This is a genomic window from Halorussus rarus (assembly GCF_003369835.1).
In the GTDB taxonomy this organism is placed as follows: Archaea; Halobacteriota; Halobacteria; order Halobacteriales; family Haladaptataceae; genus Halorussus; species Halorussus rarus.
Window position 1 is genome coordinate 1,043,481 of record NZ_QPMJ01000002.1, and the last position, 438,084, is coordinate 1,481,564.

The 438,084-nt window shown below is 67.8% G+C and carries 461 protein-coding genes, 3 tRNA genes and 5 pseudogenes (2 of these 469 running past the window's edge); 243 read left to right on the forward strand and 226 right to left on the reverse strand.

All coding sequences use genetic code 11. The features are described 5' to 3' along the window. Window positions 1-684, reverse strand: the 5' portion of a protein-coding gene (locus DVR07_RS13490; RefSeq protein WP_115797797.1) for a CPBP family intramembrane glutamic endopeptidase. It extends 423 nt beyond the left edge of the window; 684 of the gene's 1,107 nt are visible here — the first part of the coding sequence; the start codon lies at window positions 682-684; its stop codon lies beyond the left edge, outside the window. Between the two features lie 60 nt (window positions 685-744). Next, window positions 745-2,037, reverse strand: a complete 1,293-nt coding sequence (locus DVR07_RS13495) for a glucose-6-phosphate isomerase (RefSeq protein WP_115797798.1) — start codon at window positions 2,035-2,037, stop codon at window positions 745-747. 179 nt (window positions 2,038-2,216) lie between these two features. Here DVR07_RS13495 and DVR07_RS13500 point away from each other — a divergent pair, with 179 nt between their 5' ends. From DVR07_RS13500 to DVR07_RS13510, 3 genes are all read left to right on the forward strand, one after another. Next, entirely contained in the window at window positions 2,217-2,765 is a 549-nt protein-coding gene (locus DVR07_RS13500; protein WP_115797799.1) for a hypothetical protein, read from the forward strand. Window positions 2,766-2,852: 87 nt separating this feature from the next. Further along, window positions 2,853-3,338, forward strand: a complete 486-nt coding sequence (locus DVR07_RS13505; protein ID WP_115797800.1) for a DUF5812 family protein — start codon at window positions 2,853-2,855, stop codon at window positions 3,336-3,338. Between the two features lie 113 nt (window positions 3,339-3,451). After that, the gene (locus DVR07_RS13510; protein WP_115797801.1) at window positions 3,452-3,928 is read left to right on the forward strand and encodes an SPW repeat domain-containing protein; all 477 of its coding nucleotides are present in this window, start codon (window positions 3,452-3,454) and stop codon (window positions 3,926-3,928) included. Window positions 3,929-4,094: 166 nt separating this feature from the next. Here the strand turns inward: DVR07_RS13510 and DVR07_RS13515 are convergent, their stop codons facing one another. Beyond that, window positions 4,095-4,454: a hypothetical protein gene (locus tag DVR07_RS13515; protein ID WP_115797802.1), complete on the reverse strand. Its 360-nt coding sequence runs from the start codon at window positions 4,452-4,454 to the stop codon at window positions 4,095-4,097. A 203-nt stretch (window positions 4,455-4,657) separates the two neighbouring features. Here DVR07_RS13515 and secF point away from each other — a divergent pair, with 203 nt between their 5' ends. Further along, the gene (secF, locus tag DVR07_RS13520) at window positions 4,658-5,539 is read left to right on the forward strand and encodes a protein translocase subunit SecF (protein WP_115797803.1); all 882 of its coding nucleotides are present in this window, start codon (window positions 4,658-4,660) and stop codon (window positions 5,537-5,539) included. After that, complete coding sequence (locus DVR07_RS13525) at window positions 5,540-7,123, forward strand: preprotein translocase subunit SecD (RefSeq protein ID WP_115797804.1); 1,584 nt, start codon at window positions 5,540-5,542, stop codon at window positions 7,121-7,123. A gap of 9 nt (window positions 7,124-7,132) precedes the next feature. Here DVR07_RS13525 and DVR07_RS13530 read toward each other — a convergent pair whose 3' ends face one another. The 5 genes from DVR07_RS13530 to DVR07_RS13550 all read right to left on the reverse strand — a co-directional run bounded on the left by DVR07_RS13530 (window position 7,133) and on the right by DVR07_RS13550 (window position 16,601). Then, window positions 7,133-7,312, reverse strand: a complete 180-nt coding sequence (locus DVR07_RS13530; protein WP_115797805.1) for a hypothetical protein — start codon at window positions 7,310-7,312, stop codon at window positions 7,133-7,135. A 93-nt stretch (window positions 7,313-7,405) separates the two neighbouring features. Further along, window positions 7,406-8,074, reverse strand: coding sequence for a ribonuclease HII (gene rnhB, locus DVR07_RS13535; protein ID WP_115797806.1), 669 nt, complete (start codon window positions 8,072-8,074; stop codon window positions 7,406-7,408). Window positions 8,075-8,167: 93 nt separating this feature from the next. Continuing rightward, window positions 8,168-9,031: a hypothetical protein gene (locus DVR07_RS13540; protein WP_115797807.1), complete on the reverse strand. Its 864-nt coding sequence runs from the start codon at window positions 9,029-9,031 to the stop codon at window positions 8,168-8,170. 22 nt (window positions 9,032-9,053) lie between these two features. Next, complete coding sequence (locus DVR07_RS13545; RefSeq protein ID WP_115797808.1) at window positions 9,054-11,195, reverse strand: PKD domain-containing protein; 2,142 nt, start codon at window positions 11,193-11,195, stop codon at window positions 9,054-9,056. A 141-nt stretch (window positions 11,196-11,336) separates the two neighbouring features. Beyond that, window positions 11,337-16,601 (reverse strand): malectin domain-containing carbohydrate-binding protein, encoded by a 5,265-nt coding sequence (locus DVR07_RS13550; protein ID WP_115797809.1) that lies wholly within the window; start codon window positions 16,599-16,601, stop codon window positions 11,337-11,339. Between the two features lie 381 nt (window positions 16,602-16,982). On the opposite strand from DVR07_RS13550, the gene DVR07_RS13555 reads away from it, so the two are divergent. Beyond that, complete coding sequence (locus DVR07_RS13555) at window positions 16,983-17,723, forward strand: ERCC4 domain-containing protein (protein ID WP_115797810.1); 741 nt, start codon at window positions 16,983-16,985, stop codon at window positions 17,721-17,723. Between the two features lie 38 nt (window positions 17,724-17,761). On the opposite strand, the gene DVR07_RS13560 is transcribed toward DVR07_RS13555, so the two are convergent. Then, a complete protein-coding gene (locus DVR07_RS13560; RefSeq protein WP_115797811.1) occupies window positions 17,762-18,151 on the reverse strand; it encodes a DUF7383 domain-containing protein in 390 nt (129 codons plus the stop codon). A gap of 121 nt (window positions 18,152-18,272) precedes the next feature. Here DVR07_RS13560 and DVR07_RS13565 point away from each other — a divergent pair, with 121 nt between their 5' ends. Genes DVR07_RS13565 through DVR07_RS13580 form a run of 4 tightly spaced genes read left to right on the forward strand, consistent with a single transcriptional unit; the run spans window position 18,273 to window position 21,279 of the window. Beyond that, window positions 18,273-18,563: a hypothetical protein gene (locus DVR07_RS13565; RefSeq protein ID WP_115797812.1), complete on the forward strand. Its 291-nt coding sequence runs from the start codon at window positions 18,273-18,275 to the stop codon at window positions 18,561-18,563. Further along, on the forward strand, window positions 18,560-19,078 hold the full coding sequence (locus DVR07_RS13570) for a DUF3368 domain-containing protein (protein ID WP_115797813.1): 519 nt from the start codon (window positions 18,560-18,562) through the stop codon (window positions 19,076-19,078). The genes DVR07_RS13565 and DVR07_RS13570 overlap by 4 nt, the downstream gene beginning before the upstream one ends. 36 nt (window positions 19,079-19,114) lie before the next feature. Next, the gene (locus tag DVR07_RS13575) at window positions 19,115-20,455 is read left to right on the forward strand and encodes a tRNA pseudouridine(54/55) synthase Pus10 (protein WP_115797814.1); all 1,341 of its coding nucleotides are present in this window, start codon (window positions 19,115-19,117) and stop codon (window positions 20,453-20,455) included. A gap of 56 nt (window positions 20,456-20,511) precedes the next feature. Continuing rightward, window positions 20,512-21,279 (forward strand): DUF2270 domain-containing protein, encoded by a 768-nt coding sequence (locus DVR07_RS13580; RefSeq protein WP_115797815.1) that lies wholly within the window; start codon window positions 20,512-20,514, stop codon window positions 21,277-21,279. A gap of 54 nt (window positions 21,280-21,333) precedes the next feature. On the opposite strand, the gene DVR07_RS13585 is transcribed toward DVR07_RS13580, so the two are convergent. The 4 genes from DVR07_RS13585 to pepF all read right to left on the reverse strand — a co-directional run bounded on the left by DVR07_RS13585 (window position 21,334) and on the right by pepF (window position 27,867). Beyond that, a complete protein-coding gene (locus DVR07_RS13585; protein WP_115797816.1) occupies window positions 21,334-22,776 on the reverse strand; it encodes an MATE family efflux transporter in 1,443 nt (480 codons plus the stop codon). Between the two features lie 152 nt (window positions 22,777-22,928). Next, window positions 22,929-24,167, reverse strand: a complete 1,239-nt coding sequence (gene pan2 / locus DVR07_RS13590) for a proteasome-activating nucleotidase Pan2 (RefSeq protein WP_115797817.1) — start codon at window positions 24,165-24,167, stop codon at window positions 22,929-22,931. 119 nt (window positions 24,168-24,286) lie between these two features. Continuing rightward, the gene (locus DVR07_RS13595) at window positions 24,287-25,975 is read right to left on the reverse strand and encodes a methyl-accepting chemotaxis protein (protein WP_115797818.1); all 1,689 of its coding nucleotides are present in this window, start codon (window positions 25,973-25,975) and stop codon (window positions 24,287-24,289) included. Window positions 25,976-26,073: 98 nt separating this feature from the next. Continuing rightward, entirely contained in the window at window positions 26,074-27,867 is a 1,794-nt protein-coding gene (pepF, locus tag DVR07_RS13600) for an oligoendopeptidase F (RefSeq protein ID WP_115797819.1), read from the reverse strand. A 159-nt stretch (window positions 27,868-28,026) separates the two neighbouring features. Between pepF and DVR07_RS13605 the strand changes: the two genes are divergently transcribed. Both DVR07_RS13605 and DVR07_RS13610 read left to right on the forward strand, forming a co-directional pair. Next, entirely contained in the window at window positions 28,027-29,343 is a 1,317-nt protein-coding gene (locus tag DVR07_RS13605; RefSeq protein WP_115797820.1) for a M28 family metallopeptidase, read from the forward strand. Between the two features lie 227 nt (window positions 29,344-29,570). Beyond that, window positions 29,571-31,202 carry an ABC transporter permease gene (locus DVR07_RS13610; RefSeq protein ID WP_115797821.1) on the forward strand — a complete coding sequence of 544 codons (1,632 nt, stop codon included), beginning with the start codon at window positions 29,571-29,573 and terminating at the stop codon, window positions 31,200-31,202. A gap of 51 nt (window positions 31,203-31,253) precedes the next feature. Here DVR07_RS13610 and truA read toward each other — a convergent pair whose 3' ends face one another. The 7 genes from truA to DVR07_RS13645 form a co-directional block, all read right to left on the reverse strand. Beyond that, the gene (gene truA / locus DVR07_RS13615; protein ID WP_115797822.1) at window positions 31,254-32,054 is read right to left on the reverse strand and encodes a tRNA pseudouridine(38-40) synthase TruA; all 801 of its coding nucleotides are present in this window, start codon (window positions 32,052-32,054) and stop codon (window positions 31,254-31,256) included. Window positions 32,055-32,310: 256 nt separating this feature from the next. Then, a complete protein-coding gene (locus DVR07_RS13620) occupies window positions 32,311-32,694 on the reverse strand; it encodes an SHOCT domain-containing protein (protein WP_115797823.1) in 384 nt (127 codons plus the stop codon). A gap of 41 nt (window positions 32,695-32,735) precedes the next feature. Then, complete coding sequence (gene hisS / locus DVR07_RS13625; protein ID WP_115797824.1) at window positions 32,736-34,043, reverse strand: histidine--tRNA ligase; 1,308 nt, start codon at window positions 34,041-34,043, stop codon at window positions 32,736-32,738. A gap of 163 nt (window positions 34,044-34,206) precedes the next feature. Continuing rightward, a complete protein-coding gene (locus tag DVR07_RS13630; protein ID WP_115797825.1) occupies window positions 34,207-34,797 on the reverse strand; it encodes a DUF7411 family protein in 591 nt (196 codons plus the stop codon). Between the two features lie 2 nt (window positions 34,798-34,799). After that, window positions 34,800-35,141 (reverse strand): DNA-binding protein, encoded by a 342-nt coding sequence (locus tag DVR07_RS13635; RefSeq protein WP_115797826.1) that lies wholly within the window; start codon window positions 35,139-35,141, stop codon window positions 34,800-34,802. 100 nt (window positions 35,142-35,241) lie between these two features. After that, window positions 35,242-35,697 carry a 30S ribosomal protein S19e gene (locus tag DVR07_RS13640; RefSeq protein WP_115797827.1) on the reverse strand — a complete coding sequence of 152 codons (456 nt, stop codon included), beginning with the start codon at window positions 35,695-35,697 and terminating at the stop codon, window positions 35,242-35,244. Window positions 35,698-35,847: 150 nt separating this feature from the next. After that, on the reverse strand, window positions 35,848-36,891 hold the full coding sequence (locus DVR07_RS13645; RefSeq protein ID WP_115797828.1) for a lysylphosphatidylglycerol synthase transmembrane domain-containing protein: 1,044 nt from the start codon (window positions 36,889-36,891) through the stop codon (window positions 35,848-35,850). 222 nt (window positions 36,892-37,113) lie between these two features. Between DVR07_RS13645 and DVR07_RS13650 the strand changes: the two genes are divergently transcribed. The 3 genes from DVR07_RS13650 to thiL all read left to right on the forward strand — a co-directional run bounded on the left by DVR07_RS13650 (window position 37,114) and on the right by thiL (window position 39,253). Then, window positions 37,114-37,596, forward strand: coding sequence for an Lrp/AsnC family transcriptional regulator (locus tag DVR07_RS13650; protein ID WP_115797829.1), 483 nt, complete (start codon window positions 37,114-37,116; stop codon window positions 37,594-37,596). A gap of 131 nt (window positions 37,597-37,727) precedes the next feature. Continuing rightward, window positions 37,728-38,249, forward strand: a complete 522-nt coding sequence (locus DVR07_RS21685; RefSeq protein WP_162829567.1) for a HalOD1 output domain-containing protein — start codon at window positions 37,728-37,730, stop codon at window positions 38,247-38,249. A 74-nt stretch (window positions 38,250-38,323) separates the two neighbouring features. After that, the gene (thiL, locus tag DVR07_RS13660; RefSeq protein ID WP_115797830.1) at window positions 38,324-39,253 is read left to right on the forward strand and encodes a thiamine-phosphate kinase; all 930 of its coding nucleotides are present in this window, start codon (window positions 38,324-38,326) and stop codon (window positions 39,251-39,253) included. Between the two features lie 27 nt (window positions 39,254-39,280). Here the strand turns inward: thiL and DVR07_RS13665 are convergent, their stop codons facing one another. Beyond that, a complete protein-coding gene (locus DVR07_RS13665; protein ID WP_115797831.1) occupies window positions 39,281-40,396 on the reverse strand; it encodes a site-2 protease family protein in 1,116 nt (371 codons plus the stop codon). A 149-nt stretch (window positions 40,397-40,545) separates the two neighbouring features. Between DVR07_RS13665 and DVR07_RS13670 the strand changes: the two genes are divergently transcribed. After that, on the forward strand, window positions 40,546-41,151 hold the full coding sequence (locus tag DVR07_RS13670) for a hypothetical protein (RefSeq protein WP_115797832.1): 606 nt from the start codon (window positions 40,546-40,548) through the stop codon (window positions 41,149-41,151). Between the two features lie 54 nt (window positions 41,152-41,205). Here DVR07_RS13670 and DVR07_RS13675 read toward each other — a convergent pair whose 3' ends face one another. Continuing rightward, a complete protein-coding gene (locus DVR07_RS13675; protein ID WP_115797833.1) occupies window positions 41,206-42,000 on the reverse strand; it encodes an NAD+ synthase in 795 nt (264 codons plus the stop codon). A 202-nt stretch (window positions 42,001-42,202) separates the two neighbouring features. Between DVR07_RS13675 and DVR07_RS13680 the strand changes: the two genes are divergently transcribed. From DVR07_RS13680 to DVR07_RS13690, 4 genes and pseudogenes are all read left to right on the forward strand, one after another. Further along, window positions 42,203-42,273, forward strand: a tRNA-Gly gene (locus tag DVR07_RS13680). 276 nt (window positions 42,274-42,549) lie between these two features. After that, complete coding sequence (locus DVR07_RS22375) at window positions 42,550-42,930, forward strand: hypothetical protein (protein ID WP_240147540.1); 381 nt, start codon at window positions 42,550-42,552, stop codon at window positions 42,928-42,930. A gap of 108 nt (window positions 42,931-43,038) precedes the next feature. Further along, window positions 43,039-43,560, forward strand: a complete 522-nt coding sequence (locus DVR07_RS22380) for a tyrosine-type recombinase/integrase (RefSeq protein WP_240318885.1) — start codon at window positions 43,039-43,041, stop codon at window positions 43,558-43,560. A 336-nt stretch (window positions 43,561-43,896) separates the two neighbouring features. After that, window positions 43,897-44,085: pseudogene (locus DVR07_RS13690) on the forward strand (AAA family ATPase); the annotation flags it as partial. Between the two features lie 142 nt (window positions 44,086-44,227). Here DVR07_RS13690 and DVR07_RS13695 read toward each other — a convergent pair. Together DVR07_RS13695 and DVR07_RS13700 are read right to left on the reverse strand one after the other, a co-directional pair. Then, window positions 44,228-45,175, reverse strand: coding sequence for a homoserine dehydrogenase (locus tag DVR07_RS13695; protein WP_115797835.1), 948 nt, complete (start codon window positions 45,173-45,175; stop codon window positions 44,228-44,230). Next, window positions 45,175-45,708, reverse strand: a complete 534-nt coding sequence (locus DVR07_RS13700; protein ID WP_115797836.1) for an amino acid-binding protein — start codon at window positions 45,706-45,708, stop codon at window positions 45,175-45,177. Before DVR07_RS13700 ends, DVR07_RS13695 begins: the two co-directional genes overlap by 1 nt. Before the next feature lie 616 nt (window positions 45,709-46,324). On the opposite strand from DVR07_RS13700, the gene DVR07_RS13705 reads away from it, so the two are divergent. Next, entirely contained in the window at window positions 46,325-47,221 is an 897-nt protein-coding gene (locus DVR07_RS13705; RefSeq protein WP_115797837.1) for an NAD-dependent epimerase/dehydratase family protein, read from the forward strand. An 85-nt stretch (window positions 47,222-47,306) separates the two neighbouring features. Here the strand turns inward: DVR07_RS13705 and DVR07_RS13710 are convergent, their stop codons facing one another. Next, complete coding sequence (locus DVR07_RS13710) at window positions 47,307-48,083, reverse strand: IclR family transcriptional regulator (RefSeq protein WP_115797838.1); 777 nt, start codon at window positions 48,081-48,083, stop codon at window positions 47,307-47,309. 163 nt (window positions 48,084-48,246) lie between these two features. After that, window positions 48,247-48,936 carry a 4-carboxy-4-hydroxy-2-oxoadipate aldolase/oxaloacetate decarboxylase gene (locus DVR07_RS13715; protein WP_115797839.1) on the reverse strand — a complete coding sequence of 230 codons (690 nt, stop codon included), beginning with the start codon at window positions 48,934-48,936 and terminating at the stop codon, window positions 48,247-48,249. Window positions 48,937-49,782: 846 nt separating this feature from the next. Between DVR07_RS13715 and DVR07_RS13720 the strand changes: the two genes are divergently transcribed. After that, the gene (locus DVR07_RS13720) at window positions 49,783-50,916 is read left to right on the forward strand and encodes a TRAP transporter substrate-binding protein (protein WP_115797840.1); all 1,134 of its coding nucleotides are present in this window, start codon (window positions 49,783-49,785) and stop codon (window positions 50,914-50,916) included. Window positions 50,917-50,956: 40 nt separating this feature from the next. Here the strand turns inward: DVR07_RS13720 and DVR07_RS13725 are convergent, their stop codons facing one another. Further along, a complete protein-coding gene (locus tag DVR07_RS13725; protein WP_115797841.1) occupies window positions 50,957-51,394 on the reverse strand; it encodes a universal stress protein in 438 nt (145 codons plus the stop codon). Window positions 51,395-51,576: 182 nt separating this feature from the next. Between DVR07_RS13725 and DVR07_RS13730 the strand changes: the two genes are divergently transcribed. Continuing rightward, window positions 51,577-52,539: an AEC family transporter gene (locus DVR07_RS13730; protein WP_115797842.1), complete on the forward strand. Its 963-nt coding sequence runs from the start codon at window positions 51,577-51,579 to the stop codon at window positions 52,537-52,539. 107 nt (window positions 52,540-52,646) lie between these two features. Here DVR07_RS13730 and DVR07_RS13735 read toward each other — a convergent pair whose 3' ends face one another. Together DVR07_RS13735 and DVR07_RS13740 are read right to left on the reverse strand one after the other, a co-directional pair. After that, the gene (locus DVR07_RS13735) at window positions 52,647-53,945 is read right to left on the reverse strand and encodes a TRAP transporter large permease (RefSeq protein WP_115797843.1); all 1,299 of its coding nucleotides are present in this window, start codon (window positions 53,943-53,945) and stop codon (window positions 52,647-52,649) included. Continuing rightward, on the reverse strand, window positions 53,945-54,418 hold the full coding sequence (locus DVR07_RS13740; RefSeq protein ID WP_115797844.1) for a TRAP transporter small permease: 474 nt from the start codon (window positions 54,416-54,418) through the stop codon (window positions 53,945-53,947). The genes DVR07_RS13735 and DVR07_RS13740 overlap by 1 nt, the downstream gene beginning before the upstream one ends. A gap of 151 nt (window positions 54,419-54,569) precedes the next feature. Between DVR07_RS13740 and DVR07_RS22620 the strand changes: the two genes are divergently transcribed. Both DVR07_RS22620 and DVR07_RS13750 read left to right on the forward strand, forming a co-directional pair. Beyond that, on the forward strand, window positions 54,570-54,815 hold the full coding sequence (locus tag DVR07_RS22620; RefSeq protein WP_205254532.1) for a VOC family protein: 246 nt from the start codon (window positions 54,570-54,572) through the stop codon (window positions 54,813-54,815). A 118-nt stretch (window positions 54,816-54,933) separates the two neighbouring features. Continuing rightward, window positions 54,934-55,974 (forward strand): zinc-dependent alcohol dehydrogenase, encoded by a 1,041-nt coding sequence (locus DVR07_RS13750; protein WP_115797845.1) that lies wholly within the window; start codon window positions 54,934-54,936, stop codon window positions 55,972-55,974. 182 nt (window positions 55,975-56,156) lie between these two features. On the opposite strand, the gene DVR07_RS13755 is transcribed toward DVR07_RS13750, so the two are convergent. Further along, window positions 56,157-56,831: an MBL fold metallo-hydrolase gene (locus DVR07_RS13755; RefSeq protein WP_115797846.1), complete on the reverse strand. Its 675-nt coding sequence runs from the start codon at window positions 56,829-56,831 to the stop codon at window positions 56,157-56,159. A 919-nt stretch (window positions 56,832-57,750) separates the two neighbouring features. Then, window positions 57,751-58,398, reverse strand: a complete 648-nt coding sequence (locus DVR07_RS13760; protein ID WP_394338819.1) for a type I 3-dehydroquinate dehydratase — start codon at window positions 58,396-58,398, stop codon at window positions 57,751-57,753. 332 nt (window positions 58,399-58,730) lie between these two features. Between DVR07_RS13760 and DVR07_RS21690 the strand changes: the two genes are divergently transcribed. After that, complete coding sequence (locus tag DVR07_RS21690; protein ID WP_162829568.1) at window positions 58,731-58,928, forward strand: hypothetical protein; 198 nt, start codon at window positions 58,731-58,733, stop codon at window positions 58,926-58,928. Between the two features lie 735 nt (window positions 58,929-59,663). Here the strand turns inward: DVR07_RS21690 and DVR07_RS13770 are convergent. Genes DVR07_RS13770 through DVR07_RS21695 form a run of 3 tightly spaced genes read right to left on the reverse strand, consistent with a single transcriptional unit; the run spans window position 59,664 to window position 60,947 of the window. Beyond that, window positions 59,664-60,161 carry a hypothetical protein gene (locus DVR07_RS13770; RefSeq protein ID WP_115797849.1) on the reverse strand — a complete coding sequence of 166 codons (498 nt, stop codon included), beginning with the start codon at window positions 60,159-60,161 and terminating at the stop codon, window positions 59,664-59,666. 12 nt (window positions 60,162-60,173) lie between these two features. Next, the gene (locus DVR07_RS13775; protein WP_115797850.1) at window positions 60,174-60,476 is read right to left on the reverse strand and encodes a CopG family ribbon-helix-helix protein; all 303 of its coding nucleotides are present in this window, start codon (window positions 60,474-60,476) and stop codon (window positions 60,174-60,176) included. 48 nt (window positions 60,477-60,524) lie between these two features. Next, window positions 60,525-60,947: a DUF6166 domain-containing protein gene (locus DVR07_RS21695; protein ID WP_162829569.1), complete on the reverse strand. Its 423-nt coding sequence runs from the start codon at window positions 60,945-60,947 to the stop codon at window positions 60,525-60,527. Window positions 60,948-61,286: 339 nt separating this feature from the next. Here DVR07_RS21695 and DVR07_RS13780 point away from each other — a divergent pair, with 339 nt between their 5' ends. The 4 genes from DVR07_RS13780 (at window position 61,287) to DVR07_RS13795 (ending at window position 64,984) form a co-directional block, all read left to right on the forward strand. Continuing rightward, the gene (locus DVR07_RS13780; RefSeq protein ID WP_115797851.1) at window positions 61,287-61,688 is read left to right on the forward strand and encodes a CBS domain-containing protein; all 402 of its coding nucleotides are present in this window, start codon (window positions 61,287-61,289) and stop codon (window positions 61,686-61,688) included. A 211-nt stretch (window positions 61,689-61,899) separates the two neighbouring features. Further along, complete coding sequence (locus DVR07_RS13785) at window positions 61,900-63,708, forward strand: SLC13 family permease (protein ID WP_240147542.1); 1,809 nt, start codon at window positions 61,900-61,902, stop codon at window positions 63,706-63,708. A 99-nt stretch (window positions 63,709-63,807) separates the two neighbouring features. Further along, window positions 63,808-64,236: a DUF7539 family protein gene (locus DVR07_RS13790; RefSeq protein WP_115797853.1), complete on the forward strand. Its 429-nt coding sequence runs from the start codon at window positions 63,808-63,810 to the stop codon at window positions 64,234-64,236. Window positions 64,237-64,384: 148 nt separating this feature from the next. Beyond that, a complete protein-coding gene (locus DVR07_RS13795) occupies window positions 64,385-64,984 on the forward strand; it encodes a DUF5789 family protein (protein WP_115797854.1) in 600 nt (199 codons plus the stop codon). A 286-nt stretch (window positions 64,985-65,270) separates the two neighbouring features. On the opposite strand, the gene DVR07_RS13800 is transcribed toward DVR07_RS13795, so the two are convergent. Then, window positions 65,271-65,474 carry a hypothetical protein gene (locus DVR07_RS13800; protein ID WP_115797855.1) on the reverse strand — a complete coding sequence of 68 codons (204 nt, stop codon included), beginning with the start codon at window positions 65,472-65,474 and terminating at the stop codon, window positions 65,271-65,273. 213 nt (window positions 65,475-65,687) lie between these two features. Then, window positions 65,688-66,890 (reverse strand): CBS domain-containing protein, encoded by a 1,203-nt coding sequence (locus DVR07_RS13805; protein WP_115797856.1) that lies wholly within the window; start codon window positions 66,888-66,890, stop codon window positions 65,688-65,690. 108 nt (window positions 66,891-66,998) lie between these two features. Between DVR07_RS13805 and DVR07_RS21700 the strand changes: the two genes are divergently transcribed. Further along, the gene (locus DVR07_RS21700) at window positions 66,999-67,259 is read left to right on the forward strand and encodes a DUF2270 domain-containing protein (RefSeq protein WP_162829570.1); all 261 of its coding nucleotides are present in this window, start codon (window positions 66,999-67,001) and stop codon (window positions 67,257-67,259) included. 74 nt (window positions 67,260-67,333) lie between these two features. On the opposite strand, the gene DVR07_RS13810 is transcribed toward DVR07_RS21700, so the two are convergent. The 3 genes from DVR07_RS13810 to DVR07_RS13820 form a co-directional block, all read right to left on the reverse strand. Continuing rightward, entirely contained in the window at window positions 67,334-67,519 is a 186-nt protein-coding gene (locus DVR07_RS13810; protein ID WP_115797857.1) for a hypothetical protein, read from the reverse strand. Then, window positions 67,516-67,767 carry a HalOD1 output domain-containing protein gene (locus DVR07_RS13815; RefSeq protein WP_205410990.1) on the reverse strand — a complete coding sequence of 84 codons (252 nt, stop codon included), beginning with the start codon at window positions 67,765-67,767 and terminating at the stop codon, window positions 67,516-67,518. Before DVR07_RS13815 ends, DVR07_RS13810 begins: the two co-directional genes overlap by 4 nt. 187 nt (window positions 67,768-67,954) lie before the next feature. Further along, a complete protein-coding gene (locus DVR07_RS13820; RefSeq protein ID WP_115797859.1) occupies window positions 67,955-68,596 on the reverse strand; it encodes a helix-turn-helix domain-containing protein in 642 nt (213 codons plus the stop codon). A 196-nt stretch (window positions 68,597-68,792) separates the two neighbouring features. On the opposite strand from DVR07_RS13820, the gene DVR07_RS13825 reads away from it, so the two are divergent. Further along, window positions 68,793-69,449, forward strand: coding sequence for a helix-turn-helix domain-containing protein (locus tag DVR07_RS13825; RefSeq protein WP_115797860.1), 657 nt, complete (start codon window positions 68,793-68,795; stop codon window positions 69,447-69,449). A gap of 110 nt (window positions 69,450-69,559) precedes the next feature. After that, the gene (locus tag DVR07_RS13830) at window positions 69,560-69,913 is read left to right on the forward strand and encodes a DUF7344 domain-containing protein (RefSeq protein ID WP_205254533.1); all 354 of its coding nucleotides are present in this window, start codon (window positions 69,560-69,562) and stop codon (window positions 69,911-69,913) included. A 232-nt stretch (window positions 69,914-70,145) separates the two neighbouring features. Here DVR07_RS13830 and DVR07_RS13835 read toward each other — a convergent pair whose 3' ends face one another. Genes DVR07_RS13835 through DVR07_RS13845 form a run of 3 tightly spaced genes read right to left on the reverse strand, consistent with a single transcriptional unit; the run spans window position 70,146 to window position 71,931 of the window. Then, window positions 70,146-70,847 carry a hypothetical protein gene (locus tag DVR07_RS13835; protein ID WP_162829571.1) on the reverse strand — a complete coding sequence of 234 codons (702 nt, stop codon included), beginning with the start codon at window positions 70,845-70,847 and terminating at the stop codon, window positions 70,146-70,148. A gap of 51 nt (window positions 70,848-70,898) precedes the next feature. Further along, window positions 70,899-71,606 (reverse strand): Nmad3 family putative nucleotide modification protein, encoded by a 708-nt coding sequence (locus tag DVR07_RS13840; RefSeq protein ID WP_115797862.1) that lies wholly within the window; start codon window positions 71,604-71,606, stop codon window positions 70,899-70,901. A gap of 52 nt (window positions 71,607-71,658) precedes the next feature. Beyond that, window positions 71,659-71,931 (reverse strand): DUF7577 domain-containing protein, encoded by a 273-nt coding sequence (locus DVR07_RS13845; protein ID WP_115797863.1) that lies wholly within the window; start codon window positions 71,929-71,931, stop codon window positions 71,659-71,661. Between the two features lie 136 nt (window positions 71,932-72,067). Between DVR07_RS13845 and DVR07_RS13850 the strand changes: the two genes are divergently transcribed. Continuing rightward, window positions 72,068-73,333 carry an aryl-sulfate sulfotransferase gene (locus tag DVR07_RS13850; RefSeq protein ID WP_115797864.1) on the forward strand — a complete coding sequence of 422 codons (1,266 nt, stop codon included), beginning with the start codon at window positions 72,068-72,070 and terminating at the stop codon, window positions 73,331-73,333. A 31-nt stretch (window positions 73,334-73,364) separates the two neighbouring features. Here the strand turns inward: DVR07_RS13850 and DVR07_RS13855 are convergent, their stop codons facing one another. The 3 genes from DVR07_RS13855 to DVR07_RS13865 all read right to left on the reverse strand — a co-directional run bounded on the left by DVR07_RS13855 (window position 73,365) and on the right by DVR07_RS13865 (window position 76,181). Next, window positions 73,365-74,477 carry a PQQ-dependent sugar dehydrogenase gene (locus DVR07_RS13855; RefSeq protein ID WP_115797865.1) on the reverse strand — a complete coding sequence of 371 codons (1,113 nt, stop codon included), beginning with the start codon at window positions 74,475-74,477 and terminating at the stop codon, window positions 73,365-73,367. A 190-nt stretch (window positions 74,478-74,667) separates the two neighbouring features. Next, window positions 74,668-74,919, reverse strand: coding sequence for a DUF7123 family protein (locus tag DVR07_RS13860; RefSeq protein WP_115797866.1), 252 nt, complete (start codon window positions 74,917-74,919; stop codon window positions 74,668-74,670). 410 nt (window positions 74,920-75,329) lie between these two features. Then, window positions 75,330-76,181, reverse strand: coding sequence for a molybdopterin synthase (locus tag DVR07_RS13865; protein WP_115797867.1), 852 nt, complete (start codon window positions 76,179-76,181; stop codon window positions 75,330-75,332). A gap of 173 nt (window positions 76,182-76,354) precedes the next feature. Between DVR07_RS13865 and pyrH the strand changes: the two genes are divergently transcribed. From pyrH to DVR07_RS13885, 4 genes are all read left to right on the forward strand, one after another. Further along, window positions 76,355-77,080, forward strand: a complete 726-nt coding sequence (gene pyrH / locus DVR07_RS13870; RefSeq protein ID WP_115797868.1) for a UMP kinase — start codon at window positions 76,355-76,357, stop codon at window positions 77,078-77,080. Further along, window positions 77,077-78,939, forward strand: coding sequence for a lysine--tRNA ligase (gene lysS, locus DVR07_RS13875; RefSeq protein ID WP_115797869.1), 1,863 nt, complete (start codon window positions 77,077-77,079; stop codon window positions 78,937-78,939). Before pyrH ends, lysS begins: the two co-directional genes overlap by 4 nt. A 163-nt stretch (window positions 78,940-79,102) precedes the next feature. Further along, complete coding sequence (locus tag DVR07_RS13880; RefSeq protein WP_115797870.1) at window positions 79,103-79,423, forward strand: hypothetical protein; 321 nt, start codon at window positions 79,103-79,105, stop codon at window positions 79,421-79,423. Between the two features lie 189 nt (window positions 79,424-79,612). After that, window positions 79,613-81,421, forward strand: a complete 1,809-nt coding sequence (locus tag DVR07_RS13885; RefSeq protein WP_115797871.1) for a site-2 protease family protein — start codon at window positions 79,613-79,615, stop codon at window positions 81,419-81,421. A 131-nt stretch (window positions 81,422-81,552) separates the two neighbouring features. Here the strand turns inward: DVR07_RS13885 and DVR07_RS13890 are convergent, their stop codons facing one another. From DVR07_RS13890 to DVR07_RS13895, 3 genes are all read right to left on the reverse strand, one after another. Continuing rightward, a complete protein-coding gene (locus tag DVR07_RS13890; RefSeq protein ID WP_162829572.1) occupies window positions 81,553-81,945 on the reverse strand; it encodes a hypothetical protein in 393 nt (130 codons plus the stop codon). A gap of 223 nt (window positions 81,946-82,168) precedes the next feature. Next, complete coding sequence (locus tag DVR07_RS21705; RefSeq protein WP_162829488.1) at window positions 82,169-82,327, reverse strand: hypothetical protein; 159 nt, start codon at window positions 82,325-82,327, stop codon at window positions 82,169-82,171. A 135-nt stretch (window positions 82,328-82,462) separates the two neighbouring features. Beyond that, on the reverse strand, window positions 82,463-82,990 hold the full coding sequence (locus tag DVR07_RS13895) for a PadR family transcriptional regulator (protein WP_115797873.1): 528 nt from the start codon (window positions 82,988-82,990) through the stop codon (window positions 82,463-82,465). A 158-nt stretch (window positions 82,991-83,148) separates the two neighbouring features. On the opposite strand from DVR07_RS13895, the gene DVR07_RS13900 reads away from it, so the two are divergent. The 3 genes from DVR07_RS13900 to DVR07_RS13910 all read left to right on the forward strand — a co-directional run bounded on the left by DVR07_RS13900 (window position 83,149) and on the right by DVR07_RS13910 (window position 86,834). Then, window positions 83,149-84,681 carry a heme-binding protein gene (locus DVR07_RS13900; RefSeq protein ID WP_115797874.1) on the forward strand — a complete coding sequence of 511 codons (1,533 nt, stop codon included), beginning with the start codon at window positions 83,149-83,151 and terminating at the stop codon, window positions 84,679-84,681. Window positions 84,682-84,799: 118 nt separating this feature from the next. Continuing rightward, complete coding sequence (locus tag DVR07_RS13905) at window positions 84,800-85,720, forward strand: acyltransferase (protein ID WP_115797875.1); 921 nt, start codon at window positions 84,800-84,802, stop codon at window positions 85,718-85,720. 154 nt (window positions 85,721-85,874) lie between these two features. Beyond that, window positions 85,875-86,834 carry an AEC family transporter gene (locus DVR07_RS13910; protein ID WP_115797876.1) on the forward strand — a complete coding sequence of 320 codons (960 nt, stop codon included), beginning with the start codon at window positions 85,875-85,877 and terminating at the stop codon, window positions 86,832-86,834. 19 nt (window positions 86,835-86,853) lie between these two features. On the opposite strand, the gene DVR07_RS13915 is transcribed toward DVR07_RS13910, so the two are convergent. Further along, a complete protein-coding gene (locus tag DVR07_RS13915; protein ID WP_115797877.1) occupies window positions 86,854-87,555 on the reverse strand; it encodes an enoyl-CoA hydratase/isomerase family protein in 702 nt (233 codons plus the stop codon). 71 nt (window positions 87,556-87,626) lie between these two features. Between DVR07_RS13915 and DVR07_RS13920 the strand changes: the two genes are divergently transcribed. The 3 genes from DVR07_RS13920 to DVR07_RS13930 all read left to right on the forward strand — a co-directional run bounded on the left by DVR07_RS13920 (window position 87,627) and on the right by DVR07_RS13930 (window position 89,572). Next, the gene (locus DVR07_RS13920; protein ID WP_193570145.1) at window positions 87,627-88,361 is read left to right on the forward strand and encodes a DUF7114 family protein; all 735 of its coding nucleotides are present in this window, start codon (window positions 87,627-87,629) and stop codon (window positions 88,359-88,361) included. A gap of 114 nt (window positions 88,362-88,475) precedes the next feature. After that, window positions 88,476-88,547 (forward strand) — tRNA-Thr (locus DVR07_RS13925). A gap of 164 nt (window positions 88,548-88,711) precedes the next feature. After that, on the forward strand, window positions 88,712-89,572 hold the full coding sequence (locus DVR07_RS13930; RefSeq protein WP_115797878.1) for a universal stress protein: 861 nt from the start codon (window positions 88,712-88,714) through the stop codon (window positions 89,570-89,572). Between the two features lie 46 nt (window positions 89,573-89,618). Here DVR07_RS13930 and DVR07_RS13935 read toward each other — a convergent pair whose 3' ends face one another. The 8 genes from DVR07_RS13935 to DVR07_RS13970 all read right to left on the reverse strand — a co-directional run bounded on the left by DVR07_RS13935 (window position 89,619) and on the right by DVR07_RS13970 (window position 96,852). Then, window positions 89,619-90,251 (reverse strand): TetR/AcrR family transcriptional regulator, encoded by a 633-nt coding sequence (locus DVR07_RS13935; RefSeq protein WP_115797879.1) that lies wholly within the window; start codon window positions 90,249-90,251, stop codon window positions 89,619-89,621. 196 nt (window positions 90,252-90,447) lie between these two features. After that, window positions 90,448-91,518, reverse strand: a complete 1,071-nt coding sequence (gene nirK, locus DVR07_RS13940) for a copper-containing nitrite reductase (protein WP_115797880.1) — start codon at window positions 91,516-91,518, stop codon at window positions 90,448-90,450. Window positions 91,519-91,937: 419 nt separating this feature from the next. After that, complete coding sequence (locus tag DVR07_RS13945; protein WP_115797881.1) at window positions 91,938-92,396, reverse strand: RDD family protein; 459 nt, start codon at window positions 92,394-92,396, stop codon at window positions 91,938-91,940. A gap of 226 nt (window positions 92,397-92,622) precedes the next feature. Next, complete coding sequence (locus DVR07_RS13950; protein ID WP_193570146.1) at window positions 92,623-93,030, reverse strand: hypothetical protein; 408 nt, start codon at window positions 93,028-93,030, stop codon at window positions 92,623-92,625. Between the two features lie 208 nt (window positions 93,031-93,238). Next, on the reverse strand, window positions 93,239-95,539 hold the full coding sequence (locus tag DVR07_RS13955; RefSeq protein ID WP_115797882.1) for a nitric-oxide reductase large subunit: 2,301 nt from the start codon (window positions 95,537-95,539) through the stop codon (window positions 93,239-93,241). Between the two features lie 310 nt (window positions 95,540-95,849). Next, entirely contained in the window at window positions 95,850-96,158 is a 309-nt protein-coding gene (locus DVR07_RS13960) for a cupin domain-containing protein (RefSeq protein ID WP_115797883.1), read from the reverse strand. Between the two features lie 21 nt (window positions 96,159-96,179). Beyond that, a complete protein-coding gene (locus DVR07_RS13965) occupies window positions 96,180-96,407 on the reverse strand; it encodes a DUF2249 domain-containing protein (RefSeq protein WP_115797884.1) in 228 nt (75 codons plus the stop codon). 64 nt (window positions 96,408-96,471) lie between these two features. Next, entirely contained in the window at window positions 96,472-96,852 is a 381-nt protein-coding gene (locus tag DVR07_RS13970; RefSeq protein WP_115798344.1) for a cupin domain-containing protein, read from the reverse strand. 148 nt (window positions 96,853-97,000) lie between these two features. On the opposite strand from DVR07_RS13970, the gene DVR07_RS13975 reads away from it, so the two are divergent. Both DVR07_RS13975 and DVR07_RS13980 read left to right on the forward strand, forming a co-directional pair. After that, complete coding sequence (locus tag DVR07_RS13975) at window positions 97,001-97,222, forward strand: DUF4177 domain-containing protein (RefSeq protein WP_115797885.1); 222 nt, start codon at window positions 97,001-97,003, stop codon at window positions 97,220-97,222. A gap of 41 nt (window positions 97,223-97,263) precedes the next feature. Beyond that, window positions 97,264-98,244, forward strand: coding sequence for a hypothetical protein (locus DVR07_RS13980; protein WP_115798345.1), 981 nt, complete (start codon window positions 97,264-97,266; stop codon window positions 98,242-98,244). 45 nt (window positions 98,245-98,289) lie between these two features. Here the strand turns inward: DVR07_RS13980 and DVR07_RS13985 are convergent, their stop codons facing one another. After that, on the reverse strand, window positions 98,290-99,693 hold the full coding sequence (locus DVR07_RS13985) for a hypothetical protein (protein ID WP_115797886.1): 1,404 nt from the start codon (window positions 99,691-99,693) through the stop codon (window positions 98,290-98,292). Further along, window positions 99,690-100,010, reverse strand: coding sequence for a DUF2249 domain-containing protein (locus tag DVR07_RS22705; RefSeq protein WP_115797887.1), 321 nt, complete (start codon window positions 100,008-100,010; stop codon window positions 99,690-99,692). The genes DVR07_RS13985 and DVR07_RS22705 overlap by 4 nt, the downstream gene beginning before the upstream one ends. Window positions 100,011-100,282: 272 nt before the next feature. Here DVR07_RS22705 and DVR07_RS13995 point away from each other — a divergent pair, with 272 nt between their 5' ends. Then, window positions 100,283-100,915, forward strand: a complete 633-nt coding sequence (locus DVR07_RS13995) for a hypothetical protein (protein WP_115797888.1) — start codon at window positions 100,283-100,285, stop codon at window positions 100,913-100,915. A 34-nt stretch (window positions 100,916-100,949) separates the two neighbouring features. Here DVR07_RS13995 and DVR07_RS14000 read toward each other — a convergent pair whose 3' ends face one another. After that, entirely contained in the window at window positions 100,950-101,516 is a 567-nt protein-coding gene (locus DVR07_RS14000; RefSeq protein ID WP_240147543.1) for a hypothetical protein, read from the reverse strand. A 118-nt stretch (window positions 101,517-101,634) separates the two neighbouring features. On the opposite strand from DVR07_RS14000, the gene DVR07_RS14005 reads away from it, so the two are divergent. From DVR07_RS14005 to hemG, 4 genes are all read left to right on the forward strand, one after another. Further along, the gene (locus tag DVR07_RS14005) at window positions 101,635-102,147 is read left to right on the forward strand and encodes a halocyanin domain-containing protein (protein ID WP_115797889.1); all 513 of its coding nucleotides are present in this window, start codon (window positions 101,635-101,637) and stop codon (window positions 102,145-102,147) included. A gap of 4 nt (window positions 102,148-102,151) precedes the next feature. Further along, window positions 102,152-103,297, forward strand: coding sequence for a radical SAM protein (locus DVR07_RS14010; protein ID WP_115797890.1), 1,146 nt, complete (start codon window positions 102,152-102,154; stop codon window positions 103,295-103,297). Between the two features lie 16 nt (window positions 103,298-103,313). Then, the gene (locus DVR07_RS14015; RefSeq protein WP_115797891.1) at window positions 103,314-103,655 is read left to right on the forward strand and encodes a hypothetical protein; all 342 of its coding nucleotides are present in this window, start codon (window positions 103,314-103,316) and stop codon (window positions 103,653-103,655) included. 75 nt (window positions 103,656-103,730) lie between these two features. After that, window positions 103,731-105,056, forward strand: coding sequence for a protoporphyrinogen oxidase (gene hemG, locus DVR07_RS14020; RefSeq protein WP_115797892.1), 1,326 nt, complete (start codon window positions 103,731-103,733; stop codon window positions 105,054-105,056). A 35-nt stretch (window positions 105,057-105,091) separates the two neighbouring features. Here hemG and DVR07_RS21710 read toward each other — a convergent pair whose 3' ends face one another. Both DVR07_RS21710 and DVR07_RS14030 read right to left on the reverse strand, forming a co-directional pair. Further along, a complete protein-coding gene (locus DVR07_RS21710) occupies window positions 105,092-105,640 on the reverse strand; it encodes a hypothetical protein (RefSeq protein ID WP_162829573.1) in 549 nt (182 codons plus the stop codon). Between the two features lie 64 nt (window positions 105,641-105,704). Further along, window positions 105,705-106,328 (reverse strand): helix-turn-helix domain-containing protein, encoded by a 624-nt coding sequence (locus DVR07_RS14030; RefSeq protein WP_115797893.1) that lies wholly within the window; start codon window positions 106,326-106,328, stop codon window positions 105,705-105,707. Window positions 106,329-106,463: 135 nt separating this feature from the next. On the opposite strand from DVR07_RS14030, the gene DVR07_RS14035 reads away from it, so the two are divergent. Further along, the gene (locus DVR07_RS14035) at window positions 106,464-106,736 is read left to right on the forward strand and encodes a DUF2249 domain-containing protein (RefSeq protein ID WP_115797894.1); all 273 of its coding nucleotides are present in this window, start codon (window positions 106,464-106,466) and stop codon (window positions 106,734-106,736) included. A 69-nt stretch (window positions 106,737-106,805) separates the two neighbouring features. Here the strand turns inward: DVR07_RS14035 and DVR07_RS14040 are convergent, their stop codons facing one another. Together DVR07_RS14040 and DVR07_RS14045 are read right to left on the reverse strand one after the other, a co-directional pair. Further along, window positions 106,806-107,024, reverse strand: coding sequence for a DUF7511 domain-containing protein (locus DVR07_RS14040; protein WP_115797895.1), 219 nt, complete (start codon window positions 107,022-107,024; stop codon window positions 106,806-106,808). Between the two features lie 137 nt (window positions 107,025-107,161). Continuing rightward, window positions 107,162-107,596 carry a universal stress protein gene (locus tag DVR07_RS14045; RefSeq protein WP_115797896.1) on the reverse strand — a complete coding sequence of 145 codons (435 nt, stop codon included), beginning with the start codon at window positions 107,594-107,596 and terminating at the stop codon, window positions 107,162-107,164. Between the two features lie 218 nt (window positions 107,597-107,814). Between DVR07_RS14045 and DVR07_RS14050 the strand changes: the two genes are divergently transcribed. The 3 genes from DVR07_RS14050 (at window position 107,815) to DVR07_RS14060 (ending at window position 109,850) form a co-directional block, all read left to right on the forward strand. Beyond that, window positions 107,815-108,288 carry a universal stress protein gene (locus DVR07_RS14050; protein ID WP_115797897.1) on the forward strand — a complete coding sequence of 158 codons (474 nt, stop codon included), beginning with the start codon at window positions 107,815-107,817 and terminating at the stop codon, window positions 108,286-108,288. A 90-nt stretch (window positions 108,289-108,378) separates the two neighbouring features. Beyond that, a complete protein-coding gene (locus tag DVR07_RS14055) occupies window positions 108,379-108,951 on the forward strand; it encodes a DoxX family protein (RefSeq protein ID WP_115797898.1) in 573 nt (190 codons plus the stop codon). A 125-nt stretch (window positions 108,952-109,076) separates the two neighbouring features. Further along, the gene (locus tag DVR07_RS14060) at window positions 109,077-109,850 is read left to right on the forward strand and encodes a creatininase family protein (protein WP_115797899.1); all 774 of its coding nucleotides are present in this window, start codon (window positions 109,077-109,079) and stop codon (window positions 109,848-109,850) included. A gap of 26 nt (window positions 109,851-109,876) precedes the next feature. Here the strand turns inward: DVR07_RS14060 and DVR07_RS14065 are convergent, their stop codons facing one another. Then, on the reverse strand, window positions 109,877-110,152 hold the full coding sequence (locus tag DVR07_RS14065) for a DUF7521 family protein (RefSeq protein ID WP_115797900.1): 276 nt from the start codon (window positions 110,150-110,152) through the stop codon (window positions 109,877-109,879). 3 nt (window positions 110,153-110,155) lie between these two features. Continuing rightward, the gene (locus DVR07_RS14070) at window positions 110,156-110,533 is read right to left on the reverse strand and encodes a winged helix-turn-helix domain-containing protein (RefSeq protein WP_115797901.1); all 378 of its coding nucleotides are present in this window, start codon (window positions 110,531-110,533) and stop codon (window positions 110,156-110,158) included. A 146-nt stretch (window positions 110,534-110,679) separates the two neighbouring features. Here DVR07_RS14070 and DVR07_RS14075 point away from each other — a divergent pair, with 146 nt between their 5' ends. From DVR07_RS14075 to DVR07_RS14085, 3 genes are all read left to right on the forward strand, one after another. Continuing rightward, window positions 110,680-111,057 (forward strand): response regulator, encoded by a 378-nt coding sequence (locus DVR07_RS14075; protein WP_162829574.1) that lies wholly within the window; start codon window positions 110,680-110,682, stop codon window positions 111,055-111,057. Window positions 111,058-111,224: 167 nt separating this feature from the next. Further along, a complete protein-coding gene (locus DVR07_RS14080) occupies window positions 111,225-111,899 on the forward strand; it encodes a potassium channel family protein (protein ID WP_115797903.1) in 675 nt (224 codons plus the stop codon). Between the two features lie 723 nt (window positions 111,900-112,622). Beyond that, window positions 112,623-113,489: a dihydrodipicolinate synthase family protein gene (locus DVR07_RS14085; protein WP_115797904.1), complete on the forward strand. Its 867-nt coding sequence runs from the start codon at window positions 112,623-112,625 to the stop codon at window positions 113,487-113,489. A gap of 400 nt (window positions 113,490-113,889) precedes the next feature. On the opposite strand, the gene DVR07_RS14090 is transcribed toward DVR07_RS14085, so the two are convergent. Beyond that, window positions 113,890-115,089 (reverse strand): carboxylate--amine ligase, encoded by a 1,200-nt coding sequence (locus DVR07_RS14090; RefSeq protein ID WP_115797905.1) that lies wholly within the window; start codon window positions 115,087-115,089, stop codon window positions 113,890-113,892. Between the two features lie 177 nt (window positions 115,090-115,266). On the opposite strand from DVR07_RS14090, the gene DVR07_RS14095 reads away from it, so the two are divergent. The 6 genes from DVR07_RS14095 to gfo6 all read left to right on the forward strand — a co-directional run bounded on the left by DVR07_RS14095 (window position 115,267) and on the right by gfo6 (window position 122,499). After that, window positions 115,267-116,355, forward strand: a complete 1,089-nt coding sequence (locus tag DVR07_RS14095) for an extracellular solute-binding protein (protein WP_115797906.1) — start codon at window positions 115,267-115,269, stop codon at window positions 116,353-116,355. 4 nt (window positions 116,356-116,359) lie between these two features. Further along, window positions 116,360-117,466: an ABC transporter permease gene (locus DVR07_RS14100; protein ID WP_115797907.1), complete on the forward strand. Its 1,107-nt coding sequence runs from the start codon at window positions 116,360-116,362 to the stop codon at window positions 117,464-117,466. Then, complete coding sequence (locus DVR07_RS14105; protein WP_115797908.1) at window positions 117,463-118,569, forward strand: ABC transporter ATP-binding protein; 1,107 nt, start codon at window positions 117,463-117,465, stop codon at window positions 118,567-118,569. The genes DVR07_RS14100 and DVR07_RS14105 overlap by 4 nt, the downstream gene beginning before the upstream one ends. A 155-nt stretch (window positions 118,570-118,724) precedes the next feature. Continuing rightward, window positions 118,725-120,536, forward strand: coding sequence for an LEA type 2 family protein (locus DVR07_RS14110; protein ID WP_115797909.1), 1,812 nt, complete (start codon window positions 118,725-118,727; stop codon window positions 120,534-120,536). Window positions 120,537-120,744: 208 nt separating this feature from the next. Beyond that, window positions 120,745-121,365, forward strand: coding sequence for a rod-determining factor RdfA (gene rdfA / locus DVR07_RS14115; protein WP_115797910.1), 621 nt, complete (start codon window positions 120,745-120,747; stop codon window positions 121,363-121,365). Window positions 121,366-121,428: 63 nt separating this feature from the next. After that, window positions 121,429-122,499 (forward strand): D-xylose 1-dehydrogenase Gfo6, encoded by a 1,071-nt coding sequence (gene gfo6 / locus DVR07_RS14120; RefSeq protein ID WP_115797911.1) that lies wholly within the window; start codon window positions 121,429-121,431, stop codon window positions 122,497-122,499. A gap of 121 nt (window positions 122,500-122,620) precedes the next feature. Here the strand turns inward: gfo6 and DVR07_RS14125 are convergent, their stop codons facing one another. Beyond that, window positions 122,621-123,298 carry a class I SAM-dependent methyltransferase gene (locus DVR07_RS14125; protein ID WP_205410992.1) on the reverse strand — a complete coding sequence of 226 codons (678 nt, stop codon included), beginning with the start codon at window positions 123,296-123,298 and terminating at the stop codon, window positions 122,621-122,623. 153 nt (window positions 123,299-123,451) lie between these two features. On the opposite strand from DVR07_RS14125, the gene DVR07_RS22530 reads away from it, so the two are divergent. After that, window positions 123,452-123,583, forward strand: a complete 132-nt coding sequence (locus tag DVR07_RS22530) for a hypothetical protein (protein WP_255457548.1) — start codon at window positions 123,452-123,454, stop codon at window positions 123,581-123,583. Next, window positions 123,576-124,070 carry a DUF7384 family protein gene (locus tag DVR07_RS14130; RefSeq protein WP_115797913.1) on the forward strand — a complete coding sequence of 165 codons (495 nt, stop codon included), beginning with the start codon at window positions 123,576-123,578 and terminating at the stop codon, window positions 124,068-124,070. Before DVR07_RS22530 ends, DVR07_RS14130 begins: the two co-directional genes overlap by 8 nt. Here DVR07_RS14130 and DVR07_RS22535 read toward each other — a convergent pair. Next, window positions 124,067-124,192 (reverse strand): hypothetical protein, encoded by a 126-nt coding sequence (locus tag DVR07_RS22535; protein WP_255457550.1) that lies wholly within the window; start codon window positions 124,190-124,192, stop codon window positions 124,067-124,069. The two genes, DVR07_RS14130 and DVR07_RS22535, sit on opposite strands and share 4 nt — an antisense overlap. 317 nt (window positions 124,193-124,509) lie before the next feature. Between DVR07_RS22535 and DVR07_RS14135 the strand changes: the two genes are divergently transcribed. The 3 genes from DVR07_RS14135 (at window position 124,510) to DVR07_RS14145 (ending at window position 126,548) form a co-directional block, all read left to right on the forward strand. Beyond that, window positions 124,510-124,791 (forward strand): hypothetical protein, encoded by a 282-nt coding sequence (locus DVR07_RS14135; protein WP_115797914.1) that lies wholly within the window; start codon window positions 124,510-124,512, stop codon window positions 124,789-124,791. An 87-nt stretch (window positions 124,792-124,878) separates the two neighbouring features. Further along, window positions 124,879-125,175 (forward strand): hypothetical protein, encoded by a 297-nt coding sequence (locus tag DVR07_RS21715; RefSeq protein WP_162829575.1) that lies wholly within the window; start codon window positions 124,879-124,881, stop codon window positions 125,173-125,175. Between the two features lie 410 nt (window positions 125,176-125,585). Then, on the forward strand, window positions 125,586-126,548 hold the full coding sequence (locus DVR07_RS14145; RefSeq protein WP_115797916.1) for a DUF5787 family protein: 963 nt from the start codon (window positions 125,586-125,588) through the stop codon (window positions 126,546-126,548). A gap of 31 nt (window positions 126,549-126,579) precedes the next feature. Here the strand turns inward: DVR07_RS14145 and DVR07_RS14150 are convergent, their stop codons facing one another. Beyond that, on the reverse strand, window positions 126,580-128,412 hold the full coding sequence (locus tag DVR07_RS14150) for an aldehyde ferredoxin oxidoreductase family protein (protein ID WP_115797917.1): 1,833 nt from the start codon (window positions 128,410-128,412) through the stop codon (window positions 126,580-126,582). A 121-nt stretch (window positions 128,413-128,533) separates the two neighbouring features. On the opposite strand from DVR07_RS14150, the gene DVR07_RS14155 reads away from it, so the two are divergent. Both DVR07_RS14155 and DVR07_RS14160 read left to right on the forward strand, forming a co-directional pair. Then, window positions 128,534-129,178: a universal stress protein gene (locus DVR07_RS14155; RefSeq protein ID WP_115797918.1), complete on the forward strand. Its 645-nt coding sequence runs from the start codon at window positions 128,534-128,536 to the stop codon at window positions 129,176-129,178. 89 nt (window positions 129,179-129,267) lie between these two features. Next, entirely contained in the window at window positions 129,268-129,927 is a 660-nt protein-coding gene (locus tag DVR07_RS14160; protein WP_115797919.1) for a molybdenum cofactor guanylyltransferase, read from the forward strand. 38 nt (window positions 129,928-129,965) lie between these two features. Here DVR07_RS14160 and yqeC read toward each other — a convergent pair whose 3' ends face one another. Continuing rightward, the gene (yqeC, locus tag DVR07_RS14165; protein WP_115797920.1) at window positions 129,966-130,703 is read right to left on the reverse strand and encodes a selenium cofactor biosynthesis protein YqeC; all 738 of its coding nucleotides are present in this window, start codon (window positions 130,701-130,703) and stop codon (window positions 129,966-129,968) included. After that, window positions 130,700-131,158: a DUF6653 family protein gene (locus DVR07_RS14170; RefSeq protein ID WP_115797921.1), complete on the reverse strand. Its 459-nt coding sequence runs from the start codon at window positions 131,156-131,158 to the stop codon at window positions 130,700-130,702. The genes yqeC and DVR07_RS14170 overlap by 4 nt, the downstream gene beginning before the upstream one ends. Window positions 131,159-131,277: 119 nt before the next feature. Here DVR07_RS14170 and DVR07_RS14175 point away from each other — a divergent pair, with 119 nt between their 5' ends. Further along, on the forward strand, window positions 131,278-132,768 hold the full coding sequence (locus DVR07_RS14175) for an arylsulfotransferase family protein (RefSeq protein ID WP_240147544.1): 1,491 nt from the start codon (window positions 131,278-131,280) through the stop codon (window positions 132,766-132,768). A 21-nt stretch (window positions 132,769-132,789) separates the two neighbouring features. Here DVR07_RS14175 and DVR07_RS14180 read toward each other — a convergent pair whose 3' ends face one another. Beyond that, on the reverse strand, window positions 132,790-133,614 hold the full coding sequence (locus DVR07_RS14180) for an MBL fold metallo-hydrolase (RefSeq protein WP_115797922.1): 825 nt from the start codon (window positions 133,612-133,614) through the stop codon (window positions 132,790-132,792). A gap of 144 nt (window positions 133,615-133,758) precedes the next feature. Here DVR07_RS14180 and DVR07_RS14185 point away from each other — a divergent pair, with 144 nt between their 5' ends. After that, window positions 133,759-134,058, forward strand: coding sequence for a hypothetical protein (locus DVR07_RS14185; protein ID WP_115797923.1), 300 nt, complete (start codon window positions 133,759-133,761; stop codon window positions 134,056-134,058). Window positions 134,059-134,100: 42 nt separating this feature from the next. On the opposite strand, the gene DVR07_RS14190 is transcribed toward DVR07_RS14185, so the two are convergent. Both DVR07_RS14190 and DVR07_RS14195 read right to left on the reverse strand, forming a co-directional pair. Next, the gene (locus tag DVR07_RS14190) at window positions 134,101-135,495 is read right to left on the reverse strand and encodes an ATP-binding protein (protein WP_115797924.1); all 1,395 of its coding nucleotides are present in this window, start codon (window positions 135,493-135,495) and stop codon (window positions 134,101-134,103) included. Window positions 135,496-135,567: 72 nt separating this feature from the next. After that, on the reverse strand, window positions 135,568-137,361 hold the full coding sequence (locus DVR07_RS14195; protein ID WP_115797925.1) for a flippase activity-associated protein Agl23: 1,794 nt from the start codon (window positions 137,359-137,361) through the stop codon (window positions 135,568-135,570). A gap of 617 nt (window positions 137,362-137,978) precedes the next feature. On the opposite strand from DVR07_RS14195, the gene DVR07_RS14200 reads away from it, so the two are divergent. Beyond that, window positions 137,979-139,121, forward strand: coding sequence for a thiolase family protein (locus DVR07_RS14200; RefSeq protein WP_115797926.1), 1,143 nt, complete (start codon window positions 137,979-137,981; stop codon window positions 139,119-139,121). A gap of 71 nt (window positions 139,122-139,192) precedes the next feature. Here DVR07_RS14200 and DVR07_RS14205 read toward each other — a convergent pair whose 3' ends face one another. The 10 genes from DVR07_RS14205 to DVR07_RS14250 form a co-directional block, all read right to left on the reverse strand. Beyond that, complete coding sequence (locus DVR07_RS14205) at window positions 139,193-139,381, reverse strand: hypothetical protein (protein ID WP_115797927.1); 189 nt, start codon at window positions 139,379-139,381, stop codon at window positions 139,193-139,195. A 106-nt stretch (window positions 139,382-139,487) separates the two neighbouring features. After that, the gene (locus DVR07_RS14210) at window positions 139,488-141,176 is read right to left on the reverse strand and encodes an aldehyde ferredoxin oxidoreductase family protein (protein ID WP_115797928.1); all 1,689 of its coding nucleotides are present in this window, start codon (window positions 141,174-141,176) and stop codon (window positions 139,488-139,490) included. Between the two features lie 74 nt (window positions 141,177-141,250). Further along, a complete protein-coding gene (locus DVR07_RS14215; protein ID WP_115797929.1) occupies window positions 141,251-142,744 on the reverse strand; it encodes a CoA-acylating methylmalonate-semialdehyde dehydrogenase in 1,494 nt (497 codons plus the stop codon). A 1-nt stretch (window position 142,745) separates the two neighbouring features. Further along, on the reverse strand, window positions 142,746-143,879 hold the full coding sequence (locus DVR07_RS14220; protein ID WP_115797930.1) for a saccharopine dehydrogenase family protein: 1,134 nt from the start codon (window positions 143,877-143,879) through the stop codon (window positions 142,746-142,748). Further along, window positions 143,879-145,303 carry an aldehyde dehydrogenase family protein gene (locus DVR07_RS14225; RefSeq protein ID WP_115797931.1) on the reverse strand — a complete coding sequence of 475 codons (1,425 nt, stop codon included), beginning with the start codon at window positions 145,301-145,303 and terminating at the stop codon, window positions 143,879-143,881. The genes DVR07_RS14220 and DVR07_RS14225 overlap by 1 nt, the downstream gene beginning before the upstream one ends. A gap of 248 nt (window positions 145,304-145,551) precedes the next feature. Continuing rightward, window positions 145,552-147,063 (reverse strand): aldehyde dehydrogenase family protein, encoded by a 1,512-nt coding sequence (locus DVR07_RS14230; RefSeq protein WP_115797932.1) that lies wholly within the window; start codon window positions 147,061-147,063, stop codon window positions 145,552-145,554. Between the two features lie 118 nt (window positions 147,064-147,181). Further along, window positions 147,182-148,384, reverse strand: coding sequence for an ABC transporter ATP-binding protein (locus DVR07_RS14235; RefSeq protein ID WP_115797933.1), 1,203 nt, complete (start codon window positions 148,382-148,384; stop codon window positions 147,182-147,184). 3 nt (window positions 148,385-148,387) lie between these two features. Beyond that, window positions 148,388-149,608, reverse strand: a complete 1,221-nt coding sequence (locus tag DVR07_RS14240; RefSeq protein WP_115797934.1) for a polyamine ABC transporter substrate-binding protein — start codon at window positions 149,606-149,608, stop codon at window positions 148,388-148,390. 82 nt (window positions 149,609-149,690) lie between these two features. Beyond that, window positions 149,691-150,539: an ABC transporter permease gene (locus DVR07_RS14245; protein WP_115797935.1), complete on the reverse strand. Its 849-nt coding sequence runs from the start codon at window positions 150,537-150,539 to the stop codon at window positions 149,691-149,693. Then, window positions 150,536-151,555 (reverse strand): ABC transporter permease, encoded by a 1,020-nt coding sequence (locus DVR07_RS14250; RefSeq protein ID WP_115797936.1) that lies wholly within the window; start codon window positions 151,553-151,555, stop codon window positions 150,536-150,538. Before DVR07_RS14250 ends, DVR07_RS14245 begins: the two co-directional genes overlap by 4 nt. Before the next feature lie 132 nt (window positions 151,556-151,687). On the opposite strand from DVR07_RS14250, the gene DVR07_RS14255 reads away from it, so the two are divergent. The 6 genes from DVR07_RS14255 to DVR07_RS14280 all read left to right on the forward strand — a co-directional run bounded on the left by DVR07_RS14255 (window position 151,688) and on the right by DVR07_RS14280 (window position 156,974). Continuing rightward, window positions 151,688-152,518, forward strand: a complete 831-nt coding sequence (locus DVR07_RS14255; RefSeq protein WP_115797937.1) for a nitrilase-related carbon-nitrogen hydrolase — start codon at window positions 151,688-151,690, stop codon at window positions 152,516-152,518. Window positions 152,519-152,569: 51 nt separating this feature from the next. Further along, window positions 152,570-153,022 carry an Lrp/AsnC family transcriptional regulator gene (locus DVR07_RS14260; protein ID WP_115797938.1) on the forward strand — a complete coding sequence of 151 codons (453 nt, stop codon included), beginning with the start codon at window positions 152,570-152,572 and terminating at the stop codon, window positions 153,020-153,022. Then, complete coding sequence (locus DVR07_RS14265) at window positions 153,022-153,897, forward strand: dimethylarginine dimethylaminohydrolase family protein (RefSeq protein WP_115797939.1); 876 nt, start codon at window positions 153,022-153,024, stop codon at window positions 153,895-153,897. The genes DVR07_RS14260 and DVR07_RS14265 overlap by 1 nt, the downstream gene beginning before the upstream one ends. A gap of 100 nt (window positions 153,898-153,997) precedes the next feature. Further along, the gene (locus tag DVR07_RS14270; RefSeq protein ID WP_115797940.1) at window positions 153,998-155,389 is read left to right on the forward strand and encodes an aspartate aminotransferase family protein; all 1,392 of its coding nucleotides are present in this window, start codon (window positions 153,998-154,000) and stop codon (window positions 155,387-155,389) included. A 16-nt stretch (window positions 155,390-155,405) separates the two neighbouring features. Continuing rightward, window positions 155,406-156,623: an FAD-dependent oxidoreductase gene (locus DVR07_RS14275; protein WP_115798347.1), complete on the forward strand. Its 1,218-nt coding sequence runs from the start codon at window positions 155,406-155,408 to the stop codon at window positions 156,621-156,623. A 33-nt stretch (window positions 156,624-156,656) separates the two neighbouring features. Beyond that, on the forward strand, window positions 156,657-156,974 hold the full coding sequence (locus DVR07_RS14280; RefSeq protein WP_162829576.1) for a HalOD1 output domain-containing protein: 318 nt from the start codon (window positions 156,657-156,659) through the stop codon (window positions 156,972-156,974). Between the two features lie 12 nt (window positions 156,975-156,986). On the opposite strand, the gene DVR07_RS14285 is transcribed toward DVR07_RS14280, so the two are convergent. Then, window positions 156,987-158,855, reverse strand: a complete 1,869-nt coding sequence (locus DVR07_RS14285; protein ID WP_115797941.1) for a cation:proton antiporter domain-containing protein — start codon at window positions 158,853-158,855, stop codon at window positions 156,987-156,989. Between the two features lie 258 nt (window positions 158,856-159,113). Here DVR07_RS14285 and DVR07_RS14290 point away from each other — a divergent pair, with 258 nt between their 5' ends. Further along, the gene (locus DVR07_RS14290) at window positions 159,114-161,327 is read left to right on the forward strand and encodes an N-6 DNA methylase (protein WP_115797942.1); all 2,214 of its coding nucleotides are present in this window, start codon (window positions 159,114-159,116) and stop codon (window positions 161,325-161,327) included. Window positions 161,328-161,342: 15 nt separating this feature from the next. Here DVR07_RS14290 and DVR07_RS14295 read toward each other — a convergent pair whose 3' ends face one another. Together DVR07_RS14295 and DVR07_RS14300 are read right to left on the reverse strand one after the other, a co-directional pair. Beyond that, window positions 161,343-163,313 carry an AMP-dependent synthetase/ligase gene (locus tag DVR07_RS14295; RefSeq protein WP_115797943.1) on the reverse strand — a complete coding sequence of 657 codons (1,971 nt, stop codon included), beginning with the start codon at window positions 163,311-163,313 and terminating at the stop codon, window positions 161,343-161,345. 118 nt (window positions 163,314-163,431) lie between these two features. Beyond that, window positions 163,432-164,628, reverse strand: coding sequence for a Gfo/Idh/MocA family protein (locus tag DVR07_RS14300; protein ID WP_115797944.1), 1,197 nt, complete (start codon window positions 164,626-164,628; stop codon window positions 163,432-163,434). Window positions 164,629-164,759: 131 nt separating this feature from the next. Here DVR07_RS14300 and DVR07_RS14305 point away from each other — a divergent pair, with 131 nt between their 5' ends. Beyond that, on the forward strand, window positions 164,760-165,014 hold the full coding sequence (locus DVR07_RS14305; protein ID WP_115797945.1) for a hypothetical protein: 255 nt from the start codon (window positions 164,760-164,762) through the stop codon (window positions 165,012-165,014). Window positions 165,015-165,096: 82 nt separating this feature from the next. On the opposite strand, the gene DVR07_RS14310 is transcribed toward DVR07_RS14305, so the two are convergent. Beyond that, window positions 165,097-166,011 (reverse strand): MBL fold metallo-hydrolase, encoded by a 915-nt coding sequence (locus DVR07_RS14310; protein ID WP_115797946.1) that lies wholly within the window; start codon window positions 166,009-166,011, stop codon window positions 165,097-165,099. A 194-nt stretch (window positions 166,012-166,205) separates the two neighbouring features. Here DVR07_RS14310 and serS point away from each other — a divergent pair, with 194 nt between their 5' ends. Beyond that, window positions 166,206-167,564, forward strand: a complete 1,359-nt coding sequence (gene serS, locus DVR07_RS14315; protein WP_115797947.1) for a serine--tRNA ligase — start codon at window positions 166,206-166,208, stop codon at window positions 167,562-167,564. Window positions 167,565-167,604: 40 nt separating this feature from the next. Here serS and DVR07_RS14320 read toward each other — a convergent pair whose 3' ends face one another. The 4 genes from DVR07_RS14320 to DVR07_RS22395 form a co-directional block, all read right to left on the reverse strand. Beyond that, entirely contained in the window at window positions 167,605-168,018 is a 414-nt protein-coding gene (locus DVR07_RS14320) for an EamA family transporter (RefSeq protein ID WP_115797948.1), read from the reverse strand. A gap of 163 nt (window positions 168,019-168,181) precedes the next feature. Continuing rightward, on the reverse strand, window positions 168,182-168,355 hold the full coding sequence (locus DVR07_RS22155) for a hypothetical protein (protein ID WP_165881762.1): 174 nt from the start codon (window positions 168,353-168,355) through the stop codon (window positions 168,182-168,184). Between the two features lie 91 nt (window positions 168,356-168,446). Then, complete coding sequence (locus DVR07_RS14325; protein WP_115798349.1) at window positions 168,447-168,890, reverse strand: nuclear transport factor 2 family protein; 444 nt, start codon at window positions 168,888-168,890, stop codon at window positions 168,447-168,449. 169 nt (window positions 168,891-169,059) lie between these two features. Then, window positions 169,060-169,368: a hypothetical protein gene (locus DVR07_RS22395; RefSeq protein ID WP_240147546.1), complete on the reverse strand. Its 309-nt coding sequence runs from the start codon at window positions 169,366-169,368 to the stop codon at window positions 169,060-169,062. Window positions 169,369-169,422: 54 nt separating this feature from the next. Between DVR07_RS22395 and DVR07_RS22400 the strand changes: the two genes are divergently transcribed. Further along, window positions 169,423-170,055 carry a hypothetical protein gene (locus DVR07_RS22400; protein WP_275895649.1) on the forward strand — a complete coding sequence of 211 codons (633 nt, stop codon included), beginning with the start codon at window positions 169,423-169,425 and terminating at the stop codon, window positions 170,053-170,055. 138 nt (window positions 170,056-170,193) lie between these two features. Here DVR07_RS22400 and DVR07_RS14335 read toward each other — a convergent pair whose 3' ends face one another. After that, window positions 170,194-170,397: a DUF7472 family protein gene (locus tag DVR07_RS14335; RefSeq protein ID WP_115797950.1), complete on the reverse strand. Its 204-nt coding sequence runs from the start codon at window positions 170,395-170,397 to the stop codon at window positions 170,194-170,196. A 450-nt stretch (window positions 170,398-170,847) separates the two neighbouring features. Between DVR07_RS14335 and DVR07_RS14340 the strand changes: the two genes are divergently transcribed. Beyond that, window positions 170,848-171,471, forward strand: a complete 624-nt coding sequence (locus DVR07_RS14340; protein ID WP_240318886.1) for an SWIM zinc finger family protein — start codon at window positions 170,848-170,850, stop codon at window positions 171,469-171,471. A 402-nt stretch (window positions 171,472-171,873) separates the two neighbouring features. Here the strand turns inward: DVR07_RS14340 and hjc are convergent, their stop codons facing one another. Continuing rightward, window positions 171,874-172,371, reverse strand: a complete 498-nt coding sequence (gene hjc, locus DVR07_RS14345) for a Holliday junction resolvase Hjc (RefSeq protein WP_115797952.1) — start codon at window positions 172,369-172,371, stop codon at window positions 171,874-171,876. A 135-nt stretch (window positions 172,372-172,506) separates the two neighbouring features. Here hjc and DVR07_RS14350 point away from each other — a divergent pair, with 135 nt between their 5' ends. Next, the gene (locus tag DVR07_RS14350; protein ID WP_240318887.1) at window positions 172,507-173,349 is read left to right on the forward strand and encodes a formate/nitrite transporter family protein; all 843 of its coding nucleotides are present in this window, start codon (window positions 172,507-172,509) and stop codon (window positions 173,347-173,349) included. 13 nt (window positions 173,350-173,362) lie between these two features. Here the strand turns inward: DVR07_RS14350 and DVR07_RS14355 are convergent, their stop codons facing one another. The 7 genes from DVR07_RS14355 to DVR07_RS14385 form a co-directional block, all read right to left on the reverse strand. Next, a complete protein-coding gene (locus DVR07_RS14355; protein ID WP_115797954.1) occupies window positions 173,363-173,758 on the reverse strand; it encodes a RidA family protein in 396 nt (131 codons plus the stop codon). A 25-nt stretch (window positions 173,759-173,783) separates the two neighbouring features. Next, window positions 173,784-174,746, reverse strand: a complete 963-nt coding sequence (locus tag DVR07_RS14360; RefSeq protein ID WP_115797955.1) for an alpha/beta fold hydrolase — start codon at window positions 174,744-174,746, stop codon at window positions 173,784-173,786. A gap of 42 nt (window positions 174,747-174,788) precedes the next feature. Continuing rightward, on the reverse strand, window positions 174,789-176,072 hold the full coding sequence (locus DVR07_RS14365) for an adenosylhomocysteinase (protein ID WP_115797956.1): 1,284 nt from the start codon (window positions 176,070-176,072) through the stop codon (window positions 174,789-174,791). Window positions 176,073-176,197: 125 nt separating this feature from the next. Beyond that, a complete protein-coding gene (locus DVR07_RS14370; protein WP_115797957.1) occupies window positions 176,198-177,304 on the reverse strand; it encodes a hypothetical protein in 1,107 nt (368 codons plus the stop codon). 193 nt (window positions 177,305-177,497) lie between these two features. Then, a complete protein-coding gene (locus DVR07_RS14375) occupies window positions 177,498-178,796 on the reverse strand; it encodes an amidohydrolase (RefSeq protein WP_115797958.1) in 1,299 nt (432 codons plus the stop codon). 97 nt (window positions 178,797-178,893) lie between these two features. Then, window positions 178,894-180,036 carry a hypothetical protein gene (locus tag DVR07_RS14380; RefSeq protein ID WP_115797959.1) on the reverse strand — a complete coding sequence of 381 codons (1,143 nt, stop codon included), beginning with the start codon at window positions 180,034-180,036 and terminating at the stop codon, window positions 178,894-178,896. A gap of 58 nt (window positions 180,037-180,094) precedes the next feature. After that, window positions 180,095-181,372, reverse strand: a complete 1,278-nt coding sequence (locus DVR07_RS14385; protein ID WP_115797960.1) for a threonine synthase — start codon at window positions 181,370-181,372, stop codon at window positions 180,095-180,097. Between the two features lie 296 nt (window positions 181,373-181,668). Between DVR07_RS14385 and hisG the strand changes: the two genes are divergently transcribed. Next, entirely contained in the window at window positions 181,669-182,535 is an 867-nt protein-coding gene (gene hisG / locus DVR07_RS14390) for an ATP phosphoribosyltransferase (RefSeq protein WP_115797961.1), read from the forward strand. On the opposite strand, the gene DVR07_RS14395 is transcribed toward hisG, so the two are convergent. Further along, window positions 182,536-182,880, reverse strand: a complete 345-nt coding sequence (locus DVR07_RS14395; protein ID WP_115797962.1) for a DUF7473 family protein — start codon at window positions 182,878-182,880, stop codon at window positions 182,536-182,538. 124 nt (window positions 182,881-183,004) lie between these two features. Then, window positions 183,005-183,565: a TATA-box-binding protein gene (locus DVR07_RS14400; protein ID WP_115797963.1), complete on the reverse strand. Its 561-nt coding sequence runs from the start codon at window positions 183,563-183,565 to the stop codon at window positions 183,005-183,007. 175 nt (window positions 183,566-183,740) lie between these two features. On the opposite strand from DVR07_RS14400, the gene DVR07_RS14405 reads away from it, so the two are divergent. Continuing rightward, complete coding sequence (locus DVR07_RS14405) at window positions 183,741-184,841, forward strand: methyltransferase domain-containing protein (RefSeq protein ID WP_115797964.1); 1,101 nt, start codon at window positions 183,741-183,743, stop codon at window positions 184,839-184,841. On the opposite strand, the gene DVR07_RS14410 is transcribed toward DVR07_RS14405, so the two are convergent. The 5 genes from DVR07_RS14410 to DVR07_RS21720 form a co-directional block, all read right to left on the reverse strand. After that, complete coding sequence (locus tag DVR07_RS14410) at window positions 184,838-185,275, reverse strand: acyl-CoA thioesterase (protein WP_115797965.1); 438 nt, start codon at window positions 185,273-185,275, stop codon at window positions 184,838-184,840. The two genes, DVR07_RS14405 and DVR07_RS14410, sit on opposite strands and share 4 nt — an antisense overlap. A gap of 41 nt (window positions 185,276-185,316) precedes the next feature. Continuing rightward, window positions 185,317-185,688, reverse strand: a complete 372-nt coding sequence (locus tag DVR07_RS14415; RefSeq protein ID WP_115797966.1) for a hypothetical protein — start codon at window positions 185,686-185,688, stop codon at window positions 185,317-185,319. Window positions 185,689-185,776: 88 nt separating this feature from the next. Beyond that, window positions 185,777-186,850 carry an AAA family ATPase gene (locus DVR07_RS14420; RefSeq protein WP_115797967.1) on the reverse strand — a complete coding sequence of 358 codons (1,074 nt, stop codon included), beginning with the start codon at window positions 186,848-186,850 and terminating at the stop codon, window positions 185,777-185,779. A 145-nt stretch (window positions 186,851-186,995) separates the two neighbouring features. After that, a complete protein-coding gene (locus tag DVR07_RS14425; RefSeq protein ID WP_115797968.1) occupies window positions 186,996-188,057 on the reverse strand; it encodes a DUF4382 domain-containing protein in 1,062 nt (353 codons plus the stop codon). 146 nt (window positions 188,058-188,203) lie between these two features. Then, window positions 188,204-190,171: a DUF7282 domain-containing protein gene (locus DVR07_RS21720; protein ID WP_162829577.1), complete on the reverse strand. Its 1,968-nt coding sequence runs from the start codon at window positions 190,169-190,171 to the stop codon at window positions 188,204-188,206. A gap of 246 nt (window positions 190,172-190,417) precedes the next feature. Between DVR07_RS21720 and rnz the strand changes: the two genes are divergently transcribed. The 5 genes from rnz (at window position 190,418) to DVR07_RS14455 (ending at window position 197,795) form a co-directional block, all read left to right on the forward strand. Next, on the forward strand, window positions 190,418-191,344 hold the full coding sequence (gene rnz, locus DVR07_RS14435; protein WP_115797969.1) for a ribonuclease Z: 927 nt from the start codon (window positions 190,418-190,420) through the stop codon (window positions 191,342-191,344). 182 nt (window positions 191,345-191,526) lie between these two features. Further along, the gene (locus DVR07_RS14440) at window positions 191,527-193,632 is read left to right on the forward strand and encodes a bifunctional metallophosphatase/5'-nucleotidase (protein ID WP_115797970.1); all 2,106 of its coding nucleotides are present in this window, start codon (window positions 191,527-191,529) and stop codon (window positions 193,630-193,632) included. A 128-nt stretch (window positions 193,633-193,760) separates the two neighbouring features. Beyond that, window positions 193,761-195,767, forward strand: coding sequence for a DUF460 domain-containing protein (locus DVR07_RS14445; RefSeq protein WP_115797971.1), 2,007 nt, complete (start codon window positions 193,761-193,763; stop codon window positions 195,765-195,767). 130 nt (window positions 195,768-195,897) lie between these two features. Then, on the forward strand, window positions 195,898-196,878 hold the full coding sequence (locus DVR07_RS14450; RefSeq protein WP_115797972.1) for a tyrosine--tRNA ligase: 981 nt from the start codon (window positions 195,898-195,900) through the stop codon (window positions 196,876-196,878). 161 nt (window positions 196,879-197,039) lie between these two features. Then, window positions 197,040-197,795, forward strand: coding sequence for a type II CAAX endopeptidase family protein (locus tag DVR07_RS14455; RefSeq protein ID WP_115797973.1), 756 nt, complete (start codon window positions 197,040-197,042; stop codon window positions 197,793-197,795). A gap of 30 nt (window positions 197,796-197,825) precedes the next feature. Here DVR07_RS14455 and DVR07_RS14460 read toward each other — a convergent pair whose 3' ends face one another. Together DVR07_RS14460 and DVR07_RS14465 are read right to left on the reverse strand one after the other, a co-directional pair. Next, complete coding sequence (locus tag DVR07_RS14460; RefSeq protein ID WP_115797974.1) at window positions 197,826-198,578, reverse strand: hypothetical protein; 753 nt, start codon at window positions 198,576-198,578, stop codon at window positions 197,826-197,828. 131 nt (window positions 198,579-198,709) lie between these two features. Beyond that, window positions 198,710-198,916 carry a DUF7470 family protein gene (locus DVR07_RS14465; protein WP_115797975.1) on the reverse strand — a complete coding sequence of 69 codons (207 nt, stop codon included), beginning with the start codon at window positions 198,914-198,916 and terminating at the stop codon, window positions 198,710-198,712. A gap of 100 nt (window positions 198,917-199,016) precedes the next feature. Here DVR07_RS14465 and eif1A point away from each other — a divergent pair, with 100 nt between their 5' ends. From eif1A to thsA, 6 genes are all read left to right on the forward strand, one after another. Then, complete coding sequence (gene eif1A, locus DVR07_RS14470; protein ID WP_115797976.1) at window positions 199,017-199,307, forward strand: translation initiation factor eIF-1A; 291 nt, start codon at window positions 199,017-199,019, stop codon at window positions 199,305-199,307. 454 nt (window positions 199,308-199,761) lie between these two features. Then, entirely contained in the window at window positions 199,762-200,430 is a 669-nt protein-coding gene (locus tag DVR07_RS14475; RefSeq protein WP_115798350.1) for a nitroreductase family protein, read from the forward strand. A gap of 122 nt (window positions 200,431-200,552) precedes the next feature. Then, entirely contained in the window at window positions 200,553-201,416 is an 864-nt protein-coding gene (rio1, locus tag DVR07_RS14480) for a serine/threonine-protein kinase Rio1 (protein WP_115797977.1), read from the forward strand. 240 nt (window positions 201,417-201,656) lie between these two features. Then, window positions 201,657-202,838, forward strand: coding sequence for a tryptophan--tRNA ligase (locus DVR07_RS14485; RefSeq protein ID WP_115797978.1), 1,182 nt, complete (start codon window positions 201,657-201,659; stop codon window positions 202,836-202,838). Window positions 202,839-203,086: 248 nt separating this feature from the next. After that, window positions 203,087-203,635, forward strand: coding sequence for a KH domain-containing protein (locus DVR07_RS14490; protein ID WP_115797979.1), 549 nt, complete (start codon window positions 203,087-203,089; stop codon window positions 203,633-203,635). 555 nt (window positions 203,636-204,190) lie between these two features. Continuing rightward, the gene (gene thsA, locus DVR07_RS14495; protein ID WP_115798351.1) at window positions 204,191-205,876 is read left to right on the forward strand and encodes a thermosome subunit alpha; all 1,686 of its coding nucleotides are present in this window, start codon (window positions 204,191-204,193) and stop codon (window positions 205,874-205,876) included. A 246-nt stretch (window positions 205,877-206,122) separates the two neighbouring features. On the opposite strand, the gene DVR07_RS14500 is transcribed toward thsA, so the two are convergent. From DVR07_RS14500 to lrp, 3 genes are all read right to left on the reverse strand, one after another. Then, entirely contained in the window at window positions 206,123-207,682 is a 1,560-nt protein-coding gene (locus tag DVR07_RS14500) for a TrkH family potassium uptake protein (protein WP_115797980.1), read from the reverse strand. A gap of 51 nt (window positions 207,683-207,733) precedes the next feature. Beyond that, complete coding sequence (locus tag DVR07_RS14505) at window positions 207,734-208,387, reverse strand: helix-turn-helix domain-containing protein (RefSeq protein WP_115797981.1); 654 nt, start codon at window positions 208,385-208,387, stop codon at window positions 207,734-207,736. 78 nt (window positions 208,388-208,465) lie between these two features. Then, complete coding sequence (gene lrp, locus DVR07_RS14510) at window positions 208,466-208,921, reverse strand: HTH-type transcriptional regulator Lrp (protein WP_115797982.1); 456 nt, start codon at window positions 208,919-208,921, stop codon at window positions 208,466-208,468. Window positions 208,922-209,047: 126 nt separating this feature from the next. Between lrp and glnA the strand changes: the two genes are divergently transcribed. Next, window positions 209,048-210,418: a type I glutamate--ammonia ligase gene (gene glnA / locus DVR07_RS14515; protein WP_115797983.1), complete on the forward strand. Its 1,371-nt coding sequence runs from the start codon at window positions 209,048-209,050 to the stop codon at window positions 210,416-210,418. Between the two features lie 25 nt (window positions 210,419-210,443). Here the strand turns inward: glnA and DVR07_RS14520 are convergent, their stop codons facing one another. The 3 genes from DVR07_RS14520 to DVR07_RS14530 all read right to left on the reverse strand — a co-directional run bounded on the left by DVR07_RS14520 (window position 210,444) and on the right by DVR07_RS14530 (window position 213,801). Further along, on the reverse strand, window positions 210,444-211,271 hold the full coding sequence (locus DVR07_RS14520; protein ID WP_240147548.1) for a phosphatase PAP2 family protein: 828 nt from the start codon (window positions 211,269-211,271) through the stop codon (window positions 210,444-210,446). A gap of 109 nt (window positions 211,272-211,380) precedes the next feature. Further along, window positions 211,381-212,619 (reverse strand): YhjD/YihY/BrkB family envelope integrity protein, encoded by a 1,239-nt coding sequence (locus DVR07_RS14525; protein ID WP_115797984.1) that lies wholly within the window; start codon window positions 212,617-212,619, stop codon window positions 211,381-211,383. Window positions 212,620-212,691: 72 nt separating this feature from the next. After that, window positions 212,692-213,801, reverse strand: a complete 1,110-nt coding sequence (locus DVR07_RS14530) for a tRNA (guanine(26)-N(2))-dimethyltransferase (protein ID WP_115797985.1) — start codon at window positions 213,799-213,801, stop codon at window positions 212,692-212,694. A 451-nt stretch (window positions 213,802-214,252) separates the two neighbouring features. Here DVR07_RS14530 and DVR07_RS14535 point away from each other — a divergent pair, with 451 nt between their 5' ends. After that, entirely contained in the window at window positions 214,253-214,609 is a 357-nt protein-coding gene (locus DVR07_RS14535) for a hypothetical protein (protein WP_115797986.1), read from the forward strand. A 28-nt stretch (window positions 214,610-214,637) separates the two neighbouring features. Here DVR07_RS14535 and hisH read toward each other — a convergent pair whose 3' ends face one another. Next, complete coding sequence (gene hisH / locus DVR07_RS14540; protein WP_115797987.1) at window positions 214,638-215,303, reverse strand: imidazole glycerol phosphate synthase subunit HisH; 666 nt, start codon at window positions 215,301-215,303, stop codon at window positions 214,638-214,640. A gap of 289 nt (window positions 215,304-215,592) precedes the next feature. On the opposite strand from hisH, the gene DVR07_RS14545 reads away from it, so the two are divergent. From DVR07_RS14545 to DVR07_RS14560, 4 genes are all read left to right on the forward strand, one after another. Further along, the gene (locus DVR07_RS14545) at window positions 215,593-216,567 is read left to right on the forward strand and encodes a PhnD/SsuA/transferrin family substrate-binding protein (protein ID WP_115797988.1); all 975 of its coding nucleotides are present in this window, start codon (window positions 215,593-215,595) and stop codon (window positions 216,565-216,567) included. A gap of 93 nt (window positions 216,568-216,660) precedes the next feature. Continuing rightward, entirely contained in the window at window positions 216,661-217,416 is a 756-nt protein-coding gene (gene phnC, locus DVR07_RS14550) for a phosphonate ABC transporter ATP-binding protein (protein WP_115797989.1), read from the forward strand. Then, a complete protein-coding gene (gene phnE, locus DVR07_RS14555) occupies window positions 217,413-218,363 on the forward strand; it encodes a phosphonate ABC transporter, permease protein PhnE (RefSeq protein WP_115797990.1) in 951 nt (316 codons plus the stop codon). The genes phnC and phnE overlap by 4 nt, the downstream gene beginning before the upstream one ends. A gap of 180 nt (window positions 218,364-218,543) precedes the next feature. Then, entirely contained in the window at window positions 218,544-220,790 is a 2,247-nt protein-coding gene (locus DVR07_RS14560) for an outer membrane protein assembly factor BamB family protein (RefSeq protein ID WP_115797991.1), read from the forward strand. Here DVR07_RS14560 and DVR07_RS14565 read toward each other — a convergent pair. From DVR07_RS14565 to DVR07_RS14580, 4 genes are all read right to left on the reverse strand, one after another. Further along, the gene (locus DVR07_RS14565; RefSeq protein ID WP_115797992.1) at window positions 220,787-221,023 is read right to left on the reverse strand and encodes a hypothetical protein; all 237 of its coding nucleotides are present in this window, start codon (window positions 221,021-221,023) and stop codon (window positions 220,787-220,789) included. The genes DVR07_RS14560 and DVR07_RS14565 overlap by 4 nt on opposite strands. 96 nt (window positions 221,024-221,119) lie before the next feature. Further along, entirely contained in the window at window positions 221,120-221,710 is a 591-nt protein-coding gene (locus DVR07_RS14570; RefSeq protein WP_115797993.1) for a uracil-DNA glycosylase, read from the reverse strand. A 253-nt stretch (window positions 221,711-221,963) separates the two neighbouring features. After that, a complete protein-coding gene (locus DVR07_RS14575; protein WP_115797994.1) occupies window positions 221,964-222,542 on the reverse strand; it encodes an endonuclease dU in 579 nt (192 codons plus the stop codon). A gap of 3 nt (window positions 222,543-222,545) precedes the next feature. After that, on the reverse strand, window positions 222,546-222,737 hold the full coding sequence (locus tag DVR07_RS14580) for a DUF5786 family protein (RefSeq protein ID WP_115797995.1): 192 nt from the start codon (window positions 222,735-222,737) through the stop codon (window positions 222,546-222,548). 83 nt (window positions 222,738-222,820) lie between these two features. Here DVR07_RS14580 and DVR07_RS14585 point away from each other — a divergent pair, with 83 nt between their 5' ends. Together DVR07_RS14585 and DVR07_RS14590 are read left to right on the forward strand one after the other, a co-directional pair. Next, on the forward strand, window positions 222,821-223,432 hold the full coding sequence (locus DVR07_RS14585) for an MBL fold metallo-hydrolase (protein WP_115797996.1): 612 nt from the start codon (window positions 222,821-222,823) through the stop codon (window positions 223,430-223,432). A 96-nt stretch (window positions 223,433-223,528) separates the two neighbouring features. Then, on the forward strand, window positions 223,529-223,834 hold the full coding sequence (locus DVR07_RS14590) for a MazG-like family protein (RefSeq protein WP_115797997.1): 306 nt from the start codon (window positions 223,529-223,531) through the stop codon (window positions 223,832-223,834). A gap of 27 nt (window positions 223,835-223,861) precedes the next feature. Here DVR07_RS14590 and DVR07_RS14595 read toward each other — a convergent pair whose 3' ends face one another. From DVR07_RS14595 to DVR07_RS14605, 3 genes are all read right to left on the reverse strand, one after another. Continuing rightward, complete coding sequence (locus tag DVR07_RS14595; protein WP_115797998.1) at window positions 223,862-224,044, reverse strand: hypothetical protein; 183 nt, start codon at window positions 224,042-224,044, stop codon at window positions 223,862-223,864. A 276-nt stretch (window positions 224,045-224,320) separates the two neighbouring features. Beyond that, complete coding sequence (locus DVR07_RS14600) at window positions 224,321-224,881, reverse strand: cupin domain-containing protein (RefSeq protein WP_115797999.1); 561 nt, start codon at window positions 224,879-224,881, stop codon at window positions 224,321-224,323. An 81-nt stretch (window positions 224,882-224,962) separates the two neighbouring features. Beyond that, on the reverse strand, window positions 224,963-225,112 hold the full coding sequence (locus DVR07_RS14605; protein WP_115798000.1) for a 50S ribosomal protein L40e: 150 nt from the start codon (window positions 225,110-225,112) through the stop codon (window positions 224,963-224,965). A 92-nt stretch (window positions 225,113-225,204) separates the two neighbouring features. On the opposite strand from DVR07_RS14605, the gene DVR07_RS14610 reads away from it, so the two are divergent. Further along, complete coding sequence (locus DVR07_RS14610; protein WP_115798001.1) at window positions 225,205-226,590, forward strand: right-handed parallel beta-helix repeat-containing protein; 1,386 nt, start codon at window positions 225,205-225,207, stop codon at window positions 226,588-226,590. Here DVR07_RS14610 and DVR07_RS14615 read toward each other — a convergent pair. After that, complete coding sequence (locus tag DVR07_RS14615; protein WP_115798002.1) at window positions 226,587-227,111, reverse strand: DUF367 family protein; 525 nt, start codon at window positions 227,109-227,111, stop codon at window positions 226,587-226,589. The two genes, DVR07_RS14610 and DVR07_RS14615, sit on opposite strands and share 4 nt — an antisense overlap. Window positions 227,112-227,279: 168 nt before the next feature. After that, complete coding sequence (locus DVR07_RS14620; RefSeq protein WP_115798003.1) at window positions 227,280-227,696, reverse strand: DUF7344 domain-containing protein; 417 nt, start codon at window positions 227,694-227,696, stop codon at window positions 227,280-227,282. A 176-nt stretch (window positions 227,697-227,872) separates the two neighbouring features. Here DVR07_RS14620 and DVR07_RS14625 point away from each other — a divergent pair, with 176 nt between their 5' ends. After that, on the forward strand, window positions 227,873-228,382 hold the full coding sequence (locus DVR07_RS14625; RefSeq protein WP_115798004.1) for an HPP family protein: 510 nt from the start codon (window positions 227,873-227,875) through the stop codon (window positions 228,380-228,382). A gap of 452 nt (window positions 228,383-228,834) precedes the next feature. Here DVR07_RS14625 and DVR07_RS14630 read toward each other — a convergent pair whose 3' ends face one another. Beyond that, a complete protein-coding gene (locus DVR07_RS14630) occupies window positions 228,835-229,551 on the reverse strand; it encodes a type 1 glutamine amidotransferase (RefSeq protein WP_115798005.1) in 717 nt (238 codons plus the stop codon). Between the two features lie 113 nt (window positions 229,552-229,664). After that, window positions 229,665-230,642: an SMP-30/gluconolactonase/LRE family protein gene (locus tag DVR07_RS14635; protein ID WP_115798006.1), complete on the reverse strand. Its 978-nt coding sequence runs from the start codon at window positions 230,640-230,642 to the stop codon at window positions 229,665-229,667. Between the two features lie 259 nt (window positions 230,643-230,901). On the opposite strand from DVR07_RS14635, the gene DVR07_RS14640 reads away from it, so the two are divergent. Continuing rightward, window positions 230,902-231,951 (forward strand): DHH family phosphoesterase, encoded by a 1,050-nt coding sequence (locus DVR07_RS14640; protein ID WP_115798007.1) that lies wholly within the window; start codon window positions 230,902-230,904, stop codon window positions 231,949-231,951. A 51-nt stretch (window positions 231,952-232,002) separates the two neighbouring features. On the opposite strand, the gene DVR07_RS14645 is transcribed toward DVR07_RS14640, so the two are convergent. Continuing rightward, complete coding sequence (locus DVR07_RS14645) at window positions 232,003-233,571, reverse strand: class I adenylate-forming enzyme family protein (RefSeq protein ID WP_115798008.1); 1,569 nt, start codon at window positions 233,569-233,571, stop codon at window positions 232,003-232,005. A 199-nt stretch (window positions 233,572-233,770) separates the two neighbouring features. Between DVR07_RS14645 and DVR07_RS14650 the strand changes: the two genes are divergently transcribed. Further along, the gene (locus DVR07_RS14650) at window positions 233,771-234,103 is read left to right on the forward strand and encodes a hypothetical protein (RefSeq protein ID WP_115798009.1); all 333 of its coding nucleotides are present in this window, start codon (window positions 233,771-233,773) and stop codon (window positions 234,101-234,103) included. Window positions 234,104-234,344: 241 nt separating this feature from the next. Here DVR07_RS14650 and DVR07_RS14655 read toward each other — a convergent pair whose 3' ends face one another. Next, complete coding sequence (locus tag DVR07_RS14655; protein ID WP_115798010.1) at window positions 234,345-235,148, reverse strand: alpha/beta fold hydrolase; 804 nt, start codon at window positions 235,146-235,148, stop codon at window positions 234,345-234,347. Window positions 235,149-235,233: 85 nt separating this feature from the next. Further along, window positions 235,234-236,151: a winged helix-turn-helix domain-containing protein gene (locus DVR07_RS14660; protein ID WP_115798011.1), complete on the reverse strand. Its 918-nt coding sequence runs from the start codon at window positions 236,149-236,151 to the stop codon at window positions 235,234-235,236. A gap of 143 nt (window positions 236,152-236,294) precedes the next feature. Here DVR07_RS14660 and DVR07_RS14665 point away from each other — a divergent pair, with 143 nt between their 5' ends. Continuing rightward, on the forward strand, window positions 236,295-237,458 hold the full coding sequence (locus tag DVR07_RS14665) for an HD domain-containing protein (RefSeq protein WP_115798012.1): 1,164 nt from the start codon (window positions 236,295-236,297) through the stop codon (window positions 237,456-237,458). 2 nt (window positions 237,459-237,460) lie between these two features. Here DVR07_RS14665 and dps read toward each other — a convergent pair whose 3' ends face one another. Continuing rightward, window positions 237,461-238,315 (reverse strand): DNA starvation/stationary phase protection protein Dps, encoded by an 855-nt coding sequence (gene dps, locus DVR07_RS14670; protein ID WP_115798013.1) that lies wholly within the window; start codon window positions 238,313-238,315, stop codon window positions 237,461-237,463. Between the two features lie 146 nt (window positions 238,316-238,461). Here dps and DVR07_RS14675 point away from each other — a divergent pair, with 146 nt between their 5' ends. Then, window positions 238,462-239,691 (forward strand): YhjD/YihY/BrkB family envelope integrity protein, encoded by a 1,230-nt coding sequence (locus DVR07_RS14675; protein WP_205254535.1) that lies wholly within the window; start codon window positions 238,462-238,464, stop codon window positions 239,689-239,691. Window positions 239,692-239,798: 107 nt separating this feature from the next. Here the strand turns inward: DVR07_RS14675 and DVR07_RS14680 are convergent, their stop codons facing one another. The 3 genes from DVR07_RS14680 to alaS all read right to left on the reverse strand — a co-directional run bounded on the left by DVR07_RS14680 (window position 239,799) and on the right by alaS (window position 244,216). Next, window positions 239,799-240,797 carry a methyl-accepting chemotaxis protein gene (locus DVR07_RS14680; RefSeq protein ID WP_115798014.1) on the reverse strand — a complete coding sequence of 333 codons (999 nt, stop codon included), beginning with the start codon at window positions 240,795-240,797 and terminating at the stop codon, window positions 239,799-239,801. A 74-nt stretch (window positions 240,798-240,871) separates the two neighbouring features. After that, complete coding sequence (locus DVR07_RS21725; RefSeq protein WP_162829578.1) at window positions 240,872-241,234, reverse strand: hypothetical protein; 363 nt, start codon at window positions 241,232-241,234, stop codon at window positions 240,872-240,874. A gap of 189 nt (window positions 241,235-241,423) precedes the next feature. Continuing rightward, window positions 241,424-244,216, reverse strand: a complete 2,793-nt coding sequence (gene alaS / locus DVR07_RS14690; RefSeq protein WP_115798016.1) for an alanine--tRNA ligase — start codon at window positions 244,214-244,216, stop codon at window positions 241,424-241,426. A 154-nt stretch (window positions 244,217-244,370) separates the two neighbouring features. Here alaS and DVR07_RS14695 point away from each other — a divergent pair, with 154 nt between their 5' ends. After that, on the forward strand, window positions 244,371-244,700 hold the full coding sequence (locus tag DVR07_RS14695) for a YbjQ family protein (protein WP_115798017.1): 330 nt from the start codon (window positions 244,371-244,373) through the stop codon (window positions 244,698-244,700). 122 nt (window positions 244,701-244,822) lie between these two features. Here DVR07_RS14695 and DVR07_RS21730 read toward each other — a convergent pair whose 3' ends face one another. From DVR07_RS21730 to DVR07_RS14715, 5 genes are all read right to left on the reverse strand, one after another. After that, entirely contained in the window at window positions 244,823-245,209 is a 387-nt protein-coding gene (locus DVR07_RS21730) for a hypothetical protein (protein WP_162829579.1), read from the reverse strand. 189 nt (window positions 245,210-245,398) lie between these two features. Next, window positions 245,399-247,099, reverse strand: a complete 1,701-nt coding sequence (locus DVR07_RS14700) for a hypothetical protein (RefSeq protein ID WP_115798018.1) — start codon at window positions 247,097-247,099, stop codon at window positions 245,399-245,401. Continuing rightward, window positions 247,096-247,884, reverse strand: a complete 789-nt coding sequence (locus DVR07_RS14705; RefSeq protein ID WP_115798019.1) for an ABC transporter ATP-binding protein — start codon at window positions 247,882-247,884, stop codon at window positions 247,096-247,098. The genes DVR07_RS14700 and DVR07_RS14705 overlap by 4 nt, the downstream gene beginning before the upstream one ends. Window positions 247,885-248,048: 164 nt before the next feature. Next, window positions 248,049-248,231, reverse strand: a complete 183-nt coding sequence (locus DVR07_RS14710; RefSeq protein ID WP_115798020.1) for a hypothetical protein — start codon at window positions 248,229-248,231, stop codon at window positions 248,049-248,051. Window positions 248,232-248,381: 150 nt separating this feature from the next. Next, on the reverse strand, window positions 248,382-249,395 hold the full coding sequence (locus DVR07_RS14715; RefSeq protein ID WP_115798021.1) for a replication factor C small subunit: 1,014 nt from the start codon (window positions 249,393-249,395) through the stop codon (window positions 248,382-248,384). A gap of 177 nt (window positions 249,396-249,572) precedes the next feature. Between DVR07_RS14715 and DVR07_RS14720 the strand changes: the two genes are divergently transcribed. From DVR07_RS14720 to DVR07_RS14735, 5 genes and pseudogenes are all read left to right on the forward strand, one after another. After that, window positions 249,573-250,628, forward strand: coding sequence for a bactofilin family protein (locus DVR07_RS14720; RefSeq protein WP_115798022.1), 1,056 nt, complete (start codon window positions 249,573-249,575; stop codon window positions 250,626-250,628). A gap of 640 nt (window positions 250,629-251,268) precedes the next feature. Next, a pseudogene (gene samp2 / locus DVR07_RS22160) lies at window positions 251,269-251,463 on the forward strand (ubiquitin-like small modifier protein SAMP2); the annotation flags it as partial. A 78-nt stretch (window positions 251,464-251,541) separates the two neighbouring features. After that, window positions 251,542-252,141 (forward strand): peroxiredoxin family protein, encoded by a 600-nt coding sequence (locus DVR07_RS14725; RefSeq protein ID WP_205410998.1) that lies wholly within the window; start codon window positions 251,542-251,544, stop codon window positions 252,139-252,141. Window positions 252,142-252,153: 12 nt separating this feature from the next. Further along, complete coding sequence (locus DVR07_RS14730; RefSeq protein WP_115798023.1) at window positions 252,154-252,627, forward strand: GNAT family N-acetyltransferase; 474 nt, start codon at window positions 252,154-252,156, stop codon at window positions 252,625-252,627. Between the two features lie 45 nt (window positions 252,628-252,672). Continuing rightward, window positions 252,673-252,876: a hypothetical protein gene (locus DVR07_RS14735; protein ID WP_115798024.1), complete on the forward strand. Its 204-nt coding sequence runs from the start codon at window positions 252,673-252,675 to the stop codon at window positions 252,874-252,876. A gap of 23 nt (window positions 252,877-252,899) precedes the next feature. On the opposite strand, the gene DVR07_RS14740 is transcribed toward DVR07_RS14735, so the two are convergent. Continuing rightward, window positions 252,900-254,309, reverse strand: coding sequence for a phosphoglucomutase/phosphomannomutase family protein (locus tag DVR07_RS14740; RefSeq protein WP_115798025.1), 1,410 nt, complete (start codon window positions 254,307-254,309; stop codon window positions 252,900-252,902). Between the two features lie 170 nt (window positions 254,310-254,479). Between DVR07_RS14740 and DVR07_RS14745 the strand changes: the two genes are divergently transcribed. The 3 genes from DVR07_RS14745 (at window position 254,480) to DVR07_RS14755 (ending at window position 257,388) form a co-directional block, all read left to right on the forward strand. Continuing rightward, on the forward strand, window positions 254,480-255,796 hold the full coding sequence (locus DVR07_RS14745) for a cytochrome P450 (RefSeq protein ID WP_115798026.1): 1,317 nt from the start codon (window positions 254,480-254,482) through the stop codon (window positions 255,794-255,796). An 80-nt stretch (window positions 255,797-255,876) separates the two neighbouring features. Then, a complete protein-coding gene (locus DVR07_RS14750) occupies window positions 255,877-256,482 on the forward strand; it encodes an NADPH-dependent FMN reductase (protein WP_115798027.1) in 606 nt (201 codons plus the stop codon). Window positions 256,483-256,485: 3 nt separating this feature from the next. Continuing rightward, complete coding sequence (locus tag DVR07_RS14755; protein ID WP_115798028.1) at window positions 256,486-257,388, forward strand: SDR family oxidoreductase; 903 nt, start codon at window positions 256,486-256,488, stop codon at window positions 257,386-257,388. Between the two features lie 9 nt (window positions 257,389-257,397). On the opposite strand, the gene DVR07_RS14760 is transcribed toward DVR07_RS14755, so the two are convergent. The 3 genes from DVR07_RS14760 to larB form a co-directional block, all read right to left on the reverse strand. Then, complete coding sequence (locus tag DVR07_RS14760) at window positions 257,398-257,670, reverse strand: GIY-YIG nuclease family protein (RefSeq protein WP_115798029.1); 273 nt, start codon at window positions 257,668-257,670, stop codon at window positions 257,398-257,400. A gap of 57 nt (window positions 257,671-257,727) precedes the next feature. Continuing rightward, window positions 257,728-257,883 carry a DUF7563 family protein gene (locus DVR07_RS22750; protein ID WP_449272230.1) on the reverse strand — a complete coding sequence of 52 codons (156 nt, stop codon included), beginning with the start codon at window positions 257,881-257,883 and terminating at the stop codon, window positions 257,728-257,730. 224 nt (window positions 257,884-258,107) lie between these two features. After that, window positions 258,108-258,890: a nickel pincer cofactor biosynthesis protein LarB gene (gene larB, locus DVR07_RS14765; RefSeq protein ID WP_115798030.1), complete on the reverse strand. Its 783-nt coding sequence runs from the start codon at window positions 258,888-258,890 to the stop codon at window positions 258,108-258,110. 181 nt (window positions 258,891-259,071) lie between these two features. Between larB and DVR07_RS14770 the strand changes: the two genes are divergently transcribed. After that, a complete protein-coding gene (locus DVR07_RS14770; protein WP_115798031.1) occupies window positions 259,072-259,239 on the forward strand; it encodes a DUF1931 family protein in 168 nt (55 codons plus the stop codon). A gap of 111 nt (window positions 259,240-259,350) precedes the next feature. Here the strand turns inward: DVR07_RS14770 and rpiA are convergent, their stop codons facing one another. Beyond that, window positions 259,351-260,037, reverse strand: a complete 687-nt coding sequence (rpiA, locus tag DVR07_RS14775; protein ID WP_115798032.1) for a ribose-5-phosphate isomerase RpiA — start codon at window positions 260,035-260,037, stop codon at window positions 259,351-259,353. A gap of 157 nt (window positions 260,038-260,194) precedes the next feature. Between rpiA and DVR07_RS14780 the strand changes: the two genes are divergently transcribed. Then, window positions 260,195-261,040 (forward strand): ABC transporter ATP-binding protein, encoded by an 846-nt coding sequence (locus tag DVR07_RS14780; protein WP_115798033.1) that lies wholly within the window; start codon window positions 260,195-260,197, stop codon window positions 261,038-261,040. Between the two features lie 37 nt (window positions 261,041-261,077). Here the strand turns inward: DVR07_RS14780 and DVR07_RS14785 are convergent, their stop codons facing one another. Further along, window positions 261,078-262,265 (reverse strand): sodium:calcium antiporter, encoded by a 1,188-nt coding sequence (locus tag DVR07_RS14785; protein ID WP_162829580.1) that lies wholly within the window; start codon window positions 262,263-262,265, stop codon window positions 261,078-261,080. A gap of 321 nt (window positions 262,266-262,586) precedes the next feature. Here DVR07_RS14785 and DVR07_RS14790 point away from each other — a divergent pair, with 321 nt between their 5' ends. Next, complete coding sequence (locus tag DVR07_RS14790) at window positions 262,587-263,831, forward strand: ABC transporter permease (protein WP_115798035.1); 1,245 nt, start codon at window positions 262,587-262,589, stop codon at window positions 263,829-263,831. A gap of 20 nt (window positions 263,832-263,851) precedes the next feature. Here the strand turns inward: DVR07_RS14790 and DVR07_RS14795 are convergent, their stop codons facing one another. Further along, window positions 263,852-264,124: a hypothetical protein gene (locus DVR07_RS14795; RefSeq protein WP_115798036.1), complete on the reverse strand. Its 273-nt coding sequence runs from the start codon at window positions 264,122-264,124 to the stop codon at window positions 263,852-263,854. Window positions 264,125-264,162: 38 nt separating this feature from the next. Then, window positions 264,163-264,465: an amphi-Trp domain-containing protein gene (locus DVR07_RS14800; RefSeq protein ID WP_115798037.1), complete on the reverse strand. Its 303-nt coding sequence runs from the start codon at window positions 264,463-264,465 to the stop codon at window positions 264,163-264,165. A 97-nt stretch (window positions 264,466-264,562) separates the two neighbouring features. Between DVR07_RS14800 and DVR07_RS14805 the strand changes: the two genes are divergently transcribed. The 3 genes and pseudogenes from DVR07_RS14805 (at window position 264,563) to DVR07_RS14815 (ending at window position 266,825) form a co-directional block, all read left to right on the forward strand. Beyond that, window positions 264,563-264,871 (forward strand): ArsR/SmtB family transcription factor, encoded by a 309-nt coding sequence (locus tag DVR07_RS14805; protein ID WP_115798038.1) that lies wholly within the window; start codon window positions 264,563-264,565, stop codon window positions 264,869-264,871. 346 nt (window positions 264,872-265,217) lie between these two features. Then, window positions 265,218-266,165: a hypothetical protein gene (locus DVR07_RS14810; protein WP_162829581.1), complete on the forward strand. Its 948-nt coding sequence runs from the start codon at window positions 265,218-265,220 to the stop codon at window positions 266,163-266,165. Window positions 266,166-266,251: 86 nt separating this feature from the next. Continuing rightward, window positions 266,252-266,825 (forward strand): annotated as a pseudogene (locus DVR07_RS14815) (SDR family NAD(P)-dependent oxidoreductase). Between the two features lie 154 nt (window positions 266,826-266,979). Here the strand turns inward: DVR07_RS14815 and DVR07_RS14820 are convergent. Both DVR07_RS14820 and DVR07_RS14825 read right to left on the reverse strand, forming a co-directional pair. Further along, window positions 266,980-268,113 carry an ORC1-type DNA replication protein gene (locus tag DVR07_RS14820; RefSeq protein WP_115798040.1) on the reverse strand — a complete coding sequence of 378 codons (1,134 nt, stop codon included), beginning with the start codon at window positions 268,111-268,113 and terminating at the stop codon, window positions 266,980-266,982. A 413-nt stretch (window positions 268,114-268,526) separates the two neighbouring features. Next, window positions 268,527-270,554 carry an endonuclease MutS2 gene (locus DVR07_RS14825; RefSeq protein WP_115798041.1) on the reverse strand — a complete coding sequence of 676 codons (2,028 nt, stop codon included), beginning with the start codon at window positions 270,552-270,554 and terminating at the stop codon, window positions 268,527-268,529. Window positions 270,555-270,743: 189 nt separating this feature from the next. On the opposite strand from DVR07_RS14825, the gene larE reads away from it, so the two are divergent. Continuing rightward, window positions 270,744-271,667, forward strand: a complete 924-nt coding sequence (larE, locus tag DVR07_RS14830; RefSeq protein WP_115798042.1) for an ATP-dependent sacrificial sulfur transferase LarE — start codon at window positions 270,744-270,746, stop codon at window positions 271,665-271,667. 265 nt (window positions 271,668-271,932) lie between these two features. Here the strand turns inward: larE and tatC are convergent. Then, a pseudogene (gene tatC, locus DVR07_RS14835) lies at window positions 271,933-272,664 on the reverse strand (twin-arginine translocase subunit TatC); the annotation flags it as partial. Between the two features lie 192 nt (window positions 272,665-272,856). On the opposite strand from tatC, the gene DVR07_RS14840 reads away from it, so the two are divergent. The 6 genes from DVR07_RS14840 to DVR07_RS14865 all read left to right on the forward strand — a co-directional run bounded on the left by DVR07_RS14840 (window position 272,857) and on the right by DVR07_RS14865 (window position 277,824). Further along, window positions 272,857-275,121, forward strand: coding sequence for a twin-arginine translocase subunit TatC (locus tag DVR07_RS14840; protein WP_115798044.1), 2,265 nt, complete (start codon window positions 272,857-272,859; stop codon window positions 275,119-275,121). A gap of 313 nt (window positions 275,122-275,434) precedes the next feature. After that, the gene (locus tag DVR07_RS14845) at window positions 275,435-275,608 is read left to right on the forward strand and encodes a ribbon-helix-helix domain-containing protein (protein ID WP_115798045.1); all 174 of its coding nucleotides are present in this window, start codon (window positions 275,435-275,437) and stop codon (window positions 275,606-275,608) included. Next, complete coding sequence (locus DVR07_RS14850) at window positions 275,601-276,344, forward strand: queuosine precursor transporter (RefSeq protein WP_115798046.1); 744 nt, start codon at window positions 275,601-275,603, stop codon at window positions 276,342-276,344. Before DVR07_RS14845 ends, DVR07_RS14850 begins: the two co-directional genes overlap by 8 nt. A 160-nt stretch (window positions 276,345-276,504) precedes the next feature. Further along, window positions 276,505-277,272, forward strand: coding sequence for a DUF7537 family lipoprotein (locus DVR07_RS14855; protein ID WP_115798047.1), 768 nt, complete (start codon window positions 276,505-276,507; stop codon window positions 277,270-277,272). Window positions 277,273-277,329: 57 nt separating this feature from the next. Then, window positions 277,330-277,536, forward strand: coding sequence for a hypothetical protein (locus DVR07_RS14860; protein ID WP_162829582.1), 207 nt, complete (start codon window positions 277,330-277,332; stop codon window positions 277,534-277,536). 78 nt (window positions 277,537-277,614) lie between these two features. Further along, complete coding sequence (locus DVR07_RS14865; protein ID WP_115798049.1) at window positions 277,615-277,824, forward strand: hypothetical protein; 210 nt, start codon at window positions 277,615-277,617, stop codon at window positions 277,822-277,824. A gap of 39 nt (window positions 277,825-277,863) precedes the next feature. On the opposite strand, the gene DVR07_RS14870 is transcribed toward DVR07_RS14865, so the two are convergent. Further along, the gene (locus tag DVR07_RS14870) at window positions 277,864-278,622 is read right to left on the reverse strand and encodes an RlmE family RNA methyltransferase (RefSeq protein WP_115798354.1); all 759 of its coding nucleotides are present in this window, start codon (window positions 278,620-278,622) and stop codon (window positions 277,864-277,866) included. A 236-nt stretch (window positions 278,623-278,858) separates the two neighbouring features. On the opposite strand from DVR07_RS14870, the gene DVR07_RS14875 reads away from it, so the two are divergent. From DVR07_RS14875 to DVR07_RS14885, 3 genes are all read left to right on the forward strand, one after another. Then, window positions 278,859-280,394, forward strand: coding sequence for a site-specific integrase (locus tag DVR07_RS14875; RefSeq protein ID WP_162829583.1), 1,536 nt, complete (start codon window positions 278,859-278,861; stop codon window positions 280,392-280,394). Between the two features lie 73 nt (window positions 280,395-280,467). Then, a complete protein-coding gene (locus DVR07_RS14880) occupies window positions 280,468-280,815 on the forward strand; it encodes a hypothetical protein (protein ID WP_115798051.1) in 348 nt (115 codons plus the stop codon). 2 nt (window positions 280,816-280,817) lie between these two features. Then, on the forward strand, window positions 280,818-281,063 hold the full coding sequence (locus DVR07_RS14885; protein WP_162829584.1) for a hypothetical protein: 246 nt from the start codon (window positions 280,818-280,820) through the stop codon (window positions 281,061-281,063). A 184-nt stretch (window positions 281,064-281,247) separates the two neighbouring features. Here DVR07_RS14885 and DVR07_RS14890 read toward each other — a convergent pair whose 3' ends face one another. The 3 genes from DVR07_RS14890 to DVR07_RS14900 form a co-directional block, all read right to left on the reverse strand. Continuing rightward, window positions 281,248-281,886: a hypothetical protein gene (locus tag DVR07_RS14890; protein WP_162829585.1), complete on the reverse strand. Its 639-nt coding sequence runs from the start codon at window positions 281,884-281,886 to the stop codon at window positions 281,248-281,250. 272 nt (window positions 281,887-282,158) lie between these two features. Next, on the reverse strand, window positions 282,159-282,482 hold the full coding sequence (locus DVR07_RS14895) for a hypothetical protein (RefSeq protein ID WP_240318888.1): 324 nt from the start codon (window positions 282,480-282,482) through the stop codon (window positions 282,159-282,161). Between the two features lie 57 nt (window positions 282,483-282,539). Further along, a complete protein-coding gene (locus tag DVR07_RS14900) occupies window positions 282,540-282,860 on the reverse strand; it encodes a DUF7342 family protein (RefSeq protein ID WP_115798055.1) in 321 nt (106 codons plus the stop codon). A gap of 318 nt (window positions 282,861-283,178) precedes the next feature. Between DVR07_RS14900 and DVR07_RS21735 the strand changes: the two genes are divergently transcribed. Continuing rightward, on the forward strand, window positions 283,179-283,352 hold the full coding sequence (locus DVR07_RS21735; RefSeq protein WP_162829586.1) for a hypothetical protein: 174 nt from the start codon (window positions 283,179-283,181) through the stop codon (window positions 283,350-283,352). A 9-nt stretch (window positions 283,353-283,361) separates the two neighbouring features. Here DVR07_RS21735 and DVR07_RS14905 read toward each other — a convergent pair whose 3' ends face one another. From DVR07_RS14905 to DVR07_RS14920, 5 genes are all read right to left on the reverse strand, one after another. Beyond that, entirely contained in the window at window positions 283,362-284,105 is a 744-nt protein-coding gene (locus tag DVR07_RS14905) for a recombinase family protein (protein ID WP_115798056.1), read from the reverse strand. Then, a complete protein-coding gene (locus tag DVR07_RS14910; RefSeq protein ID WP_115798057.1) occupies window positions 284,102-284,482 on the reverse strand; it encodes a hypothetical protein in 381 nt (126 codons plus the stop codon). The genes DVR07_RS14905 and DVR07_RS14910 overlap by 4 nt, the downstream gene beginning before the upstream one ends. Window positions 284,483-284,635: 153 nt before the next feature. Continuing rightward, window positions 284,636-284,854: a hypothetical protein gene (locus tag DVR07_RS21740; protein WP_162829587.1), complete on the reverse strand. Its 219-nt coding sequence runs from the start codon at window positions 284,852-284,854 to the stop codon at window positions 284,636-284,638. 272 nt (window positions 284,855-285,126) lie between these two features. Further along, on the reverse strand, window positions 285,127-285,531 hold the full coding sequence (locus DVR07_RS14915) for a hypothetical protein (protein WP_115798058.1): 405 nt from the start codon (window positions 285,529-285,531) through the stop codon (window positions 285,127-285,129). 135 nt (window positions 285,532-285,666) lie between these two features. Beyond that, complete coding sequence (locus tag DVR07_RS14920) at window positions 285,667-286,029, reverse strand: hypothetical protein (protein WP_115798059.1); 363 nt, start codon at window positions 286,027-286,029, stop codon at window positions 285,667-285,669. 80 nt (window positions 286,030-286,109) lie between these two features. Here DVR07_RS14920 and DVR07_RS14925 point away from each other — a divergent pair, with 80 nt between their 5' ends. Both DVR07_RS14925 and DVR07_RS14930 read left to right on the forward strand, forming a co-directional pair. Then, entirely contained in the window at window positions 286,110-286,307 is a 198-nt protein-coding gene (locus tag DVR07_RS14925) for a MarR family transcriptional regulator (protein ID WP_115798060.1), read from the forward strand. 61 nt (window positions 286,308-286,368) lie between these two features. Then, window positions 286,369-287,124: a hypothetical protein gene (locus tag DVR07_RS14930; protein ID WP_115798061.1), complete on the forward strand. Its 756-nt coding sequence runs from the start codon at window positions 286,369-286,371 to the stop codon at window positions 287,122-287,124. A 194-nt stretch (window positions 287,125-287,318) separates the two neighbouring features. Here DVR07_RS14930 and DVR07_RS21745 read toward each other — a convergent pair whose 3' ends face one another. Further along, window positions 287,319-288,197: a hypothetical protein gene (locus DVR07_RS21745; RefSeq protein ID WP_162829588.1), complete on the reverse strand. Its 879-nt coding sequence runs from the start codon at window positions 288,195-288,197 to the stop codon at window positions 287,319-287,321. Window positions 288,198-288,299: 102 nt separating this feature from the next. Between DVR07_RS21745 and DVR07_RS21750 the strand changes: the two genes are divergently transcribed. The 4 genes from DVR07_RS21750 (at window position 288,300) to DVR07_RS14955 (ending at window position 296,856) form a co-directional block, all read left to right on the forward strand. After that, window positions 288,300-291,821, forward strand: coding sequence for a hypothetical protein (locus DVR07_RS21750; protein WP_162829589.1), 3,522 nt, complete (start codon window positions 288,300-288,302; stop codon window positions 291,819-291,821). Beyond that, window positions 291,821-295,696: a UvrD-helicase domain-containing protein gene (locus DVR07_RS14945; protein ID WP_115798064.1), complete on the forward strand. Its 3,876-nt coding sequence runs from the start codon at window positions 291,821-291,823 to the stop codon at window positions 295,694-295,696. The genes DVR07_RS21750 and DVR07_RS14945 overlap by 1 nt, the downstream gene beginning before the upstream one ends. A 180-nt stretch (window positions 295,697-295,876) precedes the next feature. After that, entirely contained in the window at window positions 295,877-296,314 is a 438-nt protein-coding gene (locus DVR07_RS14950) for a hypothetical protein (RefSeq protein ID WP_115798065.1), read from the forward strand. Next, window positions 296,314-296,856: a TATA-box-binding protein gene (locus tag DVR07_RS14955; protein WP_115798066.1), complete on the forward strand. Its 543-nt coding sequence runs from the start codon at window positions 296,314-296,316 to the stop codon at window positions 296,854-296,856. The genes DVR07_RS14950 and DVR07_RS14955 overlap by 1 nt, the downstream gene beginning before the upstream one ends. Here the strand turns inward: DVR07_RS14955 and DVR07_RS14960 are convergent. Continuing rightward, window positions 296,836-297,267, reverse strand: a complete 432-nt coding sequence (locus tag DVR07_RS14960; RefSeq protein ID WP_115798067.1) for a hypothetical protein — start codon at window positions 297,265-297,267, stop codon at window positions 296,836-296,838. The genes DVR07_RS14955 and DVR07_RS14960 overlap by 21 nt on opposite strands. Before the next feature lie 107 nt (window positions 297,268-297,374). On the opposite strand from DVR07_RS14960, the gene DVR07_RS14965 reads away from it, so the two are divergent. Then, on the forward strand, window positions 297,375-298,277 hold the full coding sequence (locus DVR07_RS14965; protein ID WP_115798068.1) for a XamI family restriction endonuclease: 903 nt from the start codon (window positions 297,375-297,377) through the stop codon (window positions 298,275-298,277). A gap of 1 nt (window position 298,278) precedes the next feature. Here DVR07_RS14965 and DVR07_RS14970 read toward each other — a convergent pair whose 3' ends face one another. Continuing rightward, window positions 298,279-300,426: an HsdM family class I SAM-dependent methyltransferase gene (locus DVR07_RS14970; protein ID WP_115798069.1), complete on the reverse strand. Its 2,148-nt coding sequence runs from the start codon at window positions 300,424-300,426 to the stop codon at window positions 298,279-298,281. 155 nt (window positions 300,427-300,581) lie between these two features. Here DVR07_RS14970 and DVR07_RS14975 point away from each other — a divergent pair, with 155 nt between their 5' ends. From DVR07_RS14975 to DVR07_RS15000, 5 genes are all read left to right on the forward strand, one after another. Beyond that, the gene (locus DVR07_RS14975; protein WP_115798070.1) at window positions 300,582-301,484 is read left to right on the forward strand and encodes a XamI family restriction endonuclease; all 903 of its coding nucleotides are present in this window, start codon (window positions 300,582-300,584) and stop codon (window positions 301,482-301,484) included. A gap of 45 nt (window positions 301,485-301,529) precedes the next feature. Then, complete coding sequence (locus DVR07_RS22405; protein WP_240147549.1) at window positions 301,530-302,360, forward strand: hypothetical protein; 831 nt, start codon at window positions 301,530-301,532, stop codon at window positions 302,358-302,360. Next, the gene (locus DVR07_RS14990) at window positions 302,357-302,611 is read left to right on the forward strand and encodes a hypothetical protein (protein ID WP_115798073.1); all 255 of its coding nucleotides are present in this window, start codon (window positions 302,357-302,359) and stop codon (window positions 302,609-302,611) included. The genes DVR07_RS22405 and DVR07_RS14990 overlap by 4 nt, the downstream gene beginning before the upstream one ends. A gap of 163 nt (window positions 302,612-302,774) precedes the next feature. Then, window positions 302,775-302,999, forward strand: a complete 225-nt coding sequence (locus tag DVR07_RS14995; RefSeq protein WP_115798074.1) for a hypothetical protein — start codon at window positions 302,775-302,777, stop codon at window positions 302,997-302,999. Between the two features lie 72 nt (window positions 303,000-303,071). Continuing rightward, the gene (locus DVR07_RS15000; RefSeq protein WP_115798075.1) at window positions 303,072-304,028 is read left to right on the forward strand and encodes a hypothetical protein; all 957 of its coding nucleotides are present in this window, start codon (window positions 303,072-303,074) and stop codon (window positions 304,026-304,028) included. A gap of 61 nt (window positions 304,029-304,089) precedes the next feature. Here the strand turns inward: DVR07_RS15000 and DVR07_RS15005 are convergent, their stop codons facing one another. Next, the gene (locus DVR07_RS15005) at window positions 304,090-304,923 is read right to left on the reverse strand and encodes a hypothetical protein (protein ID WP_115798076.1); all 834 of its coding nucleotides are present in this window, start codon (window positions 304,921-304,923) and stop codon (window positions 304,090-304,092) included. 562 nt (window positions 304,924-305,485) lie between these two features. Here DVR07_RS15005 and DVR07_RS21760 point away from each other — a divergent pair. The 7 genes from DVR07_RS21760 to DVR07_RS15035 all read left to right on the forward strand — a co-directional run bounded on the left by DVR07_RS21760 (window position 305,486) and on the right by DVR07_RS15035 (window position 309,333). Then, the gene (locus DVR07_RS21760) at window positions 305,486-305,623 is read left to right on the forward strand and encodes a hypothetical protein (protein WP_162829591.1); all 138 of its coding nucleotides are present in this window, start codon (window positions 305,486-305,488) and stop codon (window positions 305,621-305,623) included. Window positions 305,624-306,226: 603 nt separating this feature from the next. Then, window positions 306,227-306,982, forward strand: coding sequence for a hypothetical protein (locus DVR07_RS15010; RefSeq protein ID WP_115798077.1), 756 nt, complete (start codon window positions 306,227-306,229; stop codon window positions 306,980-306,982). A gap of 63 nt (window positions 306,983-307,045) precedes the next feature. After that, window positions 307,046-307,858, forward strand: coding sequence for a hypothetical protein (locus DVR07_RS15015; RefSeq protein ID WP_115798078.1), 813 nt, complete (start codon window positions 307,046-307,048; stop codon window positions 307,856-307,858). A gap of 215 nt (window positions 307,859-308,073) precedes the next feature. Continuing rightward, window positions 308,074-308,418 (forward strand): hypothetical protein, encoded by a 345-nt coding sequence (locus DVR07_RS15020; RefSeq protein ID WP_115798079.1) that lies wholly within the window; start codon window positions 308,074-308,076, stop codon window positions 308,416-308,418. Next, a complete protein-coding gene (locus DVR07_RS15025) occupies window positions 308,411-308,782 on the forward strand; it encodes a hypothetical protein (RefSeq protein WP_115798080.1) in 372 nt (123 codons plus the stop codon). The genes DVR07_RS15020 and DVR07_RS15025 overlap by 8 nt, the downstream gene beginning before the upstream one ends. Window positions 308,783-308,940: 158 nt before the next feature. Beyond that, on the forward strand, window positions 308,941-309,129 hold the full coding sequence (locus DVR07_RS15030) for a hypothetical protein (RefSeq protein WP_115798081.1): 189 nt from the start codon (window positions 308,941-308,943) through the stop codon (window positions 309,127-309,129). Between the two features lie 24 nt (window positions 309,130-309,153). Continuing rightward, window positions 309,154-309,333: a hypothetical protein gene (locus DVR07_RS15035; protein WP_115798082.1), complete on the forward strand. Its 180-nt coding sequence runs from the start codon at window positions 309,154-309,156 to the stop codon at window positions 309,331-309,333. A 34-nt stretch (window positions 309,334-309,367) separates the two neighbouring features. On the opposite strand, the gene DVR07_RS15040 is transcribed toward DVR07_RS15035, so the two are convergent. Continuing rightward, a complete protein-coding gene (locus DVR07_RS15040; protein WP_115798083.1) occupies window positions 309,368-310,354 on the reverse strand; it encodes a hypothetical protein in 987 nt (328 codons plus the stop codon). Between the two features lie 228 nt (window positions 310,355-310,582). Here DVR07_RS15040 and DVR07_RS15045 point away from each other — a divergent pair, with 228 nt between their 5' ends. Together DVR07_RS15045 and DVR07_RS15050 are read left to right on the forward strand one after the other, a co-directional pair. After that, window positions 310,583-311,671, forward strand: a complete 1,089-nt coding sequence (locus DVR07_RS15045) for a DUF4268 domain-containing protein (protein ID WP_115798084.1) — start codon at window positions 310,583-310,585, stop codon at window positions 311,669-311,671. A 124-nt stretch (window positions 311,672-311,795) separates the two neighbouring features. Then, entirely contained in the window at window positions 311,796-312,308 is a 513-nt protein-coding gene (locus DVR07_RS15050; protein ID WP_115798085.1) for a hypothetical protein, read from the forward strand. 22 nt (window positions 312,309-312,330) lie between these two features. Here the strand turns inward: DVR07_RS15050 and DVR07_RS15055 are convergent, their stop codons facing one another. From DVR07_RS15055 to DVR07_RS15060, 3 genes are all read right to left on the reverse strand, one after another. Continuing rightward, window positions 312,331-313,035, reverse strand: coding sequence for an Nmad3 family putative nucleotide modification protein (locus DVR07_RS15055; RefSeq protein ID WP_115798086.1), 705 nt, complete (start codon window positions 313,033-313,035; stop codon window positions 312,331-312,333). After that, window positions 313,035-313,928 carry a hypothetical protein gene (locus DVR07_RS21765; protein ID WP_162829592.1) on the reverse strand — a complete coding sequence of 298 codons (894 nt, stop codon included), beginning with the start codon at window positions 313,926-313,928 and terminating at the stop codon, window positions 313,035-313,037. The genes DVR07_RS15055 and DVR07_RS21765 overlap by 1 nt, the downstream gene beginning before the upstream one ends. Window positions 313,929-314,030: 102 nt before the next feature. After that, complete coding sequence (locus DVR07_RS15060; RefSeq protein ID WP_115798087.1) at window positions 314,031-315,206, reverse strand: tyrosine-type recombinase/integrase; 1,176 nt, start codon at window positions 315,204-315,206, stop codon at window positions 314,031-314,033. A 373-nt stretch (window positions 315,207-315,579) separates the two neighbouring features. Between DVR07_RS15060 and DVR07_RS21770 the strand changes: the two genes are divergently transcribed. The 3 genes from DVR07_RS21770 (at window position 315,580) to DVR07_RS15070 (ending at window position 317,474) form a co-directional block, all read left to right on the forward strand. Beyond that, complete coding sequence (locus tag DVR07_RS21770; RefSeq protein WP_162829593.1) at window positions 315,580-315,789, forward strand: hypothetical protein; 210 nt, start codon at window positions 315,580-315,582, stop codon at window positions 315,787-315,789. 248 nt (window positions 315,790-316,037) lie between these two features. Beyond that, complete coding sequence (locus tag DVR07_RS15065) at window positions 316,038-316,490, forward strand: hypothetical protein (RefSeq protein ID WP_115798088.1); 453 nt, start codon at window positions 316,038-316,040, stop codon at window positions 316,488-316,490. Window positions 316,491-316,661: 171 nt separating this feature from the next. Further along, on the forward strand, window positions 316,662-317,474 hold the full coding sequence (locus DVR07_RS15070) for a hypothetical protein (RefSeq protein ID WP_162829594.1): 813 nt from the start codon (window positions 316,662-316,664) through the stop codon (window positions 317,472-317,474). Window positions 317,475-317,477: 3 nt separating this feature from the next. Here the strand turns inward: DVR07_RS15070 and DVR07_RS15075 are convergent, their stop codons facing one another. The 6 genes from DVR07_RS15075 to DVR07_RS15095 all read right to left on the reverse strand — a co-directional run bounded on the left by DVR07_RS15075 (window position 317,478) and on the right by DVR07_RS15095 (window position 321,475). After that, window positions 317,478-317,741, reverse strand: coding sequence for a hypothetical protein (locus tag DVR07_RS15075; RefSeq protein ID WP_115798090.1), 264 nt, complete (start codon window positions 317,739-317,741; stop codon window positions 317,478-317,480). Window positions 317,742-318,429: 688 nt separating this feature from the next. Then, window positions 318,430-318,576: a hypothetical protein gene (locus DVR07_RS21775; protein ID WP_162829595.1), complete on the reverse strand. Its 147-nt coding sequence runs from the start codon at window positions 318,574-318,576 to the stop codon at window positions 318,430-318,432. Window positions 318,577-318,584: 8 nt separating this feature from the next. After that, window positions 318,585-318,740 (reverse strand): hypothetical protein, encoded by a 156-nt coding sequence (locus DVR07_RS22165; RefSeq protein WP_165881763.1) that lies wholly within the window; start codon window positions 318,738-318,740, stop codon window positions 318,585-318,587. A 34-nt stretch (window positions 318,741-318,774) separates the two neighbouring features. Then, window positions 318,775-318,984, reverse strand: a complete 210-nt coding sequence (locus tag DVR07_RS15085; protein ID WP_115798092.1) for a DUF7576 family protein — start codon at window positions 318,982-318,984, stop codon at window positions 318,775-318,777. A gap of 5 nt (window positions 318,985-318,989) precedes the next feature. Continuing rightward, window positions 318,990-319,271 carry a HalOD1 output domain-containing protein gene (locus DVR07_RS15090; protein ID WP_115798093.1) on the reverse strand — a complete coding sequence of 94 codons (282 nt, stop codon included), beginning with the start codon at window positions 319,269-319,271 and terminating at the stop codon, window positions 318,990-318,992. Window positions 319,272-319,354: 83 nt separating this feature from the next. Next, on the reverse strand, window positions 319,355-321,475 hold the full coding sequence (locus tag DVR07_RS15095) for a bacterio-opsin activator domain-containing protein (RefSeq protein ID WP_115798094.1): 2,121 nt from the start codon (window positions 321,473-321,475) through the stop codon (window positions 319,355-319,357). Between the two features lie 266 nt (window positions 321,476-321,741). Here DVR07_RS15095 and DVR07_RS15100 point away from each other — a divergent pair, with 266 nt between their 5' ends. Then, a complete protein-coding gene (locus DVR07_RS15100; protein WP_115798095.1) occupies window positions 321,742-322,485 on the forward strand; it encodes a DNA polymerase sliding clamp in 744 nt (247 codons plus the stop codon). A gap of 100 nt (window positions 322,486-322,585) precedes the next feature. Further along, window positions 322,586-322,819 carry a DUF7385 family protein gene (locus DVR07_RS15105; RefSeq protein WP_115798096.1) on the forward strand — a complete coding sequence of 78 codons (234 nt, stop codon included), beginning with the start codon at window positions 322,586-322,588 and terminating at the stop codon, window positions 322,817-322,819. A gap of 47 nt (window positions 322,820-322,866) precedes the next feature. On the opposite strand, the gene DVR07_RS15110 is transcribed toward DVR07_RS15105, so the two are convergent. Beyond that, window positions 322,867-323,457, reverse strand: a complete 591-nt coding sequence (locus DVR07_RS15110) for a DUF7474 family protein (RefSeq protein ID WP_115798097.1) — start codon at window positions 323,455-323,457, stop codon at window positions 322,867-322,869. A 93-nt stretch (window positions 323,458-323,550) separates the two neighbouring features. Then, window positions 323,551-324,183 (reverse strand): organomercurial lyase, encoded by a 633-nt coding sequence (gene merB / locus DVR07_RS15115; RefSeq protein ID WP_115798098.1) that lies wholly within the window; start codon window positions 324,181-324,183, stop codon window positions 323,551-323,553. 75 nt (window positions 324,184-324,258) lie between these two features. Here merB and DVR07_RS15120 point away from each other — a divergent pair, with 75 nt between their 5' ends. Further along, window positions 324,259-324,618 (forward strand): winged helix-turn-helix transcriptional regulator, encoded by a 360-nt coding sequence (locus DVR07_RS15120; protein ID WP_205254536.1) that lies wholly within the window; start codon window positions 324,259-324,261, stop codon window positions 324,616-324,618. 24 nt (window positions 324,619-324,642) lie between these two features. Beyond that, window positions 324,643-325,083 (forward strand): MOSC domain-containing protein, encoded by a 441-nt coding sequence (locus DVR07_RS15125; RefSeq protein WP_115798099.1) that lies wholly within the window; start codon window positions 324,643-324,645, stop codon window positions 325,081-325,083. 29 nt (window positions 325,084-325,112) lie between these two features. Here DVR07_RS15125 and DVR07_RS15130 read toward each other — a convergent pair whose 3' ends face one another. Further along, window positions 325,113-326,162: an FAD-binding oxidoreductase gene (locus DVR07_RS15130; protein WP_240318889.1), complete on the reverse strand. Its 1,050-nt coding sequence runs from the start codon at window positions 326,160-326,162 to the stop codon at window positions 325,113-325,115. Window positions 326,163-326,246: 84 nt separating this feature from the next. After that, complete coding sequence (locus DVR07_RS15135) at window positions 326,247-327,047, reverse strand: aldo/keto reductase (protein WP_115798100.1); 801 nt, start codon at window positions 327,045-327,047, stop codon at window positions 326,247-326,249. A 98-nt stretch (window positions 327,048-327,145) separates the two neighbouring features. Here DVR07_RS15135 and DVR07_RS21780 point away from each other — a divergent pair, with 98 nt between their 5' ends. Then, window positions 327,146-327,295, forward strand: coding sequence for a hypothetical protein (locus DVR07_RS21780; protein ID WP_162829596.1), 150 nt, complete (start codon window positions 327,146-327,148; stop codon window positions 327,293-327,295). A gap of 66 nt (window positions 327,296-327,361) precedes the next feature. Here DVR07_RS21780 and DVR07_RS15140 read toward each other — a convergent pair whose 3' ends face one another. After that, on the reverse strand, window positions 327,362-327,655 hold the full coding sequence (locus DVR07_RS15140; RefSeq protein ID WP_115798101.1) for a helix-turn-helix transcriptional regulator: 294 nt from the start codon (window positions 327,653-327,655) through the stop codon (window positions 327,362-327,364). Window positions 327,656-328,005: 350 nt separating this feature from the next. Then, on the reverse strand, window positions 328,006-329,349 hold the full coding sequence (locus tag DVR07_RS15145) for an MFS transporter (protein WP_162829597.1): 1,344 nt from the start codon (window positions 329,347-329,349) through the stop codon (window positions 328,006-328,008). Between the two features lie 106 nt (window positions 329,350-329,455). Between DVR07_RS15145 and DVR07_RS15150 the strand changes: the two genes are divergently transcribed. Beyond that, entirely contained in the window at window positions 329,456-329,680 is a 225-nt protein-coding gene (locus DVR07_RS15150) for a hypothetical protein (protein WP_115798103.1), read from the forward strand. 230 nt (window positions 329,681-329,910) lie between these two features. Beyond that, window positions 329,911-330,231 carry a 4Fe-4S dicluster domain-containing protein gene (locus DVR07_RS15155; protein WP_115798104.1) on the forward strand — a complete coding sequence of 107 codons (321 nt, stop codon included), beginning with the start codon at window positions 329,911-329,913 and terminating at the stop codon, window positions 330,229-330,231. Between the two features lie 209 nt (window positions 330,232-330,440). On the opposite strand, the gene DVR07_RS22170 is transcribed toward DVR07_RS15155, so the two are convergent. Further along, window positions 330,441-330,605: a DUF6757 family protein gene (locus tag DVR07_RS22170; protein WP_165881764.1), complete on the reverse strand. Its 165-nt coding sequence runs from the start codon at window positions 330,603-330,605 to the stop codon at window positions 330,441-330,443. Between the two features lie 73 nt (window positions 330,606-330,678). Beyond that, a complete protein-coding gene (locus tag DVR07_RS15160; protein WP_115798105.1) occupies window positions 330,679-331,470 on the reverse strand; it encodes a PHP domain-containing protein in 792 nt (263 codons plus the stop codon). 143 nt (window positions 331,471-331,613) lie between these two features. Between DVR07_RS15160 and DVR07_RS15165 the strand changes: the two genes are divergently transcribed. Continuing rightward, on the forward strand, window positions 331,614-331,898 hold the full coding sequence (locus tag DVR07_RS15165; protein WP_115798106.1) for a DUF5789 family protein: 285 nt from the start codon (window positions 331,614-331,616) through the stop codon (window positions 331,896-331,898). Between the two features lie 487 nt (window positions 331,899-332,385). Here the strand turns inward: DVR07_RS15165 and DVR07_RS15170 are convergent, their stop codons facing one another. Continuing rightward, on the reverse strand, window positions 332,386-333,399 hold the full coding sequence (locus DVR07_RS15170) for a DUF5784 family protein (protein WP_115798107.1): 1,014 nt from the start codon (window positions 333,397-333,399) through the stop codon (window positions 332,386-332,388). 339 nt (window positions 333,400-333,738) lie between these two features. Between DVR07_RS15170 and DVR07_RS22175 the strand changes: the two genes are divergently transcribed. Beyond that, window positions 333,739-333,915: a DUF5786 family protein gene (locus DVR07_RS22175; protein ID WP_165881765.1), complete on the forward strand. Its 177-nt coding sequence runs from the start codon at window positions 333,739-333,741 to the stop codon at window positions 333,913-333,915. Between the two features lie 120 nt (window positions 333,916-334,035). On the opposite strand, the gene DVR07_RS15180 is transcribed toward DVR07_RS22175, so the two are convergent. Further along, window positions 334,036-334,953: a YkgJ family cysteine cluster protein gene (locus tag DVR07_RS15180; protein WP_115798109.1), complete on the reverse strand. Its 918-nt coding sequence runs from the start codon at window positions 334,951-334,953 to the stop codon at window positions 334,036-334,038. 108 nt (window positions 334,954-335,061) lie between these two features. Next, window positions 335,062-335,382 carry a HalOD1 output domain-containing protein gene (locus DVR07_RS15185; RefSeq protein ID WP_115798110.1) on the reverse strand — a complete coding sequence of 107 codons (321 nt, stop codon included), beginning with the start codon at window positions 335,380-335,382 and terminating at the stop codon, window positions 335,062-335,064. Between the two features lie 145 nt (window positions 335,383-335,527). Between DVR07_RS15185 and DVR07_RS15190 the strand changes: the two genes are divergently transcribed. The 3 genes from DVR07_RS15190 (at window position 335,528) to DVR07_RS15200 (ending at window position 338,802) form a co-directional block, all read left to right on the forward strand. After that, entirely contained in the window at window positions 335,528-335,737 is a 210-nt protein-coding gene (locus DVR07_RS15190; protein ID WP_115798111.1) for a DUF7561 family protein, read from the forward strand. A gap of 123 nt (window positions 335,738-335,860) precedes the next feature. Then, window positions 335,861-337,714 carry a helicase C-terminal domain-containing protein gene (locus DVR07_RS15195; RefSeq protein ID WP_115798112.1) on the forward strand — a complete coding sequence of 618 codons (1,854 nt, stop codon included), beginning with the start codon at window positions 335,861-335,863 and terminating at the stop codon, window positions 337,712-337,714. Between the two features lie 155 nt (window positions 337,715-337,869). Beyond that, window positions 337,870-338,802: a cupredoxin domain-containing protein gene (locus tag DVR07_RS15200; protein WP_162829598.1), complete on the forward strand. Its 933-nt coding sequence runs from the start codon at window positions 337,870-337,872 to the stop codon at window positions 338,800-338,802. A 303-nt stretch (window positions 338,803-339,105) separates the two neighbouring features. Here DVR07_RS15200 and DVR07_RS21785 read toward each other — a convergent pair whose 3' ends face one another. From DVR07_RS21785 to DVR07_RS15225, 6 genes are all read right to left on the reverse strand, one after another. Further along, window positions 339,106-339,282: a hypothetical protein gene (locus DVR07_RS21785; protein WP_162829599.1), complete on the reverse strand. Its 177-nt coding sequence runs from the start codon at window positions 339,280-339,282 to the stop codon at window positions 339,106-339,108. Window positions 339,283-339,312: 30 nt separating this feature from the next. Next, window positions 339,313-340,398 carry a class I SAM-dependent methyltransferase gene (locus DVR07_RS15205; protein ID WP_115798114.1) on the reverse strand — a complete coding sequence of 362 codons (1,086 nt, stop codon included), beginning with the start codon at window positions 340,396-340,398 and terminating at the stop codon, window positions 339,313-339,315. Beyond that, window positions 340,395-341,537 (reverse strand): 60S ribosomal export protein NMD3, encoded by a 1,143-nt coding sequence (locus tag DVR07_RS15210; protein ID WP_115798115.1) that lies wholly within the window; start codon window positions 341,535-341,537, stop codon window positions 340,395-340,397. Before DVR07_RS15210 ends, DVR07_RS15205 begins: the two co-directional genes overlap by 4 nt. A gap of 72 nt (window positions 341,538-341,609) precedes the next feature. Next, window positions 341,610-342,062, reverse strand: a complete 453-nt coding sequence (locus DVR07_RS15215) for a DUF2243 domain-containing protein (RefSeq protein ID WP_115798116.1) — start codon at window positions 342,060-342,062, stop codon at window positions 341,610-341,612. An 81-nt stretch (window positions 342,063-342,143) separates the two neighbouring features. Then, the gene (locus DVR07_RS15220; protein WP_115798117.1) at window positions 342,144-343,469 is read right to left on the reverse strand and encodes an aminotransferase family protein; all 1,326 of its coding nucleotides are present in this window, start codon (window positions 343,467-343,469) and stop codon (window positions 342,144-342,146) included. A 68-nt stretch (window positions 343,470-343,537) separates the two neighbouring features. Further along, complete coding sequence (locus DVR07_RS15225; RefSeq protein ID WP_115798118.1) at window positions 343,538-344,287, reverse strand: CPBP family intramembrane glutamic endopeptidase; 750 nt, start codon at window positions 344,285-344,287, stop codon at window positions 343,538-343,540. A 143-nt stretch (window positions 344,288-344,430) separates the two neighbouring features. Between DVR07_RS15225 and htpX the strand changes: the two genes are divergently transcribed. Further along, window positions 344,431-345,288 (forward strand): zinc metalloprotease HtpX, encoded by an 858-nt coding sequence (gene htpX / locus DVR07_RS15230; protein WP_115798119.1) that lies wholly within the window; start codon window positions 344,431-344,433, stop codon window positions 345,286-345,288. Window positions 345,289-345,392: 104 nt separating this feature from the next. Beyond that, a complete protein-coding gene (pspAB, locus tag DVR07_RS15235) occupies window positions 345,393-345,998 on the forward strand; it encodes a PspA-associated protein PspAB (RefSeq protein ID WP_115798120.1) in 606 nt (201 codons plus the stop codon). A gap of 42 nt (window positions 345,999-346,040) precedes the next feature. Here the strand turns inward: pspAB and DVR07_RS15240 are convergent, their stop codons facing one another. Next, window positions 346,041-346,673, reverse strand: a complete 633-nt coding sequence (locus DVR07_RS15240) for a helix-turn-helix domain-containing protein (RefSeq protein ID WP_115798121.1) — start codon at window positions 346,671-346,673, stop codon at window positions 346,041-346,043. Window positions 346,674-346,824: 151 nt separating this feature from the next. On the opposite strand from DVR07_RS15240, the gene DVR07_RS15245 reads away from it, so the two are divergent. The 4 genes from DVR07_RS15245 to DVR07_RS15260 all read left to right on the forward strand — a co-directional run bounded on the left by DVR07_RS15245 (window position 346,825) and on the right by DVR07_RS15260 (window position 351,192). Continuing rightward, the gene (locus DVR07_RS15245; protein ID WP_115798122.1) at window positions 346,825-347,781 is read left to right on the forward strand and encodes an ABC transporter ATP-binding protein; all 957 of its coding nucleotides are present in this window, start codon (window positions 346,825-346,827) and stop codon (window positions 347,779-347,781) included. Continuing rightward, complete coding sequence (locus tag DVR07_RS15250) at window positions 347,778-348,680, forward strand: ABC transporter permease subunit (protein WP_115798123.1); 903 nt, start codon at window positions 347,778-347,780, stop codon at window positions 348,678-348,680. The genes DVR07_RS15245 and DVR07_RS15250 overlap by 4 nt, the downstream gene beginning before the upstream one ends. Window positions 348,681-348,872: 192 nt before the next feature. Continuing rightward, entirely contained in the window at window positions 348,873-349,907 is a 1,035-nt protein-coding gene (gene radA / locus DVR07_RS15255; protein WP_115798124.1) for a DNA repair and recombination protein RadA, read from the forward strand. Between the two features lie 295 nt (window positions 349,908-350,202). Then, complete coding sequence (locus DVR07_RS15260; protein WP_115798125.1) at window positions 350,203-351,192, forward strand: AI-2E family transporter; 990 nt, start codon at window positions 350,203-350,205, stop codon at window positions 351,190-351,192. A gap of 29 nt (window positions 351,193-351,221) precedes the next feature. Here the strand turns inward: DVR07_RS15260 and sufU are convergent, their stop codons facing one another. Both sufU and DVR07_RS15270 read right to left on the reverse strand, forming a co-directional pair. Beyond that, window positions 351,222-351,650 carry a Fe-S cluster assembly sulfur transfer protein SufU gene (gene sufU / locus DVR07_RS15265; protein ID WP_115798126.1) on the reverse strand — a complete coding sequence of 143 codons (429 nt, stop codon included), beginning with the start codon at window positions 351,648-351,650 and terminating at the stop codon, window positions 351,222-351,224. 59 nt (window positions 351,651-351,709) lie between these two features. Beyond that, window positions 351,710-352,156 carry a hypothetical protein gene (locus DVR07_RS15270; RefSeq protein ID WP_115798127.1) on the reverse strand — a complete coding sequence of 149 codons (447 nt, stop codon included), beginning with the start codon at window positions 352,154-352,156 and terminating at the stop codon, window positions 351,710-351,712. Window positions 352,157-352,391: 235 nt separating this feature from the next. Between DVR07_RS15270 and DVR07_RS15275 the strand changes: the two genes are divergently transcribed. Beyond that, on the forward strand, window positions 352,392-353,909 hold the full coding sequence (locus DVR07_RS15275; RefSeq protein ID WP_115798128.1) for an LVIVD repeat-containing protein: 1,518 nt from the start codon (window positions 352,392-352,394) through the stop codon (window positions 353,907-353,909). 37 nt (window positions 353,910-353,946) lie between these two features. Here the strand turns inward: DVR07_RS15275 and DVR07_RS15280 are convergent, their stop codons facing one another. Further along, complete coding sequence (locus DVR07_RS15280; RefSeq protein ID WP_115798129.1) at window positions 353,947-354,624, reverse strand: HD domain-containing protein; 678 nt, start codon at window positions 354,622-354,624, stop codon at window positions 353,947-353,949. Window positions 354,625-354,669: 45 nt separating this feature from the next. Further along, window positions 354,670-355,914, reverse strand: a complete 1,245-nt coding sequence (locus DVR07_RS15285) for an aminotransferase class V-fold PLP-dependent enzyme (RefSeq protein WP_115798130.1) — start codon at window positions 355,912-355,914, stop codon at window positions 354,670-354,672. Between the two features lie 142 nt (window positions 355,915-356,056). On the opposite strand from DVR07_RS15285, the gene DVR07_RS15290 reads away from it, so the two are divergent. After that, on the forward strand, window positions 356,057-356,266 hold the full coding sequence (locus tag DVR07_RS15290) for a hypothetical protein (protein WP_115798131.1): 210 nt from the start codon (window positions 356,057-356,059) through the stop codon (window positions 356,264-356,266). Window positions 356,267-356,312: 46 nt separating this feature from the next. Here DVR07_RS15290 and DVR07_RS15295 read toward each other — a convergent pair whose 3' ends face one another. Together DVR07_RS15295 and DVR07_RS15300 are read right to left on the reverse strand one after the other, a co-directional pair. Beyond that, a complete protein-coding gene (locus DVR07_RS15295; RefSeq protein ID WP_115798132.1) occupies window positions 356,313-356,603 on the reverse strand; it encodes a DUF424 domain-containing protein in 291 nt (96 codons plus the stop codon). Beyond that, entirely contained in the window at window positions 356,600-357,355 is a 756-nt protein-coding gene (locus DVR07_RS15300; RefSeq protein ID WP_115798133.1) for a tetratricopeptide repeat protein, read from the reverse strand. Before DVR07_RS15300 ends, DVR07_RS15295 begins: the two co-directional genes overlap by 4 nt. Window positions 357,356-357,488: 133 nt before the next feature. Between DVR07_RS15300 and DVR07_RS22180 the strand changes: the two genes are divergently transcribed. From DVR07_RS22180 to DVR07_RS15330, 7 genes are all read left to right on the forward strand, one after another. After that, on the forward strand, window positions 357,489-357,629 hold the full coding sequence (locus DVR07_RS22180; RefSeq protein ID WP_165881766.1) for a DUF7563 family protein: 141 nt from the start codon (window positions 357,489-357,491) through the stop codon (window positions 357,627-357,629). A gap of 96 nt (window positions 357,630-357,725) precedes the next feature. Further along, window positions 357,726-357,998, forward strand: coding sequence for a hypothetical protein (locus tag DVR07_RS15305; protein ID WP_115798134.1), 273 nt, complete (start codon window positions 357,726-357,728; stop codon window positions 357,996-357,998). A 124-nt stretch (window positions 357,999-358,122) separates the two neighbouring features. After that, complete coding sequence (gene thpR / locus DVR07_RS15310; protein WP_115798135.1) at window positions 358,123-358,680, forward strand: RNA 2',3'-cyclic phosphodiesterase; 558 nt, start codon at window positions 358,123-358,125, stop codon at window positions 358,678-358,680. Between the two features lie 15 nt (window positions 358,681-358,695). Next, the gene (locus tag DVR07_RS15315; protein ID WP_115798136.1) at window positions 358,696-359,355 is read left to right on the forward strand and encodes an arsinothricin resistance N-acetyltransferase ArsN1 family B; all 660 of its coding nucleotides are present in this window, start codon (window positions 358,696-358,698) and stop codon (window positions 359,353-359,355) included. 60 nt (window positions 359,356-359,415) lie between these two features. Then, complete coding sequence (locus tag DVR07_RS15320; protein ID WP_115798137.1) at window positions 359,416-359,568, forward strand: 50S ribosomal protein L39e; 153 nt, start codon at window positions 359,416-359,418, stop codon at window positions 359,566-359,568. Beyond that, window positions 359,568-359,846 (forward strand): 50S ribosomal protein L31e, encoded by a 279-nt coding sequence (locus DVR07_RS15325; RefSeq protein WP_115798138.1) that lies wholly within the window; start codon window positions 359,568-359,570, stop codon window positions 359,844-359,846. Before DVR07_RS15320 ends, DVR07_RS15325 begins: the two co-directional genes overlap by 1 nt. Window positions 359,847-359,850: 4 nt before the next feature. Then, a complete protein-coding gene (locus DVR07_RS15330) occupies window positions 359,851-360,516 on the forward strand; it encodes a translation initiation factor IF-6 (RefSeq protein WP_115798139.1) in 666 nt (221 codons plus the stop codon). Between the two features lie 118 nt (window positions 360,517-360,634). On the opposite strand, the gene DVR07_RS22185 is transcribed toward DVR07_RS15330, so the two are convergent. Next, window positions 360,635-360,799, reverse strand: coding sequence for a hypothetical protein (locus tag DVR07_RS22185; protein WP_165881767.1), 165 nt, complete (start codon window positions 360,797-360,799; stop codon window positions 360,635-360,637). A gap of 247 nt (window positions 360,800-361,046) precedes the next feature. On the opposite strand from DVR07_RS22185, the gene DVR07_RS15335 reads away from it, so the two are divergent. From DVR07_RS15335 to ftsY, 9 genes and pseudogenes are all read left to right on the forward strand, one after another. After that, window positions 361,047-361,382 carry a hypothetical protein gene (locus tag DVR07_RS15335; RefSeq protein ID WP_115798140.1) on the forward strand — a complete coding sequence of 112 codons (336 nt, stop codon included), beginning with the start codon at window positions 361,047-361,049 and terminating at the stop codon, window positions 361,380-361,382. 142 nt (window positions 361,383-361,524) lie between these two features. After that, window positions 361,525-363,300, forward strand: a complete 1,776-nt coding sequence (locus DVR07_RS15340; RefSeq protein WP_115798141.1) for a nitrite/sulfite reductase — start codon at window positions 361,525-361,527, stop codon at window positions 363,298-363,300. A gap of 2 nt (window positions 363,301-363,302) precedes the next feature. After that, window positions 363,303-363,584, forward strand: a pseudogene (locus DVR07_RS15345) (DUF6360 family protein); the annotation flags it as partial. 106 nt (window positions 363,585-363,690) lie between these two features. Continuing rightward, the gene (locus DVR07_RS22710; protein WP_115798142.1) at window positions 363,691-365,313 is read left to right on the forward strand and encodes a CbiX/SirB N-terminal domain-containing protein; all 1,623 of its coding nucleotides are present in this window, start codon (window positions 363,691-363,693) and stop codon (window positions 365,311-365,313) included. Next, entirely contained in the window at window positions 365,310-366,161 is an 852-nt protein-coding gene (gene cobA / locus DVR07_RS15355; RefSeq protein WP_115798143.1) for a uroporphyrinogen-III C-methyltransferase, read from the forward strand. The genes DVR07_RS22710 and cobA overlap by 4 nt, the downstream gene beginning before the upstream one ends. Beyond that, window positions 366,158-367,276 (forward strand): anthranilate phosphoribosyltransferase, encoded by a 1,119-nt coding sequence (locus DVR07_RS15360; protein WP_240318890.1) that lies wholly within the window; start codon window positions 366,158-366,160, stop codon window positions 367,274-367,276. Before cobA ends, DVR07_RS15360 begins: the two co-directional genes overlap by 4 nt. Window positions 367,277-367,481: 205 nt before the next feature. Next, window positions 367,482-367,658, forward strand: coding sequence for a 50S ribosomal protein L18Ae (rpl18a, locus tag DVR07_RS15365; protein ID WP_115798144.1), 177 nt, complete (start codon window positions 367,482-367,484; stop codon window positions 367,656-367,658). Continuing rightward, window positions 367,658-368,119, forward strand: a complete 462-nt coding sequence (pfdA, locus tag DVR07_RS15370) for a prefoldin subunit alpha (protein WP_115798145.1) — start codon at window positions 367,658-367,660, stop codon at window positions 368,117-368,119. Before rpl18a ends, pfdA begins: the two co-directional genes overlap by 1 nt. 6 nt (window positions 368,120-368,125) lie before the next feature. Next, window positions 368,126-369,307, forward strand: coding sequence for a signal recognition particle-docking protein FtsY (ftsY, locus tag DVR07_RS15375; protein ID WP_115798146.1), 1,182 nt, complete (start codon window positions 368,126-368,128; stop codon window positions 369,305-369,307). A gap of 128 nt (window positions 369,308-369,435) precedes the next feature. Here ftsY and DVR07_RS15380 read toward each other — a convergent pair whose 3' ends face one another. After that, window positions 369,436-369,645: a hypothetical protein gene (locus tag DVR07_RS15380; RefSeq protein ID WP_115798147.1), complete on the reverse strand. Its 210-nt coding sequence runs from the start codon at window positions 369,643-369,645 to the stop codon at window positions 369,436-369,438. Between the two features lie 337 nt (window positions 369,646-369,982). Here DVR07_RS15380 and DVR07_RS15385 point away from each other — a divergent pair, with 337 nt between their 5' ends. The 3 genes from DVR07_RS15385 to DVR07_RS15395 all read left to right on the forward strand — a co-directional run bounded on the left by DVR07_RS15385 (window position 369,983) and on the right by DVR07_RS15395 (window position 372,862). After that, on the forward strand, window positions 369,983-371,371 hold the full coding sequence (locus DVR07_RS15385; protein WP_115798148.1) for a signal recognition particle protein Srp54: 1,389 nt from the start codon (window positions 369,983-369,985) through the stop codon (window positions 371,369-371,371). 354 nt (window positions 371,372-371,725) lie between these two features. Further along, on the forward strand, window positions 371,726-372,301 hold the full coding sequence (locus DVR07_RS15390; protein ID WP_115798149.1) for a magnesium transporter: 576 nt from the start codon (window positions 371,726-371,728) through the stop codon (window positions 372,299-372,301). Continuing rightward, window positions 372,302-372,862 carry a magnesium transporter gene (locus DVR07_RS15395; protein WP_115798150.1) on the forward strand — a complete coding sequence of 187 codons (561 nt, stop codon included), beginning with the start codon at window positions 372,302-372,304 and terminating at the stop codon, window positions 372,860-372,862. A gap of 31 nt (window positions 372,863-372,893) precedes the next feature. Here the strand turns inward: DVR07_RS15395 and kynU are convergent, their stop codons facing one another. Continuing rightward, the gene (gene kynU, locus DVR07_RS15400) at window positions 372,894-374,189 is read right to left on the reverse strand and encodes a kynureninase (RefSeq protein ID WP_115798151.1); all 1,296 of its coding nucleotides are present in this window, start codon (window positions 374,187-374,189) and stop codon (window positions 372,894-372,896) included. A 114-nt stretch (window positions 374,190-374,303) separates the two neighbouring features. On the opposite strand from kynU, the gene DVR07_RS15405 reads away from it, so the two are divergent. Further along, on the forward strand, window positions 374,304-375,278 hold the full coding sequence (locus tag DVR07_RS15405) for an alpha/beta hydrolase (RefSeq protein ID WP_115798152.1): 975 nt from the start codon (window positions 374,304-374,306) through the stop codon (window positions 375,276-375,278). A 56-nt stretch (window positions 375,279-375,334) separates the two neighbouring features. Here the strand turns inward: DVR07_RS15405 and DVR07_RS15410 are convergent, their stop codons facing one another. Beyond that, window positions 375,335-375,754 carry an RNA-binding domain-containing protein gene (locus tag DVR07_RS15410; protein ID WP_115798153.1) on the reverse strand — a complete coding sequence of 140 codons (420 nt, stop codon included), beginning with the start codon at window positions 375,752-375,754 and terminating at the stop codon, window positions 375,335-375,337. A 54-nt stretch (window positions 375,755-375,808) separates the two neighbouring features. After that, the gene (locus DVR07_RS15415; protein WP_115798154.1) at window positions 375,809-376,387 is read right to left on the reverse strand and encodes an AAA family ATPase; all 579 of its coding nucleotides are present in this window, start codon (window positions 376,385-376,387) and stop codon (window positions 375,809-375,811) included. Window positions 376,388-376,519: 132 nt separating this feature from the next. Here DVR07_RS15415 and DVR07_RS15420 point away from each other — a divergent pair. Further along, window positions 376,520-376,674, forward strand: a tRNA-Arg gene (locus DVR07_RS15420). A gap of 339 nt (window positions 376,675-377,013) precedes the next feature. Here the strand turns inward: DVR07_RS15420 and DVR07_RS21790 are convergent. Both DVR07_RS21790 and DVR07_RS15425 read right to left on the reverse strand, forming a co-directional pair. After that, window positions 377,014-377,196 (reverse strand): hypothetical protein, encoded by a 183-nt coding sequence (locus tag DVR07_RS21790; RefSeq protein ID WP_162829600.1) that lies wholly within the window; start codon window positions 377,194-377,196, stop codon window positions 377,014-377,016. 52 nt (window positions 377,197-377,248) lie between these two features. Next, entirely contained in the window at window positions 377,249-378,778 is a 1,530-nt protein-coding gene (locus DVR07_RS15425) for a flippase (protein WP_115798155.1), read from the reverse strand. A 266-nt stretch (window positions 378,779-379,044) separates the two neighbouring features. On the opposite strand from DVR07_RS15425, the gene DVR07_RS15430 reads away from it, so the two are divergent. Both DVR07_RS15430 and DVR07_RS15435 read left to right on the forward strand, forming a co-directional pair. Further along, window positions 379,045-380,568, forward strand: a complete 1,524-nt coding sequence (locus tag DVR07_RS15430) for a hypothetical protein (protein WP_115798156.1) — start codon at window positions 379,045-379,047, stop codon at window positions 380,566-380,568. Window positions 380,569-381,026: 458 nt separating this feature from the next. Beyond that, window positions 381,027-382,295: a glycosyltransferase family 4 protein gene (locus DVR07_RS15435; protein ID WP_115798157.1), complete on the forward strand. Its 1,269-nt coding sequence runs from the start codon at window positions 381,027-381,029 to the stop codon at window positions 382,293-382,295. A gap of 637 nt (window positions 382,296-382,932) precedes the next feature. Here DVR07_RS15435 and DVR07_RS15440 read toward each other — a convergent pair. Further along, window positions 382,933-384,027: an aminopeptidase gene (locus DVR07_RS15440; RefSeq protein ID WP_115798158.1), complete on the reverse strand. Its 1,095-nt coding sequence runs from the start codon at window positions 384,025-384,027 to the stop codon at window positions 382,933-382,935. A gap of 155 nt (window positions 384,028-384,182) precedes the next feature. Between DVR07_RS15440 and DVR07_RS15445 the strand changes: the two genes are divergently transcribed. Next, window positions 384,183-385,205, forward strand: coding sequence for a threonine aldolase family protein (locus DVR07_RS15445; protein ID WP_115798159.1), 1,023 nt, complete (start codon window positions 384,183-384,185; stop codon window positions 385,203-385,205). Between the two features lie 35 nt (window positions 385,206-385,240). Here DVR07_RS15445 and DVR07_RS22540 read toward each other — a convergent pair whose 3' ends face one another. Continuing rightward, window positions 385,241-385,375 (reverse strand): DUF7859 family protein, encoded by a 135-nt coding sequence (locus DVR07_RS22540; RefSeq protein ID WP_255457560.1) that lies wholly within the window; start codon window positions 385,373-385,375, stop codon window positions 385,241-385,243. A 95-nt stretch (window positions 385,376-385,470) separates the two neighbouring features. Between DVR07_RS22540 and DVR07_RS15450 the strand changes: the two genes are divergently transcribed. Continuing rightward, a complete protein-coding gene (locus DVR07_RS15450; RefSeq protein WP_115798160.1) occupies window positions 385,471-386,121 on the forward strand; it encodes an ArsR/SmtB family transcription factor in 651 nt (216 codons plus the stop codon). A 321-nt stretch (window positions 386,122-386,442) separates the two neighbouring features. Here the strand turns inward: DVR07_RS15450 and DVR07_RS15455 are convergent, their stop codons facing one another. Next, window positions 386,443-386,988: a metallophosphoesterase gene (locus tag DVR07_RS15455; protein WP_115798161.1), complete on the reverse strand. Its 546-nt coding sequence runs from the start codon at window positions 386,986-386,988 to the stop codon at window positions 386,443-386,445. A 115-nt stretch (window positions 386,989-387,103) separates the two neighbouring features. Here DVR07_RS15455 and DVR07_RS15460 point away from each other — a divergent pair, with 115 nt between their 5' ends. Together DVR07_RS15460 and DVR07_RS15465 are read left to right on the forward strand one after the other, a co-directional pair. Beyond that, a complete protein-coding gene (locus DVR07_RS15460; RefSeq protein WP_115798162.1) occupies window positions 387,104-388,075 on the forward strand; it encodes a cation diffusion facilitator family transporter in 972 nt (323 codons plus the stop codon). Between the two features lie 87 nt (window positions 388,076-388,162). After that, a complete protein-coding gene (locus DVR07_RS15465) occupies window positions 388,163-390,358 on the forward strand; it encodes an ATP-dependent DNA helicase (protein WP_205410994.1) in 2,196 nt (731 codons plus the stop codon). A 41-nt stretch (window positions 390,359-390,399) separates the two neighbouring features. Here the strand turns inward: DVR07_RS15465 and DVR07_RS15470 are convergent, their stop codons facing one another. Continuing rightward, the gene (locus DVR07_RS15470; protein ID WP_115798163.1) at window positions 390,400-390,906 is read right to left on the reverse strand and encodes a 2'-5' RNA ligase family protein; all 507 of its coding nucleotides are present in this window, start codon (window positions 390,904-390,906) and stop codon (window positions 390,400-390,402) included. A gap of 167 nt (window positions 390,907-391,073) precedes the next feature. Here DVR07_RS15470 and DVR07_RS15475 point away from each other — a divergent pair, with 167 nt between their 5' ends. The 11 genes from DVR07_RS15475 (at window position 391,074) to DVR07_RS15525 (ending at window position 403,346) form a co-directional block, all read left to right on the forward strand. Continuing rightward, complete coding sequence (locus DVR07_RS15475) at window positions 391,074-392,627, forward strand: GAF domain-containing sensor histidine kinase (protein ID WP_115798164.1); 1,554 nt, start codon at window positions 391,074-391,076, stop codon at window positions 392,625-392,627. Window positions 392,628-392,971: 344 nt separating this feature from the next. After that, window positions 392,972-394,231 (forward strand): argininosuccinate synthase, encoded by a 1,260-nt coding sequence (locus tag DVR07_RS15480; RefSeq protein WP_115798165.1) that lies wholly within the window; start codon window positions 392,972-392,974, stop codon window positions 394,229-394,231. Between the two features lie 3 nt (window positions 394,232-394,234). Then, window positions 394,235-395,695, forward strand: a complete 1,461-nt coding sequence (gene argH, locus DVR07_RS15485) for an argininosuccinate lyase (RefSeq protein ID WP_115798166.1) — start codon at window positions 394,235-394,237, stop codon at window positions 395,693-395,695. Between the two features lie 172 nt (window positions 395,696-395,867). Continuing rightward, on the forward strand, window positions 395,868-396,032 hold the full coding sequence (gene lysW, locus DVR07_RS15490; protein ID WP_115798167.1) for a lysine biosynthesis protein LysW: 165 nt from the start codon (window positions 395,868-395,870) through the stop codon (window positions 396,030-396,032). 57 nt (window positions 396,033-396,089) lie between these two features. Continuing rightward, complete coding sequence (gene lysX / locus DVR07_RS15495; protein WP_115798168.1) at window positions 396,090-396,971, forward strand: lysine biosynthesis protein LysX; 882 nt, start codon at window positions 396,090-396,092, stop codon at window positions 396,969-396,971. After that, window positions 396,971-398,053, forward strand: a complete 1,083-nt coding sequence (gene argC, locus DVR07_RS15500) for an N-acetyl-gamma-glutamyl-phosphate reductase (protein WP_115798169.1) — start codon at window positions 396,971-396,973, stop codon at window positions 398,051-398,053. Before lysX ends, argC begins: the two co-directional genes overlap by 1 nt. Further along, on the forward strand, window positions 398,050-399,063 hold the full coding sequence (locus tag DVR07_RS15505) for an acetylglutamate/acetylaminoadipate kinase (protein ID WP_115798170.1): 1,014 nt from the start codon (window positions 398,050-398,052) through the stop codon (window positions 399,061-399,063). The genes argC and DVR07_RS15505 overlap by 4 nt, the downstream gene beginning before the upstream one ends. Further along, window positions 399,063-400,199 (forward strand): aspartate aminotransferase family protein, encoded by a 1,137-nt coding sequence (locus tag DVR07_RS15510; protein ID WP_115798171.1) that lies wholly within the window; start codon window positions 399,063-399,065, stop codon window positions 400,197-400,199. Before DVR07_RS15505 ends, DVR07_RS15510 begins: the two co-directional genes overlap by 1 nt. Further along, entirely contained in the window at window positions 400,196-401,272 is a 1,077-nt protein-coding gene (locus tag DVR07_RS15515) for a [LysW]-lysine hydrolase (protein WP_115798172.1), read from the forward strand. Before DVR07_RS15510 ends, DVR07_RS15515 begins: the two co-directional genes overlap by 4 nt. Continuing rightward, window positions 401,269-402,237 (forward strand): ornithine carbamoyltransferase, encoded by a 969-nt coding sequence (argF, locus tag DVR07_RS15520; RefSeq protein ID WP_115798173.1) that lies wholly within the window; start codon window positions 401,269-401,271, stop codon window positions 402,235-402,237. The genes DVR07_RS15515 and argF overlap by 4 nt, the downstream gene beginning before the upstream one ends. A gap of 260 nt (window positions 402,238-402,497) precedes the next feature. Next, window positions 402,498-403,346, forward strand: coding sequence for a manganese catalase family protein (locus DVR07_RS15525; RefSeq protein WP_115798174.1), 849 nt, complete (start codon window positions 402,498-402,500; stop codon window positions 403,344-403,346). Between the two features lie 78 nt (window positions 403,347-403,424). Here the strand turns inward: DVR07_RS15525 and DVR07_RS15530 are convergent, their stop codons facing one another. Together DVR07_RS15530 and DVR07_RS15535 are read right to left on the reverse strand one after the other, a co-directional pair. Further along, a complete protein-coding gene (locus tag DVR07_RS15530; RefSeq protein WP_115798175.1) occupies window positions 403,425-403,889 on the reverse strand; it encodes a hypothetical protein in 465 nt (154 codons plus the stop codon). A gap of 210 nt (window positions 403,890-404,099) precedes the next feature. Beyond that, window positions 404,100-404,579: a hypothetical protein gene (locus tag DVR07_RS15535; RefSeq protein WP_115798176.1), complete on the reverse strand. Its 480-nt coding sequence runs from the start codon at window positions 404,577-404,579 to the stop codon at window positions 404,100-404,102. 236 nt (window positions 404,580-404,815) lie between these two features. On the opposite strand from DVR07_RS15535, the gene DVR07_RS15540 reads away from it, so the two are divergent. Then, on the forward strand, window positions 404,816-405,844 hold the full coding sequence (locus DVR07_RS15540; RefSeq protein WP_240318891.1) for a CapA family protein: 1,029 nt from the start codon (window positions 404,816-404,818) through the stop codon (window positions 405,842-405,844). Between the two features lies 1 nt (window position 405,845). Here the strand turns inward: DVR07_RS15540 and DVR07_RS15545 are convergent, their stop codons facing one another. Next, window positions 405,846-405,980: a hypothetical protein gene (locus DVR07_RS15545; protein ID WP_394338818.1), complete on the reverse strand. Its 135-nt coding sequence runs from the start codon at window positions 405,978-405,980 to the stop codon at window positions 405,846-405,848. 172 nt (window positions 405,981-406,152) lie between these two features. Here DVR07_RS15545 and DVR07_RS15550 point away from each other — a divergent pair, with 172 nt between their 5' ends. From DVR07_RS15550 to DVR07_RS15565, 4 genes are all read left to right on the forward strand, one after another. Further along, window positions 406,153-406,527 carry a helix-turn-helix domain-containing protein gene (locus DVR07_RS15550; RefSeq protein WP_115798178.1) on the forward strand — a complete coding sequence of 125 codons (375 nt, stop codon included), beginning with the start codon at window positions 406,153-406,155 and terminating at the stop codon, window positions 406,525-406,527. A 149-nt stretch (window positions 406,528-406,676) separates the two neighbouring features. Beyond that, window positions 406,677-407,951 (forward strand): threonine synthase, encoded by a 1,275-nt coding sequence (gene thrC, locus DVR07_RS15555; RefSeq protein WP_115798179.1) that lies wholly within the window; start codon window positions 406,677-406,679, stop codon window positions 407,949-407,951. A gap of 128 nt (window positions 407,952-408,079) precedes the next feature. Beyond that, on the forward strand, window positions 408,080-408,556 hold the full coding sequence (locus DVR07_RS15560) for a hypothetical protein (RefSeq protein WP_115798180.1): 477 nt from the start codon (window positions 408,080-408,082) through the stop codon (window positions 408,554-408,556). 184 nt (window positions 408,557-408,740) lie between these two features. Then, on the forward strand, window positions 408,741-410,468 hold the full coding sequence (locus tag DVR07_RS15565) for a histidine kinase N-terminal 7TM domain-containing protein (protein WP_115798181.1): 1,728 nt from the start codon (window positions 408,741-408,743) through the stop codon (window positions 410,466-410,468). 61 nt (window positions 410,469-410,529) lie between these two features. Here DVR07_RS15565 and DVR07_RS15570 read toward each other — a convergent pair whose 3' ends face one another. Genes DVR07_RS15570 through DVR07_RS15585 form a run of 4 tightly spaced genes read right to left on the reverse strand, consistent with a single transcriptional unit; the run spans window position 410,530 to window position 413,814 of the window. Next, on the reverse strand, window positions 410,530-411,759 hold the full coding sequence (locus DVR07_RS15570; RefSeq protein ID WP_115798182.1) for an MFS transporter: 1,230 nt from the start codon (window positions 411,757-411,759) through the stop codon (window positions 410,530-410,532). 60 nt (window positions 411,760-411,819) lie between these two features. After that, entirely contained in the window at window positions 411,820-412,050 is a 231-nt protein-coding gene (locus DVR07_RS15575; RefSeq protein ID WP_115798183.1) for a hypothetical protein, read from the reverse strand. A 16-nt stretch (window positions 412,051-412,066) separates the two neighbouring features. Further along, window positions 412,067-412,891: a M48 family metallopeptidase gene (locus DVR07_RS15580; RefSeq protein WP_115798184.1), complete on the reverse strand. Its 825-nt coding sequence runs from the start codon at window positions 412,889-412,891 to the stop codon at window positions 412,067-412,069. 59 nt (window positions 412,892-412,950) lie between these two features. After that, complete coding sequence (locus tag DVR07_RS15585) at window positions 412,951-413,814, reverse strand: succinylglutamate desuccinylase/aspartoacylase domain-containing protein (protein ID WP_115798185.1); 864 nt, start codon at window positions 413,812-413,814, stop codon at window positions 412,951-412,953. Window positions 413,815-413,969: 155 nt separating this feature from the next. Here DVR07_RS15585 and DVR07_RS15590 point away from each other — a divergent pair, with 155 nt between their 5' ends. The 3 genes from DVR07_RS15590 to glnA2 all read left to right on the forward strand — a co-directional run bounded on the left by DVR07_RS15590 (window position 413,970) and on the right by glnA2 (window position 417,495). Next, window positions 413,970-414,722, forward strand: coding sequence for an N-acyl homoserine lactonase family protein (locus DVR07_RS15590; RefSeq protein WP_115798186.1), 753 nt, complete (start codon window positions 413,970-413,972; stop codon window positions 414,720-414,722). Window positions 414,723-414,801: 79 nt separating this feature from the next. Then, window positions 414,802-416,019 (forward strand): MFS transporter, encoded by a 1,218-nt coding sequence (locus DVR07_RS15595; RefSeq protein ID WP_115798187.1) that lies wholly within the window; start codon window positions 414,802-414,804, stop codon window positions 416,017-416,019. A gap of 120 nt (window positions 416,020-416,139) precedes the next feature. Then, complete coding sequence (gene glnA2, locus DVR07_RS15600; protein ID WP_115798188.1) at window positions 416,140-417,495, forward strand: gamma-glutamylputrescine synthetase; 1,356 nt, start codon at window positions 416,140-416,142, stop codon at window positions 417,493-417,495. Between the two features lie 48 nt (window positions 417,496-417,543). Here glnA2 and serA read toward each other — a convergent pair whose 3' ends face one another. Next, window positions 417,544-419,130, reverse strand: a complete 1,587-nt coding sequence (gene serA, locus DVR07_RS15605; RefSeq protein WP_115798189.1) for a phosphoglycerate dehydrogenase — start codon at window positions 419,128-419,130, stop codon at window positions 417,544-417,546. Between the two features lie 280 nt (window positions 419,131-419,410). Between serA and DVR07_RS15610 the strand changes: the two genes are divergently transcribed. From DVR07_RS15610 to fer, 5 genes are all read left to right on the forward strand, one after another. Then, on the forward strand, window positions 419,411-420,106 hold the full coding sequence (locus DVR07_RS15610) for a hypothetical protein (protein ID WP_115798190.1): 696 nt from the start codon (window positions 419,411-419,413) through the stop codon (window positions 420,104-420,106). After that, window positions 420,106-421,284 carry an inorganic phosphate transporter gene (locus tag DVR07_RS15615; RefSeq protein ID WP_115798191.1) on the forward strand — a complete coding sequence of 393 codons (1,179 nt, stop codon included), beginning with the start codon at window positions 420,106-420,108 and terminating at the stop codon, window positions 421,282-421,284. Before DVR07_RS15610 ends, DVR07_RS15615 begins: the two co-directional genes overlap by 1 nt. A gap of 100 nt (window positions 421,285-421,384) precedes the next feature. Further along, window positions 421,385-422,524: an inorganic phosphate transporter gene (locus tag DVR07_RS15620; RefSeq protein ID WP_115798192.1), complete on the forward strand. Its 1,140-nt coding sequence runs from the start codon at window positions 421,385-421,387 to the stop codon at window positions 422,522-422,524. A 137-nt stretch (window positions 422,525-422,661) separates the two neighbouring features. Continuing rightward, the gene (locus DVR07_RS15625; protein ID WP_115798193.1) at window positions 422,662-423,867 is read left to right on the forward strand and encodes an inorganic phosphate transporter; all 1,206 of its coding nucleotides are present in this window, start codon (window positions 422,662-422,664) and stop codon (window positions 423,865-423,867) included. Window positions 423,868-423,963: 96 nt separating this feature from the next. After that, window positions 423,964-424,353: a ferredoxin Fer gene (fer, locus tag DVR07_RS15630; protein ID WP_115798194.1), complete on the forward strand. Its 390-nt coding sequence runs from the start codon at window positions 423,964-423,966 to the stop codon at window positions 424,351-424,353. 137 nt (window positions 424,354-424,490) lie between these two features. Here fer and DVR07_RS15635 read toward each other — a convergent pair whose 3' ends face one another. Continuing rightward, entirely contained in the window at window positions 424,491-425,195 is a 705-nt protein-coding gene (locus DVR07_RS15635) for a universal stress protein (protein WP_115798195.1), read from the reverse strand. A 203-nt stretch (window positions 425,196-425,398) separates the two neighbouring features. Here DVR07_RS15635 and DVR07_RS15640 point away from each other — a divergent pair, with 203 nt between their 5' ends. The 3 genes from DVR07_RS15640 to DVR07_RS15650 all read left to right on the forward strand — a co-directional run bounded on the left by DVR07_RS15640 (window position 425,399) and on the right by DVR07_RS15650 (window position 427,500). Further along, window positions 425,399-426,037: a class I SAM-dependent methyltransferase gene (locus DVR07_RS15640; RefSeq protein WP_115798196.1), complete on the forward strand. Its 639-nt coding sequence runs from the start codon at window positions 425,399-425,401 to the stop codon at window positions 426,035-426,037. Between the two features lie 7 nt (window positions 426,038-426,044). Further along, window positions 426,045-426,272, forward strand: coding sequence for a hypothetical protein (locus tag DVR07_RS15645; RefSeq protein WP_162829601.1), 228 nt, complete (start codon window positions 426,045-426,047; stop codon window positions 426,270-426,272). Between the two features lie 202 nt (window positions 426,273-426,474). Then, window positions 426,475-427,500, forward strand: a complete 1,026-nt coding sequence (locus DVR07_RS15650; RefSeq protein WP_115798198.1) for an A24 family peptidase — start codon at window positions 426,475-426,477, stop codon at window positions 427,498-427,500. A 29-nt stretch (window positions 427,501-427,529) separates the two neighbouring features. On the opposite strand, the gene DVR07_RS15655 is transcribed toward DVR07_RS15650, so the two are convergent. The 3 genes from DVR07_RS15655 to DVR07_RS15665 are packed head-to-tail and all read right to left on the reverse strand — an operon-like array spanning window position 427,530 to window position 430,537. After that, window positions 427,530-428,444, reverse strand: coding sequence for an ABC transporter permease (locus DVR07_RS15655; protein ID WP_115798199.1), 915 nt, complete (start codon window positions 428,442-428,444; stop codon window positions 427,530-427,532). 1 nt (window position 428,445) lies between these two features. Further along, the gene (locus DVR07_RS15660; RefSeq protein WP_115798200.1) at window positions 428,446-429,381 is read right to left on the reverse strand and encodes an ABC transporter permease; all 936 of its coding nucleotides are present in this window, start codon (window positions 429,379-429,381) and stop codon (window positions 428,446-428,448) included. Window position 429,382: 1 nt separating this feature from the next. Beyond that, window positions 429,383-430,537, reverse strand: coding sequence for an ABC transporter substrate-binding protein (locus DVR07_RS15665; RefSeq protein ID WP_115798201.1), 1,155 nt, complete (start codon window positions 430,535-430,537; stop codon window positions 429,383-429,385). Between the two features lie 217 nt (window positions 430,538-430,754). Between DVR07_RS15665 and DVR07_RS15670 the strand changes: the two genes are divergently transcribed. Both DVR07_RS15670 and DVR07_RS15675 read left to right on the forward strand, forming a co-directional pair. Next, window positions 430,755-431,897 carry an ABC transporter ATP-binding protein gene (locus tag DVR07_RS15670; RefSeq protein WP_115798202.1) on the forward strand — a complete coding sequence of 381 codons (1,143 nt, stop codon included), beginning with the start codon at window positions 430,755-430,757 and terminating at the stop codon, window positions 431,895-431,897. A gap of 128 nt (window positions 431,898-432,025) precedes the next feature. Then, window positions 432,026-434,131 (forward strand): S9 family peptidase, encoded by a 2,106-nt coding sequence (locus DVR07_RS15675; protein ID WP_115798203.1) that lies wholly within the window; start codon window positions 432,026-432,028, stop codon window positions 434,129-434,131. Between the two features lie 315 nt (window positions 434,132-434,446). Here DVR07_RS15675 and DVR07_RS15680 read toward each other — a convergent pair whose 3' ends face one another. Further along, the gene (locus tag DVR07_RS15680; protein WP_115798204.1) at window positions 434,447-434,662 is read right to left on the reverse strand and encodes a DUF7569 family protein; all 216 of its coding nucleotides are present in this window, start codon (window positions 434,660-434,662) and stop codon (window positions 434,447-434,449) included. Between the two features lie 188 nt (window positions 434,663-434,850). On the opposite strand from DVR07_RS15680, the gene DVR07_RS15685 reads away from it, so the two are divergent. Together DVR07_RS15685 and DVR07_RS21795 are read left to right on the forward strand one after the other, a co-directional pair. Further along, a complete protein-coding gene (locus DVR07_RS15685; protein WP_115798205.1) occupies window positions 434,851-435,711 on the forward strand; it encodes a universal stress protein in 861 nt (286 codons plus the stop codon). Window positions 435,712-435,733: 22 nt separating this feature from the next. Beyond that, a complete protein-coding gene (locus tag DVR07_RS21795; protein ID WP_162829602.1) occupies window positions 435,734-435,904 on the forward strand; it encodes a hypothetical protein in 171 nt (56 codons plus the stop codon). On the opposite strand, the gene upp is transcribed toward DVR07_RS21795, so the two are convergent. From upp to DVR07_RS15700, 3 genes are all read right to left on the reverse strand, one after another. Continuing rightward, a complete protein-coding gene (upp, locus tag DVR07_RS15690) occupies window positions 435,905-436,582 on the reverse strand; it encodes a uracil phosphoribosyltransferase (RefSeq protein ID WP_115798206.1) in 678 nt (225 codons plus the stop codon). Between the two features lie 25 nt (window positions 436,583-436,607). Beyond that, window positions 436,608-437,156, reverse strand: a complete 549-nt coding sequence (locus DVR07_RS15695) for a hypothetical protein (RefSeq protein ID WP_115798207.1) — start codon at window positions 437,154-437,156, stop codon at window positions 436,608-436,610. Window positions 437,157-437,217: 61 nt separating this feature from the next. Then, entirely contained in the window at window positions 437,218-437,397 is a 180-nt protein-coding gene (locus tag DVR07_RS15700) for a hypothetical protein (protein WP_115798208.1), read from the reverse strand. 100 nt (window positions 437,398-437,497) lie between these two features. On the opposite strand from DVR07_RS15700, the gene DVR07_RS15705 reads away from it, so the two are divergent. Continuing rightward, window positions 437,498-437,830 (forward strand): hypothetical protein, encoded by a 333-nt coding sequence (locus DVR07_RS15705; RefSeq protein ID WP_115798209.1) that lies wholly within the window; start codon window positions 437,498-437,500, stop codon window positions 437,828-437,830. A gap of 31 nt (window positions 437,831-437,861) precedes the next feature. Next, a protein-coding gene (locus DVR07_RS15710) for an SRPBCC family protein (protein ID WP_115798210.1) crosses the window boundary here: on the forward strand, window positions 437,862-438,084 show its 5' portion. The gene runs 185 nt beyond the window's last position; the window shows 223 of its 408 coding nt (coding positions 1-223); the start codon lies at window positions 437,862-437,864; its stop codon lies off the right edge, out of view.

The following is a 438,084-nucleotide window of genomic DNA, read 5'->3' on the forward strand; positions in this document are numbered from 1 at the left end:
GACCAGCTGAAGGCCGAACAGCGCGACCACGCCGGCGGCGGTGTAACCGAGGTCCCGCAGGCTCGGCAGCCGGAAGTCGAGGTACCCGAGCGTCTTGTCGGTCCACCGGAAGTAGATCAGCGCGACGGTGCCGGTGCCCAGCCCGAGCGCGACCGCGCTGATGGCGAGCTGGACGGTCGTGCCGGGATCGCCGGGGACCAGCTCCGCGAGCACGCTCACCAGGACGCTGGCCCACGCCGCGATGGCGAACAGGCCGGCGAAGCCGACGCCGAGACTCCAGGCGGTGGCCTTGACCGCAGCGCCGAGCGACTCGGGGAGCCCCCTGCCGTCGCCGTAGGCCGCGATGATCCCGCCGACGCCGCCGACCAGCGCGAGCGCGACGCCCCACGGCGAGACGACCGGCGCCTCGGCCGCGAGCGTTCCGCCGCGAAGCGTGCCTGCGGACGCGACGCCCGCACACCCGACGACGCCGAGGCTGGCCGCGCCCGCCGCGAGCGACCCCGACCGGCGCGCGATCAGGTCGCGGCGCCGGAGCGCGAACGCGCCGAACGCGGCGGCGCCCAGCGCCGCGAGGACGACGTTCTCGACCGGACCGATTCCGGGAGTTCCCCACGGCAGCGCGGCCGCCGCGACGGCCACCGCGGCCAGCACGACCCCCGCGTTCGCTGCAGAGCGGTCTTCCATGGCTCGAAAATAGGTCGGGCGGGCTATAGTCCCTGTGCTTGGACGCAGAGCGAGTCGGCGTTACTCCACCGTCAACGTCGTCTTCTCGGCGACGGCGTCGGCCTCCTCGAAATCACCCCCTCCCAGCAGCCCCCGGGCGGCCCGCTTGCCCCACTCGACCGCGGGCTGGGTGAACGTCTCCACGTCGGCGAGCTCGCCGTAGAGCACGCAGGCGGCCTCCATCCCGTAGAGGAGTCCGCCGAGGCTCCGCTCGTCGACGCGGTCGATCTCGACCCGGACGTTGGGCTGCCCCGCGGCCGCGAGGCTGGCTTCGGTGGCCTCGAACTCGGCGTCGAGCAGTTCGCCCAGCGAGGCGCCGCCGAGGTACGACAGCCCCTCCAGGTCGGTCTCGGGGATCGCGCGGTCGGCGCGCGACTCCGGGCGGACCAGCGTGACCAGCTTGTCGCGCGGGCCGGCCCGGTAGAGCTGGAGCTGGGAGTGCTGGTCGGTCGCGCCCAGCGCCCTGGCGGGGGTCTGGCCCCGGCCGTCCTTGCCGAGGCTCTCGGCCCAGAGCTGGGCGAACCACTCGGCGAACGTCTCCAGCGACTCGGCGTAGGGCATCATCGCGTTGACGGCCGCGCCGCGCTCTTCGAGGGCGTAGGCCGCCGCGCCGTAGGCGTAGGCCGGCGAGTCGTACAGCGACCCCGCGAGCCGGTCTGCCTCTTCGCTCGCGCCCGCCAGAATCGCGTCGAGGTCGTGGCCCTGGATGGCTGCGCAGGCCAGCCCCACCGTCGAGAGCACCGAGAACCGGCCCGGCACGCCCTCGGGCACGTCGAGCGCGGGCAGGTCCTCCTTCTCGGCGAGTCGCCGGAGGTTGCCCTCCTCGCCGGTGGTGACGAAGGTCCGCTCGGTCCAGTCGACGCCCGCGTCGGCCATCGCCTCGCGCACGACGAGGAAGTTCGCGAGCGTCTCGGCGGTCGTCCCGGAGCGCGAGACGACGTTGACCGCGGTCGAATCGAGCGGGAGGGCGTCGAGCAGCCGGGAGACGTGCTCGGGGTCGACGTTGTCGAGGAAGTAGGCATCTGTCTCGGAGGGCAGCGCGTCGGCGAGAGTGGCCGCGCCCAGCGCCGACCCGCCGATGCCGACGGTCAGCACCGCCTCGGCGTCGGCGAAGGGCTCGACCGCGGCTCGAATCTCGTCGGGGTCGGCGGTTTCGGGCAGGTTCAGCGCGGCGTAGCCGTGTTCCGCGTCCCTGCGGCCGCGCTCGATGCGCTCGTGGGCGTCGGCGACTCGCTCGTCCAGTTCGTCGAGGGCGTCGCGGGAGAGGCCGGGGTCGGCGACCTCCGAGAGTGCGTTGCCGAGGTCTACGCGCATGTTGGTCGTACCACCGGCGGCGCGGGACAAAAAGTGGGGTGTTCCGGCGAACGGGAGGGTCGAGGGACCGGACGCCACCGCCGGAGGACCCGAGGACCGGAAGACAGGTCCATTGCCCGCACGGGGGCATCGCGCGGACCGCACGCCTTTTCACCCCGCTCTCCCAACCTCGGACCGAGATGGTCGACGCCCCGACCGGCGAGTCGGAGGACGCACGGACCGAGACCGGCGGGTCCCGGAGCGTCGTCGCCGACGCCTTCCGGCGGTCGTTCGCCGAGACCGACTCCCGACTGCTCAAGTCCTACGTCGTCGTGAGCGCGGTCCTCGGGGCGCTGTTCGCGATCCTGCTGCTGCTGGCGATCCCGGTCTGGGTGCTCAACACCGCGGGCGGGTCGGAGCTCGCCACCTTCTCGCGGGCGTTCCTGCTGGTCGGCGGGGTCCTGCTGGTGGTCGCGCTCGTCATGCCCGTCTACTCGGCGGGCCGGCGCCACGCCCGGGGGACCGCCACCGCGCGGGCCGACGCGCTGCTCGCGCTGGCGGGCTACCTGTTCGTGCTGTCGCTGTACGCCTCGCTGCTTATCTCGGCACCGCCGGCCCAGCGCGAGGCCCCGCCCGCCGTCCTCGCGCCGGTCGTGGAGTTGCTCTACTCGCTGCCGCCGACCTACGCGGTCGCGCCCCCGCTGCTCGCGGTGGCGCTCGTCCTGCTCGTCCACCGGTTCGCGCGGTAACCCCACTGTGGCTCCGGCGAACGGAATCCGGGAATCGCACCACCGGCAAACGCAACCCGGAAAAGCCGCGACCGCCTACGGTCGCCCATGAGCGACTCAGACTCCGCCGGCGAGGAGAAGACGAGCACGTTCCTCGTCACGCACGCCGAGGACGACTCGGCGGTGCTGAAGGACGTCCGCGACGGGCAGGTCCACACCCTCTCGTCGAACCCCGGCGTCGAGGAGACCGACGCCGTGGAGGCGACCGTCGCCTCGGACCCGCCGATGAACCTCACGTGGTCGGTCGTGGAGGTCGAGGAGCGCCGGTCCCTCTCGACCGAGCGCAGCGACGAGCCCCCGACCGCCCAGGAGCGGGAGGTCGCCGCCGACCAGGACGTCGGCGAGGTCGCCCGCCGGGAGCGGGCCGGCGAGGGCGAGATCCACGTCCTCACCGTCCCTCCGGAGGACACCGAGGACGCGGTCGCCGACGTGCTCGACGACGAGGCCACCCTCTCGCGAGCGGCCAGGCTCGGCGTCGCCCGGGTCGAGGTCCGGGCCGAGTCGGGCGTGGTCAGCGTTCGGTACATGCCGTAGCCGAGCCTCGATTTCGAGACCAACTCCGCCGTATCCGCCGGCCTCAGGCTTTCTGCTGGCCACAGGGTTGTTACGTGTCCAGCCTCTTATATGAGGGCCGGAGGGACGAACAAATGAGCACTGACGACGATTCAGCGTACGACGACGAGGCGTACGACACCGACGACGAGACTTACGAACAAGAGGCGTACGACGACGAGGCGTACAACGATGACAACAGCAGCGCGAAGTGGTCGTCGGCAGCAGTCGCGCTGCTCGGACTGTGGCTGGTCGTCGTGCCGACGTTCTTCTGGGAGGCGGTCGGCGCGGACTTCTGGAACGACCTCATCGTCGGCGCGGCCATCGTCGCGCTAGCGGCGTACAGCTACTACGAGTCGTCCGACGAGGACCTCGGCGGCGGCACGTGGGCGAGTGCGCTGAACGCGCTGCTGGGCCTCTGGATGGTCGTCGCGCCGTTCGTCTGGGGCGTCGACGAGCTGCTGTTCTGGAACGACGTCGCGGTCGGCGCGCTCGTCGCCGTCGTCGCGGGCTACGCCGCGTTCGCCAGCGGCGAGGCGACCGCGGGCCTCGGAACGGAACAGCGAACGTAATCAGTCGACGCGCGGCCGAACGTCGTCGACGTTCCTCCCGCACGCTTTTTCGGACGGCGCACCCGTCGATAGACGCGCGAGCGGCGCAGAAAACGTTCGCCGGTAACCGCATCCACTCGCCAGCAACCCCATCGACTCGCGGCGATCCGTGCGACGACGCCGCGGTCTATACCTCGTTGGGGCCGCCCTCGCTCTGGACGTGCCAGCCGCCCTGGATGCCGCAGGCCTCCCGGACCTCGTAGGTCACTTCCGTGTCGGGACCGAGGGTCTGGCCGCCCTCGATGCGCTCGACCCGGAGGGGCACGTCGAGAGTGCTGCCGCAGCAGCCGACGCCGACGAACTCGTCCCAGACGTCGCCCTGCCGGACCCGGTCGGTCTTGGTCTTCCGGAGGTACGCGACGAACGAGTCCTTCTCGACCTGGAACCGCCCCCAGTCGCTCAGGTCCGCGGGGTAGGAGACGACGACCCGGTCGGCGGGCGCGAGGTCGCGGTGTCGGTCCTGGAAGTTCTCGTCGGTTTCGCTCATGGTGCCGGGTAAGCGCGCGAGGAGCATGAGCCTTCTTCCCGCGGCGGCGCCGCCTTCGCACTTCCCGCCCGTCGACTGCTGTCTTGAAGCTTCTCGCCGTGCGTACCGTTCGCGCGGTACCGGCCCGCTCGCGTCGCTCCGGCCGGGCGGAAATGAGGTTGGATAAGAACACTTATTCACGGTCGTACCTCAAGCCACCCCATATGGTAGCGTTCGAAGTGCCGGAGGTGGACTACACCCAGTACTCCAACCGGCAGTTGGCGGCGATTCCGCTCGCGGTCCTCGCCGTCGCACTGCTGGTCATCGTCGGGTGGTACGTCTTCACCGGTGCGCCGGTACGGCTCGGCATGGAGTTCACCGGCGGCACGGAACTCCGCGTCCAGACCGCCACGCCCGCGTCCCAGATCCCCGCACAGTTCGACTCCGAGGTGTCGGTCACGCCGGTTCGGACCGCCGACGACACGTACATCGTGACGTTCCCGCCCACGGCGGAGAACATCGCCCAACAGGCGCGAAACAACTTGCAGCCGGTCGGGGGCCAGTCCGCGGCCGACATGGTGAAGTCGGTCCAGGGGACCTCCGCCAGCTTCGGCCGGCAGACCCAGGACCTCGCGCTGATGGGTATCGGCCTGGCGTTCGTCGGCATGAGCGTCCTCGTGTTCCTGATGTTCCGGTCGTTCGTCCCCTCCATCGCGGTGGTAATCTCGGCGTTCAGCGACATCGCGATCCCGGTCGCGGTGATGAACATCGTCGGCATCCCCCTCTCGCTGGGGACGGTCGCGGCCCTCCTGATGCTTATCGGATACTCGGTCGACTCCGACATCCTGCTGAACAACCACATCCTGCGCCGGTCGGGCGACTTCTACGAGTCGACCCGCCGAGCGATGCGGACCGGCGTGACGATGACCGTCACCTCGCTGTCTGCGATGGCCGTGATGTCCGTCGTCGCGTGGATATTCGGTATCGACCTGCTGGCCTCCATCGGCATCGTGCTGGTGCTCGGGCTGGCGACCGACCTGATGAACACCTACATGCTCAACCTGAGCCTGCTCCGCTGGTACAAGTACGAGGGGGTATCTCGATAGATGGACCTCCGCGACAACTGGCGGGTCATCCTGCTCGCGGTCTTCCTCGTGGTCAGTTCGGTCGCGCTGTTCGCCCCCGGCATCGGCGGTAGCGGTGGCGGCGGCGACGGCGCCGTCGTCGAGGAGGCCAGCGACGGCCCGACGAACCTCAAGTTCGGCCTCGAACTCTCCGGCGGGACCCGCATCCGGGCGCCGGTCAACGGCCTGACCGCCGACAGCGTCGACGTGCCGCAGGGCACGACCCCGGCGACCGCCGAGCGACAGGTCGCCGGCAACCTCTCGGGAGTCACCGCCGCCGACGTGTCGGTGCGGCTGGCTGCCGCCCGGAACCAGACCACCACCGTCGAGGTGTTCAGCGAGAACCTCACCGAAGACGAGTTCGGCTCGGCGCTCGGGCAGGCCGGCTACGACTACGAGACCATCCGGCAGGGCGTCACCGACGAGACCCGGAACACCATCGTTCGCATCCTCCGGGACAAGATCTCGCAGGCCGGCCTCTCGGGCGGTCGCGTCCAGCAGGTGACGACCGCCAACGGCGAGAACTTCGTCGTCATCGAGATGCCCAACACCAACCAGACCGAGGTCGAGGACCTGGTGACCCAGCGCGGGCAGGTCCAGATCGTCGCCACGTTCCCCGCGCAGAACCAGAGCGGCAACGGCACCCAGTACCGGGAGGTCCCGCTGCTCTCGCAGGGCGACTTCACCAACATCGGGACCGCACAGGAGTCCCGGGGCATCGGGCCGAACGTCCCGGTGGTGCTCAACCAGGAGGCCGCCCGGAACTACTCGGACGCGATGCAGCAGTGGGGCTTCACCACCGAGGGCGTCAGCGCGTGTAACTACCGGACGAACCCCGAGGACCCCGGCTACTGCCTCTACACCGTCGTGGACGGCGAGGTCGTCTACGCCGCCAGCATGGGGACCGACCTCGCGAGGACCTTCCGGCAGGGACAGTTCGTCCAGGACCCCGGGTTCGTCATGAGCACGACGAACATGTCCGAGGCCAGCGAGCTCCAGATCCACCTCAACGCCGGGTCGCTGCCCGCCTCGCTCAACATGGAGCAAGGGACCTCGTACTTCCTCGCGCCCAGCCTGGCCGAGGAGTTCAAGCTCTACTCGCTCATCACCGGCCTGGTCGCGGTGCTGGCGGTCAGCGCCGTGGTCTTCCTCCGGTACGGTGACCCGAAGGTCGCCGCCCCGATGCTGGTGACGGCGCTGTCGGAGGTCGTCATCCTGCTCGGGTTCGCCGCGGCCGTCAGTCTCCCGCTCGACCTGAGCCACATCGCCGGGTTCATCGCGGTCATCGGGACCGGGGTCGACGACCTCATCATCATCGCCGACGAGGTGATGTCCGAGGGCGAGGTCAACTCCTCGCGGGTGTTCCAGAACCGGTTCCGCAAGGCGTTCTGGGTCATCGGCGCGGCCGCCGCGACCACCATCATCGCGATGAGCCCGCTGGCGGTGCTGAGCCTCGGCGACCTCCAGGGCTTCGCCATCGTCACCATCCTCGGCGTGCTCATCGGGGTGCTCGTCACCCGCCCCGCCTACGGCGACATCCTGCGGAGCCTGCTGACCGACCGGTAGGCGAGCCGGTCACTCGCCCTTTTCTTCGACCGTCCGCTTCCCGTCGCGATACGCGCCCCGGAGCGCGCTCGGCGAGAGCTCTCCGGAGAGCGACAGCCACCGGAGGAGCGCCAGCACCCCGACGAGGACCGCCGCCCCGACGGCCGCGAAACTCGGGACGGCGACCGCGAGCGGCACTGCGTCGACCATACTGTGGGAAAGCTGTAAACTGACAAAAGTGTTCGGTCGAAACCGGTCCCCGTCCGCTTCTGCCGGAGTCGCAAGCCCGAGCTCCCACCCGGCCTAGAAGTCGCCGAGCCCCGACTGGGCCGCCTCGGCCAGCACGTCCTCGCAGGTCGACCAGCTCCGCCGGGCGCAGTCCGGAAGCCGGCCGTGCTCGGCCACGAACGACTCGAGGAACTCCCGCGTCGTCGGGTCGCTCGGATACCCCGACCCGAGGTCGCCGAGCGCGGCGCCGTACTCGGCGGCGTACCGGTCGGCCACCGCGGCGACGTGGGCGTCGCGCTCGACCTTGGCGACGACGCTGGCCGCGCCGACCACGGCGTGCTCGTCGTCGGCGCCGTGCTCGGCGGTCAGGTCGAGGTCGGCGGACACCCGGTCGGCGACCCGGCGGGCGAACCGCGCCTCGCTGGTGTCGCCCGCGTCGGCGATGCCCGCCAGCGGCTCGGCGCTCTCGTCAACAACTTCGGCGATGGCCTCGGCGTGGGCCGCCACGGTCAGGGTGTTCATGTCGTCGTCGCCGTCGATGCGCGCGACCGGGATCTCGGCCACGCCGACCGCGACCCGGTCGTCCGCCCGGATCTCGGCCGCCAGTTCCTCGCGGCGCTCGGGCGAGAGCCGCTTCGAGTCGGCGATGCCCTCGGGGAGCGCGTCGGGATTCGGCACCCGGACCGCCGCCGCGAACATCGACCCCAGCACCGGACCCTTCCCCGCCTCGTCTACTCCGAACACGGTCCGGCAAACGCAGTCCCCGTAGTTGTAGGTTGCTACCTCGAGCGCCGCCGACCGGCGAGAACCCAACCGCGAAAAGAGACGGGAGTCGGACTACTGCAGCCGCCGGAGCGCGACCAGCGCGGCCGCCAGCGCGGCGACCGCGGTGGCGGCGCCGAAACCGGGGGTGGCACCGCTCGCGCCGCCCGTCGTCCGGTCGACCGCGTCGGCGGTCGTCGCCCGGCCGTCGGCGGCGGTAGTTTCGGCGGTCGAGTCGAGCGACCCGGCAGAGCCGCCGGTCGAGCCGCCGCCCGGCGTCGACCCGTCGGTCGTCTCCGCCGACGCAATTTCGCCGTCCTCGGTCGACGCGGCCGGAGCGTCGTCGACCGCCGACTCGTCCGCGGTCGACTGGTCCCGGTCGGTCGACCCGTCGTCGGCGCCGGCGTCCGAGCTCCAGCCGTCGTTCCAGCCCGAGCTATCGTCCCGCTCGGCCTGGACCGTGACGTTCGCGCCGGTCGCCGTCGCCACGTCGTACGCCGCTCCGTCGGCGTCGCCGAGCGCGTCGACGGTGAGGTCGAGCGCGCTGGTGCCGACGGTGCCGGCGCTGACGGTCACCGACGCGATGACGGCCCCGTCGTCGGGCTCGACGGTCGCACCGACGGCCGCGACCGTCGCCTCCGTGCCGCTCGCCACGATGCTGACGTCGCTCATCCGGGGCTCGCCGCCCGCCCGGACGTCCACGATGGTGCCGACGTCCGAATCGGCGAGCGCGAGCGTCAGCTGGTAGGCGCCCACCGTGCCGTCGACGCCCTCGACCACCACGTCGTAGGTGGCCGCGTCGCCGGGATCGATGCTGTCGTCGGCCGCGACGAGCCGCACCGTCGCGCCGTCGTCCTGACCGGCCGCGGCGGTGAAACCGGTCGAGGCCGCCGCGAGCGCGACCAGGCAGACCGCCAGCGTCGCGTAGTGCGATTTCATGTTTTTGTTCCTCGCTTGAGATTCACTCGATCTGGGCGAACAGCGCCTGGATGTCCAGGATGTCGAACGCCCCGTCGCCGTTGAAGTCGAACAGTTCGGGGTTGTCCGTCATCGCCTGGCTGTTCCGGTAGGTCCAGGCGGCCTGGACGTCGTTGATGTCGACCTCGCCGTCGCCGTTGACGTCCTCGTAGACGCCGTCGCCGTCGGGGTCGGTGACGGGGTCGAAGCTGCCGACCGAGACCTGGGTGACGGTCACCGACGCGCCGTTCGTCGCGGTCACGTCGTACGGCGAGCCCTCGCCGTCGCCCAGCGCGTCGACCGAGAGCGTCGCGTCGGTCTCGCCGGGGTCGACCCCGTCGAGTTCGACGGTCGCGACGGTCACGGCGCCGGTCGCGCTCGCGTCTGCGCCGACCACCGTGACCTCGGCCGAGGAGCCGTCGGCCGCGACTGTCGTCTCCTGGAACATCGGATCGTTCAGGGGCTGGACGCCCGCGATGGACGCCGTCTCGGGGTCGTCCACCGAGACGGTGATCGAGTACGCGCCGACGCCGGCGTCGGCGTTCTCGACGACCACGTCGAACGTGGCGCTCTCGCCGACCATGACGTCGGCGTCCGCCGGCGAGATGCCGACCGCCGTCGCCCCCGCGGGCGCGGTCTGGTCGGGCTGGACCGTCACCGAGACGGCGTCGGTGGCCGTCGCGCCGGTCGCGTCGGTCACCGTCACCTCGAACGTCAGGTCGGTCGCGGCGTCGACGTCGGGCGCGGTGAACCCGGGCGACGCCGAGTCGGCGCCGGTCAGCGCCGCGTCGGGACCGGCGGTCTGGGTCCACTCGTACGTCAGGTCGTCGCCGTCGGGGTCGCTCGACCCGCTCGCGTCGAGGGAGACCGAGTCGCCCGCTTCGACGGTCTGGTCGGCGCCGGCGTCGGCGGTCGGCGCCTGGTTCACGGGCTGCTGGGCGACCGTGACCGTCGTCTGGGTCGAGTCGGTCACCTCCTGGTCGGCCTCGTCGATGCCGGACGCCGACGCGGTGACGGTGTACTCGCCCTCCGCGGCGTCGGCGGGGACCGACACCGCGTACTCGACGGTGTACGTCTGGTCGACGTCGTCGGCGAACCAGATCCACTCGGTGGAGTTGTCGGCGAAGCTGGCGTTGCCCTCGGCCGTTTGGCCCTGGACCGTCCAGCCGTCGGGCAGGTCGACGTCGAGCACGGGCGCGCTCACGCCGGTCGCGTTGACCTCGACGGTCATCGAGACCGTGCCGCCCGGCGCGACCGGACCGTCGGCCGACTGGGTCACGTCGAGTTCGCCAGTCGGAGCGGGCTGGTCGTCCGACGCCTCGACGGTCAGCGACCCGCTCGCGGTGTCGTTCTCGGTCGAGAGCTCGACGGCGTGCTGGCCGACCGAGAGGTCGCTCGTCTCCACGGCGAAGCCGACCTGCTGGCTCGCGCCGCCGGCCAGCGTCACGTCCTGGCTGTCGACTTGCGTCCCGTCGACCGAGAGCGAGACCGTCTGGGTCCCTCCGGCGTCGCCGGCGTTGTCGACCGTCGCGGTGACGTCGACCGAGTCGCCCTGGGTCGCCGGCGAGGCGACGGCCAGATTCGAGAGCTGGAAGTCGGCCGGCGCCTCGGCCGCCTGGACGGTCACCGTTGCGGTGCCGAGCTCGCCGAGTTCGTAGGTGCCGCCCTGCTCGTCGGCGAAGTCCAGGATCTGGTCGACCCCGCCTGCCTCGGCCGGCGAGACGATCGAGAGGTCGGTCGACCCGGCCGACTGGCCCTGGAGGGTGACGGTCAGCACGGTGACCGCGCCGGTGTCGGCGGTGTCGTCGAACGCGTAGAGCGCGCTCGCCGCCGAGCCGTCGTCGGCTATCGACGGACTCGCGCTGCCGGGGTCGTTCCCGGCGCTGACGTCGACGACGGTCGCGACGCTCGAGTCGCCGACCTCGACGCCGATCTGTCCGGCGCCGACGCCGCCGTCGGCGTCGTCGAGGACGACCTCGACCGTGGTCGTCTCTCCGGGCGCGATCTGTGATTCGGCGGGCGATACGCTGAGGCTCGTGGCGCCGGCCGCGCTGGCGACGCCGCCGACCGTCGAGAGGACGGTCAGCGCCGCGAGCACGACCGCGAGGGTCCTGGTGGACCGCTGGGGTGTGGTGTCTGAGTTCATCTGTCGGTTCCGTGGTCGGTTTCGTGCGGTTCGTCTCGCGAGGTGCGTGCGGTCGCGGCGCCCGAGCGGGGGAGGCTAACCTCTGGAGTGGCCCCGGGACGTCGCCGCGCGGTCCGCGCTGGAGTCCGTGACACGGAGTGATCAGCTCCCGGCCACGAGGTCGGCGAACAGCGCCTGGGCGTCGCCCGCCGTGACCGCGCCGTCGCCGTTGACGTCGAAGGCGTCGACGTCGCCCTGGACGACGGGGTCGTTCAGGTTCGCGAACAGCGCCTGGGCGTCGGAGACGGTGACCGTCCCGTCGCCGTTGACGTCCTCGTAGACGCCGTCGCCGTCGGGGTCGGTCGGCGCGTTCTCGAAGTCGCCGACCGGTCCGGGTCCGGCGTCGGCGCTCTGATCGTACTTCAGTATCGCGACGTTCGACGTCAGGCCGGTCTCGCCCTCGCCGTCGTCGGCGGTCGCGACGAAGTAGTTCAGCCCGCCCGCGGCCGAGCTGTTCGTCAGCGCGACGGGGATCTCGGCGGTCCCGTCGGCGCCGACGGTCGCGGCGTACTCCTCGACCTGGATGACCGTGTTCGCCTCGTAGGCTTCGACGTCGTAGCCCGGCGTACCGTCGTACGTCGGCACGCCGTCGAGGTTCAGTTCGCCCTCGACGCGGAGCAGCGTGACCGTCGACCCGGGTTCGGCCTCGACCGTGATCGTCTGGTTCGCGGACGCCACGGTGGCGGCCGAGTGGGCGGGCGACAGCGTGGTCTCGCCGAGCGAGACGTTCGCCACGTCCACGGTCGGGGCGGCCGCGACGTCGGCGTCGGCGGTCGCCTGCGAGCCGCCGGCGCTGCCGTCGCTGAAGAGGCTGGTCACGGCCGTCGCGCCGTCGGCGAACTCGACCGTCATCTCCGACCCGGACAGCTCCAGTCCGGAGATGGGACCGGCCTCGCCGCTCTGGACGCTCGACCCGCCCTTGATGCTGGTCGGGTCGTTGTCCATCTCGAAGGTGATCGACTCGCCCGGCTCGAACGCGCCGAACTCGATCTGGAGCGCGTCGTAGCCGTCGGAGCCGTCGACGCCGTTGTGCGGGTCCAGCACGGTCGCGTCGACCGTGCCGCTCGTCCCGTTGTCGTCGAGGATGAAGCCTTTCGCGCCCTGGTCGCCGGCGGTGCCGTCGGGGTCGAACACCGCGTCGGGCAGCACCGCCGAGCTCAGGTTCAGCGTGACCGTCTCGATGGGCTCGTCGCCGGTGTTCTCGATCTCGAACGACTCGGCGTCCCACGTCGTGGCGTCGATGCCCTCGCCGTCGTCGATCTCGATGGTCGCCTCGCCGTCGGTCGGACCGTCCGCCGACCCGTCGACCTCGGCGACCTCGATGGCCGAGACCTTCGGGTTCTCGACCGAGGACGTGAAGTTGACGTCGAGGTCGCCGTCGGTCACCTCGACGGTGTACGTCTTCGTCGTCGCGTTGAGCGCGCCGACGTCGGCGTGGATGTCGTAGTCGTCGAGTTCGGGTTCGCCGCCCTCGACGTTCGCGCTCATGACGCGCGAGCCGTCGCCGCCGGCGTCGCCGTGGTCGGTGCCGAACCAGATCTCGGCGAGGTGGACGGTCACCTCGTAGGTGCCGTCCTCGACCGGGAACGAGTAGTTCACCGGCGCGCCGCTCTGGCCGTACCGCTCGGTCAGGTACAGCGCGTCGTCGTCGGTACCGCCGATGTCGGTGACGCCGTAGTTCGCCGAGACGTTCGTCGTCTCGCCGCCGGCGAAGTAGTCGTCGGCCTGGTACGTCGTCCCGTCGGCCGCGGTGTACGTCGAGCCGCCGGCGTTGACCGCGAAGACGACCTCGCCGGCCTGCTGGTCGTCGTCGATCACGGTGACGTTCACCGCGTCGGTGTCGGTCGCGCCCTCGGCGTCGCTCACCGCGACCTCGAAGGTCAGCGTCGTGTTACCGTCGACGTCCGGCGCGGTGAACGACGGGACCGCGTCGTCCTGGGCGCTGAGCTGGACGTCCGGTCCGGCGGTCTGGGTCCACGAGTAGCCGAGTTCGTCGCCGTCGGCGTCGGTCGACCCAGAGGCGTCGAGGCTGACCGATTCGTTCTCGTCGACCGTCTGGTCGGCGCCGGCGTCCGCGGTCGGCGCGGCGTTCGCGCCGATCTCCGTCACGGTCAGCCGGTCCCAGGAGGCCGAGAACGTCGAGCTGGCGCCGTTGGCCGTGCTGATGAGGCCCACCGCGAGCCCCCGGGTGTCGTCGGCGTACCAGCTCTCGGGCATCGCGAACGTCTGGTCGAAGAACGTCCGGTTCCCGTCGTCGATGGCGTAGCTCGCCACGACGGTGTCGTTCGACGGGTAGACGTCGAGGTAGAGATCGATGGTCTGGCCGCTGCCGAACACGTCGGGTTCGGAGACCACGACCGAGTCGGCGTTACCGACCTGTCCGTCGACCTCCTTCAGGAACTGGACGCCGCCGTTCGGGTCGCCGTCGGCGTCCTGCGCTCCGGCGACCAGCTTGACGTAGTTGTCCTGGTCGCCGAGGCCGAACTGCACGCCGGCGGCCTGCCAGTTCTCGGGCGTCATGTCGTCCGAGAACGGGGATTCGACCGTCGTGTGGACGGTGAACGGCGCGTCGCCCGTCGCGTTCACGCCGTACTGGAACCCGTACGTCTGGGAGTTCTTGCCCTCGTAGGCGTCGCCGAACGGCACCTCGTCGACCGAGAGCCGCTCGGTCGCGCCGCCCGCCCGCACCTGCGAGGCGTTGTAGAGGTCGGCGTAGTCGGTGCCGTTGGTCATCAGGCCGGTGAACCCGAGGCCGAACAGCGACCGGGGGTGCTGGCCGGCCTCGAACTGCCGGTCGACCGGCAGGTCGTTGTCGAGCCCGTTCTGGGGGTCGAGCGCGAACGGGTCCTGGCCGTCGGTCAGCCCGTCGTCGTCGTCGTCGTCGTCGACAGAGTCCGGGACGCCGTCCTGGTCCCAGTCCTCGGGCTGGGAGGCCTGCGAACAGGGGTCGGTGCCCGCCGCGTTCTCGTCGGCGTTGGTGTAGCCGTCGCCGTCGGCGTCACCGTCCGGGTCGTACTCCGGGGAGTCCGGGTCGGCCCCGACGCACTGGCCGCCCGTCGAGTCGCCGTAGTCGTTGGGCTCGAAGACGGTGATCTTGTTGCTGCCGTACGTGGCCGCCCACACGGTGCCCGGGAACGCGTCGTCGTCGCCCTGCGCGTGGACGTCGAGCGGGTTGCTCCCGATGTTCTGGAAGAGGGGTTCGGAGGCCGTCGCCTCGGTGCCCTGGGCGTTCAGTTCGACGCGCTGGACGTCGCCGGAGTTCCACATCGCCAGCAGCAGGTCGCCCTGCAGCGCGCCGCCGAAGTTCGACGCCGGGTAGACGTCCATCCCCTGGGGCGTCGCGCCGAAGGTCTCGAGCGCCTCGCTCGGCGTCGAGGAGTTCGTGGGCGAGATGTAGTCGCAGTTCACCGGGTCGTGGAGGCCGTCGTCGACCGCGGCGGCGAACTCGCTGGTGTCGTTGCCGCGGGTCGGGTTCGGGTGGCCCCCGTAGTAGTCCTCGCCCTCGACGTGGTAGACGCCCGTCGCCGAGTACTCGTCCTGCTCGTTCTGGGCGTTGGTGCACTGGCCCTGGGGCCCCTCGTCGACGACGATGCCGCCCCAGCCGGGGTTGGCGCTGTTGTCGGTCGCGTACAGCTCGCCGTCCTCGCTGAGCGCGATGTCGTAGGGGTTCCGGAAGCCCGGCGAGTAGACGTCGACCGGACTGTCGGCGGTCCAGTTGGCCATGTTCGCGCCGTCCTGTCCGCCGAAGGGCGTCTCGGTGCCCTGGAGCGTCGGCAGGTCGTACAGGTACGTCGAGTCGGTGTGGGCGGCGTCCTTCTCGGCCATCGCGTCGACCTGCGACAAGTCGACCGAGAGGATGGCCGCCGAGAGCGCGTACTCGGGCGTCAGCGCGAAGTTGTCCGAGGGGGCGCCCTTGTTGGTGTGGCCGCCCTGCGCGACATAGAGGACGTCCTCGGCCTCGTCGTACTGGATGCCGTTCGTGGCGTGGTTCTCCTCGGAGCGGGGCAGCCCGCGCACGAGCATGTCGTGGTCCCACCCGGAGTCGGTCTGGGTGAGCCGCGAGACGACGCCGGAGTTGGTGTCGAGCCCGCTGTCGGTGTGGCCGCCGCCCGCGCCGATCCGCGGGTCGCTCGACGTGACGTACAGCACCGGCGTCTCGGCGGTACCCTCGACCGTGAGCCCTGTCACCTGGCGATTGCCGACGCTCGGGTTGTACGCGCCGTCGTCGTCGTGGTTCGGGATGTCCTGGACCGCCGTGATGACCTCGGTGCCGACGACCTCGTAGTCGTTCTCGCCGTTGCGGGCGATCTCGAACGCCTTGATCTCGCCGCTCTGCTGGGCGACGTAGAGCCGGCCGTCCGGACCGAAGTCGAGCGACGTCGGATTGCCGAGGTCGGCGCCGAGCCCGCTGACGCCGAAGCCGACGGGCACGTCGCTCGCGCCCTCGCCCGAGAGGTCGACCGTCACCGGCGAGTTGCTCCCGCTGTGACTGACCTCGAGGGACGCCGACTTGGGCTGGGCGTCAGACGGCGCGAACGTCACCGGGACCGACGCCGTCTCGCCGGGCGCGAGCGTCGTCGCGCTCGCCGCGCCGGTCGAGAACTCGTCGGCGTCCGCGCCCGCGACCGACACGTCCGTGATGGAGATGTCGGCGTCGCCGGCTCCGCCGAGATTGGTGAGCGTGATCTGCTCGGTCGCGCTACTGCCCGCGACGACCGTGCCGATATCGAGCGTCGAGGGGGCGCCGAGCGTGTTCGGCTGTGGCTCGGCGCTCACGATTTCGATGGCGTTGAGCTGGGGGTTCTCCGTCACGTGGGCGAAGTCGACGTCGATCGTCCCGTCGCTGACGACGGTGAACGACTCCATACCCCCAATCTGGTCGCCGTACTCGGCGATGGGGTCGAAGTTCTCGACGGTCTGGTCCTCGACGCTCACGTCGAAGACGCGGTCGCCGGGCTCGCTGGTCCCGGAGTAGCCGTCGTAGAAGTAGAGCCGGACCTCGACCTGCCGGCCCGACTGGACGTCGAACTCGTACCCCATCTCCCCGTCGCTGGGCGGGTCGTACCGTTCGTTCGTCCAGATTCCCGCGGGCGCGCCGTCCGGCACCGACGCGTCGAGCGAGTCCGGCGCCGGACTACTCGACGTGTCGGAGTCTCCCGAGACGAGGTATCCGGAGTCATCTTCCCAGTCCGGCCCGTCGGCGGCGGCGACGCCTCCGCCCGCGTTGACTCGATACAACACGTCGCTCGCTTGTTGGGCGTGCGCTACCCCGACACTCGACAGCGCGCCGGCTCCCGCCGCCGACGCTACCAACAGTACCGAAAAGACGACCGCCAGTACTCGCGTCGTTCGATGCGTCCCGTTCATCCTGTCCCTTCCTGCCGCATCCTCTGTCTGATCATGTGCTGTGCTGGCGTCGGTGTCTGGCGGAGCCGCCGTCCAGGAACAACGTAACCCTCGGTTCGGGGAGCGTAACGCGTTCAAGCGCCGATTTCGGCGCGTTTCGCGGTGCGTACCGTCCAGCGCGACGCCATCAGCCACCCAGAGGATAGATAACGATATTGTTATGAATTACATGTGATACGTAAACGAGTCCGAGACGTCGGCTCAGGGCGGGCCTACGGAACCGCAGGCGTGTCATACGGGAGCGACGAACTCCGGATTCGGCGGCAGTACGCGACGCCCGCGAGGGTACTCGTCCGGGAGAGGCCGAGGCGTTGATACGGACCGAACCCATATCCACCGGCGATGACGCTCTCGGTCGCGGTCGACGACAGGGAACCCGCGGCGGTCCGCCGGGCAGTCGAGGCCCACGGCGACGTGGTCGCGGTCGACGTGCGGCGGCTCCCGGCGGCCGACTTCGCGGTTCTGGACGGGTCCGGAGCGGGTAGTGAGTCTTCGACGAGCGACGCTGTAGGCGTGGACGACGCCGCGGAGGGTCGGGTGGTCGGCTCGGTCGGCATCGAGCGCAAGACCGTCGACGACTACGTGAACTCCGCGCTCGGGACGACCGGGACAGACCTCCGCGAGCAGGTCGAGAAGATGGCCCGGGCGTACGACCGCGCCTACGTCCTGCTGGAGGGCGACCTCGCGGAGGTGGGCGCCGACCGGCCCGGTCTGGACAGCGCCGCGGTCCACGGCACGATGGCGTCGTTCGCGGCCCGCCACGACACGCCGGTCGTCCCCTGCTCGGACCGCGAGCGACTGGTCGACGTGGCCACCCGCCTGCTCCGCAAACACGGCGAAGCGCCTTCGGCCCGGCCGGTGCCCGGCGGCACCGTGACGGGGTACTCCATCCCCGTAACCAAACGGCTGTTCGGCTGCATCGAGGGGGTCGGCCCCGCGACCGCCGACGCGCTCTACGAGGCGTTCCCCTCGGTCGAGGCGCTGCTGGCGGCGACGCCCGCCGAGCTGCGGGAGGTGGAGGGCGTCGGCGAGAAGCGCGCCGCGGCCATCGTCGAGACGCTCCGGGGCGAGCGCGACGGCTGACGCCGCTCGCTTTCCGGGGTATCCGGGACGCGGCCGACCTACTCCACGGGCTCGCGCCAGTGGACGGTGACGTTGTTCACCGCGAAGCTGTCGTCGCCCGACTCGTCGCGGTGGACGCGGAGCGTGTTCGTGCCCTCGTCGAGTTCGGCGGCGGTGATGGCGTCCTCCCAGTACTGCCAGCCGTCGGCCGGCGGGACGTCGAACCCGCCGAGCGACTCGCCGTTGAGCCGGAGCTCGTGACCGTACTCGTCGACCCTGAACGCCTGGAGGCCGACGTACGGGTCGCTGGCCCGGTCGGTCGGGACCGAGAACTCGAACCCGGGGGTGGCGTCGCCGACGTACTCCGCCCACGGGACGTCCAGCGCGTCCTTTGAAGGTCCGAGGTGGGCGCTCACGTTCACCAGCGCGTAGTTGGCGCGGTAGGCCATACGCGGGTCCACGCGCGGCGGCCCCAAATTCGTGGGGGTCGCGGCGATTCCGGAGTAGTCAGCGCACCATTCCGTCTAGGCCGTCGCAACATTTGTATGCATTGCATGCATTGCATACGTCATGGGCACCCTCTCGGCTCGAATCCCCGACGACCTCGAGGCGGAACTGGAGTCATACATCGAAGAGGAGAATCTCGACAGGAGTACCGCGGTACGAAAGCTCCTTACTGAGGGGCTCGGCGACTGGCGGAAGGAAAGAGCGCTGGAGAAACTCGAAGGGGGTGAAACTACGCTCTCGGGCGCCGCGTCGATGGCCGAGATGAACGTCTGGGAGTTCGCGGCGCTGGCGAAGGACCGGAACGTGACGTGGGTTTCCGACGAGCACCTCGAATCTGACCTCGACGACCTATGACGTTCGTCTTCGACGCGACTCCACTCATCTACCTCGCGAAGACCGACAGTCTCGGCATATTGACCAAGATCGAACGGGAGTTCGTTGTGCCGGAGCGAGTTTACGACGAGGTCGTCACCGATGGGATGAAACAAGGGTACACTGACGCGAAGCGAATCGACAATTGCGTTCAAGAAGGGCCGTTCCAGAAGCGGACTTTAGAGGAAGACGAACGGTTCGAGCGCCTCGTTGGGGAAACCGCACTCAGTCAAGCGGACGCGGCAGTACTGTTACTCGCTGACGAGGTCGATGGAACCGCCGTCGTGGACGAGAAGCACGGCCGTGACATTGCAGACGTGGAGAATATCGAGACCCGCGGAACGGCCTATCTCCTCCTGTCGTTGGTCAGACGAGGCGACCTCTCGGCCGAGGAAGCCCGCGATACCATCGACGCGATGCTTGACGCCGGGTGGCACTGCTCGCCGAACCTCTACGCGAAGCTACTCCGGAAACTCAACGAACTCGCGACCGAATGAGAAACCCGTAAACCGCCCGGACGCCACGGTCCGAACATGACCATCCTCGACGACGCCCGCCGAGTGGCCGAGAACGGCCCCGTCTGCGATTCCTGCCTGGGCCGGTGCTTCGCCGACCGGAGCTTCGGGCTGACGAACGACGAGCGCGGCCGGTCGCTCCGCGTCGCGGCCGCCATCGAGGACGACGAGCCCTACGAGCCCGAAGACGAGGAGTGCTGGGTCTGCGAGGGCGAGAGCCGGCGGTTCGACGAGTGGGCCGAGACGGTCGCCGAGGCCCTGGAGGGCTGGGAGTTCGACACCTATCAGGTCGGGACCCGGACCCCGCCGCTGATCGAGGAGAACGAGGCGCTGCTCCGGGAGTCGGCGGGGCTGGCCGAGGACGCGGGCGAGTCGTTCAAGTCCGAGCTCAACCGCGAGGTCGGCAAACGAGTCGGACAGTTGACGGGCGCGGAGGTCGACTTCGACCGCCCCGACGTGCTGGCGCTGCTCAACGTCGAGGCCGCGCCCCGCGTCGGCGAGGGCGCCATCTCCGACCACGCGGTCGAAGTCCAGATCAACTCGGCGTTCGTCTACGGCCGGTACCGCAAGCTCGAACGGGACATCCCCCAGACCGAGTGGCCCTGCCGGGAGTGCGGCGGCTCGGGCAAGCAGCTCGCGGAGGGCGGCGGCGAGGAGCCCTGCGACCACTGCGGCGGGTCGGGCTACCTCTACGAGGAGAGCGTCGAGGAGCTGACGACCCCGCCGGTGCTGACGGCGTTGGACGGCGACGAGGCGCTGTTCCACGGCGCGGGCCGCGAGGACGTCGACGCCCTGATGCTGGGTACCGGCCGCCCCTTCGTCATCGAAATCAAGCGGCCCCGCGAGCGGCACGTCGACGCCGACGCGCTCGAAGCCGAGATCAACGAGTTCGCCGGCGGGAAGGTCGAGGTCACCGACCTCGCGCCGGCGACCCACGCGATGGTCGAGCGCGTGAAGGAGCTCGACGCCAGCAAGACCTACCGGATGGACGTCAAGTTCGACGCCGACGTGACCGAGGACGCCCTGGAGGAGGCCGTCGAGGAGCTCCGGGGCACGACCGTCGAGCAGGACACGCCCCAGCGCGTCGACCACCGCCGGGCCAGCATGACCCGGACCCGGACCGTCTACGACGCCGAGGGGAACCTCGACGACTCGCGTCACGCCGAACTCGAGGTCCACGGCGAGGGCGGGCTCTACGTCAAGGAACTGGTCTCGAGCGACGAGGGGCGGACCACGCCGAGCCTCGCGGGCCTGCTCGGCGTCGGCGCGACGGTCACCGCGCTCGACGTGGTCGCCGTGGAGGGCGAGGACGAGCCGTTCGCCGACCCCGAGTTCCTGAAAACTGAGACGGAGACGTGAGGCCGCCTCGGCCCCCGCGCCACAAACCGTAGATAGAGCCGCGTCGTACCGGCTCTATGACGGATTCGAGCGACCGGTCGACCGGCGACGACGAGACCGACCGCACCGACCGCGACCGCGACGACGTCCCGGACGAGGACCCGGGCGAGGAGTTCGGCCAGGACGTCGGCGAGGTGCTCGCCAGCGACCCGTCGTCGATGACCGGGATGCTCGGTCACTTCTATCGGGGACAGCTCCACCGCACGACGACCTGGCGGGGCCGGCTCGACCAGACCTCCTACTGGGCGGTCACCATCATGGCCGCGCTGCTGACCTGGGTGTTCTCGAGTCCGGGCAATCCCCACTACCTGCTGCTCATCGGGATGGGCGCGATGATAGTGTTTCTCGTGGTCGAGACCCGGCGGTACCGTGCCTACGACGTGTGGCGCGAACGGGTCCGGCTGCTCGAACAGGACCTGTTCGCGGGGATGTTCGACCCCGACTCCGAACCCACTCACCCCGACTGGCGCCGGCGTCTCGCAGCCGACCTCCGAGACCCCGCGGTCAAGACCCCGCTCTCGGTCGCGCTGGCCCGGCGCCTCCGGCGGATCTACTTCCCGCTGCTGCTCGTGCTGCTCGCGTCGTGGCTGGTCCGCATCACCGTGTTCCAGCCGAAGGAGACGTGGCGACAGACCGCGACTATCTTCGGGGTCCCGGGCGCGGTCGTGGTCGCCGGCGTCGGCCTGTTCTACCTGGTGGTGACCGCCGTGGTGGTGTACGGACTCGTGAGCCAGGGCCAGCGGGAGTTCCACGAGCGCGCGAGCACCGACCCGTGGCGGGAGTGAGGCGGCGCCGCGGCGCGTCAAGTCCGGGGCGCGCCCGGGGACAGCGGTCCCGAATCAGTCGTCGGCGGGCGCGCCCGGCCGGAACTCCCGACTGATGGCCTTCCACTTGCCGGTCGAGAACCGGTAGTAGTTGATGGCCGCGGGCACGGTCGTCTCGGCGACGAACGAGAGGTACAGCCCCATCATTCCCAGCGACGTCGTCGCGCCGAGGTACGCCACTGGGATGGCGACCCCGAACATGCCGACCAGCTGGCTGTAGAACGGCCACCGGGTGTCGCCGCTGGCGTCGAGCGGGCCGGCGGTCGCGGCCTTGACGCCGCCGGCGACCACCGCCACGCAGGCCGCGTACACCAGCGCCACCGCGACCGGCACCGTGGCCTCGCCCGACTCGCCGACGAACAGGCCGACGATGGGCTCGGCGAACGCCGCGACCAGCACCGCCGCGACCACGTAGGTCGCGACCGAGAAGACGACGATGTCGCGGGCGTACGCCTCGGCGACGAGTTCGTCACCGGCGCCGAGCTCCTGGCCGACCAGGCTGCTGGAGGCGAGGCCGAAGCCCCAGCCGGGCGTGTTCATCAGCCCCCAGATGCGCCGGGCGATGACGTAGGCCGCCACGACGCTCGGCCCGAACAGCCCCACGATGGCCAGCATCGGGAACTTCGCGACCGTCCAGACGCCGTTGCGTCCGACCACCGGCAGGCCGATTCGGACGAGGTCGACGACGGTCTCGCGGTGGACGTAGGTTCCGACCGGGTTCACCCGGACCGGGAGCGTGCCGACGCCGGGGAGCCGGCCGGCGACCAGGCCGACCGCGAAGGCGCCGGTCGCCAGGACGTTGGACAGCACGGTCCCGACCGCCGCCCCGGTGACGCCCATGCCGAGGCCGAAGATGAGGACGCCGCTGAGCGCGATGTTGGCGAGCGCGCCGCCGCCCCGAACCACCATCGGGGTCCACGAGTCGTCGGCGCCGATGTAGATGCGACTCCCCACGAGGTTGAGGCCGGCGAACGGGACGCCGAGCGCGAGTATCCGGAGGTACGCCGCGCCGAGTTCGACCGCGCGGGCGTCGTCGGTCATCAGCGAGATGAGGTCGGCGGGGAACAGCCAGAACGCCGCCGTGACGGGCAGCGAGACCGCGACGACCAGCGCCGCGCTGGCCCGGACCGCCGTGCCGAGTTCGTCGCGGGCGTCGGCGCCGAACCGCTGGGAGACCAGCGCGATGGTCCCGCCGGCGATGCCCCCGCCGAGCGAGAACGCCACGCCCCAGTAGGGGCTGGCGAAGCCGATGCCGGCGATGGCGACCGGGCCGACCGCCAGGCCGACCATCGCCACGTCGACGGCGTTCTTCGACATGCGCGCGAGCCCCGTCACGATGCGGGGCCACGCGAGGTCCGCGGTCCGGCGCGCCCGGTCGGGCGAGATCAGGCCGGCGCGCGCCAGGGCCCACCCGACGCCGAGGATGAGCAGCCGGACCGGATTCGGGAAGCGTACCACGTTGACTAGCCTATTTCGAATCGAAACTAAATCGTTTTCTATACGTCTCGACAGGAGGAGCGTGGAACGACCCTCCAGCACCGGGACTCTCGGTCGACTCCGGTACGGGCGGAATCCGCAAACGAAGAGGGACGAGGATGTCGCGCGGCAGGTCAGTAGGCGTAGCTCGGGAGGCCGCCCTCGGTCACGATGGCGGTGTCGTCGTCCTCGGCGTCCATCTTGTCGAGCGCCTCGGTGAAGTCCGACTGGCGGACCTCGGTCCGACCGTCGCGGATGGCGAACATCCCCGCCTCGGTGGTGAGGCTCTCGATGTCCGCGCCGCTCTTGCCCTCCGTCTTCTTGGCGAGCGTCTCGAAGTCGACGTCGTCGGCGACGCTCATGTCGCGGGTGTGGATGTCGAGGATCTTCCGGCGTGCCTCCTCGTCGGGGTGGGGCACCTCGATGAGTCGGTCGAACCGGCCGGGCCGGAGGATGGCGCGGTCGAGCATGTCGAACCGGTTGGTGGCGGCCATGATGCGGATCTCGCCGCGGTCCTCGAAGCCGTCCATCTCCGAGAGCAACTGCATCATCGTGCGCTGGACCTCGGCGTCGCCCGAGGTCTTCGAGTCGGTCCGCTTGGAGGCCACCGCGTCGATCTCGTCGATGAAGACGATGGCGGGCTCGCGCTGGCTCGCCAGCTCGAAGAGGTCCCGGACGAGCTTGGCGCCCTCGCCGATGAACTTCTGGACGAGCTCGGAGCCGGCCATCTTGATGAAGGTGGCGTCGGTCTCGTTGGCGACCGCCTTCGCCAGCATCGTCTTGCCGGTGCCCGGCGGGCCGTGGAGGAGGACGCCGCTCGGGGGCTCGATGCCGACCGTCTCGAACTGCTCGGGGTTCTCGAGGGGCTGCTCGACCGCCTCGCGGACCTCGCGGGTCTGCTCCTCGAGGCCGCCGATCTGGTCGTAGGTCACCTCGGGCGACTCGTCGACCTCCATCGCCTGGGCCCGGGCGTCCTTCTCGGCCTCGAGGACGGTCTGGACCGTAAAGGAGTCGTTGACCGCCACGCGGTCGCCCGACTCGATCTCGTCGCGGAGCTTCGGCGAGACCTCGGTCAGCACCTCCTGGTTGTTGCCGTGCTGCTTGATGATGATGCCGTCGTCGGTCAGCTCCTCGGCGGTGGCGACGTACAGCGACGTGGTCTTGAGCGTCTCGTTCTCGCGTTCGAGCTGGTCGACCTCCTCGCGCAGGTCCGACCGCCGGTCGCGCGCGTCGTCGAGGCGCTCCTCGAGCGTGTCGTTGACGTCGACGATCTCGGCGAAGTGCTCGCGGAGCGCCGCGAGCCGCTCCCGGTCTGTCATTTCGGGGTCGAGTTCGAGCGTCGGTTGGTCGGGGAGAGATGGGCTACGCGACATCGGTGTTACCTGCACTAAGGCTACCAGCTTAAAAGTGCCTTTGGGTCTCGGTGGTTTCTCGGCAAAAAAGCCTTCCGCCGCGAGCGGGTCTCGTCGCGACCGGTCGGGACCGGGGTCGGTCAGTCGGCGCTGGCCGGCCGGTCGCCCGGCCCGGCGGCCGCCGACGCGTCGGGGAGCCGGAACTCCCCGAGCAGCGCGTCGAGCTCGTCGGCCTTCGACGACAGCGACGCCAGCTGCTCGCTGACCCCCGACAGCGACGTCGCCTGCTGGTCGGTCGCCGCGGCCGCGGTCTGCGATTCGGCGGCGGTCTCCTCGCCGATGGCGGCCACCTCCTCGACCATCGCCACCACGTCCTCGGCCGACTCGGCCTGCTGGTCGGTCGCGTCGCTGATCTCCCGGACGCTGGCGTCGACCTCGCCCACCACGTCGGCGATGTCCTCGAAGTCGCCCAGCGCGTCCTCGACGGTCTCGACGCTCCGGGAGACCTGCTCGCGGGTCTCGCGCACGTCGGCCAGCGTCCGCTCGGAGTCGGCCTGGATGGCCTCGATTCGCTCGGTGATCTCGTCGGCGGCCTCGCCGGTCTCCTCGGCGAGCGACTTGACCTCGTCGGCGACCACCGCGAACCCCTCGCCGGCCTCGTCCGCGCGGGCGGCCTCGATGGAGGCGTTCAGCGCGAGCAGGTTGGTCTCGGAGGCCACCTCGTCGATGAACGAGACCACCTCGTCGATCTCGGCGATGTCCTCGACCAGCTCCGCGACCGCGTCGGCGGTCCGGTCGATGCCGTCCTCGACCCGGTCGAGTTCGGCCGCGGCCTCGCGGGCGGCGTCCCGGCCCGACCGGGCGCGCTCGGTCGCGGTCCCGGCGGTGGCGGCCACCTCGTCGGCCGACGCCGCGATCTCCTCGACGGTCGCCGACAGGGTGTTCATCTCGGCGGCCGCCTCGTTGAGCTGCTCGGTCTGGCGGGCCGCGCCCTCGGATATCTCGCCGACTGCGCCGGCCACCTCGTCGCTGGCCTGGCTGACCTCCCGGAGGTCGGCGTCGGCTCGCCGGCTCGACGTCGCCACCTCGTCGGCGAAGGCGGCGAGCTCGCCCAGCGCGTCCGCGAGGGTCGACAGCAGGCCGTTGTAGTTGCGGACGACCCGCTCGTGGAGCTCCTCGTCGGCCACGTCGGGGTCGATGGTCGCGGTCAGGTCCCCGGCTTGGGCGCGCTCGGCCGCCTCCCCGAACGCCTCGACCAGTCGGCGCAGGTCGGCCGACCGGCGCTCGAGCTCGTCGGTCGTCGCCTCGAGGTCGGCGGTGTACGTCTCGAGGCTCTCGGCCATCCGGTCGAGCGACGCGCCGAACTCGCCGGGCACGTCCTCGTCGAGCGCCGGGTCGTCGAACTCCTGGCGCGAGAGCGCGGCGGCCTGGTCGGCCACGGTGTCGAGGTACGCCCGCATGTCGGCGAACGAGCCCACCAGGCGGCCGACCTCGTCGTCGCGCTCGGCCTCGGGCACCGAGTCGTCGAGGTCCCCGCCGGCGATGGCGTCGGCCGCGTCCTCGAGCTCCCCGATTGGCTCGGTGATGTCCCGGCGGACCACCAGCACGGTGTTGGCGAACGCGACCGCCGCCGCGGCCAGCAGGCCGACCGTCAGCGCGGTCCGGGCCGTCCCCGAGACCAGGAACGGCAGGACCGCCTGGGCGGCGGAGATGGTGAACTGGATGCCGACCGCGGCGAGCACCTTGCGTTCGACCGACTCGCTCACGCCCAGGCGGTCCATCGACCACCACAGCGCGTCCTCGTACCGGGCGAGCGGACGTCCTTGCATGGGTCGGCGTACACGTTCGGGTTATTTAAACCAGCGCACGCGTTCCCACCGATTGAAAACAGGTAACCTGACCGGGGACGGAGATGAGGGAGCGGCGCTCAGATGAGCGCGTCCATCTCGTCGAGGTGGTCGTCGTACACGTCGAGCGCGCGCTGGATGGGTTCGGGCGAGGACATGTCCACCCCGGCGGTCCGGAGGAGTTCGAGCGGGTACTCGGTCGACCCGCTCCGGAGGAACTCGAGGTAGTCCTCGGCGACGTCGCCGTCCGACGTCAGGATCTCGTCGGCCAGCGCGACCGCCGCGCTGATGCCGGTGCTGTACTGGTAGACGTAGTAGGTGTAGTTGAAGAAGTGGGGGATGCGCGACCATTCGCGGGCGATGCGGTCGTCGAGGACCGCCGGCTCGTAGAACTCGGCCTTCAGGTCGCCGTAGATCTCGTCGGCCGCCTCGGGGGTCAGCGCCTCGCCGTCCTCGACGAGCTCGTGCGTCCGGTGCTCGAAGTCGGCGAACAGCGTCTGGCGGTAGAGCGTCGAGCGGAACCGCTCGAGGTACTCGTTGAGGACGTGGCGGCGGAACTCGGGGTCGTCGACGGCGTCGAGCAGGTGGCGGGTCAACAGCGCCTCGTTGACGGTGCTGGCGACCTCGGCCACGAAGATCTCGTAGTCGCTGTAGACGTACGGCTGGCTCTCGCTGGAGAGCTGGGAGTGGAGCGAGTGGCCCAGCTCGTGGGCCAGCGTGAACATCGAGGAGATGTCGTCCTGGTAGTTCATCAGGATGAACGGCTGGGTGTCGTAGGTGCCGCTGCTGTACGCGCCCGAGCGCTTGTTCTCGGTCTCGTACACGTCGACCCACCGGGAGTCGAGCCCCTCCCGCACCCGGTCCTGGTAGTCGTCGCCGAGCGCGCCCAGCGCCTCGACGACGTACTCGCGGGCCCGCTCGTACTCGACGTCGGGCGTCTCGCTGTCGGTCATCGGCATGTAGAGGTCCCACATCCGGAGCTCGTCGACGTCCAGGCTCTCGCGCTTGAGCTCGGCGTGGCGGTGGAGCTTGTCGAGGTTGTCCCGGACCGTGTCGACCAGGTTGTCGTACACCTCGACCGGGACGTTGGGCCCGTCTAGCGCGGCCTCGCGGGCGGTGTCGTAGTCGTGAATCTGCGCGAGGCGGACGTCCTTCTTGACGGTCTGCTGGTAGGCGGTGCCGATGGTGTTGTGGAACTCGCCGAGTTCGTCGAAGAAGCTCTCGTAGACCTCCTGACGGAACTCCCGGTCGGGGTTCTTCAGCAGGTTCGTGAGGTTGCTCTGGGTGATCTCGACCGCGTCGCCGTCGGGCTTCTCGACGGTCGGGAACTCCATGTCGGAGTTCATCAGCATGTTGTAGATGTCGCCCGACGCGGAGGTGACCTCGCCGAGCTCGGCGAGCACGTTCTCGACCTCGGCCGACCGGGTGTGGTCGGCCAGCCGGAGGACGTCGTGGAGGTAGTGGTCGTAGGTCTCGAGCCCGTCGGTCTCCTCGATCATCCGGTCGAGCTCGTCGCGGTCGAGGTCCTGGATCTCGGGCTCGACGAAGCTGCTCGCGCTGTCGGCCTGCGACGCCAGCGCCATCCCGCGGGACGAGAGCGCCTGGTACTGCTGGTCGGCGGTGTTCTCGTCCCGGCGCATCCGGGCGTAGACGACGACCTGCTGGACCTGGCGGAGGATCTCGTCGCGGAGCTCGAGGACGTCGCGCAGGGTCTCGCCGTCCTCGGTGGCCCGGCCCTCGTAGGCCTCGAGGTCGTCGAGGCGACCCTCGACCTCCTCGTAGGCCGCCTCCCACTCGTCGTCGGTGGCGTAGATGCTCTCGAGGTCCCACTTGTACTCGGTGTCGATCTCGGACCGTTCGGGAACCGAACTCATACCACCCCGTAAGGAAAGCCCGACCGTAAGCTTTTGTCATTCGGAAATCGGGTTCCGGAACCCGGATTCGGGACGGTTCCGACCGCGCGGCGGGGATCTCCGTCGCCCCGCGACCCGCCGGCCGCGTACCTTTTTGGCGCGCTCGCCACATCGGGACGTATGAGCCGACTCGACCGCGTCCTGGGCGCGGCGTGGACCGACGACTACCCCTGGGAGTTCATCACCGAACTGACCGAGATCGACAACCGGATGGGCGGGTCGCCCGGCGAGCGCCGGGCCGCCGAACTGGTCGCCGAGGGGTTCGAGCGCGCGGGCGCACGCGAGGTGGAAATCGACGAGTTCGAGATGAACAGGTGGTCGCGGGGCGACGCCGACCTCGCGGTCACCGAGCCGGCCGAGCGGTCGTTCGAGACCATCGCGCTCCCGTACTCGCCGGCCGGCGAGGTCCGGGGCGAACTCGTCGACGCGGGCCACGCCACCCCCGACGAACTCGACGCGGTGGACGTCGAGGGGAAGATAGTGGTCGCCTCCACTACCACGCCGCCGGGGTCGCGGTTCGTCCACCGGATGGAGAAGTTCGGCCACGCCGCGGCCGCGGGGGCGGCGGGGTTCGTCTTCCGGAACCACAAGGCCGGACAACTGCCGCCGACTGGCTCGCTCCGGTTCGACAGCGAGGCCGCGATTCCCGGCGTCGGCGTGAGCAAGGAGACCGGCGACTGGCTGACCGACTACGCCGACCGGGGCGCGACCGCCGCGCTCCGGGTCGACGCCGGCACCGAACCCGGCACGAGCCACAACGCCCACGCGCAGTTAGGACCGGATACGGAGGAGGAGATACTGGTCGTCGGCCACCACGACGCCCACGACATCGCCGAGGGGGCCCTCGACAACGGCTGCGGCATCACCGTGGTCGTGGCGGCGGCCCACCTGCTCGCCGAGCTGGACCTCGACGCGCGGGTCCGGGTCGCCGGCGTCGGCTGCGAGGAGGTCGGCCTGCTCGGCGCCGACGCGCTGGCCGACCGGCTCGACCTCGACTCGGTCCGGGCGGTCGTGAACGTCGACGGCGCGGGCCGGTTCCGCGACCTGCGGGCCCACACCCACGGCTCGGAGACGATGGAGGGGCTGGTGGAGTCGGTCGCCGACGAGGCCAACCAGCCGGTCGCGGTCCGCGAGCAGGTCCACCCGTTCAGCGACCACTGGCCGTTCCTCAAGCGCGGCGTCCCGGCGCTCCAGCTCCACAGCGAGAGCGGCGAGCGCGGCCGGGGGTGGGGCCACACCCACGCCGACACCCGAGACAAGGTCGACGACCGCAACCTCCGGGAGCACGCCATGCTGACCGCGCTGCTGGTCCGGGAGCTGACCCGGACCGAAGACGTTCCCCGGCAGAGCGCGGCGTCGGTCGCCGGGGGTCTGCGGGCCGGCGACTACGAGGAGGGGATGAAGGCGGCGGGCATCTGGCCCGAGGGCTGGGAGTAGCGCGGAACCCGGCGTCGTCCGGGCGTCCGAACTCGGCGGGCGGGGTGTCTTGGAGTAGCACACCGACATTTATCATCTGGTGGAAACGACTCTCCACTCGAAACCTCGGAGGGTCCTCCAATGCGCCACCACACCGCTTCCGTCCGAATCGCATCGCCCGCGCGCCACCGACCGGCTTCCGCCGGGCTCCGCGGCCCGTCCGACCGCGCCGCGGGGAGGCGGGCGCGATGACCTCTCGGCGCGGGGCGGCGCTCGCGCTCGCCGTGCTCGCGGCGATGTTCGTCGTCGCGTGGCTGGTCCGGCCGTGGCTCCACGGCCCGCTCGCGGCCGCCTACACCTACCCCGCGATAATCGAAGCGCTGGCGATACTCGCCGTCGGGGGCTACCTGTCGCTGCGGCTGCTCGCACCCGACCGGAGCGCGCTGGAGGCGTTCGTCGCCGCGATGAGCGAGTCGGGGCAGGCCGAACTCACCTTCTCTGGCGTGCCGGCGCGGCGCCAGCTGCTCGGCGTGGCGGTCGGGGTGCTGACCGTCCTGCTCGCGGTCGGCGTCGGCGTGCTCGGCGGCGCGTACGCCCAGGAGCACGTCTCCCAGACGCTCTCGGTCGAGGAAACCCAGGGGCTGCCGGGCGTCGACGCGACCCGACCGCGGGTCCTGCCGCGGAGCGTGGCCCGCCAGTACGCCGAGAACTCGCTGCAGTACCCCAGGTACCGGCTCGCCGAGGGCGACATCGCCATCCGGAACGGGACGCCGGTCTGGTCGTTCGGGCTCGCGCCCGACGGCGGCGTCAACTCGCTGCTGTTGACCGGTCAGGGCGCCTCGTTCGTCGACATGACCACCCAGCGCAAGCGGGTCGACGTCGTCGAGGAGACGCCCACCGTCGGCTTCGGCTACGGGCTGGGTCGGGGCGGCGGCGTGGTCTCGCAGTACCGGTGGAAGCTGCTCAAGGGACAGTTCTGGGTGCAGTACGGCGACCCCATGATGGTCGAGCACGACGGCGACGTCTACATCGCGGTCCCGTACAAGGAGTACGACCACCACGTCCGGCTGACGCCGCTGCCGGTCGTCTACGCCACGCCCGAGTGGGGAGGCGTCGCGCTGGTCGCGCCCGACGGCGAGATCTCGCACCTCTCGCCCGACGAGGCCCGGAACGACCCGGTGCTGGCCGACCAGCGGCTCTACCCCTTCGACCTCGCCAGGTACTACGTCGAGTCGATGCGGTACCGGAACGGCATCGTCAACAAGTGGTTCGTCCACGAGGACGAGCTCGAAGTGGCGCCGGTCCCCGGCGAGGGCAACGACCAGCCGTTCCTCGTGCTCACCGAGGACCGGGGCATCCAGTACTTCGTCGCGGCAGAGCCGTACGGCGACGCCCAGGGCATCTTCCAGCTCTGGACGTTCGACGGCCGGACCGGCGAGGCCGGCCGCTACCGGCTCCCGTCGGACTCGTCGCTGATGGGGCCGCGCAAGGCGGCCAACTACGTCCGGAAGGCCAACGACCGCACCGACTGGGACCGGTTCACCCCCTCCGAGCCCGTGCCGGCGGTCATCGACGAGACGCTGTACTGGCAGGTGCGGGTCGTCCCCTCGGACTCGAGCGGCATCGCCTACACCGCGTTCGTCGACGCCGACTCCGGCGACGTCTACACGTTCGACACCGACGAGGACGTCCGGGCGTTCCTCGGCGGCGATCTCGCGTCCGACCGCCAGGACCGCGAGCCGACCGACGACGGCAGCGTCGTCGTCATCACAATCAGGGACGCGAACGGCGACGTGGTCAACACGGTCGAGGTGACCGAGGGCCAGAGCATCGAGATCGCGTACGGGAACGAGACGGCCGCGAACGACTCCGGCGGGTGAGCGCCGCCCGCTGCCCGTCGGCCGCCCCGTGACGGCGTCCCCGGACGCAGTTCACCGCGGCTCCATCCGGGTCGCGACTTCGCCAGCCACCCGCGCGCCGGTCGCCCGCTCCGCGCGGAGGGCCTCGAAGGTCGCCCGGGCGCTCGCCGCGGCGTCGGCGTCCGGCGCGAACTCGAGGTCCGGATACCCCACGTCGGCCAGCACGAGCGGGTACGCCGGCGCGGGCGCGACGCCCGCCGGCCCCTCGACCGGCTCGGGGCCCAGCACGCGCTCGACCTTCGCCGGCGCCGCGTCACCGGTCGCGACCGCCCGGACCAGCGAGACGACGCGCCGGACCATCTCGCGGACGAATCCGCCCGCTCGCAGGGTGAACACCAGGTACTCCGCCTCCCGGCGGACCTCGCCGCGAAGGTTCCGCACCGTGTTCTCGTCGTCGGGGGTGAGGTTGTGGAAGTCGTTCTCGCCGCAGAGCTCGACGAGCGCCGCCTCGGCCCGCGCGAGGTCGGCCCCGGGCGCGTAGCAGTGGTAGACGTACTCCCGGTACGCGGCGTCGTGGGTCGCGTGGAAGTCGGCGGGCGCGTCGGCGCTCGCCCACGCCCGGACGCTCGCGGGGAGTTCGCTGTTCAGCGCCGCGGGACTCAGCCAGTCGGGACACTCGAAGGCGACGGTCTGGGCCGCCGCCGAGACCCCGGCGTCGGTCCGGCCCGCCGCGGCGTAGCCCGCCGGCTTGCCCTCGGCGACGCCGAGGTCGGCCAGCGCGTCGAAGATCGCCCCCTCGACGGTCGGCACGTCGGGTTGGCGCTGGAAGCCGTGGAACGGTCGGCCGTCGTACGCGACTCGGAAGGCCCGCATCACCTCCTCGTCGGCGGCGCGGGAAGTTAAATCGGCGGCACCGAGGTCGCGAACTGGGGAGCGTCCTCGGACGAAGGTTTACGTGCGAAGCCGCGGCCAACCCCGGCCGTGACCTGAGCGTCGCCGCGGGGAGGGCGGCGGGAGCGCGGCACGTCTCCTCGCGCGCAGCGGTGCCGGTGCCGCCTGTTCGCCAACTCCGCGCCGATAGTCGCTACTGTCGTCCGTTCGTCGGCCGGACACCGCCTCGGCTACCGACTCACTCGCGGTCGAACGCGACCTCGCGCGACCGGGTCCCGGCCACCTCGGCGTCCTCGGTCTCCAGCAGTCGTTCGAGCCGGCGCTCGAACTCCTCGTCGGTGAGTTCGCCCCTGGCGTAGCGCGCCCGGAGTTCGTCGATCGGGCCGTCGCCGGCGTCGACCGACCGTTCGACTTCCACGCCGTCGACCTCGCTCTCGACCCAGGGCAGCGAGTCGCCGAGTATCGCGACCAGCGGGACGAGGATGAAGAACCCGAGGACGAATATCGTCGGGACCAGAAACTCCAGGCCGACCACCGCGAAGAACGCTGTCAGCCCGAAGGTCAGCACCGACAGCGTCGCGATGAGCCTCTTCTTCTCGAACTGGACGGAACGCTCGCGCATGTCCGGGGATAGGAGCGAGGGTACCAAAAAGGTTGAACGACCTACTCGAAGTCCTCGTAGGTCGGGCGCGCCACGTCGCTCGGCGGGAAGTCGTCGACGGGCACCTGGGTCTGGTCGCCCGACGCCATGTCCTTGACCGTCACGTTCCCGTCGGCCAGGTCCTGTTCACCGACGATGACGACCGTCTCGGCGCCGATGGAGTCGGCGTAGTCGAGCTGGGCGCCGAAGCTCCGGCCCGAGACGTCGGTCTCGACGACGTGACCCTCGGCCCGGAGGTCGCTGGTGACCTCGGCCGCCACGTCGCGGGTGTCCCCGACCTGCAGGACGTAGTAGTCGGTCGAGAGCTCCTCGTCGGGCCAGACGCCGGCGCGCTGGAGCAGCAGCGTCAGGGTCGCGTCGCCGACCGCGAACCCGACCGCGGGCGTGGGCTGGCCGCCGAACCCCTCGATGAGGTCGTCGTAGCGCCCGCCGCCGAAGATCGAGCGGTTCACGTCGCCGGTCGAGTCGAAGCACTCGAAGACGACGCCGGTGTAGTAGTCGAGCCCCCGGGCCGTGTCGAGCGAGAGCGCGCAGTACTCGCGGGCGCCGAAGTCCGCGGCGGCGTCGAGCACGTCGGTCAGGTTGTCGACCGCCGCCTCGACGCGGTCGGTGCCGGCGAACGCCACGAGGTCGTCGAGGTCGTCCTCGGGCGTGTCGAGCAGGTCGCCGAACTCCCGGGCCTGGTCGTACGAGAGGCCGGCGTCGTTGAGCAGGCCGTAGAACTCGTCGTCGCCGACCTTCTCGCTCTTGTCCACCGCGCGAATCGCGGCCTCGGCGTCGACGTCGGCGTCGAACGCTTCGAGCAGGCCGCCGAGGATGTCGCGGTGGCTGACCCGGAACTCGAAGTCATCGGCGGTGAGCCCGAGGCCGGTGAGCGCGTCTGCCGCGCACGCGAGGAGTTCGGCGTCCGACTCGGGGGCCGACGAGCCGAAGATGTCGACGTTGGTCTGGTAGAACTCCCGGCGGCGCCCGCTCTGGGGCTCCTCGTACCGCCAGAACGGCCGGGTCGAGAACCACTTGATGGGCTTGGAAAGCTCCTGCTGCTTGGCCACGACCATCCGGGCGACGGTCGGGGTGAGCTCCGGCGCGAGGGCGACGTCGCGGCCGCCCTGGTCCTCGAAGCTGTAGAGCTCGTCGACGATCTCCTCGCCGCTCTTGTCGACGTACATCTGGGTGCGCTCGAGGGCGGGCGTGCCGATCTCCCGGAAGCCGTACCGGCGCGCGGTCGATTCGACGACGTCGAACGTCTCCCGGCGCGCGCCCATCTCGCCGGGGTAGAAGTCCCGAAAGCCCTTGATTCGGTCGTACATGACCAGGGGTTGGGCGAGCGCGCGCTTGAAACTTTTACTTCGCGTCCGTCTTGCCGGTCGGTGGCCGGGTCGGGCGACTCCGGGACCGGGGTCGCTCTGAAATCGGCCGACTAGCGACCCCACACGCAGTAGTTCGACCGGAAGCGGAGAGAAGTAGCCGGACTCAGCTCAGTCCGTTCACGTAGGTCTGGGTGTGGTCCGGGAACACCTCGACGACGGCGTCGTCGCCGTGTTCCCGGGCCAGCACCGCCCGGAGTTCGGCCTCGTAGTCGGCCTTCGCAATCTCCTCGCTCGGGCCGACCGTCACGTCGAGGGTCTCGTCGACCAGCGAGTCGACCGCGCCGCGCCCGAACCCGGACAGCGGGACGATGTAGTCGATGCCGTGGCGGTCCTCGAGGCTCTGGGCCTGGGCCCGCGACACCGAGGGGACGCGGTCGTCGCGCCGGCTGCCGTCGGCGACCGCGTCGAACTCCATCGACGCGACGACCTCGAGCGCGTGGAGGTGGACCTGCTGGATGCCGTTCCGGGGGTAGCCGTCCTCGACCATCTGCCCGACCGCCTGGACGGCCACGTCGGGGTCGAGGTCGACCGTCTCGAACGCGAATCCCAGCCGGTCGGCGGTCCTGCGCGCGTGCTCCCAGGCGTCGTCGACGCCGAACGTGGCGGTGACGAGCGTCACGTCGTAGAAGTCCTCGAGCAAGAGCGCGGCCAGCGTCGAGTCCTTCCCGCCGCTGTAGAGGAGTCCGAGCTCCATCCTCACCGGCGGCGGATGTTGAAGCTCTTGGAGTCGGGCTTGAGTTCGCGGAGGAGCTCTTTCATCTTGTCCTCGTCTATCTTGCCGCTCACGCGGCCGCTCTGGGCCAGCGCGAGGATCTGGCGCTCGACCTTGTCGGCGAAGTCGGGCTTGCTCATCCGGACGGAGTTGAGCCGCTTGCGCGCCCCGTCGGTGAGGTGCTTGCGGAGCATGGCCTGCTTCTGGGCGTCGGCCTGCTGCTGGGCCTGCTCCTGGGCCTCGCCCTGGTCGGCCTGCTCCTGCATCTCTTCCATCTTCTGCTTGCGGAGTTCCTCGAGTCGCTCGTCGTCGGGCTGGTCGCTCATGCGTTATCACGTAGTTGCAGCCCGCGGCCAAAAATGATTACGGAGCGGCGGTGCTACTCGACGAGTTCGAGACGGACGCGGAGAAGTGCCGGCGGCGTCGTTACGCGTAGCGTTCGAGCTCCGGCCGGTCGAGGTCCTCCATGACCTCGCCCGCGGTGTCGTCGAGCAGGCTGCGACCGTCGCCGGTCACGATGCGGCCCGCGCTGCCCTCGGTGTCCACGAGGTCCTCGTCCTCGAGCTGCTGGAGCATGGTCCGGATGAGCTTCCGGCTGCCGTCCGAGCGGTGCTCGGGGGCGACCTGGTAGCGGTTCGAGCCGTCCTTCTTGTCGCCGTACTGGGTCGAGAGCCGCTCGACGCCGATGGGACCGTCGGTGGCGACCTTCCGGAGCACGCTGGCGGCCCGGCGGTGCCAGAAGTCCTCCTGCTCTGGCGGGAGCTCGCGGCCCTCGCCGGTCTTGACGTACGTCGCCCAGTCGGGTTCGTCGAATCGGTCCTCCAGTTTTGCGGCGACCGCGTCGATGAGGTCGTCCGCGGGAACGTCGTAGAGCGTCGTCATACCCACGAATTCCGTTCCGCGGCGTTTAAAGGCATCGTTACGGAGCGTGGGCGGGCCGGGGTTACGGGGAGTTAGGGGCTACCAGGGAGCAAGTGGAAGTAGCGAGAGCACGGAGTCGGTCACTGCCGGCGTCTGTCGTCGACGGGCGTCTCAATCGCTCGCGGAGCCGTGGACGTTGTCGGCCTCGAGCATCGCGGTGGCGCTCCCGCCGAGCAGGACCGGGAGGAGGTAGGTCGCCCCGCGGTGGAGGACCGCCGCGGCCGCCGCGGTCCCGGCGTCGACGCCCGTGATGGGGACGATGAGCAGGATGAGCGCGGCCTCGACCCCGCCGAGCCCGCCCGGCAGCGGCGTGACGCTCGCGACGCTGCCGAGCGGGACGATGAACAGCGCGGCGGCGAACGGGACGGCGTGGCCGAGCGCGAGCAGCGAGAGCCACAGCGACACCGACAGCAGGAGCCACCCGACCGCCGAGAACGACAGCGCGAGCGCGAGCTGGTGGTGGTCGCCCGCGACCCGCTCCAGCGCCTCGAAGAACCCGCCGATGCGGTGGCGGACCCCCGCCTCGTCCGGCGCGTCGACGCCCGGGACGGCTCGGCCGACGACCCGGCCGACCGGCACGGCGACCCCGACGACGGCGTCCGAGACGCGGTGGCGGTTCCGCCAGACGAGATACGCGACCAGCGGGACCGCGAGCGCCAGCGCGACCAGCGCGAGCGCCGCCAGCTCCACCCGGTCGCCGACGGTGAACCGGGTCGCGTAGTAGCCCACGCCGAGCAGTGCGAACGAGATGGAGGGGATGAAGTTGAGCGTGTCGACGCTGGCGACCGCCGCCAGCCCGTTCTCGTACTCGGTGCCGGTCGTGCGCGAGACCAGCAGCGCACTGAACGGCTCGCCGCCGGCCTGGCCGAACGGGGTGATGTTGTTGGCGAAGGTGGCGCCCGCGAACAGCAGGAACGCCCGCGGGACCGACACTTCGACGGCGATGACCGCGAGGACGGTGCGGAGCGCCATGCTCCACATGAACAGCCAGCAGACCGCCACGACGCCCACCGCCGCGACCAGCCACGGGTCGGCCCGCGAGAGCGCGGACGCGACGTCCTCCAGCCCGACGACCGAGTACAGCGCCAGCAGGACGACGGCGCCGGCCCCGAACCCGACGAGTATCGAGCGCGCGTCCCCGAAGTCTACGTCCATTGCGTTCCACAGATGGCGGGTCGGGGCTTCAAGGCACCGAAGCCGGGTCACGTCAGCGGCCGGACCGGTTCCGGCGGTTCGTGAGCGGACCACGTACCGGCCCGCCGTCGACCCCACGGTATCGGCGGGCCGTGGGCGGTTCGATCCCGACGGCCGCGTGGGGACAGACCCGGCACCGACCGACAGAAACCGATTTCAATCAGAGAGAATAGAGCCCCCAACATGGACGCCTACGAACTGGACGACGTCGACAAGAGTATCCTCTACTATCTCCAGCAGGACGCCCGCAACAGCACCAGCACGGACATGGCCGAGGAGCTGGACATCGCGGCCAGCACCGTGCGAAACCGGCTCGCCCGAATGGAGGACGAGGGCGTCATCGAGCAGTACGTCCCGCAGCTCGACTACGAGAAGGCGGGGTTCCAGCTCCGGGTGCTGTTCACCTGCACCGCGCCCGACGAGCCCGAGAACTTCGGTCGCGACGTGCTCGAACAGGAGGGCGTCGTCGCGGTCCGCGAGCTGCTGGCCGGCACCGAGAACCTCCACGTCGAGGCGGTCGGCACCGACACGGACCACCTGACCGACATCGCCGACTCGCTCCGGGAGCTGGGGCTCGACATCGTCCGGTCGGACGTGCTGAAGGCCCAGCTCCACCAGCCGTTCGCCCACTTCGGGACGGCCGTCGACGCCGAGGAGGGCAACTGACCGCTTCCCGTCGGCCCCGCCGCTGGAACCGCTTCTAGTTGTCAATTTGCCAATCTCGAACCGGTTTCGGAGACGAGTCGTTTCGTATCCCCCAATTTTATGCGGCTCTGTCCGAATCCTCCGAACGATTGATGGTCGGGAACGAGACATGCCCGGTCAGCGAACGACTCGTCTCGAAGCTGGCTGACCGGAAGAACACGACCCCCGTGGACCTCCGCCCGCCGCTCTACGACGCCATCGACCTCGAGGCGCTCGACGCGCTGTTCGCCGCCCGGAGCGACGGCGTCGACCGCGTCGAGTTCGACTACGACGGCTACCGGGTGCGAGTCGCGGGCGACGGGGGCGTCACCGTCTCCCGACCCGGCGAGACGGCGTTCGAGTTCGACTGCGCGTTCTGCGACGCGGTGATCGAGGCGGCCGCCGTCGAGACCATAAAGGACAGCGCGCGGAGCCACCTCGAGGACAACCACGGCGACGCGCTGACCGACGTGTTCGCGGTCGCGTTCAGCGGACGGCAGTGCCGGAACGACTGCGGCTACACGTTCCCCGACCGCCTCGACGAGGTGACCGACTTCGACTGCCCGGCCTGCGGCCACGACAACTTCCCGGCGTTCGTCCGGCAGTACGTCTACTGGCGGATCGAGAAGGCGTAACGCTCCCGCTCGAAGGGACTGTCGCTCCGAACCGATACCGCAGTTCTTTCACCCCGGCCCCGCAACCACCGGGCATGGACGAGCGGGCCGCACTGACGCTTCTCGCCGACAGCCTCCCCCACGCGGGCGACGACGCGGCGGTCGTGGACGGGCAGGTCCTGACGACCGACATGCTCCACGAGACGACCGACTTCCCCGCGGGGACCACCAGGTACACCGCCGGCTGGCGGTCGGTCGGCGCGTCGCTGTCGGACGTGGCCGCGATGGGCGCCGCGGCCACCGCCGCTGTCGCGGTCTACGCCGCGCCGGCGTTCGACGAGGCGGACCTCGGAGCGTTCGTCGCGGGCGCCGGCGACGTCTGCGAGGCGGTCGGCGCGGAGTACGTCGGCGGCGACCTCGACGAGAGCCGGGAGTTCACCGCGGCGACCACCGCGCTCGGCCGGACCGACGACCCCGTGCGCCGGTCGGGCGCGAGCCCGGGCGAGCGGGTCTGCGTGACCGGAACGCTCGGGCGGACCGCCGCGGCGCTCGCGCTGTTCGAGCGCGGCGGGAGGGAGTCGGGGAGCGGCGACGCAGAACGAGACGACGCCGGACGCGACGACGTCGAGCGCGCCAACGACCTGTTCCGGTTCGAGCCCAGGGTCGCGGCGGGCCGGGCGATAGCGCCCAGCGCCACCGCGATGATGGACTCCAGCGACGGGCTCGCGCGGTCGCTCCACCAGCTCGCCGAGGCCGGCGACTGCGGGTTCTCGGTGGCGTGGGACGCGCTCCCCGTCGACGACGCGGTCCGCGAGCTGGCAGCGGACGAGTCGGAGCTACGGGAGTACGCGCTGTTCTTCGGCGAGGACTTCGAGCTCGTGTTCACGGTTCCGGAGAGCGAGTTGACCGCGGTCCGGGAGGCGTCGCCGACGCCCATCTCCGAAATCGGCGAGGTCACCGAGTCCGGCGTCGAGATGGACGGCGAGCCGCTGCCCGACCAGGGGTACACGCACGGCGGGGCGTAGCGCAGAGAGCCCCGAGAGAAAGAGCGATCACGCGATTATCTCGATGGGGACCGGCGTGAAGCAGAGCACGCCCAGCACGAAGGTCAGGATGCCGACCGCCTTCCGGGCCGGGTCGAGCCCCTCGTCGTCGATGGGGTTGGCCGGGCCGACGTAGGCGACGTACGTCGCCAGCAGGCCCCAGAACACCCACAGCACCGAGGCGTTGCTCACGTTCTCGACGTAGAAGACGTAGGCCGCCAGGCCGAACAGCGCGACCGGGACCAGCGCGGCGACCCGCTCCTGCTGCTCGCCCAGGATGGCCCGGACGATGTGGCCGCCGTCGAGTTGGCCGACCGGGATGAGGTTGAGGAACGTGATGAACATCCCGACCCAGCCGCCGATGACGACCGGGTTGATTGCCTTCCCCGGGCCGTAGCTGGTCGGCTCGCCGACGGCCCACGCGATGAGCTGCAGCAGGGGCGGGTAGCCGAACTCGACCTGTATCGTGTTCGGGCTGTTCATCATCCGCATCGGGACCTGTTCGGGCTGGAGCGACAGGCCGATGGCGGTGACGACGATCGTCGCCACAAGCCCCGCCAGCGGGCCCGCGACGCCGATGTCGAACAGCGCCTCCCGGTCGGGCATCTGGCCCTTCATCCGGATGACCGCACCCATGGTCCCGATGAGCGACGGCATCGGGATGAAGTACGGCAGCGTGGCGTCGACGCCGTGGTACCGGGTCATCACGTAGTGGCCGAGCTCGTGGGTGAGCAGCACGCCCAGGACCGCCGCGGTGAACGGCCACGCCTGGAGGACCGCCAGCGGGTCGGCCATGGCGTCGATGTGGTACCACGCGGCGCCGGCGTACAGCGTCGAGATCACCGTCAGGACGAAGAGGACGACGTTGGTCCACGGGATGCCGTCGAGGCTGTTGTCGGCGGGTTCGGCCACGAGGACGTACTCGCCGGTTTCGGTCGTCAGCTGCACCTCGTAGCCGTGCTCGCGGAACAGCGGCCACGCGGCCTCGAGCAGTCGTTCGCGGGGCACCCGGGGTTCGCCGTAGTAGACGAGCCGGTCGCCGTCGCGGCGGGCCTCGTACACCCGGAAGACGCCGTTTAAGCGTTCGAGCGATGGACCGTCGGCGGGCGGGTCGGTCGAACCCATTCACGTCGCGATACGGTGCGGGTGCTGATAAACCCCCGGACGGAGCGGTGGCGGCGACCCCGGTTCGGCGCGCCGAACGGTCGGTTCAGCGCAAAGACTGAAAGGTTCGGGCGCGTAGCCGTCTGGTATGAGTACGGGTGAGCGCGCGCATGGCGGAGTGTGACTACTGCGGCGCCTCGTTCGACGACGAGGACGCGTACGTGAGACACCTCGGCGACGAGCACGCCGACGACCTCGGCCCGATAGAGAGCCGCCGGGTCGCCGAGCTGGAGTCCGACGGCGGCGGCCGCGACGCCGTGGTGTACGGCGTCGGCCTGGGCGCGCTCGCGCTCGGCGGACTGCTGGCGTACCTGCTGTTCTTCTCGGGCGGCGCCGGCACCACCGGCTCGAACGGAGGCGGCGGCCCCACCGACGTGGGGTCGGTCCACTACCACGGGACCATCGACGCGACCGTCGGCGGCCAGCGGCTCGACTTCAGCCAGCAGCGGTTCCAGCTCCAGGACCGGGCCTTCCACTTCGAGAACGGGAACGGCGAGCGGTGGCACGTCCACGCCAAGGGGGTGACGCTGGCCTACGCGATGCAGACGCTCGGCGTCGACGTGACGAACGACACCGTCGCCTACGACGGAACGACCTACGGCGACGACCCCGGCGAGTCGGTGACGGTGACGGTGAACGGCGAATCTGTGACGCCCGCGGAGTACGTCCTCCAGCAGGGCGACAGCGTCCGCATCGCGGCGAACGCCTCGGGCTGACCGGAACGGCGAAGCGAGTCTGACCGCGGTGCAGTCGTGCGGTGGGCGGCGGCGCTACTCTACCGGGGCGGGCGACGGGGGCACCCGGCGCTTGTGCCGGCTGCGCTCGTACATCTCCCGGACGCGCCGGACCTCCTCCTCGGACGCCTCGACCTCGCGAGCGGTCGCCGCGACCGAGAGCGGGCCGTCGACGTGGAGCGCGAGGACCGAATCCAGGGTGTCGTAGCCGATGCCCAGCTCCTCCTCGTCGGTCTGGCCCGCCCAGAGGCCCGCTGTCGGGGTCTTCTCGACCAGTTCGTCGGGCACGCCGACGCGGGCGGCCAGCTGGCGGACCTGCTGCTTGTAGAGGTTGCCGATGGGGTGGCAGTCGACCGCGCCGTCGCCGTACTTGGTGAAGTAGCCGACCTGCGCCTCGGTCCGGTTGCCGGTGCCCAGCACCACCGCACCCTCGTGGTTGGCCACGAGGTAGTTCAGGACGGCCCGTGTCCTGGCTCGAGCGTTGCCGACCGCGACCTGCGTGTCCTCGGCCTCGGGGAAGGCGTCGAGGAAGGTGTCGACGATGGGGTTGATCTCGATGACGTCGTAGGGGATGCCGAGCTCCTGGGCGACCCACTCGGCGTCGCTCATGTTCTCCTCGTCGCTGACCTCGCCGGGCATGACCAGCCCGCGGAGGTTCTCCTCGCCGATCGCCTCGACCGCGAGGTAGGCGGTGAGCGTGCTGTCGATGCCGCCGGAGAGCCCCAGCACCGCCCGATCCGCGCCTGCGGCGTCGACCGTGTCGCGGATGAACTCGACGATGTGTTCCCGGCGCGCTTCGAGCTCCGACTCGGAGAATCGCAGGTCTGGCATGGGCGACGATAGACCCGGCGTCGACTAAAAGACGCTGGTGAGCCGGAATTTCTGGACGATTGGCCAGGTTTCCGCGGGGAGACCGGCGGGCGGAAGCGCTACGTTCAAGTGGCGGGCGGGCGAACGGTTCGGACGTAGCGCGCCGGTGGTGAGCAAATCCGCAGGATTTGCGAGCCTCGGCACGAACGAGCGAAGTGAGTGAGCGCCGGTGGTCTAGTGGTAGGACATGAGCTTCCCAAGCTCATAGCCCGGGTTCAATTCCCGGCCGGCGCACTCCACACGGCTTCTCCCGCTGGTTTTCCGGGTTCTCAGGAAATCGTCCATGATCCGAATCGAAGCTTACAATCCGGGTGGCCAAATCGGACCCCGACGCCGTCCCCGAGATTTAAAACGTTTCAGGCTTACTAGCACTAGAGACAGCCCGACCACGTTTTTCGTGACCCGGGAGGTGAAAGCTCATGGTGCATAGTCGTGACCAAATCGAAGATATCGTCGTCATCCCTGAATCTACGGAACACTACTTAAACCAGAGACAGTTGGAGGACTACCGTGATCATCGTGTCCAGCTCATCAAGTGGCTGTGCCATCTGGGAAAAGACCCGGAGAAAGCCGAGGGGTATGCCTATGATACGGCCCGGCAACGCGCATACAAGATCGACCGGTTCCTTCGCTGGCTCTGGGACCACGTACACATTACACGCGACCATCGACCACGCAGACACCTACACCAAAGAGCTGGTCTACGAGGATCACTCGGAGACCTACAAAGCAGGCATCCAGAAGGCCATCAAAACCCTGTTCAAGTATTTGAACCACGAAAAGGGTCGAAAGATCGACTGGGAACCCGAGATTAAGTTCACCAACGGCGGTTCACAGACACACCAAGTCAGAGACTTCCTTACCGAAGATGAACGCCGGCAAATCAAATAGGCCGTCCTCGAACACGGCTCGATACCTCACTATAACAGCGTCGAACCCCGTGAACGCGACCAGTGGAAGGCCTACCTCGCACAACGCTTCGAGAAACCCAAGGACAAGGTGACCAAGGATGATTGGAAGAAGGCGAACGGCTGGAAGTACACCTCGATTGTCTACGCCTCGATGGATGCTGGATTCCGACCGAAGGAAGTAGGACGCGCGAAGGTGAGCTGGCTTGACCTCGAAAACAATCTCTTCCGCATCCCGAAGGAGGAGTCCACCAAGAACCATGAGAACTGGCACGTCGCGATGAGCGAACGAACCGCCAATATACTACGGAAATGGCTGTCCGAACGCGAAAACCACCAGAAATACCGAGATACGGACGCTCTCTGGCTCACACGGTATAGTAATCCCTACGGCTCCGAAGCACTCAACCGCCTACTCCAGAAGCTCTGCGAAAAAGCCGGTATCCCAACCAAAAACGGGGATATCTCGTGGTACAGTATTCGGCACAGCGTCGGGACACAAATGAGCCGGGACCAAGGACCCGCCGCAGTCCAACAACAACTACGCCAACGCTCGAAAGAGATGGCGGTCAGATATGACCAGGCACCGATCGAAGACCGGCAAGAAACGTAAACAAGTGGGATTAAAACTCTTCTCTGCGTCAATGTCTAGTTTTCCTTCTCGGCTGGTGCGTCCATCGAGCACCTAATGCGTTTGTTGGAAATATAATAATGGAAGAATAACGCAAGACACTGGCAGACGCTGTGTCACCTACCCATCCTGTAACGAACGAGATTATATCCGGATTTCAAGTGTAGATGGCTTTTTGCTGTAGTTTTAGGATGAAAATTGGAACTATACCCCCATTCTATAAATCAACCTGCCCATGCAGTAGTGCTTTAGCTAAGCAATATAATATTCGATTTTATTTAAGGTAACCCTTATACTATCGCTACCTCACTATCCTCTATGGACGTAGAGAGTCAGGGGGTCTCTCTCCACGCCGAGAACGTGGGCGGCATCGACGAGACCGACGTGGAGCTGTCACCAGGGGTCACCGTCCTCGCGGGGCGGAACGCAACGAACCGGACCTCGTTCCTGCAGGCGGTCATGACCGCGATGGGTAGCGACGAGACGACCCTGAAGGGCGACGCCGAGGCGCTCGACGACGAGTACGACCGCGTCACCGAGATCTGACGTCGGGCTCGCGGAATCCTACCGTCACGGCTCGCAACCGAAGCCGCCGGACACCCTCATATAGGTGATAGTAAATCAGAGATAAAATCCCTACTGTTCCTAATCAATCTAGTCGATTAATGTCGGTAAAGATGGCCGTGGCAGTTTCTGAACCTCCGGTACCACGCCCAGAAATGTTCAGGCTACCCGCATGTTCGGTTTCTAGTTGAACAATATTGCGTGTTCCTGGGACTGCAAGTGCCGAACTCTCTGGCACAAGTCGTGGCCCGATACGAATACTGTCACCAGTGAACTCTCCTATGAGTCGGACGGTGTTACCATCCTCACGGGCGAGTCCAAGTACACTGCTCGGTATATCTTCAATACCCTCAACCTCTACATCATTACGTGAAAACTGGCGTTCTCCTTGTGCGAGAACATTGGCGATAATGACGAGTTTTAGTGCAGTATCATTCCCGCTTACCTCAAAAGTTGGATCGGCCTTTGCAACACCGAGGTCCTGTGCTTCTGCCAGAACGTGTTCGTATCCTAACCCCTCTGCAGCCATCCGTGAGAGGATGAAATTAGTCGTACCATTGAGGACTCCTTGAACGGCATTGATGTTTTCTGGACCAAGGTTGTTAATGGTCGAAAGAACGGGTATCGCACCGCCGACGGTCGCCTCAAATAGCACGTTTCCTGTGCTTTCGCGTTCTAGAGCCCGAAGGTCTCCATATCGTTCAGCAACAGGACCCTTGTTTGCCAACACGACGTGTCGCCCGCGCTCAAGCGCTGTTCGAGTATGCGTAAATCCAGGTTCAGCGTCACCAAGTGTGGTCGGAGTTGCCTCAATGAGGACATCGTATGATGCTGTCAAGGCATCATCCGGATTAGCAGTACCAACACTCCCCTCACTCTCTTTTTTGTCAAGAACCGCTTTAGTATCAATTCCGTCAGGGTCAATAGCCGCACTGGTGGAGTCAGCTACAGCTGTAATAGTATGCCCACGTTCGCCAGCAAGCTCAACGACAGAGCGTCCTACCGCTCCCATACCAAAGACTGCTAAACGCATTATGGCTCTCCCTCCATTGTTAGTGGTTCGAAAATGCGGAGATCCTTATCGGATGCAATGCTTCGGATGGATTCCATGGCAGCGTCCTTCTGACCGGCCGCAATCGCCAATTGCAGACGTGCACTTGATATGTCACCTGTTCCCTCCGGTGCCGATAATGTGAGATCGGTCACTGTTGCGTTGGTTTCAGTTTGGATACGATTGATGGTATCAGATAGATTGGTGTCAATCAAGTGGCCGGAAAGGATGACAGTCAGATTCTTACTGTAACGCTCTGCGCCTGCTTGGACGATATTGATATCCGCATCATGTAACGAATCAATAATAGCTTCAAAACGCTCGGGTGTTGCCTCTATGTCTACCTCAATGGGGATATAGCCACGGGGAGTAACATTACCACGCTCATGAAAGACAGAGAGTAGATTCCCACCGTTGTCGGCGATCGGTTTAAGCGCTCTCAAGAGCTCTCCTGGTTCATCAACGAGTTCGAGTCGAACAGTATGTGTCTGCACGCCTTCTTTTGAGTCCTTCATTCCTTACTTGCCTCCTTCAGAATGGATACGATCCTTGATCGAGTTACGAACTACGGTCTATAAGAAACTGTCCTTCGCACAGTTCTTACGATCCAGCAAAGGTCTTGACAATGAACTACGAAAAGATGTGGCGGAAATATTAACTGACTTGGCTAATAAATAACTATATAAATAATATAATAAAAATGGTCTGACGATGGATAGATAATATATGGGTTGAGTGTACAGATGAATCTCTTCAGGACGATTATAGGGAGAGGGATATAAATCCCCAGTATTGCTTCCGACAAAGGTGAGTACCGCATACCGAATCCCTATGGTAAAATAGTTGTCGCAAAATTAATAAGTTAGCGATTGGTAGTGAAAGGATCACTCGCCAGCCTGGAATTTCGGGTTGTCTTTTAGCTTATCATGGAGTTCAATTTCGGTATCTTCGTAGCGAGCCTTCTCAATTAGCAGGTTTAGTTCTTCTAAAGGAAATTCACCTGTGGAAGAGTCATCACTATCCGTCTCATTGGCAGAGAATTAATATTTAATACAGTGGAATCTAGAATTTGGTATTCTAATAAGCTCGGGGGAACAATTATATACCAGAACCATCAATTCTGCTCCAACGATGGCAGCCCAAAATGTCCTAGTGACGGGTCCGTTCGGCGAGGCTGGAGAATCAATTTTCAACTATTTAGCTGATGAGGTAGCGTACAACTTCACCTACCTCGACCGGAACGACCACCCGGAATACGAAACGCACGTCGCAGACATTACAGACTATGAAGCAATCCGGCCTGCCTTCGACGGCCAAGATGCTGTAATCCACCTAGCTGCGCAATCAGATGCCGGCGCGGACTTTGAGGACGTCATCGATCCCAATATCTTCGGGACGTATAATGTTCTCAAGGCGATGAAGGACGCCAACGTCCCGAAGCTAATATTCGCGTCATCCCAGCGCGTGATGGGGATGTACGAGGACGACCATGCGCCTGAACTATACGAGGAGGACTATCCGAGCGAGTATGACCACTTCCGGCTAACCCACGAGTCGCTGCCGAAGCCCGATGGCTACTACGGTGCCACGAAGATGTTTGGTGAGCATATCTGCCGAATTCATGCGCGCCGTGACGCAGACCCACAACAAGTCTACGCCCTCCGTATTTCGAGTGTCCGGACTGCTGAGTACGATCACCCATACGGCGATGCGGAACGTGGCGTCAACCGTGGCGAAGAATTTCGCGTTGACGACGACGAGGTCTGGGATCAATCGCAGAAGGGTTCTTGGGAGCGCGGCAGCGAGGAGTACGAGGGGATGGTGAAGCGACTCAAAGCGACGTGGACCTCCCAGCGCGACTTCGCGCATCTGTTAGAATGTTGCTTGGAGGACGAGGACGTTACCTATGACACCTTCTACGCCGTCAGCGACAACGACGCACGTTGGTTCGACACCGAGCACGCGAAGGCTGTCCTCGGATACGACCCACAAGACAATGGCGCAGACTGGGACAGTCCGCCCGAGTAAACGCGAGAGATGTGAAAGTGGAGTCGGCGACAAACGGACGACTGCAAATCCGAATTGGTAACGTTCGAGACCGAGCGAAATGGTCCTATTTGTACTTTTGTACCTTCAGCTCTATGATATTTTGTTTATTTAGCAGCGCTGGAGCAAGTTCTTCCTCGATATGGTTGTCCGTAAATCGGCTTTGGGGGCCGCTGATGCTGATTGCGCCGAGCATTCCGTCTGGCTCAGAGGTTATGGCCGTCCCGATGGCACAGACACCGGGGAAATGTTCGCCACGGTTAATGGAATAGCCGCGCTCGCGAATCGTCTCTAACTCCTCATAGAGAACATCTTCGTCAGTAATCGTATCATCGGTTAGCGCCGGCATCCCCTGCTTGTCGAGTAACTCTGCAACGCGTTCATTCGACAGCGTCGCAAGCATCGCCTTCCCGGTCGCTGTGAGGTGGAGATAAAAATGGTCCCCGAGAGACGCGTCATCGTCGATAGACCCGGGACTTTCAGACTTGTACAGTTGCACCGCATACCCACGCTCCATCACTGTGACGTTGGTGTGCTCGCCTGTGTCTTCCTGTAGTTCGTCAAGCTCAGGTTTCGCAGCCCGGTACAACGCCATCGAGTCACGGCGTTGCCCACCCGTTCGCAGGAACTCGAAGCTGCAACGGTACTCACCCTCTTCTTTGACCACGTACCCTGATTCGACAAGCGTCTTGAGGTGGATGTGGGTCGTACTCACTGCTAGCCCGAGGTCCTCAGCCGTCTCTGAGAGCGTCACGCCGTTCTTCCCTTCCAGATATTCAACGATATCGAACGATCTCTCGACGCTCTTTAGCCCGCGTGCGCCCGATTCGTCCGAATTCTCCATACGAACTCCTCCTTCTACATCCTCTTAAGCCCTCCGAGGTGTTTCAATAGTATTGAATTAGACTAACCGGTGAATCTCTCCGTACTATCTCGCTACGTCCAACTCGAATTCCCCGCCGAGTTCGAGAGTGTTTGATACCTACCCTACTAGACCGACGTCCCTCCTATTGGATTGAATCCTCAGGTCCAACGACCTCCAGATTTTCGTACAGTTGGTCGTAGCCATTAATCTCGAAGAGGTACGCGCCCTCCTCCACTTCCTTGCGGGTAGTACTCTCGGCATCCAGTTTTTCGCGGGCAAGTTCCAGCACCTTCTCAGCACCGTCACCGGGGATGACCGCCAGGCCGTCGTCGTCGCCAACAACAATGTCGCCAGGGTCGACGCTTACACCGCCACATGAGATTGTGACGTTGATCGATCCCGGATCCTGCTTAAGCGGTCCTTGAGGGTTCACACCACGGCCGTAAACGGGGAATCCCATTTCTGTAATTTCTCGGCTATCGCGGTAAGCCCCGTCAATCACAAGCCCCGCGAGTCCGTTCGCGGCGCAAGAACGGCACATTAGTTCCCCAATATGTCCGGTGTCGGTGTAGCCGTCGCAGTCGATGACCAGGACGTCACCTGGCTCGGCCATCATGATAGCCTTGTGGATAATCAGGTTATCGCCGGGCGCAGCCTTGACTGTGATCGCCGTACCTGCCATCTCGATCTCGTCATAAGCGGGCCTGATTCCAGCGTCCATCGTCAGGCCGACGTTGCCGGTAACGTCCGAGACGATTGTGCTCGGAATCTCTTCGAATGCCTCAACGATCTCCGGATCCGGTCGCTGCACATCGTTCTTGACAGTGTGCATACTCCCGGCGACGGTGACCGCATTCTTCAACCTGTCGGTGACGGATGATATGGCGCTGGCGCTCGCCCTCGACCGAGACGGAGAACCGGCTCTAAAAGCGTTGTTCGACACCGCGCACACAAGGTGACGACCACCTAGTCCGGCCTATTGCCAAGGGATGTATTTGCTCGTAGCGAATGACCTGCCTCTACAACCTGCGTCCGAGTAGCTCACCGTGACACCGCACACCGGCACCACGGGAGAACCGAAGTCTGAGGGAAGTTCGCTTGGAAGTAGAGAACGATGTCAGGCGAATCATTGGCATCCCAGTACTTCACTCGGTACTGAGCGACGCGGTTCTCTAGTCAGAAGCGAGCAGGCTACGGAGCCAGTGATCACCGCCTGTTCGTGGCCACTCACAGGATGAGTGGGTAGAGGCCGTTGACGGTCCGTCTGTTCAGTTAACAAGACTTTCGTCGCAACTTTGGAGTGCCGTAAATATGTACGACGCCAGAGGCGCTTTTCGGACATCGTCAGTGGCCGGATATTATTCTGAGAAACTGCTCACTATACTTTAGTTACATGTTTTACTATGGATGATACGAGTCCCTTCTTCACTGTCTTCGTTAAGATCTCCGACCACGGTCGCCGCACAGCGCGAACAGTTAGTTCGTTGTAGTCACCTCGCCGGTTCCGGACGAATTCTAATGCCAAATTGTCTCCGACCTCTAAACAGGATACATGAATACAGAAAATATATTGTATCGACTATTTAACTGCCGTTCGAGAGACGTAGAGTAGCTAAGATGTAGTTACTCATGAAATATTGCACAATCCTTATTAGCCATTAGGTAATTTCGTTTGGGTATGGCTCGCAAGCCAAAGCCAACGTCACGGCGGAGTGTGTTAAAAAGCGGCGGGGTTGCCCTTGTCGGTACGATGGGACTCGCCGGGTGTGCCGGTAGCAACAACCAAGACAACGATAGTACCACGACACAGAACACCACGACCCAGACCACTACGTCTGGAGGAGGCGGTGGCGGCGGTGGCGAAGAAATGGAGATCACGTTCGCGTTTACCCAACCACCCGAGAACATCTCGGTCCAAGCGGCCCAGGAGCACTTCACAAGTGTAATCGAAGAACAGACCAATGGCCGCATCTCCTTCAACATAGAGGCCGCCACCCTAGGTGGTACTGAAGACAACCTTTCCGCCCTTGAAGCGGGGACGGTTGATATTCTTCATGAGAGTCCGACGGCGCTCTCACAGCGGTTCGCCTCCGAATACTCATTCGCAGGCGACCCGTTCGTCATCGAGGATATGGAACACTATCGGGCGGTCACCGAGGAGTTCCTGAAGCCCGAGGACGGACTAAACGGAGTCCTCCTCGAGAACGGAATCAGACTCGGTGACGCCTTCTACGTCGGCAACCGATGCTTTACGAGCAACTCCGCTGTCACGAGTCCCGAGGACGTGCAGGGCCTCAAGCTGCGTCTTCCGCAGTACGAGACGTGGACGACGGTCTGGGATGAAATCGGTGCCAACGTCACCCCAGTCGCTTACGACGAGCTGTACTCGGCACTACAGACGGGCGTTGTCGATGCCTCCGAGGGTCCGATTTCGCAGTTCCTGGCTGTCAGTCTCTACGAGGTCCAGTCGCACTTCAGCGTCACGAACCACCTGTTGGACACGAAGCACTTCCTCTACAATGAGGAGTTCTTCCAGGGCCTGAGCGACGCGGACCGGGAGCTCATCACGTCGACCGCTGCCGACGCGGTTGATAAGATGACGAACGACATCAAATCGCGAGAGGAAGAACTGTACAACCAAGCAGAGGAGCAGGGAACCACGGTTGTTCCGGCGGAAGAGGTCAACCGCGACGCATTCGTTGAGGCCGCAATGCCTGCGCTGGAGCAGTTGTCTCAGAACACGTGGGCGGTCAACATCAGCGAGATACAGGATCTCGCCAGTTCCACGACCCAGAGTACCACGACGACGTAGTTGGTCGACCCGCTCAACCGAACAATTTTAATCGTCCCACTCAGTCGAACAATTCTGCCCGTAGCGAGACGACCGGACAACTTGCATTCAGAAGTACCGACTGTGCGACGCTCCCGAAGAGGAGCTTTCCAGTCTGACTCCGCCGCTGTGGACTGACAACGATGTATCGCGCGTCCTGCTCGTCCGCATACGCGACGATTTCTGCTGCCGGATCGCCGATGCGGCCAACCGCTTCTGCCTTGGCGGTTGTCGAGTGCGACTCCAGTAATTCGGAGGCTATTTTCGCCGCCTGGCCCCGAAGTTCGTCAACGGAGACAGCATCGTCTCCGCCGCTGTCGTCCTCAGCCTGAATGGCCTCCGACCGCTTCATCACGTGGAGGACATGGACAGTATCGTCGAACTTCTTGGCAAGGGTGTCCGCCTCGCTGATGACGCCTCGCGCTTGATCCGAACGGTCGACCGCTGCAACGATAACCATACTTCAATATATTTCCTCGTCTGTATTATAACTTAGCCGGGTTCGTCCACGGCATTAGCCAGTTCCGTTTCTATTGCGCCTTCCAATCTGAAGGCAGGTTATACGTATTCCGTCAAAAACGATTGAGTCGGCCGGACTAACCCCAAAGAAAATTTTTTCTGCACCCTGGTCGATTTCTCAACATGGTACAATCTGCACTGGAGGTTATCGTATCCTCCATCCTTCCAATACTCCTGATTTTGGGGGCAGGATTCCTATTGAACAAGTTCCAAGACATCGACCCCGGTCCCCTTAACACGCTATCGCTCTACGTATTGACACCAGCCCTAGCTGTTCATAGTATCGCACTCACAGAACTCAGTGCGGACGCTCTCCTCAAGGTATCCGTTGGTGTGTGTGTATTTTTAGCTGCTCTCGTCGCGGTGAGTTGGATGTATGCGAAACTCACCGCCAAGGATGGGCCGGTGTTGAGTACATTCCTCTTGGTCACCGTCTTCGGCAACACGGGCGCACTCGGCATTCCACTTGCTGACTTCGCCTACGGTGACATCGGACGCCAGACGGCGGTCCTGTTCGCGGCCGTCCACGGTACAATTGTGTTCACATTAGGATTATTCATCGCCCTCTCGTCAGGAGATCAGTCCGAATACGCTAATCTCAAGCGAGTTTTCCGATACCCGCTCGTCTATGCTGTTGCGCTCGCCGTGCTCATCCGTGCTGTTGGTATCGTCCCCGACCCCGAGTCGGCAGTAATGGAGACGCTGGGACTCGTCGGCGAAGCGTCGATTCCAGTGATGCTCATAATCCTCGGGATTCAGCTCTCAGAGACGCAATACGGCGGCGCGCTGTCCATGACAGTCACGCCAACGGCGTTCCGGTTCCTCGTTTCGCCACTCGTTGGGTTTGTTGTCACGATGGCACTGGGGTTCCAGAATAACGCGGTTGCGCAGGTATTCGTACTCCTCACTTGGATGCCGGTCGCGGTAGCTCCGGTAATCTTTGTCGTTGAGTTCGCAAGTGACCGGACTGTCGGAGGAGTGACTCTCCCGGAGTTCATCTCCGCAAATGTGTTTGTTACGACGCTGGCGTCGGTTCCGGTCCTTACGGTGGTAGTTACACTGCTGAAGTCGGGGGTTCTCATTTGAATTGAAAATACTCATTGAAAGATGGAAACGGAGTTTATCGAAAGAAAACCCAATCGAAATAAATCAATTCTATCCAAGAAAGAAGATAGCCGGAAAAAGAGCGGTTTCTAGATCAAGCCAAATGCCCTGGGGAGTGCCAGCGCCAACTCTGGCATCGTAATAATCGCAAGCAGCACTAGCGCGAGCGGGAGATAATACGGTATCATTGACCGCATGACCTGATCAAGCGATTCGTTAGTCACTCGCTCAAGCACGAACAGAATCAGCCCGAACGGCGGCGTGATCAGACCGTACATTAGCGTCACGACCATCACAATCCCGAAGTGGATCGGATCAATACCTAATTCAGGATACAGCGGAACCAGCATTGGGACCATAATCAGAAGCACCGCCATCCCCTCCATAAACGTCCCAAGCATCAGTAGCACGGCAGCCAGCGCTAGCATCGTGATTACGGGTCCTGCGCCGAGACCAGTAATGATATCGCCGATGAAATCGGGAATCCCAGCGAGTGTTAGCCAGTAAGCGTACAGGTTCGCAAAGCCGAAGATGACCACGATGCTGGCGGTATCTTCGAACGTCTTCTTGCTCACCTCATAGAGATCGTTCAGAGTAATGGACCGGTAGTAGACGAATCCGACGAAGATCGAATACAGTACTGCCACGAGCGCCGCTTCCGTGGCGGTGAACACACCGGCGAGAATCCCGCCAATGATGATTACCGGAGCGATTAGACCTGGGATGGCCTTTACAAACGATTCCAGCAGCTGCCGGAGGTCGTACGATCCCTCGTTCGGCCAGTCTTCCTTTCGTGCCAAGTAGTAGGCCGTGACCGCCATTGCGAGGGCCATGAGCAGCCCTGGGACGACGCCAGCAATGAACAACGTCCCGATGGATTCCTCGGCTAACACGGCATACACGACGATTGGAATGCTTGGCGGGATAATCGGGCCGATAATCGCAGAGGCACCAGTGATTCCAACAGCCGATTCTCCGTCGTATCCATTCGACGTCATTGCCTCGTATTCAACGCTACCGATACCTGCAGCGTCGGCGACGGCAGAACCGCTCATTCCGGAGAATATCAGGCTTACGACGACATTCACGAGGGCGAGTCCCCCTCGAATCGGGCCGACCAGTTCGGTAGCGAAATTGAACATATCGTCGGTGATCCCGGTGATATTCATGATTCGCCCCGCCATGAGGAAAAACGGCACTGCTAGCAGCACCCAGGAGGTCATCCCCGCCCAGAAGCGCTGGGTGATTACGATGAAGTTTAATTCTGGTCCAATAGGAAGCACCATAATGGTCAGAACAGTCAGTGCAAGCGAGTAGGCAGCCGGTACGCCGATCGCGTACAGGAGTATCAGCAATCCAATGAACGCGGCAAGGAGTATCTCAGACATCAAGCCCCTCCAAACATCTCACTAATCCGCCGCTTCGTATCGCTGAGGACCATCACAAAGAGCAGACCGGAGGCTACACCGAAGAGAAGATACCCCCAACCGACCTTGAACCAGTCAATCATCGCCAGACTAGTGTCCCCTGCGGTCCCGTATGCGACGTACGCCGACCAAACCAGTACAACTGCCAGGATGCCCATTAGCGCATTTCTAACGAGTAGCAGCTGATCGGTGCGCGAGGTCACTCTCTCGAGAACGGGCAGGAAGGAGATGTCTGCGTTGTTCTTAAACAGGTACGGAATCGCGATAATTGACATCATCGCAAGAATGGTTCTAGCTACTTCATAGGTCCAATAGAGCGCGATTGGGAATTCTACGTACCGACTCATCACCTGGACGGTACCTACAACCAACATAATGTTCAACATAATCACACCGATTGCCACGGTGATTCTGTCGAACCAATCCGATTCCATACTGGTGCATTTCCAGCAAGAATCATAAAAGCTTTGCATAGTATAATGGCCTTGTTGCTCGGTATACGCCCTAAAATGCTGTAATCCCGGAAACTGACTGATTCTCCATGTTCGGGTCACCCTTTTTACCAAGTATGTAGAATAGAGCGTCATGGATTCTAACCAGTATCCGCGAAGTCTCGCTCATGTCGGCCTAACAGTTCCTGACATTGAGGATGCAATACGATGGTACACTGAGGTCCTCGGTTGGAGGCGACTCAAAGGCCCCTGGACGTCGAAGCACTTGCCGACAGAATCGCTCAGTCTGGAGGTGATCACTATGCAGTGGTGTGGCGACTCTACGGGGACTCCGAAAAATACCTGCTCACTTATTGTAAGGACCCATTCGGTAACATGATCGAAATATACTCCCACAGCCACCAACAGATGCACGCTTCGGGGTGTGGGTTAGAGGACGACGACTAATCCGCTCTGCGCCTCGAAAGATAAAAATACGAGAACCCCTACCTTTTCGTATGCGCGGGCTAGCTAAGACTCGTTCCGAGTCCGGAAGTATGGAAATTATCGACATAGAGCGACCAAAACCAGCGGCAGACGAGGTACTGATCGAGGTAGATTACGCCGGACTCTGCGGAAGCGACGCCGGAATCTACGAATTCAAATCGGCATTCGAGCGGATGAATCCGCCTACAATCATCGGACACGAATATACCGGGCGAGTCGTTAAAATCGGCACCGACGTTGCTCGCTTTACTCCGGGTGACCGCGTTGTCGAGCGGCCAATCCGGGGCTGCGGGGAGTGCTATCAGTGTCAGATCGGAATGGAGAACATCTGCGATAACATCGAGCTCACCGGCATCGATCGTGACGGCGCCTACGCAGGCTACATCGTCGCACCCGAGGCGTCCCTCCAGTCGGTTCCCGACGGTCTCGACTCGCGGCACGCCGCGCTGGCGGAACCGACCGCGGTCTGTACCCGTGCAGTCATCGAGAACTCCCGCGTCGGCGCAGGCGATCACGTCCTCGTTGCTGGTCCTGGTCCAATCGGCCTTCTTACCGCGCAGGTCGCACGTGCCCAGGGCGCAGAAGTCACTGTCGCCGGCGTCGGTCCAGATACGAGCTATCGGCTGCCCCTTGCAGAGAAGTTGGGTTTTCGGACGATCAATATCGAAAAGACCGACCTCGAGGTGTACCGCGAGGAGTTTACCAACGGCGTCGGCTACGACGTCGTCTTCGATACGACTGGGCACCCCTCGGGGCTCCCGATGGCAGTTGAAGAGGTCCGGAAAGGCGGACAGATCGTCCTAATTGGACAAGCAGGAGACACGACGCTCCCTTCGACGCCATTTGTCCGCGCAGAGATCGACCTCCAATGCTCCTACAGTGCCCTGTTCCAGGATTTCGACCGCGCATTTAGGCTGATGGCCTCTGGCGACATCGACCACGAAACGTTCCTTGACGATCGATTCAGTCTCCTTGACGCCGAGGAAGCATTCGAGGCGTTTCTTTCCGGCGAAACCTGCAAGCCCGTTTTCGACGTGTCCGTCCTTCGATAGCCTCCGATTCGCTAATCGATTGAACTCGCAGCGTAACGCAACCCTAGCCTTCGTCCGCCCAGCAACTGGTAGCGGGAAATATAAGTTGAGGGGGACAAATGCAGTAACAAGTGTTTCTTCCCTCAATTTGCCGCACTATTCGGCAAGTCTTGGCTCGTCAGCAGAGATTACAGAGAACTTGATCAATTATTCCGCGGATCCCAATCGTTCCACTCACGCTCGACGAGGAAGTCGTCAAGTTTCGCCTTTGGGTCCTCGAATACGTGTGACCCGTGGAAGACAAGTAGGGTATCGAAGTCATACTCCAGCAGGTTGTAGAGGTTGAGTTCAGCGTCTTCATGACTCTGGTTGAACAGTGCCGGGGGCGGAAGTAGATAACCTGGTGGCAGACCGGCACGGTCAGAACCATCTAGTACGTCACCGGAGATAAGGATTCCCCGGTTCTCAAGAAGAAGAGCTGACGTTGCCTCCGTGTGTCCTGGGACCTGAATTACCCTGATGTTCCCGTCGAGCAGGTCGCCATCCTCGTAAGCGACGTCGGGTTCGATGTCAATCCCTTCTTCTTCGAGGTGAGTATAAAGCTTCGTTTCGTCTGCTGGCATCACAAGCTCGGGGGAGAATGCCTCCACTACGTGGGATAGCCCTCCGTGGTGTCCATGATCACCGTGGGTGAGGATTACGCGATCTACGTTTCCGTACTCCGATCGAAGAGTCTCAACCAACTCTGGACCGTTCTCGTCGAACGCAGTGTCGATGAGGGTAATTTGCCCGCTCTCGGGCATGTCCTCCAGTACGAACACACGCACATGCTCAAATTGAATCTGGTCGATTCCTTCGACCACATTTTCGGCGCCCATACACACCTTTTGGAGATTATCCTAATTAAGACTAGCGATGAGGTGAGCAGGCAGATAGGTAACTCGAGTAATACAGGATATTTCACCGGGTTATCAATACTGCAAAGTACCAAGATTGGGCCTCCATTGGGGGAATTCTAATTCTGAGTTATAGGTGAATAAATGGAAGGCGGTTCACTCGCACCGGCCACGGCACTCTTTCAATAATATTGCAATCCAAGGTGTGCGGTTTTCTTCGTCTTGATTCCTTTATAAACTGACTCTTTCTATTAAGAGATTCGCGCCACTCACAGCATGAATTTCTCACTTGATGCCATACGTCATTCTCAATCATTATCAACCAAGCTCGTCAGTCACTATTTCCTCCCCTCCGAGGTAAGAGAGATCACCAAATCTCTTCCAATATAATTGAATCCACTATGCTTCCCCACCACCGACCAAAATCTGAATAACAAGACTAATGTTGTTATTCAGGGCCCCGAATCCCAATTGGATTTCAAAATTATCGAAACTATACCTTGCACATGATGAGCGTCGTTGTTTCCGCAATTAGTGCAGGGAACTGTAGAGCAAATTAACGAGCGCTGGTAATAATCTGTTAAGGTATCGTCCCAGCAATTGGTCAGATTCACCTACTCAGGGTCTTCAAGCAGTTGTAGATCAGCGACGACGTTCAGGAACCAGTTCATGCTGTCTTTTTCCTTTAGACGATTCGAGAAGTCGGAAGTACGAGGTTCTCTGCGCACTCTACAGGGATTTCCGATGTAAATCGTGAACTTTATACCCATCGTTCCCGTTGTGAGCATACAGATTCATCTTTGCGCTCTATTTTCAAAGAAAAACACTACTTGATTTTAATATAATCAAGTTAAAATATTTAGGCCCCATCCAGATATAGAACTCGTTTACGCAGGATTTCTTAGTCAGTCTGACTAAACTGTGGAATAGCAGAATTCCCTTCTAATTCAGTTATTGCATTAACATCTTTTCCACCTTCTTCTACCTTTTCGATTAGAGATTTGAGCTCATGGAGAGATATCTGGCCCGGTGCGTACTCACTTGTGTCTGATTTCAATGGCGCGTATCCAAGTTTGGAGCCGTAAAGTGGACCGATCACTCGAGTGTGACTTCCGATTTCTCCCATTGAAATACCTGCGACGTTGATTCCTTTTCTTGTCGCTTGGTTAATTGCTCCTAACATTTGAAGAGTATCAGTCTGATTCTCAGCAAATGCGGCAACTTTAGCTATATCACCGTATTTCGCGCAATCCTCAATAATAGCATTAAGAACCGTTTGTTTAGGAGTCTCTTCAAATTCGTGAAACGATATTATCAATTCCACATTATTTTCTCGAAATTCATTGATGATCCACTTTTTTCCTCGCGCTGTTTCTAGCTCGATATCCACCATCTCAACTGCCTCAAACCGTGTTGCATCGAATAAGTGATCAAGTCGCCCAGAATCGTCTGCTTTACCACCGAACCACTTACCTCGGTTAGTAGCAATAATCGGAAGCTCACCATCGTATGCAGAAAGTTGCGATAGCGGATTTTCTGCGCAATCCATCCGGAATTCAAGAATGTCCGCTACCCCCCGTGCTTTTGGCTCTCGTGTAAGATCGTTCGTTGTTGCTGCAAGGGAGAACTCGTTAACATCCATGTGAAGCCTTAACAACCCGCTGCATAAAAAAGTTCCAGTTCGAATCTTTAATCGCCCCAGCAAGATATAATCACCTTATATCTTTTACCCTAGTTGTTGACGGGCGTGCCGGTCAGAGATTCACTGACACATGCAAAAACACGCGGCAAGAGAGCTGAATACGCCAACCAAATCCCCATTTAGAGGGTGACACCACCAAAATAAACGAATACGTCAAGGTACTTACCTCTGTGTTGGACGTGAAGATGGCGCAGAACGCCTTAGCTGGGGTCTCACAAGGACAGGGAGACGTTGAGAATCTAATAGTCCTCAATTTGCTTTTTAAGCTCGGGGACCCGGAGCTCGGCAAAGCGGTGCACCGGATGGACAGCAATCTTTCGACAGTTCCGGCTAGCCTGACAGACGTAGAAAGGCCTTGGAGGAGACATCACGAGTGAAACCCCAGCTCATGGCATCGACCACCAGAATGTAGGCGACTTCGTGCTGGTCGCTAAACGGCACTTTGAGTCTAGTACTGATAGTGGATACCGACTAAGCGGCCCTTTCGGACGGCACTGATATGGACAGCTACGGCAAGCCTAGTTTCGACCTATCTGATCTCTTCGTCAGTGATACCTAATTGACATCGCTCGACCTGACCCAGATCGGGGCCTTCCACGGGCGGGTGGACGAGGAGAACGCTGGGTGTCTATGAGATCCTCGGACCCATCACTCCGAACCGGCTGGCACTTAACAGGCCGGTTGACGCGAGGGCTGTAGAGTTGACGATAGTCGAGTTCACCGGAGAGAGGAGCGACTCGATATGGATCTCGAGGTGGCCTTGCTCCTGTCGGGGTCGCAGCCGGCTTTCGACTGACGATTGCCCATCCCCCAACGGCCGGTCAGAGAAACCGCTCGGGGGCCCGGCCGAACTCTTCCTTGTGCTCGTCAGAACAGAAGCGGTACGTATTGTTGTGGTGGACAGTCCGTATTTCCTCGTACTCGTGAACCCGTCCCCCGCAGACCGGACACTTAGTTGTTCGAGAGCTCATGTGTTTTAAGCAGTGCTGTGAGAAGGATAAGATTTATGCTAGCGAACAGAACGCTGGGAAGGCCCCGTACCCGTCCCTGAGCTACGCCGTCGTGGGCCGCTTCAAGTTCGCGGATGATGTATACGGGGCTACAGCCCTGGATTACTTATCGCCGTCGAAGAGGTTCTTTGCCCGTCGATAGATTGGTGCTCCAAGCCAGTCCCGCGTTTCAGCTATCGAATCCAGTCGGGTTTCTGCTTCACGATGGGTGAGGACGTCGCGTTTCACGAGCGCCTTCGAGACAATCGGTGATATCGCTACGCGGGCATCGGTCAAGGCCTGAATTTCGGGAAGTGCACGGAGGTCATCCGTAATGAGGAACTCAGCCTCCAACTCCTGCACTAAAACGGTACAGGTGGCTTCGCCATCGTCGATCCGTGACGATTCGATTTCGGGATCTTCGGTCGAGTGAACAGTCAGCTGTTCTCGTTGGTCGAGCACATTCTCTGCCGCGTTTCCATGGCTATCGTCGTACTCTGCGGTGTTCTCCAGCTCTTCAAGAACGGTTTCAGTAGTGTGGACGTCGAACTCTTCGAGAACGAGTTGAAGTGTGTCGGCTGTAGCAAGCGAGATGAGCGCGCTGGTATCGGCGACAATCATTCAAATAGGGGCCTATAGTTCGGCGAGTTCGTCGGCAAGTTCGTCACCTTGATCGAGCAGGGTTTTAGATGCCCGGACGGACTCGGCATCTTGCCGTCCGATGAACTCTTTTAGTACGTCGAAGCCGATCTGGTCGTCAAGATAGAGCTCTATAACCGCTTCTTTGAATTTCTCGTCGTCTTCGACCTCTTCCAGGTAGTCTTGGAGCGCCTCGACGATGATGTCGGTCCGGTTTTTGTGCGTGACTTCTGCGGCGACGTCTGCTTTCTCCACGAGTTCGTCGGGCAGTCGGAAGTTGACTCTGGTTGTTCCCATATACAAAACCCTCTTTGTACACACATTGTACTTACAGAGTTATAAGCGTTAGCCCGAGCCGTCAACTCTAGATCCTCTGATGAAGTCATCGAGTTCCTTCGCAAGTAGTTCCCAGTCGTCATGCTCGTCAAGCCCGTCAATTAACTCCTCAGCTTGAGTCTGGTACGTAAGAGCATGTTCACCATCACCGTAGGCATCCGCAACAAGCGAAACCGCCAACAAGTACGGACCGTGATCCGAGTAACCCCATTCAAAGCTTGCCTGCGGAGCCGAATTACTTAGCTCCCTCCGCGGAAGCAACGGAAACTCCAAGTGAGTACCCGGCTCAGAAACATACACATCCGGAACATACCTTCTACCGATATCTCTCCCGGAATCGTAGCACCCTACAAGCCGTCCCTCCCGTCCACCACGATACGGGGTTTCAGACGGACGTTCCAACTCCGGCAACTCAACATCATTTCCCCACATAATATCACACATATTATCACTGAGTATTCAAATACCAAACTGGGGAAAAGAAGCCATCACTCTACCCCTCTTACATGGCGATTATCGACTCCTGCGAAGATTGCCCCGTGTTCACTCCCGAGGATGACAATTCCGGAGGCGTCCGAAAGCGAGAAAACCCGAGAACAAACGAGTCCGGAAAGACGAGGAGAGAGCACGCCCTTCGATGCGGAGAGGCGTCGACGAGCGATGTCGAGTGGTGCTGTCCGTGAATCGACCACTCGCGAGACGACGGGCTTCTCCTCCCACGCTCGTGCTTCCGTAACAACCCTTTTTGGCGTGCACGCACTCCACTCGCGAATGGACGATGTTTTCGTCGGAAGCCTCATGTCGTCGCCTGTCCACACCGTGGGTACCGACACGTCACTCCAGAACGCCGGGCAGACGATGCTCGACAACGGTATCGGCTCGGTCGTCGTCGTCGACGACACCGAACGGCTCGAAGGAATACTCACTGCGACTGACTTCATCCGACGGGTCGCAGAAGGGAACCCCGACCCGAACGCGACCGTCGACACGTCCATGAGTACGGAGGTCACCACGACCACTGCGGACGAACCTATTCAGCGCGTCGCGGATCTAATGATCGAACACGGCTTCCAACACGTCCCGGTCGTCGACGAGGGAGAGGTCATCGGTGTCGTCACGACGACGGACCTGGCGGCGTATCTCTCGAGCCGGGGGGAGCCGAGTCCGTCGTAGTCGGCCGCGGCCACCGGCAGTCACCAGGGGTGTACTGCCGTCTCTCGGCCGGTTCGAACACGCCGTCACGTTCCTGCTGGGAGACGCGCCCGGTTGAGCGGGCGGTGTAGATACCAGTCCTTTTCCCTCGGTAGCGTCTCGTTTCGATATGTCTTCCTCCGTAGCGTCGCCGGCTTTCCAAGGCCCAGCCTCGGCCTCGGTGACGGGCGATATGCTCGTCGTTTTCGCCCTCATTCTCCTCGCGCTCGTGCTCTTCGCGACCGAGCGGTTCCCGATCGACGTCACCGCCATCCTGATAATGGTGCTGTTGATGGTGCTCGAGCCGTGGACGCAGATCTCCCCCCGAGAGGGCATCTCGGGCTTCGCTAACCCCGCGACCATCACCGTACTGGCCATGCTCATTCTGAGTACCGGAATCAATCGAACCGGCATCGTCCAGTTTCTCGGCCGGAAGATGGCCACGTTCGCCGGGACCGACCGGCGCAAGCAACTCGCCGCGACCATCGGCGTCACCGGCCCGGTCTCGGGGGTCATCAACAACACGCCGGTCGTCGCCATTCTGGTTCCGGTCATCGCCGATCTCGCACACGAGGGCAAGACCTCACCGTCGAAGTTGCTCATGCCGTTATCGTTCGCCTCGATGCTCGGGGGGACGCTGACGCTCATCGGCACCTCGACGAACATCCTCGCGAGCGACATCGCGGCCCAGCTCGGGGCAGAGTCACCCGCCCTCGACTTATCCGCGTTCGGGATGTTCGAGTTCACCAAACTCGGCGTCGTCGTCTTCGCAGTCGGCGCCCTCTATCTCATGACGGTCGGCGTCTGGTTGCTCCCCGAACGCATCCCGGCCGACGAGGACCTCGTCGAAGAGTACGCCCTCCAGGAGTACCTCGCAGACGTCGTCGTTCCTCCGAACTCGTCGTTGATCGGGCAGACTATCGACGAGGCGTTGGGAGACGACGACCTCGACATCGACGTGTTACAACTGCTTCGGGACGGGGACCGCTTCGGCGACCCGCTGGCGCGCAAGGAGGTTCGGGCGAACGACACGCTCCGACTCAGGACGAACCGAGAGACGCTCGAACGCATCATCGACGCGGAAGGACTCGCCCTCTCGGGCGGTCCCCAGACCGAAGACGACCTCCACCCCGACGAGGAGGAGCCCGTCCTCGTCGAGGTCGTCATTCCGTCCGGTTCGTTCCTCGTCGGCGAAACCCTGGCGAGTTCGACCTTCCGACAGCGCTACGACGCGAACGTCCTCGCGTTCCGGACCCGTGGTGACGTCGTCCGCGACCGATTCGAGGACATCCACATCCGCGTCGGCGACACCCTCTTGGTGCAGGCCCCGCCAGATAGTCTCACGCGACTCGTTCAGAACGAGGACTTCATCGTCGCCCACGAGTTCGACGAGGCGACCTATCGGAGCGAGAAGATCCCGTTCGCGGTCGCCATCATCGCCGGCGTCGTCGCGCTGCCGGCGCTGAACATCCTCCCGATCGTCGTCTCGGCGTTGGCAGGCGTGGTGGCGATGATCTTTACCGGCGTCCTCGAGCCGACCGAACTCTACTCCTCCGTCGAGTGGAACGTGATCTTCCTGCTCGCCGGTGTGATTCCGCTCGGCATCGCCCTGCAGCAGACGGGGGCAGCCGCACTTCTCGGGGACGCCGTCGCCTCGACGGCGACGTTCCTGCCGGCTATCGGCGTCCTCTGGGTGTTCTATCTGGCGACCGGCCTGTTGACGAGCGTCATCAGCAACAACGCGAGCGTCGTGTTGATGATCCCGGTGGCTGCCAACGCTGCGCAGGCAATCGGGGCGAACCCGTTTGCGTTCGTGTTGGCCGTGACGTTCGCGGCGTCGACGGCGTTCATGACGCCCGTGGGCTACCAGACGAATCTCTTCGTCTACGGGCCCGGTGGCTACACGTTCTCGGACTTCCTCCGCGTCGGTGCACCGTTGCAGTTCATGCTCTCGATCGTCACCGTCCTCGGAATCGCGTTCTTCTGGGGCGTCCAGGCGTGATTCGCACGGTCTGGCTCGCTATCCCGTGCCGCGGTCACACGTCCACCGTTCGTCGGAGGTGTCCGAACGTTGATTGACCTGGCAGTCGTCCCTCGGAGCATGGTCGAGTTTCCAGACGAACGCCAACTCGTCGTGCGGGCCCGTTCCCAGTTGGACGAGTGGACGAAGAGCGCCCGGAGAGAAGCGTACACCGAACTGTTCGAAGGTGACGATCCGATCCTCTCGCCCGAGGAGGTGCGACTTCTCGATGCACTCGACTCCGAACTGGAGCGACAGGGTGGCGATGGTGTCTGGGGGACGGACCAGTACGGCATCCACACCGCCGGGACCACAGGTGCAGACACGTCACTCGGAGTCGTCTGCGTGTATCACCCACAGATTACCAAGGATTCCGTACTTCGAGGGGTCGACGATCTCGATGACGAGACCGAGGAGCGACTCAATGCGGCACTCTGGCAGTACAGCGAGCGCGTCGCGACACTCGTCGAGGCGAAACTCGACGAGTTCGCCCGCCGGACGCAGGGGTAGCCGCGCAGTCTCGTGGTTCGTCGACCGCGGACTGGACCGGGTAATCGGCGGCGAAGTCGCCGAACCCCGGTCTCGATGTCCGCCCGTCGCATTCGGAACACCTGTCCTCGACCACAGAACTATCCGAATAGAGCACCAATGTTACGAGATGGCAGACAACAAATCGGGGCGAGACGAGCAAGCGGACGACGCCGACAGACGCCAGCGAGAGCGTAGCATCGCCGAGGAACTGGAGCGAGGGGACGAAGCGGAGCCACCGGTCGACGCGGGAGCGCTCGCCGACCTGGGGTCGGACCTCGAATCGCTAGAGTTCCCGGTGACGGGAACCGAGGTCGTCGATGCGGTCGGCGACCGCGAGGTCGAATCGGTCGACGGGACCTACGCCATCGAGGAACTGATTCCGGACACGGACGCAGAGACGTTCGATTCTCCTGCTGCCGTCCGAATGCGGGTCCAGCGGCCGACAGTCGCCGCCGCCATGAAACGGGTCGTGGAAGCCAGTCGGACGCTTCCGAACACCGATTTCCGGGGGTCACAGCGCGAGGCCTACGAGAAGACGTTCCAGGAACTCAAAACGATCGACGCCGATGACGACGACGAAGGGGTGCGGGCTATCAGCGACTGGATCGTCGAGCAGGTCCGTGCCAAAGAGAAGCTTCCGGGGTCCCGGGCGGTCCGCCGGCAAGCAGCGAAGTTCTGCCGGTCGAACGGGTACCAGGTCCGGAACGACGAGTGGCTCGGCATATAGACGAATTATCACCAGCAGGCCGTGAGCGCCGATAGTCAACCGTGCGCAATACGCGCGTTATACCATAGCCCAAGAGGAGTCCAGGAAGACAACCGGTAGGGCACCGACGAAGAGGAGACGAAGACGTCCGAAGCGGATGAGATAGTCCCCGAAGACAGGGACTCCCGCTGCTGCTGTCGAGGTGTTTAACCCACTCTCTGTCCGCAGTACGGCCAGAAGTGGTGGGCAGAGTAGCGATACGCGAAATCCGGCGCGAAAGTCATAGAGGATAGCGTCAGCCGACAGTTCAGTCGGTCGAGACGGTTCGTTCGGCAATCACCAGCGCCTGTAACGCCGACCGGATGTGATAATCTTTCTCCGAGCGTACATCCGCGTCCAGCGCTCCTTCGAGATGACCGCTTGCCAGCTCCCGAACTCGACTGTCGGTCGGTAGTGTGTGGTCCTCCTCGTCGGCCCGCGGTGTGATCTCCACGGATGCCTGCTGTTGCATGCGGTAACATAACGCACGCGAACCCCATTTTTCTATGGCCTGGTGGACGAGGGTATATTTGTGTCCACCGGTCACCGAGCAGCGAGGATGGAACGACCGATTGACACCGATACTCGACTCGCAGATCACATTCGGACAGAAACTACTGATCCTTGGACGATGCCATGAATTGTCCTGCGAAACCAGATTCGCAATCGAGGGACGCCGTCCGTCTTATCCGCCGAGCCACCAGCCGTAGAGTTGTTCCTGCTCGCGAGTGTCCGGCCGTTTCTTCGATTGGCCGTAGGTCTTCCCTTTGAGCAGTTGGCGCTCGACCGTGTTCGCGGCGAGACGGAGCGCGTGGGTGGCGCCGTAGCCCTCACCGTCGGCGGTGAAGTAGCCGCGGTCGGTGACCAGTCGAATTCGCGCCAGTACCAGCGGCACGCCCCGAGATCGCTCCTTGTGTTCTTTCAGTTCGATACTGGCCTTGATGACGTTCATGTCCCCGTACTTCGAGGTCACGCTCTCGATGAGCGCCGAAACGTCGTCGTAGTCCATCTCATCGAGTAGGTCGAGTCCGAACACCTGCACCGCGCGCTGGTCGTCCTGCTCCCAGGTGAGCGCCTCGATGACGTCCGTCTTCGTGATGATGCCGACCGGTTCGTCGCTCCCGTCGGCCGTGACGACGAGCGAGGAGATCTCCCGCTCGAACATCGTTGCGACCACCTCGTCGAGTGGTGCGTTTAGCCGGACCGTCGCGACCGCATCGGACATCAGGTTCCGCACCGGCAGGTCGAGCATCCGGTCGGAGTCGCCCTCGCGCGCGCCGGCGCCGCCGTGGCTCCGACCGCCGCGGCCGCCGGAACTCCCCGACGATCCACCCTGACTCTTCGTCCCGCCCCGCGTCGTGAACTCGACGACGTCGTACAGGCTCAACATCCCCACGAGGTCGCCCTCGTCGACGACCGGCAGGTGTGCGATGTGGGCCTCGCGTAGCGTGTTGAGGGCTTTTCCGATCGTCGTTTCCGGGGTCGCGCTGATCAACTCCTCCGTGTACGCGTCCTCGACGGTCGCGGCATCGAGAAACTCACGGACGGCTTCGAGGACGGCGTCGGCCGTGACGACACCGGCGACCTCGCCGTCGTCGAGCACGGGGAGCGTTTTGGCGTCGCTGCCGATCATGAGGCGCGCGACCTCGCGAACGTCCTCGGTGCGGTCGACGGTCGGAACGTGTTGTACCTGTGAACCGACCTTCGCCGAGGGTTGGTTGGACGAGGAGGCCAGCTGTCGGCGGCTGACGACGCCGCGGTACTCGTCACCGTCCGTCACGACGACCGCATCGAGTTCCTGGTTCTCGAACGCGCCGGCGACCTTCGAGAGCGGTGTCCCGACGTCGAACTCGGTGAACTTCGGCGAAAGGATCTCTGAGATGTTCATGGTCACTCTCTAGTGAGTGGGCTGCTGGACGGTTATGCCTGTCTCCCTTCGGTGAGATGCGAGACGGGGAGTCGAGCATCCCAACTGGCGAGCCGAGCTCAGCGAGGATTGCCGGACGCCGACGCTGAAGTCACGTGCGGCGAGGCACTCGCAAACCGATTTCGACGCATCTACCCCGCCTCGCTCGGGGTGCTCCTCGTCGCGTGGGCCTTCCGATCACCGCATTTACGCCTCGACGGGATTGGCTCGAGGCTGCCGGAATCGCTGCCGTTCCCGGTCTCGTCGTCGGGGACCGTCGCGACGTTCGCCGCGGCGGCGCTCGCAGTCGCGTTCTGGCCCGGGAGCGGCACGCGAAGGAGAGTTTCGTGAAGGTGGACCCAGAAGTGTGGAGGGACTTCGACGGCGAGTAGACCCGTCCAATCGGGGGACGGGGACGAGTACGTTTACTCTGGTTCCTCGTTCTTCTCCACTTCGGTGACGATTACGTCCCAGTCCGGATGTTCGGTACCGTTCCGGCACTCCCAGCCCCCTTCGACGTCGATACCGTTGGCGTACGCCTGCCGGAGAAGTGCTCTCAGTTCCGCGTTCAGCGCGTCAGCAGACGTGAGCGGGGTCTCTTCGGTAGTCATTGGCGAGCTCCATCCTCGTTCGAGGTGTCGGATCGGTCGTGTCGTAGTGGAGCGATCGAGACGGTACCGTAGCTGTGGACGGTGATCGCGTACTCCTCTCTGGCTACCGTGACCGAGATATCTCCGTCCGTCGTGGCCCGAACGCGGACGAGTTCGTCGAGCGCGTCAGCATCGAGGTAATCGTGGAGCGGTTCCAGTTCCATCGGGTCTCGGTCTACCACCTCCGATAGCGCCGCCACGACGGCCATGCTGGGGAGAATCGTCTCCTGGTCGTACTCGAATCGATGCGTCTCCGACGCCTGATCATACGTTTCCGAGTCCAACTCGACACCGATCGGCGTAGCAATCATTACGCGTATCCTAGCGGCCTCGGTCGGGTTATCTTGGCCACTGATTATACAGAGAGTATATAAGTGCGCTACGCTGCGGTCGGACCTACTGCCTGATAAGCGTCGCGGCGATGAGCCGTCGATGTCCGCGTCGCAGTCGGGAGGAAAGCGACTGCTGGGTGATGCCGAGTTCCTCGGCGACGTCTTCGAGCGACGCCTCGCGCGGTGAATCGAAGTACCCGCGTTCGTAGGCCAGCACCAGCGCTTCTCGCTGGGTGTCCGTCAACTCGTATCCCTCGCCCTGTATCGGGAGCAGCGCGTGTACGGCGGTGATGTCGATCGGAATGTCGTTCTCTTGGCAGTAGGATCGAAATTCACTGATATCCTCCTGACTCTCGCCGCGCACCTCGAACTTCCACCCATCGCTCGTCCCGACTCCCGAGAGCGTGACCAGATGCGTTTCGGCAAGGGCGCTCAGGACGCCGACGTACTCCTGGTCCCACTCGGCGCGCATGAGATACTCGTTGTCGACGCTATCGATGAGGTTGATGTTGGTCACGCCAGCGTGGGCTTCGAACGCGGCTTCGATGTCCTCGGCATCCGCGCCGCGAACCCAGAAGTACGGGATGATCAGAGTCTCGTGCGGGATGAGTCGCTCCAGTTCGACTGTCACCGACGGCAGATTCTCGAAGATCGTCCCCAGTGGAAACTCGTCTGCCGGACTCGTGAATTCCATCACGGTCGCCATACCGAACGGTACGACACGAAGGCAGATAACCCGCGCGGGTAATGTTCAAGCCGGATTGCGCTGGCCGCACACGCGACGGGGGACGACGTGGTGAGCGAGACTGGGGGATGGTTCACTACTGGTTTCGAGAGGACTTGGTGTACCATGCCGCCCCGTTTTGTACGGGCATGACCAACCAAGGTACCAAGAGCGAGTAATGAGTGTCATTGTCGAATTTCGGATTCCATCTGCTGATTTCGAACTCGGACGGATTCTCCGCGTCGAAGGCGTCACGTCGATCGAACTCGAAACCCTCGTCCCGATCGGGGAGGCCACCGTTCCACTGTTCTGGATCCACAACTCGACGCGGCAGTCGTTTCTCGAAACCGTCCAACGCCATCCGGCAGTCAACAACGCGACGGAGGTGGACGTGTTCGAGGACCGGACGCTCTTCACGCTCGATTGGGATGCCAACCACGACCACGTCTTCCGAGGAATCAACGAGAGCGACGGACAGCTCTTGAGCGCCATCGGAACTCCCGAAGCGTGGGACTTCGAGCTCCGGTTTCCCGACCACGACGCCCTCAGCGAGTTCACGGCACACTGTGAGGACGCGCAGGTCTCCGTAGAGGCGACTCGGGTGTACAACCCGACGAAACCCGACGCGGGCCCGTGGTACGGCTTGACCGAGCCCCAGCGCGAAGCGATCACGCTCGCCGTGGAGATGGGATACTACGACATCCCGAGGGGGTGTACCACGAAGGAGCTCGCGGACGAACTCGGAATCTCCGATCAGGCCGTGACGGAACGACTCCGTCGCGCTATCGTAGCGCTGGTCACGTACACGCTCGCTCCATCCGAACCGGCGGAGTGAAACGCCGATCTCCCTTGTGCACCATGGCGAAGACCCACGGAGCTTGCAGGTCATTTAATGCGTATGCACCGCCCGCTGAACACAGCGCGCTCCCCGTTCGGAGTAACTAAATGACGAACAGTTCCGCGGAGACGAGAAACACCATCTCCCCCGATGCGGTTCTCTCGGCCGTCGCCAACGACCACCGACGGGCCGTCCTTCAGGCCCTGAACCGCACTGACGGGGACGTAATGGAGGTGAGTACGGTCACAGATCATGTTGCCGAACGCGTGCGAGATGGAGAACCATCGGACGGCGACCAGCGACAACGCGTCCGCGCTGCACTCCATCATACCCACCTCCCAAAACTGGAAGCGTGCGGGATGATCGCCTACGATGCCGAAACCGAGCAGGTCCGAAACGTCGCTGACGAACTGGGCCAGGAACTGCTGGCGCTGATTGCCCCGTACGAAACTCGCCGGTGACTCCGCCCGTCACGTCGACGACCAAGCAGGAACGGTCCGGATTATCGTGAGCGGTTCAGGGCCGACCCGTTCGAGTCCGGGGCGGTTCGCGAGCGGAGCTGGCGACCAATCCGTGATGCAGCACACCGCTTCGGTCGGCGTTTGAGTTGGTCGAAGTCCGCCGTTCAATTCCCGGCCGACGCACTCCAAGCACTTCTATCCTCGACCCCAGACACGTGGAGGGCCAACTCCATCAAATAGCCACGAATCCCAGATACACCTCGCCCGACTCCGAGACGTGGACCGACAGCGCCTCGTCGGGGTTCCGTTCGGCTACCTCCCACCGCCGGGTCTCGGTCTCGCCACCGACCGACACCTCCGTCTCGAATGCGCCCGGATAGGGGAAGACCACGTCGAACGTCACCGACTCGTTCGGTCCGAGCGGAATCGACTCGGCGAACGCCACGGCGGAGTCGTTCGCGGCGACGATGCGGACCGTGACGTTCCGCGGGGTCGAGCCGGCGTTCGACACCCGGACCTCGTAGCCGACGTCCCTGTCGAACGTCGCCCGAGTCGCGGTCTCGGTCCCGTTCGTCCGCCCGGTGGTCGTCAGTTCGGCCGGTTCGGCGGTCGTGGGGCCGGACAGCGCGGCACCAGTGGTACTTCCGGCCGTGTTGCTCGTCGCGCTTCCGGTCGACCCACTCGTCGCGGTTGCCGTCGACCCCGCCGTCGACGTCCCGCCGCCTTCCGTCCCTCCGGTCCCCGTCTCGGCTCCGTCGCTCGCGTTGTCGGCGGAGTCGGGCGGCGCGGCCAGCACGCGCTCGCCGTTCGCGGTCGCGTCGCGGGTCGTCCCGTCGGTCGGTTCCTCGGTTCGCTCCCCGTCGGCGAACAGTCCGCCGCATCCCGCGACGAGCACGCAGACCGCCAGTGCCGCGACCGCCATCCCCCTTGACATCGACGGTCCGTACGGGCAATCCCGGCAAGTGCCTTGTGGAGCGCGACCGGATTATGTCCGGATGTCGCCGACCAGCTCGAGCAGTTCGGCGGTCGCGGACTCGTCGAACCGCATCGGACGGCGCCACCACGGGCCCTTCCCCGAATCGCTGGAGAGGTCGGTCACGACGCGGTTCGCCTCGGACCCCCGCTCGGGCGAACTCAGCGGGACCGCGGTGTCGTAGAGACCCGACTCGGCCGGGTCGCCCGCGAGCAGGACCGCGGCGTCGAACTCCTCGCGCTTGACGTGGGCGTTGTTCCGGAAGCGCTCGCGCTCGTCGGCGGGGAGGTCGGGGTACTCGTCGCCGGCCACGGGGTCGCGCGCGAGCCGGAACTGGCCGACGAGGTAGGCGCCCCACTCGGGCGGAATCCACTCTCGCTCCGGCGTCCCGCGGGTCGTCAGGGTGGCGTAGAACAGGGCGTAGTCGCCCTCCTGCAGGTCGAGCAGCGGTCGGGCCTTCACGCCGTGGGGGTCGCCGTAGGTGTAGCGCTCGCACTCGGGGTACTCGGCGAACTCCGGGTCGAGGTGGACCGGCGCGTCGGCGCGCCCGGCGGGCAGGTCGGTGTCGAGCGGGAGGTCGGCATAGGTCGGCACAGGGTCGCCGGTCGGCGCCTCCTCGGGAATCGGGACGAACTCGAAGCTCCCGTCGGGGAAGACGGGACCGCGAACGCCGGGCGCGTTGGTGTTGGCTCCGACGTTGATGGCGACGGCGCGGGGCATACGCACGACTCGGCGTCCCGGCGGGAAAAGCCCGTCTCTCGGCCGCGGCCGCTCACCGGGCCGACATCGGATTCACGCAGTTTCGGCAGTAGGTGTACCCGGTGTCGTTCTCCGCCCCGCACCGCGGACACACCACCACGGCGGGGTCGTCGCTCCGCGTGCGGTCGTCGAGCTCTCGGATCTCCTCGACGGGCGCCCGCTCCCGGTTCGGCGGCGTCGAGCGGAACAGCGGCGCGTCCTCGTCGCTCCTGAGGTACCGATATATCAGCAACTGGAGCAGGGAGAACAGGAGCACGTAGAGGACGATCCAGCCCCAGACGCCCATATCGTGGTATACGGTGTCATGGTACTTTGCTCTTCTGTCGTCCGGAGGGTACGCGGAAGGGAATCGCGTGCCCGGGACGGTCGACCCGTCAAGTCGGACCGCCAAGGCTTAGCCGACGGAGGCGACAGCGGTACCCATGGAGCGACGACGGCGGATGCGGTACCTCGCGTGGGTCGTGCTGCTGCTGGGTGCGGTCCTGGGCGCGCAGTGGGCGGTCGCGAGCCAGGGCGTCTCGGCCGCGTCGTCCGACGGCGCGTACGAGGGCCACACCCTCATCAGCGCCCAGAGCTACGGGCTCGACGGGAAGCTGCTCGAGGTCGACGGGGACGGCGAGGTCGTCTGGGAGTTCGACCCGCCGAACTCCCGGGTGTTCGACGCCGAGCAGCTGGCGAACGGCAACGTCCTCGTGGCGGTCACGACCAAGCACTCGCCCGCCGAGTGTCCGGCCGACCAGCTGCGGGTCGACCCCGACCAGTGCATCGAGTCGCGGGTCCTCGAGCTCGACGCCGAGACCAGGGAGGTCGTCTGGAAGTACACGTGGTACGACGAGTACATCACCCACCACGAGGTCCACGACGTCGACCGGCTCGAGAACGGGAACACCGCCATCGTCGACATGGGCAACGACCGGGCGTTCGTCGTCAACGAGTCCGGAGAGATCACGTGGGAGTGGCAGGCCGAGAACCACCTCGGCCGGGGGACCGAGTTCCGCGAGACGTACGGCGGACCGCCGGACCCCGGCGGCGAGGCCGACTGGACCCACATGAACGACATCGACAAACTGGACAACGGCAACTTCCAGCTCTCGGTCCGGAATTTCGACGTCGTCGTGGAGGTCGACCCCGAGACCAAGGACATCGTGAACGTCGTGGGCGAGCCGGGCAACACCTCGGTCCTCAACCACCAGCACAACCCCTACGAGCTGCGGAACGGGACGGTGTTGGTCGCCGACAGCGAGAACGACCGGGTGGTCGAGCTCAACGCCTCGACCGACGAGGTCGTCTGGCAGTACGGCGGCCGGGGGCTGCTCCACTGGCCGCGGGACGCCGACCGGCTGCCCAACGGCAACACCCTCATCGTGGACACGTTCAACAACCGGGTCGTCGAGGTCAACGAGCGGGGCGAGGTGGTCTGGCGCTACTCGGGCGTCCGGATGCCCTACACCACCGACCGGCTCTCGGTGCCCGAGGAGGACCACGAGACGGTGCCCGGCACCGAGCTTCGGAGCCGGTACGTCGGCACCGGCACCCTCCGGAGCGCGCTCAAGCAGGCCGAGGCGTACGCCGCGTTCGTGTTCCCGGCGTGGGTGAAGCTGCCGGAGCTCCTGACGCTGGCCGGGATGGCGCTCGGCGCGCTGTGGCTGCTGGCGGAGGGCGGAGTCGCGGTCCTGTTCGGCGAGTAGGGCCAGACCAGTCGACTCGCGAGAAATCAGTTCAGACGGGCTGGATCCGGAGCACGCGGTCGTCCTGGGGCGCGGGCGTCCCCCTGCCGTCCCGGTTGCTGGTCGTGACGTAGAGGTGGTCGTCGGGGCCGGTGAAGACGGTCCGGAGCCGGCCGTACTTCCCGTCGAGCAGTCGCTGCTGCTCGACCACCTCGTTGTCGTCGTCGATCCGGACCCGGTGGAGGTGCGTGCCGGCGAGCGTCCCGAAGAAGAAGTCCCCCTGCCAGGCCCGGATGGGGCCGTGGTAGAACGCCGCGCTCCCGGGCGCGATGGTGGGCGTGTACGCCGCGACGGGGTCGGTGAACCGGTCCCCGTCGGACGGGCCGGTCACCGCCGGCCAGCCGTAGTTGTTCCCGGCCCGGAGGACGTTGATCTCGTCGCCGGTGTCGGGGCCGTGCTCGGTGCTGAACAGCGTCCCGTCGCGCCACGCGAGCCCCTGCGGGTTCCGGTGGCCGTAGGTGAACACGGCGTCGCCGAAGGGATTGTCCGGGTGGGGCTCACCCTCGGGGGTCAGCCGGAGGACCTTCCCGGCCGGCGACGAGCGGTCCTGGGCCAGCGACCCCTGGCTCGCGTCGCCGGTCGTCACGTAGAGCGCCCGGTCGGACGCCGAGGAGCCGGCCGGCCCGAAGGCGATGCGGCCGCCGTCGTGGATGGGTGAGGCGGGAATCCCGTCGACGAGGACCGACTCCCGGGCGAAGTCCTCGGAGACGCGGTGGCGCACCACGCGGTTGGCGAGCCCGTCCTCGCCCTCGTAGGTCTGGTAGGTGTACGCGAGGTCGGGGTCCGCGGGGTGGAGGGCCAGCCCGAGCAGGCCGCCCTCGCCGCGGGCCGCCACGACGTCGGTGAGGTCGGCCACCTCCTCCTTGCGGCCGTTCTTCGCGGCGACCCGCTGGACCCGGCCCGGCCGCTCGGTGAGGTAGAGGTCCCCGTCGGGCGCGAACGCCGCACCCCACGGCACCTCCAGCTCCATCGTCACCGTCTCGGTGCGGAACCGGGTCCGGTCGGTGGTCGTGGTCGGCAGGTCGCCGGCGGTCCGCAGGCAGCCGGCCGCGCCGACCGCGCCGACAGCCGCCGTCACCGACCGGAGGTACGCGCGCCGCTCCATGAGTCGAGCAACGGGACCGCGGGAGAAAAGTAGCGTGGTTCCGCGGTGCGGTCGCTGTGGGGGGAAGCCGAAATCGCGCCGTGCGGACGGGGACCGCACGGCGAGAAAGGACGACACGGGGAGGCGAGCCGTCCGAAAGGGGACCAGACGGACGGCGCACGCAACGATTATTCTGGAGTGGAACGGGCGACTACGCGGGGCTGACGCGCCAGGTCGTCGCGGACGTGTACGACCACTTCTCGATCTCGAGGTCGGCGGCCGAGTCCTTGAGCTTCACCATCAGCGCGCCGATCTCCTTGGCCGAGAGGTCGACCTCGTCCGCGATGAACTTGCTCTTGAAGTACATCTCGCCGTCGTCGGCTTTGCTCCGCAGGAACTGCTTGAGCCGCTGTTCCTTGGACTGCGGTTCGGGAGCGTCGGAGGGCTGCGTTGTTGCGCTCATCGTCGTTTCCCCGTAGACCTCGGGGGATGATATAAAGGGGAGACGGTTAGGGTCGTTTTCCGCGGATTTGAGTAACGGAGGCGACACGAGCCGCGAAAATCGGCTAAAATAGACTTTTTACGACGTTTTCTGAGACCTTTTTATCGTTCAAAGCCACTTCTAAGGCTTTGTTTCCGGTTCCGCAAATCGGTCCTGAAACGTCGTGCGAACGACTGACATTCGGGCGCGTCTGGGCCGAAAGCTAGCCCGTCGCCGGGGCGGTCGGCGGCGGAACCGGATCAGTTTCGCGGCTCGACCGGTGGGTCGCGGCGACCCACCGGTCGATGCGCGTGGCATGGCCTATGGCCAAAGGGAGGGTAGTAGAGAGCGCTCACAGACGCCCGAATCCGATCATCTCGCAGGGCTACGCCTCACTGGCGCTCGTGGACCCAGAACTGCTCGCCGGTGGTGACCTCCTTCTTGAAGATGGGGACCTCGTCCTTGAGGCGGTTGATGCCGTCCTCGACGGTCCGGAAGGCCTCCTCGCGGTGGCCCGCGAGCACCACGACGAACACGATGTCCTCGCCGTACTCGATGACGCCGGTCCGGTGGTGCATCGCCACCTCGTGGACGCCGTCTCGCTCCTCGAGTTCGGACTCGATGGCGGACAGTCGGTCCTCGGCGACGCCCTCGTACTTCTCGAACTCGAGAAACTCGGTCGGGTCGTCCTCGGGGTCCTCCTTCGCGCGCACCCGGCCGGTGAAGGTGGCGATGGCCCCGGCGTAGGGCGCGTCGTCGGACCGCTTGACCCGAGCGACCAGCGATTCGAGCGTCTCGTAGGGCTCGGTGTCGTCGAGCAGGCGACGGATCTCGGCCGGGTCGGCATCGGCGGGCGACTCGACGGCGACCAGCGTTTCACCGGAACTGTCCCCCTCGGCGTCCGCGTCGTCAGAACCGGCCACCGCCTCGTCGTCGGCGTCGACGGCATCGTCGCCGACGACGACCCGCGGGACGTCGGCCTCGGGGAAGCCCACGAGGAGGGCGTAGTCGTGGTCGGGCGCGAGGTCGTCGAGCAGGTCCGACAGCGACCGGTTGCGCCCGGTCGCCGACCAGCCTTCCTGCGTGAATTCGAACTGCGCGGCCGCGGGGCCGCCGTGCTGTTCGAAGTCGGCGTCGGTCCGGTGAACCTCGGCGACCCGGCCGTCCTCGCCGAAGCGCTTCGCCAGCCGGTCGGCGACCGCCCGCGCCGCCGCGTCGGGGCCGACGACGCTCAGTACGTGCATGGTGGAACGATGGACCGGAGCGCGTTTGTAGGCTTCGGTGGGGCCGGGAGCGGGGCCGTCCGGGGAGCCGAGCGACCGACGCGTTTCCCCCGGGACGCCGGGTCGCTGCGGCCGGGACCCGCTCCCGACGGTTGGCAATCCTTAAGGCCGCGTCGGGGCTACTCGGCGACAGAATGAAAGTAGTCGTCTCCATCGGCGGGAGCGTCCTCGCGCCGGACCTCGGTTCCGAGCGCGTCCGCGACCACGCCGACGTGATCGAGGACCTCGCCGCGGAAGGCTGCACCATCGGCACCGTCGTCGGGGGCGGCGGCGTCGCCCGCGAGTACATCGGCGCGGCCCGGGAGCTCGGCGCCAACGAGATCGAACTCGACGACATCGGCATCGACGTGACCCGGCTCAACGCCCGGCTGCTCATCGCGGCGCTGTCCGAGCAGGCCGCCCCGAGCCCGCCGAAAGACTACGAGTCGGCCGGCGCCGCGATGCACCGCGGCGACATCGCGGTCATGGGCGGGGTGACGCCCGGCCAGACCACCGACGCCGTGAGCGCCGCGCTCGCGGAGTACGTCAACGCCGACCTGCTGGTGTACGCCACCAGCGTCCCCGGCGTGTTCAGCGACGACCCCAACGAGACCGACGACGCTCGGAAGTACGACGAGCTCACCGCCGGCGAGCTTGTCGACGTCATCGCGGGGCTGGAGATGAACGCCGGGAGTTCGGCGCCGGTGGACCTGCTGGCGGCGAAGCTCATCCAGCGGTCGGGCGTGCGCACCATCGTCCTCGACGGCACCGAGCCCGAGCGCATCGCCGACGCGGTCCGGTACGGCGACCACGACGGCACCGACATCGTCCCCGAGGGCGCGGACGAGCAGATGACCTACTGGGTCGGCGACGAGCGATGAGCGACGACCCCGAAACCGACGATTCGGACGCGGAGGCGACCGACGCCGACCGCGAGATGCACCCCGACGACGACCCGTACGTCCTCCAGGGGCCACAGCCCCGCGCGTTCTGGGCCGAGTCGGTCGCCGAGAAGATCCTGGCCCGCGACCCCGACGACCCCATCGTCATCAAGGGCGGTATCTCGCCGTCGGGCGTCCCGCACCTCGGCAACATGAACGAGATCGTCCGGGGCTACTTCGTCGCGGAGGCGCTTCGCGACCGCGGCCGGGAGGTCCGGCAGGTGTTCACCGCCGACGACCGCGACCCCCTGCGGAAGCTCCCCCGGAAGCTCGCGGACCTCGACGGGAACATCGTCGAGTTGGGCGACGTGAACGCCGGCGCGCTCGGGCGCAACCTCGGCAAGCCCTACACCGCGATTCCGGACCCGTTCGGCTGCTGCGACTCGTACGGCGAGCACTTCTCGAACCTCATCGAGCGCAGCGCCGAACTGCTGGGTATCCCGGTCGAGATGGTCTCGAACACCGAGCTCTACGAGTCCGGCGAGTTCGAGGACGCGACCCGGTACGTGCTCGAACACCGCGAGAAGGCCCGCGAGGTGCTCGGCCACTACCAGGACAAGGTCGACGAGGAGTACGTCCCCTTCAACCCCGTCTGCGAGGAGTGCGGTAAGCTGACCGAGACCGTGACGGCGATTCACCTCGGCGACGAGCCCGCGGACGCCACGGTCGAGTACGTCTGCACCGACATGGAGGCCGGCGACCGGACCATCGAGGGCTGCGGCCACGAGGGCACCGCCACCCTCCGGGAGGGCAAGCTCCCGTGGCGCTTCGAGTGGCCCGCCCAGTGGCGGGTGCTCGGCGTCGACCACGAGCCCTTCGGCAAGGACCACGCCGAGGGCTCGTGGCCCAGCGGGAGCGACGTCGCCCGGAACGTGTTCGAGATCGAGCCGCCGGTGCCGATGGCCTACGAGTGGTTCACCCTCGACGGCGAGGCGTTCTCGTCGTCGTCGGGCCACGTCATCATGGTCCAGGACGTCCTGGAGATGATCGAGCCCGAGGTCCTCCGGTACTTCTTCACCAAGGACCCGAGCAAGGCCCGGGACTTCAGCGTCGAGCACCTCGACCACCTCGTCGACGAGTTCGACGCCTTCGAGCGCGACTATTACGGGGAGCGCGAGACCGACGGCGAGAGCGACGCCGACCGGTCCGACGCCGACGAGAAGGCCGAGGCGGTCGCGGCGGCGGCGTACCCGCCGACCATCCGGCCGACGGTGGCCGCCCGGTTCGACGAGGACGGCGACCCCGTCCCGGCCCCCGACCGCGCGAGCGTCCCGATAACCGGCGACGTCCGGCGCGCGCAGGCCGACGACCTCGTCGACGGGCCGTTCCACGAGCGCGTCCGCCTCCCGTACACCTTCGCGGCCGTCCTCGGGATGACCGACGACCCCGACCTCCGCGAGGAGATCGCCCGCCGCGAGGGTCACGTTCCCGACGGCGCCCCCGACTGGGTCACGGCGTTCGCGCTCTCGCGCGTTTCGCGCGCCCGCGAGTGGGCCCGCCGGACCGAGAACGAGTTCGACTACGAGCTCAAGCGGGCCGAGATGCCCGACGTGGACCTCGACCCCGGGACCGAGGCGGCGCTCGACGAGCTCGCCGACTTCGTGGCCGAGCACGACGACCCCGAGGTCGTCCAGGGCGAAATCTACGAGACGGCCAAGCGCCACGACATCGACATCGGGGAGTTCTTCGCGGTCGGCTACCGGCTGTTCTTCGACGACGACGAGGGGCCGAAGCTCGGCCCGTTCCTCGCGAAGCTCGACCGGGAGTTCGTGCTGGCGCGGCTCCGGCGCGAGGGATGAGCTGTCGCCCTCCGTCGGACGGTCGACGCCAGCCGGCCGCCCTCCCCGGCGTAGGCCCTCGATATCTCGAATCAGGCCCAGCATAACAAAGTGGGCGGCCGTGCTTACTCCGAACGGAGAGTCGGGCGACAACGTTACGTCCGCTCCGACCCAAGAGATTACTATGGCGATAATCGAACTCAACCTCGAGAAACCCGCGCTGAAGCGAGTCGAATCGGTCGAGGAGAAGCAGGTCGAAGACGAGCAGATCGAGACCGACGTCGAGGCCGAGGAGGCGGCCGAGTTGGTCGAGTCGACCACCGAGACAGAGGACACCGCCGAGTCGTCCGGCAAGGGCAAGAGCCGCATCCGCAAGTACGGCCGCCGGCTGGCCGTCGTCGGCGGGACCGCGGCCGGCGCGGCCGCCGTCCGGAAGCTCCGCCAGCGCCGCAAGTCGAAGGGCCAGCAGCAGGAGCTCGAAGAGGACTGGCAGACCGCCGAGTGACGGCGGACTGTCGGCCTCCGGCAGACCACCGGCGGACTGCAGCGTAACGACAAACTGGCGAGCGACGGACCGTCGCCCGAGCGCCCGCGGCTCGCCGACCGGAACCCCGACGGGGGCAGGTCCCGCGAGTCGCCGCACGTTCGGGCGGTTCCCAAACGCCTTTGACCGGCGCGTCCCTTCTTTCGCCCAATGAACACGCTCGTGTGGGTCCTCCTCGGCATCGCGATCTACTGGCTGGGGGTGCTCGTCCTCGACTCCCAGGGGCTCCTGCCGTCGTACGTCGGCACCCAGGGCCCGATCCTGACGGTTCACACACAGCGCGGCAAGCAGTTCCTGAACTGGCTCTCCGGCCCCAAGCGGTTCTGGCGGGCGTGGGGCAACTTCGGCCTCGGGGTCGCCCTCGTCGTGATGGCCGGCTCGTTCCTCCTCCTGCTGGTGCAGGCGGTCGCGGTCGTCCAGAATCCGCCCGAGGCCACCGCGGCGACCCAGCCCCGGAACGTGCTGGTCATCCCGGGCGTCAACCAGTTCCTCCCGCTGTCGGTCGCGCCCGAGATCCTGCTGGGCCTGCTCGTCGGCCTGGTCGTCCACGAGGGCGGCCACGGCCTGATGTGCCGGGTCGAGGACATCGAGATCCAGTCGATGGGCATCGCGGCCCTCGCCGTCCTCCCCATCGGCGCGTTCGTCGAACCCGACGAGGAGAGCCGGGCGAAGGCCGACCGCGGCAGCCAGAGCCGGATGTTCGCCGCGGGGGTCACCAACAACTTCGCCGTGACGCTCGTCACCTTCCTGCTGCTGTTCGGACCGGTCGTCGGCTCCATCGCGGTCGCGCCCGGCGCGGCGGTCGGCGGCGTCCTGCCGGGGTCGGCGGCCGGCGACGCCGGACTGTCGGCCGGCGACCGCATCGTCGCCGTCGACGGTAACGCGGTCGAGAGCAACGAGGACCTCGACGCGACGCTGTCGACCATCGAGGACCGGTCGGTCGAGGTCACGCTGGCCGGCGGCGACACCCTCACCATCGACCGGTCGCTGCTGGTCACGGCCATCTACCCCGACTCGCCGTTCGCCGCGGGCGACGGCGGGGACCGCGCCTCGCTCGGGAAGGGCGAGACCATCACCGCGGTCAACGGGACGCCGGTCGGCACCGAGGCGGAGTTCCACCGCGCGGTCGGCGACCGCGTCCTGGTGACCGTCGAGACCGAGAGCGGCGAGACGGTCACCGGCCCGATCGGCGCGCTGGCCACGGTCCGGCCCGACAGGCCGGCGGCCGCGGCCGGCATGCCGACAGAGGGGACCGTGGTCGTCACGTCGGTCGGCGACGAGCGCGTCCGCAACGCCTCGGAGTTCAGCGCGGCGCTCGACGGGTACGCGCCCGGCGACACCGTCACCATCGAGGCATGGGTCAACGGCAGCGTCGAGCCCTACGACGTGACCCTCGGCGGCGAGGACGGCGACGCCATGCTGGGCGTCTACGTCATGCAGGGGACCACCGGCATCTCGGTCAACGGCTTCGGGGTCCAGCTCTACCCCGCCGGCCAGTTCCTCGACCTGCTCGGCGGCGAGTTCGGCCGGTTCGTCGGCGGCGTGGGCGGCCCGATCGTCTCGTTCCTCTCGGGGGCGCTCGGCGTCCTGATGCTGCCGTTCGCCAGCGTCTCGCTCGGCGCGACGTACAACTTCGCCGGGTTCGTCGAGTGGAACGCCGGCTTCTACACCGCCGCGGGCGGTCCCTTCTCGTTCCTCGGCGAGTGGGGGCTGTTCCTGCTGGCGAACGCGCTGTTCTGGACCGGCTGGGTCAACCTCAACCTCGGGTTCTTCAACTGCATCCCGGCGTTCCCGCTCGACGGCGGCCACATCCTCCGGACGAGCACGGAGGCGGTCATCTCGCGGCTGCCGACCAGCCAGGGCCGCGAGCTCACGACGATGGTGACGACCACCATCGGGCTGGTGATGCTGGTGAGCCTGCTGGTGATGGTGTTCGGCCCGCAGCTGCTGTCGGGGTAGCGCGCCGCCGATGCGGTTTTACAGCGCTAATTCAGGCGTTGGACGAGACTGCGGTGCGGTCGTGATTGGTCAGGCGATAGACAGCGACGTCGGACCGTATCCACCAACGGTGAGCAACCCAGAGGAGGGATTCAGCGAACGTTCCGGCCCAGCAAGGCGACGACTCCGAGGAACCCGCCGAGGAACGTGAAAGCGGGTACGGCAGTCCTTGGATTCGTCCAGTCGTAGGCACTCGTGTATTCGAAGTCGTAGTAAGTGTCGTTGCGTTGGACGCGGTCGGGGAACTCGAAGGGGTCGTCCGAGACGTACGCCGCGGACTCTCCCGCTTTTTCGAAAATCTGCCGCTGACGCGGAGTGAGACGTTCAAAATCCCTTGCGCGTTCATCCTGCACGATTGATACCGTCGTGTCGGTGTGTCTGAGTCGATAATCCTGGTCGGCAACGGCGAAAAATCCTCCCCCGCCGAGGACCATAATGCTCGTACAAACGAGGAGCGCGACGAACCCAGATGATGAAATATTCACAGGCACCCGTTAGGAGGTTTCGATGATAACTGTACGGAGTTCAGTTGTCTCGGCCTCCTGGGTCTTGTATCGAACTCGCGCCCTCTATTCATGACTCGGACTCTGACAGCGACTGGTCAAATCGGCACGGTTCGTGCGGGATACGGAGCGTGAGTCTTGCAAGATCATAGAGGATTCCCCGAGTGAACCTGTCAGTGGATGAGACGTGCAGTAATGGCTCCGTCTACCGTGCCTTCGTGTCCTCGGACTCGGATTCGAAGAGCCAGTATACTCCGATTGCCAGAACGGCTTCGAGGGGACCGATAAAGATGGCGACGAGTGACGACAGGAAAAGCACGAGCATCCCCAGATAGTCTGTTATCGTGGTTTCATCGTCCGTCATCGTTACCCGTGAATGTCACGTGAGTAATCTTTAGTTCTTCGGTGAAAGAGTCCCAAATGACCAATTCGCACCACGAATCGAGGGGCGTTCCACCGAGTCCCGCAGTAAAACCGAAGCGTCGGCCGAACGCCGACGTTACTCGCTCCCGTCGTCCTCGAGTCCCATCCGCTCGGCGAACTCCTCGGGGGTGTCGGGGATGCGCTCGAAGTCGCCGAAGTCCCGCTCGTAGTGGCGGATGAGCTGCTCGATGATCCAGGCGTTGAACTCCTCGTCGAACCGCCACTCGCCGGGGCGGCTTCCGACCTCGAAGCGGTCGTCGGTGGCGAACGCCGCGAACACGTGGTAGAAGCCCAGGATGACGTCCGCGAAGTCCTTGGCGTTGCCGCCGGTCTCCTCGCGCTTGTTCTGGAGTTCCTCGCGGCCCGAGTCGGTCAGCTCGAAGTACTTGCGGTCGGGCTCGTCCTCGCGCTCGATGCGCTCGGCCCAGCCCTCCTCCTCGAACTTGTAGAGGATGGGGTAGACCGACCCGTAGGAGGGCTCCCAGTGCCCGCCGCTGATGGACCGTATTTCCTTGAGAATCTCGTACCCGTAGCGAGGCTTCTCGTCGAGCAGTTCGAGCACGAGATACGCGATGAGGCCTTTCGGCGGGCCGCTTTTCCGCATTAGCCGAAAATTCAGACCGTGATTTTGAAAGGCTTTCGGTCGGGGAAACGAACGGAGACGCTCCGCGAGACGCGAGAGCAGTCCGGACGAGGGCCGATAGCTCCGGGTCGCGGGTGCGACTCAAAAACCTATTGTCGCCTCGGTCCCCACTTCCCGATATGACGAGAGAGCCTCCGGCGACGAACGAGGGATGGTACGCGCTGCACGACTTCCGGACGGTCGACTGGGACGCGTGGCGGGCCGCGCCCGAGCGCGAGCGCGAGGCCGCCCTCGAGGAGGGCGTCTCGTTCCTGCGCGAGCGCGTCGACGTGACAGACGCCGAGGACGGCTCCACGGCCGTGTTCTCGATGCTGGGCCACAAGGCCGACCTGCTGGTCCTCCACTTCCGGCCGACGGTGGCCGCCCTCGACACCGCCGAGCGGGCGTTCGAGGGCACCGCGTTCGCCGAGTACACCGAGCGGTCGGCCTCGTACGTCTCGGTCACGGAGGTCGGCGGCTACACCTCCGAGGAGATGACCAAGGAGCCCGAGGAGATCGAGGACACGGGCCTGGCGCGCTACGCCGAGAGCAAGCTCTACCCCGAGATCCCCGACAGCGAGTTCGCCTGCTTCTACCCGATGGACAAGCGCCGCGCCCCCGGCCAGAACTGGTACGACCTCCCGTTCGACGAGCGGGCCGAGATGATGGACACCCACGGCGAGATCGGCAAGACCTACGCCGGGCAGGTCAAGCAGATCATCACGGGCTCCATCGGGATGGACGACTTCGAGTGGGGCGTCGACCTGTTCGGCAACGACCCGACCGCCATCAAGGACCTGCTGTACGAGCTCCGGTTCGACGAGAGCAGCTCGAAGTACGCCGACTTCGGCTCGTTCTACTTCGGCCGGCAGTTCCCGCCCGAGGACCTGCCGGCGTTCATGGCGGGCGAGGCCGTGCCCGCCGACGAGGCGGCTGACGACGAGACAGATTCAGGTCACCCTCACGGCGAGGCCGAGAGCCACCACGGTCACGGCTCGGGCGAGGGCGGACACGCCCACGGTAAAGGCGAGCAGCACGGAGAGAGCGGCCAGCACGGCCCGGACGGCACCGCGGACGACGGCGACGAGTCCGATGGCATCCGCGGCGAACTCGAGGACCTCGACATCTACGCGGGCCAGCCCCACGGCGAGGACGTGTACGCGATGGTGCTCTACTCGGAGGCCGACCCCGAGGCGCTGTTCGAGGAGGTCGACGGCCTCCGGAGCAACTTCGAGCACTACGACACCCACGTGAAGACGGCGGTCTACGAGAACCCGCACGGCGGCCGGTCGGCGGTCGTGAGCGTCTGGGAGACCCAGAGCGCGGCCGACACCGCAGGCGGGTTCCTCGCGGACCTGCCGGGCATCGTCGCTCGCGCGGGCGAACGCAGCGGGTTCGGCACGATGGGGATGTTCTACACCGTCAAGCCCGAGCACCGCGAGGACTTCGTCGAGAAGTTCGAGACGGTCGGCGACGTGCTCGCGGAGACCGAGGGCCACCTCGAGACCGACCTGCTGGCGAACCGCGAGGACGAGAACGACATGTTCATCGCCAGCCAGTGGGAGTCGAAGGAGGACGCCATGGGCTTCTTCCGGAGCGACGCCTTCTCGGACACCGTCGACTGGGGCCGCGACGTGCTGGCCGACCGGCCGCGCCACGTCTTCCTGGCCTGAAGTCGGGTCGCAGCGCTTCCTGCCGGGCCGTAGCGGGGTCCCGGCGGTTCCCACCACAACCAAAACCCCCATCAAGACGGGCTGACAACTATCGATAACTGACCACAGAGGACCCAGTATGACCAAACGACACGTGACCCTCCCCGACGAGATGGACGAGTCGCTGGAGGCGTTCCTCGCGGAGGTAGACGAGCGGCTCTCGAACGCGGGGCCCGACGAGCCCGAGCGGACCTGCGAGGTGGTCGAGGAGGTGCTGGTCGACCTCCACGGCGACCGGGACGCCTACGAGCGGTGGCAGAGCGGCGAGCGGGTCTCGCCCGCCGAGACGGTGCGCCTGCAGAGCTACGACCCGTGCAACGCCACCCTCGAGAGCGAGTACTACGCCGAGAAGGACGAGGAGAAGTTCCGGCGGTCGAAGCACCTCCAGTGGCTCTGGCGGCAGTTCGACGCCACGCCGATGGCCGACAACGTCGAGTTCGCGCTCCGGTTCCGCCGGATGCTCGCCGACCACCTGTTCGCCGACTGCGGCGAGGGCTGCCGGTTCTTCAAGGGCATCTCGTTCACCTACGGTCACAACATCTCGGTGGGGGACAACGTGGTGGTCCACGACGACGTCCACCTCGACGACCGCGGCGAACTGGTCGTCGGCGACCGGGTGTCCATCTCGGACTCGGCGCACGTCTACAGCCACGACCACGACGTGGTCGACCAGACCGAGGTGTCGAACTACCGGACCGTCATCGAGGACGACGCCCGCGTCACCTACGACTCGATGGTCCGAGCGGGCGTCCGCGTGGGCGAGAACGCCATCGTCGGCGCGAAGTCGGTGGTCCAGAGCGACGTGCCCGCCCACCACATCGCGGTGGGCCAGCCCGCCCGGAGCGTGAAGATAAAACCCGGATGGGAGGACGTCGCACAACCGGTCGACGCCGACGTCGAGACCGACAAGGAGGCACGGCGCATCGAGTACGACCTGCCCGAGGACCTCGACGACTTCGACGAGTTCCAGCGGGACCTGACCCCGCCGGGCGAGGAGTAAGGTCGGTCCGGTCGGCCGTCTCGGTCGCGCCGAGAACTCCACTCTCGTTCACGCCGGGAAGCGCACGATCGTTCGTGGACGATACGCGCCCGAAATCCCTCGCAAGTAGCCGGGTCCGACACCTTTGTAACGCCGAACCGCCACCGTCCGAGACGTGTCACTCGTCTCCGCGCTCGGGTCGGCGATACTGCCGGTGCTGTCGGTGTCGGCGGTCGGCTTCCTGCTCGGGAAGCTCCGGGAGATCGACGTCGACGCGCTCGGGACGATCACCATCTACGTCCTCACGCCGGCGCTCATCTTCCACAGCCTCGCCACGTCCGAGATATCGGGCGAGGTAGCCGCGAAGCTGCTGGCGGGCGTCGCGGTGTTCACGGTGGCGATGGTCGTCCTGGCCGAGGCGGTGGGTCGGCTGCTCGGCGAGACCGAGCCCGCGCTGAGCGCGCTGGTCCTCACCTCGGCGTTCCCCAACGCGGGCAACTACGGTATCCCGCTGTCGGCGTTCGCGTTCGGCGCGGTCGGGGAGTCGACCGCGGTGCTGTTCATCGCGGGCCAGTCGGTCCTGATGTACACCGTCGGCGTCTACCTGGCCTCCCGCGGCGGCGAGACCGACCTCCGGTCGTCGTTCGCCGAGGTGTTCCGGCTGCCGCTGGTGTACGCCGTGGTCGCGGCGTGGGTCGCGCGCTGGCTCGGGGTCGTCCCGGCCGCCGGTACCCCGGCGATGGAGACGCTCCGGCTGGTCGGCGACGCGTCGATCCCCGTCATGCTGCTGATGCTGGGCATCCAGCTCGCCAACACCCAGCACGGCGCGGCGCTCTCGAGGGTCGGCGTCTCGAACGGGCTGAAGCTGGTCGTCGCGCCGCTGGTCGGCGTCGGGGTGGCGCTGGCGCTCGGGCTCGGCGCGAACCCGGCGGTGGCGCGGGTGTTCGTGCTGGAGTGCGGGATGCCCGCCGCGGTCACGCCGCTCATCCTCTCCATCGAGTACCGGTCGGGCGAGGAGGTCGGGGGCCTCACCGGCCCGGAGTACGTCAGCACGGCCATCTTCGCGAGCACCCTCGGGAGCGTGGTCACGCTGACCGGTCTCATCGCGCTCTTGCAGGCCGGAATGGTCATCTGAGGCCGGCGGGCCAGCAGTGTCAGGAGTCGCGCTCGTCGGCGATGGCGCCGGCGTGGCGCGCCACCAGGTCGCCGAACACGTCCGCCTCGCGGCGCTCCTGGACCTCGCGCGGCGAGTCGTCGCGCAGTCGCCCCTTGACGGCGCGGAGGGTCTCGGGGTCGTTGGCGGCGAGTTCGTCGGCGACCGCCCGCGGGTCGTCGGTCACCCGCGAGACGAGTCCCATCCGGAGCGCGGCCTCGGCGTCGACGGTCCGCCCCGAGAGCGCGAGGTCCAGCGCCTCCCCCTCGCCGACGACGCGGGGGAGTCGGACCGTCCCGCCCCAGGCGCCGAACAGTCCGAGCGTCACGCCGGGCTCCGCGAAGGTGGCGTCGGGCGTGGCGACCCGGACGTCCGCCGCGAGCGCCAGCTCGACGCCGCCGCCCCGAGCCGGGCCGTCGACGCCCGTGACGACGATGCTGTCCGCGTTCTCGACGGCGTTCGCGACGCGCTGGCCCTGTTCGGCGAAGGCCTCGGCGCCCTCGCGGTCGAGCCCCGCCACCACGTCGAGGTCGGCCCCGGCGCAGAACGCCGGGCCGGCGCCCCGGAGGTAGACGACCGACTGCTCGGCGCCGGTCACGGCTGCTTCGAGCGCGTCGAGGCCGTCGGGCGTGAGCGCGTTGCGTCGGTCGGGCCGGTCGAGCGTCACGACCCGGACGCACTCCTCGTCCTCGGTTCGGATCACGGTCGCATCACGTTCGCCCCTCGGAGTCGGTTTCCAAAGGTCTTTGGCGATTCCGTCGTAAGGGTCGGCCAATGGAAGCGGCCGTCCGGGCACGAGAGGCAGGACGACAGGCGGTGCGAGACGTCGCGCCCGACCCACTCCGCGAACGCATCCGCGCCCTCCTCGAGGAGTCCGCGATGGTGCCGGGCGTGCTGGCGCTGACGTCCGCGACCGCCGTCGAGGACGACGCGACCGGCGGCGCGACGACCGGTACGCCCGACAGCGACGATGTCGGCGGCGGGACCGCCGGCGCCGGCCGCGGCCCGGTCGGCGTCGAGGAGCGGGCCGCCGGCGTCCAGCTCATCTACGAGGGGCTCCGACTCACCCGGGCTCTGGCCGACGACCCGCCGTGGGAGCGCGACCCGCCCCACACCGACAGCAACATCGACATCCTCGCGGCGGACGTGATGGTCGCCCGCGGGTTCTCGCTGCTCGCCCGGACTGAAGCCGCCGACAAGGCGGTCGAGACCGTCCAGTCGTTCGGCCGCGACGAGACCGACGGCCAGCAGGGCCGTCCGGCCGCCCCGCACGCGCTTGAGACCGACGTGTTCGAGCTCGCGGTGGTCGCGGGCACGACCGCGTTCGGCGCCGACCCCTCGGAGGCGCTGCGTTCGTACGCCGCGGACCTGGCGGCCTCGGTCGACGGCGACCACCCCGAACCGCCCGAGCCGGTGGCCGAGGCGGTCGAACAGGCGGTGGCCGACGTGCCGAACCCCCGGCAGCTCGGGCCGGCCGAGGACCCCCGGTCGTCGGCGACCGACCCGTGACCCGGCTCCGCGTGGTGGGCCCTACCGCGGCACGACCCGGCCTCCCTGGCGCGAATCGAAACGCCTAAAGAGGTTTCCGGGCATACCATGAAACGCGTCCCAGCGACGTACTGCGCCTGGGTAGCTTAGCGGTAAAGCGCGTCCTTGGTAAGGACGAGAGCCCGGGTTCAAATCCCGGCCTAGGCTTCTCTCGCTGCACCTACAGTCCCGTAAGAGATCGTCATCCGCGCCGATACCGGGACCCGAAGAGAATCCAGTTTTCACCTCGCGGAGTCGGCGTGCTCTCCACTTCCGGGAGACAGCCACCAATCGTTGATGAGGTCGGCGACCGAACGGGGTACTGTCCAACGATGTTCGACGACATCCTCGTCCCCACCGACGGCAGCCCCTGTGCAGAAGTGGCCGCCGAGTACGCCGAGGACCTGGCGACGCGGTACGATGCGACCGTTCACGCACTCTGCGTCGTCGATTCTCGCGCGCTCGAGAACGCACCGGAGTACGACCGGCTCAAAGCGGAGCGGACCGAGATCGCGGAACGGACATGCGCGAACCTCTCCGTAACGGGGATCGAGACCGAACAGGCCGTCCGCACCGACGTCCCCCATACCGCGATTCTACGGTACGCAGCGGACAACGGGATCGACCTCGTCGTAATGGGGACTCACGGGCGGACCGGCGTCGAGCGATACCTGCTCGGGAGTGTCACCGAGAAGGTCGTTCGGCGCTCGGACGTGCCGGTGTTGACAGTCAAAGCGGACGATGACGCCGGCGCCACGTACCCCTACACCGACATCCTGGTGCCGACCGACGGAAGCGAGGGGGCTGCGGCCGCTGTCGGCCCCGCCGTCGATATTGCCGGCACTTACGATGCCCGCGTACACGCGCTCTCCGTCGTCGATACGATGGCGACGGGAGTCGACGTTGGCTCCGACGCGATCCTCGATGCGCTCGAAGAAGCGGCGCGAGCAGCGGTGAGTAGCGTCGAAGAGCGCGCTACAGCGGCCTCCGCCTCCGCGGTCGAAACGAGCGTCGAGTACGGCACTCCGTATCGAGAGATCCGGTCCTACGTGGACGCACACGAGATCGACCTCGTCGTGATGGGAACCCGGGGACGCAGCGGGATCGAGCGGTATCTCCTCGGTAGCGTCGCCGAAAAGACGGTGCGTACGTCGCCAGTCCCCGTGATGACCGTCCGGCAGTCCGACTCGTAGCGCAGGATCGGGTGACCGCGGCCACGACGCGGCGGAAGCTACCCGTTCAGGTCGAAGTTTCGCGCTCGCCGTCGAGATACAGCGAGTCGAGGATGAACTCGTCGATGGCCCGCCGGGCCTCCTCGGGGGCGTCGTCGTGGCCGAGCGAGATCTTCCGGGACCGCGCGACGTGGATGACGTCGGTGACGAGCTGGCCCATCCGCTCGGCGTCGACGTCGCGGAAGACGCCCCGCTCGATGCCGTCCTCCACGACCTCGACGATGCTCCCGCGGATCTTCTCGTAGTGGTCGTTGAACATCTCGCGGTGGCGCTCGTCGCGCTGGGCCTGGGCGAACAGCTCGTGGTACACCTTCATCCGGTCCCAGTGGGTGAACTTCTCGAACTCCGGGCCGAACAGGCACTGGTCGATGCGGGCGTCGAGCTCCGTCGCCGGGTCGGCGTCCGCGTCGAGCTCGACGCTCCCCTCGTACTGGTCGATGATGTACTCGAGGAACGACGACATCAGGTCGTACTTCCCGTCGAAGTGGTAGTGGATGACCTGGCGAGTCAGCTCCATCTCCTCGCCGATGTCGCGCATCCGGAGGTCCTTGTACCCGTGCTTGCTCAGCGCGCGGAACGTCGCCTCCATGATGACCTCGCGCGTCTCGCGCTGGGAGACCTCGTCGTCGGACTTGCTCATACGCCTACTCCGGCTGAACGCCATATATAATGATTGCCGTGCCGGTTCCGTCGGTCAGTCGCCGACGCCGGATGTCCCGTCAAGAACGGAACCGTCGTGTCGCTCGACACGAAGTCGGAAGGGCGACCTGACCGCCGAAGCCAGCCAACTCCCCCGAAATACCGTGTAGCCCGGTCACGGCCGGTGTGGGGCGGCCTCACTGCGTCGGCTCGGGGTCGAATATCTCGGGCTTCTCCTGGCCGTCGGCCTGCACGATGGCCATGCAGCCCTTGCGGGCGACCCGGGTGAGCGAGTGGTCGACCAGCTTGAACGGTCCGGGCACCGGGAAGCCCATCGTCGCGATGGTAGTGCTGCCCGGCGCGACCTGCTTGGTCTGGATGTGGGTCTGGGGGCGGGTCGTCAGCGACCCCTCGGGCCAGAGCTGCTCGAAGACGTTGCCGATGGGGTGGAAGCTGCTGGTGAGGTTGGGCCCGCCGGTGACGAAGAACACCCGGGCGGTCTCGCCGGTCTCGACCTTGGCCGGGCCGTACTTGTTCGGCGTGGCGGCGTACTTCTCGCCGTTCATCACGACGTAGGTCGGCTCCTCGCGCTTCATCGACTCGACGTCGAAGTTGTGCTGGCCCTTCTCGCCCGGGCGCTTGTCGGTGTAGAGCTCGTGCTGGCCGAAGTAAAATTCGTGGTCCACTTCGGGGAGCCCGTCCTCGGGCTCGACGAGGATGATGCCGAACATGCCTGCCGAGATGTGCATGTCCATGTTCGGGACCGCGCAGTGGTAGATGTACGCGCCGGGGTAGGTCGCCTGGAACCGGAGGTGGGCCGTCTCGCCGGGCGCGGTCATCGTGGCCTCGGCGCCGCCGCCCGGCCCCGCGGCCGCGTGGAAGTCGACGTTGTGGGGCATGTCGTTCTCGGCCGGGTTCTCGAAGGTGAGGTCGACGGTGTCGCCCTTCCGGACCCGGATCATCGGGCCGGGAACCTGGCCGTTGTACGTCATGTAGTTGAACGTGACCCCGTCCTCGATCTCGGCGGTGACCTCCTCGGGCCGCAGCGTGAACTCGACCGTCTTCGGCTCGCTGCGGTCAATCGGGTCCGGGACGTCCGCCGGGTCGGCGGCGACGCGGTCGACGATCTGCTGTTTCTGCTGGTTCATGGCTTTCTGGGTCTGGGTCCGGGTGGCCTGGGGGGCCGATTCGGTCGCGCATCCGGCGAGCGTGGCAGCGCCGCCGAGGCCGATACCTTGGAGCACCGTTCGTCGGTTGGTTCGAGGCATTGGGAGTCACCTTACAGTTACAGATAGTGCCCTACCCACCTTCAATCGGGAATACGATTCTCAGGCCGCAGGAAGGCTATCGAACGTGTTCGCGGCGTTCTCAGGGTCCGGGAATCGGCCGTCGTTCGGACCGACGCCCGATCGGAAGTTCCCGGGGCTCGGCCGGAGATTAGCACCGAGCAACCGCGCTAAACGATGGCGAAACCACCCTCTCGACGGATCTGGAAAGGTCAGTCCGACGAGGGGAGCCGCGGACGTCCGGCTCGCGGCGCCCGTCCGACCGTCTTGGGAGTCGCGTATCAGCGCCTCCGGCACTCCGAAATCGGATTCCTAGCGCGTGCCCGATGTCGAGCATATCGTAGACAAGGGCGCCTGACAGGCCAACGAGCCCACCGACGAGGAGTCCCCGTCCTTCCCCGTCACGACCGAACGACGACCGTATCACCGAGTCTGTCGCCCAACCGCTTGCGTCGGTCCGAGGTCGACACCAGGACGATGCCGACGAGGTAGAAGAACGGCAGGAAGTCGACGAGGCGCGAGACGTTACGCACCAGTGACGACCGTAGCGTCAGCGGGGAGCCGTCGCCATCAGTCGCCCGGATGCTCACGAGGTGCTTGCCGATGGTTCTCCCGAAGCGCCACTCCAGGAGCGTGTGGTAGCCGAGGGCGAGCCCGAGCCAGAGTAGCAACGCCACCGTCGCGGGGGTACCCGTCAGGTCGGCGTTCGTCGTTCCGCCGGTGGTCTGAACGTCACCGGTAACTGCCGCGATCGGAAAGATCGCGACGAAGAGGAGCGCGAACCAGACCGCCGAGTCGATCGCCATCGCTACGCCGCGGATACCGACTCCGCACTCCGTCGGAGGGTCAGCGTCGTTCATACAGTCCGGTGAATCGACCCCGGAAATATAAGTCTTCTAATTCTTCTCGGCTGTCCTTTCGGCCATTCGGGTCCACCCCTGACCGCACTCCACGCTCGGACCTTCTCGCTCGGCATTCCACGCTCGGGGAGAATCACAGTACTGATCGAACTTCGGTTCGTGTCGAAGACGTTCAGTCGCTCCCACTGCGTTCGTTCTGCGGCGGCGCGAGGGGGAACTGGCGTCGTTACTGGTCCGACAGCCAGTCCAGTGCCTCCTCCTGGGTCCCGAACACGCGGTACTCGAATCCCGGGTCGATCGAGCTCAGCATCTCCTCGACGCGCTGCATCTCCATGTCCGCGATGGTGGAGTCGGCGTACACGCCGGCGCCGGCCCGGACGCCCCGGTCGATGAGGCCCGGAACCCACGTGTCGGCGAGCCACTTCTTGTCCGCGTCGTCGTGGGCGGCGATCTCCTCGGTGTTCACGAGGTACTGCTTGGCGCCCTCCTCCTCGATGACCTCGGCCCATCGGTTGGCGATCTCCCGGAGGTTCTCGCCCGAGGCGAACTCGTCGTAGACGAAGATCGGGATGCCGTGCTCGGTGTCCTTCTCGATCGTGTACTCGCTCGTCTGCTCCATCACTTCTGTCGACATGTACCGTAACTCCAGATGGCCGGTTGATAACTGTTCGGTCGCGGTTATCATCGATGATACCACGATTCACCGACTACAGTCGCGAAACATCAACAAAAATCGGATGGAACTGTCGGAAACTGAATCCTCGTTGTGGCCGGTCGACGGAGCCGTCTCGGTCGGCCCGCGAAACGCGACAGTGGACGCGAGCCGACGGCCCGACCGGGGTTCAGTCGTCGTCGGATTCGACGACCGAGCCGGCCGCGACCGGGGAGTCCGTCGGGTCGTCGACGGACGCGGTCTCGCCGCGGTTCAGCACCTTCTTCGTCGCGTCGTACCCGAAGATGACGGTGCCGAGGATGACCAGGGTGTCGCCGGGCATCCTGAGCCAGAACAGCAGCTGGACCAGGTCGCCCTCGTAGAACGCCAGGCTCCGGGCGGCGTCGTAGCTCTGCGTGAACGCGACCTCGAGCTGGAGGAACCCGACCGGCAGCAGGCTGATGCCGACCATCAGCGCGAGGCCGAGGTTCCACGCCCAGAACGCCCGCCGGAGGTTGGTGTCGTCCCACCGGCGCTCTGGCACCGCGATGCGGAGCATGTAGGTCACCATGCCCAGCGCGAGGAAGCCGAACGCGCCGAACATCGCGGCGTGGGCGTGGGCCACCGTGAGGTAGGTGCCGTGCTCGAAGTAGTTGATGAACGGTAGATTGATGAAGAACCCGAGGACGCCCGCGCCGACGAAGTTCCAGACGCCGCTGGCGATGATGAACATGAACGGCAGGGTGTAGGGGAACGACTCCCCGCTGCCGGACATCGCGCGGTACTGGCCGAGCGCCTCGTAGAGGATGAACACGAGGGGGATGAGCTCGAGCGTCGAGAACGCGCTCCCGATGGGCACCCAGAAGTCGGGCTGGCCGACCCACCAGTAGTGGTGCGAGACGCCGATGACGCCGGTCCCCATCACGAGCAGGGCCTGGACCATCACGGCCTTCTCGGCCGAGCGCTTCGAGAGGAGGTTCATGCTGACCAGCGTGACGCCGACCAGCGCGACGATGAAGAACTCGAAGGCGCCCTCGACCCACATGTGGACGACCCACCAGCGCCAGAACTCCGTGACGACGATGTTGGTCTGCGGGGTGTAGAGGAAGCCCGCGCAGAACAGCAGGGCGATTGAGCCGCCCGCGTACAGGATCATGTGCGCGAGACCCCACTTTGGCTCGCGGTCGAGCAGCGGCTTGAGTCCCCGCGCGACCAGCGCGGCCCACGCGAGGAAGCCGACGAGGATGCCGACCTGCCAGAGCCGACCGACTTCGAGGTACTCCAGGCCCTCGTTGCCGACGATCCACCAGAGCGCGTCGCCGAAGTACCCCTTCGCGCCGAGCCAGATGCCGGCCATGGCGCCGACCACGACCACGACGAGGACGCCGAGCAGGCGGTTTATCCACTTGCCCTGCTTGCGGGGTTCGTGGCCGGTCAACAGCGGCGGGAGGAACAGGCCCGCCCCGAGCCACAGCGTCGCGATCCAGAGGATGCCGAGGTCGATGTGCCACGTCTTGGCGATGGCGAACGGCAGCAGCTGGAGGATGTCGAAGCCCAGCATCTCGCCGAGACCGAAGAAGGCGTCGCGCTCGATGTAGAAGTGCGCGAGCAGGCCGCCGAGCAGGACCTGCGCGAGGAAGAGTCCGGCGCCGACGACGGCGAACCGGAGCGCCGCGGCCTGTCCGGGGAACAGGTCCACCTCGTCGGGCCGGGGCACCGTGACGCCCTCCGTCTCGGGTTCGGGGAGTTCGATGGACTTGTAGAGCCAGACGCCGAACCCGGCCCCAGCGACGAGCAGGATCATGGCGACGACGCTCCAGGTCATCGACGCGCCGGTCGCGTCGTTACCGGCCGCCGGGTTGTACGGCCACTCGTTGGTGTAACTGTGGTCCGACCCCGGTCGGTCGGTGTGGGAGACCCACGCCGTCCAGAGCGCGAAGTCGGCGAACCGCTCGGCCTCCTCCTCGCTGTCGATCATGTTCGCGGGGACGCCGCGCTCGTGGCTCCCCTCGTGGTAGCGCTCGACGTACACCTGCGTCACCTGCTCGTGGGCGTACGCCTCCGCGGCGGAGTACTCGATGTCGGACGCGGGGTCGCCGTCGGTCAGGTCCGACTTCACCGCCACGTCCACGGTGGCCCGCTCGCCGGCCGAGAGGCCGTCGTACGAGTCGGCGCCGTACTGTTCGCCGGCGTAGAACTGGCGCATGAACTGCACCTTCAGGTCGAGCGCGTCGGCGGTGTAGTCCTCGCCGTAGTACGCGCCGTTCCCGAGTATCGACCCGTGGTTCATCATGCCGTCCGACTGGAACACCGTCTTGCCGTCTCGGACTTGCTCGGCGGTCACGATAACCCGGCCGTCGGGCCCCTCGACCTGCTTGGGGATGGGCGGGGCCTCCTGGTAGGAGTACCACGCGCCGACGCCCATCACGGCCAGATTGAGGACGAAGACGACCGCGAGTATCTTGCCGAGCGTGCTACGTTTGACTCTCATACAGGTCGGGGTTGACCGTCGTGGGGCTTTTATTGGGAGACCGGTTCCTGCTCGCCGGGAAGGCGCCCGAACACGTTCGGACAGCAGGGGACACCGATACCGGATTGCGATTCCCCGTTATGAAGCAACGTACCACGGCCATGGAGACGGAATCAGTTGAGGTCGTCGGCCAACTGGGCGTCCGTCGAAAAAAGAGGGGAGTACGTGCGATACTAACGGACGGCACAATCCCGGTCTCGAGGCGTCTGCGCGCGATTCGAGAGCCATCTGGCGTTCGGCCCTACCGGGACGTCCGGGTCGGTGCGGCGAGTCAGTCCTCGTCGGCCCGCGGCGCGAGCACGAGCAGCGCGGTGCTGTCGGCCTCGGCCCTCGGAGACACCTCCTGCCGGCCGTCGAACCGCAGGAGGTCGCCGGGTTCGAGCACGTTCGACTCGCCGTCGACGCGGACGTCGAGGCGACCCGAGACGAGGTGGACCACGATCTGGCGCTCGGGGTGGCGGTGGGCCGGCACCGACTCGCCCGCGTCGAGCGAGAGCCGGACCGTCTTGGGTTCCGACCCCGGGAACGCAACCTCGCGGGGGCGCTCGGTCAGGTCGTCGAGTGCGACAGTGTCGGTCATGGCAGTGACGGTCTCCGAGTGCTACTGCTTGGGGAATCGGGCGACGAACTTCTCGCTGCCCTCGCGCTCGACCTCGTACGCGTCGGCGTCGAACGACTCGACCTCGGCCTGCATCTCGTAGAACAGCGGCTTGGGCTCGTGGTCGTTGACGATTTCGAGCACCTCGCCGCTGTCTAGGTTCTCGAACTCCTCGTGTATCTTGGGGTGTCGCTCCGGCGGCGGAATCTCGCGGACGTCTAATCGGGACATGCGGATGGAGATTCGCGGACGCGACGCTTCGGGGTTGCCCCGAACGTGTTCGGGATCGGGGGGCTCACCCGTCCCCGCGAGGCTCGAACTCCCCCTTCTTCAGGCCCTCCCGCACTGGACCGTGCTCGGCGTCGGTCGGCGGCGGCGCGGTCACCAGCGTCGCCTCCAGACGCCGGTCGCCGGCCTTCACGCCGCGGTCCTCGCCGGCGGGCACGACCACCACGTCGCCCGGCCCGACCGCGTGCTCGTCGTCGCCGTCCCGGACGACGCCCCGTCCCTCCCGGACAGTGATCGCCACGTCGCTGTCCGGGGCGTGGACCGGGATGAACTGGCCGGGCTCGAAGTAGCCCAAGACTACCTTCATCCGGTCGCTCCGGAAGACGGATTGCGCGGAGAACCGCTCGTCGTCGTACGCGCGCTCGGCGTCGAAGTCGGTCGCGACCATGTCGGAACCGAGGGGCGAGGCGGTCGTGGTGGCTTCGGCGAACGTGTTCGGCGGGCCGGGCGAGCGCCGGGAGCGGGACCGGAGCGGGCGGGTCCGGGACGTCCCCACCGCCACGCTTAGTGGCGTCGGTCACGTCAGGAGAACGAGAATGGGCCGAACGCAAGCGCGTCGCTGGGAGTACAAGACGCTCAGGCCGCCGCGGGGCGAGACCAGGAAGGAGGCCGAGGACCCGGAGGCGGAACTGAACGACTACGGCGCCGACGGCTGGGAGCTGGTCGCGTCCGTCGACTACACCGGCGGCGGGACCAAGTACCTCGTGTTCAAGCGCCCCGCCGAGCCGGCCGGCGAGAACGACGGTGACTCCCCGTGAGCGAGAACGCCGAGGGGCAGGACATCAGCACCGCGAACACGATGCGCGAGCGCGCGGGCGAGAGCCGGGTCAAGATCTGGCTGCTGCTCGCGGCGAACCGGCTCCAGGTGACCGGCGTGCTCGCGTTGGCCGTGTTCGTCGCGTTCGTCGTCGGGGTCACCCTCCTGCCCCAGCCCGTGGTGCCCCAGCTCCGGTCGGGCGACACCATCGAGACGATGTTCTCGACGATGACCGGCGCCATCATCACCGGCACGACGCTGGTCGTCACCATCGGTCAGTTGGTGATCTCCCAGGAGAACGGTCCGCTGGGCGACCAGCGCGACCGGATGGAGGGAGCGATGGACTTCCGGGAGTACAGCGAGGAGCTCATCGGGTCGCCGAGCCCGGCCGACCCGTCGGCGTTCCTCGGGGAGCTCGTCGGCGTGGCCCAGCGGCGGGCCGAGGACCTCCGCGACGGGCTGTCGGACAACGACGACCCCGAACTCCGCGACGAGATCGGGGAGTTCACCGACAGCCTGATCGGCAACGCCGAGACGGTCCGCGACCAGCTCGACGGCGCGAAGTTCGGCACCTTCGACGTGGTGTTCGCCGCGCTCGACTTCAACTACGGCTGGAAGATATTCCAGGTCGAGCGCATCGCCAGCGAGTACGAGGACAGCCTCGGCGACGAGGAGGTCGGCATGCTGGAGGACCTGAAGAGCGCGCTCAGCATGTTCGGCCCGGCCCGCGAGCACGTCAAGACGCTGTACTTCGAGTGGGAACTGGTCAGCCTCTCGCAGATGATCCTCTACGCCGCGATTCCCGCGCTCGTCGTCGCCGGCGTCATGCTCACGGTCGGCGAACCGGGCGCGTTCCCCGGCACCACGCTCGCTGTGCCGAACGTGACCTGGGTGGTCGGCGCGGCGTTCACGGTGACGCTGGTGCCGTTCCTGCTGTTCACCTCCTACGTTCTGCGCATCGTGACGGTCGCCAAGCGGACGCTCGCCATCGGACCGCTCATCCTCCGGGACTCCCAGCGGTAGGCCCGGAGGCGGGCCGTCAGGGGCGACCCCGCGCCGGCGGGGCGCTCACGGGACCCGGTCGTCGGGGTCGCCGTCGCCCGACGCCGGCGGCGCGGCGCTCAGCGCGTCGACGCGGAGCGACTCGGGGCCGTGACGGACCACGACGCCCGCGAGGTTGACGGCGAAGACGCCGAAGCCGAGGGTCGCGGCGACGCCGCCGACGAGGCGGGCGAACCCGGAACCCCAGACCTCGCCGGCGACCAAGAGTCCGATTCCCCCGAGCGCGAGCCGGAAGTCGACCGCGGCCAGCCGGTCGTCGTAGAGGTCGTCGATCATCGGCACCGGTTCGAGACCCACGCGGTCGCTGTACTGCCTGACCCAGACGATGAACGGGACGACGTGGTAGAGCGTCCCCAGCAGGACGAACCCCACCACCCCGGCCGCGAGCAGGTGGCCCGCGGCGGGGTGGCCGAAGGTGGCCGCGGGGTCGGTCGGGTCGGCGACCCACGCCGGGGCCGCCGCGAGAGCCCACGCCGGGAGCGCCAGCGCGACCACCCAGTACCGCGAGAGCATCGGGGTCCGCTCGACCCGGGTCTCGGCGAGCTTCCGGGCGAGGACCGCGGCGAACGCGAGCAGGCCGACAAGCACCCCGGCCGCGCCCAGGCGGGCCAGCCACTCGCCGCCGACCAGCCGGCCGGCGGCGAGCGCGAGCACGCCCGCGGGGTAGGCCAACTCCTCGACGCGCTGAAGCGTCGCGTCGCGGTCGCCGAGCTCGGTCTGGGTGAACATCGTCGCCAGCTGGTAGAGCGCCCCGAGCACCGTCGTGAGGACGATACCGAACACCGCGAGCGTGGCGTGGGCCGCGACGACCCGCGGCCGGGCGAGCCCCGCCGGGGCCAGCGTCGGCCGGACGAAGTCGAGCGCGAGCAGCAAGCCGAGCGCGGTGACCGGCACGACGAACCCGAGCGCGAGCGCGAAGTGGCGCTCGGTCGGGTCGAGCGCGATGCCGGCGAGACGGGGAGCCCCGTCGGTCTCGTCCGTATCGTCCGGGAGCGCCGCGCTCCAGAGCGTCCGGCCGACGTTGTAGACGAACGCCCAGAACCCCGCGAGCATCGCGGCGCCGGCGACCGGCAGCCAGTCGAGCCGACCCGCGAGGAGCAGGCCCGCGAACCCCGCGACCCCGCCGGCCACCAGCGCCAGCTGGGCCGCCGCGAGCCGCCGGGAGTGGAGGTCGACGCCCGACCAGACCGGGACGAACTGGGTCATCGCGCCCAGGATGGTGAGACAGACCCACCCGACCAGCAGGAGGTGGAGGTGGGCGAGTCGGGCCATGCCGGGCGCGCGGCCGAGCGCGTCCAGGACGCCGAGCGCGGCGCCCGCCAGCAGGAAGCCGAACCCCGCGAGGAAGTGCGCGAGCGGGACGACCATCGGCGGGCCGCGGTCGGCGTCGACGCCGGCGGGAACGCTCATCGCGGTGCGATCTCCACCCGCCACTCGTCGGGGGCGACCCGCTCGGCCTCGTGGTCGAAGCCGCGCCGGTCGAGCACCCCGTAGAGCGGTTCGGGCTCGAAGCCGTTGTAGAGCACCAGCGTCTCGTCGGTCCCCAGGTCGTCGAGCGCCGACATGATGGCCCCGAACGGCTCGCCGTCGATCTCGCGGGCGTCGAGTTCGCGGGCGGTTCGGTCAGTGTCGTCGGTCGCGGTGTCGTTGTGAGTGTCGTCGGTCGCGGTGTCGTTGTGAGTGTCGTCGGTCGCGGCGTCGTCGTGAGTGTAGTCGCGCGCGGTCATGATTAAATCTGCGACCGTGCGCCGCCTATCGGTTGTCCCGACCATGTTCGACGGTCGCCTCGACCGATGGCCCGCCGCGTGCGAAGACGGTATCCGCCCGTACTCGTCGCTACGGGAGCACTGACGCACTGCGAGAAGTCCTTCGTATCTATCCCTTGTCGCCAGAAGCACTTAAAGCGCCGACCGGACGAGGCACCCCGTCGAGATAGTCCCGGGTTACGTCGGGTTAGCCACTTTACTACAAAGGCGGTCCGGGTGGTCGAACCGGCACGATGTCGAGGCGAGAGCACACCAGACGCGCGCTCCTTCGGAGCGGCCTCGCGGCGGGGGTCGGCGCCGTCGCGGTCGGCCGTGCGGGGGCACGCGAACCGGAGCACGTCCCTACGTTCGAGAGCGAGGGCGGCGGCCTCGCCGGCTACAAGTTCACGGCGAGCGGTCGAATCGAGCAGACCGACCGCGGCGACACGGTCGACCGCGACTGGGCGCGGGGGTACGTCGGGCCGGTGCGGGGCGTCGACACGTTCCGGTACTCGGGGGAGCTGACCGGGCTCACCGTCGCCGGCCCCGTCGCGGCGTACCGGGACGGCGAGCTGCTGGACCGCGACGCGGTCGACCAGACGTCCGGGTCGATCCAGCTGCAGTTCGCCGACACCCCGCCGACCGGCAACGTCGTCCGAATCGAGGGCGGCGGCGGCCGGCCGAGCGTCTACGAGTTCCGCGCGAGCGGAGCGGTCGAGCAGCGCGACGCCGGCGACTTCGCTCGGGACGGCCGCGCGGTCGGCCACGTCGGAGCCGAGCGGGGGACCGACGTCTTCGAGTACGCGGGGGACATCACGGAGTTCCGCTTCGTCGGTCCGGGCCGGGTCGTCCACAACGGTACCGTCCACGAAACCGTCTACGACTGACGGCGACCGTGTGGTCCGACCCGAGCCGAGGCCGCTAGAACGGGAGGCCGGCGTCGTCCGGGTCGGAGTTCGTCGCCGGTCGGTCGTCGGCTGCCAGCTCCTCGACGGTGGCGCCGTCGTCGAGCCGGCCCTCCAGGTCCCGCAGCTTCTCGTTGATGGCGGCGCTCTGGTGGTGCATCGGCGCGACGGCGACCCGCACCCGCTCGTAGTCGTGGCGGTCGGCCAGGCCGTTCCACGCCCGGAGCGCCCCGATGGTGAGGCTCTCGCTCTGCGGGCAGAACTTCGTCGTCGGGGTGAACTCCGCGAGCAGCGCGCCGGGGTCGTCGGGCGCCCGGGCGTACCGGAATCCGGCGTCGGGGTGGCGCGCGTCGAGGTTGAGCCGCGCGAGGTTGTAGCCGAAGGTGGCGTCGTAGACGCCCCGTTCCTCGAAGACGTCGCGAGTGAGCCGGTGGAACGCGCAGTGGTCGTCGCCGGTCAGCACGTCCGCGCCGGCGAGGAACGGACCGGGCTCGGGCAGGTGGTCGGGTCGGAACGCGTCGTACGCGTCGAACGTCTCGTCGTCGCCGTCTTCGGTGGCGAAGGGGCGGGGAAATCCGGACATGCGAGTAGGTACCGGCGTGCGCCGGGAAGCCGTGACCCCGAACACGTTCGCGGCGCGTTTTCAGCTCGCGGGAATCATGGCTACCCCCATTTATGAAGCCCACGAAGCCGAGAACGTGATGGACCGAGATACCCTCGACCGACGGACGGTGCTGAAGACGATGGCCGCCGGCGCGGCCGCGGCGACGATCGCGGGCTGTTCGAGCGGCGGCGGCTCGGGAGACGACGGTTCGGGCGGGTCGGACACGACGGCCGACGGTGGCGACTCCGGCGGGAGCAGTGACTCCGTCAGCTTCGACGGCTGGTTCGACGGCGTCTCGAACTTCGACGGCGTGGTCGACGAGACCGGCAAATCCGAGGTCACGGTGAAGGTCGGCTCGAAGGGCAACAACGGCAACTACGCGTTCGGCCCCGCCGCGGTGAAGGTCTCGACCGGCACGAAGGTCGTCTGGGAGTGGACCGGGAAGGGGAGCCTCCACAACGTCGTCGCGGACAACGGCGACTTCGAGAGCGAACAGAAGATGAAGGAGGGCTTCACCTTCTCGCACACGTTCGACAGCGCGGGCACGTACAAGTACTACTGCACGCCCCACAAGACGATGGGGATGAAGGGCGCAATCGTCGTGGAGTGAGCCGATGTCCAAGCCAGCGAGTCGCTCGGGTGGCCCGCCCCGCCGGGTCGACACCGACGAGCGGCCCTTCGTGCTCATCTGGGAGCTGACGCGGGCCTGCGAGCTGACCTGCGAGCACTGCCGGGCCGACGCCCAGCCCGACCGCCACCCCGACGAGCTCACCACCGCCGAAGCGAAGACGCTGCTCGACCGGACCGCCGAGTTCGGCGAGAACCAGCTGGTGGTGTTCTCGGGCGGCGACCCCCTCAAGCGCGGCGACGCGGTCGAGCTGGTGGAGTACGGCACCGACGTCGGCCTCCACGTCACGATGACCCCCAGCGGGACCGCCTCGCTCACCCGGGAGGCGGTCGGCGACCTGGCGGACGCGGGCCTGCGCCGGATGGCGGTCAGCATCGACGGCGCGACCCCGGAGCGCCACGACGCCTTCCGGGGCGAGGAGGGGAGCTTCCGGGAGACGGTGTCGGCCGCGCAGGCCGCCGACGCCGGGCTGCCACTGCAGGTCAACACCACCGTCTGCCGCCAGACCATCGCGGACCTGCCCGACATCGCCGACCTGGTGGCCGACATCGGCGCGGTGCTGTGGAGCGTCTTCTTCCTCGTGCCGGTCGGCCGGGGCGCGGCGCTCGACCCGATTTCGCCCGACCGGGCCGAGCGCGTGATGGAGTGGCTGGTCGACCGACGCGGCGAGTGGCCCTTCGGCGTCAAGACGACCGAGGCGCCCCACTACCGCCGGGTCGCGGTCCAGCGGACCGAGGCCCCGCCCGACCGCCAGATGGGCATCACCGCGGGCGACGGCTTCGCCTTCGTGAGCCACGTCGGCGAGGTGTACCCATCGGGGTTCCTGCCCGAGTCGGCGGGCAACGTCCGGGACCGGAGCGTCGTCGACATCTACCGGAACGCGGAGCTCTTCGAGAAGCTGCGAGACGGGGACGCGCTCCGCGGGAAGTGCGGGGCCTGCCCCTACCGGAACGTCTGCGGCGGCAGCCGGTCGCGGGCCTACGCCACGACCGGCGACCCGCTCGAAGCCGACCCGCTCTGCTCGTTCGTCCCCGAGGGCTACGACGGTCCGCTCCCGTGGGACGACGCCGGGCGAGGCGGCGACGCGGGACCGAACGACGCCGACCCGAACCGGGTCGCCGAATCGCCGTGAGCCCCGTGTCCCGACCATGAACGCCGCGAACGCCGAAGCGGTCGACGCGGGCGATGGCGGCGGCCCAGGTGACGACGAGGCGACCCGGCCACTGCAGCGAGGCGCCGCCGACCCCGATTCCGACTCCGAAGCGGCGGCGGCCGACCGCCTCCGCGACCGTGCCGAGCGCGTCCGCCGCCGAGAACTCGACACCGCCGTGAACCGGCTGGCGGCCGACGGCGAGGTGACGGCCGCCGAGCGCCAGGCTCTCGCCGCCCTCGCGGCAAACATCACCGACGCGCTGGTCGAGCAGTGGGCGTCCCGGCTGACCGGCGACGAGGTGGACGCCGAAGCGGTGCTCGCGCTGCTGTCGGAGTGAGGGGGTTGGCGCCTCGCCGGCGAGCCGAACGCGTTCGGGAGGAGGGGTAACGATGCGGGCTTCGAAGGTCGAACCATGAGCGTCGGCATCGTCGGCGGCGGCATCACGGGACTGTCGACACACCACTACCTCCGCGAGGCGGGCGTCGAGAGCGTCGTCTTCGAGGCCGGCGACGAGCCCGGCGGCGTGATCCGGAGCCGGACGGTCGAGGGCCGGGTGCTGGACTTCGGCCCGCAGCGCACTCGCCTGACGCCGTCCATCCGGAAGCTGGTCGAGGCGGTCGGGCTCGGCTCGGAGCTCCGGGAGGCGGCGGACCCGCCGCTGTACGTCTACCACCACGGGAAGCTCCGGCGGGTGCCACAGACCCCGCGCGAGGCGGTGACGACCGACCTGCTCTCGTGGCGGGGGAAGCTCCGGGCGCTGGCCGAACCCCTGACCGGGCCGGCCCGCCACGGGGAGACCGTCGAGGCGTTCCTGACCCGGAAGTTCGGGTCGGAGGTGGCGCGCTACTACTTCGGCCCGCTGTACGGCGGCATCTACGGCTCGCATCCCGACGAGATGCCGGTCGAACGCTCGCTGGCGAAGGCGCTCGACGGGGCGGGCATCGAAGGGAGCGTGCTGACGTCGGTCGCCCGGAAGGTGCTGGCCGGCCGGGAGGCCCCGCCCATCGTCTCGTTCGACGATGGGCTCCAGCGGCTCCCCGAGGCGCTGGCCGCGGCCCACGCGGAGACGGTCCGGCTCGGAACGCCGATCCGGGAGATCCGGCGCGACGAAACAGGCGGTGACCGTCCGGGAGAGGATTCGCAATTCGTCCTCGAAACGCCGGACGGGGAGACCGCCGTCGACGACCTCGTCGTGACCACGCCGGCGGACGTGACCGCCGACCTGCTCGCCGGCCTCGCGCCCGAGTCGGCCGACGCGCTCCGGGAGCTCAACTACAACCCGCAGGCGGTCGTCCACCTCCACTCGGACGCCGACCTGACCGGCGCGGGCTACCAGGTCCAGTACGACGAGGACTTCTACACGCTCGGCGCGACGTGGAACGCCAGCATGCTCGACCGCGACGGCGTCTACACCTGCTACCTCGGCGGGTCGCGGAACCCCGGCCTGGTCGAGCGGAGCGACGACCGACTGGCATCGGTGGCAGCGGCGGAGTTCGAGGAGATTACGGGAGCGTCCGCACGTCCGTTGTCCGTCCACCGGCTCCGGCGGGGGATGCCGGCCTACGACCGCAGTTGGGCGGCGCTCGACCGGGTGTCGACGCCCGAGGGGATTCGGCTCGCCACGAACTACACCGCGCGGGCCGGGATTCCGGGCAGAGTTCGGGAGGCGAAGCGGATGGCCGAGGAGCTGGCCGAACGCGGAGACGAGCGCGCCGCGGCGTCGAGAGCGGCGGTTTGAGTCGCAATCCGAACCCGGTCCCGGACGCGGGGCGATCAGCAGTCGTACGACCGCGAGCCGTTCTCGACGGTGACTTCCCGGGTCGCGTCGGCGAGTACCGACTCGTCGGTGCGAACCCGGACGTCGACCCTCGCGGCGTCGCCGACCGAGAGCGTCTCGTCGTCCTCGAGCACTCGAAACACGTCGTGGGTCGTTCGTCCCGTGTGCTCGACGGATTTCACGACGGTCTCCCCGGTGGGCGCGAGACGGACGACGACCCGCAGACGCCGGTCGTCGACGGCGTCCTCGTACCCCTCGACCGGGACCGCGACCGTGACGTCGCCGAGCACGCTGATGCGGTCGCCGGGCGTCCCGCTCGCGAGACAGGTCTGCACGGTGCCGTTGCCGACGTCCGGAATGGTCCCGTCGTCGTTGAGCCGAACGGTGAGGTCGACCGCCTCGACCGTGACGTTCTCCCCGGTCATCTCGTCCGTGACGCCGCCGAACAGCGCCAGGGTCCCGGCGCTGAACGCCGTCAGGAGGAGGAAGGCGACGACGGTGGCGGGGCGCGGCGGCCAGTCGAGAAGCCAGGGCAGCACGTTCATCGCGGTGTAGTTGGGAGTCTCGACCGTCCGTAATAAATGTGAGAGGCCGAGCCGTCGGCCGGACCTACCCCTCGACGTACTCCTTGACGATCTTCTCCTCGACGCGGTGGAGCGTCTCGCTCGCGGTCGACTTCGCCACGCCGGCCTCCTCGGCGAGTTCGGTCAGCGAGCACTCCCGCGGGGTGTCGTAGTACCCCTCATCGACCGCGGCGTTGAGCAGTTCGCGCTGGCGGTCGGTCAGCAGGCTCTCGGAGTTGACCAGCTCCCGGACGTACTCGACGTCGAACGACATGCCGAACGCCTCCAGCTGGGCGGTGAACGCCGAGAGCCGGTCGCGCGAGGCGGTGAGTTCGACCTCCGCGACGCCGTCGACGATGGTGAACGGGAGTTCGAGCGGCAGTCCCGACTCCTGAACCGAGAACAGCAGCAGCGGCGCGGTGGTCTCGAACTCGACCAGCGCGCTCTCCTCGGAGGCCTGCTGGAGGTCGAGCCGCACGATGTCCTCGCGGTCGTCCATCGCGCCGACGACCGCCGGCAGGTCCGACGACGTGACTTCCAGCAGGCCGACGCCGGTCTCCTCGGCCGGGAACGCCGCCAGCACCCGGAACTCGGCGTCGGGGTGTGCGGTCGACACCTCGGATATCCAGATTCCCTCGGGGAGCGTGATGTGGAGCTTCGCGGTGGGCATCTCTAGGTGAATCGTCTGGTCGCACCAACCCATAAGTCTTCCCGAACATGTTCGGTGAGTGCTCGCACGACGCTCGGACGACGGGCGAACCTGTTCGGGACAACCTCCGTGGCGGCTGCCCTCCTCGTTCCGACCATGCAGACCGACTACGCGGAGCGCGCGGTCGAGCGCACCGACGCCCCGGGCGACCGGACGACCGAGGTGCTGGACGTGCGGGAGCTCGGCCCGCCGAAGCCGCTGACCGAGACCCTCGAGACGCTGCCGGACCTCGCCGACGAGGCGGTCCTGGTGCAGGTCAACGACCGGGCGCCCCAGCACCTCTACCCGAAGCTCTCCGACAGGGGGTACGCGTTCGAGACCGTGACGGACGGGGACGTCACGCTGACGGCCATCTGGACGGAGGGGTGAGGTGAACGGGGAGTCGGCGGGTCGGCCCGGGGCGAGAGCCTGGCGCGGTCACGCAGCTCTCGGGACCGGTCACCGCATCTCGCGGAGGGCGACGTACGACTCCGTCTCGGCGGTGATCCACTCGGTGACGAGCGCCTCGTCCGACGCGCCGCGAGGATAGAGCGTGCACTCGTCGGGCCCGGCCTCGCGCTCGACCACGATTGCGATTAGTTCGCCGGCGCGGTCGGGCAGCGTCGGGGCGGTCGGCGGCGATTCGTCGTCGGTGTCGGTGGGCGCGGTGTTCGTCATGGTGAAGGGGTTCGACGCCGGTCGTCGGGGAGTCGTCCGGGGCGGTTCGCGGCGCGGTCGTCCGGGTCAGTTCCGGGCAGTCACTCCGGTGCCGTACGTGGGCGGTCGCGGGTGCGGTGCTCGCGGCGGCCGCCGGATCAGTCGTCCGCGTCGGCGATGTTCACCGTCAGCACGGGCGCCGACGAGAGGGTGACGACCTTCTGGGAGACGCTGCCGAGCAGGTTGCGGGTCGGGTCCGAACCGTGGGTCCCCATCACGACGAGGTCGACGTCGCGCTCGTCGGCGACCGCCAGGATCTCGTCGGCGGGGTTGCCCTCCCGGATCTCGGTGGTGACGTCGAGGCCGGCGTCGAACGCGCTCGCGGTCTCGTCGGTCGCGCGCTCGCCCTGCTCGCGGAGGCGGTCGGTCACGTTCGGGACGCGGTCGTCGTCGAGCGTCAGGAACGCCCGGTCGTCCACGACGTAGAGGACGTGGACGTCGGCGCCGCGGCGCTCGGCCACGTCGCGGGCGTGTTCGACCACAGTCTGCATCGCGTCGCTCCCGTCGGTCGGAAGCAGCACCGTATCGTACATTACGTCCGGTAGTCGGCGCCGGGGAGCTATATATGTACCCGTGGTTCCCATCCGCTGAAAACCGGCCCCGTCGTCGACCGATTCCGGGCGACGCGGCCGCGCGAGACGGTCCGGTCGAGGAGGCCCGGCCGCCAGGAGCCTCCGGCGCAGAATAAACTGCTCGCCCGTGTACGATGGTATAAATCATTACTAAATACGCCCGTTACCAATTAACGGACATGACAATCGTCGTTCCGTTCGACGGGTCCGAGCTCTCGGCGGTCGCGCTCGTCCGGGCGACCGACCTCGGGGAGGCGTTCGGCGAGGGCGTCCTCGCGGTCACCGTCGTGCCGGAGAACAACGCGGAGTACGCCCGCGAGCGCGACTGGCTGGGACCCGACGGGGAGTTCCACGCGCCGACGGTCGTGGGGCGGATCCGCGAGCGAGTCGCCGACCTCGCGCCGCAGGCGGACTTCCGGCACGAGACCGTCGGCCGGTACGCCCCCTCGGGCACCATCGCCGCCGAACTGCGTCGGCTCGCGCGGGCCGAGGACGCCTCGCTGGTCGTGGTCGGGAGCGACAACGCCGGCCACCTGGTCGCGTCGATCCGCAGCGTCGGCAGTTCGGTCGCCGCCGACGAGGCGTTCGACGTGCTCATCGTCCGCCGGGCCGTCCCGACCGACGCGGTCGGGGACGACGCCCGGAGCCGGTAGCGCGACCGACGCCGATTTTCAGCCCGTGGGAATCGGTGTCCCCTTATACCGGCTCGGGTGCCCAAGGTTCTCCTGTAGGAGGGACATCCGATGGCCACCAGATCATCCGACTTCGGCACCGAGGCGAACGTCTTCGAGAGCGACGTCGCCGGAATCACCGTCCGGGGGAAGGCCCACAGCCTCAGCGCGTGGTTCGTGGTCGCGCTCCGGCTCATGATGGGCTACGCGTTCCTCCACTCCGGGTGGAGCAAGCTCACGGCCGCCGAGCCGTTCGGGGCAGCGGGCTACCTCACCAACGTGACCGCCGCCAGCCCGCTGTCCGGGCTGTTCCACTGGATGGGGACGACCCCGTGGTTCGTGGAGTTCGTCAACGTCGCGGTCCCGTGGGGCGAGTTCCTCATCGGGCTGGGGCTGCTCGTGGGCGCGGTGACCCGCCTGGCGGCGTTCTTCGGCGCGCTCATGATGCTCCTGTTCTACTTCGGGAACTGGAGCGTCGAGCACGGCCTGGTCAACGGCGACTTCGCGTACATGCTGGTGTTCCTCGCGGTCGCGGCGTTCGGCGCGGGCCGCATCCTCGGCCTCGACGCCCTCATCGAGCGGTACCGGCTCGACGGCGAGGCGCTGGTCGAGCGCTACCCGCGGCTCCGGTACGTCCTCGGGTGAGCCGCTTTTTCGCCCGACGGACGGCTCTTCTGCTCGACCGAACGCGCCACGAACCGAGCCGGCTCGACCGCCGAACGAGTCGTATCGGGAACAGGTTTATTCGGACCGCGCCGGTCGGATAACGTATGACGGAACCGGTAGTGAGCCGCGAGGCCCCGGTCGAGTTGGCCGAGTGCACGTGGGAAGAGGTCGAGGCGGCGCTGGACGCCGGCACCGAGACGGCGGTCGTCGCCGTCGGCTCGGTCGAACAGCACGGTCCCCATCTCCCGCTCGTCATGGACGCGCTCGCAGGCGACGAGCTCGCGCGCCGCATCGCCGAGAAGCTCGGAGACGCGCTGGCCGCGCCGACGATTCGGCCGGGCTGTTCGGGCCACCACATGGAATTCCCGGGAACCATCACGGTGCCGCCCGAGACACTGATGGACCTGGTCCGGTCGTACTGCCGGTCGCTGGGCGACCACGGCTTCCAGCACCTCGTGCTCGTGCCGACCCACGGCGGGAACTTCGCGCCGGTCGACACCGTCGTCCCCGAGATCGCCCGCGAGATCGACGCGAACGTCGTCGCACTGACCGACCTGGAGGAGCTGATGGAACTGCAGAACGAGGGGTTGCGGGAGGCGGGCGTCGAGTACGAGGAGCCGGTGGTCCACGCCGGCGCGGTCGAGACCGCCGTAGTGCTCGCGGTCGCCGAGGGACTGGTCCGGACCGACCGCCTCGAGGTCGGCCAGGAGGGCGAGGTGTCGACCGCACGGCTGCTCAGCGAGGGATTCGCGGCTATCACGGAGAACGGCGTCCTCGGCGACCCGCGAGAGGCGACCGCGGAAGCCGGCGAGACCATCTTGGAGAAGATAACCGACGCGTACGTCGAACGCATCGAGGCGGCCCGCGACGTGGTCTGAGCCCCGGTCGGAGCGCGTCCGCGTCCTCACTCGGCGTACAGCGAGTAGAGGATGATGGCGAACCCGACCGCGGTCAGCGCGCTCTCGACGACGAGCGCGACCTCGCCGGCGGTGACGAGCAGCCGGTCGACGAGGCCAGCGAGCAGCGACCCGAGCGTGACGGTGCCGAAGCCCAGCGCCAGCGCCCGGAGCGCTCTGGCCCCGGTCCGGCGATAGGCCTTGAACGCGAAGTAGGTGATGAGCCCGCCCAGCACCAGCGTCACCGTCTTGAGCGCGACGACGGTCGAGGTGACGTGCACCATCGGTCAGGTCTCCTTGCGGACCTCGGCCCAGAGGCCCGCGAGCTGCTCGTCGGCCGACCGGGTCGGTCGGGATATCGACACCTCGAACTGCCGGCCCTCGTCCAGGAACACCGACACCTCCTCGAACGCCACCGTGTACTCGGAGGTGTGGTGCCCGTCGGTCCGGATGGCGGTCTTCTCCGAGAGAATCGAAGCGTCGGTGAGTCGCTCGAGCTTCCGGTACGTCGTCGAGGTCGGGATGTCACACTGGGTGGAAATCTCGCTTGCTGTCATGGGTTCGTCGAGTTGGCGGACGATGCGCCGGCAGTCGGGGTCGTCCAGGGCGTCGAGGACGGGTTGGAGGTCGGGAGCGTCCTCCGCCGCGAACGGGTCGCGGACCATCTAATTTGACTCCTCCCGAGACGGACATAAGCGGTTCGACTTCCGCGCCGGGACCGCCGCGGGCCCGCGAAACTGACTGCAACGGTCTGCAACGAACCTCCCCACGGATATAGCTTCGCTGCGTTCTCCAAGACGAGGAGACGTTGGTGCCTATCGAACTCCCCATGACCGAGACGCCGACCGTACTGATCGTCGACGACAACCGCCCGCTGGCGGACGGCTTCGCCCGCGCCCTCCCCGACGAGTACGACGTCGTCACCGCTTACACCGGCGAGGAGGCCCGTGAGTCGTTCCACGAGGGGGTCGACGCGGTGCTGCTGGACCGACGCCTGCCGGACGCCTCGGGCGACGACATCCTCGACGAGATCCGGGCGAGCGACTGCGACTGTCGGGTCGCGGTCGTCTCGGCGGACGAACGACCCCCGGACTTCGAGTGCGACACCTACCTCACCAAGCCGCTCGCCGGGACGGACGTCATCCGCGAGACGGTGGCCGACCTGCTCGACCTGAACGCCTCGATCTGACCGCGGCGTCGGGCGGGGCGGCGACGGCACCGCGACCGCGGGACCCCTCAGGGGCTCCGCCTCGGCGAGTCGGCGCTTCCGTGAACCGCGACTTCCCCTCGGAGCGCCCGCCGGGAGCGACCGGAACGACGCGAAGCCTTTTGGTCCCGGTCGCAGTACGTCCCACCATGAGACTCGTTATCGTGGGTGCGGGCCGCGTCGGGCTCCGCACCGCCCGCATCCTCCAGGAGGAGGGCCACGAGGTGACCGTGGTCGACGACGACCCCGACAAGGCCGACCGCGCCCGGGAAGAGGAGTTCATGGTCGTGGAGGGCGACGGCGCCAGCGAGGAGGTGCTCGAACAGACCGACCCCGAGACCGCCGACGCCGTCGGCGGGCTGACCGGCGACCTCAACGTCAACTTCGCGGCGTGCATGATCGGCAAGCACTTCGGCTGTCGGACCGTGCTGCGCATCGACGAGGACTACCGCGAGGACATCTACCACAAGTTCGCCGACGACGTCGACGAGGTGGTCTACCCGGAGCGGCTCGGCGCGGCGGGCGCGAAGACCGCGCTGCTCGGCGGCGACTTCAACGTCATCGCCGACCTGACCGAGCAGCTCCAGCTGACCACCGTGGTCGTGCCCGACGACTCGCCGGTCGTGGGCCAGCAGGTCAGCTCGGTCGAACTCCCCGAGGACGCCCGCATCTACGCCCACGGCCGGGCGCGCGAGCACATGACCATCCCGCTCCCGAACGCGACCATCGAGGGCGACGACCAGGTCGCGGTCATCGCCGACCAGTCGGCGCTGGCGGAGGTGCGCCGGCGGCTCCAGGGCGAGGCGGCCGAGCCCGCCGACTGAGGGCGGTCGGCCGGCCCGGCCGAGCGACCGACACGGCGTGGACTGTCGGGGACTGACTGACTGACTGACAGCAGAACGTACCGAGCCGGGTCGGCGGGCTACGCGAAGAAATCGACCGAGGAGGGCAGCGGGTAGCGCGGGGTCAGTGGTGGGCACCCCGAGACGAGAACTTTCGTGGGAGGATTGGTGACACTGTGGCGAGAAGCCAACTCGCCGCCAGAGCCTCCGGCGTCGTCGGGATGCCGACCGGGAGACTGCTGCACGCTTCGCGCCCGAGCCGTCGGGCGCACTCGTTGGTTGGGCCGATTCGGACTTTGTTATGTGGCGTCTGTCCCGGCCGTACGGGAGGGCTGCGCGCCGGCAGCCGCCGTCAAACGGCGCCTACGCCGGGCGTAAGCGGTGGTTACCGGACAGTATCGACGAGTAGCGAGAATTACGGGACGGATCGGACGCGGCGGAGCACACCGAAAGGGGGAGTGGGAGAGGGTGTGGTGGTGTGCCGGGCGCGCGATGGGGAGGATGGGGGAGAGAGGCCGTCGATGCGCGCCCAGTCGGGGGTCTGAACGGCATTTACTTAAAGGTGCGTCAGACGGACGGCGTCGGCCACGGGGCGCGACCGCGACGCCCGCTTGCGACTCGAGGCCGGGAAGCCGGTCGCTGGCCAGCCCCGTCGCACTTGCCGACTCGCCTACCTTCAAGGGCGGGCGGGCCGATTCGTCTGGTATGAACGGAACCGGCGTGCCGCTCGTGACGCCATTCGACGAGGACGGGACGCTCGACGCCGACCGCCTCCGCGACCTGGTCGCGTGGGTCGAGGACCGCGGCGTGGACTTCGTGGTGCCCTGCGGGTCGAACAGCGAGGCCGAACTGATGGGCGTCGAGGAGCGCGCCCGCGTCGTCGACGTCGTCGCCGACGAGACCGACCTCCCGGTGCTCGCGGGGACGGGTCACCCCGGGCTGTCCGAGACGCTCCGCCAGACCGAACTCGCCGCGGAGGCGGGCGCAGACGCCGCGCTGGTGGTGACGCCGTTCTACTACGGCCACGGCGAGGAGGCCATAGAGGAGTACTACCTGGAGGTGGCCGACGAGAGCCAAATCCCGATCTACCTCTACAGCGTGCCGGCCTACACCGACGTCAAGCTCTCGCCCGACCTGGTCGGCCGGCTCGCCGCCCACGACAACGTCGCGGGGATGAAGGACTCGAGCGGCGACATCAGTACCTTCCAGCGCGAGCGCCGCCGGACCGCCGACGAGGAGTTCGACCTGTTCGTGGGCAGCGGCGGCGTCTACGCCCACGCGCTGGCCGCGGGCGCCGACGGCGGCGTCCTGGCGCTGGCGAACGTCGCCCCCGAGCGCGCCAGCGAGATCTACAAGCTCCACCAGGGCGGCGACGACGCCGCGGCCCGCCAGCTCAACGCCGAGCTGGTCGAGCTCAACCACGCGGTGACCGCCGAGCACGGCGTGCCGGGGCTGAAGGCCGCGATGGCCGAGCGCGACGCCCCCGCGGGATACCCCCGCAGCCCGCACCGGGAGGTCTCCGAGGACGTGCGCGCGAAGGTCGCTGACCTGGTCGAGGACGCGACGCCGTAGGCCGATAGCCGACTTCTTGGGGATGTTTGCAGGAAGGATAGCGATATCTTGGTAACCCAGACCACCGGAGTTCGACCGGCGACACGACCACCGGTCCGGGTGGACTGAAAGGGGCCGCCCGGTCGCGTCCATTTTAGTCGCCTCTGGGGGCCACTATCCGAGGCGAGCGAAGCGAGCCGAGGATATCCCCAGAGCGACCGTCTCGTGAGCGAAGCAAACGAGACCTCGGAAGTCGCATGCCCGCGCAGCCGAAGGCGAGCAGGAACGTCTTCCGGTGGCGACCGGGCGGGGGCTTTCGAGACCGCGAACGTCCCGTTCTGTCGACCGCAGAGAAGAACGCGCGACGGCTTTCAGAATCGAACAATTCCGAGTTTTCGGGCGCCTTCCCTCCGCCACCCACTCAATCGCTCTTCGACAGCGTCTGGAGCACCCCGTGGACGAACGGCCGGGGGTCGTCGAGCCGGAGGAAGTCGAACCGGGGCTGGCGGGCCATCGACTCGCCGATCTCCCAGGCGGTCTCCCGGAGCGTCGGGCGCTCGACGAACGGCGACTCGTCGCGGAGCACGCTGGCGACGTAGCCGAGTTCGCCGTACAGCAGGTGGCTCCCGACCCCGAGGTCGAAGTCGGGGTCGACCTGGTCGGCCCGGCCCCGCGACTGGAGCCAGTAGTAGTGGGGGAAGTCCGCGCCCGCCCGGACCGTCGAGGGCAGCGACTGCCACATCCGGGGGTTGATCTCGGTCAGGTAGTACTCGCCGGTCTCGGCGTGCTCCATGTACTCGATGCAGGCCAGCCCGTGCCAGTCGAGTTCTGCGAGCAGGTCGCGGGCCACTCGTTCGAGTTCCGGGTCGTACGTCGACTCGCGGTAGACCCCGCCGCCGCCGGTGTAGGAGTTGCCCCGGATCTGGCGGTGCTGGAAGGTGGCGACCGGTTCGCCCTCGTCGTACAGCCCCGCGAACATGTACTCGTCGCTCGACGGGACGTACTCCTGGACGATGGGCGCGTGGCGCATCTCGTCTAACACCTCCTCGCGGTCCGGGACCTCGCCGGGCCGGACGTGGGTGACGCTGTTGACCTCCTCGGCCTCGGTCGGCCCGTGGGTGTCGACGTACGCGTCGGCCAGCAGATTGTACCGGGACTTGACGACGTGCTCGCCGTCCCAGTCGTCGACCGCGTCGAACCGGCGGGTGTCGGGGACCGGCACCCCTGCCGCCTCGGCCGCTTCGGCGAGTTTCACCCGGTCGTGGACCCGCTCCAGCGCGTCGATAGGGGGGACCTCCACGGCGACGTGCTCCGTGAACTCCTCGCGGTACTTCGAGAGCACGTAGACGTCGTACTCCCGAATCGGTATCACGGTCTTCACGTCCTCGCGGGCGGCGAGGTCGAGCAGCGCGTCCTTGTACGCCACCAGGTTCTCGTCCGGCGCCGGCAGCGCGGCGGTCTCGTCGCAGAACCGCGAGGCGAACACCGGGACGTGGTCGCGCTCGGAGGCCGCGACGGTGCGGACTCCGCGCCGGCCCAGCGACCGCAGGCAGGGGTAGCTGTAGGGCGCGACGCCTGTGGGTACGAGGACCGACGGGGAATCGTCGTCAGCCGGAGACATGTCCGGACGTTGGCCACTGACGGTGTTTAGTATTGACCGGCAAACGTCGGCGGAGGTGCGCGTAGGACGTTCCTTCGGGTCGTAAGGGCAGTTTACGGCCGCGTCCTCGCGGCGGCCGGGGACTGTTCGGACGAGCAAAACCGTTATGTCCTACGGGGTAGAACGGTGGTTGTATCCATGAGGGAACAACGCTCGCGCAGGGACCTGCTGAAGGTGACAGGCGGGCTCGGAGTGGCGGGACTCGCGGGGTGTGTCGGCGGGCAGTCGACCGACGGCCAGGGAACCACGACCGACGACGGGGAGACGACGACCGGGGGCGACGGAACCACGACCACCGAGGGAGCCGACGACACGCCGACTCCCTCGTCGGACTCGATGACCGTCTTCCACGCCGGCAGCCTCGCGCCGCCGTTCAGTGCGGCCGAGCCGAAGGTCGAGGAGAAGTACGGCGTGACGGTCAATCGCGAGGCCAAGGGGTCGGTGGGCTCCACCAAGAAGATCACCGCCCAGGGCCGGAGCGCCGACGTGCTGGGCGTCTCGGACTTCCGGCTCATCAGAGACATGGTCGTACCCGACTACGGCAGCTGGTACGCCGTCTTCGCGACCAACGCGATGTCGCTGCAGTACCGCGATGACTCGCCCGGCGCCGACGAGATCGGCCCGGACAACTGGTGGGAGGTGCTCTCCCGCGACGACGTGACGGTCGGCCACAGCGACCCCGCCATCGACCCCGGCGGCTACCGCGCCGTGATGGCGATGCAGCTCGGCAAGGAGCAGTTCGAGGGCGAGCGGCTCTACGACGAGCAGACGTTCGAGAAGATCCGGGACAACATGACCGTGCCGACCGGGACCGAGACCAAACTGGAGGGCCAGCTCAAGTCCGGCAAGCTCGACTACGCGCTCTACTACCGGTCGATCGCCTCCCAGTCGGGGCTGCCGTACGTCGACCTCCAGCCCCACGTCGACCTCTCGAAGCTGAACGAGACGTACGCCCAGCACTACGCGAAGGCCGAGGTGGAGGCGGGCGGCAACACCTACGTCGGCGCGCCCATCGCCTACGGCATCACGGTGCCGAGCGTGGCCGAGGCCCCGGTCCGGGGCGCCCAGTGGGTCCAGTACATGATCACCGAGCCGGGTCGGAAGATCCTGAAGAGCAAGGGGCTCATCCCGAAGACGCCCGCGGTCGTCACGGAGGACGGCGACGTGCCCGACCGGGTGGCCGAGCACGCGGAGGCAAAGACTTCAGTGGGTCCCCTCCAACTCTGAGCCCGTGAGCACTGACACCGAGTCGGGACGCGAGACCGCACGGGGCGAGACCGGCCGGCGGGGCGACGCCGCCGGCCGACAGGCGGACGGCTCGACCGCCTCGGCCCGGACCCCGGCCGACGAGCGCCGCCTCGCGTCACGGGTCGGCACCGGCACCGCCGTCCTCGCGGTCCTCGTCGTCCAACTGGTCGCGTTCGCGGTCGCGTTCCGCGCCGGCTATCCGGGTGCGTACGCCGGCTTCGCGGTCTTCTCGGCGGGCGCCGTCGCGGCCTACCGCCGGCGGGGCGCCTTCGGCGTCCTCGCGGCGACGCTCGGCACCACACTGCTCGTGGCGCTCGGCCTGCCGCTGCTGATGCTGGTCGCCCGGCAGGACCCCGCGCTCGTCGCCGAGATGGCCGCCGATCCCGGAGTCCAGCAGGCGCTGTACCTCTCGGTGTACGCGCCCCTGCTGGCCGCCGGCGCAAGCGTCGCGCTCGGCGTCCCGCTGGCGCTCGTCCTCGCCCGCGGCTTCCCGGGGCAGCAGCTTGTCGAGAGCCTCGTCGACCTCCCGCTGGTGGTCCCCCACAGCGTCGCCGGCCTCGCCATCCTCTTCGGCTTCGGGGAGGGCGGCGCGTTCGGGGGCGTGGAGTTCACGATTCCGATCATCGACTTCACGTTCGAGTTCGCGGTCCTCCAGACCATGCTCGGGATGGTGCTGGCGATGACGTTCGTCTCGGCGCCGTTCGCCGTCAACGCGGCCCGGGAGGCGTTCGAGTCGGTGCCGACCCGGGTCGAGTGGGCCGCCCGCACACTGGGCGCGAACCGGTTCGAGACGTTCCGGCGGGTGACCGCGCCGCTGGCCTGGCGGGGCGTGCTGACCGGCGGCGTGCTGGCGTGGGCCCGGGCGGTCTCGGAGTTCGGCGCGGTCGCCATCGTGGCCTACAGCGTCGAGTTCTTCTACCCTCCGAAAGGGGAGATCACGGCCCAGCACGCCCCCGTCTTCATCTACAACACGTACCTGTCGTCGGGGCTGGACCGGTCGGGCGCGGTCGCCGTCCTGCTGCTGGCGCTGTCGGCGCTCATCTTCCTGCTGGTCCGGACCGTCGCGTACGACGAGGGGGGCTGGCCGTGACTCTGGACGTTTCCGTCAGCGCCGCCTTCACCGCCGCGGGCGCCGACCGGTTCGAGGTGACCGCGGACCTCTCGGTCGACGACGGCGAGACCCTGGTCGTGCTCGGCCCCAGCGGGTCGGGCAAGAGCCTGCTGCTGGAGACCGTCGCGGGCTTCCACGACCACGAGGGCCGGATCGCGCTCGACGGCCGGGACCTGACCGACGCGCCGCCCGAGGACCGAGGACTCGGCTTCGTCTTCCAGGACTACGCGCTGTTCCCCCACATGACGGTCCGGCGGAACGTCGCCTTCGGCCGGAAGTACCACGACGCGCGCGACCCCGACGACCTGCTGGCGGAGTTCGGCGTGGCCGACCTCGCCGACCGCTACCCGCCGACCCTCTCTGGCGGGGAGTCCCAGCGGGTCGCGCTCGCCCGCGCGCTCGCGGTCCGGCCCGACGCCTTCCTGCTCGACGAACCCCTCTCGGCGCTCGACGTGCCGACCCGCCAGACGCTGCGGGAGGTGCTGGCCGACGTGCTGGCCGACCAGACCGCGGTGTACGTCACCCACAACCGGACGACCGCCCGGGCCGTCGCCGACCGGGTGGCGGTCATCCGCGGCGGCGAGATCGTGCAGACCGGCACGCCCGAGGCCGTCTTCGAGCGCCCCGACTCGCCGTTCGTCGCCCGGTTCACGGGCGCGAACTGCCTCGAACTCGACGACGGCGCGCTCGCGGTGCCCGGCGGTCGCCTCGAACTCGACGGGACTCGCGAGGCAGACCCCCGAGACGAGCCCGGTGGGACCGGGGACGAAACGGCCACGGCCGACGATGGCGGGACCCCGGGCGGGCCGGCCACCCACCTCGCCGTCCGGCCCGAGCACGTGGCGCTCGACCCCGCGGATCCGGACTTCGCGGCGCCGGTGACCCGGGTCGTCCGCGAGGACGGCCGGAGCCGGGTCGCGCTCGACGTGGCGGGCCAGCGACTCGACGCCTACGCCGACGCGCCGCCCGCGAACGCGGCGCCGACCGCCGACCCCTCGGCCGCGGAGGACTCCCGGATCGCCGAGGGCTCGCAGGTCGGGGTCGCGCTCCCCCGAAACCGACTGACCGTGCTCTCGGAGTGATCCGACTGTCGAGCCGTCCCCGCCGACGCTCCGTGCGAGATAACTGAAAGGTCAGTAGCATTGATCATTCTGTCGTCCCGTCGGCGAGAAAATTACTTAGGGACAGGTTCGAAACCACCTCCCATGGCACGCGAACAGCGGAACGGGGTGGTACGGTGAGCATCGTCGGCGGGACGCTCGGGAAGGTGGCGGCCGTCCTGGCGGTCGGACTGGTCGTCTCGGCGGTCGGGGTCGGCGCGGCCCTCTCGACGGGGGTCGTGAGCCTCGAGTCGCCGACGGTCGAATCGGTCGACAACGAGTGGGGCGAGGTCACGGCCGAGCGGACGGGTATCGAGACCCGCCTCGTCGTGAACAACCCCAACGGCGTCGGCGTCCCGGGCGTGGCGAAGGTGAAGTACGACGTGGCGATGAACGACGTGACGGTCGCCAAGGGCTCGAGCGGCCTCTCGCTGTCGCCCGGCCGGAACGAACTGGCGCTCCGGACCCACATCGACAACGGGAAGATACCGGCGTGGTGGGCCAGCCACATCAACAACGGCGAGGAGACGACGCTCTCGGTCCGGCCGTCGGTGTCGGCGGCGTTCCTCTCGCGGGACCTGCCCGCCTACGACCGGACGTTCGAGACAGACATGCTCTCGTCGTTCGACAGCGACGCCGCCCAGTCGGTCGAGGTGGGCGGCCGGACGCTGCTGACGGTCGCGGGCACCGACGCCTCCTGGGGGACGGCGACCGAGAACCGGACCCCGCTCCGGTTCGCCGCCACCGTCCGGAACCCCAACGGCGCGCCGGTCACGTTCTCGAAGCTCGGCTACGAGGTGTCGATGAACGACGTGACCGTCGCCGAGGGAACAGCCGAAGGCGGCGTCGAGATCCCGGCGAACGCGACCGACACCATCGACGTGAACGCGACGCTCGACAACCGGAAGCTCGACGAGTGGTGGGTCAGCCACCTCCGGAACGACGAGACGACGACGCTCGACGTGTCGGTGTACGCGGTCGACGAGACCGGCGAGGAGACCCGGCGCGTTCCGCTGTCGTTCATGAGCAAGCAGGTCGTCTTCGAGACCGACGTGCTCGGCGGCGGAAAGCCGAGCACGCGCGCGGTCGACGCCGGCGAGGGCTTCGACTTCGCGCCCCCGACCGTCGCGTCGGTCGAGCGCGACTGGTCGGCGACCGACGCGGGCACCCGGTTCTCGAACACCGTGGTCGTGGACAACCCCAACGGCGCGAACTCGACGCTGTCGGACGTCGCGCTCGACGCCGAGTACCGGGTGGCGCTCAACGACGTGACGCTGGTCGAGGACGGCACCGAGGCGACGCTCGCGCCCGGCCGGACCGAACTGGAGTTCGGCGGGAACGTCGGCGACCGGACCATCAAGCGGTGGTGGGTGAGCCACGTCGAGAACGGCGAGCGCACCGCGCTGACCACCGAGAGCCGGGCGGTCGCCGACCTGGGCTTCGCCCGACTGCCGGTCGGGCTCCCCGCGGAGAACCGGACGTTCGAGACCGACATGCTCGGCGGGTTCGCGTCGGGCGACGAGGCGGTCACGGTCCGGGGCCGGACGGTCGCCAGGCTCCACGACGTGAACGCCACCTGGGGAGACGCCACGCTGGCCCGGTCGCCGATGGTCATCGCCGGTAAGGTCACCAACGAGCGGTCCCGGCCGCTGACCGTCGTGAAGTTCGGCTACGAGATCACGGCCAACGACGTGGTGCTGGCGGACAACGAGAGCCGGGTCGGCACGACGATCCCCGGCGGGACGACCCAGGACATCGAGACCACGGGCTACCTGGACAACGACCGGATTCCCGAGTGGTGGGTCAGCCACCTCGAGCGCGGTGAACAGTCCGAACTCGACGTCTCCTACTACGCCGTCGTCGAGTACCGCGGCCAGCAGAAGCGGATCGCGCTCGACTCGATGAGCTACACCGACACCATCGAGACGAACGCCTTCGGCGGCCAGTAGGCGACTCTTCTCTCCGCCTCTCGTTATCTGGTGACACACCACCGGTACCGCTTTCAGCCGGCCGGCACACGGCCGCGACATGACCGACGCCCGCGACGACGATTCGTAGCCCGCGGCGGTCGGGCGACCACATTGGAGCGTGGCGTCTGGCGGCGGAATCCCCCCAGACAAAACTGTTTTCAACGGCTTACGACTACGAATCACCAGGATGACCGACGAATCGGAGTCGGCGGGCTCGCACCGGCGGAGCAAGGTCGGGCGGGTGATCGCCGACCGGGAGCTCGACGGGCTGGGCGAGGAGCTCGAGCGGTACTGGACCGGCGAGTGCGACGAGCGCCGGAGCCTCCGGGAGCTGGCCGACTACTTCAACGAGCGGGTCCTCCAGTCGGCGATGGCCGAGGCCGACATGGAGGTCCTCGACGGCGAGGTCGAGAACTTCTACGAGCTGCTGACCGACGACGACGTCACCGGCGGGATGCGCGTCCAGACCGAGCGCCGACTCGAGCGCGGGGGCATCGACCCGGACGGGCTCACGCGGGACTTCGTCTCCCACCAGGCAATCCACACCTACCTCACCAAGTACCGGGAGGTCGAGCGCGAGCCCGACGAGCCCGAGAGCAAGACCGAGAAGGCCCGCCGGACCGTCGAGCAGCTGCGCAACCGCGTCCAGGCCGTCACGCGGACGTCCGTCGAGTCGCTCCGGAACGCGGGCGCGCTGTCCATCGGCGACTTCAACGTCTTCGTCGACGTCCGGATCACGTGCACCGACTGCCACACGCAGTACACGATCGGCGAACTCGTCGACGACGGCGGCTGCCAGTGCGACTGACGTTCGACCCCGACACGGCGTGACGACGGCTTTAAGCCGTCGGTCGGGGACCAAAGGAACAGAATGACGCAGTCGTTGCTCGACTGGAATCCGCGGGATTGGCAGACCACCACGGACGGCACGCTCCGGTTCGCACTCGTCGGCGTGGGCTGGTGGACTCGGGAGTTCGTGCTGCCGGCCGTCGAGTCGAGCGACCTGTGCGAGACCACCGCGGTCGTGAGCAGTTCGAGCGAGAAGGTCGAGCGCGTCCGCGAGGAGTACGACACGGTCGAGCGCGGACTGACCTACGAGGAGTTCGTCGACGGCGAGGCGACCGACGCCTACGACGCTGCGTACGTCTGCACGCCGAACGCGACCCACCTCGAGTACGCCGAGGCCGCCGCCGACCACGGCAAGGACGTGCTCTGCGAGAAGCCGATGGAGGCGACGGTCGAGCGCGCCGAGGACCTGGTCGCGGCCTGCGACGAGGCCGGCGTGACGCTGATGGTCGCCTACCGGATGCACATCGAGCCGACGGTGCGGCGGGCGCGCCAACTCGTCCGGGACGGAGTCGTCGGCGAGCCCCGGCTCGTCCACGGCGAGAACTCCCAGCCGCTGCTCGAGATGATCGAGGACCCCGACCAGTGGCGGCTGAACCCCGACCTGGCCGGCTACGGCGCGTCCGTGATGGACCTGGGCATCTACCCGCTGAACACGGCCCGGTTCGTCATCGACGCCGACCCGGTGGCGGTCCAGTCGATGATGCGGTCGGACCACGAGGCGTTCGACGAGGTGCCCGACGAACTCGCGTCGTTCACCGTCGAGTTCGACGACGGAACGTTCGCCTCGTGCACGTCGAGCCAGAACGCCCACGACCACACCCGCCTCGAGATCGTCGGGACCGAGGGCCGGATCGAGCTCGAACCCGCGTTCCACATGGAGACCGGGCTGACTGTCGAGACTGACGGGACGACCGTCGAGGTCGACGCCGAGCAGGTCGACCAGATGGAGGTGGAGTTCGACTACTTCGCCGACCGCGTGCTGAGCGGGACGGACGTGTACGCCGACGGCGAGCACGGGCTGGTCGACATGCGGACCATCCGGGCGATCCACGAGGCGGCCGAGACCGGCGAGACGGTCGAGGTGTCGGAGTAGCCTCGGCTGGTCGGTCGAGTCGTCGGAAGAGTGGGTAACGGGTCGAGATACGAGGTAGCGAGACGTGACGCGGGGCATCGACCGCGGTGCGTCGGCCGCTCCGCCGCGGTCGGGCCACGGGTCACTCCGGGACGGTTCCGGTCACGAGGTAGTAGTCGTGGCGGGGTTCGCGCACCCACAGCACCGGGTCCGCCAGCGGTTCGTGTTCCACCTCCCGCAGCCCCTCCCGGACGAGGAACTCGCGCAGTCCGTCGGGCGGTCGCCCGTCGTACAGCGGCAGGTCGTCGTGCATCTCCTCGTACTCGTCCCAGGGCTCGTCGTGGTCCCAGTACCCCTCGACGAGGAGGACGCGACCGCCGGGTTCGACGATCCGTCGCCACTCGCGAAGCGCCTTCGCGGGGTTCGGGAGCGTCCAGACGAGGTGCCGGGCCGCGACCAGTCCGAACGCGTCGTCCGGCACCGCGAGCGCCTCCGCGTCGCCGCGCAGGAAGGCGATTTCGCGGTCGGCCCGCCGGGCCTTCGCCCGGGCGCGGTCGAGCATCGCCGGCGCCAAATCGACGCCGACGACGTCGTGGCCGAGTCGGGCGAGCAGCAGCGAGACGACGCCGGTCCCGCACCCGACGTCGAGCACCCGACTGGAATCGTCACCGGTATGCTCGCGTAGCGCGCGCAGCCAGCGCTCGCGCTGGGCGTCGGTGTGGACGCCGTGGTGGCTCGCGTCGTCGAACGTCTCAGCGCGGTCGTTCCAGTGCCGGCGGACCAGGTCCTTCGCGGTCTCGTCGTCCGGTGAGTCGGTCACGAGTGAATCGCTCCGGTGTTCGTACCGAGTACGTGCCACCGATCCGGCATAGGCTTGTGGGAGGAGAGACGACCCGCGGACTGCGGTCCGGCGCTCGGCGACGACCGGAGAGAGTCGAGCAGACTTTTCACCGCCCGACGCCCACCTTCCGACATGGACTGGGGCGACCTCTTCGAGCGGGCCGAGACGGACGAGACCGACGTGGAGACGATACGCGCCGCGCTCGCCGAACGGCGAGCGGGCAGCAACGACGGCGACGCCGACCGGGAGGGCGAGGATGCCTGAGGCGCCCGAGACGAACCCGGAGCGGGTCGTCGCGGACGCCGACGTGCTGGCCGCCGACCTGCTCGCGGGCGCGGCCGATGCGGGGAACGCGGCCCGCGAGGCGATGGACGAGATCCGGCGTCACTCGTGGGTCGAACTGGTCGCCAGCGACGCCCTGCTCGACGACGCCGAGGCCGTGGTCCGAGACCTCGCGGACGCCGACCTCGCGGCGGCCTGGCGCGAGCGCATCGAGGACCTGCGTGTTCCGGTCGACCAGCCCGAGGGCGACCACCCGGCGCTGGCGAGCGCGTACCGCGGAGGGGCCGCCCACGTCCTGAGCTACGACGAGGGCCTCACCGGCGCGGAGGCGGGCGCAACGTTCGGCTCGCGGCTGAACGTGAGCGTCAAGACGCCCGAGGGGTTCGCGGCGCTGTTCGACGCGGCGTCCCTGTACGAGGCGGTCGAGGGCGGCGACTACCCGGGGCCGGACCGCGACCCCCGGACCTAGGCCTCCAGCGCGCGCAGGAGCACTCCTGCCGACGCGCCGAAGGCGACGGCCGCGCCGGCGACGAACGCGAGCGAGCCGACCGCCGGACCGAGTCCGCGGGTCGCGGTGTTCGCGTCGTTCATGCCGAGGCCTGTTCGGGCCTCGGGCGTCACTCTTTCGCTCTCGCCCGCGTCGCGTGGCGGCCACTCGGATTCACCCCAGGAACCCCGCGCAGCGGTCCTCGCAGCGCACCGGCGTCGGCTCGCCCCCGTCACTGGGTGCCATGCACGACAGTAGGTGACTGCGAGAATTGTGATCTCGGACGACGGGGAAACGTACAGCCCCGGCCGGACGTGACATCTGAATCACAGAATCGGATTCCAGTAACGTCGGCTACAGAAATATTGTTCAGATTACACTTTAGGGGTCGGGGTCCCTACGTTCAGACGAGGACAGACCGATGAAGCTGAACACGAGACTCCGCCGGGCCGCTCCGTCGGTCCGGACTCGGCGCGGGCGCATCGCCTCGGGATTCACTCGCACCGCGGTCCCCGTCGCCACCCTGCTGGCGCTCGCGGCCTCGGCGCTGCTGGCGGTCGGCGCGTTCGCCGCCGCGGCGGCCTTCGTCCCCGTCACGATTCCGGTCCTGCTGGCGAGCTGGGCCGTCGGCGTCGCCCTGGTCGTCGCGCTCCCGCTGGCCGTCGTCCGCGCGGCGGTCGCGGTGATCGAACGGACCCAGTAGGTAGTTTTCTTTTCCGCGGACGACCTATCGCCGTACGTCGAAAATCGTTAACAGAACGCGGGATGCATGGCCACGTGGGGAGATAGCATGTGTCACAGGCGCGGCGACTGGTCACGAACGTCCAGCAGAGCCAGCGAATCGGACGAGGAGGACGAGCGCGAGCGGAGGCCCGGTTGGGTACGCACCAAGGACCGGCTCGTGGAGCTGGTCTCCCGCGACGAGACCGAGCCGAACCGCGAGACGCCCGAGCGGCCGGCGACGGAGGCCGAATCGACGTCGGTGCCCGAGACTGCGACCGAGAGTGAGGTCGAGACGGAGCCGGCCGAGAGCGACGGGACCGAGGACGGCGAGCGCGAGGAGGAGCCGATTCCGGCGGACGACTAGCGACGCTTCTTTTTAGAGGGCCAGGAAGGCAAGCTCGCCTACTGACCCAAGCTCGCCAGACTGGCCGATAGCGGTAGGGCAGTTTCTTTTCCGAAAGCCCCCGGTCGCTGCATCCGCCGGGTCTCGCTGTCGTTCGAAAGGCGCTTCGCGCCTTTCGTGATGACGAGAGAGCGAAGCTCTCTCGAACCACGCTCCTCGTCACTCCGCTCCTGCGGTGCTTGCGTCGTCCGGGCGGAATGCAGCGACCGGCCCCTTTCAGTCCACCCGGACAGTCGGCTGATCCACCGGCTGCTTCCCGGCGAACTGTGTCACCAGGCGTTCACTGGTGGATTCGTCAGCCGACGTCAGGGCTGGCATTCCGACGGGGGCGACCAGAGGGATTTTTCGTGCCGGGCCACCGAGGGGGAGGCGTGCGCGAGTACCCCTTCGAGTTGGCGCTGTGCGCGCACCTCGAAGCCGCCGAGGAGGTCGTCGTCGCCCGCCAGCTGGGCGGCGGCGTCCGCGCGCCCGCCAACCGCGTCCTCGACGTGGTCTGCGTCGAGCCCGGCCCGGAGTTCGACGCCCGGGCGAACCTGACGCCCGCGACGATCCCCGACGCCGCCATCGAGAGCGACGTCGGCGTCGGGCGGGCGAGCGACCCCCGAGAGGCCGTCGACGCGCCGCCCGAGCGCGCCCGCCGCGTCGCCGAGGCGGCGGTCGAGATCGGCTTCTTCGAGCGCGCGGTCGGCGGGGGCGTCCGCCGGGTCGCTCGCTACCCCGACGACTGGTTCGGCCGGCTGGTCGCCATCGAGAACAAGCCCGACCTCGGCGAGCCCGGCGACCTGCAGCTCCAGCTCCGGAAGGACGCCGCGCTCGCGCTGGCCGACGAGGTGGTGCTGGCGACCGAGAGCTACGTGACCGGCGCCCACCTCAACCGCATCCCCGACGCGGTCGGCGTCTGGCGGTTCGACCCCGAGACCGGCGACCGCGAGGTGGTCCGGGCGGCCGACCGCCTGCCGAGCGACGGCTGGGGCGTCGAACTCCTCGACGAGCATCCGCTCCGGACGGACGTGGCGACGGTCACGCCCGAAGAGAAGGCCCGCCGGCGCCGGAAGATCGCCGAGCGCGCCTACGGGAAGGGATGGCGGTCCGACGCGTTCCCGGCCTGCGGCGAAATCGAGGTCGCCGAGCGCGAAGGGAGCCTCGGACTCCCGTACTGCTCCTGGAAGGACCGCGTCGTCGACCCCGCGAACTGCGGGCCGGACTGTCCGGGCCACGACCCCGCCGACCCGCCCGAGTTCGACGTACCGGAGGCGCGGGACGGCCGGACGCCGTGGGTCGCCGAGCCGGAGGGCGAGGCCAGGCGCCAGGCCGGCCTCGACCGGTTCGGGTAAGGATGCGGCCCGTCGACCGGTTCACGCGCGCTCACCCGACCGGCGTCTCGTCGTCCACCGCGTCCAGCAGGTCGAGGCGGGCCAGCAGGTCCCGCGTGGGTCGACCGCGCTCGTCCCACTCCCGGCGGTCGTAGTAGGCCGAGAGCAGCGCGTCGAACTCCTCGGGGTCGATGGCCTCGCCCTCTCGCGGGCCGCTTTCGAGGGGGTCGGTCAGCTTCGCCGGAAGCTCGTCGTCGCTCCGGTCGAACCCCTCTCGGACGTTGAACAGCCGGGTCAGCGTCCAGATGCGCTCGCCCGCGGTCCGGAGCTCCGCCCGGGTGTAGTCGAGACCGACCGCCGCGAGCCACGCCGCGCCGAGGTCCTCGAACGCCTCGCCCGCGAAGTCGTCGGCGACCAGGCTCCAGAGCAGCGACCGGGCGTCCTGCTCGGCGATCACCGCCTCGGCCCGGCGTTCGCGGCCCCACGACTCGGCGGCGAACACCTCCTCGACCACCGGTCGGGCCCGGCGGTGGCAAGCGCCCCGGTCGCTGGTGGCGTAGGCCAGCGCCATCGACGCCGCGCCCCGCGGGTCGTAGGTCGGCAGCTCCATCGCCTTCACGGTCGGCACCAGGTCGGCGCCGCCGTAGCGGTCGGCCGCGGCGTCGACGCCCCGGGCCAGCAAGTCGCCGAGTTCGGTGTCGCGGCGAGCGATTTCGCCGAGGAGTTCGCGGGCCGCGTTCTCGTCGCCGAACGAGAGGTCGCGGTCGAGGACGCCCTCCTCGCTCGCCCGGATGGCCCACGCCACGGCGTTGCCCGCGCTGATGACGTCGACGCCCAGGCGGTCGCAGGTCTCGCCGAGCGCGGCGACCGCGTCGAAGTCGGCGATGCCCAGCCCCGACCCGAGCGAGATGGCGGTCGCGCCCCGCGGGACGCTCTCGCGGGGCCCGTCGGCGTCGGAATCGTCTCGTTCTGGTCCGATGTCGTCACCTCCGACACTCCCGTCCCTCGCCGTCTCGACCCGGAAGCCGCCCGGAATCTCGCCCTCGCGCTCGCGGGCGACCGCGGCCCGGCGGACCGCCTCGATGCCGACCGCGCCCGCGCCGTCGAACGCGCCGGCCTGCCAGCCCCGGGTCGGGAGCACGCCCACCGCGTCGGCGAAGTCGACGGTCTCGACGGTCTCGCTGGCGGCCTGCCACCGGCCGGTGTCGCCCGCCGCGAACCGGGCCTCGGCGTCGGCCCGTCGGTCGGCGAGGTCGGCCGGCGGGTCGGGCGGGTCGCCCTCGGCGACGACCGCCTTCAGGCGCTTGGCGCCCAAGACCGCGCCGGCGCCGCCCCGGCCCGCCTGGTGGTCGCCGCCGTCCGAGGCGATGGTCGCGTACCGGACCCGGCGCTCGCCGGCGGGCCCGATGCACGCGGCGGGCGCGTCGAGCGCCGCGTCGGTCGCCGCGGCGTCGGCACCCCAGAGGTTCTCCGCGGGTTCGAGGGCGGCGCCGCCGTCCCGGATGCGGAGCATCGTCGGCTCGTCGGCCGCGCCCTCGACCAGCACCGCGACGACGTCGTCCAGCGCGCCGGCGAGTGCGCCGGCGAAGTCGCCGCCGGCGTACGAGTCGAGGAAGGCACCGGTCAGCGGTGACTTCGTGACCGCGGCGTAGCGCTGCTCGCCCGGCGTGAGTCCCGACAGGGGGCCGAGCGCGAACAACAGGACGTTCTCGGGTCCGAGCGAATCGGTGCCCGGGTCGAGTTCCTCGTAGAGGTAGCGGGCCGCCAGGCCCTTGCCGCCGAGGTAGCGGCGACGCCACGCCCCGGGGACGGGTTCGCGCTCGACGCTGCCGTCGCTCAGGTCCACCCGGAGGAGCCGGTCCGGCGGTTCGTAACCCCCATCCATCTGGACTCAGGTACGGCTCGCACGTTGGTAACGGTTCGGGTGCCGGGATGGGTCGGGTGAGCGGCGCGAGGGTCGGAGCGCGACGGGGACACTTTTGGGTCTCACCGCCGAAACGTCGAGTATGTACGACCGCATCCTGGTTCCGACAGACGGCAGCGACCAGCCGTCCGTGGTCCGCCACGCGCTGAACGTCGCCGAGCTCGCCGGCGCGACCGTCCACGCCCTCTACGTGGTCGACGAGAAGGCGCTGGACTACCAGCCCTCCGAGTCGGGCCGGAAGGAGACCCGCGAGGCCCGCCGCGAGGAGGGCGAGGCGGCCGTCGCGGACATCTCCGAGGCCGCCGAGGAGCGGGGCCTCGACGCGGTCACCGCCATCGAGGAGGGGTCGCCCGCCGAGACCGTCGTCGACTACGCCGACGAGGTCGACGCGGAGATGGTCGTGATGGGCACCCGCGGCCGGTCGGGCGTCGACCGCTACGTCCTCGGGAGCGTCACCGAGCAGGTGGTCCGCAGCAGCGAGGTGCCGGTGCTGACGGTCAACCTCGAGCGCCAGCGCCGGGCGGTCCGCGACGACGAGACCGCCGTCGAGCGCGCGAAGGAGGTGCTCGCCGACGAGGGCCACGAGGTCGCGGAGGTGCCCGAGCAGCCCTACCGCGAGAGCAACACCTGGATCGTCCGGGCGGTCACCGCGGACGGTGACACCTTCAACGTCCACCTCGACGCCGCCTCCGGCGAGTCGCGGGTCGCCCGCATCCGGAGCGAGTGACGACGCGCGACGGCGAGGTTTGATCGCCGTTCGGGCCCGGAACGCCGACCCCCGCGAGCTATTTCCCGCTGGCCGCCCAACTCCGGAGCATGCCCGCCGGAGTCGTCATCGCGGGGGGTCGCTCGACCCGGTTCGGCGACGCGGACAAGGCGGTCGCCGACCTCGCCGGCGCGCCGATGATACGCCGGGTCGCCGACCGGCTCGCGCCCGCGGTGGACGTCCTCGTCGTCAACTGCCGGGCCGACCAGCGCGAGCCGATAACCGACGCGCTGACCGGCTACGACCGGCCGGTCCGGTTCGCGGTCGACCCCGACCCCGACCGGGGACCGATGGCCGGCATCCGGACCGGCCTCCGGGAGGTCGAGTCGACCGACTCGGCGTACGCCTTCGTCGCGGCCTGCGACATGCCCTTCCTCGACGCGAACCTCGTGGAGTACCTGTTCGAGCGCGCCCGGGGTCGTGCAGAAAGAGGTGATGAGTCGGGAGATGGAGCGGCGGAGTCCCACGACGCCGCGGTCCCGCGACCGACCGAGTGGTTCGAGACCACCCACGCCGTCTACCGGGCGGCGCCGATGGCCGACGCCTGCGACCGCGCGCTGGCGCGGGGCGACCACAAGATAATCGAACCCCTGTTCGAGCTCGACTACGTCGTGGTCGAGGGCGACGAACTCGCCGACTTCGACCCCGACAGCTTCGAGAACGTCAACACCCGCGAGGAGTTCGAGGCCGCCGAAGAGCGCTATCGCTGAGTTCGGTCCACCGCGGCGCTTCACGCGAGACCGATTCTCTAAGACCGCTCGACCACCGCGACCACCGGGTCGTCGGCGACCATCCGGGTCAGCACCACGCGGGGCACCGAGTCGGGCGCGCGAGCCAGCACCCCCTCCGCGATTTCTCGACCGACAGCCTCCAGCTGCGAATCATCGACCATGTTGACGACCGGAATCGCGGTCGCGCCCTCGGGGACGCCCTTCAGGCCCGCCTCCTCGCTGGCGAGCACCGCGCCCACGTCCTCGGTGCGAACCTCCTCGCCGACCTTCCGGCCAGTGACCGCGGCCACGCGCTCGGGCCGGTGGATCCGCTCGTCGGTGAGCGGCTTTCCGACGATCCGGGCGCTGGCGAGGGGAATCACGGTGTCGGCCGCAGCGGGAATCCGGGGTTCGCGCTCGTTCGGGGCCTTCAGCCACCGGGTGCGCGCGCCGTCGGCCTTGACGAGCACCGGCCCGTCGTGAGCCGCCGCGAGGTCGGCCACCGTCTCGGGGTCGTAGCCGCGGTAGCGGTCCTCGCGCTCGCGCTCGGGGACGAGTCCCAGCGGGAAGCGGTCGGCCGCGGCGGCGGACCCGATAGGGTCGTCGGTGACGACCACCGCCGCGACCTCCTCGTCGAAGATGGGGATGCGGACCGTCGCGGTGACGACCGCGCGGTCGAGGCGACCGGCCAGCGCGTAGAGGGTGGTCTTCTTCCCGCCGGCGCCGACGACGCAGGTCAGCCCGGTCGCGGCGTCGAGCGCGTCGGGGAGGTTCATGCCGCCTCCTCCGCCGCCGGTCGGCCGGTCTCCCGGTCGTAGAGCCTCGCCATCTCGTTGACGAACGCCAGCTTCAGCGACATCGTCAGTGCGGTGAAGACCGCGGTCCGGCCGGGCTTTCGGCGGACGGCCGAGTAGAGCGCGTACAGGAAGACCGGGGCGTTGACCACGTTCAGGAGGTTGGCCCGACCGGCGTCGGCGCCCTCGACCCACAATCGCTCGCCGCGGACGCCGCGGGTCATCCAGCCCTCGTCGGACTCGGGGTCGGGTTCCGGGAAGAGGACTGGGTTGACGACGACGAACGCGACCGTCGCGGCGAGCAGCTTCCAGTTGCGGGCGTAGAGCGCGTACACCAGCAGCGGGCCGGTCGGAACCCGAGTCCATCCGCTCGCGGGGTTCTCGTGGCGGTCCCAGAAGTCGGCCTCGGCGAGCCGGCGGCGAAGCGTCGCGGCCATACTCCCGGGGCGTACGCGGGGCGCACACAAAATCTTCACGTCGGAACCGGGCCGTTGTCGACCGGGTAGGCACACGCTAACCAGTAGCTAAAAACCGGACGCCGGTGATACCTGGCTCCATGCACGACACCTCCCGGCGGTGGCTGGCCGCCGCGCTGGCGCTGGCGTGTTGCCTCTCGATGGCGACGCCGCTGGTCGCCGCGTCGAACGGGACGAACGCGAGTGGAACCGCACAGAACGCGACCGACGCAGGAGCCGCCCAGAACGCGACTCCGAACCCCTGCGCGGGGACGATAACCGCACCCGCGAACGGGACGACGGTCATCAGCGTCCAGGGGTTCCGGTTCGGCGAGCAGGGCGGCAAGCGCCCCGCGAAACTCGTCGGGGTCGGCCCGCGCGGCCAGGTCGAGTGGGTCCACCAGAACGGCGAGCGGTACGACGTGGTGTGGGGCTACGACGTCGACCCGATGGACAACGGGAACCTCTTCATCACCGCCACGGTGAAGGGCCACCAGACGCTCGTCTACGAGTTCGACCCCGAGACCCAGGAGCGCGTCTGGTCGAAGACCTTCGACGAGGCCGACACCCACGACGCCGACCTCATCAACAACGGCACGGAGATTCTGGTCGCGAACATGCGCAACTACAACGAGTCGGCCGACCGCAACGACGACCGCCTCTTCGTCTACAACCGGACGACCGACGAAATCACGTGGGAGTGGCGGTTCGCCGACCACTACGACCCCGGGAACCTCGAGGAGAACTACACCGACGACTGGACCCACGTCAACGACGTCGACAAGATCGGCGAGGGGCTCTACCTGGCGTCGCCTCGCAACTTCGACCAGGCCGTCGTGGTGAACCGCTCGACGAACGAGATCGTCATGAAGCTCGGCGAGGACGGGAAGACGGACATCCTCAACGAGCAGCACAACCCCGACTACCTCGAGAGCGAGAACGGCACGCCCACCCTGCTGGTCGGCGACAGCGAGAACGACCGCATCGTCGAGTACGCGAACCCCGACGGCGACCTCACGGACGGCACTGGCTGGAACCGGACCTGGACGCTGACCGGCGACCTCGCGTGGCCGCGGGACGCAGACCGCCTCCCGAGCGGCAACACCCTGGTCTCCGACTCCAGCAACCACCGCGTGCTGGAGGTCACGCCCGAGGGCGAGGTCGTCTGGGAGTTCTACGCGCCGTGGCTGGTGTACGACGCGGCCCGGCTCCCGGCGGGCGAACACGGCGGCCCGACCATGACCGACCTGAACGCCACCGGGACCCACGAGGTCCACGGTGACGCCGACATCCACCAGAACGCGACGCGGCTGGAGGCGTGCCACGAGCTGCTGGCGAACGTGAGCGGACTGGCCGACGGCGGAGCGACGGCCGGCGAGACGACCGACGGAGCGAGCGCCGGGGAGACGACAGAGCGCGCGATGGAGGACGGGACCACCGAGAGCGATGCCGGCGAGACGGACGACGAGCAGGCCGAGCCGGCGGGCGCCCACACCGAAGTGCCCGGCTTCGGTCCCCTCGAGGGCGTCGCGGGACTGCTCGGATCCCTCGCGCTGCTGTTCGTCGGAATCGGAGTCTCGCGGCGTCGATAGCCCGCTCGACGGACTCCTTCTTCAGAGCCGGTACTGTTCGCCGTCGAGCGCCAGCGGTTCCTCGAACGCCTCTTCGGCGGGATAGAAGTGCGAGACGTGGACGAGCCGGGTCTCGTCGGCGTCGAGGTCGTCGGCCAGCGCCAGCGCTCCCTCGCGGGTCATGTGCTTGGTGCCGAACGTCCGGGCGACGCCGTCCGGACCGTGGTGGTCGCCCCCGACGGGGTGGTGCTCGCAGAGGTGGGCGGGGACGATGCCGTCGGCCAGCAGCAGGTCGGGGTCGGAAAGCGCCTCGCGGCTCGCCTCGGGAATCGCGTAGCTGGTGTCGCCGGTCAGAGAGAGCTTCGCGCCGGTCTCGGGGTCCTCGACGACGACGCCGTAGCAGACCAGCGGCGGGTGCTCGACCGGCACCAGCGTCACGTCGAGCCCGCAGACCGAGAAGGGTTCGAGCGGCGGGTGGTCGCTGACGGTCACCCGGTCGAGGTAGTCGTACTTCGAGCGGATCGTGCCCGCGACGCTCTCGTCGGTGATCGGGTCGACCTCGTCGGCGGCGTGGACCGGCAGGTCGTCGAACAGCCGGTACGCATTTCCTAGGCCGTCGAGGTGGTCGAAATGTATATGGGTGATTATCGCCTCGTCGGGGAGGCCCACGTGCCGGGTCAGAAACTGGTGGCGGAAGTCGGGGCTGGCGTCGATCAGGAGCGACCCGCCGGTGCGCTCGTTCCGGACGTGGACCGAGAACCGCGAGCGCTCGACGCCCCGTTCCCTGGCTTCTTCGCAGGTGTCGCAGTCGCAGTCCGGCGTGGGCGTCCCGGTCGTGTCGCCGGTGCCGAGGAGGGTGACCTGCATCTGGTTCCGGGTAGTCGCTTCGGGTACAAAGCTTTCCGGGACGCGCCCGCGAACGGGCGGCCGACGCGGGTCAGGCGTCGCCACTGTGACGCTCGCGTCGGCCCGCAGTCACATTTGGATGGAGCGCGAACCACCGATGGTTCCATGAGCACGCCTGAGCAGAACCTCGAGACCGCGATGGACGGGTCCAGCGACGACGAGGCCCGCGAGCGAGCGATAGACGAACTCGAGACCGCCAACGAGTGCGACGCGCTCGCGGACCTGGCCCGGTCGGCCGACCTGGCCGAGCGGTATCGCGAGCGGGCGCTGGAAAAGCTGGCGACCCCGCAGTGCGATTCGAAGCTGGCGGAACTCGTCGACGGCGGGGAGCTGCCGGGGTCGCTGCGCGAGCGCGCCGAGTCGCTGCTCGAAGAGACGCCCGAGGACGCCGGGGCGGGTCCGTAGAGCGCGAGCGGAGAGGCGGACGCAGGCGCGGTCGGACCGCGGTCAGTGGTCGTGGTCGTGGCTGTGCCCGCCGTCGGCGCTCGCGCCGCCCGAGCCCGAGATGTCGCCGCCGGCGACCAGCGCGTCGTGGTCGCCCTCGATCATGTCGAGGTCCTTGAGGTTGTCCCGCTCCTCGAAGTCCTGGACGGCGTCGACGAAGTCCTCCTGGGTCAGCGCGGTCCGCTCCTCGGTCAGCGCGTCGAGCACCGCCTCGCGCAGCACCATCCGGAGGTCGCTGCCGGTCAGCCCCTCGGTCTCCTCGGCGAGCTCGTCGGGGTCGAAGTCGACGATCTCCATCGGCCGGGTGATGAGCCGGAGGATGTCCGAGCGCATCTGGCGGTCGGGCTTCGGGAAGTTGACGATCTCGTCGAAGCGCCGCCAGGCCGCGGCGTCGAGCTGGTCGGGGTGGTTGGTCGCGCCGATGAGCAGCACGTCGTCCTGGATGAGGCTGATGTTGTCGATGGACTTGAGCAGGGTGTTGACCGCGCGCTTGATGGCGGCGTGCTCGTCGCTCGCGCGGGTCTTGGCCACGAAGTCGAACTCGTCCATGAACAGGATGCACGGCGAGAGCCGCTTGGCCACCTCGAACACCTTCTCGACGTTCTTGGCGGTCTCGCCGAGGTACTGGCTGGTGATCATCGACAGCTTGACCTCCACGAACGGGAGGTCGAGATCGTAGGCCAGCGCCCGGGCGGTCGAGGTCTTCCCGGTGCCCGGCGGGCCGACGAACAGCAGCTTGCCGATCTCCCGCAGGCCGATCTCCGCGAGGTACTCGCGGTGCTCGATCGCCTTGACGATCTTGTGTATCTCGGCCTCCTGGTCCTGGGTCAGTACCAGGTCGTCGAGCGTGGTCTCGATCTCCTCGGGCGCCCGGATGTCCACGAGGTCGAGCATCTCCTCCTCCTCCTCGTCGGCGAAGTACTGGGCGAGCAGCCCGTCGATCCACGCCCGGTCGGCCTGCACCGGTCGGTTGGCGTCGCGGGCCGCCTCGTAGTCGGCGCCCTCGACCTCGTCCTCGAAGGCGTCGGCCAGCACCGGGTTGTGGAGCACCCGGTCCTCGCCGCGCTGGAGGAACCACTCCTCGGCCATGTCGGGCTGGGTGAGCTCGAGCGACCCCGAGAACTCGTCGCGGTCGGTGAACATCAGCTCGGAGATGGCGCTCCAGGGGTTCTCGACCCCGGTCGCCCGGCGCGCGTTCTCGATCGTCGGGCGGATGGGGCGCTCGATGCCCAGCGGCGAGTCGTCGCCGCCGGACCGGTCGGTCGCATCGGTCGCGCCGTCGGGCCAGAACACCTGCCGGTAGCGCGGGGGAAGGTCGTTCTCGTCAAGCGCTCGGTTGTCGTTGTAGCGGCTCGCGGTGAGCAGAAATTCGACGACGTCCAGTGCCGCGTCGCTCATTCCCGGGAGTTTTGACGCCAAAGGTGCTTAAGCGCGTCGAAGCCGCCCCGGTCCGGGCGGGAGAGCAGTCGATCACGTCGCGGTCGCGTTGCCGTCCACCGCGGTCTCGTCGACGTAGATGACCGTGCTGCTGATGACGCAGCCGCTGTCGTGGAGGTACCGCTGGACCTCGTAGCGGTGGTAGCCCGACATGTACTGGTCGATGTCGGCGGCGCTGTCGTACTCCTTCGCGCAGGAGTCGGCGTCGCCGAGCGCGATGACGACCGGGGGCTTGTCGCCCTCGAGCAGTGAGGCCCGCTTCACGCTGTCGGTCTCGGCGCCGTACAGCTCCATGTACCACGCGAACGGTAGCCGGGCGAACCAGCCGTCGCCCGCCGGCGGTGCGGCGTGCGAGTCGGGGTTCGGCGCGTGGAGGTTGTCGCCGTCGAAGCCCGGGTCGTCGCCGTAGTACATCACGTCGATGCCCTCGTTCGACTGCGCGACATCCCGGATCTGGTCGAGGACGGGCTTCATCTCGCTGGAGGACTGGGCGTACTGGACCAGTTCGTTGTCCGGGCTCTGGGAGTCGAGGTACGACGTGCTGACCGCGGTGGCGCCGACCTGTCCGGCGACGAGCAGCAGGACCAGCGCGGCCGCGGTCGCCGCGACAGCGTCGCCGTCCGCCACGCTCTCGAGGCCGAGGCGGGCGATGAGCGCGAGGCCGACCGCGGCCGGGACGACCAGCGGGACGATCATGTGGATGGTCTCCCACGGGAAGGGGTTGTCCACGATGACCGGGTAGCCGAGCACGCTGGCGAAGCCCCAGTAGGCGCCGAACGACACGACGTCCCGGGGCAGGTCGTCGGCGTACCGGTCGACCACGAAGCCGATGACGGCGAGCGCGACCAGCGCGATGGCGCCCGCCCCCAGGATCACCATCAGCGGTTTGAACGCCGAGAGGTACGACCCCTCGTTGCCGGCGCCCCACTGGCCGACGAACGCGTTCCACGACCCGAAGATGGCCTCGTCGACGACGGCCGGCAGCAGCGTCGGGTTCCCGAGCGCCTCGTAGAGGCCGGGCGCGTCGGTGCCGAGCCGGTCGGGGTTGCGGGGCGCGTAGAAGAACACGAAGATGGCGAAGAACTCGAACACCGCCAGCGTGACGTGGGGCCACCAGTCGGCGAGGCCGCGGGCGGTCAGCTTGACGCGGTCCCAGACCGTCGCGAACAGGCCGCGCTCGCCCGCCCGTTCGACGAACAGCCGGTGGTCCCAGAGCAGGACGAGCGCGCCGAGCCAGCAGACCGGGTAGACCAGCGCGTTCTCCTTGGTGGTGAACGCGAGCGCGAACGACGCGACCCCGGCGTAGAGGAACGCGGGCCGCCGGTGGTCGTACGCCCGGACGAGGAAGCCGAACGCCACCAGCATGAACCCCGCCAGCAGCAGGTCGTTGCGGTAGAACCGCGAGTAGTACAGCAGGAGCGGGTTGAACGCCAGCAGCAGCGCCATCGCCACGGTCTCGGAGTCGCGCAGCCGCTGGCGGAACAGCAGCGCCGACAGCGGGAACAGCCCGCCAAGCAGCGCGACCACGAACCGCATCGTGAAGTCCGACGCGCCGAACAGGTCGAACAGGTGGCCGTTCACGATGGTCAGGAACGGGCCGTGGACGATGGGACGGTACTCGTAGGCGCCGTTCTCCATGAACCGGTAGGCCCAGTAGGCGACCCGGGCCTCGTCCTGGTGGGCGACGCGGGCGCCGAGGCTCACGAACCGGGCGAGCAGGGCGACCGCGGTGATGCCGACCACGACGAGTTGGGTCCGGGAGGCGAAGCCGGTCAGCGTCTCGCCGACGTCCGCGGTCGACCGGGAGGTCTCAGTTTTCGATGCCATGAGTGGGTTCTACGGCGTGTTTCGGAGGGGAGGGAGGGAGAGTCCGTGTGCGGGCGACGCGAGCCGAACGGGTCATTGCACAGTTATAGCTGCGGGTTCGGACAAATAGTTTCTGGACCGACGCGTCGAAGCGGGCGCTTACGTGTGGGTAGTCGAGGAATCCCCGGAATCACGAGAGTATGGACGTCAGCTGTTAACTCGGTCGCAGCGTGAGAGACGGTAGAAGACCAGACAGCTGACTACTGCCGTCACAAATGAGTTACCGCGACCGCACAGCACCGCACCGCGACCGCGGGCCTCGCACCTCCCCAGCCTCCTCGCTCGCACCGGGAGACAAACCGCGTCTCCCGAGCCCTGTCGTCCGAAAATCGAAGATTTTCGGGATCACGAAAGGCGAAGCCTTTCGAACGACTTCGCTTCACTCAGCAGGACTCCGCTCGCTTCGTCCCTCGCACGCTTGGCGCGGCACGGAGGCCGCGCCAGCACGCGCCGGGTAGAAGGTCAGATAGGGAGTCCACACGACCCGACCGCCACCCACCTCCCGCCGTCCGGAAACTCCGAGCGACGAGCCGGGAGTTCTACTGTCATTTAAGACCATAGAGAACGATTACCGGAGCATGGGAGACGACACGACACCAGTCATCGCGAAGGCCGTCCGAACGCCGCAGGGCAAGGAAGACGGCGTCTACGCCGACGTCCGGAGCGAGGACCTCTCGGTGCCGCTGATCGACACCATCCTCGAGGAGACCGGCCTCGACAGCGACCACATCGACGACCTGATGTGGGGCGTCGCCCAGCAGCGCGACGAGCAGGACAACAACGTCGCCCGGGTCATCGCGCTCCTCTCGGAGCTCGGCGAGGGCGTACCCGCCGCCTCGATCAACCGCTGGTGCGCCTCGTCGATGCAGGCGGTCATCAGCGCGAGCGACGCCGTCCGTGCCGGCCAGCGCGAGGCCATCATCGCGGGCGGCGTCGAGAACATGAGCCGCGTGCCGATGGAGGGCGGCTACGACAGCGTCCACCCGCGGCTCGCGGAGATGTACAACGTCGGCGAGCTCCAGATGGGGATGACCGCCGAGAAGGTCGCCGAGGAGTACGGCATCAGCCGCGAGCAGCAGGACGAGTACGCGCTCCGGAGCCAGCAGCGCGCGGCCGAGGCCGCCGAGTCCGGCCGGTTCGACGACGAGATCGTCCCCATCGAGACCGACGAGGGCCTGGTCGAGACCGACGAGGGCATCCGGCCCGACACCAGCCTGGAGGCGCTCTCGCAGCTCCCGACCGTCTTCAAGGGCGACGGCACGGTCACGCCGGGCAACGCCTCCCAGATCTCCGACGGCGCGGCGGCGACGCTGGTCACCAGCGAGTCGTTCGCCGAGGACCACGGCCTCGACGTCCTGGCCTACGTCGGCGACAACAACGTCGCCGGCGTCGACCCGACCGTGATGGGCATCGGCCCGGTCCCGGCGACCCGGGGCCTGCTCGAGCGCACCGGCGAGTCCATCGACGAGTTCGACCTGGTGGAGCTCAACGAGGCGTTCGCCAGCCAGACGGTGTACTCCCGCGACGAACTCGGCGTCGACCCCGAGAAGTTCAACGTCAACGGCGGCGCCATCGCGCTGGGCCACCCGCTGGGCGCCTCCGGCGCCCGGCTGCCGGTGACGCTCGTCCACGAGATGGAGAAGCGCGACGCCGAGAAGGGCCTGGCGACCCTCTGCGTCGGCTTCGGGCAGGGCGCGGCCATCACGTTCGAGCGGAAGTAGGGTCGGCGGCCGTTCTTTTCATCGGCGTTTTGCAAGCGAGGGATAGCCGACGCGAGCGACCGAGCGCCGCCTCAGCCGTCGCCCTGCATGTCCTCCAGGAGTTCGCGGAGGTCGGGTATCTCGACCGCGTCGAAGCCGAACGCCGCGCCGTCCGGCCGGGTCAGCGCGTAGTCGAACTCCTCGCCCTCGTCGATGCGGATGCCGTCCGGGTCGCCGACGATCGGATCCTCGCCGGGCTCGGTGTCTGGGTCCCGAGTCATAGCATCCAGTTGGGCGCGACGACCTTTAATCTCGGAGGCCGAGATCGCCTCGGGAGAGAATCGTCGTCCGGGGGCCGGCGGTCGGCCGGAGACCGCAGCGATAAATTCAGTCGTCGGCGCTGACCGCGCCGGAGTCGCCCGAGACGTTCGCGTCGGGCACCGTCCCGTCCTCGTTCCAGCCCCGGACCGCGTAGTACTCGTCGAGCGCCTCCTCGATGCCGGGGATGTCGTAGGGCAGGCGGTCGGCGTCCCGGGCGATTCCCCGGCGGTTGTTGAAGTGGCGTTCGAGTTCCACAATTCGGTTGCCGATTTCGAGCAGGTCCTCGAAGTCGGCGTCGAACAGCATCTCGTAGCGCTCGGGGCTCATGAAGTCCCGCGAGAACTTGCAGACGACGCCCGCGTCGTTGAGCGCCATCAGGTTCTCGCGCTCGACCAGCCGCTCTGGTTTCCCGTCGAGGCCGGTGGGCTCCATCGCCTCGTCCTTGCCGACGAGGGGGTACTCGACCGAGTAGAAGGTGGCGTACATGTGGTCGGCCCCGCGGTTGGCGACCGCGTAGCTCAGACCCTGGCCGTGGAGGATGCGGCCCTCGTGGGCGGCGAAGTCCATCCCCTTCACGGTCCAGTTCTCGACGCCCAGGTCGTCGTGGGCGCGGTCGATGCCCTCCGCGAGCAGGTCGCCGACGCCCTCTCGGTGGGCGATCTTCTCCACGAGGTCGAGGATGAGGTCCTCGTCGCCGAAGCGGTCCTCGCTGGCGAGGTACGCCGACACCGTGTTCCCGGTCGAGATGGTGTCGATGCCGTACCGGTCGCAGAGCTCGTTGGACTTCATCACGTCGACGATGTCGTCGATGCCGGCGTTCGACCCGAACGCCATCGCGGTCTCGAACTCCGGTCCCTCGGTCTCGACGCCGGCCTCCTCGTCTCTGGTCGGGAGCTTGCAGGCGAACGCGCAGGCCGAGCAGGTGCCTTTCTTGTACTTCTTCTCGGCGACCGAGTCGCCGTTGATGCCGTCGGCGCCCTCGAACGACTGCTCGGAGAAGTAGTAGGAGGGCAGGCCGTCCATCTCGTTGGCGAGGTCCATCACCGAGACGGTCCCCTGCTCCTTCATGATGTGGTCGGTCGTGGCGGCCTCGCGGTGGATGTCCATCTGGCCCGCGGGGATGTCGATGTCCGGCGGGGAGTCGCCGTCGAAGGTGACGGCCTTGACGTTCTTGGCGCCGAGCACCGCGCCGAGGCCGCCCCGGCCGAACGCGCGCTCCTCGGTCGTCATGATGGAGGCGAACCGGACGCGGTTCTCGCCCGCGGGGCCGATGCAGGCGACGTGCTCGGACTCCAGACCGTGCTCCTCGTCGAGGTACGCGCAGGTCTTGGGCACCGTCGCGCCTTCGAGGTCCGGCACCTCCTCGAACTCGATTCCCTCGTCGGTGACGTGAACGACGACCAGGTCGTCGCTCTCGCCGGCGATCTCGACCGCGCTGTAGCCGGTGTCGGCGAAGTGCCGGGACATGAAGCCGCCCGCGTTCGACGAGAGCAGGCCGCCGGTCAGCGGCGAGACGCCCGTGACGTTCATCCGACCGGTGAAGCTCATCTGGGACATCTGCATCGGGCCGGTCGTGAAGAACAGGCTGTTGTCGGGGCCGAACGGGTCGGCGTCGAACGGGACGCGGTCGTGGGCCAGTTTCGTGCCGACGCCGCGGCCGCCGATGAACGATGCCAGCACGTCGTCGACGTCCTCGGTGCGGGTCTCGCGCTCGCCGACGTCGACGGTCAGGAGCGGACCTTTCGCGTGGTTCATGGTCACAGGTTTCGATTTCTGAGTAATAAAGATGTGTCACCCGACTGCTCGGGGTGTCGTCGCCGTCGCCCGACTCACTCCTCGGGCCAGCGCTCGATGTACACCGTCTCGTCGGTGTAGAACCGGATCATGTCGTCGCCCTGGGCGTGGAGGTCCCCGAAGAACGACGCCTTGCGCCCGCCGAAGTGGAAGAACGCCATCGGCGCGGCCGTCCCGATGTTCACGCCGAGGTTGCCCGCCTCGGCCTCGTGGCGGAACCGCTTGGCCTCGGCGCCGCGCTCGGTGAACAGGCTGGCGGCGTTGCCGTACTCGCTCCGGTTGAGCGTCGCGAGCGCGTCGTCGAAGTCGTCGGTCCGAATCAGCGAGAGCACCGGGCCGAAGATCTCGTCGCGCGCGACGGTCATCTCGGGGTCGACGTCGCCGAACACGGTCGGCGCGAGGTAGAACCCCTCGTCGGAGAGGTCGGCGTCGCGCTCCCGGCCGTCGAGCAGGAGCGTCGCGCCCTCCTCGACGCCGGTCTCGACGTACTCCCGGACGGTCGCCTCGTGGTCGTCCGTAATCAGTGGCCCCATCTCCGTGTCCTCATCGAGGCCCGCACCCACAGTCAGGCTCGCGGCCTCGTCGACCACGCGGTCGGCGAACTCGTCGTAGACGTCGTCGTGGACGACCGCGACCGGGTTGGCGAGGCAGCGCTGGCCGGAGTTGGCGAACGCCGAGGAGACCGTCTGCTCGGCCGCGAAGTCGAGGTCCGCCGAGTCCGAGACCAGGATGTGGTTCTTCGCGCCGCCCTGGGCCTGGACGCGCTTGCCGTGCTTCGCCGCGGTCTCGTAGACGTGCTCGGCGACCGGCGTCGAGCCGACGAACGACGCGCCGACCACGTCGTCGTGGGCCAGCAGCGCGTTCACGGTGTCGGGCCCGCCGTGGACCAGGTTGACCACGCCGTCCGGGAAGCCCGCCTCGTCGATGAGTTCGAACAGCTTCCGGGCCGTGAACGGCGTGCGCTCGCTCGGCTTGAGGACGAAGGCGTTGCCCGACGCCACCGCGTAGGGCAGGAACCACAGCGGGATCATGCCGGGGAAGTTGAACGGCGTGACGGCGGTGAACACGCCGAGGGGCTGGCGGACCGCGGTCTCGTCGATGTCCGGCGCGGCGTTCGGGAGGTGGCCGGCCTGGAGCATCGACGGCATCCCGCAGGCGACCTCGACGTTCTCGATGCCGCGGCGGAGCTCGCCCTTCGCCTCCCCGAACGTCTTGCCGTGCTCCTCCACGAGCACTTCGGCGAGCTCGTCCTGCTGGTCTTCGAGGAGCTGCTTGAGCTCGAACAGCGGCTGGATGCGCTCCTCGACCGGGCGGGCCGACCAGTCCTCGAACGCCTCGTTCGCTTCGGCGACCGCCTCGTCCACGTCGCCCTCGTCGCTGAACGGCGTGACGCCGACCCGCTCGCCGGTCGCGGAGTTCACCACGGCCTGCTCGCCGTCGCCGGCGGGGTCGCGCCACTCGCCCGCGACGTAGTTCCGGGCCCGCTCTACCTCGGTCGCCTCACCGGTCGACAGCGGCGTCTCGCTCATCTCACGCCACCCTCGTCTCGGTGAGTTCGATGCCGCGGTCGGCGAGCTCGGCCGCGAACTGCTCGGGGTCGAGCAGTTGCTCGGGCGGCTTGGCGCCGGTGTCGAGGGCCTCGCCCGCGCCGACGACCTGGGCCGCGACGCCCATCGGGACGCCGGTCCAGACCGCGGTGGCCTTCAGCCCCCAGTCGTCGAGCCGCGACTCGACGACCACGCTCGACCGATAGTGAGCCGGTTCGCCGTCCTCCTCGCCGGTCACGTCGACCTTGAACGACTTCCATTCCTCGACCGCGCCGGGCTTGGGCTGGCGGTCGAGGTGCCAGTCGAGGAACTCCCGGGGGCTGAACTCCGCACCCTTGAACTCGACCCCCTCCTCGCTGGTGAGGTTCAGGCCGATGAGCACGTCGCAGATGTTCACGAGGTCCGGCGAGAACGCGACGCGGAAGTCGACCGTCTCGACGCCCTCGAAGGTGTAGGGCATCGTCGCGAGCTCGGAGTGGATGCTGTGGAACCCCTCGACCTCGCCCACGGGGTCGGGCATCGTGTACGTCTCGCGGCCCGAGAGCGGGTCGAGTTCGCGGTACTCGCCGTCCTCCCAGACGATGGGGTTCATCGTGAGCTCGTCGAGGATGGTCTTCGCCGAGTAGGCGAACCCCTCGCCGCCGCCCTTCGCGCCGGTCCGGATGTGGATCTCGTCGACCCGGTCGAGGTGGGCCGCGCTCCGGGCGGTCGCGACGTTCGTGAGGCCCGGGCTCGCGCCGATTCCCAGGACGGCGGTCAGCCCCGCCTCGTCGAACCGCTCGTCGAGCTCGAGCTGGTCCTGGGTCGTGTGGTAGAGCCCGCCCAGGTCGAGGTAGTGGGCGTCGGCCTCGAGGCAGGCCTCCATCACGTCGACGTTGAACGCGTAGGGGAGCGCGTTCGCCACCACGTCCGCGTCCGAGAGGAGGTCGACGAGCGCCTCGTCGTCGGTGACGTCCACGTCGGCGACCTCGACGTCGCCGGGGAGGTCGGCCGCGAGTTCCTCGGCCGACTCGACGTCGGCGTCGGCGATGGTCAGGTCGGCGTCGCTGTTCTCCGCGAGTTCGTGGGACGTGGCGCGACCCATCGCGCCGCATCCGCCGAGTGCGATTACGTGCATCAGTAGTCCTTGTAGTTCATCATGACCGCCTTCGTCTGGGTCATCGCTTCGAGGTGCCACTTGCTGCCGTACCGGCCGCCCGAGCCGCTCTCGCCGTAGCCGCCGAACGGGAGCAGTCGCTCCCAGTAGTTGTTGGTCTCGTTGACGAACACGCCGCCGGCCTTGAGCCGGTCGGCCGCGTCGTGGGCGCGTTCGAGCGAGTCGGTGAAGATGGCCGCCTGGAGGCCGTACTGCGACCGGTTCGCGATGTCGATGGCCTCGTCGTAGTCTCGCGCGGTGATGACCGGCGTCACCGGTCCGAACGTCTCCTCGCGGGCGACGTCCATCTCCTCGGTCACGCCGTCGAGCACCGCGGGGTCGTAGAACAGGCCGTCGGTGTCACCGCCGGTCAACAGCTCCGCGCCCCGCTCGACCGCGCCGTCGACGTGGTCGACGACCTTCCGCTGGATGCGCTCGCTCACCATCGGCCCGACGTCGGTCCCCTCCTCGAAGGGGTCGCCGAGTTCGAGGCCCTCGGTCTTCTCGACCACCGCGTCGACCAGGTCGTCGTGGACCCCCTCGGTCGCGATGACCCGCTCGGTGCCGCAGCAGACCTGGCCGGCGTTCCAGTTGCTGCCCGTCACGATGCTCTCGGCGGCGTGGTCGACGTCGGCGTCGTCGAGCACGAGGATGGGGTCCTTCCCGCCCATCTCCAGCAGGCACTGGGCGTTGCGCTCGGCCGCGGTCTTCGCGATCTGCTGGCCGACCTCGGTGCTACCGGTGAACGCGATGAGCCGGACGTCCCGGTGTTCGACCAGCGCCTGCCCGGTCTCGCCCGCGCCCGTGACGAGGTTGAACGCGCCGTCCGGGAGGCTCGACTGGTCGAACGCCTCCGCGATGTGGTAGGCGGTCAGCGGCGTCTCCTCGGCGGGCTTGAACACCACGGGGTTCGCGGTGGCGATGGCCGAGTAGATGGAGCCGCCCGGCACCTCCAGCGGGAAGTTCCACGGGCTGATGACCGCACAGGGGCCGTAGGGCTCGCGCTGGGTGTAGGCGAACCGGCCGCGGAACTCCGAGGGCACCACGTCGCCGAACAGCCGGATGGCGTCGTGGGCGTAGTCGTCGCTGGACTCGATGACGTACTCGGTCTCGTCGTAGGACTCGTGGAGCGGCTTGCCCTCCTCGCGGGTGATGCCCTCCGCGATCTCGTCCTCGTTGGCCTCGAAGTAGTCGGTCACCTCGTCGAGCACCGCCGCCCGCTCGAAGGCGGTCATCGCCTCGAGATCGCGTTGGGCGCGGCGGGCCGCCTCGACCGCCTTCCGGACGTCCTGTCCGGAGCCGGCCGGGACGGTGTCGATGACCTCCCCGTCGACGGGCGAGTCGACCTCGATGCCCTCGCTGGCCTCGGCGTCGACCCACTCGCCGTCTATGTAGAGCTGTCTCATGCGTGAGTCACTCTATCGAATGGCGACGCGGGCCAAAAATCTTTCTGAAAAACCGGGTGTTATCCGCAAAGATTTCGGCGGCGGTCGCGTCGGCTCGGTTTCAGCAGCGTCGAGGTGACGGTGCACCGCGTCGGGGACTCGCCGCGCTCGGCCGATCGCGTCGGACGCTGCGGTGGCCGTGTGCCGAGGCCGGCGTTCGATAAAACCACTGCGGAGCGAGAAGCGAGTGGAAGAACCTTCGGCGCCCGTCAGAGCGACGGGTCGTCGAGCGCCAGGTTGACCGACTTGCTCTGCGTGTACTCCGAGAGCGCCTCCTTCCCGCACTCCCGGCCGATGCCCGACTGCTTGAACCCGCCGAACGGGGTGCCGGGGACGGTGCCGAAGTACTGGTTCACCCAGATGCTCCCGGCCTCGACGTCGGCGGCGGCCCGGTGGGCCCGGGAGGCGTCGCTCGTGAAGACGCCGGCGGTCAGCCCGTAGGTCACGTCGTTGGCGATCTCGATGGCCTCCTCGTACGTCGAGTAGGTCGTGACGAACTGGACCGGCCCGAACACCTCCTCCCGGGCGATGCGCATCTCGGGGTCGACGTCGCCGAAGACAGTGGGTTCGACGTAGTAGCCGTCGGCGAGTTCGTCGTCGTCCGGTCGGCCGCCGCCGGTCAGGACCGTCGCGCCCTCCTCCCTGCCGAGGTCGAGGTACTCCTCGACCTTCTCGCGGTGGGCCGCGTAGCAGAGCGGCCCCTGGTTGGCGTCCTGCAGCGGGTCGCCCACCGACCGGGACTCGACCGCGTCGAGGTAGCGGTCGAGGAACTCGTCCTCGATGTCCTCGTGGACGAGGATACGGGTCCCAGAGTCGCACGACTGGCCGTTGTTGTAGAGGCCCGCGACCGCCGCGGTCTCGGCCGCCGACTCGAGGTCGGCGTCCGGGAACACCACGAACGGGTTCTTCCCGCCGAGTTCGAGCGTGACCGGCGTCACGTCGGCCGCGGCCGCCCGCATGACCTCCCGGCCGACCGGGACCGACCCCGTGAACGACACCTTGCGGATGCGGTCGTGGCCCGCGACGGCCGCACCGGCCTCGTCGCCGAAGCCGGGAACGACGTTCAGCACGCCGTCGGGCAGGATGCCCTCGGCCAGCTGGGCCGCCCGGACCACCGCGAGCGGGGCCTGCTCGGCGGGCTTGGTGACGGAGGTGTTGCCGGTCGCGAGCGCCGCGCCGACCTTCCACCCCATCAGGAGGACGGGGTAGTTCCACGGGAGGATCTGGCCGGTCGCGCCGTACGGTTCGCGCCGGACGTACGCGAACGAGTCGTCGCCGACGTCGGGCACCGACCCCTCCTCGCCGACCGCCGCCGCGGCGTAGTACTCGAAGAAGTCGATGCCGGTCTCCGCGTCGGCCTTCGCGGCGTAGAGGGGCTTGCCGACCTCCAGCGTCTCGAGGAGCGCGAGCTCGTCGAGGTGGTCCCGGAGGACGCTCGCCCACTCCCGGATGCGGTCGCCCCGCTCCGTCGCGGTCAACTCGGCCCACTCGCCGTCGGCGGCGGCCTCGGCTGCCGCCACCGCGGCGTCGACGTCGGCCCCGCGCCCGCGGGCCACCTCGGCGATGGGGGCGCCGACCGCCGGGTCCTCGGGCGCGAACGTCTCGCCGCCGGCCGCCGCGGCGGTCTCGCCGTCGACGACGAGGCCGAACTCGACGCCGTCGGTCGCTGCTTCGATTGCCGATTCGTGATTCGCCTGGAGTGAGTCGTCGTACGCTGTCATGGGAATGCTGTCGTCGGGAAAAGTTTCGTGCGGTCGGGGTGCTTCGAGTGCTGTGCGGTTGGTTGGGGGTGCTTCGATCGGTGTGCGGTCGGGGTGGTTCGAGCGCTGCGCGTCGGTCTCACTTCGTCAGCACGACCACGTTGTCGGTCGTCCAGCCGACCGTCACGGTCCGGCCGGTCGAGAGGTAGTCGCCGCGGTCGGTTATCTGCATGTCGACTGTGAGCATCTGGCCGTTGTCGAGCCGCACCTCGAACTTCCCGAAGTTGCCCTTGTAGATCTCGTCGACGACCTCGGCCTCGAACTCGTTGGCCAGGCCGCCGGCCTCGGGGCCGAGCCGGATCTTCTCGGGTCTGACCGCGAACGAGACCTCGCCCGACGCCTCGGGCTCGGACGGGACCCGGAACTCGAGGCCGTCGCGCTCGACGACCGCCCCGTCGTTCGTCTCGGCGTAGTCGCCCCGGACCAGGTTGGTCTCGCCGATGAAGTCGGCGACGAACTCGGTCTCGGGCTCCTCGTAGATCTCGGTCGCCGACCCGAGCTGTTCGAGCTGGCCGTCGTTCATCACGGCGATCTCGTCGCTCATCGTCAGCGCCTCCTCCTGGTCGTGGGTGACGTAGACGAAGGTCGTCCCCAGCTCCTCCTGGAGGTTCTTCAGCTCGACCTGCATGTTCTTCCGGAGCTTGAGGTCGAGCGCACCGAGCGGCTCGTCGAGCAGCAGTACGGTCGGTTCGGTGACCAGCGCCCGCGCGAGCGCGACCCGCTGCTGCTGGCCGCCCGACAGCTCCGAGATGTCCCGGTCCTGGAAGCCGGGGAGCTCGACGAGTTCGAGCACCTCGGCCACCCGGGCCTCGATCTCCTCGCCGCCGGTCCGGCTGACCAGCCGGCCGAGCGCGCCGCGCACGCCGCTCCGGCTCGCGGTCGCGGTCCCGCCGTCGGGCGCCGTCGCCCGGGCGTCGCCGTCCGCGTCCGCGCCGGCCCGCGTCGCGTTGCGCTCCTCGGGGAGCCCCTGCATCTGGAGGCCGAACGCGACGTTCTCGCCCACGGTCATGTGGGGGAACAGCGCGTACGACTGGAACACCATGCTGGTGTCGCGCTCGAACGGCGGGACGTCGTTGACCCGCTCGCCGCGGATGGACACCTCGCCCTCGGTGGGGGTCTCGAACCCGTCGATGCACCGGAGCAGCGTCGTCTTGCCGCAGCCCGAGGGGCCGAGCAGGGTGAGGAACTTCCCCTCCTCGATGTCGATGCTCACGTCGTCCACGGCGACCACGTCGCCGAACCGCTTGGTGACGCCGTCGAGCCGAACGTCGTAGTCAGTCATCGGTCAGGCGTTCTGGATCTCGGTCCACGCCCGACTGTATATCTGGGTGGCCTGTCCGATGTTCTGGATGTACTCGAGCTGGTCCATCGTCTGGTCGTCGGGGTAGATGCTCTCGTTGTCGAGGATGTCCCCGCTGATGTGCTGCTCGGCCGCCTGGTTGGGGCTGCCGTAGTACGTCCAGTTGGTGATGGCCGCGCCGACCTGGGCGTTGAGGTAGTAGTTCATGAACGCGTGGGCCGCGTTCGGGTTCTTCGCCTGCTTGGTGAGCGCCCCGTTGTCCACCCAGATGACGCCGCCCTCGTCGGGGACGACGTAGTTGATGGGCGAGGAGCCGTCGCTGTACGTCTCCCAGTACGCCTGGAACGCGGCGCCGGACCAGGCGTGGACCGGGCTGGCCTGCTCGTTGATGAGGTTGACGGTGGTGTTCGAGGAGTCGTAGGTCTTCAGCAGGTCCTTCTGCTCGATGAGCAGCTCCTTGGCCTCCTCGATCTTGGCCTCGTCTTTGGTGTTGAGCGAGTAGCCGAGCCGCTTGAGGGTCGCGCCGATGGTCTCGCGCATGTCGTTGAGCATCGTCATCTGGCCCTTCCACTCGCTGTTCCACATCGCCTCCCACGAGTTGATGGAGACGTCCCCGCCCAGCATGTTGGCGTTGTACGCGATGCCGCTGGTCCCCCACTGGTAGGGGACCGAGTACAGGCCGGGGTCCGGGTCGTACGGCGTCCCCGTAAACTGGTCCGAGAGGTTGCCGAGGTTCGGAATCTTCGCCTCGTCGATCTGCTGGACCATATCCTGGCTCACCAGGACGTTTATCATGTAGTCGCTCGGGAAGATCAGGTCGTACTGGCTCGTCCCGCCCGCCTTCAGCTTGTTGAACATCTCCTCGTTGGAGGCGTAGTTCGAGACGTTGACCTTCACGCCGTAGGCCTGCTCGAAGTCCTGGACCGTGCCGTCGGGCCAGTAGTCGCCCCACTGGAAGATGTTGAGCTGGTTCTCGAGCTCGTAGTCGAGCTCCTGCAGGCCGTACTTCTCGCGCGGGTTCGACGACCCCGCCGTCGTGGTGTCCGACCCGGCAGTCGTGGTGTCGGCCTCGGTCGTGGTCGTCGACTGCCCCTCGCCGTCGCCGCCCGTGCAGCCCGCGAGCCCGGTCAGTCCGACCGCGGCCAGCGAGCCGGTCGTCTTGAGGAACCGCCGTCTGTCGCCTTGGTTGGAATTTTGCTTGCCCATCTGTATCACACCATCTCTTTCGGTCAAAGGCGGGTCTTTGACATAAAGATTGTGGAGAAATACGACCGAATCCGAAATTTTTCTACCAGATGGGGCCCTCGAACCATTGGGCGACCGCCACGATACCCATTGTGACCACGATGATGAGCGCGGCGACGACGTTCACGCCGGGCGTGATGCCCTGCCGGACCATCGAGAAGAAGAAGATCGGCAGGGTGTTCTGGTTGCCGATGATGAAGAACGTCACCACGAAGTCGTCGAAGCTCATCGCGAACGCCAGCAGCGCGCCGGCCATGATGCCGGGCTTGAGCAGCGGAAGGGTGACGTACCGGAACGTCTCGAGCTCGTTCGCCCCGAGGTCCTTGGCGGCCTCCTCGAGGGTCTCGTCGAAGCTCTGGAGCCGCGCGAGCACCACGATGGTCACGAAGCTGATGTCGAACGCGATGTGACCGATGGCCGCGGTGTGGAGCCCGAGCGACATCCCGACGATGTTGAAGAACAGCAGCAGCGAGATGCCCATCACGATGCTGGGGATGATGATGGGCATGTAGACGACGCCCGTGAACAGCCCCTTGCCCGGGAACTCGTAGCGGTTCAGCGCGAACGCCAGCATCGTCCCGAAGACGACGCTCACGACGACGGTGACCACCGCGATCTCGACCGAGTGGACAAGCGCCGAGAACGCGGCGTCGGGGTTGACCCGCGCGACCGTGTTGCCGGCGAGCAGGTCGGCGTACCACTCGGTCGTGAACCCCTGCCAGACCAGCGCGTACCGCGAGTCGTTGAACGACAGCGCGATGAGGACCGCGATGGGGACGTAGAGGAACAGGTAGACCAGCGCCGCCTCCAGCGCGAGCAGCGGTCCGCTCCAGTCGAACACCCGCGACCGGAGCCGGGCGAGCAGGCCCCGGTTGTCGGTTCCGACGCTCACGCGATATCAGCGCTCCCGTAGCGCTGGTAGACCGCGATGGCCAGCAGCATGATGCCCATCAGCGTGAACGACCCGGCCGCGCCCAGCGGCCAGTTGCCCGCGGCGCCGAACTGGTTGGCGATGAAGTTGCCGATCATCTGGCTGTTCGGTCCGCCGAGCAGGCCCGGGATGACGTAGGCGCCCGTGCTGGGGATGAACACCAGCAGGCTCCCGGCGATCACGCCGGGCATCGACAGCGGGAACACCACCCGCCGGAACGCCTGGAACTGGGTCGCGCCGAGGTCCATCGCGGCCTCCCGGAGCGTGAAGTCGATCTCCTCGATGCTCGCGTACACGGGCAGTATCATGAACGGGATCCAGATGTACACCAGCCCGACCATCACCGCGAACCGGGAGTTCATCAGCGAGTCGCCCGCCGCGAACCACGGCAGGAATCCGAGCATGTTGGTGAGGATGCTGTTGCCCGACAGCAGGATCTGGATGGCGTAGATGCGCACAAGGAAGGAGGCCCAGAACGGAAGGATGATGAGCACCAGCAGCAGGTCCTGGTACTCGTCGGGCGCGACCCGGCCCACGAAGTACGCGACCGGGTAGCCGACGACGAACGAGATCACGGTCGCCAGCGCCCCGAAGCCGATGCTCTTTATGGTGAGCTGGACGTACGGCGTCGGCTCGCCCGCGGCCAGCTGGAACGACCCGGGGACGAAGGCTTCGATCGCCCACGCGACCGTCCACCAGGCCGCCTGGAGCACCGAGGCGTCGTCCGGGACGAAGAAGAGCCGGTACTGTTGGAGCCCGAGGTACTCGGGCGCGATGAGGACTTCTCCGAACGCGCCGCGCTGGCCGAAGCTGTAGTAGAACATCACGGCCAGGGGCACGAGGAAGAAGACGAGCAGCCAGAGCGCGCTCGGACCGGCGTTCAGGACCAGTCCGGTCCAGCGATTCCGTCGTAACCGCCGGAGGAGCGACGACCCGGACTCTCCCTCCCGCTCGCGGGTAGTGTGTTCGCTTGCCATGCGTTCCTGTCACGCATCGTCGGCGCGTCCCGAAATAAGTTTTGCCCTATTCGGAGATTGTCCGATGATCTTACCCTCGATAGCCGGAATCCAGACAAAGTTTTTGTTGCCGAGGCCAGTAGGTCCAGCAGGATGAGCGCGGACCCCGGGACGTTCGAGGTGGCACTGTGCCAGTACGAGTTCGCCGACGTCGAGTCGGTCGACGCCCTCCGTCGGCGCGTCGAGCGGCTGTTCGACCGGGCGGGCGCGGCCGACTGCTACGTCCTGCCGGAGCTGTTCGCCAGCGACTGTCTCCCCGCCGGCGGCGAACTCGCGACCCTCGACTCGGCCCGGCGGGCCGCGCTCCACGACGCGCTCGCCGACGCGGCCGCCGACCGAGAGGCCGTCGTCGTCGGCGGGTCGTACAACGTCGCCGAGGACGGGGCGGTGTACAATCGGTGTCCCGTCGCGACGCCGGACGGGGGCGTCGAGACCTACGACAAGCGCCACCTCATCCCCGAGGAGCGAGCGGCGGGCAAGCGCGCGGGCGAGACCGACCCGCCGGTGATCGAGCATCGCGGGGTCGGCGTGGGCGTCGCGGTCTGCTACGACGTGGAGTTTCCCGAACTGGTCCGGGGGCTCGCCGACCGCGGCGCCGAGGTCGTCGCGGTCCCGTCGTGGACGGGCGAGGAGGCCGGATTCCAACGGGTCCGGCGGTGCGCGGCCGCCAGAGCGGTCGAGAACCAGTGCTACGTCGCGCAGGTCAGCGTCGTCGGCGAGCGGTCGGCGGACCTGCGCGGCACTGGCCGGTCGGCGGTGTTCGCACCGTGCGACGACGTCGTCGGCCCGCGGGGCACCCGGCTCTCGCTGCCGCGCGACGAGGCGGCGGCCGGAACGTGCTCGGTGGACGTGCGTGCACTTCGACGATCGCGGTCGGACGCGTCGGTGCGACCCTACACCGACGCCGCGGGACGCGAGGAGTGAAATATGGACAGAAGCAGAACGAATACGGGAACGCGGAGAGAACCCACGGATATGAGCATCGACGAGATTGACGCGAAGATACTGAAAATTTTACAGGCGGACGGCCGGACCGCCCTGTCGGAGATCGCCCGGCGGCTCGACATGGGGAGCGCCACGATCCACGAGCGGGTCAACACCCTGGAGGAGGAGGGGTACATCCAGGACTACCGGGCGGTGCTCGACGCCGAACTGCTCGGCCTCGACAAGGTGGCGTTCATCCGGGTCGAGACCCGGGCCGGGCGGTTCTCGGAGGTGGCCGAGCGGCTCGCCGAGGAGGGCGCCATCCAGGAGATCCACGAGCTCACCGGCGAGGCCGACCTGCTGTTGAAGGTCCGGGTCGGCGACCGGGAGGACCTGACCGACTTCCTGAGCCGCATCGGCAAGTACGAGGGCGTCGTCTCGACCACGACCGACGTGGCCCTCCGGAGCGTCAAGGAAGAGAACCGGCTGAACATCCCCGACTGATGACCGGATGGGACCTCTCGCCGTCGGTCCGGAGCGAGGTCGGCCGGCTTGAGCGCGCGCTGGTCCACGAGCCCGGCCCGGAGTTCTCGACCGTGGTCGACCCGGACGCGTGGAGCTGGGACGGGCTCCCCCGCCAGGAGACCGCGGCCGAGGAACACCGGGCGCTGGTCGAGCAACTGGAGGACAGCGGCGTGACGGTCCACCGCCTCGACGGCGCGCGCGAGGGGCTGGCCGAGTCGCTGTTCGTCCGGGACGTGGGCCTCGCGGTCGAGGGCGGCCTCGTCGTCGGGAAGATGGTCGAGGAGACGCGCCACGGCGAGGAGCGCCGGGTCGCCGAGCGGGCGCTCGACCTGGGAATTCCGATCTACCACACGGTCCACGGCCCCGGCGGGTTCGAGGCCGGCAACGTGGTGTGGATCGACGAGGAGACCGTCGCCGTCGGCCGGTCCCAGACCACCAACGCCGAGGGCATCCGGCAGGTCCGGACCGTGCTCGAGACCTACGACATCGACGTCGTGGAGGTACCCATCTTCGGGAGCACCGAGAGCACCGGCCAGACCCACCTCGCGCTGGTGTTCGGGATGGTGGCCGAGGACCTCGCACTGGTCTACCCCCAGGCGGTCCCCCCGGAGTTCCTCGAACTCCTGCACGACCGCGGGATCGAGACGGTGAAGGTCCCGATGCGCGAGCAGCGGAACCGCGCGACCAGCACGGTCGTCGTCGAACCCGGTCGGGTGCTGCTCCCCTCCGGCAACCCCCGCGTGCGGGAGTCGCTCGCCGAGCGGGGCATCGACGTGGTCGAACTCGACCTCAGAGAGATCCGGAAGACGGGCGGCGGGCTGAAAGGGCTGGTCCTCCCCCTGGAGCGGAGCTGACCGGGCGCTTTTCCCCGCATCCGGATAGAAGCCGTATCATTTTCGTGTTTTTCACGTTTTTGCCAAAGATTTATTGAGAGCGGTTCCGTCGTGTGTGACGATGAGTCTCGGTGACAAAGAGCAAGAGCGGGACCACGCAGAGCGACTCCGCGAGCGGACGGGCAAGAGCGAGCAGTTCTTCGAGCGGGCCAAGCGGACCACGCCCCTCGGCGTCGAGTCGAACGTCCGCGCGTTCGACCCCTACCCCTTCTACGTGGAAGAGGCGGACGGCTCGTACCTGTACGACGTGGACGGCAACGAGTACCTGGACTTCCTGCTGGCACTCGGCCCGATCATCCTCGGGCACGGCCACCCGGAGGTCCGGGAGGCGGTAAAGGCGCAGGTCGACAAGTGCGACCTGACAGCCACGCCACAGCCGATCGCGATCGAGTTCATGGAGAAGGTCGCGGAGATGACCCCCAGCATCGAGAAGGTCCGACTGGCCAACTCCGGGAGCGAGGCGACCATGCACGCGATGCGGGTCGCCCGGTCGTACACCGGCCGGGACAAGATCGCCAAGCCCGAGGGCGGCTACGCCGGCGCGCACGACTACGCCCTCCAGAGCGTCTACGCCAGCGAGGACGCCCTGGGACCGGCCGACGCGCCCAACACGGTCTCGTACGGGACGGGCATCCCCGAGGCGGTCTCGGACACCGTGGTTCCGTTCCCGTACAACGACAAGGAAGCGACCGAGGAGATCCTCCGCGAGCAGGCCGACGACGTCGCGGCGGTCATCATCGAGCCGGTGATGTTCTCCTGCGGCTGTCTCAAGCCCCGGGACGGCTACCACGAGTTCCTCCGTGACCTGACGGAGGAACTGGGCATCGTCCTCATCTGGGACGAGGTGATGACGGGGTTCCGGCTCGGCCCGCAGAGCGCGCAGGGCCGGTTCGGCGTCACGCCCGACATGACCACCTTCGCGAAGGCCGCGGGCGGCGGCTACCAGATGGCCGGCTTCGGCGGGAAGGCCGAGATCATGGACGAGATCGCGCCGCCCGAGAAGAAGGAAGACGAGAAGTGGCACGCCTCGGCCTTCCACGGCGGTACTTACAACGGCCACCCGGTCTCGGCCGCCGCGGGCCTCAAGACCCTGGAGATCCTCGACGAGCGCGACGTGTACGAGCACATCGAGGAGATGGGCGACCGGCTGTTCACGGGCCTCCAGGAGGTCGCCGACGACGTGGGCATCGCCGCGAACGTCCAGCACATCGGGTCGATGGGCCAGGTGTACATGACCGACCACGACATCCACAGCTACCGGGACACCTGGCACGCCAACGAGGAGCAGTTCGCCGACTGGTGGCTCGAGGCCGCCGGCGACGGCGTGCTGTTCGGCAACCCGATGCAGGGCGAGCGGTTCTTCACCACCTACACCCACACCGACGAGGAGATAGACCGGGCGCTGGAGACCGCCGAGGACGCCTTCCGCGCGGTCGACCACGAGTACGAGTGAGCTCGACCGAGAGATGATGAACGAACAGGAATCGCGTTCCGGAGAGAGTTCGACCGAGGGCCGACGCGGGGCGAAGGACCGCCCTCGCGGGAGCTACGACGTCATCGTCGTCGGCGGCGGGGTCGTCGGCTGCGCCGTCGCCCGCGAACTCGCGGCCGACCGCGAGGTGCTGGTCGTCGAGCGCGGCCAGATCGCCGGCGAAGCCACCGCGCTCGCGGCCGGCGAGATCACCATGTCGCCGTCGTACACCGACGAGCCCGGCATCGCCGACCACGCCAACGAGTTCTTCCGGGCCTACGACGGCACCGGCGAGTTCTCGTTCGCCGAGCGACACAGCGTCGAACTCGTCCCGCCCGACCGGGAGGGCGAGGCCCGCAGGCGCGTCGAGCGGCTCGCCGACCGGGGCGTCGCCGTCGAGTTCCTCGAACCCGGGGCGGTCGAGCGCCGGCACTCGCGGTTCGACCTGTCGAGGTTCGCCGGGGCGGTCCGCCACGAGGACACCGGGTTCGTCGACCCCTACACCTTCGCGGTCACGCTCAAGGAGGACGCCGAGGCCCGCGGCGCGACGATTCTGACCGACACCGAGGTCGCGGGACTGGTGACCGATGGAACCGGTATCGCGGGCGTCGAGACCGACGCCGGCGCGTTCGAGGCGCCACAAGTGGTCGTCGCCGCGGGGTGGCGGACCGAGCCGTTCCTCCGCGACCGGCTCGAGCTCCCGGTCCGGCCGTACCGGACCCAGTGCGTGGTGCTGGACCCCGACGAGGCGCTCGACGAGGACTTCCCGATGGGCTGGGTGCCCGGCGAGCACGTCTACTTCCGGCCCGAGCGCAACGGCGACCTGCTGGTCGGGGGCTGGTCGTTCGCCGAGGACGACCCCGAGGGCGCGAGCGACCGGGAGGACGAGGCGTTCCGCGACCACGTCGCCGACCTGGTCCCGGGCTTCCTCCGGGCGTTCGACCGCGCCCGGTTCGTCAACGGCTGGGCCGGCGTGGACGGCGCGACCCCGGACACCCGCCCCGTCGTCGACGCGCCCGCCGAGGCCCCCGACGGACTGGTCGTCGCCACGGGGTTCCACGGCCGCGGGGTGATGACCGCGCCCGTCGCGGCGACCGCGGTGCGCGAGCTGGTCGGCGGCGAGCCGGCGCCGTTCCCGCTGTCGCCGTTCGCGCTCGACAGGTTCGAGTCGCGGAGCCGGGACTTCGAGTTCTTCAGCATCAGCGCGGGCGACTGAGCGAGAGAGATCTCTCACAGCACACTACCAACCATGACAAACGCGAACCGAGACGCGAACGGACGCCCGGAGAACGCCATCTACCGCAGCGCGGACCACCCCGCCGAAGGACAGTCGGTGAGTCGAACGGTGGTCGAGGCCGTCGCGACCCTCGAAGACGCGGACGAAACCGAGCTACCCGCTCTCGCAGCGTTCGTCGACCCCGACGCCCTGAACAGCCTCTTCGGGGCGCGGTTCGACGGACGCCGGCGGGCGGTCGAGGGACGAGTCGAGTTCGAGTACGCCGGCTACCGGGTCGCCGTCGAGTCCGACGGCGCGCTCACCGTCAGTCGAACCCCGGCCGACGAGTAGCGCGCCGGCGGGTCACTCGTGGGGGTGACACCGCTCGATGGCCTCCCAGACCGACTCCTTGCGGCCGAGGAAGGTGATGTGGTCGCCGCTCTGGAGGGTGAAGTTCTCGTCGGGCACCTCGGTCTCGCCGTCCCTGCCGACCAGCGCGATGAGCACGCCGTTCGGGAGCTCGTCGTCGAGCTCCGCGATGGTCTTGCCGACGAGGTCCTCCGCGGTGACCTCGATCTCCTGGACGTCGCCGGTCCGACCGAGCTCGGTCATCCAGTTCGAGAGCGCGGGCCGCTCGATGACGTTGTCGATGGCCCACGCGGTCGCCGACGAGGCGTCGATGGTCCGCACCCCGAGGTCCTCGAAGGCGTCGACGTTGTCGGGGTTGTTGGCCCGCGCGATGATGGTCTCGGCGTCGAACTTCGAGTCGGCCAGCTGGGCGACCAGCAGGTTGGCGTCGTCGTCGCCGGTCGCGGCCACGACGATCTTGGCGTTGTCCGCGCCCGCGCTCCGGAGCACTTCGGTGTCGGTGCCGTCGCCGTGGTGGACGGTGAAGTTCTCGGATCGGGCCATCTGTACCATCTCCTGGTCTCGCTCGATGATGACCACGTTCTCGCCGCGGTCTTCGAGGCGTTCGGCGAGCGACCGGCCCACCTTCCCGCCTCCGATGATGATTACACGCATGGGTATCACGTTCAGGTACTCGGCGATCTGTCGGGCGAACCCGCCCTCGAACACGACCGTCGTCAGGATGACGAGGAAGACGGTCCCGACGAGGACGTTGGCCGCCCCAGGCATGTTGGCGTTCTGCAACTGAACCGCGAACAGGGTGGCGACCGACGCGGGGATGATGCCCCGCGGACCGACCGAGCTCATGAAGATGCGCTCCTCGAACGTGTAGCGGTCGCCGGTCGACGACAGCAGCACGGCCGCCGGTCGGATGATCGCCGCCACGGCCACGACGACCACGAGCCCCTCGGGACCGAGCGCGAGGAGGTCCTCGAACTCGAGCAGGGCCGCCAGCGCGATGAACACGAACGACAGCACCAGCAGGGTGATGTCGCCCTTGAACGCCGCGATGTCCTCCTCGTAGGGGACGTCGAGGTTCCCGAGCAGGATGCCGGCGGTGGCGACCGCCGCGATGCCCGACTCGGTCGCGAGCTCGTTTGCGGCGCCGAAGGCGATGAGCGCGCCGGCCAGCGTGATGAGCCGGGCGTTCTGCGGAGCGTTGGCCGGCGAGAGGTCGACGTAGCGGAGCAGGTACCAGACCACGCCCGCGACGACGATGCCGACCACCACGCCGATTCCGAGCCGGCGCGCGAAGTCGGAGACGATGAAGCCGACCGTCGGCTCCGGCTCCAGCACGACCTCGAAGGCGACCACCGCCAGGATGGCGGCGGTCACGTCGTTGACGACGCCCTCGGTCTCCAGCGCGATTGCCACCCGGTCGCGGACGGGCACCACCTCTAGGATGGGCGTGATGACGGTCGGGCCGGTGGCGACCAGCAGCGCGCCGACGAGCATCGAGACGTCCCACGGCTGGTCGAGCGCGTACTTGACCACGACCGAGGTGCCGACGAGCGCGATGGCTGCGCCGAGGGTGACGAGCTTGAGCGTCGCCGACGGCGCCTCCCGGAGCTTCTCGACGGTGAGGTGGAACGCGCCCTCGAAGACGATGATGGCCACCGAGAGGCCGACGATGGCCGACAGCGCGCCGCCGAACGCCTCGGGAGTGATGAGCTGGAGCCCCTCGGGACCGACGACGATGCCCGACAGGATGAGAAACAGCACGCTGGGCACCTGGAAGCGGTCGGCCAGCACCTGGGCTCCCACGCCGAGGCCGATGATCGCGGCGACGATGGGGACGAGGGATGCGCCACCTTCTGCTGCCACTCTTGTGAGACCTCCGTGTCCGAACCGAATGGGGTAGGGACGTTTAAAATGGTCGAAAACGGTCAGGAGTTGGTGGTTGCGTGGCTTTATCAGCATGGGCTGTGAATGGTCCGGGTCGGAGCCGAAGACATCGGCACCGAGGGGACGCGCACCGGGCCGCGGCAACGCCTTGCCGCGGCCGACAACAGCCCGGCGTCGGACCGGCCCGGAGCCGAAACAACAGCTAATTAACCGCCTCGCGTCCACCGGGGAACCACCGTGGAGTCCGACCGCGCCGCCGTCGACCGCTGGGGCCGCGAGAGCCCGACGTACCGGGCGTTCAGCGAGACCGCCCGCGACCTGCTGGCGACCGACGACCGCTTCCGGGCGGCCCGCTCGGCGTGGGCCGAGTTTTTCGCCGCCAGCCACGGCGACGCGTTCGCCGAGGTGGACGCAGAGAACCCCGAGGACCGGCTGTTCGTCGACGCGCTGTACTACGACTTCGTGGTCGACCGCTTCGTCGACGCCGTCGAGCGGGCGGTCGGCATCGCCGTCGTCAACCGGGATCCGCGGGCGAACACCGACGCGCTGTCGGTCGACTTCCGCGCGCTCCACCGCCGCGTCGCCGAGGCTGCGGGAATCGCCGACGCGAAGTCGTCGGTTTCTGCCGAGGACCTCCGACGGGCCGACACCGCCTTTCTCCGGGAGCTGTACGAGGGAGTCGTCTCCCGGGAGCTCCGGCTGGCGCTCGGCGAGTACTACACCCCGAGGGGCGTCGCCGAACTCGCGGTCGACGCCCTCGACGTCGCGGACGTCCGGTCGGCCGCGTTCCTCGACCCCGGGTGCGGGTCGGGCGTCTTCCTCGCGGTCTGCGTCGACCGCAAGGTCGCGGCGATGCGCGAGGACGGCGCGACGCCCGCGGAGATCGTCGAAACGGTCACGGAGACCGCGTTCGGCGTCGACCTCAACCCGGTCGCGGTCAAGAGCGCGAAGCTGAGCTACCTGCTCGCGCTGCTGCCCGTCCTCGACGACGCCGACGTCGACGCGGTCGAGCTCCCCGTGTTCCTGACCGACGCGGTGGGGCTGACCCGCGAGGACGCCCTCCGGTTCCGGGACGAGCCGTTCGAGCCGACCGTCGACTACCTGGTCGGCAACCCGCCGTGGATCCCGTGGAGCCGACTCTCGGAGGAACTGAAGGCGGGCTGGCGCGAGGCCGACGCCGACCTCGGGCTGCTCCCCCACGACGGGGCGGCCTCCCGGCTGGGCCACGCCAACGACGACGTGTCGCTGCCGTTCGTCTGGCGGTGCATCGACCGCTACCTGGCGCCGGGCGGCGGCGCGAGCTTCGTCCTGAAGCGCGACGCGCTGACCGGTCCGGCCGGGAAGCTGCTCCGGACGCTGACCGTCGGCGACCGCCCGCTCGCGGTCGAGCACGTCCACGACTTCGGCGGCCTCCGGCCCTTCGGCGACCAGGTCGGCGCCGACGCCGCGGTGTACGCCTTCCGGGCCGACGCCGACCGCTCGTTCCCGGTCGACGCCACCGCGTGGACCGCCGGCGACGGGGACCGCGAGCCCGACTATGCGACCGCAGATGCGGTTCGAGAAACGCTGACCGCCGAGTCCACCGGCTTCGTCCCGGTCGACCCGGACGACGAGACGTCGGCCTGGATCCGGGCGGACGCCGAACGCGCCGCGCTCGGGGAATGCACCCACGATATCCGTCACGGCGTGAAGGACGACGCCAACGACGTGTTCGGCGTCGGGCGCGAGCAGTTGGCCGACCTCGAACCCGACCTGGTGTACCCGTACCTCAAGTCGCGTCACATCGTCAAGTACGGCCTGTTCGGCCACGACCTCCGGCTCGTCCCGCTCCGGAAGGCCGACGAGGACAACGAGGAGGAGCTACGGAGTCGGTATCCGGAGACCTACGCCTACCTCCGGCGCCACCGCGAGGCGCTGGCCGACCGGTCGTCGTCGTGGCTCGACCGGGGACCGTTCTACAACGTCTTCGGCCTGGGCGAGTACACCTGGAGCGAGTACAAGGTGGTGTGGTGCCGGCTGGGCTTCAAGCCCCACTTCGCGGTCGTCTCGACGGTCGACGACCCGGACCTGGGCGAGAAGCCGGTCGTACCGGGCGACCACTGCATGTTCGTCGGGACCGACAGCGAGCGCGAGGCCCACTTCCTCTGCGCGCTGCTCAACTCGGCGGTCTACCAGCGGTCGCTCCGCCACGTCGCCCCGGAGGGGAAGGCCAGCCTCTCGAAGGCGACCGTCTCGAACCTCGACCTACCGCCGTACCGCGGCGGGGACGAACAGCGGCGGCTGGCCGACCTCTCGATGCGGGCCCACGACGTCGTGCCCGAGCACGCGGACACCTCCAAGCGAGCGTACAACGCCAAGACGATACCCAAACTGGAGGCCGTGCAGGCCGACATCGACCGCATCGTCGAAGGGATGCTGGCGGACGGAACGCCGAAAATGGACCCACGGTGACGGGGCGAGCGCCCGTCAGGCCGCCTCGTACTCGCGCTCGTAGATGGCGTCAATCTGGTCGGCGAACCGGTCGAGGATGTTGCGCCGCTTCTTCTTCATGGTGGGGGTGAGCAGGTCGTTGTCCTCGGTGAACTCCTCGCCGACCACCCGGAACTGCTTGATCCGCTCGTGGGACTCGAACTGCTCGTTGACCCGGTCGACCTCCGCCTCCAGCCACTCCCGAACTCGGTCGTCGCGCCGGAGCGCCTCGTCGTCGGCGGGCAGGTCGACGCCCTCGCGGCCGGCCCGGTCGCGGACCCCCTCGACGTTCGGGACGACCAGCGCGGAGACGAACTTGTGGCCGTCGCCGACCACCATGACCTGCTCGACGACGTCGCTCGACGCGAAGGCGTCCTCGATGGGCCCGGGCGCGACGTTCTTGCCGGTCGAGAGCACCAGTAGCTCCTTGGCGCGCTCCTCGAACGCGACGTAGCCGTCGGGCCGGAGCTCCACGATGTCGCCGGTCCGGAACCAACCGTCTTCGGTGAAGGCGCGCTCGGTCGCCTCGGGCATCTCCCAGTAGCCGTCGGTGACGTTCGGGCCCTTCACGAGGAGCTCGCCGATCTCGCCCTCGGCGCCCTCGAAGATGTCCTGGGAGACCGCCGAGCTGTCGACCTTGACCCGCTCGTCGACGACCGGCGGGCCGATGGTGCCGACCTTCGGCTCCTCGGGCGGGTTCACCGCGACGACGGGCGCGGTCTCGGTCAGGCCGTACCCCTCGAGGATGGGCAGGCCCATCCCGTGGTAGAGCGCGCAGAGCTCGGCCGAGAGGCTGCCGCCGCCGGAGATGAAGAAGTCGATGTTGCCCCCGAGGCCGTTCCGGACCTTCCGGAAGACGAGCGCGTCGGCGACCGCGCGCTTCGCCCGGAGCGACAGGCCCGGGTCGTCGGTCTCGAAGTACTCCCGGCCGACCTCGGTCGCCCACGCGAACAGGCGCTCGCCGACCGACGACGACTCGGCCTGCTCGCGGATGGCGTCGTACATCCGCTCGTACACCCGGGGGACGCTGGTGCCGGTCGTGGGCTCGACCGCCTGGAAGTCCTCCTGGATGGTGTCGGGGCTCTCGGCGTAGGCGACGCTCGCGCCGCTGGCGAACTGGAGGAAGTGGCCCGCGAGCCGCTCGAAGACGTGAGCCAGCGGCAGGAACGACACCGACCGGGAGGTCTCGTCGATGACCGGCAGGTCGCCCTTGTCGGGCCGGGGCCCGAACCGCTTGCGGACCTGGTTGACGTTCGCCCGGAAGTTGGCGTGGGTCAGCTTGACCCCCTTGGGCTTGCCCGTCGTGCCGGAGGTGTAGATGAGCGTCGCCAGGTCCTCCGGCTCGCGGGCGTCGACCCACGACTCGTACTCGTCGCGGTCGAAGGCCTCGCTCCCCCGCTCGTAGAGTTCGCCCATCGTCAGCACCTCGAAGTCGGCCTCGTCGGCGAGGTCGGCCTCGCCGCCCAGGTCGTCCATCACCACCGCGAACTCCAGGTCGAGACCGTCCTGGACAGCGAGCACGCGGTCGAGCAGTTCGGCGCTCTCGACGACCACGCCGTCGGCGTCCGGGTCGCCCAGCAGGTACTCGACCTGGTTGGGCGACGACCCGCGGTACACCGTGGTCACGACCGCGCCCGCCGCCAGCAGGCCGAAGTCTGCCTGGGCCCACTCCATCCGGGTGTCGGCGAAGATGCCCACGCGGTCGTCGGCCGCGACGCCCAGGTCGCGGAACCCGGCCGCGAGCGACCGGACGACCTCGCGCATCTCTGCGTACGAGAGCGGGCGGAACTCCCCGTCGGTCGCCGCCGGGTACGCGCTGCCCGCCATCGACCGGTCGTAGACGCCGCCCTTGTAGTGCTGGGCCGGGCGGTTCTCGTGCCGGGCCGCGCTGTCCTCGAACATCCGGGCCAGCGTCGAGTCCCCGGTGACCTCGTCCTCGTAGTCCCGTTCGGCGTCTCGCCACTCCATACCGTCGTATCATAACCCCGGGGCATTAAGCTACTCCCGAACTTCCCGAACGTTCATCCGGGTTTATTCGGAGGGCGCGGCGACGTCGGGCGTCAGTCGCCGGCCTCGTCGACCAGCGTCACTCGCCGGCCTCCCCGTCCTCGACGATCTCCTCGCGGGTCACCTCCCGTCCGAGTTCAGCCGACCGGTAGATGCCCTCCAGTACCGCCATCGACTCCAGCGCGAGGTCGGCGGTCGGCAGGGGGTCGCGGCGGCCGGTCAGCGACTCGACCCAGTGGTACAGCGGGTCGGCCCAGATGCCGGCGTCGAACGCCGCCCGGCCGCGCTCGCCGTCGAGGTACTGTCGGCGGAACAGGTACTCCTCGAGGTCGGCGCTGGCCCGCATCTCCACGTCGGCGACCGTCGAGAAGTACTCGAAGGGGTCGAGCGTGAGGCCGCCCTCGGTGCCGACGAGCGAACTCGGCTCGCCGTCGTGGTAGCGCGACCAGCTGGTCCGGACCGAGAGCACCGACCCGTCCGCGAACGTGACGAACGCCGCGCTCACGTCCTCGACGTCGTAGCCGCTCTCGGCGATGCGGTCGGCGTATCGGGAGTCGTCGGCGACCCGGTCGGGGACGGTCCGGAACGTCTCGCCCCGCACGCGCTCGACGGTCGGGAGGTCCAGCAGGTAGAGCAGTTGCCCGACGGTGTAGCTCCCGAGGTCGAGGACGACCCCGCCGCCCGCGCTCTCCTCGCGGACGAACGCCGGCGACCCGTAGCCGTCGACGTAGGGCGTCCCCCGTCGGCGCGCGCCCAACGGAGTATCTGCGGGGTCGCCGTCGCCGCTGAACGCGAACCCCGACGACCGGGCGGCGACGCCGTGGTAGACGTCGCCGAGTTCGCCGGCGTCGACCAGCGCCCGGGCGGCCCTGGTCTCGACGGTGTAGAGTAGCTGGTTCTGGACCGCGAGCCAGGCGCCGGACCGGTCGGCCGCGTCGGCCATCCGGCGGGCGTCGGCGTAGCTCCCGGCCATCGGCTTCTCGCAGAAGGTGTGGACGTCCGCCTCCAGGAGGTCGACCGCGATGTCGGCGTGGAGGGTGGCGTGGACGCAGACGTTCGCGGCGTCGAGGTCGGCCGCCTCGAGCATCGACTCGTGGTCGGGGTAGCTCTCGACGCCCCGCTGCTCGGCGAGCGCCCGGGCCTTCGGCTCGTCGACGTCGGCGACCGCGACGACCTCCGCCCCGGGAATCCGGTCGTAGCGCGACGCGTGGTTCCGGCCGCGGTTGCCCGCCCCGACGATGCCGATTCGCACCGGCTCGGTGAGTTCCGTTCCCATCAGAATCAGCAAGTGGGACGGCCTCACACGATAAACCGCTGACGGCTGTGGCGACGCCGCGACGCGGGAAGTCGAACGACCGCGAGCGCCGTCGGCCGAAGTGTCTTCCGGCGCGGCAGAGTACGTCAGTCGTGGACGAACAGACCGACCTCGACGTGGAACCGGCGGGGCACACGTACCTGGTCGCCGCCAAGTGCGAGAGCCCGGACGGCGACGTGACCAAGGAGTACGGGTTCGTCGACGCTGACACACCGGACGAGGCCGCGGCCGTCGCTCGGAGCGTCTGGAAGAGCGACGACAAGACACCGGTCGGCGAAATCTACGTCGCCGACTTCACCGAGTCGTTCGAGGTGTCGGCGGTCGACCTCGGGGACGGGTCGGAGTAGCCGCGACCGACCGTTGGTTCGACCGGGCGGGCGTCTCGCCACGTCGGCCGCAGTCGAGTCGCTCCGGACCGGACTCGCTCGGCTACTCCTCGCGGTGGTCCAGATACCCCACGACACCTCGGGAGTTGAGCCGTTCCTCCTCGCGGGCCTTGCGCTCGCCCCAGACGTCGATCATGTCGGCGTGTTCGGCGAAGTAGTCCGCGACCGCCTCCCGATCGCCGAGTTCCTCGTACTTGGCCTCGACCGCCTCGACCCACTCGGTGAGCACGTCGGCGTACTCGTCCATCAGCTTCGGCTCGTACTCGACCGGCCCGAAGTGGGGGTAGAGCAGCGCCTCGGGCCGGAGGTCCCGGATGGTCTCGACGTCGGCCAGACACTGTTCGAGGTCGAAGTTCGAGGGCGGCGAGGTCGGGCGGAGCGTTTCGGTCTGGGGCACCCAGATGCCGGCCGCGTCGGCGACGAACACCGCGTCGTCGTCGCGGTCGTGGAAGATGACCTGGTGGGGCGCGTGGCCCGGCGCGTGGTAGACGTCGAGGCTGTGGTCGCCGAGTTCGATGGTGTCGCCGCCGCTGAGTTCGACGATGCGGTCCTCGGGGACGGGGTCGGGCTCGACGTAGAACTCCCACTGGTCGCCGACCGCCGCCTTCGTGCCGACGACGAGCCGCGAGGGGTCGACCAGGTGGGGCGCGCCGATCTCGTGGACCATCACCTCGGCGTTGGGGCAAGCCTCGGCGAGGAACCCCGCGCCGCCGGCGTGGTCGAGATGGACGTGGGTCGGCGCGATGACTGCCACGTCCTCCCGGGCGATGTCGAGTTCGTCGAGCGCGTCGAGAATCTGCTCGTAGTGGGTCCCGATACCGGTGTCGACGATGGCGGGCCGGGCGGCGTCGTAGATGTAGACGGCGCCGTACTCGTCGGTGTCGTACATCCCGGTGTCGAGACAGTAGAGGTCCGAGCAGTCGCCCGCCGCGACTTCCCGGAGGTCGCCTCGTGCCATGTGCCCGAGTGGGTCGCGCCGGGGTAAAAGCGGTTCGCCCTCGGAAATTTAGTCGAGTCGGTGGAATTACGCAGGAAGCCGGTTCCCGTCGGCGCGGCGCCACGGAAGGCGACGATTCGCGAGTCGTAACCCTGCCAACCCCTGCCCCACGAACGATACGGTTTTTTGCCGGGAGGGGATTGTGGAGAGTAGGAATGCTGGACCGGAACTACATCCGCGAGAACCCCGACGAGGTCCGGGAGGGCCTCCGCAAGCGGGGGACCGACGACGTGGACCTCGACGCGATCATGGAGAAGGACGAGGAGTGGCGCGACCTCAAGGCCCGCGGCGACGACCTGCGCCACGAGCGCAACCAGGTCAGCGACCGCATCGGGGAGCTCAAGCAGGCCGGCGAGCACGAGGAGGCCGAGGACTCCATCGAGCGCAGCCAGGAGCTCAAGGCCGAGATCGAGGAGGTCGAGGAGCGCGCCGACGAGCTCGAGGAGGAACTGGAGGAGGCGCTCCTGCGGGTCCCGCAGGTGCCCCACGAGAGCGTCCCCGAGGGCGACGACGAGGACGACAACGTCGAGACCCGCCGCGAGGGGTTCGACGACCTCCGGGACCTGCCCGACGAGGTGACGCCCCACTACGACCTCGGCGAGGAGCTCGACATCATCGACGAGGCGCGGGCCGCCAAGACCACCGGGAGCGGCTACTACTTCCTGAAGGGCGAGGGGAGCCAGCTCGAACACGCCCTGATGCAGTTCATGATGGACGTCCACCGCGAGCAGGGCTACCAGGAGATATTCCCGCCCATCCCCATCGACAGCGAGTCGATGACCGGGACCGGTCAGCTCCCGAAGTTCGCCGATGACGCCTACAAGCTGGAGGGCGAGGACCTCTGGCTCTGCCCGACCGCGGAGGTTCCGGTCACCAACATGTACCGCGACGACATCCTGCTGAAGGACGACCTCCCGCTGAAGCACCAGGCCTACACCCCGAACTTCCGGCGGGAGGCCGGCGAGCACGGCACCGAGACCCGGGGCATCGTCCGCGTCCACCAGTTCAACAAGGTCGAGATGGTCAACTTCGTCGAGCCCGAGGGGAGCTACGACCGGCTCCACGCCCTGCTGGATGAGGCCGAGGAGGTGCTCCGGCGGCTCGACCTCCCCTACCGCGTGCTCGAGCTCTGCACCGGCGACCTCGGGTTCAAGGCCGCCAAGCAGATCGACCTCGAGGTGTGGGCGCCCGGCGACGACATGGACGACGGCCCCGAGCGGGGCGGCCGCTGGCTGGAGGTCTCGACCGCCTCGAACTTCGAGGACTTCCAGGCCCGGCGCGCCGGCCTGCGCTACCGGCCCGAGCGCCACGAGTCGACCGAGTACCTCCACACGCTCAACGCCTCGGGGCTGGCCCTGCCCCGCGTGATGGTCGCCGTCCTCGAGTACTACCAGAACGACGACGGCACCGTCACGGTGCCCGAGGCGCTCCGGCCTTACATGGGCAACAAGGAGGTCATCGAGGGCCACGAACCGGTCGGCGAGAGCGCGCTCGGCGCCGGCGAGAAGGAGTAGGTCGACGTCGGAAGACGGGGTCCGACGGCGGCGAGAAAGATTAGCTCGTCGTCAGCCAGACCCCGACGGCCGCCAGCACGATGCCGACGGCCTTCTTCGCGGTCAGCGCGTCGTTCAGGAACACGACGCCGAGCAGCGAACTACCGACGAGGAACATGCCGAAGATGGGGACCACGACGCTGACCGGCCCCGACCCCAGCGCCTGGTAGTACGCCAGAATGCCGACGCTGAGGAAGACGCCGGCGGCGTACATGTACACCGCGTTCTCGCCCGCGAGGTACGGGACCACCGACTCGTCCCGGAGGACGATGACGGCGGCCGCCGACACCGCGAGCATGCTGTTGGCCACCAGCGCGACGACGGTGCTCGGAATCTGGTCGGTCGCCAGGCTCGCCAGCGGCGTGAACACGGAGTAGCCGACGAGCGCGAGGACCGCCCACGCGACGTAGTTCATGCCGGAACGTAGGAAACTGCCACGGGTATCGGTTGGGATTCCGGAGAGCGCCGCGCCGAACGACGTCCCGGCGACGTTGCGCCGACCAGCGACGGACCGGCGACCAGCGACTGACTGGCGATTCGGGACGCATCGGTGGCTGGCGACCCGACGGCGACCGACGTCACTCGCTCAGCGACGCCACGTCGGAACTCCCGCACTCCGAACACGTCTCCCTGTCGGCGAAGAACCGTTCGCCGCAGTCCCGGCACTCGTGAGTCGCGTCCTCGGACGCCACGGCGTTCGACGCCTGCTTGAACTCCTCGACCTTCTTCCCGAGATCTCTGAAAATGCCCATAGTCGGTAGAGAGGTAAGCGAGGGATAAGTCTTGGCAGGCGAGCGGAGTTGGTAGCCGTGGGGAAGTCGATAGCGACCGGCGAGTCGGTCCTTACTGCGTGTAGGTTCGGATCCGTGTGATCCTCGGGCGCTCGTCGCTCTCACCCCCGTCGGTCCGGCCCGACCCGTTCTCGACGTCGAAGACGTCCACGAACGCGAACATCGGCGAGCCCTCGGCGTCGCGCAGGCGGCCGCGGACCGCCACCTCGTCAGCGTCGCTCACCCCGTCGGTGTCGCCCGCGGAGCCCGCGTTGGCCGAGCCATCTGCATCACCCGCGGCGCTCCTGTCGCCGCGATAGACCGCCTCGACGTCGTGGGCGGTGTTCTTGTTCGGCCGGTCGTCGCGCATGAATCTCACGAGCGTCTCGCGGCCCTCGATGGTACGGTCGGGGCGCTCGTGGACGACGTCGGGCGCGAGCAGGTCGGCGAACCGGTCGTAGTCGCCCGCGTCGATGGCCTCGTAGTAGGCCCGCGCGAGGTCGGTCGCCTCGGTCATGTCGTGGTCCACGGGCGGGCGCCCCATCAACCCCACCGGATTCGCCGCGTTTATCGGGGTCGCCCGAAATGGGGGCTGTATGGACCCGTTTCACGCGAACTATCCGTTTCTCGACGCTTCCCGGGAGGCGGTCCGAGAGGCGGACGTCGGCCTCGCAGAGATAATCACTTCAGACGGGGCCAGCGGAACTCGCCATCCGGCAGTCGAAAGAGGCGTACAACGGGTCAAGCGTGCACTCCTGGACGGAACTATTGATATCCCCGAAGACGACCGGCACCCAGGTGTCCAAGCTGAACTTCTCTCGTACCCGGTTGCACGCGTCCTCGTGTCGCTCCTCGACGCTCCGGGAGCGATCAAGAAATACGCAAGTGCCGAAGCTCGAACGGCCTTCAACCGATTTACTGACGACTTCGAGGAACTGAACCAAGACCAGGAACTGCCTGAGAACGGGAAAGTCCCGCTGGGGTTCTTCCTCCACGAGTTCGACCTCGCAAGTCACGTTGAATCCAACCGGCCTGGATTTCGAATAGCAGTGGGCCGGTATCTTCTGCTCTCGTCCTCGTTTGATGCCGAGAAGTGGCGACTTGTCAATCGGAGTCTAGCTGACGGGATGGTCACCATTTCGGACGCCGAACTCCGCGAGCTCCTCCGGGAGGCGGTCCGCCAGCGCGTCGCCGCGGGGCTACCGACGAGCGTCCCCGACGAGATCCGCGAGGGGCTGGTCGACGAGGTGGCCGAGCTCGAAGACACCTTCTCGGAGGTCGACGTCTCGCGGGACATCGACGTGCTCGCGCCCGACTGCTTCCCCCCGTGCGTCGCGTCGCTGGTCGGGCGAGCCCAGTCCGGCGAGAATCTCTCGGACCCCGCGGAGTTCGCGCTCGTGGCCTTCCTGACCAGCGCCAACGCCGACACCGACGAGCTGCTGGCGCTCTGCGGCGTGGACACCAACACCCGCGAGAAGGCGGTCGGCTACCGGGCCGACCGCGTCGGCGACGAGTCGGGCGCCCAGTACGCGCCGCCGTCGTGCGAGACGATGGCGGCCTACGGCGAGTGCCCGGTCGCCGACGACGAGGACCCGACCGACGACCCGCGCTGCCGCTCCATCGCTCATCCCCTGGGCTACTACGAGGCGGCGCTGGCCGACGCCGAACGCGCCGGCGAGTAGAACACCGAGAACCCCAGCTGTCGGCGAGAAACAGCGATGCGTGTGTCCACGAAAACGAACGACACCAGTTCGTGAGACGCGCCGAGCGCGAACCCGACGGAGTTGCGGTCCCGGTGCCAGTGCCGGTGAGCTCGCGGTTCAGTACTGCCGGGACATCCAGTAGCCGACGCCGCTCATCAGTACCACGAAGGCGGCGATGACGGCCACGACTGCCAGGGCACCCGTCTCGTTCAGGCCGTTGTCGCTGTACGTCACGCCGACCCCCATCAACAGCGCGACGAACACGACGACGGACCCCACGCCGACGAGTATCTCGCGGCGCGTCTCTTTGTCGATTTCCATGCAGATGGCTTCCGAAGGTACCGGCAAAAGGGCTTCGGAACGACCTACGACCGACTGCCGAGCGCCGGACGGAGTCGGCGGCCACGCCCGCGGTCGTAATGGCGGCCGTCTCCAGTCCGACTACTCGACCGCCCGGCGGTACGCCGTCGTTTCCAGTCGGCACCGTCGATTGATGCCTTATCCTAGCTACCATACAGTTCTCATCCCCCCGAATTACGGCACTAGACCCGGTCAATCACCCGTTTATCGCATTCTCCTTGCACTGACAGGTGCAAGACTTAGGGGTGTCCGGCACCTACCCAATCGTACGCGGAATCGACCGCAAGCGCGACGACTGGGGGGAGACGCTGGTTCTGGCGTCGGACGGTCGACCGCACACACAGAGGGAAGCCTATGGCAAACACAACAGCTTCCGAACGAACGCGCGTATCGCTCCCGCCGGCGACCGGAGTGGACGACATCCGGGCCCAGCGGGCCCGCATGGAGCGGATGGCGGTCACGCCGCTCGGCGGCGGGGTCTACGAGGTCGAGAGCCAGAGCGGGAACACCTACTCCGTGGACCTGCCCGGCGGGCGCTGCACCTGCCCGGACCACAGCTTCCGGGGCGTGCGGTGCAAGCACCTCCGGCGGGTCGCCATGGAGGTCACCGAGGGCCGGGTCCCGCCGCCCGGTTGGGAGGTCGCGGCGTGTCGCAACTGCGGCGAGGAGCTGTTCGTCGACGAGCGCAGCGAGGGGCCGCACTTCTGCGAGGAGTGCGAGCTCTCGCCCGGCGAGACCGTGGTGGACCGCGAGACCGGCGACGTACTGGTCGTGGTTCGGACGACGCCGCGCCGGGCCGACCAGGTGACCATCGCCGACCGCGACTGCACGGTCGCGGCCTACCCGAACAACGCGGCGTACCGCGCCGACGACGTGGTGGTCGAGGCGGTGTACCCGGTACCAGCGGGGCTCGGCTCGGACGACCTCCGGCCCCACCACCTGCGCCGGTACTCGTTCCCGCGGGGTCGGCTCGCTCGCCGCGGAGCGGTCGACGAGGACCAGTCGGAGCTCGCCGACTTCGCGGTCGCCGAGTAGCCGGCGGACGCTCGGCCGTCGAGCAGTCCGCCTTCTGCGGAGCTGTTCCGCCCCACGAACGACCCTCGTCGCCGAGTCGCGGCGCTCCTGTTCACAGGAATTGGTAGTACGGTTCTGTTCAGATGCAATCAGAGACAGAATAGGAGGACTCGTTGGGTACGCACTGCGAACTACTCCTGACTCCTGGTTGCTGGGTTCTGCACCACCGGGACGGAGCCGGGACAAACGGGCATGGACTGGGAACTCATCCTTCCTGAACTGACTCTGGGTGAGTCAATCCTGTACTGTCCACGCCCGGCATTGTCTTTTGGTATCAACCCACAAAGTAATTTCGACCGCACGATGGAGCATAGCGGAATCACCGCGAGCCCCTGGGCCCGGATAGAGCAGTCGTGCTGCCATCTACGGTTCGAGTATCGACGCCGCCTCGTCGGGCGAGAGCACGCCCTGCTCGACCGCCCGGAGCACGTCCCCGACGTCGTGGCCGTCGTCGTCAGCCTCGTCGTCGCCGGTCGCCCGGAGGGCGTCCATCGGCTCGCCGTCCTCGAGGGCGGTCTCCTTCTTCACCCGGTAGTTGCCGCCGTCGGTCTGGTGGACGTCCGCGGGGTGGAAGAAGTACCAGTCCTCGCGGTCGAACCGCACGCCGATCTTCGGCTTGGCGCCGAAGTTCTGGCTGAAGTAGACCAGCGCCTCGACCTCCTCGCCGGTGAGGTAGATGGGGTCGCCCGAGCTCGACTTGGCCTCGACGGCGTAGAAGACGTCGCCGTCGCCCGCCAGCACGTCCGGGAGCTCGCGCTCGGTGGCGCTCCCGCTGGCCGGCGCGCGCATGACCGCGAACCCGGCCTCGTCGAGCCGGTTGACGAGTTCGCGCTCCCGGCGGTCCCCCTTGGCGTTAGACATACCGGGAACTGTTCTCCTTCTCCGTGTTAAGTCCCCCGCAAGCGCGGCGGAAGTGAAACCGCCGGGTCGAGGACGGTCGGGATGCCTGTCAGGCGGCCAGACACCTTTTGCGAGAGAAGTCCGATGTTTCCCGTTGTGTCGAAGGAAGAGCTCGACGAGCGCGTCAGAACCGAGCCGGAGGCGGCGGGGGAGGGTCAGCTGGACAAGCAGGAGATCCTCGCCCAGGAGATCCAGGAGGGACTGGAGGAGCTCGAACGGCCGGCGGACGGGCTGTTTCTCTCCGGGCTCTCGGCCGGGCTCGACATCGGGTTCGGCCCGCTGTTCATGGCAGTGCTGCTCACCGTCGTCGGCGGGTCGTGGGGCGACCCCCTGACCCGCATCGTCGTCGCCAACGCCTACGCGGTCGGGTTCATCTTCGTCATCGCCGGCCGGTCGGAGCTGTTCACCGAGCACACGTCGCGAGCCGCCCTGCCGGTGCTCGACGGCCGGGCCAGCGTCGGCCAGCTCGCCCGGCTCTGGGGGCTCGTCTACGCCGGCAACGTCCTCGGCGGCGCCGCCTTCGCCGTCGCGATGGTCTGGTTCGCCCCCGCCTACGGCATCGTCGAGCCCTCGGCGTTCACCGACATCGCCTCGCACCTCACGGAAAACGGGCCGGGACTCGTGTTGGCCGGGGCCGTCGTGGCCGGGTGGCTGATGGGTCTGCTGTCGTGGCTCCTCACCGCCGCCCAGGAGAGCATCTCGCGCCTCGCGGTCGTCTGGCTCGTCACGACCGGCATCGGTCTCGCGCACCTGCCCCACTGCATCGCGGGGAACGTCGAGGTGCTGGCGGGAGCGCTCGTCTCGCCGTCCATCACGCTCGGCCAGTACGCCGGGTTCATGGCGCTCGCCACGGTCGGCAACGCCGTCGGCGGCAGCGTCTTCGTCGCCCTGCTGAAGTACGGCCACGTGGTCCGGGGCGGAGAGGAGTCGGACGACTGAGGTCTCGGGTCGACTACTCCGCGTCAGCCACCCGAGCCACCGCCTCAACTTCCACCAGCATCTCGGTGTCGATGAGTCGCTCGACCTGCACCATGCTGGTCGCGGGCTCGACGTCGCCGAACGCCTCGGCGTGAGCGCGTCCGACCGCCTCCCACTGGTCGATGTCGGTGACGTAGATGCGGGTCCGGACCACGTCGTCGACGCTCGCCCCCGCTCGCGCCAGCGCCGTCTCGACGTTCGCGAGCGCCTGCTCGGCCTGGGCGTAGGGGTCGCCCTCGCCGACGAGGTCGCCGGCTTCGTCGGTCGCGGTCGTGCCCGAGACGTGGACCTCGCGGCCCGTTCGGACCGCCCGCGCGTAGCCGACCGCCGACTCCCACTCTGTACCGGACGAGACGGTTCGCCGTTCCATGGCCGACCCCACGCGCGGCCGGGCCTTAGGCGTCACCGTCGGCGCCGATCTCGCCGGCGAGGAACCGCACCGCCGGTTCGGTCGCGTCGTCGTCGGGTTCGAGCCACGGCATGTGGCCGTGGTCGTGGAGCGTCACGAAGTCGGCGTTGGCCATCGCGCCGGCGACCGGTCGGCCCACAGAGGGCGGCCAGAAGTAGTCCTCGGTGCCCCAGACGAACCGGGTCGGCGCCTCGACGCGCCGGACGTCGTCGCGGATGTCGAACTGGGGTCTCATCCCCCGGAGCGTACCCAGGGTCTCCATCAGCGACCGGAGGCTCTCGCGCTGGCCGGGCAGGTCCTCGCCGACGATGCCGGGCCGGAAGTAGACGTCGGGCAGCGCCGCGTCGTCGGTGACGTTCATCTGGCGGTAGGCCCGCCGGGCGTCGGCGACAGTTTCGGCCTTGAAGTAGTCGAACAGCCAGTCGCCGACCGCCGGCAGGTCGAACAGCCGGAGGAACGTCGGAATCGACCGCGAGAGACCGGCGGGCGCGCCGATGGCGCAGAGCCGGGTCACGCGCTCGGGGCGGTCGACTGTCAGCGCGAGCGACTGGAACCCGCCGAGCGAGTTGCCCATCACGGCGGTCTCCTCGACGTCGAGCGCGTCGAGGAGGTCGACGACGTACTCGACGCCGAACTCCCGGAACCCGGTCTCGCGGTAGTCGACCGCGGTCGAGAGCCCCCGGCCCGGCCGGTCGGGCGCGTAGACGGTGAACCGGTCGGTCAGCGCGTCGAACATCGGCACCCACGAGGTCGACGTGGTGCCGAGTCCGTGGAGCAGAAGCAGGGGCGGGCCATCGCCCGCGGTCAGGTAGTGGACGCGGTCGGCGGGGGCCGCGAGGTCGGCGTACCGCGACTCGGCGTCGGCGCCGTAGTGGTCGCAGACCGCTTCGAGCGCGTCGAGGTAGGGCCTCGCCGTCTCGCTCGGCTCGGCGGCGTGGTCGAGGGGCATGCCCGGAGGTTGGCTCGTCCGGGAGAAAAGCGTTTGTTCCGCCTACGTCCCGTGCTGCCAGCTGTCCATGTACTCGGCCTGCTCGTCGGTCAGCTCGTCGTACTCGACGCCCTCCGCGTCGAGCTTGATCTCCGCGATTTCGCGGTCGAGGTCGTCGGGCACCTCGTGGACCCCGGCGTCGTACTCGGCGGCGTTCTCGACCAGTTCGCGGACCGACGCGGCCTGGACGCCGAAGCTCTGGTCCATGACCTCGACCGGGTGGCCCAGCGCGATGGGGCTGGCGAGATTGACGAGCCGGCCCTCCGCCAGCACGTTGATGCGCCGGCCGTCGTCCAGCTCGTACTCCCGGACGCCCTCGCGGGCGTCGCGCTCGCTCACTGCCAGCTCCGAGAGCTGGTCGAGGTTGATCTCGATGTCGAAGTGGCCGGCGTTGGCCAGCACCACGCCGTCGTTCATTTTCTCGAAGTGCTCCTCGGTGATGACGTCGCGGTTGCCCGTGGTCGTGAGGAACACGTCGCCGAACTCGGCCGCCTCGGCCATCGGCATCACGTCGTACCCCTCCATGTGGGCCTCCAGCGCGCGCCGGGGCTCGACCTCGGTCACGACCACGTTGGCGTTCTGGCCCGCGGCCTTCTTGGCGACGCCCTTCCCGCAGTAGCCGTAGCCCGCGACGACGACGTCCTTGCCCGCCCACGAGAGGTTGGTCGTCATGGCGATGTTGGCCAGCGACGACTCGCCGGTGCCGTGGACGTTGTCGAACAGCCGCTTCATCGGCGTGTCGTTCACGGCGAACACGGGGTACTTCAGGGCGCCGTCCTCGTCCATCGCGCGCAGCCGGTGGACGCCCGTGGTGGTCTCCTCGCACCCGCCGACGATGGAGTCGATGAGCTCGGGGTAGTCCTCGTGGATGGCCGCGACGAGGTCCATCCCGTCGTCGACCGTGACGGTCGGCTCGTGGGAGATGACCGCCTCGATGGCGGCGTAGTACTCCTCGTCGTCGACCTCGCGCTTGGCGTAGGAGGTGATGTTCGCGTGCTCGTCGAGCGCGGCGCTCACGTCGTCGTGGGTCGACAGCGGGTTGCAGCCGGTGATGGCGACCTCCGCGCCGCCCTCGGCGAGCGTCTCGACCAGCACCGCCGTCTTGGCCTCGACGTGCATCGCCATGCCGATGCGCTGGCCCTCGAGCGGTCGGTCCTCGTCGAACTCCGCCTGGACCGCCGAGAGGATCGGCATGTGCTCGCGCGCCCAGTCCATCTTGCGATGGCCCTCGGTGCGAGCGGTCGCCACGTCGTCGACCTGCTCGCTTATCGTCGGGTAGTCTGCCATACGCCGGAGAAGGGGAACCGCGCCCAAAACGCTACCGAAGCCGATGCGACTCGCAAACGCGGTGTCTCGCGGCGCAGACCGTATTCGGCCGAGAAATAGCGGAAATCGCTCGCTGCGCGAACTACCTACCGGCCCTTGCCGTGGCCGTTGCCGTTCCCGTTGTTGCCCTTCTCCTCGTCGCTCCGCTTGCCGTCTCCGCCGTCGTTCTCCCGCTTCGTGTCGTCCGTGTCGTTCTCCTCGTCGTCACCGGCGTTCTCGGGCGGGCCCTGCGGGCCGTCGTCGGTCGCGTTCCCGGCGGTCTCGTTGTCCGCGGTCCGGTTCTGCGGGCCGACGTCCTCGGGCTTGCCGGCGTCCGCAGGCTTGCCGGTCTCGTTAGGCTTGCCAGCGTCGGCCGGCTTGCCGGTGGCGTTCGGCTTGCCGGCGCGGTCGGGGCGCTTCTCGGAGGCGTTCCCGGGGTTGTTCGCGGTCACGAACTCCGAGATGGCCTGACCGATGGGGCCGCCGTCGCCGCCGGCCGACAGCATCTCGTGGACGAACGAGGAGACGAGGTTGCCGAACGTCCCCTCGCCGGCGGTCTCGTTCCCGCCGGTCGCGGTCAGCGTCGCGGTCGCGCTGCCGGTGGCGTTGTCCTTCTCGGCGGTCACCTCGACGGTGACGTTCTCCTCGGGCGCGGGCAGCTCCACCGCGCCGCTCTCGTCGGTGGTGTAGTCGCCGGCGCCCGCGTACGTGGCGTTGTCGTCGGTGACACCCACCGTGACGGCGGCGCCGTCGACCGCCGAATCGTTGTGCGTGACCGACACCGTCGCGCCGTCGTCGGCGGTCGAGACGTCGACGCCGAGCGACCCCGACAGCGACTCGTCCTCGGGGGCGACGAGTGTCGCGGTCGTCGCGGCGGTCGCGTTGTCCACCGACGCGGCGACCGAGACCGTCACGTTCTCCTCGGGCGCCGCCAGTTCGACCGTCCCGTTCTCGTCGGTGGTGTAGTCGCCGGCGCCCGCGTACGTGGCGTTGTCGTCGGTGACGCTGACCGTCACGTTCGCGTCGGCGACCGCCGAGCCGTTCCGCGCGACGGTGACCGTCGCGCTCCCGTCGTCGGCCTGGTCGACGCCGACCGAGAGCGCGTCGGTGGTGGTTGTTCCGCCCGCTGCACTTACCGTGCCCGCGGCCGCCACGGCGGACAGGACGAGCAGTCCGGCGAGCGCGACCGAGAGGGCAGTTGTCTTCGAGCTCATGCACTCGGTCGTAGGGGAAATGGTAGATTAAACCCCGCTCGCCGTCCAATTCGTTTTCGTAGTTTGCTATCGGAGAAATAAAGACTCAAAACCAGCTAGAACGTTTAATAATCGTTCTGACTGTTCAATCCGAAACGTTCAACGTGACGTTTCCGGCCGCAGAATCGCACCGAGGTGCCCGACAGTTGCCACATCACTCCGCGCGCTCGACGACCGCCGCTGCCCGCTCCTCGGCGCGGTCCCGGACCGCCGCCGCGTCGAGAGTCAGCACCTCGCGGTCCCGCATCAGGACCGCGCCGTCGCAGATGGTGTGGCGCACGTCCGACCCGCGGGCCGCGTAGACGAGGTGGCTCACGAGGTCGTGGTGCGGCGTCAAGTGGGCGGCGTCGAGGTCGACCACGGCGAGGTCGGCGTTTGCGCCCGCCTCGATGCGGCCGCTGTCGAAGCCCAGCGCGGCGGCGCTCCCTTCGGTCGCCATCCGGACGACCGCCTCGGCCGGGACCGCGCTGGCGTCGTCCGCGGCGAGTTTGCCGACCATCGCGGCGTCGCGCATCTCGTCGAACACGTCGAGGTCGTTGTTCGAGGCCGCGCCGTCGGTTCCCAGGCCGACCGTGACGCCGGCGTCGAGCAGCTCCTGGACCGGGGCCATCCCGCTGGCGAGCTTCATGTTCGACGCCGGGCAGTGGACGACGCTCGTGCCGGTCTCGGCCAGCAGGTCGACTTCGGTCTCGTCGACGTGGACGCCGTGGGCCACGAAGTCCGCGTCGCCGGTCATGTCGAGGTCGCGGGCGTATTCGAGCGGGCGCTCGCTCCGTTCCTCGACGATGGGGTCGACCTCGTCGTCGGTCTCGTTGGCGTGGTAGTGGAGCGGGATACCGTCCTCGCGGGCCTCCGCGACGTACTTCCGGAGGTACTCCTCGCCGACCGTGGTGAGGCTGTGGGGCATGAACGCGGTCTTCACCCGGCCGTCGGCCGCGCCGTCGAACTCGCGGGCGACCCGGAGGCTCTGCTCGCAGTCCTCGCGGGCGCCGTCCTCGTCCTTCCCGACCGTGACGACGCCGTATCCCAGGCGGGCGCGCAGGCCGGCGTCCTCGACCGCGTCGACGACTTCCTCCTCGTGGAAGTACATGTCCGCGAACGCGGTAGTGCCCGAGCGGATCATCTCCAGCAGGCCGAGGTCGGTTCCGGCCCGGACGTCCTCGGGGGTGAGTTCGGCCTCGACCGGCCAGATGTCCTCCTGAAGCCAGGCGTCGAGTTCCTTGTCGTCGGCGTACCCGCGCAGTAGCGTCATGGCGGCGTGGGTGTGGGCGTTGACCAGCCCCGGCATCACCAGCGAGTCCTCGGCGTCGAGCGTCTCGTCGGCCTCGGGCACGTCGGCGGGGTCGCCGACCGCGACGATGTCGCCGGACTCGGAGTCGACCACCACGTCGGCGCGCTCGACGGTCGCGTCGGGGCCCAGCACCTGACCGCCCGCGATTCGGAGCGTCGTCATGCCACCGAGTTCTCGCGCCCGGCGTGTCAATCCATCGGGTTCGGCCGAGGAGTGCGGGCGAATCCGGGGGCGTTCGCCGGATTCGGCGACCCTCCGGTTACTCACCCGACCGGCCCCAGAGCCGGTCGAGGCGCGCGCCGAGCGAGGGTCGCATCAGGAGGAGGCTCCGGAGCCGGCCGGACTCGTAGGAGACCTGGTGCTCGTCGGCGAGGGTTTCGAGCGTCTCGACGTAGGTCTCGGTGCCGACGCGCTCGACCGCGTAGTCGTCCGCGGCGAAGACGAGTCGCCTGCCGAGCCACAGGACCGCGACCGCGAGAACGACGATGAGGGCGGTCAGTACGCCCGGATCGAGTCCGGAGACTGCCTGGAGTTCCCCGGTTGCGAGCGCGAGAATCGGGCCGAAGACCAAGAGCACCGCGCCGAACTTCGCCTCCCGGTACCAGTACGTCGCGCGGCCGGTCTTGCTGGCCACCACGGCCGCGGCCGCGTCGTCGTCCAGATCGGCGAGCAGGTCGCCGGTGACCAGCAGGTGGCGGCGGCGCGGCAGGCCGGCGATTACGGCCGTGGCGACCCGGTTCGCGTCGAGTTCGAGGACGCGGATCTCGCGGGGCGACAGCCCCGCGGTCTCGCAGAGCCGGGCGATGCGCTCGCGTTCGGCGGCGGTCGGGTCGCGAACGTCGTTCAAGAGGGCGAGGATGCGGGGCTGGAGCGCCGCGAGGACGACGACGACCGCGACCAGAAATGCCAGTACCGACAGCGACGAGGCGAGCGCGCCCTCGGGGAGCAGGTTCATCGCGCCGAGGACCGCGACCAGTAGAGCGAAGAAGAGGCCCACGAACTTCGCGACGCCCGCCGCGGCGCTCGCGGCCGACGTGTCCAGTTCCCGAATCTCCCGGACGGTCGGGAAGGCGCCGAGGTAGCCGGCCACGATCGCGACCGTGATGCCGGCCAGCGTCGGCACCCACGCCAGCACGGCCCCGCCCGGCGAGTCGGCCAGCGCCGGACTCGCGGCGGCGAGCGCCGACTCGGTCAGGTCGAGTGCGTCGGTGAGCACGAGCGCGAACAGCGAGAGGAGGCCGGTCAGCGGCAGGCCGACGCCGAGCGCGAGGCGAATCCGGCGCATCGCGGTCTTCGGCGGCTCCTTCGCGGCGCGCCAGGCGTAGAGTCTGAGCGACCCGAACGCAAGCAGCGAGACGACTGCGACCGCAAGGACGGGGGCGAGCGGGGCGGGGAGCGCCATGCGGCGAACTGCTTACCCCACCGACATATCCGTTTTCACTCGGTCGCGGCAGGTCCGCTCAGTCGAGCGCGAAGGGAACCGCGTCGGCGACGGCGTCCAGCGAGGGGTCGACCGTCGGGGATTCGCCCACTGCGCCGACCGTCTTGTCGGGCCACGCGACCCCGGCGCCGGTGCCGACCGCGACGACCGTGTCGCCTTCACCGACGACGCCGTCGGCGAACGCCTGAGAGACGACTGCCGGCGCGAGCGCGGAGGCGGGTTCGAGGAAGACGCCGTCCTCGCCCGCTGCCCGGATGGTCGCCTCGACGCTCTCCCGGTCGGCCGCGTAGGCCGCGCCGCCGGAGGCCCGGACCGCCCCGAGCGCGTGGTCGCCCGAGGTGGCGCCCATCGTGGAGGTGCTGAGCGGTTCGGGGCCCTCGTCGCGACCGACCGACTCGGCGTCGGTCTCGAAGGCGGCCGCGAGCGGGTGACGCTCGGCCGACTCGGCGCTCACCATCCGTGGCGTTCCGGAGATAACGCCGCGAGCCGCGAGCTCGCGGAACCCCTTCCAGACGCCGTAGAACCCGTCACCTGCGCCGACCGGGACGACCACCGCGTCGGGCACGCTTTCGGACTGCTCGACGATCTCGTACGCGATGGTCTTGTAGCCCTCGTAGACGTAGGGCTGGCCGGTGTAGTGGCCAGAGAGATTGTACGCGACGAACCACCCTCGGTCGGCGAGGTCGCGGAGGAGTCGCTTGCGCTCGCCGTAGTCGGTGAGCCGGACGGCTTCCGCCCCGTAGGCCCGGCTCTGGCGGTGGTGGGGCGGTTCGCTCGACGGCGAGAGGAACGCGAGGACGCGCTCGACGCCCGCACGCGAGGCGTAGGCCGCGACCGCGGCGGCGTGGTTGCCGGTCGAGGCGGTGGCGATGCGGTCGGCGCCCCCGGACGAGTCGCCATCCCCGCCACCATCGGCGACCGCGTGGGGAACGACGACCGACGCGAGGCGGTCCTTCCAGGACCACGTCGGGTTGGTCGTCTCGTTCTTCACGAGCACGTCCGGTCCCTCCGCATCGAAGTCGGCCGCCGCGGTCGCCGAGAGCGTCGGGGCCTCGACCAGCGGCGTCCAGCCCTCGCCCATCGCGGAAGCGGGGGCGCCGCCATCTGCGAGGTCGATGCCTTCGGTCGGGAGCCAGTCGGCGTAGCGCCAGAGGTCGGTCCGTTCCGAGTCGGGGAGCGCGTCGGGGAGGTCGGCGCGGGCGACTTCGAGGCGTCCGCCGCAGTCGGGGCAGTCGGCGGGCCGGTCGTCGGGGTCGGCGGTCGCGCCGCACGAGAGGCACTCGAAGACGTACGTCATTGCCGAGGGTTGGATTCCCGCGAGGATAGTGGTTGGGGAGTCGGCGGAGAGCGGTAGAATCGGGCCGTCAGGGCTAGCTGGCGGCGCGCAGGTGGCGGACGCCGGAACGCCGCGCGCCGCGCGACCGCGGTCGCGTCCCGGCCGGCCTCAGGTCACGGGCGGGGTTCGTCCCGCCTTCGCACTTGAACGTTCGGACGGGTCGAGCGGTTCGACGTCCGCGGTCGCGAGAGCGAGTATCGGCGAGCGTTGCGGGATGGAAAGGTAGTTCCGCGACGAGCGCCAACCTCCACCAATCCATGCGAATCGCCGTCCCGAACAAGGGCCGACTCCACGACCCGGCGATGGAACTGCTCGAGAGCGCCGGCCTCCACGCCGTCGACGGCGCCGACCGCAAGCTGTACGCCGACACGGTCGATCCCGAGGTCACGCTGCTGTTCGCGCGTGCCGCCGACATCCCCGAGTACGTCAGCGACGGCGCGGCCGAGGTGGGTATCACCGGCCTCGACCAGGTCCGGGAGGCCGACCCCGGCAACGTCGCGGAGCTGCTCGACCTCGAGTTCGGCCAGTGTCGACTCGTCCTCGCGGCCCCCGAGGACGGCGACATCCGGAGCGTCGCCGACGTGGCGGGCAAGACGGTGGCCACGGAGTTCCCCCACATCACCCGGCAGTACTTCGAGCAGCAGGACGTGGAGGTCGACGTCGTGGAGGTCAGCGGCGCGACCGAGCTCACGCCCCACGTCGAGATGGCCGACGCCATCGTCGACATCACCAGCACGGGGACGACGCTGCAGGTCAACCGGCTCGCGGTCGTCGACGAGGTGCTGTCGAGCTCCGTCCGGCTGTTCGCCCGCGACGACGCGACCGACGACGAGAAGGTCCAGCAGGTCGTGATGGCCCTGGAGTCGGTGCTGTCGGCCGACGGCAAGCGCTACCTGATGATGAACGCGCCCCAGGACCGACTCGGCGAGGTCCGGGACGTGATTCCCGGTCTCGGCGGCCCGACCGTGATGAACGTCGAGAGCGACGAGGACGGGAACGGGGACGGAATGGTCGCGGTCCACGCCGTCGTGGACGAGCGCAACGTGTTCGAGACCATCAACGAACTCAAGTCGGTCGGCGCGAGCGGCATCCTCGTGACCGAGATCGAGCGGCTGGTGGAGTAATCAGACCGGCGCGGTCGAGAGCAGTCGCACCAGATTGAATATCGTGATGCCGACCAGCGCGGCCACGGTGTAGTGGGCCAGCGCGACCACGGCCGCCGTCCTGTACTTCAGCCGGTACACCGCCCGGATCACGAAGAAGTCGGCGCTAGCGCTCAGGGCGATGACCACCGCCGGGCCGTAGGCCTGGAGCGCGAACGAGATGATCGCCGGCACGACGCCGACCGCGAAGGCGCGTTTCACCGGCACGTCGCCGAGGACGTACCGCGCGGCGATGTGGGCGGTGACGCCGTAGAACACCACCGCGAGCAGGAACGTGCCGACCAGCGCGACGACGGGGACTGCCATGCGTCGGTCTCGGGAGGCGCGCGCCAAGGAAGTAGCGGTTTGCCGGCGGCGCGGACGCTGCGGGCCGTCGCGCTGGTGTGGTGCGAAATCCGAAAGAGAGTCGCCGCCGGGCGTTCTGTCGGGCTTACTCCAGCAGGCCGAGCTCCTCGAGCCGGGAGACGATCTTGTCGACCGCCTGCTCGGCGTCCTCGGGCTTCTTGCCGCCGGTGATGACGAGCTTGCCCGAGCCGAACAGCAGCGCGACGACCTCGGGCTCGTCGAGGCGGTAGACGAGCCCGGGGAACTGCTCGGGCTCGTACTCGATGTTCTCGAGGCCCAGGCCGATGGCGATGGCGTTGAGGTTGAGGTTCCGGCCGAGGTCGGCCGAGGTGACGATGTTCTGGACGACGATCTCGGGGTCCTCGTTCACGTCGATCTGGAGCTCGCGGAGCTTGTCGAAGACGATCTCGAGGCTCTCGTGGACGTCGGCCGTGCTCTTGGCGCCGGTGCAGACGATCTTGCCCGACCGGAAGATGAGCGCCGCGGACTTGGGGTTCTGGGTCCGGTAGACGAGACCGGGGAACTGCTCGGGGTCGTAATCGGCCCCTTCCAGGTCCATCGCCACGCTCTGGAGGTCGAGTTCCTGCCCGATTCCGGTGGAGGCGACCACGTTTTCAATGTTGATGGTCTCCTTTGGGTCGGTCATGTGCGACTTAAATGTCGTATTTAAGGTTTATAAAGGTTGGTACTCCGCACTGACAGGTGGAATCGCGGGTTTATACCACCCGGACCCCCTGCCATGGCCGGGTTTGCGGCGCGAACCGCCGTGCGAGCGGCCTGCAGACGAAACCCCCAAGAGCGACCGCCGAGTCCGGTAGACCGTGTACGCGCTCGAACTCGCCGGCGAGGACGACCGGTTCGCGGCCGCGGAGGCAGCGAGCGCCGCGACCGGGATCGCGGTCGTCGCCCCCGGCCTCGCCACCGCGACCGCCCTCACCGACCGCGTCCGGAATCTGGCCTACACTCGTCGGGCCAGCGAACTCGTCGGCGAGACCGACGCCAGCGCCGAGTCGGCCCGCGTCCTGCTGGAGGCCGCGGGCGTCGACCGCGAGGGGACCGTGGCGGTCCGGGCCCGCGACGTCCGGGACACCGCCGGCATCGACACCCAGCGCGTCGAGCGCGAACTCGGCCAGGTTCTGGTCGACCGGGGGTTCGCGGTCGACCTCGACGACCCCGACCACGAACTCCGGGCGCTGTTCTCGCGCGAGCCGCCTCGAGGCTCTGAACGGTCGAGTAGCGCGGAGCGTCGCTCCGCGGACAGTCGAGCGGCAGAGCCGCGAGACGACGGCGAAACGCCGCGAGACGGCACCTGCCTGCTGGGCTGGCTCGAAACCGAGAGCGTGCGTGACTACGGCGCCCGCAAGCCCACCGACCGGCCGTTCTTCCAGCCGGGCGGGATGGACCCGCTGCTGGCCAGGGCGCTGGTCAACCTCGCGGGCGCCCGGCCCGGCGCGATCCTGCTCGACCCGATGTGCGGGACCGGCGGCGTCCTCGTCGAGGCCGGCCTGGTCGGCGCGACCGTCTGCGGCGCGGACGCCCAGGCGAAGATGGCCCGCGGCGCGGGCGAGAACCTGGCCGAATACCTCGATGCGGACGACCGCGCGACCGGCGGGTGGGCCACCCTCCAGGGCGACGCGACTCACCTCCCGTTCGCGGACGATTCAATCGACGCCGTGGTGTTCGACGCGCCCTACGGCCGCCAGTCGAAGATCGCCAACCTCGACCTCGACGACCTGGTCGAAGGCGCGCTCGCGGAAGCCCGCCGTGTCGCCGACCGGACGGTCGTCGTCGGCGACCGGTCGTGGAGCGACGCGGCCCGCGAGGTCGGCTGGACCGTCGAGAACGAGTTCGAGCGTCGGGTCCACCGGTCGCTGGTGCGGTACGTTTCGGTGCTGGACGAGGCGGACGCCGGCCGGAGCTAGCTCTCGGCGTCGAGCGCCTCCCGCTGCAGTCGTTTCCCTTCGTCGGACTCGACGGTCAGCTCCGGCACGGTCACCGGGGTCCCCTGGTCCTCGACGGCGACGAAGGTGAAGCTCGACCCCGTGGTGCGCTCGGTCTCGCCGGTCCGGGGGTCCTCGCTCCACGCCCGGAGCCGGACCTTCACGCTCGTGCGGCCTGCCTCGTAGACGTAGGCGTCCACGAGGGCGGTGTTGCCGAGCGGGATGGGTCGGTGAAAGGAGAGGTCGTCGACGCCCGCGGTGACGCAGGTCTCGCCCGAGAAGCGCATCGCCGACATCGCGCCGAGTTCGTCCATCCACTTCATCAGGTTGCCGCCGTGGAGCGTCTCGACGTTGTTGGCGTCGTTCGGTTGCACCCGGAAGCGGTTCTCGAGGTAGGTGTCGGACAGGCTGGGCACGGCCCGTGGTTCGCGGGCGAGGACAAAGAGTTCGGGGTGCGTTACTCCGCGGCGGGGGTCAGCCGCCGGAACCGGACGCGAGCGACCAGGGCGCCGACGCCGACCGCGACGAGCCACCAGCCGACCCCGAGGACCGGATCGGCTGCCGCACGGACGCCGACGAGCGGGCCGAGTGCGGCGACGGCGTAGCTCGCGAGCGAGAACTTCCACAGCTGGTGGTAGCTGACCCCGAGACGGCCGGTCGCCACGAGGAGGCCGGCGAGGGCGCCGGGGAGGAGCCACAGGGCCGCGGGCGACGCCGGCGTCCCGCCGACGCCGTTGGTTAGCCAAGGGAGGGCGCTCGTCGGCAGCGCCAGCAGCAGCGCGCTGCCGACGACGATGCCGATCCGTTCGAGGGTGTCGGGGAGGGCCATCGCCATTCTGTTGGAACTCCAAGGTAAAACGATTTCGTGTCGGCCAGTCCATCCCCTCGCTCGACGGGTCGGTTAGTCGCCGCGCTCGCTACGCCTCGCTCTCCGCACCCAGCTCAGCGAGCAGGTGGCCGAGCTGGACCCGGTCGCTCGACCCCTCGGCGAGCCCCATGTCGATCTCGCCGGCGAGCCGGGTCAGCTCGGCGAGTTCCGTCTCGCGACCCGTGTACCGGTTGGAGTTGCGCGCAACCTCCAGCACCTTCCGGAGCACCTCCTGGCCGTTGTACCCCTCGTCGACCAGCAGGTCGTCGAGGGTCTTGCGGGCGTCGGAGAACTCGCCGGCCTCGGCGTCGTCGAGCATCTCCTCGATGCGTCCCCGGATGCCGATCTCCCGGACGGTCTGGACCGTCTCGCGGGTGATCTCGCCCTCCTTCTCGTGGAGCGTCTGGGCGCTCAGGATGGCCTCGCGGAGGTTGCCCTCCGCGTAGCCGGCCACCAGCCGGAGCCCCATCTCGTCGTACTCGACGCCCTCGGTCTCGGCGATGGACTGCAGGATGTCGACGATCTCGTCGTTCGTCGGCGCCCGGACCGCCACCGGGAAGCACCGCGACTTGATGGGCGGGATGAGCTTGGTGGGCTGGCGGGTGGTGACGACGAACTGGGTCGTCTCGTGGAACTGCTCCATCGTCCGGCGCAGCGACTGCTGGAAGTCCTCGCGGATGTCCTCGGCGTTGTCGAGCACCAGGGTCCGGTACCCCCCCGAGGAGGGCGCGTAGCCCGCGTACTCCTTGAGGATGTGGTTGATCATGTCGCGCTTCGACCACTGGCGCTTGTACTGCTTGCGCTGGTCGGACCCCCGCCGGAACTGCTTGGAGAACTCGGTCTCGCCCTGGAGGAACTGCTCGAACCGCGGGTCGTTCCGTATCTCCTTCTTCGTCCGGTCGAAGAAGTCCGCGACGTTGAGTATCGTCAGGTCGTTGTCCGGGTCGGCGTGGGCCTCGCGGGCCAGCGCCCGGACCGCGGCGGTCTTGCCGGCGCCGGGCGGGCCGTGGAGGACGAGGTTGATCGGGTCGTCCACGGCCCGCTGGAGGTACTCGCGGACGTCCGACTGGGGCAGGTCGGCCAGGTCGGGCGCGTAGCGTTCGGTCCACAGCGGCGCGTCCATCACCGGGAACTACGCAGTCGGCGGGTAAGAATCGGTCGGTCCGCGCCGCGGGTCGGGAACCCCCGACGCCCGCGGCGGTGGGAATCGGCCCGTCGAACGCGGCGGTGATCGACCCATCGAAGCCGGACTCGCGCCTGCGTCGCGGTCAGTTACCCCCGCTCTCGTCGTCGCTCTCGCGCTCGGACCGGAACGTCCGTTCGAGTTCCGCCGACCCGTTCTCGGTCTCGACCTCGACTTCGAGTTCGTCCGCGTCGGGCACCGCGAGCGTCAGGTTCCCGTCGGCGCCCGTGTTCCCCGCGACCGCTCCGTTCACCGAGACGGTCGCGTTCGCCACGCCGGTCCCGTTCCGGGTGACCGAGACGGTCGCGTTCCCGCCGCGGGTGACGTTCCCGACGAGGGTGGCGTTCAGCGCCGTCTCGTGTTCCGGCGCGGACTCGTCGCTCGCAGCTTTCTCGTCGTCCTCGCCCTTCTCGTTCTTCTCGTCCCTCTCATCGTCGTCCCCGTCCTTCGCGTCGCCTTTCTCCGCTTCACCGTCGGGTCGCTCGTCGTCGACGCTCTCTATCTCCTTGTCGGTCCCGGACTCGCCGATGACGGGCTTGAGGATGTACTTCCCGCTCTTGCCCGCCTCGAACACCGAGATGTCGAAGACGTAGTCGACCGATTCGTTCGCGCCCACCGCGAACGTCCGGTGGATCTGGAGCTTCCGACTCGGGAGTTTCACCCTGACCTGCTCGCCGCCCGTTAGGGTCCCGTTCACCTCGGCGACGTGGACGAAGACCGTCTCGTAGGTCCCGTTCTCGACGGGAACCGTGCCGAGCCGCGTCGCGTTCGCACCCCGGAGCCGGGTCAGGTCCACGACGCGCTGGTCCACCTCGTGCGTGGTCCAGCCGCCGCCGGCCCGCTGCAGGCCGATTTCGGAGACGGTGACGTTCAGGTGCGCGAAGTCGCCCATCGCGTTCTGCTCGTCGCTCAGGTAGAAGTTCACCGCGGTCGCGCTCTCGCCGGAGCCGGACGTCCCCGTGCCGGCGGGGGTCGGTCCCGCGTCAGTCGTCGCGGCGGACGACTCCGTGCCGGTGGTCGTCGTCTCCACCTCGGTCGTCGTTTCGGCGTCGCCGGAATCGGGCGACGCGGTCGGTCCTCCCTGCCCGCCGACGCAACCGGCGAGCAGCAGTGCGACCGCGAGACAGACGGCAGCGTATCGTCCCATGTCGGTTCGGCGCAACTCGGCTCCGATTGATAAATGGTCGTTTTCGTTCGCGCCCGTTCGCGACCCGCCGTCCTCGGGCTATTAAACGGTCTCGGATCGCCGAAAAAGAGGAAGTTTCCGCTTCCGGAGTTTGCTCCGCGTCGGCGTTACGCCTCGGTCGTCGTCTCCTCGACTACCTGGGTCGTCTCGCCGTTCGCGGGCGTCTCGGTCGCCTCGGGCGTCTCTGTCTCCTCGGGCGTCTCTGTCTCGACCGCGGTGGTCGTCTCCGCGCTCGGTTCCTCGATCACGATGACCGCGAGCTCACCGAAGTCGCGGGTGTACACCCCGTGGATGTACTGGCCGCCGGGCACGCCCTCGGTATCGATCTCGAAGGTCACGGTGGTCTGCTCACCGGCGTCGAGGGTGACCGTCTGGCGCGCGATGGCGGTGCCCTCGAGCCGGAAGACGACCTCCTGGGTCGCCTGCTGGTCGTTCAGGTTCGAGACGGTGGCGCTCACCTCGATGGTGTCGCCGGCCGACGCGTCCTCGGGTGCATCGAGGTTCGAGACCTCGAACGACTGGAGGTCGGCCGCCGCGGTCGTCGTCTCCTCGACCGCTTCAGTCGTCGTCTCTTCGACTTCTTCAGTCGTCTCTACGGGTTCTTCGGTCGTCGTCTCCTCAACTCCCTCAGTTGTCTCTACGGGTTCTTCAGTGGTGGTCTCCTCGACGACCTCGGTCGTCTCTACGGGTTCTTCGGTCGTCGTCTCTTCGATCTCTTCAGTCGTCTCTACGGGTTCTTCGGTCGTCGTCTCTTCGATCTCTTCAGTCGTCTCTACGGGTTCTTCGGTCGTCGTGGTCTCCTCGACCGCTTCGGTCGTGGTTACCTCGACCACCTCGGTCGTGGTCTCCTCACCCGGCTCCGCCGGGGTCGTGGTCATCATCGGCGGCTCCGGAAGCTCAACGCCCTCCGGGGCCGTGATGACGAACGTCACGTTCTCGACCTGGACGTTCTGGATGACGTACCGGACGGTCGGGATGTCCTGCGAGAGGTTCTGCTCGATCATCTGCTCGACCTGCTCGGGACTATGCGTCGTCACGGGCGGCGCCTGTTGCTGGGCGGCCGCGCTCTGGCGGAGGATTTCAGAGAGGTTCAGGACGACCCGCCGGTCCTGGATGGTGAGGTTCCCGACGGTCTCGGTCCGGTCGGGCGTCTCCTCGTCGCCGATGACGAAGGACCACCGGTCGATGTTCATCTGTTCGACCTTGAAGACCATCTGGCGCATCTCGTCGGCTTCGGCCGTCGTGGTCGTGGTCTCCTCGACTTCCTCGGTCGTGGTCTCCTCGACCGCCTCGGTCGTGGTCTCCTCGACCGCCTCGGTCGTCGTCTCTTCGATCTCTTCGGTCGTCGTCTCTTCGATCTCTTCGGTCGTCGTCTCTTCGATCTCTTCGGTCGTCTCTACGACTTCCTCAGTGGTGGTCTCCTCGACGACCTCGGTCGTCTCGACGGCTTCCTCGGTCGTGGTCTCCTCGACCGCCTCGGTCGTCGTGGTCGTCTCCTGCGCGACGCTCACGTTCGCCTCGTTGACCAGAATCTCGTTGTCGACGGTGTACGGACCGTCGAGATTCCCGGTCGAGAGGACGAAGTCGTACACCTGGTTGTCGTTGGTGTCCAGGTGGGGCATGGCGATGAGCGTCTGGGTCTCGGTGATAGGCCGGGCGAGCGTGATAGTCACGTCCTCGTGGGTCCCGGGTTCGAGATACACGGAGTTGCCGAGCACGCTCGCCAGCGGAGCGTCCTGGACCGAGCTGTCGTGGATGGCGATGAAGCCGCCCTCCGGCAGGGTCGCCGACTCGATGACGACCTGCTCGCCGTCAGATTCCTGTTCGTTGAGGGTGACGCTCGCCTCGTCCTGCTGGGCCGGTTCGTCAGCTTCTCGCGTCGTCTCCGCGGCGCCGTCGGCCGCGGTCGTCTCCTCGCCGTCCGCCGCCGTGGTGGTCTCCTGCACGCCGACCGCGTTCGTCCCGGCGTCGGATGGCGAACTACTCGTCACCGCGAGCGATACTGCCGTCCCGCTCGCTAAAATCAACAGTACCGCCATGAAGACGGCACTAAGTGTCCTTGTGTCACGTGTCATGTGTAACCCCCATTCCGCAACGAATCGGACGACGAGTCCGCGAATAAACGGACGCGACCGTTCACGCACGTAACAACCAGATACATCTGATTAGGCCGGGACTATCCGGCGATTCGCCCGGCGGTGTCCCTGTCGTAACCGGCTATTTCCGTCGGGGTAATTTCGCGTACCTCGCGCTCTATCTGAGGCACCCGACCGCTCGTTTCGAAGGCGCTTTCCCGCGGGGACCCCGACGTACGTCCGAGGATGTCGATGCGCGTGACCTTTCTCGGAACCGGCGGGGCAGTGCCGACGACAGAGCGGAATCCGAGCTCGGTGCTGGTCAACCGGGAGGGCGACCGGTTGCTGTTCGACGCGGGCGAGGGCACCCAGCGACAGATGATGCGCTTCGGGACCGGCTTCACCATCTCCGACATCTTCCTCACCCACCTCCACGGCGACCACGTGCTCGGACTGCCGGGCCTCGTCCAGACCCTCGACTTCAACGACCGCGAGCGGGCGCTCTCGGTCTACACCCCCGCCGGCACCGAGGAGGACGTCGACGCGCTCATCCGCGCCGCCGACAATCGGCCGTCGTTCCCGGTCCACGTCTACGGCGTCGGGCCCGACGAGGCCGCGGTCCGGCGCGACGACTACGCGGTCCGGACGTTCCGGACCGACCACGACACCAACGCGGTGGGGTACGCGCTGGTCGAGGACGACCGCAAGGGCCGGTTCGACCGCGACCGAGCCGAGGAACTGGGCGTCCCGGTCGGGCCGAAGTTCTCGCAGCTCCACGAGGGCGACCCGGTCGAACTGGAGGACGGCACGGTCGTCGAACCCGACCAGGTGGTCGGCGACCCTCGGCCCGGGCGCAAGGTCGTCTACACCGGCGACACTCGACCGAGCGACCGCGTCGCCGAAGTCGCCGAGGGAGCCGACCTGCTGATCCACGACGCCACCTTCGCCGACGACCGCGCCGACCGCGCCGGCGACACCGGCCACTCGACCGCGCACCAGGCCGGCGAGATCGCGAGCCGGTCCGGCGCCGAGCGCCTCGCGCTGACCCACGTCTCCTCGCGGTACGCCGGCGACGTCTCCGCCCACCTCGCGGAGGCCCGCGAGGCGTTCGACGGCGAGACGTTCCTGCCCGACGACGGGCTGACCCGCGAGATCCCGTACCCCGACGAGTAGCGCGGAGCGAGCGCCCGAAACGGGCGTCGCCGCGGCGGCGACCGCCACGCCACGACCGGTCATCCGCCGACAGTTCTCGGTTGGACACGCGGTAATAATTTAATCTATTACTGTGATATTATTTGTCGTGGGGTAGGAAAATTGGCAGGTTTTATCACAGCCATCTGCTACCTCTCGACTGCATGCGCAGACACACATCGCTGCTACTGGTTCTCTGTCTCGTCGTCGCGGGCGCGGTCCCGCCGGCGGCGGCGCAGGCGACGAGTCCGAGTGACGCGGAGACGACCGCTCGCGACGCGGCCACGTCCGCGCCCGGACTCGCGCCGACCGCGGCGGAGACCCCGCAGAACAACTCCACGACGCTCACGATACTGTCGTACAACGACGTCCAGACCGCGGCGGCCGAGAACGGCACGCTGCCGCGGTTGGTGACGCTGATAGGGCAGCGACGGGCCGCCCACGACAACCCCACCGTGGTCGTCGGCGGCGGCGACCAGGTCAGCCCCCACTCGCTGTCGCCGCTCAGCCAGTGGCGGGTGCCGGTGAAGGCGCTGAACGTCGTCGACCCGGCCGCCGAGGTCGTCGGGAACCACGACCTCGACTACGGTTTCGGCGCGGTCGCGAACTACAGCAACGCCTCGGACTTCCCGTGGCTGATGGCCAACATCGTCGACGAGAGCACGGGCGAGCCGATCCCCGGCGCCGAGCCCTACACCGTGGTCGAGCGCCAGGGCGTGAAGGTCGGCATCGTCGGGGTGGCCGACGAGAAGATCAAGTCCAAGACCGCGGTCGACTTCGACGAGGCGGGCTACGAGCTGCAGAACTACTCGGAGGTCGCCGGCGAGTACGCCACGATGCTCAAGCAGGAGCGGAACGTCGACGTGGTGGTCGTCTCGGCCCACCTCGGCGTGCCCGTGGCCAAGGAGCTGGCCAACGAGACCGAGCACGTCGACGCCATCGTTGTCGGCGACGACGAGGTCGAGTACCCGCCCGCGGAGACCGGCGGCGCGGTCATCGTGGAGGCCGAGGCCCGCGCCGAGCACCTCGCGGAGCTCAACCTCACCGTCGAGAACGGCGAGGTGACGGCGTGGAACGGCCGGCTGCTCGACGTGACCGAGAACGTGACCAAGAACGAGACGGTTGCGAACGCCATCACCGAGGCCCGCTCGGCGGAGCTCTCGAAGGTCGCCGGGAGGACCGACGTCGAGCTCGACGCCCGCTTCTCCCCGAACTACCACGACGAGACCGCGCTGGGCAATCTCATCGGCGACTCGTTCCTCGCCCAGACCGGCGCGGACGTGGCCATCACCAACGCGGGCGGCATCCGGTCGAACAGCGTCTACGGCCCCGGCAATCTGTCGGTCGGCGACGTGTACAACGTCCTGCCGTTCCAGAACACGCTGGTCACGGTCGAGCTGACCGGCACCCAGATCGAGCGGCTGCTCGCCAGCCAGGTCGTCACGCTCGAGAGCGAGACCGGCCAGCAGTACGGCGCCGAGGCCCAGCTCCAGGTCGGCGGCATCTCCTACGAGTGGGTCGGCCACAACGACACGGACGAGCAGATTCGCGACGCGTGGGTCGGCGGCGAGCCCCTGCGCGAGGACGAGACCTACGAGGTCACGGTCAACTCCTACATGGCGGGCTGGGACGACTCGGTGCTCGAGAACGCCACCGTGGTCAGCGAGTCCCACACGCTCTACGGGACGGCCCTGCTGAACTACGTCCGGGAGAACAGCCCGGTCTCGCCGACGGACGCCAACCGCATCCGGCGTGTCGACGCCGAGGTCGCGACCGAGTCCGTCGAGGTCTCGGAGGGCACCGTCGCCGTCTCGCTGGCCGCCCCGAACGGCACCCAGAACGTCAGCGACGGCTTCTACGCGGCTACGGGTAACGCGAGCCAGCGCCTCGCGGCCGAGTCGACGACGCTCGACGCGGACACCGTGACGGTCGCGTTCGACCTCGCGGACCTCCGCGCGATGGCGGACGGCGACGCCGTCCAGATCTACGGCGGCTACAACACCTCCGCGTACCAGCGCGTCTACTTCGAGAACTCGGTGCTGAACGCCGAGCTCTCGGCCGACGAGTTCGCCGCGGAGACGACCGCGGCGACCACCTCGAAGCCGGCGACCACGGTCGACACCACCACGGTGACGACGCAGGAGGCCCCGGTCGAGGACGCGACCGAGACGACGACCGTCGACGGCGAGTCCGACATCCCCGGTTTCACCCCGGTGATCGCCGTCGTCGCGCTGCTCGCGGCCGCCCTCGTGGCGATGCGTCGGGCCTGACCGACGCGCGGTTTCCCTTTTTCTCGCGCCAGGTCGATGGACATCTCGGACAGCTCCCGGCGCCACCTCGTACCGCGGAATCGGGACCCCGCGTCGGATTTATATCCGCCCGCACCCTACGGCCGGCCGTGAACGCCCGCACGAGTGCCCTCGACACGCTCGTCTTCGGCGTGGACGTCCAGAGCGGGGACGTCCGCGGCGACGCACCCTCCTACGCGGTCGTCGCGTTCGACGGCGAGAACGTCGACCGCGACGTGGTCTCCCACCGCAAGCTCCGCCGGCTCATCGACCGGGAGGAGCCGGCGCTCGTGGCGACCGACAACATGTACGAGCTGGCGTCGGACAAGGACGCCCTCGTCCACTTCCTGCGCGAGCTTCCGGACGGGACCCGGCTGGTGCAGGTCACGGGCGCCGAGCGGCCCGAACCCCTCTCGCGGGTCGCCTCGCGCCACGGCGTCCCCTACGGCAAGAAGCCGATGAAGGAGGCCGAGGCTGCCGCCCGGCTCGCGGCCGGCAACGTCGGCTACGAGGTGTCGGCCTTCACGAACACCACCGAAGTCAAGGTCTCGCGGGGGCGCTCGACCGGCAAGGGCGGGTGGAGCGAGGACCGCTACACCCGGCGCATCCACGGGTCGGTCAAGAGCAAGACCCGCGAGATAGAGAGCGACCTCGACGGGGCGGGCCTCGACTACGAGCGCGACGCGACAGAGAAGTACGGCGGCTTCTCGAACGCCGTCTTCGAGGTCGAAGGTCGGCCCGAGGACATCCCGGTGTCGAACGGGCGCTCGGGCGACGTCCGGGTCGAGGTCGAGCGCCAGCGCCGGGACGGCATCGAGTTCGAGCCCCTCGCCAAGCGCCGCGACCACGTGCTGGTCGGCATCGACCCCGGCACGACCACCGCGGTCGCGGTGGCGGACCTCGACGGGACCGTGCTCGACGTGCTCAGCACGCGGACCGCCGACACCGCCGAGGTCATCGAGTGGATCATCGAGCGCGGCCGGCCGGTCGTGGTCGCGGCCGACGTCGAGCCCATGCCCGAGACCGTCGAGAAGATCCGCCGGAGCTTCGACGCGGCGGGGTGGATTCCCCGGTCGGACCTCCCGGTCGACGAGAAGCAGCACCGCACGCGCGAGCACGACTACGACAACGACCACGAGCGCGACGCGATGGCGGCGGCCCTGTACGCCTTCGACGACCACGAGGACCAGTTCGAGCGCATCGCCGAGAAGGTGCCCCCGCGGATGGACCGCGGGGAGGTCACCGCGCGCGTGGTCGCGGGCGAGGACTCGGTCGAGACCGCACTGGCCGCCCTGTCGGACGACGACGAGTCCGACGAGGAGGAGACCGAGCACACGCCCCGCGAACTGACCGACGAGGAGAAGCGCATCAAGCAGCTCGAGTCGCAGGTCGAGCGCCTCGAGAGCCACGTCGAGGACCTCGAGGACACCATCGAGAGCAAGGAGGGCCGCATCGGCCAGCTGAAGGGCGACCTCGAGAAGGCCAGGAGCGAGGAGCGCAAGGAGGTCCGCGAGCGCCGCGAGGTCTCCCGGCTCGAACGCGAGAACAGCCGGCTCGAGCGCGAACTCGACGAGCGCGACGAGCGCATCGAGGAGCTGGAGGGCAAGCTCGCCCGGCTCAAGGAGCTGTGGAAGCTCGACCACTCGAACTTCAGCGACGTCTCCGAGAAGAAGGCCGGGCTCACGCCGGTCAAGCCCGTCGAGAAGTTCACCAGGGGCGCCATCGACGCCGCCCACGAGAGCTTCGGGCTGGCGACCGGCGACGTGGTGTACCTCCGGGACGCCTCGGGCGCGGGCCGGTCGACCGCCGAGCGGCTCGCCGAGGTCGACCCGAAGCTCGTGCTGGTCGGCGACGGCGGCCTCTCGGACGCGGCCGACAGCATCCTCTTCGAGAGCGAGATCCCGGTCGGCCCGGCCGACGACGTGACCATCCAGGAGGTCGACGAGCTGGCGGTCACCCGCGAGGCCGAGGTCGAGGCCGTCATCGAGGACTGGGAGGAGCGGGCGGCCGAGCGGCGGAAGGAGCAGAAGGCCGAGCAGCTCGACCGGCTCATCAGCGAGCACCGGGCCGACCGCAAGTACGACTCGGGGTCGGAGGCCAGCGGGCAGAGCCCCTGAGGAGAGGGAAGATCCCGAGTAATCTCCACGTCTCACCGCTCGGAGAACCGACCCGCGAGGCGCCGACGGGCCGCCGAACCGTTGGCACGGTCCCGGAACCCTAAAGCACGGCGCGGGACACACACCGCGTATGGACGCCTACGAGTTGATTTCGCGGAACGTCGAGGAAGCGGTGACCGAGGAGGAGGTGCGGGCCCTCGCCGAGGACCCCGAGGGCAAGCGCGCCTACGTCGGCTACGAGCCGTCGGGGGTGCTCCACATCGGGCACATGCTCACCGCCAACAAGCTCATCGACCTGCAGGACGCGGGCATGGAGGTCGTCATCCTGCTGGCCGACGTCCACGCCTACCTCAACGGGAAGGGCACCTTCGAGGAGATCGAGGCGACCGCCGAGAAGATGCGCAAGCAGTTCCTCGCCTACGGCCTCGACGAGGACAGCACCGAGTTCGTCTACGGCTCGGAGTACCAGCTCGACGACGATTACGCGCTCGACCTCCACAAGCTGGAGCTCGACACGACTCTCAACCGGGCCCAGCGCGCGATGGCCGAGATCCAGGGCGACGAGACCGCGAAGGTCAGCCACGTGGTCTACCCCCTGATGCAGGCGCTCGACATCGAGTACCTCGACCTCGACCTCGCGGTCGGCGGGCTGGACCAGCGCAAGGTCCACATGCTGATGCGCGAGGAGCTTCCGGAGATCGGCTACGAGGCCCGGCCCTGCCTCCACACGCCCATCCTGGCCGACCTCGGCACCGGCGAGGGAAAGATGTCCTCCAGTCAGGGCGTCACCATCTCGATGGAGGACTCGACGGAGGACATCGAGGAGAAGGTCAACTCGGCGTTCTGCCCGCCGACCCGCGACCCGGAGGACGATCTGGAGAATCCCGTTCTGGAGATCTTCCAGTACCACGTCTTCCCGCGGTTCGAGGAGGTCGTGGTCGAGCGCCCCGACGAGTACGGCGGCGACCTGGAGTACGACGACTACGAGGCCCTCGCTTCGGACCTGGAGAGCGGCGAGCTCCACCCCGCGGACGCCAAGTCCGCGCTGGCGACGTACCTCGACGAACTGGTCGCACCGGGGCGGGAGAAGCTGCGGGAGCTTGAGGGGTAGGCCGGACGACCGGCGCGCACCGTTTCCGGGACGGCACTGTACGCTCGTACACCCGGTCGCCCGCGAATCCGGCGTCGTCGGTGTACGTCCGTACACGGGCTAAAACTGGCGCGAACCGTCGCACCGTCTTATATCGGACGTTGCCCACTGTCCGGTCGGACATGACGGCGATACGTCGACGCGTTTCGCTCGAATCGAAATCGGAAACGACCCTCGTCGCACTCGCGGTCACGCTCCTCGGGTCGTTCGCGGGGCTGTTGGGTGCCGCCGTCCCCGGGATGGTCGGGTTGGTAGCGACGACGACTCCCGATGCGGTCTACATCGTGACCAGTCGCGGCGTCCAACTCGGGTTCGGCGCGTTCGCGCTCGGGTACCTGTTCTACACGGGGGAGTGGGACCGGTACGTTCGCTTTCGACGACCGGGGCTCCGAGACGTCGGTGCGATCTTCGGCGCGTTCGTCGCGCTCGTCGCGGTCGGGTACGCGATAAACGCGGTCGTCGGGGTGCTCGGCCTGCCACACGAGATCACCACGGGGACCGTCGAACACGACCTGGCGCTTCACGCCCAGCCGCGACTGTGGCCCGTCGCGTTCCTGGCGTGGTTCGCGTTCGCGGCGCCCGCCGAAGAGCTGTTCTACCGCGGCCTCGTCCAGACGCGGCTGCGCGACGCGTTCCCCGCCGCGGCCGTCGTCGTCCTGGCCGCGGCCTGTTTCTCGCTGTCGCACGCGACCTTCGCCGCGCTCAGCGGGGCGAGCGGTGCCGCGCTCGCGACGACCTTCATCGAGCTGCTCGGCGCCGGGCTCGTGTTCAGTGGACTCTACGAGGCGACTGACAACCTCGCGACCGTCGCGGTCTTCCACGGACTGACGTGGCTCGAACCCCTCCACGCCGTCGAACACCTAATCGGCGTGTTGTGAATCGCGCCGAACGCCGTCGCAGAGCGGGAACTACAGCTCCTCCCACGCACGGCGGATGCGCTCGCCGGGACGGCGCAGCCGGTCGAGGACGCTCCCGAGCGCGCCGGCGGGGTCCCGACGCAGCGCCCGGAGCCCCGGGAGGACGTCGTGCTTCAGCGCCTGCGCGGCCTTGATCAGGAAGACCCCCGCGAGGGCCGCGACGACCACGAGCGAACACAGGTAGACCAGCACGGCGGCGGCCGCACTCGTGCCGAGGAGGTCGCCCGACGTCGTCGAGTCGACGAGCAGGGTCACGAACAGCGGGACGGTGGCGCTCGCCGTCAGCTTCAGGAGCCCGTCCGCTCGCTCGTCCCACCGGTTCCCCTCGAACTGCTCGCTGACCGACGCCCTCGTCTCGCGGCGTATCTCGGACTCCGTCCGCAGTTCGACGTCGTCGAGACTCCGCAGGTCGCTCGACTCGGCGGTCAGGTCGTCGGCCCGGTCGCGCGCCCGCAATCGAACGCTCTCGCGGTCCAGGTCCTCCAGTTCCCGTACTCGCTCGAGAACCAGCGTCGCGTCCGCGAGCGCCGCCCGGAGTTCGTCCTCCGGGAGCTCCTCCACGGCGAGTTCGTACTGGGCGTCCGGATACGCGGCGAGCACCCGGAAGTCGAGCAGTCCGGCCGCGAGACGCTCGCGTATCTGTCGCTCGTCCCGACGGCGCTTCTGCTCGTCCAGGTCGGCGAACTCGTTCCGAACGCGTCGCCGCTGGGTCTTCGTGAGAAGTGATGCTGGCCTGTCATCCATGCGTGCGATGTGTCCGCACGCGGCCTTAATAACCCAGTATCGTCGAGGTGGACAGAATCAGATGTATTCTGAGACGCGTCGGTGCGTGCGGGTTCGGGCCGTCGGTCGGAGCGCTCCGGCAGGCGCGAGGCTCACTCGAAGCCGCCGCCGCCCATCATCCCGCCGAGGCCGAAGCTCGACATGAGGCCCGAGACGAGCCCCCACGCCGTCAGCACGAAGCCGACGACGACCAGGCCGATGCCGGCCGCGATGATGAGGTTCTGCAGCGCGATGACCGCGACGCCCGCAAGCAGGAGCAGCACCCCGACGATGCCTTTCGCTCCGAGTTTGTCGATCATACGACGCGGTGTGTTCGGGGGCGACTTAAACACCCTTGCTCCGGCGACGTGACGGGAGAACGACGGCATGTTTAAACATCCGCATCACCAAACTGGAAATATGAGCGACAACGACGGCGGACGGCGGAAGAACCTCCGCATGCCCGACGACGACGAGGTCTTCGCCACCGTCACCAACATGCTCGGGGCGAATCGGGTCAAAGTACGTTGCGCCGACGGGAAGGAGCGCACCGCGCGGATTCCGGGCAAGATGCAGAAGCGCATCTGGATCCGCGAGGACGACGTCGTGCTGGTCGAACCGTGGGACTGGCAGGACGAGAAGGCCGACATCAAGTGGCGCTACGACAAGCAGGAGGCCGACCAGCTCCGCGACGAGGGCCACATCCAATAAGACGACCTTTTGCTGCGTCCGCGTGAGCACAGCGAACGAGGGCTCGGGACGGCGAAGCCGTCCCGGCGGACGGCGCAAAAACGCGCCGTCCTTGCAACAGCTCGACCAAAAACACCGGAAGACAAACCACGTCTTCCGAGTCCTCGGGAACGGAGTGACCGAGGACACTTCGTCACCCCTCACTCGGTCCTCACTTCGTTCGGGCCTTCGTTCGAGGGTTCCTTGGTCCGCTCGCTCACTGCGTTCGCTCGCGGTTGAGCCGCTGGTGCTCCATCCTGATCTGCACTCTCGAAACCTCGGACAGACGGAGTAGCCCAGCGACAACAGTTTACATTCCATCACGGGGCAAATCCCAATTCAGCTCGCTCTCCCCCGACGCCTGCTATCGAATCCCAACCGGCGCGAACGGTCGCGGCCCCGCCGCTGTTACGTGTCCGGCGACTACGACCGGGTGATGACTCCCGAACAACTATCGGTCGACGAGACGGACGTAGCGCACGACGAGGAGCATCCGGCGGCGATCGAGGCCATCCGGACCCGGCGGTCGGGGCACAACTTCGACCCCGACGAGAAACTGGACGAGAAGACGCTCGAGGAGCTGATTCGGGACGCCGCGCTCGCGCCCTCGTCGTACAACCTCCAGCCGTGGGAGTTCGTCGCCGTGCGAGACGACGACCGGCTCGGCGAGGTCGTGGAACTCGCGTACGGGCAGGAACACGTCAAAGAAGCCGGGACCGCCATCTTCGTCGTCGGCCACACGGAACCCGAGACGGCCGATCGGGTCTTCGAGGAGTGGGTCGAGGCGGGTCGCTTCGACGAGGAGACCGGCCGGCAGGTCAAAGAGCAGACGGTCGCCGGGTACGAGGGCGAGCGGGCGGGACGGGATTACGGCATCCGGAATGCGAGCCTCGCGGCCCAGAACCTGCTGCTGTCCGCGCACGCCCGCGGGCTGAAGGCGACGCCCATGAGCGGCTTCGACTTCGAGGGCGCCGCCGAGTTCCTCGGACTGCCCGACGACAAGATTCCCGTGATGCTCGTCGCCGTCGGGCCGAGCGGCGGCGAGGAGCCCGAGCGACTCCCCCGGCGCGACGTCGACGAGATTCTCCACCGCGAGAGCTACTGAGGACCGTGGGTTCCGTCGCCGCTTTCGACCACTACCGCGTTCGCCGTGATCTCTTTCGGCTCCGCCGAATGCGGTCCCCCGAAGCCCACCCTTTTACCCCTGGGACCGCTACGTCCGGGTAGATGACCGAGGAGTACAGCCTGCTCGAACCCGACAACGTCGAGGGCGTCGGCGACGAGTGGGAGGAGATAGACGTCTCCGACACGGAGGCCGACAAGATCGCCCGCCAGCGCGACCGGGAGTTCAACGAGTTCCGGGAGCGGCTCAAGAACACCGAGCAGTTCAAGGTCGAGCAGTCGGTGTTCGACGACGCCACGCTGGCGGCGCTCTACAAGCTGGTCCAGGACGGCTACGTCCAGGCGTTCGGCGGCCCCGTCTCCTCGGGCAAGGAAGCGACCGTCTACGGCGCGCTCGGCGGCGAGCAGTACGGCGAGGTGGCGGTCAAGGTCTACCGCATCAACGCTTCGGACTTCCGGGACATGCGGGAGTACCTGGTGGGCGACCCCCGGTTCGAGGAGCTGTCGGGCGACAAGAAGCGGGTCGTGCTCGCGTGGACCCGCAAGGAGTTCGCCAACCTCAAGCGCGCCCAGAAGGCCGGCGTACGCGTTCCGAACCCCATCGCGGTCCAGCGCAACGTGCTCGTCATGGAGTTCCTCGGCTCCGACGGCGAGCGCGCGCCTACGCTCGACGACGCCCACCTCGAGAACCCCGAGACCGCCTTCGAGGTGGTCCGGGAGTACATGCGACGGCTCTACGACGTGGGGCTGGTCCACGGCGACCTGAGCGAGTACAACATCATCGTCCACGACGGCGAGCTCTGCATCATCGACCTCGGCCAGGCCGTGACCGTCCACCACCCCAACAGCGGCGAGTTCCTGACGCGGGACTGCGCGAACGTCGCCTCCTTCTTCCAGCGCCAGGGGATGGACGTCCACGGCGACGAGCTCGAGGCGTGGGTTCGGGAGCACGCCGACCCCGACAAGTGAGCACCGAAGCGGTCTGGGGGAGCGTTCGCGACCTCGCCGGCGAAACGTTCAAACGACGAGAGTGACTACCGTGAATCGATGAGGTCCGCTCTCCGCACTTGGCGCTGGCGGTCGCCCGGAGAGCGGACAGTGTCGTAGCTCGCGGCGCGCCGGCCTTCACCGGGCGTCCGCGGTGGCGGCGCTCCCTCGCTTTCTCGCGCATCGACTTCCGAGCGACAGCCACCAGTATCCACCAACACGATGACAGACGACGCAGACGACTTCACCGTCACCCCCTACGCGGTCGAGGGCGAGATCGACTACCGGGAACTGCTCGACCGCTTCGGCGCGGACGAACTGACCGACGACCAGATAGCGCGCTTCCCCGACCCGCACCCGATGGTGCGCCGGAAGGTGTTCTACGCCGGCCGGGACGTCGACCGGTTCCTCGGGGCGGCGACCGCCGGCGAGACCGTCTCGCTCGTGACCGGCGTCGGTCCCTCGGGGCCGATGCACATCGGTCACGCGATGCACTTCTACCACGCGAAGCACCTCCAGCAGCGGACGGGCGCACACGTCTACATCCCCATGTCGGACGACGAGAAGTACTTCGGCAAGGACCTCTCGATGGCCGACATCTCCGAGCACGCCCGGGACAACCTCCGGGACCTGCTCGCTGTCGGGTTCGACCCTGAGCGCACCCGCATCGTGGTCGACACCGCGGACGCGGACGTAGTCTACCCCCTCGCGGTCCAGTTCGCGAAGCACCTCACCCAGTCGACGATGGAGGCGACCTACGGCCGACCCGACAACGTCGGCCTGGGGTTCTACCCCGCGGTCCAGATAGCGCACCTGCTGCTGCCCCAGCTCGTCCACGGCCCGCACGCGAGCGTGGTCCCCATCGCGGTCGACCAGGACCCCCACGTCCGACTCGCTCGCGACGTGGCCGCCAAGGAGGCGTTCGACGTGACCAAGCCGGCGGCCCTGCTGAGCAAGTTCCTGCCGACCCTCGACGGACCGGGCAAGATGAGCAGTTCGGACAGCGCACCGGCCATCCACCTGACCGACGACCGCGAGACGGTGCAAGACAAGATCCAGACGTACGCCTACTCCGGCGGGCGGTCCAGTCTGGACGCCCACCGCGAGCACGGCGGCGACCCAACGGTCGACGTGGCCTACCAGCTGCTGGCGTTCTTCTTCGAGCACGACGACGCGACCCTCGACCGGCTCGCCGACGAGTACCGGTCGGGAGACCTGCTCAGCGGGGAGCTCAAGAACTACGCCGCCGAGCGCATCGCCGACTTCCTCGAAGCGCACCAGGAGCGCCGGGCCGCAATCGACGACCTCGAAGCCGAGTTCGAGCGCTACCGACTGACCGGCGACGAGCGCGCGCGAGCGCGACCGGAGGGCGTCGGCCTGTTCGACCGAGCGAGACGTTCGTAATCCTGACGGACTGAAAGGGCGAGCGCGTCTCGGGGGAGGCGGACGACGTGAGCACTGGAGGGCGGGTCGGAGGCCCGCCCGAAGTACGCAGCGAGTTCTCGACCCGAGCGGGCGGGGGCTTCCAGGAACGTCCTTCCGGTCGTCAGATTGGCGAAAGGTAGCGGCACGGGGCACGAGGACCCACCGCGATAGGGAGTAGTTCACGCGCGGACAAAGAGTTAAAACACCCGGGGCGACTACGATTAGCCATGCAACACGTGAAGATTCCGCAGGACCGAATCGGCGTTCTCATCGGCGAGGGAGGTGAGACGATGCGCGAGATCGAGAGTCGCGCGGAGGTGCGACTCGACATCGACTCCGAGAACGGCAAGGTCGAGGTCGAGAAGACCGGCGACCCCGTCCGCGGGCTCAAGGGACCGGAGATCGTGAAGGCCATCGGCCGCGGCTTCGCGCCCGACGAGGCCCTCACGCTGCTCGACGACGACATGATGATGTTCGACGTCATCGACATCGACGCCGCCGCCCGGAACAAGAACGACCTCGAGCGCCAGAAGGGCCGACTCATCGGCGAGAACGGCCGGACCCGCGAGCTCATGGAGGAGCTGACCGGCGCGAGCGTCGTCATCTACGGCACCACCCTCGGCGTCATCGGCACCCCCAAGCAGGTCGACGTGGTCCGGAGCGCCGCCGAGATGATCCTCGACGGCGCGCCCCACGGGTCGGTGTACTCGTTCCTCGAACGCAAGCGCAACGAGATGAAGCGCCAGGGGATGGAGTTCCACCAGTTCCCGGGGTAGACCGGGTACCTTCTTCTACAGCAGTTCCTCGGGGGAAGCCTGACAGAGTACGTCGTGGCTTCGTTTCCGAAGGCCTCGCCCGCGGTGAACACCGAGAGGCGAACTGCGTCTCCCGAGGTGTTACGGGTCGGAGATTCGCTACAGCCCGAAAACCGTCGGTTTTCGAGGATCACACTCGCGTCGCTCGCGTGACCGCGACCGGGCGGCCTCTTTCAGTTCACCCGAACGGCGGTTCGTTCCACCAGCCCGATTCCGATTGACTGTCACACCCGGCGTTAGCATTTCAAACGCGCTCGGGTGGTGTCAGTGGCCCGTCTCCGGGAGCCTCCGACTGGCGGACGTGTCATCGAGCAATCGGGGTGAAAACCCGGTTCCCGCCATCGGAATCGGACGTCTCTCCCGCCGAACCGGCGGCTTACATCATGCACTATAAAACCCCATGTGCGAATAGTTCACACAAGATGTGTCGGCTCTTGTGCATGGCGTTCTGTCGGAGGTTAGGGAAACCTTTATGTAGAATGGCAATCAATCATTGCGATGAACATGGCACAACGAATGGGCAACCAGCCGATGATCGTACTTTCCGAGGACAGCCAGCGCACCCAGGGGAAGGATGCGCAGTCGATGAACATCACCGCCGGGACGGCAGTCGCCGAGGCCGTCCGGACCACGCTCGGCCCGAAAGGGATGGACAAGATGCTCGTCGACTCGACGGGCGAGGTCGTCGTCACGAACGACGGCGTCACCATCCTGAAGGAGATGGACATCGAGCACCCCGCGGCCAACATGGTCGTCGAGGTCTCCGAGACCCAGGAGGACGAGGTCGGCGACGGGACGACCACCGCGGTCGTCGTCGCCGGTGAGCTCCTCGAGAAGGCCGAGGACCTCCTCGAACAGGACATCCACGCCACCACCCTCGCGCAGGGGTACCGCCAGGCCTCCGAGAAGGCCAAGGAGCTCCTCGAGGAGAAGGCCATCGACGTCGACGCCGACGACACCGAGACCCTCGAGAAGATCGCGTCGACGGCGATGACCGGCAAGGGCGCGGAGAACGCCAAGGAGATGCTCTCCGAGCTCGTCGTGCGCGCGGTCCAGAGCGTCGCCGACGAGGAGGGCATCGACACGGACAACGTCAAGGTCGAGACGGTCGTCGGCGGCTCCATCGACCAGTCCGAGCTCGTCGAGGGCGTCATCGTGGACAAGGAGCGCGTCCACGAGAACATGCCCTACTTCGTCGAGGACGCCAACGTCGCGCTGCTCGACGACGCCCTCGAGATCCAGGAGACCGAGATCGACGCCGAGGTCAACGTCACCGACCCCGACCAGCTCCAGCAGTTCCTCGACCAGGAGGAGGAGCAGCTCCGCGAGATGGTCGACAAGCTCGAGGAAGTCGGCACCGACGTCGTCTTCGTCGACGGCGGCATCGACGACATGGCCCAGCACTTCCTCGCGGAAGCGGGCATCATCGCGGTCCGCCGCGCCAAGTCCGACGACCTGAGCAAGCTCGCCCGCTCGACCGGTGCGAACATCGTCAGCAACGTCGACGACATCGAGGCCGACGACCTCGGCTTCGCGGGCTCGGTCGCCCAGAAGGACGTCGGCGGCGACCAGCGCATCTTCGTCGAGGACGTCGAGGAGGCCAAGTCCGTCAGCCTCATCCTGCGCGGCGGCACCGAGCACGTCGTCGACGAGGTCGAGCGCGCCATCGAGGACAGCCTCGGCGTCGTGCGCGTCACCCTCGAGGACGGCAAGGTCGTCCCCGGCGGCGGCGCGCCCGAGACCGAGCTCGCGCTCGAACTCCGCGACTACGCCGACTCCGTGGGCGGCCGCGAGCAGCTCGCCGTCGAGGCGTTCGCCGACACCCTCGAGGTCATCCCGCGCACCCTCGCCGAGAACGCGGGCCTCGACCCCATCGACAGCCTGGTCGACCTCCGCAGCAGGCACGACGGCGGCGAGTTCAACTCGGGTCTCGACGCCTACACCGGCGAGGTCGTCGACATGGAGGAGGACGGCGTCGTCGAGCCCCTCCGCGTGAAGACCCAGGCCATCGAGTCCGCCACCGAGGCGGCCGTCATGCTGCTGCGCATCGACGACGTCATCGCCGCGGGCGACCTGAAGGGCGGTCAGGTCGACGGCGACGACGGCGGCGACGGCGGTCCCGGTGCCGGCGGCCCCGGCGGCGGCATGGGCGGCGGCATGGGCGGCATGGGCGGTATGGGCGGCATGGGCGGTGCGATGTGAAGTAGGCCGAACGCCCGCTCGCTGCGCCACCCGACCCGCACCGACCGACCAACCGTCGAACCGCGCGGCGTCGACCGACGCCGCATCTCGGACCCATTCGAATCGCTTTTTTCGCGTCCCCCTCGCCGAACAGCACCCGCCGCGCGTCACCCCCTGATCCGAACCCGCCGACGACAGTCGGAGTCGAGCGCACGGAGGACCTTCCGACGAGCCCGCGACCGCCGACCGCGGCGACCCGCCGACCGATCAGTCGTCCGGTTTCTGGTCCACCTCGAACGCGTCGTCGTCGAAGCCGACCAGGCTCCGGAGCAAGACGAGGACCGGGAACACCTCGAGGCGGCCGGCCCACATCACGGCCACCAGCGTGAGTTTGGCCGCGGTCGGCATCCCCGCGCCCGTGATGCCGGTCGTGAGCCCGACCGCGCTGACCGCGCTGGCGACGTCGAAGATGACGTGCGCGAGTGGAGTCGAGTCGGGCATGACCACGGTGAGCGCGAGGACGCCGAAGACGAACGTCCCGAACCACAGGAACGCCACGAACGACGCGTCGTCGTAGTTGGACGCGGCGTGGCGGGTGCTGATGGAACCGATGTACGACGACTCGCTGGCCGCCGCGTCCCGGTACGCCGTGTCGCCGCCGGGGAAGAACACGTTCGTCACCCTGTGCCACGTCCCATTGACGAGGCTGATTCCCCGGATCACCTTGATCCCCGCCGCGGTCGAGCCCATGGCACCGCCGACGAACATCCCGAGGGTCACGACGACGAGCGAAGCGGTCGGCCACGAGCCCACCGACGCGGTGGCGAACCCGGCGCACGTCATCGCCGACACGAACTGGAACGTCCCGTGCAGGACGGCCGTCCCGACCGACGGGTACGTCACGTCGAGCGCGAGCAGTCCGACGACCGCGACCGACCCGACCCAGAGCGACACCCACAACCACCGCGACTGGAGGTCGACGTAGAACTCCCGGAGGTTCCCTCGGAGCGCCAGGTAGTACACCGGAACCGGGATAGCTCCGACCGCCATGATGGGTATCAGCGCGGCCTGCACGGGGACGCCGTAGCCTGCGACGCTCGCGTCGGTGACCGTGAATCCGCCGGTCGAGATGGCGGTCATGCCGTGGTTGAGCGCCGCCCACGCCGACATCCCGACCGCCCGAAGGACCGCGACCGACGCGACCGTGGCGATCGAGAACGCGAGCAGCATCGCGCGCGGGTCGGCCGGTCGAAGCTCCATCTCACCGACGGGAATCTCGATCTCGTAGTAGTGCGCGAGCGGGCCGGTCGACTCGAACACCAACACGACCAGGACGACGATGCCGACACCGCCGATCCACTGGAGGAGCGACCGCCAGAACTGGAGCGTCGCCGGCAGCCGGTTCTCGTGGGGCGTCACCGTGAGCCCCGTGCCGGTGAGCCCGCTCACCGCCTCGAACAGCGCGTTGGCCGGCGACCGGAACGCGGCGATGGTCGACGAGAGCGGCGGCGCCGACGCCAGCGTCGGCCGGAGCACGACCGTCCACGCGACCGAGAGGAACGGGAGCGCGGCGAACGCGCCGACGACGAGCCAGACGGCCGCGGCCGACGCGTAGCTCAGCGCCTTGTCGCGGGACTCCGGAGCGGTGCCCGCCCGTTTGAACCCGACGCCCGCGAGGAACGTCGCGAGCGCCGAACCCAGAACGCCGGGCGCGGCGTAGTACTCGCCGCTGAGGAGCGAGACGACGACCAGCGACGCGACGACGCCACTGAAGTACTCGAGCGCCCGGCCGGCGTTCCACAACGTGGTGCGGCGGTCCCACCCCATCCTCCACCCGGGATTGGAGCTAGACGCTTGTAAGCTGCGTGTCCGCGGGCCTCAGAACTCGCTCAGCACCGTGTTCGAGACCAGTTCCGAGACGCCGCGGCGGACGCGCTCGGAGGCCGACTGGCCGCTGATGTCGAGCTCCTCGCCCAGGTCGTCCAGCCCCACGTCCCGGGGCACCTCGAAGTAGCCCACGCGCTCGGCGGTCACCAGCGCCCGCCGCTGCTCGGGGCTCAGGCCGTACTCGTCCTCGAGCGGCCCCTCCCCGGGCGTGTAGAGCCGGTGGAGCCGGAACTCGACGTCCCTGTCGAGGCAGGCCCGGCGCATCTCGACCACCGAGTCCCGGTCGGGGAACCGGACCCGTCGATTCCAGCCGTCGGTCGACCCCGTGGCGGCCATCGGCGACGCGCCGAGCCGCTGGTAGATGGGGTAGATGGGCCGGATGCGCTCGGCGTCGAGTCGCGCGCGGTAGAGCCTCCGGCCGCCGAGCTCCTCGACGACGTCGTGGTCCCGGACCGTCTCGTCGCCGACGAGTCCCGCCTCCAGCCGCTCGAAGTCGCCGCCGGCCGCCCAGAACGTCATCTGGGGCGCGTCGGAACCGGCCGCCAGCTGGTGTTCGAGTTCGACGGTCGCCTCCGGGGCGGCGTCGAGCGCCGACGCCAGCGCGAGTTCCGGGGACCGGAGGGAGAACTCGGCGATGAGACTCATTGGGAGCTAGCTACGGTCGGTTACTTGAAATACTATCGGTCGGAAATCTATCGCGGGCGAGTCGTCGCCGAGCGGGCGCTACTCGACGTCGAGTTCGAACTGCTCGTGTTCGCTGGCGGCGTTGAGCACGACGCTCGTGTTGCTCTCCTTGATGTCGGGGTCGGTGAGCAGGCTCTTGATGCCGCGGTTCATCCCGTCGGTGTCGGTGAACTTCCCGACCGCGATGATGTCGTAGTCGCCGGTGACCTCGTAGACGCTGATCATCTGGTCGTGGTTCCGGAGCGTCTCGGTCACGTCGGGCAGGGCGTTGCCCTCGACCTTGAGCTGGATGATGGCGGTCACGTCGTAGCCAAGCGCGTCGTAGTCGAGCTTGGGCGTGTACCCCTCGATGATGCCCTCCGACTCGAGGTCCTTGAGGTGGTTCGAGACGGTCGTCACCGACACGTCGAGGTCCTCCGCGAGGCTCCGGAGACTGGCGCGTCCGTCGCCCAGGAGTTCATTCACCAACTTCGCGTCGAGGTTTTCGTACGTCATTACGCTTACCGACGTAGCCCACCCTTTAGAATTTTACGAATATCCAATTCTCGGCCGACAGACGCAGAATTGCGCAGACCAATAACGTTTTAGTCATTCACGTAGTCCTGAAAGACGACGACAAAAATGACGGATGGACAAATCGCAGCCAGCAAAGAATCGGAGTTGACCGACGCCGAGCAGGACGTTCTCGACCAGATCGAGGAGGAGAACGTCGACTTCGTCCGCCTCCAGTTCACCGACATCACCGGGACCGTGAAGAACGTTAGCGTTCCGGCATCCCAGGTCGAGAAGGCGTTCGAGGAGGGCATCTGGTTCGACGGCTCCTCCATCGAGGGGTTCGTCCGGATCCAGGAGAGCGACATGCGGCTCGAACCGGACCCCGAGACGTTCGCGATCCTGCCGTGGCGCTCGAACGGCGACAGCGCGAGCGCCCGGCTGATCTGCGACGTGGTCAACACCGACGGCACGCCGTTCGAGGGCGGCCCCCGCCAGGTCCTCAAGAGCGTGCTCGCGGAGGCCGAGGAGATGGGCTACGAGGTCAGCATCGGTCCGGAGCCCGAGTTCTTCCTGTTCGAGAAGGACGAGGAGGGGAAGGCGACCACCACGCCCCACGACTCGGGCGGCTACTTCGACCTCGCGCCCAAGGACCTCGCGTCCGACGTGCGCCGCGAGATCATCTTCACGCTCGAGCAGATGGGCTTCGAGATCGAGGCCAGCCACCACGAGGTCGCCGAGGGCCAGCACGAGATCAACTTCAAGTACGACGACGCGCTCGGCACCGCCGACAACATCGCCACGTTCCGCGCGGTCGTCCGGGCGGTCGCCGAACAGCACGACCTCCACGCCACGTTCATGCCCAAGCCCATCAGCGCCATCAACGGCTCGGGCATGCACAGCCACATCAGCCTGTTCGAGGACGGCGAGAACGCCTTCGCCGACGAGGACGACGAGTTCAACCTGAGCGAGACCGCCTACAAGTTCATGGGCGGCGTCCTCGAACACGCCCAGGCGTTCACCGCGGTCACGAACCCGACGGTCAACTCCTACAAGCGGCTGGTCCCGGGCTACGAGGCCCCGGTGTACGTCGCGTGGAGCGACGTGAACCGCTCGGCGCTCATCCGCGTGCCCGACGCCGCGGGCGCGAGCTCCCGGTTCGAGATCCGGAGCCCCGACCCGTCGTGCAACCCCTACCTCGCGCTGGCCGCGGTCATCAAGGCCGGCCTGGACGGCATCGAGAACGACGCCGACCCCGGCGAGCCGGTCCGCGAGGACATCTACGAGTTCGACGACGAGAAGCGCGAGGAGTACGGCATCACGACGCTGCCCGGCAGCCTCGACAGCGCCATCGACGCCCTCGAGGCCGACGAGGTCGTCACGGAGGCGCTGGGCGACCACGTCACCGAGAAGTTCGTGCAGGCCAAGCGCGCCGACTACGCCGACTACAAGACCCACGTCTCCCCGTGGGAGAAGGAGAAGTACCTCGAGAAGTTCTGAGTCGCTTCGGCCGTTCTCTCCGTTTTCAGGTCGGCGACGCCGACCGTCTTCTTCTCGCGCGCTCGACCAGACTCGGCAGCAGCAGGATGCCGACCGGTACCAGCAGGTTCAGCACGAACACCGCCGCCAGCGGCAGGTCGGGCCGGTTGCCGGCGTAGCCGACCAGTCCGAGCGCGCCGAGACCGACGACGGCCGCGGGGAGCGTCACGGCCCCGCGCGGTCGGGCGCCGAGCGCGGCCCACGTCGCCCCCGCGCCGACGACGCCGGCGAGCGTCGCGACCGAGTCCGGGGTGAGTCCGTGGGTGGCGAGCGCCGCCGCCGCCAACCCGGCCGCGACCGCGAACGCCCGGGTCGGGTCCCAGTCGGCGATTCGCAGGAGCGCGGCGAGGTACGCCAGCGCGACGCCGACGCCGACCGCCACGTCGACCGCGTAGTGGACCCCGATGACCAGCCGGGACGTCGCGACGACCGCCACGACCGCGGCGGCCGCGACCGCGCGCCGGTCGCGGGTGCCGCGGTCGAGGACGAGCGCGAGCAGCCCCCACAGCGTCGTCGCGCCGACGGCGTGGCCGCTGGGGAAGCCGTAGCCGCCGGCGCGGGCGACGCGGAGGTCGGCCGGCGGTCGCGGGAGCGCGAACAGTCCCTTCAGGGCGAGCGTCAGCGCGAGCGCGCCGAGCACCGCGGCCAGCGAGAAGGCGCCTTTTCGCCGGTCGCCGAACCAGTACAGGAGCGCGACCGCCGCGAGGAGAAGCCCCGCGTCGCCCAGGTGGGTGAGCGCAGCGAACAGCTCGCGGGCGAACTCGGGCAGGAAGCGCGCGAAGGCGTCGGTGACGCCGAGGCCTCGTCCGGGCATCGGCCGGGAGTTTCCCGGCGAGCGGGATATAGCCTACGAACGGGATCGCGACGGAGCGTGCGAGACCGACCGGTGCGCGAGTGCCGCCGACCGGAAGCCGGGTCGGCGCCTACGACCGGAAGTTGCCGATGCGGTCGCTGATGCGGCTCGGGAGGGTCATCACGCCGACGCCGAAGCCGAGCATCACCATCAGGGCGTAGAGCCCGAGCGTCGAGAGCCAGACGACCGCCATCGCGAAGATGGCCCAGAAATCGCGGAGCCAGTAGAACGCCCCGAGGGTCATCGCGGTGCCGTACAGCAGCACGAGGTACGGACCCCAGCCGCGGGCGTGGCCCCGGCGCATCCGCTTGCGGACGTACTGCTTGAGCTCGGACTCGACCTCCGGTTTCTCGACGGTCCGCGATTCGATGTCGTCTTCGAACGATTCCACGTCGGCTCGCAGCTCCCGCAGTTCGTCGCGGAGTTCCACGATGTCGGGAGCGGATTCGTCGTCACTCATGTATTGGGCGAGTAGCTCCTGTTTGCGTTCGAGGCGCGCGTCCTCCGGCTCGGTGGTGCGCTCGGCGTAGCTGCCGCGCTCTGCGAGGACGATGTTGACCACGCCGCCGAGCAGCACCAGGATGCTGGCGAAGTACAGCCACGTCACCAGCAGCAGCGCGGTGCCGAGGAACTGCGAGGGGCTGGTCGAAGAGACGCCGGCGTAGATTCGAAAGAGGATCTGGAGCACCGTCCACCCGACCGTCGCCAGGACGGCACCGGGAAGCGCCTCCCGGATCGAGACGTCCGCGTCGGGGAAGACGACGTACACCGGGAGGAAGACCGGGACCAGCGCGGCCAGCTGGATTATCGTCGCGATGACGCCCACGAACGGGAACTCCGGGAACAGCGCGGTCGCGGCGCCCGCCAGCACGACGACGATCACGCCGACGCCGATGGCGGCCAACACCAGCAGCGCGTCCTTCACCTGGTCGGCGATCCCCGTCTTGGCGTCGGTGGCGTAGATGGCCGAGAACGCCTCGTCGAACCCCCGGAACACCTTGATCGCGCTCCACACGAGCACCACCAGCCCGATGACGGTCGTCCCGCCGCTGCCCGTCGGGTTGGTGATGAACTGCCGGAGTTGCTGCTGGCCGGTCGCCGTCAGCAGTCCCGAGGCCCGGTCGACGACCTGCGTCGCGAACTGCTCGCCGGCCACGAACGAGACGACGACGAACGCGAGCAGGAGCAGCGGGATGAGCGAGACGAACGAGTAGTAGGCCGTACTCGCCGCCAGGAAGGTTATCTCCTGCTCGCGGGCCTCCTCGAAGACCGAGCGACCGACGTCCGCGGCGTTTCCGAGACTGGGCACGCGACTCGTTTCGCCAACGAGATACAAATATTCACTGGCATGAGCCCGGGTATCCGGTTCCGAGCCCCGCTGTTAGGAGTCTCGTGTCGCCCGGCGTACCTGTCCGACGGTCGCGGGCGTCTTGAACGTGGTGCCGCCGTAGTGGGTCCGCGAGGCCGCGAACCCGGCGTTCCGGAGGTCGCCGAGGAACTCGTCCATGCCCGGCGCCGCCCGACCCCACTCCTTGCAGAGCCGGTGCTGGTCGTAGTGGGTCGGCTCGTGGAGTTCGCCTTCGAGCCGGTCCAGCAGGCGCTCGGCCCGGGTGACGGTGCCCATCGACTCGTCGAGTTCGTCGCGGACCGCGGCCGCGAAGTCGGCGTCGTGGGCCGGGCCGAGCCACAGCGGGCCGGCGGTCAACAGCCGGTCGCTCCCGCACTCGGGGCAGGCGTCGAGCGGGTCGGCGATGAGCCCGTCGTCGTGCTCGCGGTAGAGGCAGTCCTCGCAGTGGTAGACGTGGCCCAGTTCGTCGATCGCGGCGTTGGCGTCGCTCGCGCTGTGGTCGAGTTCCAGGTAGGTCCGGACGTAGTGGTTGGTCGCGTGGGTCAGGACGGGCGTCACCCCGGCGTCGTAGCGCGCGGCGGTCCGGGCCAGCGCCGACAGCAGAACGCGGACGCCCATCTCGGCGTGGTAGTCGGTGTTCCGAGGGACCGCGCTGTACTTCCGGACGCCGCTGTGGAAGTGGGCGCCGCACAGCGGCGCGGTGTCGGTCGCGGTGACGCAGACGAGGTCGCGGGTGTTGGCGAACGCGGCGTCGGCGAACGGGATGGGCGAGCCGAACGGGTCGACGTCCACCACGTCGAAGACCTCCTCGTGCATGAGCGCGTTGGCGTCGCGTTCGACCGCCTCGCCGTCGAGGTCGTTGCGCGCGAGGTTGCGGCGACAGAGGTCGACCGCGTCCGGGTCGACGTCGGCCATCGTGACGTTCCAGCCCTCGGCGGCCGCGCGGACGCCCCGGACGCCGCTGGCGGCCATCGCGTCGAGGTAGTACTCCGCGCGGGGTTCGCGGTCGCGGTAGGCCCGGAGCACCGCCACGGTCAGGTCGCGGTTGAGCTCCTGGACCGGGTTGAAGAACACCTCGTCGCCGACGCCCTCGCCCTCCTGCTCGGGGACCTCGACCTCGACCCCGCCTTCGGTGACGCGCATACCGCCACTCGTCGCTCCCCGGCGAAAAGCCAACCGATAGCCCGCCGCCACGTCGGTCGTCGCCGGCGGCCCTGTCGGTCGGTGTCGGCCCGCCACCCCAGGTCGCCATTGGCGCAACTACCGGGCGTTTCTGGCACAGCCGTCTCCGGTTAGTCGGACTGGCGGTCACACAGCGCGCGCCCGCTGCTGTCGGCGGTGACCGCACGAATCGTCCGGTCGGGGGTCGTCCCGCCTTCCGATTTAAACCCTCGCGACCGGAGCGACCGCGAGGGGCCCGAAATACGCGGACGCGGGCCGCCGTCGGCCGGCACGACGGCGAGGGCGGGCCGGTCGAGCGCCGGTGTCAGACCGCCACACCGGAACCTGTTTAGGCCCGCCGTCCGAACGCCTCTGGCGTGTCCCCGGCAGACGCCCCGGAACCCCCGCCGTCGCCCGTCACCAGGGAGAGGCGGTGGTCGCCGTGAACCCGGTCGAGGAGTGGCAGTCCGACCTCGCGGACGCGGGCGAGCTCACCCCGACCGTGACCGACCGCATCCTGTCGGTCCACGACGACCGGGGCGCCCAGGCCATCGAGGCGGTCTCGGAGAGCCGGGTCAAGGAGTACCGCGATTTCACCGTGGTCGTGGGGTACGACGACGAGTACGTCGTGGAGGGACGGGGCTGCGGCTGCCGGGACAGCGAGTACAACCTCGACCCCGAGGACCCGACCGACCTCTGCTGGCACGTCATCGCGGTCGCCATCGCCCGTCGGGTCGGTGCGGTCGACGACCACGACATGTGGTACTCGGACGTCCGCGACTTCCTGTAGAAGCGAAAGAGGCGCCGGATTCGCGCAGCTACTCCCGGCAGATGTCCACGAAGTTCCGCAGGATGGTCAGCCCGGTCTCGCCGCTCTTCTCCGGGTGGAACTGGGTGCCGAAGACCGTGCCCGACTCGTCGGCGACGATGGCTGGGAACTCCCGCTCGTAGTCGCTCGTAGCGACGACCGCGCCTTCGTCGTCGGGGACGGCGTAGTACGAGTGGACGAAGTAGGCGTACTCCCCGTCGACACCCTCGACGAGCGGGTGGTCGCGCGTCACCGAGAGCTGGTTCCACCCCATGTGGGGCACCTTCTGGCCCTCGGCGAACCGGACGTTGGTCCCCGGAATCAGGTCGAGACCACGAACATCCCCTTGGCCCGCGCGCTCGGCCTCCTCGCTCGACGTGAGCAGCATCTGCATCCCCAGGCAGATGCCGAACACCGGCGTCCCGCTCTCGGCGACGTCGAGCAGCGGCTCGCGGTACGGCCCGGCGTTCTCGACGCCCTCGCGGAACGCGCCCACGCCCGGGAGCACGACGCCGTCGGCCGACTCGAACGCCGCGGGGTCGTCGCTGATCTCGACGCTCGCGCCCGCGCGTTCGAGCCCGCGGGTGACGCTCCGGAGGTTGCCCAGCCCGTAGTCGACCACGACGACCGACGCCGCATCCCCGCGCTCGTCGGTGCGCGCACGCTGGCTACTCATACGTAGTGGTCGGTTCGGCGCGGGCAAGACGCTTTCCCTTCCCGCCACTACGGCCGCCTCGGCGCGGTGGTCGGCGGCGCGTGCTCGGCGACAACCGGTTCGCACCGACTGCTCCGACCGGGCTGGCTCGCACTGACCGCGCTCGACCCGTGACGACCTGCCGCCGCGTGCGGACGATTCCCGCGTTCTGGCGGCTTACTGCGGTTCTTCCAGTCGAACGGCCGTTAGATATATACTGAAAATAGGAAGACTTAACCGGCGCCTGTCTGAGGGATTAGACGATTCGGTCATGGCAAACCGACGGAAATTCCTCAAATCCACGGCTGCGGTCGGTGCGGTCGGTCTCACCGGAACGGCCGGTTGTATCGGAAACCTCGGCGGTAGCGGGAGCGGGGACGAAACCACGGTCAACTTCATCCTCTCGCCCGCCGAGTCCGACGTCGACGTACAGAAACAGTACGAACCGCTGTTCAGCTACCTCGAAGACGAGACGGGCGTGACAATCGAGTCGAACGTGGCGAAAGACTACGCAGCGGTCCTGCAGGCGCTCAAGAGCGGCCAGGCCGACATCGCCGACGCGGCGCCCGCCGTCGCTATCGCGGGGAAGAAGGCGGAGTCGACCGACATCATGGGCATCCGGGTCGCGTACGGCGCCGCCAAGTACTTCTCGTTGATGACGACGAAGGCGTCGTACGACGGCATCAACGAACTCAGCGACCTCGAGGGCAAGACGATCGCCTTCGCCGACCCGCTCTCGACGAGCGGTTCGCTGTTCCCGCTGTACATGCTCAGCAAGGCCGGACTCGACGTCGGCGGTGCGCCCCAGGGCGACCCGGTGGACTTCAAGGGACAGTGGTCGGACCACTCCACCGCCCGCGAGACGCTCGTCAACCGCGACCCCGTCAAGGCCGCCGGCACCGGCGCGTTCTCGACGATCGCGCACGTCCCCAAGGACCAGCTCCCCAAGCGGGTCAAAGATATCAACCCCAGCATCGAGGACGCCGGCAGCGCGGACCCCCAGCTGGACCTGCTCCAGGCCTCCGACCCGATCCCGCGGGCACCGATACTCGCGCGCCGCGACTGGGAGGCCGACGCGCGCGACGACGTGCGGAAGGCGCTGCTGAACGCCGAGGAGAGCGACCTCATCGACGAGAACGCCGACGAGGAACTGTGGTTCACCGGCGTCACCGAGGGCGAGATAAGCGACTACGACCCCGTCGAGGCGGTTCTCAACGAGCTGGGGCTCGAGCTCGGTGACATCTAGGCTCTAACTCGCAATCTCATTGTTTTAAAGCCCGTAATCGCGCACTAATGATAGGAACCCGGCAGTACAGGTCACAGCCGACACAGAACAAGTATGAGTACGATCAAAGTTAATAACCTGACAAAGACGTACGGTGACGTTCGTGCGCTCGTGGACGTCTCCTTTGAGATTCCCGACGGCGAATTCGTCGTCCTGCTCGGGGAGTCGGGTGCGGGGAAATCGACGCTACTGCGCTGTCTCAACGGACTGACCTCCCCTACGGAAGGCAGTATCACCATCGGCGAGGAGGCGATAACCGGACCGCGCGACGACGTGGCGATGATTTTCCAGCAGCACTACATCATCGGCCAGATGAGCGCGTACTCGAACGCGCTCACCGGCTCGCTCAACCGAACGTCGTTCCTCAATAGCCTGCTGCAGCGCAACGGCCACGACGACAAGGTCGAGGCGCTCCGAGCGCTCGAGACCGTCGGTCTCCTCGATGAGGCCGGACAGCGGGCCGAGCGGATGAGCGGCGGCCAGCAACAACGGGTCGGCATCGCGCGGGCGCTCGTCCAGCAGCCCAACCTACTGCTGGCCGACGAACCGGTCGCCAGCCTCGACCCAGCCAGCGCCGAGACGGTGATGGGGTACATCCGGGACGCGGCCAAGGACCGCAACCTCACCACGATCGCCAGCCTCCACCAGGTGAATCTCGCCCGGGAGTTCGGCGAGCGATTCATCGGTCTGAAGGACGGCGAGCTCGTCTTCGACGGCTACCGCGAGGACCTCACCGTCGACGTCATCGACCGCATCTACGGGAACATCCAGACGAACGCCATCCGCGACGAGCGGGAGGCCAACGCATGAGCGCGGAGACCGACGGCGTCACCGACCGCGTCGAGGAGCGACTCGGCGACCTCAAGCGAATGAAGCGCATCCGGCGCGTCGGCATGCTGCTCATCGTCGGCGTCATCGCCGCCCTGTTCAACTTCGCGCTCGATCAGGTCGGGTTCACCATCGCCGAGATAATCCGGTACTGGCCGGAGTTCAACGACGCACTCGGCGAGTTCTTCCCGCCGGGAGAGGTGTTCGGCATCCCGTTCGTGGACCTCGGCGCGTACCTGACGTTCATCCAGGAGCGGAACCTGCTGGAGAAGGCCGTCGTCACCCTGGCGATGGGGTTCGCGGGCACCCTGCTCGGGCTTCCCGGCGCGCTCCTGCTGGGCGTGCTCGGGAGCGAGCGGGTCACGCCGTTCCCGTTCAACTTCATCTTCCGCGGCATGATGAGCACCATCCGCGCCATCCCGGCGCTGGTGTGGGCGCTCATCTACATTCCGCTGGGCGGGGTCACGCCGTTCACGGCGACGCTGGCCATCGGTACCGACACGATGGGGAACCTCGGCCGCCTGTTCACCGACGCGCTCGAGGAGGTCGAGACCGGTCCCATCGAGGCCATCGAGTCGACCGGCGCCGACCGCCGCCAGACCATCGTGTTCGGGATGCTCAGTCAGGTCGTGACGCCGTTCATCGCGTGGACGATGTACATCCTCGAGATCAACGTCCGGATCGCGGTCACGATGGGACTCATCGGCGGCGGCGGACTGGGGTACGTGCTCTCGACCGAGCGCGGCCTGTTCCACTACACGAACATGATGGCGACCATCCTCGTCATCCTGCTGCTCGTCATCAGCGTCGAGATGATAAGCCAGCGCACCCGGTCGTACATCCGCGCCGACGACGACGCCGACCAGAAGGGGCTCATCCAGCTGCTCGCGGAGTTCCCCCAGCGGATGGCCGAGTCGATGTGGCGGTGAGCGGTCGCCGCCTGCCACGCGTTCGATAGCCAGAACCGGGACTGGGACCATCGCTGTCCTCCGACGTCCCGTCCGCATCGGCGGACGACAGTTCGTATTCTCGCCTCACACAGCCGTTCGACCGGGGAGACGGCTGTAGGGACCCAAACCCTGAAGAGCGCCGAGCGTCCTCCTGCCGATATGGGTTCCCGAGAGCCGAGCAGGCGCGCGTTCCTCCGTCGGGCGGGCGCGGTCGGCGGATCTGCGGTCGGCGCGACCGGAGCCGCCGGAGCGACGGCGACGGGCTCCGGCGAGTCTGCAGCGACCGGGTCCGCCGTCGGCGTCCCCGGGCTCGACACCGACCACCGGGTCCGCTGGACCTTCGAGACCGACGAGCGCGCGACGATCTACCCTGCGGTCCGCTCGCGCGGGGCGGTCGTCGCGCTCGTCCGGACCGACGCCGACGACGGGCTGGGGTTCGAGCTGTACGCCTTCGAGACCGACTCGGGCGAGACCCGCTGGCGGCGCGGCCTCGACGACCGGTCGACCTTCCCGACGGCCGCCGGCGGGACGATCTACGCCGTGGAGGGCAACCGACTGCTCGCGCTCGACGCCGCCGACGGCAGCGAGCGCTGGCGGTTCGCGACCGCGGGCCTCGACTACCGGAGCTTCGCGGTCGGCGACGAGGCGGCGTTCGTCGCGGACAGCTCGGGGGTGACCGCCGTCGACGTCGCCGACGGCAGCGAGCGCTGGTCGACCGCGGTCGACGCCGACGGCCCGCTAGGACAGCCGACCGTGGGCGAGGAGCGCGTCTACCTCGGCGGCGAGCGCGGGTTCCGCGCGCTCGACAGGGCGACCGGCCGCGAGCGGTGGACGACGCGGACGGCCGCCGGCGAGCGGACGCTGGCCGCCGGCGTCTGGGAGGACCAGCTGGTCGGGTGGTCGAGCGACGCGGTGTACGGGCTGCGGGTCGCCGACGGGACCGAGCGCTGGCGGACCGACCACGAGGGGGTCCGACCGTACCCCGCGGCGGGTGCGCTCGCCGGCGACGCGGCCTACCTCTGGGGCGGGTCGCTGGCCGCCATCGACCTCCGGACCGGCGCGAAGCGCTGGACCTTCGAGTCCGAGTACGGCGAGGGCCACAGCCCGGTGGTCCGGGACGGCGGCGTCTACTTCCCGCTCTCCGACGACTTCGTCGCGCTCGACGCCGCCGACGGCAGCGAGCGCTGGCGCACCGGCGCCGGGACGCCCCACCGGTTCTGGGGGACCGCGACCGACGGGCTCGTCTACGTGGTCGGCGAGCGCGAGGTCGCCGCCGTCGACGCGGCGTCGGGCCGCGAGCGCTGGACGCTCGACTTCGGCGACGAGCGGGGGCTCTGGGCCGACGCTTCGGGCGATCTCGCGCTGGCGGCCACCCGGAGCGGGACGCTGTACGCGGTCGACCGGCCCTCGCCGCTGGCCACCGCGCCGGTCGCCACGGCCGAGCGGTTCGCCACCTCGCCGGCGGGGCTGGGGCTGCTCGGGCTGCTGGGCGCCGGCCTGCTCGGCGTCGGCTACCGCCGGGCGACGGTCCGGGGCGACGACCCCGACGCCGACGTCGCGTTCGGCCGCCTCGACCGACTCGCCGCCGGCCCGGTCACCGAGACGTACCGCAAGCGGATTCGGACGCCCGACGGCCCGGCGCTGGTCGCCGAGACGCGGCTTCGCGAAGGCGCCGACGCCGAGACCCGGCGGATCGTCGCCGAGGCCGTCGAGCGGTGGGCCGAGCTTTCGGACGCGGTCGACGCCGTCCTCCCGATTCTGGACCGCGGGACCGGCCCGGACGGCGAGTACGACGCGGGCGACCGCCGCGACGCAGACGACCCGGTTCCGTGGTTCGAGACCCCCTTCGCGGCGGGCGGGTCGCTGGCCGACGCCTGGCCGGTCGCCGCCCGCGAGCGCGTCGAGGTCGCCTCGGCGGTCGCCCGGACGCTCCACGCGGCCCACCGCGAGGGCGTCGCGCACGGCCGGCTCGCGCCCCGACACGTCTTCCGCGGCACCAGCGACCTCGCGGGAGGCGCCGCCGGTGCGGGGACCGACGTCCTCGTCGGCGGCTGGTTCCTCGCGGACGCGCTGGCGGGGGTCGGCGAGGAGCGCGACCCCTACGCGCCGCCGGAGGGACCGCGGGGGACGGACGTAGAACGCGCAGACGGCGACGCGTCGGCGAGCACCGACGACGAATCGGCGGGCGTCGCCGGCGACGTCTACCGCGTCGGCGCGCTGGCCTACCACCTGCTCGCGGGCGCGGTACCGGACCCGGACCCCGAGCCCGCGAGCGCGCTGAATCCGGGTCTCTCGGCCGACCTCGACGGCGTGCTCGCACGGGCGCTCGCGAACGACCCGGTCGACCGCCACGAGTCGGCGCTGGCGTTCGACGACGCGTTCCGGTGGGCCGCGTTCGACCGCTAGCGGACCCGGACCGCGACGTAGCACGCCGCGACGACCAGGCAGCCGACGCCCGAGAAGAAGGTGGTCGCGCCCCACGCGAGCGGCGCGAGCGACCGGCCGCCCGAGCGCCGGGGGCTGCGGCGCCGGGCGTCGGCGTACACCAGCACGGCGAACACCAGCGGGACCACCACGGCCGCGGCGCCGAGCGCGAGCGAGTCGACCGTCGGGACGAGCGCGGGAACGGGCAGGGGCATGGGAGCGGGTCTTCCCACGCGCGTCCCATAGTTATGCGCCGATTACCGGCGGAATCCAACCCCCTATGTAGTTCAGCTGACCGGTAGTCGACGCCGTCAGTAGTCGCCCAGCTGGGACTGGCCGCCCGCGTCGCCGCCGGCCATCGCCGCGGCCTTGTCGAGGGCGGCGTCGAGGGTGTCCTCCTGGCTGCTGTCGTAGAGGGTCGCCGCGGGATGGACGCAGATAAGGAGGTCCCGGACCCCGCCGCCGAGGTCGACCTGCTCGACGCTCCCGGCCTCGTTGGTGACCGCCACGTCGCGGTCGAGCAGGTGCTCGCTCGGGACCTTCCCGAGGGTGATTATCACCTCGGGGTCGACCTGCTCGATCTCGCTCTCGAGGTACGGCCAGCAGTTCTCCAGCTCCTCGGCGGTCGGGTCGCGGTTCTCGGGCGGGCGGCACCGCACGCAGTTGGTGATGCGCACGTCCTCGCGGGCCAGGCCCCGGTCGCGGAGCTTGTCGTCGAGGATGGTGCCGCTCCGGCCGACGAACGGCTCGCCCTGCTGGTCCTCTCGCTCGCCGGGGCCCTCGCCGACGAACAGCAGGTCGGCGTCGGCGGGACCGGTGCCGTTGACGATCCGGCTCCGGCTGTCGACCAGTTCGGGACAGCGCGTGCACTCGGTGACCTCGAGACCGTCCATTTCTCCCATGCGTGGGGCCACGGGTCGGTGGTATTAAGACTCGGCGGCCTCGGGTCGGCGGAGGAGTGAGAACCGATACGTACTGCTCACGGACGGCAGTAAGGGAGGCGATTACGACCGCCTCGAAAGCCCCCGGTCGCTCGCGGTCGCTCGGCGACATAGCCTCCACACGCTGCGTCCGCTCCGGATAGAGGTCGCCGAGACGACCGAGTAAACGCGAGCGACCGGCCCCTTTCAGTCCCGCCCGACGGAGAACGGTCGGTCAGCGCTCGCCGGCGGTGTCTGCACTCTCGCGCCGCAGATCGTCGCCGGCCCGCGCCGCTAGCCGGGCCACCCGGAGCGGTTCGGGCCGGCCGCCCTCCGGAGTGAACGCCCGGACCGCGTCGCGGGCTTCGCTCGCGTCGACGCCGACCGAGCGCACGAACACGGTCTGGTCGTTGACCGCGAGTCGCTCCCTGGCCGGCTGGCGCTCGAAGACGTCCCTGCGCCGTTCCAGCGCCTCCCCCTCGAACTCGGCCTCGAACGCCTCGACCAGCCCCGGGCTCTCCTCGAAGGTGACCGAGACGACGGGCCGGTCGGTCGCCTCGCTCACGCGGCGGAGGTCGACCACGTTGTACCACGCCAGAGCGATACCGGCGACGAAGACGTATCGCACGTCCTCGCGGTCGAGGTCGGCGAAAAGATCGATTATCGCGTCGGTGGCGTCGAGACCGCCGACGGTGCAGGTCTCGAAGGCGAAGCCGTCGGTGACGCGGCTCGCCCGGGCGACGGCGCCCGCGAGCGTGCTACGACGTTCCCGGTAGGACTCGGCGACGCCGAGCGCGCGGACGCCCGGCTTCACGGCTTACGTCTCGTCCTGTTCGTCGTCCTTGATGTCCTTGAGGCGGTCGATGAGCTCGTCGTTCGAGGCCCCGATCTCGAAGTCGACGCTGCCCTCGTGGGAGTTTTCCTCGGTGTCGACGCCGCTGTCGTCGTCGAAGTCCGAATCGTACTCCTGGTTGTCCTGTTCGGACTCGTCGTAGCTCCCAAATCCCATGTGCACGAGTATGTAGGACCTTCGACCACTAAAGTCCCCCGCCGCCCGTCAGCGTTTTGAGGGGTGGCGCCGAACAGCCCGGCATGTCAGTCCACAACGTCACCGCGGAGGCGGAGACGTTCACCTGCAACGCTTACCTGGTGGAGGGCGACCGGACGGTGCTGGTCGACGCCGGCAGCATGCCCGGCGTCGTCGACGCCGTCGCAAATTACGTCGACGACGTGGACGCGGTGGCGCTGACCCACCAGCACGGCGACCACGTCGCCGAGCTCGACGCGGTGCTCGACGCCTACGACGCGGACCTGCTCTGCTACGGCGACCACCCGCGCCGGACCCGGAAACTCGACGACGGCGACACCCTCCGAATCGGCGACGAGGAGTTCGAGGCGGTCTACTCGCCGGGCCACGCCGACGACCACCTCGCGTTCGTCTCGGAGTCGACCGTCTTTAGCGGCGACGTCGTGGTGTACAGCGACGGCGCCTTCGACGACGGGAGCTTCGGCCGGACCGACATGGAGGGCCAGTCCCGCGAGCGCGAGATCGAGAGCATCCGGGAGATTCTGGACCGCCTCCCGGAGGGCGTCGAGCACATGTACGCCGGTCACGGCGACGAGTTCCACGGCGACGTCCGCGAGGTCGTCGAGCGTGCGCTCGAACGCGCCGAGCGCCGCGAGCCCAAGTACCCCGAGGAGTAGTCGCCCGACGGGGATTCTCGCGACCGACGGGCGAGCACGCCGACGAGCAATCGACAGTCGTTTTACGCTTCGACGCGCCCGTCCGAATCCCGACAGATGAAGGCCCAGGAGAAAGTCGCGGCGTTCTTCGCCGAGCACGACATCGAGGGCGAACCGGCCTACCAGATACTCGACCTCGCCTCGGAGGTCGGCGAGATCGCCAAGGACGCGGCCGACTCGACCGACTACGGCGCGGCGCCGGAGGACCTCGAGGTGAAGACCGACGAGCTCGGCGACGTGCTGTTCTCGCTGCTGGCGGTCGCCGAGTCGCTGGACGTCGACGCCGACGACGCGCTGGACGAGGCGCTGGCGAAGTACGAGGCCCGCATCGAGGAGACGGGCGACCCCGGGTCGGGCGAGTAGGTCGGGGGTCGGCCTCCGGTTCGCGTCTCACTTCTTTACGTAGTCGAGCCACGGGACCAGCAGCGCCAGCCACACCACGATGGCGACGCCCGACTGGAGCGTCCGATGCAGGGGGAGGAGCCACGCCACCGCCACGGCGACCGCCGCGGGGACGCTCGCGACGACCAAGATCGAAGCGTCGGCGTCGCCGACGGACTTCGGAATCGACATCCTCCCGGATTCTCGAGAGACCGGAAAAACGGTTGGGTTGGGGTGACAGCTTTCGGTGACTGGCACTGCGGGAGAACAGAACTGCTCCGGGACAGGGCCGACGGACTGCGAGATGCTAGCTACTGCCGTCATCGATGTCCAGCACAGCACCGCACCGCGACAGCCTCACGCCTCCCCAGCCTCCTCGCGCAGTGAGGGCGCGGCCACGAGGGCCGCGCCAGTGCGCGCCGGGGATCAAGTACGAGTCTCGCACCGAGGAAAACTTAGTTCGCGCCTTCACTCCCCGTCGTCGCTCACCTCGTCGTCCCAGTAGTCCACCGCCGCGTCCGCCGGGAAGTAGCCGGAGATATCGCGCTCCGCGGAGTCGCCGCCCGGCGGCGCCCCGGCGAAGACCCCCACCTTGTCGGAGTCGGGGTACCGGGTCACGTCCGGGTCGCGCATGGTCGAGACCACCAGGTAGCGCACCGGCTCCTCGCCGTCGTTCCGGAGCGCGTGACCGCCGTCCTCGCCCGCCGGGAACGCGGCGTAGTCGCCGGCAGAGACGGTCGTCTCGCCGTCGGGCATCCGGAGCGTGGCCTCGCCCGCCAGGACGTACAGCGCCTCCTCGTTGCCGGCGTGCCAGTGGTAGGGCCACGCCTCCTTGCCGGGCGGGACCTCGTAGAGGCTACAGCCCAGCCGCTCGCTCCCGGCGGCGTCGCCGAGCTGTTTCCGCCGGAACGCGTGTTCGCCGCGCTCGGTGGTCGACCACTCGCGGTCCGCGGCGGTGACGATTCCGTCCCTGGCGGCCTCCGTGCCGCCACTCTCGGTAGCGTCCGCGTCGTCGTCGGTGCTCGCCATACCGGGCGTTCCCGCCCGAGGGAGAAGTAACTAGTCGGCGCGGCGATACTGGAGAAGACCGCCGGGACCGGCGAGCCGCGATCAGGCGTTGCGCGGTTCCTTGCTCTTGGGCCGGAGCTTGCTGTAGCCGCACTTCCGGCAGTTGTCGGCTTCCTTGGGGTTGCGAGCGTTGCACCGCATGCAGATCATCTTGTCGAGCGTCCGCGCCTCCGCTTTCTCGAAGCTGGCCATACCGACCGGTTGGCCGCGGGCGCATTTAAACCTTGCAGAATGGGCCGGTCGCGGCGACAAACCCTAACTGTGCCTCCGTCGACCACTGGGCCATGTCGGACGGACGCGCCGCCGCGTTGGTCGCGCTCGCGGTCGCCCTCGCCGTCGTCGCGCCCGCGGGAGCGGTCGGTCCCCCGGAAGCCCTCGCCCCTGCAGAACCGGCCGGGCCGGTGGGAGCGCAGGTCACCGCCACCGACGCCACCGAGATTTCGGGCTGTACCGCCATCACGTCGCCCGGCGAGTACGTCCTCGCGGGGAACGTGACCGACGCCTCGCCGGCGCGTCCCCGGACCGGCCTCGGCGCCTGCATCGCGATACGCGCCGACGACGTGACGCTCCGGGGCGGCGGTCACGTCGTCGCGGCCAACGAGACCGGCGCGCCCGGGGTCGTCGGCGTACTGGTCGGCGGCCGCGAGCGACGCGCGAACGTCACGGTCCGGAACCTCGCCGCGACCCGGTGGGGCGCGGGCGTCGCCGTGCGCGGGGCGACCGGCGCGACGCTGTGGAACGTCTCGGCGCGGAACAACCTCGGCGACGGCATCTTCGTGGAGGGCGCCCCCGAGATCGAAATCCGGGGCGGGACAGTCGCCGGGAGCAACACCGGCGTGTTCGTCCGGGACGCCCCCGACGCCAGCCTCGCGGGACTCGACGTCACGGACAACCTCGTCGGGGTCTCGGTCCGGAACGCCGACGGCGCCGCGGTCGAGCGCGTCCGGATCGACGAGAGCTCGCAGTACGGCCTCGGCGTCTTCGCGTCGGCGAACGCCACCGTGGCCGACGCGACGCTCCGGGACGACGGCTTCGCCCACGTGGTCGTCTCGCGCGCCGACGGGGTCGACCTCCGAAATCTCACGATAGGCTCGGAGTCGGAAACGCAACCGAGGTCGGGAGGCGCGTCGGCCGCGCAGTCGGCCGGGACGGTCGGCGTCTACCTGAACGACTCGACCGGCGTCCGGCTCGCGGACGTCTCGGTCGCCGACGCGCCGGGGACGGCACTCTACGCGGTCGGGAACTCGTCCGCGGTCGGCGAGCGCGTCAGCCTCGGCGGCACCCGCCTGGCCTTCGAGGTGCGGGACGTCGCGCTCGACGCGGCGGCCGACGCGCCGCCGCTTCCCCTCACCGAGCGCCGGGTCGTCGGCGCACCGCTCCGCGCGGTCCCGACCGGCGAGGGCGCCCGCCTGTCGCTGTCGGTCGGCTACGACGAGGCCGCAATCGAGCGGGCGAGCACGACCGAGGACGCCCTCTCGCTCTGGCGATTCGACCCCGGTGAGGGGTGGCGGCGAGTAGGGTCGGCGGTCGGCGCCGAGGCGAACGCGGCGAGCGCGACCTTCGGGAATCTGAGCGAGAACGGGACGGTCGTCGCGCTCGTCGGCGAGGGACTCGCGGAAGCGGAGGATGCGAGCGCACGGGACCGGCGCGGCGGAAGCGCGGCCGCCTAGTCGCCGTCGGCCTGCGCCTGCCGCTCGCCCGCGTCGAGGTACTCCTGCTGGACCGCGACCACCTCGGTCGAGTCCCCGCAGTCGGCGTACCGCCGGAGGGGTTCGGCGTTGAGGTCGAGGAACGTCTCGCCCCACGTGAACTTCGAGAGGATGCGCTCGGCCTGCTCGCGCTCGTCAAGGATGGTCAGCGCGGCGGCGAACGCCTCGACGGTGTTGAGTCGGAAGGGCCTGCCGTAGTTGACGGGGTTAGCCGCCACGAGGAACGGGAGCGCGCGGTGGACGCCCGGCATCTCGAAGAGCGCGCGCTCGGAGGTCTCCCACGAGCAGTCGAGCGCGACCAGCCTGTCGGTCTCGGCGCGGTCGGCCGGCGAGAGCGCCCGCTCGGCGTGGGGGTTGAGCACGATGCCGTAGGGCGTCGCCCCGGCGCTCCGGTGGAGCTCCGCGAGGTCGAACCGGGCGAGCTTCCGGGCGGTGCACTTGTCGGGGTCGTCGTCGCCCTCGTAGCGGACGTGGAGGTTCACCGGATAGACGTAGGTGTGAGGTGTTGAAAAGTCGCTCGGAGGAGTGGAGCTCTCGTTGTCAGTGCCGACAGAATTGAGGAGATGACTGCTTCGAAAGCCCCCGGTCGCTCGCGGTCGCGGTGCTGTGGGGTGGATGAAAGGGGCCGGGCGGTCGCGAGTCGCCGGAACTCAGAGGTCGACGTTCTCGTCGCGGCTCGCGGCGATGTCGAGGTACGCATCGGCCTGCTCCGCGTAGGGGCCGCGCGCGACCACGCCGTCGCCCTCGTCGTACTCGACCAGCCCCATCGTCGCCAGCTTCGGCAGCTGGGAGTGGCGCAGCGAGGTGAACACCCGCTTGCAGTGCTCCTCGGACACGAGGTCGATGGGCTTGCCGGTCTCCCACGCCGCGACCGTGTCGACCAGTTCGCGGAGGTCGAGGTGACCCTCGGCCTCCCGGAGCGCGACCAGGACGTACCGGCTCCGCTTGGAGGCCAGCGCGTCGAAGACGTTGTCCTGTGACAGCGGCGGTACGTCGAAGTCGGGCTGGCGCGGGGACGGCCGGGGCGCCGCCGTACGTCCGTTGCTGTCGGCTACGTCGTCGTTCATTGACGTATGATAGTCCGCGAGGAGGGGTGTTTCTGCTGGCTCACTAGTAATGGCCTTTAAGTGTACGTTCGGGGAAAATAGCCGGACGGCGACGACCCGCCCGCGGTGCGGTCGTTCGGCGGGGTACCCCGACTCGACCGACAGGACTTTTCCGACTCGACCGCCGAGGGGGAGGCATGCGAGAGGCGCTGCGCGAGAGCGCGACCGCGGGGTCGCTGCTGGCCGTCGTCGGCGCGCTGGCGGTCGCGACGGGGCGGCCGTTCCTGTTCCCGAGCCTCGGCCCCTCGGCGTTCCTGCTGGCGACCCGGCCGTCCGCCCCGACGAGCGCCCCGCGGCGGGTCGCCGGCGGGCACGCGGTGGGCGTGGCGGCCGGGCTGGTCGCCTACCACGCGCTCGCGTCGGGGATGGTCCTCACCGCCCCGCCGACCCGGCTCACGGCCGCGAGCGCCGCGCTCGCGGTCAGCGGCGTCGCCTCGGTCGCACTGACGACCGCCGGGATGGCCGCCGCGGACCTCCGGCACGCGCCGGCCTGCGCGACGACGCTCATCGTCTCGCTGGGGCTGCTCTCGTCGCTCGCCGACGCCCTGCTGGTCGTCGCCGCCGTCGCGGTCCTGCTGGCGACCCACCGCGCGCTGCTCGCGGCCGACGTGGCGCCGGTGGGGCCGGTCGCCGAGCGGGCGAAGTAGGGCGGACGGACGCTACTCGGGCGATCGGGACGTATCATCGGCTCTCACTCGACACGATTTTTCCCCGGCGCGCGCTGGCGTCTGCGGGAGCGAAAGCGACCGCAGGCTCGTGGGAGCTTCGCTCCCACGGCGCGACCGCCGTGTCGCGCCGAGCGTGCGAGGTCTTCGGGAACGAAGCGACCGAAGGCTCGTCGGAGCATGCCTCCGACGGTGGACGAGCAACGCAGCGGAGTCTCGCTGAGCGTAGCGAAGCGAGGCTCGGAAGACGAGCGAAGCGAGTCTTCCGGTGCGAGTAGCGCAGTCGGTTGGGGAGGTGTGAGGCGGTTGCGGTGCTGTGCGGTAACTCATTTGTGACGGCAGCAGCTAGCTCGCATCGGAACTACCGATTCACGCTCCGGAGACGAGGTCGTCAATCCATCATCGAGAGAACAGCAGAATCGAATCGAGAACAGCTACGCCGAGACCGCGCCGCCCTCGCCGCCAGATTCCATCTCCCGCACCTCGCGGGCGAACTCGCAGAAGTTCTCGAAGACCAGCTTGGCCTCGCAGGCCGCCCGGTAGTTCTCCTCGGTGATGCCCGCCAGCACCGCCTCCTTGCGCTCGTCGTCGAGCTCCTTGCCCTTCGTGACCGTCTCGGCGGTCTCGGCGTCGTACTCGGGGTGGAACTGGACGCCGAACGCCCGGTCCTTCCGGAAGCCGTGGTTCCCGTAGTCGTTGGTCGCGGTCTCCTCGGCGCCCGGCGGGAGCTCGACCACGGCGTCCGAGTGGGTCGTGAAGGCGGTGAACCGCTCGTCGACGCCGTCGAACAGCCGCGAGTCGCCGGTGTGGTCGACCTCGCGGTAGCCGATCTCGTACTCGCCCATGTCGGCGACCTCGCCGCCGAGCACGTCCGCGAGCAGCTGGTGGCCCCAGCAGACGCCGAGGCAGGGCAGCCCCGCGTCGATGGCCTCGCGCACCCACGCCTTGGTGGGCGGAATCCACTCCTCGTCCCAGTAGACCGACGACCGTGAGCCAGAGACCACGACGCCGTCGAAGTCGAGGGTCTCGGGCAGTTCGCCGCCCGTCGCGTCGAACTCCACCAGGTCGGCGTCGAGCTCCCGCCGGAAGTTCCGCCGGGTGTCGGTGGGGTCGTGGGCGGCGTTCACGAACGCGATTCGCAGTCGACTCATCGACTACGCGTAGCACGCCCCGTTCAAAAGGGGTTTCGCTACCGGGAGTCCTGCCGGTACCCGTGACGGCTCGCCGCGAGTCGGGCGCGACCGGCCGCGTCACGAGGGTGGAATCACTCCACGCTGGTGCGGAGGATCGCGCCCTCCGCGGGGTTCTCGTTGGCGAAGTTGCAGATGAACAGGTCGCCCTCCTGGCTGTCGGCCGTCCCGAAGACGACGTCCGACGGGAACACCAGGCCGTCGTCGGCCGACGCGACCGTCGTCGTCTGCTGGTCCGGACCGACGCGGACGACCTCGTCGATCGAGTTCGCGGCGACGTACACCGCCCCGTCGCGGGTCTCGATGCCGTCGGCCCCGAAGATGGCCGGACTCTCCAGGTAGGGGACGGCGTCGGTCGCGCTGCCGTCGTCCGCGACCGGGGCCCGAACCAGGCGACCCACGTCCTCGCCGGCGTCGTTCGTCGCCCGGGTGACCGCGACGAACACCGCGCCGTCCGGGCCGAACGCCAGGCCGTTCGCGCCGAAGCTCTCCGTGTCGAGCGAGTCGGCGTCGAGCCAGCCCGACGCCGCCGTCTCCGGGTCGGTCGCGTCGAGGGGCACCTCGTACACCCGGCCGGCGAACGACTCGGTGACCAACAGGCGTTCGCGGTCGCCGTCGTAGAGGACGTCGTTGGGGAAGACCTGCTCCTGGTCCGGCGGCGAGACGGCGGCGAAGAACGCGGGGTCGCCCCCGTCCGGCGGCACCTCCCAGACGCCGGTGCCCGCGTCGGCCTGCGACGCCACGTACAGCGTGCCGTCGGCGCCGACTTCGACGCCGGCCGCGCTGCCCGGCATCGTCGCGACTCGGGCGGCGTCGTCGAGCGTCAGCCCGGTCTGCTGGGTCTGCTCGGCGGAGAGTCGCCAGACCTCGCCCGCGGTGATGCCGAAGTAGAGGCTGCCGTCGCCGTCGATGGCGAGGTTCTCGGGCACCGTCTGCTCGCCCGGGATCTCGACGACGGTCTCCACGCTCGACTGGGCCGCGGCCGTCCCGGCGACCGAGGGAACGAGGCTCGCACCGGCGATTTTCACGGCTGTTCGGCGAGTGAGTTGCATAGCAGCGATTAGTCATCCGACATTTGCTTAAGCGCGTCGCAAGCGGCAAGCACGGTAATCGGGGTGGCGAAAATTAAGGCCGGAGCTCGGTTGGTATTCGCGTCAGGAGCCGCTCCGCAGGAGGAACATCCCGGCCGGAAATAGTAATGCACGCAGACACGACTCGCGGTCGCAGGCCGGGAGCCGAATCCCCCGTCGTCTCGGACCGCGACCGGCCCCGTGCACAACCTCTTGGCACTGTACCGAGTAGAGCGGGGTGATGAGCAAAGCCGAGTCCCTCTTCGACCTCCTGGCCGGCGGCGAGGAACTCACCATCGTCTGCCACAACAACCCCGACCCCGACTGCCTGGCGAGCGCGCTCGCGCTCGGCCGCATCGCCGCCCACGCCGGCATCGACGAGCGGCGCATCCTCTACAGCGGCGACATCTCCCACCAGCAGAGTCGGGCGTTCGTCAATCTGCTCGACCTCGACCTCACCCAGTTCGACCCCGCGAGCGTGCGCGACCGGGCCGAGGACAGCCTCGTCGCGTTCGTCGACCACTCGGTGCCGGGGGTGAACAACGAGGTGCCCGAGGACGTGGAGATAGACGTCGTGGTCGACCACCACCCCGCGGAGAATATCGCGGCCCGGTTCGTCGACCACCGGGAGGCCGCGGGCGCGACCGCGACCATCATGACCGAGTACGTCGACGCCCTCGACGTCGAGTTCGACGAGACGCTGGCGACCGGACTCCTGTTCGCCATCCGCCGGGAGACGCTGGGGTTCCTCCGGGGCGTGACCCGAGAGGAGTACGGCGCTGCCCAGTTACTCCACGACCACGCCGACATGGAGATGCTCCGGCGGCTCTCGACGCCCGCGGTCAGCGGCGCGACGGTCGACGCCATCGCCGACGCGGTGGACAATCGGACCGTCCGCGGGTCGGTGCTCATCTCCCACGTCGGCCGGACGAGCGAGCGCGACGCGCTCCCGCAGGCCGCCGACTACCTCGCCACGCTGGAGGGCGTCGAGACCGCCATCGTCTTCGGCCTCGTCGACGACGAGATCGAGCTCAGCGCGCGCTCGACCGACACCCGAGTCCACATCGGCAACGCCCTCCACGACATCTTCGACGACGTCGGCAGCGCCGGCGGCCACCGCGAGATGGCCGGCGGCCAGGTCCCGCTCGGGGTGTTCGCCGACCTGACCGCCGACGGGACAGACGCGGAGCTGGTCGACATCGTGGTGAAGGTGATCACGAACCGGCTCATCGCGGGGCTCAAGCTCGGCGACGACGGGGGCGAGTCCGGAAGCGGGAGCGATGGGGCGTAGGGCGCGGTCGCCGAATCGAGGGGGACGCGAGTCCCGCGCCGGCGACTCGCCTCACTCCTCGTCGATTCGCTCCTCGCCCGAGAGGTCCCGCCGGAGCGCCGCCCGGTCGAGTTCGCCGGTCGAGCGGCGCGGGAGCGACTCGACCCGGTTCAGCTCCCGGACCGCCACGTCGTCGGGCAGTTCCGCGGCGAGGGCGTCCCGGAGGTCGCCCGGGTCGGCGTCGCCGACGAACGCCGCGAGCGCGCCCTCGGCGTCGGGGACCACGCCGACCGCAGTCACGCCCTCGCACGACTCCAGCGCGCGCTCGGCCCGCCGGGGGTGGACCCGGGCCGACGCCGACTCGAACCCCTCGCGCGCCGGCCCGAGGAGGTAGTAGTCCCCGCCCTCGCGGACGGCGAGGTCGCCGGTCGGCACCCACTCCGGGAAGGGCTCGCCGCCGGCGTCTGCGTTGTCGCCGCTGTCACTGCCCTCGCCGTCCGCGTCCCCCTGCACGTACCCCCGGGGCGTCACCGGTCCGCGGAACCGGAGCTCGCCGACCTCGCCGTCGTCGACCGGGTCGCCGCCCTCGTCGGCGAGGCGGACCTCGCAGTCCGGGAACGGCCGGCCGACGCGGTCCGGGTCGCTCGTACGGTCACCACTGTTCCCGCCCGCCGGCGGACAGTAGAGGTTGTTCGGGCCGGTCTCGACCCGGCCGTAGGTCCGGACCACTGGCGCCTTCCGGGCCAGCGCCTCGCGGACGTCGGCGGGCAGCGCCGACCGCGTGCCGACCCAGTCGACGCTCCCGAAGTCGGTCGCGCCGAACGCCTCGCTCTCGACCAGCTCGCGGTACTCGGTCCCCCCGGCGAAGAGGGCGGTCGCGCCCTCCTCGGCCACCGCGTCGAGCGCGCCCTCCGGGTCGAACGCCCGGAGGACGACGACCCGGCCGCCGACGTAGAGCAGCGGGAGGGCGAGCCGGAGGAGCCCGTCGGCGTCCGAGAGCGGCAGCGTCGCGGGCGCGCAGTCGGTCCGGCCGAGCCCCCACGCCGCAGCCGCCGTGACGCAGTTCCACTCGACCGTCCGCGCCGGGAGGTCGACCACGCGCGGCGCGGTCGTCGGGTCCTCGTTCAGCGACTCGCCGCGCCGGTTCGCGCCCGGCTCCTCGCCGACCGCCGGCCGGTCGGCCTCGCTCTTCGCGTGGAGGTACGCCAGCGAGTCCTCGGGGCCGGGGTCGACGCGGTCGTACGACTCGCCGTCGTGCCGGCCCAGCTCCTCGAAGGTGTGGGTCAGGTCGTCGGGCAGTTCCCGGACCAGGTCGCGCTGGGCCGCCTCGTGGACGACCGCGGCGGGGTCGACGATCGCCAGCGGCTCCTCGACGGTCGCCGGCGTGAGCCGGTACGACACCGGGGCGAACACCGCCCCGAGCCGCCGCGCCGCGAAGAACAGCGCCAGCGTCTCGACCCGGTTGCGCGAGAGCACGGCCACCGGGTCGCCCGGCCCGACGCCGAGCGCGGCGAGCCGGCGGGCCATCGCGTCGGCCTCGGACTCGAGGTCGGCGTAACTGACCCGCCGGTCGGCGCTCGCGTCGACGATCGCGGTTCGGTCCCCCCAGAGCGCGGCCCGGCGTTCGAGCGAGAGCGTCATGGCGGGAGGTTCGGCGTCAGCGGACGTAGGCGTTGTTGCGGCGGAGGCGACCGGAGCGTCGCGACGCGCCGCGAGGGAAGCCACCTCGTTCGTCCGGGCGTGGCGGCGGTTCTAGACACCTAGAGCTGTCGTTTCGGCGTCCAGTTTCCGTACTAAGCGTCCACCTCCATCGCGCTACCGCGCCGAGAAGTAAACCGTGATGAAAGAGAACGACCGCATCGCAGATCGCATCGCCATCGCAGTGGTCCTGCTCGGACTCGCACTCGCGAGTGCCGGGGCCGGGACGTTCGGTCCGACCGCGGCACAGCCACAGACCGGCGTCGGCCAGCCGGGCGGGAGCCTCGTCGACGGGACGCGGTTCGACTTCCCGATTAACAACGTCACCGCGGGCGTCGGCGCCACGCTGTCGGCGTTCGCCTTCCCAATCGACAACGCGACCCTCGTCGCGGGGGCCGGCGGAAGCGCGTCCGACCTGTCGTCGGCACGAGGCGCAGTTCCGCTCGCGCCCGGCCAGGACATGGACCCGTACTGACGAACCATGACGGGAGACCGAACAACCAGGGAGTCACTGCACGCGCGGAACCGAGCACCGGCTGTCGGGGTACCGTTTCCGACGGGAGCCGGCGGGTCGAGCGCGACGAGAGAGCGGGTGAAACTCGGGGGCGTAGTGATCGTCCTCGTCGGGGAACTTCTCGCCGCACTCGTCGTCCTCGCGGTCGTACTGGGATAGCTCCCGGGACGGCGCGTTCGACCGCAGAAGCGCCGGCGCCGGGTCAGTCGTCGGCGTGGTCGGTCAGGAACCCGACGACAGCGTCGTTGACCGCCTTCGAGCGCTCGACGTAGAAGAGGTGTTCGCCGGGGAATCGCCGGAATTCGCCCTTCGGGAGGCCGTCGGCCAGCAGGCGGCCGTTCTCGACCGGGACCACCCGGTCGTCCTCGCCGTGGCACACGAGCGCCGGGACCGTGATCTCGTAGAGGCTGTCGCCGACGTCGAAGTCGGCCATCGCGTCGAGGTGGCCGCGCTGGGCCGCCGGGTCGGCGTCCTCCTCGCGCCGCCACGCCACTATCCGGTCGACCAAATCGTCGGTCTCCAGCAGTTCCTCGCCGGCGACCGGGTCGAGCGAGCGCCGGAGCGAGTCGGGGTCGTCGGGGCTCGCCAGCAGGCGGTCCCGGACGTCGTCGGGAACCGCCGTCGCCCGCGGACCGCCCGGCGACGTCCCGAGCAGCGTCAGCGTCCGGGCGCGCGAGAAGTCGAGCGCGTACCGCAGCGCGACCATCCCGCCCAGTCCCGCGCCGACCAGGTGGGCCTTGCGCGCGCCGCGGTCGGCCAGAACGGCGTCGACGTCGGCCGCCATCTCGGCGACGGCGTAGGAGCCCGGGGCGTCGGAGTCGCCGGTGCCCCGGGTGCTCGGAATCAGCACCTCGAAGGGGCCCGCCAGCGCGGGGAACTGCCAGCTCCACTGCCAGGCGCCGTAGCCAGCGTCGGCCAGCAGCACGACCGGCGCGTCGGCGGTCGACCCGCCGTCGCCGCCGACCTCGTAGTGGATGGCGACGCCGTCAGAGTCCGCGAGAGGCATGGTCGGGGGTTCGCGGTCGGGGCGTTTCAGTGGTTCGTTCCCGCCGCGGTGCGCGAGTCAAAGTCGGGGCGGTCCCAATCCGGCGTCACAGTTCCTCGACGTCGACTGCGTCGAACGACTCGTCGACGACGACGCGGAGTCGGTCGCCCCCGGCCTCGACGGTCACGGCGACCCGCCAGGGGTCCGCGCCGAGGAGTTCGGTGTTGTTGTCCGACGAGACGAACTCCAGGTCCCAGACGTACTCGGCCGAGAGGTCGAGGCCGCGCTCGTAGCAGAACGACACCACCGCGGGGTGGTCGAGCAGGTGCTCGCCGACCCGGGTGTAGTGGAACGATCCGCAGCGGTCGCACTCCCGGCGGACCAGCACCTCGTTGGCGGCGTCGTCGGCGTACCGGTGGTCCTCGTCGGGGTCGAGCAGTCGGATGTCCATCCGGCCCGAGCAGAACTGGCAGATGGCGTTCGACAGCGACGAGAGGTAGTCCCGCACGCGCCGGTCGACGACCCGGAGGGTCGCGGCCCGCGAGTCGGGGTCGATGCTGCTCGGCGGCAGGTGGCAGTGGTAGTAGCTGCTCTCGCAGTCGGGACACTCGATTCGGAACACCAGGTCGCGGTACTCGGCCTCGAGCCGGGCGTCGCAGGCGTGGCAGTCGGAGTCGAGTTCGAAGGGCTCGACCCGGAGGCTCTCGGTGAACGTCCCGGCCCGGAGCGTCCGGTACACCCGGACCCCGGGGAACCGGAGGCGGTAGCCCGCCGGCCCGTCGGGCCGTTCGACCTTCTCGACGAAGTGGCCGACCAGCTCGCCGAGGTGGTAGTTGAACCGGCCGCTCCCCGCCACGTCGGCCCGCTCGCGCAGCTCCGAGAACGAGAGCGGCGTCACCTCCCCGGGCTCGGCGGCGTCACCGAGCGCGCGGAGTATCGCGAGCCGGGTCTCGTCGCCGAGCAGGGTGAACGCGTCGTCGGCGTCGAGTTCTGAGTCGGTCCTGACGTCCAGTTCCTCGGACATGGTCGCTGTCCCGACCCACGCAGTCGTCCGCCAAACCTCTTCGGGAACCGCGGAGCGGAGCACCGCGAGACGGGTCTTCGACTGACCGCGCGGGAACTCGCGGAGACGGACACTTTTTATCGGCCCTGCGACAATCCGACCGCATGAAGGCCATCAAGGACAGCGTCCACGACCACGTCCCCGTCTGTGACCTCGCGGCGGACCTGCTCGACACCCCCGAGCTTCAGCGGCTCCGCCACATCAAGCAGCTCAGCACGGTCCGGCTGGTCTACCCCTCCGCGAACCACACCCGGTTCGAGCACAGCCTCGGGGTCTACCACCTCGCCCGCGAGGCGTGCTCGCAGTTCGACGTCGACGCCGACCGCGCGAAGGCGGTCAGGGCCGCCGCGCTGCTCCACGACGCGGGCCACGGCCCCTACGGCCACCAGACCGAGGGCATCATCGAGCGCCGGCTCGGCCGGCACCACGACGAGGTCGGCGACCTGCTCGGGGCGGGCCGGCTCGCCGAGGTGCTGGAATCACACGACCTCGACCCGGCCGAGGTCGCCGACCTGGTGGCGGGCGAGGGCCGGCTCGGCCAGCTGGTCGCGGGCGAGCTCGACGTCGACCGGATGGACTACCTGGTCCGGGACGCCCACCACACCGGCGTCCCCTACGGCACCATCGACCACTCCCGGCTGCTGGCGGCGCTCCGGTTCCGCGACGACCGCCTCGTCCTCTCGGAGGGCAACGTCCAGACAGCCGAGGGGACGCTGGTCGCCCGGGCGCTGATGAACGCGACCGTCTACCGCCACCACGTCTCGCGCATCGCGGGCGCCATGCTCGAGCGCGCGGGCGAGCGCCTGCTCGACTCGACCGACCTCACCGCCGAGGCGTTCGCCCGGATGACCGATGACCGGCTGCTCGGCGCGCTCCGTGACTGTCCGGCCACCGCCGACGCCGCCCGCCGGCTCGAACAGCGCGACCTCTACAAGCGGGCGGTCTGGGCCAAGCTCGACGCGGTGCCCGACGACGCGGTCAGCGCCGACCGCGAGGCGGTCCGGGAGTTCGAGCGCGAGATCGCAGACGCGGCCGACGTGGCGCCCGAGTCGGTGCTGGTCGACACCCCCGGCGAGCCGAGCATGCCCGAGACCTCGACTCGCGTGGTGGTGGACGGCGAGGTCCGGCGGCTCGCCGACGAGTCGCCGCTGGTCGAGGGGCTGCGGGCGGCGGGCCGCGCCCAGTGGCGGCTCGGGGTGTACGCGCCCGAGCAGAAGGTCCCCGAGGTCGGCGCGGCGGCCGAGCGGGTGCTGGGTATCGAGGGCTGACCCTACCGCCGCGGCGGTCCGTACCGCCGCTGCTGGGACTGCTGGCCTGTCTGCGCCTGCTGGTTCTGGGATTGTTGGCCCCGGGGCTGCTGGTGGTATTGCTCCTGTCCGGCCTGCGCCCGTCGGTTCTGCGGCTGCTGGCCCTGCGCCTGCTGCCCCTGTGACTGCGGGCGGTACTGCGACGGAGCCCCGCCCTGGGACTGCTGGCCTCGAATCGACGCGCCGGGGCTCTCGGGAATCCGCTCGGGCTCGACGGTCTGGAGGTGCGACTGCAGGAAGTACAGCTGCTTGTCCACCTCCCGCGAGAGCTCGGTGTACAGGTCGGCGGTGTCCTCGTCGCCCTCCTCGACCGCGCGCTCGATCTCGCGCCGGAGGTTGTTGGCGTGGACGCCGACGCGCTCGACCAGCGCGGCGACGTACTCCGGCCCGGTGACCGCGTCCGCCGGAATCTCGGGGATGCGGCTGTTCGCGGCGGCCATCCGGACGGTGCCGGACGCCTCGCCGCCCAGCGCGGTCGTGCGCTCGGCGATGATGTCGGCGTGCTCCTCGAGGGTCTCGGCGACCTCGTCGAACAGCAGGTGGAGCTGGTAGAAGTTCATCCCCTTGACGTTCCAGTGGGCGAACTTGGCCTGGGTCATCAGGTCCGTGGTGTCGGCGAGGCTCTGGTCGAGCATCCCGACGACGGCCCGACGGGTCTCGTCCGGGAGGCCCACCGCGGTCCGGTACGTCCGCGGCGGTCGCCGGGCGTTGCCCCGCGACGCGCCGCTCTGCCGGGCGGACTGGCCCTGCTGGCTCCCCTGCTGGGACTGTCCACGTTCCTGTCGCTGTCCGGTCGGCGGTCGTCGTTGCGTGCTCACGTGTTCTCCCCCGTTCCGGGGACGACGACGCGCCGGAAGAAGGTTCGGGCGACCTGCAAGGGCGCCGAGAGGAACGTCCGCGAAGGTCGTAGACGAGCGGCCGCTCGGGCGACGAGGTTTTGGCGCACCCGACCCTGAAGGAGTGCATGGGGGGCCGGGCGAGCGCCTACGCGAGCGAGCTCCGGCGGGTCGTCCGGGAGACGCTCCGCGAAGTTCACGACGAGAACATCACGTTCATGGCGGGCAGCATCGCCTACCACGCGTTCGTCTCGCTGCTGCCGCTGTTGCTGCTCGCGCTCGTCGTCCTGTCGATCGTCGACAGCGCGGCGTTCACGGCAGCGCTGGCCGGGGTCACCGAACCGTTCCTCACGCCGTACGCCCGCGAACTGGTGGTCGGCTCGCTCGACGTCGCCACCGCCCAGACCGGCGTGTCGGTGGTCGGCGCGGCGACGCTCCTCTGGGGGATGTCGAAGATATTCCGCGGGCTCGACGTGGCGTTCTCCGAGATATACGGCACGAAGTCGAACAAGCCCCTGCTCGCCCAGTTCGAGAACGCCGTCGTCGTCTTCACCGCGCTCGGCGTCGCCACCGTCGTCTTCCTCGCCGCCGCCGCGGTGGTCGCGCTGGTCCCGACCCTGCCGTACCGGGACGTGCTCAACCCGCTGTTCCTCGTCGTCGGCCTCACGGTCGCGTTCTTCCCGGTCTACTACGTCTTCCCCGACGCGGACGTGACCCCGGCGGAGGTGCTCCCCGGCGCGGTCTTCGCGGCGGTCGGGTGGGGCGTGCTGGAGGCGGCGTTCCAGGCGTACGTGACCCTCGCCGGGCGCTACGAGGCCGTCTACGGCGCCCTCGGGAGCGCGTTCATCCTGCTCATCTGGCTCTACTTCGGCGGTCTGGTCCTGCTGGTCGGCGCGGTGCTCAACGCGGTCCTCGCGGGGCGGACCGGCGACGAGCACGCGCTCGGCGTCACCGACGACGTCAGCGCCGACCCGCCGCGGTCTGACCCGCCGAGCGCCGACGTCCCGCCTGCTGGCGCGTCGAACGCCGACGCGCGACCGACGGCCGAGGACCGGCGCCCGCCGTCGGTTGGACGCCTTCGGACCGCCCGGGGTCGGGACGAGTCCTGTGGCGCCGGGGCCAGCGTCGGCCGCGTCGGCGACGCCGGCGCGGACCTCCGGCGGGCCGACCGGCAACTCGACGCCGACACCGAGTCCCTCCGGGAGACGGTCGCGCAACTCGAAGCCGAGAACGACCGGCTCGTGGAGGAGAACGACCGACTGCGGCGGCGGAACGACGCGCTGGCGCTGCGGCTCCGACGTCAGCGCCGGTCGGTCTGGGCGCGGACGAAGCGGTGGCTGTTCCGAGACCGGGAGTAGTCGCGAGGAGCGGCGGAGAACTGCGAGGATTCACGGCCCGAAACGAGGTTGGCGTGGCTCGATTCGACCGGGAGGGTCGACGCGACGACGTGCGAGGATACTCGCTCTCAGTCCGAGACCAGTTCGTCGACCGCGCCGTTGATGTCCTCGATCTGGTCGGTCTGGTCGTCGATCTCGCCGGCGATGTCGCGGGTCTGGTCCGCGATGTCGTCGGCGTTCGCCGCGGTCTGGTCGACCATGCTGGCGACCTCCTCGGTGCTGGCGGCCTGCTGGTCGGTCGCGGTCGCGACCTCCTCGACGCCCTGGGTGACCTCCTGGACCGCGTCGGCGATGTCGTCGAAGTGGTCGAGCGTGCCGTCGACCGTGTCGATGCCCTCGTCGATGCGGGCGTTGCTCTCGGTCAGGCTCTCGACCGCGTTCTCGGTGTCGGTCTGTATCCGGTCGATCTCCGACTCGATCTCGCCGGCCCGGGACCGCGACTCCTCGGCGAGCGACTTTATCTCCTCGGCGACCACGGCGAACCCGTCGCCAGCGTCGCCGGCGCGGGCGGCCTCGATGTTGGCGTTGAGCGCCAGCAGGTTGGTCTGCTCGGCGATGTCGTCGATGACCTCGACCACCTCGTCTATCTGCTCGACGCTCTCGCGGATAGTCCGGACGTCCGTCGCGACGCTCTCGGCCGCCTCGCGGATGCCCTCCATCGTCTCGACCGCGTCGGCGGCCGACTCCTGGCCGTCCTCGGCCCGCTTGCGGGCCTGCTTGGCGCCGGACGCGACCTCCTCGGTCGAGGAGGCGATCTCCTCGACCGCGGCGCTGAGGCTCGACACCTCCTCGGAGACCTGCGACATCCCCTGGGACTGCTCGAGCGCGAGGTCCGTGATCTCGTGGGTCCGGGACGCGATCTCCTCCGAAGACTCCTGGAGTTCGGACAGCGACGTCTGGATCTCGCTGGCGGCTGTGTCGTCGTACCCCGCGTTCTCGTCGATGTCCTGTTCCACGTCGGCGTCGAGGTCCGCTTCGCCGTCTACCTCGGCGATCGGTTCCTCGCTCCTGCGCGTTGCATTCGCGTCGTCGCCGTCGCCCGGTCGAATCTGTTCGGATTTTCTCATGCGAAACCGGATTCACCCCGGAACAAAAACATCGGTACCAAACTGGTAAGGTAACCGGCCGCGCGTTCGACCGATTACTCGGTCAGTCGGAGTTCGAAGGCCCACTCGGCGATCGCATCCCACTCGACGACGTGGGTGCGGTCCGCGAACTCGTAGCACCCGGGCGGGAGACAGCCCTCGGCGCGATGGTCGGTCCAGATTTCTGCCTCGCAGGCGAAGCTGTCGCCGCGCTCGACTTCGTTCACCCACAGGCCCAGGCCGCGCCCGAATCCCTCGTCGGGGTCCCTGTCCGCGCGCCAGCACTCCGGTCGCGTCCCGTCACGGTCGAAGCTCCCGGGCCGGACGAGCGCGACGGTCGGGTCCGAGGCGTCGTCGACGGCGGGGAGTTGGAGCGGCGGCGGGCCGCCTTCAGCGTCACCGCCTCGTCGCCGGTCCACCGGAGTTCGACCCGAATCGACGCGGGGGTCCCGGCCGTCACCTCCCCCTCCAGCGTCTCGACCGACAGCGTCGCCGGAATCACGGTCGGCCGCGAGACGTCGGCCACCGAGACGCGGCGGAAGGGGGACTCGTCGCTCATCGTCCGAGTCGAAATCGAGGGTCGCAGTAAGAATCCTATCGGGGGTTCGTCAGGCGTTCTGGACCTGCTTCAGCACCTCGGGCGCCTCGTCGAGCGCCTCGTCGAGTTTGTCGGCGTCGGGGCCGCCGCCCTGCGCGAAGTCCGGCGGGCCGCCGCCGCCACCGCCGACCTTCCCGGCGAGTTCGCCGACGACCTCGCCGGCGTTGACGCCGACGCCGTCGGGGACCGCGACCACGAACGTCGCGCCGTCGGCCCCGCTGCCGAGCACCGCTATCTTGCCCTCATCGACCAGGGCGTTGGCGGTCGCCCGGAGCTCGTCCATGTCGGCGTCGATGCGCTGGACGACCGCGGTGGCGTCGCCGACCGCGACCTCCTCGCCGCCGTCGCCGCCGGCGGCGCGGGCCTCGGCGAGCTGTTCCTTGAGCTCCTCGATCTGCTTGCCGCGGTCCTTCCACTCGTCGAAGAACCGGCGGGCGGTCTCGGGCACCTCGTCGGGGGCGACGTCCAGAACGTCGGCGGCCTCGGCCAGCGCGGCCTCGGTGCGCTGGGTCGCCTCGATGGCGGCGTCGCCGGCGGCGAACGTGATGCGCTCGACGCCGTCCTGGACGCGCTCGGTGTTCAGGAGCTTGATGGTGCCGACGTCGCCCGTGCGCCGGACGTGGGTGCCACCGCAGGCCTGGACGTCCTCCGCGACGTGGATGAGCCGGATGTTCTGGCCCGCCGGGATGCCGCCCTGGTAGAGGTCGAAACCGTACTCCTCCTCGGCCTCGTGGCGGTTGGGCCACTCCTGCTGGACCGAGGTGTTCTCCATCACCAGCTCGTTGGCGACCCGCTCTATCTCCTCGCGGGTCTCGGGGTCGATGCGCTCGTAGTGGCGGACGTCGATGCGCGAGCTGTCGACGCCCTTCTGGGCGCCGGCCTGCCGGACGTGGTCGCCCAGCACCTCGCGGGCGGCGTGGACGACGATGTGGGTCGCGGTGTGGTGGCGCATCAGCCGGCGGCGGCGCTCGCGGTCGATCTTCCCGCGGACGATGTCGCCCTTCCCGACCGGCTCGTCGGTCCGGTGGAGGATGACGCCGTCGACGATCTGGACGTCGCTGACCTGCACCGTCTTCTCGTCGGTGGTCAGGGTGCCGCGGTCCGAGGGCTGGCCGCCGCCCTCGGGGTAGAACATCGTCTGGTCGAGCACCACGTCGTAGGCGGCCTCGCCCTCGTCGTCCTCGCGCTCGAGCACGTCGAGGACCACGGCCTCGAAGTCGGTGCCGTACTGGTCCTCGTAGAAGTGGCGCTCGGTCTTGGGCAGGTCGGCCAGCCGGTCGTCCTCCTCGACCTCCTCCTCGAAGGCCTGGCCGGAGTCGTGGCGGGAGGCGACGACGCTGTAGAAGTCGTCGGGCACGTCGACGTCGGTGCCGAACTCGGCGGCGATCTCCTCGACCATGTCGGGTTGGATGCCGTGGGAGTCGTACAGCTCGACCAGCTCGTCGGTCGGGATGGGTTGGCCCTTCTCGGCGTACTCCTTGGCGAGGCGCTCGACCCGGCGGCCGCCCTGTTCGAGGGTCTCGCGGTACTTCTCGACCTCGGTCCGGACGATGTCCCGGACCGTGTCGCGGTTCTCGTAGCCCAGCCGCTCGGCCTGCATGTCGACGAGCTCGTCGAGCGGGGCGTCGACGCCCGCGTTGTCGCAGAGCCGCTTGGTCCGGCGGAGCACCATCCGGGCGAGGTAGCCCGTGGCGACGTTGCTCGGCACGATACCGTCGCCGAGCATGTACGCGAGGGTCCGGCAGTGGTCGGCGATGGCGTAGATATCCTCGAGGGGTTCGAGCAGGTCCTCGAGCCGCGAGGTCGAGACGTCGAGCTCTCGGGCGATGTTGTCGCGGGCGGCCTCCATGTCCTCGGCCTCGTCGATGTCCATGTGGCCCGCGAGCTTCGAGGCGCGGTGGACCAGCTCCTCCTCCTCGTCGGAGTGGTCGATGCCGGCGTTCTCCTTGAGGAACGAGATCATCTCGGGGTAGACCGCCTCGTAGACGGTCGGAGTGCCCTGGCTCACCCAGGTCCACCGCTCCAGCCCGTAGCCGGTGTCGACGACGTAGGTGTCCATCTTGGAGTACCGGTTGCCGTCCTTCATCTCGTACTCGCCGTCGGGGTCCTGCTCCATCGACATGAAGACCAGCGTGGCGAGCTCGGCCCCCTTGTAGATGACCTCGATGGCGGGGCCGGCGTTACCCCCACCGACCCACGGGTCCTCGATGTAGGTGATCTCCTCGACGTTCGCCCCCATCGACTCGAAGAACTGGTCGCAGTACCGGACCGTCTGGTCCTTCCAGTACACCTCCCCCTGGTAGGCGTACTTGTCGGGGTCCTCGATGTCCTCGCGGGCGTTGAACGCGTGGTGGGCCATCATCTCGAACGCCATGGTGTGACGGCCGGTCTTGCCCACGTTGTCGATGTCCTGCATCCGGATGCAGGGCTGGCTGATGGTCAGCGGGTTGGCCGGCGGCGGGGTCTGGCCCGACGTGACGAGGGGCTGGAAGTCGGCGATGGAGGCGATGGTGAGCAGCATGTCGTCGCGCCACCGGTTGGCCGCGACCGGATACGGCTCGATGCGCTCGTGGTCGTGGTCCTCGAAGAACGAGAGGAACGCCTCGCGCATCTCCTCCAAGGTGTGCTCCTCGTCGAAGCCGGGGTCGTCGATGAACTGGTACGTCTCGCACGGCGGTTCGCCGCAGGTCGTTCGGTCGGGGTCGCGCGTCCAGAAGAAGTCACCGCACTCGGTGCACTCCTTCCTGACGAACCCCTCCTCCTCGAAATACTCGAGGCGGTACTCCTCTTCGAGTTCGCTCATTATTGTGCGTATTTCGCCAACGAGCGCGTAAAACAGTTCCGCAAGTTCGTCACTCGTTCGGGCGCCGTGCCCGGTTCGGACCCCGCGCCGGCCCGAGTCGCACCCGCGACGATGACGGCGAACTTATGCCGGGTCGGGTCGCACGTCCGATTGCATGGCTGACATCACCATCACCACCACCGACAGTTTAGAGAGCCGCGAGATCACCGAGTACCTCGGCGTCGTCTCGGGCGAGGCGGTCATCGGCGCGAACGTCGTCAGCGACATCGCCGCGGGCATCCGCGACGTGGTCGGCGGGCGAAGCGGGTCGTACGAGAAGAAGATCGAGACGGGCCGCGAGGAAGCCGTCGCCGACATCCGGGCGGAGGCCGAGGAACTGGGGGCAGACGCCGTCGTCGGCGCGTCGTTCGACTACGAGGAGATGGCCGAGGGGATGCTCTGGGTCAACCTCTCGGGTACTGCGGTCCGGACGCGCAGCGAGTAGCGTCGGCGGGCGCAGAACGCTCACTCTCCGGTAGAGAGCGGTGGGATTCCCCGACGCAGGTTCCCTCGTGAAATTCGCGGTGAGTACAGAGCGTGTATTGAGCAGTTCAATGTGGAGATGTCTTAGTGCCTTTCAGAATTGAGGAGGCGGTCTTCTGGGTAGTCAATTTGCCAGTAGAGGTAGCGATGGGCAAAATCTTCGAAATTATCGTAGCCGCACTGTGGACATTCAAACCCGGTCGCTTGGTCACCACCGACCGGGAACTCATACTCACAGTCGTTTTGACACTGTTTGCCACGGCTTTTACCGGCAAAAATCTCGAAAAGTGTGGGTTTGTGCGCTTCAAGATGGGTGGTACCCCAGTGTTTCATCGCCTTGATAGTCTGGGTCTGTAGAATCACTTCGCAGTACTCACAGTCAAATGTAACCGGGTCATCACCGGTAGTTCCGTCCCCTTTCCCCCAGTCTTGCTCTTGGCCCCCGAACTCCAGCCCGTTATAGTTGGTCATGGTTGTACGTGGTCGCCGGTACTCCTTCCCCAATTTCTATCCAGTGCTGGTACAGACTTAAGAAGACGGGCCAATCCCAGTGTGGTAAATCCGCACCACGTACTAGACGAATCCGCGCTTTCAGGTTCGGGACTCGGGCTGAGTGAAGAAGTCGGGCGACCGACTACCGAGTGAGAAACGCGGACTTCCTCAGTCCACCACGTACGTCTCGAACTGCCGGCTCGCCCATCGGAAGGCGAGCGCGGGGCCGACCGCGCCGACGAGCACCGCCAGCGCGCCGCCGCCGACCCGGACCGCGGCCTGCGGGACGCCGGCCAGCGCGGCGACGAACCCCGCGAGCGGCGGGAGCAGCGCGACCACCGCGCCGACCGTTCCGACCAGCAGCGCGACCGAGTAGGCCGCGAACGCGCCCTTGCTCGGCATCGTGACCTCGCGGCTCCGGAACACCTCGACCGTGCCGAACCGCGGGAGGAGGGTGCCGACGCCAACCGCCAGCACGGTGCCCGTGACCACTAGCACCGCACTGAGACCGGTCAGCGCGAGCCACCGGGCCGGGGAGAGCGGACTCAGCGCGCCCGCGACGCCGGTCGCCAGCGCCACGACCGGCGCACCGACCAGCGCGGCCGAGACGACGTGGCCGACCACGAACTGGCGGCCGTCGAGCCCCGACAGCAGCGTCGCCGGCAGCACCGACCCCTCGTCGCCGAGGGGGTTCAGCGCCGTCGCGCCGACCGCCCACGTCCCGTAGAGCGCGACCAGCACCGGTAACGAGGTCGGCACGCCGCTCTCGAACGCCGTTCGGAGCGGCGCGTACAGGAAGAACAGGGGGTAGGCGACGTAGAGCAGCCGGATGGGCGAGCGCTTCGTCCGGCGCCAGACCGCCAGCGTCACGGTCCGGGTCGGCCGGGCGAGCACGCCGCCGAGCGGCCCGGTCAGCACGCGCTCGCCGAGGCCCGGGGTCGACTCGCGGGGTCGGGTCGCGGGTGCGTCGCCGGCAGGCGCACCCGTCGGCCGAGCCGGGCGGTCCTCGCCCTCCTCGTCCTCGTCGTCGACCTGCGCCGAGTCGGCGTACCAGACCGTCGCGGCGGCGCGGACGGTGACCGCCGCGAACCCGAGGACGAGCGCCGAAGCGAGCGCCGCCGCGCCCAGCGCGCGGGCCGGCACCGCGTCGATGCCCGGCAGCCCCAGCAGGAGGGCGTCGCCGAACCACGCCAGCGGCGTGTCCCGGAGGACGCGCTGGAGCGTCGCGACCGCGTCGTTGAGCGCCTCGGAGGTGACCGCGAGGAAGTAGAGGCCGAACGCGACCACCAGCAGCGCGGTCTTGTGGCGGGCCAGCCACGGCGACCGGAGCGTGACCCACTTGACGCCCAGGCCGACCGGGAAGCCGATGGAGAGCGCGACCGCGAGCAGCGTCGCGGCGGTCGCCGGCACGACGACGACGGGTGCGACGGCGCCGGCGCCGACTGCGAGCGCCGCCGCGATGGTGACGACGGGAACCGCCGCCACCGCGAGCATCCGGCCGTACTCCGCGAGCAGCAGGCCGAGCGCGGCGTCCCGCGCGGGCACGGTCGTCAGGAGGCCCGTGGGCGAGTCGAGTTCGCCCTTCCCGCCGGCCGACCGGGCGGCCGCCAGCGCCGCGAGGCCGACCCACCCGACCGCGGTCCCGCCCCGGACGATGTCGAGAATCGAGAACGGGAGGCCGAGGTCGGGCAGCGCCCGCCCGAACTCGTAGGCCAGGTAGCCGCCGCCGACCGTCGGCAGGAGGACCCAGACGAGCAGTCCGATACCGGTGGCGGCGGTCCGGGTCGTGCTGGAGCGGATCGACCGGACGGTCCGGACGAACTCGACGCGGGCGATCCGGGTCGCGTGCGAGAGGTCGGGAGCCCTCATCGGGCGAACTCCGACTCCCCGGCGTCGGCGCGCTCGGCCTCCTCGGGGCGCTCGCTGGTGACTTCGAGGAACACCTCCTCGAGGGTGGACTCCTCGCCCGACTCCGCCCGGTGGGTCAGCGACTCGGGCGACCCCTCGGCGACGAGCCGGCCCTCGTGGAGCACGCCGACCCGGTCGGCCAGCTCCTCGACCACGGGCAGGATGTGGGTCGAGAGGAAGACGGTCATCCCCTCGTCGCGGAGCTCGGTGATCAGGTTCCGGACGGTCCGGGCCGCCCGGGGGTCGAGCCCGGAGGTCGGCTCGTCGAGGAACAGGACCGCGGGGTCGTGGAGCACCGCCTGGATGAGCGCGGTCTTCTGCTTCATCCCCTTCGAGTAGGTCGAGATGCGGTCGTCGGCGTCGTCCGCGAGGTCGAACCGCGCGAGCAGTTCCCGGACGCGCTCGTCGGCTTCGGCCCCGGGCAGGTCCCGGAGGCCGGCGACGTACTCGAGCTGCTCGCGGCCGGTGAGCTCGTCGTAGATGGGCGGCTCCTCGGGCATGTAGCCCAGCTCCTCGACCACCGCGTCGCGGTCGGTGACGGGCTCGCCGGCGACCCACGCCTCGCCCGAGGTGGGCCGGGTCAGGGTCGTCAACATCTGCATCGTGGTGGTCTTGCCCGCGCCGTTCGGGCCCAGGAAGCCGAACACCTCGCCGCGCTCGACCGCGAAGGTGAGGTCGCTGACCGCGACCGCGTCGCCGTACGACTTGGTGAGCGACTCGGTGCGGATTGGGGCGCTCGGGCTCATGGTCGGGAGAATCGGGCTCGCGTGCGTCGAGCGTCCAGCGGGCCTCGGACGTCGCCGGTCGTCGGTTCGAGAGGGCAGTGGCTCATGAGCCACAGTTGGTCGACCAGTGACAAAAGTCTAGTTCGTCGCGACTCCGGCGGCTCGTGCCGGCGGAGACGTTCGCGTCAGTCGTCGGCGGGGGACGCCGCGTCCTCCGACGCGGCCGCGGTCGCGTCCGACCGCGAGCTGAGCGGTTCCGACCCGCAGTTCACGCAGGCGTAGTTGCCCTCGACGGTCTCGACGACGGGCGCGTTGCACTCGATGCACTTCAGCTGGGCGTCCCGTACTGCTCTCGGATAGCGTCCCATAGTATCCTCGTCACGTACGACGGAGCCGAGTAAAAGCGAGGCGGCCGTTCGGGACCGTTTTCGTTCGCAACGCGGGGTTTCGTCGGGGGAGCGGTTTTCTCGGACGGCCCCGCCGACGAAACGGCCGATTGCCGCCGAGTCAGCCCCGCGCTAACTCTCCTGCAGCGACAGCGACGCCAGCAGCGCCTCGAGCTGGACGCGCTCGTTGGCGCCCTCGGTGATGCGGTAGTCGACCTCGCCGACCCGGTCCATCAGCCGGACCGTCGCCTCCTCGTCGAGGTCGAACTCCCAGACCGACCGGTGGAGCTGGTCGATGATGTCGCCGCCCGCCAGCCCCTTGTTCGTGAGCAGGTCGTCGAGCACCGACCGGGCCCTGCTGAAGTCGCCCTCGATGGCGTGGGTGACCATCTCCTCGATCTCCTCGGGACGGGCGGTGCTGGTGATGGTGAAGACGGCCTCCTCGTCGACGACCTCGCCCATCACGGCGGCGGCCTGGAGCGCGTTGATGGCCTTGCGCATGTCGCCGTCGGCGGCGTACACCAGCGCGTCGACGCCGTCCTCGGTGGTCTCGATGCCCTCGGCGTCGGCGATCTTCCGGACCTGCTCGGCGACGCCCGCCTCGTCGATGGGGCCGAACCGGAACGTCGCGCACCGCGACTGGATGGGGTCGATGATCTTCGACGAGTAGTTGCACGACAGGATGAACCGGGTGTTGTTCGAGAACTGCTCCATCGTCCGGCGGAGCGCCGACTGGGCGTCGGAGGTCAGCGAGTCGGCCTCGTCGAGGAAGATGATGCGGTAGCTGTGGCCCCCGAACGACGACCGGGCGAAGTTCTTGATGCGGTCCCGGACCACGTCGATGCCCCGCTGGTCGGAGGCGTTGAGCTCCAGGAAGTTGCTCTCCCAGTCGTCGCCGTACAGCTGCTTGGCGATGGCGACCGCGCTGGTGGTCTTGCCCACGCCCGCCGGCCCCGAGAACAGCAGGTTGGGCAGGTCGTCGCGCTCGACGTACCGCCGGAGACGCTCGGTGATGTCGTCGTGGCCCGCGACCTCCTCGAGGGTCCCGGGGCGGTACTTCTCGATCCAGATCTCGTCGCGCCCGGCCGCCGGCTCGCCGGGCTCGCTCTCGGCCGCGTCGTCGCCCTCGCTCTCGACCTCGCTCATGAGGGAGACGTGGTGCTAGCCGGTCTTAAACTCCCCGAGGTCGCGGCGGGAAGTCGCGGCCGGCGGCTCGCCCGGACGGTCCGCCGCCGGGATTCGACTCCCGATAGGACGGGCTTAACGCGCGAAATCCGGCATACCGACGCAAGCCATATCTCCCGGGCCGTCGACAGGTCGAGCATGGACAGACGACTCGCAGCCCTGCTCTGCGTCCTCGTGGTGCTCGCCGCGGTGCCGGCCCCCGTCGCGGCCCAGGAGGTCCGGTCCGGCGGGACCGTCGTGGTCGCGGACGGCGAGACCGTCGACGGGCCGCTCCAGGCGTTCGGCGGCACGGTCATCGTCCGCGGGACCGTGAACGGCGACCTGACCGCCGCCGGCGGCAACGTCTACGTGACCGGGCGAGTGAACGGCGACCTCCAGGCGATGGCGGGCAACGTCCGCATCAACGGCACGGTGACCGGCGACGCCAGCGCGGTCGGCGGCAACGTCGTCCTCGCGTCCGGCGGCCGGATCGGCGGGGAGCTGAACGCGGGAGCGGGGAGCGTCGAAATCGACGGCGAGGTCGGCGAGGACGCCTCCGTCGGCGGCGACACCATCACCCTCGGGCCGAGCGCGGTCGTCGGCGGCGACTTCGTCTACGACGGGACCCTGAACCGTGCGGAGGGCGCCCGGGTCGCGGGCCAGGTCCGGGAGGACACGAACCTCGGCGAGGGCGTCGGCTTCACCGGCCCCATCGTTCCGACGTGGGTCGAGGGAGTCTACGGTTTCCTCGCGAACCTCGTCCTCGGGGCGATACTGCTCGTCGTCTTCCCGCGGTTCTCCGCCGGCGTCGCCGGGCGGGCGAGCGAGACGCCGCTGCGCTCGGGCGGCGTGGGGCTGCTGACGTTCGTCGGGATTCCGGTCCTGTTCGTCCTGCTGCTGCTCTCGCTGGTCGGGATTCCCCTCGCCCTGCTCGTCATCCTGCTCTATCCCCTCGCGCTGTGGATCGGCTACGTCTACGGCGCGTTCGCGCTCGGGGCGTGGGCGCTCGGGCTGACCGACGCCGACAGCCGGTGGCTGGCGCTCGCGCTCGGCGTCTTCGTCGTCTCGATAGTCGGCTTTGTCCCGATTCTCGGCGGTCTGATCCAGTTCCTCGTGCTCCTGCTGGGCCTGGGTGCGTTCGCGCTCGGGGTCTGGGGCGGCCTCCGCGGGCGGCGCCGGCGCGACGACGATTACGACCGGGAGACGGTGGTGTAGCCGGGACCGGGCAGCACTCGTCCGGATTGCAGTAGCTGGGACGGTTCTTCGTGCAGTATCGGAATCTACGTCTTCAGGTCCGCAATAGCAGTCGCTCGCGGTTGTTAGAGAGACGGGGTAGGTCAGTCGGCGATGACCCACGTGGAAACCACGCGGGCTGAAAGGTAACCGTCTGACCGTGCCGTCTACCCGACTCTCTCTTCTATCGCTACAAAACACCTCCGGTACGCGGGTCCGGCAGGTGTCAGTTTTTTGGGATAGAGATCTGCGAGCGACGCGGTTTACATTGATGAGGAAGCGCCATTGCCGACCACTGGTTCCCGGCGCGCGCTGGCGCGGCCCCTGTGGCCGCGCCAAGCGTGCGAGGGATGACTGAGCGACCGACGGGAGCGAAGGAAGAGGTTGGGGAGGCGTGAGGCCCGCGGTTGCGGTGTCTCGACGAACGGAGTGAGTCGAGGCTCGTCAGAGCGAAGCTCTGACGGTGCCCTGCAGTAATTCACAGGTGACGGCAGTAGCTAGCTTCTCTGTAGCCCTCCAGGAAGCGGAGCAACTGTCCTCCCGGAGACTCCCACGTCAGCCACCCTAACCACCCCCATCGCTCCCGACACGCTTACCCCTCACCGCCCGAAAACTCGGTAGCATGAACGTGACCGTCGAGGTCGTCGGCGAGGGGAGCCGCGACCTCGAAGTCGAGGACGCGACCTACGCCGACCTGCTGGCCGAGGTCGACCTCAGCCCCCACGAGGTCTCGGTGATGGTCGACGGGCGGCCCGTCCCGGAGGACCAGCCCGTCGAGGCCGACCACGTGAAGGTCCTGCGGCTCATCAAGGGCGGCAGCGGCGACGACGGGCCGACCAGCGAGGCGGAGGTCGACGCCCTCGCCGCACCCCAGGACGAGGACGAGGCCGGCCCCGTGACGGCACTCGACCGCGAGCGCCGGAGCCTCGGGGTGTCGGAGCTCGACTTCGAGCTACCTAACGCCGGGGCGGGGCCCGACCCGCTGTCGCTGTCGTCGTTCGCCGCCACCAGACCCGGCCGGGACGACGCAGACGAGTTCGTCGGACGCGAGTGGGTGACGGGGCGTCCGGACGAGAACGAGGCCGTGGTCCTGCTGTTCCTGCGCGACTACTGGTCCCGCGGCTGCCGGCAGCAGGTCCAGGACGTGGCCGACCGCTACCGGGAGTTCCGCGAGCGCGACGCCGCGGCGGTCGCGGTCCTCCCCGAGCCCGAGGGAAAGGCCGGGAAGTGGCAGTGGAAGTACCACCTGCCGTTCCCGCTGGTGGCCGACGCCGACAAGACGGTCGGCGAGCAGTACGGCCAGCCCACTCGGTTCGGCCCGCTCGGGCGGCGCGTCGACCTGCTGGGCCGACTGCCCCAGGTCGCGATTCTGGACGCGCGACACGGCGAACTGGGGCTCGACGCGGTCCACCGCGGCGACGGGCCGGACGACCGGCCGTCGGTCGACGACGTGCTGGCGATGGTCGACCGACTGCTCGGCGACGACCGGGAGTGAGGTCGGGCGGCGATGGACGTCAGCGTCCGCGAAGCGACAGACGGCGACCGGCTCGACGTGCGGCGCGTCCTCGACGCGGCGATGCTCCGGATTCGTGTCGACCTCGCCGAGCGCGTCGGCGCCGGCGACGTGCTGGTGGCGGTGGAGGCCGGGGGCGGCGGTGGCGAAGACGACGGTGGCGAAGACGGCGACCGTTCCGTCCTCGGCGCGCTCGTCCTCGTCTCGGGCGGGGACGGAACGGACGAACGCACCGGCGCGCACATCGACGCCGTGGCGGTCCGGCGGGCGCGCCGGGGGCAGGGCATCGGCTCGGCGCTGGTCCGGGCCGCGGCCGAGCGCCGCGGGGTCGTGACCGCCGAGTTCGACCCGGACGTGCGGCCCTTCTACGAAGCGCTCGACTTCGATATCTCGCGGGTGGACGGGGACGAGAACGAGGACGGGAGTCGGCTGTGGGGTCGGTACGACGGGACTGCGGACCCTTCCTGAAGTCGTTCCAGTAGAGCCAACTGTCCCGACGCCGCTCTGTCACGCATGGACGAGCAACGACGACGGCGGGTCGCCGTCATCTGGACCGCGTTCGCGGTCGTGATGGGCTACGTCACGCTCTCGGACGGGTTCGCGGTCGGAGCGAGCGACCTGCTCGGCGTTCTGGCGGTGGCGCTCGGACTCGGACTGGCGTACGTCTACTACGCGAACCCCGGCGGGCTGCTGGACTTCGGAGAACGAGAGGCCTAGACCGGGATTCGGCCGGGCGACGCCTACACCAGCGGTTCGACCAGGTCGCGGCCGGCGTCGAGCAGGTCGTCGACCCGGGCCTCGCTGGCGGCCTCGGCGTAGACGCGCATCTTCGGCTCGGTCCCGCTCGGTCGGACGAGGAGCCACGAGCCGTCCTCCAGGAGGATCTTGAACCCGTCGGTGTCGTTGACCTCGTCGACGCGCTCGCCGGCCACCTCGTCCGGGAGGTCGGCTTCCAGGTCCGACAGGACGCGCTCTTTGTCCTCGTCGGGGCAGTCGACGCTGACCTTGCTCTGGTGGATCTCGCCGAACTCCTCCAGGAGCGCGTCCACTCGGTCGTCGTAGGAGCGCTCGCTCTCGACCGCGCCGGCGAGCAGCGCCATCAGCACGCCGTCCTTCTCGCGGACGTGGCCCCGGATCGAGAAGCCGCCCGACTCCTCGCCGCCGATGAGCGCGTCGTGGTCCTTCATCGCCTCGGCGACCCACTTGTAGCCGACCGCGGTCTCGACGACGTCCTCGCCGTGGGCCTCGGCGACCCGGTCGACCAGGAACGTGGTCGAGACGGTCCGGACCGCGGGGCCGGAGTCGTCTTCGAGCAGGTAGTCGTACGTCGCCGCGAAGAAGAGGTTCTCGTCGAGGAAGCCCCGGTCGGGCGTGACGACCGCGATGCGGTCGGCGTCGCCGTCGTTGGCGACGCCGAGGTCCGCATCCTTCTCGCGGACCTCGTCGACGAGGGGCTGGAGGTTCTCGGCGCTGGGCTCGGGGTTCGTGCCGCCGAACTCGGGGTCCTGCTCGCACCGCCGCCGGTGGACCGTCGCACCGGCGCGCTCGAGCAGTTCGTCGGTGAACCCGCGGCCCGACCCGTGCATCGCGTCGTAGACGACCTCCAGGCCGTCGAGGGTCGCCCCGTCGCCCGAGCCCTCGGGGGCGACCCCGACGACGTCGAACAGGTGGGCGGCGTACGGTTCGAGGAGGTCCTCCTCGCGGACGCTCCCCTGCTCGTCGTCGGAGAGCGCGCGGGGCTCGGCGATGCGGGCCATGATCTCGTCGGTGACCTCGGGGAGGGCGGGCGCGGCGTCGTGGGGGAAGAACTTCACGCCGTTGTAGTTCGGCGGGTTGTGCGAGGCCGACACAACCAGCGCGCCCGCGAGGTCGCGGTCGGCGACGGTCCAGACCGCCAGCGGGGTCGGGCAGTCCCGCGGCGGGATCAGCGCGTCGAATCCGTTGGCCGCCAGCACCCGGCACAGCTCCTCGGCGAACCCGCGCGAGGTCTCGCGGGCGTCGTAGCCGACGGCGACGGTCCCCGAGTCGCGGTCCTCGACCTCCCGGAGGTAGTCGGCGACCGCCTGCCCGACCATCCTGACGCGGGGCGCGGTGAACTCGTCCAGCGTCGCTCGCCAGCCGTCGGTCCCGAACGAAATCGGCGTCTCCATACCCACAACGTCGCTGCCCCCGCCGAAAAAACCACCGCGTGGCCGGTTCTCACGGCGCCGGTAGTTCCGGCGGGCGAGTCGGTCCGACGGGGCGAATCGGGCGGCCCCTTATGAAACGACCGCGGATTCGCGGCAGTGGAGCCAGGCGGGTGGGGCGGATACGTTCGAACATGACGACGACACGGACTCCGCCCGGACCGCGCGGCCTCCCGCTGCTGGGCAACACCCACCAGTGGGCCCGGGATCCCTGCTCGTTCCGCGAACGGTGCGCCGAGCAGTACGGCCGCGTGGTCAACTACGAGATCATCGGCTGGGACGCCTACATGCTGACCGACCCCGCCGACGTGAAGCGCGTGCTGGAGGACCGCGAGACGTTCCCGAAGCACCGCGAGAGCGACGACCAGCTCCGCGAGGTGCTCGGCGACGGCCTCATCGTCAGCGAGGGCGACCGCTGGGAGCGCCAGCGCGAGGCCATCCAGCCCGCGTTCTACATGAGTCACATCGAGCGGTACGCCGACATCATGGTGTCGCGGACCGAGGACACCACCGACCGCTGGCGCGACGGCGGGACGGTCGACCTGCGCTCGGAGATGATGCGGACGACGCTCGAGATCCTGGTGGAGGCGATGTTCGGAGAAGATATCGACCTCGAGGCCCGGGGCATCTACGACGCGGTCGAGGCGATGCAGGAGCCGCTGCGTCCCCGGAACCAGCCGGTCACCTTCCTCGCGCCCGACTGGGCGCCCGTGCCCTTCCTCCGGCGGGCCGACCGGGCGCTCGACCACCTGGAGGCGCAGGTGTACGACATCCTCGACGAGCGCCGCCGGACCGACACGAATCGCGACGACCTGCTCGCGATGCTGCTCGGCGCCGACGCCGAGATGGACGACGAGCAGATCCGCGACGAGATGCTGACCTTCCTGTTCGCGGGCCACGAGACCACCGCGCTCGCGCTGACGTTTATCTGGGATCTGCTGTCGCGCAATCCCGAGGTCGAGGCCCGGCTTGGCGACGAGATCGCCGCTGTCGTCGACGGCCGGCCCACCATCGAGGACGTGTTCGCCTTCGAGTACGCCGAGGCCGTGGTGAAGGAGGCGCTCCGGCTCTATCCGCCGGCCCACGAGATCCGGCGCGAGCCCGCCGAGGACGTTCTCATCGGCGACTATCGGATTCCGGCGGGGTCGCTGCTCGTCCTGCCGACGTGGGTGCTCCACCGCGACGAGCGGTTCTGGGACGACCCCGACGAGTTCCGGCCGGAACGCTTCGTCACTGACGACGCCGACCGGCCCGAGTACGCCTACGTCCCGTTCGGCGGCGGGCCCCGGCGGTGCATCGGCCAGCAGTTCGCCATGACCGAGGCCCAGCTCGTGCTCGCGACGATGGCCCGTGAATGGACGGTCGACCGGAACTACGGCGACCTCGACCTCTCGGCGGCGGTCACGCTCCAGCCGAAGGGCGAGGTACCGGTGACGACGGAGCGCCGTTGACGGCCCCGACACCTGTTCGCTGCGCTACAAAAATCGAGACCCGGAAACTGTTTTCCCGCTCAGCCCCCTACTTCCGGGCAATGAGTTCCACTCCAGTCGTCGTCGCGCTCGCCGGCAGCATGCGCGACGGCAGCTACACCAGGCAGGCCCTGACGCGCGCCCTGGCCGCTGCCCAGCGACGCGGCGCCGAGACCGAACTCCTCGACGTCCGCGAGTACGACCTCCCGGTGTTCGACCCCGACGAGCCCGAACCCGAGGCCGCGACGCGGCTCAAGCGTAAGATCCGCAGGGCCGACGCGGTGCTCTGGGGGAGCCCGGTGTACCACGGGTCGTACTCGGCCGCCTTCCGGAACGTCCACGACTACTGCGGCTTCGACGAGTACGAGGACACCACGGTCGGGCTGCTGGCGTCGGCCGGCGGCGGGTCGTTCGCCAGCACGCTCGACCACATGCGGGTGACCGCCCGCGGGGTCCACGCCTGGGTGCTGCCCCACCAGGTCGGCATCCGGAACGCCCGGGACAAGATCGAGGACGGCGAGATAATCGACGAGGACATCGCCGACCGGGTCGAGACGCTGGGCCAGCAGGCCGTCGAGTACGCCTTCATCCACCCCGACGTGACCGCGCCCGACGCCGGCGTCGACGAGGACGAACAATCGGCCGCCGAGGCCGACGCCGACGACTGAGCTATGGACGCGAGCCCGGTCGTCGTCCTCACCGGCGGGACCAGTGGCATCGGCCGGGAGGCCGCCGAACGGCTGGCCGCCCGGGGCGCGACCGTCCTGTTCACCGGCCGGGACCGCGAGGGCGGCGAGGAGGCGCTGTCGGCGGTTCGGAGCGCTCACCCCGACAGCGACGGCGCGTTCTACCGGGTCGACTTCGCGGACTTCGACGCGGTGCGCGAACTGGCCCGCGAGGTCCGGTCCGACTACGACCGCCTCGACGCGCTGGTGAACAACGCCGGCACCTCGCAGAACGAGCGCCGGACGACCGAGGACGGCGTCGAACTCACCTTCGCGGTCAACCACCTCGCGCCGTTCCTGCTCACGAACCTGCTCGCGCCCCGCCTCCGCGAGAGCGCGCCGGCGAGGGTCGTCACGACGACCAGCGGCCTCCACGAGAACGGGTCGCTGGCGGACCTCGACGCGGTGGTTCGGGGGAGGAACTTCGACGGCCTCGACGCCTACGCCGACTCGAAGCTCGCGAACGTGCTGTTCACCGTCGAGCTCGCCGAGCGACTCGCCGGGTCGGGCGTGACCGCCAACTGCGTCCACCCGGGGTGGATTCCGCAGACGGACCTCGTCCGGAACGCGCGGGGGTTCTCGAAGCTGTTCACGACCGCGGCGGCGCTGGTCGCCGGCGTCGTCCCGGTCGGCCCGTTCGAGAGCGTCGCGGGCGCGGCCGAGGCGCTGGTCCACCTGGCGACGAGCGACGCGGTCGCCGACGTCTCGGGGGCGTACTTCGACCGGCGCGAGCGGGCGACTCCCGCCCGGGCGGCGACCGACGCGGCGCTCCGCCGGCGGCTCTGGGAGCGCAGCGCGGAGCTCACCGACCTCCCGGCGTCGGTGCCCGAGGGCGACCCGCTAGGATAGGGACTCGCGCTACTCCATCGACTCGCCGGTCGCGCCGTCCGCCTCGACCAGCCGCTCCTTCGCCGCTCGCGACAGCTGCTTGATCTCGTGCTCGCGGGACATCGCCGCCGACTTCGAGTTGAATCCCTCGCGGTATGCGAGTTCGACCGGCGCGCGGCCGCGGGTGTACTTCGCGCCCTCGCCGCGGTCGTGGTCGCGCACGCGGCGCTCGACGTCGGTGGTGTAGCCCGTGTAAAAACTGCCGTCGGCGCACTCGACGATGTAAACCCAGTGGTCCGGCACGCCTTACAGGCTTCGCGTGGTGGTTCTTAGGGTTTCGGTTCCCGCCCATTCAGCGGGCTATGCTCTGGCCTCTCTGGCGCGTTGGCGCGCGACTTCGGCGATTCCGGCGTTCGCGGAGCACGAGACGCACGCGCGGACCCGACCGTCCTCGTCGGCGAATACTCGTGCGAACTGCTCGGAGACGTGCGCGCCGCAGTGGTCACACCTTGGCATTGGGTTTCAACTGGCAGCCGTGCTGCCAGTGACCAAATCTTTGGGCCCGACCGATAAAAATCCTTCTCAAACGCGACACTGATTTTCAGAAATGCAAAGAAGGTTTTCGATAATTGAACTGGTCCCGCAGATTTCCCGGCAAGACCCGCCGCTCGAAACGCCGCATTGTCCCCGAGTAAGGGCGGGTGTCGGTCGGGTCGCCGGGAGTCGGAGGCCGGACGAGGTTATCGCCCCGAGCTCTCGTGGTCGGCCGCGCCGTCGACCGCCCGGGCTATCAGGCCCGCCTGGGCGCCCGCAACGAACCCCGCGTCGACGTTCACGACCGACAGCACCGAGCAGGACTGGAGCATCCCGGACAGGGCGGCCTCGCCCTCGCCGCCGTGGCCGTACCCGGTCGAGACCGGCAGGCCGATGACGGGGGTGTTCACCAGGCCGGCGACCACGGTGGGCAGCGCGCCCTCCCGGCCCGCGGCGACGATCAGCACGTCGGCGCCCCGGAGGCGGTCGAGCTGGTCGACGATGCGGGTCAGCGCCGCGACGCCCACGTCGTCGACCCGGTCGACGCTCGCGCCCATCTCCCGGGCGACGACCGCGGCCTCGCCGGCCGGGACAGCGTCGCTGGTCCCCGCCGTGACCACGCCCACCGTCGCGTCGAGGTCGGGCCCCGAGAACTCCGCGGCGTGGGCGACGACGACTCGCGCGCGCTCGTGGACCGACACCTCGGCCTCGGGGTGGGTGTCGGCCAGTCGCGCGCGGACGGCCTCGCGCTGGGTCTCGTCGGTCCGGGTGACGATGGCCCGGCCGGTGGTCTCGACCGCGGTCTCGGCGAGCGCGGCCGCCTCCGCCGGCGTCTTGCCGTCGCCGAGAATCGCCTCTGGAACGCCTCTCCGGGACTCTCGGGCCGCGTCGAACCGGCCCGCGTCGCCGGTCGCGTACCCCGCGAGTCGCGCCTCGGCCTCCGCCGGACTCACCTCGCCGGCGGCGACCGCTTCGAGCAGATCACGCATGTGCGACTCTGGGCGCTCTACGTACTCCTATCCTCCGACCGCGTCCGGCCGCGGGCACACAACCGCCTAGTATTTATCCCTTTTGGCACTATAGATAGATGACCGGGAAGTGACCGACACGGAGCCGTTCGCCCGGGAATTTGGGAAGCTTTATTAGGGGTGGCAGGAAAGAAAGGGTCGTATGGCAGACCTCATCGTCAAAGCCGCTGTCAAGGACGCACTGGACGACAAGAACGTGGCCTCCGACTTCTACGACGCGCTCGACGAGCGCGTCGAGGAACTCCTCGACGAGGCTGCCCGCCGAGCCGAGGCGAACGACCGGAAGACCGTCCAGCCCCGCGACCTGTAAATCGGCACAAACTCCTTCCTTTTATCGAGCGCTACCCGCGTAGCCGGCGGCTCGGTCGTCGGTGAAGAGCTGTATCATGGAACAGTAGACGCAGAGTGGCGGACTCGGCGTTCAGAACCGGTGGACGTCCACGCCGTCGTCGGTTCCGACGTGGATCTCGTCGGCCATCCCGACGAACAGCCCGTGCTCGACCGCGCCGGGGAGTCCGGACAGGTCGGCCGCGAGCGACGCGGGCTCGGCGATCTCGCCGAAGTCGCAGTCGAGCACGAGGTTCCCGTTGTCGGTCACGACCGGCCCGTCCTTGCGCTCGGCGGCCCGGAGGGCGGGCTCGCCGCCGAGCCCGCGGACCTCGTCGGCTACCGTCGTCCGGGCGTCGGGCAGCACCTCGACCGGGACGGCGCGGTCGAGCAGGTCGGCGGCCTTGCTCGGGTCCGCGACGACGAGTAGCCGGTCGGCGGCCGCGTCGACCACCTTCTCGCGGGCGTGGGCCGCGCCGCCGCCCTTCACGAGGTGGGGCCCGGAGAACTGGTCGGCGCCGTCGATGGCCAGGTCCACCGCGTCGGCCTCTTCGAGGGTCGTGAGCGGGACGCCGACCTCCCGGGCGAGCGCCCGGGACTGGAAGGAGGTCGGGATCCCGCGGACGTCGAGGCCGGCGTCGACCGCCCGGCCGACGGCCCGGATGGCGTGGGCCGCGGTCGACCCGGTGCCGAGCCCGACGACCGTGCCGTCCTCGACCGCCTCGGCCGCGCTCTCGCCGGCCGCCCGCTTCCCCGCGTCGCTTCCGCCGGTCGTCTTCATGCGCGCACCTGCGCGGGCCGCGGTGAAAAGTCTGGTCGAACGGGCGCGACGGCGCCGGGTCGAGCGAGCCGGCGCCGGGCCGAACGACTGCAACGGCTCGTTTCCCGACGGAACGGGCGCTAGTGTTTTGGCAGTTCCGCCCCTGATTCGAAAGACAATGGCTGCCAGCGACTCGGACGCCGAGTCCGGCACGGGGACCGGGGAGGGCGACGTGTCGACCGAAGAGGACGACGCGACGACCGAGCGGGGCGAGACGACGACCGAACAGGGGGAGGCGACGACGGAGCCAGCCGAGGAGGCGGTCGCGCTCCGGGACGTGCAGAAGACGTACTACCTGGGCGAGCCCGTCCACGCGCTCGACGGGGTCGACCTCTCGATTCCGCGAGGGTCGTACACCGCGGTGATGGGGCCCAGCGGCTCGGGCAAGAGCACGCTGCTCAATCTCATCGGCTGTCTCGACACGCCCAGCGAGGGCGAGGTGTGGGTCAACGGCCGGGAGGTGTCGGCCATCTCCCAGCGCAAGCGGACCCGGGTCCGGGGCGAGGAAGTCGGCTTCGTCTTCCAGACGTTCAACCTCATGCCGAAGCTGACCGCGGCCGAGAACGTCGCGCTCCCGCTGGTCTTCCAGGGCGTGGACAAGAACGAGCGCATCGACCGGGCCGAGGACCTGCTGGCGGACGTCGGCCTCGGGGACCGGGGCGACCACCGGCCCAACGAGCTCTCGGGCGGCCAGCGCCAGCGGGTCGCCATCGCCCGGGCGCTCGCGGCCGACCCGGCCATCATCCTGGCCGACGAGCCGACCGGGAACCTGGACCAGGAGACCGGCAAGCAGATCATGGGCCTGTTCCAGCACCTCCACGACCAGGGCAACACCATCCTGATGGTGACCCACGAGCGCCCCATCGCCGAGCACGCCGAGCGCGTCGTCCACGTCCTCGACGGCACCGTCGAGCGCATCGAGGAGATCGAGGAGCCGCGCCGGGTCGAGACCGACCTGCCCTGATTCTCGTCGCCGACGGGCCGGCGGGGGCGACCCGCGCTCACCCGCTGACCGGCAACGCCGAGAAGAAGAAGACGTTCATCGCGAGGTATGCGACGTACAGCCCCAGCAGCGCCGCGCCCGCGAGTCGGGTCAGCTTCCCCCGCCAGAGCAGCAGTCCGGACAGCCCCGCGATCACCAGCAGCGCCGGCAGGTGGAAGTACAGCGCCCGCGGACTGGTGGTGACCGAGCCGACCAGCGCGACGATGCCGGTGTTGGCGGTCACGAAGAACAGCAGGCTCCCGATGACGCCCCCGACCGCGATGTCGTTGTACCCCAGCCGGACCGGTTCGACCGCGAGCAGCAGGTCGTCGAGCGTGAACACGATGGTGACCATCGTCACGCCGAACGCGGTCTGGTGGAGGTCCCACGTCTCGACGATGCCCTCCGTTCCGGTCGAGGCGGTCTCGGCGCCGACGACGATGCCGCCGAGCGCCACGAGCATCACCGCGGGCCAGAACCAGTCGCGGCGGGCGACCCGCCGGAGCGGCCCCGGCAGGTCGTCGTCCGTCACGCCGTCGCCGGCCACCGCGGCCGCCGCCTCGCCCTGACCGTCGGCGCTGGTGGCGGCCTCCATCACCTCGCCCGAGCGCATGTAGCTCCGGTCGCCCCGGAGCTCGCGGGCGGCGATGTACCCGAACACCGCGAGGTAGGCGGCGATGAGCACCACGCCGTCGACCGCGTCGATGCGGCCGGTCAGCAGGTACGGCAGCAGCACCAGCGGCGAGACGACCATGATGGCGAGGTAGTCGGTCGGGACGTCCACGTCGAACGGGTAGAGCAGCGCCGCCGCCGCGAGCGTCAGCCCGAAGATGGAGATGGCGTTGCCGATGGCCAGCCCGAACGCGACGTTCTGCATCTCCCGGAAGCCGGTGAAGACGCCGAACGCGACGTTGTCGACCTCGGTCCCCGACACCACGACGGCCAACAGCAGCGCCGAGACGCCGAACCGCGATGCGGTCCGGACCAGCGCGTGGATGAGCACCTCGACGCTCCCCAACAGTATCAGCGACCCGAGCAGGAACGCCGCGACCGCGGCCCATCCCGACACGGAGAGCAGTTCGTCCGATTCGCCCGCTTCGTCCGACTCCTGGACCGCCCCGGCGTTCCCCGCGACGACGCCGACGACCGCGGTCGAGACGACGACCAGTGCGACGACGAGACCGACGTGAGACGTGTTCGGACGCAAGCCTTCGAGTTCCCCCGACGACTCCACGACACCCACCCACGTGATACTTTTCGCCCGTGTATCGGACTCCGTTGAACTCGTCTACACGGGATCGCCCGGTTGCCGCCTCCTCGCTCGCCGGAACCGTCGATTCCGCGGAGCGCCGGGGGCCGCGGGCGCGGCGGGGTACGAGCGGTCACCGGACCGCGCCAGCCGACATCTTGAATACCGTCATCCCCCTAGAACGGACACCCTCGACCGACGCCGGAACAGTCGTCCGCTCGGCCGGCCCGGCCGGTCGAAGCGACAGCGATGCGACGACCAACTACCGTCCCACACTGAATGGAGTTCAGAGAGAGCCTGCGCCTCGCCTGGCGCGCGATACGCAGTCACAAGCTCCGGTCGACGCTGACGACGCTCGGGGTCGTCATCGGCGTCGCGGCGGTCGTCACCTTCGTCACGCTCGGCACCAGCCTCCAGGCCGACGTGCTCGGGCAGGTCGGGGCCGACCGCACGCCCAACGTCTACGTCTGGGCCGGCCCGGAGGGCGCCGACGGCGGGCCGGGCGCGGGCGCCCAGCCGGTGTTCACGACCCACGACCTCGACCGGCTCCGGAACGTCTCGGGGGTCGCGGAGGTCGTCCCGCGGGGCATCGTCCCCACCGCGGCCGTCTCGGCGGGGGGCCGGACGGTCGCCCAGCGGCAGGTGATCGCCACCTCGCCGGGCTACTTCGACGCCGACAGCTTCGCGGCCGGACGGGGCTTCCGGCAGGGCCGGCGCGAGGTGGTGGTCAACCGACCGGCCGCCGAGCTGTTCGACCCGGCGCTCGGCGTCGGACGGAACGTGACGCTCCGGCTCGCCTCCGGGGAGTCGATCGAGGCCGAGGTCGTCGGCCTGCTCAACGAGTCGGCCGGCGGGGCCTTCTCGACCGGGCTCGGCGAGGCCGGGCCGCTGGTGTTCACGCCGACCGACCCGTTCTACCGGACGACCATCGAGCGGCCCGGGACCGGCGAGAGTCAGCGGGTCTACCCGACGCTCACGGTCGTCGCCGAGGACTTCGCGGCGGTGCCCGACGTCAAGGACGGGGTCCGGGCGTACCTGACCAACGAGTCCGACGCCGCACAGCTGGTCCCGGACAGCTACGCCTTCGCGGTCGAGACCGACCAGGACCTCGTCGACCAGCTCAGGGAGCTCATCAACACGCTCACCAACTTCGTGACCGGCATCGCGGTCATCTCGCTGGTCGTCGGCTCCATCGGCATCGCCAACGTCATGCTGGTGTCGGTCACCGAGCGCACCAAGGAGATCGGCATCATGAAGGCGGTCGGCGCGCAGAACCGCGACGTCCTCCAGCTGTTCCTGCTGGAGGCGACGCTGCTCGGGCTGTTCGGCGCGGTGCTGGGCATCCCGGTGGGCGTCGCGGGCGCCTACGCCGCGGCCGAGTACATCGGGCTGGGCCTCGTGTTGCCCTACGAGTGGTTCGGCATCGCGGTCGCCGTGGGCGTCCTCGTCGGCGTCGTCGCGGGGCTCTATCCGGCGTGGAGCGCGGCCCGGACCGACCCCATCGACGCGCTCCGCTACGAGTGAGGGGTCCGCTCCGCGCTCCGCTACGAGCGACCGTCCCGCTCCACCGCGGCCAGCAGCCCGGGCACCGACGCCTCGCGGGTCTCGAACTCGACCTCCCGAATCTCGCCGACGGTCCACCCCTCCGCGAACGCCGCGCGCACGTCGTCCGGCGCGAAGGGGTTCGGGCCCCAGTCCTCGGGCGCGCCCTCGCCGAATCCGAGGGCGAACACCTCGCCGCCGGGGCGGACGACCCCGGCGAGTTCGTCGGCGTAGGCGTCGCGCCGGGCGGCGTCAGTTCCGGCGTCGTCGCCCATACCGCCGAGCAGTCACCCGCCGCACAAATTCCTTCGGCTTACTCCACGCTGAGTTCGTCGCCCCCGCGCGGCTCGGTGAACTCGAACTCGACCTCGAGTTCGGACTCGCGGCCCCCGGAGAACTCCACCTCCACCTCGACGGGTTCGCGGTACTCGAACGGGATCTCCCAGTCCTGCGAGGAGAGCGTGAGCCGGGTGTCGTTCTCGACCTGGTCGGCGAGCTCCCGGAGGAACGAGGCGGTGGCCTCCCGCGAGAGGTGAATCTCTCGCTCGAAGAAGCCGTCGGTCACGGTGGTTCGCTGTCGGTCACGGTCGTCGGGCAGATTGACCCGGTCCCCCATATCCTCGGTGTTCGGTCCGACGCGCCTAATATCGCCCGGCTCTCGGCCCCGCGACCGCCGGTTGGCTTTTTGGTCGGGAGGTCGTATCCGTGTCACCGTGTCGCTCATCGACCTCCTCGGGAGCAAGGCCCGGATCGAGATCGTCCGGGAACTGTCGCGCGAACCCAGGTACGTCACTCAGCTCGCCGAGACGGTCGGCATGGACGGCAAGACCGCCGTCCACCACCTCTCGAAGCTGGAGGACGCCGGGCTCGTCGGCCACTACGAGCAGGGCAACCGGAAGTACTACTACCTCGCCAGAACCGTCGAGCTCCGGGCCGCGCCACCGCCCGAGCGCACCTTCGTCCTCCAGACCGGCGAGCGCCGGGACGACCCCACGGCGGTCGAGTCGGCGACCGACGACTGAGCGCCGGGTTCGTCGGCTGTCGCGCCGGTCGGCGTCGTCCCGCGAGCGCCGCGGCCCGGACCGACGGTCCGGGTCAATCCGCGCTTCGCTCGCGGTCACACGGGATTCGGGCCGACTCACGGCGTGCCTAACGACAGTAGCGTTACTGTAACAGCGGGTTATCGACGGAGTGCGGTTGCTCGACCCGGATCGACCGGGAACGCGTCACCTCCCGCGGTCCCGGCGATTGTCGGCCGGGAAAACGCGGCTTATTCCGTCGAACGGTTCAAACAGTATATCTGATTTATCCCAGTGAGCGGGTTAGGGGTTCGTCGTGAGAGACATGAAACGACGTCAGTTCGGCGCGATGCTCGCAACCGCAACGTTCTCGCTCGGCGGAATCGGGAGCGTATCGGCCGACGCATCCGCACAGTCGACGGAACCGCTGGAGATCGAAGACGTGTCGGTCAGTGTGGGGAGCGTGACGAACAGTATCGGCCTCGCCCGGTTCGTGTACGACGACGGGACGATGGGCTTCGGCGTGCAGGACTGGACGATGGAGAGCGACGACCGGTCGCTGTCGGTGGAGACCGCGGCCGTGACCGCGACCGACGTCTCGGAGGAGACCTACGCCACCCTGCGCGAGGGGATGGTCGAGAGCTTCGACGGCCGGACGCTCACGCCGCTGCTGGTGGCGCTGCAGGAAGCTGACGTCAACCCCGAGTCGGAGGTCCAGATGGTCCTCGAGTCGGTCGAGCAGGACGGGTCGCTGGTCGCCGACCAGGTGACCGCCAACGGCGTCGCGGGCGACATCGTGGCCGACGGCACGCGCTCGCTGCTCGACGGCGGTCCGACCCTCGAGGAGCTCGCCGCCCTGGGCCCCTCGGAGTGGGACAGCCTGACCATCCAGCGCGGCGACGCCGAGCTCACCGCCAACGACGTGGTGATGGAGGTCGACGGCGCGACGGTCGCGATCTCCGCGCCGAACGGGTCGGCCGACGTGTCCGGTCGCGCGTTCGAGTTCAGCGAGATGACCATGAACATCATGCCGCCGGGGACCATCCCCGAGGAGCACATCGAGTTCGCCTCGCGGGTGCGCGAGTCGGGCACCGAGGGCGACCTCTCGCTGTCGACCATCGTGTCGGCCGCCGAGGATTCGGGCGTGACCGCCGACAACACGGCCGAAGCGGTCCGGAACGCGCAGTTCGAGCTCTCGTTCGCCGAGGTCACCGAGGACGGCGAGACCGTGGTCTCGAACTTCGCGACCAGCGGGACGCTGGCCGAACTGCTGGCCGCGCTCCAGCAGCGGACCTGAGGTTCCCGCAGCGGGGGTGGCCCGGGGTTCCGACCACCGAACGTACGTGCGTACTTCTTTCCGGACGCGAGTCGTCCCAGGAGTCGATGACACGGACAGCCGTCGTCGCAGGCGTCGGACCGGGACTGGGGGAATCGCTCGCGCGCAAGTTCGCCGACGAGGGGTGTCGGGTGGGGCTGTTCGCCCGGTCGGGCGAGTACGTCGCTGACCTCGCCGCCGACCTCCCCGCCGACGCCGCGGGCGTCGCGGTCGACGTCGCGGACCCGGACGACGTGCGCGCGGGGTTTCGGCGCGTCCGCGAGGAGTTCGGCCCGGTGGACGTGCTCGTCAACCACGCCAGCGGCGGGTCGTGGAAGGGCCTGCGCGACCTCGGCGGTCCGGGGCCGCGGCGGCGCGCTCGGCTTCTCGTCGGCCAAGTTCGCGGCCCGCGGAATGGCCGAGTCCATGGCGCGCGAACTCGGTCCCGAGGGCGTCCACGTCGCCCACGTCGTCGTCGACGGCCAGATTCTGCCGCCGGACGCGAGCGAGCGCGGCGACCGCGACGACGAGGAGTTCCTCGACCCCGACGAGATCGCCGAGAGCTACTGGCACCTCGTCGAGCAGGACCGGAGCGCGTGGACGCTGGAGCTCGACCTGCGACCCGACGTCGAGGACTTCTGAGACACCTATTCTCCCGTCGGGTGTCCTCGTGCCTGCGGCGCTGCGGGCACCGCTCGTCGCAAAAATCCGGACCGAAAAGCCGCTCGCCCGTCGCTGTCGCTCCTCGCTCGCGGCACGACTGCCGGCGCCGAGGCGGATGAGAAGATACCGGTTCCTACTCGTCCTGTAGCCGGTTCAGCACGGCCTCGGGCTCGTAGCGCAGCGAGAGCTGGCGCGACCGGCCGCGGCCCTCGACGTTGGTGTAGGTCGCGTCGATGATGTCGAGCTGGTCGAGCTTGTTGATGATCTCCGAATAGCGCGTGTAGCCCAGCCCGGTCTGGTCGTGAAACGCGTCGTACACGTCGCCGGCGCGCTCGCCGTCGTGCTCGGCGATGACCTCCAGCAGCTCCATCTCGCTGTCCGAGAGCGCCTGGAGGCTGTGGCTGAGGTGGACGTACTTCGACTTCTCGTAGGCCTGCTCGACGTCCTCGAGGTTGACGGTCCGGCTGGCGCGCATCTCGGCGTTGAGCCCGGCCCGCCGGAGCAGGTCGATGCCGACCCGGAGGTCGCCGCTCTCGGCGGTGAGCTCGGCCACCTCGTCGAGCACGTCCGCGGTGATGACGCCCTCGTGGAAGCCGCGGTCGACGCGCTCCTGCAGGATGTCGACGATCTCCTCGTTGTCGTACACCGGGAAGTACACCTCCTCGGGCCGGAAGACGCTCTGGACCCGGCCGTCGAGGTCCTCGATGACGTCGAGGTTGAGGTCCGAGGAGACGACGATGACGCCGATCTTCGCGCCGGAGTGGGCCTCGTGGGCCCGCAGCAGCGAGTAGAGCGTGTCGGAGGCCTCGCCCTCGTAGAAGAGGTAGTTGACGTCGTCGAGCGCCACGACGAGCACCTCGTCCTCCTCGACCAGCTTCTCGGTGATCTGGCGGAACAGCTTCTTGAACGAGATGCCCGACGACGGGGGCTCGTACTCGAAGATGCCCTCGAACACCCGGGAGAACACCGAATAGCGCGTCGAGTCGACCTGGCAGTTGACGCGGACCGTCCGGACGTCGGTCTGAGCGCCCAGCTCGCCGAACACCTTCTGGACCGCGGTGGTCTTGCCGGTGCCGGGCGGGCCGCGGGCGATGACGTTCAGGGGCCGGGAGCCGCGGGCGGCGGGGCGGAGCGCGTACTTCAGGCTCCGCATCTCGCTCTCGCGGTGGGCGAACGTCTCGGGAACGTAGTCGATCTCGAAGACGTGTTCGTCGCGGAACACGGACTCGTCCCACGAGAGCATCCCCTCCTCGGGGTCGTCTGCCATCACTTTCACCTCGCTGTCCCAGCTACTTAACCTTTCGGCAGCCGAAATTATTAGAGCGCAGAGAGGTCCACGCGGCCGATTAGGCGGTTCTCCGGGAGACCGCGGCGACTTCGCCGCGACTACTGACAGTCGACTTATTTCTCCGGCGAAATGGGGTGTCGGACGTGCTGATTCCGACTCACTTTCCGGCGCGCGCTGGCGGGACCTCGGGTCCCGCCAAGCGTGCGAGGGACGAGCATCGCAGCGAACGAAGTGAGCGAGAAGCGCAGGAGGCTGGGGAGGCGTGAGGCCCGCGGTGCAGTGCTGTGCGGAAACTCATCGGTGACGGCAGCAGCTAGCTTCTCGGACGTTTGGATGGATGGCGCGACCGGACAAGCTAATCCTGTCGAGAACGCGACGCAACTCGCCGAGTTCTAGAACTTCCCGAGCAGCCGGTCGTAGAACTCCCCGTCGGAATCCCCGGCCAGCTTCTCGACGATGAGCTCGGGCGTCGAGCGCGCGAGGTGGTCCTTCACCGGCGAGCGGTTCACCACGAGCTCGCCGTCCTCGAGCCCCTCGGCCTCGATGCCGTCGACCGGCACGTCGTAGTCGGCCATCTCGCGGATCTCGGCCGCGAGGTGCGAGACGAACACGCCGGTGACGTCCCGGCCGCGGAGCTCCTCCAGGATGCCCGCGATGATCTTGGCGCTCGCGCCGGGTTCGGTGATGCTCTCGAGTTCGTCGACGAGCACGAGCCGGTTTCCGGTGGCGTCGCCGGACTCGCCGCCCGAGCCGCCGTCTGTCGCCGCCGGCTCACCCCCGGTCGCCAGCCCCGCGAACTCCCGGAGCGTCGACTCGAACGCGCCGGCGTCGAGCGTCCCCTGGGTCTTGGCGTGGTAGTGGAGCTCGCCGAACCGCTCGATGCGGACCGACTCGGCGGGCACCGGCAGCCCCATGTGGGCCAGGATGGCCACCAGCGCCACCAGGTCGAGCGTCGAGGTCTTCCCGCCGCTGTTGACCCCCGAGAGCAGCGCCACGCCCGAGACGTCGTAGTCGACCGGCTCGACCGACTCGAAGTCGACGTCGAGCAGCGGCGAGCGCCCGCCCTCGATGGCGAAGCCCGACCCCTCCGGCTCGAACTCCGGCATCACGCAGTCGAAGTCCTCGGCGAACCGGGCGACCGCCAGTTCGACGTCCAGCTCCAGTGCGGTCCGGACCAGTTGCTCGGCGTCGGCCCGGCGGTCGGCGAGGTCGGCGGCGAGCTCGCGCTTCCGGCGGGCCGCCCGGCGGTCCTTCGCGGCCTGGAGGTCCTCGCGGAGCCGGGCGACGACCTCCTCGTCGCGCTCGACCGGGAACGTCGGCTCCTCGGGGAACGCCCGGCGGGCGACCTCGGCCTCGCCCGAATCGAGGTCGAGCGAGTCGATCAGCTCCTCGCGGGCCGCCTGGACCGCGGCGGCGTACTCGTCGCTCAGCTCCCGGGAGAGCAGCGAGTCGACGCCCGCGCCCTGCTCGACCAGCGAGAGCAGGTCCGACCCCTCGACGGTGACGTCGCGCTCCTCGATGGCGTCGCGGAGCTGGTCGTTGGCCACGCTCTCGGCGGTCGAGACCGCGGCGTCGAGGTCGTCGACGGCGCGGGCCAGCCGGTCGAGTTCGTCGTCGCCGACGACCGTCCCGTCCGAGTCCACGTCCTCGAGCGCCGCCTCCAGCGCGTCGAGGTCCAGCGGCGGGTCGATGTCGGCGGCCCGGTGGACCCGGGCGGCCGCCCGCAGGCAGTCGCGGTTCGCGGCGTAGAACGCCAGCACGCGCTCCGGCACGACCTCGGCGGGGCGTTCCAGCGCGTCGGGCTCAACCCGGACATCGCCGTCGACGGTCACGCCCGCGAACGCCTCGTCGAGCGCGACCACGGTCGAGTAGCCCCGCGCGAGGTCCGCGAGGTCGCGGGCGTCCTCGACCACCTCGACGCTCAGCTCCGGAATCGCGCTCTGGGCCTCGCTGTAGCGCTCGGCGTCGGCGGTCGCCAGACACCGGTCGCGGACCGTCACGTCGCGGGGCTCGGCGAGCGGTTCGACGTCGGTCAGCGCGTCGAGCACGGCCGGGTCGGGTTCGCGCTCGACCGCCCGCTGGGCGAACTCCCGGACCTCCTCGACCCGGGACGCGACCCCGCTGGGGTAGAGCGTCTCCAGGCGCTTCTCGCCGTAGCTCGTCACGGTCCGGTCGGCCAGCAGGCCGAGCGCGTCGCGGTAGATCTCCTCGGCCCGGACGGTCGCCAGGAAGCCGCCGGGGTCGCCGTGGCGCTCGCGGATGGCGCCCCGGGCGATGGCCGCCGCCCGGCCCTCGGTGACGCCGGGGGCGCCGGCGAGCTCGGCCACGTCGCCCGACCGGAGCGCGCGCTCGGGGTCGTCGAGCTCCGAGAGCGCGGCCGCGGTCTTCGCCCCGACGCCGGGTATCGCCTCCAACTCCATTCGAGGGTGAGTACCGACCCCTGGCTTAAAAATATTCGCGGACGCGGCGGCGCTTCAGGCGGGAGTACGCTCCCTTCGCCACCGGCGGGCCGTCGAACGGGCTCTCGCCGGGGCGCGCCGACGCGAGCCCGGCCGCCGGGGTCGCCGCGTTCAATGCCCTTTTCTCCCGGTGTCCCCAATCGTCAGGACATGGCTTCCATCGAGGAGAAGACGCGGGCGCTCCGGGACGACCTCGCCGAGCGCGACGGCGCGCTGGTGGCGTTCTCGGGCGGCGTGGACTCGAGCGTCGTCGCGGCGCTGGCCCACGAGGCGCTGGGCGAGGACGCCGTGGCCTGCACCGCCAAGAGCGAGACCCTGCCGGAGGCCGAGCTCGACGACGCCAAGCGCGTCGCCGACGAGATCGGCATCCGCCACGAGATCGTGGAGTTCTCGGAGCTCGACGACCCCGACTTCGTCGCCAACGGCGACGACCGGTGCTACCACTGCCGGACGATGCGCCTGGGCAGGATGTTCGAGGCCGCCGAGGAGCTCGGCATCCCGGTGGTCTGCGACGGCACGAACGCCAGCGACGCCGACGGCGGCCACCGACCCGGCCTCCAGGCGGTCGACGAGCTCGACGCCTACTCGCCGCTGCTGGTCCACGACATCTCCAAGGAGGAGGTCCGGGCCATCGCCGACGACCGCGACCTGACGGTCGCCGACAAGCCCTCGATGGCCTGCCTCTCCTCCCGGATTCCGACCGGGCTCGAGGTCACCGAGGCGAAGCTCTCGCGGGTCGAGAAGGCCGAGAACCTGCTCCGCCAGTGGGGGTTCTCGCAGTTCCGCGTCCGGGACCACGACGGCCTGGCCCGCATCGAGGTCGGCGAGGACGAGCTCGACGTGGCGCTCGACCCCGACTTCGCGGCGGCCGCCCGCGACCACCTGACCGACGTCGGCTTCGACCACGTGACGCTGGACCTGCAGGGCTACCGGACCGGCAGCGTCAGCCCCGCGGACGAGGCGGCCGACGAGGACGCGGTCGGCGGAGACGAGGCGGAGACGATGGACGACACTACCGCGGACGAGCCGCTGGTCGAGGACGTCTTCGCCTCGGAGTATCCGACCGCGGAATAGCGATTCTTCTCGCCGAAGGGAATGCGCCTGTATCCGGCGTCGTCACTCCCCAGTCGGCTTCGTAGAAAGTGGCATGGGCGTTCGCACCCAGGGTGGCAGTTTGCTGGCACGCGAACTGCGGTTTGTAGCTGCTGGCACGCGAGCTAAGTGGCAGGCGCGAACGCTACCTGTTCGTAGGCATCCCTACCCCTTAGTTATATGCCGATTACGCCGCGGAAACGTGCCGTTGGCGTGACGAAGGAGCGCCGGCAAGTGAGCGAAACGCTCAGTTGCCGGTCCACTTCAGTAGCGCCAGCGTCCCCTCGAACAGGGTGATCATCGTCAGCGTGACCAGGATGGGCGCCATCCCGGTCGGGTCCGGCGTGAAGAGGAACGAGACGCCGAGGAACGCGCCCCAGAACAGCAGCCGGCGGTCGGCGAGCCACCGGCGGGTGGTCAGGCCCATCATGATGGCGAGCATGATGAACAGCGGAATCTGGAACACGACCGCCAGGTAGCCCATCAGCATCAGGATGAGGTTGAACGTCTTGGTCAGCCCGAACGCGACGAGGGCGACGCCCTCGGTGTAGCTGATGAAGTACTGGAACACCGCGGGCAGGACGAGGAAGAACGCGAAGCTCACGCCGACGACCGCCAGCACCAGGCTCGTCGGCACCGCCGCCAGGTAGTAGCGTCGTTCGTGTGGGTAGAGTCCGGGCCGCATGAAGAGGTACGTCTCGTAGACGAAGACGGGGAGCGCAATGATGACCCCGGCCAGGCTGGCGACCTTGAGCTCGGTCAGCACCAGCGCCAGCGGGTGGTAGAGCTTCGGCCGGGCCTGCTCGCCGAGTTGGTCGAGCGGGATGATGTTGTACCAGAGGATGTTGATGACCCGCTCGGAGGCAGGGAGGGCGACGGCGGTGACGAGTCCGGCGACGGCGATGACCACGGCCAGCCGCTTTATCATCTCCTCGATGTGGTCGGCCAGCGGCATCTCCTCGTCCTCCAGCGGCTCCTCGGGCGTCGCCGCCGGATTGTCCAGCGTCTCGGCCTCCCGGGTCCCGGCGTCCTCGGCGGGAGAGAAATTGCTGGCCGCCGCCTCCGATTCGTCAGCCATTCAGTCGGTCTAAACGCTCCTGTAGTTATAGGCTTTCTTCTCTCGGAGGGACGAGAAGATTGATAACTGCGACACGGCTACCACTTCCAAAGGATGTCCGGGAGCAGTATCGTCGACGAGGACACCGCCCGCGCCGTCAACAGCGGTCGCGAGACCGTCGGGGCGATGCTCTCGACGGCGCAGGCCCACCTCCAGAAGGTCTTCATCGTCTTCGTCGTCGGCTTCATCGCCTCTTTCTACGCGCTCCGAGCCGTCGGCTGGCCGTTCCTCAAGAACGTCACCAAGGCCCAGATGAACCCGGACATCGCCGAGAACGTCGTCATCATCGCGGTGACGCCGTTCGACGTCATCCTCCTGCAGGCGAAGATCGGCGCGGTCGCCGGCATCGTCCTCGCGCTCCCGGTGCTGCTCTACTACTCCCGCGATTCGCTCCGACAGAGGTCCTGGTACCCGAACGGTCGGATCGCCCGGTGGAAGATCGCGGTCATCGCGCTGCTGGCGCTCGCGCTGTTCGCCGGCGGCATGCTGTACGGCTACGGCGTCTTCTTCCCGGTGATGTTCGAGTTCCTCGCCCGGAACGCCATCAACGCCGGGTTCAGCCCGCGCTACTCCATCGTGAAGTGGACCGAGTTCATCGCCTTCCTCTCGCTGTCGTTCGGGCTGGCCGCCGAGCTCCCGCTGGCGATGAGCGGGCTCGGCTACACCGGCATCGTCCCCTACGAGACGTTCCGCGACAAGTGGCGCTACGCCATCATGGGCATCTTCGTGTTCGGGGCCGTCGCGTCGCCGCCGGACCCGTTCACCCAGATCATGTGGGCGACCCCGCTCATCCTGCTGTACGGATTCAGCCTCTATCTGACGAAGGTCGTGGTGACGCTCAAGCGCGGGAGCGAGCGGCTCAGCTTCGCCGGCGTGGTCTGGGACAACGGCATCCGGATATTCGGCGTCGCCGCGCTGGCGTTCCTGGTGGTCCGGCTGTTCCTGACCCGGGCCGGCGTCGAGGCCGTGAACGCCGAACTGCCCGCGAAGTACGCGCTCCCGACGGTCGGCGAGGCGCTCGGGCTCCCGCGGGCCGACGCCGTGCTGGTCGCGTCCGGGGCGGTCGCGCTGGTCGCGTTCGTCGTCGCGTTCCTCTACTACCTGACCCGGGCGCTCGACGAGGCCGCCAGCGCCGCGATGGCCGCGGGCGGCGTCGGCGCGTCCCCGACCGCTCCCTCCGCGGGCGCGCCGGGCAACATCGACCTCGCGAACCTCGACGCCGGCGCGGTCCGGGCGGCCCCGCCCGAGATATTCGTCGACATGAGCGAGGAGGAGGCGGTCGGCTTCGCCCGCGAGGCGATGGACGACGACGACCCCGAGAAGGCCCAGGCAATCCTCGACCGCTACGACGAACTCAACCCCGAGGACGAGGCCGACGACGAGGCGGCCGCGGAGGAGGCGGCTGGGGCCGCGGCCGACGCGGAGGCCGGCGACGCCACGACCGACGAGGAGGTGCTCGAGACCGAGGCCGAGGAGTCGGGCAACGTCTTCGAGAGCACGGCCGCGGGCATGGCCAACGCCTTCACCGAGGAGGAGACCACCGAGGACGACATCGGCGGCTGGTACTACGACATCCGGTTCATCGTCGAGAGCCTCACCTCGAAGATGGTCTACCTCGTCGCGGTGTTCATGGCGGTGCTCGCGTCGGTGTTCTTCTTCCTCTACCGGGGCGGCATCGGCGCCATCCGCGAGGACTTCCTCTCGCGGCTCCCCGCCGAGGTCCGGCCCGACGTGGGGTCGGGCGAGACGGTGCTCAACATCGTGCCGCTCCACCCCGTCGAGGTGCTGGTGTTCGAGGTCAAGATCTCGACCCTGCTGGCGGCCGTGGCGGTGCTGCCGCTGCTGCTCTACTGGTCGTGGCCCGCGCTGAAGGAGCGCGGCATCGCGTCGGGCGACCGCCGGGTGTTCGCGCTCTGGACCGGCGTCATCGCGCTCGGACTCGTCGGCGGGAGCGCGCTGGGCTACACCGTGGTCGCGCCCAGCGTCATCTCGTGGCTGGTCGCCGACGCGGTCCGGGCCGAGATGATCATCTCCTACCGGGTCAGCAACTTCTTCTGGCTCGTGTTCTTCACTACGGCGGGCATCGGCCTGCTGGCCGACGTGCCCCTGTCGATGTGGCTGTTCGACCGCGGCGGCATCGTCTCGTTCGACGCGATGAAGGACCGCTGGCGCGAGGTCACCATCGCGGTGTTCGCGGTCGCGGGACTGGTCACGCCCGACAGCCTCTACACGATGTTCCTGCTGGCCATCCCCATCTCGCTGTCGTACCTCGTCGGCCTCGCCGGCCTCTGGGTCGTGACGCTCGGCGGCCGGCGGTAGGGCTGCTCGGGGTCGGCTGATTTCCAGGAGTATCTCGACTCACTAAGAGTGGCGCGCGCTGGCGCGGCCCGTCAGTGGCCGCGCCGATACGCGCGAGGGACGAGCGAGCATGACGAGCGAGGAGGCTGGGGAGGTGTGAGGGCCGTGCTGGGCGGTCGCGGTAACTCATAGGCGACGGCAGTAGCTAGCGAACGTCCGGTTTCTACCGACACACTCGCACCGAACGTCCGTACTCCCCCTCGCGACGGCCGAGACATCAAACTGCCTCTGTCAACATCGAACAGTTAAAGACATCGAGAGATAATACCCCAGTATGAGCAAGATAAGCGTGGAGGTGCCCGACGAGCTCCTCGACGACGTCGACGCGCACGTCGGCGACGACGGCAAGTTCGTGAACCGCAGCGAGGCGGTCCGGGCCTCGCTCCGGAAGATGCTGGACCAGCTCGACGAGATCGACGAGCGCCACGGGAGGCTCGAGGATGACTGACGGAGCGCCCGAGCAGTACAGAGACACCACCCCGCTTCCCACCGGTCGCATCGCGCTGGTCGCGCTGTTCGTCACCGCGCTGGTGACCGCCCAGCTCACCGCGTCGAAGCTGCTGGGCTTTTCCATCCCGGTCGAGCTGCCGTTCACCGGCGCGATGCTGGCGATGCCCGGCGCGGCGCTGGCCTACGCGGTGACGTTCTTCGCCTCGGACTGCTACTCCGAGCTGTACGGCCCCGAGGAGGCCCACAAGGTGGTCAACGTCGGCTTCGCGATGAACTTCGTGATGCTCGCGCTGGTGTACTCGACCATCGCCGCGCCCGCCGCGCCGTTCAGTTCGGTCGACCCCGCGACGTTCGAGGCGGTGCTGGGCGCGAGCCTCAACATCGTGGTCGCCAGCGCGCTGGCCTACATCGTGAGCCAGCACTGGGACGTCCGGGTGTTCCACGCCATCCGCGAGCGCACCGGCGGCGAGCGGCTCTGGCTCCGGAACGTCGGCTCGACCGCGAGCAGCCAGCTCGTCGACACCGTCATCTTCGTCGGCGTCGGGTTCGCCGCGATGCCCGCGCTCCGGGGCGGCGACCCGATGGCGCTGAACGCGCTGCTCGGCCTCGCGCTGGGCCAGTACCTGCTGAAGCTGCTCATTGCAGTGGCCGACACGCCGTTCGTCTACGCCGTGGTCGGCTACCTCCGGTCGCGGGCGTCGGCCGCGACGCCCGCCGCCCGGACCGCCGACTGAGACCGGCGCCGAGCACCGAAGCGACGCCAGGTATCGAGACCGACGCCGAGTACCGAGGCCTGCACCGAATCGCAGTTTATCCGACCGCGACCTACCGAAACACGGACACGCGAGGCCGACACCGACACACCTTTCTTCCCGCTCTGGCACGGTGGCGTACATGCGACGCAGAGTCCTCCAGTTGCTCGTAGTCAGTTGCCTCGTCGCCCTCGCCGGCTGCTCCGGCGCGCTCACGGACGGCGGCGGGGCGGGCGAACGGACCCTCGACGACGTCGGCTACCCCGCGGGCGTCTCGGAGAACGGGACGAACGTGTCGGCGCTCGCGGCCGCCCACGAGTCGTACCTCCAGAACCGGAGCCTCACGCTCGAAGTGAGTTCGACCGTCAACACGTCGGCCGGTAACCGGTCGGTGGCGCTCGACGCCGCGGTCGGCGCCGACCGCGACAACGTGCTGGTCGACGGGACCACGATGGGCCAGCAGGTGTCGGTGTACCTGACCCCCGACCGGCAGTTCACCCGCATCGCCGGCGGGAGCGGCGAGGCCGCCTACCGGGCGACCAACCGCACGCCCGGGGCGGCACAGCTCGTCCCGTCGTCGTACTCCGGCGCGGGCTACCTCGACCAGTTCGGCGGCGCCGCCAACTTCACGCCGACCGGCGTCCGGACGGTCGACGGCACCCCGCTGGTCGTGCTCCGGGCCGACGGGAGCAACGCCACCGCGACCCCGGCGGCGAACGTCACCGACTACGAGGCGACCATGCTCGTCGACGAGCACGGCGTCGTCCGGTCGGTGACCGTCGAGGCGACCAGCGAGCGCGACGGCCAGCAGATCGGGACGAACTACTCGCTGAACGTCTCGGACGTGGGCGAGACGACCGTCGAGGCGCCCGCGTGGCTCGACGAGGCGAAGAACCAGACGAGTAACTGACTGGTCTCTTTTCGGCCAAAAACGTTTCGTCGGCGCGGTAAAGTGAAGCAGACGAACATGCGAAAACTACTCGGCGGGGCGACCGCGCTCTTCGGGCTCGCCGTGACGGCGCTCGGCGGCTGGATGCTGGTCCGCGGACCCTTCCTCGGCGGCCCGGCGCTCGACCCCGCGGCGATGCTCGCGGCGTTGACCGCGTTCCTCGTCGGAGTGGTGGTCTTCTTCAGGGGTCTGGTCCGGTGGGCCGGCGTCGGCGCGCGGCTCTGAGCCGCGGCCGGGGTCGCCACCGGTTCGGCGGGCTGACCCGCCCGTCCGGCTTTTCAGCCTGTGCGTCGATGCGTCGGCATGGGCAGCGACGGTCTCATCGAACTCGACGAGTCGTGCTGGTCGGCGCTGGCGAAGTACAACCTCGTGCTGGCGACAGTGTTCGCGGTCCTGCTGCTGGTCGTCCGGCAGGTGGAGCCGGGACAGGCCCAGCTGTTCCTCCTGGTGGAGAACGGGGTGCTGGCGCTGCTGTTCGGCGCCATCCAGACGTACTGCTGGATCTCGCGGTAGCCGAGCGGCGAGACGCGGCAGAAATCGCCCGCGACCGACTCAGACCCGCTCGGCGAACCCGAAACGGGGCTTGACCTCGGTGACCTCGACCTCGACCGTCTCGCCCGTCTCCGCGCCGGGGACGAACAGCGTGAAGTTCTCGACCTTGGCGACGCCGTCGCCCTCCGACCCCTCGTCGACGACCTCGACCTCGACGACGTCGCCCACGTCGACCGGCGCGATCGTCCGGCCCTTCGCGACCAGGTACACCTCCGAGGAGGAGTCCCGGGAGGCGTCGGGCCGGAGCGTCCGGACGTACTGGAACTCGGATTCGAGGTCCTCCCGGAAGTCGTCCAGGTCCTGGCCCTCGAACACCTTCACCGCGAAGTCGCCGCCGGTGTCGAGCACGTCGAGCGCGGTCTCGAACGCCTGGCGGGCGAGGTGGACCGACCGGGCGTGGTCGACGCTGTACTCGCCGGTCATGTTCGGCGCCATGTCCGAGAGCACGACGTCGACCGCGCCGCCGGCGACCTCCCGGACCTCCTCCTTCGTCGACTCCTCGGTCATGTCGCCGCGAACGGTCTCGACCCCGTCGATGGAGTCGATGCGCTGGAGGTCGACGCCGACGACGGTGCCCGCGTCGCCGACCGCCTCGGCGGCGACCTGGAGCCACCCGCCGGGCGCGGCCCCCAGGTCCACGACGGTCTTGCCCTCGTGGAGGAGGTCCTCCTCGCGGTCGAGCTGCTTGAGCTTGTAGGCGGCCCGCGAGCGGTAGCCCTCCTGCTTGGACTTGTTGTAGTACTTATCTTTTCCTGCCATCATTACCACCCAAAATTCCTTGACACTTTCATCGGGGGAAGGCGGCCATCCGGCGACCGCGCGGGCGAGGTTGCCTCAGTCATAGACTAATAAATGTGGCGTGTGCTGAAATGGTTGACGCAACCACTTCGATGAACAGATGTGGATTGGTGGGGGTATGTACGCTAAGAAGGCGTAGCAGGCTGTTAGGCCTACTATGCCGGCATTTATGGGCATGTATTGGCACCCGTAAGGGTATGCCTCATGGCAGCGATCCCGGACGCGTCGAGCGGTACGTCGAGAGACAGGTGGAACGCGTCAAACTCCAAGTCTCAGACCCCAACAGCAAGGACATCCGCAAGACCATTCGTAAAGGCCGTCGGGGCTCCATCCCGTCGCCGAAACGAAATCGGCGTAATAAGGACTCGTGGGGTCAGCAAACCGTCCGCAACAACGCCCGCAATCTCCGAATTCTCGCAGGACAGACGGAGGGACTTGAGGAGGTCAAGTACGAGGGAACCACGTGGAAAGGCCGTGAGGGCCGTGACGACTACTCTGACCGTCTCCTCGACCTTGACCCCGAAGAGGTGACGGAACTGATCGAGGACATGTCCATCGAGCGGCAGTGGAGTAAAGGCACGGAGCGCGACTACTGCCTGTCGATGAGGAACCTCTTCTTGGCCAACGGCCGCATCGAAGATGCTACCGAGATCGACTACCCGCAGATCGGTAACGATGACGCCGCCGTCGACATCGATACCGTTCCTTCCCGAGAAGACCTACATGCCATCATCGAAGGCGAGAACGTCCGCGACAAGGCGCTCTACACGGTGTTGTGGGAGTCGGGATGTCGGGTGACGGCCCTCGCCTCGCTGAAGATCAAGCACTGGCAGCCGATGGGTGATGGGCACGGGATCATCCAGCTCCCGGGCAACCACGTGGTTGGGATGAAGGGTGCAGGACACGATGCCAAACCCATCACGTTCTCGAGGGGCTACCTCGACAACTGGCTCGCCGAACATCCGCTCGCCGACGATCCCGAGGCACCGCTGTTCTGTCCGACCCGGCCGCAGGACGATCCTTCGGAACACCTTCATCCGCACTCGATCGCGACCCAACTGTCTCGGCTCGCCCGGCGCACCGACGAAGTCGACGAGGAACACATCTCGCCTCACACGTTCAAACACGGTAGGGCGAGCGAGATGCGGGCGAGCGAGCGGTTCGATAAGGGTGACATCGAGCAGATTCTCGACTGGGAAGAGGGGACGCCAATGCATTCGCGCTACGAACACGTCACGCAGACAGACGAAGCAGAGCGAATCCTCCGGAAACAGGGCTACGAGCCCGACGGGGACGACGATGGTGATCCCATCGATCAGTATCCCTGTCCACGGTGTGGAACGATGGTTGATTCCCACGCGGATTATTGCCCGAGCTGCTCCTTGAGGCAGACGGACGGCCAGCCGCGTTGGTGGCGTATCTACCGTGACGTTGCAGCAGAGGACGATCCTGTTCGAGAGCAGTATAGCGACGACATCCCGCCTGCCTCGATGAGCCAGCTCTCACCGGGGTACTTCGAGCACGTGTTGGACGTTTTCAGCGTCGCACTTGTCCAGCAGATCACCGACGCGATTCCGATGGGGGATTTCGATATGGGTGCCAGTGTCGACGGGCTCGCCGCCGAACCCGAGATGAGCGGCGAGGATGCGAAGTGGCTCAGGGAAAATTACTCCGAACTCGAGGATCGACATCAGGACGAATACCCAGCCAGTATCGATCTCCGCACCGAATAGTTGTACTGGGCTGCCGTCGGCAGGTTTTGAGTGTGTGCGTTTATAAGCAATCAGCGTCCACGTCGGTGATGCAATGGCCGAAATCAAGGAACTTGAAGAAGGGGATCGTGTGCATTTGGAGACCGTGGAAGCGGTTCACGCCGAAGATGACTCGGCGGAAATCTACTGTCGGGGTGACGATCATCTGATTAACGACACCGGTACTGTCATTGATGTCCGCGACGGTGAATCCATCATCGAACTGGACAAGCAGCGGCTGACGTACCCTGATGACGATGATTACGTTTCGCCTCGTGTGCGTGTGAGTGAGGGTACTGTCTATCCGAAGTGGGAACTGGTGGATGATGCTCCGGAGGACAAGTGGAAGCCGATCCCGGCGCCTGCTGCGTTCGTCGAGGAGATCGAACTGGTGGAGGAGTGACGATGGGTGAGGATCAGTCCGACGCGATGTTCGATCTCGCCGAGGAGTTGCGCAAGCGTGTGGATGACCCGGATGGCGTGTCGTCGGGGCGGTTGGACGGTGGCCGTGCGTACGTCGTGCCCGCGGAGACCGAGGCAGAAGCCGACGAGATCGCCGACTGGGACGTGGACGCGACTGACGAGACAGAGGTTGTTCAGACGCGGGCGGTTGACACCGAGTACGGTGTCGCATTCAAAGTCGAAGAATAGCCGGCGGCGTCAGTCGTCTCGGTAGGAGAACCACATCTGTTCGGGTTCGACGAAGTAGTTGGCGTCGCGTGAATTCCAGTTGTAGCTATCCTCGTCGGACTTGTACGTTTCACCGGGTTGTAGTTGATCTTTGGAAGTGGTGAAACGGCCTCTCGCCTTGACGCCGCGGCTGCGGTGAAAGGGATTAATTCCGCGTAACGATCTGGATGGCCTCGGTGACGGCCAGACCGAAATCGTCGCTGGTGAGCCCCTTTGGTAGCTTACCCGGAGTTCCGTGATACGTTACGAACTGATGCTCTTCGACGCTACCCCTGTAGTGGATTGAGAGGTAGTAGTCTTCGCACGCAACGTTCGTCGTAACGTACTCGATCTCGTCCGATTTTATCGGTGCCTCGATCACTCGCCACCCATCTTGAATCTCCGCCGCATCCACTATTTCTCGGAAACCATCGGCAACGTCCTCTGTGCCGGGAGTGCCGTCGAGGCCTGCGTTGTCGATCCAATTGCGTAGTGCAGCGGCCACACGCCACGAATCCTCCCACATCTCGTCGAGTGTCGGTGAGTCGGGCTCCTCCGCTGTCGCGTACCACTGACCGTCGGTAGTGTGGTTGATAGCGACCGACGACTCGTCGCGGTCGGCGGTGAGGGATTTTTCACCGTCGGTGCGATGAGCCACCCAAATGTCGTAGCCGCGCCTGTGCATCAGATCTGCACAGTCCTGCAGCCCTTTCGGAAGTTCATCGTATCCCGGTACGTCGCATATACCGCCGTGACTGGTTTGATTGGTGGGCGTACCGTTCGTGTTCGCAGTCTGCTGCGTCACGTTTCACCCTAAAATCCGCCAGTGGAAGGTATAAGCACACTGTCCGAGGGGGTCGGAGAAACAGCGGGCGTGTTGGGAGTTAGTCCGATATTGTCGTTGTGGTGGCCGCCGCCGAATACCTCCTTCCGACGTGATCGATGAGGCGGCTTCTTCTCACGCAGCCTGTATGCCGGCAATCAAGTCGAAAGCACTCCGAAGAATCAGGTGGGTGGTAAGGGTGACCGCCCGGGTGGATGGGGGGTGACAGCCGGTGCGGGACGGGAGGCCCGTGCCTACCCCTCGCTGTCTCTAAACCGCGTGTCTCCATACTGTTTCCAGTCCTTGATTACATCGGCGAGAGCCTGTTTCGCACCTTCACGAAAGTCTGCCACGTCCTCTTCGTGGAGCCCCGGCCCCGCGACGCCCTCCGGATAGTCCTTCTCACCCATCTCCTGCATCCGCAGAGCCCGTTCCTCAATCAGGCTACCCATCCACTCCTCGTGATTCGCCAACCATGAGAGAGCGGCAATCACGGTCTTCACGTTCAGATCGCGTTCCTCGGCATACTCCTCGATGGTCACGTCGGTGCCGCCGATCTGCAGGGCGACAGTCAGCACGGGCAGGCGACGGCCCGCGATCCGAGGCTCCCCTCCTCGGGTATCTCGACATGCACGTCAACCATCGAGAACCTCCTCGATCATCTCCCGCACGTGCCTGTTCTGGCGCCAGTAGTACGCGACGCGGCGCCGTTCCCGCCGCTCGTCCGCGTCCATCTCCTCGCTGATGCTCTCCAGCAACTCCTCGGGAGAGTCGACGCCGTACTCGTCGCGCCACTCCCGCTCCTCCTTTTCCTGCCGCGCGAGTTCCGCTCGGAGTTCCTCGTCGGGGCAGTCGGCCAGTTGCTCGCGTTTCTTGCGGCGCAACTCCTCCTCGTCGTAGTCGGGGAGCGACAACGGCTCCGTCTCGCCGTCGACGTCCTCGATGTCCTCGAGCATACACGGGTCTACGCGGTCGCGGCACTTCGTTCCTGTCAACCCATATATGGATAGTCAAGGGCAGTAAGACGGGAGCGTAGTCCGCCTGCCGAACGCGGCGGACGGAAGCTCCTCCAGAACCGTGGAGATGCCGCCCGAGGCGCACGGACGGAGACTCCACCTAGCCTATCACCGAAGCGGGCGTCGGAGTGGGCGTTGCGTTCCTCCAACCCGCCCGGCACACGCGTCTCCATCGGCGAGCATCAAAAACGCTGCCCCGCGGGCATTAACGCCGGCTACACGCCGGCACTTATCCGACATGGTAGCACCAAAGCAGGTATGGACGAACTCGAAGAAGTCAAAGCGAAACTCGCCATGGCGGCCAGCGGCCTCGCCAAGACCCACGAGAACGCCGAAGGTCTCGACGAGGTGGACGACGAAGCCCTCGCCGACATCGAGAACGCGAGGGAGTCCGTCCGTAGTGCGTTGGAACGCATCGACAACGAGGAGTAGCTCGCCGAGTCAGTCGTCGTCGGGCGCGGGTGCCTCGTCCGGCCAGACGACGCGCCTCTCCCATCCGATCTTCGCGCCGTCATCGAGAGCACGGTACTCGTCAACCCGGTCAATCACTCGGCGCACAGTCCCTCGAGAGAGTCCGGTCTCTCGGGCGAGTCCACGCTTCGATGCCTCGCCGTCCGACTCTTCCCACCGATCGACGACTTCCATCACGGCGTCCCACTCATCGTTGTACGCGGGGACGAGGTACCTGCCGGCGGCATCGAACTCGGTTCCCGTCCACGGCCGTCCCTGATACTCGCCGCGGTCAATCCGCCGCTCGATCTCCTCGATGGCGTCCTCGATCTCCGCCTGCTTCTTCGCGTCGTCGGCGGCGGCCAGCATAGCCTCCTTGGCAGCGGCCCACGGATCGGAGATGTCGATGCGGTCGCGTTGGTGGCTGTGCAGCTCAACGCCGCGCCGCCGCATCGTGATCATCAAGTCCATCCGCTCGTCGAAGTCGCGCCCGAGGCGGGAGAGCGACTTGACGACAACCGCATCCACGTTACCGGCCCGAATCCGGTCGATCAGCGACTGATAGGCCTCCCTGTCCGGATCGTAGCCACTCTCGTGTTCACCATCGTTGTGGATGGCCCGAAGTTCCAGATCGTCGTGTTCCCGGCAGTGGTCGGTGATAAGCCGTCCCTGAGTCGGGATGTTGTCCTCGGCGCCCGACTGAGAGAGACGCGTGTAGCCCTCTGCTCGCTTCATAGGTCATCACCCTCCTCATCGGAGACGAACTCGGGGCGGACAGGATGCTTCTCGTCCAAGTCGAACCTCCAGACCACCTTGTCGGCGTCCGCCGCCCCCTCGCCGCGGAGGACGTCGACGGGGATGGTGGTAGCGCGACTACCCTCCGAACGCTTCTGAATGGTGGTAGTGCGGCTGTAGATGTCGTCCGCGCGTTCATCGGATGCGCGCCCGAACTCGACGTAGATGCGGCGGTTGTCATCGTAGAGCCAGCGCACTTCGGCGTCCTCGGCGTCGGGGGCTTGAGTCCACATCAGGATTCGTGGGGGAATGGTGGTTCCGCGGGAGCCGCCAAGTGGCCAAATGTCGGTCTCGACCTCGTTTTCGCCGTGTTCCATCAGCGTGTGTAAGTACGTGTCTAATTTTTATAATTCCAGTTCTGGGCTGCTGATGTGGCCAGAAGCCCCGGTATCTGGCCACCTCTATACATCACTCTCCGAGGGGAGTAACATTACTTGGGCAAAAGATGACCTATACTCTACGTGAACGCGCTACGCTTCCGAAACGACCTCGACGACTTCTAACCGAGACTTGCGTCGTGTGCAGGAAGGGCACTGTTCCCGAATCACGTCTCCCTCCTGCACTGGCGGAAGTTCGTTGGCGTCGATGAGAACTGTGTCACCGCAACCGGGTAGCTTCTCGGTGTTTACCTCGTCATTGTAGTCGGACTGTTCGGGGTTCGGGTGCAGGGCTCGGATGTAGTCTACCATGCGATTTTCGCATATCCAATCACCGTATGTAAATGTAGAACCGGAAAGGCTGCTAATTCAGGACAGTATTCTCCCTGTCCACTCGGTCAGGAATTCCCGACTACTAGAACAGTCTCGGTGCCCGCATTCTCGACAGCGCGGCCACTTCATTGCAGAACCCCGAACTGATTCAAGTTCATTTCGTAACCTCGCAACGAGTTCATCAAGTTGTGTCTGCGATCGCCGGGATCGCGGATACCCCTACCCACAAATCAAACCCGTTGACTCACCATCTACAACCCGAGCAACTCCTCGAGTTTGTTACGCATCTCGTCGTTCCACTCCACGCGACCACGTTGAAGTGAGTTCGACAGGCCAATCAACTGTCGCTTCGCCTCCAACACGTCCTCCCTCGGCGGAACGAGTCCCAGTCGTGCCCCATACATCGGGATGTCATCAATAGCCGCCTTCAGCTTCGACGCGTGGCTCCTGAAGGCTTCCTCTGCCTCGTCAATCCGATCCGACTCACCACTTCCCGGGTTCGCGATCAGGTTCGCGTAATCCACCAAGTCCTGTGAAACATCTCGGCGAACCTGCCGGTATTCGCGTATTGGATCTACGATGAACACCTTCGCTGCATACGTGCCGAGACCACCGGCTGCGAAGAGACCGCCGATAATAGCGATGAGAGACACCATGATCCATCATTTTGAATGGGACATAATAGAACACGGTAGGTGCGTGCCCCGCTCGCTGCGGTGGAGTCTGCTAGACATTCTTGACGTGGGGTGCGACGCGACCGCCGGCAGAGCCAAGCAGATCACGCTACCACCTCATCGCAATCGACGCGGGTTCTCGCTCGCCCGCTCAGTCGCGTCCTCAACCGTCTCGAAGTAGACGTGGTACCGGTTCCGTCGAACGCCCTCGTCGCTGATCTCCACTTCGCCTTCGCCGAGCCGCTCCCTGACCACAGACTGCACCTGTTCGACGTCCGTGTCCGCCGCAGCCGCAATCCACTCCATCCCGCGCCAACGTGGGTACTCCCCCTTGAGGACGTGATCGACACGATCCTCGGGAGTGTAGTCTGTCGGGTAGTCGGGGTCAAGATCGTCGGGATCATCCGACGGAAGCATCGCCTCTGTAGCACGCCCAAGCGCCTCCTCGCAAGCGTCCAGTTCCTCGTCATCGTCGGTCATACTACCCGATGGTTCTCCCTCGACTTATGCGCCGGCGTCTGCGAGCACTTACCGTCGCTGACACCGGATTCTCCGGTCGCGTGCAACTCGACGACGTCGACAGCCCCCGAGCAAAGCTTGTCCTCCTCTACCTCCAGACGAACAGCCCCTGCCCGCCGCGCCACCTCGCCGAAGATCTCGACGCCAGCCTGCTCACCATTCTCGGCGTCCTCGACATGATGCGTCGAAACTGGCACGTGGAGAGACGCAACGGAAACGTCACTCTTCCACCGGACTAACCCGCAAACGCCTCTAACCAACCATACATTTAACGTGAATATACCCCCTCACCTGAACCAAATGCCGGTAACTCTTCTTGGAGTCGGTGCGGGCATTCTCATCGGCGCGGCAGGGGGAATCATCGTCCAACGCTACCGCCATCGACTCGAACGCAAGCAAACAGCCGACAAATGGTACGCCGACGCGCTCGGACTCATCAGCCGAGCAGAACGCATCGGCCACCGAACAACCGAGTATCAAGAAGAAACCGACACCGAAACCCTCCGATCGAACCTCGAACCACTATCGGAAGACCTCAAGGAACACGCCGCCAGAGCACCTTCATCCATCCCACAAGAAGCCCGTGACCGGCTTGACGTCCTCGCCGACATCACGACCGGACTCATCATCGTCTCCGAGAAGGATGACAACATGACCGGTACCGAGATGCTCGCCAACCTTCAGATGTTCGTCAGCGAACGCGTTGACGACGAGGACGAAGACCTCCTCGACATTGAGCAGGTCAACGAGATTATCTCCACTGTCGACACGGACTCTATGGCCGAAGACCTCCCCGCCGAAGACGTGGACTTCGACGAAGAGGAACTCGAAGACCTCCTTGCACAGGTCAGCGACGAGACCCTTCAAGCACAGCAGATCCAATCGGTTGACGACGCGGTCAACTTCCCCTTTATGGAGGCGAACGAACTCCTCGACGACGTGGACATCGTGGATGAGGTGATGAACGACGGGATGCGGGAGTACGTCCGACTCTGGTTGATAGATGCCACCGACGACATGTTCAACGAGATGGAAGTCTGCCGAAAACGTGTCTGAGAATATTATATTTGTAATCTAACAGTACTCGTTCGCGAAAGGTGGCTACTTCTACAATGGCCTCTGCAAAGCCTGAAGGTCGCTCCACAAACCGCATGGTGAATTTTCTACGAAGTCCGTAGACCTTGTCAGTTTCTCTCGGGATTGCCCCTTCTATCGAGGAAAGTCAAAGAAGTTCAAACGTAGCGAAAATGTTATTGAGACCTCTCTTGCCAACTCATCCACCGCTCGAGAGCGGAACGCTGCTCAATTACACGCCACTTCTTTCGACCACCGTCGTACACCCACCCGAAATCCGTCTCAATCTTTTCGATGAGCTCTTGCGAGTTAAGGTTCTGGCCAGAATCGCGTTTAAGCACCGACTCGTCGACCTTTGCAGCCTCTTGAATCATCAGGTCACCCACTAACTTCGTTGCAGCAATACTTCCGAGACTGAACGTACCGTAATCGTACTTCGTTTTCAGCCACGTTTGATGGCCTGCGTCGTTTCGAAGTTCAATGACGAAGTGAACCAGCTTTCGGTCTTCAGACGAGATTAGGTCAGCATCCTCTGCTCTGTTAGCGTACCAAGCTGTCGACTTATCCCTATTTGGCAAGTCTGGATGGTCTTTGAAATAGTGTTCAAAAAGAGATGCGGCACGCATTACTGCAGTATGATGTTGTCCAATATCTGCCAGTTGCTCGATCTCCATTGTTTCGACGAAGAGGGGAAAGTACCATTGGTCGTAGGCCTGCGAGGTAATCCTGAAGAGATTATAGAGACCAGCTAAGATCAGACCTCGACTCTCGCCGGAATTCGTCGATACCGCAGCTTCCCAATAAACCCGACCACGCTGGTTCAAATCTCGGTCACCTTCAGCGACCGATTGAAATGCCTGTTCCTTGTACTCTTCATACTTTTCTGAATGAATATTAAACCCGTAGTACAATGCGCGCGCGGTGTCGATGAGTTCCTCCTCACACCAATTTGGGCCGTTCCCCTCGTCAAAGACTTCCGTGAGCCCTAGAGAGTCTAAATTGATTTCAGAACTAGTATCACTTCCTTCAGATCCCAACTCGTCAGAGGGGGGCATACCCACGCACTTCTCTTGATAGCATAAACCAATTCCTTTCGAGGTTCCCCGGTTTTCACTCTGACAAGATTTAACACATCTCCCTAGGTATAGGAGAGTATCGTGACAGTGAATGTTTCATATGGATCGCTCATCTCGTTCTTTGAGCAGCAATCATCTGATACCAACTCCGACACGCCCACTACAGAAACGAACGGTCTGTGTCTTCTCGCGGGCGAAATCGTTGGTCGGAACCTTCGGAATGCCCTCGCTCGAAGGGGTATCAAGGCCGGGCGAACGACAAACATCACTACTATCGAGGACACCGCGGTTAGACTGCTAGAAGAACATCATCGAAACGAATCGGCTGATTGGCCTCAGGTTCGCCAATTAGACGGGAAAATATACGAACAATTCGTTCTTGACGCAATCACCGAAGCTGCAGACGACGATGGGTTGGATGTCGTAGAATCCTTCTTGGGTCGTATTAATTGGGAAGACAGAGATGACCTGTTGGAGACGCTTGTGGATGAGCTTGACCGCTACTATCGATGCACAGATGCTGGCGATAACCACGAAGAAGTTACTCAGATAGCATCCAATCTCGGGGACGAATATGCCAAACAGCGTTCCAGTCGGGCATTGTCGGCCTTTGATCAACTCCATAACTATCTACAAAACAGAACAGAACCACTTCCCGACACGGAATACCTGTCAAGAAGCCATTTAGTCAAGGCCGCTCGTGAGCGAATGGCAGAAAACTGGTCATCAGCTTATCCCGACGTTGAGTGGGTCGCAGTTGCGACGATCAACGTTCTCGATAACCCAACTCTCCGATTTTTTGAAGAGCTGGCATCAATTGACGCCGGGCCAGAAGTTTATTTTTTCTTTAATGAAGACGGGTCTGGCGAAGACCTCAAAGACAGATTGGATAGCACCTCCGTAGATGTCTCTGAGACGGATCAATTCGATCGAGTACCACAGAGCCCAGTCTCGGAATTGATGGACACAGCAGCGGGATTACCACCAAGCCACATCGATGATGTCGAATTCGTTGAGGCTCCGGACACTCGACGGGAGTTAGAACATATTGCGAGAAGGATTCGAGAGATTACCGGTCAGGGAGTGTCAGATGCAGATTCACTCGTAGAGGACGCGTCCGAAACCGAACTAGGAGATATTATAATCGCGGCCAAGGACGTGATTCCCTACCGGTCGACGATTTCGGATGTATTCACCACCCATTCGATACCGTTCCACGTCGAGGGGCGGCGGCCGATGATGCAAACGACTGCATATCGGTACCTCCAGTCCGTCTTTGAGTTACTAAACTCGGCGCATCACGATGAGCCAGTAGATTACTGGGAGTTGATCGATCCACTTCGCCTTGGATTCTGTCCTCCAGAAGATTACTCTGAAATGTGGCCAGTCAGTGACGATGTCTTCCTTGAATTCGAACAACGCCTACACGAGGTGCAACGGGAGGCCGGGCGTCCGATGGGAGTCGAAGCGGGTGCAATGACACTTGAGGATTGGCGTGCTGAGATCGAAGCATTGTATGTGCGCAGTGATGCTGAGCAGTTATTCGATTTGATTGATTGGATCGACGACACCAGCAGCGGTTCTCCAGAGTCGGGAGATGCAATTGCAACTCTTACCCGCGATCTCTTACAGGTACATCTATTCCACTTGACTTCGGGAGGCGTCCGAACTGCCTCTGGCCCGGGAGTCGATCCTTCTCGCACCGCCATCAATATTAAACACGACTCACACGTTGCTCGCCGATTGTTGGACAACGCTGAGAGACTTCAGTCGTACTTTGATTATTGTGTAGAAACTGGTCTCGGCGACCCGGGCTGGGAACTAGCCCTTCAATCGTTCACCGACGTGTTTGGAGGGGAGTCCTTCTGGGAACGGAATGCCGACGGAAACGCTGTCCGAGTCATCAACGCAGCGAACGCGTTCTTTGCTGAAGCAGATCATGTGTTTGTTATCGGTCTTGCCTCAGAAGAGTTCCCGTCAGAGCGGAGCCCGCCGAGCTTTCTCCACGATGAACTATATCAGGAGACTTGGCAGGTCGCTCAAGAGGCAGATCATTCTGAAAGCCCGCGGCCGTATCTCTACTTCCCATCTCCCGAAGACCACTTCCAGCAGGATCTGGATGAGTACAAAGCAGCTGTAGAAACAAGCTCTGACCAAGTTTGGTTACTTCGCCAATTCAGAGATGCAGAAGGAGATGCAGTTCCTTGGTCATCATTTGTAGATGCTTTCACATCCCGTGATACCTTCGACGACATACATCACATCCAATTGAGCGACTGGCTCCCTTCGGGCAATCGCTACGGGAGTTGGCAAACCGCGACTCTGAATGCTACTACCCGCGACCGGTTGCGGATGTCGCTTTATCATCTACCAGACGGCTTGAACGCAGATACGTACACCCCCCGGCTTTCACCACACCCATTAGATAGTGAGCGGGGGCTGGTTGAACTACTTGCTCGGGTAGATGGTAGGGCCTTCGAGAACGAACTCGAACCACGCCGGAGTCGATACCTCGGTGACGACATCGGCCAGATCGAAGTCAACCCCGAGTCATCCGTCTTCAATCGCTACCTAAACCTTGAGGAGATCGTTGGCGGCCCAGTCCGACTTCATGAGCTTGATCTGTATGCTAAGTGTTCACTCAAGTACTATTTCTACCAGTATCTGTTTGCAGCGGGCGGAAGCACGATTGAGCGTGACGAGATTCCCGGAGATATGGATCCGTATTCGACCGAGGAGTACGGGCAGGTACCGACGATTCTCCGGGCCCATTACGCGAAGCGTGAACACCGAGAGGGTATGAGGCATCTCATCGAGTCCCCTGACCGCCTAGCCGATCGACAAGGCGCGTTAAGAGGATATAGTAGTGTGAGGGATCTTCGTGATGATCTTCGTGAGTGGATAGCTGCCGATGACATCACGAGTTCGGTCATCCAGCCGGTACTTAGTGAGTATCTGGCTGTTTCTCAAGAGGACGACGCTGGTATCGAACGTTCTTGGGAGTGGGTAGACGAAGGTACTGTGGCCTTTGACGACACCGACGTAGTGATTCCGGGACACAGAGTCGATACCTTCCCAGAACGTGATTCATATCTCCCAGTCTGGTACACAGGTCAACCCAGCACCGCGAAAATTGCGACAAAACGTTGTTGGCACGGGTCTGGTGTCAGTTCACCGGATGACCGAGAGATATGCCGGAATTGTGGTGCAAGCGAGTACTGCGATTACGATGCAAAGTTCATTCTCGACCACAGGCTCAAGACGGCCAGATTCGCCACTTCGGATTTCGAGGGTGTAATGTTTCAAGAGCCGTATAGAACGGCCCCTTCGTCACGACAAGGTGTGGTAGTCGGCTTGGACAATACAATCCCCGAGGAAATACCACACGAAGCCAATCTCGAACAGGTATCTGAGGGGGACTGGGACGATTGGGACAATTACTGGGAAACCGCAATTAGCACAAACACAAACCATATGACAGGCACGGACTCAGCAATCGAGTATTCGGTATCCGATCGATTTGTGGCAGAGGGCGGCTGTGAAGGCTGTGCGTTCAGGGATCTCTGTCAAGTTCCCTTCCAACAAGAAAGAGGTGATAACTAATGAGTAGTGAAGAACAGGAGGTCTCCGCATACGCCGAGGAGATGGAACTTGAATTCGGGAATAGAGGAGAGCCACCGTTCCGCCCAACACCTGACCAAGGCGAAGTGATTAGGTCGTATTTCGAGGAGAGCGGACGCGTCGCGGTTGACGCCTCGGCAGGGACTGGAAAGACCACGACCCTCATCCTAACATTGGCAGAGATGGTTGTACGCGAGGCGTCCAGCGACTACAACCCGCTCGAGAATACGTTAGTAACTACGTTCACGAAGGATGCGACGAAAGAGTTGAAAACACGCCTCAAACGCATTCTGAGATTGCATGGAGACGTACCTCCTCACGTGTTCCGGTGGATAGAAACGGGGAGCCATATCCAGACGCTCGATTCGTTCTTCAAGGAGTTACTTCAGGAAATCTCGATCGATCTGAATATCCCACCAGACTTTGAACTTGACTCGGCGGTCGAACTTCAGCAGATACGAGAAGAAATATTTGAGGAACTTCGTCGAACCAATAGAGAAGAATTCGAAACTCTGAGTCAAGAGTTCCCGACGGAGGACTGGCGAGAGTACTCGCCAGACACCGTCGAGGAGATGATTCAACAAGCACAACAAAAGTGCAGAGAATTTGGAATTTCACCAGATGAAGCAATCTCACAGCTACGGGCAAGCCTCGATGTAAGCCACGGCGTAGCACATCCTGATTGGCCCGATGATGGAGATAGTTTAGCTCCATTAACCAACGGGCCCGATACCGCTCCCCCGGATGATATTGACGATGTTGAGCAGTTGCTACAAGCTGTCGTGAACCCGGGTGCGGAGCTTCGGTTTGATTCTCGACTGAATGACGACGAGAGAGAGCAAAGACAGCAGATGCTCCTTGAACATGTCCGAGACACATACTTTCGAACAGAGGAAGCTATCGAAGCGTTTGGCACCCTTCTAAATGAGTTCGAACAACGATACGACGAACGAACCCGTGGCGAGGGTCAATTCTCGTTCCAAGATATTTCTCATCTGTTACGCAATCACATACAATCGCAAGGCGAGGACGATCCCTTCGTACAGAGTCTGGGGAGTAGGTTTGACCATGTTTTCGTCGATGAATTCCAAGATACGAGCATAGTCCAGTGCGAGATTATCCGGCATCTCGTCGACTCAGGGTGCGATGAAAGCATCTTGACTGGTGAAAGTGAAGACGACCCTGATGAGACCGGGGACGACAATATATTGATGATCGGGGACGTGAAACAATCGATTTACGAATGGCGTTCAGCCGATCCCGCCCTATTCGCAGACATAATCCAAGCAACGCGAGATGCCCGTCCCGGAACGGCAGTGGTACCACACCTCTTTATTAGGAATGTCCGCTATCACGCCTTGACTTCCGTCTTCCGCCACCATCCTGACATCGCTTATGCTGCGAATCACGTCTTCCAAGACGTACTAGAAGATGATGGAAGAGGTGCAATAGGTGGGATCCAGCCGAACTATGTGCCGATTCAACCACGGGGTGACGGACTGGAGTGGGACGACGAAACGGCTCATATTCATGTATTAGATATTGATGCGGCCTCCAACGACAATCACCGGAGTTGGGTTCGTACTGACAATTGGGCACGGGACGAATCCCGACGGGTTGCTGAAACCATCGCCGCGATGGTTGACGAAGAGAACGCGGATGACCCTCCTATACAGGTTCAACGAGGTGTCGATGAGGATGGTGAACCGATTCTCGATCAGCCTGTTCCGGGAGACATCACACTCCTATTCCGGTCGAAACGGAAGATGCAGGACTTCGCCGATGTTTTGAGAGACAATTACGGAATCGACGCCGCACCAATCGCTACGGACGACCTCTTCGAACAACCAGAGATCAAACTTCTGACTGACATCCTTTATTGGTTTGCTAACCCACATAATAGTGGAGCTCTCCTTCGGATACTTAGATCACCTCTGGTTGCAGTTTCTGATGGGACACTCCGAGCATTAGCTTTCGAGGATTACTATATCGGAGACCTATTGGATTCGTGGCCGGACGAGCTTCCCTTAGATGATAAGGAACGACTCGAACACCTCGTCACCCTTAGAGACGATCTCCGGTGGGATCGAGAGAACTCCAAAACAGATCTTGTCAACCGAATCTTGCAGCACTCTGGTTTCGATTCGGTCGTGCTTGCGGATACTGATGCACTTCGGAGATACGGGAACCTTTGGTTATTCTCGGAGCTAATCGACGACTGGGAGGAAGACGAACTTCTTCCATACCGTGACTTCGTCGACCGGCTAGTCACGCTGCGTGACCGTGCTGACAGCTCGAACCCGCAATTCGAGGTAGCAGAAATTGCAGATCAGGATAATGATAGTGCGGTCACTCTCACGACGGTTCATAAAGCGAAGGGCCGGGAATTCCCCATCGTCTTCCTTTGCGATCTTGTCAAGCAGTCTCGTTTCCCACCAGAGCAACACGACCGGCTGCTGACGAGTCGACGCTATGGAATGGCACTCCGCCCCCGACCTAGTGATCTCCCATTCCCTGACGGTGTCCATTTCCCAACTCCGGAAGATGATTTGGGCTCTTCGACGTGGTTTAACGATGACTTTGACGTAGACAGTTTCCCTACGGCTACAGGCCCGACTTGGGTTTCATATGACCGAGATGCGACATCTGGACAATTCAGCTATTCCAACCCACTCAACAATCACCTTGCAGAAAGTGAAGCAGAGTTCTGGCGAATGGCATACGTTGGGTTCACGCGAGCAGAAGATCATATCTTCTTCGGGCTATCCGACTTGGACGAGTCTTCAGACTACTACGACGAAGTGCAATGGTCGATGTGGTTAGCAGCATTGAACGATACACTCCAGCCCTTTGGTGGCTGGTCGAACGTGTCGCAGCGTGATCGGTCAGATAGAGTCATCGATCGCGATCTCAGGTGGGAGACAGATCAAGGAGACCCAGTTACGGAGACTATCCGAATCGGGGTCGACGAAGTAGAACCTAGCTCAGAGCGAACACTCGATGAAATCGACGCATCGGGCCTCGACTTTCACCTCGAGACCGATGGGATGCCGGTCGAACACCCCGAATACAGACCACTCACACTGGCAGCATCCTCACTCTTCGACCTGATCGAGTGCCCAAGGGCTTACCAGTATCAGCACGCACAAGAGATTGAACCAGTTCGTGGAAACGGTGCTGAATCCACAAGCACCCCCGGTGATCGACTTCCAGATGAATGGGGAGAGAGTGTCCATCGAAGCATAGAACTTCGATTACAGGATGAAGCCCTGTTCAATAGTTATGCCAGAGGAAACGAGGATATTGAAGACCTGCTGAGACACGTAGTCCTCGATAATCTCACGGACACAGATGCCTTCTCAGCTGCCGATAGAGCGACTGAAGATGACGTGTTCACCGAGATCTCGGTATCTACACTTTATGAAATCTCAGGGAGAGAGATCCGAGTTAACGGCGATATAGATTTACTCTACCGAAAAGATGGGGATTGGCACTTAGCTGACTGGAAAACCGGAGGACATTACGAAGATGGTGACTACCAACATCGCAAGTACATTCACCAGTTGTCCGTTTACGCGTGGTTACTCAGGCGTGAGTTCGGGATTGAGATGTCGAGTGCAACTCTCGTCTATATCGATGTGAATGGCAGTCCGGTTGTGAAGGAACAAGAAGTGACCAGTGACTTGGTGACTGGTACACTCAACCGCGTCATCGAAGAAGACGTACTGGGATTAGATGTTCAGGACTCTGATGGCTTAGAAGCCAATCCGGGAACTGATAGATGTGGGGCCTGTCCATACGGAGCGAACAAGGGTGGGCCTTGTTTAGACGACGCTCTATTCGACGCTGGTGACTAAAAGAACACATCCCGTACCTCACTCAACCAATTTCATAGAGGCCACCTCGGATAGGACGTTGATCATCGGGACTCCCTTGCTCTGTACCTACCACCAAGAAAAGTCCACCATTGTCACGATTCAAATACCAGTCAGAATCCTAGGAGAACCGTTATTACCGCGAGATTCCCAAGTCGACGTATGGCCTACTGGAAGTTCACCTGCACGTGGGACACCGAACGGGAGTGCATGATCCGTCGCCTGTTCGGCAACCACCAACGAGAGACCGACGAGGGTGAACCCCTTGACGTGGAGCAGAACGATACCCTGTTCCTTCACCGAATGATGACCAAGCAAAGCGACAGACACGGATACCTTCTCGGCCCCTTTGTCGCCACCTCCGACGCCAAAGAGAACATCAATCCTGACGCGTGGAACCACCTCGGCAGTATCGACTGGCAAGTTGAGATTGACTGGGTAGAACCCGTCTACAGCCTCAACTTAGATGACTGGACGGATGACGATGGAGAGTCCACGATGGATGTCACTCAGTACGCACAGAAGTTCAACGAGGTGCAGGGCATCTTCTTCGAAGGACGGTTGAGGAACGAAGGCAACCTCATCATCAACTACCCCTGATGCCAGAGATAGTGAACGTCGTCGCAGCGGGGAAGCTCGGCCGGGAGATGGACATTCCCGCTATCACCGAGGACATCGACGCCGCCGTCGTCAAACTCTCCGACGAGAGCTACTCCCACCGAGTCGTCTACCTGCGGCGCGATGAAGGCGGCCCGATGGCGACGCTGTTCCGATCCGGTAGCTACCACATCACAGGTGCCGACAGCACCGAAGGGGCGGAGGAATTGAAGGACTGGATGGTGGCCGCACTCGAAGACCTCGGCATCGAAGTCACAGCTACGTTCGCCATCAAGAACGTCGTTCTCACCGGCGACTTAGAGGAGCAGGTTAACTTGAACACGCTCGTTACCGCACTCGGACTCGAGAAGACCGAGTATGAACCGGAACAGTTCCCGGGTGTCGTCTACCGTCCGCCGGACATCGACTGTGTGTTTCTCATTTTTGGAAGCGGAAAGGTGGTGATCACCGGTTCGCCGGACGTGGAGACCGCCGTCGAGGGGTTCCAGAAGGTGACGGAGCGGCTAAAACAGACCGTCGGTTGACTCGGCGGACTTGAACTCGGCCAGTGTCGTGTAGTTGAACGGCGGGAACACGACACGGTTCTCGTACGGGATTGGGTCTTCTATCTCGTACACTGAGTTCTCCTCGAAGAATAACACCTTCTTCCCCGAGTCGTAGCCCTCGTACTCCTCCACTGGCCGGGCGAGATTGGCCTCATCGGCTTCAACAATCTCCCGCACCTTTCCAATGTACTTCACCTGCCTCACGTCCTCGCTGATGTAGATTGCCACGTAGTCCGGTTCTCGGTTCATCCGGACGAACCCCCAAGCGTTGTTCTCTCGGATGAAATCCACACCCTCCTTGCGCGAGGGTGCAACGGCGACGAGGTCGTCGTCATCCCCCTCGACTTCGGAGCGGGCAATCGTCCCAGCAAACTCGGTGTCTGCGCTCATACTTTACTGATAAACATGTCCACTCTTGATGTTTGTGTCTCGCCGCGGTGGCATCAGTATGTTTTACAGTAGGGACTGAGAAGCGGGCAAAAAGGGGAACCGATGGGATGAGTACATCAGACAAGTCGATGGAAGAGCTAGCCGAGGAAAGCCGTAAACAAGAGAAGGAGCGGTATGTGAAGAAGTGCGCCACGTTCCAACGGGAGATATTCCGAACCACCGAGGTGAAATTCCGAGAGTTAGCCGAGACCTCGGACAACTTCAGGAACGTCAACGTCGACTTCGTCCGGGAGAACCCCCTCACCGTCCGCATTCTCCGTTACCTCACCGAGCCGATTCTGAGCCGCGACAAGTTTAGCGAGTACTGCGACGTCGGCGATCAGACCCTCGGAAAGTACGAGGATTACGAGGACGACACCACGCCGCGGGCGGAGACCGCCGAGAAGATCATCGACACGTTCGAGGACTACCGGAACGAGAGCTTGCTGCCGTGGCTGGAGATCGGCGAACTGGAATATCACGAGTACGACGAGGACGCACTTATCAAGAAGCTCCAGACCTCCATCGCCTACAACGTGGCCACTTCCGAGGCGAACACTGAGTACCGGAACTGGCGGGCGACAAAACAGCACGATTACATCGCGGACGAACTGGTAGAGGCCGGATTCGAGAAGGTGGAAGCAAGCGACGTGACCGAATTGGAACCGGGGCAGTACGAGACCGAGTTGAACGTCTCTAACGAGGAAGCCGACTTCGCCATCAAGAACCACGGTGGGGAACTCATCCTGACCGAGGCGAAGATGAGCGGCACCGAGATCAACTTCCGCAAGCGGCGGAAAGAGATGATCAACGACTACACCGAATGGACGGACGACAGACCGGACGCTCGCATCGTGGGCGTCATCGGCGGCGTGATCAACACCGACGACGTGGAGCTACTCCAAGAAGCCGGTATCACGGTGTTCTGGGATCACGAGCTTGACGGCCTATCCGACTTCGTCTCTGACTAAATCACACGTCGAGAACGTCATCGAGCGCGTCGCTCAACTCGCCGAGCACCTCGTCCTCGTCACCGTTCCGACTCGCCTCGCACAGATCATCAAACAACTCGGCCAACTCCTCCACGACTTCTCGGTCAAGCTCGCGAGGATCGATGACCGGAACACCCTCCAGTTCGTTCGGTTCCACTTTGTCCATACCCGTGCTGTACGTCCTCCCGTGCCGCTTCACGATCTCGTCAGCGAAGGGGCTGTTCAGGTAGGCGAGGAGAGCCTTGGTCTCCGTCTCATCCAGTTCGACGTCGAGATAGACACAGTGCAGGTTCGTCAGGTTCCGGGCACCGGTCTTGTTCTGGACGAATCTGCCACGTGACCGACTCATGTACGTGTAAAGGATAGGAGCAGGATCGCGGCGGTCAAACACGTACCACGGTTCGCGGTTACTGGCGAGATACCCCTCGTGAACCTCCAACTCCTCCATACCGTACTTCAGATACTCCACGACACCCGGCCTTTCCCCACCGCCACCACCACCCGTCGAGAAGTCGCTGATGCGGGTGTTCTGCCCATCCTCTTCTTCGGTACCGTCAGGGTGAATCTCCGGCACCCACTCAAGATCGTCAAGGTGGTAGGGGATCCACACCTCCCTACCCTCGTCACGCTGCTGCTCCCAGTCCTCTTCCCGATAGTCGAAGTGAGGAACGGCCCGGGCGTTGCGGATGAGCGGAGACAGCCACCGATCCTCGATGTCCCACTCGTACCCACCCGACGAACTGGAGAGTTCCTCCTCGCTCAAGCAGAAGTAGTCGTTCTTTCCCGTGGCGATGCCACGGTTGACCTCGCCGATCTCCGAGAACGGGACGAGTTGCTCGTCCTCGCCGATGTCGAGCGGGTCGAGGAGATCATCCCACTTGTCATCGGGTTCCAGCGCAGACTGCCTGACCGTATTGACGAATCCCCACTCGGTCTCGCCTTCGGTGCCGTCCTCGATGGCGTCCAACACAACATCCTGACCCGGCCAGTCGTCCACGCGCACGAATTTCGTCAGTTCCTCGTCGTCCTCCTCGTCCTCGGTCTTCCGCTCGAGGAAACTGATGAATGACGTGGTAAGCGCCTCGTCAAACTGCGAGTCGGCTTCCCTGTCGTACAGGACGAATCCGCGGATGTGGTAGTTGTCCAGCAGAAACGCCTTCAAGTCCTCTCCGTACTTCGTCTCGAGGAACTCGGAGGGTGTGATGAACGTCGAACGGCCGTCGTCGGTGAGGAATTGCGTGGCGTGGATGTAGAAGTAGGCGTAGAGCGGCGAAAGTGTCGAAATCGAACGCCCCGCCACATCCTCCATCTGACTGTTCATCTCTGCCTTCACGTCCTCATCGAACTCGTGATGGCGAGTATAGGGCGGATTCGAGATGACCGCGTCCACCTCTCCGACGTCTTCCGGCTGGAGATCGAGGAAGTTTCGCGTTTGGAGATTCGGCCGGCCACCACCATTCGAGAGCCGAAGCGAGACGTCCGCCATCAAGACGGAGAGCGGACTCAAGTCCACACCACTCATCTCGCCAAGAGTATTCTCACCACTACGCGACTTCTTGACTTCATACGCACTCGTCGAGAGTGCGGCTGCACCGATGCCCGGATCGAGAACGATGTCGTCAGCATCCCGAACCACCCACTCCGCCATCAAGTCAGCGATGACTGGCGGTGTGCGGAACTGGCCGAGTTTGTGCCTGTCCTTCCGCGGCACGAGCGACTCATGGACGTGGCCGATAGCCTCGGCGGGATCGTCTTCCGAAGCGAACCGCTCCCCGGCCTCAATGAGCCGTTCGAGATCGTCCTCGCCGAACAACTGTGCAGCGTCGGCGAGGAAGTACGTTGAGAAGGACTCGTCTCCGGTCACCTCTTCAGCCTCACCGACGGCATCGTGGAACGACGTAGCATCCAGCTCTGAGAGTCCCTCCTTAGAACGGTAGGACTTGTAGAGCGTTGCGGCGAGGGCGACATGGAACGCCGCCTGTCGTGCGACGATGGCTTCAGACGAGTCTGTCCGCCCCAGTCCATGACTCTCAACCCACTCTTCGAACCCGTCCACGTCGCTGATGTCCGACTCGATGGACTGGGCCGCGTCCGTCACGATTTCTTCGACTGTTCCGGCACTACTCATTCAATCACTCCCGTTGCGGGCGTCAGACCGTAGATGCTCACGTTGCTCTGATGTTCTGACTCTCCCTGTATGTATCTACCTGACTCCATCATCCGGCGCCGACGTCGTCACTCCTCTCATAAAAAGCTATCAACGGGGCATGTATCTGGTTCGTTATGCAGCTCTCTAGCAACGAATCTGTAGACGACGTGGCCAAGGAAAGCCAACGATTTGAAGAAGAACTCTTCCTCGACGCGATCCGTGACTTCTACGAACAAGAGTTCGAGGAACACCGTGAACTCTTCGACTACGCGGCCGAGCACACCAACAACTTCCGTGATTTCGGCTCGTCCGTCATCCGCAACAACCCGAACGTGGTAAAGGTACTCCGCTACCTCGTCAAGCCACCAATTTCCCAGATGAAGTTCGGCCAGTTCGCTGGCATCAACAGTACTGACTCCTACGAAAAAGACAGCCCGACGACGCCACAGCACGACACGGCAGAGCAGATGGCTGACTTCGTGGAAAGCAACCTCGACGAGCGGAAGGTGCCGTGGCTGCACGAGAACGTTGATGAGGAACTGGAACTGGAACAGTCCCGTGAATGGGTGTGCGACATCATCGCCCAGTCCGAGGCCAAAACACGCTACCGGAACTGGCGCAAAGACGTGCAAGAGGAGAAGGTAGCCGAGACCATGATGGAGGCCGGATTGGAGAAAGTAAGTCGCAGTTCGACACTTGAGTCCAAGGACGACATCCCCTGCGGCTCGTTCGTCCCCGAAACCAAGGTGAACGTCACCGGTGGAGACCACCAGAAAGCAGACATCGTAGCCCGCGACAAGGACGGAGAACTCGTATTCATTGAAGCGAAGGCCATCGGAGTAAAAATCGACTCCTACAAGCGGATCAAAGAAATTCGCAACAAGGAATCCGACTGGCGCCGCACCTACCCCGACGCTGATGTGGCAGCCGCCCTCTCTGGCTGGATTCCCGAAAGTCAGCTCGAGACCCTCATCAACGACGACATCACCATCTTCTGGGAACACCGGCTGGAAACCCTACACGACTACTTCGCCTGACCCCGTCTCCAGAAACCTCATGGTTCACTATTGGAATGGGAAAGCATGGACATCGGAAAAATCCCCCGCGGCGAAGACTTCGCCCATAAATTCGCACGTGGAGAATGGGCCGAAACAGTCCTCCTAGAAACTATTGAACGACAGGACGGTGTCTTCGCCTTCCAGTACGGCGTCTCCCGCGGCGACGCTCTCGACACCAAGGACGAACTAGACCAAGTGAAGGAACCCGGCGTTGAGGAGATGAAACGACCGGATGTCCTCGTGTTCGAGGAGGAACGGCTGAATGACCTCGATGAGAACACACAGGGGCTAATCCATGATTACATCTCAGCAGACCCGGACGGGATGGCGGAGATCCTCCCCCTACTCGAACAGGCTGACGCACCGTCGGCCGCCACGATGGCTCTCGAGGCCGAGTCAAGCAAATTTCACATCGGCGAGCGGAGCTACAACAGCTCGCTTTCCGCCTACGTGAAGGACGAGGACTACCCTCGCCTCCAGTCGTGGCGAGACCAGCACGAGGTACCCATCTTCGTCTGCCAACTCTTCTTCGACAGAGGCTACATCATTCCGTTCGCCGCCTACGAGGAGTACGCGGAGGGCGCCCGGAACGGCTCCACATCCGTTCCCGGATTTGAACACGACACCATCCCCGTGATCTGGAAGGACGGACTGCAGGCGAAGGTAGAGAACTTCCCCTACTCGGAGCTGCTTGGCACGTTCACCGAAGACCCGTCCGTCGTCCGACACACCAACAACGACATCGAGGAAACCGACTTCGACTGGTCACGCTCCGGCCAGCTGGACGCCGTTGACTCGGCGTTCTTCAGTGGCGGAACGCTCTCGCTCGAAAACCCGTTCACCGACTATCTGTGACCGAAGACATTCCCCAGCCCGCTACCGAGCCCTACTCCGAGGGCGATCGGGTGAAGGTCTACCTCGCTAAAGACGACACAGACTCTGCCCTCCACGGTACAACGGGAGTAGTCGACGAAACACTCCGCGACTCCCTTGGCGAGGAAACAGGGCGTAGCACCGATTCGGTAAGCTATCGGATCGAAACCGACGAGGGCGTACTCAACACGTGGTTTCGTCACCACGACTTGGTTCCTGCAACTGAGGAATAGATCCCTCCCGAAGCGGGTTATCGCGGAAAGAGTTCGGTGAGCTGCACAGCGCTAGCTCAGTTAGTCCTTCATCACGACGCTGGCACCGACGCCAGCAACTGACCCCACTAAGCAGCCCGCCAGCAGATCCATTTATCCCATCACCGGCAACCTGAAGGTGCGTATGAATACCCCAGACTATCCACGGATGATTCGCCCACGTGACCGCGAATTCGACTCCGACGGCGAGTACGAATTCCAAGAGTTCGGTCTCGCGGACAGCGACTTGTCGCTGAACGTCACCCACCGCCCAGACGGCGACACGACGATCCTCCTCGTCCGCGACGGTGTCGAAGCGGGAATCATCGCCGACGAAGACGACAACATTACTATCAAAACCCAAGATTAACAACGCCCCTGACATTTCACTTTCACCGTGGACGGCGGAGCCTTATGCCGATTCCATCCATAACTACCGAGTATGCTATCCAACTACCTACCAGATGAATACGAAGATGGAGACCTCTACCTCCGATCAACCCTATCCGGTCATATCGACAGCCAACTACACGCCCGCCCTGTCCCCGGAAACACCCACCTCTCAGCCTATCCCCGCGAATCGCCTATCAACAAGCCCGCACTCTCCGCGCGGAGCATCACAGACACCATCGACTGGCACTCCCTCCCAGACAACCACCGACTCAAACCCGACACCCATGGCGACGGCTACACACCCGATGAATGGCAGCTCGTGCGCGAGTACAGCCGCATCCGCGGCGCTGCCGCTCACGCCCTCCACTCCACGTACGACGCAGAAGAAGCCGCCAAAGCCCTACGGGACGAACTCGACGCCCTCAACGACGCCGATGACCCGGACGCGATGCTCGACGTCGTCCACCGATGGGACGGATCACACCGCGTCACTTCTCCCGAGGACGCCGACGTACTCGGCAAGACCCCGGTGGACGCCCTCTTAGAAGCCGCGGAAGACGGCGCGCACATCTGCGCGGATAACTGGGACATGGCCTCTCGCGAACACGGGATGGACGCACTCGCCGTCGAACCCACCATTCCCGAGGAAGTCGATGGCGTGACGTACTGTCCGTGTCCCGACGAAACCGTCGCAATCATCGACTCCGATACGCTCCCTGATGGCGTCTACACCGTCGACGGAAAAACAGGAAAAAGCATCAAACCCGCGCACATCGTCCAAGCCGAAGCCCAGCGCCGCGCTCTCGACGAACGGCTCTACGACGACGTTCACGGCCTGATCCTTCGTCTCGGCCCCGAGCGCGGCAACTGGAGCATCCTATCCAGCCACGATGATGACTGGCTCGCCGACGAAGCGTGGACGTTGTTCCTACGGAAGGCAGAGAAACTCTACGACGACACGCACGTGCAGGCTGGCCTGCGACGGCTCGAAAAAGACGGTCGCTGAATAAGTCGTCGCCGAACTCCAACTCGGTGGCACAGCCCGCCAGACATCGATCGCAGCCCTGCTACCCGAACAGACCACCGCTGTCGTCGTCTTCATCGTCACTGAGATTGAACACGGACTCGGCGAGTGACTCCTTCTTCTGCTTGATGCCGTGTTCAGGGATGAGGCCGGCACCGACGCGCTTCCAGAGCTTGGCGATGTAGTTCCGGTTCTCGTTCACCATCTCGGCTAGCGTCTCCTCGTCGCGGCCCTCCAGTATCGCCTGCACGTCGCCGACGGACTTCCCCAACGACTCCACCTTCTCCTCGAGATCCTCGACGTCACCGCGGAGGTCTTTGATCTCCTGCTCACGGTCAACGTCCTCGCTGATAAGACGGTTGAGACGGTTAAGGCGGTTGTCCACGCGGTCAACGTCACTCTGGAGGGCGTCCATCTGACCGTCCCACCCGTCGACAGTCTCCTTAATGTCGTCGATCCGGTTGTTCGCCGTGATTGCACGAGTAGTCGCACCCTCAGCGTGCTGACGGGTCAGATCGACGTTCTGGAGGAGCTGGTCAATCTGTTGTTCCAGTTGGCCGCGGTGGAGTTCCGGGGCGAGATCAAGGTTCTGCCGGAGAGCGAACGCCTCACCTTCGTCGGTGAGTTGGTAGACGGTGGACTCGTGACCGTTGTGTTCGCGGGTCTCGCCGGTGTCCTCGACAAGACCGCGCTCGGCGAGAGCCGACCGGCCACCAGTGTCGGAATCGCACCTGTAGTGGACTTGCTGAGTCTGATCGAAGCCGACTTGTTCCTTGATGAACCCGGCGGTGGTACTACCACCGGTGTTGAGCAGCACTTCAAGTGTCATCTGACTGTGGAAATCGAGGTCACCCCCGTTTTCTTTCGCTTCTTCCATACGTGTTCTAATAGGCCCTCGTACCGGTTAAAAACCTCGTTAAAATTAAGAGATGTCTATTAATAGAGAGGGTATATTTGACGGCATTTGACGGAAAATCGGGGCCGCGACTAGAACAACCCCCGGTGTTCCCCCGAATGGCTCCGGGGCCACATGGCCCGATGAGGACTGGGGCCTCAAACACCGGCCCCGTGACCCCCGCTTAGAAAAGCGTTAGATAGGTGAGGAATCCTCGAGGAGAGCAGGGCTCCCGAGCCCGGAAAGGGCTGCTCCGCAGGCTCCGCGAGCGGAATTCCCGCCGGGGTGCCACCGCAGGCAGAACAGGGGTTCTCAACGTCGAAGGGCTGAGCCCCACCAGTCCCCCGGGCCACCAAAGTACTACCTCGAGGAAGTGTCTCGACGCATCGCATCGACAGAGAGGGGCACCGGCGTTGTCGAGGAGGGCAGGCCCGCATCGCGGGAGGACTTCCCAGTGAAGCCTCGCTGCGAGGGCAGCGGAGCAGGTACCTCGAGCAGGTAGGGTTCCCGAGACACTATCAACTAAGAACGACGACACACCAACGTGACCAGCGACAACGAGATGACCGTGCGCGAAGAACAGGTCATCGAAGAGCAGTTTGACGAAATCCGCGACGAAGACACGCGATACACCACCGACGAAGTAGCTAACCACCTCGGCATCGATCTCGACGGCGAATAACCATCGTTCTACGCACACGCAGGGTTCCCGATGTCGACGCCCGGGGAGACGCCGCCACGACAGGCGGACACTAGACGATTTCCCGAGCGCGGCCAAACACGCCCCCGGCAGAAGGCCCAACTCTCACACGGTATCACGTCGGCGAAGGGAATGGCCCCACCTCGTCCGGCAGTCGGCGTCGATGTCTCTCCTGTAGCGGGACGCGGTGGATTCTGCCGATTCACGTCCGGAGTCGGTCGGATGTCACCTGTCTCGTTCTTAGCCGATCGCCGCCGTGCTATGGACGGCTGAAAACCACTCTTTGAAGTGTTCTCTCAGAGCAAAGCCCCCAACCCCCTCTGTTAACACAACAATATTATGTTATGTTAACCGGGGTGCTTTCTGCTCCTCCTCGTGGGAGCGGTAGTAAGAGAGGTAACGACATCCGAGCGATTGAAGCAGTCATTCCTTCGCTTACAGCGGCTCTAACCGGGTTTCCTTCCTCAGACGAGAGGGCGTGGTTTCATACGAAACAGACGAAATAGGAGAAATAACTGTATGATTTTTAACATACCCCCTCGGTGTTAGCTCTTTTATCTCCTGACGGGTGAGTGACGAGCGCTGATGGCGAAGTCAGACTGGGAGGTTATCGGGTTCCGTCTTCCAGACATCCAGAGACAGAAGCTTGGACAGTTTATCGAGGAGAGTGACGAGTGGGACAATCGGCAGGATTACCTGCACGAGCAGGTGCTTGAGGACATCCGCGAGGTCGAACTTGCCAATCCCCGTGACGAGCTCAAGGACATCCGACGTCAGAAGGATGAACTCCGTGACGAGATCAACGACATCGTCTGTGAACTGGAGGAGATGCGCGACCGGCTCGGCGAACTGGAAGAGCAGGAGTCCGAACTCCAGTCCATCGTTGAGGATCACGATGCGACTTCTACAGAGTCCTACGAGGCGTCTGTGCGGGAGGCAACCGAGGAGATCATCAACAACGAATTGATCATCTCTGAGCGGTGGGAACGTATTCAGCGTATCAGCGAGAAGTGGCAGGTGGAGCCGATGGAGGTTCTACGCGACATCTTCGAGCAAGACCCCCGCATCGACGCAAAAACTGCAAAGCCATACGGCTCTCCGTCGGTGCCGGATGATTGGCGGACGCGTACTGGAGAGAGTTACGAGGAGGCTGTCCACCTCGTCCGTATTTACTGCGAGGAACGCAAGGGCGACGACGTAGGGTACCGTTCAGGCATTTACGTCGAAGACGAGTATGTGAGTCGGGTAGCCGAGGAGCATGAAGTGGAGTGCAAGGTGCTGCTCCGCGAGGCGGTTTCGGAGATGGATGAGGAGTTCGACGAGATTGTCTACAGTAGTTGAGGGGCCCTTCGGTCGAATTTCGAGTCTTCTTTCTAAGGTGCAGTACTGTGGTTCGAGCGAAAGATGCAGCAGAAGTTCGAGATCGTGATTGGTACTGGCGGGGAGCCAGAGCAGCTCTTGAGCGGTACGTTCGATGACCCGGAAACCGGTGGGGTGATTGAGGTATCACTGGTGCGTGGCGGCGTAGAACACGAGGGGCGGATGGTGGCCGAGCCGCGGATGGGGAATAGTCCTATGGAGCGTATGAGTGTACTTGCGAACCAACGGCTTGCCGTAGGGTATCTGATTCAGTTCGTGGAACAGCTCGACATCGCCAAAGAGGCAGCATGGGAGTGGGTGTCTGATGAGGTAGATACGAGCGGGTACCGCGAGTGGGTGGACTCGTTAACGGTTGAGGAGCGTCGCGACCGTCTGATTGAACAGGCCGAGACGGTCGGCGAGCAAGACCCGCCTGTTGGGAAGGCATTAGAGGTGGGTGAGTGGCGCAACACCGATCTTAGTTCGGAGTCTGCCGACCTCGTTAAGGAACTGACACGGAGCGTCGACAGGAACGGAAGGAAGTGCTACGAGACTGCGCAGAAGGAGATCGAGGCGATGTGGGAGCACGAGGATCGGGTGAAGTACTGTGAAGGATACGTGTTGCCGAAGCAGGGCGTGCGGGGAACGCGGCACGCGTGGGTAGAGGTCGACGGTTCTGTCTTCGAGTTGACGTGGCCGTGGCACGCGCCTGTGGACGGTGACGCGGTTTACTACGGGACTGAGATTCCGCGAGACGTGTTGTCCGATCGGATGGAAGAGCGGGGTAGTGATCCGATGATACTTGACGAGAATGAGTGGGGTAATTATATTGATATGATGGATGAAGTGATGGGGTAGACTGGTTCTGTCTGATTGAGGTCGTGTGGGATGGCTGGCCCTGTGTGGCACTTGAGATAGTATTCGGGTAATAGCTCCCGCGGCGGCGACCGGGATCGAGTCCGGTCTTCGGCGAAGGTGACACGTTAATTCACAGCGGATAAAGGCTTGTACGGCAGGGTTGCAGACCCCACGCCAGCGTTTATCTGGGGGTCATGAATACCGTAGGGGCGCCGATGATGACGGCACCCATCGACGACGACAGCATCGAAGAACAGATCGAGAACCCAGAACCCAAGCACCTGCTTCGGCTCCACGAGGGCGACCTCATCCACGCTCAGACAAAGAGTCACGATGTCCTCGGGTACGTGACGGAAGAGGGCGAGTTGGAAGAATGGAGCGGTGGTGAGACTTTGATTAACGTCTGTATTTACGTCCCGACGGAGACCGGGAAGAATCAGCACGCGACGCTAGTCTACTACAACGATCCTCGAGATGAGGGATTGGTGCTGGACAGCCTCGGCTGGGACGTTGACGGTCGCGAGGAACTGCGGTCGCTCGAGGTGATCTGCGATGAGTGACACGCCCGCCGAGATCATCGACGCCGTGCGACGAGCCAGCGAGACGGCCTCGCGAGTCCGACTTGAGACGGAGGATGGCCACGTTGTGGAGACAGGCATCGACACCGTCGACCTCGACAAGCCGCTCGCCGAGGAAACGCCCCACCGTCCGCCGTATGGCGAGTTCAGCGCCGTCCTGCTCCCCGGGGGAATGCACGACATCGAGAACTGGGTGATTGGCGGTACGATTCTCACCATCGAGCAAAACGGTGGTGGCTGGCAGCCGGTGACTGTGGGCTGGACAACCGAGGTGGATGAGGACGGCAACGCAATCGATGGATATAGTGGCGAAGTCGTGGCGGCCGAGGTGGTCAGCGATGAGTGACTTCGCGGAGACCTTCACCGCGAATCGGAGCGGCGAGGCGCACGGAGCTGACGAGATCATCGATCTGATTCCTCGCCGACCATAACCCGTCGATCAAGGAGCCCGCCGAGGTCGACGGCAACACGTGGACGTTCGACATCGGAGCGAATCTCTACGGTGTGCTCGGAGAGGCCATTCTCTTAGAGTCCCCGAAGCCGCACGCGCTGGTTTACTTCGTTCGACAGGATCTGGACATCGACGAGGGCGGCCTCGAGTGGGGGCTAAACGTGGATGTCACCCGTGGCTGTCTGCTCTCGGTCGACGGCTCCGACAGGGCAAGTCGGTGGACGCCGGACTGCGTCATTTAGGCCAAGGACGGGTGGGACGGCGACTTGCTGGAACGGTACTACTGCGAGATCAAGACCGGGAACGCGTCCTTCGAGCGGTCGCAGGTCGACGCGGTGAAGGCGCTGGCGCGAAAAGAGCGCGTCCTGAAGATCCGGGTCATCATCGAGAATCTCCCCGACCAGTATTCGCTCCGGATTCACGAGGTTGAATCCCTGACTACCTAAACCGCGTGTACGACACTCTAATCTTCCTCCGAGATTAGTCGACTAACTCGAACAGGGGGTCGATGTCCGCGACCGTATAATGCCGCAACAGTTCCCGAAGAGCACGCCGCTCGCGACCATCCGCGTTCTCATCGCACAGTTCGAGGTATCGCTCCCCGAAATGGGGAACGTCAGTGTTCGTGACCCGAGGGTCGGAGATGTCGCCGCTGTACCGGGGGTGATCTGTCCGCCACTCCGCAGGGTCAAGCGCGTGGTCGTAGATGTCCCAGTACGTCGGCGGCACGTCGGCGTTTTCCTCAAGTGACCCCCATGGATCCAAATTCACGACCTCCCGTTCGACGAATATGGACTCGATGCGTGCGTCAAGCTCGGACTCAAGATCGACGAGGCGCTCGGCTCGGCCGAGGAGGTGTCGCCTATCGAAGTCCCCCTTGAACATAACGAGTTGATCGGGATCACGCGCTTCGACGTATCCGCAAAACTCCTCGAGGAGGGAGGCCTCGGTCGCCGGCGCCGTACCAGTGCGGAACAGCACCTCCGAGGCTCCCGGCGTTCCGAGGTTCGGCGTGTACCCAACTCCGATGCACAAGAGTTCGACATGATCCGAATTCTCGAAGTCGAACTCCTCTTCCGGAACTTGGCTGATGGTCTCGATGTCGAGGGCGACCGCATCTCCTACGATCTGCTCAATAGGCTCCTCTTGTTCCCGTTCATTGGTGGCGCCTCCGGGCGGTTCCGGAAGGTGCCTGAGCTGCAGCTTGCCGCGGTTCGACCCGAGGCCGACCTTTCCGTTGTAGACGTCCCCCTCGGCGTTCTCGAAGCAGTACCACTCGCCGTCCTCCAGCCCATCAGTCTCAAGGTCACCCGCCCAGATCTTCAGCTCCAACTGCTCCCCCTCAATGTCTTCCAACAGAACCTGCGTGTTTCCGTCATCGAAAGCTCGTTGCTGAATGACTTTTGCGGCGATATTGATCGACTCACCATCCACTATGTCCTCTTTGACTGTTTGTGAGTGACTCATCCCTATCGGATAGCTACATCCTTGGCCACATAGATAAGTTTTCAAGAGAAATCATATTTTCACCATTACAGCACGATACTGTGTGACACGGCGTGGGATCTTCCACCGGGTGCCGACCGGTATTTCGAGACCCCGTTCGCGCTCAACAATATTGTCCCGACGTGTCCTGTTCCAGACTGTCCAGTCGACGGGAAAGATCCTTTGAGCGGCCACCCACATCTATCGGCAATGTCACTGATCGGCTTTCGCCGCGAGGAGGGCGAAATCGAGTACCTCGAGGAGGTGGAGTACAGCGAGGAGCATCTGGAGGACGACCTCCACGAAGTGATCCACAGCGACCCAAGGTTAGTGATGGGAACGCTGACAACCCGGGAGAACGTCGTTCTCGGGAGCAAGCTCCAGTTGCCGACCGGGAAGGAGCCCGATCTGCTCGTGTGCGACAAGCGGGGGACACTCACGACGATTGAGTTCAAGCGCGACCGGTCGCCGCGCTCGGCCGTGACCCAGCTCTTCGACTATGCGTCTTCTCTGGCCCGGCTGAATCTGGACGAGTTCTTCGATCTCACTGACTACGAGTCGTTGGAGGAACTCTACGAGGCGTTCGAACACGAGGAGGACGCGGAATTCGACATCGACGATTTCGAGCGGGAATTCACCGAGGGTCTACAGTCGCCCCAGCTCATGCTGGTAGCATACACTATCACCGATGACGTTCGCCGGATGACGCGTTGGCTACGGGACGCCCACGACTTGAAGATCAACTGCGTCGAGTTCGACTACTACGAGAAGGACGACGCCGAAATGTTCGTTCCGACGGTGATCGGCGTCGACGAGACGCAGGAGATCAAGGAGAAGGAGGAGTCGCCCAAGCAGAAGAAGTACCGGCGGTTCTTCGGCGAGGTTCTCGAACGCTTCAAGCAGGAACTCCCCGGCGTCACGAGCAGGAGCGCCAGCAGCGACAGCTGGCTCACGATCCCGGCTGGCCACTCGGACGTCGAGTTCGTCTGGCACTTCAAAGGCGATCCCGGCGACAAGGAGTTCCACGTCGTGATGAACTTCCAGTTCGACGATTACGCACGGAACGAGGAGATGCTCGAGACGATGCAGTCGACGATTGAAGACCGTTCGCTGGATGTGCCAGAGGAGATCCATTACGAGGAGTACGGCAGTAGCGGGTACACGCGGCTCTATGTCAAGCGCGAGGTCGGACGGCTAGACGACGCGCTGGACGACGAGGAACTCAAAGAGTGGGCAGTCGATCGGCTGGCGGAGTTCCACGAACAACTGACGCCCGTCTTGGAAGAGGAGCTTCGATAGATGCACCAGAAGGGTATCTGCCCACCTGTGGTCTTTACATCGGAACCGAGGGGTGGGTGGATCAACGAATAGCGACCCCCCGAGGCGATGTGGCTAAATCGGTCAGTCGGCCACGCGTGGGTGGATGGAAAATCCCGCTACCGAGTACGTCCACGCGTCGCGCGAGTTGTCGCCGGTTCACACGTACATCGCCGATCACGGTGAAGCCGTGGACAGTAGCACCATTAAACAGGAAACGATAGCCGGGCATTCCGTTGCAGTCACGGACGCCCTGACGGAGGACGAAAGAGAACTCGTCGCGGATGCCATCCGCGCGACCGACCCTCAGATGAAGGCCTGCTTCGCCAACGCCCTCCAGATGTGGGCGTACGACAGCCGGTTCAAATACGCCGAGGGATTCGCTGCCGTCTCAGACCTTAACATCGGGGGAATTGAGCATGCTTGGTGTCTGCTCGATGGGTCGAAACTCGTAGACGTGACGCGGCCATTCGACCATTACCACGGCGCTATCATTACGGACGACGAGATCTTGCAACGCTACTATGAGTATGGGATGGAGCGAGGTAGCTGGGGAATCGTCGGCAATCATCATAACCAGTTTCAATTCCTCCGGAACCGGGGCTACGCCTATGGATAACCCGACTTAGGGAGTGGACGCCCTATTGGATCGAATTCAGGAACTGGTTCTTAGTGATGGCAGCCGTAATCACGGGTTTGATCCCCCCGAGGTATTCAGTCGAGGGTTCCCACGCGTCTATCCATTTCTCGCGAAAGTAGTAGTTCGATGCGTCGGGGCGACCCCCACTCAACTTGATAGCTTCATCCAGTTGGCCGCCCGGTTGTTTCCCCTGTACGATCACCAAGTCTGAGAGATGTCGGGGATCTCGGCTGGCCAAGTAGCGTTTGATATGCGCATTCTCCCTATTGTTCTCGACTTCATTTTCAATTTCAGCCTCCCTGAGGGAGTTAAAATCGATAACCCTGTCAACGGTGAAGTAACCAATCAGATACCGGTGCTTTGGGCGCGAGTAACCCGGTGGTGTCAGGCCACAGTAGAACCCGAGAACATCATCCTCGCTAAGTGAGAGAAGCTTGCTCCGCGACTTGCCGGGGTCGCCGAACGTCAGCGTCTCAAAGTTCGGATCGTGATGGATGGGAACTTCATCAAAGGTTGTCGTCTCTTGTTCGCGGTGAACCACGTGGGAGAGGTACTCGCTGAATCCCTCGCTGTGGTAAGTCGCAGTTTCGGTCGTTTCGTACTGTTCGGGGATGGGGATGTACTCAAACGTTCCATCCTCAAAGATCGGCGGGCAATTCGAGGTGTTGTCCGAATCTGCCGCAATGCCAACAAGTACTACGCTCATCAGGTGGCCCCCCCGACTGGTTCGAACCGCTCCAAGAGATCATCGAACCCCTTCGCAGTTCGGTGGTTCTGGTTGAACTCCTCCTCCGGTTTGAGGGCGAACTGGGGTTCTGTCCAACCCAGCCAGTACCCCCGCTCGGAGACACATTTGACGTGATCCTCGCTGTTGTCGATATGTTCCTCTGGGTTTCGGGAGGGATTACTATTACAGTCACATTCGGCTTCTACTTCACCATCTCCATGCTGGTGGTTTGCTGGCGGGTACCGAACAGATCTTGAATCGTCTATATGGCAGTCGCCCCGGTTCTCCGCAAAGGGTGTGCGGTCAGACGCGTGGGTGAGGCGGTGCCTGACGGCCTCCTCGTCGTATGTACGACGAAGGTACTGACCGTAGTCTTCCATCTTGTCGAACCCGTGTGTGACCATCGCGGCACTCGCCAGCCAGTTTCGGTGAGAGTTGGCGTCCTCGGGTTTGTCGTGCGCCTTACTTCTGGATGCACAGGTCAAGATGAAAACCGGATATTTCGGCCGTCTGATCCCCTCGTCATCTGGTTCTTGGAACAGTCTCTGAAACGGATGATCTGGGTTGGCAGAGTTGCTTCGCTCTGGTTCGCCTCGCATCCCCTTCTTACATGTTGCCAGACTCCAAAGGCCGCCGAAGAAACTGGGCGCACTACCAGTCTGGGCCAAGCCGCTGTCGGACTGGTACTGAATGCTTCTGGCAACGTAGACACGACCACGAGGCGTGTTCGAATTGAACCCTGCTTCCTCGTCTTCGTATCTATCGGCACAATTCTGCATCCATTCTCGTAGATCGTCCACCTGCTGCACTTCTCCTGCATTTACTGGTTCGACTGGAGAAGTTCCAACTGCGTAATCAAGATCCGACGGCATCTATAAGCGAAGGAGATAGTCGCCTCACTTAGTGGTTCTCCCATACGTCACTCAATCCGACATTCTCCCTTTTCGGCCGCCAGCTGTTACTGGTCTACTACATCATTTCTCAATCTCGACTGCCGGACACGCTGGAAGATGCTCAGAGTATCCTCGAATAGTCTCTCCACACCAATCACACGTCTTTCGTTGCTCAACCGTCGCTTCCTTAGTGAGGTGTTGGCGACAGTGAATGCAGTTTTGTTTCTCGCGTGGCGTTTTCTGGTGACATCGAGGACACTCAATAGGTGCAGTTGGGTCTGGTTCTTCATCTGCATCAACGTCAATTCCGTGGATCCTAGCAACTTCCCGATCGGTGTCTTCGGCGAACACCGAGACATATCGCGAGGCGACGTCGCTCCCACGCGTCCACCCGTGGTGATCTTCGATGTGAGCCTGATTCATCCCTCGGGAAGCCAGATGAGACGCGCTTGATTTTCGGAAGTTCGTAAATGTGACTGGTTTATTGATGTCTGCACGTTCGGCTGCGTCCTTGATCGCCGTCCGAAGGGCGTTGTAAGTCGGTGCCGTCGGTTCCTCCAACTTGCTCCACAGCGGATCATCGAGTGCATCACCGGGGTGGGCCTCCAGCCACCGCTGTAGGAACGGAACGCTTGGAACTAACCCGACCGACCGCTGTCCCATTTTCCCACGTACCGTTACCTGATAGCCGTGTTCGTAATCTGTGACGTCTCCAAGCGTGAGACTTCGAAGCTCTCCTGAGCGAGGGCCAGCATCCCATGCAACAGCGACCAAAGCCGCATCACGTGGATTTCGTGTTTCCTCGATCAGAGGGAGGACATCGTCTTCCCATTTCAGCATATCACTGGGCTCAGGTGCCGGATCATACGTACTGGGAGTATTTGACGGAATCCACTCCATGGTCTCCGGTGGAGAATCGCCATTTACCTCTGTAGCTCGCCGGCCGAATTGCTTCAAAGCTACTCGGTAATCGCGATTTGTCTCTGGATTATCGTAGGTTCGATGAATCCACCGAACGATCTCCTTCACTTCTTCTTCATCCTCCAAAGCATCGACCAGACTCCCAGCGTGCTCTGCCATTCGGACATTGTGACGAAGAAGTTTGAGGTGCCGATGATCGCCTACTTGACTCGGGATGAGCATCAGCTCGTCACTAAATTTCAGTAATGCATCTCGATTCGCTTCGTCTACATCCCGGCGACCGTTCTGTATCTTATTGCGGAGGGTCTCCAATTGTTGGCTAACGTCCTGCGTCATATCGGATTTTAGCCCAGTTATAGAATGCTGGTTAGCGGGTTTTCTATTTTCGCTGTCTTGGAGGATACTTCGAGGGGTTTGGGACTTGGATGATCCTGATGGATTGACTTCTGCGGGCACACGCACCGTGGCTGGCACCGGGGCCGGGCACTCAACTCCGCCCCACCTGAAGAAGGTGCGGAAGGGGTACTTGGGGCCTACTTCATCGTCGAACTGGACGAGGATGGTCTGAAGGTCGAGTGCCGAGGAATCGACGAGCCGTGGACGGCAATCGAGTGCCCGACCACGGTTGGTACGGGACGCAGTTCCAGCCCGAGAAGTTCGGCTGCCGGCTCTGCAAATTCAGGCCGGCGGAGGCGCTTCGGGAGGTGGCGTGGACGGCGTACGCGTCTCACGTCGACGAGCCGGGCGAGGACGCGTCGACGCGACCGACCTCGTGTCTGGCGTCCTTGCGTTTCTCGATGGTGCGGACGGCGCCGAGGAGCAGTTCCGGGCGTACCTTGATACTCTGTTGGAGCAGCCCGGCCCGCACGACCCGCTCCAGCCATCCGACGGCAACCCGACGAGACTCATCCCGCGGTGAACGGTCAGCTGTAGACGTGGTGCTTTGGTCGTCGCTACGCTCGGTGCCACCGCCACGCGATCGAGAGGGCCCCAACGCCTGTCACGACTGAGACCAGCGTCGAGAGGCTGAGGAACCCGAACAGGTCAGGCGCGACGAACGGAATCTCCTACAGCGTTCGACACTCCAAACTCAGGACGTATATCACTAATCCTCTCCTCGAAAACTCAGGACAAACTTTATACTCCGGCTGTCCGAATGATGAGTTGATGGTAGGAACCATCAACTTGGACGAGGATCTCTACCGGGAACTCGGCCAGTACGGCAACCGGGACGAATCGTGGAATGACATCGTGGCTCGCGTGCTGGAGCATCTCGACGAAGAGGCCGCCCGCGAAGATCGAGAGAACCGCACCACGACCTTCGACAGGGAACGGCCAGAGGGAGGAAACCCGGCGGCACAGGCGTTGGAAGACGGGACTGTGGTACGGCACCAGTACAACCGCGGGGAGTACGACGGCCAGACAGTCGAGGCGACGGTGAGGGGCGGCCAGCTCGAGTATGATGGGGAACTGTGGAGCCCATCGGGAGCTGCCCGCGAGGCGGATCGCGACGTTCGCGGAACGGATGCTCGCGACAGCGGATACCGCGGGCCGACGTGGTGGGAGTACCAAGACGAGAGTGGGGAGTGGGTTCCGCTCAACACAGCAACGTCGGAGTAGGCCGTTTACGCCGCTGCGTTTCGTTCTTCTGAGCTATTGGCGTCGAGACAACCCCGTGGCCTGTCGTCCGTTCTTCGTTCGTGTCGTTCAGCGGATTTCCCACGCAGATGCCGTGTTTCTCTAAGATTTTTCTAAATAGGGAAATCTCTGTCTCTAATCGGGGGAAATCTTATGTGTTTTCTTTCTCTATACAGAGTTGAAGATTGGCTGCGAAGGAGCTGGAGTAACGCACAAGAAAGAACGAAGGTAACCAAAATGACGTACTACCCTGACCGGAACGACGAGATCGAGGAGAAGCGAGAACTGGCTAAGGCGTTCCTTGAGAACCCGGCGCGCGACGCCTTCGCGGAGCTGGTCGCCCACGACGGCTTCTGGGCAACCGAGCCTCGCCGAAGCATTGACTACTACGTCGACGACATCGTCTTCGACGACCAGACGCCCAACGAGGTCGCCGCCGCGGTCGAGCGCGCGCTCGGGGACACCGACGCACTCAAGGAGGTACTGGAACTCGACGGCTTCGGCTGGGCCACTGCGACCGAGTTACTCCACGTCCTCGCCCCGGACACCTACGCGATCCTCAACAAGCGGGCCGTGCTCGGAATGGAGGCGCTCGGCTACGAGCCCCCCAATCGGCAGACGGCGTCCGTCGAGGAGTACTGGGACTTCGCCGACGACGTGCGTGAGGCGTACGCGGAGTACGACCTTCGTGCGGTAGTCAACGAGGCCGAGTCGGCGCCGGGCGTCCCCGAGGCTCACACCGACCTTGAGGCGGCCGACGCCGCGTTCAACGCCCACTACGACGAGGACGCGTACGACATCGATCTCGAGGTGCTGCGGGAAGCACGGACGGGCGGCCGACAGGTCGAGGTGCCCGAAGACCTGTGGCAGATGATCGAGGAGGAGGTTGAAGGCGACCCGATGTACCGGGACGCGGAGGACTTCCTCTACTCGGCGGTCAGAAACGAGCTGTCGCGCGCGGACTGACGGCTACACCTCGTCGAGGAGGACAGGATCACGCTCGATCACGCCGAGGTCAACCAGCCGGCGGTGGAGTTCGCGCTCTTCCTCGGTGATCGGGCCGTCGGTGTACGTGCCCTGCTTACGGTACTCTTCCTTCGCCTCTTGCTGGAGCTTCTCGGCGGTCGCTCGAGCCACGAACTCGTCGACGGTGTCGAACTGGTCGTGGTCGGCGATCTGTTCCTCGATGAGGTCGCGGAACTCCTGTGGGAGTTCGACGGATGCTGTCGGCATCGCGATGGGCCCCGCAGCAGCGGACATCCTAATAACTATCGGCTATTTGATGTCTCTCGACCCTTCCTACCCCCTCGGTTCTGATGAAAAACAGATCGTAGTGTTCTCGAGGGCAGAGAAGTCCAAATACAGGGCCTGAAAATATCGATTCTCCGATGACTCTACTTGATAGGTGTGATTCGCGTTCGCCGAAGAAGCGATGAGTATGGATGTCAGTTCGTCGCCGGTGTCTGCGACAAGGATACCACGAGGCAGTTGCTAGCGGAGGCGAGCGAGGTGCTGTACCGATACGTGGATGGGGACGGGCCGGACGCGTCGAAGCGGACAGCGTGGGACGTAGTGTTCGCCTTGCAGCACTTCCGCGGCGAGGATTGAGCGCGCCTGTCAGCGAGCGGGTTACGATCTCTTTCTTGCGACTGGTAGAATGTGTCGTCGGTAAAGTGAGTTCGTTCTGATCGGTGGCCGAGCTACAGCCCTTCTTCGCCGAGAGGGCGTGATGCTGTGAGAGAAGTAGTAGGCGTAACAGACCGTTGGGAGTGGTTGTAGTAGTGGTCCTTGTGACTCATCTGATTGCCGGAGGATAGTTCGGCGAGGGGTTTACGCGCTTCGTTCGTCCGGGCGCGGTGTCGGGACGGGTCGATGAGGGGGAGGAGGGGCGCAGTTACGCTCCCGGGATGGAGACGTCCGGTTACGGTTCGACGTCGACGGGGTGGCTCGACTGGATCCACTCGCCGTCGTCGCCGTCGGCCTCGATGACGTAGACGGGGCCGTGCTGGGGGTCGTAGTCGCTGTAGCCGGTGCGCTCGGTCGTCGCGTCGAGGATGAAGTTAGCCATGGGACGGGTCAGGGTTCGACGTCGACGGTGGTCGCGGCCTGAATCCAGGCCTCCTCGTTCTCCGAGTCCTGGATGACGGAGACGGTGCCGTACGAGTCTTCGTATTCGACGAGGCGATAGCGCGGTTCGGGGGTCGTGTACTTCGTGGGGGTCGATTCGGTCATGCTGTGGTAGTGTCGTTCGATGGGTCGACGCTCGCTAGTCGCGTGCTGCTTGCCACTCGGTCTTGCACCCTTCGGTGCAGAAGAGGTAGATGACGACCTCTCCCGCCTCGGTGACGCGCGTCGTCGCTGGATGCCAGTCCGAGTCCTCCACGACGGCGTCGCAGGCGGCGCAGATCCGGACCGGGTCGGCCTCGGTGTCGGGGTGCTCGCGGAGGGACGCGTCGGCGATGGAGTCCTCGGACATCCACCTCACCGAGGTGCGACGGCGTCGGCGGGGTCGGCCGAGACGGCGACGCCGTCGCCGGAGGAGACGGTCACGACGCAGTCGGCGAAGTCGAACGTCACCTCGAGGCCGGCCGACCGGCGGCCGACGCGGGGCGGACGGTTCGCGAGCGCCTCCAGCGCGTCGGGGTCGACCACGTCGTAGAGCGGCGGCAGAGTCTCGGGGGCGCGACCGGTCGCGTCGGCGACGGCGGCCACGACGTCCTGGGTGACGGAATCGGCGGGCGTGTCGAGAGTGTGTGCGGGCATGAGCGTCTACCGTAGTGGAGGCACGTCCGCCCCATAGCCCTGTTCCGTTTCTATATGCATCGCCGTCGGGAGCGGTCGTATAGCTATTCACGGCGTGGCTCACTCGCGGACGGGCGGTCCTCGAACACCATCTCGAGGAGCTTGCGCTCGCCGCTGCGGAGGTGGCGGTTCACCGTCGGCTGGGAGACGCCCAGCAGCTCGGCCACCTCGCTCCCCGAGCTCCGGCGCGGCGACTCGAAGAAGCCGGCGTAGAACGCCGTCCGGAGCACCTCCTCCTCGCGGTCGGTCAGCCGCTCGGCGTAGTGGGCGCGGAACTCGGCGTCGGACTGGACGGGGCGGTCGAGCTCCCGGCGCGCGACCATCTCGACGCCGTCGTGGGTGTCGAGCATCATCCGCAGGAACGGTTGGGTGTCGCCGCCCTGGGGCAGTTCGACCGTGAGCGACGCCCCGGTCGGCGTCGCCGCCAGCTCGGTCGGGTACGCCCCGTAGTCGAGCAGCTTCGCGAGGAACGTCTCGCGGCCGACCGTGGCCTCGAACAGGTCGCCCTCGTCGGTCTCCGAGACGTGGGTCGGGTCGGTGACGTGAGGCGAACGCGCGGCGAACTCGACGACCTCGTCGACCGACGCGCCGTCGACGACGAAGAAGACCCGGAGCGACCCGTCGTCGCGCTCGACCACCGACTCGATCCGCACGCTGCTGTCGGTCTCGCGGGCGAACTCCGCGACGAGGAGGTCGGGGTCGGCGATCTCGAACCGGAGTTCGACCGTCGAGTCGCTCGCCAGCGCCGCGCTGCGCGCGACCGCGTTCGTCGCGTAGGCGACCATCCGGCCTAGTTCGTCCAGCACCGCCACCTCGAGCTCGTCGAACGCGCCGGGCTCGCCCGCGTACAGGGTCAGCACGCCGTACAGCAGGTCCTTGTAGACGAGCGGGACCGAGATGGCGGCGCGGTAGCCCCGCTGGAGCGCCTCCTTGCGCCACGGCTCGAACGGCGGGTTCGTCGCGAGGTCGTCGTGGACCTGGAGTTCCCGCGTGGCCGCGGCCCGGCCCGGCGGCCCGCTCTCTGCCCCTCCGGCGATGGCGTCGAGGTAGCCGCGCTCGACGCCCGCCGACGCCCGGGGTCGGAGCTCGCCCCCGGTCGCCGCGGGCGTGCCGATCCACGCGAACCGGTAGGGCTCGACGTTCACGAGCTCGGTGCAGACCGCCTGCTCGAGCTCCTCGCGCGAGTCGGCCCGGACCAGCGCCGTCGTCAGGTCCCGGATCACGTCGTTGACCCGGTTGAGTCGCTCCAGGGTGGCGACGTGGTCCTCGAGTTCGGCGGCGCGGTCACGGAGGTCCGCCTCGCGCTCGACCCGGTCGAGCGCGGTCTCGACGTCGGCCGCGAGCAGCGAGAGGACGCGCACGTCGTCGCGGTCGAAGGCGTCGGGCGCGGTCGCGCCGCTCACGATCACGCCGTACGAGCCGACCGGGATGGCGACGAGGCTCCCCAGCGGCGTCCCCGAGTCGGCCGCGGCCGGGTCGGACCGGGTGTCGTCGCAGACGAGGCGCTCCTGGGTCTGGTAGACGTCCCACAGGACCGTCCGGTCGTCCGGGAACAGCGAGCCGGAGTCGGCGGCGACCTGTGGCACGTCGGGCGTGTGGGAGACGGGCGAGAGCCGCCCCTCGTCGGAGTCGTAGAGGTACGCGGTCGTGTGAAGGTGCGGGAGCACGTCGTCCGCGGTCGCCATCGCGAGGTGGCAGACGCCGTCCGCGGTCTCGACGGCGGTGAGCGACTGGGCGAACCGGTGGAGCGCGGACAGCCGCCGCTCCTGACGCTGGCGGTCGGAGACGTCCCGGAGGATGCCGGTGAAGAACCGCTCGCCGTTCGCGGTGAACTCGCTGAACGAGACGCTCAGCGGCACCGCCGAGCCGTCCTTCCGCTCGCCGGGGAGCCGGGCGTCGGTCCAGTCGAGGGCGCGCTCGCCGGTCTCCAGGTAGTCGGCCAACCCCTCGCGGTGTCGGTCGGCGAATTCGGCGGACATGATCAGCGATAGCGGCTCGCCCTCGAGTTCGTCGGGCGAGTAGCCGAGGATCGACTCGACCGCCGGGTTCGCGAACCGGACGGTGCTCTCGGCGTCGATGGTGAGGATGCCGTCCGACGTGGTGTTCGCGAGCGCTCGCAGCTGGGCGCTCGCGGGAGGGGCGACCGAGCGCGTTGTCCGTTCCATCGTATCGCAGCGCTGTTATTTACCGTAGGGGACGTCGATAGAAAAAGCACACGGCCGAGGAACGCGAGTCCGACCCCGCCGGCGAGCGGGACGGCCCGTCGGTGAGCGCGTCCGACCGCTCTTTGCAGGCGGGCAGGACGGTCTCTTCGGGGCCGAGCGACGGGGCGTTCGAGCGAGCCAACGGCGCGCCGTCGGCTCGTCGCTCTCACACGCGCACGCGCCCGAACGGGTCTTTTTTATGCCGGGGGTTCGTACCTCCGGCCAAGATGTTTAAGGCTATCGTGAGCGCCGACACGCTCAAGGACACTATCGACTCCGTGAGCGTGCTGGTGGACGAGTGCAAGATCCACCTCGAAGAGGACGGGCTGGCTATCCGGGCGGTCGACCCCGCCAACGTGGGGATGGTGGACCTCGAACTCGACGCGGCCGCTTTCGAGTCCTACGAGGCCGACGGCGGCATCATCGGCGTGAACCTCGACCGGCTCGAGGACATCGCGGGGATGGCGAGCGGCGACCAGCCGGTCCACCTCGAGCTCGACGAGGAGACCCGCAAGCTCCACATCCAGATCGACGGGCTGGAGTACACCCTGGCGCTCATCGACCCCGACTCCATCCGGCAGGAGCCCGACATCCCGGACCTCGACCTCCCGGCCGAGATCGTCGTCGAGGGCAAGGACATCGACCGCTCGGTGACGGCCGCCGACATGGTCAGCGACCACATCGCGCTGGCGGTCGACGCCGACGCCGAGACGTTCGTCGTCGAGGCCGAGGGCGACACCGACGACGTCCGGCTCGAACTCGACCGCGAGGACCTGGTGGACCTCCAGGCCGGCCCCGCCCGGTCGCTGTTCAGCCTCGACTACCTCAAGGACATGAACAAGGCCATCCCGAAGGACGCCGAGGTCACCATCGAACTCGGCGAGGAGTTCCCGGTCAAGCTCCACTTCGACATCGCCGAGGGCCAGGGCAACGTCACGTTCATGCTGGCGCCCCGCATCCAGAACAACTGAGCGCGCCCGCTCGGACTCTCTCCTTCCGACCGACTCCCGACTCTCGCCGGCTGTCCAAGCAACAGAACTATCACGATTTCGGCCGTCGGGGGCGCCAAGCATGGACGAGAGCGAATTCGACGAGCTCGTCTCGTCGCTGACGCCGTACGAATCGGCCGACACGGTGAACACGTACCGCAACACGGTCAGCATCGCGTGTCCGGCCTGCGAGGAACCGTTCGACGACCTGGTCGTCTGCGAGGGCGAGTACGACAGCCTCGAGCTGAGCAAGGTGCTCGACCTCTGCGTGACGACCGTCGACGACGACGTGCTGCTGTTCACCCACCAGCACTGATCGCAGAATCGTCGTCGGTCCCGCGGAGTCGGCACCGAGCCGCCGCGCTACAGGCTCCGGTCGATGACCGCCTTCGCGGCCTCGGCCTTCTCCTTCCAGCCGTAGCCCGACTCGTAGACGTGGCGCTTGCGGTTGACGAGCTCCTGGGGCGAGGCCTCCTCGAACCCGCCCCGGGTCCACGTCCCGGTGTCCCGGAGCCAGTCGACGACGCGCTCGCGGGTCTCCTCCCACGAGAGGCCGACCATCTCGTACCAGGCGATCATCGCGAACACCGCGTTGTCGTGGGCGCCCGGCACCGACCCCTTCTCGGCGACGGTCTTGATGGGCTCGACGGTCGGGTCGGTGACGTGCTCCTTGTACTCGGCGGCGGTCAGCAGTTCGAGCTGGCCGTCCTCGGTCTCCAGCACCCGCTGCTCGTGTCGGAGCCGGTCGAGCGCGGACTTGTGGAGGCTCGACCACCGGCCGTGGACCGCCTCGGGGAGCGCGTCCTCCGGCAGCGCGGTGCCCGACAGCACCGCCAGGACGTCGGTGTAGGCCTTCTCGATGTCGGCCCGCGACGCGCCCTCGAACCCGCAGTCGGGGCCGTGGAGGCTCGTCGTGGTCCGGCAGTCGGGGCAGGGGTAGTCGAACCGCGGCACGACTGGGAGTGTGTCGCCGGTGGTACAAAACTGGTCTGATTCGGCTCGCACGGGAGCCGTGGATGGAGAAACCTGGGCCCCGGCAGCGACGAGTCAGGCCCGGACCAGCGCCCGCACCAGCGCGAGACCGTCCGAGAGCGGCAGGGCGGTCGTCGGCGCGTCGGTGCGCTCGGCCCACCGCCGGTAGGCGTCCCCGTCGGGGAAGGCGTGGACGTAGGGGCAGAGCGCCCCGTAGGTCGCCTCCGGCGTCACGGCGGCGTCCGGGTCGGTCTCGGCGACACCGAACGACAGCACGGCGTCGGCGGGGTCGGTCTCGATGCGCTCCCGGGTCACCCGCGAGGCGACCGTCTCGCCCGTCTCCGGCCCTTCGGAGCGCACCGCGACCGTTCGGTCGCCGTCACCGCGCACCTCGGGCAGGAACGGGAGCATGAACGCGTCGAGGACGCAGACGAACCGGTAGGTCTCGGTCCCGGTCGCCGCCTCGACCTCGGCGCGGTGGCGCCCCTCGTCGTCGTGGCAGAGGTCGGCGAGGGCCGGCGGCCAGTCGTCGCCGAACGCCGCGGCGACCGCGTCGGTCCACTCGCCGAGCGTCTCGGGCCGGTCGTCGGTCCCGAACAGCGACCGGAGGTTGTCGGCGATCTCGGACGGGAGTCGTCGGTCGAGGACCGCGTCGCCGTCCGCCGTCTCGGTACTCGCGTCGGCAGCGGTGGAATCGGATTCCGACATCACTCTTGCTTTGAATACCGAAGTTCTTATACTGTCGAGTCCGAAGTAATAGACCGACTTCGAGGAACCGAAGCTATGGCCGACGAATCACCGGAGTTCGACCCCGCGGACGACCCCGCCTGCTACTGCCGCCTGGGCGGCGTGATGGACCTGCTGAGCAGCAAGTACGCGATGCAGGTGCTCTGCGTCGTGCACGCGACCGGGCCCGCCCGGTTCCGGGAGATAGAGTCGCTGCTGGGCGACGCCAGCACGTCCACGCTGTCGGCGCGGCTCGACGACCTGGTCGCGGCCGACCTGCTGACCCGGACCCAGTACGACGAGATTCCGCCCCGGGTCGAGTACGACCTGACCGCCGACGGCCGGGAGCTCGCCGAGCGACTCGGTCCGGTGCTGGAGTGGGTCGACGAGCGTGAGGGGTCCGTCGGGGAGAATTAAGGGCCGGGGTTGCGTGGTCCGACCATGGACGGAACCGGAACCATCGAGGCCATCCACCTCGCGCCCGAGTCGGGCGAAGCCGTCGAGCCGGTCGAATCGGTCGAGGCGCTCGCCGGCCGGGGGCTGCGCGGCGACCGCCACTTCGGCGGCGACGGCGGCGACCTGACCCTCATCGAGGCCGAGGCGGTCGAGGCCGCGGCCGAGGACGCGGACATCGACCTGGGCGACGGCGCACACCGCCGGAACCTCACCACCCGCGACGCCGCGCTCAACCACCTCGTCGGCGAGAGGTTTCGAATCGGCGAGGTCGTCTGCGAGGGCGTCGAGCTCTGCGAACCCTGTAGCCACCTCGAATCGCTCACCGCGGACGGCGCGGTGTCGGCGCTGCTCCACCGCGGCGGCCTCCGCGCCGACGTCGTGGAGTCGGGCGAGATCTCGGAGGGCGACGCGCTCGAACCGCTCTAAGGCAGTCCTGCGGCGGTCCGCCGACTACACTACCCGTACCCCTCGCTCTCGACCCACCGTTCGGGTACGCCGACGCTCCGGACCGCGTCGAGCAGGCCCTCGACCATGACGTTGGTCCCGCAGGCGTACACCTCGACGTTGTCGGGGTCGATGCGGGCGTCGACGTCGTAGTTGGGCGAGCGCTCGGCGACCTGCCGCATCCCGGGCGGGAGGTCGGCGTCCGCGACCGCGTCGTCCGCGACGTACTTCAGCAGGGTCTGCTGGACGTAGGCGGTCTCGCCCTCCCAGTCGGTGAGGTACTCCTCGCGGGAGAGGGTGGGCACGAAGTGGAAGTTGTCGCGCTCGTCGTCGAGGCGCTCGAACTCCTCTCGGTAGGCCACGTCGTCCTTCCACCCCGTGCCGAGGAACAGCCAGAGGTCCCGCTCGGCGCCGCCGACCTCGTCGCGGCCCTCCTCGAAGGTGTAGTCGATCATGCTCCGGAACGGCGCGACCCCGGTCCCGGTGCAGAGGAACACCATGTCGCGCTCGGAGGGCTCCTGGAGCGTGAAGTCGCCGTTCGGCCCGCGGAGCGTCACGTCCTGGCCGACGTCGACGTCGTCGCAGAGGTCGCTGGTCAGCGTGCCGCCGGGCACCCGCCGGACGCACATCTCGATGGCGTCGTCGTTCGGCGAGCAGGCCACCGAGTAGGGCCGGGGCGTGTCGTCGTACCGGAGCGTGACGTACTGGCCTGGCGCGAACTCGATGTCGGTCTCGTCCTCCTGGAACCGGACCCGCATCAGCGACGGGAACTCGCGCTGGGCCCGCCGCCGGAGCGTCGAGATCTTCTCGGTCAGCGCGTTCGAGGGGTCGTGGCCGTCCCACGCCTCCCGGAGTCGCCCCCAGTCGATGCCCTCCGCGTCTCCGGCCTCGTCCAGGAGTCCGTCCTCGTCGAGGTTCCGCAGCGTCTCGCGGACCTCCTCGGCGACCGCCGCCCGCCGGTCGCGGTCCATCGGCTCGGCCACCACGACCTCCGCCCCCTCCGTGATCATCGGTAGCGTCTCGGCCGCCTCGTGCTGAGAATTGTGCTCCCGAGTGGTCACACCGGGTAGTAGGGTCCCAGCCGATTAAGTCGGGCGGCGGGGCCCGGAGCGGCCCGCATCGGTTCGCCGACGCCGGCGCGCCGGTCAGTTCCAGGCCGCGCCGTCGGGGTCGACCAGCCGCTCGCGCTCCTCGATTGCGTCGATGCGGGCGACCTCCTCGGCCGAGAGGTCGGGCGGGTCGAAGTTGGCCCGGAGGTGGGCCTCGCCGGTCGCCTTCGGGATCGGGACCACGCCGTCGCGCTGGCGGAGCCACGCCAGGCTGACCGCCTCCGGCGTGGTGCCGCGGTCGGCCGCGATGTCGGCCAGTACGTCGACGTCGCCCGCCTCGCCCTGCATCAGCGGCGCGTACGCGACGACGGTGACGTCGCGCTCGCGGCAGTACGCCAGCAGGTCTTCCTGCGGGAGCAGCGGGTGCATCTCGACCTGGTTGGCGACGACGGGCGCGTCCAGGATCTCGCGGGCCTCCTCGAGCAGGTCGGTCGTGAAGTTGCTGACCGCGACGTGCCGGGTCTTGCCCGCCTCGCGCAGTTCGTCGAAGACCGGCAGGGTCGCCTCGGCGTCGTAGGCGTGCGTGGGCCAGTGAACGTAGAGCAGGTCCACGGCGTCCGCGCCGAGGCGTTCGAGGCTCCGGTCGGTCGTCTCGCGGACGTCATCGGGCGCCAGATTCGAGGGGTGGACCTTCGTCGCCAGGAAGACGTCCTCGCGGGGCGCGTCGCTCGTCGCGATGCCCTCGCCGACCGCGGCCTCGTTGTCGTACATCTGGGCGGTGTCGAGGTGGCGGTAGCCGATTTCGAGGGCGGTTCGGACCGTCTCGGCGCACCGGTCGGGGTCGTCGTTGCCGGACGTGCCGAGGCCGGGACTCGGGATCGCGGCGGTCTCGTCCATACCCCGACCACCGGCCAGACGGTGAAAAGCGTTGGTCAAGGGGAACGCGTCCCCGGTGAGAAGGCAACATTTGAATACGGGGGCCGCGACGAGGGGGTATGGCAGACGAGGTGGCCGCTATCGAACGCTGTGCCTACTGTCGCGGGTACGTCCCGGTGACGCACGTCGACATCCCGGCGCGGCGGACGGACGCCCCGCTCCGGGCGCGGGTCGCGGTCTGCGAGAACTGCTTCGGAGACGGTCGCTGACACCGTCTCCGGGCTGTCGAGCGGTCGGGCGCGGCGCGTCCGGGCGCCGTTGCCGCGCGCCGACCGCTACTGGGTCACTTCGATCTCGTCCGTGACGTACTCCGCCTCCCACTCTCGGCGGGACTCGATCTCGCGCTCGCCGCGGTTGTTCAGGGTGTAGAAGTTGGTCCGACGGTCGCGCTGGCCCTTCTCGACGAGCCCCTTGTCCACGAGCGTGTCCAGGTTGGGGTAGAGCCGCCCGTGGTGGATCTCCTTCTCGTAGTAACCCTCGAGTTCGTCCTTGATGGCGAGGCCGTGCGGGTCGTCCAACCCCGCGACGACGTACAGGAGGTCGCGTTGGAAGCCGGTAAGGTCGTGCAAGGTTATCTCCCTCTTCTTCAAAGAGAAGCCATAATCTAATAAGTGTTCGGGCGGAGCTGAAATAATTCCTCGCGTGATAGAGTGCAAGAAGTGTCAGACACACATTTGGTATTCGTCATTTACCGATTCGAATTGTTTGGTCGCGGGGGCGATTAGATCGGTACTCGACCGCTCACTCCGGAAATCGGCGGTAGCACGTAGCATCAGTGGTCGCTCTCGACCGGTGCCGACCTGCGAGCGACGGGACCGGCGGGGACCGCGAGTCGGTGAACTGCCCCGGCCGGGTAGCGCACTCACCAGTTGGCGAATCGACTATTATCCGCCGGAGACGGATTCATTCGACTCGAGGACTACCCCGACGTCGGCCCCGACTCCCGCCCGTCGACCGGCGAGGCGACCGCCCGGACCGCCGCGACGGCGGCGAGGAAGACGCCGCCGAGGACGCCGACCGCGACCAGCGCGGTGGTCGCGTCGGCCACTGCGCCCCCGAGCAGGTACAGCGGGAGTCTGACCAGCGCGTAGGCCATCGACGCCGCGCTCAGGACCGTGGCGCGGCCGACCGACCTCACCTCGTCGTTGAGGTGGTGGGTGACGATGGGGTGGAGGAGCGACCGCGACCCCTTCAGGACGAAGAACGCCGGGAACGCGAGCAGCGGCCACGCGAGCGGCGCGACCAGCGCGACGCCGAGGACGACCGGGACCGCGAGCACCGCGCCGCGGACGCCGAGGCGGTCCCGCACCGCGCCGGCGTAGTAGGCCGCCATCGCCGAGACGCCCGCGAACGCGGCGTACAGCAGCCCCATCGACGCGACAGGGACGCCGAGCGCCCGGGTGCTGACCGGCTGGACGTAGGTGTCGACCGCCCCGACGACGCCGAAGAACAGCGCGGCGTACGCGACGAACCACCGGAGTCCCGGGCGAGTCAACTGCTCGCGGAGCACGGGCAGCGCCTCGCGGACGGTGAAGGTGTCGTCGCCGGCGTCGCCCGTCGCACCGTCGTCCATCTCGTCGCCTTTCGGTCTGGCGCTATTCGTCGCACCGTCATTCGTCCCGTCGCCGGCGCCGCCCACATCGCCCGTCCGGTCGCGGTCGGCGTACTGCGGGTTCTTCGGGAACGTCAGCAGGACCAGCACGCCCGCGCCGTTGAGGACGCCGGAGGCGAGGAACGGGTAGACCGGGTCGAGGCTGTAGAGGACGCCCCCGGCGAGCATGGTGAGCACCGTCACGGCCCGGTTGACCGACTCGCCCCGGCCGCGGACGTGCGCGAAGCGGTCGGCCGCGAGCCGGGCGTCGAGCGTCTCGTAGAGCCAGGCGTCGCCCGTCCCCGACCGGAACACCAGCGAGAGCGTCCAGAGGACGTACAGCGCGGCGAGCCCGAGGTACGAGCCGACGACCGCGAATCCGAGGATGGAGAGGGTCATGAACGCGGAGCTCGCCAGCAGGCTGGCCCGCCGACCGATGCGGTCGCCGAGGTAGCCGGTGGGGATCTCGCCGACCACGGTCAGCACGGCGTACAGCACGCTCAGCGACGCGATGGCGGTGTAGTCGAGGCCGCGGTCGAGCAGGAAGAGGGTGAAGATCGGCGAGAAGAAGCCGAACGAGACGGTCGCCTGGTAGCAGTAGTACTGCAGGACCGGCGAGTCCGGAAGCCGGTCGAGCGCGAGCGACGGGGGCCTGGGCGCGCGGTCGGGCACGGCTCGCCCGGGAGTTGTGCCGGGGCCGGGAAAAGCGCTCCCTGAACCAGATTCCTGTTTGTCGTCGGACAAAAGAGCGAAAGGGCGCGCCCGTCAACACGGAACCGTGACCGAACGCGACGTCCCGTGGCGACTGCTCGGCATCGGCGGCGCGGCGAGCCTCTGCTGCGTCGGCACCAGCGCGGTCGGCGGCGCGGCGCTGGCGGGCGGCGTGGTTGCGGGCGGTGCGGGCGCGAGCGTCGTGCAAGTGGCGGTGACCGTGCTGACGGTCGCGCTGCTCGGGACGGCGTGGCGGCGGTTCGGCCCCGACCCGGCCTGCGAGCGCGAGTAGCGAAGACCGAGCGACAGCGCGGACCGGTCGAGAGCCCGCGCGAGTGGAACGGTGGCTCCGGGTACGCACCCGATTAAAACCTTCCGAACGCGTTCGGGGCCGAAATCCGGAATTCCGGCCGCTGACCCGTTTTTAGCCCGACCTAAATCTATTTCGAGCACCGGTACTCTTAAATGAAGTACCGTGATTTAAGTGGCTCGTCGCCGAACGGGTGAGGTAGGTGAACTACGATGGCAATCGACCCGCAATTCAACGAAAACCGAGAGAAGGTTGACACCCACGAGGGCCACGACGTGTGGGGTCCGGTCGACGAACCCGAGCAGCTCGGCATCCACGGCACCCACGTCGCCGTCGACTTCGACCTCTGCATCGCCGACGGGGCGTGCCTCGAGGACTGCCCGGTCGACGTGTTCGAGTGGGTCGACTCGCCCGACCACCCCGAGAGCGAGAAGAAGGCCGACCCCGCCAACGAGGCCCAGTGCATCGACTGCATGCTCTGCGTGGACGTCTGCCCCGTCGACGCCATCGACGTGGACGCCGGTCGGGCCTGACGGAGCTTCCTGGTTTTTTACTCTCGTAGACCGTCGCGCCGCGAGCGACCGCACCGCGAGCGGCGCGAACCGGCGCCCGGTGCCGCTCCTCGCCCGCCTCGTTCGCGTCGCTGGCGGCGTCTTCGTGGCCTGCTATCGGAACGAGAGGGGTACTGGCGGTGGGAACCGGAGGGTGCGCGGTGCGCCCTGCGCCGCGCTGTTCCGCCGCGCTACTGCGGACGGTCGACATCGAGTTCCTGTCGGAGGTAGGCCAGCGCGTCCGTCTCCGCGAGGTGCTCGAACTGCTCGCGGAAGTGGGTCTCGCAGAGGCCGACCCGGACGCCGTTCAGTTCGGGGGCGAACGACGCGTCGCGGTCGCAGTAGTGACACTGCATAGCAGGGAGTACCCGGTCACGGGATTTAACGTCTGCGTTCGGGGCGGCGACTCGCCGGGCGCGTCCGGCCGTCTCAGAGGTTCACCGCCGACCGGAAGTGGCGGTACTCCGGCTTCGACAGCCCGGCCCGGCCGAGCGCGTCGTCGTGGGCGTCGCTCCCGCCGGTCGGGATCAGGTCGTAGTCGGCGATGGCGCGCTCGACCGGCCGGGCGTCGACGTCCCCGTCGTAGGGGTAGTACCGCTCGACCGCGTCGAGGTAGCGGGTCAGCTCCAGCGCGGACTCGGGGTCGTCGTAGCGGTACGGGTGGGCCAGCCCGACCAGCCCGCAGGCGTCCGAGAGCAGGTCGACGCCGCGCTCGAACCCCGTGACGTCGCGGGCGACGAAGCACGGCCCGTCGTTGCCGATGAGGTCGTCGAACACGGCGCCGACGTCGTCGTAGTCGGTCTCGGGGTGGTCGACGACCGCGCGGGCGACGTGGGGCCGGCCGAGGCCCTCGCGGGCTTCGACGTCGAGGTCGACGCCGAGGCGGTCCTCGACGTTCTCGATGATGCGCCGGCCCCGCTCCTTCCGGTCGGTCTGGATGCGGTCGAGTTCGTCGACGAGGTCCTGCGTCGGCGTGACGCCGTAGCCCAGCAGGTCCACGCGCTCGCCCGACCGCGGTTCGACCCGGAGCTCGATGCCGTGAACCACGGTCACGCCCTCGAAGGCGGTGACCGGCGTGGGGAGTTCGGGGTGGAGCCGGTCGTGGTCGGTGACGGCCACGACCGAGACGCCCGCGTCGCGGGCGGCCTCGGGGATCTCCGACAGGCGCATCTCGCCGTCGGAGTTGGTCGTGTGGACGTGGAGGTCCGCGAAGACGCTCATACCTCCAGAACGCGGGGGGCCGCCGAAAGCGCTTCGCAATCGAACCGGCCGACGGCGCAGCGACAGGTCTCCTTAGATACCTTATATTCTGGAATGTCCTACCGCAGGAAGGTTTATCATCATCTTTGGTGTACGTACTGTCGATGTCACTGAAGCAGGCGACGCGACTCGTCCGCCAGCACGACTACCCCGCGACGACCGACCAGCTCGCCGACACCTACGGCGACTACGAGCTCGACCACCCCAACGGCTCGGAGACGCTCGGCGAGGTGCTCGGCCGCGTCGGGTCGGAGACGTTCTCGTCGCCCAACGAGGCCGAGGAGATGCTCTACTCGGCGGTCAGCAGCGAGGCCATCGGCCGGAAAGGGTACAGCGACCGCGACCCGACGACCCTCGGCACGGTGGGGCCGAGCCAGGTCAGCTTCTAGAACGACGCCGCTTTTTCTTCCGGCAGTCGGTACTCGGACGGCACGCGACGAGATCGGCAGCAATCGCGAACTACATGATGCATCCTTAGCATCGGATTCCTATCTCTGGCTACCGTATCTCTCTTTGAATCCTCGATAGAGTTCATAGGAACCGAATACAAATGCACTAGCGCAAAAGAGGGCAAGAAAACAGGTCATCAACCATGCAAACGTATTTCGTGCTAACAAGACGCCGGGAATCAGGGAAGGGTCATCCCGCAACAAGTCGAATAGATACTCGATAATTCTCCAGTCGAGATTACTGGCGGCTATGACGCCCAGTAAGGCTGTGATGTAGCCAAGATAAATCGTCTGACACTCACGCCCCATAACAGAAAATGCACATAGTCGGACATAAGACTGGGTGGTTCTACTGCTCGAGACACGTTCTGTATCACCCGTAGAGTTACAGATGCGACGCTGGTATCGAAACTGCTCCCCGCTACCGTCACACCCACTCGACGGCGCCGCCGAGGTCCAGCGGTAGCGACCCCTTGCGGTAGGCCTCGACGTGGCCGGAGGGCCGCGCCCGGAAGACGACCGCGGGTCGGTGGCGCACCTCGGGCTGCTCGCCCTTGACCGCGGCCCACTCGTCGTCGCGGAACCCCGAGCAGTCGACGAACAGCACCGCGCCGCCGCCGTGGTGCTGGAGCTGGCCCGAGGTCTTGGTCTCGGCAGTCTCGCGCACAGCGGCGACCGGCGTGTCGGCGGCCCGGCGAGTCGGCGGGCGCGGCCGGGTGACCTCGACCAGCGGGGACTCGCCGCCGCCGGGCGGCTCCGCCCGGAAGTCCAGCGAGTGACCCGTCGTCACCTCGATCTCGGGCGTCACGTCGTAGCCGGCGTCGGTCAGCAGCTTCGCGGCGGTGAACTCGCTCATCGCCGACGCCATCCGAACGGGGTCGACCTGCGGGCTGGTGCCGAGCTTCGACGCCATCTCGTAGCGGTAGTCGTCGAGCGCGCCCGTCCGGAGGAACTGCTCGTAGAACGACAGTCCCTCGTCGCGGGTCGCGTCCGGGAACCCCGCGGCGTGCTCCCGGAAGAAGGTCCGCGTGGAGTGGCGACCGTCCTTCGAGAACAGGACCGGCAGGAAGAACCACGAAAGGTGGGTGTAGTCGGCCAGCCAGGGGTCCTCGGTACGGAGGTCGGCCAGCAGTTCGCGCTGGGCCCACCGGGCGACGGGGTAGGGAATCTCGTCGAAGGTGTACTTCTCGGTGCGCCAGAGCGCGGAGGGCGTCTCGGTGTTGCCGAGCCAGAATGCCTCCCCGTCGGGGGTCCAGCAGAACAGCGCCACGTCGCCGTTGCCCATCTCGAGCCGCCGGGTCTCGTACCCCGACGGCCCGACGTAGTGGGGCGCCAGCAGTTGCGCGCCGAACTTCTCGTCCAGGGGGTCGTACAGGTCGCGTTCGACCCTGTCGTCGGTCCACCGCTCCGTGGAGCGGCGAAAGCGGAGCGGGCTTGCCACGTTCGGGTGTTGACGACCGAGGAATTTACCTCTTGTGTCGCGGACGCCGGAGTTCCGCGGGCGAGTCGGCGGGGCGAACGCCGCGACTACGCCGTCGCGGCACCGTCGAGGCGGCGAGTCGGTACGTGAACGAACACTCTCCGCGGACCGAAACGTCAAGCAGCCCGAACCACGACTTTAGGCCGTTGCCGCCGCCGACGCACCGCGCGACTGCGGCTCGGAACCGGCCCCGACCCGACCGTAGGGCCGCGAATTTTGACCTGGTTTCGAGGAACGAAACGAACGTGATTATCCGTTACATTCATTACGGGGCGAAGCCTACCCATGAGTGTGGTTGTCATGTCAATGGGTGCCTATGATGAAGACGAACACGAACGCCGTGAGCGCAAGAACAACACGGTCGACGTCAGCGAGGACGACGACCGGACGACGTATCACGGCTCCGTAGAATACGACTCGGGCGACTCCGCGGAAGCGCTCCTCGACAAGTTCGAGGAGATCAAGTCCGGCAAGTAGCCCGTTCTGGTTCTGCTCGGCGGTCGCACGAGGATTCTTCTCGTTGTGATTCCGCTCGGCCCCAGTAGTCGCCAGCGCTCCGCTCGCGTCCGCCGAGAGGCGGGGCGGTCGGAATGCCAGTCAATTGTCCCACCCGGGCGTGCCGGGCGCGCCGCGGTCGTCCTCGACGCGCTCGGCCACCGCCGGGTCCGGAGCCGGCGTCCCCTCCTCGCCGGCCCGGGCGGTCCAGTCGGCGACCGCACGGCCGGCCCACGAGTCGGCCTGGCGGGCCGCGTCGAGCGCCGACTCGAACTTGTCGGGGTTCGCGGTCGTCGTGCCGGGCGCGGACGCGACGGCGGCCGCGACGAACAGCGCGCGGTCGTCGGCGGTGAGGTCGCCGGACTCGGCGCGACCGACGACGCCGTCCAGGCGGTCCGGGTCGGGGAAGACGAACACCTTCTGGCCGAGCGCCTGCGGGCCGAGCAGGAACCCCCGGAGCTCCTCGGGCGGGTCGCCGTCGAGCAGTCGCTCGCCGCCGAACGCCGCCTCGACGCGCTCGCACTCGGTCTCCTCCTCCAGCGCGAGGTTGTGGCCGGGGTAGTCGGCGCACTCCTCGGGGTAGGTGTCGGCGTCGTGGATGCGACACTGGAGGGTCGTCGGGTCGAGGAAGACGCAGGTCGGGAGCCAGGTCGAGTCTGCGCCGTCGGAATCCGGCCGGTTCCGGCGAGCCGACGAACCGTCCGATTCGTCGACACCGAAGGGTGCCACCGGCTTCGGCGGCTTGCGGAGGCCGAGGAAGAACGCGGGCCTGCCGTCGACGGCCGACACCGGCACGCCGTCGATCTCGACGCCCGACTCGTCGCGCCAGAGCCGCGGGGTCAGCGCGTCGGCCAGCCCCGCGTCGAGGAAGTTCCGGGCGTCGTCGCGGGTCAGCGGCACGAGGTTGTGGACGTCGTCCAGGGGCTCGCGCGGCCCGCGGCGCTCGTGGTCGCTCGGCTCCGGCGCGACCGCCCGCCAGTCGATGCAGCAGCCGGCGCACCCCTCGCAGTTCACCTCCATGGCTGTCGCGGGGAGGTAGGCGGTCGAGTGGCATAAGGAGACGGGGCGGCGCGCCGAGCCCTGGTTTCCCGCGACGCCGTTGTCCGAAGACGGGGACGGCCGGCGCGGTCAGGCCGTCCGCCGGACGAGGACCTGACCGCCGGCGTGGACGTCGACCCTGAAGGCGCCGACGGAGAACGAGACGCGGCCGGCGTCGCGGCGCGGACCGTTGCGGGTCGGTCGGAAGATGGCCTCGAGCGCGTCCGGGTCGACGGCGTCGTAGAGCCGGACGGTCGGCTCCTCGCCCGGGTCCGCGGCGTCGTCCAGCGCCTCCAGGATGGTCTGAACGAGCGTGGCGTCGCCTTCCGGGTCGTGGAAGGCCCGCGTGACGCCCGACGATTGGTTTCCAGGTTCGACTACAGGGGTTGCGGGCGATTCTGATTCGTGCATTAGTTCTCTCCCACGTCGGCCGAGCCGACTTTGATACAGATTCGCACGACAAACTAGGATAAATACGGTTCGGAATCGCTCCACGCGGACCGGGTGACGACGACCCGGCGGCAGCGCTTTGTCGCTGGGGACGCTGGGTCCGGTCATGGCCACCGACACCTGCGACGGCTGCGGCGAGCAGGTCAAGATCGCGGGCGGCATCGCCAACCTCTGGACGCTCGAGCACGACGCGACCGGCGGGATGACCCTGGAGTTCGACGGCGACGGCACCGAGCACTTCCTCTGCTTCGACTGCATCGACCGGCTTCCGGACGACCCGAGCGCCGCGGACGTGGACGCGCTCGGAGAGTCGTAGGTCCGGCATCGGGACGGTCCGGCCGGTCGTCGGCACCGCGACCGGCCGTCGTCCCCTTCCCACCGCCGACCCAATCGCCGGAACCAACAGCCTTTATCCGGTCGACCGTCGTGACTCCGGGTAGTGAACCCCGACCGGATTTTCGACGAGTTCCCCGCGCCCTCCTACCGGGGCAACCAGCGCGAGGCGCTGGGCGACGTCCGGGACGCCTTCGCCGCGGGCAACGACGTGGTGCTGGTGCGGGCCCCCACCGGCAGCGGCAAGTCGCTGCTCGCGCGGGCCATCGCCGGGTGCGCCCGGACCCCCGACGAGGCCGCGCCCAGCGACGCGACGGGCGCGTACTACACCACGCCGCAGGTGTCCCAGCTCGACGACGTGGCCGAGGACGACCTCCTGGACGACCTCAAGATAATCCGGGGCAAGCGCAACTACTCGTGCATCCTGCCGGGCGAGACCGACACGCCGGTCGACCGCGCGCCCTGCGCCCGCGAGAAGGGGTACGACTGCTCGGTCAAGCACCGGTGCCCGTACTTCTCGGACCGGGCCATCGCCTCCAACCGGGAGATCGCGGCGATGACGCTGGCCTACTTCATGCGGACCGCCGGCTCGGAGGTGTTCCGCAAGCGCGACGCGGTGGTCATCGACGAGGCCCACGGTCTCGCGGAGTGGGCCGAGATGTACGCCGCCATCGACCTCGACCCCCGGACGGTGCCCATCTGGGACGACATCGAGGTGCCCGACCTGGCTGAAGCGGGCCTCGACCGCGCGGTCGAGTACGCCGACCGGCTCCAGAACGTCTGCCGCCGACACAAGGACGACCTCATCGCCAAGCCGGAGCTCGACCCCCACGAGGCCGCCGAGCGCGACCGCCTCCAGGAGCTCATCGGCGAACTCGACTGGTTCGTCGAGGACTACCGCGATTCGGAGAGCGCGACGACCTGGGTCGTCGACCAGCCCGACGGGAAGGGCGGCGCCATCACCATCAAGCCGATGAACCCAGAGCGCTACCTGGCCCACACCGTCTGGGACCGGGGCAACAAGTTCGCGCTGCTCTCCGCCACGATTCTGAACAAGGAGGCGTTCTGCCGGCAGGTCGGCCTCGACCCCGCGAACGTCGCGCTGGTCGACGTGGGCCACACCTTCCCGGTCGATCACCGCCCGCTGTACGACGTCACGCAGGGCAAGATGACCTACGAGCACCGCGACGAGACGCTGCCGGACATCGCCCGCACGGTGGTCCGGGTCATGCAGGCTCACCGCGAGGAAAAGGGAATAATTCACGCCCATTCATACGCCATCCAGGAGCGGCTCGCCGACATGCTCTCGGACTTCGGGGTGGGCGACCGCGTCCGGACCCACGACAAGGACGACCGCGACGCCCAGCTCGAGGCCTGGAAGGCGACCGACGGCGAGGAGGTGTTCCTCTCGGTCAAGATGGAGGAGGCCCTCGACCTGAAGGGCGACCTCGCGCGGTGGCAGGTCATCTGCAAGGCGCCGTTCCTCAACACCGGCGACTCCCGGGTCGCCCACCGGCTCGAACAGGGCCAGTGGGCGTGGTACTACCGGGCCGCGCTCCGGACGGTCATCCAGGCCTGCGGCCGGGTGGTCCGGTCGCCCGACGACCGCGGCGCGACCTACCTCGCGGACTCGAGCCTGCTCCAGGTGTTCGACCGGGCCAAGAGCGACACGCCCGACTGGTTCACCGAGCAGGTCGACCGGATGAGCGAGCCGGACCTGCCCGCGTTCGACCCGCAGAGCGCGAGCCAGTCGGCGGCCGGAGCGGGCGCGCGCGGTGGCCGGAACCGAAGCCAATCGCGTTCCGGCAACAAGTCGCGTAACGGGACCGGAGGACGCTCGGCGGGCGGAACCTCGTCCGATGGGCAGTCCGCGAGCGGAGACTCCGCGGGAAGCTCGTCCGGCGGCTCCTCGACCGGCCGGAAGAGCCCGATGGCGGACGTCTGGGACGACAGCGTGTAGGTGCGCCTGGTGCTGCAGCTTACCTGTCCGGTCGGGGCTTTCGGGACGTTTTCCGTCGATAACACCACCATTCTACAACCGGGAATCTCCACGAAGCCGACTCACTGAATCGAGGAGTAGCTTTATTGACACCCGCGATGAACCGCGCCCGGACCATGGGGGATTCCACCGGCGACACGACCGACCGAGACGAATCGACCGAGAGAACGGACGCCGCACCGAGCGCCCGGCGACGGAACGTCCTGCGCGCGCTCGGGGGCGCGGGCGCGCTGGGCGCGTTCGCGGGGACGGGCGCGGCTCGCGGACTCGCGAGTGCCGCGGACTCGGCAGCGACGGACGCGAGCACGCCCGCGGAGGCCCGCGAGCGCGCCAGGCAGGACGGGGAGATCGACCCGGTGTGGGGGTTCCCGGCGCTCTCGGACGACGCCGAGCCGCCGACCAGCCCGCAGCACGAGGTCGAGTTGCAGATTCGGCCCCGCGACGCGCCGATTCCCGAGTTCGTCTTCGAGCCGACCGGGCTCTACGTCGAGCCGGGCGACACCGTGCGGTTCAGCTACGAGTCGCCACATCACACCGTGACCGCCTACCACCCCGCGTTCGGGTACGTCCAGCGCGTCCCCGACGACGTGCCGCCGTTCTCCGCGCCGGCGCTCCCGCAGGGCGGCTACTGGCTCTACACCTTCGACCAGTCCGGCGTGTACGAGCTCCACTGCGCGCCCCACGAGATATTCGGCCACGCGATGCGCGTCGTGGTCGGGTCGCCCAGCGGCCCGGCGGCCGACCCGCTGCCGGACCTCTGCGCCGGACGGGGGACGGCGACCGAGATGGGTGAGCAGACAGCCACCGAGACCGCGACGGCGGAGGCGGCGACGACGATGCCAGCCGGCGGGGAGGCCGGTGGCGGCGAGGGCGGACAGGAGGGCGGCCCACCGGAGCCGGAACCGCCGCGGCTCGGCGCGTACGCCGTCCTCACGGACCCCGCGCTCGACCCAGAGGCCATCGTCGAGGAGCGCCGTGTGTCGTGGGACGACCTGGCGCCCGAGAGCAAGCAGCTGTTCGTCCAGATTCGGGGCTTCCCGCCGTGCTGACTGGCTGGGGCTGACTCGACCGCGACCGCCTGTCCGCGACCGACCGACTACGGCGACGAGACCGGCTGGCCGTCGATCGCGGCGCGACAGCGACGATGCGGCGCGACGGTCGCCCGCCGCCGCTCAGAAGAACGACGCCGCGTACGCGACGCCCGAGGTGAGCATCAGCATCACGAAGAAGATCGAGATCAGCTTCTGGCGCGTGCTATCGTCCATACGAGACCGGAGCGGAGGGACCGAAATAATGGTTTGGGTCGCTGGCGACGGGTCGCCCTTCGAGACGCGGAAAACCGCGCCCCGGCCTCAGTCGGCCGCCAGCGTCCCGAGGACCGCGTCGCAGGCCGGGCACAGCACCATCCAGTACTGCTTGGCCGTGGTCGCGGTGACGGTGACGCCCTCGCGGTCGGCGGAGGGTTCGACGCGACGCTTGCGGTAGTTCGGCTCGTCGGCCTCGGCCCCGCAGGACGGGCAGGTCGGCATACGCGAGCGTCCGACGGACGGGACTTAAATTTACTCGACGCGGGCGTCCACGACGACGTGCCAGACGCCCTCGCTGTGGCTCTTGACCTTGCGACGGTCCAGCACCTCGACTTCGCGGTCGACCCCGGCTGCCGCGTCCCGGAGTCGAGAGACCGGGCGGTCCCAGAGCAGGTCCTCCGGGGTGGCCTCGTGCATGTGGACGACGCCGCCGGGTTTCAGCGCCGCCAGCGCCGCGTCGAGGTACTCGTAGGACGCGTCGGCCGGCGCCCGACTGTCCTCCGAGCGCGGTTCGGACGCGTCGTAGTAACCCATCACCACGCGGTCGGCCGGCGGTTCGACCTCCACCTCGCGACAGTCGGAGCGGAACGCCGAGATCCGGTCGGAGACGTCGTTGAGCATCGCGTTCTCGATCAGGAACCGGAACGCGGCGGGGTTGCGCTCGACCGCGGTCACCTCGGCGCCGGCGCGGGCCATCGGCAGGGCGAAGTAGCCGATGCCGGCGAACATGTCGAAGACGCGCTCGCCGGCGTCGACCGCCTCGCCCATCCGGGCGCGCTCGGCCTTGTTGCCCGGCGAGAACATGACCTCCGCGAGGTCCAGCGCGTACTGGGTGCCGTGTTCGGTGTGGACCGTCTCGGTGTCGCCGGCGCCCGCCACGACCGAGACCGAGGGCTCGCGGTGGGCGCCCGAGACGCCCTCGTTGGCGAGGACGGTGTCGGCCTCGCCGTGGAGGTCGAGCAGCGCCTCGCCGAACGCCTCGCGGTCGAGGTCCGCGTCCGAAGCGGTCCCGCTTTCGTCGCCGAAGGTGACGAGCACGACGCTGCCGACCACCGCCCACGACCCCGGCGCGCGGGCGATCTCCTCCTCGGTCCACCCGCGCTCCCGGAGGTGGGCGTCGAGGTCGGGGAGGCGTCGCTCGGGGTCGACCTGCTCGACGACGTCGCGGACCCGGGTCTCGCTCGGCGGGCCGGTCACCGGGAGTTCGACGTACTCGTCGCCGCGCTCCCGGACCTTCCGGGTCACGTCGTAGACGCCCTCCTCGCGCAGCGCCGCGATGGTCGCCTCGCTCTCTGGCTTGCGGACGACCGCCGCGAGGTCGCTCGCCGCGTCGGTCATGCGTCCTCGCCGGCGGCGTCGTCGGGCACCACGTGGAGGCCGGCGCGGCTCTTCAGCACCCGCACGGTCTCGGCGTCGGGGTCCACGAAGTCGGGGCGCGCGATGGTCTCGGTCCGGTAGGTCTCGGGGTCGAGCACCTGGACCGCGCGCTCGTCCTCGACCGCGACCAGGGTGGTCTCCTCGGCGTCCTCGGCGCGACCCAGTCGCCGGGCCTCGGGCGCGTCGCCCTCCTCGAAGCGGGCCTCGTACTGCTCGCCGGTGGTGAGCCGCGTCCCCTTGAGGTTGCCCCGGACGCTCCGAACGAGGACGGGGCCGTCGCCGTCCTCGGGGTCGATTATCTCGCCGGGCGAGTACGGCGGCAGGCGCACCGCGTAGGTCACCCGGTAGACCTCCTCGCCGTCCTCGTCCTCGGTGACGAGGGTCTCGGAGTCGGAGTAGCTCCCGCCGAACTCCTCGACGACCTTGGCGGCGATCTTCTTGCCGATGTTGGTGGTCGAGACCTTGATGTTCACGCCGTCGTCGGTCTCCTTGGCCTCGGTGACGAAGGCGTCGCGGTCGCCGGTCGCCTCCATCTCGGCGACGATCTCGTCGGCGATAGCTTGAGCGCGCTCGACCTCCTCGCCGGTGGGCGTGCGCTCGGCGGCCCGGACCTGGACCGTGCTGGCGTAGTAGTCGCCGTTGATGCGGCCGCAGCGCGTGCAGGTCTGGCGCGAGATCTTGACGGGGACGACGACCTCCTCCTCGACGAACGTGTCCCGGACGATTCCCGAGAAGGTGCAGTGCATCCGGATGGTGTTCTGGTCGACCTGCTCGGGGTCGACCCGCCACGAGACGTCGCGGGCGTCGAGGTGGACGCCCAGCGACTCGCTGACCTCCTCGATGGCGACGTCGGTGTAGTCGCGGGCGTCGACGTCGACCCAGCGGTTGCCCCGGTGGACCGCCCCGCACTGCGAGCAGACACGGACCTCGATGCGGTCGGGCGCGTCGACCAGGTCGAACCGGTCGAAGTAACAGGCGTCGCAGAGCTTCTGCTCCCTGCCGCGCTTGCCGGCCGCCTCGGGGAGGGGCGTCCGCTCGGCGGGGTCGGCCTCGATGGGGTCCCCGCAGTTCGGACAGAACTCGCGGGCTTCCATAGTCATGAGTCGGGATAGGGGTTTCGAGGGTTTAAGTCTGAAGAAGCGGCGGGCGGCCGTGACCGTCGCACGGATTCGCTATCCCCTTAACACGAGAATCCCGACGCCGAGTATCAGCAAGCTCGCGCCTACCCAGTGGGGATTGAACGCCAGGGTCCCGTGGACCGCGTCGTGGACGTTCAGCACGTAGTGATCAACGATACCGTCGAGGAGGTTGAACAGGCCAACGCCGGCCAGGAGACCGCCGACGGCTCGCACCGCGGAGCGGGGTTCGGCCGACCGGTTCAACGTCCGCCAGAGCAGGCCCGCCCCGGCCAGCATGACGCCGACCATCGCGAGCGAGAACACGCCGTCGTAGTAGATGTTCGCCCGCAGGCCGACGAGGCTCCCCGTCGAGATGCGGTCCGAGAGCAGGTGGTGCCACTGGAGCACCAGGTGGAAGAGGAGGACGTCGAGCAGCGCGCCGAACCCGAAGCCGAGCGTCGCGCTCCCGAGCAGGAGCGACCGCGAGCGGCCGGAACGTGAGTTCACGGGCGGAGTTCGCGCGCCGGGGCGAAAACGTCCGCGGCCGACCAGTTCCCGCCGACGCGCTCGAAAAGGTCGTCTACGAACTCAGCCGAACACCGACTCGATAGCGTCGTCGAGCACGCCGACGGCCTCCCGCACGTCGTCCTCGTCGGCGCACAGCGGCGGGGCGACGATGAGCTGGAACCCCGGCCGGCCGCCGCCGACTAACACGCCCTCGTCGGCCGCCGTATCGACGACCTCCGAGACCGGGTTGTCGCCCTCGTCGCCCGCCCACGGGTCGACGAAGGGCTCGTCCGTCTCGGGGTCGGCGAACTCGACCGCCCAGAGGAACCCGCGGCCGCGGACGTCGCAGACCGCGTCGTGAGCGTCGAGCCCGCGGAGTTCGGATTCGAGCGTCGGGGCGATGGCCCGGACGTTGTCGAGCAGTCGGTCCTCGTAGGCGTCCATCGCGGCGACCCCGGCGGCGCACGCGACCGGGTGGCCCGCGAACGTCTGGCCGACCTCGATGCCCTCCTCGCGGAGCGACGCGCCGAGCGACTCGTCGACGAGGACGCCCGCCAGCGGGGCGTACGCGCTGGTGACGCCCTTCGCGAAGGTTATCATGTCGGGCTCGACGCCCTCGGTCTCGATGCCGAACCACTCGCCGCAGCGGCCGAAGCCGGCGATGACCTCGTCGGAGATGAGGAGAATGTCGTACTCGTCGCAGAGCTCGCGGACGCGCTCGAAGTAGCCCGGCGGCGCGGGGTAGGCGCCGCTGGTACCCCCGACCGGCTCCATCAGGACGGCCGCGATGGCGTCCGGACCCTCGTTTCTGATGACGAACTCGAGGTGGTCGGCCGCCTTCTCGGCAAGCTCCTCGGGCGTCTCGGCGTCGAACGCGCCGGGGAGCGGCGGGAGGAACTTCGCGGAGCCGGAGGTGGCGGCGTAGCGCTCGACCGTGGCGCGGGTGCTCGGGTCGCCGGTGAGCGCGGCCGCGCCGTAGGTCCCGCCGTGGTACGACCGCCACCGGGTGAGCACCTTCGGGGCGTCCTGCTCGGCGCGGGCGAACTGGGCCGCCGCCTCGTTGGCCTCGCTGCCGGAGATCGAGAAGTAGACGTCCGAGAGGTCGCCGGGCGCGACCTCGCCGAGTCGGTCGGCCAGTTCCGTCCGGGCGTCGTTGTGCTTCGAGGAGGAGACGTACGGGATCCGGCGGGCCTGCTCGGTCATCGCGTCGACGATCGACTCCTCGCTGTGGCCGGCGTTGACGCAGTACAGTTGCGAGGCGAAGTCGAGGTACTCGGTGCCCTCGTCGTCGTAGACGCGGACGCCCTCGCCGCGGGTGAGGGTCGGCACCTCGCCGTCGCCGTCGTACCAGTGGGGGAGGTTGCCGCCCGCCTCCCCGACCGTCGCGGGTCGCTCGCTGTCGGTCATACTCGCCCGTCAGTGCGGCGCGTGATAAACGTTCCCGACCCGACAGTGGAGTGTGCGGGAGCCGATTCTCAGAGCGGCGTCGACGCGGCCATCTCCACCATCCCCGAGGAGAGCGCCCAGTACGCCAGCCCGAAGATGAGCGCGTCGTAGAACCCGTGGACCAGCACCGGCACGACCAGGTTGTCGGTCCAGGCGTAGAGGTAGCCCAGGAGGAGCGACAGGCCGAACAGGATGACCAGGGTCACGCTCACCGCGACGACGTCGGGCGTCGCGATGACCGTGGTCGGGACGTGGACCAGCGCGAACAGCACGCTCGTGAGCACGACGGCGGGCGCAGTCGAGAGCGCGTCGTCGAGGTACCGCTGGATGATGCCGCGGAACAGCAGTTCCTCGGCCGGGCCGACGACGAGTACGGACAGCGGAACGAGCAGCAGCAGGGTCAGCAGGTAGCCCTCCTCGGCGAGTTGCGTGACGGAGTTGCCGGCCAGCGGGAGGCCGAGCGCCTGCGCCGCCAGGATCGCGACGAGGCGGAAGGCGAACAGCGCGACGGTCCCGCCGACGACGATGCCGAGCGCGCGGGCGTCGGGCGCCCTGATCCGGAGGTAGTCGACGCCGCGGCTCGTCGCCCGCAGGAAGACGAGCGCGGCGGCGACGAACCCCAGTTCCGAGAGGACGAACGAGGCGACGAACTGCGTCAGCGCGTCGAACTGGACGAAGACGACCGGGAGCGACAGCAGGACGCTCAGCACGACGCCGAGCACGGTGAGCCCGGTGGCGACCCCGACGCGGCGGAGCGGGCTGGCCGTTGAGTGTGACATTACGAGGAGCTGACAACCCCCGAGGGGAAATAGATTAGCAAAGCGACGGATCGTCGAACGGCGGATCGCCCCGCACTGGTGCGGTTCCCCGGTGGCGAATCGGACGACGAACGTTTAAACCGTCTGAGACCCTACGGTCGCGCATGAAGTGGAAGGCAGACTGGGGACTTCGCGGCCGCATGGCCCTGACGATGTTCCTGCTGTTCGCGCTGTACATCGTCTTCATCGGCGTGCTCTCCCAGTTCGCGAGTCTGTTTGCGATAGTCCTGATCATGGGGAGTTTCTCGCTCGCCCAGTTCTTCTTCAGCGACAAGATCACGCTGTGGAGCATGGGCGCCAAGAAGGTCAGCGAGGAGGAGTACCCCGACCTCCACCGGACGGTCGGCCGGCTGAGCCAGCAGGCCGACCTGCCCAAGCCCACGGTCGCGGTCTCGGACAGCCGGGTCCCGAACGCCTTCGCGACCGGGCGCTCGCAGAAGAGCGCGGCGGTCTGCGTGACGACCGGCCTGCTGAAGACCCTCGACGACGACGAGCTGGAGGGCGTGCTCGCCCACGAGCTCGCCCACGTCAAGAACCGCGACGTGATGGTGATGACCATCGCGTCGTTCCTCTCGACCATCGCGTTCCTGGTGGTCCGGTGGGGCTGGTGGTTCGGCGGCGGCGACGACGACAGCCCGCAGGTCTGGGTCGCCATCCTGGCCTCGCTCGTGGTGTGGATTCTCAGCTTCCTGCTCATCCGGACGCTCTCGCGCTACCGCGAGTACGCGGCCGACCGGGGCGGCGCGACCATCACCGGCAAGCCCGCCGCGCTCGCGTCGGCGCTGATGACCATCGACAGCGGCATGAGCAAGGTCCCGAAGGAGGACTTCCGCGAGCAGTCGGAGATGAACGCGTTCTTCATCATCCCGCTCAAGTCCGACTTCATCGGGAAGATATTCAGCACCCACCCCAGTACCGAGGCCCGCGTCGAGCGCCTCCGCGAACTCGAACGCCAGATGTAGGTCGCCGGGCGACCGGCGGCCCCGACGCCCGAACATCACTGACCGTCTCGTCGTACCGCCCGGAGGGAGCCGACCTTTTTATCGGAGCGCGCGAAGGGAGAGACATGGGACTGTTCGACGGACTGCGGGAAGTGCTGGGCATCCGCGCGGAGGCCGACGCCACCCGGAAGGCCGACCCCGAAGACCTGTTCGGGATGAGCACGGCCTACGTCACGATGGAGGCCGAACTGGGCTACGAGTCGGTCGGCGAGGCCGCGCTCTGCTTCTCGGAGGTCGACAGCGCCGACTTCTCGGACGCGGTCGAGGAGGTCCACGAGATACTGGAGGTCGGGGCCGAGGAGACCGGCACCGAGACCGAGGCCCGCACCGACGACTACGGCTACTCGTGGGTCGTCCTCGACGATCCGGACTTCGAGGACCTCGTCACCAGCCTCAACTTCGCCGCCGACACGCTGATGGAGCGGGGATACGGCTCGCGGCTCCTGGCCGCCCTCTTCGCCTTCGAGAAGGACAATCAGTACGCCTACTGGGTGTACTCGTTCCGGCGGGGCGCGTACTACCCCCTCGTGCCGAAGGGGACCAGCGACCGCGACTCCAGCGCCGAGTTCAAGCTCGAGAGCAACCTCGACGGCGAGCTCGACATCGAGGAGAACAAGGAGTACTGGTACGCGCTCCTCCCGAGTACGGCAGGCCGCCACCCCTGGGAGTGACGGGCGGGCCGCTCGACGTCCGGAACGGCTTGTTCACCGGCGTCAGAGGTGGTGACCCAGCAGATTCCGCTCGGCGCGCTGCAGGTGCTCGGCGACCGTCGACGAGTCGACGCCGACGGCGGCCGCGACCTCCTCGGTCGTCGCCTCGCGGGGCACCTCGTAGTACCCCATGTCGTAGGCGGTCCGGAGCGTCTCGGTCTGGCGGTCGGTCAGCGCGTCCAGCGGCCGGTCGCCGCCCTCGTACGCGCCGAGCCGTTCGAGGCCCGGCGACACGCCGGCGGTCTCGTACCCGTCGACGGCGTCGGCGATGGCCTCCTGCGGTCCCACCAGCGACAGGGTGGCGCCGCGCTCGTCGACCGCCGGATCGCAGGTGCCGACCAGGTCGGCGGTCGCGTCCGCGAGGCGCTCGGGGAGTCGCGGTGCGGTGAACGCGACGACGTAGAGGTGGGCGTCAGCGAGGTCGGCGACGCGCTCCCACCGGTCGACGCAGTCGAGCGACGAGAGTCGCGCCTCGTCGAGCGGCGTCGCCACCTCGACCTGGACCACGGCGCCGGTCCCCCGACACGCGAGTTCCTCGACGCCCCGGAGCCCCGCCTCCCGACACAGCGACACGAGCCCCGCGATACCCATCGCGTCGAACTCCGGGTCGCGTATCGTCACGCGGGCTTCGCGCATGGCATCCCGTATCACGCTCCGAGCGCCCAAAAAGGATGTAGGTCCGACGCGGAGCCGGTCGAGACGACAATTCCGCCGGTCGCCGACGTATAAATCGTCCCAGCATGTTCGGAGAACGGGCCTTGGTCCGCGCCGCGGTACGGCCACGGCGATGACCGCTATCGAAACCGACGACCTCACGAAGCGCTTCGACGGAGACGTCGTGGCCGTCGACGGCCTCGACCTGCGGGTCCCGGAGGGCGAGGTGTTCGGCTTCCTCGGCCCGAACGGCGCCGGCAAGTCCACGACCATCGACGTGCTGCTGGACTACGTCCGCCCCACCGCGGGGAGCGCGACGGTCCTGGGGATGGACGCGCAGGCGGAGTCGGAGGCGCTCCGGGAGCGCGTCGGCGTCCTCCCGGAGGGGTTCGGCCTCTACGACCGGCTGTCGGGACGCCGCCACCTCGAGTTCGCGACCGAGTGGAAAGACGCCGCCGACGACCCCGACGCGGTGCTGGACCGGGTCGGGCTGGACGCCGACGACGCCGGTCGACCGGTCGGCGACTACTCGAAGGGGATGGCCCGGCGGCTCGCGCTCGGGATGGCGCTGGTCGGCGACCCCGACCTCCTCGTGCTCGACGAACCCGCCGCGGGGCTCGACCCGCACGGCGTCCGCCGGATGCGCGAACTCGTCCGGGAGGAGGCCGCGGCCGGGACGACGGTGTTCTTCTCCAGCCACGTCCTCGGGCAGGTCGAGGCGGTCTGCGATCGCGTCGGCATCCTCCACGACGGCGAACTGGTGGCCGTCGACACCGTCGAGGGGCTGCGTCGGACTGTGGGTGCGGGCTCGGAACTGCACCTCCGCGTGAGCGGCGGGGTCGACGTCGACGTGACCGACGTGGCGGGCGTCGAGTCGACGGAGTCGGCCGGCGGCATCCTCCGGGTCGAGTGCTCGGACTCCCGAGCGAAGGCGCGGGTCGTCGCGCGCCTCGCGAACGCCGGCGTGGACGTCCTCGACGTCGACTCCGAGGAGCCCTCGCTGGAGGACGTGTTCACGGCGTACACGACGGACGACGCGCCGGAAGCGGACGGTCGAGACGCCGTCGCGGTCGAGGGGGTGTCGGCGTGACGGCGACGTGGGCGGACGTGGCCCGCAAGGACTTCGAGGACGCCGCGCGCTCGAAGCTGCTCTGGGGGCTCATCGCGGTCTTCGTCGCCTTCCTGACGATGGCGCTGCTCTCGGCCGAACAGCTCTTTCCCGACTCGGTGACCGTCGACGCCGCCACGGCACTGGCGGGCGTGGCGATGCTGGCCCAGCTGTTCGTGCCGGGCATCGCGCTGGTCGCCGGCTACGTGTCCGTGGTCGGCGAGCGCCGTTCGGGCAGCCTGCGGGTGCTGCTGAGCTACCCGTTCTCCAGGTTCGACGTCGTCGCCGGCAAGCTCGTCGGGCGAGGGCTCGTCACCGGAACGGCGCTGGCGGTGGGATTCGCCGCGGCGAGCGTCCTCGTCGTGGCGCTGTACGGGGCGCCCGACCCCGCGGCGTTCGCCGGGTTCGTCGCCGCCGGCGCGCTGGTCGGTCTGACGTTCACCGGGCTGGCCGTCGGCGGGTCCGCCGCGGCGCCGACCCGGGGCCGGGCGAGGACGCTCACCATCGGGTCGTTCGTCGGAATGGTGTTCTTCTGGAAGCCGGCCGCCGTCGGGCTCTACTACGCGGTCACCGGGTCGCTGCCCGGTCTGCGCGCCGAGCCGTGGTACTTCCTCCTGAAGCGACTCAATCCCCTGGAGGCGTACCGCGTCCTCGCCGGCGCCGCGCTCGATCGGCGGGTGAGCGAGGTCCCGAATCTGCCCCTGGAAGACGTGCCGATGACCGTCGCGGCCGCGCCCGAGCGACTGGACCTCGCCAACCGGCTCGCCGGCGAGGTCCCGTTCTACCTCGCGGACTGGTTCTCGGCGGTCGTGCTGCTCGTCTGGGGGACGATACCGGTCGTCGCGGGCTACCGGTGGTTCGAGAGCGCCGACCTCGAGTGACCCGGGCGGAGCCCCGAACCGTCGGACGACGCGAGCCGGATACCACCCTCCGAGGGCGGTCCGACCGCCCCGAATCTTCCCACTTTAAATCCCGCCAGATGTCCCTCGTCAACCCGTTTCCTTCCCGCATTTTCACTTCCACCACGGGGTTAACGTGGGTTTATATGATGGGCGGCACAAGCCAGGCTTACGATGGCAGCAGACGCAGACCTCGAAGAACTGCCGGGCGTCGGCCCGGCGACGGCAGAGAAGCTCCGAGACGCAGGATTCGACTCCTACGAGGGCCTCGCGGTCGCGGCCCCGAGCGAGCTCTCGAACACCGCGGACGTGGGCGACTCGACCGCCTCCGACATCGTCCAGGCCGCCCGCGAGGCCGCCGACGTGGGCGGGTTCGAGACCGGCGCGGCCGTGCTGGAGCGCCGCGAGAAGATCGGGAAGCTCAAGTGGAAGATCGACGAGGTCGACGACCTGCTCGGGGGCGGGGTCGAGACCCAGTCGATCACCGAGGTGTACGGCGAGTTCGGCGCCGGCAAGTCCCAGGTCACCCACCAGCTCGCGGTCAACGTCCAGCTCCCCCGCGAACACGGCGGGCTCGGCGGCAGCGCCATGTTCGTCGACTCCGAGGACACGTTCCGTCCCGAGCGCATCGACGACATGGTCCGGGGGCTCCCGGATGAGGCCATCCAGGCCGCGATGGACGAGCGCGAGATCGAGGGGACGCCGGACGACGACGAGGCGATGGACGCCCTCATCGAGGACTTCCTCGACAAGATCCACGTCGCCAAGGCGTTCAACTCCAACCACCAGATGCTGCTGGCCGAGAAGGCCCAGGAGCTCGCCAACGAGACCCAGGACGACGAGTACCCCGTCCGCCTGCTCTGCGTCGACTCGCTGACCGCCCACTTCCGCGCGGAGTACGTCGGCCGGGGCGAGCTCGCCGAGCGCCAGCAGAAGCTCAACAAGCACCTCCACGACCTCGACAAGGTCGGCAACCTCCACAACACCGCGGTCGTCGTCACGAACCAGGTCGCGTCGAACCCCGACTCGTTCTTCGGCGACCCGACCCAGCCCATCGGCGGCAACATCCTGGGCCACAAGTCGACGTTCCGCATCTATCTCCGGAAGTCGAAGGGCGACAAGCGCATCGTCCGGCTCGTCGACGCGCCGAACCTCGCCGACGGCGAGGCCGTCATGCGCGTCGAGGACGCCGGCCTGAAGCCCGAGTAAGCGACTCGTACACGCTCTCCCTCTGTACCTGCGGTCTCGCTTTCGGTCACCCCGTTCGACTCCTATCTCTGTTCGACTTCCGTCGTCCGACCCGAGTGCTCGCGAGCCCCGCGGTCGGGACGGAGGCGTCGGCGGACGGGGAAAGCGGCGTCGGCGTCGGGACCGTCGGGAATTTGCCACGAGCGCCCGCGGCGATACGTCGCCGGAGCCGCCGTGTGAGTGCGTGACGCGCCGGGGAGCGGCGCCGCGTCTCGGCCGCTTGCCCTTTACGCCGGGATAGTCTCTAGTCGGAGGTATGAAGGCGCGGACCGCGTTCGCGGCCATCCTGGTCGGGGTGCTTGCGGTGCTGTCGGTGCTGGTCGTCAGGCCCTTCCTCGACTACGTCCTCGGAGCCATGCTGCTGGCGTTCGTCCTCACCCCGGCCCAGCGCCGGCTCGCGCCGGAGGTCGGCTCGCGGCTCTCGGCGCTCGGGCTCGTCGCGCTGACCGTCGTGCTGTTTCTCGGCCCGGTCGGACTGTTCCTGCAGGTCGCGCTGTCGGACCTCGGCGAGCTCCCGACCAGCCTGAGCGACCTGCCGACCTACCGGTCGGTCGTCCTGGTCGTCGAGCGCACCTTCGGCGTCCAGTTCGGGCCGCGCCTGGAACAGCTCCTCGGGAGCCTCACGTCCGCGTTCGCCGGGTGGAGTTCGGGACTGGCGAGCGCCGGCGTCCACTTCACGCTGGGGATTCTCCTACTGCTGTTCCTTTTGTACTACCTGCTCAAGGACGGCGACACCCTGGTCCGGTGGGTCAGGGGCATCACGCCGCTCCCTCCGACGGTCCAGGACGACCTCTACGCCGAGGCCGAAGAGGCGACGTGGGCGGTGCTGAAGGGTCACGTCCTCGTCGCCGCCCTGCAGGGGTTCGTCTCGGGGCTCGGCCTCGTCGCACTCGGCGTGCCCGACGCGTGGTTCTGGACCGTGGTGATGATGTTCCTCGCGATGGTCCCCATCGTCGGCGTCGCGCCGGTGCTCGGCGGTGCGACGATATTCCTCGTGGCGAACGGTCGGCTGCTCGCGGCCGGGCTGCTGGTGGTCTACGGGATGACGGTGGTCGCGGTCACCGACGACTACCTCCGGGCGCTGGTCATCGACAAGGAGTCGTCGCTCCACTCGGGGGTCATCCTGCTCGGCGTGTTCGGCGCGGCCTACTTCCTCGGCGCCATCGGCATCTTCGTCGGCCCCATCATACTCGCGCTGTTCAAGGAGACCATCGAGGTGTTCTCGGCGTACTACGACCTCGGATAGGCGCGTCGCTACAGAAACGAAAAATCAGTCTACTCGTCGTCGTCTTCGGTCGTCGTCTTGTCCAGTTCCTTCTCGCCCTCGTAGATGTCCGCGCCGTCCTGGACGACCTTCTCGGCGAGCACCGCGCACTTGACCCGCATCGGGCTGATGTCGACCCCGAGCATGTCGATGACGTCGTCGCGGTCGAGCCCCCGCATCTCCGCGACGCTCATCCCCCGGAGCTCGCCGGTCAGCATGCTCGCGCTCGCCTGGCTGATAGCGCAGCCGTCGCCGCGGAAGGCGACGCGCTCGATGGTCTCGTCGTCCTCGTCCAGCTGGACGTCGATCGTGATCTCGTCGCCGCACATCGGGTTCTCGCCAGCGTGGGAGAAGGTCGGCTCCTCCAGTTCCCCGTAGTTGCGGGGGTTCTTGTAGTGGTCGAGGATCTGCTGGCGATACATGTCCGAGCCCATGCCCATTGTTACTGCAGGGTAGGCGAGTCCGCCCTAAAAGGATTGCGCAGGCGGATTCGGCCGGTTCAGACCGCGTAGCCGATGAGCGCGGCGTCGACCACGAGCAGGGTCGCGACCAGCGAGTTCGTCCGGAACGCCATCTTGAGCCGGGTCGGCAGTTCCCGGACGCCGTCCTCGCGGGCGGTCTTCGTCTCGTACCACGCCCAGACGCTCGTCAGCGCGAAGACGCCGTAGAGGGTCATCATGGCGATGAGGGCCGCCCCGCGTCCGCCCTCGGGGAGGTTGTTGTTGTACAGATACCACAGCGCCGCGCCGCCCGACGCGCCCATGATGACGATGCCGCCGAACGCGAACCACTTCAGCGAGTCGAGCACGTCCAGCGCGAACTCGGGCGCGTCGTTGCGCCGGGCCGCCGGCAGGACGACCATCCCGGTCACGAGGTAGCCGCCGGTCCAGAGGACGGCCATCAGCACGTGCGCCGACATCACGGCCGCGAGTGTCCAATTTACCATGTCGGGAGCGTGTGACGCAACTGCCAAAAAGCGGCCGGTTCGGTCCCAGACCCCGGCACTCGTCGCCCGATTTCCCGACTCGTCGCGGGCCGGGAATGCAGGAGTTTTATCATGTTCGCTCGCTCACCCTCGGAGGAGATGACGCCTCGTTTCCCCGCGACTGCGCCGTCCTCCGCGACCACGGCCGTACCACCCTCCACGACCGCGACCCGACCGGCCCGAGGTCGGTGAACCGATGCGACGACGCAGTTACCTCCGGAGCGTCGGCGCCGTCGGCGCGTGCGCCCTCGCCCCGACCGTCGCGTCCGCCCGCGGCGACGACCGCACCGGCAGTTCGATGTCGCCGTCCAGCGTCTCGCTGACCGGGGCGCTCGAAGCGGTGGTCGGCGACGACGGGACGACCGTCTACGTCGCGGCCCACGACGGGTTCGGCGTCGTGGACGCGAGCGACTTCGCGAACCCGGAAGTGGTGGCCGAGCGCCGCGGCCTGCTCGCCGACCGGGAGTTCGGTCCCCTGCGCGAGATCTACGACGTGTCGGTCTCGGGCGACCGCCTGCTCGTCGCCGGCCCCCGGACGGGCCTGTACAACGAGGAACTCGGCGGATTCCTGCTGTACGACGTGAGCGACCCCGCGGACCCGAAGCAGGTCGCGTTCTTCGAGACCGACCACGGCATCCACAACGCCTTCCTCGACGGCGACACCGCCTACCTCACCGGGACCGGCCTCGACGCCGAACCGCTGGTCGTCGTCGACCTCGCGGGCGACCGACCGGAGGAGGTAGCCCGGTGGTCGGTCGTCGACGAGAACGAGGCCTGGCGCGACGTCGAGAGCGTCGTCCGCTCCTGTCACGACGTGTACGTGCAGGACGGCACGGCCTACGTCGCCTACTGGGACGCGGGGACGTGGCTGCTCGACGTGAGCGACCCCGCGAACCCGACGCCGGAGCTCCACCTCGGCGGTCGGAAGCCGGCGGCGATCCACGACGCCGGCGAGAGGTCGGTCATCGAGGCCCTCGAACTCCCGGGCAACAGCCACTACGTCGCGCCCAACGAGGACGGGTCGCTGCTCGCGGTGGGCCGGGAGGCGTGGGACAACGGCGACACCGACCGCACCGGCGGCCCGGGCGGCATCACCCTCTGGGACGTCGCGGACCGCTCGTCGCCCGAGCGACTCGTCCGGCTCGCGCCGCCGACCTTCGAGGACCGCTCCGAGTACCTCAACCGGACGTCGCACAACTTCGCCTTCCGCGGGGACCGGCTGTACACCTCGTGGTACGGCGGCGGCGTCAGGGTGTACGACGTGAGCGCGCCGGCCGAGCCGACGCTCCTCGACGCGTGGGCGAAGCCGGACAGGACCACCTTCTGGACCGCCCAGCCGGCCGACGGCGGGTTCGTCGCGTCGAGCCGGTTCGACCCGACGAAGCGCGAACAGCTGAGCCGGAAGGAGAAGCGCAAGCCGGCCGAGTCGGCGAAGCTGTTCACCTTCCCGGAGCCGTCCGGGGAGGACCCCCGACCCGCCCGAACCGAGCCGGCCCCCGTTCGCCCGTCGGAGACGACCGGGGCCCCGGCGACGACGACCGCGACCGAAGCGACAGAGACGACAGCCACGACCACCACTGCGGAGACGACGACCGGCGACCGGACCGACACCACAACCGAGTCGACCGGCGTCGGGACGCCCGGCTTCGGCGTCGGCACGGCCCTCGTCGGCGGCGGGCTGGCGCTCGCCCGGCTACTCCGGAAGCAGTCCTGAGCGACGACGGAAGAGCCGAGTGACGGCCCCCGTCCGGTCAGGCGTCGCCGGCGACCTCGCGCTCGAACCGCTCGGCGAACTCGGCGACGTAGGCGGCGCGCTCCTCGGCGAGTCGGCGGCCCGCCTCGGTGTACATCCGGTCGGGGAGCGCGAGCAGTTTCTTGTGGAGGTGGTTGAACTGGGTCGCGCCGGCAGCGGTGTCGTCGGCCTCGGGCGGCAGGTCGGGGTCGTGCAGCGGGCTCCCGTGCTCGCCGCCGTAGGAGAAGCAGCGGGCGACCCCGACCGCGCCGAGCGCGTCGAGGTTGTCGGCGTCGCAGAGGAGTTCGGCCTCGCGAGTTCCGGGTTCGACGTCGTTCGAGAAGCGGTGGGCCCGGATGCAGTGCTGCACGGCGTCGATGGTCTCGGCGCCGGCGCCGAGGTCCGCGAGGATGTCGTCGGCTTCCTCGGCGCCCCACTCGGCGTGGTCGTCGATCTCGCCGCGGTCCTCCTTCGGCCGGCCGACGTCGTGGAGCCACACCGCCGCGAACAGCACGTCCTCGTCGACGTCGTACTCGGCGGCGAGCGTCTCGGCCAGGCTGGCCACGCGCTCGACGTGATGCCAGTCGTGGGCCGGCGATACGCCGTCAGAGCTTCGCTCTGACGAGCCTCGTCTCTCTGCGTTCGACGAGACTTCGTCGAAGTAAGTCTCGGCGCGCTTGCGGACCTCGTCTCTCATGGACGAAGCGACAGAGCAGGAGAGCAAAAAGGAAACGGAGCGAATCTACGCGAACAGTTCGCGGGCGTCTTCCAGCCCCTCCATCAGGGCGTCGATTTCGTCGGTCGTGTTGTAGAGGTAGAACGACGCGCGGGCCGACGCCGCGACGCCGAGTTTGTCGTGGAGCGGCTGGGTGCAGTGGTCGCCCGCCCGGATGGCGACCGCGTGGTCGTTCAGGATGGAGGCGAGGTCGTGGGCGTGGACGCCGTCGAGGTTGAAGCCGACCAGGCCGCCGCGCTCGGTCGGGTCGGTCGGGCCGTAGATCTCGACGTCGTCGAACTCGGCCAGCCGGTCGAGGGCGTACTCGGTGAGGTGCTCCTCGTGGCGCCGGATGTTGTCGAGGCCGATCTCGTCGGTGTACTCGGCCGCCTCGGCGAACGCGATGCCCTGGGCGATGGAGGGCGTGCCGGCCTCGAACTTCCACGGCAGGTCGTTCCAGGTCGACTCCTCGTAGGTGACCTTCCGGATCATGTCGCCGCCGTAGAGGTACGGCTCCATCTCCTCGAGGATCTCCTCCTTGCCGTAGAGGCCGCCGATGCCGGTCGGCCCAGCCATCTTGTGGCCCGAGAACGCGTAGAAGTCGACGTCGAGGTCCTTCACGTCGACCGGGCGGTTCGGCACGGCCTGGGCGCCGTCGCCGAAGATCAGCGCGTCGTGGTCGTGGGCGATGTCCGCGAGTTCCGCGAGCGGGTTGACGGTACCCAGCGAGTTCGAGACGTGGACCGCGCTCACCAGCTTCGTGTCGTCGGTGATGAGCTCCTTCGCGGCCGCCATGTCGAGGTGGCCCTCGTCGGTGATGGGGATGTACTTCACGTCCGCGCCGGTCTTCTTGGCGGTCTGCTGCCAGGTGACCAGCGAGGCGTGGTGCTCCATCTCGGTGAGGACGACCTCGTCGCCCGGCCCGAGCTCGTTCAGCCCCCACGAGTAGGCGACGAGGTTCTCGGCCTCGGTGGTGTTCTTGGTGAACACCATCTCCTCGCGGCCGTCGGCGCCGACGAAGTCCGCGAGCGTGTCGTGGGCCTCCTCGTAGGCGATGGAGGCCTCCTGGCTCAGCTGGTGGATGCCCCGGTGGACGTTGGCGTTGTACTCGTAGTAGTACTCGGTGATGGCCTCGACGACCCGTTTAGGGGTCTGGGTCGTCGCGGCGTTGTCGAGGTAGACGACTTGCTGGCCGTCGAACTCCCGCTGGAGAACGGGGAAGTCCTCCCGGATGCGCTCGACGTCGAGCGCCTCGGATTCTTGTAGTCCCATTGGTCGCGGGTAGGAGTTCGAGCAAGAACATTCCTTCGGTCCGACCGACATTCCGTAACTGAAACCGGTTTCGTCGGCCGACGAAGAGAGCCGGCGAGGCTCCCGGGAACGAGGTTAAGACGTTCGACCCCCTGGCCACGGTATGGTCTCGAAACGACGACTCGGCGCGAGCCTGCTCCTCGTGGGCCTCGCGTTCGTCGGCGCGTTCCACGCGGTGGCGGCGGTGGCGTTCGACACGGGGTTGGCCTCGGTGGGCGCGGGGCTGGCCGGCATCTCGGTGCTGTCGCTGATGGTCGTCAACCTCCCGGCGCTGGGCGAGGGGAGCGGAGACGGCGGAGAAGGCGCGGACTGAACCTCGATTCGCCGGGACCGGTCGGGCTTCTATCCGAAGAACGGGGTCACATCCGGAGGAACTGGGCGTGGCGGGTCGACCCGACGTCGAGGACGTTGGCCTCGTCGACGAACCCCTCGCTGACCGCGAGGTCGACCGCCTCGGCCCCCACGATGTTGGCGACCGACGCGCGGGCGAGGCTGTCGGCGACCGCCTGCTCGTCGACCGACTCGCCGCCGTAGAACTCCTCGGTGACGGTCAGCGAGACGTCGCCGTTCTCGAACGTCTCGCCCAGCACGTCCTCGTCGCAGACCGCGACCAGCAGCCCCTCGTCGGTCTCGCGCTCCTTGAGTATCATCGCTGCTGGCGCTGCTCCTGCTCCTGGTCGATGAGCTCCTGCTCGGCCTGCTCGCGGAGCTCCTCGGCCTCCTCGGCGATCTCCTCTGCCTCGTCGTACTGGCCCAGTTCCTCGAGCGCGCGGGCCTTCTCGTCGAGCACCTGGGAGTTGCGGTGGCCCAGCCGGATGGCGTTCTCCAGGCTGTTGAGCGCGTCCTCGGCCAGCCCGCGCTCCAGCAGGAAGAACCCGCGGTTGAACCACGCCTCGGCGAACCGCTCGTCGATCTCGACCGCTCGCTCGGCGTGTTCGAGGGCCTGTTCGCTCCGGCCCGACTCCCAGAGCGCGTAGGCCAGGTTCGTCTCGGCGGTCGCGGCGTGCTCGCTGTCCTCGTCGATGTTGATGGCCTCGCGGTACGCGCCGATGGCGGCGTCCCACTCGTCGAGTTCGGCGTGGGCCGCGCCCTTGTTGGTCCAGGCCTCCTGTTCGAGCTTGCTGCCGTCGGGGGCGAACTGGGCCGCGCGCTCGAAGGTGTCGGCGGCCTGCTCGAACCGGTTGATGCGCATGTAGTTCAGCCCCACGTCGACGAGCTCCTCGACGTCGACGTCGTCGTTGGCGACGGTCTCGTCGTCGAGCAGGTCGGCGACGACGCGGGAGTCGACCGGGTCGACCTTGTCGGGGTCGACGTCCAGTTCGGGCGGGTCGAGGTCGAACCCCTCGTAGGGGTCGTCGAACCGCTCGTCCTCGGAGAAGTCGTGGTCCTCGGGGTCGCTCATGTGAACCGGTTTGGCGTTCAGCGGTGTTAAGGACTGCGCCATGGAGATTCCGGCGCCGATGACGAGTCGGTTTCCGCGGGTGCGCGGCGGGCCAGCCCCAAAGGTCAACTGTCCCGGTCCCGGAGACAGACTGATGCCTGAGTGTCAGAACTGCGGCGCGTTCATCACGCAGGAGTTCCAGCGCGTGTTCGCCGGCCGCGACGGCGAAGTCCACGGCTGCTACGAGTGCAAGCAGAAGACCGATATCAAGAACGGCGCGGCCGCGGAGACCTGACCAGACGGCGACCCCAGCGCGACGAGCGACGGATCCGCGGTCTGCGCCCGGGCATCGTCCCGAACGACTATACTCGCCCGACCCGTTCGTCGGGCCGTGTCGACGGAAACGGACGACGTTCGGGTCTGGCTCGTCGAGCGCGGGTACAACAACCGCGACCTCATCGTTCTCAAGTACGCGACGCCGGAGGGAGACCGGATCTTCCGGCGGGAGCTCGCGGCCCAGGCAGTGGACACGGACAGCGTGACCGCCGCCAGGGACGTCTCGTCCGACGACCTCGAAGCGGTCGGCGAGGCCGACGTCCGGGAGCGGTACGCGACCGAGGCCGCGCGGATGGCCGACGAGCACGATCCCGACGACACGGTGTAGTCGGTGCGATCTGCCCTCGTCGGCAGTCGCACCGGGACGGTCGCGTTCCGGCGACCTCCGCCGGCACTCGCGGCTCGTTCGGACCCCGCACCTTCAAGCCCGCGTCCGACGAACGCCGAGACGAATGAGACTCTTCGTGAGCGTCGACCTGCCCGACGAGCTCGCCGACGACGTCGCGGACCTCCAGGAGCAGTTCGCGGGCGCCTCGGGGCTGAGCTTCGTCGACCCCGCACAGGCCCACGTCACCGTCAAGTTCCTCGACGAGGTCAACCGGGGCGAGCTCCCGCGGGTGAAGAACGCCCTCCGGCGCGCGGTCGAGGAGGCCGGTGTCGACCCCTTCGAGGCGACCTACGAGGGGCTGGGCGTGTTCCCCGACATCGGCTACATCCAGGTGGTCTGGCTCGGCGTGAGCGACGGCGGCGACGAGCTGACCGCGCTCCACGAGGCCGTCGAGCGCGAGGTGACGCGGCTGGGGTTCGACCCGGAGGACCACGAGTTCACGCCCCACGTCACCATCGCCCGGATGGAACACGCCGGCGGCAAGGAGCTGGTCCAGGAGAACGTCGAGGAGCTGGACCCGACCGTGGGGACGACCGGGGTCGAGGAGCTCCGGCTCACCGAGAGCGTGCTGACCGACGAGGGTCCCGAGTACTCGACGGTCGAGTCGTTCCCGCTGGAGTGAGGTCGGGACGGAGACATGAAGATTCGACTCGCCCGCGAAGCCGACGCGGCCGGGATTCGAGCCGTCTACGCGCCGATAGTCGAGCACACGGTCGTCTCCTTCGAGGCCGACCCGCCGAGCGAGGCGGAGGTGGCCGACCGGGTCGCGGACACGCTCGCCGAGTACCCGTGGCTGGTCTGCGAGATAGAAGATAGCGGGTCCGAGAGCGAGACCGCGGATAGCGAGTCCGAGATCGCCGGCTACGCCTACGCCGGCCGGCACCGCAAGCGCGAGGCCTACCGCTGGTCGGTCGACGTGTCGGTGTACGTCGCCGAGCGCCACCGCCGGCAGGGGGTCGGCCGCGGGCTCTACGAGTCGCTGTTCGAGGTGCTGCGGCTACAGAGGTTCTACAACGCCTACGCCGGCATCGCGCTCCCTAACGCGGCCAGCGTCGGGCTCCACGAGTCGCTGGGCTTCGAACCGGTCGGCGTCTACGAGTCGGTGGGGTACAAGCGGGGCGCGTGGCGCGACGTCGGGTGGTGGCAGCTGGCGCTGCGGGACCGGTCCGAAGGAGGCGACGCCGACCCGTCGGACGCGGTCGACTCGCCCGCGGAGCCGCGACCGCTCCCCGACGTCCGGGGAACGCCGGCGTTCGAGACCGCGGTCTCGGCGGGCGAGTCGGCCGTCGAACCCTGACCCGGCGGCCGCCCGCAAAGGAACAAGATTTTAAGCCGCGGTGGGGAAGTACGTGGTACCATGAGCAAGAAATCGAAGGGCAAGAAGAAGCGCCTCTCGAAGCTCGACCGACAGAACAGCCGCGTCCCGGCGTGGGTCATCATGAAGACCGACCGGGACACGATGCAGAACCCGAAGCGTCGTAACTGGCGGCGGCAGGACACCGACGAATAATGAGCGCCAACGACTTCGAGGAGCGCGTCATCACGGTGCCGCTCCGCGACGCCAAGGCCGCGGCGAAGCACGAGCGCGCCGACAAGGCGATGTCGCTCGTCCGCGACCACCTCGCCCAGCACTTCAAGGTCGAGGACGACGAGGTCCGGCTGGACCCCTCCATCAACGAGGCCGTCTGGTCGCAGGGCCGCAAGAAGCCCCCGAGCAAGCTCCGCGTCCGCGCCGCCCGATTCGAGGAAGAGGGCGAGACCATCGTCGAAGCGGAACACGCCGAGTAGAGCTTTGCTCCGCGCCGCTTTCGTCGGGTCGTCCTACGTCGGCGTTTTCGCGACCACCACCGACGAGTACCTGCTGGTCCGGCCGGACCTGGAGGACGACGTCGTCGCCGACGTGGCCGACGAACTCGGCGTCGAAGCCATCGCGACCACGGTCGGCGGGTCGTCGACCGTCGGCGCGCTGGCGGTCGGCAACGAGAACGGTCTGCTGGTCAGCAGTCGCATCACCGACCGCGAGCGCGAGCGCATCGCCGACGCCGCGGAGGCCGACGTGACCGAACTCCCGGGCAAGATAAACGCCGCCGGCAACGTCGTCCTCGCCAACGACAGCGGGGCCTACGTCCACCCGGACCTCTCGCGCGACGCGATGCGGGCTGTCGAGAAGGCGCTCGAGGTGGACGTCGAGCGCGGCGAGCTCGCCGACGTCCGGACGGTCGGCACCGCCGCGGTCGCCACGAACGAGGGCGTGCTCTGCCACCCGAAGGCGACCGACGCCCAGCTCGACCGGCTGGAGGAGGTGCTGGGCGTGCCCGCCGACATCGGCACCATCAACTACGGCGCGCCGCTGGTCGGGTCGGGGCTGCTCGCCAACAGGCGCGGCTACGTCGTGGGCCAGGAGACGACCGGGCCGGAGCTCGGCCGCATCGACCAGGCGCTCGGGTACATCGAGTAGCGCGGGACGTCTCGCTCTCTCCGTCGGTCAGTCTCGGCCTCGAAAAAGGAGTTCGTCGCTCTTCCTCGAAACGGTCGGTGGCTCTCGGCTCGACTCATCGCCGAGCCGCGCCCGTCGCTCAGTCGCCGTCGCCGTTCTCTCGTCGCTCGCTCAGGTGCTCCCAGATCTCGGTGCAGCCGGCGCCGTCCTCGACGTCGGTCAGGTGACTGCGGTCGCCGTCGCTGTCCTCCTCGGTCGTGTCCTCGGTCGCGGACGGGTCGGCGCGACGCTTCTCTGCGGTCATCGACGCATCGTACGCAGACGACGCAGATAAGGCCGCGCTCGCCCGTAATCGCTACCGATGCTCGGACACCGGGGCGAGTCTCTCCGGTACCGGCGACGCCGGGCGAGCTCCCGAACGGCCGCCAGGCCGGCGTACCCGCCCGGAGGCACGGCGTCAGCCCGCATCGCGACCGTCACCGAATCTCTCGACAGTCGGCAAGCGTGGCGAGCGACGACACCCTTACCGCCGGACCGGTACTCGTAGCGGTATGGTCGTGTCAGTACACCAGCTCGACGACGGGGCGTGGCTCAGCGTCAACGACTCGCGGGAGGTGCCCGTGAGCGACCTGTGGCTGCTGGCGCGCCACGACTTCTGCGACTGCGAGCCGGCCGACGTGCTCACCGAGGGATTCGTTGAGGTGGGGGTCGACTGGCCGGCCGTCGAGGGCCGCGTCGCGGGCCAGTGCGTCGCGTGCGGCGCCAGCGGCGTCACCGACTGGCTCACGATGGGTCGGGTCGACCGCGACACCGGGGAGTTCCGGAGCGTGGTGCCGTCGAGCGTCCACGTCCCCCGGCGGCGGACGAAGCTGGCGACTCCGGAGTAGGCCGACCGACTCGGAGAACGCCGGCGCCACGGGCGGCCGACCCGCCGTCCCAGGTTCCCGCAATTCCCGCCGGTTCGTCGGAGCGGCGGGGAACATTGACGGGGCAACCGCCGCTTTATCCGTGGACTGCGATGGAATGGCTATGCCGAGTAAGGTCGAAGGCTGGAAGGACGAGGTCTACGGAACGGAGATCCGGGACCACCTCGAACGGTTCGCCGAAGAGGGGTGGGACGCCATCCCCGAGGACGAGCACGACGCGTGGTTCGAGCGGTTCAAGTGGTGGGGGCTGTACCACCAGCGGAAGGGCCAGGAGAGCTACTTCATGATGCGGGTCGGCGTCCCGATGGGCCGGCTCACTCCCGAGCAGTTGCGGGTCGTCGGCGAGATCGCACAGGAGCACGCGACCGGGCCGGTCGACAACCCCGAGTTCGGCGCGGCGTACGCCGACTTCACGACCCGCCAGTCGATCCAGCTCCACTGGATCAAGGTCGAGGACGTCCCCGACATCTTCGAGAAGCTAGAATCTGTCGGTCTCTCTACCATCCAGGCCTGCGGCGACTCGTGGCGCAACATCGTCGGCTCGCCGATGGCGGGCCGCGACGCCGACGAACTCCTCGACGTGTGGCCCATCGCCCGGGACCTCCACGAGGAGTTCAAGGGCAACGACCTCTACGAGAACCTGCCCCGGAAGTGGAAGGTCGCGGTCACCGGCGACACCCGCGGCGCCGGCCAGGGCGACATCAACGACATGGCGTTCGAGCCGGCGGTCAAGGAGGAAAATGGCGAGCAAATAAAGGGCTTCAACGTCCGGGTCGGCGGCGGGCTCGCCCGCAAAGAGCCGCGGTTCGCCCGGAGCATCGACGTGTTCTGCGAGCCCGACGACGTCGAGGACGTGGCCGCCGGCCTCTCGGGGCTGTTCCGGGACTACGGCGACCGCGAGGACCGCTTCAGCGCCCGGATGAAGTTTCTGGTCGACGAGTGGGGCACCGAGAAAGTTCGGGACGTCCTGCAGGAGGAGTACGTCGACTACGAGCTGCCGACCGCCGGCGAGAACCTGCGCGAGCAGTACGACTACAACGCCGGCCGGACCGACTCGCCCGGCGACTACGTCGGCGTCCACGAGCAGAACGACGGCGACCACTTCGTCGGCCTGTCGGTGCTTGTCGGCCGGATGGCCGCCGCTGACGTCGTCGAGCTCGCCGACCTCGCCGACGACTACGGCTCGGAGATGATCGGGCTGACCCAGCGCCAGAACGTCATCGTCGGCGACATCTCGCCGGACGACCTCGACGAGTTCCTCGCCGAACCGCTGCTCGACGAGCACTCGCCCGACCCGCACCCGTTCATGCGCGGGTCCATCGCCTGCACCGGAACCGAGTACTGCTCGCTGTCCATCGTCGAGACCAAGAACCGGATGGTCCGGTACGCCCGCTGGCTGAAGGAGAACGTCCAGGTACCCGAGGGCGTCGAGGACTTCCACATCCACCTCTCGGGCTGCACGGCCTCGTGCGCCCAGCCCCAGATCGCCGACATCTCGCTCCGCGGGATGAAGGCCCGCAAGGACGGCGAACCGGTCGAGGCGTTCGACGTCGGCCTGGGCGGCGGCCTGGGCGAGAACCCCGAGTTCGCCGACTGGGTCGAGATGCGCGTGCCCGCCGACGAGATTCCGGGCTACATCCGGAACCTGCTCGAGACCTACGAGGCCGAGCGCGACGAGTACGAGAGCTTCCGGGAGTTCGTCCAGGCCCGCGACGAGGACGAGGTCCAGGCGCTGGCCGACCCCGAGGAGACCGACTACGAGGACCCCTACATGCACAACACGAAGATGACGTGGTACCCCTACGCCGACGACGACGCCATGGACGCCTCGCCGGCGCCGACCGACGCCCGCGGCGACCCCATCACGAGCGACGACTGACCATGGCCGACCGCATCCTGAAGGTCAACGCGTACACGACCCTCGACCTCGTGGAGGCCCGCGCCGAGGGCCACGGCTTCGAGGAGTCGGCGTACGCCACCGTGAACGTGACCGCGCCTCGCAACGACCCCGACGAGGTCGAGCTCCAGTTCGAACTGGACAACACCGGACTCGACGCGGTCCCGGCCCACGCCGACCGGGCGAGCCTCTCGCCCGACCAGGCCCGGGCGCTCGCCGCCGACCTCGAGAAGTACGCCGCGAAGGTCGAGGCGGCCCGGGAGGACGGGGGCGACGGAGACCGAGAGGCAGGTGTGGGCGGTAGTAACATGGGTGATGACCGCGAAGAGACGGACGATTACACCGAAGACGCCGACGCGACCGAGACCACCGATGACTGACCAGGCGCTGATCATCGCGGGCCACGGCTCGCACCGCAACCCCGACTCGGCGACGCCGACCCGCGTCGCGGTCGACGCCGCCCGCGAGCGCGGGGCGTTCGCGGAGGTCCGCCCGGCGTTCTGGAAGGAGGCGCCCTCCTTCCGGGAGGTCTGCCACACCGTCGACGCCGACGAGGCCGTCGTCGTCCCGCTGTTCGTTAGCGAGGGCTACTTCGTCGAGCAGGTGCTCCCCCGGGAGTTCGCGCTGGGCGAGCGCGACCGCGGCGAAGACGGCCCGACCTTCAGGTACGCAGATCCGGTCGGCACCCACCCCGCGATGACCGACGTCATCGCAGAGCGCGCCGAGCGCCTGCTGGCGGGCGAGGCCGCCGACGCGACCGCCGACGACGCCGGACCGGTCGCGCCGGAGGACGCCGCGCTGGCGGTCGTGGGCCACGGCACCGAGCGCAACCCCAACAGCGCCGACGCCGTCTACCAGCACGTCGAGGCCCTGCGCGAGCGGAGCGACTTCGCGGAGGTCGACGCGCTGTTCATGGACGAGGCCCCCTACGTCGAGGACGTCCGCGAGGAGTTCGACGCCGACGAGATCGCGGTCGTCCCGCTGTTCGTCGCCGACGGCTTCCACACGCAGGACGAGATTCCCGAACTGCTCGGCCTGACCGACGACCCGCGGTCGGGCTACCCCGTCCCGGCGACCGTCGAGGACCGGCGCATCTGGTACGCCTCGGCGGTCGGAACCGACCCGCTGGTCGTCGACGTGGTGCTGGAGCGCGCCGCGGAGGCCGGCGCGGACGTCGAGGCGACCGCCGAGACCGACCGACCCGTCCGGGCCGACGCAGCCGCGGCGTTCCTCGACTGGGTCCAGAGCGCCGGCGACGCCTCCGACGACGAGGGCGAGACGCGCGTGTGGGGCGAACTCGCCGTCACCGCGACCGGCGAGGGGTACGACCTGCGCCACCGCGACGACCGCGGGACGCCGGCGGTCGACCTCGACGCGCGGTCGGTCGGCGACCTGCGCGAGACGGTCCGGTTCGCCGAGGACGGCCGGTACCGCCCGTTCGCGGGCGAGGCGAGCCTGCCGACCGGGTGGGGCCTCTCGGGACTCGACCGCGAGGGGCTGCTTCGCGCCGCGGCGACCGTCTACCCGGCCGGCGTCGAGCACTGGGCCGCCGACCGCGCGGGCGACCTCGACACCGTCCCGTTCCGGGCGGTCGCCGACCGCCAGACCGGCATCTACGAGTGCGTCGGCGACTGCACGCCCGCGGAGATGGCCGGCGCCGTCGAGGCGTGCTGCGGCAACTGCGCGAAGCGCCGGGAGTGGGACGCGGACGACGCCGAGGCTGGGACGTCGGACGCCCGCGACTCGCCGACCGGCGACGGCGGCGCGATTCCCTGCCGGGAGCCGTGTTCGTTCCTCGTCGCGGCGGCCCGCGAGTTCCACCTGCACGAAGGAGAACCGACGGCAAGCGGGGAGGCGGACGCAACCGAGCCAGACCCGACCGTCTCGCGGGGCGACCTGACCGACCCCGCGAACGTCTACCGGGCCCGCTACCGGCGGACCCGGGCGGACGCACAGCAGTCGACCGACCCGACCGAGACCGAATCACGACCATGAGCCATCCGAACCAGAACCCGACCACCGGAACCGCGTACCTCGTCGGCGCGGGGCCGGGCGACCCCGACCTGCTGACCGTCAAGGCCCGGCGCCTGCTCGACGAGGCCGACGTCGTCCTCCACGACAACCTCGTGGGCGACGACCTCGTGGCATCGATTCCAGAGTGCACGACCGTCGAGAACGTGGGCAAGCGCCCCGGCGGCGAGCGGACGCCCCAGGCCGAGATCAACGACATGCTCGTCCGGGAGGCCCGCGCGGGCCGCGACGTCGTCCGGCTCAAGGGGGGCGACCCGACACTGTTCGGCCGGGGCGGCGAGGAGGCCGAGCACCTCGCGCGCCACGGCGTCCCCTTCGAGTTCGTCCCCGGCGTCACCAGCGCCATCGCGGGGCCGAGCGCCGGGGGCATCCCGGCGACCCACCGCGACCACGCCTCGGCACTCGCGGTGGTCACGGGCCACGAGGACCCGACCAAGCCCGACAGCGCCATCGACTGGGAGGCGCTGGCCGACATCGTCTCGGCCGGCGGCACGCTCGTCGTCCTGATGGGCGTGGGCCGGCTCCCGGACAACGTCGCGGCGCTCGACGAGCGCGGCGTGGCCGAGGAGACGCCGGTCGCGATGGTCGAGCGCGCGACGCTCCCCTCGGAACGGACCGTGACCGGGACGCTCGACACCATCGTCGAGCGCGCCCGGGCCGCCGAGATCGAACCGCCGGCGGTCACCGTGGTCGGCGAGGTGGTGAACGTCCGCGAGACGGTCGCGAACTGCCTCGGCGGCGCCGCGGGCGAGACGGGACCGGCGGTCGGTCTCGGCCCGGTCGAGGAGGAGATCGAGGTGAACCAGCGGTGAGCAGCGAGCGAGCCGCGGGCGGCGGGTCTGGCGGCGACGACCCGACCGACGGCGAGTGGCCGCTCCGACGCCTCCTGACCGAGGTGATCGGCTCGGGCCCGAAGACCGCCGACGACATGAGCTACGACCAGGCCCGCGAGGGGTTCGCCCGCGTGCTGGCCGGCGACCCCGACCCGGAGACGCTCGGGGCGTTCCTGCTGGCGAACCGCTGGAAGGAGAGCACCCCCGAGGAACTGGCCGGGTTCGTCGACGCGATGCGCGACCTGTCGGTCGAATCCGCGGCGCCCGACGCCGACCCGGTCGACTGCGGCGGTAACTACGACGGCAAGCAGAAGACCGCGGTGCTCGGCGTCGCCTCGGGGCTGGTCGCCGCGGCCGCGGGGACGCCCGTGGTCGCTCACAGCGGACCGGCGCTGCCCGCCAAGTACGGCACGACTTACGGCGACGTGCTCGACGAACTGGGCGTCCCCACTGACCTCGCACCGGCCGAGAGCGCGGCGATGGTCGACGAGGTCGGCTTCGGCTACTACGCCCAGTCGCGGTTCAATCCGCTGGTCGACGAACGCCGGCCCGCCCGGGAGTCGGTCGGCGTCCGGACCTCGATCAACACGGTCGAGACGCTGGCGAACCCCGCCGACGCCCGCGTCCACTTCGGGAGCTTCTACCACCTCTCGTACGCCGAGCGCATCGCGGGCACCGTCCGCGAGAGCCGCGAACTCCCGTTCGAGCGCGTCGTGATGGCCCAGGGCATCGAGGGGTACGACGACGTCCGGCCGGGGTCGACCCGGACCGCGGAGTGGCGGGCCGACTCGGGGACCGAGGGCGGCAACATCGAGGACGACACCGTCGAGACCGAGGCCCTCGGCGTCGCGTTCGAGCGCGAGGACCTCCGGGTCGACGACCTCCCGGCCGACTCCGTCCGGGTCACCGAGGACGTGCTGTCGGGCGAGCGCGACGGGCCGGTCGCCGACGCGGTCGCGCTCAACGCGGGCTTCCGCATCTACGCCGGCGGCGGCGCCGACTCGGTCGGCGAGGGGGTCGACCGCGCCCGCGACGCGCTGGCCGACGGGAGCGCGGCCACGCGACTGGAGGCGCTCCGGGCGTTCGAGCCGTAGAACGGGAGTTCGAGGTGGTCGGGTCGGCAGTCGACGTTCTCTCTCGGCAGGCGGGCTCATTTCATATAGCACTTTTTGATTTATAACCTGATTTCGTCTTCAATCGCGCCGAGCCCGCCGGAGTCCCCGAGAACCGCCAGCCCGGGGCTCGCCGGGCCGTCCCCGAGTAGGAAGATTCTTCCCTCCGCGCGTCCCAGATTCCCCCATGAGTGAGTTTACTGTTCGCGGCAAGTTCCAGGCCAGAGACGGCTGGCAGGAGTTCGAGACGAGCGTCGAGGCCGACAACGAGAACGTGGCCGAAGAGCGGGCCTACGCCAACTTCGGCGGTCGTCACGGCCTGAAGCGCACCCAGGTCGAGGTCGAGGAGGTCGAGGGGCGATGATGGGCGGCGGCGGCAACCCCGAACTCCAGGAGCTCTCCCAGCAGCTCCAGGAACTCGAGGAGCAGCAGCAGGAGCTGGAGACAGAGATCGAGAGCCTCCGCGAGGAGAAGAACGACATCGGCGAGGCCATCGAGACCATCGGCGCCCTCGAGACCGGCTCGACCGTACAGGTGCCGCTCGGCGGCGGCGCGCACGTCCGTGCGGAGGTCCAGAGCCTCGACGAGATCGTCGTGGAGCTCGGCGGCGGCTACGCGGCCGAGCGCGACGAGGAGTCGGCGGTCGAGACGCTCGAGAACAAGCAGGACACGCTCGACGAGCGCATCGACGACCTCGAGGACGAGGTCAGCGACGTCGAGGCGGAGAGCGCCGAACTGGAGCAGAAGGCCCAGCAGCTCCAGCAGCAACAGATGCAGCAGCAGATGCAGCAGATGCAGGGCCAGCAGAACGACGAGGACGAGTAATCGGCGATGTTCGACAGCCTGAAGGACAAACTCGGGAGTTTCCGGAAGGACGTCGAGGAGACGACCGAGGAGAAGGCCGAGGAAGCCGAGGCTGAAGCGGAAGCCGAGGCCGACGCTGCTGCGGAGGCGGAAGCAGAAGCCGACGCGCAGGCGGAGGCCGCGCCGGACGCCGAGGCGGAGGCCGAGGCCGCAGCCGAAACCGCGGCGACCGCCGGTGCCGAGGCGGAGACGGCGGCCGAACCTGAAACGGCGGAGCCCGAACCCGAGGAGGACGAGGAGGCGAGCGCCTCGTCGGGTCGGAGCTTCGCCCAGAAGGCCAAGTCGTTCGCCAAGGGCGAGATCGTCATCGAGGAGCAGGACGTCGAGGACCCGCTGTGGGAGCTGGAGATGGCGCTGCTCGAGAGCGACGTGGAGATGAGCGTCGCCAAGGAGATCCTGGAGAGCATCCGGGAGGACCTCGTCGGCGCGACCCGGTCGTTCAACAGCGAGACCGCCGACGTGGTCGAGGAGGCGCTCCACGACTCGCTTTTGAAGGTCATCTCGGTCGGCCAGTTCGACTTCGACCGGCGCATCGCCGAGGCCGACAAGCCCGTGACCATCATCTTCACGGGCGTCAACGGCGTCGGCAAGACGACCACCATCGCGAAGCTCGCGAAGTACTTCGAGGACCGCGGGCTCTCGACGGTGATGGCCAACGGCGACACCTACCGCGCCGGGGCCAACGAGCAGATCCAGGAGCACGCCGACAACCTCGACGAGCGGGTCATCACCCACGAGCAGGGCGGCGACCCCGCGGCGGTCATCTACGACGCCGTCGAGTACGCCCAGTCCCACGACGTCGACGTCGTGCTGGGCGACACCGCCGGCCGGCTCCACACCAACGAGGGGCTGATGGACCAGCTCGAGAAGATCGGCCGGGTCGTCGACCCGGACATGACGCTGTTCGTCGACGAGGCCGTGGCCGGCCAGGACGCGGTCCAGCGCGCCAAGCAGTTCAACGAGGCCGCCGAGATCGACGGCGCCGTCCTGACGAAGGCCGACGCCGACTCCCAGGGCGGCGCGGCCATCTCCATCGCCCACGTGACGGGCAAGCCCATCCTCTTCCTGGGCGTCGGCCAGGGCTACGACGACATCGAGCAATTCGACCCGGAGTGGCTGGTCGACCAGCTCCTCGGCGAGGAGGAGTAGCCCGACGCCCGGCCGGCGTTCTCATGGGGTCGGTCGTACCTCTGTTCGGCACTGGTTCTCCACTACCGGCGTATCGAGCGTGACACGGTCCGACGGCCGGACCCGGGGCGGAGCTACAACCGACCCTGTCACGCGTGCCAGCGGCGCACCGCCACCACGACGTTGACGGCGATGAGCGCGGAGGTCACCAGACCGAGCGTGAACAGTTCCGCCGGGAGGTTCCGGAACAGGGCGTAGTAGGCTATCGAGAGGCAGACGAGCGCGACGACGATGTTGTACGCGTCGGCCGCCAGTTCGCCCGCCAGGTCCGAGGTCGTTCGCGCGGAGTCGCCGGCCACGTTCGATCGTTCGGCGTTCGTTCCGACCGAGTTATCGCGTGCCTTGTTTAAATCGCGTGCCATGCATTGAAGGTATGCGAGCGAGGGTTTCCGCGAAGTCGATATAAGTCTACCGGCCCGTAGCGGGCGAAACGAACCTCGGGCGCGTCGGTTGCCTGGGGACCTGGCAAGCGAGCGCGAACGCAACGGGGCGACCCGGGCGTGAGCGCACGGCCGGCCGGAGACGACCGTCGCGTCTCGCCGGGAGACCGCTCGCCCTCCCGCCGGGAGAGGAGAGAAAGGGAGACGAAGGGTAGAAAAAGCCTTTAACGGCCGCGCGGTCTACCCTACGGTAAGAATGGTACTCGACGACCTCGGAAACTCCCTCCGCGACTCCCTCGGGAAACTCAGCGGGCAGTCCCGCGTTACCGAGGAGGACGTGGAGGACATCGTCAAGGAGATCCAGCGGTCGCTCCTCCAGGCCGACGTCGAAGTCAGCCTGGTGATGGACCTCTCGGACTCCATCAAGGAGCGCGCTCTGGAGGAGGAGTCGCCCGGCGGGACCTCCGCCCGGGACCACGTCCTCCGCATCGTCTACGAGGAGATGGTGGGGCTGGTCGGCGACAGCACCGACATCCCGCTCGAGGAGCAGACCATCCTGCTCGCCGGCCTCCAGGGGTCGGGGAAGACGACCACCGCGGCCAAGATGGCGTGGTGGTTCTCGAAGAAGGGGCTGCGGCCGGCCATCGTCCAGACCGACACCTTCCGGCCCGGCGCGTACGACCAGGCCAAGGAGATGGCCGGGCGCGCCGAGGTCGACTTCTACGGCGACCCCGACGAGGAGGACCCCGTCAAGATCGCCCGCGACGGCCTCGAAGCTACCAGCGACGCCGACGTCCACATCGTCGACACCGCGGGTCGCCACGCGCTCGAGGACGACCTCATCGACGAGATCGAGGACATCGAGCGCGCGGTCGACCCCGACCGCAACCTGCTCGTGCTCGACGCCGCCATCGGCCAGGGTGCGAAGGACCAGGCCCGCCAGTTCGACGACTCCATCGGCATCGAGGGGGTCATCGTCACGAAGCTCGACGGGACCGCGAAAGGTGGCGGGGCGCTCACGGCGGTCAACGAGACCGACTCCTCGATCGCGTTCCTGGGCACCGGTGAGGAGGTCAAGAACATCGAGCGGTTCGAGCCCTCCGGGTTCATCTCGCGGCTGCTCGGGATGGGCGACCTCAAGCAGCTCACCGAGCGCGTCGAGCGCGCGATGGAGGAGACCCAGGAGGAGGACGAGGACTGGGACCCCGAGGACATGCTCAAGGGGGATTTCACCCTGAAGGACATGCGCCGCCAGATGCAGGCGATGAACAACATGGGGCCGCTCGACCAGGTGATGGACATGATTCCGGGGATGGGCGGCGGCCTGATGGACGAACTCCCGGACGACGCCATGGACGTGACCCAGGACCGGATGCGGTCGTTCGAGGTCATCATGGACTCGATGACCGAGATGGAGCTCGAGAACCCCCGCGCCATCGGCGCGAGCCAGGTCGAGCGCATCGCGAAGGGCAGCGGCAAGCCCGAGGAGCGCGTCCGCGAGCTGCTCGAACAGCACAAGATGATGGCCCAGACGCTCAAGCAGTTCCAGGGGATGGGCCAGGGCAACATGGAGCGCATGATGAAGAAGATGGAGGGCGGCGGCGGTGGCGGCGGCGGAATGGGCGGGATGGGCCCGTTCGGATAGAGCCTTTTGCTGCGTCCTCGTGAGCGCAGCGAACGAGGGTCGGGACGGCGAAGCCGTCCCGGCGGTCGGGCGCATGAACGCGCCCTGCCTGGCAAAACGTTCATGAAAACACCGGGAGAGCTTCGCTCTCCCGAGCCTGCGTTCACTCCGTTCACGCAGACACGGCGTCACCCCTCCCTCACGCCCTCACGTCGTTCGGGCGTTCAGTCGAGGGTTCCTTGGTCCGCTCGCTCCTCGCTACGTTCGTCGCTCGCGGTAGAACTGCTGGTGCGTCGGTGGAGGACAGCACATTCGCTCGCAGCCCCACCACCCCGACACGCGCCTTTTTTGACGGGGAGCGCAATGGCCCGGTAGATGCCCGTCCGCGACGTCGCCGCGCAGGCCTATCGGGAAGCCCTCCCCGCGCTGGCCGCGAGCGTGGTCGGCGGCCTGTTCGCCGGCGTCGTCCTCGGCGGGATGCGAGCGGAACTGCGGGCCGTGCCGGGGCTGCTCGTGCTGGTGCCCGCGCTGCTGGCGACCCGGGGGAACGTCTACGGGTCGCTGGGCGCGCGGCTCTCGACCGGGCTCCACCAGGGGCTGGTCGAGCCCGCGTTCGAGTTCGACGACCGGGTGGCGTCGGCGGTCGCGGCCGCGCTCGGCAACGGCATCCTGGCCAGCCTGTTCGCGTCGGTCGCGGCGTTCCTGACGCTCGGCGCGCTCGGCGAGCCGGTCGCGCCGCTGGCGACGCTCGTGGCCGTCGCGTTGGTCGCGGGGCTGCTGTCGGGGGTCGCGCTGACCGTCGCGGTCGTCTCGGTCGTGTTCGCGGGGTTCCGTCGGGGGTACAACCCCGACACGCTGGTCGGCCCGCTGGTGACGACGACCGGCGACGTGTTCGGGGTCGCCTTCCTCCTGCTCGCGGTCCGGTTCGTGCTCGCGCTGGGAGGGATGTAGGTGCAGACCGAGTGGTCCGTCGAGGCCATCACTCGGGCCACGCTGCCGGTCCTGCTCGCGCTGACCGTGGTCGAGATCGGGAGCGGGCTGGTGCTGGGGTCGTTCGAGGCGACCCTGCTGACCTACCCCTCGCTGCTGACGCTGGTCCCCGTCACCATCGGGACCGCCGGGAATCTGGGGAGCGTGCTCGCCGCGCGGCTCTCGACCGCGTTCCACCTCGGGACGCTCTCGTTCGACCCGACCGACGACCAGCTCGCGGGCAACGCGGTTGCGACCGTCGCGCTGGCGCTCACCGTCTTCCCGGTTGTCGGTGCGGGCGCGTGGGCGCTGTCGCTCGCGCTCGGGAGCGCCCGACTCCCCCTGTTCACGGTGGTCGCGGTGGCGCTGACAAGCGGCGCGGCGCTCGCGGTGGTCGCCGTCGCGGTGACGCTGGCGGCGACCTACGCGGCCTACCGCTTCGAACTCGACCCCGACGACGTGGTGATTCCGGTCGTGACCAACGTCTGCGACGTGCTGGGCGTGGTCGTGCTGTTCGCGGTGGTGCAGGTGCTGGTCTCCTGAGCGGCCGGGTGCGGGCCCGGGAAGAAGGAGATCAGGTTACGCCGCCGCCGCGCCCCGCGAACTGCTCGAACTCCTCGTTCTCGACGACCCGCCGCAACTGCTCGACGACCTCCCAGACGTCCTCGTAGCCCGTGTAGAGGGGCGACGGGCAGATGCGAACCACGTTCGGCGGTCGGAAGTCGACGACCACGCCCCGATCCTTGAGTGCCTCGCTGACCCGGTACGCCTCGGGGTGCTCGACCGCGACGTGGCCGCCCCGGCGGTCAGGGTCGCGGGGCGTCCCGACCTCGTAGTCGGGCAGGCGCTCGTCCACGAGGAATATCAGGTACTCGGTGAGCGAGACGGACTTCTCGCGGACCGCCCCGATGCCGGTCGCGAGAGTTCCATCACCGGCGTCCTCGAACACGTCGAGCGACCCCGCGAGCGGGGCGGCCGAGAGTATCGGAATCGTGCCGATTTGGTAGGCGCCCGCCGAGTCGGCGGGGATGTACGTCGGGTTCATCTCGAACTGGGTCTCCTTCTCGTGGCCCCACCAGCCCGCGAGCGCGGGCCGGGCGCCGAAGTGGTCCTCGCTGACGTAGAGGCCGGCGATGGCGCCCGGGCCGGCGTTGAGGTACTTGTAGCTGCACCAGACCGCGAAGTCGACGCCGAGGGCCGAGAGGTCGTGCGGGACGACCCCGACCGAGTGGGCGAGGTCGAACCCCGCGAGGGCGTCGTGCTCGTGGGCGGCCACGGTGATCGCCTCGACGTCGAGCAGCTGGCCGCTCCGGTAGAGCACCGAGGGGAGGAAGACGACGGCGGTGTCGTCGTCGATTGCGTCCACGACGTCCGCGGTCTCGACGGTCCGACCGTCGCGGCTCTCGACCACGGTCAGCGCCTCGTCGGGGTCCGCACCGCGCTGGCGCAGTTGGGCGCGGACCGCGTAGTGGTCGGTCGGGAAGTCGAGTTCGTCCACGACGATTTTCGTCCCCTCCGCCCGCTCGTAGAACGTCCCGACCAGCGTGTGGATGTTGACGGTCGTGGAGTTGGCGACGACCACCTCCTCCTCGTTCGCGCCGACCAGGGGCGCGAGTCGGTCGCCCAGCCGCTCGCCGTAGTAGAACCACGGCGGGTCGGCGTCGGTCCACCCCCGGATGGCGAGGTCGCGCCACTCCTCGACCGCCCGGTCGAGCGCGTCTTCGGCGTCTTCCGACAGCAGGCCGAGCGAGTTGCCGTCGACGTACCACCCGTCGTCGGGGTCGTAGAACCGGTCGGCGAGGTGGCCGAGGGGGTCGGCCTCGTCGCGCCGGGCGGCGTAGTCGGCCCCGAGTTCGAAGTCGGCGTCCATGCGCGAGTCGAACGGCGGAACCGGGTTAGTAGTTCGGTCTCGCAGCGGTCGGCCGGTCGGTCGCCTCGACGTCGGCCACCCACGCCTTTCTCGCTCGCCTCCCAACTCGAACCCATGACCGAACCCCTGCGAACCGAACTGGACCCCGAAGTCGCCGCGGTCGTCGCGGACATCGAAGCCGAGGGCGTCCCCGAATGGTCGTCCCTGTCCGTCGAGTCGGCCCGGCGCATCGAGGACGGAGTGTTCTCGGGCAGCGACCCGCCCGAGGTCGGGTTCGTCCGCAATCTCTCGATCCCCGGCCCGGACGCGTCGGCGGCGGAAACCGGTCCGGCGAGCGAGATTCCGATTCGGGTCTACCGCCACGCCGACCTCGACGGCGCCGAACCCGCGCCGGTCCTCGTCTACTACCACGGCGGCGGGTGGGTGCTGGGCACGCTCGACTCCATCGACGGGGTGTGTCGCCGCCTCGCGCGCCGCGGAGAGTGCGTCGTCGTGTCGGTGGACTACCGGCTCGCGCCCGAGCACCCCTTCCCCGCCGCGGTAGACGACGCCTCCGCCGCCCTCCGGTGGGTCGCAGAGCACGCCGACGCGTTCGGCGGCGACCCCGGCCGACTCGCGGTCGGCGGCACGAGCGCGGGCGGGAACCTGGCCGCGGTGACGGCGCTGCGGGCGAGAGAGCTCGAAGACCTCGTGTTGTCCCGTCAGCTCCTCCTCTACCCCATCACCGACCACGCGTTCGACACCGACTCGTACGCCGAGAACGGCGACGGCCCGCTGCTGACCGAGGCCGACATGCGGTGGTTCTGGGACCACTACCTGCGGAGCGCGGTCGACGGCGCGAACCCCTACGCGTCGCCGCTCCGGACGCCGGACCTCTCGGGGCTCCCGCCCGCGACCGTGTCGACCTGCGGGTTCGACCCCCTGCGAGACGAGGGCGTCGCGTACGCCGAGCGACTCGCGGACGCCGGAGTCGAGGTTCGCCACGACCACCACCCCGACATGCCCCACGGCTTCCTGAGCACGAGCGAGGACGTCGCGGCCGCGGACGAGGCACTGGACGAACTCGGCGCCGAGCTGCGGTCGCTGTAGCGGGTGGCGACGGTTGAGCGCGGCGGACACAGAAGAAGCGACGCGGTCCGGGCGCGCTACTCGAAGTCGTCGGGCGTGACCGGTTGGCCCTCCTCGGTCGGCGGGGCGACGTGGTCGACGAACTCCTCGACGCCGGGCTCCTCGACCCGGACCCGGACGTGGATGTCGCCGAGCTCGTCGGGGTTGCCCACCGCGAAGTTGACGACGCCCTCGAAGGCGGCCTGCTTCTTCAGGTCGAACGCGAGGGTGTTCCCGCGCCGGCTCCCGAAGAACTCCCCGCGGGCGGTGTCGAGTATCTCCTGGCGGTGGAGCAGTTCCGAGAAGTGGTCGAGCGAGTGGGCCTCGGCGGCGATCTCGCCGTGCTGGTCCGCGACGTCGGCGCCGGGGAAGATGTTCGTGACGGCGGTCGCGACTCGGTCGGCGATCTCGGTGTCGGCGACGGGGGCCGTGATCTGGACGTCGATGCTGTATATCATCGGTGTCGGGTGAATCGTCGGGTGTTCATCGGTTCTGGTCGGAGCGTCGGGCGATCACGCTTCGTTGGCGGGTCGCTCGCCGTCGAGCGCCTCGACGCCCTCGGTCAGCAGGGCGCGGATCTGCTCGTGGAACGCCTCCAGCGTGCCGGTGTTGTCGATGCGGACCTCGGCGCGCGCGATGGCCTCGTCCATGCCGAAGCCGCGCTCGCGCTCGTCGCGCTCGCGCAGCGACTCGCCGTCGTCGGTGTTGTCCCGGCCGCGGGACTCGACGCGGTCGGCCCGGACCTCGAACGGCGCCTCGATGCTCACCAGCGTGAACGCGTCGCCGAACGCCTCCTCGAAGCGCTCGACCTCGACGCCCGCCCGGATGCCGTCGACGAGCACGGCGTCGCTTTCCTCTAGGGCCTCCTCGACGACCGGCAGCGAGCGCTGGGCGATGGCGTCGGGACCGTTCTCCTCCCGGAGCGCGCCGGCGATCTCGCCGTGGTGCTCGGCCGGGTCGAGCCCCCGGTCGCGGCACTCCCGGCGGATGACGTCGCCCATGGTGACGACGGGAATGGCGAGGTCCTCGGCCACGGTCGCGGCCTCGCCCTTCCCGCTCCCCGGCAGGCCGACGGTTCCGATAACTCTCATTGGGTTTCGATAGTGGTGAGTGGTGCATAAGCGCTGTGTTCCGGGCGTACGCCCAGCGGAACCGTCGTCTCCCGCGTCCAGCCGGGAGAAATCCTAAGGTCTTTTGTCGAGGCCGTCCGAACGAAGCGGTGAGGGCACGTAGCTCAGTCTGGATAGAGCGTCGGACTTCTATCTCGGTCGGTGGCTGCTCGCGGTTTCACCGCTCGCGCTGGCGAGGCGCGTCGCGCCTCGCGTCTCCGGTCGGGGAAGACATCCGACGGTCGTGGGTTCAAATCCCATCGTGCCCGTGCAACGAGGAGCGCCGGAGGCGCGACGAGTGAACCGGCGCGAAAGGGGATTTGAACTACGGAAGAGGCAGTCTCGCCGGAGGCGAGGAAGCGTCTTCAGGTGGTTCAGAATCCCATCGTGCCCGTCGACCTTTTACCGCGTCCTCGCGAGCCCAGCGAGCGAGGGCTCGGGAGAATCGAATTCTCCCGGCGGTCGCGCCCCGAGAGGCGCTCCCTCGTAAAACGTCGATGAAAAGCCTGCGCTCTTCCCTTCGGTCGTCGCTTGGCCCGCTCGCTCACAGCCGTTCGCTCGCGGTAAAACAACCTAAACAGTTCCAAAATGTCCTTTGCAGTCGCAGATCAGTCGCCACCGCCCGCGAGTTTATAGCCGAGAATCATCCCCAGGGTCCCGGCGAGGTTGGCGAGCACGGTCACGCGTAACCGTTCGCCCCCGTCGTCGTGCTTCGACAGCGAGCGTCCGGCGACCAGCGACGCGACGAAGCTAATTGCCATCTGCGTGCGGTAACTGACTAGTCGAGCCATACCGAGTTGTCGTCGGGAATTCTCATAGTGGTTGTCATCAGCCCGCTCGCCGCTAGTTCGATTCGAGGAGGTTCCGGAGGTACGGGAGCTCGATGCCGGCCTTCTGCTCAAAGAAGTCGATGATGAGCGTGTCGAGCGGGCGGAAGCAGCCGGCGAAGAACGCGGTCGCGAGCACCAGGATGCCGCAGACGACGAGGAACAGCGGGAGCGTCACGGCCGTGAGGCTGACGTACTGGGAGAGCGCGTACGTGGCGGGGAGGAAGACCACCGGGAGGACGAAGTACGTCCGGAGCGTGTACCGAGAGATCGGTGTGATTCCGGTCCGGTACTTGAGGATCGCGTTGAGCGCGAAGTTGCGGTAGACGTAGGAGACGCAGGAGGCGACCGCCGCACCGGGGACCCCGTACGCCGGGATGAGAGCGAGGTTGATGACGACGTTTGCGGCGAGGGTGGTCACCTCCACGACGAGAATCTCGGTGGTGTGTCCCATCGCCGAGAGCGTCTCGCGGTTGCGGCCGGCCGCCGCGCTGGTGAAGAAGCCGACCGAGAGGATCATCAGCGCGGTCGCGCCCGACGTGTACTCGCCGCCGAAGAAGATGCGGATGACGTCGGCCGGGAAGACGGTGAAGACGAGGAACGCCGGGAGCGTGATGAAGAAGCCCCACTTGGTCGTCAGCTCGTATATCTGGCGGACGTCGTCGCGCCGGCCGTCCGAGTCGAGCCGGGAGGTGAGCGGGAAGTAGAGGTAGCCGAACGCCGAGATGACCATGAGCAGGCTGTTCGAGAGGGGGTAGGCGACGTTGTAGATGCCGGCCGCCTCCGAGCCGTGGAAGTAGCCCAGCATGAGGGTGTCCGTCCTGGTGAGCAGGACCGCGAGCAGGGTGGTGACCACCAGCGGCGCGGAGTACGAGATCAGCTTCCGGGGCTGGAGGTCGAACCCGCCGACGATGGCGTAGAGCCGGTTGAGACAGGCGTGGGCCACGACCAGCGAGAGGAGCGTCGCGGCGACGTAGGCGTAGCCGATGGCGGCGATGCCCCAGCCCAGCGCGACGAGACCGACGAACAGCGAGATGCGGACGACGGGGTAGAAGACGTTCTTCACGAGGAGCTTGTACTTCGTATCCTCCATGCCGCGGATCGCGGCCACCGCGACCGTGAACAGCGCCGAGAGCGGGATGGAGAGGATGAACAGTCGGAACAGCGCGAGCGACTCGACGTCGGAGAACAGGACGCTCGCGATGGTCGCCGAGTAGCGGTAGAACAGGACGGTCACGACCAGGCTGATGGCGGCCGAGACCACCAGGCCCGTCAGCCAGATGCCGCGGCGCTCCGCGTCGCTCTCGGCGCGCGAGAGGTACCGCGACACCCCCTGGTTGATGCCGACGAGCGAGATGACCGAGCCGATGGACATGACCGCGAGCCCGATGGTGACTTCGCCGTACTTCGCGGGGGTGAACACCCGGGCGACGATGACGCGCTCGACCAGCGTCCCGGCCGACGAGAGGACGATGCCGAGGAGGATGAGCGCGGTGCTGGAGAACAGGGCCGATACCTCGTCGTCGATGGAGTTCTCTTCGGACATCCTTCGGGGGAGTTGGGCGGTCGTCTCGGTCTGCGCGTCAACTACCGAGGACTCGGGGACGCTTTGTTATGTGACGGCTACTCCGCCGTACGGACACCGTGGAAACGCGCCGTTGACGGTGAACCACGAGGAGTACGCTCCGACTAACCCGCGGTTCGCGCGATGCCGGACCTTCTACAGCCTTTGGTCCGACTATAAAAATAGCAAAATCCACATTGAAGCCACATCAAAAGCTACTTAAGATACCCCTGGTCAGTTGAAGTCGCATGGCACGCGACGAGACGAAACGCGAACGTAACGGGGAGAAATCACTGCTTAACCGCCGAACGTACCTGAAAGGTGCCGGGGCTGCGGTCGCTTCGCTGGCCGCCTTCCGCGGGGCGAGCGGCGGCGCGGCGGCCGCCGAGTACGAGACGCGGACCGTCTCGGCCGGGGGCTACGATAGCGTCACCCTCCGGGACGGCGACACCTTCGAGAACGTCCTCGTGGACATCTCCGCGGACGGCGCGGAGTTCCACGTCGACGCCCACGGCGACGACTGGGCGATCCGGAACGTCGGCATCAAGGGCCGGCTCGACTCGTCGGGCGGCGCTCCGAACATCATCCGGGCGGACGGTAACGGGGTCATCGAGCACTGCTTCTTCGGCGACATCGCCGCCCCGAACATCGGCGGCGGGGCCATCGGCATCAAGTCCTACCACGCCGGCCACATCGACATCAAGGAGTGCTACATCGGCGGGTCGACCGACAACGGCGTCTACGCCGCCCAGCCCGCGGAGAACAACGGCGGGACGATGGCGATCGACACCTGCTACTTCGTCAACAACAACATCACCCACATCCGGGCCGCCGCCGACGGTACCACCGTGAAGAACTCCGTCCTGACCAACACCAACGACGTCAACCCCAACCACAAGTCCGGCAGCATCAACAGCCGCGGGTTCTGGGACTTCTACGGCGACGGCGACGAGACCGTCACCATCGAGAACTGCGACATCGACATCACCGACGAGAACACGAACGGGTCGGCCACGGCCGCGGTCGCGACCGCCGTGACCTACGAGATGCGCAACTGCCAGGTCAAGGGCCAACTCCGGGGCAACGTCACCGAGTCCAACGTCGGCAGCAGCCCGGACACCTCGGTCCCGGCCGGCGTCCCCACGACGCCCGAGGACGCGGCCGCGGCCACCGCCACCGGCGACACGAGCGGTTCGGGAACGCAGACCCCCGACCAGTCCGGCGACGACCAGCCCCAGGGGACCCTCCTCGAACTGATTTCGACCCCGGACCGGGCCAACATCACCTACGAGTTCACGGTCGAGGGGACCGTCGAGAAGCGCACCTCCAGCAGCGACGGCGTCGTCGCCGAGGCCAACGACAGCGTGACCGACAACGGCGACGGGACCGTCACAGTCTCGGGCATCTCGGGTAACGGCCACGGCGACTCCTACCTCGTCCAGGGGTCGATCACCGCGATGGACCTCGACGAGAGCCTCTGGACCATCCGGTACGACGGCGCGGAGGTCGGCGTCGACGACTTCGTCCTGCCGAACAAGCTGGTCATCGACGGCAGCGACACGCCCCGGGTCCAGAGCACCTACACCTTCTCGGTCGACGGGAAGGTCGAGAAGAGCGGCGACCTCGGCTCGATAAACGCCCACGACACCGTCGACCAGGGAACCATCAGCGGCCGGGTCATCGGCGGCAGGGACGGCTACCGGTTCTCCGGCGAGATCACCGGCTTCAAGCTCGACGGTCCCGCCTCGGTCGAGGTTCAGGACGGTTCGTAGATTTCGATTCGCTCCGACGACGGTTCTCTCGAACGCGGTACTGCGGTCTCTCTTCCGTCTGCGGGGTCGTCCGACGACGCGAACGCTATCCTCTCCAGCGACGAGACGGGGTCTCGTCGCGAGTTGTGCCGTCCCGTTCCTGGTAGACGCAGCTTATTGTCGAAACAGCTACGTGATTCGGCCGGCGGTCGAAGTCGCTGCGCGACCGAGACGGACCGCGCGGACGGTTCGCGACCGGAGACGGGACGACGATGGCGATCACTGTCGACGGTCAGTCGTCGCCTGCAGCCGTTCAGTTAAGCCCTACGTGGCGCATTCTGGTCATTCGGGCAACAGGAGCAGGAGCGAGTTAGCGAAAGTAGGACCGGTCGACCGCCTCGCGGCGGTTCGGTTCTGCCGTCGACTACGGGGATTTACGTAGTTCATTACTATCATCCAGAAACCCATCTGGGGAAAGTATGAGACAGAGTACCTCGAGCGCCGAGTCGGGGCCCGAGACCCGACGGGCGTCCGAGAGACACGACCTGCGAGAGTCCGGCGAGTCGCGCGGCGACCTCGAGGTCACCATCGGGATGTTCCACCCCTTCGCCGGAACGCGGGACGCCAGCGGCATCGCGGTGTACGCCCAGCGGCTCGTCGAGCACCTGGCGGAGGACACCCCCACGGTCCTGTACACCAGGGACGGCGAGATAAACCGGCGGCTCCGCGAGTCGTCGGCCGACGTCGTCCGGATTCCCATCCGGCCGGGCGGCGTCCCGGACCCCGTGTTCCGGCGGGTCCCGAACGTGATGAAGCACGTCCTGAAGAAGTGCCCGACCTACACCGGGCTGCTGACCAGCGGGCAGCGCTCGCACATGAACGAGAACCTCGACATCCTGATCACCCACGACGCCCTCGACGACATCCTCCTCTCGCACCTGGTGGACGTCCCGACCATCCGCATCAGTCACGGGCTCCAGCGGGTCGGCGTCGCCGCGCGGGCCCGGGAGTTCCTCTCGCGGTCGTACCTGACCGTGGCCAACTCCCGGAACACCGCCCGCGAACTCGAGGAGACGTTCGGGTACGAGGCCGACGGCATCGTCACGCCCGGGGTCGACACGACGGCGTTCGCGCCGGGCCGGGAGCCGGCGTTCGAGACCGACGGCCCCGCGGTGCTGTTCGTCGGCCGGATGGTCGAGAATAAGGGCGTCTACGACCTGCTCGATGCGCTGGCCAGGAGCTCCGAGGGCCTGTCGCTCCACCTCGTCGGTCGCGGGCAGGCCGAGCGAGTCCGGCGCCGCGCCGACGAACTCGGCGTCGGGGACTCGGTCACGCTCCACGGCGTGGTGGACCACGCCGACCTCCCGCGGTACTACGCGGCCTGCGACTTCCTCTGCAACCCCTCGCGGTACGAGAGCTTCGGCATGGTGAACCTGGAGGCGATGGCCTGCGGGCGGCCGGTCGTCTCGACCGACGTCAACGGCACGACCGAGTACTTCACCCACGGCGAGACCGGGCTGCGCGTGCCGCCCCGCGACCCCGAGCGACTCGCGGCGGCGCTCGACGAACTCGCCGCGTCGCCCGAGCGGCGCCAGGAGTTCGGTCGGGCCAGCCGCGAGCGCGCGACGGAGTACTCCTGGGAGGCCTCGGCCGAGACGCTCCGGGACCTCTGCTTCGACTTCTGCGCCACCTACTACGACATGCAGGCGCGCCGGACGGGGGCGCTCGCCGACCGCTACCACCTGTGAGCGCCGCAGGTGACGCGTTCCGATTCTGAGTCGTGGTCCAGTCGCTCGGCTCGAACGTACCGTAGACTCGACGACGTGACGACCGCGGTGGTGCCGGAGAGAAATCAACAGGGAACCAGACCGCGACTCAGAACAGTTCGCCGACGTCGGTGATGTCGGAGCGACAGAACGGGCACCGGTAGTTGGTCTGGAAATCGTTGCGCTGGGCAACGGTTCGAGTTTCGAGTTCGTGCATTGCGATGCTGCGACCACAGTCGGGACACGATACCTTCGTCACGGAAGTTGACTCTATAGCCCGAACACTTAAATTGCATTGTAAGATAGATAGAGAAATCTTACGGCCAGCCCCGACGAGCGCGGTTTCCGTCGGCCGCCCGCGCAGAGCACGTTGGAGAGCGACCCCGCTTCTTCGCCGGGCGTCGCTCCGACTTTTTCCGTAGATGCCTTCGCTCGAAGTCGAGCGAAAGAGCTACCCTTCGAAGCCGTCCTCGAACCGGAACGTCCCGTCGCGCTGGACGACCTGCGCGCACCTTTTCTCTCGCTCGCATCGGAAGACGCGTTGCGTCTTCCGAGCCTTGCCTCGCTCCGCTCGGCAAGACTGCGCTCGCTCGGAAAAGCTGCACCAAAAGGTGGACGGTCAGCCCTCGAAGCCGTCCTCGAACCGGAACGTCCCGTCGCGCTGGACGACCTCGCCGTCGACCTCGATGTACGACTCGTCGCTCATGTCGACGATCATGTCGACGTGGACCGCGCTCTGGTTGCCCTCCTCGCCCTCCGGCAGGCACTCGTCGTAGGCCCGGCCGACCGCGAGGTGGACGGTGTCGCCCATCTTCTCGTCGAACAGCATGTTGTAGGTGAACCGGTCGATGTCGCGGTTCATCCCGATGCCGAGCTCGCCGAGCCGGCGCGCGCCCTCGTCGGTGTTCAGCACCTCGGTCAGCACCGCCTCGTTCTTGCTGGCGGCGTGGTCGACGACCTCGCCGTCCTCGAACGTCAGGGCGGCGTCCTCGACCTCGCGGCCCTGGTGGATGAGCGGCTTGTCGAACAGGACTTCGCCCTCCACGGAGTCGGCGACCGGCGCGGTGAACACCTCGCCGCCGGGGAGGTTGTTCTTGGCGTGGTCGTTGACCGTCGACATCCCCTCGACGCTCATCCGGAGGTCGGTCGTGTCGCCCGAGACGATGCGGACCTCCTCGCCCGCGTCGAGGATGTCGACCATCGCCTGCTGGTGGTCCTTCTGTGCGGCCCAGTCCTTGGTGACGGCGCCGTAGACGAACTCCTCGTACTCGACCGTGCTCATCTCGGCGTTCTGGGCGTTCGCGGGCGCGGGGAACTGGGTCAGCACCCACGTCGTGTCGAGGATCTCCTCCTGGATGGGCATGTAGGCCGTCTGGAACGCCGCCAGGGTCTCGCTCGCGACCGCGCTCATGTCGGCGACGTTGTCGTGGGCCCGGACGTGGATCCAGACGTCGGCGGCCTCGGCCAGCGCGAGTTCGTGGTCGGCCACGTCGAGGTCGTCGGCGTCGACCGCCCGCAGGAACGTCGCGCGGGTCTCGTCGCGCCGGCCGGAGACGTGGAACGGGAACGCGCCGCGCTCGCCGACGACCTCGCAGAGCGCGAGCGTCAGCTCCTCGGCGGTGGGCGGCGCGCTGACCACGACGTTGTCGCCGGCCTCGACTTCGGTGGAGTGGTCGACGACGATCTCGGCGTGCTCTCTGACTCGGGGGTCCATGCCCGCAAATGTTGCCGAGGCGGGGAAACCGCTTTCGGTCCGCCACCGGCGGCGCCCCGCGCCGTCGGGCGTCGGGGCGAATCCGCGCGACGCCGGGGAGCGGGTCTCCGGCCGGCACCGCGGGGTATTTGACCCGCCGCGGGCAAGTGAGGGCCATGATAGACCTGCGGAGCGACACGGTGACCCGACCCGACGAGGCGATGCGCGAGGCGGCCCGCGACGCCGACGTGGGCGACGACGTCTACCGCGAGGACCCGACGGTCAACGAGCTGGAGGCCCGGGCGGCGGACCTCGTCGGGATGGAGGCGGCCCTCTACGTGCCGAGCGGCACGATGGGCAACCAGATCGCGGTCCGGACCCACACCGACCGCGGCCAGGAGGTGCTGACCGAGCGCGAGAGCCACGTCGTCAAGTGGGAGCTCGGCGGCATGGCCCAGCTCTCGACCCTCCAGGTGCGGCCGCTCGACGGCGGCGACCGCGGGGTGCCGACCCCCGAGCAGATCCGCGACGGCTACGTCGAGGAGGACCTCCACCGACCCGGCACCGGGCTGCTCACGCTGGAGAACAGCCACAACAGCAGGGGCGGCGTCGCCATCGCCCCCGAGAAGATCGACGCCGCGGCCGAGGCCGCTCACGACCTCGGGGTGCCCGTCCACCTCGACGGCGCGCGCGTCTGCAACGCCGCAGTGGCCCACGACGTCGCCCCCGATCGGATGACCGAGAACGTCGACTCGGTGATGTTCTGCCTCTCGAAGGGGCTGGGCGCGCCGGTCGGGTCGATGCTGGCCGGCGACGAGGAGTTCGTCGAGCGCGCCCGGCGCACCCGGAAGCTGTTCGGCGGCGGGATGCGCCAGGCCGGCATCATCGCGGCGCCCGGCCTGGAGGCGCTGGAGAACGTCGACCGGCTGACCGAGGACCACGAGAACGCCCGCGTCCTCGCCGAGCGACTCGCCGACGTCGACGGGCTCGACGTCCAGAGCCCCGAGACCAACATCGTCCTGGCCGACACCGAGGGCACGGGGCTGACCGCCGAGGAGTTCCTGGCGGCCTGCGAGGACGCCGGGGTCCAGGGCGTCCCGTTCGACACCCACGTCGCGCGCTTCTGCACGCACTGGGACGCCGACCGGGAGGACGTGGAGACGGCCGCCGAGCGCATCGCCGACGCGCTCGACGCGTAGGGTGCGAATCTCCGGCTATCGGGTCCCCGACCGGCCTACCGCTGGCCGTTCTCGATGCCCTCGCGGAACCCCGTGACGGTCCGGCGGATGAACAGGTACATGAACAGCACGAAGCCGAGCAGAAGGACGACGAAGCCGACCACGAGGGGGTTGTTGGTGAGGAACTCCATGTAGGGTCCATTCGGTCGCCCGACCAAATTCGTTTCGACGCCCGCGCGAGCGACCAGTGACAAAATTCATGACAGCCGGGCGGGTAGGAGCGCGTATGGCCGACCTGCTGCCCTCCACCTCCGACGCGACCGCCTCGCAGTCCGCCGAGCCGCGGGTCATCGGCGTCGACTCCGACGACGCCGACGACCTGCTCGGGGCGCTCTCCTCGGAGACGGCCCGCGAGCTGCTGGCCGCCCTCCACGACGAGCCCGCGACCCCCTCGGCGCTCGCCGACGCCGTCGACACCTCGCTCCAGAACGCCCAGTACCACCTCGGCAAGCTCGCGGACGCCGACGTCATCGAGGTCGTCGACACCGTCTACTCCGAGAAGGGCCGCGAGATGAAGGTGTACGCGCCCGCCGACCAGCCGCTGGTCGTGTTCGCCGGCAACGAGGAGAAAACGACCGGGTTGAAGTCCGCCCTCTCGCGGCTGATCGGCGCGTTCGGCGCGCTCGGGCTGCTGAGCCTCGCGGTCCAGCAGGCGTTCGGCGACGGGCTGGGCGCGCTGTTCGGCGCCGGCGGGGGCTCGGGCTCCGAGACGGGCGGCGGCGGTGGCGGGATGTCGATACAGTCGACCGACGCCGCCCGGGAGACCGCCGGCGCCGCGGCCCGGTCGCTCCCTCCGGGACTGGTGTTCTTCGCCGGCGGCGCGCTCGTCCTGGCGCTGGGGTTCGCTTGGTGGTACTACGCGAACCGCGGCGAGTAGGCCACTGTGCGGGCGGTACGGTCGAATCGGCCCGGTAACTAAAACGAGTTTTTGAGCTTACGGGAGGTATTTGATGTGGCCGACCGTAGGTAGAAGTGTCCCGCCCCGCTTCGGCCCTCCCCCGAACCCGGCGCCCCGCGTCCCCGGTTCCACGACGTCCCAGTTCCCCCGTTTCGCCGGGTCCCCGCGCCCTCCACCACCCACCCACTGCCCTCCCGCCGTGCCATCCTCCCGCGTCCTCCCGAGGCGGGGCGGACACTCCGATTCCGAACGTATCTGCACTCGGTAGCACCCGCGCCGTCGCCCCGAGAGCGGGACGATTCACCTGATTTCGAACGTCTCGACGACCGACCCGTCGCGGTGGCGTATCTCGCCGTCGAGGCTCGCTTCCGCGTCCGCGTCGTCGCCGGTCGCTCCGTCTTCCCCGTTCGCGGGCCGGAGCTCCGCGTGGGTCGGCATCCCGCCGCGCGGCCGGGCGTGGCTCCCCGGGTTGAGCAGGAGCACGTCCTCGCCCCGACTGACCGCGTGGCGGTGGGAGTGGCCGAACACCACGACGTCGGCGGCCCGCTGGCGGCCCAGGAGCGAGAGGCCGGTCGCGCCGCGGTCGTCGCCGTGAGTCAGGACGAACCGGACGCCGGCGACCTCGAAGGTCCGCTCCGGCGGGAGGCGGTCGCGCACGTCCGGCGTCGCGTTGTTGCCGCGGACCGCGTAGAGCGTGTCGCTGACGGCGTGGAACGCGTCGAGCGCGCCGGCGGTGACGAAGTCGCCGGCGTGGACGACGGCGTCCGCCTCTTCGACCGCCCGCTTCGCGCGGCCCTCGAGTTCGTGGCCGGACTGGCTGTGCGTGTCCGAGAGGACGGTTATCATCGGCCGACCGTAGGCGCGGCAGGTCCCTGAGCGTTTCCGTCTCGCGCGCGACAGTCGCCGTGGATCCGTCCAGCGTGCAATCACTTTCTTGTTCGGCGGCCGAGAAGGTACCCCAATGGCCGAAAGCAAGTCCGTCGTCATCGCCGCGCTCATCGCGAACGGCGCGATAGCGGTGCTGAAGTTCGCCGGCTTCCTGCTGACCGGGAGCGCCGCGATGCTCTCGGAGACGTACCACTCGGTGTCCGACACCGGCAACCAGGTATTCCTGCTCATCGGCATCCGGTACAGCCAGAAGGAGACGAGCCGCGGCCACCCCTTCGGCTACGGGAAGGCCCAGTTCTTCTACAGCTTCCTGGTGAGCGTGCTGCTGTTCGGCATCGCCGGCTGGGAGTCAGCCAAGCACGGTTACAACGCCATCATGCACCCCCATCCGGTCGACCCGGGGTCGGCCACCCTGCTCGGGTTCACGTTCCCGGGCGTCTGGGTCAACTACACCGTGCTCCTCGGCGCCATCGCCTTCGAGAGCTGGGCCCTGAAGAAGGCGTACGCCGGGATGAAGAAGGACATCGAGCAACACGACTGGAGCGGACTCGCCGAGGCGTTCCGGAAGACCACGAACGTGACGACGCTGACCGCGTTCACCGAGGACACCATCGCGATGGCCGGAGCGGGTATCGCGCTGTTCGGCATCTTCCTCTCGCGGTTCACCGGCAACCCTCTCTACGACGCGGTGGCCGCGTTCCTCATCGGCCTGATGCTGATGGGGTTCGCGATCGCGCTGGCCTGGGAGAACAAGCGCCTGCTGCTGGGCGAGAGCTTCCCGGAGTCCGAGGAGCAGGAACTGCGCGACGTCGTCGCGAACTGGGACGGCGTCGAGCAAGTGGTCGACTTCCGGACCGTGTTCTTCGGACCGACCGACGCCCTCGTCACCGCCGACGTCGCCTTCGAGTCGGGTATCGAGACGGCCGAGATGGAGGCGAAGATTTCGGACTTGAAGGACGCACTGAAGGAGGCGAACAGCGACGTGTCGAAGGTGTACATCGAACCGGAGGCCCGGGAGCGGGGCCGGCAGGAGCCCGCGGAGTAGCCCCGGGTCGCCCGACCGCGCCGGGAGGGGACTCACACTTCCGCCCGAGAGCGAGCCTTTAAACCCCACGCCGAGCAAACCCCCCGCGTGGCAGAGACCAACGGGTACATGCGCTTCTTCCCCTACGAGGAGCCGTACGAGAACCAGCGGGAGGCGATGGATCGCATCTACAACTCCTTCTCCCGCGGGCAGGACGTGCTCTTCGAGGGGGCCTGCGGGACGGGCAAGACGCTGTCGTCGCTCGTGCCCGCGCTGGAGTACGCCCGCGAGGAGGACAAGACGGTCGTCATCACGACCAACGTCCACCAGCAGATGCGCCAGTTCGTGGCCGACGCGCGGGCCATCACGGCCGAGGAGTCGATTCGCGCGGTCGTGTTCCGGGGGAAGGGGTCGATGTGCCACATCGACGTGGGGTTCGAGGAGTGCCAGGTGCTCCGGGACAACACCTACGAGGTGGTCGACGCCGAGAGCGACCTGGCGGAGTTAGAGGACCGCCAGGAGGAGCTACTGGAGCAGAGCCAGGAGGGCGACGAACGGGCGGCCGAGGCCCGGAACGCGGTCATGGACGAGCTCGAGCAGGTCCAGGAGCGCGTCGAGAGCCTCGAGGAGCAGAACACCTGCGAGTACTACTACAACAACCTCGTCGGCGACAACGAGGAGTTCTACTCGTGGCTCTACGACGACGTGCGCACGCCCGACGACATCTACGACTACGCCGAGGAGCGGACCCTCTGCGGCTACGAGCTGCTGAAGGACGGGATGGAGGGGGTCGACCTGGTGGTCTGCAACTACCACCACCTGCTCGACCCGATGATCCGCGAGCAGTTCTTCCGGTGGCTCGACCGCGACCCCGAGGACGTCATCACCATCTTCGACGAGGCCCACAACGTCGAGGACACCGCCCGCGAGCACGCGACCCGGACGCTGACCGAGAACACCCTCGACTCGGCGCTCGACGAGCTCCAGGACTCGGACGACGCCCGGAGCGAGCCCGCCTACAACGTCATCTCGGCGTTCCGGCGCGCCCTCGAAGAGACCTACGAGGAGAACTTCGGATTTGGCGACCGCGAGCAGGTCGGCGACGACTGGGAGGACGTCTCCATCGCCAACGACGACAGGCGCGACGACCTCACGCTCAACTTCCTCCAGCAGTACACCGGCAAGGGCATCGACACCGAGCTCGACCTCGCGGTCCACCTCGGCCGGGACCTCGACGAGGAGTACGAGGAGGCCTACAAGAACGGCGAGTCGACCACCCGCGAGGAGTGCCAGACCCTCCAGGCGGCGACGTTCATCCAGTCGTTCATGGACGAGAGCGCCGAGCTCGGCCAGTACCCCGTGGTGTCGGTCCGGCGCGACGAGGGGACCGACGAGGTGTACGGCCGGGCCGAGCTCTACACCTGCATCCCCCGGGAGGTCACCGAGGACCTGTTCGGCGAGGTGTACGCCACGGTGCTGATGAGCGCGACCCTCCGGCCGTTCGACGTGATCGGCGACGTGCTGGGGCTCGACGACCCGGTCGAGATCGCCTACGGCCTCCAGTTCCCCGAGGAGAACCGCCGGACGTTCGCGGTCGAGACCCCCGCGCTGTTCTCCAGCGAGCGCGACGACCCCGACACCCAGGCCGCCATCGCGGGCGTGCTGCGCGACGCCGTGAAGTTCACCGCGGGCAACACTCTGCTCTTCTTCCCGAGCTACGCCGAGGCCGAGCGCTACTACGAACGCCTCGGCCGGGAGCTCGGCGAGGACGGCGCGGGGACGACCCTGCTGATGGACGAGCCCGGCACGTCGGTCGAGGAGTTGCGCCAGCGGTTCGTCGCCGCCGACGACGCCGCGCTGTTCACCTCGCTGTGGGGTACCCTCGCGGAGGGCGTCAGCTTCGACGGCGACGAGGCCCGGACCGCGGTCGTGGTCGGGGTGCCGTACCCCCACCTCAACGACCGGATGGAGGCGGTCCAGGAGGCGTACGACCGGACGTTCGCCGACCGGTCGGGCCGCGACTCGGGGTGGGAGTACGCGGTCGAGATTCCGACCATCCGGAAGACCCGCCAGGCGCTGGGCCGGGTCATCCGGTCGCCCGACGACTTCGGCGTCCGGTTGCTGGTCGACAAACGCTACACCGAGGCCGGGACGCGCGAGATGGGCAAGTACAGCGTCCGCGAGACGTTCCCGCCCGAGGAGCGCGCCGAGATGCTCGACGTCGAGGCCGAGAAGCTGAAGTTCGCGATGCTCAACTTCTACTCCGACCGGGACGCGTGGCCCGGCGAGCCGCCGACGCCGTGACGGCGCGGTGATGACCACGGAAAGCCGTCACTGCGCGCGACCTACGCCGGCAGCGGGAACTCGGCGACTTCCTCCCCGTACTCGGCGTCCCAGAGCACCAGCCGGTTCGCGGTCCAGGACACCGGCTCCACCTCGCGGTCGGCGACACGGCGGGCGGTTTCCACGTCGCCCCCGCGGGCCAGCGTGACGTGGGGAACGTAGTCGTCGCCCTCGAACGCCTCGACGACCGAGAACTCCTCGACCAGTCCATCGTGGACCCGCCGGAGGCCGGGACTCTCCACCGCGAGGTAGACCACCGGCCCCTCGCCGAGCGGCGGGTCGGCGAAGTAGTCGATGCCCGAGATCCGGAGCTCGAACGCCGGCGCGCCGGCCAGCGCGGTCCGGACCTGTTCGCGCAGGCGCGCGGGCCCGCCCGGCGGTTCGTCGCCGAGGCGCTTGCAGACCAGGCCCCGGCGCTCGCGGACGGCGTCGAAGCCGAGCAGCGCGGGCCGGAGCTCCTCGGCCAGGCGCTCGACCGCGCCGGGAACCGGGACGTTGAGGCTGTACACTGCCGGAGGGTCGGTCGGCGCGGGCCAAGAGGGTGACGGTCGGTCGCGGTCGACCGGCGCGACGTCCTCGCGGCGTGCCTCGACCTCGCCGCCGGCGGGCGATCTGTTCCGCGTCCAACCACTCGGCCAATCACACTTATCCGGTTCCGGGTCTTCGAACAGGTGAGATGGAAGGGGCTGGGAACGCGGCCCGGGTGCTGTACGTCGGCGACGAGCCGGGCGCCGTCGACTTCGCCGGGGCGGTCGACGACGGGGCGGACCTCGCGGTGACGCGGGCGGACGACGCGGCGGGCGCGCTCGACCGGCTGGACGCCGAGCCGTTCGACTGCGTCGTCGGCGACGTGGCCGACGGTCTCGCCCTGCTCGACGCCGTGCGGGACCGCCGGCCGAACCTCCCCTACGTGTTCGTCGCCGGCGAGGGCGACGACGACGCCGACGCGGCGCTGGTGCGGGGCGCGACCGACTACCTCGAGCGCCGGGGCGACCGCGACCAGCGGGACCTGCTCGTCGCCCGCGTCGCGAACGCGGCGTCGGGGACCCCGAGGGACGACGGGAGCGAGTCGTCGCTCCGGGAGCTCTACCGGACCGCCTCGAACGCCGACCTCACCGCCGAGCAGAAGCGCCGCCGGATGCTCGAACTCGGCCGGGAGCGGCTGGGCGTCGACGTGGGGTTCGTCTCGCACATCGCGGACGGCACCATGGAGATCGTCGACGCGGTGGGGTCCCACGAGCTACTCCAGGCCGGACGGACCGCGCCGCTGGCCGACACCTACTGCCGGAAGACCGTCGAGGCCGACGAACTGCTGAGCGTCGCGGACGCCGAGTCCGAGGGGTGGCGCGACGACCCGGCCTACGAGACGTACGGCCTGGGCTGCTACGTCGGCGCGAAGCTGTTCGTGGACGGCGAGCTGTACGGCACCGTCTGCTTCGCCGACCGCGCGGCGAGACCCCGGTCGTTCTCGGAGAACGAGCGGCTCTACGTCGAACTCGTCTCCCAGTGGCTCGGCTACGAGCAGGAACGGCTGGTCGACGAGCGGGCGCTCCGCGAGCAGAACCGCCGGCTCGAGGAGTTCGCCAGCGTGGTGAGTCACGACCTGCGCAACCCCCTGAACGTCGCCAGGATCTACCTCAGCATGGCCGAGGAGACCGGCGAGGAGGCGGACTTCGAGCAGGTCCGGCGCGCCCACGACCGGATGGAACAGCGCATCCGGAATCTGCTCGCGCTGGCCCGGCAGGACGACGGAGTCGGCGACGTGGGCGAGCGCGACCTCTCGGCGGTCGCGGCCGCGGCGTGGAAGAACGTCGAGGCCGAGGGCGCCAGCTACGACGCCGAGGGCGACGTGACGGTCGCGGCCGACCGCGAGCGCCTCCAGCAACTGCTCGAGAACCTCTTCCGGAACGCAGTCGAACACGGTTCGACCAGCAGTCGGCCAGGCGCCGACGACGCCGTGGAACGCGGCGGGGCGGTGACCATCCGGGTCGGTCCGCTCGACGGTGGCGCGGGGTTCTACGTCGCCGACGACGGGCCGGGTATCCCCGAGGACCGGCGCGGCTCGGTGTTCGAACACGGCTACTCGACGGTCGACGGCGGCACCGGGCTGGGGCTGGCCATCGTCCGGCGGGTCGCCGACGCCCACGACTGGAGCGTCTCGGTCGGCGAGAGCGAGGCGGGCGGCGCGCGGTTCGAGATCAGGTGGTCGACTGGCGAGTCAGACGAGTGACCGGAGAAGGACAAATACCTGACAGCATTTGGCGGCGGCCAGTGCGAGAGAGACACTCGCACCTGTGCGCCGGTTGACTGCAATGCTTGCCGACCCGATAGAGTTTAAACCCCTCGGGACGCAAGAAGTACTCGATGACACGGACTCGCGGTTCCGGAGCGCCCACGCGCGCCACCGAGAGCCCCGAGTCCGCCTCCGTTCTCCCGCCGCGACGACGACCGGGGTCCCTTTAGACCCCACCCTATCCTCACCCCCGACTACACCGAGTTTGCCGCTGACGACGTCACGCGTATCGTCCGCGAACTAGATTCCGAACACGACACACGACACCAACCCACACCATCATGACAGACAACTCGACCGTCGCGCTCGCCTTCTCGGGCGGACTCGACACCACGGTATGCGTCCCGCTGCTCGAAGAGGAGTACGACTACGACGAGGTCATCGGCGTCACCGTCGACGTCGGCCAGCCCGCCGAGGAGTTCGACGAGGCCGAGGAGACCGGCGAGGCGCTCGACCTCGACCACTACGTCGTCGACGCCAAGGACGCGTTCGCCCAGCAGTGCCTCGACGCCGTGACCGCCAACGCGACCTACCAGGGCTACCCGCTCGGCACCGCGCTCGCGCGCCCCGTCATCGCCGAGGCCATCCTCGAGGTCGCCGAGGAGAACGACTGTGCCGCCATCGCCCACGGCTGCACCGGCAAGGGCAACGACCAGCTCCGGTTCGAGGCGGTCTGGCGCGAGTCGGACCTCGAGGTCATCGCGCCGGTGCGCGAACTCGGCCTGACCCGCGAATGGGAGATGGAGTACGCCGCCGAGAAGGACCTGCCCGTCGAGGGCGGCAACGAGGGCGACTGGAGCATCGACACCAACCTCTGGAGCCGGTCGGTCGAGGGCGCGGACCTCGAGGACCCCGGCTACGTCCCGCCGGAGGACATCTACGAGTGGACCGAGACGCCCGGCGGGAAGGACGTCGAGACCATCGAGATCACCTTCGAGGAGGGCTATCCGGTCGCCATCGACGGCGAGGAACTGCCCGCCGTCCAGCTCATCGAGCACCTCAACGAGCTCGCCGGGAGCCACGGGGTCGGGCGCACCGACATGATGGAGGACCGCATGCTCGGGCTGAAGGTCCGCGAGAACTACGAGCACCCCGCCGCGACCACCCTCCTCAACGCCCACGAGGCGCTGGAGGGGCTCGTGCTCACCGAGGAGGAGCGCGCGTTCAAGCAGCAGGTCGACCAGCAGTGGGCCGAGAAGGCCTACGAGGGCCTGCTGTCGGCGCCGCTCGTGGGCGCGCTCGACGGCTTCGTCGACGCGACCCAGCAGAAGGTCACCGGGACGGTCACCATCAAGTTCGAGGGCGGACAGGCACGCCCGGTCGGCCGCGAGAGCGAGTACGCGGTGTACTCCGAGTCGGCCGCCTCGTTCAACACCGAGTCGGTCGACGGCATCGCCCAGAGCGACGCGACCGGCGTGGCGAAGTACCACGGCTTCCAGTCGCGGTTGGCCAACGAGGTCGCGGCGAACGCCGAGGCCAAGAAGGCCGAACTGCTGACCGACGGCAGCGGCGACGGCGAGACCGACGAGACGGAGGAGTAGAGAATGGCGAACGAGGAACCTGCGACCGGTTCGGACGTGGTCCGCCGCGACCGCTTCAGCGGCGGCCCCGCCCGCGGGTTCCTCTCCTCGATGGAGGCCGACGAGCGCATCTTCGCCGCGGACCTCGCGGTCGACCGCGCCCACGTCGTGATGCTGGCCGAGCAGGGCATCGTCGGCGGCGACGAGGCCGCCACGATTTTTTCGGCGCTCGACGACGTGGAGGCCGCGGGCTTCGACGCGCTCCCCGACGGCGAGGACGTCCACGCCGCCATCGAGACCGCGGTCATCGACCGCGTCGGCGACGTCGGCGGGAAGATGCACACCGCCCGGTCGCGCAACGACGAGGTGGCGACCTGCATCCGGTACCGGCTGCGCGGGGACGTGCTCGACGCCGTCGAGTCCACGCTCGGCCTCCGCAAGTCGCTGGTCGAGGTCGCCGACGCGCACGCCGAGACCGTGATGCCCGGCTACACCCACCTCCAGCCCGCCCAGCCCGCGACCGTCGGCCACTACCTGCTGTCCTACGAGCAGGCGGTGGCCCGCGACACCGAGCGGCTGTTCGACGCCTACGACCGGGTGAACCGGTCGCCGCTGGGCGCGGCCGCGTTCGGCGGGACGCCCTTCGACGTGGACCGCGAGCGCACCGCCGAACTGCTCGGGTTCGACGGCCTCGTGGCGAACTCGATGGACGCGGTGTCGACCCGCGACTTCCTCGTGGAAGTCGTCGCCGCGCTCGCGAACCTCGCCACGACTGTCTCGGGGCTGGCCGAGGACCTCGTGGTGTTCTCGAACAAGGGGCTGGTCGAGCTCTCGGACGACTACTCGTCGACCTCCTCGATCATGCCCCAGAAGAAGAACCCCGACACGCTCGAACTCGTGCGGGCGACCGCCGGCGACGCCGCCGCCGGGCTCAACGGCCTGCTGACGACGCTGAAGGGCCTGCCCCGGGCGTACAACCGCGACCTCCAGAGCGCCACGCCCCACGCGTGGTCGACCGTCGACGCGGTCGACGAGGCGGTCGCGGTCGCGGCGGGCGCGGTCTCGACCGCGACGTGGGACGAGAGCGCGCTGGCCGAGGCGGCCGGCGAGGGGTTCTCGACCGCGACCGGCGTGGCCGACCTGCTCGCGATGGCCGGGGTTCCCTTCCGGAACGCGCACGAGATGGTCGCGAAGGCTGCCGAGGAGGGCGCCGACTACGCCGCGCTCGACGCGGCGGCCGAGGAAGTGCTCGGCGACTCGCTCGACGCCTACGTCGACCGCGAGGCCGTCGAGACCGCGCTCGACCCCGCGGCCAGCGCGGCGGCCCGCGACTCGGCCGGCGGGCCCGCGCCCGAGGCGGTCGTCGCGGGCCTGTCGACCGCCGAGGACGGGGTCGCCGACGACGAGGCGACGCTGGCCGGCGAGCGCGACGCGCTGGCGGAGGCCGCAGACCTGCGCCGACGGGAGGTGAGTCAGCTTGTCTGACGGTCCACCGGTCCCTCGCGGGACCACACTTATATACCTCCGAAGTCCGACACTGGCTTCGGCCTGACGCGACATTTGCCCGTTTCACGCCTTTAGACTCGTCTTCGTGTAATGTAACTATTTTAACAATTTCGATGCCTTTAAGTGGTAATACGAGATACTACAGATTGCTATGACCGAATGCGTCGAATGCGGGGCGGACGTGACCCTGCACGACAACGCGGAAGTAGGAGAGATAGTCGACTGCACGACCTGCGGCGCCGAGCTCGAAGTCGTCGAGCAGAACCCGCCAGTCCTCGAGCGAGCCCCGGAGCTCGAAGAGGACTGGGGGGAGTAAATTGCACGCCGAAATCGCAAGCGATTTCGAGCTCACGCTCACCGCGGAGGGGTTCGCGTGAAGGTCGGAATACTCTACTCCCGGATCCGCAAGGACGAGAAGCTCCTCCTCTCGGAGCTGCGCGAGCGCGGCCACGACGTGGTCAAGATCGACGTCCGCGACCTCCAGTTCGGGCTGACCGAGGCCCCCGAAGTGTTCGCGGACCTCGACATCGTCGTGGACCGTTGTCTCGCGACCAGCCGGAGCCTCTACGCCACCAAGTTCTGCGAGGCCTACGGCGTGCCCGTGGTCAACTCCGCGGCGACCGCACAGACCTGCGCCGACAAGGTCCAGAACAGCCTCGCGCTCGCGGGCGCGGGCGTTCCCACGCCCGCGACCGACGTGGCGTTCACCAAGGAGTCGGCGATGGAGAGCATCGAGAAGTTCGGCTACCCCTGCGTCATCAAGCCCGTCGTCGGGTCGTGGGGACGCCTGATGGCGAAGATCGACTCCCGGAGCGCCGCCGAGGCCATCCTGGAGCACAAGGCCACCCTGGGCCACTACGAGCACAAGGTGTTCTACGTCCAGGAGTTCGTCGACAAGCCCGGCCGCGACGTCCGGGTGCTCGCGACCGACGGCGAGCCCGTCGCCGCGATGGTCCGGTCGTCGGACCACTGGCTCACCAACGCCGCGAAGGGCGCCGAGACCGAGGCCTTCGAGCTCGACGAGGAGGCGAAGGCGCTCGTGAAGGCCGCCAGCGACGCGGTCGGCGGCGGCCTGCTCGGCGTCGATTTGATGGAGACCGGCGGAGATGGCGCCAACTACACCGTCCACGAGGTCAACCACACCGTCGAGTTCAAGTCGCTGAACGGGGCGACCGACGTCGACGTGCCCGCGAAGGTGGTCGACTGGCTCGAAGCCAAGGCCGCGCAGGGGACGAAGCAGGAGGTGATGGCCTGATGCCCATCACCGACTCGGCGGCCGACGCCGACGGCAGTGCCGACGAGACGGTCACCGCGACCGTCGTCGGCGGGAGCGGCTTCGCGGGCGGCGAACTCCTGCGCATCCTAGCCGGCCACCCGAACGTCGACCTCGCGGGCGCGACCAGCCGGGAGTACGCCGGCAAGTCGGTGGGGTCGGTCCACCCGAACCTCCGGGGAACCGACCTCCGGTTCTCGGACCCGGCCGACCTCGACTCGGTGGACGTCCTGTTCGCGGCGACGCCCCACGGCGTCTCGATGGAACAGATAGACGACTTCTACGAGGTCGCCGACACCGTGGTCGACCTCAGTGCGGACTTCCGGCTGAACACCGCCGAGCAGTACGAGGAGTGGTACGACGGCCACGACGCGCCCCAACTCCTCGACGAGGCGGTGTACGCCCTGCCGGAGCTCCACCGCGAGGACCTGCCGGGCGCCGACCTCGTCGCGGCCGGCGGCTGCAACGCCACCGCGACGATTCTCGGCCTCTACCCTCTGTTCGACGGCGGGATTCTATCCGGCGACGAGCAGGTCGTCGCCGACGTGAAGGTCGGCTCCTCGGAGGGCGGCGCCGGCGCGAGCAAGGCCGGCAGCCACCCCGAACGCTCGGGCGTGGTCCGGCCCTACGCGCCGACCGGCCACCGCCACGAGGCCGAGATCGAGCAGGAACTGGGCGCCTCGGTCTCGTTCACGGCCCACGCGGTCGACATGGTCCGGGGCGCGGCCGCGACCTGCCACGTGTTTCCGGACGGGCCGGTCTCGAAGGGCGACCTCTGGTCGGCCTTCCGCGGCGCCTACGAGGACGAGCCGTTCGTCCGGCTCCAGTCGGGCGGCGGCGGGGTGTACCGCTACCCCGAGCCCAAGGCGGTCGCGGGGACCAACATGGCGGAAGTGGGATTCGAACTCGACCCCGGTAACAAGCGCATCGTCGTGTTCAGCGCCATCGACAACCTCGTGAAGGGGACGGCCGGCCAGGCGGTCCACGCCGCCAACGTCGCGCTCGGCTTCGAGGAGACCGCCGGCCTCGACTTCCAGGGACTCCATCCGGTGGGAAGCCCATGACCGAAGACAGCTACACGAAGGCGGAACTCGAAGCGGCCCACGAGCAACTGATCGACAACGACCTCGGCGACGACGGCCTCCGGACCGACGGAGGTGAGCGCGAGCAGGGCGAGCGCGAGCCTCGTCAGACTGCGTCTGACGGTGGGTTCGCAAGCGAGGAGGACGAGGACCACAGTCCCCCCATCGTCGTCAAGGTCGGCGGGGCGCGCGCGGTTGACCCCGCGGGCGCGCTCGCGGACGTGGCCCATCTCGTCGCGAACGGCGAGGACGTGGTGGTCGTCCACGGCGGCTCGACTGCCGTGGACGACACCCTCGAACGGCTGGGCGAGGAGCCCGAGTACGTCGAGACCCCCGGCGGCGTCGTCGGGCGGTTCACCGACGAGACCACGATGGAGGTGTTCGAGATGGTGCTGCCCGGCAAGCTCAACACCGACCTCGTCGCCGGCCTCCAGAACGAGGGCGTCGACGCGGTCGGCCTGTCGGGCGTCGACGGGAAGCTGCTGACCGGCCCGCGCAAGTCGGCGGTCAAGGTGCTCGAGGACGGCCGCAAGAAGATAAAGCGGGGCGACCACTCCGGCAAGATCGAGGCGGTCGACGCCGACCTGCTGGAGACGCTGTTCGCGGGCAACTACGTCCCGGTCGTGACGGTGCCGATGCTGGCCGAGGAGAGCGACGGCGACCTGACGCCGGTCAACGCCGACGCCGACCGCGCGGCCGCCGCCATCGCGGGCGCACTGGGCGGCGAACTCGTCGTGCTGACCGACGTGGCGGGCGTCTACGAGGACCCCGACGACCCCGACTCGCTCATCGAGTCGGTCGGGACGCCGGCGGAACTGGAGGCGGCCGAGGACGCCGCCGAGGGGTTCATGACGAAGAAGGTCATGGCCGCCGTCGAGGCGCTGGAGGGCGGCGCGGCGTCGGTGACGGTCGCCGACGCGAACAACCGCGACCCCATCACGGCCGCCAGGACCGGCCACGGGACCGAGTTCGAACCGGGGGCCGTGAGATAATGTCCGGGTTCGTCTACTCCGAGAAACCGATCCGGATCGAGCGCGGCGAGGACGTCTACCTCTACGACGACGCCGACGACGAGTACCTCGACTTCGGCGCGAGCTACGGCGTCGCCGCGGTCGGCCACTGCCACCCGAAGGTGGTCTCGGCGGTCCAGGAGCAGGTCGAGAAGCTGACGTTCGTGCAGGCCAGCTACCCCAACTCGGCCCGCGACGCGCTCTACGAGAAGCTGGCGGCGGTCGCGCCCGGCGACCTCGAGAACGTCTGGCTCTGCAACTCCGGCACCGAGGCCAACGAGGCGGCCCTGAAATTCGCCCGGAGCGCCACCGGCAACTCCAAGATCGTGGCGGCCCAGCGGGGGTTCCACGGCCGGACGATGGGGTCGCTGGCCGCGACGTGGAAGCCCAAGTACAAGAAGCCGTTCGAGCCGCTGGCCGGCGATTTCGAGTTCGTCCCCTACGGCGACGAGGAGGCGCTGGCCGAGGCCGTCGACGACGAGACGGCCGCGGTCCTGCTCGAACCGGTCCAGGGCGAGGGCGGCGTCAACCCCGCGCCCGAGGGTTACCTGGAGGCGGCCCGCGAGGTGACCGACGAGACCGGCGCGGCGCTGGTCTTCGACGAGATCCAGACCGGCCTCGGCCGGACCGGGGCGCTGTGGGCCTGCGAGAAGCGCGGCGTCGTACCCGACGTGCTCACCTCGGCGAAGGGGCTGGGCGGCGGGCTCCCCGTCGGCGCGACGCTCTGCGCCGACTGGGTCGCCGAGGAGTCGGGTCCCCACGGCTCGACGTTCTCGGGCGGGCCGGTCGTGAGCGCGGCCGCCGAGGCCACGCTGGAGGTCGTCGCCGACGAGAACCTCCCGGAGAACGCCGCCGACGTGGGGCGTCACCTCCAGTCGAAACTGAGGGGTTCCGAGTTACCGATTCGCACGGTCCGGGGCGAGGGACTGCTCCTCGGCGCGGAGGTCGGCCGGGGCGCCAACAGCGTGCTGAAGCGGCTGGCGATGAACCACGGGGTGCTGGCGCTGCCCGCCGGCCGGACCGTGGTGCGACTGCTCCCGCCGCTGACCGTCACGGAGGCCCACGCCGACGAGGTCGTCGAGGCGCTGGAGAGCGCGCTCGCGGAGGTGTCGACGTGAGCGCGAGCGCCGACGCCGCCGTGAGCGACGAGGCGGCCCGTGAACTGCTCGTCGACCTCGTGGACGTCCCGTCGCCCACCGGCGAGGAACGCGAGTGCGCCGAGCGCCTCGCGGCCTTCTTCGAGGCGCACGGGCGCGAGGCGTGGCTCGACGAGGTCGGCAACGTCCGGGCGCCCGCCGACGACTCGGTGCTGCTGACCTCCCACGTCGACACCGTGCCGGGCGACATCCCGGTGCGCGTCGAGGAGACCGAGGACGCCGAGGGGAACGCGACCGAGGAGCTGTGGGGCCGCGGCAGCGTCGACGCCAAGGGACCCCTCGCGGCGATGGCGGCGGCGGCGGTCGAGACCGGCGTCAGCTTCGTCGGCGTGGTCGGCGAGGAGACCGACTCGCGGGGCGCGCGCTTCCTCGTCGAGGACCGTGACGAGCCCGACGCCGTGGTCAACGGCGAGCCCTCGGGCTGGGACGGCGTGACCCTCGGATACCGGGGGTTCCTCGCGGGCGAGTACGCCGTGAGTACCGACTCGGTCCACACCTCGCGGCCCGACCCCAACGCCGTCCAGAAGGCGATGCGGTGGTGGCGGGCGGTCGAGTCCGGGTTCGAGAGTGACGACGAGACGCCCGTCTTCGAGCGGGTGACCGCCAAGCCCGTGGAGTTCGCGGGCGGGACCGCGGCCGACGGGCTCTCGGTGGAGGCGAGCGTCGAGGCGCAGTTCCGGATTCCGCCGGGCGAGACCGCGGCGGGCGTCCGCGAGGCCGTCGAGGCCGAGCTGGCGGCGGGCGAGGTCGACTGGGCGGAGCCGATTCCGCCCGTGATGGAGACGCCCCGCAGCGAGGTGGCGCGAGCGTTCCGGGCCGCGATCCGACGAGTCGGGGGCGACCCCCGACTCCTCCGCAAGACCGGAACCAGCGACATGAACCTCTACGCCGGGGCGTGGGACTGCCCCATGGCGACCTACGGCCCCGGCGACTCCGACCTGGACCACGCGCCGAACGAACGCCTCGACCTCGGAGGGTTCGACCGGGCCGTCGACGTGCTGACGGCCGTCTCCGAGGACCTCGCCGACGCATGAGCAACGACACGACCCAGCCCGCGGCCGACGCCGCGGCCCCGACCGCCGAATCGCCAGCCAGCCAGTTCCTGACCGTCGACGACGTCTCGGCCGACGAGCTCGCCGAGATACTGTCGACCGCGGGCGAGCTGAAGGTGGCCCACCACACGGGCACGGCACACGCCGTCCTGCCGAACCGCACGCTCGCCATGCTGTTCGAGAAGCCCAGCACCCGGACCCGTGTCTCGTTCGAGACCGGGATGACCCAGCTGGGCGGCCACGCCGTCTACCTCGGGCCCGACACCACCCACCTCGACCACGGCGAGCCGGTCGCCGACACCGCCAGGGCGCTCTCGCGGTACGTCGACGCCGTGATGGCCCGGGTGTTCGACCACGACGCGCTCGAAGGGATGGCGGCCCACGCCACCGTCCCGGTGATCAATGGGCTCTCGGACGACGCCCACCCGTGCCAGACGCTGGCGGACCTGTTCACCATCTACGAGCGCTTCGACGGCTTCGAGGACGTGTCGGTCGCCTGGGTCGGCGACGGCAACAACGTCGCGCGGTCGTTCGCGGTCGGCGCCGCGATGGTCGGCCTCGACCTGACGATGGCGACGCCCGAGGGGTACGGCCCCGGCGAGGAGGTCCTCGCGCGGGCCGACGAGCAGGGCGAAGCGCCCGAGGTCGTCCGCGACCCCGAGGCGGCCGTCGAGGGCGCCGACGTCGTCTACACAGACGTCTGGGTCAGCATGGGTCAGGAGGACGAGCGCGAGGCCAAGCTCGGCGACTTCGACGGGTTCCAGGTGAACGACGACCTGCTCGCGGCCGCGCCCGAGGCCGACGTGATGCACTGCCTGCCGGCCCACCGCGGCGAGGAGATAACGGACGAGGTGCTCGAGAGCGACCGGGCGGTCGTCTGGGACCAGGCCGAGAACCGGATGCACACCCAGAAGGCGCTGCTGACCCGCCTGCTCGACGCGGAGTGAGCGGGACGGACCTCGCGGACGACTCGTCGCAGACGGTGTGGTCCGGCGCTGTTTCCCCGGGTTTCGAATCCAAGTGCGGAGACGTGCGACTGTCGCCGCGTTCGCCGCGCCAACGGAATCTCGTAAAGAGGAAAAAGAAATTAACGAGAGCGTCCTAGAATATCCCAATCCCGTAATCTGTTTTGTATGCTGCGATATAAATGTCATCAGCCAAAACTCACTATGACCTCCCCGCCGTTGGTCTCCCCGGGGGAGAACCAGTGTTCTACCACGACAACGAACTCCAGTACGAAGTTGAGGTCGAGGATCCGGACCCGTACTTCGCGAAGATGCTGCAGCAAGCCATCGGCGGCGTCGAGGGCGAGATGCGGGTCGCGCTCCAGTACATGTTCCAGGCGTTCGGGCAACCGAAGGAGAAGCAGGAGTACCGCAACCTGCTGATGGAGACAGCGGCCGAGGAGCTGGGCCACATCGAGATGCTGGCCACGGCCGTCACGAAGAACCTCCAGGGGGCGCCCGACGAGGTCCGCCGGGAGGCCCGCGAGAACGACGCCGTCATCGACGCGATGATGCAGGGCGGCCAGCCCCGGCAGGCGCTGTCGGCCGGGCTCCACGCGATGCCGGTCGACGCGAACGGCAACGCCTTCAGCGGGAACTTCATCGTCGCCAGCGGGAACCTCGCGGCCGACATGTACGCCAACATCATGGCCGAGTCGACCGGCCGGCTGCTGGCGACCCGGTTGTACGAGATGACTGACGACGAGGGGATGAAGGACATGCTGTCGTACCTCATCGCCCGCGACACGATGCACCAGAACCAGTGGCACGCCGCCCTCGAGGAGATGGGCGAGACCGTGCCCGTGCCCGCGAGTTTCGACCAGGAGAAGGAGAACCAGGAGTACAACTACGAGTTCATGTCCACGTTCCGGGAGGACCGCGAGGACCCCCACGAGCGCTGGACTGAGGGAGTCTCCATCGACGGCAAGGGCGAGTTCTCGTTCGGCACCCAGCCCGGCGGCGGCAACCCGCAGCTCGAGAAGACCATCGCGCAGATGTACAACGAGGCCACCGGCGGGGACACGGACCGGACCATCCAGGACGAAGAGTAGCGCGACGGTCCGGCGTCGCGGCGGAGCGAGCGATGCGCGCGGAACCAGCAACGACACTTTTCGCGTCGTGCGCCCGGGTCACGCCCGCCGGACGACCGCGAAGGCCGCGCCGAGGACCACGCCGTAGAGGACGTGACCGGCGAGGCTGGCGAGGCTGGGGGTCGGAATCGGCAGGACCCAGACAGCGTTCGCGGCGGTCCAGAACGCGAGCGCGACGCCGACCGCGACCAGCCAGACCGCCGCCCCGTAGCCCGCGCCGAGCACCGCGCCCGTGGCGGGTCGGTCGGCGTATCCGGCCGCGGGCGGCCAGCTGGCGACGCCGGCGTAGACCAGCGCGAACACGACGCTGTGGAACAGGTGGACCGCCCAGTCGGTCGCCAGTCGCTCGACGCCGCCGGGACCGTCGACCGGCGGGAAGAGGCCGATCGCGAACTGGAGGTAGAGCCCGAAGGCGATTCCCGCTGCGAGGCCGGCGAGTGCGCCGCCGACCCACCGGTGGACGCCGCGTCGGTCGCGCCGAACCGCGGTCTCCGTTCCGGCCATAGGTCGTGATGTGGTACCGCGACCCAAAAATCGGCGCGTTCGTTCGGACGGTTCACGGCGCTGACGGGAAGTCACGACCGATTGCGGCCCGAAAGTTGTGATTTATCGACACCTCCGCGGCGGGACGCCGAGCGATTCCCGCGGCGGTCACGTGGGCGGGCCTCGGGGCGGTCGGCCGCCGGAAATCCGGATTACCGCCGGCCCCGCGGCTCAGCCCCGCCGGGCCAGGGCGAACACCGCGCCGAGCACGGCGCCGTAGAGGACGTGACCGACGAGCATGAGCGCGTCGAGGTTCGGCACCGCCGGCGCGTCGAGGCCGAGCGCCCCCAGCCACAGGGGCATCGCGACCGCCGCGGCGACGGTCCAGAGGACGACGCCGTAGCCGACGCCCAGCGCCGTGATCGGGACGAGTCCGGCGTCGCGGTAGTCCGTGCGACCCAGGGCGGCCGCGAAGACGAGCGCGAACACGACGCTGTGGAACAGGTGGGCGACCCAGCCGGCGGTCGCGCCCTCCGGCCCGTACAGCGACGCGATTGTCGGCATCGTCCCCATCGCCTGGAGCAGGACGCCGCAGACGAGACCGCCTGCGACCCCGCCGAGGACCGCGTTCGACCACGTCCGTTCGACGGTCACGCCACGTTCGATGGTCTCCTCGCCGGCGAGGGGTTCGGTGGGATTTCTCGAAGCCATGCGGCCCTGGAGGTCCGGAGAGGAGATACACGTATCCGATGGAAACGGACAGGACAGACCCCGAAAGCCGCGTTCGCCTCCCCGAACCGAGCGACCGGGGTGACGCGTCGGGACGGGACGCCGGAAGCTGCCGGGGGACGGACACAACAAGTCGGACAGATTTCGGCCGACTCGGCCGCGCCGAACCGGACGTTTTTGCCGGTGAGCCTCCAATCGAAACGGAGGGGTGGAAACGAGTGCCACGGCTCGGCTTCGCGGGCGACGTGATGCTCGGCCGGAAGGTCGACGAGCGCCAGCGCCGCGAGCGCCGGGCGCCGGCCGCGGTCTGGGGCGACCTGCTCGACCGTCTGCGGGCGCTCGACGGCCTGTTCGTCAACCTGGAGTGCTGCCTGTCGACCCGCGGCGAGCAGTGGACCCGGACCCGCCGACCGTTCCACTTCCGGGCCGATCCCGACTGGGCCGTGCCCGCGCTCGACGCGGCCGGCGTCGACTGGGCGAACCTCGCGAACAACCACCTGCTGGACTACGGCGAGACCGCATTGCTCGACACGCTCGACCACCTCGACGCGGCGGGCGTCGCCCGGTCGGGCGCCGGGCCGGACCGCGAGGCGGCCCGCGCCCCGGCGACGGTCGAGATAGACACGGCGCACGGCGATGGCGACATCGACAGCCTCCGCGTCGCGTTCGTCTCGGCGACCGACAACACGCCGGAGTTCGCCGCGGGACCGGAGACCGCGGGCGAGGACGGCCCCGGCACCGCCTACCTCGACCTCTCGAAGGAGGTCGAGGCCCGCGAAACGATGGCGGAGATGCTGGCCCGCGCCCGGGAGACCGACCCCGACCTGCTGGTGGCCTCGCTCCACTGGGGTCCGAACATGGTCGAGGAGCCGCCCGACCACTTCCGGGCGTTCGGCCGGTGGTTGGCCGAGCGCGGCGTCGACCTCGTCCACGGCCACAGCGCCCACGTCTTCCAGGGCATCGAGGTCCGCAACGGAACGCCGATCCTGTACGACTGCGGCGACTTCGTGGACGACTACGCCGTTGACGACGAGTTGCGGAACGACCGGAGCTTCCTGTTCGAGGTAGTCGTGGAAGACGCCGGAGTGACCGAACTGCGACTCCTGCCGACGGAAATCCGCGATTTCGCGGTCCACGAGGCGGGGGCGGCGGCCGCGGCCTGGAGCCGGTCGCGGATGCGAGAACTGTCGGCCGAGTTCGGGACCGCGTTCGAGGAGGACGACGGAGAACTGCTGCTCGAACTTTGACCTACAGCCTCCGGACGTACGGGAACGCGGCGCCGACCACGAGGCCGTAGACGAGGTGACCGACGAGGCCCTGGACGTTCACGTTCGGGAACGGCGGGCTGGCGGGCGAGCCGACCGCACCGAGCCAGAGGGGCATGACGAGCGCCGCCCCGCCACGCGAGGTGTTCGTCAGGCGTTTCGACCGCGGTGGTGGTTTCCGACGCCACGTGCCGCTGTACACCCACTCACGGCATATCGGCAGGGCGAACGTGCAGGTCGAGCGCACACCCGGGAATGGTTCTAAGTGCTGGCCAGTGGAATGGGACACCATGTCACACCCCGAGTCGTTCCGCGAGTTGATGCTCGTCGAGGATCCGGGGTTCGCCGACGTGATGCGGTGCGTCTTCGGCATCCAGGAGCACGAGACCGAGACGTACCTGACGCTGCTCGACGCCCCGGACAGCACCGTCGAGGAGCTGGCCGACGAACTCGACCGCGACCGGAGCAACGTCAGCCGCTCGCTGTCGACCCTGCGGGAGAAGGAACTGGTCGAGCGCCGCCGGACGCTGCTGGACGGCGGCGGCCACGTCTACTGCCACGTCGCCGAGCCGCTGCCCGCGGTCCGCGAGCGCCTCCACGAGGAACTCGACGCCTGGACCGAGTTCGTCCACGGCCGCATCGACGACTTCGGCGGCCCCGAGTGAACGCCGTGCGGTGGGCCGGCGGAGAGAATCGGCGGCGGCCCGCGACGGTATCGGTCCGGACCCGGCAGAGAGACCGCTCGCCGGGCGGCTCGAGACAAATCTGCCACCGACCAACCCCTTTTTCCCCCTCCATCGCCTTCCCCCACCAGATGACCGAACTGACGCTCTCCGCCGCCGCGACCGAGGCGGCGCCGGACGCGGCCGACGACGGCGTCTGGCTGGCCTGCATCGACTGCGACTGGACCGGCGCGCCCTTCGAGGAGGTCCGGTACCGGTGTCCCGACTGCGAGAGCCTGCTGGAGGTCCGGTACGCCGACCTCCCGACCCTCGAGGACTTCGCAGAGTCCGACGAGCGGGGCGTCTGGCGGTACGCCGACGCGCTCCCGTTCGACGCGGGCGTGAGCATCGAGGAGGGCGACACGCCCCTCTACGAGGTGCCGACCATCGAGGACGAGGTCGGGGTCGCGGACCTCCGGGTCAAGCACGAGGGGATGAACCCGACCGGGAGCTTCAAGGACCGCGGGATGACCGTGGGCGTCCGGGTCGCCGAGGAGCTGGGCGTCGGCCGGCTCGCCTGCGCGTCGACGGGCAACACGAGCGCGGCGCTGGCGTGCTACGGCGCCCGGGCCGGCACGCAGGTGCTCGTCCTCCTGCCCGCGGGCAAGGTCGCCGCCGGCAAGGTCGCGCAGGCCAGCCTCCACGGCGCGCGCATCCTGGAGGTCGACGGCAACTTCGACGCCTGCCTCGACGTCGTCTCGGACCTGGCCGACCGCGGAGAGGCGTACCTGCTGAACTCGCTCAATCCCTTCCGGCTCGAGGGCCAGAAGACCATCGGCCTCGAGATACTCGAACAGTTCCGCGACCAGACGGGCGACCTGCCCGACCGCATCGTCCTCCCCGTCGGCAACGCCGGCAACACCGCCGCGCTCTACAAGGCGTTCCGCGAACTGGTCGCGGCCGGGTCGCTCGCCCCCGAGGAGGTGCCGACCCTGACCGGCGTCCAGGCCGAGGGCGCGGCCCCGATGGTCGAGGCGATCGAGGAGGGCAGCGACGAGATCCGGCGCTGGGAGGACGTCGAGACCCGCGCGACCGCCATCCGCATCGGCAACCCGGTCAACGCGCCGAAGGCGCTGCCGGGCATCCGGGAGACCGGCGGCACCGCGGTCGCCGTCTCGGACGAGGAGATCACCGACGCCCAGTGCGCGCTCGCACGGGACGGCGTCGGCGTCGAGCCCGCCAGCGCGGCCTCGGTGGCGGGCCTCCGAAAGCTCCGCGAGTCGGGCGAGATCGGGAGCGACGAGCGGGTCGTCTGTCTGACGACCGGCCACCTGCTGAAGGACCCCGACGCCGCCGCGGCCGCGGGCGCCGACCCCGAGCCCGTGCCGGCCGACACCGACGGCGTGCTCGACCACCTCGCGAAGTGACGACGACCTAGACGACCCTCGGCGCGTCCCGGCAGCCATCTGCAGTCGAAACGGCGTCGTTCGCCCGTCTGACGCGTCATCTACTCGTCTGACGCGACTTTTTTGCCCTTGCCACCGTGTAACAATGCGTGAGTACCGAGACTCCCGAGCGCGCTCACGACGCCGAACCGACCCCAGACCGACAGTCGCTCGACAGCGAGGACAATTACCGGACTTCCGATGGCGAGGACGGCGCCGACCCCGACGACGAACTCGTGGTCGCGGTCTACCCCCGACGAGTCCACGAACAGGTACGGTCCGACCTCGACGACCGGCGCGAGCGCCCCTGCCGGGAGTACGAGGCCGAGTACGCCGACCTGCTGGCCGAGCGCGCCCGCCTGATCGACGAGGTGGCCGCGCTCGAACGGCAACTGGAGCGGGCGGAGTCCAGGCTGGACGCGGTGGTCGAGCGCTACGAGCGGATTCTGGCGGCCCGAGACGGGTCCGACCGCGACCGACCCGGCGGGGCGTGGCGGACCGGGCGAGCGGGCCGCGACGGCGGGGAGGACCCGGACGACCGCGAGCCGACCGGACTGCTCGCGCGTTTCGGGCGCAGTCTCCGATAGCGTCCGCCGGGACGACCGCGGCCCGCCGCACGGGCCCGACGCAGCTTTTCTAGGGGCAGGCAATTTTTGCTAAGAACCCGGTCCGACCGAGAACGGGACGCAGCGACACGGAATTCAGCCAGTGATAATTCCGTCCGGACGTTTATATATTTGGCTCGGAATAATCGGTTCAACTCGGAGAAAGATGCAGATCACGAACGACGTCGTCCTGTCGATGCTCGCCGCGCTCGTCACCGGCGGGGTCGCCGCGTTCGCCTGGCGGCGCCGCGGGCGGCCGGGCGGCCTCCCGGTCGCGGCGTTCAACGGGGCGGCGTGCGTCTGGACCGCCGGAAACGCGCTCCAGGCCGCGAGTACGACGCTGGCGGGGAAACTGCTGTGGGTCGACGTCCAGTATCTGGGTATCATCGTCGTCCCGATCGCGTGGTTCGCGCTCGCCTGCGAGTACACGGGCCGCGAGGAATGGGCGAACCCGCGGACGCTCGCGGCGCTGGCGGTTCCGCTCGTCGCGGCGGCGGTCCTCGCGTGGACGAACCCGTACCACCACCTGGTCCACGCGTCGAGCGAGGTCGTCACCGTCGGCGGGAACGCCTCGCTCCGCCGGACGTTCGGCCCGGCGTTCTGGGCGTCCTGGATCTACTCGAACCTGGTGTCGGGACTCGGGACGGTCGTGTTCTTCCACGGATTGGTCCGGTCGCGCCGGCTCTACCGCCGGCAGACGCTCGCCGTGGTCGCGGGGACCACCGTCCCGTGGACCGCCACATGGCTGTTCTTCACCGGTCGACTGACCGTCGAACCGGAGGCGTTCTTCGCGGTGTCCGGGGTGGCGTTCGCCTACGCCATCGCGGAGTACGACTTCCTCGGCGCGGCGCCTGTCGGTCGGACGACGGTGTTCGAGAAGATGGACGACCCCGTCGTCGTCCTCGACGACGAGGAGCGCATCGCCGACGCCAACCCCGCGGCCGGCGCCCTGTTCGGGTGGGAGCGCACCGACGCGATGGTCGGTCGACCCGTGGCCGAGGTCTGCGAGGAGTGCGCCGCTCTCGTCGACTGCCACGACGAGGACTCCGACGCGACGGTCGTCGTCGAGAATCCCGACGGCGAGCGCCGGCACTTCGACGTGCAGTCCTCGTCGCTGTCGAACGACTCGACCGCGGGGACCGCGCTACTGCTCCGGGACGTGACCCGGCGCAGACGCAACGAACGGCGGCTCGAACGCCAGAACGAGCAGCTCGAGGAGGTCGGCCACACCATCGCCCACGACCTCCGGAACCCGCTCAACGTCGCGCAGGGCAACGCCGAGCTCGCGCGCGAGGCCGACGACCCCGACGCGGTCGCCGAGCGCCTCGCCGCGGTCGAGTCGGCCCACGACCGCATGGAAGCGATCATCGACGAGGTCCTCGCGGTGGCGACGGGCGACGAGCCGGCGTCCCGGGACCGGCTCGACCTCCGGGCGGTCGCCGAGGGCGCCTGGCGGAACGTCGACACCGGCGGCGCCGAGCTGGCGTTCGACGGGGCCGACGTCGCGGTGGTGGCCGACGAGGGACGGCTCACCAGCGCCTTCGAGAACCTGTTCCGGAACGCCGTGGAGCACGGCTCCACGAGCCCTCGTTCGCAGGCTCACGAGAATCCGGTGGAGCACGGCGAATCCGGCGTGACCGTCACGGTCGGGTCGCTCGACGACGGCGCAGGGTTCTACGTGGCCGACGACGGGCCGGGCATCCCCGAGGACGACCGCGAGCGAGTGTTCGAGCGGGGGTTCACCACGTCGGCGGGCGGGACCGGCGTGGGGCTCGCGGTGGTCAGTGACGTCGCCGACCGCCACGGCTGGACGGTCAGCGCGACCGAGAACGAGGCCGGCGGAGCGCGGTTCGAGGTCCGGGGCGTCGAGACGCCGGCCGCGCCGCGGTCGTAGCGAGCCGACACCGGTCGGCGACGATTCGCGGCTCGCCGGCACCGGATCCGAGGGCCGTCAGCTATCTGCTCCGGGCGAGTCCCACGACGACCACGGCGCTCACCAGCAGACAGCCCAGCAGGCCGGCGAACGCCGCCTCGTAGGACAGCCGGCCCGCGACGAAGCCGACGTAGCTCGGCCCGAGGCTCCCGAGCCCGATGTAGACGCTCCGGGTCGCGCCGAGGTCCCCGCCCATGCTGCCGTCCGGGAACGTGTCCATCAGCAGCGCCTGCATCACCGGCGGGTACGCCATCAGGCCGGCCGCGAAGGCGATCACGGCGAGGCCGACCGCGAGGGTTCCCGAGGCCGACAGCAGCCCCGCGAGCGCGGCTGCCGCGACCGTCAGCGCGCCCGCGGCGACGCCCGCCCGGGGGAACCGGTCGCCCAGCGACCCCGCGAGGGGCTTGACGACCGCCCCGACCACGAACAGCGCCGCGAACCCGCCGCTGGCCAGGTCGGCCGGGAACCCCTTGGCCACCCGGAGGAACGTCGGCAGGAAGCCGGCGGCGCTCTGCCAGGTGAACGCGTACAGCGCGTAGGCCAGCAGGTACCACCGCAGCCGCCGGTTGCGCCAGAGCCGGGCCGCGGTCGTCCGGGCGTCGTCGACGCCGGCGGCGACCGCTTCCCGGTCGGTCCGGGGCCGGTCGTACGCCTCGCGGGCCCAGACGTGCAGCGCCAGCGCGGTGCCGGCGAGCACAGCGACGACCGGGACGTAGGCGGTGCGCCAAGTCCCGACCGCGAGCACCGCGACTGCGAGGCCGGCCGCGGCCGCGCCGCCGACGTCTCCCGAGGCGGTGTGGAGCCCGAACGCCTCCCCGCGGCGGTCGACGAACAGGTCCGACACCAGCGCCCGCGCCGGGGTCGGGTAGAGTCCCGCGCCGACCCCGATGACGGCCGCGCCGAGCAGGTAGAACGGGTAGGTGGGGGCGCTCGCGAGGGCGGCGAAGCCGACGACGACCAGCGAGAGGCCGGCGACCAGCAGGCTCTTGCGGGTCAGCCGGTCGGAGAGCCGGCCGCTGGGGTACTGGCCCATCGCGTACAGCCCCCAGAGCAGCGTGAACGCCAGCCCCGCCTGGAACTCGGTGATGCGGAGGTCGGTCATCACGTTCCCCAGCAGCGGCGAGAGCACGAGCCGGCCGGTCTGGATGGCGGTCCAGCCGAGCGAGACGGTGAGCAGGAGCCGGCCGGTGTAGCCGGTCAGCAGCCGCTCGCCGGCCTCCTCGTCCGTCTCGTCGGCGCGACCGTGTGACACTGTCGGAGCAAGGACGAGGGGCTATTTCAGTGCGGCTTTTCCGGCAGGGCAGACGGGGTGTCAGAGCGCCGTCGCCCCGAAGTAGAGCCCCGCCGCGACGAGCGCGACGCCGACGACCCGGACCACCAGCCGCCAGCGGTCGGTCGCGGGCGAGTCCTCGCCGTACTCGCCGCCGCGGCCGGTCGGTCGCCGTCCCGCGGCGTGCATCCGGACGACCGCCTCCGGATACGCGAGGACGAACAGGCCGAGGCCGACGCCGAGAACGGCGGCCAGCGCGGTGCGGAGGTCCATCGTTGGGGCGGTTCGGTCAGTTACGCAGTCGCTCGATGCGCTTCTCGACCGGCGGGTGGCTGGCGAACAGGCGGGCGAGGCCGGACTCCTCGCCGAAGATGCACAGGGCGTTGACCTCGGAGTCGATCTCCGACTCGCGGGCGCGCTCGCTCCCCCGACTGATCTTCTCGAGGGCGCTGGCCAGCGGTTCGCCGCCGCCGATCTCGTCGGCGGCGTCGCGGTCGGCGACGTACTCCCGGTACCGCGAGATGGCGAACACGAACACCATCACGAGCATCTGGGTTATCTGGCCCACGACCATGGCGAGGAAGAAGTCCGCGAGGTCGTTGTCGCCGGTGAGCAGGACCGCCCACTGGGCGACGATGGCGACGATGGAGGCGACGCCCTGCCCGAGCACCATCATCACCACGTCCCGGTTCCGGATGTGGGCGAGCTCGTGCGCGAGGACGCCCTCGACCTCGTCGGGGTCGAGCAACTGGAGGAGTTCCTCCGACACGACCACGGTGCCCGCGCCCTTCCGCCCGACCGCGAAGGCGTTGGGGACGCCCATCCGGGCGACCATCAGCCGCGGCTTGTCGATGCCCATGTCGTCGCTGAGTCGTTCGACGCGCCGGTGCACGTCGGGGAAGCGCTCCTCGGGCATCTCCTCCGCGCCGACGCTCCGGAGCGCGGCCCACTTGCCGATCTTGTACTGGACGCCGACGAAGGCGAGGCTCCCGAGCGCGACGAGCCACAGCGGGAAGCCGAACGCGCCCATCGCGACGACCGCCGCGACGGCGTAAAGCGCGAACAGCATCGACCCGACGACCGCCATTCGTGCCTTCAGGCCGAGGTGTCTCATGTACGAGCGGTATCAACGACGACAGTAAAAAGCGGCGGTCGCGCCGGACCGGCGCGGCGTCAGTCGCTCGTCGGCGTCCCGGACTGCTCGTCGCCCTTCGCGGTCGGTCCGTCGGCGTCACCGCTCGCGACGTCGCCGATCTCGCCGGCGTAGTCGGCCTCGTACCCCAGCAGCGACGAGTGGCCGGTGGCCGACATGAGCACCGGCCAGAACTCCCGGTCGGCCGCGAGTTCGCGGTCGCCGTCGGTCGTCGCGGCGTACGCCTCGCCCGGGGCGACCCGCTCGAAGTTCTCGGCGTACACCTCGTAGTCGGCGCCGGGGTCCTTCCGGACGACCTCCCGGACCCGGTAGCAGTCGGTCGGCGTCGGGTCGGGCGCGCCGGGCAGGACGTCCGTCAGTCGGAGGTAGGCCACCAGGCAGTCGTAGGCGTTCGCGGCCGCCTGCGCCGAGCCCTGGTAGCCCGCCTCGACGTTCACGAACTCGGGGAGGTTGACGCTCCGCCCCTCGACGACGCCGGTGAAGTCGGCGGCGTGGGCCACCGGCAGCGCCCGCATTATCTCGGCCTTCCGGGGCGTGAGGTCGGCGAGCGTCCCGAACGCCTCGTCGGTCGAGACCGTCGAGTGGAAGCCCAGCGTCGCGCAGCCGTCGATCTCGGCCAGGAGGTCGTGGGCCAGCCGCTCCTCGTGGACCTCGCTGTCGGGGTCGCCCGGGAACACCCGATTCACGTCGGCCTCGACGTAGCGCTCGCCCGCGTCCAGCGCCCGCTCGTTGGCGACGATCAGCTTCACCGGTCGCTCGACCGCGTCGGCGAGATCCGATTCGAGGAACCGCTCGATGGCGCGGACGCCGCACGGTTCGTCGCCGTGGATGGCGCCCGCGACCGCTACCTCCGGCGTGCCGTCGCCCAGCGTTTCGACCCGCATTGTCGGTCGGTATCGGTTCGACCGGAAAAATCGTTCCGGCCCCGGTGACCCTTGCGGTCGCGTGCCGGCGCGTGCGACCGCGGAGTGACCCTCGCGACGACGAGCGACGGTGGCGACGCCGGAGGTTTATCCGTCCGCGCCTCCCACGGCGAGCCATGACACCCACCGTGACCCCGCTGTGCTGCGGCTCGCTGACGATGGACAAGAGCGTCCTCGTCGCCGGGGAGACCGGCGTCGAGATCGTCGCGCCCTCGCTCTCGTTCCTCGTCGAGGCCGAGCGGACGGTGCTGGTCGACACCAGCTTCGGCGACGTCGACCGGATGAACGACCTGCATCCGGGGTTCGACTGCCGGCGCGACGACGGCCAGACCGTCGAGGCGGCGCTCGCCGGCGAGGGGTACGAGCCGGGCGACGTGGACGCGGTCGTGCTCACGCACCTCGACTGGGACCACTGCTACAACCTCGACACCTTCGTCGATGGGGGCGCGACCGTCTACGTCCAGCGCCGGGAGTTGGCGTACGCCATCGCGCCCTACCCGATGCACGCGACCCGGTACGAGGCCAAGTCGCTCGGCCGCGAACCCCCGTGGCTCTCTGTCGACCTGACGCCCGTGGAGGGCGAGACCGAAATCTGCTCGGGCGTCACGGTGTTCCCGACGCCGGGCCACACGGTCGGCCACCAGTCGGTCGCGGTCGACACGGACGAGGGGACGACCGTGATCGCGATGGACGCGATCCCGACGTTCGAGAACCTCGACGGCGGGGACGACGCTCCCTTCCGCCGCGGGGGCGCCGTGAACGACTTCGACTGGTGGGCCAGCGCGAAGGAGGTCGCCGAGCGCGCCGACGAGATTCTGCCCGGCCACGAGTGGGCGCTGGTCGACGCGGGCCCCGAGGCGACCGGGTGACCGTCTGAACCGACCGGACCGCCGACGCGACCCGGCGGGCGGACAGGCTTTTGGTCGTCTCCTCGCAACTATCGCCCCGATGGAGACGCCGGAGTACGGCACGCGCCGCGCGTACGGCCTCGTGATCGTCGCGGCGCTCGGGTACGGGTGCCTGATGTTCGTCTGGTTCTCGCTGCCGGCCTACCTCTCGACCGTTATCGCGGACATCGGACTGACCGGCACGCAGGCCGGGGTGCTGGTCGGCGCGGTCCCGCTGACGTACGTCCCGCTCGCGCTGGTCTCGGGAGTCGTCGTCGACCGCGTGGGGCCCGGCCGGAGCCTCGCGGCCGGCGTCCTGGTGTTCGGCGTCGCCCAAGTCGGCCGGAGCGCAGCACCGGGGTTCCCGTCGCTGCTCGCGGCCACGCTCCTGGTCGGGGTCGGCGCGACCGCCGTCACGTTCGGGCTCCCGAAGCTCGTCTCGGTGCTGTTCCCGCCCGAGCGCACGGGAACGCCCTCGTCGATCTACCTCATCGGCTCGTCGGCGGGGTCGGCCGCCGTGTTCGGCGTGGGTCGGCCGGTGCTCGGGCCGCTGCTGGGCGGGTGGCGCCCGCTGTTCTTCTGGAGCGGCGTCGTCGCGGTCGGCTACGCCGCCGTCTGGTACGCCGTCGCGCGGCGGGCCGGCATCGACGATAGCACCGCCGAGGGCGACGCGTCGTTCTCGATCGACTCGATCCGCCGCGACCTCCGGCTGGTTCTGGCCCACCGGGAGCTCCAGCTCGTCGTGGTCGTCGGGACGATGTACCTGCTCGTCAACCACGGCGTCCAGGGCTGGCTCCCGACCGTGCTGGAGGCCCGCGGGCTCCCGGCCGACCTCGCCGGCCGGACCGCGAGCGGCTTCGTCGCGTCGTTCGCGCTCGGCGTCGCGACCGTCCCCGCGGTCGCGGACCGGTACGCCGTCCGGCGGGCCGCCCTGGTCGCGTGCGGGCTCGTCGTGTTCGCCGGCGGCCTCGGGCTGACGGTCGGCGGCGTCGGTCCCCTCGCCTTCGTGGGCGTCGTCGCCACCGGGGTCGGCGTCGGCGGGCTCTCGCCGCTGGTTCGGGCGATTCCCCCGGAGCTCGACGGGGTCGGCTCGGAGCTCACGGGGACCGCGATGGGGTTCGTCTTCGCGGTCGGCGAGATCGGCGGCTTCCTGGGCCCCGTAATCGTCGGGACGTCCCGCGGGACCACTGGCTCGTTCGCCCCCGGACTGGGGTTGCTCGCCGCCGCCGGACTGGTCGTCGTCCTCGCAGGGGGCGCCCTGCGGCGGCTGCGTCGGTGACCGCGATGCGGAACGGAGACCGCGTCAATCGGCGGTGACCCACTACGAGGTCACAGGTATCGGACGATGTTGCCACCATGACGTGTCGATAAGGGCGTTCTGTTCGTTTGGCCAGACGACATGACGACGACTGACGAGGTGCTCCGAGCGGCAGACGCCGAGGACGTGGAGCTCGTCCGCATCGCGTTCGTCAACAACAGCGGGGTGCCCCGCGGCCGGGTCGTCGACCGGGACGGCCTCGACGGCGCCTTCGAGAGCGGCGTGAACGTCACCCGGGCGATGCAGTCGTTCAACGCGCTCGACCGGCTGGCGGCCGACGGTTCGTACGGGCCGGTCGGCGAGGTGCGGGTGGTGCCCGACCCCGAGACGTTCACCCCGCTGCCGTACGACGAGGGCGCGGCGTTCGCGCTGGCGGACCTCCGGACCCTCGACGGCGAGCCGTGGGCGGCCGGGCCGCGCGCGCAGTTGAAGCGGTACCTCGACGAGGTGGCCGACCGGGGGTTCTCGCCCGCGGCGGCGTTCGAGAGCGAGTTCTACTACCTCCGGGAGACCGAGGACGGCGACCTCGAACCGTTCGACGAGACGACCTGCTTCTCGACCGCCGGAATGCGCAGCGCCCACGACGTGATCTCGGACACGGTGGACGCGCTCAAGGCCCAGGGGATGGGCCTGGCGGCGTACTACCCCGAGTACGGCCCCGGCCAGCAGGAGCTCGTGGTCGACCACGACACCGGCGTCGCGGCCGCGGACAACTACGTCCTGTTCAAGGAGACGGTCGACGCGGTGGCCGACGACCACGGGCTGGCGACCAGCTTCCGCCCGAAGCCCTTCCCGCAGCTGCCCGGGTCGGGCTGTCACGTCCACCTCTCGCTGTGGCGCGACGGCGAGAACGCGTTCCACGACCCGGACGCCGACGGCCACTACCCGCTGAGCGAGACCGGCCGCCACTTCGTCGGCGGCGTGCTCGACCACGCCCCGGCGCTGGTGGCGCTGACCGCGCCCACGGTCGAGTCCTACGACCGGCTCGCGCCCGGCATGTGGTCGTCGGCGTTCGCCTGCTGGGGCCGCGACAACCGCGAGGCCGCGGTCCGGGTCCCCTCGGTCGACTCGCGGAAGCCGGCCGCGACAACCCGCATCGAGTTCAAGCCCGCCGACAACACCGTGAATCCCTACCTGGTCCAGCTCGGCCTGCTCGCTGCCGGGCTCGACGGTGTGGACCGCGAGCTCGACCCCGGCGAGCCGCTCGACCGCGACCCCTCGGACCTCAGTGACGAGGAGCGCGAGTCGCAGGGAATCGAGCGACTCCCCGCCACCCTGAAGGAGGCGGTCGAGGCGCTCGCCGACGACGACGTGCTCCGCGAGGCGATGGGCGACCCCCTGTTCGAGTCGTACGTCGAGGTCAAGCGCAGCGAGTGGGAGCAGTCGACGGACGACGAGGGCGAGTGGGAGTCGGAGTACCTCGCGAGAGGGTTCTGAGAAAAGAGAGCGACTGCGAAAATCAGTCTTCGGAACCGTTCTACCGCCTCACTCCGCACCGTTGAGCTCGATGTACTGCGCGCCGATGATGCGGTCGTCGGCCTCCAGCGCCTCCTTGGCCTCGTCCGGGGGCGACTCGTCGAGCGTGTAGACGGTCAGCGCCTCGCCGCCGATGGCCTCGCGGGCGTTGAACATCCCCGCGATGTTGACCTCGTGCTCGCCCAGCACGGTGCCGATGAACCCGATGACGCCCGGTTCGTCCTTGTTGCGGGCCACCAGCATGTGGCCGTGTGGGATGGCGTCGACCCGGTAGTCGTCGACGCGGACGATGCGGGGGTCGTCGCCCGCGAACAGGGTGCCCTCGACGCTGACCGACTCGTCGCCGCCCGAGACGGTCACCCGGACGAGGCTCTGGAAGTCCTCGGTCTGGCGGGTCTTGGACTCGGTGACCTCGACGCCGCGGTCCTCGGCGATCTGCGGGGCGTTGACCGCGTTGACCTGCCACTCCAGGGGCTGGAACACGCCCTTCTGGGCGCTGGCGGTCACGAGCTCGACGTCCTCCTCGGCGATGTCGCCCTCGTAGTGGACCTCGATGGAGTCGATGCGCTGGTCGAGCAGCTGGGTCGCGATCTTGCCCGCGGTCTCCGCGAGGCCGATGTACGGTTCGACCCGGGGGAACGCGCTCTCGTCGATGGACGGGGCGTTCAGCGCGTTGACGACCGGCTCCTCGTTGAACGCCGCCACGACCTGGTCGGCGGTACTGGTCGCGACGTTCTCCTGGGCGGCCTCGGTGCTGGCACCGAGGTGGGGCGTGACCACCACGTCCTCGACGTCGAGCAGCGGGTTGTCGGGCGAGACGGGCTCGTCGGCGAACACGTCGACCGCCGCGCCGGCGAGCACGCCGTCGGCGACCGCCTCGGCGAGCGCGGGCTCGTCGACGACGCCGCCCCGGGCGCAGTTGACGAGGTAGCCGCCCTCCATCTGGGCCAGCTCCTCCTCGGAGATGAGCCCCTCGGTCTCGGGGGTCAGCGGCGTGTGGACCGTCAGGAAGTTCGCGCGGTCGAGACACTCGTCGAGGTCGACGAGCTCGGCGCCGAGCTGGGCGGCGCGGTCCTCGCTGATGTAGGGGTCGTACGCGACCAGGTCCATCCCCAGCGAGTCGAGCTTCTTGGCGACCTCCTGGCCGACCCGGCCGAGGCCGACCACGCCGAGGGTCTTGCCGTTGACCTCGGTGCCGAGGTAGTCGCCCTTCGCCCACTCGCCGTCCTTGAGCCGGATGTGGGCCTGTGGAATCGAGCGCGCCGCGGCGAACGCCATCGCGACGGTGTGCTCGGCGGCGGCCCGGACGTTGCCCTCCGGGGCGTTGGCGACGATGACGCCGTGCTCGGTCGCGGCGTCGATGTCGATGTTGTCGACGCCGATGCCGGCCCGCCCGACGATGACCAGGTCCGGGGCGGCCTCGAACACCGCCTCGTTCACGTCGGTTCCGGAGCGAACGACGAGCGCGTTGGCGTCCGAGACCGCAGACAGCAGCGCGTCCCCCTCCACGTCGTAGGCAGTTTCGACTTCGTGACCCGCCTCACGGAGTCGGGCTAAACCTGCGTCGGCGATGGGGTCCGTTACGAGGACCTTCATAGGTACGGGAACTCGTGCCGCCGGGATAACCCTTTCTTCGTCTGTGTCTTTTGCCAGCACTCGCAATCGCTGTTGGAGCGGCGAGCGCGGGTACTGTTCCACGGTCAACGACGACGAGGGCCAACGACACTGCGGCGGAAAATGACGGCGGACATCGACCCGAGTCGTGCCGTCTTTGCCAAAGTACTTCAGCGGTGGGTCGTTCTAGAAAGATACACGTGTATTTTTTAGCACCGGATGGACAGCGGAGCGACCTCGTCCCCGAACGGTCTGGAGTGCGATGAATCCGAACCGCGTTGACTCGGTAGTCGACCTCGCGTACGGTCTGTTGATCGCGATCTCGGTCGGCCTGATCGTCGTTACCGACTACGCCATCGGGTTGGCGTTCGGTTTCGGCATCCTGCTCTCGTATCTCATCCACGTCGTCTGGAAGATGGCCCGGTTCGACCCGGACTGGATGACCTCGGTGGTCAAGGAGACGGTCGAGGAGACAGTCAACGAGACGGTCGAGGAGACAGTCAACGAGACCGTCGGTGACACCGTCGAAGAGACGGTCGGCGAAACCGTCGAGGAGACGGTGACCGACACCGTCGAGAAAACGGTGGGCGAGACGGTCGAGGAGACCGTCGGTGACACCGTCGAGGAGAAGGTCAGCGATAGCGTCGAGAAAACCGTCGGCGAAACTGTCGAGGAGAAAGTCGGCGAAACCGTCGAGAAAACGGTGGGTGAGACGGTCGAAGAGAACGTCAGCGAAGCGGTCGAGGAGAAGGTCGGCGAAACCGTCGAAGAGACCGTCGGTGACACCGTCGAGGAGACGGTCGGCGAAGTGGTCGAGGAGAAGGTCGGTGAGACCGTCGAGGAGACAGTCAACGAGACCGTCGAGGAGACGCTGGAGGAGCAGTTGGAGTCGGTAGACGAAGAGGACAGTGAAGACGAGGAGGACCGGAAAGACGCCACGGCGGGCGGGAACGACTGATGGTCGGCGTCTTGCTCGTCGTCGGCGTCCTCGTGGCGATGTTCGTCGCGTACAACATCGGCGGTTCGACGACGGGGCCGGCGTTCGGCCCAGCCGTGGGCGCCGACGCGATCTCGAAAACGGTCGCGGCGGCGCTGATGGGTCTGTTCTTCTTCGTCGGTGCCTGGACCATCGGTCGGAACGTCGTGACGAAGCTCGGCACGGAACTGGTCGTCGACACCGACGTGTTCACGCTCGAATCGTCCATCGTGGTGCTCTTCTTCATCGGGGTCGCGCTTTTCGTGGGCAACGTCTTCGGCGTGCCCGCCTCCACCTCGATGACGGCCGTCGGCGCCATCGCGGGGCTGGGACTCGCCGGTGACGCTCTCGATCTCGCCGTCATGGGCGAGATAGTCACCTGGTGGGTCGTCTCGCCGATCATCGGTTTCTGGGTGTCGTTGATCGTCGGTCGGTACTTCTACGCGCGACTCAACCGCATAGTCAAGATAGAGCGCAGCGAGGGCCCGCTGTTCGACGTCGACCGCTCGGGCGCGGTACCGATACCCCGCCTCCACCGGACGACCAACCGCCGGGAGCTGGCCGGAACGGTCACCGTCGTCTCCATAGGGTGTCTGATGGCGTTCAGCTCCGGGACCTCGAACATCGCCAACGCGGTGGCGCCGCTGGTCGGGAGCGGCGAGTTGGCGATGAACCCGGCGATACTCGTCGGATGCGTCGCCGTCGCGGTCGGCGCGTTCACGATCGCCCGCCGGACGCTGGAGACGATGGGCAGCGACATCACGGAGCTCCCGCTGACCGCGGCTATCGTCGTCGCTACCGTCAGTTCCACGCTCGTCATCTTCCTCTCGGTACTCGGCATCCCCGCGAGTTTCGTCATCATCGCAACGACGTCGATCATCGGACTGGGGTGGGGCCGGGCGACCCGGCCGATGACCATCCCCGAAACCGTCTCCCCCGAGGAGACGCCGCCGGTGTCGGTCGACGCGCTCGCCTCCGACGAGGAGGGCGAGGAGTTGCCGCCCATCGGCGAGGAGAGCTCCGAGGACGTCCCCAGTGCGGGGGCGCTGTTCGACCCCGCGACGACCGCCCGAGTCGTCCTGATGCAGAACGTCGTGCCCGCGATAGCGACGCTCGGGGCGTATCTCACCTTCCGGTTCGTCCCGATATTCGGATTCTGAATCGCGTTCGTTTCCGGGCGTCCCCGACGTCGGTCGGGAACCCGTCGGGTCGTGCCACCGACCACCACGATTTAAGCGGTTCTCCGCCGTCGTATCGACCGTGAGCAGTGTCCTCCTCCTCGTCGGCGTCGGCGTCGCCATCTTCGTCGGCTTCAATATCGGCGGCTCGAACACGGGGGTCGCGTTCGGGCCGGCGGTCGGGAGCGGAGCGGTCTCGAAGGCGGGCGCGGCCGGCCTGATGAGCGTCTCGTTCCTGGTCGGCGGCTGGACGCTGGGCCGCCGGGTCGTGGACACGCTCGGGAAGGACCTCGTCGCGGGCGACCCCTTCACGATGGAGGTGAGCATCGCCGTCCTGCTGTTCATCGGCCTGGCGCTGTTCGCCGGCAACGTCTTCGGCGTCCCGGCCTCGACCTCGATGACCGCGGTCGGCGCCATCGTGGGGCTGGGGCTGGCCACCGGTCGCCTCAGGGTCGATACGGTCCTCGAGATCGTCGGTTGGTGGCTGCTCGCGCCGGTTATCGGCTTCTGGGTCAGCGCCGTGGTCGGCCGGTACCGGTACGACCGGCTCGCCGAGGCCATCGCCATCGACCGGACCGAGGGCCCCCTCGTGACGCTCGGCGGAGACGGCGCCGTGCCGCGCCCGGAACTGGGTCCGAACACGACGCGCCGGGAGTTCATCGGCACGATTCTCGTCGTGGTCATCGGCTGTTACATGGCGTTCTCGGCGGGGACGAGCAACGTGGCGAACGCGGTCGCGCCGCTGGTCGGCAACGGCGCCGTCTCGATGACGGAGGGCGTGCTGCTGGCGTCCGGGGCCACCGCGCTGGGCGCGTTCACCATCGCCCGGCGGACCCTCGACACCGTCGGCAACGACCTCACGGAGCTCCCGCTGGTCGCGGCCATCGTGGTCGCGGTCGTGAGCTCGTCCATCGTGACGGTGCTGTCCGCGCTGAGCGTTCCCGCGAGCTTCGTCGTCATCGCCACCATGAGCGTGGTCGGCCTCGGCTGGGGTCGCGCCACGGTGGCCGACGCGGTCCCCGAAACGCCGGCGGGGCCGGCGTCGGGCGGCGGTCCGTTCGAGGACGGCGACCGCCCGACCGCCGCCGCGGACGGGGCGCCCCCGTCGGCGGCCGAACTCTACCAGCCGGCGACCACCGCGCGGGTCGTCCTGCTCCAGAATCTCGTGCCCGCGGTGGCGACGGTCGCGGCGTACCTGGTGTTCCGATACGCGCCGCTGTGACGCCGCCGAAATCGGGGCGGCCGACTGCCGTCTCGGAGTCTCGTTGACCGACTGCGACCCCGGCTCGACCCCGAGAGCGGCCACAGCCGGGTCGCTGAACCGTTATGATTTAACGGCCGTCGTGCGTTCGTACGGGTGTGATCAGCGTACTCCTCCTCGTCGGTCTCGCCGTCGCCGTCTTCGTCGGCTTCAACATCGGTGGTTCCTCGACAGGGGTCGCGTTCGGTCCCGCGGTCGGCAGCGGCGTGATCTCGAAGCTGGGTGCGGCGGCGCTGATGGCGAGCTTCGCGCTGCTGGGCGGCTGGACGGTCGGCCGGAACGTCGTCGAGACGATGGGCGGCGAGATCGTCCCCTCGGCGCTGTTCACCCTCCCCGCGAGCGTCGGGGTGCTGTTCTTCGTCGGACTGGCGCTGCTGGTCTCGAACCTGTTCGGGGTGCCGGCGTCGACTTCGATGACCGCCGTGGGCGCCATCGCGGGCCTCGGCGTCGCGGCCGGGAACATCGATTGGGGCGTGATGGGCCAGATCGTCTCGTGGTGGCTGGTCGCGCCCATCGTCGCGTTCTGGGTCTGCGCGGTCATCGGGCGGTACCTCTACCCCTACCTCGACGTCTGGTTCCGCATCGACCAGTCGGAGGGGCCGCTGTTCGAGTACGGCCGCGTGGCGTCGGTCCCCGTCCCGGTCCCGGCGGCGAACACGAACCGCCGCGAACTGATAAGCAGCGTCCTCGTCGTCGTCATCGGCTGTTACATGGCGTTCTCGGCGGGCGCGAGCAACGTCGCCAACGCGGTGGCGCCGCTGGTCGGCAGCGGGGCCATCGAGATCAATCAGGGCATCCTGCTCGCCGCGGGCGCCATCGCGGTCGGCGCGTTCACCATCGCCCGGCGGACCCTCGACACCGTCGGCAACGACCTCACCGACCTCCCGCTTCTGGCCGCGCTCATCGTGGAGGTGGTGTCGGCGTCGCTCATCACGTTCCTGTCGTACCTCGGCATCCCGGCCAGCCTCGCGGTCAGCGCGACGATGTGCATCATCGGGCTGGGGTGGGGCCGGGCGACCCGCGCGGTCAGGGTCCGCGACGCCGCGGCCGCCGCGGTCCGCGGCGAGGGCGAGGAGTCCGACCGGGCCGCCGAGGGCGAGTCGAAGATGTCGGTCGACGCGCTCACCGCCGAACCCGACGACGAGGTCCGGAAGATCGGCGAGGAGAACCCCGCCGAACTCCAGACCAAGGACCTGTTCGACCCGGCCTCGACCGGGCGGGTCATCATGCTCTGGATCCTGACCCCGAGCATCTCGGCGGTGGCGTCGTTCCTGCTGTTCGAGTTCTTCCCGCTGTACCGGTGACCGGGCCGTCAGGTTCTTCCCGATTTATCAGTAGCGTCGGAGCGTCTCGGCGTGAAACAATAACTACTAACCATGTCGCGGTCGAATCCTCGGCTGATGCCAACCGTAGAATACCTCAACTACGAAGTGCTGGACGACCAGGGCTGGGACATGGACGACGACGACCTCTTCGAGGAGGCGGCCGACGCCGACCTCGGTGACGAGGACTACGGCACGCTCGACGTCGCCGAGGGCGAGTACATCCTCGAGGCCGCCGAGGCCCAGGGGTACGACTGGCCGTTCTCGTGCCGCGCCGGCGCCTGCGCGAACTGCGCGGCCATCGTCAAGGAGGGCGAGATCGACATGGACATGCAGCAGATCCTCTCCGACGAGGAGGTCGAGGACAAGAACGTCCGCCTGACCTGCATCGGCAGCCCGGCCGCCGACGAGGTCAAGATCGTCTACAACGCCAAGCACCTCGACTACCTCCAGAACCGCGTCATCTGAGCGCGGACGCGGCGCACTGTACGCGCGACCACCACGGCAACCCGTCGTCCGCCGCGCTCGCAGCGGCACCACCCGCGACGGTCCATTTTTGACGACCGGTCCGACGTCTCCGAACCTGCTCGGCGGTCCCGAGTCGCCTAGTCGTCCCGGACGACGATAATCGGGAGCTCCGTCCGCTCGGCGATCGACTCGTAGGTCTTGCCGAAGACGCGCTCGACGCCCGGTTCCCGCGTTTCTCCCACGACGATCAGGTCGCTGTCGCTCGCCGCCTGGCTGATCGCGAACGCGGGGTCGTCGTCGACGACGACCTCACTGTCGATGCCCGCCCGGGAGTAGCCCTCGTCGACGAGCCGGTTCTCGATGTCCGAGAGCAGCCGTTCGCCCGCCTCGACGTCGGCCTCGGAGTCGGCGACGTGGAGGAGGTCGGTGTGCAGCAGCGTCTCCTGGTTCAGCGCACAGACGAAGTCGGCGACGGGCTGGGCGAACGTCTCCTCGCGGACCGCGACCAGGACGTGGCCCAGGGTCGTGATGGGGTTCGGGACGAGCAGCGCGTCGACGTCGCGGTCCTCGGCGACGGTCGTCGGGGCGTCGGCCGCGTCCCGGCCCATGACGAGCTCCACCTCGGCGACCTCGCCCTCGCGGACGAAGTCGGCGGCGAGCGTGTACAGGGCCTGGTACGCCTCGATCTCGCGCCGCTGTCGCTCGTCGGGCGACGGGTCGGTCTCGAGGTCGTAGACGCCGAGCAGGATCACCTTGCAGCCGGTCAGTCCGTCGACGAACGTGGAAGGTAGCGGGTCCGGGTCGGGGAACCTCACCGGAATCAACACGGTCTGTGACGACATCGTTGTACGCCGCCGGATACGGTTCGGTCCGGGAAGATTTCTGCGGCCGCCGTTTCGCTTTCGTGAATATAATTTAAATATCTAGTTGCGTATCGGTGGAGAGGACGCCGGGCGCTCTACGCCGATAGGGGCGCCGGCGAGCGACCGCCCGGAACTCGGCGCGACTCCGCGGCCTCTTTACGCTCGGACCCGTGGCGTCGCGTATGGACCCCGAGGACGCGCAGACGGACCCCGAGGACAACCACCGGTACTGGGCGAACCGCTCGGAGGCGTTCTCGCCCGACTACTACGCCGACATCGGCCCCAACGAGGTCACCGAGACCCTCGCGGCCGTGTTCGACCACTACGTGGACCGCGACGCCGCCGTCCTCGAAGTCGGCTGCAGTTCGGGCCGGCACCTCGCGGCCCTGCTGGACGAGGGGTACCGGAACCTCACCGGCATCGACATCAACGACGACTCGTTCGACGTGATGGCCGACCACTATCCCCGGCTCGCCGAGACCGGGACGTTCCACACCGGGGCCATCGAGGACCTCGTCCCGGAGTTCGACGACGGCCAGTTCGACGTCGTCTACTCGGTCGAGACGCTCCAGCACGTCCACCCCGACAACGCCTGGGCGTTCGAGGAGCTGATCCGGGTCACTGACGACCTGCTCATCACCGCAGAGAACGAGGGCAACAGCCCCATGCGCGGTCGCGAGGGCGCCGAGGTGAGCTACGTCCACGACGACTTCCCGCTCTACCACCGCAACTGGAAGGACGTGTTCTCGGAGCTGGGGCTCGCACAGCTCCTCAGCGAACCCGGCAAGCGCGACACGGTCCGGGTGTTCCGGGTGCTCTGACGTGACGATGCGCGACACCTTCCGCGTCTGGAACGTCGACGCGGTCGAGCGCGAGGTCGTCCTCCGGAGTTCCGACGACCAGTACGTCGCCGTCCCGCTGCCCGAGGGCGAGGCCGACCTGTTCGAGCGGCTGGCCGACGACGGCGGGACCGTCGACGCGACGCTGGCCGCGACCGACGACGGGACCACGTCGTGGCGCGTCGAGGCGATCCACGCGGTCGACGAGGACGACTGAGTCACCGATAGGAGCGCTGGCCGAGCGAGTGATGGGAGCGCTGGCCGAGCGAGTGATGGGAGCGCTGGCCGAGCGGACGACGAGAAGGACCGAGTCGCCGTCGAGGCGACCGGTCGGCCGCCGCGATTCGTTTCCCCGGAATCTTCCTCGTACATTTATATAGGAAGCCGGAACAACCCTCGCTCACGGAGCACTACTCGCCGTGGCACCACTCGACGCCTCGATCCCCGACCTCCTGCGACTGCTCGTCGTCCCGGTCTTCGGCTGGGCCGCGTGGCGCGACGTCAAGACCCGCCGGGTCCCGAACCGGACCTGGTATCCGCTCGCCGCGCTCGCGGTGGTCCTGCTGGTCTGGGACGGCTGGCAGGCGTTGGCCGGCACGCCCTTCGAGACCCGAGCGTTCGCCGTGCGCGCCGCCGTCAGCCTCGGGTTCGTCGCGCCCCTCGTCGTCGCGTTCTGGTGGTTCCGGGCGTTCGGCGGCGCCGACGCGAAGGCGTTCCTGGTCGTCGCTGCGCTCTTTCCGACGTATCCGACCTACGAGGTGCTGGGCTGGGCGCTGCCCCACCAGCAGACGACGGTCGGCGTGTTCTCGCTGACCGTCCTGACGAACACGGTGCTGCTTGGCGCGCTCTACCCGCTGGCGGTGCTCGCGCGCAACGCGGCCGCCGGCCGGTTCTCGTCGGTGATGTTCGTCGGCAAGCCCGTGGCGTGGGACGCGGTTCCCGACGAACACGGCCGCCTGCTGGAGGCGCCCGAGGGCGTGACCCGGAACGGCGTGGACTTAGACGCGGTCCGGATGTATCTCCGGTGGCGGGGTCTGACGCTCGCGGAACTCCGGGAACGGCCCGACCGCCTCCGGGACCCCGCGACGCTGCCCGACGACCCGAATCCGCCGGGCGACGGCGCGGTGGACGTCGCGGAGGTCCGCGCCGACGGTGGCGAACTCGAAGCGTCGGCGGACCAAGCTGCAGTCGATGAACAGCCGGACGCCGACGCGCCCGACGACGACCCCTGGGGCGCGGCGGCGTTCCTGGCGGACATCGACCACGGCGCCTACGGCACGACGCCCGGAGGGCTCCGGGACGGCCTGGACGTGCTCGTCTCGGAGGACGAGGTCTGGGTCTCGCCCGGCATCCCGTTCGTGGTGCCGCTGTTCGTCGGCACCGTCGTCGCGCTGACCTACGGCGACCTGCTGTTCGGCGCGATGGCGCTGCTGGGCCTCTCGTGAGCCGGAGGGAGAAGCGGGTTCCGCCCCGACTACTCCTCGCCCTCGGTCCCCGCCACCATCCCGGTCACGTTGCCGACGTTCATCGCCACGGCGAGCACGACGGCGATGACGAGGACGATGAACGAGGAGATGGCGTTCATCTTCGGGGCGGTGCCGTACTTGATCATCGAGAACATCGAGGTCGTCAGCACGTCCATCGTCCCGCGGACGAAGAACGCCCGGATGAAGTCCTCGAACGAGCGGATCCAGGCGAACAGGAAGCCCGCACCGATGGCGGGCGCCACGATGGGTAGCGTAATATCTCGGAACACCGTCAGCGGGTCCGCGCCGAGATCCCTGGCGGCCTCCTCCAGCGACTCGTCGAACGTGTACAGCCGCGACGTGACCAACAGCAGCACGAACGGGAAGCCGTACACGCTGTGCGTGAGCACGACCGTCCAGAACCCCGGCACGATGACGATGCCGAACAGTTGGGGCAGCAGCGTGCGGAAGTAGATTAGCAGCGCGATGCCCAGCACCACGCCCGGGATTACCATCGGCAGGATGCCGAACGTCCGGTAGGTCTCCTTGAGCGGGAACGCGTACCGGGCGAGCGCGAAGCTGGCGAGTACGCCCAGTACGGTGGCGATGGACGCCGCGAGCGTCGCGATCTGGACGCTGTTCCAGAGCGACCCCATCAGCGCGGCGTCCGCGAACGTCGCGCCGTAGTGGGCCAGGGTGAACCCGCGGAACGGGAAGAACGTGCTGGCGTTGACCGCGAACGAGAGGATGATCATCACCGCGAGCGGAATCCACAGGAACACCAGCAGCGCGCCCGCGACGACGTACAGCCCCCGGCCGAGCAGCCACTCCTTGCGCTCGTGGTCGAGGATGCGGGTCCCGGCCCCGGTGTCGGTTCCGGCGGGACGGTCGGTCTCGGTGCCGGCGTCGGTCTCGGTCGCCATCTCAGACGCCCCCCAGGTCCTCGATGCTGACGTACCGGAACGCCAGCGCGAACGCGATGACGATGCTGAGGACGATGAACATCGACGCGGCGCTGCCGTAGCCGATGGCGTACAGCGAGTTGATGCGCTCCTCGATGAGCTGGCCGATCATCAGCACCTTCCCCTGGCCGAGGAACTGGGGCGTGATGAACGCGCCCAGCGCGGGCACGAACACGAACAGGCTCCCGCTGATGATGCCCGGCAGCACCAGCGGAAGGATGACGTCCTTCAGCGTCTCGATCCGGCTGGCGCCCAGGTCGCGCGCCGCCTCCGTGAGCGAGAAGTCGAGGCCGTCGAGGCTGGCGTACAGCGACAGCAGCATGTACGGGAAGTACGCGTGGGTCAGCCCCACGATGATCGCCGGCACCCCGTAGTTGAACAGCCCCAGCGGGCCGTCGATGATACCGATGCGGATCAGGGTGCTGTTGATGACGCCGCTCGGGCCGAACATGAGGTACCACGAGTAGGCCCGCACCAGGTACATGGTGAAGAACGGCAGCAGCACCAGGAAGATGACCACCTTGAACGTGGTCCCGCCCCGCCGGGCCAGCAGGTACGCCAGCGGGAACGCCAGCACCAGGCACAGCACCGTCGTCACCGCCGCGATGAAGTACGACAGCGTGAGCGACTGGAAGAACGCCGTCTGCCAGAACGGCCCCTCGCCGGCGAACAGCTGCCCGTAGTTCTCCATCGTCGGCTCCCAGATGATCTCGTACGTGAGGGTGTTGACGTTCGTGAAGCTCACCGCCACCATGAACGTCAGGGGCGCGAGCAGCAGGAGGAACAGCCAGATCAGCGCCGGTCCGGCGGTTATCCCCAGCTTGCTCGCCCGCGAGGTGAACGCGCCGACCGCTCGCTCGCGCGCCGACCGGCCGCGCTCGGGGGTTTCGGTGGACACGTTAGGCGACCTTGATCTCCTCCCACGCCTGTATCCACGCCTGCTCGTTCTCGACCGCCTTGAACGGGATGAAGTTCTGGATCTTGGCGGGGTCGATGGCGCCGTAGAGCTGGTTCTGCTCCTCGGTCAGGTACTCCTGGGTCGCCGGGTTGACGCTGGGCGAGTAGCCGACCTTCGCCAGCGTCGCCCCGAGCTTCGGCGAGATGTACTCGTTGACGACCTCCCACGCCTTCTGCTTGTTGTTCGAGGCCTTCGAGACGACGGCCGACTCGAACCACGCCAGCGCGCCCTCCTGCGGGACGGCCATCTCGGGCCAGTCGTCGCCGTTGGCCCACATCTCGACGATCTCGTTGCGGCCCGACTGGCCGACGAGGAAGTTGCCCTGCCGGAACGACTTGATGTAGGTCGGGTCGGCGGCGATGTACCCCTGGAGCAGGGGCTTCTGGTCGATCATCGTCTGCTTGACCTCGGCGATCTGATCCTCCGAGAGGGTCACGCGCTGGCCCTCGAACGCGTCGCGCATCCCCAGGTAGAGGGCGGTCCCGCTCATCGCCTTGAAGTGGTTGTCGTACATGACGATCTGCCCGCGGAGGTCCGTCCCCTGGAAGTTCTCGCTGAACAGGATCTCGCGGGTCGGCTCGTGGTCCGGAATCTTCCGGGAGTCGTAGGAGTAGCCGTACCAGCCGAACCGGACCGGCACGCCGTACCGCTGGCCGTTCGCCGTGAACTGGTTCTGGGCGAACCCTTGGAACGTGTCGTAGATGTTCTGCTGGTTCGTCACCACGCCCTCGGGCACCGGGGCCAGCAGGTCGGCGTTCATCATCTTCGGCACGTAGTTGTTGTTCGGGATGGCGATGTCGTACTGCCGGTACTGGCCCGCGTTCCAGCTGGAGAACATCTTGGCCGACGACGTCGACCGGGTGATCTGGATGTCGACGCCGACCTGCTCCTGAATCGGCTGGAGCAGCTTGGGGTCGCCGTACTCCTCCCAGGTCAGCACGTTGAGCGTCGGCGTCTGGCCCGACGCGGTACCGACGACCGAGGCGCCGGCCAGCCCGGTCGCGCCGACCGCGCCGAGGAACCGGCGTCTCGACGGCGTCGGGTCGTTCGTAGCGTCCACTCCGTTCGCGTTACGTTGGCGTTTCTCGTGTGTCATCTGCTTTCCCCACCCACGCAACAGTGGCTTCCGGCAGCGTAATAAAAATTGGTCGATATTACGGGCTGCTTCTCGACTAAATTCGACGGGTATCGCGAACTTTCTTCGATTTACAAACGGAATCGGCGTTCTACCCGACGGACGAGAAGTTAATCTTTTCCGTGAGGGATGCTCACAATCGACCACTGTTTTGTGTCCGCGGGGGGTACCGGACCGTATGGCGGTAGAGGGGGAGACAGGGACGACGACGCGGGGAGAGGCACTGATCGAACTCGACGACGTGCGCAAGGAGTTCGGCGACGTGACCGCGGTCGACGGCATCGACTTCCGCATCGAGCGCGGGGAGTTCTTCTCGCTGGTCGGGCCGTCGGGCTGTGGCAAGACCACGACGCTCCGGATGATCAGCGGGTTCGAGACACCGACCGACGGCGACGTCGTCATCGACGGGCGGGACATGGCGGGCGTGCCGCCGGACGCCCGGGACACCAACCTGGTGTTCCAGCACCTCTCGCTGTTCCCCCACATGACCGTGGGCGAGAACGTCGCCTACGGGCTGAAGAAGATGGGCCTCGGCGACGGGGAGGTGTCGGCGGGCGAGTCCGAGTCCGAGGTCCGCCGCCGGAAGGTCGAGACCTACCTCGACCTGGTCGACCTCGGCGGCTACGAGGACCGCAATCCGACCGAACTGTCGGGCGGTCAGCAGCAGCGGGTGGCGCTGGCGCGGGCGCTGGTGAACGAACCCAGCGTCCTGCTGCTGGACGAACCGCTGTCGAGCCTCGACCGGAAGCTGCGCAAGCAGATGCAGGTGGAGTTGCGCAAGATCCACGAGAAGACCCGGGGCGCGTTCTTCTACGTGACCCACGACCAGGAGGTCGCGATGACGCTCAGCGACCGGCTCGCGGTCATGAACGAGGGACAGCTCGAGCAGGTCGGCACGCCAGAGGAGATCTACCGCGACCCCGCGACCCCGTTCGTGGCGGACTTCATCGGCGACACCAACCTGCTCGACGGTCGCGCGGTCCGCGAGGACGGCCGAACCGTCGTGGAGGTCGGCGGCCGGGAGGGAATCCGGTTCGCGCCCGACGAGCCGGTCACCGAGGGCGACGTGACCGTCTCGCTCAGGCCCGAGGACGTCTCGCTGGTCGAGGGCGGCGCGGCGTCGGGCCGCGGAACCGACGGCGGGGCCTTCGAGGGCGAGGTCGTCGAGCGGTACTTCCAGGGCGACCAGACCAACTACGTCGTCGACGTCGGCGACGGCCTGGAGCTGGCGGTCGTGATGCAGGGCCGGAGCGAGGGGGTCGAGCGGGGCGACCGGGCGGCGTTCCGGTTCGCCGACGGCGCGCCCGTGGTGTTCGACTGAGGCCCGTCCCGGGCGACCGGGCGGCCTTCGGCTCGGAGCCCGAATCGGTCGCGCCACGTCGGCCGGACCGGTCGGCCGGCGGGTTACGAATCGAAATGCTATTGCCGAGCGGTTCGTAGTCGGACCGTATGGAAACGGTTCGCGCGAGCGACTACCGCGACGTCGCGCAGGTCGAGGAGCCGCGAGTCTCGCCCGACGGCGAGCGGGTGGCGTTCGTCCGCAAGGTGCCCGAGAGCGACGAGGAGTACGAGGCGACGGTCTACGTCGTCCCGGTGGGCGGCGACGAGCCCCGACAGTTCACCGTGAGCGAGGGCGTCGACAGCCAGCCCCGGTGGAGTCCGAGCGGCGACCGCCTGGCGTTCGTCAGCACCCGCGGCGCCGACGACGACCGACCCCAGCTGTGGGTCATGCCGACCGACGGCGGGGAGGCCCGGCGGGTGACCGACGTGGTCGGCGGCGTCTCGACCATCTCGTGGTCGCCCGACGGGAGCCGGATCGCGTTCGTCCAGCAGGCCACCGAGGCGGACCGCGAGGAGGACCGGGACCTCGGCCTCGACGGCGAGGAGTACGAGCCCGAGGCGCCCGACCCCCGCGTCGTCGACCGGCTGGTCTACCGGGCGGGCGAGCGGTACTTCGACGGCCGACGTTCGCACGTCTACGTCGTCGACCTCGGGAGCGAGGAAGACGATATCTCGCGACTCACCGACGGCGACTACGACCACCTCGAACCCGAGTGGGCCGACGAGTCGACGCTGTACTACGGCGCGCGCCGGACCGGCGACCCCGACGACAACATCGTCATCGACGTGGTCGAGTACGACCTCGACGCCGACGAGGAGACCGGCACGGTCGTCCAGACCACCGGGTGGACGCCGATGCTCGCGGCCGCGGGCGACGGGCGACTCGCCTACGCCTACACGCCCGAGGAGAACGCGACGCTTCGCCAGACCGAGATCAAGGTGCTCGACCCCGAGACCGGCGACGTGACGACGCCGACTGAGCCGCTGAACCGGACCCTCTCGGTGGACATGTCGGTCCAGTGGGGACCGAACGAGGAGGACGTCTACTTCCTGACGCCCGACGAGGGCGAGGTCGCGGTCTGGCGGGCGCCGGGCGACGCGAGCGCCGACCCCGAGCGCGTGGTCGCGGACGGGACGGTCGAGGACGCCGGCGTCGGCCCCGACAAGCTGGCGTTCGTCCGGTCGGAGTGGGACCACCCCGGCGACGTGTTCGTCTCGACGCTCGGCGGCGCGGAGAGCCGGCGGCTCACCAGGGTCAACCGCGACTACCTCGACGACCGCGCGGTCGCCCAGCCCGAGGAGATACGGTTCGAGAACGGAGCGGGCGACGAGATCCAGGGCTGGGTGCTGACGCCGCCCGATTTCGACCCCGACGAGACGTACCCGCTCGCGGTCGAGATCCACGGCGGCCCCCACGCGATGTGGTCGACCAGCGGGACGATGTGGCACGAGTTCCAGTTGCTCGCCGCACGGGGCTACGTCGTCTTCTGGTCGAACCCGCGAGGGTCGACCGGCTACGGCGAGGAGTTCATGGCGGCGCTCGGCGGCGGACGGTGGGGCCCGGTCGCCTACGAGGACATCATGGCCGGCGTCGACGAGGTGGCGAGCCGCGAGTACGTCGACGAGGACGACCTGTTCGTCACGGGCGGGAGCTACGGCGGCTACATGACGACCTGGATCGTCGGCCACACCGACCGGTTCGCGGGCGCGGTCAGCCAGCGCGGCGTCTACGAACTCAACAGCTTCTACGGGTCGACCGACGCGTTCAAGCTCATCGAGTGGGACTTCGACACCACCCCGTCGGAGGACGCCGCGTTCCTCTGGGAGCAGTCGCCGGCGGCCTACGCCGACGCGGTCGACACCCCGACGCTGCTGCTGCACGCCGACGACGACTACCGCGTGCCGGTGAACAACGGCGAGATGCTCTACCTGCTGTACAAGAAGAACGGCGTCGAGACGCGGCTGGTGCGGTACCCCCGCGAGGGCCACGAGCTCTCGCGGAGCGGCGAGCCCGGCCACGTCGTCGACCGGCTCGAGCGCATCGTCCGGTGGTTCGACGGCTACTCGGACCACCACGACGCCCCGAAAGCGCTGGAGCGCGGCGACGAGGGGCTGTCGGCGAGCGAGGAAGACGAGGGGGCCGAGAGCGGAGACGAAAGCGAGGAGGACGAGAGCGAGGAAGAAAGCGGGGACGCTGCGGCGGACGGCGAGTAGAAGCCGGAACCTCGTCCGATCCGACCGAACCGGAGCCCGGGTAGTCCCTCTCGGTTCGGTAGTCCTCTTTAGGTCACTTTTCGCACACGGGGGTCTGCTTCGGGAGCCCGCCGAGAGCGATAAATCCCGCCGCAGTCGTGCGGTTCTTCACCCGAAACCAAGGGGTTCGACGACCGTCGATATCGAGCGGCGGGGACGACTCCGGAGCGGTACGTCCCCCCATTGGGGTGGTTTTCGTCAGGAACGATATGCCGGAGAACGTCCCGGAGTCCGGCGGTTCTCCAGTCGAGACGGAGGGGTCGGCGGGCGGACCGGTCAGTCCACGATGATGTCCGCGTCGGGGTCGCCCACGGCCGGGTGGTCGTCGGGCTGCATCTCGGACTCGTAGCGGTCGATCCAGTCGGCGAAGCACTCGGGGCAGAGCCGCTGGCTGTCGATCTGCGAGCGGTCGACGGTCAGCCGGACCGTGCGGGCCAGCGCGTCCGACACGGGGTCGCCGCAGTCGTTGCAGGGGTCCTCGTCGTCGGTCATGCGTTGGGGTGTGTCGGGCGGGCATATAGGTCTTGGCGATAGCCGACACGTCGAGACGGCGTCACGCGACCGACCTGTCGGCGATGCTCCGGAGGCGGTCGGTCGCGCTCCACCCGAAACGGACGGCGGGCGAACGGACCTTGCGAGCGACGCGAACGCTTTTGCCGGCGGGCGGCGTGCTACCGTCGATGGGGACCCAGGAGAGCGACGAGTACCGGATAGCCGTCGCGGTCGGTAACCCCGACCACGCCGAGCAACTGGTCCGGACCGCGGTCGACGTGGCCCGCGACCGGGGCGGCGAGGTGTTCGTGGTCGGCGTCGTCGTCACGCCCAGAGAGTCGCCGTTCGCGCTGTTCACCGACGACGTCATCACGCGCGAGTTCGGCGGCGAGCGCCGGGCCCTGCTCGACCGGGCGGTGGAGGTCGCCTCCGGCACCGGCGTCCCGGTCGCCGGCAAGCTCTACGTCGCCTCGTCGGTGGCGAAGGGAGTCCTCGCGGCGGTCGACGAGCGGGGCTGCGACGCGCTGCTGGTCGGCTGGCAGGCCCAACGCCGGGAGGAGGCCGTCCTCGGGGCCAACGTCGACCGCGTGGTCCGCCGGGCGGACTGCGACGTGCTGGTCGAGAAGATCGGCGCGCTGGCAGGCACCGTCGAGGCGGTGCTGCTGCCGGTCGCCGAGAGCCCCCACGCCGACCTCGCGGCGTCGGTGGCGCGGGCCATCGCGGCCGCCAACGACGCCCGGGTCGACCTGCTGCGGGTCGTCGAGAGCGCGGGCGAGGAACCGGCGGCCCGCGACCTGCTCGCGGCGGCGGCCGACTCGTTCGCGGGCGTCGAGGTCGAGACGGAGATTCGCGAGGGCGACGTCGCCGAGGAGATCGTCGCGGCCTCGCGGTCCCGCGACGTGACGGTCATCGGCGCGACCCGGACCGGCGCCCTCCGGCGGCGGGTCGTGGGGTCGACGCCCCAGGCTGTCGGGCGGCGCGCCGAGGGGACCGTCATCATGGCGCGGAAGGGCGGCGGGTCGCTGGTGTCGCGGCTGTTGCGGTTGTAGTCCGGGGGGAACACTTTCGTGAATGGGGACAGAGGATTTCACACGGATGGGCAGAATAGTCGAAAGTGACGACAACGGCGAAGCAGAGGACGAGAATCTGGCTACCTTCCTCGCCGAAATGAGACCGACAGACGGGGTGTCCGTCGACCCCGTGGAGGTCGTCCGCGAACTCCGAGAACCGGACCGACCGTAATTATTTCGTCCGGAACGCCCGGTCGCCGGCGTCGCCGAGGCCGGGCACGATGAACCCCTCGTCGTTGAGGCGGTCGTCGATGGCGACCGTCAGCAGGTCGGCCGCCTCGAACTCCTCGCCGACCCGGAGCAGGCCCTCGGGCGCGCTGACCGCCGAGAGCACGAAGAGGTCCTCGGGGTTGGGCTGCTCGTCGAGCACCTCGTCGAGCACCGCGCACATCGTCGACCCGGTGGCGAGCATCGGGTCCGCCACGATGACGGTGTCCTGCTCGCGGATCTCGGGCAGCTTCACGTAGTCGATGGTGATGGGGAAGGTGCCGTCGTCGTCGCGGCCGGCCGCCTCGTCGCGGCCCGCGCTGATGACGCCCTGCTTGGCCCGGGGGAACGCCTTCAGCAGCCCCTCGACGAAGGGGGTCGCGGCCCGGAGCACGTTGATGATTACCACGTCGTCGAGCCCCTTGACGCGCTCGCCGGTGGTCTCGGTCAGCGGCGTCTCTATCTGGACGTACTCGGTCTCCATCGCGCCGTCGATGATCTCGTAGCCGCAGATGCGGCCGAGCTTGACCAGCCCTTTCCGGAAGCCGACCTGTTCGGTCTCGACGTCACGGATCTTCGAGAGGGTGTCCTGCGCAAGCGCGTGGGTGAGGAGCTTGGCGTCCCCGCGGTCTTCGATGGTCATGTTCGAACGCGGGCGGCGCGGGGGCTTATCTCTTGATATGCCCGGCGAGACCGCGAGTGAGTCCCACGGGCCAGCGCGCCAGCTTGACGCCGAGGAAGCCGCCGAACACCAGCCAGTGGGGCGCGTCGGCGACGACGTGGCCGAGGAAGTCGACGGTCGGGTCGACCTTGTCCCAGTGGACCTCGTACCGGTCGGCGAACTCCTTGACGTGGATGCCCTTGCCGTCGGGGAGCGGCCGGCGGTAGTCGGCGCGCTGGCCCCGGGGGTCGCCGGTGTGGCAGACGAACCCCGCGCCGGTCGGGTGGGGAACGGCGTCCTTGTCGATGCGGAGGTCCGCGTGGTGGCGCTCCCGGAGCACACGGGCGACGACGCCGTCCCAGACCGAGAGGTCGGCCCGGCACGCCGAACACCGGGCGGGCGCGGTCGCGTAATCGACGTCGGCCTCGCAGGTCGGGCACGGTTCGGTCCAGTCCCACGACACGCGGCGTTCGCAGGCGCCGCAGCCGCGCTGGAGGTGGTCGAGCGGGGCGTCGCAGTGGGGGCAGTTCGCGGTGCTGTCCGGCGATCTCGCCATACCCACCGCTTCCAAGCCGGCGTTATAAACTTTCGGCAGACGGGCGTCGGCCGCGGGGTCGCTACTCCACGACGAAGTGGGTCAGGACCATCAGCGCGGCGGCGGTGAGCGCGACCGTCGTCCAGGCGAACGTCATGACGCCGACGAGCGACAGGGCCGACACGAGGACCCAGGAGAACGCCGCGGAGAGCGCGAGGTTCATCGCGAACAGCACCCGCGGGTCGCCCTTCGAGTTGGCCATCGACCGACCGTCTCTCGCACACGGACTTATCACTTTCCCGGCACGGACGCCGGGCGACGGGCCAGTAGAGCGAAGGGCTGCGAGGACGTATCCGACCCGTATGCGGCCCGAGAACAGGCGGGGAACCCCGGTCGACCCGGTCCCGTGCCTGGTCGTCGTGGGGCTCGGGTTCCTGGGGTGCTACAGCTTCGGCCCGGCCTACTTCCTCGCGTTCGGTGTCGACCTGCCCGCGGCGCTCGGGCTCTCGACCGTCGCCTTCGTCGCCGCGACCGCCGTCGCCTACCACCGGTTCGTCTGGCTCGCCCGGCCCGACCTGCGGGGCGAAGTGCCGCCGGATCTCCGGCTCCGCCGCCTCCTGCTCGGCGGACTGGCCGTCTTCGGCGTGTGCACGCTCCTGACGCTTCCGCTGCTGGCGCCGCTGCTCCGACCGTAACGCTTTCCTCCCGCCGTACGTAGGCCCGACGATGCGCGAAGTGGAAGTGTCGGCGTTCGTGCCCGCCTCGCCCGCGGCGGTCGAGCGCGCGCTCACGCCGGAGACCGTGATCGAGTACGAGGGGAGCTTCGCCGTGAAGGACGTCGAGGAGACCGACGAGGGGACCACGGTGACCGCCGGCGCGACCGGGCTGACGATGCGGCTCGACTTCGAGGAGCGCGCCGACGGACTGTACTACAGCCAGCGCGGCGACG

Coding starts and splice junctions, on each gene's coding strand:
- DVR07_RS14045 (WP_115797896.1), bottom strand. CDS start 107,596: ATGTACGATACGGTGCTGCTTCCGACCGACGGGAGCGACGCGATGCAG.
- DVR07_RS13900 (WP_115797874.1), top strand. CDS start 83,149: ATGACGAGAGAGCCTCCGGCGACGAACGAGGGATGGTACGCGCTGCAC.
- DVR07_RS14580 (WP_115797995.1), bottom strand. CDS start 222,737: ATGGGATTTGGGAGCTACGACGAGTCCGAACAGGACAACCAGGAGTAC.
- DVR07_RS15475 (WP_115798164.1), top strand. CDS start 391,074: ATGGAAGGGGCTGGGAACGCGGCCCGGGTGCTGTACGTCGGCGACGAG.
- DVR07_RS14255 (WP_115797937.1), top strand. CDS start 151,688: ATGAGCGCGGACCCCGGGACGTTCGAGGTGGCACTGTGCCAGTACGAG.
- DVR07_RS14750 (WP_115798027.1), top strand. CDS start 255,877: ATGAGTTCCACTCCAGTCGTCGTCGCGCTCGCCGGCAGCATGCGCGAC.
- DVR07_RS14675 (WP_205254535.1), top strand. CDS start 238,462: ATGGGGGGCCGGGCGAGCGCCTACGCGAGCGAGCTCCGGCGGGTCGTC.
- DVR07_RS15425 (WP_115798155.1), bottom strand. CDS start 378,778: ATGTCCGAAGAGAACTCCATCGACGACGAGGTATCGGCCCTGTTCTCC.
- DVR07_RS13975 (WP_115797885.1), top strand. CDS start 97,001: ATGGGCCGAACGCAAGCGCGTCGCTGGGAGTACAAGACGCTCAGGCCG.
- DVR07_RS14170 (WP_115797921.1), bottom strand. CDS start 131,158: ATGGCCGCGACGCTTCGCCGCCGGCTCGCCGAGGCCGACTTCTGGGAC.
- DVR07_RS21735 (WP_162829586.1), top strand. CDS start 283,179: ATGGACGAACTCGAAGAAGTCAAAGCGAAACTCGCCATGGCGGCCAGC.
- DVR07_RS13495 (WP_115797798.1), bottom strand. CDS start 2,037: ATGCGCGTAGACCTCGGCAACGCACTCTCGGAGGTCGCCGACCCCGGC.
- DVR07_RS15075 (WP_115798090.1), bottom strand. CDS start 317,741: ATGCCGACAGCATCCGTCGAACTCCCACAGGAGTTCCGCGACCTCATC.
- DVR07_RS15185 (WP_115798110.1), bottom strand. CDS start 335,382: ATGCACGAATCAGAATCGCCCGCAACCCCTGTAGTCGAACCTGGAAAC.
- rio1 (WP_115797977.1), top strand. CDS start 200,553: ATGACCGAGGAGTACAGCCTGCTCGAACCCGACAACGTCGAGGGCGTC.
- DVR07_RS14625 (WP_115798004.1), top strand. CDS start 227,873: ATGCGAGAGGCGCTGCGCGAGAGCGCGACCGCGGGGTCGCTGCTGGCC.
- DVR07_RS15240 (WP_115798121.1), bottom strand. CDS start 346,673: ATGCGCGAAGCCCGCGTGACGATACGCGACCCGGAGTTCGACGCGATG.
- DVR07_RS14370 (WP_115797957.1), bottom strand. CDS start 177,304: ATGAGCTCGAAGACAACTGCCCTCTCGGTCGCGCTCGCCGGACTGCTC.
- argC (WP_115798169.1), top strand. CDS start 396,971: ATGCCCATCACCGACTCGGCGGCCGACGCCGACGGCAGTGCCGACGAG.
- DVR07_RS22530 (WP_255457548.1), top strand. CDS start 123,452: ATGGACTGGGGCGACCTCTTCGAGCGGGCCGAGACGGACGAGACCGAC.
- DVR07_RS13840 (WP_115797862.1), bottom strand. CDS start 71,606: ATGCCCCGCGCCGTCGCCATCAACGTCGGAGCCAACACCAACGCGCCC.
- DVR07_RS14010 (WP_115797890.1), top strand. CDS start 102,152: ATGTCCAAGCCAGCGAGTCGCTCGGGTGGCCCGCCCCGCCGGGTCGAC.
- DVR07_RS13510 (WP_115797801.1), top strand. CDS start 3,452: ATGAGCACTGACGACGATTCAGCGTACGACGACGAGGCGTACGACACC.
- DVR07_RS15535 (WP_115798176.1), bottom strand. CDS start 404,579: ATGGCTTCGAGAAATCCCACCGAACCCCTCGCCGGCGAGGAGACCATC.
- DVR07_RS14175 (WP_240147544.1), top strand. CDS start 131,278: ATGCACGACACCTCCCGGCGGTGGCTGGCCGCCGCGCTGGCGCTGGCG.
- DVR07_RS21720 (WP_162829577.1), bottom strand. CDS start 190,171: ATGACACGTGACACAAGGACACTTAGTGCCGTCTTCATGGCGGTACTG.
- DVR07_RS14860 (WP_162829582.1), top strand. CDS start 277,330: ATGCGAAAACTACTCGGCGGGGCGACCGCGCTCTTCGGGCTCGCCGTG.
- yqeC (WP_115797920.1), bottom strand. CDS start 130,703: ATGAACCTCCCCGACGCGCTCGACGCCGCGACCGGGCTGACCTGCGTC.
- DVR07_RS14735 (WP_115798024.1), top strand. CDS start 252,673: ATGGACGAGCAACGACGACGGCGGGTCGCCGTCATCTGGACCGCGTTC.
- DVR07_RS14380 (WP_115797959.1), bottom strand. CDS start 180,036: ATGGCGCTCCCCGCCCCGCTCGCCCCCGTCCTTGCGGTCGCAGTCGTC.
- DVR07_RS15445 (WP_115798159.1), top strand. CDS start 384,183: ATGATAGACCTGCGGAGCGACACGGTGACCCGACCCGACGAGGCGATG.
- DVR07_RS13960 (WP_115797883.1), bottom strand. CDS start 96,158: ATGACCGACACTGTCGCACTCGACGACCTGACCGAGCGCCCCCGCGAG.
- DVR07_RS14930 (WP_115798061.1), top strand. CDS start 286,369: ATGCCGGTAACTCTTCTTGGAGTCGGTGCGGGCATTCTCATCGGCGCG.
- DVR07_RS22170 (WP_165881764.1), bottom strand. CDS start 330,605: ATGCAGTGTCACTACTGCGACCGCGACGCGTCGTTCGCCCCCGAACTG.
- DVR07_RS15005 (WP_115798076.1), bottom strand. CDS start 304,923: ATGGAAGAAGCGAAAGAAAACGGGGGTGACCTCGATTTCCACAGTCAG.
- lysW (WP_115798167.1), top strand. CDS start 395,868: ATGACCGAATGCGTCGAATGCGGGGCGGACGTGACCCTGCACGACAAC.
- DVR07_RS15575 (WP_115798183.1), bottom strand. CDS start 412,050: ATGGACCTCCGCACCGCGCTGGCCGCCGTTCTCGGCGTCGGCCTCGGC.
- DVR07_RS13895 (WP_115797873.1), bottom strand. CDS start 82,990: ATGCGGAAAAGCGGCCCGCCGAAAGGCCTCATCGCGTATCTCGTGCTC.
- DVR07_RS13645 (WP_115797828.1), bottom strand. CDS start 36,891: ATGGACGTAGACTTCGGGGACGCGCGCTCGATACTCGTCGGGTTCGGG.
- DVR07_RS14320 (WP_115797948.1), bottom strand. CDS start 168,018: ATGAACTACGTCGCGTGGGCGGTCCTCGCGCTCGTCGGCTACTCCGTG.
- DVR07_RS13635 (WP_115797826.1), bottom strand. CDS start 35,141: ATGAGCGACCAGCCCGACGACGAGCGACTCGAGGAACTCCGCAAGCAG.
- DVR07_RS14620 (WP_115798003.1), bottom strand. CDS start 227,696: ATGAACGACGACGTAGCCGACAGCAACGGACGTACGGCGGCGCCCCGG.
- DVR07_RS13560 (WP_115797811.1), bottom strand. CDS start 18,151: ATGGCCTACCGCGCCAACTACGCGCTGGTGAACGTGAGCGCCCACCTC.
- DVR07_RS15205 (WP_115798114.1), bottom strand. CDS start 340,398: ATGACCGACGCGGCGAGCGACCTCGCGGCGGTCGTCCGCAAGCCAGAG.
- DVR07_RS14080 (WP_115797903.1), top strand. CDS start 111,225: ATGAGACTCGTTATCGTGGGTGCGGGCCGCGTCGGGCTCCGCACCGCC.
- hemG (WP_115797892.1), top strand. CDS start 103,731: ATGAGCGTCGGCATCGTCGGCGGCGGCATCACGGGACTGTCGACACAC.
- DVR07_RS15550 (WP_115798178.1), top strand. CDS start 406,153: ATGTCACACCCCGAGTCGTTCCGCGAGTTGATGCTCGTCGAGGATCCG.
- DVR07_RS13850 (WP_115797864.1), top strand. CDS start 72,068: ATGGAGCGACGACGGCGGATGCGGTACCTCGCGTGGGTCGTGCTGCTG.
- DVR07_RS14995 (WP_115798074.1), top strand. CDS start 302,775: ATGAATACCCCAGACTATCCACGGATGATTCGCCCACGTGACCGCGAA.
- cobA (WP_115798143.1), top strand. CDS start 365,310: ATGAGCCATCCGAACCAGAACCCGACCACCGGAACCGCGTACCTCGTC.
- DVR07_RS13570 (WP_115797813.1), top strand. CDS start 18,560: ATGACGTTCGTCTTCGACGCGACTCCACTCATCTACCTCGCGAAGACC.
- DVR07_RS14230 (WP_115797932.1), bottom strand. CDS start 147,063: ATGACAGCGTACGACGACTCACTCCAGGCGAATCACGAATCGGCAATC.
- DVR07_RS15220 (WP_115798117.1), bottom strand. CDS start 343,469: ATGACCGACAGCGAGCGACCCGCGACGGTCGGGGAGGCGGGCGGCAAC.
- DVR07_RS14475 (WP_115798350.1), top strand. CDS start 199,762: ATGACTCCCGAACAACTATCGGTCGACGAGACGGACGTAGCGCACGAC.
- DVR07_RS13670 (WP_115797832.1), top strand. CDS start 40,546: ATGGCGGAGTGTGACTACTGCGGCGCCTCGTTCGACGACGAGGACGCG.
- DVR07_RS13605 (WP_115797820.1), top strand. CDS start 28,027: ATGAGCCGACTCGACCGCGTCCTGGGCGCGGCGTGGACCGACGACTAC.
- glnA2 (WP_115798188.1), top strand. CDS start 416,140: ATGACGACGACTGACGAGGTGCTCCGAGCGGCAGACGCCGAGGACGTG.
- lrp (WP_115797982.1), bottom strand. CDS start 208,921: ATGACGTACGAAAACCTCGACGCGAAGTTGGTGAATGAACTCCTGGGC.
- DVR07_RS14660 (WP_115798011.1), bottom strand. CDS start 236,151: ATGTCCGAGGAACTGGACGTCAGGACCGACTCAGAACTCGACGCCGAC.
- DVR07_RS14570 (WP_115797993.1), bottom strand. CDS start 221,710: ATGGGAGAAATGGACGGTCTCGAGGTCACCGAGTGCACGCGCTGTCCC.
- DVR07_RS14755 (WP_115798028.1), top strand. CDS start 256,486: ATGGACGCGAGCCCGGTCGTCGTCCTCACCGGCGGGACCAGTGGCATC.
- DVR07_RS14355 (WP_115797954.1), bottom strand. CDS start 173,758: ATGGAACGGCGAACCGTCTCGTCCGGTACAGAGTGGGAGTCGGCGGTC.
- DVR07_RS14700 (WP_115798018.1), bottom strand. CDS start 247,099: ATGAGGGCTCCCGACCTCTCGCACGCGACCCGGATCGCCCGCGTCGAG.
- DVR07_RS14665 (WP_115798012.1), top strand. CDS start 236,295: ATGAAGGCCATCAAGGACAGCGTCCACGACCACGTCCCCGTCTGTGAC.
- DVR07_RS13640 (WP_115797827.1), bottom strand. CDS start 35,697: ATGACGACGCTCTACGACGTTCCCGCGGACGACCTCATCGACGCGGTC.
- DVR07_RS14885 (WP_162829584.1), top strand. CDS start 280,818: ATGGGTGAGGATCAGTCCGACGCGATGTTCGATCTCGCCGAGGAGTTG.
- DVR07_RS13830 (WP_205254533.1), top strand. CDS start 69,560: ATGACGAACAGTTCCGCGGAGACGAGAAACACCATCTCCCCCGATGCG.
- DVR07_RS14705 (WP_115798019.1), bottom strand. CDS start 247,884: ATGAGCCCGAGCGCCCCAATCCGCACCGAGTCGCTCACCAAGTCGTAC.
- DVR07_RS14635 (WP_115798006.1), bottom strand. CDS start 230,642: ATGCAACTCACTCGCCGAACAGCCGTGAAAATCGCCGGTGCGAGCCTC.
- DVR07_RS13735 (WP_115797843.1), bottom strand. CDS start 53,945: ATGTCTGAGATACTCCTTGCCGCGTTCATTGGATTGCTGATACTCCTG.
- DVR07_RS22175 (WP_165881765.1), top strand. CDS start 333,739: ATGTCAATGGGTGCCTATGATGAAGACGAACACGAACGCCGTGAGCGC.
- DVR07_RS14790 (WP_115798035.1), top strand. CDS start 262,587: ATGGAGTTCAGAGAGAGCCTGCGCCTCGCCTGGCGCGCGATACGCAGT.
- DVR07_RS15580 (WP_115798184.1), bottom strand. CDS start 412,891: ATGAGACACCTCGGCCTGAAGGCACGAATGGCGGTCGTCGGGTCGATG.
- DVR07_RS13865 (WP_115797867.1), bottom strand. CDS start 76,181: ATGCACGTACTGAGCGTCGTCGGCCCCGACGCGGCGGCGCGGGCGGTC.
- DVR07_RS14975 (WP_115798070.1), top strand. CDS start 300,582: ATGCAGCTCTCTAGCAACGAATCTGTAGACGACGTGGCCAAGGAAAGC.
- DVR07_RS21745 (WP_162829588.1), bottom strand. CDS start 288,197: ATGCCCCCCTCTGACGAGTTGGGATCTGAAGGAAGTGATACTAGTTCT.
- DVR07_RS14040 (WP_115797895.1), bottom strand. CDS start 107,024: ATGACGAACACCGCGCCCACCGACACCGACGACGAATCGCCGCCGACC.
- DVR07_RS15450 (WP_115798160.1), top strand. CDS start 385,471: ATGGCCGACCTGCTGCCCTCCACCTCCGACGCGACCGCCTCGCAGTCC.
- DVR07_RS14610 (WP_115798001.1), top strand. CDS start 225,205: ATGTCGGACGGACGCGCCGCCGCGTTGGTCGCGCTCGCGGTCGCCCTC.
- DVR07_RS13980 (WP_115798345.1), top strand. CDS start 97,264: ATGCGCGAGCGCGCGGGCGAGAGCCGGGTCAAGATCTGGCTGCTGCTC.
- DVR07_RS13575 (WP_115797814.1), top strand. CDS start 19,115: ATGACCATCCTCGACGACGCCCGCCGAGTGGCCGAGAACGGCCCCGTC.
- DVR07_RS14085 (WP_115797904.1), top strand. CDS start 112,623: ATGAACGGAACCGGCGTGCCGCTCGTGACGCCATTCGACGAGGACGGG.
- DVR07_RS14465 (WP_115797975.1), bottom strand. CDS start 198,916: ATGATCGACAAACTCGGAGCGAAAGGCATCGTCGGGGTGCTGCTCCTG.
- DVR07_RS14215 (WP_115797929.1), bottom strand. CDS start 142,744: ATGAGCGAGACGCCGCTGTCGACCGGTGAGGCGACCGAGGTAGAGCGG.
- DVR07_RS14225 (WP_115797931.1), bottom strand. CDS start 145,303: ATGAGACAGCTCTACATAGACGGCGAGTGGGTCGACGCCGAGGCCAGC.
- serS (WP_115797947.1), top strand. CDS start 166,206: ATGCTGGACCGGAACTACATCCGCGAGAACCCCGACGAGGTCCGGGAG.
- DVR07_RS13595 (WP_115797818.1), bottom strand. CDS start 25,975: ATGCAAGGACGTCCGCTCGCCCGGTACGAGGACGCGCTGTGGTGGTCG.
- DVR07_RS14005 (WP_115797889.1), top strand. CDS start 101,635: ATGGACCGAGATACCCTCGACCGACGGACGGTGCTGAAGACGATGGCC.
- DVR07_RS14385 (WP_115797960.1), bottom strand. CDS start 181,372: ATGACGTACGTCTTCGAGTGCCTCTCGTGCGGCGCGACCGCCGACCCC.
- DVR07_RS15410 (WP_115798153.1), bottom strand. CDS start 375,754: ATGATATACAGCATCGACGTCCAGATCACGGCCCCCGTCGCCGACACC.
- glnA (WP_115797983.1), top strand. CDS start 209,048: ATGACGGATGGACAAATCGCAGCCAGCAAAGAATCGGAGTTGACCGAC.
- DVR07_RS15065 (WP_115798088.1), top strand. CDS start 316,038: ATGGTAGGAACCATCAACTTGGACGAGGATCTCTACCGGGAACTCGGC.
- DVR07_RS13805 (WP_115797856.1), bottom strand. CDS start 66,890: ATGAACATCTCAGAGATCCTTTCGCCGAAGTTCACCGAGTTCGACGTC.
- DVR07_RS14310 (WP_115797946.1), bottom strand. CDS start 166,011: ATGGCACGAGGCGACCTCCGGGAAGTCGCGGCGGGCGACTGCTCGGAC.
- DVR07_RS14015 (WP_115797891.1), top strand. CDS start 103,314: ATGAACGCCGCGAACGCCGAAGCGGTCGACGCGGGCGATGGCGGCGGC.
- DVR07_RS13610 (WP_115797821.1), top strand. CDS start 29,571: ATGACCTCTCGGCGCGGGGCGGCGCTCGCGCTCGCCGTGCTCGCGGCG.
- DVR07_RS14205 (WP_115797927.1), bottom strand. CDS start 139,381: ATGACTCGGGACCCAGACACCGAGCCCGGCGAGGATCCGATCGTCGGC.
- kynU (WP_115798151.1), bottom strand. CDS start 374,189: ATGGACGCCGACTTCGAACTCGGGGCCGACTACGCCGCCCGGCGCGAC.
- DVR07_RS14360 (WP_115797955.1), bottom strand. CDS start 174,746: ATGCCCCTCGACCACGCCGCCGAGCCGAGCGAGACGGCGAGGCCCTAC.
- DVR07_RS15705 (WP_115798209.1), top strand. CDS start 437,498: ATGCGGCCCGAGAACAGGCGGGGAACCCCGGTCGACCCGGTCCCGTGC.
- DVR07_RS15015 (WP_115798078.1), top strand. CDS start 307,046: ATGCAGCAGAAGTTCGAGATCGTGATTGGTACTGGCGGGGAGCCAGAG.
- DVR07_RS14450 (WP_115797972.1), top strand. CDS start 195,898: ATGGACGCCTACGAGTTGATTTCGCGGAACGTCGAGGAAGCGGTGACC.
- DVR07_RS22155 (WP_165881762.1), bottom strand. CDS start 168,355: ATGGGCATTTTCAGAGATCTCGGGAAGAAGGTCGAGGAGTTCAAGCAG.
- DVR07_RS15070 (WP_162829594.1), top strand. CDS start 316,662: ATGTGTTTTCTTTCTCTATACAGAGTTGAAGATTGGCTGCGAAGGAGC.
- DVR07_RS14840 (WP_115798044.1), top strand. CDS start 272,857: ATGTCCGGGAGCAGTATCGTCGACGAGGACACCGCCCGCGCCGTCAAC.
- DVR07_RS13725 (WP_115797841.1), bottom strand. CDS start 51,394: ATGGTTATCGTTGCAGCGGTCGACCGTTCGGATCAAGCGCGAGGCGTC.
- DVR07_RS13650 (WP_115797829.1), top strand. CDS start 37,114: ATGGACGCCTACGAACTGGACGACGTCGACAAGAGTATCCTCTACTAT.
- DVR07_RS14490 (WP_115797979.1), top strand. CDS start 203,087: ATGCAACACGTGAAGATTCCGCAGGACCGAATCGGCGTTCTCATCGGC.
- DVR07_RS14160 (WP_115797919.1), top strand. CDS start 129,268: ATGCCCGCCGGAGTCGTCATCGCGGGGGGTCGCTCGACCCGGTTCGGC.
- DVR07_RS13500 (WP_115797799.1), top strand. CDS start 2,217: ATGGTCGACGCCCCGACCGGCGAGTCGGAGGACGCACGGACCGAGACC.
- DVR07_RS21780 (WP_162829596.1), top strand. CDS start 327,146: ATGGCAGACGAGGTGGCCGCTATCGAACGCTGTGCCTACTGTCGCGGG.
- hisS (WP_115797824.1), bottom strand. CDS start 34,043: ATGTACGACCGAATCAAGGGCTTTCGGGACTTCTACCCCGGCGAGATG.
- DVR07_RS14950 (WP_115798065.1), top strand. CDS start 295,877: ATGGCCTACTGGAAGTTCACCTGCACGTGGGACACCGAACGGGAGTGC.
- DVR07_RS14680 (WP_115798014.1), bottom strand. CDS start 240,797: ATGAGAAAATCCGAACAGATTCGACCGGGCGACGGCGACGACGCGAAT.
- DVR07_RS15460 (WP_115798162.1), top strand. CDS start 387,104: ATGGCCGAAAGCAAGTCCGTCGTCATCGCCGCGCTCATCGCGAACGGC.
- DVR07_RS22405 (WP_240147549.1), top strand. CDS start 301,530: ATGGACATCGGAAAAATCCCCCGCGGCGAAGACTTCGCCCATAAATTC.
- DVR07_RS15040 (WP_115798083.1), bottom strand. CDS start 310,354: ATGAGTCACTCACAAACAGTCAAAGAGGACATAGTGGATGGTGAGTCG.
- DVR07_RS14875 (WP_162829583.1), top strand. CDS start 278,859: ATGCCTCATGGCAGCGATCCCGGACGCGTCGAGCGGTACGTCGAGAGA.
- DVR07_RS14730 (WP_115798023.1), top strand. CDS start 252,154: ATGGACGTCAGCGTCCGCGAAGCGACAGACGGCGACCGGCTCGACGTG.
- DVR07_RS14820 (WP_115798040.1), bottom strand. CDS start 268,113: ATGGCAGACGACCCCGAGGAGGGGATGCTCTCGTGGGACGAGTCCGTG.
- DVR07_RS13835 (WP_162829571.1), bottom strand. CDS start 70,847: ATGTCAAGGGGGATGGCGGTCGCGGCACTGGCGGTCTGCGTGCTCGTC.
- DVR07_RS13885 (WP_115797871.1), top strand. CDS start 79,613: ATGAACACGCTCGTGTGGGTCCTCCTCGGCATCGCGATCTACTGGCTG.
- DVR07_RS15210 (WP_115798115.1), bottom strand. CDS start 341,537: ATGACTATGGAAGCCCGCGAGTTCTGTCCGAACTGCGGGGACCCCATC.
- DVR07_RS15155 (WP_115798104.1), top strand. CDS start 329,911: ATGGCAATCGACCCGCAATTCAACGAAAACCGAGAGAAGGTTGACACC.
- DVR07_RS13780 (WP_115797851.1), top strand. CDS start 61,287: ATGGACGATGTTTTCGTCGGAAGCCTCATGTCGTCGCCTGTCCACACC.
- DVR07_RS15000 (WP_115798075.1), top strand. CDS start 303,072: ATGCTATCCAACTACCTACCAGATGAATACGAAGATGGAGACCTCTAC.
- thiL (WP_115797830.1), top strand. CDS start 38,324: ATGGACGAGCGGGCCGCACTGACGCTTCTCGCCGACAGCCTCCCCCAC.
- DVR07_RS14425 (WP_115797968.1), bottom strand. CDS start 188,057: ATGGGACGATACGCTGCCGTCTGTCTCGCGGTCGCACTGCTGCTCGCC.
- DVR07_RS14530 (WP_115797985.1), bottom strand. CDS start 213,801: ATGCGCGTCACCGAAGGCGGGGTCGAGGTCGAGGTCCCCGAGCAGGAG.
- DVR07_RS15545 (WP_394338818.1), bottom strand. CDS start 405,980: ATGCCCCTCTGGCTCGGTGCGGTCGGCTCGCCCGCCAGCCCGCCGTTC.
- DVR07_RS14870 (WP_115798354.1), bottom strand. CDS start 278,622: ATGGCAGGAAAAGATAAGTACTACAACAAGTCCAAGCAGGAGGGCTAC.
- DVR07_RS14905 (WP_115798056.1), bottom strand. CDS start 284,105: ATGAAGCGAGCAGAGGGCTACACGCGTCTCTCTCAGTCGGGCGCCGAG.
- DVR07_RS13730 (WP_115797842.1), top strand. CDS start 51,577: ATGGTACAATCTGCACTGGAGGTTATCGTATCCTCCATCCTTCCAATA.
- DVR07_RS14200 (WP_115797926.1), top strand. CDS start 137,979: ATGGGAGACGACACGACACCAGTCATCGCGAAGGCCGTCCGAACGCCG.
- truA (WP_115797822.1), bottom strand. CDS start 32,054: ATGCGGGCCTTCCGAGTCGCGTACGACGGCCGACCGTTCCACGGCTTC.
- hisG (WP_115797961.1), top strand. CDS start 181,669: ATGCGAATCGCCGTCCCGAACAAGGGCCGACTCCACGACCCGGCGATG.
- DVR07_RS14945 (WP_115798064.1), top strand. CDS start 291,821: ATGAGTAGTGAAGAACAGGAGGTCTCCGCATACGCCGAGGAGATGGAA.
- DVR07_RS15120 (WP_205254536.1), top strand. CDS start 324,259: ATGGCCGACGAATCACCGGAGTTCGACCCCGCGGACGACCCCGCCTGC.
- ftsY (WP_115798146.1), top strand. CDS start 368,126: ATGTTCGACAGCCTGAAGGACAAACTCGGGAGTTTCCGGAAGGACGTC.
- DVR07_RS15325 (WP_115798138.1), top strand. CDS start 359,568: ATGAGCGCCAACGACTTCGAGGAGCGCGTCATCACGGTGCCGCTCCGC.
- DVR07_RS15415 (WP_115798154.1), bottom strand. CDS start 376,387: ATGAGAGTTATCGGAACCGTCGGCCTGCCGGGGAGCGGGAAGGGCGAG.
- DVR07_RS14035 (WP_115797894.1), top strand. CDS start 106,464: ATGCAGACCGACTACGCGGAGCGCGCGGTCGAGCGCACCGACGCCCCG.
- argH (WP_115798166.1), top strand. CDS start 394,235: ATGGCGAACGAGGAACCTGCGACCGGTTCGGACGTGGTCCGCCGCGAC.
- DVR07_RS13920 (WP_193570145.1), top strand. CDS start 87,627: ATGGAAGCGGCCGTCCGGGCACGAGAGGCAGGACGACAGGCGGTGCGA.
- DVR07_RS13880 (WP_115797870.1), top strand. CDS start 79,103: ATGGCGATAATCGAACTCAACCTCGAGAAACCCGCGCTGAAGCGAGTC.
- DVR07_RS15430 (WP_115798156.1), top strand. CDS start 379,045: ATGGCACGCGACGAGACGAAACGCGAACGTAACGGGGAGAAATCACTG.
- DVR07_RS14560 (WP_115797991.1), top strand. CDS start 218,544: ATGGGTTCCCGAGAGCCGAGCAGGCGCGCGTTCCTCCGTCGGGCGGGC.
- DVR07_RS13790 (WP_115797853.1), top strand. CDS start 63,808: ATGGTCGAGTTTCCAGACGAACGCCAACTCGTCGTGCGGGCCCGTTCC.
- DVR07_RS15685 (WP_115798205.1), top strand. CDS start 434,851: ATGGGGACCCAGGAGAGCGACGAGTACCGGATAGCCGTCGCGGTCGGT.
- DVR07_RS15335 (WP_115798140.1), top strand. CDS start 361,047: ATGGTCGTGTCAGTACACCAGCTCGACGACGGGGCGTGGCTCAGCGTC.
- DVR07_RS14595 (WP_115797998.1), bottom strand. CDS start 224,044: ATGTCGATTCCGAAGTCCGTCGGCGACGCCGACGCTTCGATCTTGGTC.
- DVR07_RS13525 (WP_115797804.1), top strand. CDS start 5,540: ATGGACCTCCGCGACAACTGGCGGGTCATCCTGCTCGCGGTCTTCCTC.
- DVR07_RS15180 (WP_115798109.1), bottom strand. CDS start 334,953: ATGGAGGTGAACTGCGAGGGGTGCGCCGGCTGCTGCATCGACTGGCGG.
- DVR07_RS13955 (WP_115797882.1), bottom strand. CDS start 95,539: ATGAGAGTCAAACGTAGCACGCTCGGCAAGATACTCGCGGTCGTCTTC.
- DVR07_RS15670 (WP_115798202.1), top strand. CDS start 430,755: ATGGCGGTAGAGGGGGAGACAGGGACGACGACGCGGGGAGAGGCACTG.
- DVR07_RS15640 (WP_115798196.1), top strand. CDS start 425,399: ATGGACCCCGAGGACGCGCAGACGGACCCCGAGGACAACCACCGGTAC.
- DVR07_RS14250 (WP_115797936.1), bottom strand. CDS start 151,555: ATGGCAAGCGAACACACTACCCGCGAGCGGGAGGGAGAGTCCGGGTCG.
- DVR07_RS14455 (WP_115797973.1), top strand. CDS start 197,040: ATGACGGCGATACGTCGACGCGTTTCGCTCGAATCGAAATCGGAAACG.
- DVR07_RS21685 (WP_162829567.1), top strand. CDS start 37,728: ATGGTCGGGAACGAGACATGCCCGGTCAGCGAACGACTCGTCTCGAAG.
- DVR07_RS14520 (WP_240147548.1), bottom strand. CDS start 211,271: ATGCCCGGACGAGGCCTCGGCGTCACCGACGCCTTCGCGCGCTTCCTG.
- DVR07_RS14090 (WP_115797905.1), bottom strand. CDS start 115,089: ATGTCTCCGGCTGACGACGATTCCCCGTCGGTCCTCGTACCCACAGGC.
- DVR07_RS14825 (WP_115798041.1), bottom strand. CDS start 270,554: ATGGAGTTGGAGGCGATACCCGGCGTCGGGGCGAAGACCGCGGCCGCG.
- DVR07_RS13930 (WP_115797878.1), top strand. CDS start 88,712: ATGTTCGACGACATCCTCGTCCCCACCGACGGCAGCCCCTGTGCAGAA.
- secF (WP_115797803.1), top strand. CDS start 4,658: ATGGTAGCGTTCGAAGTGCCGGAGGTGGACTACACCCAGTACTCCAAC.
- DVR07_RS15585 (WP_115798185.1), bottom strand. CDS start 413,814: ATGCGGGTCGAAACGCTGGGCGACGGCACGCCGGAGGTAGCGGTCGCG.
- DVR07_RS15610 (WP_115798190.1), top strand. CDS start 419,411: ATGAATCCGAACCGCGTTGACTCGGTAGTCGACCTCGCGTACGGTCTG.
- pepF (WP_115797819.1), bottom strand. CDS start 27,867: ATGAGTTCGGTTCCCGAACGGTCCGAGATCGACACCGAGTACAAGTGG.
- DVR07_RS22165 (WP_165881763.1), bottom strand. CDS start 318,740: ATGACCGAATCGACCCCCACGAAGTACACGACCCCCGAACCGCGCTAT.
- DVR07_RS15135 (WP_115798100.1), bottom strand. CDS start 327,047: ATGGACGAGACCGCCGCGATCCCGAGTCCCGGCCTCGGCACGTCCGGC.
- DVR07_RS14500 (WP_115797980.1), bottom strand. CDS start 207,682: ATGGGGTGGGACCGCCGCACCACGTTGTGGAACGCCGGCCGGGCGCTC.
- DVR07_RS14795 (WP_115798036.1), bottom strand. CDS start 264,124: ATGGGCGACGACGCCGGAACTGACGCCGCCCGGCGCGACGCCTACGCC.
- DVR07_RS13950 (WP_193570146.1), bottom strand. CDS start 93,030: ATGTCGACAGAAGTGATGGAGCAGACGAGCGAGTACACGATCGAGAAG.
- DVR07_RS14505 (WP_115797981.1), bottom strand. CDS start 208,387: ATGAGTCTCATCGCCGAGTTCTCCCTCCGGTCCCCGGAACTCGCGCTG.
- DVR07_RS14955 (WP_115798066.1), top strand. CDS start 296,314: ATGCCAGAGATAGTGAACGTCGTCGCAGCGGGGAAGCTCGGCCGGGAG.
- DVR07_RS14900 (WP_115798055.1), bottom strand. CDS start 282,860: ATGCTCGAGGACATCGAGGACGTCGACGGCGAGACGGAGCCGTTGTCG.
- DVR07_RS14740 (WP_115798025.1), bottom strand. CDS start 254,309: ATGGAGACGCCGATTTCGTTCGGGACCGACGGCTGGCGAGCGACGCTG.
- DVR07_RS21730 (WP_162829579.1), bottom strand. CDS start 245,209: ATGACCAACTATAACGGGCTGGAGTTCGGGGGCCAAGAGCAAGACTGG.
- DVR07_RS14970 (WP_115798069.1), bottom strand. CDS start 300,426: ATGAGTAGTGCCGGAACAGTCGAAGAAATCGTGACGGACGCGGCCCAG.
- DVR07_RS13770 (WP_115797849.1), bottom strand. CDS start 60,161: ATGATTGTCGCCGATACCAGCGCGCTCATCTCGCTTGCTACAGCCGAC.
- DVR07_RS14745 (WP_115798026.1), top strand. CDS start 254,480: ATGACGACGACACGGACTCCGCCCGGACCGCGCGGCCTCCCGCTGCTG.
- DVR07_RS14280 (WP_162829576.1), top strand. CDS start 156,657: ATGACAAACGCGAACCGAGACGCGAACGGACGCCCGGAGAACGCCATC.
- DVR07_RS14300 (WP_115797944.1), bottom strand. CDS start 164,628: ATGGGAACGGAACTCACCGAGCCGGTGCGAATCGGCATCGTCGGGGCG.
- DVR07_RS13700 (WP_115797836.1), bottom strand. CDS start 45,708: ATGAAGGACTCAAAAGAAGGCGTGCAGACACATACTGTTCGACTCGAA.
- DVR07_RS15285 (WP_115798130.1), bottom strand. CDS start 355,914: ATGGGACTACAAGAATCCGAGGCGCTCGACGTCGAGCGCATCCGGGAG.
- DVR07_RS14060 (WP_115797899.1), top strand. CDS start 109,077: ATGACGGAACCGGTAGTGAGCCGCGAGGCCCCGGTCGAGTTGGCCGAG.
- nirK (WP_115797880.1), bottom strand. CDS start 91,518: ATGCCTCGAACCAACCGACGAACGGTGCTCCAAGGTATCGGCCTCGGC.
- DVR07_RS21705 (WP_162829488.1), bottom strand. CDS start 82,327: ATGACGGACGATGAAACCACGATAACAGACTATCTGGGGATGCTCGTG.
- DVR07_RS14545 (WP_115797988.1), top strand. CDS start 215,593: ATGGCAAACCGACGGAAATTCCTCAAATCCACGGCTGCGGTCGGTGCG.
- DVR07_RS14710 (WP_115798020.1), bottom strand. CDS start 248,231: ATGGGACGCTATCCGAGAGCAGTACGGGACGCCCAGCTGAAGTGCATC.
- DVR07_RS15565 (WP_115798181.1), top strand. CDS start 408,741: ATGCAGATCACGAACGACGTCGTCCTGTCGATGCTCGCCGCGCTCGTC.
- DVR07_RS15270 (WP_115798127.1), bottom strand. CDS start 352,156: ATGGTAAATTGGACACTCGCGGCCGTGATGTCGGCGCACGTGCTGATG.
- sufU (WP_115798126.1), bottom strand. CDS start 351,650: ATGGGCATGGGCTCGGACATGTATCGCCAGCAGATCCTCGACCACTAC.
- DVR07_RS14415 (WP_115797966.1), bottom strand. CDS start 185,688: ATGGCCCTCCCCGACACCCTCGAACGGATCGGCATCGTCGTCGGCAGC.
- DVR07_RS15025 (WP_115798080.1), top strand. CDS start 308,411: ATGAGTGACACGCCCGCCGAGATCATCGACGCCGTGCGACGAGCCAGC.
- thsA (WP_115798351.1), top strand. CDS start 204,191: ATGGGCAACCAGCCGATGATCGTACTTTCCGAGGACAGCCAGCGCACC.
- DVR07_RS14240 (WP_115797934.1), bottom strand. CDS start 149,608: ATGGGCAAGCAAAATTCCAACCAAGGCGACAGACGGCGGTTCCTCAAG.
- DVR07_RS14365 (WP_115797956.1), bottom strand. CDS start 176,072: ATGGCAGACTACCCGACGATAAGCGAGCAGGTCGACGACGTGGCGACC.
- pyrH (WP_115797868.1), top strand. CDS start 76,355: ATGAAAGTAGTCGTCTCCATCGGCGGGAGCGTCCTCGCGCCGGACCTC.
- DVR07_RS14295 (WP_115797943.1), bottom strand. CDS start 163,313: ATGGAGTGGCGAGACGCCGAACGGGACTACGAGGACGAGGTCACCGGG.
- DVR07_RS14270 (WP_115797940.1), top strand. CDS start 153,998: ATGAGTCTCGGTGACAAAGAGCAAGAGCGGGACCACGCAGAGCGACTC.
- DVR07_RS14845 (WP_115798045.1), top strand. CDS start 275,435: ATGAGCAAGATAAGCGTGGAGGTGCCCGACGAGCTCCTCGACGACGTC.
- DVR07_RS15225 (WP_115798118.1), bottom strand. CDS start 344,287: ATGTCACACTCAACGGCCAGCCCGCTCCGCCGCGTCGGGGTCGCCACC.
- DVR07_RS14235 (WP_115797933.1), bottom strand. CDS start 148,384: ATGACTGACTACGACGTTCGGCTCGACGGCGTCACCAAGCGGTTCGGC.
- DVR07_RS13555 (WP_115797810.1), top strand. CDS start 16,983: ATGACGCTCTCGGTCGCGGTCGACGACAGGGAACCCGCGGCGGTCCGC.
- DVR07_RS14865 (WP_115798049.1), top strand. CDS start 277,615: ATGGGCAGCGACGGTCTCATCGAACTCGACGAGTCGTGCTGGTCGGCG.
- DVR07_RS15190 (WP_115798111.1), top strand. CDS start 335,528: ATGGCCACCGACACCTGCGACGGCTGCGGCGAGCAGGTCAAGATCGCG.
- alaS (WP_115798016.1), bottom strand. CDS start 244,216: ATGAGCGAACTCGAAGAGGAGTACCGCCTCGAGTATTTCGAGGAGGAG.
- DVR07_RS22535 (WP_255457550.1), bottom strand. CDS start 124,192: ATGAACGACGCGAACACCGCGACCCGCGGACTCGGTCCGGCGGTCGGC.
- DVR07_RS13760 (WP_394338819.1), bottom strand. CDS start 58,398: ATGGATTGCGCAGAAAATCCGCTATCGCAACTTTCTGCATACGATGGT.
- DVR07_RS14135 (WP_115797914.1), top strand. CDS start 124,510: ATGAAGCTGAACACGAGACTCCGCCGGGCCGCTCCGTCGGTCCGGACT.
- gfo6 (WP_115797911.1), top strand. CDS start 121,429: ATGACGCAGTCGTTGCTCGACTGGAATCCGCGGGATTGGCAGACCACC.
- DVR07_RS13740 (WP_115797844.1), bottom strand. CDS start 54,418: ATGGAATCGGATTGGTTCGACAGAATCACCGTGGCAATCGGTGTGATT.
- DVR07_RS14400 (WP_115797963.1), bottom strand. CDS start 183,565: ATGACCGACCCAAAGGAGACCATCAACATTGAAAACGTGGTCGCCTCC.
- DVR07_RS14335 (WP_115797950.1), bottom strand. CDS start 170,397: ATGGAAATCGACAAAGAGACGCGCCGCGAGATACTCGTCGGCGTGGGG.
- phnE (WP_115797990.1), top strand. CDS start 217,413: ATGAGCGCGGAGACCGACGGCGTCACCGACCGCGTCGAGGAGCGACTC.
- DVR07_RS22540 (WP_255457560.1), bottom strand. CDS start 385,375: ATGGAGTTCCTCACCAACAACCCCCTCGTGGTCGGCTTCGTCGTCCTT.
- DVR07_RS15125 (WP_115798099.1), top strand. CDS start 324,643: ATGGACGGAACCGGAACCATCGAGGCCATCCACCTCGCGCCCGAGTCG.
- DVR07_RS22710 (WP_115798142.1), top strand. CDS start 363,691: ATGACTGACCAGGCGCTGATCATCGCGGGCCACGGCTCGCACCGCAAC.
- DVR07_RS13720 (WP_115797840.1), top strand. CDS start 49,783: ATGGCTCGCAAGCCAAAGCCAACGTCACGGCGGAGTGTGTTAAAAAGC.
- DVR07_RS14150 (WP_115797917.1), bottom strand. CDS start 128,412: ATGGATGGGGGTTACGAACCGCCGGACCGGCTCCTCCGGGTGGACCTG.
- DVR07_RS13750 (WP_115797845.1), top strand. CDS start 54,934: ATGCGCGGGCTAGCTAAGACTCGTTCCGAGTCCGGAAGTATGGAAATT.
- DVR07_RS15480 (WP_115798165.1), top strand. CDS start 392,972: ATGACAGACAACTCGACCGTCGCGCTCGCCTTCTCGGGCGGACTCGAC.
- DVR07_RS13845 (WP_115797863.1), bottom strand. CDS start 71,931: ATGGGCGTCTGGGGCTGGATCGTCCTCTACGTGCTCCTGTTCTCCCTG.
- DVR07_RS14395 (WP_115797962.1), bottom strand. CDS start 182,880: ATGGCAGTCCCCGTCGTCGCGCTGGTCGGCACGTTCCTGCTCGCGGTG.
- DVR07_RS15060 (WP_115798087.1), bottom strand. CDS start 315,206: ATGACGCAGGACGTTAGCCAACAATTGGAGACCCTCCGCAATAAGATA.
- DVR07_RS13580 (WP_115797815.1), top strand. CDS start 20,512: ATGACGGATTCGAGCGACCGGTCGACCGGCGACGACGAGACCGACCGC.
- DVR07_RS21715 (WP_162829575.1), top strand. CDS start 124,879: ATGTGTCACAGGCGCGGCGACTGGTCACGAACGTCCAGCAGAGCCAGC.
- DVR07_RS15315 (WP_115798136.1), top strand. CDS start 358,696: ATGAAGATTCGACTCGCCCGCGAAGCCGACGCGGCCGGGATTCGAGCC.
- DVR07_RS13905 (WP_115797875.1), top strand. CDS start 84,800: ATGACCAAACGACACGTGACCCTCCCCGACGAGATGGACGAGTCGCTG.
- DVR07_RS14420 (WP_115797967.1), bottom strand. CDS start 186,850: ATGGACGCGCCGCTGTGGACCGAACGCTACGCGCCCGACCTGGCCGAC.
- DVR07_RS15045 (WP_115798084.1), top strand. CDS start 310,583: ATGTCACTGATCGGCTTTCGCCGCGAGGAGGGCGAAATCGAGTACCTC.
- DVR07_RS14485 (WP_115797978.1), top strand. CDS start 201,657: ATGACAGACGACGCAGACGACTTCACCGTCACCCCCTACGCGGTCGAG.
- DVR07_RS14065 (WP_115797900.1), bottom strand. CDS start 110,152: ATGGTGCACGTCACCTCGACCGTCGTCGCGCTCAAGACGGTGACGCTG.
- DVR07_RS13540 (WP_115797807.1), bottom strand. CDS start 9,031: ATGAAATCGCACTACGCGACGCTGGCGGTCTGCCTGGTCGCGCTCGCG.
- rdfA (WP_115797910.1), top strand. CDS start 120,745: ATGACCGACGAATCGGAGTCGGCGGGCTCGCACCGGCGGAGCAAGGTC.
- DVR07_RS15160 (WP_115798105.1), bottom strand. CDS start 331,470: ATGAGCGTCTTCGCGGACCTCCACGTCCACACGACCAACTCCGACGGC.
- DVR07_RS14055 (WP_115797898.1), top strand. CDS start 108,379: ATGGCCACCAGATCATCCGACTTCGGCACCGAGGCGAACGTCTTCGAG.
- DVR07_RS14590 (WP_115797997.1), top strand. CDS start 223,529: ATGAAGGCCCAGGAGAAAGTCGCGGCGTTCTTCGCCGAGCACGACATC.
- DVR07_RS22750 (WP_449272230.1), bottom strand. CDS start 257,883: ATGCCAAGGTGTGACCACTGCGGCGCGCACGTCTCCGAGCAGTTCGCA.
- DVR07_RS14185 (WP_115797923.1), top strand. CDS start 133,759: ATGAGCACGCCTGAGCAGAACCTCGAGACCGCGATGGACGGGTCCAGC.
- DVR07_RS15595 (WP_115798187.1), top strand. CDS start 414,802: ATGGAGACGCCGGAGTACGGCACGCGCCGCGCGTACGGCCTCGTGATC.
- upp (WP_115798206.1), bottom strand. CDS start 436,582: ATGACCATCGAAGACCGCGGGGACGCCAAGCTCCTCACCCACGCGCTT.
- DVR07_RS15655 (WP_115798199.1), bottom strand. CDS start 428,444: ATGGCGACCGAGACCGACGCCGGCACCGAGACCGACCGTCCCGCCGGA.
- thrC (WP_115798179.1), top strand. CDS start 406,677: ATGACCGAACTGACGCTCTCCGCCGCCGCGACCGAGGCGGCGCCGGAC.
- DVR07_RS15675 (WP_115798203.1), top strand. CDS start 432,026: ATGGAAACGGTTCGCGCGAGCGACTACCGCGACGTCGCGCAGGTCGAG.
- DVR07_RS14095 (WP_115797906.1), top strand. CDS start 115,267: ATGAGGGAACAACGCTCGCGCAGGGACCTGCTGAAGGTGACAGGCGGG.
- DVR07_RS13795 (WP_115797854.1), top strand. CDS start 64,385: ATGGCAGACAACAAATCGGGGCGAGACGAGCAAGCGGACGACGCCGAC.
- hisH (WP_115797987.1), bottom strand. CDS start 215,303: ATGAGTAGCCAGCGTGCGCGCACCGACGAGCGCGGGGATGCGGCGTCG.
- DVR07_RS15165 (WP_115798106.1), top strand. CDS start 331,614: ATGTCACTGAAGCAGGCGACGCGACTCGTCCGCCAGCACGACTACCCC.
- DVR07_RS14050 (WP_115797897.1), top strand. CDS start 107,815: ATGACAATCGTCGTTCCGTTCGACGGGTCCGAGCTCTCGGCGGTCGCG.
- DVR07_RS15095 (WP_115798094.1), bottom strand. CDS start 321,475: ATGGAACGGACAACGCGCTCGGTCGCCCCTCCCGCGAGCGCCCAGCTG.
- DVR07_RS15405 (WP_115798152.1), top strand. CDS start 374,304: ATGACCGAACCCCTGCGAACCGAACTGGACCCCGAAGTCGCCGCGGTC.
- DVR07_RS22620 (WP_205254532.1), top strand. CDS start 54,570: ATGGATTCTAACCAGTATCCGCGAAGTCTCGCTCATGTCGGCCTAACA.
- DVR07_RS13505 (WP_115797800.1), top strand. CDS start 2,853: ATGAGCGACTCAGACTCCGCCGGCGAGGAGAAGACGAGCACGTTCCTC.
- DVR07_RS13825 (WP_115797860.1), top strand. CDS start 68,793: ATGAGTGTCATTGTCGAATTTCGGATTCCATCTGCTGATTTCGAACTC.
- DVR07_RS13800 (WP_115797855.1), bottom strand. CDS start 65,474: ATGCAACAGCAGGCATCCGTGGAGATCACACCGCGGGCCGACGAGGAG.
- DVR07_RS13820 (WP_115797859.1), bottom strand. CDS start 68,596: ATGGCGACCGTGATGGAATTCACGAGTCCGGCAGACGAGTTTCCACTG.
- DVR07_RS22185 (WP_165881767.1), bottom strand. CDS start 360,799: ATGACCGCAGAGAAGCGTCGCGCCGACCCGTCCGCGACCGAGGACACG.
- pfdA (WP_115798145.1), top strand. CDS start 367,658: ATGGGCGGCGGCGGCAACCCCGAACTCCAGGAGCTCTCCCAGCAGCTC.
- phnC (WP_115797989.1), top strand. CDS start 216,661: ATGAGTACGATCAAAGTTAATAACCTGACAAAGACGTACGGTGACGTT.
- DVR07_RS14810 (WP_162829581.1), top strand. CDS start 265,218: ATGCTCGCAACCGCAACGTTCTCGCTCGGCGGAATCGGGAGCGTATCG.
- DVR07_RS14260 (WP_115797938.1), top strand. CDS start 152,570: ATGAGCATCGACGAGATTGACGCGAAGATACTGAAAATTTTACAGGCG.
- DVR07_RS15435 (WP_115798157.1), top strand. CDS start 381,027: ATGAGACAGAGTACCTCGAGCGCCGAGTCGGGGCCCGAGACCCGACGG.
- DVR07_RS14000 (WP_240147543.1), bottom strand. CDS start 101,516: ATGTCCGGATTTCCCCGCCCCTTCGCCACCGAAGACGGCGACGACGAG.
- DVR07_RS15055 (WP_115798086.1), bottom strand. CDS start 313,035: ATGAGCGTAGTACTTGTTGGCATTGCGGCAGATTCGGACAACACCTCG.
- DVR07_RS15455 (WP_115798161.1), bottom strand. CDS start 386,988: ATGATAACCGTCCTCTCGGACACGCACAGCCAGTCCGGCCACGAACTC.
- DVR07_RS22705 (WP_115797887.1), bottom strand. CDS start 100,010: ATGACCGCGCGCGACTACACTCACGACGACGCCGCGACCGACGACACT.
- DVR07_RS14440 (WP_115797970.1), top strand. CDS start 191,527: ATGCGCAGACACACATCGCTGCTACTGGTTCTCTGTCTCGTCGTCGCG.
- DVR07_RS15050 (WP_115798085.1), top strand. CDS start 311,796: ATGGAAAATCCCGCTACCGAGTACGTCCACGCGTCGCGCGAGTTGTCG.
- DVR07_RS13550 (WP_115797809.1), bottom strand. CDS start 16,601: ATGAACGGGACGCATCGAACGACGCGAGTACTGGCGGTCGTCTTTTCG.
- DVR07_RS13715 (WP_115797839.1), bottom strand. CDS start 48,936: ATGCACACTGTCAAGAACGATGTGCAGCGACCGGATCCGGAGATCGTT.
- DVR07_RS13995 (WP_115797888.1), top strand. CDS start 100,283: ATGTCGAGGCGAGAGCACACCAGACGCGCGCTCCTTCGGAGCGGCCTC.
- DVR07_RS14655 (WP_115798010.1), bottom strand. CDS start 235,148: ATGCCTCTCGCGGACTCTGACGGCGTCGCCATCCACTACGAGGTCGGC.
- DVR07_RS14180 (WP_115797922.1), bottom strand. CDS start 133,614: ATGCAGGTCACCCTCCTCGGCACCGGCGACACGACCGGGACGCCCACG.
- DVR07_RS15260 (WP_115798125.1), top strand. CDS start 350,203: ATGAAGGCGCGGACCGCGTTCGCGGCCATCCTGGTCGGGGTGCTTGCG.
- DVR07_RS14155 (WP_115797918.1), top strand. CDS start 128,534: ATGTACGACCGCATCCTGGTTCCGACAGACGGCAGCGACCAGCCGTCC.
- DVR07_RS15645 (WP_162829601.1), top strand. CDS start 426,045: ATGCGCGACACCTTCCGCGTCTGGAACGTCGACGCGGTCGAGCGCGAG.
- larB (WP_115798030.1), bottom strand. CDS start 258,890: ATGCGTGATCTGCTCGAAGCGGTCGCCGCCGGCGAGGTGAGTCCGGCG.
- DVR07_RS15295 (WP_115798132.1), bottom strand. CDS start 356,603: ATGATACTCAAGGAGCGCGAGACCGACGAGGGGCTGCTGGTCGCGGTC.
- hjc (WP_115797952.1), bottom strand. CDS start 172,371: ATGTCTAACGCCAAGGGGGACCGCCGGGAGCGCGAACTCGTCAACCGG.
- pspAB (WP_115798120.1), top strand. CDS start 345,393: ATGGGACTGTTCGACGGACTGCGGGAAGTGCTGGGCATCCGCGCGGAG.
- DVR07_RS13630 (WP_115797825.1), bottom strand. CDS start 34,797: ATGGAGCTCGGACTCCTCTACAGCGGCGGGAAGGACTCGACGCTGGCC.
- DVR07_RS21795 (WP_162829602.1), top strand. CDS start 435,734: ATGGGGACAGAGGATTTCACACGGATGGGCAGAATAGTCGAAAGTGAC.
- DVR07_RS14190 (WP_115797924.1), bottom strand. CDS start 135,495: ATGAGCGACGCGGCACTGGACGTCGTCGAATTTCTGCTCACCGCGAGC.
- rpl18a (WP_115798144.1), top strand. CDS start 367,482: ATGAGTGAGTTTACTGTTCGCGGCAAGTTCCAGGCCAGAGACGGCTGG.
- DVR07_RS14645 (WP_115798008.1), bottom strand. CDS start 233,571: ATGACGCTCTCGCTCGAACGCCGGGCCGCGCTCTGGGGGGACCGAACC.
- DVR07_RS14195 (WP_115797925.1), bottom strand. CDS start 137,361: ATGGCATCGAAAACTGAGACCTCCCGGTCGACCGCGGACGTCGGCGAG.
- DVR07_RS15100 (WP_115798095.1), top strand. CDS start 321,742: ATGTTTAAGGCTATCGTGAGCGCCGACACGCTCAAGGACACTATCGAC.
- DVR07_RS13985 (WP_115797886.1), bottom strand. CDS start 99,693: ATGAGCGTTCCCGCCGGCGTCGACGCCGACCGCGGCCCGCCGATGGTC.
- DVR07_RS15320 (WP_115798137.1), top strand. CDS start 359,416: ATGAGCAAGAAATCGAAGGGCAAGAAGAAGCGCCTCTCGAAGCTCGAC.
- DVR07_RS14130 (WP_115797913.1), top strand. CDS start 123,576: ATGCCTGAGGCGCCCGAGACGAACCCGGAGCGGGTCGTCGCGGACGCC.
- DVR07_RS15090 (WP_115798093.1), bottom strand. CDS start 319,271: ATGCCCGCACACACTCTCGACACGCCCGCCGATTCCGTCACCCAGGAC.
- DVR07_RS15280 (WP_115798129.1), bottom strand. CDS start 354,624: ATGAGAGACGAGGTCCGCAAGCGCGCCGAGACTTACTTCGACGAAGTC.
- DVR07_RS15020 (WP_115798079.1), top strand. CDS start 308,074: ATGATGACGGCACCCATCGACGACGACAGCATCGAAGAACAGATCGAG.
- DVR07_RS15340 (WP_115798141.1), top strand. CDS start 361,525: ATGCCGAGTAAGGTCGAAGGCTGGAAGGACGAGGTCTACGGAACGGAG.
- DVR07_RS14265 (WP_115797939.1), top strand. CDS start 153,022: ATGACCGGATGGGACCTCTCGCCGTCGGTCCGGAGCGAGGTCGGCCGG.
- DVR07_RS14650 (WP_115798009.1), top strand. CDS start 233,771: ATGAAAGAGAACGACCGCATCGCAGATCGCATCGCCATCGCAGTGGTC.
- DVR07_RS14770 (WP_115798031.1), top strand. CDS start 259,072: ATGGCAGACCTCATCGTCAAAGCCGCTGTCAAGGACGCACTGGACGAC.
- DVR07_RS13665 (WP_115797831.1), bottom strand. CDS start 40,396: ATGGGTTCGACCGACCCGCCCGCCGACGGTCCATCGCTCGAACGCTTA.
- DVR07_RS15290 (WP_115798131.1), top strand. CDS start 356,057: ATGGTCTCGAAACGACGACTCGGCGCGAGCCTGCTCCTCGTGGGCCTC.
- DVR07_RS15695 (WP_115798207.1), bottom strand. CDS start 437,156: ATGGCGAGATCGCCGGACAGCACCGCGAACTGCCCCCACTGCGACGCC.
- DVR07_RS15440 (WP_115798158.1), bottom strand. CDS start 384,027: ATGGACCCCCGAGTCAGAGAGCACGCCGAGATCGTCGTCGACCACTCC.
- DVR07_RS14720 (WP_115798022.1), top strand. CDS start 249,573: ATGGACAGACGACTCGCAGCCCTGCTCTGCGTCCTCGTGGTGCTCGCC.
- DVR07_RS15010 (WP_115798077.1), top strand. CDS start 306,227: ATGGCGAAGTCAGACTGGGAGGTTATCGGGTTCCGTCTTCCAGACATC.
- thpR (WP_115798135.1), top strand. CDS start 358,123: ATGAGACTCTTCGTGAGCGTCGACCTGCCCGACGAGCTCGCCGACGAC.
- fer (WP_115798194.1), top strand. CDS start 423,964: ATGCCAACCGTAGAATACCTCAACTACGAAGTGCTGGACGACCAGGGC.
- DVR07_RS14855 (WP_115798047.1), top strand. CDS start 276,505: ATGCGACGCAGAGTCCTCCAGTTGCTCGTAGTCAGTTGCCTCGTCGCC.
- rpiA (WP_115798032.1), bottom strand. CDS start 260,037: ATGAAGACGACCGGCGGAAGCGACGCGGGGAAGCGGGCGGCCGGCGAG.
- DVR07_RS13530 (WP_115797805.1), bottom strand. CDS start 7,312: ATGGTCGACGCAGTGCCGCTCGCGGTCGCCGTCCCGAGTTTCGCGGCC.
- DVR07_RS14630 (WP_115798005.1), bottom strand. CDS start 229,551: ATGAGTCGACTGCGAATCGCGTTCGTGAACGCCGCCCACGACCCCACC.
- DVR07_RS13965 (WP_115797884.1), bottom strand. CDS start 96,407: ATGTCCCGATTAGACGTCCGCGAGATTCCGCCGCCGGAGCGACACCCC.
- DVR07_RS21740 (WP_162829587.1), bottom strand. CDS start 284,854: ATGGTAGACTACATCCGAGCCCTGCACCCGAACCCCGAACAGTCCGAC.
- DVR07_RS14030 (WP_115797893.1), bottom strand. CDS start 106,328: ATGCCCACCGCGAAGCTCCACATCACGCTCCCCGAGGGAATCTGGATA.
- DVR07_RS14565 (WP_115797992.1), bottom strand. CDS start 221,023: ATGCCCCTGCCCGTTCCCGCGCTCGTCCCGACGGTCGACTCGCTCGCG.
- DVR07_RS15300 (WP_115798133.1), bottom strand. CDS start 357,355: ATGAGCGACCCCGAGGACCACGACTTCTCCGAGGACGAGCGGTTCGAC.
- DVR07_RS13810 (WP_115797857.1), bottom strand. CDS start 67,519: ATGACTACCGAAGAGACCCCGCTCACGTCTGCTGACGCGCTGAACGCG.
- DVR07_RS15105 (WP_115798096.1), top strand. CDS start 322,586: ATGGACGAGAGCGAATTCGACGAGCTCGTCTCGTCGCTGACGCCGTAC.
- DVR07_RS14640 (WP_115798007.1), top strand. CDS start 230,902: ATGAGCAAAGCCGAGTCCCTCTTCGACCTCCTGGCCGGCGGCGAGGAA.
- DVR07_RS15275 (WP_115798128.1), top strand. CDS start 352,392: ATGCGACGACGCAGTTACCTCCGGAGCGTCGGCGCCGTCGGCGCGTGC.
- DVR07_RS13620 (WP_115797823.1), bottom strand. CDS start 32,694: ATGCGCGAGCGTTCCGTCCAGTTCGAGAAGAAGAGGCTCATCGCGACG.
- DVR07_RS13785 (WP_240147542.1), top strand. CDS start 61,900: ATGCTCGTCGTTTTCGCCCTCATTCTCCTCGCGCTCGTGCTCTTCGCG.
- DVR07_RS13695 (WP_115797835.1), bottom strand. CDS start 45,175: ATGCGTTTAGCAGTCTTTGGTATGGGAGCGGTAGGACGCTCTGTCGTT.
- DVR07_RS13935 (WP_115797879.1), bottom strand. CDS start 90,251: ATGAGCAAGTCCGACGACGAGGTCTCCCAGCGCGAGACGCGCGAGGTC.
- DVR07_RS13775 (WP_115797850.1), bottom strand. CDS start 60,476: ATGGGAACAACCAGAGTCAACTTCCGACTGCCCGACGAACTCGTGGAG.
- DVR07_RS14325 (WP_115798349.1), bottom strand. CDS start 168,890: ATGACCGAGGCGACCGACCTCGCGCGGGCCTACTACGAGGCCATCGAC.
- DVR07_RS15590 (WP_115798186.1), top strand. CDS start 413,970: ATGACACCCACCGTGACCCCGCTGTGCTGCGGCTCGCTGACGATGGAC.
- DVR07_RS14960 (WP_115798067.1), bottom strand. CDS start 297,267: ATGAGCGCAGACACCGAGTTTGCTGGGACGATTGCCCGCTCCGAAGTC.
- DVR07_RS15390 (WP_115798149.1), top strand. CDS start 371,726: ATGCCCGTCCGCGACGTCGCCGCGCAGGCCTATCGGGAAGCCCTCCCC.
- DVR07_RS15385 (WP_115798148.1), top strand. CDS start 369,983: ATGGTACTCGACGACCTCGGAAACTCCCTCCGCGACTCCCTCGGGAAA.
- DVR07_RS21790 (WP_162829600.1), bottom strand. CDS start 377,196: ATGGCTCGACTAGTCAGTTACCGCACGCAGATGGCAATTAGCTTCGTC.
- eif1A (WP_115797976.1), top strand. CDS start 199,017: ATGAGCGACAACGACGGCGGACGGCGGAAGAACCTCCGCATGCCCGAC.
- DVR07_RS22180 (WP_165881766.1), top strand. CDS start 357,489: ATGCCTGAGTGTCAGAACTGCGGCGCGTTCATCACGCAGGAGTTCCAG.
- DVR07_RS13755 (WP_115797846.1), bottom strand. CDS start 56,831: ATGGGCGCCGAAAATGTGGTCGAAGGAATCGACCAGATTCAATTTGAG.
- DVR07_RS13565 (WP_115797812.1), top strand. CDS start 18,273: ATGGGCACCCTCTCGGCTCGAATCCCCGACGACCTCGAGGCGGAACTG.
- DVR07_RS13855 (WP_115797865.1), bottom strand. CDS start 74,477: ATGGAGCGGCGCGCGTACCTCCGGTCGGTGACGGCGGCTGTCGGCGCG.
- DVR07_RS15200 (WP_162829598.1), top strand. CDS start 337,870: ATGGGGGATTCCACCGGCGACACGACCGACCGAGACGAATCGACCGAG.
- DVR07_RS15615 (WP_115798191.1), top strand. CDS start 420,106: ATGGTCGGCGTCTTGCTCGTCGTCGGCGTCCTCGTGGCGATGTTCGTC.
- DVR07_RS15700 (WP_115798208.1), bottom strand. CDS start 437,397: ATGGCCAACTCGAAGGGCGACCCGCGGGTGCTGTTCGCGATGAACCTC.
- DVR07_RS14210 (WP_115797928.1), bottom strand. CDS start 141,176: ATGAACCACGCGAAAGGTCCGCTCCTGACCGTCGACGTCGGCGAGCGC.
- DVR07_RS14715 (WP_115798021.1), bottom strand. CDS start 249,395: ATGAGCGAGGTCGAGAGCGAGGGCGACGACGCGGCCGAGAGCGAGCCC.
- DVR07_RS13515 (WP_115797802.1), bottom strand. CDS start 4,454: ATGAGCGAAACCGACGAGAACTTCCAGGACCGACACCGCGACCTCGCG.
- DVR07_RS14880 (WP_115798051.1), top strand. CDS start 280,468: ATGGCCGAAATCAAGGAACTTGAAGAAGGGGATCGTGTGCATTTGGAG.
- DVR07_RS14800 (WP_115798037.1), bottom strand. CDS start 264,465: ATGGGGGACCGGGTCAATCTGCCCGACGACCGTGACCGACAGCGAACC.
- DVR07_RS15635 (WP_115798195.1), bottom strand. CDS start 425,195: ATGTCGTCACAGACCGTGTTGATTCCGGTGAGGTTCCCCGACCCGGAC.
- DVR07_RS15510 (WP_115798171.1), top strand. CDS start 399,063: ATGTCCGGGTTCGTCTACTCCGAGAAACCGATCCGGATCGAGCGCGGC.
- DVR07_RS14605 (WP_115798000.1), bottom strand. CDS start 225,112: ATGGCCAGCTTCGAGAAAGCGGAGGCGCGGACGCTCGACAAGATGATC.
- DVR07_RS14070 (WP_115797901.1), bottom strand. CDS start 110,533: ATGGTCCGCGACCCGTTCGCGGCGGAGGACGCTCCCGACCTCCAACCC.
- DVR07_RS15665 (WP_115798201.1), bottom strand. CDS start 430,537: ATGACACACGAGAAACGCCAACGTAACGCGAACGGAGTGGACGCTACG.
- DVR07_RS14375 (WP_115797958.1), bottom strand. CDS start 178,796: ATGACGACGCTCCGAATCGCGGGCGGTCAGGTGCTGGGCCCCGACGCG.
- DVR07_RS13815 (WP_205410990.1), bottom strand. CDS start 67,767: ATGGCCGTCGTGGCGGCGCTATCGGAGGTGGTAGACCGAGACCCGATG.
- htpX (WP_115798119.1), top strand. CDS start 344,431: ATGAAGTGGAAGGCAGACTGGGGACTTCGCGGCCGCATGGCCCTGACG.
- DVR07_RS13545 (WP_115797808.1), bottom strand. CDS start 11,195: ATGAACTCAGACACCACACCCCAGCGGTCCACCAGGACCCTCGCGGTC.
- DVR07_RS21695 (WP_162829569.1), bottom strand. CDS start 60,947: ATGTGGGGAAATGATGTTGAGTTGCCGGAGTTGGAACGTCCGTCTGAA.
- DVR07_RS14965 (WP_115798068.1), top strand. CDS start 297,375: ATGAGTACATCAGACAAGTCGATGGAAGAGCTAGCCGAGGAAAGCCGT.
- DVR07_RS14460 (WP_115797974.1), bottom strand. CDS start 198,578: ATGGATGACAGGCCAGCATCACTTCTCACGAAGACCCAGCGGCGACGC.
- DVR07_RS14600 (WP_115797999.1), bottom strand. CDS start 224,881: ATGGCGAGCACCGACGACGACGCGGACGCTACCGAGAGTGGCGGCACG.
- DVR07_RS21785 (WP_162829599.1), bottom strand. CDS start 339,282: ATGCCGACCTGCCCGTCCTGCGGGGCCGAGGCCGACGAGCCGAACTAC.
- pan2 (WP_115797817.1), bottom strand. CDS start 24,167: ATGTCGCGTAGCCCATCTCTCCCCGACCAACCGACGCTCGAACTCGAC.
- lysS (WP_115797869.1), top strand. CDS start 77,077: ATGAGCGACGACCCCGAAACCGACGATTCGGACGCGGAGGCGACCGAC.
- DVR07_RS15530 (WP_115798175.1), bottom strand. CDS start 403,889: ATGGCCGGAACGGAGACCGCGGTTCGGCGCGACCGACGCGGCGTCCAC.
- merB (WP_115798098.1), bottom strand. CDS start 324,183: ATGTCGGAATCCGATTCCACCGCTGCCGACGCGAGTACCGAGACGGCG.
- DVR07_RS13710 (WP_115797838.1), bottom strand. CDS start 48,083: ATGGAGAATTCGGACGAATCGGGCGCACGCGGGCTAAAGAGCGTCGAG.
- serA (WP_115798189.1), bottom strand. CDS start 419,130: ATGAAGGTCCTCGTAACGGACCCCATCGCCGACGCAGGTTTAGCCCGA.
- larE (WP_115798042.1), top strand. CDS start 270,744: ATGGCTTCCATCGAGGAGAAGACGCGGGCGCTCCGGGACGACCTCGCC.
- DVR07_RS15505 (WP_115798170.1), top strand. CDS start 398,050: ATGACCGAAGACAGCTACACGAAGGCGGAACTCGAAGCGGCCCACGAG.
- DVR07_RS15680 (WP_115798204.1), bottom strand. CDS start 434,662: ATGACCGACGACGAGGACCCCTGCAACGACTGCGGCGACCCCGTGTCG.
- argF (WP_115798173.1), top strand. CDS start 401,269: ATGAGCAACGACACGACCCAGCCCGCGGCCGACGCCGCGGCCCCGACC.
- DVR07_RS14920 (WP_115798059.1), bottom strand. CDS start 286,029: ATGACCGACGATGACGAGGAACTGGACGCTTGCGAGGAGGCGCTTGGG.
- DVR07_RS14915 (WP_115798058.1), bottom strand. CDS start 285,531: ATGGTGTCTCTCATCGCTATTATCGGCGGTCTCTTCGCAGCCGGTGGT.
- DVR07_RS13860 (WP_115797866.1), bottom strand. CDS start 74,919: ATGAGCGCAACAACGCAGCCCTCCGACGCTCCCGAACCGCAGTCCAAG.
- rnz (WP_115797969.1), top strand. CDS start 190,418: ATGTCGATGCGCGTGACCTTTCTCGGAACCGGCGGGGCAGTGCCGACG.
- DVR07_RS13945 (WP_115797881.1), bottom strand. CDS start 92,396: ATGAACGACGCTGACCCTCCGACGGAGTGCGGAGTCGGTATCCGCGGC.
- DVR07_RS15085 (WP_115798092.1), bottom strand. CDS start 318,984: ATGTCCGAGGACTCCATCGCCGACGCGTCCCTCCGCGAGCACCCCGAC.
- DVR07_RS21775 (WP_162829595.1), bottom strand. CDS start 318,576: ATGGCTAACTTCATCCTCGACGCGACGACCGAGCGCACCGGCTACAGC.
- DVR07_RS21710 (WP_162829573.1), bottom strand. CDS start 105,640: ATGAACGTGCTGCCCTGGCTTCTCGACTGGCCGCCGCGCCCCGCCACC.
- radA (WP_115798124.1), top strand. CDS start 348,873: ATGGCAGCAGACGCAGACCTCGAAGAACTGCCGGGCGTCGGCCCGGCG.
- DVR07_RS14910 (WP_115798057.1), bottom strand. CDS start 284,482: ATGGAACACGGCGAAAACGAGGTCGAGACCGACATTTGGCCACTTGGC.
- DVR07_RS13705 (WP_115797837.1), top strand. CDS start 46,325: ATGGCAGCCCAAAATGTCCTAGTGACGGGTCCGTTCGGCGAGGCTGGA.
- DVR07_RS13675 (WP_115797833.1), bottom strand. CDS start 42,000: ATGCCAGACCTGCGATTCTCCGAGTCGGAGCTCGAAGCGCGCCGGGAA.
- DVR07_RS21765 (WP_162829592.1), bottom strand. CDS start 313,928: ATGCCGTCGGATCTTGATTACGCAGTTGGAACTTCTCCAGTCGAACCA.
- DVR07_RS14780 (WP_115798033.1), top strand. CDS start 260,195: ATGGCTGCCAGCGACTCGGACGCCGAGTCCGGCACGGGGACCGGGGAG.
- DVR07_RS14850 (WP_115798046.1), top strand. CDS start 275,601: ATGACTGACGGAGCGCCCGAGCAGTACAGAGACACCACCCCGCTTCCC.
- DVR07_RS14695 (WP_115798017.1), top strand. CDS start 244,371: ATGGCTGACATCACCATCACCACCACCGACAGTTTAGAGAGCCGCGAG.
- DVR07_RS14220 (WP_115797930.1), bottom strand. CDS start 143,879: ATGCACGTAATCGCACTCGGCGGATGCGGCGCGATGGGTCGCGCCACG.
- DVR07_RS15245 (WP_115798122.1), top strand. CDS start 346,825: ATGACCGCTATCGAAACCGACGACCTCACGAAGCGCTTCGACGGAGAC.
- DVR07_RS13970 (WP_115798344.1), bottom strand. CDS start 96,852: ATGGTCGCGACCGACTTCGACGCCGAGCGCGCGTACGACGACGAGCGG.
- DVR07_RS14585 (WP_115797996.1), top strand. CDS start 222,821: ATGTCAGTCCACAACGTCACCGCGGAGGCGGAGACGTTCACCTGCAAC.
- DVR07_RS14275 (WP_115798347.1), top strand. CDS start 155,406: ATGAACGAACAGGAATCGCGTTCCGGAGAGAGTTCGACCGAGGGCCGA.